We start from the raw sequence: 373,518 nt of genomic DNA on the forward strand, positions 1-373,518 counted from the left end.
TCGAGGTACAGACCGAGGTGGTCAGCGTCAGCATGATGAACTGGCTGGTGAGCGACGGATAGACCGCGCGCAGCGCCGGCTTCAGAATGATATGGCGGAATATCTGTGACCGGTGCAGGCCGAGCGCGAGGCCCGCTTCCACCTGGCCCTTGGGAATGGAATCCACACCGCCGCGAATGATTTCAATAGCATAGGCGCCGCCGTTCAGGGCGAGCGCAATGATGGCGGTGACGGTGGGGTTAAGCTTGATGCCGATCTGCGGCAGGGCGAAGAAGATGAAGAATATCTGCACCAGAAACGGCGTGTTGCGGATCGTCTCGACAAAGCCGATGACCAGGCCGCGCAGCAGCTTGAACCGCGAACGGCGGGCGACGACGCCGAGAACCCCAATGACGGTGGCGAGCGACATGCCGGCTATAGCAAGGCCGATCGTTGCCAGACAGGCCAAAAGCAGCTCGGGCAGGCGGTCTATGACCGCCGAAAAATCGAGACTGTAAGACATTCTTCCTCCCAACCCCATCGGGTCCGAACAGGCGTTTCGCCTTGCTCGCATCGCTCTGGAAACCTTGTGGCCCCAAAGCCCTCCATTTGTTTTGTCCCGCTGCGGAAGCTCTTTTTCCTCTTCCCCAGCAGGTCTTAACGTGAATGTTTGTACCAGTTAGTTCATTTTTGTGTCAAGCGCTTCACTCGGTTAAAAACAGCCTCAAAGCGGTTTTTTCTGTATTTTCTTCTTTTAAGAAAGTTGTTTTATATCAATAGCTAAAGCGAAAAATCGCAAGCGGTTTCGACGCGCGGAAGCGTTGCCTCGGTTCCACCATGAGCATGCCAGGGGGCTGTTCTTTTTTGAAAACCGTCCGGCCCTTCGGCTAGCTTTCGTCAGCCCCCAGCCTGTCTATCTGCGCTGCGAGCCTTTCGGCGACCAGCAGTGAAGTTCCGGTTGCGGTCACCATTTGCGGCAGCGTCAGCCATTCCAGCATCCAGCCCGCGCCGGATCGTTCCTGTTCGTGGACGAGGGACTGGTGAAGTGCTGAAATCTGCACGGCGTTGAAGCGGGCAAGCGTTACCAGCGTTTCCGCATTGACCGGGTTCTGCTTGTGCGGCATGGCCGATGAACCGCCGCCGCCGGAGAGGCGGATTTCGCTGCCGAGTTCGGCCATCAACGCAATATCCTGTCCGAACTTGCCAAGCGTTCCGGTGACGAGCGACAGCAGATTAGCAAATTCAGCGATACCGTCTCTCTGATTGTGCCATTGCGGCCTGTCGGCAAGGCCGAGCCGCTTTGCGAGATCGGCGCGGACCGCGCCCGCGTTGTCGCCGAGCTTTTCCAGCGTGCCGGCCGCGCCGCCAAATTGCAGGACAAAGCCATTCTGGGCGAAGGTCTCTAGCCGCAACAGATGGCGTTCCAGCGGCGCGATCCAGCCCGCCGCCCGGTCGGCAACGGTGATACCGATGGCGGCCTGCATGCGTGTATAACCTGTCAGCGGCTTGTGGCCGTCGCGCGAAGCGAGGTCACCCAGCGTATCGATGAGGTGACCGAGGCGGATGGCGATGATTTCTGCCGCCATCTTCAGCCGCAGCATCAGGCTGGTATCGATGACATCCTGGCTGGTCGCGCCGAAATGCACCTTGTCCGCCGCCCGACCGGCGACCGCCGCCCGCATCTGCCGGATGAGTTCCGGAACCACGACGCCATCCTTTGCGACGCCATGGCGAAGTGAGATCATATCGGCGGCAAATTCTGAAAGCCCCGAAACGATGGCTTCCGCCACATCATCCGCAAAGATACCGGCCTCCGCTTCCGCCCGCGCCAGTGCCGTCTCGAAACGGACCATGGCGTCGATATCCGCTCTCGCCGAAAACAGTTCGACGATCTCGCTGTCGCCGAAAAGGCCGGACAGAAACGGATGTTCGAAGGGAGAAAGGCTCATTTCAGGTTTCGCTTTCGCTCAGATATCGAAAAACACCGTCTCGCCTTCGCCCTGGAGGCGGATATCGAAACGATAGATGTTTCCCTCTTCCTTCGTGGCAACAAGCGTGGCGATGCGGCTTTTCTGTTCCACGCGGGCAAGAACCGGATCGGCCGCATTGGCAGCCTCTTCCTCCGGGAAATACATGCGGGTCTGCAGGCCGATATTGATGCCGCGCGCCACGATCCAGAAGGTGATGTGCGGCGCCATCGGTCGGCCATCCCGGAACGGCACCGTGCCCGGCTTGATGGTTTCGAAGATGAATTCACCGGTATCCATGTCACCCGGCGAGCGGCCCCAGCCGTTGAAATTCGGATCGGCCTTGCCGCGCGTTTCGCTCGGGCTGTTGTAATAACCGTCCGTATCCGCCTGCCAGATTTCGATCAGGGCGTCCTTCAGCGGCATGCCCGCGCCGTCGTACACCGTGCCGCGCACGCTGATACGCTCACCACGGGCCCTGTCGTTATAGAGCGCGCCGGAGCCGAGATCCTTTTCGAATACGCCTTCGATGCCGACGAAATTGGGCGTGCAGCCGATGTGGACATAGGGGCCTGCCGTCTGCGAGGCGGTCTCTTTGAAGTAGTTGAGCGGCTGAACCATGATCAGTTGCCCTCCATGCGGTTTTCGAACAGGGTCGAGCGGCGACCACGCAGAACGATGTCGAACTTATAGGCCAGCATGTCCATGGGCAGCGTCGCATTCATGTCCAGCGGCGCGATCAGTCTTCGGATCGCATCCTCATCCGGAATGGTTTTGACGATCGGACATTTCCAGATCAGCGGATCGCCCTCAAAATACATCTGGGTGATCAGCCGCTGGGCAAAACCATGGCCGAAGACTGAGAAATGGATATGGGCCGGGCGCCAGTCATTGACGCCGTTCGGCCAGGGGTAAGCGCCGGGCTGGATGGTCTTGAACCAGTAATAACCGTTCTCATCGGTGATCGTGCGGCCGACGCCGCCGAAATTCGGATCGATGGCGGCAAGATAGCTTTCTTTCTTGTGGCGGTAGCGCCCGCCGGCATTGGCCTGCCAGAATTCCACCAGTGCGCCATCCACACCGCGGCCGCGCTCATCCAGCACCCGGCCATGCACAAGAAGGCGCGGGCCGACGGGCATTTCGCCGGGGCGGGCATAGTTGAGGATGAGGTCGTTATCCAGCGGGTTCAGCATGCCGTGTCCGAAGACTGGGCCGGTGATCTCGCTTTTGGTGCCTTCGAGCGAAATCAGCGCGCGCTGGGGCGAGCGCAGGATCGAGGTCTTGTAACCGGGCGAATAGGGCAGCGGATGGATATTGCGGTCGCGTGCGAAGAACGGTCCTGTTTCGGGTGGCTGGTTGCTCATTTTGTCTCCTCCCCATCGCCAGAATTATCGGGGGAACTATCGGCTTTCATGCTGGCCAGGGCAAGCTTGGCGATCTTGAAAGCGTGGTTGGCGGCGGGCACGCCGGCATAGATCGCCACATGCAGCAGCGCCTCGCGAATATCCGCCTCTGTCGCGCCGGTATTGATGGTGGCACGCACATGCATGGCAAGTTCCTCATCCTGCCCGAGTGCGGCGAGCAGAGCGATGGTGACCATCGAACGCTCGCGCTTCGTCCAGTGGTTGCCGGACCAGACCGATCCCCACGCCGCTTCGGTGATGAGCTGCTGAAAAGGCTGGTCGAACCCGGTCGTCACCGTCTGCGCGCGGTCCACATGGGCATCGCCGAGCACAGCGCGGCGCGTTTTCATGCCCTGCTCGAATCTGTCGTTCTTGTCGATATTTTCCGCCATCTGTCAGTGCTCCGGCAAGGTCTTCAGAAAAATTGAGGCCGCCTGTGTGTAGGCGAGCGGCTGTTCAAGGCAGGGGATGTGGCCACAGCTGCCGATGGTGACGAAGCGGCTGGCGGGAATGAGACCCGCCAGCGACCGAACCAGCGCGGGCGGGGTCGAACCGTCCTGATCGCCCGCCACACACAATGTGGGAACCGCGATAAGGCCCGCCTCTTTCGTGAAATCCGCATCGCGAATGGCGGCGCAGGTGCCGCTGTAGCCGGCTTCCGGCTGTTGCGACAGCATGTTGCGCGCGCCCGCATAAGCCGCATTGTCCGGCTGACGGAAGGCGGGTGTGAACCAGCGCTCCATGACTGGATCGACCAGCGAGGCAAGGCCGTCAGCGGCGATCTTGTCGATGCGCGCATTCCACATCTCGGCGGTGCCGATTTTGTGGGCGGTGTTGCTGAGTATCAAGGCGCGGACGAGATCGGGGCGGCGGGCATAAAGCCCCTGGGCGATCAGGCCGCCGACCGACAATCCCCAGATGATCGCGCTTTTGACGCCGAGATGATCGAGAAGCGCGATCAGATCATCGGCATGATCCTCAACTGAATAGGGGGAGGTGCCGATGTCGGAAAGCCCGTGGCCGCGTTTGTCGTGCAGGACAAAAGCATAATCATCGCCGAGTGCTTCGATCACCGCATCCCAGATGCGGAAGTCGGTGCCCAGCGAATTGATGAAGGCGATGACCGGCTTGCCGCTTTCCAATCCGTGCGCACGGTAATGGATCGCGTTTTCGCCACAGCGCAGAAAATGCATGATGTGCTCCTCCCGCCGCGGATATTGCAAGCGCGTTCCGGTTAAGTAAAATGACATTATCGATGAAAATCATAACCCATGGATTATATGAGCGATGGTCGATCAACGCATCAAGTTCCGGCATCTTCAGACCTTCGTGGAGGTGGCGCGGCAGAAAAGTGTCATCCGCGCCGCCGAAATCCTGCATGTCAGCCAGCCAGCGGTGACGAAAACCATCCGCGAACTGGAGGAAATCCTCGGTGTCTCGCTGTTTGATCGCGAGGGACGCGGCATCCGCATCAGCCGTTATGGCGAGGTGTTCCTGCGCCATGCGGGAGCGACGATGACGGCGCTGCGGCAGGCGGTTGATTCGGTCTCGCAGGAGGCCGCGCGCGCTGGTCCTCCCGTCCGGGTTGGCGCATTGCCGACTGTTTCCGTCAGGATCATGCCGAAGGCGATGGCGGGGTTTCTCGCGGAAAAAACCGGCAGCCCCGTCAAGATCGTCACCGGTGAAAACGCGGTGCTGCTGGAACAGTTGCGGGTCGGCGATCTGGACCTCGTCGTCGGGCGTCTGGCCGCGCCGCAGAAAATGACGGGCTTCTCCTTCGAGCACCTCTATTCAGAAAAGGTACGGTTCGTGGTGCGTGCCGGCCATCCGCTGCTGTCTAACGGCGTTTCGGTTTTCGACCGGCTTCACGAGTTTCCCGTGCTGATGCCGACACGGCAATCGGTGATCGGCCCCATCGTCGAACAGTTCCTGATCGCCAATGGCGTGCCGGCGCTGCCGATCCGTATCGAGACCGTGTCGGATGCCTTCGGCCGGGCATATCTGCGCACCAGCGATGCTGTGTGGATCATTTCGGAAGGCGTGATCGCCGCTGACGTGGCAGACGGCATTCTGGCAATCCTGCCGGTTGATACCGGCGATACCAGCGGCCCGGTGGGGCTGACGGTCAGGGCCGATACCCAGCCGTCATTGCCCCTGTCGCTGTTGATGCAGGCCATTCGCGAAACCGCGAGTGAGTTGCTGGATGGGAGGGCTGAAGGCTGAATACACTCTCGACGTCATCCTCGGCCTTGTGCCGAGGATCTAATCACGTTGAGTAAAATCAAAACGTTGCAGATCCTCGGGTCAGGCTCGAGGATGACGTCGACGCAAATGGCGTGGCTCCTAATAAGGAAGCCCGACATAATTTTCCGCAAGAGCCGTGGAGGCGGCGCGGGAGTGGACGAGGTAATCGAGTTCCGCCTCTTGGATGCGCTGGCCAAAGTCGCCGGTATCGGGAAAACGATGCATCATCGTCGTCATCCACCAGGAAAAACGCACGGCCTTCCAGACGCGGGAGAGCGCCTTCTGAGAATAGAAATCGATGCCCGCCTCTGACCGGTCACGGTAGAACTCGATCAGCGCTTCGCTCAGATAATGCACATCGCTGGCGGCAAGGTTGAGACCCTTGGCGCCGGTCGGCGGCACGATATGGGCGGCATCGCCGGCCAGAAACAGCCGTCCGAACCGCATCGGTTCGCAGACGAAGGACCGGAGCGGGGCGATGGATTTTTCGAAGGATTGGCCCGTCACCATGGCATCGGCATGGTTTTCCGGCAGGCGGCGGCGGATTTCATCCCAGAAGCGCTCGTCGCTCCAGTCCTCCGGCCGGTCTTCCAGCGAACATTGAATGTAATAGCGGCTGCGGGTGTGCGAGCGCATGGAACAGAGTGCGAAACCACGCGGGTGGTTGGCATAGATGAGCTCGTGGTTGACGGGCGGCACATCGGCCAAAATGCCGAGCCAGCCGAAAGGGTAGACCTTCTCGAATTCCTTGATCGCGCCCTGAGGCACCGATTTGCGGCTGACGCCATGGAAGCCGTCGCAACCGGCGATAAAATCGCAATCGATCCGGTGGGTTACGCCGTTTTTTTCATAGGTGACATAGGGGCTCGCACCATCGAAATCATGCGGCTCGACATTCGATGCCTCATAGATCGTCGAAAGCCCCGCCTTTTCGCGCGCATCCATCAGGTCATGCGTTACCTCAGTCTGGCCATAAACCATCACCTGGCTGCCGCCGGTGAGGTCGAAGAGATCGATACGGTGGTCGCGCCCGTCGAAGGTCAGCGAAAAACCCTCATGCGGCAGGCCCTCTTTGCGCAGGCGTTTGTCAGCGCCAACCTTCTCCAGAAGGTTGACAGTGCCTTCTTCCAGCACGCCGGCGCGGACGCGGCCGAGGATATAGTCCTTGCCGGCGCGGTCGAGAATGACGGTGTCGATGCCTTCTTTGGCAAGCAGCTGGCCGAGAAGCAGGCCTGAGGGGCCGGAGCCGATGATGACGACTTTTGTGCGCATTGTTTCCTCCCGGAATTGTCTCCTGTCAGGAAATTGACCAAGGCGGCTCACAAGCTCAATGGACTTTCTGATCCGTAAATTGCACAATTCGACCACGATGCTGGGAGGCGGGTTCATATGCGGGTTGTGGCCAGTGAAGGGCTATATGGCGAAGAAACGTTACAAGGCACTGATTTTCGTTTTCATTGCGAGACGCTTTTTTCGCGAAGCAGCCTGCATCGCTTCGAAATCAGTCTTCATCGTCATTCGGCGTTTCTGCAAATCTTGTACATTTGGGGCGGCGAGGGCGATGCGCTGCTGGACGGCCGCATCGAGGCCATCCGTCCGCCGGTGGCGATTGTCGTGCCGCCGGGTTTCGAACACGGTTTTCGGTTTTCGCGTGATATTGGCGGGGTGATCGTCACGGTGCTGCCCGGTGCCCTTCCCGCATCCGTGCAGGCGCTGCTGCTCCGAAATTTCCAGCAGCCGGTCCTGTTGCCATTACAGGGCTTCACGGATGGCGATCGGCTGCGCAGCGGCTTCGAACATATTTCCGGGGAATATGAGGCTCGCGAAATCGGCCGCGACGCCATGATCGAGGGCCAACTGGCCTCCGTCGTCACGCTTCTGGCGCGGGCGATGCGGCCCCTGATGGAAAGCTCTGGTGAAGGGCTTGCGGAGCGGCGCTTCGAATTATTGCTGTCGCTGATCGCCAGGCATATTCGCGAGCCGCGCAAGGCGGAATTTTATGCGCAGAAGCTCGGCCTTTCCGAGACACATCTCAACCGCCTCGTCCGTTCCGTTTGCGGCCTCAGCCTGCAACGGCTTGTCGCCAGGCGCCAGATCGAGATCGCGCAGCAGGAGCTGATCTTCACGGTCTCCACCGTGCAGATGATCGCGGAAGGGCTCGGTTTCGCCGATCCCGCTTATTTCAATCGCTTTTTCAAGCGGGAGACCGGCATGACGCCACGCGCCTGGCGGCTTGCGGAACAGCGGAAAATGGGGGATTCCGGCATGCGGCAGATGCTGCCTCAGACGAGCATTCTTCCCAGCTCCCGCTGAACGGCGAGAAGTGCTGGCAGATAACGTTCCACCAGATCGTCCATCGAGGCGACGGAGGCGGCAAGCCCGACATTGAGTGCTGCGACCGTCTGCCCGCGCACGGTTTTTAGCGGCACGGCGATGGAACGGAGGCCAACCTCCACCTCCTGATCGATCAGGGCATAACCACGATTGCCGGTCGCCTCGATTTCGGCAAGCAGCGCATCCATGGCAATGATCGTCTTTTCCGTGCGCGCCACCCGCTTTGAGCTTTCAAGAATTTCCCGCTGCCGCTCCGGTGTTTGAACCGAGAGGAGAACGCGACCCATCGATGTGCAATAGGCGGGCAGGCGCGATCCCGGCATCAGGGCGATGGACATGACGCGCTGCTGGGCGGCGCGCGCCACATAGACGATTTCAGTCTCATCCAGAATGGAGACGGAGGTGCTTTGGCCGATCTCTTCCGACAGACGATCCAGAAGCGGTTGGACGATGCGCGGCAGCGGCATGGTGGCGAGGCAGCCGGTGCCGAGCCGCAGCACCTTTGGCGTGACGGTGAAGAACTTGCCGTCATAGGCGGCGTAACCCAGCTCTGAAAGCGTCAGCAGGCAACGCCGCGTGGTGGCGCGGTCAAGGCCTGCAATATCAGCCGCATCGGAAATGGAGAGGCGCGGACGCTCGGCGCTGAAGGCTTCGATAACCTTCAGTCCCTTGGCGAGACCGCCCATCATGTCTCTTTCATTGATGGCCATGTCGCGGCTCCATTTGTGCGATATAAGAACAAAAATCATATAACGCACAAAATCCTTGCCGTCGAGCCGGTTTCGGATTTACCTCTGGGGCCACGCAGCCTTGGCGGTTCCATCCGCTCGGCTGGATGGAGGTTTGACATGGACAAGACAATCAACAGTGCGGCCGAGGCCATTTCTGGTATCGGCGACGGCGCGACTGTCATGATCGGCGGTTTTGGCGGCTCCGGTGCGCCCATCGAGCTGATCCACGCGCTGATCGACAGGGGACCGAAGAACCTGACGGTCATCAACAACAATGCGGGTAACGGCCGCATCGGCATTGCCGCCATGATCGATGCCGGCATGGTCAGAAAGATGATCTGCTCCTTCCCACGCTCGTCAGACCCCCGCGCTTTTACCGACAGGTATCTGGCCGGTGAAATCGAGCTGGAACTGGTGCCGCAGGGCACGCTTGCCGAGCGCATCCGTGCCGGCGGCGCCGGCATTCCGGCGTTTTACACCCCGACCGCCTTCGGCACCGAGCTTGCCAATGGCAAGCCCATCGCCGAGTTCGACGGCCGCTCTTACGTGCAGGAACGCTGGCTGAAGGCGGATTTCGCCATCGTCAAGGCCGAGCTCGGCGATACCTATGGCAACCTCACCTACAACAAGGCGGGGCGCAATTTTAACCCGCTGATGTGCATGGCCGCGAAAACCACCATCGCCCAGGTCTCGAAGATCGTCGCCGCCGGCGAGATTGATCCGGAGCATGTCGTCACCCCCGGCATTTTTGTGAACGGCGTCGTGGAAATCCCCGATCCGCAACAGGAAGAAGTCCTCATTCGCGCGGGAGTAGCCTACGCATGACCCAGACAATCGACACACGCGACGATATCAAACTTTCCAACGCCCAGATCGCCTGGCGCGCGGCGCAGGACATCGAGGATGGCGCTTACGTCAATCTCGGCATTGGCTTTCCCGAAATGGTGGCGCGTTACCAGCCGCCCGGCCGTCAGGCCATCTTCCATACCGAAAACGGCATCCTGAATTTCGGTGAGGCTCCGCCCGAGGGCGAGGAGGACTGGAACCTCATCAATGCCGGCAAGAAGGCGGTGACGCTGAAGCCGGGCGCCTCCTTCTTCCACCATGCCGACAGCTTCGCCATGGTGCGCGGCGGGCATCTGGATGTGGCTATCCTCGGCGCCTATCAGGTGGCGCAGAACGGCGATCTCGCCAATTGGCGCGTCGGCTCCAAAGGCGTGCCGGCCGTCGGCGGCGCCATGGATCTGGTGCATGGCGCCAAGCAGGTCTTCGTCATCACCGAACATGTGACCAAGAATGGCGAACCGAAGCTGGTGGAGAAATGCGCCTTTCCGCTGACCGGCGTTGGCTGCATCACCCGCATCTATACCAGCCATGCGGTCATCGACGTGGTGGATGGTCGCTTTGTGCTGCGCGAAAAACTGGCTGACATGAGCTTCGATGAATTGCAGGCCATGACCGGAGCGCCTCTGGCGGTCGATGGCGCGGTCGCCGATCTCGTCGCCCCGGAACTGTAAGGAAAATACCGATGACCGACGCATTCATCTGCGATTATATCCGCACGCCCATCGGCCGCTTCGGCGGCGCGCTTTCCTCCGTGCGGGCCGATGACCTCGGCGCGGTGCCGCTGAAGGCGCTTGTCGAGCGCAACCCCTCCGTCGATTGGGAAGCCGTCGAGGACGTGATATTCGGCTGCGCCAATCAGGCGGGCGAGGATAACCGCAATGTGTCGCGCATGTCGCTGCTGCTGGCCGGCCTGCCGGTCTCGGTAACCGGAACCACCATCAACCGGCTGTGCGGCTCGGGTATGGATGCCGTCATTGCCGCTGCCCGCGCCATCAAATCGGGCGAAGCGGAACTGATGATCGCCGGTGGCGTCGAAAGCATGAGCCGTGCGCCCTTCGTCCTGCCGAAGGCGGAAAGCGCCTTTTCGCGCAATGCCGAAATCTACGACACCACCATCGGCTGGCGTTTCGTCAACCCGCTGATGAAGGCGCAATATGGCGTCGATTCCATGCCGGAGACCGGCGATAACGTCGCCGTTGACTATCAGGTCTCCCGCGATGATCAGGACGCCTTTGCCGTTCGCAGCCAGAATAAGGCCGCTGAAGCGCAGGCCAATGGTCGCCTCGATAAGGAAATCGTCCCGGTAACGATCCCGCAGCGCAAGGGCGATCCGCTGGTGGTATCGAAAGACGAACATCCGCGCGCCACCAGCCTTGAAGCCCTTGCCAAACTGAAGCCGGTGAACAAACGCGACGGCGCAACCGTGACGGCGGGCAATGCATCCGGCGTTAACGATGGTGCTGCCGCGCTGATCATCGCTTCGGCTGAGGCCGCGAAGAAATACGGCCTGACGCCGATTGCCCGTATTCTTGGCGGCGCAACTGCCGGCGTTCCGCCACGTGTCATGGGCATCGGGCCGGCGCCGGCTTCGGCGCGGCTGCTGGCACGGCTGGGGCTGAAGCAGGAACAGCTCGACGTGATCGAATTGAATGAGGCTTTCGCAAGCCAGGGCCTTGCAACGCTCCGCCAGCTTGGCATTGCCGATGACGATGCGCGGGTGAATGCGAACGGCGGCGCCATCGCGCTCGGCCATCCGCTTGGCATGTCCGGTGCTCGCATTGCCGGCACGGCAGCGCTCGAGCTTTCGCTGACCGGCAAGCGTTATGCGCTTTCGACCATGTGCATCGGCGTCGGGCAGGGCATTGCCGTGGCGCTGGAGCGGGTCTGACCGGGCGCGGCATTCGGCCATCGTGATGGTCCGGATGCCGGTGCCGCCATATGACAGGTGCACCCGCAGGTGCACAGGCACTCAACGCAGGATTTTCTCGCCTTGGGTCCATCCCACTCCCTCATTCCTGTGCTTGTCACAGGAATCCAGCCGACGCGCGTCTGCGCGGCGAAAAGACTCCTCTCAGCCCAAGGACTTGGGCTGGTTGGATCTCTGTGACAGGCACAGAGATGAGGGAGGTGAACGCGCTGAAAAAAGCAGGCCTTGCGCCTGATAGGTCGGCCCTGAGCGCTTATGTAGTGCGCCATGACATTCGCTGTCGAAATCCTCCGGCATGCGTTGGATTCCATCATCATCCGTGACATGTTTTGCGAGATATGACAGGAATCTTTCCGCCTACGGGGTGCCCGCATGAAACGTCCGACCATCACAGATGTCGCAAACGCCGCCGGTGTCAGCGTCGCAACCGTTGACCGGGTGCTGAACGGTCGCCTGCCGGTGCGGGAGGAAACCTCGCGGCGGGTGTTCGAGGCGGCGGAAAAGATCGGCTTTCATGCCACCAACATCATTCGCCAGCGTATGCTGGCCGATCTGCCGTCCTACAATCTCGGCATCATTCTGCGGAAAGAGCGGCACTCCTTTTACCAGACATTTGCCGATGAGCTTGAGCTTGCGGCACGCAACGTCAGGGATCGGCACCTCAACCTGCGCATCGAATTCGCGCAATCGGGTGAGCCGAGCGAGCTTGCGGCGCTTCTCACCGGCATGAAAGGCCGTGTCCATGCGGTTGCCGCCACCGGGCCTGATCATCATGATGTCACAGCCGCCGTCGAGGCTTTGAAGGCGAAGGGTATTCCCACATTCTCGCTGCTTTCCGATTTCGCGCAGGGCGTTCGGGAAGCCTATCTCGGTGCGAACAACATGAAAGTCGGGCGCACGGCAGCGTGGATGATCTCGCGGCTGGCGCGCAGCAAAGGCAAGGTGCTTCTGCTGCTTGGCGGCCACCGTTTTCACGGCCATTCGCTGCGGGAAACCGGCTTTCGCAGCTATATGCGGGAATATGCGCCGGAGTTCGAGGTGATGGACGCGCTGATCACGCTGGAAACACGGCGGCTTACCTATGAGCTTGTCATGGACACCATCGCCAAACACAGCGATCTCGTCGGCATCTATTGTGTCGGTGGCGGCATGGAAGGGGTGATCGAGGCCCTGCAGCAGGAAAACCGCCAGGAAACCATTGTCTGCCTCGTCAATGAATTGACGCCGGAATCCCGGCAGGCCTTGCTGGAACGGCGCATTACCGGCGTGTTCCAGACACCGCTTCGCGAATTATGTGCTGATCTCGTCGCCACCATGGTGCACACCATCGAGCACGGAATGGCGGAAACGCCGGGGCAAAGATTTGTACCCGCGCATCTGTGGGTTCCTGAAAGTCTTTGATGGCTTGATAGATTCCATCATAAATTCCGCGTCTCTTTCTATCAGCCATGATGTTTTAGACCGTGGAAGACGCGTTGACGCCAGCCACGGACTAGGACCATGTTGCCCCGTATGTGGAGCGGGCAGGAGGCTGATCCACGGCAATAACGATGTTTCAGGTTTGCTGCCCGCCGCAGATATCCATCTTCGGCGACGGGCATTCTTTTGCCGGCGATCGGCTGCGACGCGATGCGCGCTGACCGTGCGGCGGGTGTTTTCAAGTGTTTCGGAGGAGGACGATATGAAAAGACATTTTGCGATTGCGGCACTGGCTACCATGCTGGCAACCACGGCGTCGGCCCAGACCATCGGCGTTTCGATGGCCCTGTTCGACGACAATTTCCTGACCGTGCTGCGCAACGGCATGATCGACTATTCAAAGGGCATGAACGGCGTCTCGCTGCAGATCGAGGACGCGCAGAACGATGTCGGCAAGCAGTTGAGCCAGGTGCAGAACTTCGTCGCCGCCGGCGTTGACGCCATCATCGTCAATCCCGTCGATACGGATGCGACCGTGGCGCTTTCTCAGGCGGCGGCCAAGGCCGGCATTCCGCTGGTCTACGTCAATCGCCAGCCGGTCAATCTCGACAGTCTGCCGGACAAGCAGGCCTTTGTCGCATCCGATGAAAAACAGTCGGGAACATTGCAGACGCAGGAAGTCTGCCGGCTTTTGAAGGAAGCGGGCAAGACGGAAGCCAAGGCCGTGGTGATGATGGGCGAACTTTCCAACCAGGCGGCCCGCATGCGCACGCAGGATATCAAGGATGTTGTCGCCACGCCGGATTGCAGCTTCATCAAGCTTGTCGAGGAGCAATCCGCCAACTGGTCGCGCACGCAGGGCTCTGACCTGATGACCAACTGGCTTTCGGCCGGCGTCGAGTTCGATGCGGTTATTTCCAACAATGACGAAATGGCGATCGGCGCGATCCAGTCGCTGAAGGCGGCCGGCAGGCCGATGGATGGCGTCATCATTGCAGGTATCGACGCAACGCAGGATGCGCTTGCGGCCATGGCAGCGGGTGAACTGGATGTCAGCGTGTTCCAGAATGCCGCCGGGCAGGGCAAGGGCGCGGTGGATGCGGCCCTTAAACTCGCCAAAGGCGAGACGATCGACAAGAAGGTCTTCGTGCCCTTCGAGCTGGTCACGCCAGCCAACCTCAAAAACTACCAGGCGAAGAACTGAGCCCGACTTATGACCGGCATGCCTTCCGCATGCCGGGCTTGAATCAAGGCCGACCATGAAAAACCGGCCAAAGGCCGCGGTCTCTTCTCCCGGACCGCGGCCTTGCACGACCTGCCTGCAACGACATCCCAACAGACCGACGACAAGGAAGCGTATATGCGCATCGCCCTCGACCCTTTCATGCACCGCCATCTCAGCCTCGAAGCCCTTCCGGTCAAAGTGAAGGAACTCGGCTACGACTGGATCGAACTCAGCCCCCGCGCGGATTTCCTCGAATGGTTCAAGGCGCCGCGCGTCTTTCCCGAGCGGATCAGGTCTTTCAAGAAGGCGCTGAAAGATGCTGATGTCGGTATCGCCTCGCTGCTGCCGATGTATCGCTGGGCCTCCAATGACGAGACCGAGCGGCAGGCGGCGGTGAAACACTGGAAACGCGCCATCGAGATCGCCGTCGAACTGGAGGTCGATACGATGAACTCCGAATTCGGCCGTGGCCCGCATCCCGACAAGGGGTCATGTTATTGCTGCCACACCGGATCGATGATCGAGGCCTGCGAGGATGCCTGGTGGCGCTCGATGGAAGAGCTGGTGCCGATCTTCGAGCGCGAAAATATCAACCTGCATGTCGAGCCGCACCCGGAGGACTGGTGCGAGACGCTGCAGCCGGCACTGGATATCATCCGCACCGTCAATTCTAAGAACGTCAAATTCCTCTATTGCGCGCCGCATACCTTCTATTTCGGCGACGACACCAGGGCGATGCTGCGCGAAGCCAAGGATGTGTTGGCGCATGTGCATGTGGGCGATACCTTTAACCACAAGGCCAGTTCCGGGCTTCGCTACATTCTCAATCCACCCGGCACACAGGCACGGGTGCATCAGCATCTCAATATCGGTCAGGGGGAAGTGCCATGGGACGACTTCTTCGGCACGCTCGCCGAAATCGGTTTCGACGGCATCGTGACCTCCTGCGTTTTCGCCTGGGAGGACAGGGCTGATCAATCGGGCAGGTTCATGTGCGCTGAAATCAACAATTACATCGAAAAATACCGCAAGTGAGGTTTTGAAAATGACTGTGAGAATTGGGGTTATCGGCACCGGCGCCATCGGCCGCGGCCATGCCCGACGCATCAACAAAGTTCTGGGCGGCGCGAAGATCGTGGCGCTGAGCGACGTCAACCGCGCCTCGGCAGAAGCGGTGCGCAATGACATCGCACCGGATGCGGAAATCTTCGCCACCGGCGAGGAGCTGATCGCGTCACCCGATGTGGATGCGGTGCTCGTCACCTCCTGGGGTGCGACGCATGAGCAATATGTGCTGGCGGCAATCGCCGCCGGCAAACCGTGCTTTTGCGAAAAGCCGCTGGCAACAACGGCGGATGGGGCAAAACGCATTGTCGACGCGGAAGTGGCGCATGGCAGGCGGCTGGTTCAGGTGGGCTTCATGCGCCGCTACGATGCCGGTTACGTGGCGCTGAAACAGGCCGTCGATAGCAGGATCGGCGCGCCGATCATGGTGCACGCCGCTCACCGCAACCCGGCAGTTCCGGAGCAATATGTCACCCCGATGGCGATCCACGACACGATGATCCATGAGATCGACGTGCTGCGCTGGCTGCTCGACGACGACTATGTTTCGGCGCGCGTTCTCTTTCCCCGTTCGGCGGCCAGAAGCCATGCGCGGCTGAAGGACCCGCAGATCGTCATTCTGGAGACGGCGAAGGGCACGATCATCGATGTCGAAATCTTCGTCAATTGCCATTATGGCTATGATATCCAGTGCCAGGTGGTGGGCGAGGACGGCATTGCCAGCCTGCCGGAGCCGATGTCTGTGCAGACGCGCCTTGGCGCGAAGCTGCAGAACGACATCCTCACCGACTGGAAGGATCGTTTCATCGCCAGCTACGATGTAGAATTGCAGGACTTCATCCACGCGGCGGCGAAGGGCACGGCATCGGGACCCAATTCCTGGGACGGCTACGTCGCTGCCATCACCTCCGACGCCTGCGTGGCCGCGCAGGAAGCGGAGGGGGCAGCCGTCGCAATTGAGCTTCCCACCCGTCCCGCCCTTTATCAGTGAGGTCTTTCATGCGTTTTGCCATCAACCACATCACCGCGCCGAAGCTTTCCCTTGGGGCGTTCTTAGCGACAGCCCGCGAACTCGGCCTGACCGAAGTCGAAATCCGCAACGACCTGCCCGACATCGTCGGCACGGTTGAGCCGGCGGCCGTGAAGGCGGCGGCCGAAAAGGCCGGCGTTACGATCATCTCGATCAATGCGCTTTATCCCTTCAACGTCTGGTCGGGCGACCTGCCTGCGCGGGCCATCGCGATGGCCGATTATGCGGCGGCAAGCGGCGCGAAAGCGCTGGTCATGTGCCCGCTCAACGACGGTACGCCGGTGTCCTTTGACGATCTCGTCGCGGCGCTGAAGGCCATGACGCCGATCCTTAAGGAACGCGGCCTGATCGGTTTCGTCGAGCCGCTCGGTTTCCCGATCTCGTCGCTGCGCACGAAGGCCGAAGCGATCAGGGCCATCGATGCGGCCGGTGGCGGCGATGTCTACAGGCTGGTGCACGACACCTTCCACCATCACCTTGCAGGCGAGACGGAGTTCTTCCCGGAGCGGACGGGGCTGGTCCACATTTCCGGCGTGACCGATCCTGCCATCTCCGTAGCCGACATGCTCGACGCCCACCGCGTTCTGGTGGATGGCGACGACCGGCTGGAGAATATCGCCCAGATCAGAACGCTCGAGGCGGCCGGTTACAAGGGACCTTACAGCTTCGAACCCTTCGCGACGGAAGTGCACGAACTGAAAGACCCCGCCGCTGCCGTAAAGAGCAGCATCGACCATATCTCCCAGGCGCTCTGACCGCCTTGCCGCCCGTGGTTCGCCGCGGGCGGCGTTTCTTGCGGGGGATTAAAAACCCAGAGAAATCAATTCCGCATTTACGGATGATGCTGTAGTCTTCCGGCGACGAGAGAGCAGCAAACAGGCACGGGTATTCTTCAGATCGACTGCGTGGGGCAGGCTTTCTGCCCGCACCGTCCGAAGTAGAGTGGTTGAATTTCCCTTATATGAAAATAGACAGGAAAACGACGCTTAAGGACGTGGCGCGGGAGGCGAATGTTTCGTTGAGCACGGCTTCGCACGCCATCAACGGCACCGCACCCCTGACCACGCAGGTTCGCGAGCGGGTGCTGGAGGCGGCACGCGCACTTGGTTATCTCGAAAGCCGGCGACAGAAGGCGACGATCGCGACTTTGCGTGTCGTGCTTCTGGCCATGACCAATGACGCTGCTCCGCAGAGCGATCTCAACATGGTCAGCTGGACCATGCTGAACGGCTTCAGGCGCGAATGCGAGCGGCGCGGCATTCGCATTGTTCCCTATGTCAGCACAACGAGCCGGCTCGACCCGGTTGCGGTGGTGGCGGCGGCGGATGCTGACAATGTCGACGGTATTGTGATCCTGAACGATGACAGGCCGCAGCTGGTCGAGGCGCTGTCTGCGCTTGCGCGGCCGGTGGTGCTGATCAATGGCGAGGACCCGGCCATGATCGTCGATACGGTGACCGCCGAGAACCGTTTTGGCGCGCGGCTCGGTATCGAACATCTGCTGTCTCTCGGGCATCGCAATATTCTGCACATCACCTGGAAAGGGCGCACGACGATCCGCCGCCGTTACGATGGTTATAGCGACGCGTATCTCGCGGCAGGCCTCACTGTTCCCGCCGATATGGTCATCGAGGTGGAGAGCTATGAGCCGGAATGGGGCGAGGCCGCCATCCGCCGCCTGCTGGCCGAACAGCGGCCGCTCAGAAACGCCACCGCGATCTTCTGTGCTGCCGATAATCTGGCGCTTGGCTGTCTGAAGGCCCTGACGGAAGCCGGAATCCGGGTGCCGGACGATGTTTCGGTATTGGGGTTTGACGATATCATGCCGGCGGCCTTCAGTGCGCCGCCGCTCAGCACCATCCAGTTGCCCGCCGACAGGCTGGGCGGGGCGGCGCTTGCGCTGCTGGAGCAGCGGCTTGTGGCGGCCGATCCCACCCGCCCGGCGCACCGGCTGGAACTCGGTTGTCGGCTGGTGTTAAGGGGTAGCATCGCGCCACCGCCGAAGTAGGATTATAGGCCGTCTCTGCGGGCTGGTGGCAGAATGCCTGTTGGACGACTAATTTTCTCGCCGTCATGCCGGACTTGATCCGGCATCCAGCCGACGCGTCTCTCGCGCGGCGGAGAGACCCTTTCAGCCCAAGGACTTGGGCTGGCTGGATACCGGCTCAAGGCCGGTATGACGGGGTGGAGAGGTCTCGGTACCACATCATCCAATAGTCGATGCGGCTATGCTTCAAAGCGAGCATCCTCAAACCCCACGTCACTTCATCCCCGTGCCGGCAATGCCTGTCGTGATGTAGCGCTGCAGGAACAGGAACACGACGGTGACAGGTGCCAGGCTGAGGAAGGTCATGGCGAGGATATAGTGCCATTGCACCGAGAACTCGCCCTGGAAGGCGTTCAGCCCCACCTGCAGCGTGAAGTTTTCACGGCTGCTGAGAACGATCAGCGGCCAGAGGAAGTCGTTCCAGCGCCAGAGCACCGAGAAGATGGCGAGAACCGCGAGCGCCGGCGCCGTCAGCGGCAGGATGATGCGCCAGAAGATGCGGAATTCGCTTGCCGCATCGACGCGGGCCGCCTCGATCAGCTCGTCCGGGATGGTCAGCATATATTGCCGGAGCAGGAACACGCCGGTTGGTGTGGCGACCGTCGGGATAATGACGCCCCATAGATTGTCGACGAGGCCGACGCCGACGATGACGAGATAGGCCGGCACCATGACGACCGTGAGCGGGATCATCAGGGTGGAGATGATCAGCACGAAGATCGCCTTCTCGCCGCGGAAGCGGTATTTGGAGAGGGCAAAGGCGGCCATGGCGTTGACGATCAGCGTCAGGACGGTTGCGACGAAGGTGACGAAGACCGAGTTCTTGAGGAAGGTCAAAAAGCTGAAGCGGGTGAGCGGATCGGTGAAGTTTTCCGTCGCGATGGTCAGTTTCTGGACGGGCGTTATTTCCCGCGTATCGACGCTGACGGGTGGGCCGGGATTGGCGGGATCGACCATCTGGGCTTTCAGGCCGATGCGGCGGACCATGGCCATTTCCCGCTCCATGCCGTCGATGGGGGCTTTCCATAGGCTGAGCGGTTTGTCGTAACCCTGCACGTCCACCTGCACGGCGGCGCGCGGCAGAAGGCTCGGCGGAAACCGGGTGATTTCGGCTTCCGGTTTCAGCGATGACATGGCGGCCCAGACGACCGGGATGAGGACGGCGAGCGTGCCGCCGATGAGCCAGACCCACGACAGGATATCGGTGAGGCCGATCCGGCCGGGGCGGCGGGTGCGTGTGAGGAAGGAGACGGCGTTGGACATGGTCAGGACTCCATCTTTTTGCCGAGGCGCAGTTGCACGAGGGTCAGCGCGAGAAGTACGAGGCCCATGAGAACCGATGCGGCGGAGGCAAGGCCGAACAGCCTGAGATCGCTGCCGAAGGCCATCTGGTAGATATATTGCACAACGAATGTATTGGCCGTACCGGGTCCGCCACCATTAGTCAGAACCCATGCTTCATCAAAGATTTGCACTGATCTGATCATCAACAGGATGAGCACGACGAGCAGGTTTGGGCCGAGAAGCGGCAGGGTGATGCGGAAAAGCGTGCGCCGGGGTGACGCGGCGTCGATGGCGGCGGCTTCGTAGAGGTCTTTCGGGATGGCCTGAAGACCGGCGAGCAGGATCAGCGTATAAAAGCCCATATGGAACCAGACGGAGACCACCACGACGAAGAAACGCGACCAGCCGACATCCAGCAGGAAGATTTCCGGCGGTACGCCGAGCATCTGTAGGAAGGCGTTCAGCAGGCCGTTGCGGTCGAGGAACCATTTCCAGATGAGGCCGATGACGACGGGTGACAGCAGGACCGGGTAAAAGAACATGGCGCGGAAGAAACCGCGCGCGGCAATCGCCCGGTTGAGGATGAGGGCGGTGATGAGCGCGACCAGCAGCGTGGCGATGACGTTGAAGCCCACGAACCACAGCGTGTTCCAGATCGCTGTCCAGAACAGCGATTCCCGGCAGCTTCCGGGGTCCATGTAGCTCTGGCAATCCAGCAGCTTGCCGAAGTTTTCCAGCCCGACGAAGGGGCGGTCGGTAATGAGAAGTTCGGTGCCGCCGGTGAAGGCGTAACCGACGGCAATGGCAATCGGCAGGAAGGTGAAGATGCCGAAGAGAACGAGGTTCGGCATCAGGAAGATATAAGGCATGCGCCTTTTGCCGATCAGCCGCTCAATGAAGTTGAGCGGCACTTCGGCAATCGCCATCACGGCATCGAGCGCACGGTCGGACAGTCTCGCAAGCTTTGGATTGGCCATGCTAACCTCTCCCTTCGCTGTCGAGGCGCGGCAACGCCAGTTCGGTGGCGGGATCGAAGACGTGCACCTTTTCCCGCGCCGGCATGATCTTCAGCACCGAGCCGGAAGCGGGGGCGAAATGGCCCGCCTGATGCACGATGATCTGCTCCTTCTCGCCCTGGAGATTGCCGTAGAGATAGGTCTCGGTGCCGAGGCTTTCGTGATACTGCACCTCGAAGGGCAGGCCGGCATCCGCGATTGTGAAATGCGAGGGGCGAATGCCCGCGAGAACCGCCTGCCCGGAGCTGACGGCTGCCGGGTCGACGAGGCAGGGCAGGGACACACCGTAGCCGGCGTCGATGGCGATGCTGCCGTCGCTGCCCTTGGTGATGGTGCCCTTCAGCATGTTCATGCGCGGCGAGCCGAGGAAGCCGGCGACGAAGAGATTGCGCGGATTGTCGAAAAGCTCGAGCGGGCTGCCCACTTGCTCGATGCGCCCGGCGCGCAGCACCACGATCTTGTCGGCCATGGTCATGGCTTCCACCTGATCGTGGGTAACATAGATCATCGTCGTCTTGATATCGCGATGCAGGCGGGTGATTTCGGCGCGTGTCTGCACGCGCAGCGCCGCATCGAGGTTGGAAAGCGGCTCGTCGAACAGGAAGATGTCAGGTTCGCGCACGATGGCGCGGCCGATGGCGACGCGCTGGCGCTGGCCGCCGGAAAGCTGCTTCGGCTTGCGGTCGAGATAGGGCTCGATGGCCAGCATGCGCGCCGCCTCGTTGATGCGGCTTTCGATTTCCGCGCGCTTGAAACGCAGGTTTTCCAGGCCGAAGGCAAGGTTCTTGCGCACGCTCATATGCGGATAAAGTGCGTAGGACTGAAAGACCATGGCGATCTTGCGCTCGGCCGGCGACAGCGCGCTGACATCACGCCCGCCAATGCCAATGGTGCCTGACGTGACATCCTCAAGGCCGGCGATGATGCGCAGCAGTGTCGACTTTCCGCAGCCCGAGGGGCCGACGAAAACGACGAATTCGCCGTTCTCGATCTGAAGATCGATATCATGCAGCACATGAACGGCGCCGAATGCCTTGTTGAGGTTTTCCAGTTTCAGACTTCCCATCACCTGCTCCCTTCGGACAAGTTCGTCATCGCGACGATCTCTTGTTTATTCCAGCCCTCGGGCAAGGGCGTCGTTCTTTTAATGGCGACATCGCGTGCCGCAAATCCTTCCACGCCGGCAAGATAGACCGCCGGCATTCCGCCGGGATAATCCTCCATTCCGACGATCCTGCCTTCGGCATCCCGCGTCCAGGCATTGGCGCGGCCGGCGGCATCGGGGCTTGGGGCAATATCCGCATTGGTGGGGCGCAGATCATATTGCAGGCCGGTGCCGAGCTTGCCGGGCTGCTGCGACAGCGTGATGCGCTCCAGCCGGACATTGTGAATGCCGGCCTTCGATGTGGCGACGAGGTTGATCGCCCCTTCCATGGTGCCGCTCAGATCTTCCACGACCAGATTATCGACGCTGCCGGCCTGACGCTCTGGGCGGCGGTCGACGACCGTGACGGTGACCGCTTCACCCGAACCCCAGAAGCCGCCCGGCGTTTCGTGGCACTCGGCCTCGATCCGTGAAAAGCGGATATTGCGCATCGCGCCGCCATCGCGGGAAAACAGGCCGATGCCGCGATTGGACTCGACGATTTTGCAATCCTCGAACACCACATTGGTGAAATCGCCGAAGGATTCCGTGCCGAGCTTCAGCGCGCAGCTCATGCTGGAAACGGTGCAGCGGCGAACGGTGATATCGGCGCAGGCTCCCACCGCCTTGCCATTCGGCCCGGCACTGGTCTTCAGGCAGATGCCGTCATCGGCGGTGGAGATGAAGCAATCTTCGATCAGCGCGCGCCGGCAGGCATCCAGCACGATGCCATCCGTATTGGGCAGGCGGCGATCGTTTTCGATGCGGAGATTGCGGAAATGAAGGTCTTCGCAATCGACCATATGCAACGTCCACATCGGCGAGCGACTGACGGACAGGTTTTCGAGGCGAACGTTGCGGCAGGACTCCAGCACCATTACGCGCGGTCGCCTTGCGGCCGGGATATAGGTTCCCATGGCCTCGTCATCGCCTGTGATGAAGTTCTCGCCGCCGGCCTCGATGCGGCCAGGGCCGGTGACGGCGATATCACTCGCCCCCTTGGCGATGATCATGCCACGGTTGGACTCCTCGGCGATCACCGAAACCGTTGTATGAGCATAGGCCTCATAGTCGGAGGCAGGCGCAAGCACCGCGTCTTCCGCAAGATGCAGTTCCACGCCGCTCTTGAGCTTGATGCCGCCGCTGACATGGCGACCGGCCAGGAGCGACACGCGACCGCCGCCGGCTGCCGAGACCGTATCGATCGCCCGCTGGATGTCGGCCGTAGCATCCCGGCCATCGGCCGTGATGGTGATATCTGATTGCGCGCTCATGATACCTGCGGCCTTTTCAGGAACACGTCGATCAGCAGCAGCATCGTCAGCGCCTGCCCGTAGGGCGTCGGCAGATTGGGAATGCGGCGGTAGAAATCGAGATCATGGCCCATCGGCGTGCCGTCGGAGACACCGTGGACGACGCCTTCATCGTCGATATTGCCAAGCACCGCCTTCAGCGCGCGTTCCGCATGCGGGCGATTTTCTTCGCCGAGAATACCGGCCTCGATGCCGCGCAGAATGCCATAGGCGATACCGGCCGTGGCTGACGTTTCCACCGGTGAGGTCGGGTCATCAAGGAGTGTGTGGAACATGCCGTCCTCGCGCTGATATTGCCTGAGCGACCGCACCTGGCTTGCCAGCACATTGGCGAGGAAACGCCTGTCCTTTTCGCCAAGCGTCGGCACCAGTTCGAAGAGTTCGGGAATGGCGACGGTGATCCAGGAATTGCCGCGTGCCCAGAAGGCGTCAGCGAAATTATGGCGTCCGTTGAAGGTCCAGCCGTGATACCACAGCCCGGTGACGGGGTCCGACAGATAACGCGTGTGGATCATGAACTGGTAGACCGCCTCGTCGATCCAGTCCTGACGTTTGCAGACAACGCCGGCGCGGGCGAGGAACAGACATGCCATGAACAGCGTGTCGTCCCAGAGTTCGCCCTCATTCAGCCGCTCCTTGACGACATGCTGGAAGCCGCCATCTTCGGTTTTCGGCAATTGATGCACCAGCCAGTCGGCCCAGTCTTCCACCAGCGCCCGGAAATCCGGCCGGTCGACATGTTCGGTGAGGATGACAAGCGGCAGCATCGGAGCGGAGCTGTTGATCTGGCGCGGCGGCAGGCCACGTTCGATCTGCCAGCCATACCATGTCACGAGGTCGTCCAATGCCTTCCGGTCGTTGGCGGCGAGCGCCCGGCGAAGGAAACCGTAAAGGCCCACACCCACTTCCCAGTCCCATTCATCGAACTGGATCTTGCCATCGGAACTGCCGCTGACCAGACCTTCCTGAATGCCCTTGAGGCGGCTGAAGGCGGCGGCGACATTGTCGATCGTCGTCCTGAGAGTGTCTTTTTCCATGCTTGGCTGGTTCATCTGTCAATTCCGCTTAGGAGTAGAATGGTCGTGCCGCGCCGCCCGATGCGGGGTCGGCACTGTCGAAGGTGATTTCCGGCTGGGGCTGGTCGTGGTCGAAGGCCATGGCCTGCCCGCCAATGGTGAATGCGCCGTCCCAGGTGAGTGTAAGCTCAGCTCTGCCCGGCGGCGTGACCGAGAGCAGCCGGCTTTCGGCATCGAAGCTGATCTGCGTGGCGAGGATTTTCTCCCGAAAACGGGCAAACTCCGCGATATCCCCGCAGCTGATGATGCCGACCCAGCCGGCGCGGCGGCCGGGTGATCTGATCTCGCGATTGGCGGTGGCGCCTGTGCTGATGGGCTGAAGCCCATTCGTCGCATAAAGCGCGGCAAAGCCGCGGCCCGAGCGGGTGATGAGCCAGTTGCCCTCCACCAGCACCTCGTCCAGCCCGTCGCGGCCGAGATAGGCATGGGTCCAGTCGTTGCGGTGATCTTGCGTATCGAAGATCATCATCGCCAGATCGCGATGCTGCGCCACGCGGGGCAGGATGCCGCTTCCCGCCCAATAGGAGGGGCGTTGCGTGCCCCACGGATCGTCTTCGCCTGGGTGGTTGACCCACAGCCGCGCCATCGGGTGGCCGGCAAGCTTGATATCCATGACGTGCTGCTGGTGGCCTTTGCGGCCGGTCTTGTGGTCGACCACGGTGGAAAGCTGCGCGGCTTCGTTCTTGAACAGCACGAGCTTGCCGGGCTCCAGACCCTGCGCATAACGCGCCTCGACCATACGGCCGCTCGTAAGCTGCGAAAGGGCGGCAAGATGTGCCGGTGGCAGGTAATCGCCGCAGCAGAACATCGGCAGCGAGGCAACGCCGTTGTTCAGCCAGCCCTGACCGAAAGCGACCTGCGCAAAGGGCGCCAGTTCCGTCAGCGGCCCGGCGCGCAGCTCCTTGTCATAAGCCCGCCCTTGGGAACCGGAGGGAACGCCGCCGAGCGTGTGCAATGCGATCATTTCGAAGATGAGATCGATCTGATAGCGCGCGCGGGCGGCAAGCTCCGGTCCGGCCCAATGTTCGATGGCGAGAAGGCCGATGAAATCCACCGGGTAATAGGCGGCCGAATTCCATTCGGCAAGACCATGTGCCTCGACGCTGTCGAACCAGCGCTCCAGCCGCTCAGTGGCCAGCACCGCCTGTTCTCTGCCGGTGCGGCCGGAGGCGGAGAAGACGGCATCCGGCAGATATTCGCCGGCCAATAACTGGCTGGTGTGGAAGCAGAGAACATGGTTCTCGCTCCAGAACCACATGATGTCATTGCCGGGCTCGTCCACCCAGTAGCGATAGCCGAGGATCGAGGCATCGATCCGCGCCCGCATTTCGGCCGGCAGTCGGTCGCCATAGGCGCGCACCAGCCAGAGCAGAGGGATCATCACAAAGTCGGAGCAGTCCTCGCGCCGGTCGATGGAGCGCAGCGTTGCGTCAACGATGCCGCTGATCGTCTCGATGTCATCGCTGCCGGTGGCGACCATCGCCAGCGCGCGGCCGATGCGCCAGGCGCCGAAGCGGGCGCTGAAGGAGAGGGCGGCTTTTTTTCGCCCGTTGATATCGGCATTGGAGGCTTCCGGCGCGATGTCATGCATGAAAGCGGCGTCGATGACGCGGGTTACCGTTCCCGCTCCCGAACCCATGGTGATTTTGACGCCGTGATATCCGTCCGAAATGCCCGTCGTTCCGGGGATCGTCAGCGAGGATTGCCCGGCCTTCAGCACGGTGTGCACTTCCGCAAGCGCAGCGCGCTCATGTCCATGGCTTTTGACCGCGATGTGCACGGGCAGGTCGCTCGCAGGGGCTGCCCCGAACACCAGTTCGAGGGCGGTGCCGGAAAACACGTCCAGCGCCGGGCGAACATCGCGCACCAGCGCGGCGAGACGCTTCGTCTCCTCCCGGTCGAGCGGCACGGGCAGCACGACGGTCAGCGGCACGGCGTCGACGACCTCAAGTTCGAAGAACCAGATGATGTCGCGTTCCGCCAGATCCTCGCAGAGCAGCAGCACTTCGTTGTCGCCGGCCGTGAGATGGAGCGTGATGTCACGGCTGCTTTCGACATTGCGGATAAAGGGTTCGAAACGGACCTGTTCGACGCCGCCGACCCAGATGCGGACGCCGCCGCAGGTACGCAGCCGAAAATGCGCCTGTCTTGCCGCATCGCTGCGGAAGGTGCCCTTCAGCCAGCGCTGCACATGGGTGGGAACATGCCAGAAACCGGTGAACTCGACACGGCGGTTGGAGCCCGGCAGGTTGAGGTGTGACACCGCAAAGCCAGTCTCGGGTGCGATATCGCGGCCGATCATGGTCTGCTGGAAGGCCTTGCGGCAGGGCAAGTCGCCCACATCCACGAAACCGTTGATGAAGCGATAGTTCACGCGGTCTTCGGCGGGGGCTGCGCTGCCGGGAAACGACGTCTCCACCAGATCGGAGACGATCCAGGCGGTCACCGTTTCGCCGTTTGCGACGGTATATGTCGGCTGCGACGCGTTCGCCGCAAATGGTCTATCCGTCATAATGGATCGCCTCCCTTCGATCTTTATGAAATTATTTTCACAATTCGATTTTCGCTTTTTCGCGTCGATTTGTGCGAATTACCCAAAACAAACAGCTTGACGTTTATTCTGTCAAGCCGCAAAACAGGATAAATCGAATTAAGCAGAGGAGCTTTTGTTCGATTTGTGAAAATATTTTCATTGGGAGGATGAGCATGATGAAATTGTTTTCGGGCGTCAGCGCCCTTGTAATTGCCTCCGTCGCCGGTCTTGCGGCCGCGCAGGCCGAGACCCGCACGATCACTTTCCTTTTTACGGATGACGACCAGGGTTACGTGCAGCGCATGGCCGACCTCAGCAAGGAGTTCGAAGCGGCCAATCCGGGCGTGAAGATCAACTTCGTGTCTTCCGGTTATGATGCCGTTTCCAAGCAGCTGCCGGTGCAGCTGGCGGTGGGCGAAGGTCCTGACATCGCCAAGATCACCGACTGGCAGCTTGCGCCCTATTATCTCGACATGCGCCCCTACATGAAAGACGCGGAAGCATTCGCGAAGCTGCACGGTTCCAGCCTCAACCAGCTGCGCCTGCCGAATGTCAACGATCCGCAGTCGATCAACGGTTACATGGCGTCGCAGACGCTCAACCTGCCCTTCGTCAACAAGACGCTGTTCGAGCAGGCGGGTGAACCCTTGCCCGGCCCGACCGCGAAATTCAGCGAGATCGTCGAGGCTTCCGCCCGTGTCGCCAAGGCGACCGGCGTGCAGATTCCCTTCACCATGGACCGTTCCGGCCACCGCTTCTCCGGCGGCGCCTTTGCTTATGGCGCGACCTATGTGAAGGACGGCAAGTTCAGCTTCCCGGACGATGCGGCGAAGAAATACATCGCCGATATCTATTCATGGACGCAGAATGGCAGCTTCCCCAAGGAAATGTGGGGTGCCGCCGGCGGTTCGCAGTACAAGAACATGGGTGACGAGTTCGTCAACGGCAATGTCGTGACCTATCTGGCCGGCAACTGGATGGTCAATCCGTTCCAGAACAAGATCGGCGACGCCTTCGAATGGACCGCAATCAACGCACCTTGCGGCGATGCCGGATGCTACGCCATGCCCGGCGGCACCGCCATTGTCGGCTTCAAGCGCACCAAATACCCTGAAGATGTGGCTCACTTCGTCGAATTCCTCGGTTCCGAAAAGGTGCAGCGGGAGATCGCCGAGAACTATGTCGTCCTGACGGGTGCCGAGATCGTCGATCCGCAATACAAGCTGAAGAGCGAAGACGCCAAGGCGGCGATGAAGGTCTTCCTCGACAACAAGAAGAACGTGCCGCAGGCCGCCCGCGATTTCGAACGCGCCAAGGGCGGCAGCGCCATGTATCAGCAGATCGTGCAGCGCATGAGCCAGCTCATCGTCGGCGAGTTGACGCTCGACCAGACCTACAAGGTTCTGGAGGATGACGTCGCCAAGATCAACGAGGCTGTCGCGGTCAAGAAATAAGGGCCTGACCGTCCGCCTCCGGCGGAATGATGAAGCTCTCGAACGATATGCCCGGAGTGGTGCTCCGGGCATATCGCGCCGTTTCTTTCCGAAGGCGGCGCATCTTCGCTGGAGGAATTGCCGCAGGGAGCCATTCCCGGCGGTCCATCGAAAAAACTGAAATACGCTCTGTTTAAACCTGACGATGAGGCGCGCGGAACGCCGCGCCGCCTGTTTTCGTCACGCGTCACTCGCTGAAAATCATAGGATTCGTCATGGCCAGACTGAAGATGTCGTCTTTCTTTTCCGCACGCTCGAGCCTGCTCGCCTCCGTGGCATTGCTGGTTCTGGTTCCGGGCGCGCAGGCGTTCGATCGCACCGGGCCGGCAGGACAGGGTTATGCGATTACGGTGCCGGAGCCGGCGGCAACATATCCGCTGCCGCTTGCCGACAATTATCGCAACCAGACCGGCAAGAATGAGAAGGGCGAGGCGGTCCGCGCCTATGATGACCGGGACAACCCGATCATCGAAATCCTCTCCGGTTTTAACCGCATCTGGACGCTTGGCGATGAGAAATGGGCGGATGGCGGTGCCAATGGCGATGGTCCGGCGGATTTCAGCCATGTGAAGATCGTCGATCCCGCCGTCTGGCAGGAGAACATGCGCTACGTGCTGTCCGTCACCGGCGAGAACCGCACCCGCGCTGCTGCTTTCGAAGCCTATATGAATGATCGCCGTTCACAGGGTTACAGCGTCATCGACGGCATGGGCCCGCTCACCGACTGGTATCGCGAAGGGGCGGGCGCAACGACGACGATCAATCATACGCTCGCTGATTTCGACCCGAACGAGGTCATCGCCCGCAAGGAAGACGACAAGGGCACCGAGGCGGGTGCCGAGGATAGTGAGCTGAAGGATTTCGTCGCCTTCATGAAGGTGATCCGCGGCCCGGAGGGCACGACGTCGCCGGCGAAATATTTCTATTCCTCACCACGGCCCTGGCGCATGAACGACAAAGGCGAGGTGATCGAGACCGGCAAGGAAACGATTGGTGACCGCAGCTTCGAAAGCCATGACAGCGACCCGGGCGTCATCGTGCCGGCGCTGAAATATGCGCGGGAAAATCGCGGCCGCGCCAAGGATGGCGGTTTCCCGAGCGGGCACACCAATGCCGCCTATCTGGCCGCCATTGCCTATGCCTATGCCGTGCCGGAGCGCTTTTCCGAATTGCTGACGACTGCCTCCGAACTCGGTGAGAGCCGCATCGTCGCCGGCATGCATTCGCCGCTCGACGTGATCGGCGGCCGCATCACCGCAACCGCCATGGCCGCCGCCATGTTGCAGGACCCGAAAAATGCCGAGGTGAAGAAGGCCGCGTATGCGGCCTTGCAGGCCTATTTCGCCAGACGCCTGCCGCAGGGCCAGTCGCTCATCGATTTCGCCCATGGCGCAAAGCCGGATGTTGACCGGTTTGCCGATGCGGCGAAGAACGGCGCGGATTATCGCAGGCGCATGACCTTTTCCTTCAGTCGCGACAAAGCCGTGGGTGACGCGCCGATGATGGTGCCGAAGGGGGCCGAGGTTCTGCTGGAAACGCGCCTGCCTTATCTTGATGCCGCAGAGCGGCGCGCCGTTCTGTTTTCCACCGGCATCGAGGCGGGTTATCCGCTGCTTGATGACAGCAATGGCTGGGGGCGGATCAATCTGGTGGCCGCGGCCGGTGGTTACGGTGCGTTCGATGGCGATGTCGAAGTCACGATGGATGCCGCCGCCGGCGGCTTCAACGCGGCAGACCGCTGGACGAACGACATTGCCGGGGCAGGGCGTCTCGTCAAATCCGGTAGCGGAGCGCTGACGCTCAGCGGCCATAACAGCTATGGTGGCGGCACAATTTTAAAGGATGGTGCGCTGATAGTTTCGTCTGCCGATGCGCTTGGAACCGGCGGTGTGCTGGTCAGCGGCGGCACGCTTTCGCTCAAGGGAGGCAAGGATGTCGCCATCGGCGGTGATTATGCGCAGTCGGGCGGCATATTGGCGCTGGATCCGCAGAAGGCTGCTCTGCGCGTTAAAGGGAATGTGGTGCTGGACGGCGCGACGCTGAAGCTCGCTTTCGATGGTGGCGCACCGGCTGCCGGCACGCGCCTCGATGTGATCGCTGCCAATGGTCTGACCGGGACATTCGCCACGATCGATGCGGGCAATGTGAAAGTACGGCCGGTTTATACCGGCTCGGCACTGTCCGTGGTGGTCGAATAGGCCATGATGCAATGATAGAGGCTGCCGCAACCCTGCGGTTACGGCGGCCCCAAAAGGTTTGCGGGAACCGCAGGATAATGACCCTACAGGAAGTACCGGACCCTCAGTGGCAATAGCGCGGCGCCGATGGCGGACGGATCGCCGACGGTTTCGCTGAGAACCAGCTTCGCCTCCTTCGGGCCGACGCCGTAACGGTGTTCGCGCTGGGACGGCATATGCGTGCGTTCGATCATCATCTGGCCGAGTGCGCGTGGCAATTGCCCGCCAAAGACGATGGCCTGCGGATCAAGCACCGCGATCAGGCTTGCCACCAGCCTGTCCACCTGCGGCATGGTTTCGGTCAGCCATTCCTCGACGCCCGGCCATGCGGGGTCGAACTGTTGATAGAGCGGTTCGATCGAGTGGATGTCGACGCCATTTTTCTGCAACGTCGTGATCAGGTATTGCAGGGCGGGCCGTTTGGGCGATTCATCCGGGCTGTATATGCCGCTGAATTCGCCGGCATTGCCATGAAAGCCGTGAAACGGCTGGCCGCCAAGGATCAATCCGCCACCGAAACCATAGTTGAACGACAGATAGGCAAAGGTCTGGCACCACGAGCCGACACCACGGAGGCTTTCGCCAATCGCGCCCGTGGTGGCGTTGTTCTCCAGCCAGACCGGCAGGTGGAACCGTTTCTCAAGGATCGGCTTCAGGTCCATCAGCGACCAGTCGCGCAGGGGCTCCGGCGCATTGAAGGCGCGGTCCTCAGACACGAAGAAGCCGGACATGGAAAAACCGAGGCCAAGCAGGCGCTCGCGCGGGATGCCGTGCTCCGCCAGTAGCCGTTCGAGCGCCAGTGACAATGCAGCAAGCGTCATCTCCCGGTCTTCCGGAAGCATCTTCAGTTTTTCCTCAACAATCACGTCACAGCGAAAATCGGCGATGCAGATCACCACGGAGTCGGTGTTGATGGAAATGCCAAGCGAATAGGCTGCCTCCGGCACCAGCTCGATGGTGGGGCTCGGCTGGCCGCGCGTACCTTTTAGCGGTGCGCCGGTCTGCAGAAGCCCGCGCTCCAGCAGGCCTTCGATCAGCCGGTGCACGGATTGCTGTGTCAGGTTGGTGTGGCCAGTGATCGACGCCCGGGCGATGGGGCCATGGCGGCGCACGATATCCAGAATGAGACGCTCATTCTCGCTGGCGAGCGGCTGGCGGTCGAAGGTGTGCTGCGGCGTCTGATCTGTGGTCATGGCCTTGGATAACGGCTGTGCGGAGCGGCGGCAACATGGGGCATTGCTTTGCGACAGCATTTTTCACTGGACTGTCACAAATATTACACTTAGAGTGTATTAATAAGGGGCCGGTCAACAACGGGTCCTCAGGAGGAACCATTCAATGCGCATGAAATTTCTTGCGATCGCCGCGCTTGCGCTGGCGACGACGGCAGCGCCGTGCCTATCGGCAGACAGCACCATGAAAAACCTCGACTTCGATCTGTCGAAGGTCACGCGCGACAATTTTTACGAGATCGTCGTTCCCGCCGCCAAAGCCGAGGGCGCGGTGACGATGTATAATTTCGCCGGCAGTTTTGCCGATACGTGGAAGGAGCTGATCACCCGTTTCGAAGCCAAATACGGCATCAAGGTCGCCTATAGCGACGTGAAGGGCGATCAAGCGAACCAGCAGCTGATCGCGGTACAGGCGGCAGGGCAGGATTCGCCGGTTGATGCCTATTTCGCCGGCGGCGGCAGCTATCCGCTTCTCTCCTCCAAGGGCGTTGTCGGCAATATTGCGCTGACGAAAATCCTGCCGAACATGGCCAATTACAATCCGGAAATGGCCGAAACCGTCTTCGGCAAGCCGCATGGCGGCAGCTTCCCGCTGGTGCATCTCAACCAGACAGCGATCGGTTATGACTCTGCCTTCGTGAAGGCCGAGGATGTGCCGAAGAGCTTCGAGGACCTGCTGGTCTGGGCGGAAAAGAACCCCAAGCGGCTTGGCGTCACCTTGCCGGCCAAGGGCGGTTCGGGCGGCGGTTTCATCTATTCGGTGGCGCTCAATTATCTGACCGGCGACTGCCGCAAGCAGCTGACCGACTATAATCAGACGCTGCAGCAGGCCGAAGACTGGGCCATGGAGTCCGAGTGCCTTACGCCTGTCTGGGACTACTACCGCCGTCTTCTGGCAGTGGCAGAACTGACCAATGGCAATGCCGATACGCTCAACCTCATCAACAACCAGCAGCTTCACATGGGCACCGTCTGGGAAGATCAGGTCATGAGCTTCCTCGGCACCAAGCAATTGCCCGACAGCTTCCGCGTCACGCTTCTGGAAAAAGGGCAGGTTGGCTCGGGCGACGCCATGTTCGTGCCGGCCAATGCCAAGAATGTCGCCGCGGCGCTGCTGCTGATCGACATGGCGATGAGCAAGGAGTTCCAGCTCTGGAAGCTGGAAAACAAGGCTTCCCGCTCTCCGCGCGCCGATGTCACCAATGATCTGATGCCGACGGCCGTGCAGGTGCATGTCCTGCCGCAGAGCGTCTATCCGCGCCTGTCGCTGCCGGCTTTCTGGGACATGTCGACAGCGCTTGCCGAAGCGCTCGATGAAAAAGTCCTCAACCAGTAACGCCGTCGGGATTGCCGGATCGTGTGGCCGCAGGTGGCTGCGCGGTCCGGATAGCCTTGGTCAAAAAATATGAGGGAGGCTCGTCATGAGTGAACTCGAGATCAGCAATATCAGCAAGGATTACGGGGCGAGCCGGGCGCTTCATCCCGTATCGATCACCGTGGAACGGGGCGAATTCGTCACTATTCTTGGGCCCTCGGGTTGCGGCAAGTCCACGCTTTTGCGCATACTCACCGGCATCAGCCAGCCTTCGGGCGGCGAGATCCGGCTGGGTGGCAAGCGCATCGATCAGGCGCCGCCGGAAGCACGCGATATCGCCATGGTGTTCCAGTCCTATGCGCTTTTCCCGCATATGTCAGTCGCCAAAAATCTCGGCTTCGGGCTGAAGATGAAGAAGGTCGCGAAGGACGAGCGGGCGCGGCGCATCGCCCATGCGCTTGATATCTGCAATCTCACCGGTCTGGTGGATCGCATGCCCCGGCAATTGTCCGGCGGCCAGCAGCAGCGTGTGGCGCTGGCGCGGGCCATTGTCATGCAGCCAAGCCTGCTTCTGTTTGACGAGCCGCTTTCCAATCTCGATGCCAAACTTCGCGATACGCTGCGCCATGAGCTGACCGAGCTTCACCGCCGCATCGGCGCCACCAGCCTTTATGTGACACATGATCAGGCCGAAGCCATGGCGATGTCGGACCGGATCGTCGTCATGAATGCCGGCCGGGTGGTCGAGATCGGCACGCCGCTCGAGCTTTATCGTGCGCCGAAACACGCCTTTACCGCCGGCTTCCTCGGCCAGACCAATCTTTTGCCGGTCTCCGCTGAGGGCCAGCAGGCGCAATTGCCATGGGGTCAGCTGGTGACGCTGGACCGCGCAGCCACCGGCAATGTGCAGATTTCCGTTCGTCCGGAAAACATCCACATCCGCGCCGATCAGGCCGGTGAGGGCACGGTTTCCGCTGTCTCCTTCATGGGCGCCAATGCGCTCTATACGGTCGAGATTGGCGGCCGTCAGATAAGGATCAGCCAGTCCGGTGCGGAAACTCTGATTGATGCCGGGCAGAAGGTCGCCCTGCAGTTTCCCGGTTCGGTCCATCTTCTCGATGATAGAATGGTGGGGGAGGCGGCATGATGGCCGGGCTCCTTCGAAACAGGCGCGCCCAGCTTCTATTCCTGCTTTTGCCGGGTGTTGGGTATCTTCTGGTCTTCTTCGGCGGGCCGCTGCTGTCGGCGCTGATCGGCAGTTTCCGGCAGGAGGATGGCAGCTTCACGCTGATGTTCTACCAGCGGATTTTCACCCGCGCGTCGATGATCCGGGGGCTCACGACCTCCATCTATTACGGCGTCATGCCTGTCATCGTCTCGCTTGCGGCCTCGGTGCCGTTGGCGCTTCTGATCCGCAAGAGCTTTCTCGGGCGAAAACTGTTCAGCGGCCTTTACAAGCTGCCGATGGCGGTGCCGGGCATCATCGTCGGCCTGATGGTGATCGTCGTTTTTGAGAGGGGCGGTTTTCTCGACCGGCTGGTCGCGCCGCTCGGGCTGGAACTGCCCAAGCTCGTACGCGACGACTGGGGCGTCGGCGTCATTCTCGCCAGCGTCTGGAAACAGATACCCTTCATGACGCTGATCATCACCAGCGCTTTTGCGGCCATTCCCGAGGATATTCGCTACGCTTCGCGCACGCTTGGCGCTTCGCGGCTGAAGACCTTCTTCTTCGTGGAGGTGCCGCTCGCCATGCCGGGCATCACCGCCGCCATTCTTCTGACCTTCATCGGTTCCATGGGCTCTTACGCCATTCCCGACATCGTCGGTCCGCCGACGGCCCGGCCGCTTTCGGTGCTGATGGTCAAGGAATTCAACCAGGGACGTTTCAACCAGGTCTATGCCATGGGCATGGTGCTGAGCCTCTTCGCGGTCTCCGTGCTGCTGCTCTATTACTCCCTGACATCCCGCATCGGCCCCGGCCAAACCCGCGGAGACGCATGATGAGCGCTATAACTCTCGATCCCCCCAGCAGTGCCCGTCGCCGCGCCTTTACGCCGGAGGACCGGATTTTCGTTTCCATTGGGCTTTATGGCGCGCTGACACTCGCCATCGCCGTGCCGCTGGCGCTGATGTTCCTCTGGAGTATTGCCGACGGCTGGTCGCCGCCGCTCATCGTGCCAAAGGATTACACCACGGCGCGCTGGGCGAGCATCCTGAGCGATGGCAGCCTCATCCGCGCTGCGGTCAACAGCATCCTCATCGCCATCGTCGTCACCTTCCTGACGGCCGCCATAGCGCTACCCACCGCCTGGGCCATGGCGCGTTTTCCCTTCCGGCTGAAACGGCTGGTGGAAATCTTCATTCTGGCGCCGATCATCATTCCCGGGCTCGTCGTCGCCGTCGGCATCGGTCAGGTATTCCTGCTTTTCGGTCTCGCTTATTCGGTAACGGGGGTCATTCTCGTGCAGATCGTCGGCACCCTGCCGCTGATGATCCGGCTGATGACGGCCGCGCTGGAAACCATTCCCGATGATCTCATTCATGCCGCCCGGTCGCTCGGCGCGGGAACGGTCGGCATAGTGCTGCACATCATATTGCCGCTGGCCGTGCCCGGCCTTCTGGCCGGCGGGCTGATGTCCTTCATCGGCAGCTTCGAGGAATTCGACAAGTCCTTCATCGTCGGCGCGCCTGTCGTCGAGACCCTGCCGATCAAGCTCTACATGTATCTCGATCCCTATTCGATGCAGCTGCCGCTCGCCGCCATCGTCTCCTTCATCCTGCTTCTTCCCGCACTCATCGTCTTCATCATCGCTGGCCGCATCCTGCGCGACGATCTGATGGCGGCGGGCATGGGGAAAATCTGATCCGGGTGCTCAAACCCGGTAATTGCAACGTCCGAAAGTGAAAATCATGCACCAGACCCTTGCTGCCTCCCGCAATACCTCCAATCCCTGCAATGTGCTTGCACTCTGCTCGCGAGACAATCCGGCCATCCTGACCATCGCCCATCGCGGCTTCTGGACCGCCACTGCGGAAAACTCGCTCGCCTCCGTCCGCGCTGCGATCGCGGCCGGCGTCGAGATGATCGAGATCGACACGCAGGCGACGGCCGATGGCCGGCTCGTTGTCATTCATGACGAAACGCTCGACCGCACCACGACGGGCAATGGAATCGTGAGCGCGCTGCCTTTCGAGGTGGTCCGCGCAGCGAAGCTGAAGGCCGGCGCAGGCGGCGAGGCCGCTGAGTTGACCGATGAATGCGTGCCGACGCTGGAGGAGCTGCTGGAAGAGGCGCGCGGCAGGATCACCGTCAATATCGACACCAAATTCACCCGCGATCTGCCGCAGGTCATGGAGACCGTGCTGCGGCTCGGCGTCGAGGATCAGGTGCTGGTGAAGACCGATATCGATCCCGAATCGGGCCGTTTCGAGGTGGTGGATACCAACTGGTTCGGCAAGATCCCGCATATGCCGATGTTCCCGGTCCGGAAGGGCAAGTTCGCCGAGGATCTGCGCCGTATCGAGGCGTTGAAGGCGCCGATGATCGAGGTGAAATTCACCGACATTGCCGATCTCACCGAAGGCCGGGCCGAGATGGAGCGCCAGAATATCCGCCTGTGGATCAACACGCTTGATGTGTCCCATTGCGTTGATTTCGACGATACGCGGGCGCTTTCAAATCCCGAAACCGTGTGGGGCGCTCTTGCCGAGGCCGGCGTCGGCGCAATCCAGACGGATGAAGTTGAAGCCTTCACGGGCTGGCTGAAGGCGGGCGCCGGCGAGACGGGCAGGGCGTGGAGACGATGAGCGAGCGGCTCGAACGCGCCGTCGCCATCATCGAGGAAGCGATGGGCCTTGCCCTTCGCTTTTTCGAGGCGCGCGACGCCATCGCCGCCCGGACGAAGGGTTTTCAGGATTTCGTCTCGGAAGCCGACACCACGGTCGAAAAGCTCATCCGCGACCGTCTGGCGGCCGCCTTTCCCGGCGAAACCGTGCTGGGCGAAGAAATGGGCGGCGTTGCCGATGACGCCTACTGGATCATCGATCCCATCGATGGCACCGCCAATTTCCTGCGCGGTTCGCCGCTCTGGGGCATCTCGCTCGGTTTCGTGCGGAGCGGCCAACCGGAACTCGGAGTTGTGGCCATGCCGGTGTTTGCGGATATCTACGCGGCGGCTGATGGGACCGGGTTGATGCTGAACGGCAAGCCGCTTGCCCGTCAGGTGCCCTTCGAGGCTGTGCAGGTCATGTCGCTCGGCGACAGCGCCGCCGGCGATGCGGCGGAAGTGGCGGCTCTCAATGTCGGGCTTCGGCATGCGGGCTGGGTGGTGGAATCCATCCGCTCGACATCGATCGGCCTTGCCTTTGCCGCGCGCGGCATCTTCGACGGCCATCTGCAGAAGCTGACGACCATGTGGGACATCGCCGGCGGCGTCGTTCTCGCAAGGGAAGCGGGTCTCGATGTCCGCATCGGGACGCGCCCCGGCAGCGGCATCCCCTGGGTTGCCGCCGCCACGCCGGCGCTGATGACGGCGACGGAGGGGCTGTGGCCGGAGATTGCGGAGAAAGCATCGACGGAACCTGCGTGAGATGCCGCGAACATCGATGCCGGGTGTTGCTGAAGCACCCGGCATCTGCGGTTTATCCACGTTCGGTCAGTTTCCCCGAGCCAGCGCGACGGCATCCGGGCCTGCCGGAAAACGAAGCTGGCCGGATAGGTCATGGACGGCATTCCAGACCGTCTCGGCGACATCATCTTGCGTGGTCGTCATGGCTGGCGTGGCGAAACCTTCCAGGATTGGCGCGGCAAAGCCCATGTAGTCGTCCGGCAGCAATTGCTCCAGCGGCAGGATGGCGTTTGCGGTGAAACGGGTCGTCGGCGCATAGCCGGGTTCGACCAGCTTCACGCGGATGCCGAAATGACCCAGCTCATGCGCAAGTGAACCGGAAAAACCCTGTATTGCCTGCTTGCTGGCGGTGTAGGCGGCGGCGAGCGGGAAAGAGGCGAGCGTGGCGCTGGAGGTGACGTTGACGATCGTGCCGGACCGGCGTTTCCGCATCTGCGGGATGATCGCCTGCGTCATTGCCATCACACCGAAGCTGTTGGTGTCGAAGATCGTACGGATTGCCGACATGGGTGTCGCCTCGAAAGCCCCGACCATGCCGATGCCGGCATTGTTTACCAGCACGTCGACCGGGCCTGCCGCATCGATCAGGGCCGCGATGCTCTTTTCGTCCGTCACATCCAGAGGAAGGACGCGCAACCGTCCGGTATCGTCACCGAAGTGGCTCGCATCCGGATTTCGCATGGTCGCGATGACGTTCCAGCCGCGGGACAGAAAGAACGCGGCGGTCGCCTTGCCATAACCAGACGAGGTGCCGGTGATGAGGATGGTCTTGGTCATCATAAATCTCCATTGTTTGATGCCATTGGAGATAGACGACGTTATCTGGATGATATATGCTTAATAAGCCGAAATTTATTATTGATCGTCCAGAGAATGGATCCACTCAGCGATATTATCGATCTTCTGCGCCCGAGTGCCGCCGTGTCCAAGCCGATTTCCGGACGGGGCCGGTGGGGCGTGCGTTATCGCGCTTATGACGCTCCGGGTTTTGCAATCGTCCTTTCCGGCGCGGCCTGGGTTCTGCTCGAGGGCCGCGACCCCCTGCGGCTGGCGCGCGGTGATTTTCTGCTCCTGCCATCGACGCCGGCTTTCTCGCTCTGCAGCGATACCGATGTCGAATGTATTCCGGTGGAGCCGCAAGACCGGGCGGTCCGGCATGGTGAACAGGAGGGAGAGCCGGATTTCGTTGCGCTTGGGGGAAGCTTCATGTTCGAGCGGATCAATGCCGCGCTTTTGCTTTCGCTGATTCCCGGGCTGATCCATGTGCCGGCGGGCGAGGGCGGAGCATCCCGGCTGGCGCGCCTCATAGAATTGCTGTCAGAGGAATGCGCCAGCGAGGATGCGGGCAAGGAACTCATCATCCGGCGCATGCTGGAGGTTCTTTTGATCGAAGTGCTGCGTCGTCCCGGCGCCGGCAGCGAGGCTATTCCGGCGGGGCTGGTGAAGGGAATGCGCTTGCCCGGGCTTGCCCGCGCCTTGTCTGCCATGCATGCCAATGTCCGCGCGAACTGGACCGTGGCCGAACTGGCCGGGATCGCCGGCATGTCGCGCTCGGCCTTTGCCGCGCGGTTTAATGAAGTGCTCGGTTGCGCGCCGATCGAATATCTGGCGCGCTGGCGGATGGCGCTTGCCAGGGACGCGCTGATGCGCGGCGTAAAGTCGCTCGATCATATCGCCGAGGAGATCGGCTACGAATCCGCCAGCGCATTCAGTACCGCTTTCCGCAAAAGAAACGGTGTCGCTCCGGGAATCTTTGCCCGCGCAAATGGGGACAGAAGCTGGCAGCAGGTAGGTTTTCTCTAGCAGTTGCCTGTCATGACGATGAGGGCACCCGGATTATCTTAAGGGAGGGCGGAATAGGCGCATTCGCTTCACAGGTGCAGACAGCCGGCAACTTAATCCATTACTGGGTAAGAAGGCTGCCGAATAACAGCGGCTAAGCCCATCCCTTCAACGCCCTGCCTGAATAATAGCTGGGTGTCGTGGCACGGTAGATCGGTATGCTGGCGGCACCAAGATGCGGCAGGTCGCTCATCATCGATTTGCGTATTTCGGGGGGTTCGACGAAGAAATCCTCGCCGAGCATTTCCAGCGAGCCGATGCGCTGCACGATATGTTCGAGAATCCAGTCGGGTAGCGATCCGCCAAAAATGATGGCACCGGGATCGATCGTTCGGGCAACGGTCAGTGCGAGCAAGCGAAGCTGTTCTGTCGCTCTTTCAAGCCAGGCGACCACGGCAGGGTGATCCGAATAGCTTTCATCGATATCCTTCAGACGCCTGATATCCATGCCGTGAGCGGCCAGCGTGTCGCAAAGGTCCTGTCCCGAAGGACGCGGATGGGATTTTGGAAACAGGCCGCCAAACTCACCCGCATTGCCGTTCGTCCCGCGATAGAGATGGCGCTGCACCACCACCGCGCCGCCGATGCCGTAAGTCAGCCAGATCATCGCAAAATTGCGGATGCTTCGGCCTGCGCCGTAATATAGCTCAGAAAGAATAACGGTATTGCCGTCGTTTTCGTGAAAGACCGGAAAATCAAAATAGGGCTGGAAGTCTTTGTCGACATCGATGTCATGCCAGCTCTCGAATTGCCTGATGCGGAACACATGGCCACGGTCTCGTTTGAAGTGGCCCGGAAAGCTGATGCCGCAGCCAAGCACATCCATTTTTTTGACCTTTGCTTTTTCGAGCACCTGGCGTGCGGCGGCCTCCGCCGTTTCCATGATGTGCTCGAAGCTGTAGTCCTCCAGGTCAGATCTGACTTCGTGCCTTATCGTGCCATTGAGATCTGCGATGCAGACCCGCAGGTCATCTGGATTGAAGTAGACCCCGAGTGTGAAAAGCCCGTTCGGATTGATCTCGATCGCGGTAGACGGTTTCCCGCGCTTGCCGTCGTTGCGTGCTTCCTCAGCCTCGATGATGAGGCCGGATTCAAGAAGGCTGGATGTCAGACGCGTCAGCGTCGGTGCCGACACATCCATCTCGCGCGCCAGTTCTATACGGGACATGCCACCCTTGCCGCGCAAAATCTCGAGCAGACGCCGTTCATTGTAGCCGAGGTCGATCAAGCCATTCTCCCGCGAGACGTAACGTCGGATTGAATAGCGCAAACGACGCGATTGTACAGCGAATTTCCCGGTCCGGGTTTAGCGGCGATGCTGTAACTTTATTAGAATACCTTTTTTTATCAGTGCGATAGGGCGTTTTAATTTTTGTAACGAATTCGCGCTTGACTTATTAATTTACGTAAAGAAAATAAATATCAGACAACGAGCTGCGACGACAAAAACAAAAAAAATTTAGGTCGCGGGACATCGTGGTCAGGGAACAAAAAAACGGAGCACCCTTCATGCGTCAATCATGCACTATTTTCGCGCGCCTTGTTGCCGGCGCAACCTTCCTTGCCAGCGCGGCTTTCGCCCATGCCGAAGGTACCGTCGTGGTCTATTCGGCAGCGCCGCAGCAGCTTATGGATGAGTTGTTGCCGCTGTTTGAAAAGAAGACCGGCACCAAGGTCGAGCTTGTCAAAGCCGGTTCCGGCGAGTTGATGAACCGCATCAAGGCGGAAACCGGCAAGGCAGCGGGTGATGTGATCTGGAGCGTTGATGGCACTGTCATCGACTTTTCCGCCGACCTCTTCGAACCTTACAAGCCTGTCGAGGCAGCATCGATCAACCCTGCCTTTTCGCCGAGCACCAACTGGGTTCCCTTTACCGCAGTCGTTACGGCCTTCATCGTCAATAAGGAAGCGCTGAAAGGCGCACCGGTTCCGACTTCCTGGGCCGATCTTGCGAAGCCTGAATATAAGGGCCTGATTTCCTCGGCTCGCGCCGATCAGTCCGGTTCCGCCTATATCCAGATGGCAACGGTTTTGCAGGATTTCGACAGCGAGGAGAAGGGCTGGGAGGTCTATACCGGCATTCTCGGCAACTCCGTCCTGTCCACATCGTCAGGCGCGGTTCCGCGTTTCGTCAATGATGGCGAGCAGGCGGTTGGCATTACGCTCGAAGACGCCGCCTTGCGCTACAAGCTGGGCAGTGCCCCGGTAGAGATCGTTTATCCGAAAGAAGGCACGGCGATCGCACCTGACGGCATGGCGCTCGTCAAGGGCGGGCCCAATGCCGAAAACGGCAAGGCCTTCATCGATTTCATCGTCTCCAAGGAAGCGCAGGAAGTGGTGGTAAAGGCCGGTCGGCGTTCCGTCAGAACCGATGTCCCGGCCAATGCGGCGCTTGTCCCGCTGTCTGATGTTCCGGATGCGAAATATGACTTCAAGTGGGCTGCGGACAATCGCTCCCGCCTGATGGAAAAATGGAACGAGATCCTGCTCGACGTCCAATAAGACGTTAAGGCGGCGGCGAAGGCCGCCGTCCTCACGGTATCGCATTCATACTCGCATTTTTGTCTCGTCCACCGTGGTCGTGTACCGCGCAGGATATGTCATGGAGCAGCACATGGCCGCCGTAGAAATTACCAGCATCAAAAAAAGTTACCGGGATGTCGTTGCTCTCTCCGACATCAATATCTCCATTCCATCAGGATCGTTTTTTACGCTTCTCGGACCGAGCGGTTGTGGCAAGACCACGCTTCTGCGCACGATTGCCGGTTTTCATCAGCAGGATAGCGGCAGCATCAGCATCGAAAGACAGGCGATCGAACATGTTCCGGCCCATAAGCGTGATGTCGGCATGGTCTTTCAGGATTACGCGGTCTTTCCGCATATTTCGGTGTTCGACAACATCGCCTTCGGCCTGAAGCAGCGCAGGGCATCTTCAGCCGAGATCCGCGAGCGGGTAGGCAAGATTCTCGATGTCGTGCAGCTCGCCCCCTATGCCAAGCGTATGCCGCATGAATTGTCCGGCGGTCAGCAGCAGCGCGTCGGTCTGGCGCGTGCGCTCGTCATCAACCCGAAAGTGCTGTTGATGGACGAACCCCTATCCAACCTTGACGCCAAACTTCGCGTGGATTTGCGGCGAGAACTCCGCGAGATCCAGCAGGCGATGAACATTACCACCGTTTATGTCACGCATGATCAGGAAGAGGCGCTTGCCATGTCCGATCTGGTTTGCGTCATGTATGGCGGCGTCATTCAACAGGCCGCGGCGCCCTGGGAAGTCTATAACAATCCCGCCAACCGCTTTGTCGCGTCTTTCGTGGGAGCAAATAACTTTCTGACGCTTGACCGTTCTGGGGGGCAGACTTCCATTTCCGGCCATAAGGTCGCGTTGCCGCAGGCGGACGCAGTTTCGCCGGAACGGAAGATCGTCGCCGCCATCCGCCCGGAGGCGATTGCCGTCGGTCCTTGCGCGATTGATGGCGATGAACGCATCGAACTGCCCGTGACCATAAGGCAGGTCAGCTTTACCGGCCGCGAAATGAACGTTGCCGCCGTGCTTTCGTCGGGCGAGGAGATCGAGGCGATCACCAAGCCATCGCCGGAGATCATCGGGCTGCAGCCCAACCAGAAAACCACATTTTCCTGGCGCACGGCCGATGCGCAGCTGTTCGGCGAGGGCACAACCGGGGAGCGCCTGTCATGACGGATATCACCGCGACTGCGACCGCCGGCGGCTTCCGCCTGAGACTGCCGGGCTTCTGGACATGCGTGACGGTGTTTGCCGTCATCCTGCTGGCGATCTTTCTGATCCTGCCGATTTTCAGCGTGTTCTTTATCAGTTTCTTCGATGCCAAAACAGGCGCATTCGGTTTCAGCAACTACGCGGAAGTGTTCACACGGCGTTTTTATACGGTCGCACTCTGGAATACGCTTCTCATCGGGGTGCTGGGCATGCTGGGCGCCTGCCTTCTCGGTATTCCGCTTGCCTTTTGTACCTCCCGCTATCGCATCAAGGGGCGCACTTTCATCGCCACATTTGCGGTGCTGGTGCTCTGTGCGCCGCCATTCATCGGTGCCTATGCCTGGATCATGCTGTTCGGTGCCAATGGTGCTGTCACGAATCTCCTGTCCTTCGCCGGCATTTCCCTGCCGACGATCTACGGAATCCCGGGTATCGTGATGGTCTTCAGCCTGAAGTTCTTTCCCTACATCTTCCTGATGACGGAAAATGCGCTGAACACCATCAACAAGTCCTATGAGGACGCGGCGGAAAACCTCGGCTGCACGGCGTTCCAGCGGTTCCGCAAGATCACCCTGCCGCTGGTCTTTCCGGCAGTCAGCACGGGCGCGATCATCTGCTTCGTGCTGTCCATCGCCGACTTTGGAACGCCGGCAATCCTCGGCAAGGGCATCAGAACGCTTTCGACCATCGCCTATGCGCAATACACCTCCGAAATGGCCGGAACCCCGACCATGGCTGTGACGATTTCCATGGTGATGATTGCCATTTCCATGGCGGCACTTCTGTTGCAGCGGCATATTCTTGCCAAGCGCCGCTACGCCAGTTCGCTGACGAACCGGCCGGTCAAGCAGTCCATGCGACCGCTGAAATCGTTCATCGTGCACGGCTTCTGTTATTTTGTCGTGCTCATCGCCATGCTGCCGTCGCTCACGGTCATCTATACGTCGTTCCTTGCAACCAGCGGTCCCGTCTTTACCGGCGGTTTCGGATTGGACAGCTACGCCCGCATCCTTCGCGATTCACCGCAGGCGATTGCCAACAGTTTCACGTTTGCATTGGCCGCTGTCGTGCTTATCGCCATCGTTTCCGGCCTGCTGTCCTTCATCGTGGTTCGACGCGACAATGCGGTCTCCGGTTCGCTCGATCTTCTGCTGATGGTGCCTTACCTCATCCCCGGCGTCGTTATGGCGATCGGCTACGTGACGACGTTCCGTTATCCGCCCTTTGATATCACCGGGACGGCGCTGATCATCATCCTTCTGGTGTTTATCCGCCGGCTGCCCTATGGCGTCCGCTCGACGACATCAATCCTCAGGCAGATCAAGCCGTCCATCGAGGAAGCCGCGGTCAATCTTGGGGCTTCTCCGGCAAAGACCTTCGTATCGGTGACGGTGCCTCTGATGCTGCCTGGTCTCATCATCGGTTCGCTGATGAGCTTCATCACTGCCATCAATGAACTCTCCTCGACGTTGATCCTCTACACCGCCCGCACGATCACTATGCCGGTGCTGATCTATATCCAGGTGATCGACGGAGAATTTGGCACGGCGGCTGCGTTGTCCACCCTGCTTCTGGTCAGTACCGGGATTTGCGTCTTCGTCGTCTTCCGTTTGTCGGAAGACAGGGAAGCATCCTTCGTCTGACCGCTTGCAACCCTCATGAAAGGCTAAAGCAGCGGCGACCGGCGCGTCGCCGCCTGCTCCCCTCTGCAAGGAAACAATACGATGAATATCGCGAGCTTTTCGCAATCGAAATACAAGAATGCCGCAACGCCGGGGGACGATGTGGCCATTCTTCTTCCCGGACGGGTTCTGGCCGTTTTTGACGGTGCGACTGACCCGACCGGTGTGAATTATGGCGGGCTGAGTTCCGGCCGCATTGCCGCGCTTGCCGCCGCAAATGCGGTGGCGGAGATGAGCATCCAGGGTGCTTTGCAAAGTTGCGAGGCAGCCACGCTGTTCCAGACCATCAGCGATATCCTGAAAAAGGAAGCCGAGCGCATCAATGCCAGCCATCCACCATCCACCACGCTCGCTATCGTTGCCGATATGGGGGACAGTTTTCGGCTGCTTCTGGCTGGCGATTCCGGTGTGCGCATCAATGGGGACAGGCTGTTGCAGCATGCCAAGCTCATAGACCGGGTCAGCACCTCGGCGCGCATCCACGTCTTCAAACAGCTTTTCGCGTCAATTGGGGATGGTGATGCAGCGGAGGCCAAAACCCGTGCCACCATATTTTCCGGCCTTCGTGCTGCGGTCAAAGCCGGGATCATGAGCGCGACGGACGCGGAAACAGTGATCACAACAGCCGCTACCGCAAGCGGCCTTCAGGCCGAGATCGAAGCGGTGGAAGAGTTTCTGATGGGCGGTATTCGCGTTCAGCCACACTACGCAAACAGACAAGGCCATGTTTTGGGATACGCCTCGATCAATGGCGGGATGGTGATGGAGGAGGGGACGATCGACCTGTCGCTCGCAAAGGACACGATCAACAGCCTGGAAATCTTTACCGACGGTTATCTCTCACTGCCTGCCGGGGTCGACGTCGCTGACTGGGAAGCCGAATTCGCCCGCGTCGAAGCGGCAGATTTTCACAAGCTCAATGACTATCCATCGGTAAAGGGATCAACATCGAGTGAATTCAGCGACGACAGGACGGTGATATGCCTGAAGGCGCGGTGAGAGAGATCCGTGCCGACAGCTATTTTGTTACTTCCGCGCCTTTATAGTTGCGTTCACTCCAGAGCAAGGCTTTGCGCAACGGATCGAACCTCGCTTCGATGATCGCGCCGACGAAGAGGATGTGATCGGCGGCATCGGTGGAACCGACAAGGTTGCAATCCATTGAGAGAAGGGCCCCGGAAAGCCTTGGGCTTCCCGAAGGCCAGACATCCCAGTTGCCGACGGAAAACCGGTCCGGCTGGTTTCCCTTTCCGGCAAACACGTCGGCGATCTCCTCCTGTCCTCTGGATAGCGCTGCGACGGAAAAGCGTCGGCTCGCGGCGATGAGATCGACCATGCGGCTGCTGGCGTCGATGGAGATCATCAAAAGCGGCGGCTCGGCGCTGAGGGGCATGAAGGATGTGATCGTCCGCCCGGTCCGCTCCCCGGCGTGTGAGGCCGTGGCCACGGCAACCGTAAAGGCAAGCCCGGCCATTGAATCCTTGAATTCACGCGGTGAGATCGTCGGTGCCGAGCACGCCTTCAGCGGAATATGCGCGTGATTGACCACGCCGCCATCGATCAGCCTGAAATTATGAGACATGCAGTGCCGGGCTAACCGCCCGCTCCCGGATTTTTTGAGAAAATGGACATCTTGGCCGCAGCGCCGTTCATGATATCTGCATTATCAGGCGGGTTCCCTTTCTGGTACACCCTTGGCCAGATGCCGGAATAATGGCGGTTGAGGTCTAGCCAGACATGCAGCCCCGCTTCGGTATCCGGCCGGATGGCCGCGGCGGGACATTCGCCCTCGCAGATCCCGCAGTCGATACATTGATCGGGATGGATAACGAGCATGTTCTCGCCCTCGTAGAAACATTCCACCGGACAGACTTCCACGCAGTCCATATATTTGCAGGCGATGCAGTTTTCGGTGACGACATAGGGCATTGAGACGCTCGAATGGAGTTGCAGCCGGACGGCGGCTGTCCGGCTGCGCCTGACCCGGCCAACCGCCCAGGGCAGCGGCAGCGACCGGATCGGTGGGACCTAAATCAGAGGCGGGCGGCGACCGCCTGCCAGTTCACCAGATTGTCGAGGAAATTTTCGAGATAAGCCGGGCGCTTGTTGCGGAAATCGATGTAGTAGCTGTGTTCCCATACATCGCAGCCTAGAAGTGCCTTCTGCCCGAAGCACAGCGGATTGACCCCGTTTTCCGTGCGGGTGATCTTCAGCGTGCCATCGGTATCCACCACCAGCCACGCCCAGCCCGAACCGAATTGCGAGGCGCCAGCGAGGGCGAAATTCTGCTTGAACAGCGCGACCGAGCCGAAGGACTGCGTCAGCGCATCTTCCAGCGCCTTCGGGATCGCATGATTTTTCGGTCCCATTATTTCCCAGAAGAGATTGTGGTTCCAGTGCTGGGAGGCATTGTTGAAGATGCCGGATTGCGCCACCGCACCCTTCTCATAGGTGCCCCGGACGATCTCTTCGAGGCTCCTGTTTTCCCACTCGGTGCCTGAAATCGCCTTGTTGAGATTATCGACATAGGCCTTGTGGTGGAGATCGTGATGAAACTTCAGCGTCTCCTCGGACATGCCTGCAGGGGCGAGCGCATCATGGGCATAGGGGAGGTCGGGAAGCTGGAAAGCCATTGGGTATTCCTTTGTCAACTGTTCGCTCAAGAGCATGGAAAGAGCCTTGCAAAAACAAGGTGACAATAGTTCTAGGACCTCAATCACGGTTGAGGTCAAGCGGTTTTTCGAGGATAAATTCACCCGACTGCGGCTTATAAAATATGCGTCCGATGGCGCGGGTTACCGCTTGCTTGCGTTCACGGTGGCGACCCATTCTTCGAGCGCCCTGCGGATTGCCGTGCCCGCATCTTCCCCGCGGACAAATGCCCACCATGTATGTGCGCCTTGCCAAACGGCGGCCATCTGCCACCCCAGCCGCAATGCTCTTTCCTCGTCGCGGGCAAGGCGGCGGCCAAGCGCGTGGGCAAGGGTGTGTCCCCAGAGGGCACCTCTCGCCCGCAGCTTCGGATTGCGAATGTCTTCTCTGAGCAGCAGCAGTCCGTCACTGGCGTTTTGTTCTGCGGCTTCAGAGGTCATGAGGCGCATGAGAAGGGCTATGGCGCCCTGCGGCGTCAAGGGTTCCTGCTCATCGGCCGTTTCCGTTTCCGCCTGCAGCTTGTCCCAGGCGCGCAGAAGCACGGTTTCGACAAGGTTTTCGCGCTTGCCGTAACGCTGCACCAGGGTGGCCGCAGATAGGCCGCAGGCCTTTGCAGCTGCGGCAAAAGTCAGCCCGTCAGGGCCTATCTGCAACATGAGGGGCAGCAGTGCGTCCAGCACCTGATCATCTGAAATAGACTTGTGTCTTGGCATGGCTTATATATAAACGTATATTCATTTATAAATCAAGGAGGAAGATATGGCAGTCATTCGCGGGTATATCGCGGCGAGCCTGGACGGGCGCATCGTTTCTGGAGACGGCTCGCTCGACTGGCTCTACAAATATGATGATATGGACCTCGGCGAACACGATTACCGACATTTTATCAAGGGAATTCGAACCGTTGTCATGGGTCGTGCGACCTATGATTTCATTGCCAGCGAACAGTCACCCTGGGCTTATGGAGATCAACGCGTCATCGTCGTCACCTCGAGGCCGATCGAGGAGCCCAAGGGACCTCTGGAGGTGCGCAGCGATGTGGGCTCGTTGATGGAGGAACTGCGCGCTCTCGATGATGGCGATGTCTGGATCCTGGGCGGCGGAAAGCTGCAGATGGCCTTTTTGGAGCGCGGCGCACTGGATGAAATCGAGATTTACCTGATTCCGGAAATCATCGGCTCAGGCGAACCTCTTTTCCCGCTTACAGGTCACCGCGCAAGCCCCACTCTCGTCAGCGCAAAGGAAATCGAAAAGGGCTGCGTTCGATTGCACTATCGCTTCTCGTGACGCTCTTAGCTTCACTTACCCGATGGGCGGCAAGGAACGGCGGAAACGCCCCGCCTGTTACTCATCGCCCTGTTACGCGATTTGAGACCTAAAGCCCGAGAAACTTAAAAGGCTTGGTGTCCTTCAAGCTTTCGTTCGCCATGCCCGAATAGATGTGAATCTGATTGGGGCCGAGGTCGAGTTTCTTGACGGCACCGGTCTCTTTCGAAAGATCGAGTTTCGTCATGTCGATCCAGAAGATATTCGGTGTGAGCGCGGACTCGAAGAAATAGAGCTTGCGTTTGTGGTCTATCACCGTGCGCCAGCGGGTAGAGGAAATATTCGGCTGGTCCGGCGTGGTGATACCATAGGGAACTGAGACATTGCGGATGACGCTGAAGACGCTGGCTATGGCCTCGACCGGATTTTCGCTCTTGGGTATGGCATTTGCATAGAATGAGGCCCGGGCAAACCTGTCGGATGCGCGGTTGGTGCCTGGCAGCATGACGGTACCGCCAATCTGCTTCCAATATTCGTTGAGCGCCAGCTGGTGATCGAAGGTCGGCGAATTGGTCATGACCTGATATTGACGGCCGTGATGGATAACCTGTTTACCGTCGATATATTCGATGATCGCGCTGTCACCCGTCGCGTCCGAAAGGGAGAGGTGTAAGGTCGCCAGACGTTCTTCGCCGGGGACATTGTCGGTGACGATGGTGAAGGGGTTTTTCTCGAGTGCGCTGACGGCCTCGTCCACGGTTGCGAAATTGTCGAGCGCATATTGCGCCCAGGCGGCGATGGACAGGCCCGGCGATTTTCCGTCATAAGCGGGATAGCTCGACTCCACCAGCCAGAGAACGTTTGCGGCAAGGCCTGCCTCATTCATGCCGTCGGTCGTGGAAATATCATAACCCGACGCAATGACGCTGCCGTATTTCGAGGTCCATTTGATCGAATTCGGACCTGCCTCGCCGGAGCGCTCCATGCCGCGGGGGAAGACCCAGATATTGGTTCCCACATCCGTTTTCCAGTCCATCGACCGGGCCGTCATCACCTGATCATTTTCGCCCAGATAAACGAAGCGCGTGCAGGCTTCGGCAACCGATGTGGCAAGCGTGGTGAGAGACAATATCGCGGCAGTGCAGGCGGAAAAAAACGGAAGGGTCTTGGGGCGCATGGGAACGTCTCCGGTGCTCGCGGTGCCAATACAGCGTATGATAGAAAATCGGACTTGTTGGCGGGAGTCAAATAGGTTTAGCTACGGGCGATTAGTTGGGGAGAAGGCATTGCTAAAATTATCAGTTTTTGCAGCCGTTATGGCTTTTTCCGCAACCGCGGCCGCAGGTGCGGACGACGTTGTTGCCGCACCCGCGAAAGTTGATGGCGGGGCCGACTGGGCGTTCCAGGCCACGGGCTATCTCTGGGCGACTGGTTTGAATGGCAACATATCGCCGTTCCGACGGGCACCGACCCTGCATGTGGAGAAATCCTTTTCAGATGTCATGGATGATCTCAATTTCGGTGGGTTTCTCAACATCTGGGGGCGTTACGACCGTTTCGTCCTTTCCGGCGATTTGATGTATGTCGATACCACCGACAGCAAGGCAACCGGTCCGTTGCCGGCGCTGCAAATTCCGGGTTTGCCAACCTTGCCGGCCGGTGCCGCTGTCGGTGCGAATGTGGACACACAGGAATTCATGGCGACGCTGCAGGCGGGTTACCGTGTCATCGATGCGGATGGATTTTCTCTGGACGCGCTTGCCGGCGCGCGCTTCTGGCACATTTCCAATGACGTCGCGGTCACTGCCAGCCACCCCCTGATCGGCAGCGTTTCCGCCAGCCATAGGGAGAGTTTCGGCTGGGTGGACCCCGTCATCGGCGCGCGGGCCTTTTTCAGCCTGACGGACAAGCTGTCCGTTCAGGGACAAGTGGATATCGGCGGTTTCGGAGCAGGATCCGATCTCACCTGGTCAGCGCTCGCGACGGTCAACTATGTCTTTACCGACACATTGTCGGTCTCGGCGGGCTACAAGGTGCTTGACGTGGATTACTCCCACGATGGTTACGTTTTCGATTCCCGACTGAGTGGACCGGTCGTCGGGTTGACTTACCGGTTCTGACCCTTTGCCCCCGGAGTGACCTTGACACGACCCCCTTGGAGTCTAGACGGGGTCTCGTGTTCATTAGGGAGTAAAGATATGAAATCGCTGGCAAGCCTTTCGGCGTTCGTTGGCAAGACCTTTGCCATCTGGGTCATCCTGTTTGCCGTACTCGGCTTCTTTTTTCCGGATACGTTCAAGCAGATCGCACCGTGGATCGTGACGCTCTTGTCGATCATCATGTTCGGCATGGGGCTCACACTTTCGGTCGACGACTTCAGGGAAGTCGTAAAAAGGCCGTTCGATGTGACGATCGGCGTGCTCGGGCAGTTTCTCATCATGCCGCTTCTGGCGGTGCTGCTCACCCGCATCATTCCCATGCCTCCGGAAGTCGCGGCGGGCGTCATTCTGGTCGGTTGCTGCCCGGGCGGCACATCTTCCAATGTCATGACCTATCTCTCCAAGGGCGATGTCGCCTTGTCCGTTGCCTGCACCTCGGTCACCACGCTTGCCGCGCCGCTGGTGACGCCGTTCCTCGTCTGGCTGTTTGCGAGCCAGTTCCTGCCGGTTGACGGCTGGGCCATGTTCCTCAGCATCGTCAAGGTCGTTCTGGTTCCGCTCGCTCTCGGCGCCGCCCTGCAGAAGCTGCTGCCCGGTCTCGTCAAGGCCGCCGTTCCGGCGTTGCCGCTGGTGAGCGTCATCGGCATCGTCCTCATCGTTTCGGCGGTGGTGGGAGGATCCAAGGCGTCCATCGCCCAGTCCGGGCTGATGATTTTTGCCGTCGTTGTCCTGCATAACGGGCTTGGCTATCTCCTCGGTTATCTCGCCGCAAAGGCAACGGGCCTGTCGCTTGCCAAGCGCAAGGCCATCGCGATTGAGGTGGGCATGCAGAATTCGGGCCTTGGCGCGGCACTTGCCACGGCCTATTTCTCGCCTCTCGCCGCGGTTCCGAGCGCCATTTTCAGCGTCTGGCACAATATTTCCGGCGCAATCCTGGCAAACTGGTTTTCCGGCCGGGTGGACGCAGGCTCCGCCAACAAAGCCGCCTGAAGCTCCGCATCTGTCAGGCCGCCTGTGGTTCAGGCGGCCTGGCCCTGCCTTAGAACGGCATAGTCTGACGTGTCATGGCCAGTGGATTAAGCCGGGCAAAACCCGCTTGGCGCTGATACGGGAAATGCGGATAGGGCGCAGTCGTCTCGCTGGCCTCGTCCAGCTTCGCTACCTGTGCGGACGTCAGTTCCCATCCCACGGCATTGAGGTTCTGGCGCAGCTGTTCCTCATTGCGCGCGCCGATGATCACCGTGGAAACAGTGGGGCGTCTGAGCAGCCAGTTAAGGGCGACCTGGGGCACCGTCCTGCCGGTTTCTTCCGCGACAGCGTCGAGCGCATCGACTACGCGGTAGAGATGTTCATCATCCACCGGCGGTCCGAAGCTGGCGGTCTCATGCAGGCGGCTACCTTCGGGCAGAGGCGTGCCGCGGCGGATTTTTCCGGTCAACCGCCCCCAGCCAAGCGGGCTCCAGACCATTGCGCCAAGACCCTGATCGGCGCCGAGCGGCATCAGATCCCACTCGTAATCCCGGCCGATCAGGGAATAATAGACCTGATTGACCACATAACGCGGCCAGCCATATCGGTCCGCGACGGCAAGCGATTTCATGATCTGCCAGCCTGAGAAATTTGACACGCCGGTATATCGCACCTTGCCGGAGCGGACGAGCGTATCGAGCGTCGACAGCACTTCCTCAACCGGCGTGAAGGCATCGAAGGCATGAAGCTGAAGGATGTCGATATAGTCGGTCTTTAGGCGGCGCAGGGCGTCATCCACCGCGCGCAGCAGCCGGAAGCGCGACGAGCCCGCCTCGTTCGGCCCGTCGCCCATCGGCAGGCTGGTCTTGGTCGAGATTAGAATGCTGTCGCGCCTTCCTTTGACGGCTTCGCCGAGCACTTCCTCCGATGCGCCATTGGAATAGACATCGGCGGTATCGAACAGGTTGACGCCGGCTTCCAGACAAATATCGATCAGGCGCCGGGCTTCCGTCGCGTCTGAATTGCCCCAGTTGCTGAAGAGCGGGCCGGAGCCGCCAAAAGTTCCGGCGCCGAAACTCAAGACTGGCACTTTCAGGCCGGATTGGCCGAGATGGCGATATTCCATGGGGCGTTCCTTTGTTGCTTCGAAATAGTCGCGGGCGGGTCGCTTTAAAGCATCGCGCTCTGCCCATCCCGTGATCAGGCAGACGAGGATTGTGATGTGTCTCAATCGCCGTCTGAAGATAGACGCTCAATCTTCAATGAAATAGAATGCCGAAAATACTATCACTTGTGAGATGAAATCATCATGGCGCGACTGGATATCAACCGGGCAGGGGAGATGGAAATCTTCGTGCGGGTCGTCGAACTCGGCGGTTTTTCCCGCGCGGCTGCAGCGGCGAACATGACACCTTCGGCGGTGAGCAAGCTGATCGCACGGCTGGAAGGCCGCCTGAGCGTGCGCCTGCTCAACCGTTCCACCCGGCAGCTTCAGATCACGCCGGAGGGCTGCGCCTTCTATGAAAGGGCCACCCGCATCCTTGCCGATCTCGAAGAGGCCGAACGGGCTGCCGGTGAGGGCGAACAGCCCGTCGGCCGTGTGCGGATCAATACCAGCGCTTCTTATGCAACACATATTCTTGCGCCCATCCTGCCACGGTTTCTGGCGCTTCATCCGGGCGTCACGCTCGATATCGTCCAGACGGATATGGTGGTCGACCTCCTCGCGGAGCGCATGGATGTTGCGGTGCGCGCCGGACCCCTGAAGAGCTCAACTCTCGTTGCCCGGAAGCTCGGTGAGACAAGGATGATCATTGCCGCCGCCCCGGATTATCTCGAGCGCTGCGGCGTGCCGCAAACCATAACCGACCTGGAAAATCACAATCGGCTCGGGTTCGGTTATGCCCGGTCAATCGACGGGTGGCCGTTGCGGGATGCCGGAAAGACCGTCGTCATTCCCGCGACGGGACGCGTGCAGGCCAGCGATGGCGAGGGCCTTCGCCATCTCGCCCTTGCCGGTGTCGGGTTGGTTCGCGCTGCTGCCTTCACCGTGCGGGAGGATATCGCCGCTGGCCGGCTCATATCGGTCCTCGATCATCTTGATACGGGTGAAACGGAGATATTTCACGCCGTTTATGCCGGCCAGCGCGGGCTCCTCCCGTCCCGTATTCGGGCGTTGCTCGATTTTCTGGGTGAATACGGGCGGGTTAAGTGAAGTGACGCAAAAAGGTGCCGTTTTGCGTCTCATCATCGCTGATCGGGAGAACGTGATTGTTTATTCGTTGGGCTGCCGGCTTATTCCTTCGGACCCGACAGCGTGAAAGCGCCAACCGATTCCAGCATAATGCGGGTCTCGTCAGAGAGTGCGCCCGGCAGCGCACCGCAGAGGCTGCCCGTCGTCACCACCTGGCCTGCCCTCAGCATATGTCCCGTGTTGAGTGCGGCATTGGCAAAGGCAAGAAGTGGCGCCAGCGGATCAACATTCGGGTGTTTCACCTTGTCATGGAAGAGCTGCACTGATCCTTCGGTAACGATGAGCTGCGGCAGCTCATCGCCATTAGCGGCAAAAACGTCCACGACGCTCTTGTCCACCTCCGGACCGAGGGCGAAACCGTGGTTGGCGAGGCGGTCTGCCAGAAAAAGCGGAAACGGAACCTGATTTTTCTCTTCCAGTCTGTAACGGAGAAGCTCGACACCCAGATGCACCTTGTCGATGTACTGCATCAGATCCGCGCTGGTGAGCCGCCCTTCGGCCGTAGCGGGAATATCGGCAGAGAGTGTAAAGCATATCTCGACTTCAATCCCTTCCGTTCCATCCAACGGGAAGGAAGCGAGATTGGCATCGTTCACCCGGCAGCAATCGAACATGGGAGCCGCGACCGCCTCGCCATCCGGACGAATCGCCAGCTTCCAGCCGCCGATCGGTTTTCCCAAATATCCGGCAAAGTCTCGCTGAACCGCCATCGCCTCTGCAAGCGTGCCCGGAACGAGGCCCTCCGCCTCCAGCTCCGCTAAAGCAATTCTATCACCCTCCCGGCTTGCCTTTGCAAAACGCTTCGCCAGTTTTTCGATCGCCGCCATTCCGCTCATGTCTCCCGATGATCTCACGCGCCGAATGCTGTCACGATTTGGCGCTGTCTGCCAAGGCCATCAATGCCGAGTTCGACCACGTCGCCGGCTTTCAGGAAGACGGGCGGTTTCATTCCAAGGCCCACACCTGGCGGTGTCCCGGTGGTGATCACATCGCCCGGCATCAGACGCATGAAGCGGCTGATATAGGAAACCAGCGTTGCGATCGGGAAAATCATCTTGGACGTCGAGCCGGTCTGCATGCGTTGGCCGTTAACATCCAGCCACAGGCCGAGATTTTGCACGTCGCTGATTTCATCCGGTGTGACCAGCCATGGCCCGAGCGGACCGAATGTCGGTCCGCTTTTGCCTTTCGTCCATTGGCCACCGCGTTCGATCTGGAAGGCGCGTTCGGAGACATCATGGCAGACGCAGAAACCCGCAATGACCGAGAGTGCATCCTCTTCCCGCACATGATAGGCCGGCTCACCGATAACGAAGGCGATCTCGACTTCCCAATCGGTTTTTTCCGAATCCTTCAGAAGGCAAATCGGATCATTCGGGCCGGAAATGCAGGAGGTGTGTTTGTTGAAAAGCACCGGCTCTTCGGGAATGGGCGTATTCGTTTCCAGCGCATGGTCGATGTAATTGAGGCCAACCGCCACAAAATTGCCGACAGAACCGACGCAGGGGCCGATCCGCACATCAGATGGTACGACCGGGAGGGAAGAAAGATCGGTTTTTGTCAGTTTTTCAAGAAAACGGCGCGAAAGGGTCGCCCCGGCTATGTCGGTGACGATCGAAGAAAGATCGCGGATAATGCCCTCAGCGTCTAGCGCTGCCGGCTTTTCCTGGCCGATTGGACCATAACGGAGAAGTTTCATTCTGTTTTCCTATGCGGCTGATTGCTGAAGGGCATTTTCGCCGAGCGCAAATTCAAGGCGGTAAAGTCCAAATTCCACGGGTCCGACGAGGTCGTTTCCGGAGAGTTGTTGCGCCAGCCTGTCCGCGGCAGTGGCAACGGAAGAGGCCGAGCCGCCTTCGATCATGATGATCCAGTTCGGCACACCAACCTGACGGCCCTTGCGTTCGGCGGTTTCAAGGCTGCTTGCGCCACTGTCTGCAATGCAAAGATGGGTGCCGCTGATGCCGTTCAACTTACCGGTTTCGCAGAGAGCGTCAGTCAGCATGGATCGGATTGCCGCCCTATCTGTCTCCGCCGCATCAAAACGAAAGGTGGCGATGAAGCCACCGTCGCCGCAGCCATGGGAATAGTCGGTGTTGCAGACACCGCGTGTCGTGTTGCGAAAGTCTGCGGTGGAACGCTTTGTCCAGGGGGTGGGATTGTTCAGCCGGTCGAGATAGGGCTGGCCGACCAGCACCTTCGCATCCGCTGCCTCATAGAGCGTGAAATACTCGGGTACTCCCTGCTCGGCGATATAACGGCGTCCGCGTAGGAAGCCGGGGATCGCGACGCGTTCCGGGATATGCTCGCGATTGTGCCATTCGATGAAATTATCACGGCCTTCCGGCAAGATGTCGTTCCAGATGGCGACGACGGCCTTTCCCAAGAGAGACATTGGTTACCTCAATATGTTGCACGACCGCCGGACAGGTCGAAAACCGCGCCGGTCGAGAAGCTGCATTCGGAAGAAGAGAGCCAGGCCACCATATTGGCGACTTCGGCGGGATCGAGAAAACGTCGCATGGGAATGCGGGAGAGAATATCGTCCAGTCGTTCCCTCGGGGCATCGACACTCATTGCCGTCATGGAGGCCGCGGGCGTAATGGCGTTAACGAGAATATCCGCTGTTGCCAGTTCCTTGCCGAGGCTTTTGGTCATCGCCACCAGCCCCGCCTTGGCGGCGCTGTAGGCTGCTGCCTGATGCATGCCTTCCTTGGCCTGGATGGAGGCGACGTTGACGATGCGGCCGAAATGGCTTTCTTTCGCCGTTTCGATCATCAACGGCACCAACGCACGGCAGACAAGAAACGACCCGAACAGATTGACGTCGATGATCCTGCGAAATTCCTCGACCGGAATTTCCCACAAGGGCGCGACATTGCCGACAATGCCGGCATTGTTGACGAGGATGTCGAGCCTGCCGAACCGCTGTTGCAGATCATTGGTGGCGGTTTCGATGCTTTGTGCGTCTGTGATATCGACGCCGGCATGGGGCAGGTTGGCAACGTAACCGCTTTTCACAGCTGTCGGCAGATCCCAGTGAATCACCGTGGCGCCGCAGTCCTGTAACCTCCGGCTGATGGCGGCACCGAAGCCGCCGGCAGCACCCGTGACGACCGCCACCCGGCCTTCAAGATCATAGTGTGTGGACATGTTTGAAACCATTGTTCCGCATCGAGCCCGGCAGATCTGCCGGGCTCTCGGCGTCTGCAGTTATTTTGCGATGAGGCTGTTGGTGAAGAAGGCATCTGCCGACATATCGGTCTTGATGTCCTGATATTCCTTCATCAGATCAAGTGTCTGCTGCCAGTCTGCCGCAGCCATTTCGCCGAGCGGCGCAGATGGGGCGGATGGCGACGGCAGAAGTTTGAGCGAGACTTCCAGTTGCTCTTTCAGAAGCTTGGGATCGCCGGTCGGCTTTTCCTTCACGGCTGCAGCAACTGCCGCGTCAGGATCCGCCTTGGCTGCCTCTATGGATTTCAGCGACGCCGCCACGAAGCGCTTGACCAGGTCCTGATTGCCGTCGATCAACTTGGTGTTGGTAACGATCGTCAGGCCCTGCGTGTTCACGCCCAGCTCCGCAAAAGAAAATACCTTCTGCTCCAGACCCTTTGAATTGAGAACCACGACCTGGTTTTCAAGCCCACCGAGAATGCCCGCAGCGCGATCCTGCATGATGGCGATGATCTTGCCGGGTCCATCCACATTCAGAATATTCACCTTGGACGCATCGACGCCGTTCTTTTTCCAGATAGCGGGCAGGAGGACAAGCGATGCCTCGCCAGCGCTGGCCGCGACCGTCTTGCCCTCCACATCCTTGATGGATTTTACGCCGGAATCCGCGCGAAACGTCATAGCGTAGGGTGAGGTGTTAAGCAGACCGAGCACGGATTTGACCGGTGCGCCTTTCGAAGCGCCGGCAATGACGCTGCCGCCATCGGCAATGCCGAACATATCGCCACCAGTTGCGACCGACTGGACCGTGCGCGCCGAGCCCTGGCCTTCGCCGATCTGCAGATCGATGCCGGCCTCCTTGTAGAAACCCTTTTCTGCGCCGTAATAAAAGATGGTATGGACACCACTCAAAAGGAAATTGAGACGGAGTGTGACCTTGTCTTCAGCCGCAGCGGACTGAATTCCTGCCAGACCAACGGCGAGCGCGATCGCACCGCCCGCAAGCGTTTTTTTCATAATATTGAACATTTTATCCTCCCGTTTTTAATTGAAGTCCGAATTCAGGTCGCGCTTTTCCCGACAGTGAAATCGTCACGGCGCTGCGAAACGTGCCAGGGGATGGCGAAACGCTCGATAAGTTCCACGATGCCGTAGAGAAGCAAGCCAAGCAGGCTCAGCACGATGATGACGGCGAAGGTCATGCTGGTGTTCATGTTGCCGTTGTAATTTAAAAGCAGATATCCAAGGCCGTTATCCGAAGCGACGAACTCCGCCACGACGGCTGCCGTGGCCGAAAGCGCGGCTGCGACCTTGAAGCCTGCAAAAAGCGAGGGCAGGGCGCCCGGCAACTCCACTTTCCAGAAAATCTGCAGGCGTCCGGCGCGATAGCTTTTGGCAAGATCGTAGACATCCGGCTCAATGGATTTGAAGGCCACGATGGAATTGACGACGATCGGAAAAAAGGAGAGCAGAAAAACCAGGAGGATTTTCGACGGCAGACCGAAGCCGACCCAGATAATGAAGAGTGGTGCGATGGCGATCTTGGGGATGATCTGCAGGATCACCAGCAGCGGATAAAAGATCGCCTCGAATGCACGTGAATAGACGACCAGCAGGGCAAGCAACGTTCCCATGACGACGGCCACGAGGAAGCCGAGCACCATGGGCTGCAGCGTGTAGAGCGATGCGGTGAAGACAATAGGCACATTGTTATAAAGGTCCGCAAAGACCTTGCTCGGTGCCGGCAGGATATATTCCGGAACATTCAAGAGACGCACCGCGATTTCCCAGACAATGCCTGCGCCCACGAGGCTGCCTACGGTGTGGGCCTGTCCTTTGACGGCACCAATGACTTTCGAAAACATGCTTCCTCCCGAATTGCCCGCTCGTTGCCGGACAATTTTGTATTGTTGGAACAATGTTCCATATGGACTGATGTTTCGTCAAGTGCTATTTCGGAGGCAGCAGAAGAATGAAATGCAGCGGGAGGAACGCATGTTGCAGAAGAAAAACGACAGGACCGGTTATGAGCCCGGCGTCTTGCTAAAGGGCGTCAGCAAATATTTCGGGCATGCGGACGCGCCTGTCGTAGCATTGGAAAAACTTGACCTGACGATTGGTGACGGGGAGTTCGTCGCGATTGTCGGCCCGTCCGGCTGCGGCAAATCAACGATGATGCGGCTGATCTCCCGGCTTTCTCACGCCAGCACGGGGGAGATTTCCGTTTTCGGCGACGTTTCCAAGGAACCGCCGCCCGGCATGAGCATCGTTTTTCAGAATCACGTGCTTCTCGCCTGGCGGACGATCATCGACAATGTGCTGTTCCCTGCCGAAATGACCGGGCGGAACCGCGAGGAATTGCGGCCGCATGCGCTCGCGCTTCTCGAATCCGTCGGTTTGAAGGATTTCGCCGACAGGTATCCGCACGAACTTTCCGGCGGCATGAAGCAGCGCGCATCGATCGCCCGTGCTCTGCTTCTGCAACCGCGTCTGCTGTTGATGGATGAGCCCTTCGGGGCATTGGATGCGCTGACGCGCGAACAGATGCGTATCGATTTGGAAGCGCTCTGGCTGAAGAATCGAATGACCGTCGTCTTCATCACCCATTCCATCGATGAAGCGGTTCTTCTTGCGGATCGCGTCATCGTCATGACCCCAAGACCTGGGAGAATCGAGAGGATATTGGATATCGACATGCCTCGGCCGCGTGGGCTGGCGGCGCGGCGGGAGCCGGAATTCATCGAGAAATCCGAAGAGATTACCGAGATTTTCCTTTCGCGCGGCATTTTGCAACGCCATGCCTGAAACGAACGGACCTTTCACGTATCCGAAGAGGAAGACGCGAAAGGCCCTGCATCTTCCTGATGAGGCGTCGTCTTTTGATTGAAAATCGCGACGCATATGCGACCGGAGAATGAAATGGACAGGACGATCAATGTACCAAGCGGCGGCGTCGAGCGAACGATTGCCATGCTGGAGCTCCTCGCCTTGGCCGAGGAACCGCTCAAACTATCCGATGTCGCTCATCAACTCGATATTCCGAAAAGCGCATGTCATCGCATCCTCACGTCCCTGATCGAGAATGGCTGGGCTTGGCAGAGCCCCGAGAGCGATTGCTACGCGCTGACCATGCGCATGGCGCTGGTGGGCCAGAAACAACTGGCGCGGCTGCAGGTCTCGGATTTGCGTCAGCCGATCCTGAATGCGCTCGCCGAACGCACCCGCGAACTCGTTCGTTTGACGGCTGTGCAGAACAATACGCTTGTCTGGGTCGGCTCCGCCCGCGGTCGCCGCTCAGGCCTGGTGTTTGAACCCGATATGAGCGCCGGCATTGTGCCCTATGCGACGGCGAACGGTAAAATATGGCTGGCGAGCCTGGAGCGGGAGAGGGCGCTGAGGATCGCCCTTGAAGCCGGGCTCGGCCAACCCGGCCAGCAGGCTGCCAACGCCATCAATACCATCGAAGCGCTGAACCGGGAACTCGATGCCGTTGCAGGTCTCGGTTACGGCCGCGCAGTTGGCGAAGCCGAAGAGGGAGTGGGGGCAATTGCTGTCGCCATCCACCAGGGGAAAGATGTCGTGGGAACCATGAGCGTGGCGGCGCCGCTGACTCGTCTTACGGATGAGCGTGTGGCGGAGATATTGCCACTTCTGGCAAGGGCTGCGAGTGACATGGAAATCGCCTGGTAGCTAATCCGGCTCTTTTGGCCCAAGCTTAAGATAGCCGAAAAGCAAATTCGGGCGGCAGAGCCGCCCGATTTCATTTTGGTGTCAAGCGACGTCGGCGTCGAACTGGATGCTGTGAAGCCGCTTGTAAAGACCATCATTCGCCAACAATTCACGCCGGCTGCCCTGTTCGACCACTTCACCATTATCCATGACGACAATCTTGTCAGCGCGGTTGATGGTGGAAAGGCGGTGGGCGATGACGATGGATGTCTTGTTGAGCGTCAGACGCTCCAGCGCATCGCGCACGAGAGATTCGGATTCGGAATCCAGTGCACTCGTCGCTTCATCGAGGATCAGAATATCCGCGTCTCGAAGCATTGCGCGAGCAATGGCCACGCGCTGGCGCTGACCGCCCGACAGACCGGAGCCGTTCTCACCGAGCCTGGTGTCGTATCCGTCCTGCATCTTCATGATGAAATCATGCGCATTTGCGGCCTTGGCTGCGGCGATGATCTCTTCCTCCGTTGCATTGTCGCGACCGACGGAGATGTTGTGCTTGATCGTTCCGGAGAACAGGAAGGTCTCCTGGCCGACATACGAAACATGCTCGCGCAGGCTGGCAAAGGAAACATCGCGCAGATCCGTGCCGTTGATTTCAACGGAGCCGTTCTGCGGGTCGTAAAGACGCATCATGAGGTTGATGATAGTCGACTTGCCACTGCCCGAGGGGCCGACCAGCGCCGTCATCTTGCCGCCTTCGAAAAGGACGCTGACGTCCCTGAGAACCGGCTGACCGGACACGTACTCGAAGCTGACGTTCTTGAGTTCTACATCGCCGCTTGCCTTCGGGAGCGCTACTGCGTCTTTCTTTTCCATCAGTGTTAGCGGCGCATCCAGCACCTCGAACATCATACGCACGCCGATCATCCCGCCTTCGATCTGTACGCGCATTCTAGCAAGTCGCTTAGCCGGTTCGTAGGCTAGGAGAAGAGCGGTAATGAATGCCATCAGATCGCCGGGGGAGCCGCCTTTTTCGAGCACGGTGTATCCAGAGACAGCAATTACCACTGCGATGGCAAGGCCAGACAGGGTCTCCATGATCGGGCTCGTAGCTGCCTCGAGCTTGGCAATCCCATTGGCACGGTGCTCAACATCCGACACCGCCTTGTTCATGCGCTGGCGCATCAGTTTCTCGAGCGAAAATGCCTTGATGACGCGAACGCCAATACTCGTTTCCTGCACGACATTGACGATTTCACCCAGCGAAGCGAGTTCTGCTTCCATGATCTTGCGAACACGACGCAGGACGAGACGAACGCTGAAGATCGCCAACGGACCAATAATCATGGAAATCGCACTCAGAAGGAAATTCTGGGCGAACATCACGATGATCAGTCCCAGGAGCGAAAAAAGGTCCCGGACAAAAGAGGTGACGATCGTGTCTATGACGCTCCGGGCCGCCTGCGCATTATAGGTGACGCGCACAAGCAGTTCGGAGGACGGTAGGTTCTGAAAAAAGGATACTCCCTGTTTCAACAGCCGATCATAGATTTTGCGCTGCTGCTCGGCGACGATGCTGTTGCCAGCCTTGCTCAGATAATAGCTCTGCACAAAGGTCGCGAGACCCTTCACGATGAAAATGACCGCAACCGCAACAGCAATCTCAAGAACGACGTCAAAGCCTCTCTTCAGATAAACGCTGTTGACGATATCGCGCATGATCCAAGCGCTGAGAGACGTCGTGGCGGCAACGACAACCATCGCCGCAATTGCTGCAGAGTACCAACCGACATGTTTTTTGAAGTTTTCTTTGAAAAGTCGCGTCAGCAACTTCTTGTCGTTTGGCGACAAAAATGATCCGATCACAGTTTTGTTCCTGTTTGATGTAGGCCGTTTTTATCACGCGAGAAAGGAACTGCAAATCCGGCCTTCATTGCTTCAGGCTTGGTTCGCTTTTCGCTCGAAACGAACTTTTTAGGTCTCATGCATGTATGACAAAGAGCTTTACACCGCTTCCAAATGCCGAGGTACCTTCAATCTTTTCTTAGGTGAGAGTGCCAATAAATCGGCTCTCGCGATGTGTCAACCGCTGTCGAGGTAAGGTGGAGTAATGTTACCTCATTTATGTGGTCCCGCAAAAGCTGGCGTCAAGGCCAATATCCGAAGATGGAGGAGGTATCTCGTTCAGTTCATATCAAACGAGAAATAGCGCTTTTCGAAGGCTATGTGCCAATGTAAAAGATGAGCCGTTGATGGGGACGAGCCGAAAGCGGTGCGCCTTGTATCTTAAAATAAGCGTCCGATTCTTGTCGGTTCGTTGTAGCAGACAGGATAGTGAATGCCTGAAATATTTTTCGATTTGTCGGAGTTGTTTTTGAATTCCGGCGTGAAGTTCAAGTACTACGGAATCTCCAGAACCGTCATGGAGGTAGCGTATGAACTAACGTCACTGGATAAGTCGATCAGGTATGTCATTTACTCGCCGTTGCACGGCCGTTTCTTTGAAGTGTTTCCACGGGTAGGTGATGCATCTCCGACAGGAGTTCTCGATCCCAATATTCCATCTACCGCGACACCTTTGCGCCTTAGGCAGAATATTTATGATACAAATTTCATAAAGAAAATCTTCTACGACATAGCGCGTAAAATCGTTGTCCATCGAAACACGAAACGCTGGCAGACAGTCCCGGACGGTGCGACGAAAGAGGTGAACCTAGACGGGCAAATTTTGGTGTCGCTCGGCCGCCCCAAAATCATTTCTGACTACATTATGGCGTTGGAAAAACGCGGGGAAAGGCCCGTTTTTGTGCCTCTGCTTCACGATATGATTCCGTTGCATGACTTTACGCACCGCAATCAATTCGCCTTTCCTCGAAACTTCCTTTACGACAATCAGGTAACGATAAAAGCGGCCTCGCTGATTTTGACGAACTCGGAATTTACGGCAGGCGAAGTGCGCCATTTTTCCCAAGCTGGGACATTGCCGGCAATTCCTGAGGTGGTTGCGGTACCACTTTGCCACGAGCTTCGACCAACAAACGAGCAAGTGAATAAAAGAGGACCGGCAGAGCCGTATCTGCTTTGCGTTGGAATATACAACGGCCGGAAAAATCTGGAATGCGTTGTGGAGGCGATGCTCAATCTTAAAAATAATGGCGTCGATGTCCCGTTACTTGTTCTGGCTGGGGCACGGCGCAAGCGAGTAGAGAAGTTTCTGAAGAAAGATCGATATCGAGCGATCGCTGACAAGTTTCAGTTTGTTCTCAACCCTAACCAGGCCGAGCTTCGCTTGCTGTATGAGGGTGCCTTTGCGTTGCTCCTCCCCAGTCGAATGGAAGGTTGGGGCCTGCCGATAAGTGAAGCTTTGTGGTGCGGTACACCTGCGCTGGCGGCCGATGTCCCCGCTTTGCGTGAAGCAGGAGGCGATTTGGCGCTTTACTTCGACCCAGAGCAGCCTGAGCAATTGGCGAGTATTCTCGGAAAACTGTTATCCACACCGGAAGACTATGCTGCGCTTAAGACGAGAATAGCAGAAGCTCATCCCGATATGCGAACCTGGCGTGACGTCGCAGCCGATGTGATGAAGGCAGTTCATGATTTGCGCGGCTCAAATCAGGTCCACGCCGCCTCGACAGCTGATGTTTGAAGGTATCCGGCACGGGTAATCGCGGTGCAGCAGGTGATGGGTTGGAAAACGCAGACCTAGTTGTCGCCGCGGCGATTTGTGAGGAAGTTTTAGAATTTAATCCATAGCAAAAGACGTGTCGGCGTATTGTGCATTACGCCCCTCAAAGAAAGCCGCGGTTATAATGGTTGATCAGAGATTCTATTTTGAATTCGAGCAAAAATATCGGGGTACCCGCGCAGAGGTTGGTAAACGGCTGCTAGGATATTCTCCACTTCTGGACGCATTGGAGGCCTCGGGCCTTCCCAAGGTAAGCGTCGATTATGGTTGTGGTCGTGGCGAATGGTTGGAGATTCTCTCTCATAGAGGATGGAATGCCACGGGAGTGGATTCAAACGTTGAAATGCTTAGACCGGCCGAATTGGATGGCCTGAAAATAGTTGTCAGCGATGCTCTTGCTCATATTAAGTCGTTACCGGATGCATCCCTTTCTCTGGTTACCGGGTTTCATATCGTCGAACATCTTCCCGTCGATATTTTGCACGATCTTATCGCGGAGAGTTTCCGTGTGCTTGCACCAGGCGGGATGATAATATTCGAGACGCCCAATCCAGAGAATTTTCTCGTTGGATCCAACCGTTTTTATATGGATCCGACACATATACATCCGCTGCCGCCAAACTACCTGAAGTTCATTGCTGAGTTTTCTGGATTTGCGGATGTTTACGCAATAGGGATAAACCAGCCTTCGCTTCGTTTCACATCCGGGATTGCCGGCGCGCTACTGGAGTTGACCGAACTTTTCCCGGATTATTCGGTGATCGCGCAGAAGGCGCACGACGATCCGTCATTTCAAAAACTATCGGATGTGGTGGATAAGGATTTCAATCAAAATTCTCCTTATAGCTATCTTCCCCTCGACCGGCTTATCGACAGGATGCATGCCCTGGAGCATAATCTCGAAGAGACACGATCAGCATTATCTGCAGTGCAGGATGAGCTCGTGACCATTCGAAGAAACCTACCAAAAGAGATTCTCAAGCGAAGGGTGAGGAAAATTAGGACCTTCCTTCGATTTTAGGTGTCTGTCTAGGCTGGACGCAATTGAGCGGTTCTTAAAAGGAGAGTTGTCGCGATACCGCGACGACTTCTATGCTCCCTTTAGAGAAAGAAATCTGTTTCCGAAGGCTTCAGAATTGACAATATTTACATTGTGCTAAGTATTCATTGCCCGCGCTGCCGCATCTACAACGCGATCGACAGAGATGCCCCTCATACAGGCGTGGCCACCGATACATTCCTTCAGGGATGAAACGCCACAAGGTGAGCATGGGACAGCGTTGGTGACTGTGATTGTTTTTTCACCCTTAGCGGCAAATCTGCCGATCGAAGTCACCCCACCATAGATGCAGACAGTGGGGATGCCGAGACTCGCTGCCATATGGGTCGTTCCCGTATCGTTGCCGACATAAAGTGACAGCTTTATCAGAATGCTTGGCAGGTCCGCGAGATCGATTTTGGCAGTGAGGTTTAAAACGCGATTTTCAGGCAATGCGCGCTCAATTATCTCATGTTTCGCGATTTCGTCGGGGCCGCCAATCAGAAGAAAAAAAGCATCGCTTTCTACAATCAAACGATTGGCCAAGGCCAAGAACGACTCTTCGGGCCAGTCCCTCGTTTGCGCACCGCTGCCGCAATTTATGCCAACAAGGAATTTTTCGCTGTCGTGGTCAATCCCATTGATCAAGGTCTCTGTGTAAGCAGTTCTCTCTCTTGCCAGATTAATGAGTACAGACTTCGCAACAATATTATCCTGATAAAAACCCGATACCTCCCGCGCCAGTCTGTTCATCAACGTTGATGCATGAATATCGAGCATCTGCGTTGCCCAAGATTCTTTTCTCGGGAACGGCGGCTGAATGTCAAAGCGGGTAGGCCCTTTCTTTCCGGAGTACGCCGCTTTCGTATCGGCATCGATCGCTAGAATGTAGCCGCGCTGGTCGTCTTCAATCCGCAGATCAACTGCAAGGTCGAAATGAGGTAGTCGTGCCGCCGTCGATTCAAATTCGCCACGCCCGGGTTGGCTCGATCCATTGTTGGCGGTTGTAAGGTGAATCACGTCGAAGAGCTTCGATTGCTCGGCTAAGGTTCGATTCCACGGGCCGGCCAATAGATGAAGCTCTGCGTCGCGAAAAGTATCACGCAAATGGGCCATGGCCGACAGGGCCAGAACGAAATCCCCGATCTTGTCGGATTTAATAATGAGAATTTTTTGAGGCCACAGTGGGACAGAATGATTGACTCGGAGGGTGTCAGGTCCGAACAGGTTGCCTTTTCCGCGCAAAACAGCAGACATGTATCGGGATTTCGCCCGCAGCCATCGACGGGCGATTTTCCAGCTTCGCCGTAACGGGCCGCGTCGGAGCTTATTGTCGCGCATTATTTAGTCCAAGGTAGGAAAAGTAAACTTTGCCAATATCACGAAACGGGCTTATCCGTGAGGCAGGTTAAATTGGAAACGCTGGTAGACTGCGTTGTTCCTTGGACAGCAATTTACAATGCTGCCTCAGGTGAATTGGGTCAACAGGAAACGAGATTCCTCCAAAATCGCGTTCACACCGATCATTGAACGGCATTTCATTCCGTTGGGACAACGGGATTCATCGAAATCCAAACCGCATCCCGCACACTCCACATCGCCGGAAATCATGCTCACTTTGGGTCCCACAAAGCCCCAAATGTCCGGGAGGTGGGATGCCGTATAAATGCCGATAGTCGGTACACTCAATTGTGCCGCCACATGCCCTGCGCCTGAGTTATTGGATATGACGAGGTTAGCTGCGGCCAGTGCCGAATAAAATTCATCACGACTTAACGCATCCTTCAAAACGAACCGTTCGTTGGAGCTAAGGTCCTGCTGAAGACTGCTTACAGCCACGATCTCGTGCACCCGCAAATTTTTGCCATTACAGATTAAATGGATATCTGCTTTAGTCTTATCCAGAAGTGCCAATATCAATTCACGATAACGTTCGAACGGCCAGTCCCTTAGCGCCGAATTAGAGAAGGGAACGACAGCAACTACCGCTCTTCCATCCTTTTTTACGGAAAATATGTTCTCGGAGACGTCCTCAATTGAGGTCGTGTTCTTGCTGAACTCGGAATTTGCGTAGGCGTAATTTATTATGCGCGACGCATTAATCGCACAATGCTCCATTTTTTCAGCGAAATTCTCCCGAATCTTTCGCTCTTTCTTTTTAAATCCCAGTTTCGAGAATATCCGATATTTTCTTTTTATCCGAACGCTCAGGGGTGTTTGCGGAAGAGAATATCGGAATTCACCTTTTCTATCCCTATAAAAGGCAAACTTCTGTTTTGCCCTAAGCCCCTCAATTATAAAACGCGTATCGTCTGGCACTCGAATGTCGATCGCTAGATCGAACTCGCCCAGATTAATCGCTTCTTGAACCACGTTTTGTTGAAATATACGCGCAGCCGCGTCGGCTTTTGCCTGTTCGGGAAAGTAGTCCAGTGCAACTATCTCGTCAGCGACATTAACGGTCTTTGCTATAGAGAGATTCCAAGAACTGACTGCAAGGGTGATGTGTGCTGATCCGAACAACAACCGCGCTTGTCGAAGTGCTGGCAGCGACATCCAGAAATCGCCTATATGGCCAAGATTCATGATCAAGATCCGGGCCGTGGTTTGCTTCCGCAACGGTGTCCAGGTCCTATGATATTTCAGGCCGCCGATGGTCTCTTGAGAGTACATGCCTTGTATCCCCCCTCACGCTTTAGATGTCGAATTCACTGCCACAAAAGAACGAGCTGTTCCGCTTATAGTCGTAGTGATTTGACGAAATCCAAAAGATTGTCACCAGAGAAGAGATGGCCTTTCACGCCGGCTTTTTCCGCTGCCATAATATCAGTATCCTTGTCTCCGATTAGAATGCTGTCCCGTTGCAGGATGGGCCATTCGTCCATGATACTGAATAGCATACCCGCGGACGGCTTTCGCCACGCATGCTCACCCCTGAAAGCTTCGTGTTTTGCGTCGGGATGAAAAGGGCAGAATCGGACATCGTCGATTCTTGCTCCTTCTGCTTTCAGTAAATTCTCAATGTGGGCATGAACGAGGGTATAGTCGTCGACATCGTAAAAGCCGCGGCCGATACCCGATTGATTTGTAACAATGAACACAAGATATTGTTTTTCGTTTAGATATTTTATTGCTTCGGCAGCACCAGGAATGAGCTGTATCTCATCCGAGGACTTCACATAGCCCGTGTCATAGTTGACAACCCCATCACGGTCCAGGAAGACTGCAGGCTTTGCACCATTCGGTCGACTGAAATAGCGATGCATCTCCTCGATGCTGCAAACAATATGATATAGGCTGGAGGCCGGAGCGGCCTCGTCTATAAATGTTCCATCGTCTTTGATCCTGTCTTTCCAAAGCCCTTTAATGGGAACATCAAGGAAGCTTTTCAGGCCGATGGCTGCGTCTGCGACTTTCTGGAAAGCATGATCTCTGGTCTCAGGATCGGCCGCGATGTCAGTCATTGCCAGCCACGCCTTAATTCGCTCCGTCTGCTGCCAAAGTCTAGACCCTCGATCGTGAGGTGTTAAGTCGTCAAGTATAGAGTTGAACGGGAACCCATTTTCATTGATCCCGCGTGCTTCACCAATTTCCACCAGTCTTTTGGCGGCAGTGATCGCATCTTTTCTTCCCCTCAGGCGTGCCCATCTCATCAAAAGCCAAGCCCATTCAAACTGATGTCCGGGCTCAACAAGTCTTCCGTCCAATCCGGGCATCGGGTTCCATTCTGCGTCGAAGAACTCTCTTAACGCGCCATTCGGACCGATGAAGCGGCTTAGAGCCAGTTCGGCAATTTCGTCCGCAACTTGTCCCCACAATTCGCTGCCGCTCGACGGCATATAGTCGAGCCATGCCAGACAAGCCTCAAGGAGGTGCATATGTGGGTTTGAGCGTAATGGCAATTTGCGCGGTATGGCTTCTTCGAAGCCAGCGCGGGGATGTTTCCAGCCCGCAATCATGGCCTGAAGACAAGTCAGCGCCTGACGCTCGATAGTCGCGCGATTATCCGAATTCGTATCGCAGGCCGCCCAAAGCCCAAACAGCGCGAACGCGTGATCGTAAAGATCGAACGCGTCAATATTTTCCTGTCCCGTTAAATCTATGACGGACTTCATGCTTCCATCAAGTTTGAAGCATTTCTGCGTCATGAATGTCCAACCGTGATCGACGAACCATCGGCCGTCGCTCGGCCAACCCATTCGCACGGCCGCGGAAAAGCTGTAGATTTGCCGCCCGGTGACACGAGTGCGCCGGCCAGCGTCGATTGCCTTTCCGGTAAGATCAATCTTTTCGTGAAAACCGCCACCTTGACGATCGCAGCCTTCGCTTCCCCACAGAGGAAGGGCGTGTTCGAACAACCAAGTCTTTAGATCGTCATATTCTGTTTTTGCATTTGAAAAACCGGACATTTTATCTCCACATGACCTTCTAAAGGCGAAAAACTCGATCTGCGCCTGAGAACACACTCCAAGCCCGATCATCTAGGAACAATTTTGTTGGGCAAATCGTTCCTTGACTATAACGCTACCCGCAAGGTGATGGTTTGATCTGTAAAGATTGAATGCCAATCATGGTCTTGCGCGCGCGGTAACTTGCCTTCAGTCTCTCAAACCAAGGCATATCCGCTGCAGTCTGGCTGACCGTCATATACATCACGTTCCCTTGCCAATCGTCTTTGCCTATCCGAGCGATAAAGCTAGCGCTCGCCGTATTGCCCTCAATTGGCCATACAGTCTGCGTGGAGCCCACTTTAAGAAAGAGTTGCGTATTTCGGTTCGAGCGGTCTGTCCTGTTAATCAATTGCGCTTCCACGCTCAGGCAAATCTCGCTCTGACGCAAATCGAACAGTGGTAGTGCAATCTTGCCTTCGCTTGTTTTCAAATACCCACCCACTTCGTCCACATGCCAGACTCTGTCCTCGCCGTAAAGCATCATACGATCATCGGTTTTTCTGAAATCCAGTGCCAAAGTGTTTGCACAACCAGATGGACGCGACGTACTGGCGCGCTCCCAGAGTTGCCTCAGCGAATCTTCATGACGTAGCACCCAAAGAGATCCATCTGGTACTGGGAGTTGGTCATAGGCGCGCTTTTCGACAACGATGTCGGTGAAGCCCATGCATGCCGCATTCCGATCCCATCCTGCCTTCAGCGGCTCTCCGATATGTATATTCCCGAGCTTTGATGCCACTTGCGCAGTTACGGACCCATAACTCCAGCGCGGCATCTCGTTGGCATTGGTTGTCGGAAAGACAATTGGCAGCAGAAGATGCTGGTATGGAGCGAAGTTCTTGATATCAGGAACTTCGGGAAAGTTTGCATATGGCAACTGCAGAACAACGGTCTCCGGTGTGGCTTCCATCTTGCTTACGAGAGTTTGCGCCGATTGGAGGTTGAGTGCAGACTCAGTCCTTATGGATCGATAATATTGGGCCCAATAGTCGTATCTGCCAATCCCGTTGAAGCCGACGATCACGATCAATGCAACCACGACCGCAAATGTGCTCTTGAAAGCATATTTGATGAAGCCGTAAAGCAAAATGATCGCAAACAGGTTCATGAATGGACTGATCCTGTTCTGGGATCGAAGAGCTGGTGTAATGAATTCACTGAACAGGAACCCGTAACCAAACGGGACGGCGAACAATATAATGAAGAGTATGGCGACGGCGCTCAGATCCAAAACGGCCTTGGCTTTTCTGTCGTTTTCAAACCAGCGTTTTACGAATCCGCCAGACGAGAGCGGCACAAGAAAAGGCGCCGCAAGTGCGAATAGAGTGACGAACGGTCCTGAGAACGCGTCAAACCCTTCGATAACCTGCCTCCACTCGGCATAGGCGGAGATAGTACCCGATTGAAATGGCATTAATGGATTGTAGCGGTTGTTTGAATACTCCAGCGCGGCATCGGCGATGCGTAACGCCGCAGCTGGTTGATCGAAAGCCGATCGTGTTGGTGAAAAAACGGCCGGGTCCAGTAATATCTGAGGATAGACGATAAACATGCCGATGGAGAAAATTATAATAGAAACGATAATAACCGCCACCGCGCGATAGGGCAGTTCAATCGTTCCTGTGAGGATTTTATAGAAAAGTAAGAATGAAAATATCGCAAGAAAGAAAAACGTATAATATACGCCTGAAAACAATACGATAAAAAGACAGAGTGATGGCAATAAATAGAACTGGATGGCGTATATAAATTTATTTTTTGAACGTGTTATCGAGTCCTTGGCCAGCAGGGTGAATATAAGAAGAACGGCGAGAGCGACGGCGTAATCTGCATAAAGAAAATTATGTCCGGTCAAACGTTGTACGTAAGCGAAGAACGCGGTGCAGAAGGCCAATAGGGCCGATTGCATCGGGCTCCCCGTCAGGGAAAGAAAAAGCAAATAACTAGTGCAAAAACCTAGAGTTGCGGCGGCGATATGAAAGGCGGTCCAGATTTCGAAGGGCGAATGGTAAAATTGTGCAAGTGCCTTGATGAGGAACAATTGCGTGAAATCGAATGTTGGAAAATAAGAAAAATTCAGACCGTCTGGAAATGCCAGAAACGGTATATTGACAAATCCTTCGCCGAGAATCGCAGACTTCGAAAAAAGCAATAAAAACAAGGCGTCGCCCTGAACGTCAGGAGGGCTGCCAAAAGCTACTCTCCAAAAACCCGCCGCTGCCAGCGTTCCCCATATCCCAATTAGAGCCCAAGCAATGGCCCATGTTACGGGGCGCTCATGAGCAAAAAATTCAAGCCATCGGCAAAGTTTTTGAATGAACAGTCGCATCGTTTCCGCAAAGGCTTGATTTTATAGAACCTGACTTTCGTTATCGTAGCAGGTCATTCAAAGCAAGGTTGGCGGTGCCGATCATCTGCAATTACACCGGGTCTATCGCAAGTCGGTTCAGCGGTGCGTGCATCGCTCTAGTGTTCCATTATCAGGTGCCCGTGCCATGAGCCATTTTCCGTCGTCATATCTGAGGTCGAAGTAACATCCATCGGCCGATGGTTGATGTTGGCCCGGGAACCATTTCTCGGTGTCTATTCCTTTTTCATTTTTACGTAGACGCGTTTTCCAGTGATCCTGAATACGGTATTGCCGTCATCGCCGGGGTAGTCGCGTGAATGCCTGAGCTTCTTCAGTTTGCAAAAATGCTCTAGCCGTTCCCGAAAGTGACAGTTTCCTGATATTTCTAAGGCAAGGCAACGAGTATGGCTGAAACCAGGCGCAGAGCCCGCAAAGGGAGTTTTCCGAGCGCGTGTCGGTAAGGTGTCGAGGAACCAATCAGAGCTCCTTTCCCCTCCTGTCCACGCTGTTGGGGTTGTTGAGCCAGCACCTCGAACCGTGAGTTGATCATCAGAATCGAGCTTCGTGAAAGCTTGTGACGTTCTTTCTTGAAACTTCCATTGTTCCGCGATACACGCTCGGCCGTGAACGTTATTCGAGGCGAAGATTCGAGCGGAATAACAATGCACCAATCTCAAAGATCGTATCGGCGGTTGATAGGTGAAGGTTCGATGTCTGTAATAGAAAAGTTTGATTCCGCCAAGATTCTCTGCCTGGGAGACGTTATGCTGGACCGGTTCGTATCCGGTGTTGTCAAGCGTATATCTCCTGAAAGTCCGATCCCGATTTTATCCGAAGAGAAGATAGACGTTTTTGCGGGCGGAGCTGCCAATGTTGCTCGCAACATCTCTTCCTTGGGGGGGCGTTGTACCATCGTAGGAGTTGTCGGTAACGATAAGGCAGCCGACACTATTCGGGAATTGTTGGAAACTGACGATCGAATTTTGCCCAGGCTGGTGGTTGCTAAAGATAGGCCAACCAGTGAAAAGACTCGCTTTGTGACCAACGGTCAGCATTTGTTGCGTGTTGATAGCGAGGTCTCTGTCGACATAGATGAAGGCACGGAAAACGAGATTTTCAACGTCATTGATGGCTTCATGGGTAATCATGACGTGCTCATCCTCTCCGACTACGCGAAAGGTGTGCTGACCAAAGGCGTGCTCACGCGTATAATCTCTCTGGCGCGGGCCAGAAACGTACCCGTTATTGTCGATCCCAAGTCCAAGGATTTTTCTCGTTACAGTGGATCAACCCTTTTGACGCCGAACTCTACAGAGACGCGGGTCGCGACCGGTATTGATCCGCTCGATGATGAATCAGCGATTATTGCCGGCCAGGAGATATTGAAGTCGCTGGATCTTGAGCATGTCCTTATAACACGTGCGGAAAAGGGTATGACATTGGTGGGCCAAACGGACCCCGTCGTGCATATTTCTGCTGCTGCACGCGAAGTGTCTGATGTCGTTGGTGCAGGAGACACTGTTATCGCCACCCTGTCGCTGGTCATGGCCTGTGGAGGAAGCGTGGAGCTGGCAGCCCATGTCGCAAATACGGCTGCGGGAATTGTGGTTGGCAAGCGTGGAACTGCAACAACTACGCGATCGGAACTTATGGAGGAGTTGGCTAAGGAAAGCGATACAGGGCACACGCCTTCGTCTGTAAAAGTGCTCTCCTGGGAGGAAGCAAAAGTCGTATCGCGATCCTGGCAAAATGACGGGCTCAAGGTAGGCTTCACAAATGGGTGTTTTGATATTCTTCATGTGGGTCACACTTCAATCTTGGATTTCGCAAGATCCCACTGCGACCGGCTGATTGTTGGCGTAAATGCGGACGCGTCGATACGCAGATTGAAAGGGCCTGAGCGCCCTATAAACTCCCAAGATGACCGTGCGAACCTGTTGTCTGCCTTGGCCGTGGTTGATGCTGTTGTGATCTTTGATCACGATACGCCGAAAGAGCTTATCGACTTTCTCGAGCCGTCGTTGCTTGTCAAAGGCGCCGACTACAAAATTGATGAAATTGTCGGAGCGGAATCCGTGCTTGCAAGAGGGGGGGAAGTGTTGCGTTTTGAGCTTCTCCCTGGCAAGTCCACAACTGGAATAATCAAACGCGCGCGAACATTAAAGTGATGCGTGAATAGCCCAGAGGGTCATAAATACGCTCGGGTTAGATTTTCGGCTACTTCTCGAACTCGACGCGACACGGCTTCCCGTTCTCAATGTGTTTGCCTTTCGGATTGTAAAACATTTTGATTTTGTCATGCGTTATATCCAGCTCTGAGTTTGCTCCATCGTCGTTTTGACGTGCTCCCCGGATTTGACAGGGCGCGTCGTCTGCATGACTTGAATTAAATGGTCTTCGGTAAACCCAACGAGGGTCGGAGGCAATGGCACGCGAATTGGCAGCTGGTGCTTTCGCTGTTGATTTTCCACGGCAGTGTGGTTGTCAGACTATGCGGATGCGCATAGGTTAGACAAGGATGCAACGCGTGATATGTATTCTTCATTAGACAACTTTTACGCGAAATATAGCCTATAGTGCAGGTTGGCCATGATTGCGAGCCAAAACTATAGTGACTGCATAACGAATATAAGCGCTTGGTGGAATAAGAATGAAGTTTGTTTCGAATTGGTTGAAAAAGTTTTCCAATACCTCTCGCGATTCGGAGTTTGGCGATGCTTGGCCCCGCGATCTTCGTTCGGCTGTACCGCAGCGATACTCTATGAATTATAAAATGTATAAGAATAGGGGAAATGCGCTTCCTCTAAAAAATCTAGTGAGCGGTTTTATTCATAATGAACAAGTGAATAAAGGCGATATGAACCGATTTTTTACTTTTTGTCTTGTGCATGACCAAATAAGGAAAGAGGGTATTGCTGGCGATATTGCTGAACTCGGTGTTTATAAAGGGAATACATCTTACATATTGGCAAATTTTGCTAAGGATCTCGGGCGAACAGCTTATCTATTTGATACGTTCGAGGGATTTGATTCGAGAGATATCAAAGGTATTGACTCATCTATTCCGATGCAGTTTTCCGATACGAGTCTCGAAACGGTCCGTGACTTCGTTGGTGACAACAATACGGTTTATGTAAAAGGATATTTCCCGGAGTCGGCTGCGCAAATCCCGGACAATCTAAAATTTTGCCTAGTGCATCTTGATTGTGACCTTTACAGTCCAATAATGAGCGCGTTGAGCTATTTCTACCCAAGAATGGCGGAGGGCGGATTTATAGTTTTGCATGATTATTCGAGCTTGCATTGGGACGGAGCCGAGAATGCAGCCGACGAATTTTTTTCCGATAAACCAGAGTGCTTGATACCATTAGCGGATAGCTGCGGTAGCGTGATTGTTCGAAAGGCGCGGACATCCGATAAATTCGAAAATTGGCGAATTAAGAGGCTCCGGGACTCTTCAGTCGGCTCCTGGGTTCCTACGCAACTTTTAAAAACTTATTTGAGAGATGGCTGGGGTGATGTGGAAGACTGGGGGGTGTGGGGCGTTGGGGAGAGCCATACGATGTCCGTTATAATCCCCTTTCGGCCCCAAACGGATATCAGATTAATTTTTGATGTCGATGCTGTTTTGCTTGGCAAACAGGTGGAGCAGAAAGTCACGGTTTTGTTGGAAGGTGCCGAGATTGCCGAGTGGACTTTTACGTCTGAACATCAGCGCGGGAAACGGGAATTAATTATTCCTTTCCATATGCTTCAAGGACACCGAAATGCTGAGTCTCCACCAGCACTTTTTGTTGAATTCAGGCCTGAGTCATTTACACCTCCAAATGTTTTGGATGCATCGAACAGGGACACCCGGGCGCTTGGACTTGGGCTTCATAGTTTTAAGATAGAGACTGAATAGAAACTCGGTAGTTTATTCATACACAAGCATCCTGCCCTGCGACGCTCAGGCCCTAGCCTAGGGGCTCTGAGCCTGCGGAATTGGAATCCCCTGGGATTTTTGAGGCTAAACGTTCGAAAACCGGAAGCTGAAGTTCTCGGCCCGATCACGGCGAAGAACTGTTTTTCCCTCTGCCACGCTAACCGTATGCGTACCCGCTCAAAGATGAATGCGACTTGCGCTTCTGAAAATTTCGAGGCCCTTATTGAATTTTTTCTTCTTCCCATCAGGCACCACAAACCGAAAATCCCAGCTCCAAACGGCCCAATTTATCGTTGATATGACAGGTTCAGATCAATTATTTCTCAATCGCTCGTTCGAGTAGCGTCAAAATTTATGCGCTCCGCCTCAACCACAAGTGGTAGACTTCGCACCTGAGTCTGAATCGCGCCGATATATTCTCCGAGCATGCCGAGAAAAATCATCTGGACGGCACCAAAGAAAAATATACCGATCAAAATTGGCGCTAGGCCAATGTCAAATGAGTTCCACATAACCAGTTTCGCAACAAAGTAGCCGAATGCAACCAACAGGCTTAGGCACGCGAGAGCAAATCCGGAAAGCGTCATGAGACGCAAAGGAACCTTTGAGTGTTTCGTGATCCCGAGCATCGCCATGTCATATAGCGAATAAAAATTCTGACTGGTTACGCCGCGTGCTCGTCTCGGCTGCTTAAATGGAACAGTCGCAATCGGATAGCCAATTTCGCATACGAGCCCCCGGAAATACGGGTATGGGTCATTCATTTGTTTGAGGATATCGATGACTGCGCGGTCAAATAGTCCGGACCCCGTCGCGTTCTGGATAAGAGGCACCTCGGAGATTCTGCCTACGGCTGAATAATACAGCTTTCGAACGGCAAACATGACGGACGACTCGTCACTGACGGGTTTTACCGCCATAACGGTCTTGAAACCATCTTCCCACTTTTTCACGAACTCGGCGATCATTTCTGGTGGATCCTGAAGGTCGGAAGCTATCAAGACCGCCGCGTCTCCGGAAGCTTGCAGAAGAGCATGAAAAGAGGAGCGGATATAACCGAAATTTCTGCTGTTCACGATAACGCGTAAATTCTTGTCGTTCTTCGCTCTGGAACGAAGAATCGCCACGGTATTGTCTTTCGAACAATTGTCTATGCAAAGGTGTTCGTAGTCATATGGCAATTTCGCCATAGTGGCGGCTATGCGTTCGCACAGCTCAACGACATTTTCCTCTTCGTTAAAGAGAGGAGTTACTATGCTGATCTTTTTTCTCATGGGGAAAATACATAACGCCGATTTAGGAGGAAAGATAAAATTGCCAAGGGCAATAGAAGCAGCAAGCCAGCAAACCACGCAGGCACATCGAAATGAACGAGAAGACTTACCCCTGAGATATTCAGCAGATATAAGAACAAATACACGCCGACAAAGCGAAGCAACAACGCATTATTCCGGGATTCAAATACAAATGCACCTATGCTTTTGAAATTGAACAACGTTCCGAGAATTGTGGAGGCTGCGACTGCTGCCGTATAGTGTAATCCGATCCAGAGACTGGCGACGTATATCGTGTATCCAAAGATTGTATTGATGACGCCAACTATCAAGAATTTTACTATCCTGATATCGAATTGATACGGTTTGGCTGGCATGTCGTCGTTTCCTGATCTTACCAGCCGGTTTCTGTGATCGTTATACCCGCAACTTGCCGCAAATATTCCTGCGTACCGGATGTGCTGATGAAAGTATTGGGAACGGCAATTCGTTTCACGAGAGGGATTTGTGCCAGTTCGCCACATGCGCACAGATCGCTTAAAGCTTCGACAATCGAACTTCCAAAGCCACCATTGAGCTGATGCTCCTCGACGGTGACAATCCTTTGAAATCGCTGCGCCATATCAATGAGAACGTCTTTTTTGTAACCTCCTACAAAAGGCGCACTCCAAAATGCCCAATCACGACCGCTATCTTTCATCTCTTGAAGAATTGGAGCGCCAACAGCTCCCGTTGCCAAAACCAGAGTTTCAGACCCTTCTCTCACAGATATGAACTCACCCGGGACGAAGGACAGGGGAGTGTTGGGATCGTGCAGATGGATTTCTCCGGACTTATTTAATCTGATATAGCCCGGCCCCTTATGCTTCGTCATGAAAACGGCGGCCGCGCGCGCTTCCAATGCGTCAGCCGGCGCGCAGATTGTCATGCCCGGCAGAGCGCGCATCATTGCCAAATCTTCTGTCGTGTGGTGCGAGACGCCTTGTGATCCGTAAGCATAACCGGCGCCTACGGCCACAACTTTTACATTGGCTTCATGATAGCAGACATCGTAGCGGATCTGTTCCATACAGCGGAGCGTTGGGAAATTGCCGATGGAATAGGTGAAAACATTGTATCCTTCGCGGGCTAAGCCTACGGCAACCTGCGTCATATTCTGTTCGGCTATGCCGGCATTCAAAAAACGGTCGGGATAACGCTGCGCGAAAGGCTCAAGAACCGAGTAACCCAGATCACCGCACAAAAGGAATACGTCGTCGTTCTCTTCGGCAAGGTCACAAAGCGTGTTGATAAAACTGTTACGCATCAAACAGACTCCAACTCTTCACGCGCTTTCACGACGTCGGCAGCCGATGGAGAGCGATAGTGCCAAGCAAGATCGTTTTCCATGAAGCCTACACCTTTTCCTTTCACCGTATGCGCGATAACGCATTTTGGTTTGCCATCACGGCTTGCCTTGAAGCGACTTAAAAGCTCCAACAGGTCGGTGGTCGAATGTCCGTCCACTTCCTCTACCTCCCAGTTGAAAGCGCGGAATTTATCCGCCAGAGGTTCAAGATTCATCACGTCGCATACCCTGCCGAAGCTTTGTATCTTGTTGTAGTCAATGATTGCGACAAGATTGTCGAGGTGATTATGAGCGGCAAACATGATCGCCTCCCAATTCGAGCCTTCATCCAGCTCTCCGTCGCTCAATATGGCAAAAACGCTATTCGCGCGCTTCAAACGCTTTCCAGCAAGAGCACTACCGCAGGCCACACCGAGTGCATGACCGAGGCTACCTGTGGACAATTCAACCCCCGGCAGGTTGTGGTTGATATGTGATGTGAAATAGCTGCCGTTTTCCGTAAACTCACGCAGGAGGTCTTTACCCGCAAAGAAGCCCTTGAGTTCCAGCATGGCATAGAGCGCGGTGCATGCGTGACCTTTGCTATAGAACAAGCGGTCCCGGTTCGGGTTGTCCACGGCATCGGCCGACACGTTCAGAACGCGTCCATAAAGTACCGCGAGAATGTCGGCAACGGAGAAGGCGCCGCCAATATGAGACGTGCGCTTGAGGCTGCAGAGCTCCAGCACCCGCAACCGAACCTGTTTTGCATATGTCGAAAGGTCAGTCATGGCTGTTTCCTGCTCGCAATAATTGGCTTATACCATTCCATAGTGCGCGTTAAGGCGTCGTCCAACGATACTCGTATTGAAAGACCAAGCTCAGTGCGCGTGACATGGGTTTCGGGGACATAGAGATCCGGAGCGGCACCTTTTACGGTCTGACCGAGAATTTGAACTTTTGATTGGTTCAAGCCCGCTATTCGAGCAATCGCTTGCGCAAGCGCCGCAATTGAGACTGGATCGTCTGATCCGACATTGTACGCTTTGCCCGCCTGTCCTCGAACCAAAATTGCGATTAGCCACTCCACAAGATCGGTCGCATACATATATGAACGTATCGCTTTCCCGTCACCCTTTATCGTTATAGGGAGATCCAGCATGGCATCACGCATAAAATTCCCGGCAGCGAATTGGGCGTCCAGTTCGAGATAGGGACCAATCTGAGCGAAAATACGGGCGGATTTGCAGGCGAAACCGTATTGCTGCCCGTAGGTATTGCCTAACCATTCGGTATTGATCTTACCCAATCCATATGCCGAGCTGGTTGAGGACACATCGGCAGACACGGCTGATGTCTCCGAAAATCGATCCCTCTGGCCGGTGTCGCGGCCATAAACTGCGCCGGAAGATAGTAACAAAACTTTGGTGGCGCCACTGTCACGAGCAAGATCGAGAACGCGGCGTGTGCCTTGCACAGTGACGTCAAACACATCAAGCGGAGAGTTTACGGCGATTACGTCCGTGGCCGCGTGAATGATATGCGTAAAGCGAGGATTTTCGATATGAAATTCGCGCACATCACCTTGTATGAATGATAGCGCGGAATCATTGGCCAGATTAGGGTATAATTTCGCGAAACGGTCGGGATCGCGACTGAGTATTACCGCCTGCATGCCAAGATTCATATGTGTGTTCGCATAGCTAATAGCTTCGAGTAGCCAGCGACCTATATAACCGGTGCCTCCGGTGATAAACAGGCGTGCATCTTGCAGAGTCTCGAAGTCGCTCCTAGCGTCCACTATCAGCGTTTTAAGATCATGTCTTGTTGCGCCCTGCGACGCAATGCCATCAATTGTCGCAGTCAAGTTTTATCACTTCCGTTAAGCGTTGATCGAAACTGATTGCATTTGCTCTATAGCTACCATTCCGTACGGATAATATAGATTTTAACAGTATGACTGCGGTCATTATTGCGACTTCGTTTTTTTTCCCTAGACATGTATGCCCAAGTTGTTCCGGTAGCAGCCATTTTCTGTTTTCAAAAAACGTAAGCCAATAAAGATAATCGTATCCGGCAACTCCCCAGAATGCGTCCTCCCAGTCGACAACGACAGGTCCCATATCGTCAGATCGGATGTTTGCAGGGCTCAAATCGCCGTGGCAAATCTGACGTTCCCAAGCGGGAGCAGATGAAAGAAGCAAATCAAGACAATTTTGGACCTGCTCCGTTATTCTCCCCGAAATCAGCCGTTCCTGTGAAAGCGTCGCCAAGGCAGCGTTCGCTTCGGAAAGTAACAAATCGAAACTTTCCGACGAAGGTATCGCTATCTCGCTCTCTATTGGGGAAAGCGCCCTTTCGTAACAAGACACGATATCACGTACCGCCTCTGGATGAAGCGGATAGCCGGGCTGAAGAACCTTCATATTCAACCAGGTCCGGGTTTCTTGCCCCGATGTCACGGAATTCAAACCCGCGTCTACGCGTGCCCCTGCCGTTGCCACGAGAAAAGCAGCCTCGCGCTCAAGGGTAGAGCGTCCCGCAGGGGTGGCGTAAGTTTTAAAGAACCTTTTCTGTCCGAGTAATTCCCCTGTGAAGCAGAGCCCGAGCGTGCCACCGTCGACGACCTCAATTTTCACCAAGTGGGCCCCAAAAATTCTTTGGAGCCCGGACATCAAATCCTCTTTCAACGGATTGAAAGTATTTGCGGCACTAAGGTGCCGCAACTTGCTAAGCACCGTAATAGTCCTTGAGGTAGCTGATCTTGTCGAAACCGAAATGACGTGCAAGGGCCATAGAACCGTGGGCGATCTGTGCTTTTTCCGCGCCCGTCAGTTCGTTGATGATTGCCTCGTTATATTCCTCTGTGCTCTTAAGCACCGTGCCCCAGGGGGCAATATTGTCCTTGATCTCGACGCCGTTCCAGCTGGGGTAAAGCATCGTTTCGCTGAAGGGTACGTCTATGAATTCAGAGACTTGCTTCATGAATTCCACCTTATCGGCCACAAGATCTTCATAGCGGAATATACGTACGTTCCGAGGATGCATCTTGGCGTACATCTCGACGGTGGAGTGATAGATGTTCCAGGTGATCAGGTATTTGCTGAGCGGCTGAGGGAAGGGGCGGCGCTTGGTGTCGCGGTATGCTGAGAATGGGTTTCTAACGATGTGAATGATGCGGACATCCGGAAAATCGCGCACGATACGATCGGCGTCGATACCGATTGCTGGAGAATATCCAACATAAGTCATATCTTCGCGCTGCTTGGTGTAGTAGTTTTTCCAAGCTTTGAAGGTTGCCCTGAAAAATGCTTCGATAACCTTGGCCCGGGGATAGAACGGTGCATCGCCCAGGATTTCCTCAAAAATGGCCAGACGATCCGCCTCGACCATATCCAGGTCGGCATCCTTGAACTTTGAACCATTTCTTTTACGAAGGAAGGTCTTGGCCTCTTCGTCAATCATATGCTCATAAAGTTCATAGGGGCGTGCGCCTTCGGGGAATTCAGGGTAACGATACTGTACGCGCTCGACCGAAGCTAGAAAGTCGTTGAAGTTGCGGCTGCCCAGCTGAGATTCAAAGGGATAAACCAGCAGATCCGGGTGCCCGTCGAGGTGCCGGTGCGTAACATTGCCTCCGTGCTCGAAACCCGCAGAAATCATGACAAACTTGAAGTGGCTCATATAATATCGATCCTTTTTCGTCTTTGAGCGAGCAAAGACAGTTGATGAATGCCGTTGCCTTGCGGTCTGGCTTTAGCGCCATTTTCGCGAAAATGCACCGGGAATGTTTAAGTTTGCGCTGTGCAAGCTCAATTGCGCTTTTGGAGGACGCTTACGGTTCCTGTTGGCCTGTTAAACAGCAAGCATTCTGAACGGAAAATACGGCCTCTCATTTTTACCTTGCTATGGCTGCTTGATACTCTCTTATTTGTGCAATGGTAGCATTCCTTTCGGACTGCCCCTCGGCAACGGCCTTGCTCCAATCCACAATATATTGAAGTGCACGATCCAGACGAAGTTCAGGGTGCCAAGCAAGACGACTACGCGCTTTCGAAATATCGAGTTTCAAAAAATGAGCTTCGTGCGGATGATTTCCAACATCGCAGGACCAGCTTGCCTCGTTGCCCCACAACTCTGCCATGCGCTCTGTGATCCATGATACGGGTTTTGCATCATCGTCATTAGGTCCGAAATTCCAGGCTTCTGCGAATTCATCTCCATGTTCGAAGAGATTTTCCGCGAGGACGAGGTAACCACGAAGCGATTCAAGAACATGCTGCCAAGGGCGAATCGCTTGCGGATTCCGGATAGAAGCCGGTACTCCCTGCGAGAACGCATATACAATATCTGGGATGAGGCGGTCCTTTGCCCAGTCTCCGCCGCCGATAACGTTGCCGGCCCGTGCAGTCCCCACGGCGACACGATGACCATTTGACGGTGTTGTAAAGTACGATCTGCGATAGGCTGCAGTCACAAGCTCCGCGCATGCTTTGCTGCTGCTATAGGGATCGTACCCGCCCATGGGTTCGTTTTCTCGATACCCCCAAGGCCATTCTCGATTTTCGTAGCATTTGTCCGTTGTTACATTGACGACGGCCCTGATCTTCTGGCTCTCGCGAACCGCCTCAAGCAAATTCACAACGCCCATGACGTTCGTCGAAAATGTTTCCACGGGATTTACATAGGAATATCGCACCAAAGGCTGTGCGGCCATATGAATTACAATTTCAGGGTCTGCTGTTCGCATCGCATTTTTCAACGCCTCCAGATCCCGTATGTCCCCAATAAGTGAGGTCATTCCGTCAGCCGCGCCTGTCGCTTCAAACAGAGAGGGGTTGGTCGGCGGGGGCAGCGCAAACCCTGTAACATGTGCGCCCAAATTTTGTAGCCAAAGAGATAGCCAGCTTCCCTTGAAGCCCGTGTGCCCGGTGAGCAGGACGCGTTTACCGCGCCAGAACGAGATATTCACTCCCAGATCCTCCAAGGAGCTTTCCCACGGGCCCAAAGATCCTCAAGGAGATGTTTATCCCTGAGTGTATCCATCGGCTGCCAAAAGCCGGTGTGCTCATATGCGAACAATTTTCCCTGAGTGGCGAGACTTTCGAGCGGCGCGTGTTCCCAGGGTGTGTTATCGCCCTCAATGAAATCGACAACTTTTGGAGACAGAACAAAAAAGCCGCCATTTATCATTCCGCCATCCCCTTTGGGCTTTTCCTTAAAGGATGTAATGCGCTGATCCGACTGTATGTCCAGAGCGCCAAATCTTGCCGGCGGGTATGTTGCTGTAAGCGTTGCCAAACCACCATGGCGCTTATGAAAATCGACAAGCTCCCTGATATTTACATCGCTAACGCCGTCGCCATAAGTAAAACAGAAGGCTTCTTCGTCATTTAAATAGGGGGAAACGCGTTTAAGGCGGCCACCCGTCATAGTGGCTTCGCCGGTTTCAACAAGCGTGACGCGCCAAGGCTCGGCATGTTGCTGATGAACTTCCATGCTGTTAGTCTTCATGTCGAATGTCACATCGGACATGTGTAGGAAGTAATTGGCGAAGTACTCTTTAATCAAGTAGCCTTTATAACCCAGGCATATGATGAAGTCATTGATGCCGTGTGACGAATAGATTTTCATGATGTGCCATAGAATTGGCTTTCCACCAATTTCCACCATCGGCTTGGGCTTGAGGTGGGTTTCTTCAGATATTCTGGTGCCGAGGCCTCCAGCGAGAATAACAGCTTTCATTCTAAACGACCTCAGCCATGCAATATTTTGACAAACATTCAAGCGTGCTTAGTGTTCTTAACCCTATAGCTCGACTGCTGCGGAAGAGGCGTGCGTTAGATTGTTTGCCATCCAATCGCTCCCCGTTCAGCTCTGTCGACCACCTTGGGCGCCAAATACCTTCTTACGATTCGGGTATAAAGCCGGACTGAATGGGTTGCAAATTATTCAAATGAATAAGTTGAGAGTCTCAACAGCAAGAGCCGGCTTTTCGGAGGCTGTTATACCCGCTTATGCGGCCTGATAGATGTCCGCAACTCCACCAGCCGCTCCAGCGTCTCAAGGCTTCGCTCGGGGCAGGCGGCGGAGAGGGCCAGGGCCATGGTTTCCATGGCAACGAAGGTTGGGGCGTGGAGCGCGACCCCTTCCGTTTTGGCGCGGGGCAGGAACAGGCAGGCGTTGGCGTGCTTTTTGAGCACGCTGTCTTCCTGGCCAAGCAGCATAATGATCGGGATGTCGAGGCGGCCAGCCTCGGCTATGGCGGTCTGGGCTTCGCGGTGGGCGCGGCCGTGCAGGAGCATGATGAGGACGTGGCCATTTTCAAGCTCGAGCAGCTGTTCGGCAAGCGCGATGCCGGTGGCGTTGAGCGCATAGGAATGCACGCCGGAGCGTTGGAACAGTCTTGCCGCATAGGTGGCGATGATGCCGGAGGCGCCGATGCCGAGCACGCCGATGCCGCGCGCTTGCGACAGAAGTCGCACGGCCGCGGCCATGGCTTCGCGGTTTTCAGCGCTTGAAAGCATCTCCAGCGTGTTCTTTTGATTGTCGAGCACGAAATCTATCGCTGCATCGCAGTTGCCGGATATGGATTTTGTCGTCGCGGCCATTTTTTCGACGGGCGAATCCGTCACACCCAGATAGGCCTCCAGCGTTTCCTTGAGATCGACCAGCCCCTGGAAGCCCAGCGCCTGTATGGCGCGGATGACGGTCGCATCGGATGTATTGGTCTCGAAGCCGATTTCCAGCGCCGATTTGGCGAGAACGGCATGGCGGTGGCCGTCAATATATTCGGCAACCGCAAGCAGGCCCGGCGACAGGCGGTCGCGGCGCTTGCGCAGCTGCTCACCGAAACGGTCGGTGCGCCGAAGCCTTGATGTATGCGTTTCGCCAGCCGGCATGGATTCTTCCGTGAAGCTGAGTTTTCTACTCTTCTTCACGAATTAGCAGCGTGCCAAGCCGGGAGGCAAGCGCTTTTGTCCGCGATGGTCGGTGCCGTCACTTTTCGTGCGCTGGCCGCACCGTCAAATGTGACTGGACGGCGGAGACCATGAGGCTGAGCGCGGCATAGGAGTTGGAAATCGCTTCCTCGCGCGGCAGGAGAATGTAACGGCCGTTGCGGCAGGCCTGAAGAAAGCTGCAGAAACCCGGCATCACGGCTTCCATCATGTCGATTTCCGCCTGCGGCGAAGCGCCGGTATCGGAACGATAGGGATCGAAGATGACATCGGCATCGAGTTCCGGCAGGCGTTCGGCGCTGATCTCGATACGGTCGCCATCCGGAATGGCGTCGATGATGGTGGGGAAACGAAACCCTGCGTCCCGCAGCACACGCCCGAGCGCGCGATAGGTGTGGTAGACGCTGATCTTGCCGTTGAGCGGCTGGAACACAGAAACCGTGATGGCGCCGGTATCGACCGATGCCTTCAGCGCCTCGATCTGTGCGCGGTAACGCCTGTCCAGAACTGCCAGCCGCTCCTGCGTGCCGGTCAGCTCGGCCAGCACCTTGTAAATATGCGGCGCGCCGTCTTTGTTATTGTCGATGGCGACGGTGGGGGCGATCTGCGCCAGTTTTTCAACGGGGGTGGGGCGATCCGGTTCGGTCAGGATGAGATCGGGCTTGAGGGCGATAATCGCCTCCAGATCGGCATTGATGGAGCCGATATAGGCAATGTCGCTATTGTCGAAATCAACACCGGTCAGAATGGCGCTGGAGCGCAGATAGGGTTTGCCGTCCGCGCCCATGCGGCCATGGCTACCCACCGGCGTCACGCCCAGTTCGATCAGCGGAATGGTGAGGTCTATATCGTGCAGCGTCACGATGCGTTTTGGTTTTGCCGGAATGGAAACGCTGCGGCCGAGGTCGTCGGTAAAGCTTCGGCTGGTCTCTTCGGCTTGAGCCGTGGCTGTGCCGAGGAGAAAAGCGGCGGCCGGGAGAAGGGCGAGAAGTGTTTTGCGCATGGGGGACCTATAGGCGATGCCGGTGAAACCAGAGAAGAGCAAGCAGCGTGGGTGCGCCGACGGCGGAAAGAACGAGGCCGGTCGGCAGCTCCAGCGGTGAAAAGGCGGTTCGGGCGATGGTGTCGGAGGCTGCGACCAGAATTGCGCCTGTCAGGCCTGCGCTCATGACAAGCCCGGGATAGGAGCTACCGGGCAACAGAAGCCGGGCGATATGCGGACCGATCAGGCCGACAAAACCGATGCTGCCGGTGAAGGAAACGCAGGATGCGGTGAGGCTGACGGCAAGCGTGACATGAAGCACCGAAAGGAGGCGGCTATGGACGCCAAGTGCCGTCGCCGCATGATCGCCGAGCGCCTGCACGTCGGCAGCGCGCGCCGTCAGGAGCAGAAGGCCAAGGGCGATGACGAGGATGGCGGATAGGATGGAAACGGCGGTCCAGCTTGCGCCCTGCAAGTTGCCAGCCATCCAGATCATCGCTGTCTGCAAATTGCGAATATCGAGTGATGCCATGAGGATAAGCAGCAAAGCTGATAAAAGCCATGAAAAGCCGATGCCGGTCAGAACGAAGCGCAGGCGCGAGGTTGCGCCGGAGAGCATCAGAACGATTGCGGCACTTGCCATGCCGCCGGCAATACCCGCGACGGGGCGCAACATGACCGGCAGGGAAGGCAGCAGGAACAGGCAGCCCAGCACGGCAAGGGATGCGCCTTCGCGCACGCCGAGCAGGCCGGGATCGGCAAGGCCGTTGCGGGTCGTGGCCTGCATGATGGCGCCGGCAATGCCGAGCATGGCGCCGGCCACCATCGCAAGCGCCAGACGCGAGAGCCGGAAGTCGAGAACCACGACCGCGTCGGTCATGGCGGGATCGGTGTTGGTTGCGGTGATAAGCGACCACAGGGCGGAGGCGGGGATATGCTGGCTGCCGACGCTGAGCGACCACAGGGCGACAAGCATGAGGCAGAGGAAAAGCGCCAGCAGAATGGTGAGCCGCGACGGCATGAAACGGAGGGAAAAGCGTCCCAGTCGGAGAACCCGGTAGCGGTTCATTTCAGCACCCTGCGCACCAGCCAGAGAAACACCGGCGCGCCGACAAGGCCGGTCATCGCGCCGGTGGGCAGTTCTTTCGGCAGGAGAATGAGGCGGGCGGCAAGATCGGCGGCGATCAGGAGGACTGCGCCGCCGAGTGCTGCGATGGGTATGGCAAGCAGAAGCCGCCCCGTTTTCAGGCGCGCGACGAGCGGCGGCACCACCAGGCCGACGAAGCCGATGGGACCGACGACGGCGATGGCTGCGCCGCAGAACAGCGATATGGAGACAAGCGCCAGAAGCCGGGTCGAACGGACCGGTACGCCGAGCGCTGCGGCAGCGCTCTCGCCCAGCCCCAGAAGATCGAGCCGGGGAGCAACGGCGAAAGCGAGGATAAGCGCGATCATGGCCGCGGGCAGGGCGGCGGCGATGGTTGCCATGGAAACGCCGGCCGTATCGCCCACCAGCCAGAAACGCATCTGCTGCAATGTTTCCTCATTGAGAATGAGGATGGCGGAGGTGAGGGTTCCGGCAAGCGTGGAAAGCGCAATGCCGCAAAAGACGAGTTTTGCCGGCGTCAGCCCCTGCCGCCCGGCGGAGGCAAGGAGAAGCACGAGCGAGAAGCTGATGCCCGCGCCCGTCGCCGCCAGCAATGGGCGGAACAGCGGCGTTGCGATCAGCCCGAGCGGCATCACTGTCGCCAGAACGACGGCAAGGCTTGCCCCGGCATTCAAGCCCAGAATATGGGGTTCGCCAAGCGGATTTCGGAGCAGGGTTTGCAGCAGAAGCCCCGCTGTTCCAAGGCAGGCCCCGGCCTGCAGCCCAGCCAGCAAACGCGGCAGGCGCAGGCGCATCAGAACCTGCTGGTCGAAATTGCGGGCGTCATAAGCGAATATCAGGTCTTGCAGAACGTGCGGCGCAATGGGGCGCGGTCCGGTGGCCATATGCGCCAGCACCAGAAGCAGCAGGGCAAGCAGCAGGAGAAGTGCTGCCGCTAGTGTGCGGCCATAGGCTCGCTCTCTAAGGGCAAGAGTGTTTGCGCTGCTGGTACCCATAAGGTTCATGCCGCGCCGGCCCGTCCGGGCAGGGGAAGAAATACCGGTCGCGCCGTGACCGGATGCGTGAGCTGGGCAACTGCCATGTCGAAGACATCGGCAATGATGCCGGCATCGCACGCCGCTGCCGTTTCCAGCCGGTGCCGCAGCCGCCCGTCCTTCAGGAAAATGAGGTGATCGGCATATTGCAGGGCAAGATTGATGTCATGCAGCACCGCCACGATCGTGCGGTTGTGGCGGGTGACGAGGCCCGCCAGCATGTCCAGCACCTCTATCTGATGGTGCAGATCGAGGAAGGTCGTCGGCTCGTCGAGAAGAATTATATCCGTCTGCTGCGCCAGCGCCATGGCGATCCAGGCGCGCTGGCGCTGGCCGCCTGAAAGGCTGTCGACTGCTCTTCCCGCCAGTTCGGACATGCCGGTCACGGATAGCGCCTCTTCCACCGCGCGGGCGTCTTCCTCACTCCATTGCTTCAGAAATCCCTGATGCGGGTAGCGGCCGCGGGAGACGAGGTCGAAAACCGAAAGCCCCTCCGGCGTATGGTTCTGCTGCGCCAGCATGCCGAGCTTTTTCGCCACCTCCTTGGTCGGGTGGCGGAAGATATCGCTGCCGTCGAGAAGAATATGGCCCCGTGCGGGCCGGTGCAGGCGGGCAAGCGCGCTGAGAAGCGTGGATTTTCCGGAACCGTTCGGGCCAAGCAGAACGGTGAAGCGGTTCGGTGCGACATCGATGGACATGTCCGCAAGCACCGGCGTGTCGCCATAGGCAAGCTCGATTGCCTGCGCCGCAAGGCCTGTATCCGTGCTTATGGGTCTCATGCCGTCGTTCAAATTCGTCCCCGTCTGAATGCGTTGCCACCAGAATTATTGATGACTGTAGTAGTCAAGTATATAGCGTTCAAAAATGCGGTTTTTGCCGGTCGATTTGAACAAAAAGCGGCTGTCATGGGCTGAAATGACACGCCAGGAAGCGCGAATGCACCCTTCGGTGCCGACGTTTTGCCGCGCTGAAGCGGAAATAAAGTTGACTACTACATTCATCAATTGAAAGAGCGGTGCATCATCGTCGCGATGACGATTTGGGACAGCCGGGGACAAGACAGGATGCATGACGGTTCGATGATCATTGGGGTGCGCTCGCGGGCGCTGCTGGCGTTTCTTCTGGCCGGGGTCGCCCTGCCTGCTTATGCGCAGGAGAGTGCAGCACCGAAGAAAAATGTTGATGGAACGACGGTGCTCGAAACCATAACCGTCACTGGCGAGGTCAAAAAAGGCGCGCGCGGTTATCAGCCGGTGACGACGGGCACGGCGACACGCACCGAAACGCCGATCCTCGATATTCCGCAATCGGTCAATGTGGTGACGGCCGAGGTGCTACGCGACCAGCAGGCGCGCTCGCTGGACGAAGCGCTGGCCAATGTCAGCGGCGTCACCCAGGCAAATACGCTCGGCGGTACGCAGGATGCCGTCATCCGCCGTGGTTTCGGCGATAATCGCGACGGCTCCATCCTCGTCAACGGGCTGAAGACGGCACTTCCGCATTCCTTCAACGATACTGTCGAGCGGGTGGAAGTGCTGAAGGGACCTGCCTCCACGCTTTATGGTATCCTCGATCCGGGCGGCATGGTGAATGTCGTGACGAAGAAGCCCGAGGATACATTCACGGCGGAGGCCTATTCGCGCTTTTCCGCCTATGGGGCGGGCAAATACGGCACATCAGGTGGTTTCGATGTGACCGGCCCGATTGCGGGTACGGATTTTTCCTATCGCCTGATCGGCGAGGGGGAAAACAGCGATTACTGGCGTAATTTCGGTGAAAAGAAGAACTGGCTCATCGCACCGTCGCTGAAATGGAGCGGCGAGGACACCGATATTACGGTTTCCTATATGCATGAGGATTACAGCGTGCCGTTCGATCGCGGCACGATCTTCGATCCGGCGACCGGCAAAGCGATCAATGTCAGCCGCCGCCTGCGCCTCGATGAAGCCTATAACATCACTGACGGCAAATCCGATCTGGCGAGCATCGCCATAGACCGCCAACTCTCCGATGACTGGAAGCTGTCGCTGAACTACGCCTATAGCCGCAACGAATATTCGGATAATCAGGCGCGCGTGATGGGCTATAATTCCCGCACCGGGCAGGTAACGCGCCGGGCCGATGCGACGCAATATTCCACGATCTACAATCACGCGGTGCGGGCGGATCTGACGGGCGAGGCTGAAATCGGCGGACTGCGCAACGACCTTCTGTTCGGTGCGTCCTATGACTATAGCGATACCCTGCGCACCGACATGCTGCGATGCGCGAATTCCACGAATTTCAACGTCAACAATCCCGTCTATGGCCGCCTGCCGGTCTGCACCACGGTGAGGGCGGTCGACAGCGATCAGACGGAAGAGCTCTCCACCGCCTCGATCTATATGCAGGACGCCCTGCATCTTAACGATCAATGGATCGCGGTCGGCGGCTTGCGTTACCAGTATTACGACATCTATGCCGGCAAGGGGCGCCCCTTCGTCGTCAATACCGAGAAGGATGGCGGCGAACTTATCCCCAATGCCGGCCTCGTCTACAAGCTCACTCCGAATGCCTCGCTTTACGCCAATGTGGCCAAAACCTTCCGTCCGCAATCCTCGATCGGCGCCTATTATGGCGGGCTCGATCCGGAAGAGGGCATCTCCTACGAAGTGGGTGCGAAGTTCGATCTTTTCGCCGGCCTCAACGCCAATATCGCCCTGTTCAACGCCCGCAAGCGCAATGTCGCCTATTCGGAAGATGTCGGCGGCATCTCGACGGTGAAGGCCGCCGGCCTCGTCCGTTCGCGCGGTGTGGAGGTCGATATTGCCGGCAGCCTGACCAACGATCTCGATCTCATCGCGAGTTATGCCTATACGGATGCGCTGGTGCTTGAGGATCCCACCTATGCCGGCAAGCGCCTGCCGAATGTGGCGCGCCACACCGGCTCGCTCTTCCTTGCCTACGATGTCGGCGAGGTCGGTCCGAACGGCAATACGCTGCGCATCGGCGGCGGCGTACGGGCGGTGGGTGAGCGCGCCGGCATCAACGACAATTCCTATAATCTGCCGGGCTATGCGGTCTTCGACGCCTTCGCCACCTACACGCTTCAGTTCGAAAAGCCGGTGACGCTGCAGCTCAATCTGAAGAACATCTTCGACAAGACCTATTACACCTCGTCCATCGGCTCCACCAGCTATGCCAATGCCGTGGGCGAGCCCTTCAATGTCAGCCTGACGGCCAGCGTGAAATTCTGACGGAAATAGGCGGCGCATGCCATTTGCCTTGAAATATATCGCTCGTGCAAATCAGCCCCTGCGTTTCTTGCATGGCTGCGCTGCGATAAAGCCTATTTAATATGCGGCGAAATCAGGTATCTTGGTCTTCATCGAAGTGATGCACCTCCTCCCGCAGAGCTTCGAACTGAGGTGACCCTATCCTCCTCCCAAGGGTTATCTCGTGAACAATGGCACTCCTCCTCCCAGCCGTTGTTCGAGTTTTCGAAAAGCCTGCCGCACCTCCTCCCGCGGCGGGCTTTTTCGTTTTCAGGACAGGGGCATCAGAGGCCAAGGGCGAGCTGTGGTTCCTCATCGCTCTCTTCTCCACTCAGCGATGAAAGAGTAACACCCAGCAGCCGCACCGGACGTTTGAATGGAAAGACGGAGGCAAGCAGGGTCTCGGCCATCTCCTGGATCGTCGCAAGGTCAGGCACGGCTCCCGAGACGGTCCTGCTGCGTGTCGCCTGAGTGAAATCCGAATATTTGATTTTCACCGTCACTGTCTTTCCGGTGATGTCGTGGGCCTCGCAATACCGCCAGACTTTCTGAGCCAAAGGGCCGAGCTCAGCCTTGGCCAGATCGAGATCGTCGATGTCTTCGACGAATGTATCCTCGGCGCCGACGGACTTGCGGATGCGATCGGGTATTACCTGCCGTTCATCGATGCCGCGGGCGATGTTGTAGAAATAAGGGCCGGACTTTCCGAAATGCTGCTGCAGAAAACCGAGTGATTTCGATTTGAGATCGAGCCCGGTTTCGATGCCGTGCCGTCTCATCCGCTCGGCCGTGGCCGGTCCCACGCCGTGAAATTTCTTAACCGCCAGGGCCTCAACAAAGCCGGGGCCATTCTTCGGCGTGATGACGGCCTGGCCATTCGGCTTGTTCAGGTCGCTTGCCATCTTGGCGAGAAACTTGTTGTAGGAGATGCCGGCGGAGGCATTGAGGCCGGTGACCGCCTTGATCCTTGCGCGAATTTCCAGCGCGATTTCGGTGGCGATCTCCATGCCTTTCAGGTTTTCGGTCACGTCGAGATAGGCTTCGTCGAGCGATAGCGGCTCGATCAGCGGGGTATATTCGGCGAATATTTCCCGGATTTGTTGCGACACCTGCCGATATACGTCAAATCGCGGCGGCACGAAGATCAGATCCGGGCATTTCCGTCTGGCGGTGACCGATGGCATCGCGGAACGCACGCCGAAGGTTCTTGCCTCGTAACTCGCCGCAGCCACCACGCCCCGTGCCGCCGATCCGCCGACGGCGACCGGCAGGCCGCGAAGTGCGGGATTGTCGCGTTGCTCCACCGATGCATAAAAGGCATCCATGTCGATATGGATGATCTTTCGAACAGCCGTGCTATCCATCGTTCCAGCCCGTACGCTCGTCCTTATTTCCACATTGCTCGCATCCGCGCGCCGACATCGATGCGGATCTGCTGCGCGCTGCGCTCGGAGGCAGCGGCAGAAACCAGCGGCCAGGTGGCGGTTTCGAAGAATTGCAACAGAGTTGCCGGTATGAAGCGGGTTCTTGCCGCGTAAACATGCCGGTCTCCCTGCGCATTCTGGCCATGGGTGAAGAACCGTTGCGGCGTTATCAGCGACAGGCTGTCCTTGGCGCGTGTCATGGCGACATAAAGCAGACGGCGTTCTTCCTCGACTTCATGCGTGGAGCCGACGCCGAGATCGGAGGGGATGCAGCCATCGACCACATTCAGGATGAAGACGGAACGCCATTCCTGGCCTTTGGCCGAATGAATGGTTGAAAGGGTCAGGTAATCCTCATCGAGAAGCGGCACGCCCGCCTGGTCGCTGGTGGCATCCGGCGGATCGAGCGTCAGTTCGGTCAGGAAACGTTCACGTGAGGGGTAGCCGCCGGCGATCTGCTCGAGTTGCAGCAAATCGGCCTTGCGGGTCTCGGCATCCTCATGGATGCGCTCGAGATGAGGCTCGTACCAGAGCCGCGCGTGCTCGATATCCGATGGCCAGCCGTCGTGCGATTTTCGCAGGTTCGCCAGCAGCTGAACGAAGGATACCCAGTCATCGCCGGTTTTGGGTGGTGGCGGAATTTCGGCAAGGGCGAGCAATGGCTCGGGGTCTGCCGCGATCGTATCGAGAATATTGCCGGCTTTCTTCGGGCCGATACCCGGCAGCATCTGGAGAAGCCGGAAACCGGCAACCCGGTCTCGGGGGTTCTGCGCGAACCGCAATACCGCCAGCATGTCCTTCACATGGGCGCTATCGAGAAACTTCAGGCCGCCAAATTTGACGAAGGGAATGTTGCGGCGTGTCAGCTCGACCTCGAGCGGGCCGCTGTGACTGGAGGTGCGAAACAGCACCGCCTGCTGCTTCAGCGTCATGCCGGTCTCACGATTGGCCAGCACCTGGTCGATGATGAAGTTCGCCTGCTCCGTTTCGTCCTTTACCGTCACGAGCTTCGGTCGCTCGAGTGACTGTCTTTCGGTCCAGAGGTTTTTGGTGAACCGCTCACGGGCAAGGTCGATGACGCTGTTGGCCGCAGCCAGTATCGGCTGCGTTGAGCGATAGTTGCGATCAAGGGTGATAATGTCGGCGGCCGGGCTGAAGGATGTTGGAAAATCCAGTATGTTGCGCACCGTCGCTGCCCGGAATGAATAGATCGACTGGGCATCGTCACCCACCACCGTCAGCCCGCGACCGCCCGGTTTCAGCGCCATCAGCACCGAGGCCTGCAGCCGATTGGTATCCTGATATTCGTCGACCATCACATGGTCGAAACGATTGCCGATATCGCCGGCAAGGTCGGGATCGCTGACCATCTGGGCCCAGTAGAGCAGAAGATCGTCGTAATCGAGCACGTTCTGGGCCTGCTTGGCTTCAACGTAGGCGGCAAATAATTGCTTGAGCTCACCTTCCCAGCTGGACACCCACGGATAATGCTGGCGCAGGATTTCCTTCAACGGCGTCTGCGAGTTGACGGCGCGCGAATAGATCGCAAGGCACGTCCCCTTTGTCGGAAAACGGCTCTCGGTTTTGGAAAAACCCAGCTCGTGTCGTGCAAGGTTCATCAGATCGGCGCTGTCTTCGCGGTCGTGGATGGTGAAGTCCACGTCCAGTCCGACCTGTTCCGCATAAATCCGCAGGAGGCGTGCGCCGATCCCGTGAAACGTGCCGGACCAGGCCAGCGCATCCGTGAGGGTTCCGGCATTGGTGCCGATGACCTGTTTGCAGATCCGCTCGACACGACGCGACATTTCGGAAGCGGCGCGGCGTGAAAAGGTCATCAGCAGGATTCGGCGGGGATCGGCGCCATTGACGATCAGATGCGCCACCCGGTGCGCCAGTGTGTTGGTCTTGCCGGAACCGGCGCCGGCGATGATCAGCAATGGTCCGGCCGTGTGTCCGTCTGAAAGTCCAACGCCATGTTCCACGGCCTTGCGCTGCTGCTCGTTCAGTTTGTCCAGATAGGCAACCGCCATGCCTGCATCCTTGATATTTGCCTATCCGCACGACGACGGCCTTATTCAAAAATGCCAGCCGTCTGCTGACGGCCGGTCATTTTTGCACTCTTGTCGCAATGATTAGCAAAAACTCAAACAGCAAGCCAGAACAAATAATGAACGGGCGTTCCTGTCTTCGACATCATGTTGGATAACGTTGCTGGAGCGGTCTTCTTGGTCCAATCGCGCCGCTCCATCACCGTTTCAGAGGAAGCTGCTTTCGAAGAGCTCGCCAGAATAGGCTGCGTGTGTAATGCCGGCTCCAAGATCAGCCTTGGTCAACTCATCGACAAAAACGCCATTCTGCATGACCAGAACACGGTCGCACATATGGGCAATGACCGACAGGTCGTGGCTGACGAGAACGAAGGTGAGGTTCTGGTCTTCACGCTGATCGGCCAGCAGGTTCAGGATTTCCGCCTGAATGGAGACGTCGAGCGCGGATGTCGGCTCGTCGAGCAGCAGGATCGGCGGCTCGAGGATAAGCGCGCGGGCGATCGCCACACGCTGACGCTGGCCGCCGGACAGTTCATGCGGGAAGCGCTCGGCAAAATGCGCGGGCAGGCCGACCTGTTGCAGGGCGGCCGGCACTTTCGACCAGCCATCGCCAAGCCCCATCGAGCGGATCGGTTCGGCCAGAGCCCGGCCGATGCGGTGGCGTGGGTGCAGGGAACCGTAGGGATCCTGAAACACCATCTGCGCCAGCTTCAGCTCCTCGCGGCTGCGAACCTTGCCGACCGGCTTGCCGTCGAAGCTGATCGATCCGGTCCAGCCGGCTTCCAGCCCCGCCAGTGACCGCAGCAATGTCGACTTGCCGCAGCCGCTTTCGCCGACGATGCCGAGTGTCTCGCCTTTATTGACGCGAAAACTGACGTCGCGCACGACGTGGTTGCGGTTTTCTTTCGTGCCGTAGACGACATCGAGCTTGTCTACCGTGATCATCGCATCATCTCCGCATCGATTGCCTGGCGATCCAGCACCTTGAGGCGCCGGACCGGGTTGCGGGGATCGGGCATCGCCGCGATCAGGCCCCGCGTATAGGGATGTTGCGCATCTTCGAGCTTCGAAAGCGTCTCAACGACGCGTCCGCCATACATGACCAGCACGCGTTCGCAGAAGGCGGCGACCATGCGGATATCGTGGCTGATGAGGATGAGGCCGGAATTATTCTCGCGCACCATCTCGTCCAGAAGCAGAAGGACATCCTTGCGGACACTGACATCGAGGGCCGAGGTCGGTTCGTCGGCAATCACCAGCTTGGGTTTCGCAAGCAGCATCATGGCGATCATCACGCGCTGTCCCATGCCGCCCGAAATCTGGTGCGGATAAAGCCCCATCACGCGGTCAGGATCGTTGATGCGCACGCGCAAGAGCATGTCGCGCGCGGCATTTCTGGCGGCTTTGCCGGTCAGCGCCAGATGCAGCTCGGCCGCCTCCGCCACCTGCTTTCCAATCGGCAGGACCGGATTGAGCGAATAACGCGGGTCCTGCATGATGAGTGCCATCTCGCTGCCGCGGATCGCACCCATCTGGCGCTCGGATTTTTCAAGCAGGGGTTCGGCGAGGAAATCCATGCGCTCCGCCGTAACGGTGGCGCTTTTGGGCAGAAGCCGCATGGCGGCGCGCCCGGTCGTGGACTTTCCGGAGCCGGACTCGCCGACAATACCGACCCTCTCGCGGCCGACGTCGAAATTGACATTGGAGACGGCCGGAATGGTGTTGCGGCCGAAACGGACATTGAGGTCGCGGACCGAAAGAATGGGTGAGCTATCAGGAACGGGCATGACGCGGATCCAGCAGGTCGCGCAGCGTATCGCCGGCGATGTTGAAGGCAAGGCTCGTCAAAAGGATCGCGATGCCGGGCATGACGGCGACCCACCAGTAATCGAGCATGAATTTACGGCCGCTGGAGATCATCGCGCCCCATTCGGGAAGCGGCGGCTGCGCACCGAGACCGAGGAAGCCAAGCGAGGCGGCCGTCAGGATGATGCCGGCCATGTTCAGCGTCAGTCTGACGATGACCGAGGGAATGCACATTGGCGCGATATAAAGAAACAGGATGCGCAGCGGCGATGCCCCGTAAAGGCGTGCGGCAGCGACATAATCCGTGTTTCGCACCACCAGCGCTTCGGCACGCGCCAGACGCGCGATGGGCGGCCAGGCGGTCAGCGAGATTGCGATGATGGCCGTGCCAAGACCTGCCCCCATAGCGGCGGCAAAGGCCAGCGCCAGGACGAGCGAAGGGAAGGAAAGGACAATATCGGTCGCACGCATCAGAATGGCATCGGTGCGGCCGCCGAAGAAACCGGCCATGACACCGATTGCAAGCCCGATCGGGCCGACGATGACCGAGACCGACAAAACAGTCTGAACGGTGATGCGGGTGCCATAGACGAGGCGGCTGAAAATATCGCGGCCAAATTCGTCGGTTCCGGCCAGATGCGCCCAGCTAGGAGGCTGAAGCGCGTTGTCGAGCGCCTGACTTACCGGATCGTAGGGCGCAATGAGCGGCGCGAAAATGGCAACGATGACCAGAATGGCGAGAATGGCAAAGCCGAACATTCCAAGCGGCTCGTCACCAAGCTTTTGCAGTGTCCGCACCGTTGTGGCTGATAGGCGTGACAAGGCACTGCGGCTCTGCACGGGATTGTTCTGTGTGATATCGGTCATCGAGCGACCTCCCGTGTCCGCGGGTCGAGTGTGGTATAGGCCACGTCTGCAAGGAAGTTCAGCATCATGAAGATGAAGCCGATGACGATCGTGGCCGCGAGGATCGCATTCATGTCGCCGATAAGCAGGGCATTCGTCATATATTGTCCGATACCAGGCCAGGAAAAGACGATTTCGGTCACCACGGCGCCTTCCAGCAGGTTGCCATAGGAGATGGCGAGAACGGTGATCAGCTGCACCGCGATATTCGGCAGTACGTGGCGGGTTATGGTACGCGCCGGGCTGACTCCCTTGGCACGCGCGGCAATCACATAGTCCTGGCTGAGCTGCTCCAGGGTGAAGGCGCGTGTCATGCGGGTGATGTAGGCCATGGCCATATAGGCAAGGATGATCGCCGGCAGCATGATATGTGCGAGCGCGTTCCAGAAGATTTCCGTTTCACCCGCAAGGAGGCTGTCGACCAGCATCAGTCCTGTCTTCGGTTCGACGAGGCCTTCATAAAAGACGTCCACGCGACCGGGCCCGGCGACAAGGTTGAGGTTGGCATAAAAAATCACGAGCCCGACGATACCGAACCAGAAGACGGGTATCGAATGCCCCACCAGCGCAAAGACACGCGCGAACTTGTCGATGAACGTATCGCGAAACAGGGCGGCGGCGAGACCGAGCGGCACGCCGATCACCGTGGAGATGATGATTGCCAGCGTCGCCAGTTCCAGCGTGGCCGGAAAGGCCTGCGCCAGGTCCCGCGTTACCGGATTGCCGGTCAGGATGGCGATGCCGAAATCGCCGTGCAGCAGACCGCGCAGATAGATGAAAAACTGCTGGTAAAGCGGCAGATCAAGTCCAAGCCGGGTCCGCATGGCTTCGTAGGCCTTGGGATCTGCAAGCTCACCGACGATTGCTCCGACCGGGTCGGTCGGCATCACCCGGCCAATGATGAAGGTGATGCACAGCAGGATGAAGAGGCTAATGACAAGTTGCAGGAAGCGATGTCCGAGCCCGCGCAGTGAAATTTCAGTCATCGCAGGTCGCACTTCCACCGGAAGACGCTGTCAGCGATGCCACGTTTTGAACCGCTCGCCGCAGACGCGCAATTCTACCTTGCAAAAACTTTTGATGGTACTTCATCCCAACTCCTCCCTGAGCTAACATGAAAACATATGACGTAACGCCACGTCATCATATGAGTAGCGAAGGGATTCGTTTTCTGCAAGAGGGAAGAGTGGCATGATGGGCGACAGGGAAAAGCCGCGGGAGCGGCGGGCACAGCAGATCATCGATAATCTCAGTGCAGAAATTCGCAGTGGAAAACTCAAGAACGGCGATCAGCTTCCCACGGAACCGCAGCTTGAGCGCACCTATGGCGTAAGCCGCACGGTGGTTCGTGAGGCGATCGCGGACCTGCGTTCTTCCGGTTATGTCATTCCCATCCAGGGTAAAGGCGTTTTCGTCAGCAATGCCGGCGAGTGGGCGGGTGTGAAGTTGACGCAATCCGAAGTGGGTACGATCGCGGAAACTCTGGAAATGCTCGAGTTTCGGCTCGCAACCGAAGGGGAGGCGGCGGCAATCGCCGCTTATCGCCGCACAGCCCAGCAGGAGGCGGCAATTTCCGCAGCCCATCGGAAAATGGCCCGGGCCATCGATGCGGGCGAAACCACGGTTGAGGCCGATTACGAATTCCACACGGCGATTGCGGTAGCAACCAACAATCGTTTCTATCTGGAGGCCCTGCGCCAGTTCGGCTCACGGTCTATACCGCGCGGGCAGTTTCCGACGCTGCCGGAGACGGGCAATGCGGATTATCTTCGCAAGGTGCAGGCCGAGCATGAGGCAATCCTGCGCGCCATCGTCGAGCAGGACCCGGATGCCGCGCGTAAGGCCATGCGCGATCACATGCTTGCAAGCCAGCGTCGGTACAGGTTGCTTTCCGAGGCGCAATAGCATCTCGACACTCATCTTATTTCATGCGATGTCATATGATGACTAGCATGGAGAGGGAGAGAATCGATGTATGTCGGCACTCAGGTGGCAGCACGAGACGACGAGGATTACAGGGTTTGGGCGCAGCTTGGCGTCAGGAATATCAACGCCGATCCGCCTGGAGCGCCCGCGAGCTGGACCTTTGAGGATTTTGAACGTCATCGTGACAAGGTCGAAAGCTTTGGTCTTGTCCTAGACATGGTGCAGCTGCCGCTGCCGTCCCGGCCCATCGAACAGGCCTCGTTTCCCGATATCCTGCTTGCGGGGCCAGAGCGAGACCGGCAGATCGATGCCGTCTGCAGGATGATCGAGGATATTGCGAGGGCCGGCATTCCGGCGGCGAAATACAATCTCAACCTCATCGGCATTCCGCGCACGGAAATGGAGCGTGGCCGCGGCGGTTCGCTCAATGAAGCCTGGCGCTGGGACAGGGCCGACCATGATGCGGCTCCGGGCCTTGCCGGCGTTCTGTCCGAAGATGAGAACTGGGAGCGTATCGACTATTTCCTCGAGCGCGTGGTTCCTGTTGCCGAAAGTAACAAGGTCCGCCTGGCGTGCCATCCGCATGACCCCTATACGCCGCCGGGTTACAAGGGTGTCACCCGGGTGCTCGGCACCGTCGAGGGCCTGAAGAAATTCGTGCAGATGCGGGAAAGCCCCTATCACGGACTGAATTTCTGCCAGGGATCGATCGGCGAGATGCTCGACAATCCGCGTGAGGAGATCGACGAGATCATCCGCTGGTTCGGCAGCCGCGACAAGATTTTCAACGTCCACTTCCGCAACATCAGCGGCGGCAAGCTGTCGTTCATGGAGACATTTCCCGATGAGGGCGACATGGACATGGTGCGGTCGCTGAAGCTCTATCACGAACTTGGCTATCGCTACATGATCATGCCCGATCATGTGCCGACGATTGCGGGCCGCGATCCCGTCGGTGTCGCCTTCGGGTTCTGCTACGGCTATATCGCCGCGCTGATCGAGGCGCTCAATAACAATCATCTTTGACTGTTTCAGCCGGTTGGCGCCTCGTGACGCTGCCGGCTTCACCCATGCAATTACCGATCTGTAGGAGGAGCAGGTATGAAAAAATCAATGATCCGTCTCGCATTCACCACCGTTCTGGGCGCCATGCTGGTGCAGGCGTCCCCGATCGCGGCCAAGACACCCAATGACCAGCTCGTCGTCGGGACGTCGCTGGCCCAGGTGCTGTCGCTCGACCCGCATCAGGCGACCGAAGCCAAAGCCAATGAAATCATGGCCAATCTTTATGATCGGCTGATTTCGGTCGATGGTTCGGGAAAAGTTTCACCGCAGCTGGCGGAGCGCTGGGAGACGGATGACAAGGGCATCACCTTTCATCTTCGCGAGGCCAATTTCGCCTCGGGCAATCCCGTGACCTCGGCGGATGTCGTTTATTCGTTCAGCCGTCTTTTGAAGATGAACCAGGCGGCTGCCGCCAACCTCAAGCGTGTTGGTTACAGCGCTGAAAATGTCGACAAGCTGGTGAGCGCCCCGGACGAAAAGACGGTTCGCATCGAACTGTCAGGCGAAACGACCTCCGAATTGCTGCTCTATCGTCTGGCCATGGTCATTGCCAGTGTCGTCGACAGCAAGGAACTCAAGTCCCATGAAGTCGATGGTGATTGGGGAAATGCATGGCTGCGGACAAATTCCGCCGGCTCCGGCCCCTTCACGCTCAATCGCTGGTCGCCCAATGAAATCATCATCCTTGAAGCCAACAAGGATTATGTGGCCGGCGAACCGAAGATGCGTCGCGTCATCGTGCGGCATGTGCCGGAAAGCCAGGTGGAGCGCCTGATGCTGGAGCGAGGCGATATCGACATCGCCAGCGCGCTGACCGCCGCCGACCTTGCGACCTTCAGCAACAAGGAAGGTTTCCAGATCCAGCGCGTGCCGACGGGCGGTTTCTATGTCCTGTCGATGAATGCCGGCAAGGAGCCTTTGTCCAACCCCAAGGTCCGCGAAGCGATTGCTTATGGCATCGACTACAAGGGCATGGAAAAGACCATCATGGGTCCATATGGCCGGGCGCGCACCGTGCCGGTGCCGGAGAACTTCGAATATGCCATTCCGAGCCCGGACTGGAAGCTTGACGTTCCGAAGGCCAAGGCTCTTCTGAAGGAGGCTGGTTATGAGAATGGCTTCACGCTCAATCTGAAGACCATTGCCCAGACACCTCGCATCGATCTTGCGACTGCCATCCAGGCATCGCTCAGCCAGATCGGCATCAAGGTCAACATTCAGCAGGGCAACGGTGCGGATGTGATTGCGGCCCACCGCGCCCGTGACTTTGATCTGCTCATGCCACAGACCGGCGCCTATATGCCGAACGTCCTTGGCTCCATGGAGCAATTTTCCAGCAACCCGGACAACTCGCTTGCCGCCAACAATGCCGGCAACTTCGTCTGGCGTTCGGCCTGGGATATTCCCGAATTGACCGCTCTGACGGCAAAGGCTTCACTTGAACCCGATGCCAAGAAGCGTGGGGAAATCTACACCGAGATGCAGGAAAAGTTCGTCGCGCAGAATCCCGCAGTTCTGCCTCTCTTCGAGAGATACGAACCCATCGTCTTGACGTCGCGCGTCAAGGACTATGTCGGTCACCCCAGCCAGACGACCCGGCTGGAAAACGTGACGAAGCAGTGACAGCAGCCACATTCCTCAAAGATGCGACGGGCGGTTGATCTACCGCCCGTTTTTTATGGCTCTGTCTGGATGTGGGAATTGACTCCCGTGCGCGCATCTTTCGGTTGTGCCGGCGATGATTGCCGAAGCTGGAGACAGGAACTTTCCATCGCCAGCCCTTGGGCCAGTCGCAAAAGCTCTCCCGGCTGACGCGCCGTTTCCACCCGTTTCTGTGTCATTGTCGACAAAGACGCACTCTTATCAAGGGTTGCATTAGAGATTTATAAATAAACCAACTCCATAGTGCGGTCGTGAGCGGTTCTTCAGAGGCTGGGAGAGTGTGCCATGTTCACGGTTCTGGAATGCGTTGCCGTTCAGCACGATAGGGCGATCGTGCTTCTTGCAGCATCTATCTGCCTGCTCGGAATGCTTGCCTTTTTTCACCTTCTGTTGCGCGCGGAGGAAAGTCCGTCTGGCCGCAAGCCCTATTGGGTGCTGGTTGCCGCCTTTGCCGCAGGTCTCAGTGTCTGGGCCACCCATTTCGTCGCCATGCTTGCATATAAGGGCACGGTTCCAATCGGTTTTGATTTCCAGTTCACGGCTCTTTCTTCGGTTCTGGCCGTTCTGGGGTTCTGGCTGGCGCTGAACATCCGCTCGAAAGCAAGCTACAGTCCCGTCATCATCGGAACACTCGTAACCCTGTCTGTTGCCGTCATGCATTTCGTCGGCATGGCCGGAATGGATGTGGCCGCGACGATAAGCTACCGCTGGGCCCCAATCGTCGGCGGTTCTGCCGTTGCCTGGGCGTTTTTTCTTCTCGCCTTTTTCCTTTTCCGCCGTGCGGGCTCCTGGAAACAGCGCATCGTCGCTCCGGCGGCATGTTCCATTCTGGCCATCTGCGCGCTGCACTTTACCGCCATGTCGGCCACGATCCTGTCGCCGGATCCATCCGTTTCCGGTCCCGATCCCGACAACCTCGCCAGACTGGTCATGATCGGCGCCGTCTCCGGCGTGACCTTCCTTATCCTGTCCACAACGGCCACCGCCGCGCTGGTGGATCGCTATCTCGTCGACCTCAAGGGTCTTGTCGATGCCACGCTGGATGGCCTTGCCGTCGTGCGCGATGGCAGGATCGTCGAGTTGAATACCCGCTTTGCCGGACTCCTCGGCAGCGACGAGGCGTCGCTGATCGGTAAAAATCCTGATGATCTCTTCAAGGCCATCGATGGGCAGCCGGCCTATCTGCCGCGCCTTGCACCGGTCGAGGCGATCCGCGAGCGCGGGGAGCGGGCGCAGGTGTTCGAGCTTGCGGTGCGTACCATCGAATATCGCGGCCACCCCTGTGAGGTAATGGCTATTCGCGACCTGACGGAGAAGCGGGAAGCGCAACGGGAAATCGAATATCTTGCGCGCCACGATGTGCTGACCGGCCTTTCGAACCGCACCATGTTCCAGACGCGGCTTCGCCAGCAGATCGAACATTGCAGTGAAGAAGATGAATTTGCACTGCTGGCGCTCGATCTCGACCGGTTCAAGGCGGTCAACGACATATTCGGCCATGCCGAGGGCGACCGCGTGCTGAAAAGGGTCGCCGCCATTCTTGATGAGTGTGCAAGGGCAGGCGATGTCGTCGCGCGTCTCGGCGGCGACGAATTCGTTATTCTGACTGCCCGGCATACCAAGTCGGAGGAGGCGCGTCTGCTCGCCGAGACGATCCTTGCCATGTTCGGGTTGAAAATGAATGCGGCCAACGATCCGACTGCCGTGGGTGTCAGCATCGGCATCGCCGTCTTCCCGCGGGACGGCCAAAACGATGAAAGCATCATGCATGCCGCCGATCTGGCGCTTTATCGCGCCAAGATGGGCGGGCGTGGCATCCTGGCCTTTTATGATCCGCTGATGGATCAGGAGGCCCGCGAACGCCGTCAGCTCGAGACGGATTTGCGGCTTGCCATCAACCGCAACGAATTGCTTCTGAACTACCAGCCTGTCCTTTCCGTCGAATGCGGGCAGGTCGTCGGTTATGAGGCGCTGGTGCGCTGGCAGCACCCGACAAGGGGCGTGGTGCCGCCGGACGTCTTCATTCCGATTGCCGAGGAAAGCGGGATCATCATTTCGCTTGGTGAATGGGTGCTGCGTGAGGCCTGCCGTCAGGCGAGCACCTGGGCACCGCATCTGAAAATCGCCGTCAACGTCTCGCCATTGCAGTTTTCGCTGGCAAATCTCGGCCATGTCGTCTGCACCGTGCTGATGCAGACCGGACTGTCTCCGAACCGGCTTGAACTGGAAATTACCGAAGCGGCACTGCTGAAAGACCGCAAGGCGACGCTGATCATTCTCAACCAGTTGAAGGCGCTGGGCGTCGCCATCGTCATGGATGATTTCGGCACCGGTTACTCCTCGCTCAGCAACCTGCAGAGCTTCCCCTTCGACAAGATCAAGATCGACCGCAGCTTCATCGCCGCCATGAGCGACGACGACAATGCCCGCGCCATCGTGCGCGCGGTGATCGGCCTTGGCCGCAGCCTCGATCTGCCGGTGACGGCAGAGGGTATCGAAACGGATGCGCAATATCGCATGGTTGTCGATGAGGGGTGTGCACAGGCGCAGGGCTATCTCTTCGGCAAACCCGATGTTGCGCCCGCCGGCGCGGCAAGCACGCCCAGTAGAAAGAAATATTCCGTTTGAGGTAGGGCGAGGCGGCGGCTTGTGATGCCGCCAGCCCGCCGTCATCCCATACCAGCCCGAGGTCGGGCCGTCGCAGGACTTGCCCATCCGCATGTCCGATGGAACGAGGGGCAATCCGAATCGTTAGAGTCGCATATGGCGTCTCCCGCCAGATCGAGGCGGGGACTACCTGTCCTATCTTTTGAGGCGCCTCGGGGATTTGACATGAAACGGCAGGCAGAACGTTCAGACAGAAATGTTAAGCCCCTCGATATTCGCGATCGGCTGATACTGGCGCTTTATGCGCAGCTGAAGGCCGAACGGCAAACCCGCGAGGCAATGGAGTGGGTGATCCGCAATGGCGGCCTTTCGCCCGAGGTGCTGGAGGCGATGGCATCCGACCCCGTGCCGGTGCTGGAGGAGGTGGACGTGCCCGCCATCGAACGTATTCTTGCCGCGGACCGGGGTAGAGAGCGATCCTCCCACGATGATCATGGGCGGCGATCATGAACCGGAGAGCGAGCTGGAAGGGTCATTTGAAATTTGCCGATTTCAGCTGTGAAATCGGCCTTTATGCCGCGCTCACCGCATCGGAGAAAATTTCCTTCAACATCGTCAACCGTAAGACCGGCCATCGCGTCGAACGGCAATATGTCGACAGCGATACCGGCGATGCTGTCGAGCGTGAGGATCAGGTCAAGGGATATGAACTCGACAATGGCGATCACATCGTCATCGAGGGAGACGAGATTGCGAAGTTGATGCCGGAAAACGACAAGGTCATCCGCATCCGGCATTTCCTTGGGCGCAGCGAGATCGACAAGCTCTATTTCGACAAGTCCTATTATCTTGCACCCACGCAGGAGGACGGGGAGGAGGCCCTGACGCTGCTGGCGAAGGCCATGGACGACGAGAATGTCGTGGCACTCGGCGAGGCGGTGCTCTTCCGCCGCAACCGCATTGTGCTGATCCGGCCGAGCGGCAAGGCGCTCGTCGCGACGACGCTGAATTTCAGCTACGAGGTGCGCTCGCAAACCACCGTCTTCAAGTCCATCCCGGATATAGAGTTCGATGACGAGATGCTGGAGCTTGCGGGCCATATCATCAAGACGCGCGCAGGCACCTTCAATCCGGCTGATTATAGCGACCGCTACAATGACGCCTTGGCGGAACTGGTGAAAGCCAAGATCGAGGGCCGGGAAATCGCCAAACAGGCGCCGCGCGGGCAAGACAACATCATCGATCTCAAGGAAGCCCTGCGCCGCAGCGCCGGGGCAGCCGGCGACAAGAAGGCTGCGGGCGCGGCACGCAAATCCCCCCGGAAAGCGAGCTGATCCATGGGGTTGCAGACCTACAATGCCAAACGCAGTTTCGACAAGACACCGGAGCCGAAAGGCGCGAAGGCCGAGGCTCAAGGATCGAGTTTCGTCATACAGAAGCATGATGCCCGCCGCCTGCATTACGATTTCCGGCTGGAGATGGACGGCGTCCTTAAAAGCTGGGCGGTAACGCGGGGGCCGAGCCTCGACCCGGAAGACAAGCGCCTTGCCGTGCATGTCGAGGACCATCCCTTAAGTTATGGCGATTTCGAGGGTGTCATCCCGAAAGGACAATATGGCGGCGGCACCGTCATTGTCTGGGATCGTGGGATATGGCACCCGATCGGCGACGCGAAGAAGGGCTACCGCAAAGGCCATCTCGAATTCGAGCTGGAAGGCGAAAAGCTTAAAGGCCGCTGGCATCTGGTGCGCATGCATGGAAAGCCCGGCGAAAGCCGCGAGAACTGGCTGCTGATCAAGGGCGACGACGAGGAGGCGAGGCATGATGCCGGTGTGGATATGCTGGAGGAGCGGCCGGAATCGGTAAAGACCGGGCGCAGCGTCGAGGAAGTCGCTGCCAGACCGAAGGACACCTGGAATTCCAAACCCGTATCGAAAAAAGCCGTAAGCTCTTCCTCGGGGCAAAAGCAGGCTCACGCCCTGCCCAAAGGTGCGCGCAAACAGGCGTTGCCATCCTTCGTGCCGCCGGCGCTGGCGACGCTGAAACCCCGGCCACCCGAAGGTTCGCGCTGGCTGCATGAAATCAAGTTCGACGGCTATCGCCTGCAGGCCCGTATCGACCATGGCAAACTGCAGCTTTTGACCCGCACCGGATTGGACTGGACCGAGAAGTTCGGCGACACCGTGGCAGCCGCGCTCAAGGCGCTGCCGGCGGAAACGCTGCTGATCGACGGCGAAATCGTGGTTGAGCGGGAGAGCGGCGCTTCGGATTTTTCCGCTTTGCAGCAGGATTTGAGCGAAGGGCGCAGCGACCGCTTCGTTTTTTATGCCTTCGACCTGATCTATCTGGATGGCACGGATCTGCGTGGCGCGGCGCTGATGGATCGCAAGGCGCTGCTCGAAAAGCTGCTGCCCGCCGGCAACCGTCATCTTCGCTACAGCGAACATTTCGAGGAAAACGGTGGGCTTGTGCTCGACCATGCCTGCCGCCTCAGCCTTGAGGGTGTCATCTCCAAGGTCAGGGACAGCAAATATGTCTCGGGCCGCAAGGGCAGCTGGGTGAAATCCAAATGCGCGATGCGCCAGGAATTCGTGATTGGCGGCTATACCCTATCTTCCAGTTCGGACCATGCCATCGGCTCTCTGGCGCTCGGGGTCTATGAGGACGGCAAGCTGCGGCATGTCGGGCGCGTCGGCACCGGCTACACCGCTGAAGTCGCCGAAATGCTGCTTGGCCGCCTGACGCCGTTGGAGAGTAAGGAAAGCCCTTTTTCCGAAAAGCTGACGGCACTTGCCCGCCGCGACCTCCATTTCGTCCGGCCGGAACTGGTGGCCGAAGTGGAGTTTCGGGCATGGTCCGCGGATGGCAATCTGCGCCACGCATCTTTCCGGGGCCTGCGGGAGGATAAACCGGCGGGGGAAATAGAACGGGAGGAAAAAGCAGTGTCGGAACAAGGGACGCCGCAGTCAAAGATCAAGTTCACCCATCCGGACCGGCTTTATTGGCCGGATGACGGCGTGACCAAGGAGGGGCTTGCCGATTATTATACGCAGGTCTGGCGCTATATGGCTCCCTTCGTCGTCAACCGCCCTCTGGCATTGCTGCGTTGTCCCGAAGGGATCGACGGGCAGCGTTTCTTCCAGAAACATGCCTGGCGCGGTGTCAACAAGGCGATCGAACAGATCAGGGATCCGAAGGACAAGGCTGGTGAACCACTGATCCGGATTACCGATTTCGACGGCATGATGGCGCTGGTGCAATCCGCCGCGCTTGAAATTCACCCATGGGGCGCGACAACCGCGAACTGGGAAAAGCCCGACATGATCACCATGGATATCGACCCCGGCGAGGATGTGTCGTGGCAGGAGGTGATCGATTCCGCACTGGAACTGAAGCGGCGTTTCGAGGAGGCCGGCCTTGCCGCCTTCGTGAAAACCTCCGGCGGCAAGGGATTGCATGTCGTCGCGCCCTTGAAAACGGAAGCGGGATGGCCAGCCCTGAAGGCCTTTGCGAAGGCCATGGCGGATGACATGGCCATGGCAGAGCCCGAAAAATACCTCTCGGTGGCAACCAAGGCGAAACGCCAGGGCCGCATCTTCCTCGATTATCTGCGCAATGGCAGGGGCAATACGGCTGTCGCGCCCTATTCGACGCGTGCCCGGCCGGGGGCCGCCATTTCAGCGCCAATCGAATGGGCGGAACTCTCCGGCGAGATCGGTCCGGCTTACTTCACCGTCAAAAATATCGCGGCGAGACTCGCCGCGTTGAAGAAGGACCCATGGGACGGCTTTTTCGCCGCCGCCCGGCCGCTGCCGAAAAAGGCGCGGTGAAGGCTAGTTTCTTTTGTCTGCGGCGAGGCTTTTCTTCAACGCATCCATGATGTTGATGACATTGCCGCCTGCGCGCGCTTTCGCGCCGGTCTTCTTTTCCGGGGAGGGGGCAGCCTTGCTCTTGGTTTTCAGCAGGGCGCTGATCTTTTTCTGGATCGGATCCTGCACCAGTGTCGGCTTCCACCCGGTCATCTGCTTGTCGATGCGTTTTTCCATCGCGTCCAGCAGCGGCTTTTCGATCTTCATCTTCGGGTCCAGCGCGTCGATGCTTTCGCGCACTTCCTCGCCATAATGCAGCGTCCAGAGGATGATGCCCTTGCCCGAGGGCTCCAGCAGCACCGCCCTTTCATGGCGATAGAGAACGAGCCGGGCGACGCCGACAACACCATTCGCCGACATGGCTTCCCGGATCACGCTGAAGGCTTCCGCGCCGATCTTGTCCTCCGGGCGCAGGAAGTGGGGACGGTCGTACCAGATCCAGTCGATGGAACCCGTGGGAACGAAGGTCTTGATGTCGATGGTGCGGGTGCTTTCAAGTGCAACGGAATCGATCTCGTCATCCTCCAGCAGCACATAGTCATCCTCGGCGCGGGGGAAACCCTTCACCTGGTTTTTTGCAGTCACCGGCTTGTGGGTGACGCTGTCGACATAGCGGCTTTCGACGCGATTGCCGGTCTTGCGATTGAGAATATGGAAGCGGTATTTGTTGCTGTCGGTGGTGGCGGGCGTCAGCGAAACGGAGGCCGTCACCAGCGACAGCTTCAGATAACCCTTCCAGAAAACCTGCCGTGCCATGATCCGCGATCCGCTTCGTCGCCCTTGTCTCCCGGATCAAACAGCCACAGGGTGGCTTTTGTTCCGGGAGCCTTGGCAAATCGCAAGCGGCTCAGGTGTCAGCCGAACAGCGATGTCAGCCCATAGACGGCTGCGGATATGAGGGCGGCGGCCGGCATGGTCACGACCCAGGCAATGACGATGTTGCCGGCAAGGCCCCAACGCACCGCCGAAACGCGGCGGGCGGCGCCGACGCCGATAATGGCGCCCGTGATCGTATGGGTGGTCGACACCGGAATGCCGAGCCACGTCGCGCCGAACAGCGTCAGCGCACCACCGGTTTCGGCGCAGAATCCCTGCATCGGGTTCAGGCGGGTGATTTTCGAGCCCATGGTGTGCACGATGCGCCAGCCGCCGAACAGCGTGCCGAGCGCCATGGCCGACTGGCAGGAGATGACCACCCAGAACGGCACATAGAAGCTGTCGCCCAGATGCCCCTGGCTGAACAGCAGCACGGCGATGATGCCCATGGTCTTCTGCGCATCGTTGCCGCCATGGCCGAGCGAGTAGAGCGAGGCGGAGATGAACTGCATGACGCGGAACGTGCGATCCACCGCAAAGGGCGTCTGGCGTACGAACAGCCAGGACACGGCGAGAACCAGCAAAAGGGCCAGGAAAAAGCCGATGGCGGGCGACATGAAGATCGCACCCACGGTTTTCAGCAGACCCGACCAGACGATGGAATTGAAACCGACCTTGGCAAATCCCGCACCGACGAGACCACCGATCAGCGCGTGCGACGAGCTGGAGGGGATTCCGAAAATCCAGGTGACGATGTTCCAGACGATGGCGCCGATCAGCGCCGCGAAGATGACCTGCGGCGAAACGATGCCGGGATCGATGATGCCGGTGCCGAGCGTTTCGGCCACATGCAGGCCGAAGAACAGGAAGGCGATGAAATTGAAGAAGGCCGCCCATGCCACCGCATATTGCGGGCGCAGCACGCGGGTGGAAACAATGGTGGCGATGGAATTTGCGGCGTCGTGGAGACCGTTCAGAAAATCGAAGAACAGCGCGATGGCGATGAGGCCGACAAGCAGCGGCAGTGCAAGCGCGACTTCCATCAGACGTTCTCGATAACGATGCCGCTGATCTCGTTGGCCACATCCTCGAAGCGGTCGACGACCTTTTCGAGTTCGCCGTAGATCTCGCTGCCGATCATATAGGCCATGGCATCGCCCGCCGCGCCATGGCGCCGGAAGAGGTCCTTCAGACCCTGATCGTGAAGCTCGTCGGAGCGGCCTTCGACGCGGGTAACCTCTTCGGCAATCGCCGACAGGCGCTGCGCATTGGTGCCGACCTTGTTGAGAAGCGGGATGGCTTCGGCAATGAGGTTTGCCGCACGTACGATTTCATGGCCCATCTCCCGCATCAGCGGGTCGAATTCGGTTTGCTCGAACAGGCGAATGGTCTTGACCGTCTTGTGCATCATGTCGATGGCGTCATCCATGGACTGGATCAGATCCTTGATGTCGCCACGGTCGAAAGGTGTAATGAAGCTGCGGCGCACGGCAAGCAGAACGTCGCGGGTAATGTCGTCCGCCTGGTCTTCGAGGGCGACGATGAGGTCGCAGTTTTTCTCGACGTCGACGCCGCTCAAAAGGTGGTCCAGAGCCGCCGCCGCCTTGACGACCGTTTCCGAATGTTTGCTAAACATGTCGAAGAAACGGTCCTCGCGCGGCATCAGCTTGCGGAAAATGCTCATCATGCGAATTGGCCCTCAATGGCGCTATTTATGTTGTGGGGGGTAATTGTCATAAAACTGTCATAAATGCACGCGGGGCATTGATGCAACCCGGAAAATCAGCACTATCAACGGATATGAAATCCACGAAGAAAAGCCGGAAAGCCCGCCCGGCGCGTCCCCTGACATTACTTCAGCAACTCGCTGCTGTTCCCGAAAAGCTCTTCACCGGCGCTTTCCGGCAGCAATATGCCGCCCTGTGCTTCCGTTATGGCGGCAGCGGCGAAGAGATCGAAATCCTTGTCGTCACCTCCCGCGTCACGGCGCGCTGGATCATTCCGCGCGGCTGGCCGATGAAACGCAAGAAACCGCACGAGGCGGCCGCGATCGAGGCATGGGAAGAGGCGGGCGTGCGCGGCCGGGTCAAAAAAGATGCGGTCGGCCGCTACACCTATCTCAAGATGCTCGACAATGGCGATGTCGTTCCCTGTGTCGTGGATGTCTTCCAGATCGAGGTGACCGGGGAGGAAACGAGTTTCAAGGAGCGCGGCGAACGCCTCGTGGAATGGGTTCGCCCGGACGAGGCGGCAAGACGCGTCCGGGAAATCGAGCTGAAGTCGCTTCTGGTCGATTTTCGCCCGAAGGGCAAAAAGAAGCGCCAGGCGGAGGACAGGCCCTGACCGCAAATCCCGTGGTCAAGTCTGCGACGGTGATGCCGGATGGTCTGCCAATCCGGTTTCGCCCGTCTCATCCGGCGCTTTCGGCAGCAGGCGGGCGAAACGCCGGGTGATACTGTCAATATAGGACAGGATCACCGGCACGACGATCAGGGTGAGCAGGGTGGAGCTGATGAGGCCGCCGACCACCGCATGCGCCATCGGCGCGCGTTGTGCGCCGCCACCGCCAATGGCGAGACCAAGCGGGATCATGCCGGCGATCATTGCAAGCGTCGTCATGACGATCGGACGGAAGCGGATGACGCCGGCGCTTGCGAGCGCCTCGTTCAGCGACAGTCCCCGTTTTCTTTCGCGATTGGCGAAATCGACCAGCAATATGCCGTTCTTGGTAACGAGGCCCATCAGCATGATGAAACCGATCAGCGAGAACATGTTGATCGTGCTGCCGGCCACCATCAATCCGAGGATGACGCCGATGAGCGACAGCGGTAGCGACGCCATGATGGCGAGCGGTTGCAGGAAACTGCCGAATTGCGAGGCGAGCACGATGTAGATGAAGATGACCGCCATGACGAGCGCCTTGACCATGTGGCCGACCGTTTCCTGCATGGTTTCGGCTTCGCCGCCGAAGCGGATGCGGTAACCGTCAGGCAGATCGCGGGAGGCGGTCAGGCTCTGCAACGCATTTGTCACGTCCCCGAGCGTGCGGCCGCTGACATTGGCCGAAACCAGCACTTCGCGTCGGTTCTCGATGCGGCGGATTTCGGCGGGCGCCGGCACGGTGGCGATATCGGCGACCTGATCGAGACGCACCATCTGCGGTGCGCCGTTCGATGCGATGCGGCTGGTCGCAATCATCAATTCGCCGAGTGCCGTCATATCGGAACGCCGCTCACCGGGCAGGCGCACGACGATGTCATAGCTGTTGCCGTCCGCATCCGTCCATTTCGAGACGTCCTCGCCAGCGACGAGCGGAGAGAGTGCGGCGGCCAGATCGGATCTGGAAATGCCAAGATCGCTTGCCGCATCCCGTTTGAGACGAACGGAAAGGATCGAGGTCACGTCCCTGGCGCTGGAGGTCACATCAACGAGGCCGGGGATTTTTTTCATGTCTTCCATGAGACCGGTGGCGATTTTTTCAAGGATGGCCCGGTCGTCGCCGAGGATGCTGAGCTGCACCGGACTTTCGCCGCCGCCGAGGCCGTTCTGCAGGATCGTGACTTCAATGCCCGGTATGGCCGACAGGCGGTTGCGTATCGGCTCGGCCAGCGAGACCGGGGTTCGCGTGCGCGCTGAAAGCGGCACCAGCCCGACCTGGATGGCGGCGCGATGTTTGCCGGCGGCACCGCCGGTATTGACGGTGGAGTAAAGCGTCTCCACCTCCGGGAATTCCCTGAGCGCCTTCTCGACCTGTCGCACTTTCGCAGTCGTGTAATCCAGCGAGGAGCCGACCGGTGCGGTAATGTTGATCTGGAAGCGGCCCTCATCCGTATCCGGCACAAATTCCGTGCCGACCAGCGGCACCATGAACAGGCTGCCGACAAAGATGCCAACCGTCGAAAGCAGGGTGATGAGCCGGTGGCGCAATGTCCAGCCGATCGCAAGCCGGTAGCGTTCGGCCAGCCATTCGAAGCCGCGGTCGAAACGCGCGATCAGCCGGCCGATCAGGCCGCGCCGGGCGTCGGGTTGCGAATCCGGATCGTACCAGAGGCTCGACAGCATCGGATCGAGCGTGAAGGCGACGAAAAGCGAGATCAGCACGGCAGCCGACACGGTGACGCCGAACTGGTAGAAAAACCGGCCGATAATGCCATCCATGAAGGCGACCGGCAAAAAGACCGCCACGATGGTTGCCGTTGTCGCGATCACCGCAAGCCCGATTTCATTCGTGCCGTCGAGTGCCGCGCGGATATGGGATTTCCCCATATGCAGGTGGCGGGTGATGTTTTCGCGCACGACAATGGCGTCATCCACCAGAATGCCGATGGAAAGCGTCAATGCCAGGAGGCTCAGCGTGTTGAGCGTAAAGCCGAGCAGATCGATGACCGCGAGCGTGCCGATGATCGCAATCGGCAATGTCAATCCGGTGATCACCGTGCTGCGCCAGGAATTGAGAAACAGGAAGACGATGGCGACGGCAAGGGCGGCTCCCTCGATCAGGGTCATCTGCACCTGGGTGACGGATTCCCGGATGGGAACCGAAGAGTCGGTAACGATGCGCAATTGCACATTTTTCGGGGCGAGTTCGGCATTGAGCGCTTCGAGGCGCTGCCTCACATCGGTCACGACCTGAACCGTATTGGCGTCCTGAACCTTGACGATATCGATCGCCAGTGCCGTCTGACCATTATAGAAGGCGCGGTTTTCAGGATCGGCGGCGCCTTCGGAGATCGAGGCGACATTGCGCAGGTAGATGGCCGCGCCGCCACGCCTTGCGACCACCATGTCCAGCAGCGCCTGCGGGTCTTCGATGCGGCCCCGCACCTGCACCGTGCGTTCTGAAACAGTGTCGATGACGCTTCCGGCCGGGCTGTTGCCGTTACCGGTGCGCAGCGCGCTTACCACGTCATTGATGCCCACCTTGAGCGCGCGCATGCGCGTGTCGTCGATCGTGACATCGATCTGCCGCTTGCGGGCGCCGACCAGCGTTGCCTGCCCGACCCCGGCAACGGTCGTCAGTTGCCGCAATACCTTCTGGTCGGCAAGGGTGCTGAGCGCGGGTACGTCGAGCGATGTCGAACTGATCGCCAGAGACAGGATCGGCTCGGCGGCCGGGTCGAACCGCGAGATGACCGGTTTTTTGACATCCTCGGGGAAATTCGCCTCGATGGCGGCGACCTTGTCGCGCACATCCTGCGCGGCCGCGGCACTTTTAACCTCGAGCTTGAATTTCGCGACGACGACGGAGCGTCCTTCGTAAGAGGTCGAGTTGATCTCGTCGAGGCCGCCTATGGCATTCAGCGCATCCTCGACCGGTCGCGTCACTTCCGTCTCCACCGTTTCCGGCGTGGCACCCGGATAGGCGGTGACCACCACCACGACCGGAACGTCGACATTCGGATATTGATCGAGCCCCAGCCGCTGCAGCGAAAAGGCGCCGATGACCAGAAGTGCCACCATCATCATGGTGGCGAAAACGGGATGGGCGACGGATATGCGGGTCAAGAACATCTCAGCCTGCCTTCTCGATGGTGACGGCCATATCGGGCTGCAATTCGGGAAGCGGCGCGGTCAGGATCGTTTCACCGTCGGTAAGCCCTGCGCCGATCTCGATCAGGCTGCCGCCGTTCCAGCGCGGTCCCACCGCGACCGTCTGGCGACGAAGATGGCCGTTCAGGACCTTGAGGACGTGGTAACCGGCGTCGTCCTTGCGAAGCGCGATTGCGGGAACGACGAGCGCATCGTTTTTTTCGCGCACGAGGATCGAGCCGCTTGCGAACATTCCACCCCATAATTGCCCGTTGCGATTGGCAAGCCGCAGGTAGACGGTGACGAACCGAGTACCATCCTCGGCAACCGGGCTGATGCGCTCGACGGTGCTTCTGACGCTCTGGCCGCCGAGCCCGTCAATCTCCAGTTCTGCCGTCTGGCCAAGGGCGACACGTGGAATGTCGCGTGTGGCGACGAGAACCTTCGCCTCCAGCATGCTGGTATCGACCAATGTAAGAAGTTCGCCATCGCCTGTGACGCGAGACCCCGGTTCGGCCAGCCTGCGGGTGACGGTGCCATCGAAAGGCGCGCGGATTTCGGCATTGCGCAGGGCAAGGCGGGCGATATCCACCTGCGCCGAAAGGCTCTGGACCCTTGCCGTCTTCACCACGACATCGCTTTTCGCCTTGTCGAGCTGTTCCGCCGATGCGATGTTTTTCGAAGCAAGCTGTTCGGTTCGGGTCAAAGCCTGCATCGCCAGCGTCAACTCGGCCTCGGCCGCATCGCGATCGCTTTGGCGCAGCAATAGTGTCGATTGCAGCTCGTCGGTTTCGAAACGCACGAGCACGTCGCCGCCCCGCACCACCTGTCCTTCCCGGACGTTCACGTCGAGAATTTTTCCGGCCTCGCGGGCGCGGATCACGACGCGGCTGACAGGCTGAAGCTCGCCGCTGATGCTGAGCCGCTCCGCCATGGCGCGCGTGCCGATCTTCGCTATTTCCGCTGCCGTCAGCTCGAACGGGATGCCGGCCGGGCTCATCGAGGCGGCCGCGACGATGCCCTTGGCGCGCTCATTTGCATCGACGCTCCCGCGCGCCGGATCGAGCGCCGTGACTACGAGGGCGCAGCCTGCAAGCGCTATCCCCGCCTTGATCGTTCTTTTCATCCACATACCATAATCCTCCAGGCAAAATTCATCCTGAGATCGCTTGTCGCGATCATGTCGCCTGTCTTGCAGGCTGATGGCTTATGGATAGGCCCCCACAATTGCAGCAGCATTACCCTGCCGCGCGGTCCTTGCCGCAATACTGCCGCAACCTTTCTGGCAGACAAGGGATGGCGAAGGGACGGTGGTGAATGAGACTTCTATTGATTGAAGACGAACAGGAAATGGCGGATGCGCTGACGGCAACGCTCGGCAGGCAGGGCATCGTCATCGACCATACGGTGTGGCTCGGCGATGCGATGGAGCTGACGCGCCAGCATGTCTATGACGCCATCCTGCTCGACCGTCGCCTGCCCGACGGGGAGGGGCTCACCTTCATTCCGCAGCTGCGCCGGGCCGGCATCGACACGCCGATCATCCTGTTGACGGCGATGAACGAGCCGGAAGAGCGGATTGCCGGACTGGACGGCGGCGCCGACGACTATCTGGGCAAGCCGTTCCTCGTCGGTGAGCTTCTGGCGCGGGTGCGTGCGGTTCTGAGACGGCCGGCGAGTGTGGCCCCAACGCAGGTCGCGGCCGGCCGGATCGTGATCGATCCGCTTCACCTCAGCGTCACGATCAATTCGATGCCGTTTGACCTGCCAAGGCGCGAGCTCATGATACTGGTCGCGCTGGCAAAACGAAAAGGCAAATCCGTGCTGCGTTCGACGCTCGAGGCTGCGGTCTACAATTACGAGGAGGAAATCCAGTCCAATGCGCTCGACGCGCATATATCGCGGCTGCGAAAACGCCTGCTCGACGCTTCGGCAGGGGTTAGCGTCCACAATATTCGCGGCGTCGGTTATCTCCTGAAGGAAGAGCGATGAGCGCGCGAGGCAAATCCAACCCTTCGCTATGGTGGCAATTAAGCTGGCAGCTCAGCATCGTCGTCGCCGCCATGATCGCCGTGGTTATCGTCGGGCTCTGTGTTTACGGGTTAATGATCCTTTCTCCGAATATTGCGCTCTGGGACGACCTGTCGGCAACAATTGATGAGTCGCTTTCACTCGATCCGGAAAATGGACTGGTCGTTACCGATGGCCCGACGCTGCAGGCCTTGAAGGCGCAAAACACAACCCTCTGGTTCGTGGCGTCGACGCTGGATGGGCGGGTAGCGACCTATGGTGCCGTGCCAGCCGTTTATGCCGATTTGTCGCGATACCTTTATCTGATGACAGATGCTGATATTCGCGGCGGTAATGGTATTTCCGAGACCGCACTGGTTGAAAGCATGGAGACGAGGTGGGGTCCTGTCAGGGTCATGTTTGGTGGAACTACGCATGTCAGGGCGCAGTTTCTGACGCTTCTTACCGAAACCTACAAAATTTACGTTCCCTTGCTGGCCGTCATCCTGCCGGCCGTATTCTTTTCCGTTCCCCGTATCGTGCGTCGAGCGCTTGCCGGTCTTAGTTCCGTCGTCAAAAAAGCTCCAGAGATCGATCCCCGGCGTGGCGGTTCGAAGCTTCCCGTCGAAGATGTGCCGCGGGAAGTCGTGCCGCTCATCCTTTCCTTCAACAGCATTCTTGAGCGGCTGGAGGAGCAATTCCGGGCGCGGCAACGGTTCCTTATCGACGCGGCGCATGAGCTTAGAACACCGATTGCCATCATGCAGACCAGGATAGAGGGCTTACCCGGGCCGGAACGGCAGCGTTTGATGGCGGATGTCGCCCGGCTTGGCGAAACCGCCGAGCAGCTTCTTGCCTTCGAGCGAAACGATCAGGTGAACGACCGGCGGGAGACGGTGGACCTTGTCGAGATGGTGCGCACCGTCGTTGCCGATCTCGCGCCGCTCGCGCTCTCGGCGGGTTACGACATCTCCTTCGACACGCAGATCGCGCGATACGAGATGCAGGCCAACCCCTTCACCTTGCCGCGCGCGATCAGCAATATCGTCCGAAACGCCATTGATCATGGCGGAAACAGGGGAACGATCCATGTGTCGGTGCTTGCAAATGGCGAGATCGCCATTGCCGATGAAGGGCAGGGAATAGCCGAAGACCAGCAGGAACGGATATTCGAGCCATTCTATCGCGTTACGCCGCGCAGCACGGGAGCGGGGCTTGGCCTCAGCCTCGTCAAGCAGATCGTCACCAACCACAATGGCCAGATACTGCTGGAAAGCAGCGCCTTCGGAAGCACCTTTCGGCTTCGCTTCTGACCGCGCCTGCCTGCCGGTTTTCGCAAGGGGCGATTGTAATGTTGCCGCAATTTTTGCTGTCGTAACGTTTGGGCACAGGGGCAATCATGCCAACCGGAGTACATGCAGTGAAACACCAGCGAAATCTGTTTCCCCGGCCTTCAATCGACACGCCGCCGCGCCGCCGTGGCGTTGCCTTTGCCACCTTGCCCTTCGCCATCATCATGTCCGGCTGCGCCTCGGTGCCGCTTCAGGAAGGCGGTACATTGTCTTCCTATGCGCAGCTCAGCCCGGCCAAAGGCAAGTTCACCAAGTCGCGCACCTTCGTGGATGCCAATGGGCTGGCCGCAGTCAAAACCGTGGCCATCATGCCGACCACATTTTCCTTCGCCGCCTCGTCGAAAATTACGGCCGAGAAGGACCGCACCCTTGTGTCAAATGCGCTGGACCGCGCCATCTGCGTAGCCCTCAGCGATAAATACCGGATTGCCGCCGCCGGCCAGCCGGCGGACATGACCGTCCGGACGGTGATTACCGATCTGGTGCCGACCGACAAGACAATGGCCGGAGTGTCGACAGCCGTATCGCTCGGCAGCAATCTCGTCCTGCCGGTCGGCGTGCCGCGTCTGCCCGTCGGTCTCGGTGGCCTGGCCGTCGAGGCGGAAGCGGTGGACAATGGGGGCGTCCAGCGGGCGGCGGCTGTCTGGTCGAAGGGCGCAAATTCCTTTACCGACAGCGCCCGCGTCTCGGAAATCGGCGATGCCTATGGGCTTGCCTCGGATTTCGCCAATTATTTCTCGCGCATTCTCGTGACCGGCAAGGTATCCGATGGTCTCGACATTTCCATTCCTTCCGGCCACCGCATGAGGTCGGCATTGGGTGGGCAACCGAAATATGCCGAATGCGACGCCTATGGCCGCTCACGCGGTTTGCGGGGCATGGTGGCCGACCAGTTCGGTGCGCCGCCCGATTGGACGGACAGGCAGTCCAAAACGTCGTCGAGGTAGGATCGGCAATCTCCAAGGCTTGTGAAGGCGGTCGATTCGGCCGCCTTCACGGGGACAGCCCCAGTTTCTGCAGGCCGCATTCGCGCACGATCTCGGCAATGTGGGTAAACTGCGCCGAAAGCGGATTGCTCTTGCGCCACACCATGCCGATGGTTCGCGAGGGCCGCGGTTCCGCCAGCCGGAACACCGAGACGGTGGATTGCCGGGTTTCCATATCGACCGCCATCTGCGGAATGAGCGTGACGCCGATACCGGCGCCGACCATCTGCACCAGCGTCGAGAGCGAGCTGCCCTCCATCAGCACACGCGGCGGCGCATTGGTGGTGCTGCAGAAAGACAGCGCCTGATTGCGGAAACAATGGCCTTCCTCCAGCAGCAGCAGGCGCATTTCGCCAAGTTTGTCGGCGCTCGGCACCGGCATGCCCGCATCTTCCATCGGCCGCACGAGAATGAATTCCTCAGAAAACAGCGGAACCTCTTCGAGCGACGGTTCGGACACCGGAAGGGCGACGATCGCCATGTCCAGCCGTGCTTCCAGAAGGTCTTCGATGAGCTTCTGCGTCACCGCCTCGCGCGGGCGCGCCTCCAGCCCGGGATAATGCCGGGTGAGCGTCTTGATGACCTGTGGTAAAAGATAGGGTGCGACGGTTGGAATGACGCCGATGCGCAGGCGGCCGCTGAGAGGACCGTGCCGCGCCCGCGCCAGATCCTGCAACTCATCCACGGAGCGCAGGATTGAACGGGTACGCTCGGCAAATTCCTCGCCAAGAGCGGTGAGCCTGATCTGCCGGCTGCCCCGCTCAACCAGCGGCGCGCCGATCAATTCCTCGAGTTCCCGGATCTGCAAGGAAAGTGCCGGCTGGGAAATGGCGCAGGCTTCCGCCGCCCGACCGAAATGGCCGATCTTGGCCAGAGCGTCGAAATAACGGAGATGTTTCATGGAGAGCGCAATCATAAGCTCAGCATATCGCAGCCTTTAGAATATACAATTGGAAATTATGGAACCCGGCTGTTAGTCATCTTCATGACAGAAAGAGGATGTAGCTGTGAAAGATCACCAGTGTCGCTGCACGGTTTCCATCGCGATGACCTGCCTGGGCTCTGGCTCCCACATGCTGCACATGTCGCATTGATTATTTCGTTTAATTGCTAAACCCATCGGAGGGCGAAATGGACGCAACTTCAAAACCGGCTGGCAAGTGTCCTGTCATGCATGGAGGCAATACGGCCTCCGGTAAATCGGTGACCGAATGGTGGCCGAACGCGCTGAACCTCGACATCCTGCATCAGCACGACACCAAGACCAATCCGCTCGGCACCTCCTTCAACTACCGTGAAGCGCTGAAGACGCTCGACGTCGAGGCCCTGAAGGCCGATCTGCGCGCCCTGATGACCGACAGCCAGGAATGGTGGCCGGCCGACTGGGGCAGCTATGTGGGCATGATGGCCCGCGTTACCTGGCATGCGGCCGGCTCCTACCGCGTAACGGACGGTCGTGGCGGCGCCAACACCGGCAACCAGCGCTTTGCGCCGCTCAATTCCTGGCCTGACAATGTCAACACCGACAAGGGCCGCCGCCTGCTGTGGCCGATCAAGAAGAAATACGGCAACAAGATTTCCTGGGCAGACCTTATCGCGCTCGCCGGCACCATTGCCTATGACGTCGCCGGTCTGAAGACCTTCGGCTTCGCCTTTGGCCGCGAAGATATCTGGGCTCCGGAAAAGGACACCTATTGGGGTGACGAGAAGGAATGGCTGGCGCCGAGCGACGGCCGCTACGGCGACGTGACCAAGCCCGCGACGCTGGAAAACCCGCTTGCCGCCGTGCAGATGGGCCTCATCTACGTCAACCCGGAAGGCGTCAATGGCAAGTCCGATCCGCTGGCGACGGCGGCGCAGATGCGCGAGACCTTTGCCCGCATGGGCATGGACGACGAGGAAACCGTTGCCCTGACGGCCGGCGGCCACACCATCGGCAAGTCGCACGGCAATGGCAGCGCCGCCAATCTCAGCCCCGATCCGGAAGCCGCAGGCCCGGAATATCAGGGCCTCGGCTGGATCAACACCAAGGGCCGCGGCATTGGCCGTGACACCGTGGTGTCCGGCATCGAAGGTGCGTGGACGAGCGAACCGACCAAGTGGGACAATGGCTTCTTCGACATGCTGTTCAAGCATGAGTGGACTTTGACGCACAGCCCCGCCGGTGCATCGCAATGGGCGCCGATCACCATTGCCGAAGAGGATAAGCCTGTTGACGTTGAGGATCCCTCGATCCGCACCATCCCGATGATGACCGATGCCGACATGGCGCTGAAGGTCGATCCGATCTACCGCGAGATTTCGCTGAAGTTCAAGGACGACCAGGACCATTTCTCCGACGTCTTTGCCCGCGCCTGGTTCAAGCTGACCCACCGCGACATGGGCCCGAAGGCCCGTTACATCGGTCCCGACGTTCCGGCTGAGGACCTGATCTGGCAGGATCCCATTCCGGCGGGTTCCACGAGCTACGACGTTGCCGCCGTCAAGGCGAAGATCGCTGCTTCCGGTCTGCCCGTTGCCGATCTGGTCTCGACCGCATGGGACAGCGCCCGCACCTTCCGTGGCTCGGACAATCGCGGCGGCGCCAATGGTGCCCGTATCCGCCTCGCACCGCAGAAGGACTGGGAAGGCAATGAGCCCGCCCGTCTTTCCCGCGTGCTCTCGGTTCTGGAACCGATTGCCCGTGAAACCGGCGCGAGCATCGCAGATGTGATCGTTCTGGCCGGCAATTACGGCGTGGAACAGGCGGCGAAAGCGGCCGGCTTCGACATCGCCGTGCCTTTCGCGGCCGGCCGTGGCGATGCTTCCGCCGAGCAGACGGATGCCGACAGCTTTGCCCCGCTTGAGCCGCTGGCGGATGGTTTCCGCAACTGGGTCAAGAAGGATTACGTCGTCAGCCCGGAAGAGCTTCTGCTCGACAGGGCGCAGCTTCTCGGCCTCACCGCGCCGGAACTGACCGTCCTCATCGGCGGCCTGCGTGTCATCGGCGCCAATTACGGCGGCGCGGCACACGGCGTGTTCACGCAGAAGCCTGGTGCGCTCACCACCGACTTCTTCACGACATTGACGGACATGGCCTATTCCTGGGTTCCAACCGGTAACAATCTCTATGAGATTCGCGACCGCAAGACCGGCGCAGCCAGATACACGGCGACCCGCGTGGACCTCGTGATCGGCTCCAACTCCATCCTGCGCGCCTATGCGGAAGTTTATGCGCAGGACGACAGCAGGGAAAAGTTCGTGCGCGATTTTATCGCCGCCTGGACGAAGGTGATGAACGCCGACCGTTTCGACCTTCTCTGAGCGGAAGCGAAGCAACTGCAATAAAGAAAGTCCCTGAGCAATCAGGGACTTTTTACTTTGTGAACACGTTTCCCGCCGTTCTCGTCGTCATCCTCGGATCAAGCCCGAGGATGACAGCATAGAGCTTTGGGAAGAGGGACGGCTTTGGACTGAGGTTGGAGCGCATAGGGGCCATTCGGTTGCGGCCAAAAGGCCAGCCTCACAAACTCACCGGCGATCGGAGGAAGCAACCGGCTTGCCCGGTGAAGATTTTTCGGCTTTCCCCGATGGCGCCTTGCCGCCTTTTTCATTTTCATGCGCATCCGGCCCAGCGACGATGACGCCACGGCCTTGCTCTTCGCGCTTCTTGTCGGCGAAATCGCCCGGTTCCTTTTTGCCGTTCATAGTGATCTCCCTTTGAGGTGTCGTTCTTCCGAAGATCAACGGATGGCCGGCCTGGAGGTTCCAGGGTCCAGTTTGTTGCGGGATTGCGCCCCGCTGCAGCAATGTTTTGCATTACAACCATCTTTGCTATTAACATGAATTGATAAGTCATGTTATTGGGGCCTTACCGATGGAGCTTGCGGCGGCCGTTATCATGGCGCGCATGTCTCCCATATCCCCAACCTCGGCTCGACAACCGGACGGTACCCGCATTGAGTTTCTGGCATTCCATGACCTGGCACACGGAAGGGATCAGCGTCACTGCGCCGGTTAAATGGCGTCAGCTGGACGGGCTGGTCAGTGCGTTCTGGGAGGCCGAGAGTCAGATGGGGGCGAAGGGTTATTATCTGGCCGCCGATCCGCGTATCATGATATTTTTCAACGATGTCTCGTCGCGGATAAGGATTTCCAACCGGGACGGCGAGTTGGCGCAGCACTCTCGACCCATGACGCGTGCGGTCTATGTGCCTGCAGGTGTTCCCATGTGGACGGGCAGCAATGCCACACACCGGTTTTCGCATCTCAACCTGCACATTCATAAAGACCGCCTGCTGCGTTTCCTGTCGCCATCGGTCGGTAGCTCGGCGGCGATGACGGCGCTGCGTCGTCCGGTTGAGATACAGGATATCGGGTCGGTCGAAACGCTGGCGGGGCTGCTTGTCGATGAACTGGCCGAACCCTCGAAACATGCGGTCTATGCGGAAAGCCTTGTCGGCAGCATCGTTGCGGGACTGCTGGATATTCCCGGGCCATCGCCGGAGCAGGCAAATGGCAGGTTGACCCAGGCGCAAATGAACAGATTGCTCGCCCGTGTCGAAAGGCGCGGTGATGATCGCATGACGGTCGCGGAGATGGCTGACATTGTCGGGCTTTCGGAAAGCTGGTTTGCAACCGTGTTCCGCCAGACAACGGGCAAGACGCCGCTGCAATGGCAACTGGAACGGCGCATCGACCTTGCCCAGAAACTCTTGCTGGAGGGTGATCTTACCGTGGCCGATATAGCCGCCCAGCTCGGTTTTTCCGATCAGGCCCATTTGACCAAGGCCTTCCGCCAGTCCGTGGGCAATACACCCGCTGCATGGCGGCGCATGCACAGGCTGCTTTGATGGTTGGTGTTGTGCCGTCCATGTTCAGTGTTTCGGCGCAATTCCACAAGCACGCTCTACATCATCCTCGGGACGAGACCGAGGATGATGTTGTATATTAGAAAATACATGCAATATCTTGAAAAATATTGCTAATATCGATGGTCACCAGGTCTTTCGCAACGTCACGGAAAACGCCCGGCCGGGATTGTAGAAGTCAGCGCCGAACCCGCCATAAGAGACGTGTTTTTCGTTGAACAGGTTGGAAACATTCACATCCAGCGAGGCGGTTTCCTGAATCTTGTAGCTGAATGCCGCATCCACGGTCACGCTGCTGCCAGTCGATACCTTGTTGGCATTGTCGAAATAATAGGACCCGGTGAAGCGGCCACCCAGACCGAAGCTCATGTCGCCGAAATGGTCGTTACCGGCGAGCGTGTAATTGACCCACAGCGAAGCCTGATGTTCCGGAACGAATTGCGGGCGGTTGCCGACATTGCCGGCGGTGCCGTTCTCGGTGATTTCCGCATTGAGATAGGAATAGGCCGCCGTCAGGCTCACATTGTCGGTCACTTCCGCCTTGGCCTCCAGATCGAGGCCACGCACACGCACTTCGCCAATGGTTGTCGGCAGGCTGGTGATCGGGCTGGTGACGGTGATGTTGTTTTTCTTCAGGTCGTAGATTGATGCCGTGAACAAAGCGGGGAAGGCATCCGGCCGGTACTTCACGCCAAGCTCGATCTGTTCGCCACGCTCGGGCTCGACGGTCAGGCCCGAGGCCGGCACGACGGATTCGGCGTAGCTGATGTAGGGCGCGATTTCGCTGGTGATCTTGTAGGACACGCCGATACGCTTGGTCATCTCGCTGATGTCGCCGCTTGCCTTCGTGCCATTCAGCCTGTTGGTCTGATCGGTGTCTATCCAGTCATTGCGAAGGCCGGCGCTGACGATCAGCCTGTCGAAGAAGGTCAGGTCCTGTTGAAGATAGAGAGCCCTCGTCTTTTGATCGGTCAGCGAGCTGGCATAGAGCGGCACGGAGGCGGGCGCGCCGGTATAGACCGGGTTCATCCAGTTGATGCTCGGGGCCGAGCCGAAGTAGTTTTTGCTGCCGGATGAGTAGTCATTGTAAAAGACGCCGACGAGGCTGCGGCTCTCGACGCTTTCGAACGTCGTGTCATATTGCAGCCGCGTGTCGATCAGGAAATTCTCGGTTTCGGTGTCGTTGCCGAAAAAGGCGCGGTTGGCGATGGTCGAGCCGTTCGTCGGGGTGGACGAGATATAGGCATAACCGAAATCGGTATTGGTCTTGCTGTAGCGCGCGTTGGAACTCAGGGTCAGGCCTGAGCCGAAATCATGGTCGAACATCACGCTCAGTGAATTGCGGTTGGTGCCGCGATAATTGTAGTCCGGTTCGCCGAAGAAACGGCTCCGGTCGAAATGCGAACCGACCGGATGACCGCCGCCGCCTGGAACGCCGTCCTTGTTGAGATGATCGTAAACGACGGTAAGGCTGGTGGCGTCGCTCGGGCGCCATGTCAGGCCACCCATGAAGAATTTTTCGTCATCGCGGGAATAGTCATATTCCGCATCGGCATTTCTGAGCTTGCCGGTGAGACGGTAGGACAGCGTGTCGTCGCTGGTGATGTTGTCGCCGAAATCGAAGCCGGTTTCTGCCCGGCTATAGGAACCGCCGGTCACATAGGCCTCGCCGAAACGGGTGCGTTTCGGCACCTTGGTGGAGTAGTTTACCGAACCGCCGGGATCAGAGACACCAAAGGTGGTGGAATTGCCGCCCTTCAGCACTTCCACCCGCTCGTAGGCAAAGGTTTCTTCGCGCAGCGCGCCGAAGGGACGGCCGAGCGTCAGTCCGTCGCGATAGGTATAGGCGTCAAAACCGCGAATCTTGAAATAATCGAAGCGGTCGTCGGAACCGTAGAAATCCGTGGTCACACCGGCGGTATATTGCAGGGCTTCTTCCACTGTCTGCACGCCGCGCTGCTGCATCTCCTTGGCGGTGATGACGGAAACGGAGGCCGGCGTATCGAGAATATCGGTCGCCATCTTGCTGCCGCTCGTGGTGCGGGTGGCGACGATCGACTTCTGGTCGTTGTCGCCGCTTTCGACGGTGATTTTTTCCAGAACAGTGGTGCTGCCAGTATTCGCCGCTTGCTGCGCCAGCGACCGGCCGGGCACGATGGCCACAAGCGCCGTGCAGGCAAGAAGGGCCGCTTTCCCGTAGCGCAGTCGCGCGGTGCTGCGGTTTGCGCCGTTTGTTTCAATGCTCATTGCTAAAATCCAGACGTTGGTGCCCCGATCGCCGCTTCCACGGCCCACTCTTGAAGCGCCCAATAACTTGAGAAAGTTTGTCCGGTATTGTAACTTTTTGCGGTTTTGTACGAAACCCCGGAAATTTCACCGTTGCCGTGGCGGCTTTTCCTCCCCGGGCTTGACGCGAACATATGAAGCTGAGAGTTCAAGTCCACTTTTGAACCTTTGAAGGCTTCGCTCATGCTTTTCCTGTTTCGCGGTCTTGTGCCGGCATTTGTGTTTTTCCTGTCGATGGTTGCGCCGAATCTCCTGGCGGCAGGCGAGACGACGGCCTATCCCATCGTCATCAAACACGCCTTCGGCACGACCACGATTGCCAGCAAACCGGAGCGCGTGGCGACGGTCGCCTGGGCGAACCACGAGGTTCCGCTGGCGCTCGGCATCGTGCCCGTCGGTTTTGCCGCAGCCAATTTCGGAGATGACGATGGCGACGGCCTGCTGCCATGGGTGGCGAAGCGGCTTGCCGAACTCAAAGCGGCAAAGCCCGTGCTGTTTGACGAAGGTGACGGCATTGATTTCGAGGCCGTGGCGGCAACGCAGCCGGATGTCATCCTCGCCGCCTATTCCGGCCTCAGCCAGTCCGACTACGACACGCTGAGCCAGATCGCCCCGGTGGTTGCCTATCCCGTCTCCCCCTGGGCGACGGACTGGCGCGAGATGATCCGGCTGAACAGCGCCGGGCTTGGCATGGTTTCCGAAGGCGAGGCGCTCATCACGCGCATCGAAGGGGAGATCGCTCAGGTGGTCGCGGGGCATCCGCAGCTGAAAGGCAAGTCGGCAATGTTCGTTACTCATCTTGACGCCACCAATCTCAGCGTCGTCAATTTTTACACCGCCAATGACAGCCGCGTGAAGTTTTTCGCTGATCTGGGGCTAACCTCGCCGAAGAGCGTGGCGGAAGCGACGAAACCGGGACAATTTGCAGCCGGCGTCAGTGCCGAGCGTGTCGATGCCTTCGACGATGTCGATATTGTCGTCACATATGGCAGCCAGCCCTTGCTCACGGCGATGCGGGCCGATCCGCTTCTCGCCCGCATGCCAGCCGTTGCCAATGACGCCATCGTCATGCTGGGGCGTGATCCGCTCGGGACCGCATCCAACCCCACGCCGCTGTCGATTTCCTGGGTCTTGAAGGACTATGCCGACCTTCTGGCGGCAGCAGCGGACAAATCATCCGGAAAGGCGCAATGACAATGCTGGCGCCTGCTCAAACGCCGGTCCCGCCACCCGGCGGCCGTTCCAACCGGATGCGCAGCATATGGCTCAGCACCGTGCTGGCGCTTCTGGCCCTGCTATGTGCGCTTTCGGTTGCGATCGGCACGCGTGACGTATCCTTTGCCGATATCACGGCGGCGCTCGCCGGTCGCGTCGAGACGGTGGCGGAAGCCGCCGTTGCGGTTCGTCTGCCACGCACGCTGCTTGCCGTGCTGGCCGGGGCCGCACTTGGGCTAGCTGGCGCCATCATGCAGGGCGTCACGCGCAATCCGCTTGCCGATCCAGGCATTCTCGGCGTCAATATGGGCGCGTCGCTTGCTGTCGTCATCGGCATCGTCTGGTTCGGCATTGCCTCGGCGCAGTCCTTTATCGTCGTTGCAATTGTCGGGGCGGGGGCGTCCGCCGTTTTCGTTTATGTCGTCGGCTCACTCGGGCGGGGAGGGGCCACGCCTCTGAAACTCGCTTTGGCCGGTGCCGCCACCTCGGTCGCCTTTTCGTCGCTTGTCATCGCCGTCGTGCTGCCGCGCAGCGATATTGCCGGTGGCATCCGGTCCTGGCAGATCGGCGGTGTCGGCGGTGCGACCTTTGAACGGATCGAGACTGTGCTGCCGTTTCTCGCCGCCGGTTTCGCCATCAGCCTTCTTTCTGCACGCAAGTTGAATTCTCTGGCGCTTGGAGATGAACTGGCCGCCGGGCTTGGTGAAAATGTCGCGGTTGCAAGGGCCGTGGCATCCTTTGGGGCGATTCTTCTCTGCGGTTCGGCGACCGCCATTTGCGGGCCGATCGGTTTTGTCGGGCTTGTCGTCCCGCATCTCTGCCGCCTGCTTGTCGGCGTGGATAATCGCTGGCTTTTACCCTTTTCCGCGCTTGGCGGTGCCTGCCTGCTGCTTGCGGCCGATATTGTCGGGCGCATCGTGGCGCGGCCGTCCGAGCTTGATGTCGGCATCGTCACCGCCCTTGTCGGCGGGCCGTTCTTCATCTGGATCGTCAGACGCCAGCGGGTGCGCGAATTATGACCATGCACGCTCTTGTCTTGGAAACACTGGTTTTCGACCGTCAAGCGCGTCAGCGCCGTCGTCGCCTCGTCATCACGGCTCTCTCGGCCCTGTTGATTGCCGCTTTTGCATTGACGCTGATGCTGGGGCAATCCTTCACACCGCCCGGCGATGTCCTGCGCGTGCTCATTGGCGAAGATATTGCCGGCGTCACCTTCACAGTCGGCCAATTGCGCCTGCCGCGGGCGCTGCTCTCGGTTCTGGCGGGACTGAGCTTTGGCCTTGGCGGCGTTGCCTTCCAGATCATGCTGCGCAACCCGCTCGCCAGCCCGGATATTATCGGCATTAGCTCCGGGGCAAGTGTGGCCGCCGTCTTCGCCATCGTCGTCCTGCATCTGAGCGGACCGCTCGTCTCGGTTTTTGCCGTTGTCGCCGGGCTTGGGGTTGCACTGCTGGTCTATCTTCTGTCTTTCCGCAACGGGGTGGCGGGCACGCGGCTGGTCCTTGTCGGCATCGGCGTTTCCGCGATGCTTGAAAGTTTCATCGCCTATATCCTGTCCGTCGCACCGGCATGGACGTTGCAGGAAGTGATGCGCTGGCTGACGGGCAGCGTCAACGGCGCGAAACTTGCCCAGACGCTGCCGCTCTTCATCGCGCTCGTCCTCTTTGGCGGCCTGCTCATCAGCCGCGCGCGCGATCTAGAGGCACTGAGACTGGGTGACGATGCCGCAGCAGCTCTCGGTGTGCGGGTGGGGCGAACGCGCATCATCGTCATCATCGCCGCCGTGGGCATGATCGCCTTTGCCACAGCGGTATCGGGTCCCATCGCTTTCGTCGCATTTCTGTCGGGGCCGATTGCCGCGCGTATCGTCGGCAACAACGGGTCCCTGCTCATTCCGGCAGCGCTGGTTGGCGCGGCGCTGGTGCTGGTGGGAGATTATTGCGGCCAATTCCTGTTGCCCGGCCGTTACCCGGTCGGGGTCGTGACCGGTGCTCTCGGCGCGCCCTATCTGATTTACCTTATCGTGCGGGTCAACCGCAGCGGAGGCTCGTTATGACCAGCCATTCTCTTTCCGTGAACGATCTTTCAGCGGGATACGGCGAAAACCTCATCATCGAAGGGCTGGATCTGGTCGTCCCGCGTGGAAAACTCACCGTCATCGTCGGTGCCAATGCCTGCGGCAAGTCCACACTTCTTCGCAGCATGTCGCGGCTTATCTCTCCCCGTGCCGGTCAGGTCCTGCTCGATGGAAAGTCTATTCATCGTCTTCCCTCCCGTGAACTTGCAAGGCGCATGGGTCTTTTGCCGCAGTCGCCGATTGCGCCGGAAGGCATCGTTGTCGCCGATCTCGTCAGCCGTGGACGGCATCCGCATCACGGCCTGTTCGCCCGCTGGTCGCGCCAGGACGATGAGGCCGTGGCCGCAGCACTCGTCGCCACCGATACGGTGGAACTTGCCGAGCAACCGGTGGACGAGCTTTCCGGCGGACAGCGGCAACGCGTCTGGATCGCCATGGCGCTCGCCCAGGAGACCGATATATTGCTGCTGGACGAACCCACGACCTTCCTCGATATCAGCCATCAGGTCGAGGTGCTCGATCTCCTGACCGATCTTAACAACGCCCGCCAGACCACCATCGTCATGGTCCTGCACGATCTCAATCTCGCAGCGCGTTACGCGGATCATCTGGTTGCGATGACGGGCGGAAAGCTGCATGTCTGCGGCACGCCTGAGGACGTGCTGACGGAGGAAAATGTGCGCCAGGTTTTCGGCATCGAAAGCCGGGTCATCGAAGACCCGACCTCGGGCAAGCCGATGATGCTGCCGATCGGGCGGCACCGGATTGGCGTGAAGCGGCCGCAAGATAGCAATGCCTAGCTGAACGCGACTTATCCTGGGGTAGGCGTCTGTTAAGCCTTCACGGCTTGAAGAGATTAGCCGCCATATAGTCTACGAACACCCGCACCTTGGGTGATAGATACCGGCTTGTTGGCCATAGTACCCTGAAGGTGCCGGTCGCCGCCAGATAGTCGTCAAGCACGGATACCAGCTTTCCCTCCGCGATTTCAGATGCGGCCGCGAAGAGTGGAAGACATGTGATGCCAAAGGCGTGCTGAGCGAGGTGGATCAACGGCTCGAGCGTGCTTGCTACGGTGGTTGCCGGAAGGTTCAGCTTGATTTCCTGCCCATCGCGAACGAGTGGCCAGGGTTCCAGCTTGCCGGAATTGGCAAAGCGGTGGTGCAGGCAGCGATGCAGGAGCAGATCTTCCGGCGCTTTGGGGTAACCGTGTGCGGAAAGATATTCGGGCGACGCGACGATGACATGCCGGAATGTTCCGAGCTTTCGGCTCATCAGGCGTGTATCTTTCAAATCGCCGGTGCGGATCACGGCGTCGAAACCCTCCTCGATGACATCGACGATGCGATCGGTGAAATCGAGATCGAGATTAATCTCCGGATAGGTGCTCATGAAGGCGGATATTGTCGGCATCAGCAGCATGCCGGCAAGCGGCAGGCTGACACGCAGCTGCCCGCGCGGGACGGCTTGTGATCGCGACAGTTTCGCCTGCGCTTCCTCATATTCCGACTGGATGCGCCGGCAGGTGTCCAGAAAATAGCTTCCCTCCTCCGTGAGAGCGATGCTGCGCGTCGAGCGATTGAAGAGACGAACACCCAGTTCGTCTTCCAGCCGGGCGACGGCTTTTCCAACCGCGGAACCGGATATTCCCAGACGGTGTCCCGCCGCGACGAAACTACCGGCTTCCGCCACCTGAACGAAGATGCCGAGCGTACCAAGCTTATCCAAGATTGCTCCATTGCGGAAATTTTTTCCGATATGTTGAGAGTTGCGGCCCGTTTATCCGCTATTTCCGAGGAGATATCCAGACCATGCCACGCCGATAAGGGCTGTGCGTATCAAACGGAGATATCAATGGAAACGACACCGATTGCCTGCTTTTCAGGCGCGCCTGCTGCCACAACCTTCATCGTCAACGTCATCCACGTTCACCCGGGCAAGCAGGAAGAAGCCTTTGCCATCATCCAGGACGTCGTCCACTACGTTGCGGAACGCAAGGAAGGATTTCTCTGGAGCAACCTTGCGAAAAGCAAGGACGGTCTGACCGTCGTCAATATTGAGGCGATCCAGGATGCCGGCAATGTCGACGAGTTCTTTACCGATCCGGTTTTCGTCGAGAAATTCAGGCGGCTGGATACGGTTTCGAAGAGCGAGTTCCACGCCTATTCCGTCGATGATCTCGTCCTTCCAAAACGGATCGCGGCCGAGTGAAGGTCTGGGGCGGTATGTTTTTCTGACTGAAATGAAGCGGACCGGCAGGGACTGACCCTGCCGGTGCGGGCGTGGCGCTCTCACACCAGAACGGTCACGGCCATGCCGCATAGGAAGGCGGCGGAACATTCTGCACGCGCATCCCCGTTCGCCGGAAACGGCCGGGAGAGGTGCCTTCATTGCGGGTGAAGAAGCGATTGAAATAGCCGGGGTCCTGAAATCCCAATCGGAATGCGATTTCAGCGACTTGCAGTGAAGAGTTGAGAAGAAGATCGCGCGCTTCGGACAGCAGTTCGCGGTGAATATAGGCCTGTGGCGAAAGCCCTGTCGCCTTGCGCACCGCAAATCCAAGACGCTCGCGGTTGACGCCGAGTTGCCTCGCATAGTCTTCCACGCCCCATTGATCGCGCTTGTGCTGGCTGACCAGCAGCACGAAACGCTCGGTGAGGCTGCCGGGGGTCGAGAGGGCTGCGGCAATATCGGCGATGGCGTGCTGGCAGATGCGGATGAGGGTGACGGAGAGCAGGCTGGCGATGATCGTGTCCGAACCGGTTGTCGCGCGGACATTTTCGCTGGCGATGGTCTCGAGATAACCCGCCAGCTCCTGCCGGTCCTTTTCCGCTGGCGCCTGCGTCAGAACACGCTGCAATATATTGCGCACGGCGCTCGCGCTCGTGCCGGTGGGCATCGCCTGGGCAAGCCCGATTTCCGTCGTCCTCAGCAGCGATCCACGGCTTCCGGCCGTCAGCCGCAGGCGGCCGGCAGGGCCGATGGGCAGCCAGACGAGCCCCGGTGCCGGGACAGGCAGCGTCTTTTCACCCAGTATGATCTCCGCTTCCCCGGCGGACAGGAGAAGCAGATGCGCACTATCCGATTCCAGCCGGAATTCGGATATGCGCAGCGTCGAGGCGAGGGTGCGCGCCGTGATCTCCACGCGATTGCCGGCAATCTGGCTATGCAGCGGCATTCAGCCTCCAAAAGTACAATAATGCGCTACATTAGTGCATTTTATATGCGGCTGTCATTGCTAAACTTTGATCAGCGCAGGGGAACGCCTTGAGGAGAACGGCAACCCCGATAAGGCGCTTTGGGAGGAACATCATGAATAATCTGAAGCGCAGAACGCTGTTCTGCCTGCTCTCCGGTGCTGCCCTGTCGGCGGTATCTTTCGGTCACGCCAATGCGCAGGACCGCACCTCGGTGAAGATCGGTTATGCCGTTTCCAAAAGCGGCGCCAATGCCACGGGTGCTGGCATCACCACCATTCCGAACTACAAATTATGGGTGAAGGAGGTCAACGATGCCGGCGGCCTCACTTTGCCGGATGGCAAGCGCCTGCCGGTGGAAGTGGTGGAATATGACGACCGGTCCTCGGCCGAGGATGCGGTACGGTTCACCGAGCGTCTGGCCAGCCAGGACAAGGTCGATTTCATTCTGCCGCCCTGGGGCACTGGCTTCAATCTGGCCGTTGCGCCGCTTTACGACCGTTTCGGTTATCCGCAGCTGGCTGTGACCGGCGTGACCGACAAGGCGCCGGATTTCGCGGCGCGCTGGAAGAAGAGCTTCTGGATGCTGGGCGGCGGTCATGACTATGCCAATGCGCTTGCCGATGTTTTGAAAGCCGCGCGCGATGCCGGCCAGATCAACGACAAGGTCGCGGTGATTTCCGTGGCTGACGGTTTCGGCATTGATCTCATCAAGGCTGCGCGGCCGGCGCTGAAGGAAGCGGGTTTCACACTCGCCTATGACAAGACCTATCCGGTCGGCACTTCGGATTTCGCCGCGCTGGTCAACGAGGCGTCGGCGAGCGGCGCGGACAGCTTCATTGCCTTTTCCTATCCGCCTGACAGCTTCGCGGTGACGAAACAGGCGCAGACGGCGAAGTTCAACCCGAAGGTTCTTTATGTCGGCGTCGGCGGTGCTTTCCCGATCTTCCCCAAGGTCTCCGATGGCAAGCAGGAAGGCGTGATCAGCATCGGCGGCGTCGATGGCAGCAGCGACAGGATCGAGGATTATTTCAAACGCCACGAAGCCTTCATCGGCACCAAGCCGGACAGCTGGGCAAGCGCCATCACCTATGCGAGCCTCGAGATGCTGGCCCAGTCCGTCCAGCGCGTCGGCCTCGACAAGGCGGCGGTGGCAAGTGAACTTTCGACGGGAAGCTTCGACACCGTCATCGGCCCGGTCAAGCTTGAGGACAACCAGCTTCGCCAGCTCTGGTGGGCGGGGCAATGGCAGGGCGACCGTTTTGTGGCGATTGCGCCGGCAGAGCGTTCAGGCGCGGCAAAGCCGGTCGTTCCGAAGCCGCAATGGTGAGCCTTTGCCGGCCGGGGCCATGAACCCCGGCCGGAAGGCTTCGGCCATCTTCCAGACTGGAGACATTCCCTTGTTTTTATCCACCCTCATCTTCGGCTTGATGCTGGGAGGGACCTATGCGCTGATCGCGCTTGGACTTTCGCTGCAATATGGCATCGCCCGCATCATGAACCTTGCTTATGGCGAAGTGCTGATTGCGGCTGCCTTCATCACCTTCGTGCTGTTTTCCGCCTATGGCCTGTCGCCGCTCTGGTCGCTTTTCATCATCGCGCCGCTCGGTTACGCCCTGTCCTTCGTCATCTACCGGGTCATGATGCGGCCGCTGGTGCGCCGTTCGGGCGGCTCCGGCCGTCTGGAGGTCGATTCCATTCTGGCGACCTTCGGGCTGCTCTTCGTTATCCAGGGCATCATGCTCGTAGTGTTCGGCGGCAACTACCATTCCTATTCCTATCTCTCCGATGGTGTCGACATCTTCGGCACGACGGTAGCGCTGAACCGGCTCCTGTCGTTCATCCTGTCGGTCGCGATTGGCGGTGGGCTTTATCTGGCGCTCACCCACAGCCGCTGGGGTCTCAACCTGCGGGCGGTGGCGCTCGCGCCCAAATCCGCGCCGCTGGTCGGCATTGATGTGAACCGCGTGGCCTCAATCGGTTTTGCCCTTGGCGGTGCACTCGCCGTGGCAGGTGGGGTGATGATCTCGATGTACCAGACCTTTTCCGCCTCCTATGGCGTGGTCTTCACCATGAAGGCGCTTGTCGTTGTCATCATGGGCGGTGTCGGCAATCTGCTCGGCGCGCTGGTGGCCGGCCTGCTGCTCGGCCTCGTGGAAACCTTCGTGCTCGTTTATGTCGATCCCGGCCTCACGCTTGCCGCCACCTATCTGCTTTTCCTCGTGGTGCTGCTCTGGCGTCCGGAAGGCATCTTCGCAAGGAGGGGCAAATGATCCCGCTTCTCATCGGCCTTGCCGCAGCCGCGCTGCTGGCGCTTTCCCCCTTCTTTTTCGATGCCTATGGCGTCGGCGTCATCATCGGCCTTCTCGGCTATGCGACGCTCGCCTCTGCCTGGGCGATGTTCTCCGGCCCGACGCGTTACATTTCGCTCGCCACCGTCGCCTTCTTCGGTGTCGGGGCCTATACGGTTGCGGTGCTGAGCGAGGTTTTGCCATGGCCGCTGGTGCTCCTGTGCGCGGCCCTTGTCGGCGCGGCGCTGGCGCTGGTCGTCGGGCTTTCCACGCTGCGCGTCGCCGGCATTTATTTCGTGATCTTTTCCTTTGGCCTTGCCGAACTCATCCGCCAGCTCATCACCTGGTATGAGGTGAATGTGACCGGCACGCTCGGGCGCTACATCTTCCTGCCGCTGGAGCCGCAGCATGTGCTTTGGCAATTGCTGGCGCTGGCTGTCATCACCCTTCTGCTGGTGATCCTTATCGACCGCAGCAAGCTCGGGCTGGCGCTGAAGGCAATCGGCGACGACGAGGTCGTGGCCGCCCATGCGGGCATTGATCTCGCCCGCACCAAGCTGACGCTCTTCGTGCTTTCCGCCACGATCATCACGCTTGTCGGTGCCATTCAAGCCCCGCGCTGGGTCTACATCGAGCCGGCCATCGTCTTTAATCCGCAGGTATCGTTCCTCACCGTCATCATGGCCCTGCTTGGCGGAGCCACACGCCGCTGGGGACCCATTCTCGGTGCGGTGCCGCTGTTCCTGCTGTTCGAGTGGCTGGGCGCCAACTTCCCCAATCATTTTTCCATCATTCTCGGTGCTCTCTTCATTCTCATCGTCTTTGTTCTGCCGGATGGCGTGCTGGCGGCGCTGGAGAAATTGCGCAAAAAGGAGAAAGCCGCATGAGCGCCGTTCTCGAAATCACCGATATCCGCAAGACCTTCGGCGGACTGAAGGCGGTGGATGGCCTTGGTCTCACCATCGAGGCCGGCGAGGTCGTCGGGCTGCTCGGGCCGAACGGTTCCGGCAAGACGACACTGATGAACCTGATCTCCGGGGCGCTGAAGCCGACCGAAGGGTCGATCCGGCTCAAAGGGCAGGAGATTGCCGGCCGGCGGCCGGATATGATTGCGCGCGCCGGCGTGGCGCGCACCTTCCAACTCGTGCGGCTTTTGCCGTCGCTTTCCCTGCTCGAAAACGTTGCCGTATCGGCCATGTTCGGGCCGCAACGGCTTTCACGCCCCGAGGCGGAGAAGGTTGCGCGCGCCTGCCTGGAACGGATAGGTCTTGCCGGGCGGGAGACCCTGCCTGCCGGCGATCTCACCTATATCGACCAGAAACGCCTTGAACTGGCGCGTGCGCTGGCTGGCGAGCCGAAGCTTCTGTTGCTGGATGAATGGCTCGCCGGCCTCAACCCCACAGAACTGCAGGAAGGAATAGCGCTGATCCGGCGGCTGGCATCGGAGGGTACGACGATCCTGCTGGTGGAACATATCATGGCCGCCGTGCGGGCGCTCTGCCCGCGCTCCGTTGTCATGGCGGCCGGCCGCAAGATCGCCGACGGGCCGACGGCAACGGTGCTTGATGATCCGCAGGTCATTTCCGCCTATCTGGGAGCGGCACATGCTTGAAATAGACGCACTGACAATCCGTTACGGCAAACATCTCGCGGTTGACGGCATATCGCTCAATGTCGCCAAGGGCGAAACGGTGGTGCTGCTTGGCGCCAATGGCGCTGGCAAGTCGTCGCTGCTGAAAGCGATCGGCGGCATGGTTGCGCCGGCCTCCGGCGACGTGCGCGTCAACGGTTCGTCGCTTGCCGTCGTCCCTGCCCATCAGATCGTGGAGCGGGGCGTGGCGCTGGTGCCGGAGGGGCGCGGAATTTTCGCGGCGCTGACGGTGGAGGACAATCTCCGTCTCGGGGCCAATCCCCGCCATGCCCGTTCAGCGGAAAAGGCGACAAGAGAGCATATTTTCTCGCTGTTTCCCCGCCTTGCGGAGCGGCGGCAGCAGCTTGCAGGCACCATGTCCGGCGGCGAACAGCAGATGGTCGCCATTGGGCGGGCGCTGATGTCGGCGCCGGATTATCTGCTGCTGGACGAGCCGAGCCTTGGCCTTGCGCCCATCGTTACGCAGGAACTTTTTGCCGCCCTGGCGGAGATCAAGAAGAGCGGCCTTTCCATTCTGCTTGTGGAGCAGAATGTGCGCGAAAGCCTTGCGCTTGCCGATCGCGGTTATTTGCTGGAAGCAGGACGGATTGTCGGGGCAGGCACGGCTGAGGCCCTGTCCGCTGATCCCGCCGTGCAACGGGCGTTTCTCGGCGGCACCACCGCCGCCATTGTCTGAACTCAGGAGAAAGACCATGCAGACTGTCAATCTTTTCATCGGCGGCGATCATTGCCCGGCCGCGAGCGGCAAGCGTTTCGAACGCAGCAACCCCATTACCGGCGACGTGGCGACGAGTGCTGCGGCGGCAACGGTGGAGGACGCCACGCGTGCGGCCGATGCCGCGGCGGCCGCTTTTCCCGTCTGGTCGGCAACGCCGCCCGGTGAACGCCGCCGCCTGCTTCTGGCTGCCGCGCAGGCGCTTCTCGCCGCCGGGCCTGATATTACCCAGGCGATGAAGGACGAAATTGGCGCGACCGATGCCTGGGCCGGGTTCAACGTCAAACTGGCGAGCGACATGCTGGTGGAGGCGGCAAGCCTGACCACCCAGATCAAGGGCGAGATCATCCCTTCCAACCGTCCGGGAACCATGGCGATGGCGCTGCGCCAGCCGGCGGGCGTCGTCCTGTCCATCGCACCGTGGAATGCGCCGGTCATTCTCGGCGTGCGCTCCATCGCCACGCCGCTCGCCTGCGGCAATACGGTCGTGATGAAGACCTCGGAACTTTGCCCGCGCACCCATGCGCTGATCATCGAAGCAGTCGCTTCGGCCGGTCTGCCCAAGGGCGTGCTCAACGCCGTCTCCAATGCACCGGAAGATGCTGCAAAGATCGTCGATACGCTGATCGCGCATCCCGCCGTCAGACGCGTGAATTTCACCGGCTCGACCCGCGTCGGCCGGGTGATTGCCGAAACGGCCGGCCGTTATCTGAAACCCGCTTTGCTGGAGCTTGGCGGCAAGGCGCCGTTCATCGTGCTTGATGACGCCGATATCGATGCGGCGGTCGCGGCCGCCGCTTTCGGCGCATACATGAACCAGGGTCAGATCTGCATGTCGACGGAACGCATCATCGTGCTCGACAGCGTTGCCGATACATTTGTCGAGGCCTTCGCCAAAAAAGCGTCGAGCCTCACGGCCGGCGATCCGCGTGAGGGCAAAACACCGCTCGGCTCGCTGGTCAGCGCCGAAGCGACATCGCGCATCCGGGCGCTGGTGGATGACGCCGTCTCCAAGGGCGCGCGACTGGTTGCGGGCGGCGGCGGCAACGGCACGATGCTCGATGCGATTGCCGTCGATGGCGTCACCCCCGCCATGCGGCTTTATGCGGAGGAAAGTTTCGGTCCCGTTGTCTCCATCATCAGGGCTGGCAGCATCGATGAGGCGGTGAGCATCGCCAACGAAACCGAGTTCGGCCTCTCCGCCGCGATTTTCGGCAGGGATCAGGCGAGGGCGCTTTCGATTGCCGCCCGCATTGAAAGCGGCATATGCCACATCAACGGCCCGACCGTTCACGATGAAGCGCAGATGCCCTTCGGCGGGGTCAAGGCCTCCGGTTACGGCCGCTTCGGCGGCACGGCGGGCATTGCGGAATTCACCGAACTGCGCTGGGTCACGCTGCAGGATGGGCCGCTGCATTATCCCATCTGAACCGCAAACGGTACAGGCTGGCGGGCGGCGTCACCGCCGCTCGTCGATCAGCCAGCCAGTGAGTTTTCTCACCGCGCTATCGCTGCTTTTCGGCCGCATCAGCCAGTAGCCGCGTCCCGGCGCATCGAGGCTCGGGCCTGCCGTCACCAGCACGCCGGCCTCGAGCAACGGATCGACCAGCCCGGCCCAGCCGAGCGCGAAACCCTGTTCGCCAATGGTTGCCTGCACCACCATGGTGTAGTTGTTGAAGCTGATATCGCCGCCATCATGGTCGGCCATTCTCTGCACGCCGAAATGCTTGAAATAGGCAGCCCAGTCGAACCAGTGCGCCTGCGAGGTGTTTTCGAGGTGGATGAGCTTCCGCCGCGAAAAATCCGCAACGGTTGCGGGCGCCGGTGTCCCGGCCAGCAGGGCGGGCGAGCAGACTGGTGTGACCTTTTCCGAAAGCAGCAATACCGCCCCGTCGCCCGCTTCCTGCCGCGTGCCGAAAATGATCATCACGTCGCTATCGTGTTTGCCCTGGCCGAGCGGGTCCTGCGTGGCGACGATCTGGATATTGATATCCGGATTGAGCGCGCGAAAACCATGCATGCGCGGGATGAGCCATAAGGACGAGAAGGCATAGTCCGTGTGCAGACGGATGGTCTGGCGTTCCTCCGTCCGGCGAAGCTGCTGCGCCAGAAGATCGATGGCGTCGACATTGCGAGAGACGATCTCGAACAGCCTCTGACCCTCCGTCGTCAGTTCGATGCCGCGATGTCTGCGCTGCACGAGCGCCACACCCAGTTCCTCCTCCAGCCGGCGAATCTGATAGCTTACGGCCGGCTGCGTCAGCCGCAGGGATGCCGCCGCCGCCGTCAGGCTGCCGCGGCGGGCAACCTCGGTGAAAATGCGCATCCATCCCAGATCAAGCGGCCGGTCTGACATTAAAATTCCTTATATCAACTATCGAAAAATACCTGCTTCACAGGCAAAAGCAACGTGGTGTTCAATAAACTGGATTGATAAAAGGGGAGCCGCAATGAAAACCATTTCTCATCTGCATCGCATCGCCGCCGGTCTTTTTCTGTCCGTGGCGGCCTTCTCCACCCCGCTTCAGGCGGCCGATGACGCGGCCTGCAAGACGATCCGTCTCAGCGATCCCGGCTGGACCGACATCACCGCTACCAATGGCGTCGCCTCCGTGCTGCTGGATGCCTTGGGTTATGAGGCTGACGTCAAGACGCTGTCGGTGCCGATCGGTTATCAGGCGATGAAAAACGGCGAGATCGACGTTTTCCTTGGCAACTGGATGCCGGCGCAGAAATCCTTCGTGGACGATCTGAATGCCGCCAAGGCGGCCGAGGTGATGACGAAGAACCTCGAAGGCGCAAAGTTCACATTGGCAGTACCGGCCTATATGGCGGAAAAGGGCATCAAGGATTTCGCCGATCTCGCCAAACATGCCGACGAATTCGAAAGCAAGATTTACGGCATCGAGCCGGGTGCACCGGCCAACCAGAATATCCAGAAGATCATCGACGCCGATGATTTCGGCCTGAAGAGCTGGCAGCTCGTCGAATCCGGCGAGCAGGCCATGCTGGCGCAGGTGGAACGGGCGGGCAGGGACAAGAAGGCGGTGGTCTTCCTCGCCTGGGCGCCGCATCCGATGAACGAAAAGATCGATATCGCCTATCTCTCCGGCGGTGATGCCTATTTCGGTCCGAATTTCGGCGGCGCGGAAGTTTATACGCTCGCCCGTACCAGCTGGCCGCAGCAATGCCCGAATGCGGCGACGCTGTTCAAGAACCTGAAATTCGATATCGGCATGGAAAATACCCTGATGGGCTCCATTCTGGATGGCGAGGATTCGAAGGTGGCGGCAGCGGCCTGGCTGAAGACCAATCCGCAGGCGCTGGATGGCTGGCTGCAGGGCGTTACCACGCTGGATGGCAAGCCGGGTGCGGACGCCGTCAAAGGCAAGCTTGGTCTCTAAGCCGGAAAGTCGAAATGTCGCGTCCCAATATCCTGATCCTGATGGCCGACCAGTTCAACGGGACGTTTTTTCCCGATGGCCCGGCCGATTTCCTCCACGCACCCCATCTCAAAACACTGGCGAAGCGGTCCGTCCGCTTCGCCAACACCTATACGGCAAGTCCGCTCTGCGCGCCGGCCCGCGCCTCCTTCATGTCCGGGCAATTGCCGAGCCGCACGCGGGTTTACGACAATGCCGCCGAATTTGCTTCCGATATCCCCACCTATGCGCACCACCTGCGGGCCGCGGGTTATTACACCGGCCTCTCGGGAAAGATGCATTTCGTCGGCCCGGACCAGCTGCATGGCTTCGAGGAGCGCCTGACGACGGATATCTATCCAGCGGATTTCGGCTGGACACCCGATTATACCAAGCCGGGTGAGCGGATCGACTGGTGGTATCACAATCTCGGCTCGGTTACCGGCGCAGGCGTCGCCGAAATCACCAACCAGATGGAGTATGACGACGAGGTGGCCTATAACGCCACCCGCAAGCTTTACGACCTGTCGCGCCGCCTTGACGACCGGCCGTGGTGCCTGACGGTCAGCTTCACCCACCCGCACGACCCCTATGTGGCGCGGCGGAAATTCTGGGATCTTTACGAGGACTGCCCGGCGCTTGATCCGCAGACACCGGCGATTGCCTTCGATGAACAGGACCCGCATTCGAAACGGTTGCTGGAAGCCTGCGATCACGAAGCTTTTGATATTTCGCCGGAGCAGATACGCCGCGCACGGCGCGGATATTTCGCCAATATCTCCTATATCGACGAAAAGGTCGGCGAAATCCTCGACGTCTTGAAGGCGACGCGGATGGAGGAGGATACGATCATTCTCTTCCTGTCCGACCATGGCGACATGCTGGGCGAGCGCGGGCTGTGGTTCAAGATGTGTTTCTTCGAGGGTTCCGCCCGCGTGCCCTTGATGATCGCCGCGCCCGGCTGGCAGCCGGCCTTGATCGACACGCCGGTTTCGACGCTGGATGTCACACCGACGCTGTGCGGATTAGCAGGGCTCGATATCACTTCGCTCAAACGCTGGACGGATGGCGAGGATCTGGCGGCGCTGGCCAAGGGAACCGGTGAGCGCGGCCCGGTGCCGATGGAATATGCCGCCGAAGGCTCCATCGCACCGCTCGTTGCCCTCCGCGACGGCCGCTATAAGCTGTCGGTTTGCGAGGCCGATCCACCGCTGCTCTATGATCTCGAGGCCGACCCTGAGGAGCGGATGAACCTTGCCGACGACCCTGCTTTCAGCGCCGTTCTTTCATCGCTTTCCGCTGAAATCGGCCGGCGCTGGCAGCTCCCGGCTTTCGACGCGGCGGTGCGGGAAAGCCAGGCGCGTCGCTGGGTGGTCTACAAGGCGCTGCGTAACGGCGCTTATTACCCGTGGGACTACCAGCCTCTGCAGAAAGCCTCCGAACGCTACATGCGCAACCACATGGACCTTAACGTGCTGGAGGAAAACCAGCGCTTTCCGCGCGGGGAATGACGCGGGCAGGGCGCGTCACGCGGCGGTTGCCCTTGGCGCGCCGCCCGCCGCCTGCACCGCAAGGCTGCCCGCCGCAACACCCGCCTTGAGGCATTGTTCGTCGCCCTGCCGCTGAAGCCATGCGTCAAGAAAGCCGGCATTAAAGGCGTCGCCCGCGCCCGTCGTGTCGATGACCGGGACCTTTTGAGCCGCCGCGTGCCGAAGCCCGGCTGAAGAGGATACCCATGCGCCCTGCGCGCCGCCTTTGAGGGCGACGAGGGGAAAAGCCTCCGCCAGCGCCCCGATGGCCGCTTCCGGTTCTGCATGACCCGTAATCGCTTCGGCTTCCTCGAGATTGGGTAAAAAGACGTCGACGCCCGCACAGGCGTTGAGCAGCCCCTTGTCATATATCAGTGCCGCGTCCCAGCTCGGATCAAGCGAGACGGACAGGCCGTTTGCCTTCGCGCGGGAGACGAGATCGGGGATTTCGTGCAACGTGGCGAATTCGGCGATATGCAGATGGCATGCCCCGTTCCAGGCAAAGGCGGCATCAAGGGTTGAAGGGCGAACGGCGCCGGCGCGGCGCGTCAGAAACGCCCGGTCCTGCCCGACGACGCTTGCCACCGTGACCTGCGGCCCCGCATCCGCCGAATGCTCCAGAAATTGCAGGTCGACGCCGCTTTGCTGCATCTTCTCGCCGATCGCGCGCGAGAGCGTGTCGGTGCCGAGCCTTGCCAGCAGCGCCGCCGGACGGCCGATATGGGCGAAATGCGCGGCGGCGATGAAGGCCCCGCCGCCGGCGGCAATTTCCATGTCGCTGGCAAAGAGTTCCCGGCCGAGCACCGGCAATTCATCGAGCCCGGTGAAAATAAGGTCGCAATAGATCCGCCCGATGCTGATGACGGCTGTTTTTTCTGTTGTCATCATGCACGGCCCAGAAGCTTTTCCGTTTTCGCATCAAAAAGGTAGAGCGCCCCCGCCTCGGCGCGGCATCGCAGCCGGCTGCCGACGGCCGGAATGGATTTGCCTCTGGCTGTTGCTATCACGGAGGTCGTGTCCGTATCCAGATGAACGAGCGTTTCCGGACCGAGCGGCTCGACGGCTGTGACCGTTCCCTCGAGAGAAAAGGCGTCCTGGGCCGCCTCGCTCTCCCCAACGAGCAGATCGTGCGGTCGGACGCCGATCAAAAGATCACCCGTTGCCGAAGGCACGATGCGGTTCGTCGCTCTGGCGCCGCGCAACAGGTTCATGGAGGGACTGCCGATGAAGCGCGCGGTGAAAATATCCACCGGCGTCTCGTAAAGTTCCGTCGGCGTGCCGACCTGCAGGATATGGCCGTCCTTCATCACGACGATCCGGTCCGCCATGGTCATGGCTTCGACCTGATCGTGGGTCACGTATACGGTAGTTGTCTTAAGACGCTGGTGCAAGCGCTTGATTTCAATGCGCATCTGCGATCTCAACTGCGCGTCGAGATTGGAGAGCGGCTCATCGAAAAGGAAGGCGGCGGGATCGCGCACCATGGCGCGTCCGATGGCGACGCGCTGCCGCTGGCCGCCCGACAGGGCCGCGGGACGGCGGTCGAGCAGGGCTTCAAGCCCCAGCACCCGGCCGGCCTCTTCGATGCGCCGGTTCTTTTCCGTCTTGTCGAGCTTTGATGTATAAAGCCCGAAACCGATATTCTGGCGAACCGTCATATGCGGGTAGATCGCATAGTTCTGGAAGACCATGGCGATGTTGCGCTGTTTCGGTTCTTTCTCATTGACGACATTTCCGGCGATTTTCAGTGTGCCGTCGGAAATCTCCTCCAGCCCGGCGATCATGCGCAGCGTGGTGGATTTGCCGCAACCGGAAGGGCCGACGAAAACGACGAACTCGCCGTCTTTAATGGCAAGATCTATGCCTTTGACCGCCTCGACCTTGCCGTAGCGCTTCACGAGTTGATTGAGTTCGATTGTCGCCATTATCGCGCTCCCGTCAGGGCGGTAAATTTCTCTGTCAGTTCTGTGGCTTTCGCCGCTTCGTGCTCGGCGGATCGCTGCGCTTCCGCTGCCAACTCACCCAGCCTGTCTCGATAGGCCGCAATGGCCTCCCGCATCGGCTCGGGGGCAGGGCCGCCAAAGCGGCTGCGAACCGCGACGAAATGTTCCGGCGAGACGATCTGCCTGAATTTTTCCTCGTCAATGCCGGTGTCGCGCCCTGTCAGCTCATGGAAGGCTTTTAGGAACGGCTGGTAACCGTCATTCGGCAGATCGCCCTTCAGTGCGACGACGCTTCTGGCGACGGTTGCGGCAATTTCATGGGCCTGGCGGAAAGACAGGTCCTCGATGCGGACAAGCGAATCCGCCAGTTCGGTGATGGTGATGCAGGAGCGGCGAATATTCTGGTCAACCCGCTCAGGATCGATGCTGATCTGGCCAACGAGGCTGGCGAGGAGATCGAGAACGCGGCCAGCGGATGTGAAAGCCTCGTAACCCATGCCCTGGGTTTCACCCTCGCTGTCATTCATGTCGGTGAAGGGCGTGTTGTGCATCACGTCAAGTACGGTCCGCGCCCGGCCGAATGTCTGGCTGGCGAGGTGGCGCAGATGTTCGATCGGCACCGGGTTGCGCTTCTGCGGCATGATGGAGGAAATCTGCACCAGCGAATTCGGCACGTAGATCTGCCCGACTTCGAAGCTTGTCCAGAACTGGAAGTCCTGAATGAGCCGGCCGAGATGCAGGAACATCAGCTCGATCGCGCCATAGGTTGCCGTCGTGTAGTCGACGGCGGCGATGCAGGAATAGGAATTGCGCAAGGGTGCGGCAAAACCCAGCAATTCGGCAACGCGCGCACGGTCGATGGGAAAACCCGAGGTGGTGATGGCGGCAGCGCCCATCGGAGAAAGATCGACGATGCGGCGGGCCTCCGCGAAGCGGTCAATATCCCGGATCAACACCTCGATGGCGGCAGAGAGGTAATGGCCGAAGGTGGTGGGCTGGGCTGGCTGCCCATGCGTGTAGGCTACGATCAGCGTGGATTGATTACGCTCGGCGGCGTCGATCAGGGCTTTCAGCAAAACCCGCGCCTTGGCGGTGAGGGTGTCGATCTTGTCCTTGAGGCCGATCTTGAACAGCGTGTGGTCGATATCGTTTCGCGAACGGGCCGTGTGCAGGCGGCCGGCGACATCGACGCCGATACGGGCTTTCAGTTCCTTTTCGATCAGGAAGAAAAAATCCTCGACCTCGCCGGTATAGACCAGCTCCGATGGTTCGATGGTTCTGTCGATGTCTTCGAGCGCGCCGGCGATCTTCGCCGCGGTATCCGCATCGAGAATGCCGGTTTCCCGAAGCATGACGAGGTGTGCGCGGTCGATGCGGCGGAAACCGTCCACGTGGTGGTTCTTGGCGCCGTCGAAAAGCGGGCGCAGCACGGTTTCCTTGTAGACGGGATCGGGGAACTTGCTGGTATCCGACTGGCGCGGGTTCATATCGGCCATGGTATTATCCTTTCAGACCCGCCAGCATCACACCGCGAACGATGTAGCGTTGCAGGACGATGAAGACGATGAGGGTGGGGATGGTCGCAATGGCTGCGCCCGTCATGATCATTTCCCATTGGATCTGCTGTTCCACGGCAAAGCTCGAGAGGCCGACCGGCAGCGTATAAAGTTCCTTGCTTGTCGTGACGATCAGAGGCCAGAAAAATGCCGTCCAGTTGCCGAGGAAGGTGAATATCGCGAGTGCGGAGAGCGCCGGCGTCACCAGTGGCAGGGCGACTTTCCACCAGATCTGGAACTCGTTGAGCCCGTCGACGCGCGCGGCCTCGATGAAGTCGTTCGGAACCGTTTCGAAGAACTGCTTCATCAGGAAGGTGCCGAAAGCCGTCATCATGCCCGGAAACATGATGCCCCAGTAGCTGTCGAGCCAGCCCAGCTGGCTGGACATCAGATACCAGGGAATGACGAGCATTTCTGTCGGTATCATCAGCGTGGACAGGATCGCGAGGAAGATGAAGTATCGGCCACGAAACTCGAATTTCGCCAGCGTATAACCGACCAGACTGTCGAAGAAGCAGTTGGACACGGTGACGATGACCGCAACCAGCATCGAGTTGAAGAACCAGCGCAGGAAACGGCCGTCGGCCATGACGGTGATGTAATTCGCGATCGTCGGGGCAGCCGGAATGAGCCTGAGGTCATAGACCTGGTCCGCCGTCTTGAACGATGTCGAGAACATGAAGAGCAGCGGCGAGACCATGATGAGGCCGCCGATAAACAATATGGTCCAGGCGATGATGCGGCCGGGGCGGATGCGGGCGTGGGAGAGTGGCGGCGCTTCGCTCATTTCTTTTCCCTCAGGACCCAGAGCTGGATCAGCGATACGACGAGAAGAATGGTGAAAAGGACAACCGTCTGCGCTGCCGCATAACCCATGGCATAGGAGTTGAACGCGGTCTGGTAGATCATCAGCACCAGTGGTTTCGTTGAGCCGAGCGGTCCGCCCGGATCATTGGTGGTCATGTTGTAGACCTGGTCGAAAATGCGCAGGAAGCCGATCGAGGAAAACACGACGAGGAAAACGGTGGTGGGTTTCAGAAGCGGAAGTGTGATCTTTCTGAGGATTGCCCATTCACCGAGCCCGTCGATGCGGGCAGCTTCGTAGAAGGTCGTCGGAATGGCGCGCAGGCCGGCCATGAAAATGATGATCTGGAAACCGAGACCTGCCCAGATGGCCGTCACCATGATCGAATAGAGCGCCTGATCGGTGGAGCGTATGAAAGGCTGCTGCGGAATACCGAGAAGGCCGAAGACATCGTTGATGATGCCGATCGGCGGCGGTTGGTAAAACCAGCGCCAGACCCAGGCCATGGCCGCTGCGGTGGTCAGATAGGGCAGGAAATAGAGCGCGCGGATGAAGCCGTGCAGGATGCGCACCCGGTCAAGATAAAAGGCGATGACGAAAGCCAGAACGAGGCTGATCGGCGTTCCGATGATCAGATAGGTGAAGGTGTTCCTGAAGACCTTCCAGAACTGCGGGTCCTTGAACAGCTTGGCGTAGTTGGCGATGCCGATGAATTTTGCCGGCCGCAGCAGGTCCCAGTTGGTGAAGGACAGCCAGAAGGCCTGCAGCGTCGGGTAAAAGCGGATGACGCTGTAAAACAGGATCGGGATCGCCAGAAAGCTCCAGATCCACAAAAGCCGTTTTGTGCGCATGGAAAGGCGATCTCCAATGGAGCCGCCGGGGCGGCCGGATGCCGCCCCCTGTTGATCGATCGCTGTCATGTCTGGACCTGCGGTTTTAAGGTTTCGCCGCGTCGATGATTTCCTGCTCGGCGCCGGCAGCCTGCTTGACGGAATCCTCGACGGACTGGCCTTCGAGCAGGATCCGGTTCGTCATGTCGATGGCATTCTGCCGCTGGGCGGCTTCGTCCTTGAACAGGGTCGTATGGGCGTATTCGAGGCCCTTCAGGAACGGCGCATAGACCGGGTCCTTCAGGTTCTCTTCGGTCAGTGCCGCCGCCCGCCGCGCCGGCAGCTCGCCGACGGTCTTCAGCCAGATCGCCATGGCTTCCGGTGACGAGATGTAAGCCAGGAACTTCTTGGAGGCTTCCAGTTCTTCGCCGCTCGTCTTGGCGCTGATGCCGTTTGCGAAATAGCTGGCATAGTTGGAGCGGATATTCTTGTCATTGGTGGGAAGCTCGGTCACGCCCCACTCGAAATCCTTGATGGTTCTGAAGGATCCCAGACGGAACGTGCCGTCGATGGTCATGCCCGCCTTGCCGGCGCGGAAGGCGGCCTGGCCTTCATCCATGAAGCCCACCTGGCCGATCTTCTTTTCAAGCTGCAGGCTCGTATAGAATTTCAGGGCCTGAACGCCCGCTTCGCTGTCATAGGTGACTTTCTGGTCATTGTCGGTATAGGGCTCGCCGCCATACTGGCGGATGAGAACCTCGCGCCACCATTGGTGGTCCTGGCCGCCCATATCAAGGGTGGAGCCGGCAACGGTGAGGTTTCCGGCAGCATCGTGCTTGGCGATCTTTTCGGCCGCGGCAACAAATTCGTCCAGCGTCTTCGGCGGATTGGCGGCGTCAAGGCCGGCCTCCGTGAAGAGCTTCTTGTTGTAGAAAAGGGCGAGCGAACGCACCGCCGTCGGCAGGCCGTAATAATCGTCGCCACGTTTCATGGCGCTGACGATCGGGAAGAAATCGCTCTCGATCTTGTCATGCGGGAAAGCATCGGTCGGCAGGGGCTGCAGGATGCCGCCGGCTGCAAATTTGTCCAGCCAGCCGTAAAACAGCTGCATGACATCAGGGCCCTTGCCGGACATGTTGGCGGCAATGACGCGCGTCTGATAGTCGGCGTAAGGGAAGGTCACCTGCTTGACGGTGATGTCGGGATTGGCCTTCTGAAACTCCGCGATCAGCTCATCCATGGCCTTGACGCGTGTGTCGAAGACATATTGCCAATATTCGATTTCAACCGCCTGCGCGGCGTTGAATGCAAATGTACTGAAACCGGCAACCAAGCCGGCGAACAAAGTTGCCCTGCGCATGTAAGCCTCCATTTCCTCCGTCCGGTCTTCCGGATGCGGAGCGATCGTTCCCTTTATCCGCGCTTTCGCGCGTGCTCATCGATTTGCCGGAAGCGGGATTTCATCAATTCCGCCCCATGCAAACCTGACCCCCGGTCGCTCTCTACGGTTCTCTGAAGGCGGGCATTTGTCAATAAGATAATTTACTTGAATTATTATATTGCGCTTATTGTCATTTCGACGCTATGAATTTTCTAACGGACGGGAAGTTGAAGAGATGACGGTGCACACGGTGGACGATTATCCCGTAGCAATCGGAAAAAATCCTGAGCGGAGCCGCGAGCATAATCGGCGAGTCGTCCTCGACATCGTCCGGCGGCACGGGTCGCTGGGCCGTGCCCAGATTGCCAAGATAACGCATCTGACGCCACAGGCGGTGGCCAATATTGTCGATGAGCTTGTGGGCGAGGCGTTGCTGAAGGAGCTTGGCCGCCGCCGCAGCGGCAGGGGGCAACCGCCAATCCAGTTCGCCGTCAATCCGGACGGCGGTGCAACGATTGGCGTGGAAATCGCCGCCGACCATATGGTCACCGTCGGCCTCGACCTTGCCGGCATGTTGCGCACCCAGCGTATCACGCCCCTCAGGGACACCACGCCGGAAGCCATATTCAAGACCTTCGCGGCCGAGCATGCCGCGGTTGCGAAAAATCTCGGTTGCAGGCTGCTCGGCACCGGCGTCGTCATGCCCGGCCCGTTCGAGATCGATGGCATGACGTCCGTTGGCCCGACAACCCTTTCAGGCTGGGGCGGCATTGATGCCCGGCAGATGCTGAGCGATGCCTGCGGCCAGCCGGTGGTGGTGGAAAACGACGCGACGGCCGCTGCTGTCGGCGAACGGCTGTTCGGCGCGGGGCTGGCGATCCCGAATTTCTGCATGATCTATTTCGGCGTCGGTATCGGCCTCGGCATCATGCAGGAGGGCTCGCCCTATCGCGGCGCATTCGGCAATGCCGGTGAAATCGGTCACGTCACCGTCTCGCCGAAGGGAAGGCCTTGTCCCTCCTGCGGGCAAAGAGGTTGCCTGGAGGCCTATGCTTCCGTTTACGTGCTCAAGGAAAAACTCGTCTGCGACGGTGTCGCGGATACGGAGCTCGACGATCTCGAAGCCCTGTTCAAGGCGGGTAATCCCGTGGTGCTGGAGTGGATCGACGAGGCTGCCATCCATCTGGCGCCAATGGTTGCGATGCTCGAGAATATTCTCGATCCGCAGACGGTTATTCTCGGCGGTGCACTGCCCGAGGTCATCATCAGCGAGATCATTGCGCGGATGGGGCATCTGCCCACCTCGGTCGCAAGCCGGCGGCAAAGGGAGTTGCCGCGCGTCATGCACGGCAAGTCCGGACAATTGACGGCGGCGCTCGGTGCTGCCGCCTTGCCGCTGTTCGACATCGTTACACCGAAACTGGAGACGTCCCCGGGTGCCGCAGCGCAGGCGCCGGGCTGAATATTGGAGGAGACCGCGCATGCTTAACCCCCGGGAACGTATCGAACGGCAGATGGCCGACCCATGGCTCGTTCGCCTGCACCGCAAGCTGAGCGCGCTGAAATCCACGGTCACCCTCATGCATACCGGTGCGCATCCGGACGACGAGCAGAACGGACTTCTTGCCTATTTCCGCATGGAACTGGGCATGCGGATCATCATCGCCTGCTCGACGCGCGGAGAAGGCGGGCAGAACGCATTGGGGCCGGAACGGCTGGGCGCCCTCGGTGTCATCCGTTCGCGCGAGCTGGAGGAGGCCGCCCGAGTCATCGATGCGGATGTAAGCTGGCTCGGCCATGGCCCGGCGGATATCATCCACGACTTCGGTTTTTCCAAGGATGGCGACCAGACTTTCGGCCGATGGGGGCAGCAGCGCATTGTGGAGCGGCTGGTGCGCGCCTATCGCAAGGAGCGGCCGGATATCGTCATCCCGACATTTCTCGATGTGCCGGGACAGCACGGGCATCACCGTGCCATGACGCGCGCGGCAAGAAGCGCAATCGCGATGGCTGCCGATCCAGCCGCCTATCCCGAACATTTCTCCGAGGGGCTGAAACCGTGGAAGGTGGCCAAATTCTACCTTCCCGCATGGTCCGGCGGCGGCGACACCTATGATGACGAGGTGCCTCCACCCGAGACGACGCTGACGATCAATGCGGCGGGCAACGAAGCGGCCACCGGTGCGCAATATGACCGTATCGGTGAATGGTCGCGTTATTATCACGCGTCACAGGGAATGGGGCACTGGCCGAAGCGGGCGCAGGAAGTCTGGCCGCTGCATCTCGAACTGTCCGGCTTTGCGGGTGGCGCTGAAAGCTCAATCCTCGACAGGCTGCCGTCTTCGCTTACCGATCTTGCGGCTTTTCCGGGTCTCGAGGACGAACTGGCAAAGGCGCTGATCGAGGCCGAACAGGCGATCACTGACGCAATCGCAGCCTTTCCCGAAACGCAACGGATCACGGCGTCCCTTCTGAGGGCGGCTACCCTTTTGCAAAAGGTAGACGAGGCCGCAGCCCGGGAGTTTCAGGAATTGCATGGCCACCGGATCGCGCGCAAACGTGCGCAGGTCGATGCTGCCATCCTGACGACGCTCGATCTTTTCGAGCGCGCCTATGCGGAACCCGCCGAAATCGTGGCGGGCGGCGCATCGTCGCTTCATGTGGAGCTGACAGACCGGGCGGCCAAATTCGGCGTCGAGGTCAAGCCCATTCTTCCCGCAGGCGTTTCCTCATCGGTTCAATCGCTTGGCCAGACGACGGTGCTATCGCTCACTGCCGCTCCCGATGCGGCTGTTTCCGGCCTTTATCAGCCAGACTGGAAGGCGGCCGGCGGCAATGGCCATGCTTATGTGCGCGTGACGGCGAAGGTGGACGGCAGAGAGGTTTCGGCGCCCTTCGATCTCGAGGAGCCGTTTTTCGTCACTCCCGCCCAGTCTCTCACGCTTTCGCAGGATGCATTTCTCGTTCCGCTTGGACAGGACCAAAATAGCCTGATGTTGCAGGCCCATGTGAAAGGTGCAGATAGCCCGATCACTTTCCAGGACGCTGGCGGCTGGAGCGTGCGCAGGTCTGAAAGCGGCTGGCTTGCGGAACGCACGGGCGCGGGCGCGGCGGGACTTGCACAGATCGAACCATTTTCCGGTTCGCAACCGGCTTTCCAGATCACGCCCATCGCCTATCCGCATATTGGCCGGGCACGGTTTCTGGCGCCTTCCGCCCTGAAGATCCTGTCGCTGGACCTCAAGCTGCCGCAAAATGCGCGCGTCGGTTATGTCGGCGGCGGTGCCGACCGGGTCGGCTCATGGCTTTCACGCATGGGTCTCGATGTCACCGAACTGGATGCCGAGGCGCTTGGCCGCGACCTGTCATCCTTCACGACGATCGTTGTCGGCATCTTCGCCTTCGGCATCCGCAGGGATCTGGCCGCGGCAACGGAGAAACTTCACCGTTTCGTCGAAGAGGGCGGTCATCTTGTGACGCTTTACCACCGACCGACCGACGGGTGGAACCCGGAAACGACACCGGTCAGGCGGCTTGAAATCGGCAAACCGTCCCTGCGCTGGCGGGTAACCGACCCGAGGGCGGAGGTGACGGTTCTGGCGCCCGATCATCCACTGCTTGTCGGCCCCAATGTGATCGATGCCGCCGACTGGGCCGGTTGGGACAAGGAACGCGGGCTTTATTTCGCATCGCGCTGGGACGATATCTACGAGCCATTGCTTGCCATGCATGACGTCGATGAACAGCCGCTCAAGGGCGCTCTCGTCTCGGGCGTCATCGGCAAGGGCCGGCACACCCATATCAGCCTCGTCCTTCACCATCAGATGGACAAGCTGGTGCCGGGGGCGTTCCGCCTCATGGCGAACCTCGTGCAACCCGCGTGAATGGCAACGACCAGAGTGAAAAACAGGAGAACCCGCGCGAGAACGATCCCCGCGCGGGCATAGGCTGGCTGCTTATGGATATGGCCCTCGTGTCAGGGGGGATGACCGCACTCGTCAAGGCGCAGGGCGTTACCTATCCGGCCTTCCAGCTTGTCTTCATCCGGGCGATGATCGGCCTGATTTTCATCCTGCCGCTTATCTGGCGGCACAGGATGGAAATGGTGCGCGTCAAATATCCCTGGCGCAACCTTTTCCGCATCTGCTGCAACGCCATTGCGCTCACCAGCAACTTCATCGCCATCACCCTGCTGCCGCTTGCAACCGTCAATGCCATCGGTTTTTCGCGCCCCCTGGTGACGATGGCCATGGCCGTCGCCTTTCTTGGTGAGCGGGTGAGCCGATATCGCTGGGCCGGGGCCTGCCTTGCATTTGTCGGCGTTCTGGTCGTTATCGGACCGGGCGGCGCGGCTTTCAATGCGGGCGTGCTTGTCGTCCTCGTCTCGGTGGTGTTCGGGGCGCTGGCGGTGATCCAGACACGGGCGCTGCGGCAGGAGAATACCACTGTCATGATGGTGTTCTATACCGTGGGACTGGCCGTCATCACTGCCTTTCCCGCAATCTGGACCTGGACGCCGGTTGCGCCGTTCGACTGGGCTCCGCTGCTGGCCATCGGGTTGCTGGCGCAGCTCGGTCAATATTGCTTCCTGCGGGCCTATCGCATTGCCGATGCCAGTGTCCTGGCGCCGGTCGGCTACCTGTCGATCCTGTTCGTGACGGCTGTCGGATATTTCCTGTTCGACGAGGTGCCCGAAGTCCGTGTGGTGCTGGGTATCGCCATCATTCTCGTGTCGCTGCAGTCAACCGTCCTTGCGGAGTTTCTCCTGAAGAGGTTGCGTCGCAAATCGTGACGGATGCCTCTTCACCTTTGCTGCGCGAGCACCCGCAGCCTGACCCAGTTCAATGCCGCAAGCTTAAGGCGATCGTAAATTGAACGTGCGAAACGCACATACCGCATGATCCAGGCGAGCCAGACATAGGTGAGAAGCTTCTCCCGACCGGCGTGATAAATCCGTTCAACGATCAGGAAGGTGGCTAGATGGGCGAAGATCGTCAGAACCACCCCCGTTTTGACGGTGCCATGGGCAATAAGGATTAGTCCGATGACCTTCATGGGTTCGGCAATGGTGAAGGGCACCGCAAGGGTGAGAAGAATGGCCAGACGCGGCAACTGCCCGATCCTGTTTTCCAGCCGTTTGATGACTGTCAGGCCGGAGATGGCCCTGATGACAGGCCGGTAGAGCGGGCGGAAAATGCCATCCAGAATCAGGGCGAAAATGATGAGTGCCCGAATCGGAAAGATAAGCATCATCCGGATTCTGTCTTTCACCTCGGTCGATCTCCCAAAAGCGCGTAGTGTCTTCCATCCTAATCTCCAGAAACGTGGCAAAACCAAGTTGTTTCTCAGGATCCGTCCTGCCGAACGCTCGCATACATGCCGGTGGTGCGGAATTCGCTCGGATTGGTGCCATAAAGCCTGCGGAAGACCTTTGAGAAATAGTTCGGGTCCTCGAAACCGCACAGCACCGACACTTCCTTGATGGGAATATTGGCTGCGGTGGTCAGCAGCTTGGCTGCACGCCGCAATCGCCGCTGCAGCACGAATTCCGCCGGCGGCAGGCCTTCGCTTGCCGTGAAGATGCGGGAAAAATGCGCGCGGCTGAGGCCGGCCACGGCCGCAAGGTCGCTGACGGAAAGCCGCTCGCCGAGATGGCTGTCGATGTAGCTCAGCACCTGCTGCAGTGTGCGATATTCGCCGCCGAAGGAGGGATGCGAGCCGAAGACATCGTCATAAAGCGTCATCGCCGCCTCATAGGCGACGGCCGAGGCCGCGCCCGGGGTTTCCGCGCCGTTGACGAGGCGCGAGCAGCAATAAGCGAGATGATCGACGGTCTCCGGCTGAAGCTTCAGGATCGGGCCGGTAACGGAGAGGATGTTGCGGTGGATGCGCAGGGCCTCCTCGCCATTCATGGAAATCCAGAAGAACTCCCATTCCTTGCCGTCTTCGAGCCAATAGCGATGATTGTGGGGGATGAGCAGCAGCAGGGTTTCACCCGGCTTCACCACATAATGCCGGTTTTCGTAGCGCAGATTGCCTTGTCCGCCGATGCAATATTGTAGCACGGTGAACGGCGTCTGGCCGCGCCTTCGCCCGTCCCAATCATAGTTGCCGCCGCGGCGGATTTCATAGCCGCTGCTGGTGGGCATGGTGTGCAGGGTCTGGCGTCCGCGCGGCAGCGAGACGGTCCGCATGCCGGGTCCCTGATCGATCAAATCACGCAGCACAAAATTACCCATGAAAGCATAATCCTTCTCTGGTCCTGTCTCTTATTATACGCATAATCCCGATCCGAGGAGACAGCCAGCGGGATATTGCTGCTGAAAAATTGGGAGTAAGGCCGGTTTTCCGGGATTCTTACGGGTATTTTTCTGTGGTGCCATATTTACGATCCTTCGGCCCGTTTCACCCGTTCGATTTGCAACAGAGGTGGCGTTATGAGTTTCAAAATCGCTATTATTGGCGCAGGCAGCGTCGGTTTCACGAAAAAACTGTTCACCGATCTCCTGTGCGTTCCGGAGTTTCGCGATATTGAAGTCGCGCTGACGGATATCAGCCAGCACAATCTCGATATGATCAAGGCGATCCTCGAAAAGATCGTCGAGGCCAATGGTTTCCCGGTGAAGGTGACAGCCGATACCAATCGCCGCAGGGCGCTTGAGGGTGCGAAATATATCATCAGCTGCGTGCGGGTCGGCGGTCTCGAAGCCTATGCCGATGATATCCGTATTCCGCTGAAATACGGCATCGACCAATGCGTGGGCGATACGATCTGCGCCGGCGGCATCCTCTATGGCCAGCGCAACATTCCCGTCATTCTGGATTTCTGCAAGGATATCCGCGAAGTCGCCGCACCGGGTGCGAAATTCCTCAACTATGCCAACCCCATGGCCATGAACACCTGGGCGGCCATCGAATATGGCAAGGTGGATACGGTCGGTCTTTGCCACGGCGTGCAGCATGGCGCGGAACAGATCGCCGAAATTCTCGGCGCGAAAAGCGTGTCCGAGCTGGATTACATCTGCTCGGGCATCAACCACCAGACATGGTTCATCGATCTGAGACTCAACGGCCGCAAGATCGGCAAGGAAGAGCTGGTCGCGGCCTTCGAGGCGCATCCGGTTTTCTCGCAGCAGGAGAAGCTGCGCATCGACGTGCTGAAGCGCTTCGGTGTCTATTCGACCGAAAGCAACGGCCATCTTTCCGAATATCTGCCGTGGTATCGCAAGCGGCCGGAAGAAATCGCCCGCTGGATCGACATGTCCGACTGGATTCACGGCGAAACCGGCGGTTATCTCCGCCACTCCACCGAAACGCGCAACTGGTTCGAAACCGAGTTTCCACAGTTTCTTGCCTCGGCGGCAAAGCCCATCGACCCGGCGAAGCGCTCCAATGAACATGCGAGCCACATTCTGGAAGCGCTGGAGACAGGGCGTGTCTATCGCGGCCATTTCAACGTCAAGAACAACGGCGTCATCAGCAATCTGCCAGCGGACGCCATTATCGAATCCCCCGGTTTTGTCGACCGTTTCGGCATCAACATGGTCTCGGGCATAACGCTGCCGGAAGCCTGCGCAGCCACCTGCATGGCGTCCATCAATGTGCAGCGCATGTCTGTCCATGCGGCGGTCAGCGGCGATATCGATCTTCTGAAGCTAGCCGTGCTGCACGATCCGCTGGTCGGCGCCGTCGCCACGCCGGAGGAGGTCTGGCAGATGGTGGATGAGATGGTCGTCGCGCAGGCGCGCTGGCTGCCGCAATATGCGGATGCCGTACCGGCGGCGAAGGAGCGGCTTGCGAAATCGAGCGTCAAGACCCGCGACTGGGCCGGTGCCGCCCGCCGCAATGTGCGTTCCATCGAAGAACTGCGGGCCGAAAAATCGGCGCTGAAAAAGGCTGTTTGAAGGAAAAGGCATGGGAACAGGCCGGGCGGCGGAAGGGAGTTCGTCGCCACGGCCAGAACGATCACAGAGGGTGGGCGGTCAAAGAGCTGCCATTTGGGAGGAATGACGATGTTACTTCAACGCAGGATCGGTATCATCTCGGCACTGGGTCTCGGTGTTTCGATGATCGCACTCAGTGCGAATGCCTTCGAGACCACCACGCCGCCGGAGCCGCCGCAATTTCCGGCCGAAGGCAAGATCAATTACGTGGCGCGCGACTCGATCCTCGAATTCAAGGCGCTGCCAAACTACAGCGAGCCTGACTGGGTCAGCGAGAAATTCGAAAAGACCGGCAAGCTGCCGCCCTTGAAAGAGCGCCTGCCGGAAGAACCGCTGGTCTACAAGACCGGCAATATGCCCGATGGTATGGGCGTTTACGGCGATACGATGCGCCATGTGGTGGGCGGCAGGCCCGAGGGCTGGAACTATATTGCCGGCCAGAGCCAGGGCTGGGGCGGCATCGATATCGCCCTTTCCGAATGCCTGACGCGCACCGCACCGCTCTTCCAGGTGGATGCCAAGGATACCGAACCGCTACCCAATCTGGCCAAAAGCTGGGAATGGTCCGAGGATGGCCACAAGCTGACGATGCATCTCGTCAAGGGCGCCAAATGGTCGGATGGCGAGCCCTTCAACGCCGATGACGTGATGTTCTACTGGGAAGATGCGGTCGTCGATCCCAATGTTTCACCGCTTGGCGGCGGCGCATCGCCCGAGGCTTTCGGTGAGGGAACGACGCTCACGAAGGTTGATGATTATACGGTGGAGTGGACCTTCAAGGCGGCTTTTCCCAAGCAATATCTCTATACCATGGCCTATCCGAGCTTCTGCCCCGGACCGTCGCATATTCTGAAACCGCAGCATCCGAAATATTCCAAGAACACCTACAATCAGTTCAAGAACGCTTTCCCGCCGGAATATATGAACATGCCGGTCATGGGGGCATGGGTGCCGGTCGCTTATCGTCCAGATGACATCATCGTGCTACGGCGCAATCCCTATTACTGGAAGGTCGATGAGAAGGGCCAGCAGCTGCCTTATCTCAACGAGGTCCATTACAAGCTTTCCACCTGGGCCGACCGTGATGTGCAGGCCGTGGCTGGGTCGGGCGATTTTTCCAACCTCGAACAGCCGGAAAATTTCGTCGCCTCGCTCAAACGTGCCGCCGATCCCAATGCGCCGGCGCGCCTTGCCTTCGGGCCGCGCCTCATCGGCTATAATCTGCAGATGAATTTTTCCGCCAATGGCTGGGGCAATCCGGATGAGCGCGGGCAGGCCATTCGCGAGCTGAACCGAAACGAGGTGTTCCGCCAGGCTGTCACATCGGCCATCGACCGCAAGGCCGTCGGCGACTCGCTGGTGAAGGGGCCTTTCACGGCGATCTACCCGGGCGGCATTTCGTCCGGCACCAGCTTTTATGACCGCGCCTCCACGGTTTATTACCCCTTCAACCTCGAGGCCGCCAAGGCAGTACTTGCCTCGATTGGCCTGAAGGACACGGATGGCGATGGTTTCCTGAATTTCCCGAAGGAAACACTGGGCGGTCGCAATGTCGAAATTACCCTTCTCGTCAATAATGGCTATGCGACGGACAAGAGCCTCGCGGAAGGTCTGGTTGGCCAGATGGCGAAACTCGGCCTGCGCGTCGTCATCAACAGCCTCGATTCCAACCAGCGTGATGCCGCCCATTATGGCGGGCAGTTCGACTGGCTGGTGCGGCGCAATTCCACCGAGCTTTCGTCCGTGGTGCAGAATACCGAGCAGCTTGCCCCTGTCGGCCCGCGCACCAGCTGGAACCATCGCTCGCCCGAAGGCAAGGAACTCGATCTGATGCCGTTCGAGAAGGAGATGGCCGACATCGTTCGCAAGTTCATCTCCTCGCAGGACAATGCCGAGCGGGCGGAACTGATGAAGCAATATCAGAAGGTCTACACGCAGAACCTCTATACGATTGGTCTCACCGAATATCCCGGCGCGCTCATCGTCAACAAGCGGTTCTCGAATGTGCCGCAGGGCACGCCGATCTTCATGTTCAACTGGGCCGAAGATTCCATCATTCGCGAACGCCTTTGGGTCGCAGCGGATAAGCAGGGCAAATACGAACTCTTCCCGCAGCAGCTTCCCGGCAAGCCGGGTGAGGGCGGGCCGATCAACTAAAGCATTTCCGGTAAAACTGGACCCCGGTTTCCCGTCCGGAAATGCGAATATCTTGAAGTACTCCTCCCGGAGAACACCCGGTACCGGTCGCGCGTGAAGCGCGGCCGGAGACACACGGCCAATCCAAACCGAGGAAGACCGTTCGATGCTGAGATTTCTGACGATACGTGTAGCATCCGCCATTCCGGTGCTGTTGATCCTGAGCGTGGTAACCTTCGCCATCATTCAGGCACCGCCCGGCGATTATGCCGATTACATCCGCTCGCAGCTGATGAACCAGGGCGGCGCGTCTTTCGAACAGGCGGAAGCGCAGGCGCAGGCCTATCGTGTCGAACACGGCCTCGATAAGCCGCTCGTCATTCAATATTTCAACTGGATCGGCGGCATCGTCACCCGTGGCGATTTCGGTTACAGCTTCTATTACAACAAGCCGGTCGCCGATGTGGTTGGCGAACGCCTGCCGCGCACCATTGCGCTGGCGCTGGTCTGCCACATCTTTGCATCCGTTCTCGGCATCGCCTTCGGCATTTGGGCGGCTACACGGCAATATTCCTGGGTCGACAATCTTCTGTCGACCATCGCCTTCCTCGGCATGACGATCCCGCGTTTCCTGATGGCGCTGATCCTCGTCTATCTCATGGTGTTTCATTTCGACGTGTCTGAGATCGGCAGTTTCTTCTCGCCGCAATATGGCGGCGCGCCGTGGTCGTGGGGCAAATTCGTCGATCTTGTCAGCCACGTCTGGCCGGTGGTCGCCATCGCCGTCTTCGGTGGGCTGGCCTATAATATGCGGGTGATGCGCGGCAATCTGCTCGATACGCTGAATGCGCAATATGTCGAGACGGCCCGCGCCAAGGGGCTTTCGGAGGGCGCGGTCATCATGCGCCATGCCGTTCCGAACGCCGTGCACCCGCTCGTCATGTATCAGGGCGTCGTGTTGCCCTACATGCTGAGCGGCGAGATCGAAACCGCGATCATCTTCGCGCTGCCGACCGTCGGCCCGGCCATTGTCGGCTCCATGGCGGTGGGCGATGTCTATGTCACCGCAACCTTCATGATGGTGCTGGCTGCGACCCTGGTCGTCGGCAACATCATCGCCGACATGCTGCTTGCCATGCTCGACCCGCGCGTCCGCGAATTCGGGAGGGCCTGAGATGATGGCGTTTGACGAGATGAAGACCGAAACCGCCGCCCCCGCAAAACCCGACCGCTCCGCCCATGGCAATGAGAGCTATCTCGCACTTGTCTGGCGTCGTCTGAGGCGCTCATTCACCGGCATGATCGGACTGGTGCTGGTGGTCGTGCTGATCCTCATTGCCATCTTCGCGGATTTCTTCGCGCCGATGAATCCGCTCGAAACCCATGGCAGCTTCTCGCCGCCGCAGGTGGTTCGTTTCACCGACAAGGATGGAAATATCAGTCTCGCGCCTCGGGTCTACGCCATCGCCGAGACCGAAGAACTCGATCCGATCACCTTCCAGCCCATCGTCGGGCCCGACTATGACAATCCCGTCTATCTCGGCTTTTTCGTCAAAGGTGCGGAATACAGGCTTTTGGGTCTCATCCCGATGAGCCGGCATTTCTTCGGCTCGACGGACGGCCAGCCGGTGCATTTTCTCGGCACTGACAAGTTCGGACGCGACGTGCTGTCGCGCGCCATCTATGGCTCGCGCATCTCGCTTGCCATTGCCTTGAGCGTCGTCGCCATCGTCACCGTCATCGGCACCAGCGTCGGGTTGATATCAGGATATTTCGGCGGGCCGCTGGATGCCTGGGTGCAGCGTTTCGTGGAGGTAGTACTGGCCTTCCCGCAATTGCCGCTCTATCTCGCGCTGACCTCGCTCATTCCCGTCACCGCACCGACCACCGTTTTCCTTGTCTTCGTGGTCGGCGTCATGTCGGCGCTCGGCTGGGCGCAGATGTCGCGGGAGGTGCGGGGCAAGACGCTGGCGCTGGCGCGTATCGATTATGTGCGGGCGGCGATTGCCGTCGGGGCGACCGACCGGCGCATCATCTTCCAGCACATTTTGCCGAATGTGATGAGCCACGTGATCGTCGCCGTGACGCTGCATATTCCGAGCGTCGTGCTGCTCGAATCCTTCCTCGGTTTCCTCGGCTTTGCGGTCAAGCCGCCGCTCATCTCCTGGGGGCTGATGCTGCAGGATACCGCGACCTATTCCGTCATCGGTTCCTATCCCTGGATTCTCGCACCGGTCGGTTTCGTGCTGGTCACAGTCTTCGCCTTCAACGCGCTGGGCGATGGCCTGCGCGATGCCGTCGATCCCTATTGAGAGGAGCGTAATATGGTTGCTGCTGCACAAAATAACACTTACGCGCCCGCCATCCGCTTCGATGCCGATGACCGAAACGACGACGCCATCATCGATGCGCGCAACATTGCCGTGACCTTCAAGGTGGAGCACGGCACGGTGGAAGCGGTGAAGGACATCTCCTTCCAGCTTTACCGGGGCGAGACGATTGCCATCGTTGGCGAATCCGGTTCGGGAAAATCCGTCACGGCCCGCACCATCATGGGGCTTTTGACGAAGCGGGCGTCCGTTTCGAAATCTGCGACCGTGCGTTTCAACGGCGACGACATTCTGAAGTTTTCCAGCCGCCAGCGGCGGGCGCTGCGCGGCAACCGCATCTCGATGATCTTTCAGGAACCGATGAGTTCGCTGAACCCGATCTATACGATCGGCAGCCAGATCGTCGAGGCGATCCGCGTTCATTCGAAACTGAGCCGGAAAGAGGCCGAGGCGAGGGCGCTTGATCTTCTGCGGCAGGTGCAGATACCGGAGCCGGAAGCGCGGCTGAAGCAATATCCGCATCAGCTGTCCGGCGGCCAGCGGCAGCGTGTGATGATCGCCATGGCGCTTTCCAACGATCCGGATGTGCTGATTGCCGATGAGCCAACCACCGCGCTCGATGTGACGGTACAGGCGCAGATCCTCAACCTCATCCGCGACCTTCAGAAGAAGCGCGGCATGGCCGTGGTTCTCATCACCCATGACCTGACGATCGTGAAGCAGTTTTCCGATTACGTCTATGTCATGCAGCATGGCGAGATGCGCGAGCACAACACCACGGAAAAGCTGTTTGCAGCGCCGCAGCACCCCTATACGAAAAAGCTGCTTGCTTCCGAACCACATGGCACGGCGAAACCGCTGCCGGAAAATTCCGGCGTGCTGCTGACGGCGAATGGCGTGCGGGTCTCTTTCATGATGCGTTACGGCGGCCTGTTCAAACCGGAGCTGAAGGAGCTGATCGCCGTCGACAGTCTGGGCCTCACCCTCAATCGTCACGAGACGCTTGGGCTCGTTGGTGAATCCGGTTCCGGCAAGACGACATTCGGCCAATCTCTGCTGCGGCTGAACGAGCCGGTGGCCGGGGAGGTGATCTTTGACGGGGAGAGGGTCGATGGCCGCTCCCGCGCGCAAATGCGGCCTTTGCGTTCGCGCATGCAGATCGTCTTTCAGGATCCCTTCGCCTCGCTCAATCCACGCATGACCATCGGCCAGATCATCGAGGAAGGGCTTGTCATCAACGGCCTTGGCCGGACCAGGGCCGAAAGGCTGGACCGGGTGCGCGACGCGCTGGAGGCGGCGGGCATGCCCGGCAATATCCTCTCGCGTTTCCCGCATGAATTTTCCGGCGGCCAGCGCCAGCGCATCGCCATTGCCCGCGCCGTGGCGCTGGAGCCGGAATTCATCCTGCTCGATGAGCCGACCTCGGCGCTCGATCTTTCCGTGCAGGCGCAGATCATCGACCTGCTCCGCAAGCTGCAGGATGAGCGGGGCCTGAGCTACCTGTTCATCTCGCACGACCTGAAAGTGGTCCGCGCGCTCTGCCACCGCGTCATCGTCATGCAGCGCGGCAGGATCGTCGAGCAGGGGCCCGTCGAGGACGTGCTGACCAATCCGAAAACCGAATATACCCAGCGGCTCGTCCGGGCCGCCTTCGAAATCGCTTGAATGCCAAATGCCGGAGGTAGAAATGGCAAGAGATCCCAAGATCACATTTATCGGCGCAGGTTCCACCGTGTTCATGAAGAACATCATCGGCGACGTGCTGCAGCGTCCGGCCCTTTCGGGCGCCACCATTGCGCTGATGGACATCAACCGTGAAAGGCTGGAAGAAAGCGCCATCGTCGTCAACAAGCTGATTTCGACGCTTGGCGCAAAGGCGAAGGCAGAGACCTATACGGACCAGAAGAAGGCACTTGCCGGTGCCGATTTCGTTGTCGTCGCCTTCCAGATCGGCGGTTATGAGCCCTGCACGGTCACCGATTTCGAGGTGCCGCGCAAATATGGCCTGCGCCAGACCATCGCCGATACGCTCGGCGTCGGCGGCATCATGCGCGGCCTGCGCACCGTGCCGCATCTGTGGAAGATCTGCGAGGACATGCTGGCCGTCTGCCCCAACGCCATCATGCTCCAATATGTGAACCCCATGGCAATCAACACCTGGGCGATTGCGGAGAAATATCCGACGATCCGGCAGGTTGGCCTTTGCCATTCCGTGCAGGGCACGGCCATGGAACTCGCCCACGATCTCGATATTCCCTATGAGGAAATCCGCTACCGTTCTGCGGGCATCAACCACATGGCGTTTTTCCTCGAATTCGAGCACCGTCAGGCCGATGGCAGCTACAAGAACCTTTATCCCGACCTCGTGCGCGCCTACCGTGAAGGCCGGGCACCGAAGCCCGGCTGGAACCCGCGTTGCCCCAACAAGGTGCGTTACGAGATGCTGACGCGGCTCGGTTATTTCGTCACCGAAAGTTCCGAGCATTTCGCCGAATATACGCCCTATTTCATCAAGGAAGGGCGCGAGGATTTGATTGAGAAGTTTGGCATCCCGCTCGATGAATATCCCAAGCGCTGCATCGAGCAGATCGAGCGCTGGAAGGGGCAGGCCGCAGCCTATCGTTCGGCCGAGAAGATCGAGGTCAAGCAATCAAAGGAATATGCCTCTTCAATCATCAACTCGGTCTGGACCGGCGAATCTTCGGTGATTTACGGCAACCAGCGCAACAATGGCTGCATCACCTCGCTGCCGGCCAATTGTGCGGCGGAAGTGCCGTGCCTTGTCGATCATAACGGCGTGCAGCCTACCTATATCGGCGAGTTGCCGCCGCAGCTCACCGCCCTGATGCGCACCAACATCAATGTGCAGGAACTGACGGTGCGGGCGCTGATGACCGAAAACCGCGAGCATATCTTCCACGCGGCGATGATGGACCCGCATACGGCGGCGGAACTCGACCTCGACCAGATCTGGTCGCTGGTGGACGATCTCCTCGTCGCGCACCGCGACTGGTTGCCGGAGTGGACGCAGGTGGAGGTGAAGCGGGCGCGGGCGGTGTAACGCGCGGTCGCTACAGCAAATACGAGGCTGCAGGTTTCAACCTGCGGCCTTTGACTATTAAAGGTGCAGGCCCTCTCCTCCGTCATGCCGGACTTGATCCGGCATCCAGCCACGGCGTCTGCGCCGTGAGTAGAGAGTCTCGTGCGATCAAGGACTTGATCGCCTGGACCCCGGATCAAGTCCGGGGTGACGAGTGCGGATGATGCGGCCTTGCCAAACGAGGCAGCTTCATATGGCTTTGCAGTCGCTGCTGCCTGCCATCGTCAACCGGTTTAGGCCCTTGCTCGAAACCTCTCATGCACTTGACTTGTGTCAAAGCCACGAAGCGCACCCTCACTTAAACAGCCGCATGACCCGGCCCATTTCCTCAAACAGAAGAAATGCCGGGTGCGAATTCTGAACGCGATGGTGGCTGGCTTCTTCGGTTTTTACGTATTACGGTTGAAACCTGAAGGGTTCATGGGGAAGACGGATGTCTAAAAAAGGCTTGCTCATTGGTCTGGTGGTTCTGGCTGTTGCCGTTGCCGCCTATTTCTTCTGGTCGAAGCTGACGGGGGAGGGGCTTCCCGCCGGGTTCGTGGCCAGTAACGGCCGGATCGAGGCGGTGGAGATCGATATTTCCACGAAAACAGCGGGCCGTCTTCAGGATATCATGGTGCGCGAAGGCGACTTCGTGAAGGCCGGGCAGGTGCTGGCGCAGATGGACACGGCCCAGCTGGAAGCCAAGAAGCGCCAGGCGGAAGCACAGCTTCGCCGCGCTAAAATAGCGATCGATACCGCAAACAGCCTCGTTGCCCAGCGGGAGGCGGAGAAAACATCGGCTCTGGCCGTGGTGGAACAGCGCAAGGCGCAGCTCGATTCCGCCTCCAAGACCAATGCACGTTCGAAACAGCTGCTGACCGGCAACGCGGTGTCGCAGCAGATTGTCGACGACAGCGAAGCGGCCGAGCTATCCGCCCGCGCCACGCTTGCCTCGGCTGAGGCCTCGCTTGCCGCCTCGGATGCCGCCATCAACGCCGCCAGGGCGCAGATCGTCGACGCGGAAGCGGCGGTTGATGCCGCACAGGCGGATATTGAGAGCATCGAGACTGACATCACCGATGCGACGCTGAAATCGCCGCGCGACGGCCGCGTGCAATATCGCATCGCCCAGCCCGGAGAGGTGCTTTCCGCCGGTGGCCGCGTTCTCAATCTCGTCGATCTCGGCGACGTCTACATGACGTTCTTCCTGCCGACGGCCGAGGCCGGCCGCACATCGATGGGGTCCGACGTGCGCCTCATCCTCGATGCCGCGCCGCAATACACCATTCCGGCCAAGGTTTCCTTCGTGGCCGATGTCGCGCAGTTCACCCCGAAAACGGTCGAGACCGAGGAAGAGCGCCAGAAGCTGACCTTCCGGGTGCGGGCGCAGATCCCGCAGGAACTGCTGCAGAAATACATTCAATATGTCAAAACCGGCCTGCCCGGCATGGCCTATGTCCGGCTTGATCCGAAGGCGGCCTGGCCGGAAAATCTCGAACGTAACCTCGTCAAGTGAGGGTGGCCGCCATGGGCACACCCGCCGCGATGAGCAGTGAAAACGACAGGAATGCGCCGGTTGCACGGCTGGCGGATGTGCGGCTGGCCTTCGGCAGCACGGTCGCTCTGGCCGACATATCGGTTGAAATTCCGTCCGGGCGGATGATCGGGCTTATCGGGCCGGACGGTGTCGGCAAATCCAGCCTCCTCTCGCTCGTCTCAGGTGCGCGGGCCATACAGAAGGGAAAGGTGGAGGTTCTGGGCGGCGATATGTCCGATCCGCGCCACCGCGAGGATACCTGCCCGCGCATTGCCTATATGCCGCAGGGGCTGGGCAAGAACCTTTATCCCACCCTGTCCGTGTTCGAGAATATCGACTTTTTCGGGCGGCTGTTCGGGCAGGGCGGCAGGGAGCGGCAGGCGCGCATTGCCGAACTGCTGAAAAGTACCGGCCTCGAGCCCTTTGCCGACCGTCCGGCAATGAAGCTTTCGGGCGGCATGAAGCAGAAGCTCGGGCTCTGCTGCGCGCTGATCCACGACCCGGACCTGCTCATTCTCGATGAGCCGACCACGGGTGTCGATCCACTGTCGCGCCGGCAGTTCTGGGAACTGATCGATTCGATCCGGGCCGGGCGTCCAGGCATGAGCGTCATCGTCGCCACGGCCTATATGGAGGAAGCCGCCGGTTTCGATTGGCTGGTTGCCATGGATGGCGGAAAAATTCTGGCAACGGGATCGCCTGCCGAACTTCTGGAGCGCACCTCGGCTGCCAATCTCGATGCGGCCTTCATCGCGCTTCTTCCGGAAGAAAAGCGCAAGGGTTACCACGAGGTGCATATCGCGCCGCGCAAGGCGAGCGATGATGGTGACTATGCCATCGAGGCCTCGCATCTGAGCATGCGCTTCGGTGACTTTACCGCTGTCGACAATGTCAGCTTCAAGATTCCGCGTGGCGAGATTTTCGGATTTCTTGGTTCGAACGGCTGCGGAAAATCCACCACCATGAAGATGCTGACCGGGCTTCTGGCCGCGAGCGAAGGCGAGGCGAAGCTCTTCGGGCACAAGGTGGATGCCAGCGACATGGCCATCCGCCACCGCGTCGGTTACATGAGCCAGGCCTTTTCGCTGTATTCCGAACTGACGGTGCGCCAGAACCTCGATCTGCACGCGCGGCTGTTCAAGCTGCCCGAAGAGAAAATTCAGCCGCGCATCGCCGAGATGGCGGAGCGCTTCGATCTCGGCGCGGTCATGGAGACTCTGCCGGACGACCTGCCTCTTGGCATCCGGCAAAGACTGTCGCTGGCGGTGGCGATGATCCATTCGCCTGACATTCTCATCCTCGACGAGCCGACCTCCGGTGTCGACCCGGTGGCCCGCGACGGCTTCTGGCAAATCCTTGCCGATCTCTCACGCAACGATAATGTCACGATTTTCATCTCCACCCATTTCATGAACGAGGCGGAGCGCTGTGACCGGATTTCGCTGATGCATGCCGGCAAGGTGCTGATCAGCGATACACCGGACGCGATTACCAAGAGCCGGAATGCGGCAACGCTGGAAGAGGCTTTCGTCGCCTATCTCGAAGATGCGTCCGGCGTGAAAAAGGCGGAACCGGCGGCGGTGCCGGTCGCTAAAGCGGATGTGCCTGTGACGCCACATGCAGCGCCCACCCGCAAACGGTTTTTCGATGTCAGGCGCATGTTCAGCTATACGCGCCGCGAGGCGCTGGAACTGCAGCGAGACCCCATTCGCGGCACGCTGGCGGTGCTTGGCAGCGTCATCCTGATGTTCGTGATCGGATACGGCATCAACCTCGATGTCGAGGATCTAACCTTTGCGGTGCTGGATCGTGACGATTCCACCATCAGCCGTGACTATGTGCTCGATATTGCCGGCTCCCGCTACTTCATCGAGAAGGAACCGATCCGCGACTATGCCGATATGGACCGGCGCATGCGCGATGGCGAACTGAGCCTCGCCATTGAAATTCCCCCCGGTTTCGGCCGGGATGTGCTGCGCGGCAAGACGGTGGAGGTGGGCGCCTGGATCGATGGCGCCATGCCGCAGCGGGCCGAGACGGTGCGCGGTTACGTGCAGGGCATGCACCAGACATGGCTGGCGAGGAAGGCGGCCGAGATTTACGGCAGCGCGGCGACGCAGAACAGCTTCAGCATCGAAACGCGCTATCGATACAACCCTGATGTCAAAAGCCTTGTCGCCATGGTGCCGGCGGTCATTCCGCTGCTGCTCATGCTCATTCCGGCCATGCTGGCGGCGCTCAGTGTTGTCCGGGAAAAGGAGCTCGGCTCCATTGTCAATCTTTACGTAACGCCAACCACCCGGCTGGAATTCCTGATCGGCAAGCAGCTGCCTTATGTCGCCCTCGGCATGCTCAATTTCCTGCTTCTGACGGCATTCGCCATCTTCATCTTCCGGGTGCCGTTTACGGGAAGTTATCTTGCTTACGCAACGGGAGCCTTGCTCTTCGTCATCATCGCCACCTCGATCGGCCTCGTCATGTCGTCCTTCATGAAGAGCCAGATCGCCGCGATCTTCGGCACGGCCCTGCTGACGCTCATTCCGGCGACGCAATATTCGGGCATGATCGATCCCGTCTCGTCACTGCAGGGCGCAGGCGCCTTCATCGGCAACATTTATCCCGCCACCTATTTCATGACGATTTCGCGCGGGACCTTTTCGAAGGGGCTGGATTTCGCCGGCCTTTCCGGCTCTTTCCTGCCGCTCATCATCGCCATTCCGCTGTTGCTCATCGCCGGCGCCGCTCTCTTGAGGAAACAGGCGTCATGAGGTTGTTTTCATCAAACATCTTCCAGCTCGGCATCAAGGAACTGCGCGGCCTTGCGCGTGACGGCATGTTGCTGCTGCTGATCGTCTACGCCTTCACGCTGCAGATCTATACCGGCTCCAGCGCGCTGCCGGAGACGCTGAACAATGCCGCCATCGCGATCGTCGATGAGGATCAGTCACCGCTTTCGGGCCGCATCAGCACGGCGTTTTATCCGCCCTATTTTGCGCCGCCAAAGCAGATTTCGATCACTGAAATGGACAAGCGCATGGATGCGGGGCTCGATACTTTCGCGCTCAACATTCCGCCGGATTTCCAGCGCCGCCTGATGGCGGGGCAGCAGCCGGCCATTCAGCTCAACATCGACGCCACCCGCATGAGCCAGGCTTTCAGCGGCGGCGGATATGTCCAGACCATCGTGACCAGCGAAATCCAGGAATATATGAACCGCTATCGTGGCGCGACCTCGGTGCCGGTGGATCTGACGCTGCGCTCCCGTTTCAACCCGGAACTGGACAAGTCGTGGTTCGGATCGATCAACAACATCATCACCGCCATCACGATGCTCTCCATCGTGCTGACGGGGGCGGCGCTCATTCGCGAGCGTGAGCATGGCACGGTCGAGCATCTGCTGGTGATGCCGGTGACGCCGCTGGAGATAATGCTGAGCAAGGTCTGGTCCATGGGCCTCGTGGTGCTGGTGGCCTCGGCATTTTCCCTGTTCGTCGTCGTCAGGGGGCTGCTCGCCATTCCGATCGAAGGTTCGCTCTCGCTTTTCCTGCTCGGAACCGCATTGCAACTTTTCGCCATGACCTCGATGGGCATATTTCTGGCGACGGTCGCCGGTTCCATGCCGCAGTTCGGCATGCTGTTGATCCTGTTTCTCCTGCCGTTGCAGGTGCTCTCCGGCGCCATGACGCCGCGCGAAAGCATGCCTGATATCATCCAGTACATCATGCTTCTGGCACCCAACACCCATTTCGTCATTCTGGCGCAATCGGTGCTTTTCCGCGGGGCCGGGCTGGATGTCGTCTGGCCGCAATTGCTAGCCCTTTTGGCCATCGGCAGCGCGCTTTTCGTTTTTGCGCTTCGCCGTTTCAGGCGATTCCTGCGCTGAACCCGGGAAAAATGCCTGTTTTCCGGCCAATTCGCCCGTGTTGAATTTATTGTGTTCGGTAACGGTATGTTCGCCTTCGGGGAATATGCCTATGAGGACGGCTGGGTAAAGCGGGCTTTGTTCAGGAGTAGCAGAATGAATATTGCAGCACGTCTGTCGCTGGCGGCCATGATAGCACTGGCCGCGACATCATCTTTCGCGTCGGAGGATATGACTTCGGAGACGAGCGAAGCGATATTCGGCTTTGCCGGCGCCATGACGAAGGAGGACATGCTGAAAAGCGCGGCTCTCATTCCGGTGGAATATGAGAGGAACGCCATTATTGGTGGCGGTTACCAGTTTTATCCCTACAGCATCGGCAATGTGAAGCTGGGTGGCGAAATCGGCATTGCCGCCAGATTTGGCAAGGGTTTCACCGGTGAGGTCTGGGCGGGGCCGGTTGCGCGTTACGAGCAGATCAAGCTCGGAGAACGGCTGTTCGTCACGCCAAGCTTCACGGCGGGCCTGAGCCTCGTGAACGATGCGCAGCGAGGCCGTGAGCGCGAACAGGAAATCAAGGATGATGGCAACGCCAATGTCCTGTTTTATCTGGGGCCTGAGATCAACGTTTCCTTCAGCGAGGATTCCTCGACGGAATTCTTCTGGCGTCTTCACCACCGTTCCGGCGGCGGCAAGACGCTGGGTAATATGAAGGGCGCAACAAACGCCAACGTCTTTGGCGTCCGCTACAAGTTCTGAAACCTTCCAGTAACGCCGTGCCCCTTTTGGAACCCTTGCATGCAGCGCATGGGTGGCCTGCCTTATTCTGCCTGTTCATTGGGCGAGAGAAAGCGCATATAGGGGGCATCAAAGGACGCCGGAACGAAAACGTTACTGACGTCACCTAAACCTCAGAAAGGGTAATGTCATGAACGTAGCACGCAGCTTCAACAATTGGCGCAAATATCGTCAGACCATCAACGAACTGGGCCGCATGAGCACCCGTGAACTGCACGATCTCGGTATTGATCGCAGCCAGATCACCAGCGTCGCCCGCGCCGCAGTCGGCAAGTAATCAAGGCGAAAATGCCGCTTTTGAATGCCCAAACGCCCGCTTAGCGGGCGTTTTTGTTTTTTGGACTCTGCTGCTGCGATATCACCGTGCTTGATCCTTGGATCGTTGCCTGCAACGGGCGGCGATGTATTCAGGAACGGTGACTGGTGCCATTGCAGCGATATCGCGACGGTCTTGGCGCAATAGTCGCCGGTAATTCTGTCGCCAATATTGGTTATGCGCTAAACGCATATCTGTGCTGCAACCTTGTGCCTGCAAAACGCGCAGGAAAATGTTATCTTCCAACCATCGAAACGGATGTACCTCCTCCCACATCCTTTCGGTATTGCGGGTAATCCACTCCTCCTCCCAAGGATTGCCCCGGGGACAGCGGTTTTCCTCCTCCCATATCGCTGTTCATTTTTTCAAAAAGCCTGCCGCACCTCCTCCCGCGGCAGGCTTTTTTGTTTCTGGCGTTTCACTTCATTGTCAGGGAATAGCTTAGTCGAAGGCCATCATGCCGATGGGCGTGACGGCGCGGGTGCCTGCCAGCTTGGCAAGCGCATAGGCAAGGCATTGTTCAACGGCATCCTGCGGCACGGGCTTTGCGATCACGCCGGCACCGATGCCGAGATTGATCACCACTTCCGGGTTCGCCGTCATGAAAATCACCACGACGCCGTGATCCTGCGAAAGCCGCCTTCCGATTTCGGGGCCGGTCTGGCCATCGGCAAGGTTGACGTCGACAAAGGCGATATCGGCCCGGCTGCCGAGCATAACCGCGTCCTCCAGCCGGTTGGCAATGCCGATGACATTTGCTTCTTCCTGGGCCTGGAGTATGGAATCTTCGATATCCATGGCGATGAGAAACTCGTCTTCCACGATCAGCACGCGTGGCTGTTCCGTGCGAAAACCCGGTTCGCTCTGCAAGACGTCTGCCAACATATGCCTGCCTCCATTCTGTGCGCTTTGGCGCTGCTGGCAAGCAAACACCTGTCAGGGCAACTCGTTCCAAAGTGAGATAAACATGGTGAATGGAGTGTAAACGGCATGGCTTTTCAGCTATCACCTCTGAATAGCGAAGCAGTTGATTCGGTTTGGTTTTCATCCGGGGAAAGGGTGGGGGAACGGCGCCGTAGCGTATTTTTCGCCCCTGGAGTACAGGCCTTTTTGCCGCATATGGCCAAGAGGCTTATTGCAAATTCAAGGCGTTACAGCCTCCTTCCCGCGTGAGGAAGGACGTGCTGGAGCCTAGCCGATCATTCGCGTGCCGCGCTTAAAAACGGCGCGGGACCCTATGAGTTCAGAAAGAGAATAAGACGATGACCCAGTCTCCGCGCGCCACCATTGCCCGCAACACGCCCAATATTGCCGTTATCGGCGTTGGCGGCGGTGGCGGAAACGCGATCAACAACATGATTGCCGAGGGCATCGGCGGCGTCGATTTCATCGCGGCCAATACGGACGCGCAGGCGCTGAAGAAAACCAACGCGCCGAGGCTTGTGCAGCTGAGCTCCGAGCTGACGGGCGGGCTGGGCGCGGGTGCCGATCCTGAAGTCGGCCGGCAGGCGGCGATCGATTCGCTCGACGAGATCATGGATCACCTGAGCGGTTACGACATGTGCTTCATCACCGCCGGCATGGGCGGCGGCACCGGTACGGGGGCGGCTCCCGTCATCGCCGAAGCCTGCCGTGCGAAAAATATCCTGACCGTCGGCGTCGTCACCCTGCCGTTCAGCTTCGAAGGCGCGCGCCGCATGCGGGCCGCCGAATATGGTTTCGCCAATCTGCTGAACACGGCCGATACCGTCATCGTCATTCCCAACCAGAACCTTCTGCGTATTGCGGATGCCGGCACCACTTTCGAAAATGCGCTGAAGACGGCGGACAAGGTTTTGTCGCTCGGTGTGCGTTGCGTCACCGATCTCATCCTGCGCGAAGGTCTGGTCAATCTCGATTTCGCCGATGTGCGTTATGTCATGAAGAATGGCGGGCGTGCGCTGATGGGCACCGCCCAGGCCAAGGGCGAGAAGCGCGCCTCGGAAGCCGCCGCCGCTGCCATTGCCAATCCGCTGCTCGGGGAGCCTTCGCTCAAGGAAGCGCGCGGTGCGCTTGTCTCCATCTCCGGCGGCAACGATCTGACGCTTTACGAGATCGACGAGGCGATGACGCTGGTGCGCGAGGCGGTGAGCGAGGAGACCGATGTGGTGATGGGTGCTTCCTTCGATCCGACGCTGGACGGCGCCTTCAAGATTTCCGTCGTGGCCACCGGCCTGCGCAACTGAGGGCGCACTACCGCGAGGCCGGGCTATTGGGTCAGCACAACGGTGCAGCTCGTTTCTTCTCCCCGCCGGGGAGAAGGTGGCCCGAAAGGTCGGATGAGGGGGCTAGCTCTCCGCATATCTCGACCCTTGCCCCCTCATCCCGCTGCCGCGACCTTCTCCCCGGCGGGGAGAAGAGACAAGCGGCATGCTCTTCGCTTCTAAGGGAAATCATCCACTCTTAAGCGGCGACGCTGTATAAATAGCATCAACGCCACAAATCGCATGTTTGAAGCTGTCGCGGGTAATTTTCGCGACGGCTTTTTGTTGTTTTTGAACAATTATTCCGCCATTCGAAGCGCAGGCGCTGCAACGCGGCGTTGATCGGGAAAAAATATAATAGTACTCTTTATGTCGACAAGAGGGATTTGATGATGACGGATATAATTGCTTCTGCCGAGCGCAAGCGCGGCTCCGGCGTGAAGATGGTCTACGATCTGCTGCGCGACGAAATTCTCGATCTGGTCCTGCCGCCGGGTAGCCCCATTGACGAGGTGCAGCTTGCCGAACGGTTCAAGATGTCACGCACGCCGATCCGCGAGGCGCTGGTGCGGCTGTCGGGCGAGGGGCTGATCGATACGCTGCCGAACCGCTCTACCATGGTGTCGAACATCGATTTCCTCAACATGCATACTTATTTCGATGCGCTGGTGCTGATGTACCGGGTCACGACCCAGCTCGCCGCGCAATATCACCGCCCGGAAGATCTGGCGGAAATCCGCGCGCATCAGGCCGAATTTGCGGCTGCGGTGGAAGCGCAGGATGCGCTGGCAATGATTTCCACCAATGCCGCCCTGCATCTTTCGATCGCCGAAGCCGGACGCAACCCTTATTTCACCAGCCTGTTCAAGCGCCTGCTGGATGAGGGACGGCGCATCCTCAGGCTTTATTACCAGTCCTATGACGATCGCCTGCCGAAGCGTTTCGTCGACGATCATGATGAGATGATCGCGGCGATTGCCGCACGCGATACTGTTCTTTCCGAGAAACTGGCCCGCGAGCACGCCGAGCAGATCGTGCGGCAGGTGCAGAAACTGCTGGTGCGTAACGAGCGTCTGGAAATAAATCTGTAGCTTGTCGATTTCTTGTCGACAAATAAAATACAAGATTGTAATGTCCTTGTCGAAAGGATGGCGCGGAGGTGCGTCCATTCCCGAAAAACTGTCCCTTAGGAGCTAGTAATGACGGCCAGCATTTTTTCCGGCGTGATTCCCGCCTTGATGACCCCCTGTAAGGATGATCGCACCCCTGATTTCGATGCGCTTGTCCGCAAGGGCAAGGAACTGATCGCCGATGGCATGTCCGCCGTCGTTTATTGCGGTTCCATGGGCGACTGGCCGCTCCTGACGGATGAGCAGCGTATGGAAGGCGTGGAGCGCCTGGTGAAGGCCGGCATTCCGGTCATCGTCGGCACCGGCGCAGTCAACACGGCATCCGCCGTGGCGCACGCCGCCCATGCCCAGAAGGTTGGCGCAAAGGGCCTGATGGTCATTCCGCGCGTCCTGTCGCGCGGTTCGGTCATCTCTGCCCAGAAAGCGCATTTCAAGGCCATCCTCGCAGCCGCGCCTGAAACGCCTGCTGTCATCTACAATAGCCCCTATTACGGTTTCGCCACCCGCGCCGATCTCTTCTTCGCGCTGCGCGCCGAGCACAAGAACCTCGTTGGCTTCAAGGAATTCGGCGGCCCGGCCGATATGCGTTACGCCGCTGAAAACATCACCAGCCGTGACGATGAGGTTACCCTGATGATCGGCGTCGATACCGCTGTCGTCCACGGCTTCGTCAATTGCGGCGCGACCGGCGCCATCACCGGCATCGGCAATGTTCTGCCGAAGGAAGTCATTCACCTTTGCAAGCTGTCGCAGGCCGCCGCCAAGGGCGATGCCGATGCCCGTGCCCGCGCGCTGGAACTGGAACAGGCACTCGCCGTCCTCTCCTCCTTCGATGAAGGCCCGGATCTGGTTCTTTATTTCAAGCACATGATGGTGCTGAAGGGCGACAAGGAATACACGCTGCACTTCAACGAAACCGACGCCCTGACGGACAGCCAGCGCGGTTATGTCGAGGCGCAGTTCAAGCTATTCAACAGCTGGTACGCCGACTGGAGCAAGCTTCCGGGCGCTGTGCAGGCCTGCAAGGCTGCCTGAGATATTGCTGCTGTAAAAAAGGCCCGCAACTGCGGGCCTTTTTTGCATGTGATGAGGTTTGATATCTCTCCTCCGTCATGCCGGACTTGATCCGGCATCCAGCCACGGCGCGTCTGCGCTGTGAAAGGACTCTTCCGCGATCAAGGACTTGATCGCGCTGGACCCCGGATCTAGTCCGGGGTGACGGAGCAGGGATGCTATGTCACCCATGAAAAAAGGCCCGCAATCGCGGGCCTTTTTCATTTCCACATCCAGACGCGGTCAGGAAACCGCATCCAGCCCCTTTTCCAGCAGCCGGTCGAGCCCGGCCATTTCGGCGGCGGTAAGTGTGATGCCTTCGCGTTCGGATTTGGCGCGGGCGGTGAAGCGGCGTCCCGAGGGCAGGCGGGCGCCCTGGCCGATGATGGCGTCGAACAGGATTTCGGCGCGCTGGAACGGATCGCCGGGGCGGCCCTTGGCAAAGGCTTCCGGAGAAAAGGCGACGATCAGCTCGCCATGGGTCGGGGCAAGCGTGGTGGTGCCGAGAAATTCGAGCGCTTCAGGGCTGGTCAGGTCACCGATCATGATGCCGGCGAGAAGCTCGATCATGGTGCCGATGGCTGATCCCTTGTGGCCGCCAAAGGGCAGCATGGAGCCGGCAAGAGCGGCTTCCGGATCGGTCGTCGGCTTGCCGTCTGCATCCAGAGCCCAGCCTTCCGGCAGTTTTTTTCCCGCCCGTCGGTGCAGTTCTATTTCACCGCGTGCCGCCACGGATGTGGCGAAATCAAAGACGTAAGGGGAGGTGTCCTTGCGCGGCCAGCCGAAGGCGAAGGGGTTGGTGCCGAGCAGCGGCTTGCTGCCGCCGGTGGGCGCGACTGTGGAATAGCTCGGGCACATGACGAGCCCTGCAAGACCATTCGAGGTAAGGCCCTCGACTTCCGGCCAGAGCGCCGAGAAATGCGTGCAGTCATTGATGACGAGCGCCGCGATACCGGAGCGTTTTGCCCGCTCCACCAGAACCGGCAGGCCAAGCTCAAAAGCGGGATTGGCAAATCCGCCATTGGCGTTGACCTTCACTATGGCGGTGCCGTCGTCCTCTGCGACTTCCGGTATCGCATCGGGCTTCACCTTGCCGGCCTTGACGGTGCGCAGGGCGCCTTCAATACGGTAGATACCGTGCGACTTGCAGGCGTCCCGCTCACCCGCCGTGATGACGCGTGCGAGTGCCCCGGACTGGACGTCGTTGAGGCCGGCCTTGCGGAATATCGCCTCGACCCTCTCGGAAAGCCCGTCAATGGTCAGGGTGGTGGTGTCGCTCATCATAATTCTCCGATAGTGGTCCGCACATTTTGAATACATAAAGTATACAAAGGTAGGTCTATTGCAACTCGTCTTTTTGGTGAGGTGCTGGAAATCAGGTGTTTCCGATAGAGAATTTTCGTCATCCGTGACGATTTCCCCGGCCTTGCTCCTGTGATTTTCTCCGACATCCAGCCGGCCTGTTTCCATGGATTCCTATTTTCACGAACCTCCCCGCACACTCGACGTCATCCTCGGGCTTGACCCGAGGATCCATCGATTTCAACGGGTTATGGATCCTCGGGTCAAGCCCGAGGATGACGGCGGAGAGGTTTTGTCTCCTTCCTGACCAGCACTTGGTCGAAACCTTCGCGAAAACGCGCTTCGACATCCCGCCATTTCCTCGTGCGCTATTTATCCCCGATGCTCGCTCTTATTGTTCGCAGGTGCAAAAATTCTTTTTGTATACTCCTTGTATTTTTATGTTGATTTATCGCCGCCATAGGGAAATAGTGACCGCGCCTTCAAAGGCAGACCAATTGTGGGAGCAAATAAAGAATGAAAAAATCGGTCATCGTCGCCGGCCTGCTGGCCGCCACTTTCGCTATTACGCCGGCCAAGGCCGACAAACTTGACGACATCATTTCGTCCGGCACGCTGCGTTGCGCTGTCGTGCTCGATTTCCCGCCCATGGGCGCGCGTGATGACGCCAACAATCCGATCGGCTTCGATGTCGATTATTGCAACGACCTCGCCAAGGCGCTCGGCGTTACCGCTGAAATCGTCGAAACGCCTTTCCCTGAGCGTATTCCCGCGCTGATGTCGGGCCGCGTCGATGTCGGCGTTGCTTCGACCTCCGATACGCTGGAACGCGCCAAGACGGTCGGCATGACGGTGCCTTACTTCGCCTTCGAAATGGCCGTTACCGCCAACGACAAGTCCGGCATCAAGTCCTTCGAAGACATGAAGGGTAAGACTGTCGGCGCAACGGCCGGTACATTCGAAGCCATCGCGCTCGAAAAGACGGTCAAGGAATGGGGCGTCGGTGAATTCCGTCCGTACCAGACACAGGCCGATGTGTTCCTCGCGCTCAGCCAGGGCCAGATCGACGCCACCGTTTCCACCTCGACGGTTGCGCAGTCCAACGTCAAGGGCGGCAAGTTCGCCGGCATCTCCGTGGTCGGCAAGGCGCCCTATGACATTGACTATGTCGCGCTCTTCACCAACCGTGACGAATACGGCTTCATCAACTACCTGAACCTCTTCATCAACCAGCAGGTTCGCACCGGCCGTTACGCCGAACTCTATGAAAAATGGGTTGGCGGTGAAGTTCCCTCGCTCACCGTCAACGGCGTTTATCGCTGATCAGGACTTTTCGTAAACGGCGCGGTCAAGATGATCGCGCCGTTGATCGTTTCTGAAGAGGCGGGACGCCCATGTTCAACTATACATTTCACTGGAATCAGGCGCTGAAGGCTTTGCCGCAGCTTCTGGACGGTGCGGTGGTGACGCTGCAGATTGCCATCCTGTCGATGGTGATCGGCCTTTCCTTCGCCATCCTGCTGACGCTGTTCCGGCTCTCCGGCAACCGCATTCTCGGCGCTTTCGCCTCCGTCTGGGTGGAAATCGCCCGCAACACGCCGGCACTGTTCCAGATCTACATGGCCCATTTCGGCCTTGGCAATTTCGGCATTCACCTCAGCCCCTATACCGCGCTTCTGGTCGGTATCGCCTTCAACAATGCCGGTTATCTCGCGGAAAATTTCCGCGGCGCGCTAAAGGCCATTCCCGATACGCAGACGCGCTCCGGCCGCTCGCTCGGCATGACCTCGATGCAGACCTTCCGGCTGATCATCCTGCCACAGATGTTGCGTGTCGCCTTTCTGCCGGCCACCAACCAGATGGTCTGGGCGATCCTCATGACGTCGCTCGGTGTCACGGTCGGCATGAATACGGATCTTGCCGGCGTCACGCAGGCGCTTAATGCGCGCTCGTTCCGCACCTTCGAATTCTTCGCGCTCGCCGCGGTCATCTATTATGTGATCGCCAAGATCGTCACGCTCGCCGCCAGATTGCTGGCCTGGCGTCTGTTCCGTTACTGAGAGAGGTGAGCCATGTTTGAAACCGCTCTCACCTGGAGTGATCTCGCCTTCCTGGCCAAGGGTGCCGGCATGACGCTCGCCGTCACCGCCGTCGCCGTCACGGCAGGCACCATCATGGGGATCATCTTCGGTATCATCCGCTTCCAGCTCGGGGCCTACTGGTCGCTGCCGCTGACCTTCGTGCTGGATATTTTCCGCTCCGTGCCGCTGCTCATCCAGCTCGTCCTCGGCAACGCCTTCCAGTCGATCGCCAAGCTCGGCTGGCCGCCCTTCACCACTTCTTGCGTGGTGCTGTCGCTCTATACGGCGGCCTATTGCACGGAAATCGTGCGTGGCGGCATCGGCGCCGTGCCGTCCAACACGCGCCGCGCCTGCCGGTCGCTGGGCATGACCTGGTCGCAGGACATGCGATACATCGTGCTGCCACTTGCCACCCGCGTGTCGCTGCCCTCCTGGATCGGGCTGACGCTCGGTGTCATGAAGGATTCGGCGCTGGTGCTGTGGCTTGGCCTCATCGAGCTTCTGCGCGCCTCGCAGATCCTCGTCACTCGCCTGCAGGAACCGCTGACGATCCTGATGATCTGCGGCGCCATCTACTTCCTTATCAGCTTCCCCATCGCCCGTTTTGGCGGGTATCTCGAAAGACGGTGGTCCCCCAATGATTGAGATCGAAAACGTCCGCAAATCCTTCGGCCCGCTGGAGGTTCTGAAAGGGATCAACCTCACCGTCAACAAGGGCGAGGTCGTCACCATCATCGGCGGCTCCGGTTCCGGCAAGTCGACGCTGCTGACCTGCATCAACGGCCTCGAGCCGATCGACAGCGGCAAGATCGTCATCGACGGCACCGAGGTGCATGCGAAGTCCACGGACCTCAACAAGCTGCGCCGCAAGGTCGGCATCGTCTTCCAGCAATGGAACGCTTTCCCGCATCTGACGGTGCTCGAAAACGTCATGCTGGCGCCCCGCAAGGTGCTCGGCATCTCGAAGGAGCAGGCCGAAGAGATTGCGGTCAAGCAGCTGACCCATGTGGGTCTTGCCGAAAAGCTGAAGGTCTATCCAAACCGCATGTCGGGCGGTCAGCAGCAGCGTATGGCGATTGCCCGCGCGCTTGCCATGTCGCCGGAATATATGTTGTTCGACGAAGTCACCTCCGCGCTCGACCCGATGCTGGTCGGCGAAGTGCTCGATACGCTGAAGATGCTGGCGGATGAAGGCATGACGATGATCTGCGTCACCCATGAAATGGCCTTTGCGCGTGATGTCTCGAACCGCGTCGCCTTCTTCCATCAGGGCGTGATGGCGGAAATCGGCACGCCGGACCAGCTGTTCGGCGCGCCGCAGCATGCCGAGACGCAGAAATTCCTGGCGAGCGTGCGGTAATGCCAGCCAATGATGTCATCGTCATCGGGGCCGGCGTCGTTGGCCTCTCGGCGGCAATCGCGGCGCAGGGCCGTGGCCTCTCGGTCACGGTCATAGACCGCGAGGGTCCGGCGGCGGGTGCTTCGGCTGGCAATGCCGGCGCCTTTGCCTTCACCGATATTCTGCCGCTCGCATCGCCCGGCATTCTCTGGAAGGCGCCGAAATGGCTGCTCGATCCGCTCGGTCCGCTCAGCGTGCCACCGGCCTATGCGCTGAAGATCGCGCCGTGGATGTTCCGCTTCTGGCGGGCCTGTGCCGCCTCGAAGGTGGAACATTCCACCGCCGCCCAGACGGCGCTGATGGATCTGTCGAAGGCCAGGCTCGAGCCGTTCCTTAAAAAGACCGACACGATCGCCATGCTGCGCAAGGAGGGCAACCTCCAGGTCTATGAAAGCGAATCCGAATTCGAAAGCTCGCTTCCCGGCTGGAAGGCGCGCGAGCGGCACGGCATCGAGTTCCGCCACCTCAATGCCGAGCAGATGGCCGAAATCCAGCCTGGCATCGCGCCGCGTTTCACCTGCGGCACGTTTACGCCCGGCTGGTATTCCATCGCCGATCCCAAGCTTTATACGCTCGCACTGGCCGAGCATTTCCGCGCCATTGGCGGACGTCTCGAACGCCTCGATATTGCGGCGCTGAGGCCGCTTGAATACGGGATCGAGGTGGTGAGCCATGACGGGCGCAGCCGTAAGGCCGGCAAGGTCGTGCTGGCGGCAGGCGCTTTTTCACATCGCATTGCCCGCTCGCTCGGGGAAAAAATTCCGCTGGAAACGGAACGGGGGTATAATACCACCCTGCCGGCCGGTGCTTTCGATCTGCGCACGCAGATCACCTTCGGCGGCCATGGTTTTGTCGTCACGCGGCTTTCTTCCGGCATCCGCGTCGGCGGCGCGGTGGAACTGGGTGGGCTTGAGCTTGCCGCCAATTTCGCCCGCTCCGAAGCGCTTTTGAAAAAGGCGGCGAGCTTCCTGCCGGGTCTCAAAACCGAAGGCGGCAAACAATGGATGGGCTTTCGCCCTTCGCTGCCGGACAGCCTGCCGGCCATCGGCCAGGCACGGCACACCGCACGGGTGGTCTACGCTTTCGGCCACGGCCATCTGGGACTGACACAATCGGCGGGCACGGCCTGCATCGTCGCCGATCTTCTGACGGGACAAAAGCCCGCCATCGATACAAGGGCATTTTCGCCACAACGTTTCTGACGGGGATTTCCGATGTCTTCTTCCCTTTCGACAACAGCCGTTCCTGAAGCCCGCAGCATTTTGGTCGGTGCGGCTGAAGGTCCCGTGATCGCCACGACGGAAGCGTTGAGTTTCTGGGGCGGGGTCGATCCCGCCACCGGCCGGGTCATCGACGTGCACCACCCGCTGCACGGCATCTGTCTCACCGGCGGCGTGCTGTTCATGCCCACCAGCCGTGGGTCCTGCACCGGTTCGGGCGTCCTGCTCGATCTTATCCTCACGGGCCGTGCGCCCTCGGCGCTGGTCTTCTGCGAGGCCGAGGATGTGTTGACGCTGGGCGCGCTCGTCGCGGCGGCAATGTTCGGCAAGCCTCTGCCGGTGCTGCGTCTTGACGCGGAGAATTTTGCCCGGTTCTCAAAGGCTGCTCGTGTCCGTATCGATGAGAAGACCATCGAGGCCGATGGCGTTTCCCTTGCCGTCACACCACCGGCGACGGCGCATCTTGATCTTAAGGGTGACGACAGGGCAATGCTCGACGGCCGCGACGGCATTGCCGCGCAGCAGGCGATGCGCATCATCATCGCCATGGCCGCCCAGCAGGGGGCGTCAGCGCTTGTCGATGTCACGCAGGGCCATATTGACGGCTGCATCTATGCGAGCCCCGCCAATCTCACCTTCGCGGAGAAAATGGCCGACATGGGCGGCAGGGTGCGCGTGCCGACGACGATGAACGCCATTTCGGTGGACAAGGCGCATTGGCGCGCGCAGGGCGTGCCGGAGGATTTCGGCGATCCGGCCGCAAGGCTGGCGGATGCCTATGTACGCATGGGCTGTCGCCCGACCTTCACCTGTTCGCCTTACCTGCTCGACAGCGCTCCGAATGCCGGCGAATCCATCGCCTGGGCCGAATCGAATGCCGTGATTTTCGCCAATACGGTTCTTGGCGCTCGCACGGCCAAACATCCGGACTTTCTCGATCTCTGCATCGCGATGACGGGCAGGGCGCCGCTTTCCGGCGTTTATCTGGAGGAAAACCGCCGGCCGCAGCGCATTGTCGATGTGGCTTTGCCGCAGGGCGTGGACGATGCGTTCTGGCCGCTCATCGGTTATCTTGCCGGCAAGGCCGCGCCGGATTGCATTCCGCTGCTGCGTGGCCTTGGCCCTGCAAAGCCGTCGCGGGATGATCTCAAGGCGCTCTGCGCCGCCTTCGGCACCACCTCCGCCGCGCCCATGCTGCATATCGAGGGTGTGACCCCGGAAGCCGGGCTTACGCCTTTGGAAACAGCCGAGACCGTCACCATTTCGCTTGCCGATATGGCCGCTGGCTGGTCGCTGCTGAATGAGGGGCCGGAGGACGTGCAGCTTGTCGCCATCGGCAGCCCGCATGCCTCGCTGGAGGAGTGCCGCGCGCTCGCCGCTGTGCTCGCCGGCCGCAAGCGGCATGCGGATGTCGCCGTCATCGTGACAGCCGGGCAGCAGGTCATCAATGCGGCCGGCCAGGACGGCACCTTGAAAAGCCTGCATGACAGCGGGGTGCAGGTGCTGCCTGATCTTTGCTGGTGCTCCATTTCCGAGCCGGTTTTCCCGACGAAAACCCGCGCCTTGATGACCAATTCCGGCAAATACGCCCATTACGGACCCGGCCTCAGCGGCCGTGCAGTGCGCTTCGGCAGCCTTGCCGATTGCGTTGAAAGCGCGCTGACCGGCCGTGCCCCATCCCTTCTTCCTTCATGGCTTTCCTAAGGAGTTTTGAATGCGCAGTATCAAGACCGTTCATGTCATTTCCGCCCATGCGGAAGGCGAAGTGGGGGATGTGATTGTCGGCGGTGTCAGGCCGCCGCCGGGCGAGACGATCTGGGAACAGAGCCGTTTCATCGCCCGCGATGAGACGCTGCGCAATTTCGTGCTCAACGAGCCGCGCGGCGGCGTGTTCCGCCATGTCAATCTTCTGGTGCCGCCGAAACATCCCGACGCGGATGCCGCCTTCATCATCATGGAGCCGGAAGATACGCCGCCCATGTCCGGTTCCAATTCCATCTGCGTTTCCACCGTTCTTCTGGATGGCGGTATCGTGCCGATGCAGGAGCCGGAAACGCATATGCTGTTGGAAGCGCCGGGCGGGCTGGTGAAGGTGCGTGCCGAATGCCGCAACGGCAAGGCCGAGCGCATTTTCGTGCAGAACCTGCCGAGCTTTGCCGCAAAGCTCGATGTCGAACTCGAGGTTGAAGGCGTCGGCACGCTGAAGGTGGACACGGCCTATGGCGGCGACAGCTTCGTCATCGTCGACGCCGAAGCGATGGGCTTCAGCCTGAAGCCGGAAGAGGCGCATGAGATCGCCCGCCTCGGCGTGCGCATCACCAATGCCGCCAACAAGGCTTTGAGCTTCGAGCATCCCGACAACCCGGACTGGCGGCATTTTTCCTTCTGCCTGTTTGCCGGCAAGGTGGAGCGCACGGCCGAAGGCCTGCGGGCAGGGGCGGCCGTCGCCATCCAGCCGGGCAAGGTGGACCGTTCGCCAACAGGCACGGCACTTTCAGCCCGCATGGCGGTACTGCATGCACGCGGCGAGATGAAGGAGGGGGAGACGCTGACGGCAGTGTCGCTGATCGGCTCTACCTTCACCGGACGTATTCTTGGAACCACCAAGGTCGGTGATCGTCCGGCCATCCTGCCGGAAATCTCCGGTCGCGGCTGGATCACCGGTATCCACCAGCACATGCTCGATCCGTCCGATCCGTGGCCGGAAGGGTATCGTCTGACGGATACGTGGGGCGCGCGGTAAGACCCTCGCCTGTCATCCTCGCCCTTGAGGCGAGGATCTATGGGTTGCCGAATCTGTGGATCCTCGGGTCAAGCCCAAGGATGACGTCGAGATGGGGGAGCGATGATATTTCTTCTCCCCGCCGGGGAGAAGGTGGCCCGAAGAGTCGGATGAGGGGGGCAACGCTAACGATATGCGGGGAGCTAGCCCCCTCATCCCGCTGCCGCGGACTTCTCCCCCTTGGGGAGAAGAAGCAAGCAGCACCCGCTCGTTCCCCCTGGCTAGAGTCTCACCCACCCAGCCGCTTCGTTGTCTCCCGCACGATCAGCTCGAAGCCGACATCCACCCTCGCACCCTCGGGAACAATGGCATCCTTTTCCGCCTCCAGTATCGAAAGCAGCAATTCGCCCGCCCTGCGGCCGATCATCTGGGCATCGACGCGGATCGTTGAAATCGCCGGGTAACATTGGCGGCCGATATCGAAATCGCCGAAACCGAGAATCGAGACCTGATCGGGCACATGAATGCCACGGCGATGACATTCCATCAGCGCGCCGACGGCGGAAATATCCGATACGGCGAAGATGGCCTCGACATCTGGCGCCTTGGCCAGCAGCGAGCCGAGGGTCTTTGCCCCGTGGTCATAGGAGACCGGGGCGCTGCCTTCGCGGATGATGAGATCGTCGGCAATGCCGGCTTCACGCAGGGCCGCGCCGAAACCGAGCAGGCGGCTTTCGCCGCGCCAGTCCTTCACATCGCCATCGGCCCTTGAGCCAAGCGCGCCGATTCGCCTGAAGCCGAGCGATATCAGATGTTTGGCGGCAGTTCTTCCCACTTCGTAATTGGAAAAACCGACCGCGTGATCGATCGGGTGTTCCGGCACATCCCAGATTTCCACGATCGGGATCCCGGCGCGCATCAAAACTTCGCTCGCCATCTTGGTATGCACCGTGCCGGCGACGACGATGGCATCGGGGCGGCGCTCCATCATGGTGCGGATGACGCGTTCTTCTTCCTGCAGATCGTACATGGTGTAGCCGATCAGCAATTGGTAATCGGCTGCGCGCAGCGCATTGGCAAGCCCCTGTGCGCTATCGGCGAAGTTCGAGTTGGTGAGTGTCGGCAGGATGGCAGTGATGAAATTGGTGCGGCGGGAGGAAAGCGAACCGGCGATCCGGTCTGGCACATAACCCAGCTTCTCGATGGCTTTCATCACCTTCTGGCGTGTCTCTTCCGACACCAGCGCGGGATCGGCCAGCACCCGCGAGACCGTCATCTTGGAGACGCCCGCGAGTTTCGAGACATCGCTCATGGTAGCTTTTTTTGACGTGACTAACGCTGCGGCCAAGGGCGTGCGCTCCACCAAAGCATGTCTCCCTAAATTCGAACCGGTTCAGGACAAGACATACACGAAGATATCAAGGGAAAGCACGCCGTATGATTGCAGATCGATGCGGCGTGCACCGGATTTATGCGACGCGGCTATAGACCAGATGGTAAAAACGCCCGTCGCACATGCTCATCATCTCATCCGTCAGCACCCGGCCTTCCAGCCGGACGGGGGAAACCAGCGCTTCCTCCACTGCTTCCATCGACGGATAGTCGATTTCCTGCACCATGATGATCGAGGCGGCGTCCGGGTCCGTGCGCTCGGTGCGCATCACCCGCACCGCCTGTGCATTCGGCATGCGTTTCCAGACCGGCAGCAATTTCTCCTCGACGATGCGGAAAAATTCCTCCTCCCGGCCGGGGTGAATCCTGCCTTCGAAAATTGCCGAGCGTGTGTACATGTTTCCTCCCGAATGATTGCCGACCGAAACAGTTCTGTAGATCGGACTTGCAATGATACCGATAACATGCATTATTGATCCTGCCAAGAACGTGAAACGGTGTCGAACAGAGGAAAATCGATAACCAGCCAAAAACATTGAATTTAATGGGAAATTCATCTGGTTTTGTGCTTTCGCGGTTTCTTGGGAGGAGTTTTTAGTCAATCGCGTTAAAATGTTATCGAGAACATTTTTCGGTTTGCGCAAGGCCGCTGTTCCATTTGGGCAGCCACTATAAGGTTGGAGGAGAAACCATGAGAATTTCAAGATTTCTGAAGAACATGACCGTTGCCGTCGGTGTTGCAGCAGCAACGCTTGCTGCCAGCACATCCGCCCATGCCGTCTCGCTCAGCGAGATTACGGCGCGCGGCAAGGTCAAGATCGGTGTTCTGACCGGTGCGCCGCCGATGGGCATGGTGGATGAGAAGGGCAATCCTTCCGGTTACGACGTTGATGTCGCCAATCTCATCGGCTCTTACCTGTCGCTGCCGGTGGAGCTGGTGCCGCTGACACCGCCCGCCCGCATCCCCGCACTTCAGACCGGCAAGGTCGATTTCCTTGTTGCCACACTTGCGCCGACCGGTGAACGCGCCAAGACCGTGATGTTCACGCAGCCCTACAGCGCCTTCAACATGGACATCATCTCCGGCAAGGACCAGAAGTTCGAGAATCTCGACAGCCTCAAGGGCAAGCGCGTTTCGGTCAATCGCGGTTCCTCGCAGGAAACCGCGCTGCGCAAGGCCAATGTCGAAGGTCTCGAAATCGTCGTTTACGAAGACGATTCCACCAGCGCCCAGGCTTTGCTCGCCGGTCAAGTTGATGCTGTCGCCCTGCCGTCCACGGTTGGCGAAGCGATCATCAAGCAGCGTCCGGAAGCCGGTCTGCAGGTTGGTTTCACCTTCTTCCAGCAGGGCAATTCCATGGCGACCAAGCTTGAGGACTTCGAGCTGCGCCAGTGGCTGAACACCTCCATCTACCTCATGAAGATGTCCGGCGATCTCGACCGCATCTCGGTCAAGTGGACCGGCCGTCCGCTGCCGCAATTGCCAAGCTTCTGATTGAGCCTTTCAACGCGCCCGCCGGGAAGACTTCCGGCGGGCCCGGGAAATGTCAACGGAGTGACGCATGTCCTATACATTCCAATTCGGCGCACTCGCCCAGTATCAGAACGAGATTCTGAACGGCATATGGCTGACGATCAAGCTGTCTGTCCTGTCCATCGTGCTCGGCTGCGCTTTCGGCATTCTTTTGGCCTCGCTGCGGTCCATCAATGGCGGCATCGTCCGCATCATCGTGGACGGTTATGTGGAAGTCATCCGCAATACGCCGTTTCTCGTACAGCTCTTCATTGTCTATTTCGGCCTGCCGGGCCTCGGCTTCAGGGTAGGGGCGGACACGGCGGCGCTGATCGGCATGACGATCAACCTCGCCGCCTATTCGACGGAGATCATCCGCGCCGGCATCGAGGCGGTGCACAAGTCGCAGATCGAGGCGGGCGAGGCGCTCGGCTTTACCAAGTACCAGATTTATCGCCACGTCATTATCGTGCCTGCCATCGCCAAGGTCTATCCCTCGCTGTGCAGCCAGTTCGTGCTGATGATGCTGGCATCGAGCATATGTTCGGCCATTTCCACCCATGAGCTTGCGGCCGCCGCTGCCTTCGTGGAATCGCAGACCTATCGCTCCTTCGAGGTCTATATCGTCGTCACGCTCATCTATCTTGCGCTGGCGCTCAGCCTGCGGCTCATCCTTGCCCTTGTTGGCATGTGGCTGTTCGGCCGCCGCGTTGCCCGCAAGACGATGACCGCCATGCCGGAGGTGCAGTCATGACTCTTCGAACTTTCGGCTGGAACGAATTCGGCTTCCTGCTGACCGCCCTGCAATGGACCGTGCTTCTGACGATCATTGCGCTTATCGGCGGCGGCATCGTCGGCTTCTTCGTGGCGCTCGCCCGCACCTCGAATTTCAAGGCGCTACGCATTGCCGCCGGCACCTATATCCAGGTGATCCAGGGCATTCCGGTGCTGATGATCCTGTTCCTGTCCTATTACGGCCTCAGCCTTGCCGGGCTGGAACTGCCACCGCTCTTTGCCGCCGGCGCCTCGATGACGATCTATACATCGGGTTACCTCGCGGAAATCTGGCGCGGCTGCATCCAGGCGGTGCCGAAGCAGCAATGGGAAGCGTCGGAATCGCTGGCGCTGACCCGCGCCCAGCAATATCGCTACGTCATTCTGCCGCAGGCGATCCGCATTTCGCTACCGCCGACCGTCGGTTTCGCCGTTCAGGTCGTCAAGAATACGTCCATCGCATCAATCATCGGTTTCGTCGAACTGGCGAGAGCGGGGCAGCTCATCAACAATGCCACGTTCCAGCCGTTCCGCGTCTTCGTCGCCGTGGCCGTGCTTTATTTCATCGTCTGCTACCCGTTGTCCCAGCTGTCGCGTTGGCTGGAAAGGAGGCTTCATGCCGGAAGTAATCGTTGAAAACGTTCACAAGAGCTTTGGCGCTCTGGAAGTCCTCAAAGGCGTGTCGCTGACGGTCGGCCGCGGTGAAGTCTTCGCCCTCATCGGCCGGTCGGGTTCGGGCAAAAGCACGCTGCTGCGCTGCATGAACGGGCTGGAGAAGATCAATTCCGGCCGTATCGAAATCGCCGGTCATGCGATTGGCGAAGATGCCAAGGCGTTGCGCAAGCTGCGTACCGATGTCGGCATCGTGTTCCAGAGCTACAATCTCTTTCCGCATCTGACGGTCGGCGAAAACATCATGCTCGCGCCGCGCATCGTCAAGGACGTGGCGAAATCGGAAACCAAGGATATTGCCCGCGAAGTTCTGCAACTCGTCGGCCTTTCGGAGAAATTCGATTCCTATCCGGACCAGCTTTCCGGCGGACAGCAGCAGCGCGTGGCGATTGCCCGCTCGCTCGCCATGCGGCCGAAGGTGATGCTGTTCGACGAAGTGACCTCGGCGCTCGACCCTGAATTGACCGAGGAAGTGCTGACCGTGATGGAAAACCTCGCCAAAGACGGCATGACCATGATCCTTGTCACCCATGAAATGGCCTTCGCGCGCCGCGTGGCGACCGAAACCATCTTCATGCACAAGGGCAAGATCTGGGAGCAGGGCCGTTCTTCCGAACTCTTCGCCAACCCGCAAACGCCGGAACTCCGGCAATTCGTCAAGGCCGATGTGAAGTAGTTCACCGGCGCAAAGGAAACTTCATGACCACTGAAATCGTGCAATTGTGCCCGCTCATCCCGGCACTGGAAGAAGAACTCGCGCAGCGCTTCACCGTGCATCGCCTGTTCGAGGCTGCTGACAAGGCGGCGTTCCTTGCTGACAAGGGTGCTTCAATCCGCGGCGTCGTCACCGGCGGCCATATCGGCCTGCCGGCGGATATTGGTGCCGCACTTCCCAATCTTGAAATTGTCGCCATCAACGGCGTCGGTTTCGACAAGGTGGATCTGACTGACGCCAAGCGACGCGGTTTCCGCGTCTCCAATACGCCTGACGTGCTGACAGCCGATGTCGCCGACCTCGCGCTCGGCCTCGTTCTGGCACAGGCGCGCAAGCTGCCGCAGGCCGACCAGCATGTGCGCACCGGCCAATGGCTGAAGGGTGATATGGGGCTTTCCACCCGCGTCGCCGGCCGCCGTTACGGCATATTCGGCCTCGGCCGCATCGGCCAGGCAATCGCAAAGCGGCTTGAAGGTTTCGATGCGCGTATTTCCTACACCGCCAGAAACCGCCGCGATGTTGCCTATGATTATTACGACAGCATCGAGGCGCTGGCCGCCAATTGCGATGTGCTGATCATCGCCGCCGCCGCCACCGCCGAAACACGCCATATCGTCAATGCGGATGTGTTGAAGGCACTCGGTCCCCAGGGTGTGCTCGTCAACGTGGCGCGTGGTTCGCTGGTGGATGAGAAGGCGCTGGTCGAAGCTCTTTCGAACGGCACGATCGGCGGCGCGGCGCTCGATGTCTTCGAAGACGAGCCGCGTGTGCCGGAAGCACTTTTCGCCTTCGACAACGTCACGCTCGCCCCGCATGTCGGCAGCGGCACACACCAGACGCGGCGCGCCATGGCTGATCTCGTTCTTGCCAATCTTGACGCGCATTTCGCCGGCAAGGACCTGCCGACGCCGGTGGTGTGACGGCAAGAAATTCATGCCTCTGGTCTGACGGCGCGGCTCATGTCGCGCCGTTTTTCTTCCGGCGGTCGTCGGCTTGCGAGCGGGGCCGCAAAAGGCCAGACGTATTCCTCGTAATCTCCTCCCACCGTTCATATTTATATAATATGTATAATCCTACTATTCTGCTTCCTTATAAAGCGATGAGGCGGAGAGGTGCGTTCCAAAGGCCCGAAGACACCCGTGCAGAACCGGATGTCGCGAAAGAAGCGCGACGCGAGCCCTTCCGCTCCTCCTGAAACCGCCAGAACCGCCAACCCCTCCGACCGGCACACGCTCTTGGAAGCGATGATCGATCATGTGCCGGATTTCATCTATGCCAAGGATCTGGAGGGGCGTTTCCTTTTTGCCAACCGTGCGATCGTTACCGAGAATGGTTTCGAGACGGTCGAAGAGCTGATCGGGTTGACCGATTCCGATATTCATGGCGATGCGGCGCGGCTTGCCGGCATTCCCGATACCGAGGCGCGGGTGATGCGCACTGGAGAGCCCGATCTCGGTTATGAGGAACGCGCCATGCGCGGTGATATCGACCGCTGGCTGATGATGTCGCGCGTGCCCCTAAAGGACAAGGCTGGCAAGATCATCGGCGTGGTTGGCGCTTCCCGCGATATAACCCAGAAAAAAGCCTCGGAAAGACTGCTTCAGGCGCAGGCGCGCATTCTCGAAATGATCGTCGCTGCGGCGCGTATCGAGGATTTTCTCGAGGAATTCGTCAAGGCGATCGAAAATCTCGCCACCGGGCTGGCCTGCGCGGTGCGGGTATTCGATGCGGCGGCGGGTGAGCCCTCCGTCTATGCCTCGCCGGCGCTCGCGCCTCATCAAGACCTGACGGCACATATTTCCACCGTCGACGATCCCGGTGATCTCGACTGTCCGGCGGATCATATTGCTTTCAGTTTCGATATTCCCGCCAGCGAAGGCATGGCCCACGGTTTTGTGTGGTGCATGCTGGCCGCCCGCAAGCCGGATGCGGCCCTCGTGGAATTTATCGGTGCCGCTGCGCGCATGGCGGGCCTGGCAATCGACCGCAAGCGGGCGGCGGAGCATATCGCCTTTCTGGCCGATCACGACATGCTGACCCGGCTGCCCAACCGGCGCTTTCTGGATACGAGACTGCCGGAAATATTGGCCGCGGCCGCAAAGGCAAACCGAAGGGTTGGCATCGGCTTTCTCGATCTCGATAATTTCAAGCAGATCAACGACACGCTGGGCCACAGCATTGGCGATGCTCTCTTGTCCAGAACCGCCGAGCGTATCGCGCGCAGCCTCAAGCGTAACGATCTTGTGCTGCGGGTGGGCGGCGATGAATTCGTCATCATTCTGGAAAAGCAGAAGGACGATTTCGAAAGCCGGCTACAGCGCATCCGGGCGACGGTCTCGCAGCCGCTGCGCATCGGCAATTACGATATCAAGGTCACATGCAGCATCGGCATGGCGTTCTTCCCGGAGCATGGGGAAACCACGGCGGAAATCGTCGCGGCAGCCGATCTTGCCATGTATGAGGCCAAACATAATGGTCGCGATGGCATCGCCACCTTCACGCCGCGCATGGCGGATGATCTGCGCAAGAAATTCACCCGCATAGAGGAATTGCGCAAGGCGGTGGAGAGGGATGAGTTCGTCTTGCATTTCCAGCCGCAGGTCCATCTTCAGACCGGTTGCATCAGCGGTGTGGAGGCGCTGGTGCGCTGGCAGCATCCCTCAGAAGGTCTGCTGGGACCTGCGGAATTCATCGGTCTTGCGGAAGAAACCGGCCTCATCGTGGAGCTGGGGGAAACCATTCTGAGAAAAGCCTGCCGGCAGGCGCAGGCCTGGGCGGCTGTGGGCCTCTCACCCGTGAAGATGGCAGTCAATATTTCGCCGAGGCAGTTCCAGAGCGGGCTTGTCGAGCAGATCAGATCGGCGCTGACGGAAACCGGCCTTGCACCATCCCTCCTGGAAATCGAAATCACCGAGACGCTCATCATTCAGGATGTGGAAACATCTGTCAGGATCATGCGCGCCATCAAGCAGATGGGTGTCAGCCTCGCGCTGGATGATTTTGGCATTGGCTATTCCTGCCTCGGCATGCTCAAGACCTTCCCCTTGTCCTGCATGAAGATTGACCGCTCGTTCCTCACCCATCTGCCGGAAAAAACCAAGGACAGCGCCATCGTCTCCATCATGATCCAGCTTGCCGGGTCTCTCGATATCGATGTCATTGCCGAGGGTGTGGAAACGGCTGAACAGGCGGCATTTCTGCGCACCGCCGGCTGTCCCTATGGGCAGGGTTATTATTTCAGCCGGCCGGTGCAGGCGGACGTGATCGGTGACATGCTGGGAAACATGACGAGGTTTCTCACGGGATTGTCCAGCGACTCGATATAGGCTCTGCGCGGCGATCTTTGTCCTGACAGTGTTGAACTGATCCGGCGATGCCCATGCTGGTATCTGCCGCCTTGCGCCGTCTCCATTACGGCAAACTCCAATCGTCTGTGCACGGATCCCTGCGAAGGCCATGTCTTTTGTTCTTCCGTTTTGTATTGCAATATTGTCATAAATTTTTCATATAAGCCCACATTATATAAGTAATAAATAATGTTATTTAGAATTAAATCATAAAACTATTATAGTTTAAAATACTTATTTGTTGTAATTTTACTACGTAATTGGATTGCTTGCTTTTATTGTATTTTGATTTTGCCGATTTGAATTGCGAGTCTCCGGTTGTTTCTGTCATTTGCTGAATCAGCGCAGGGAAGCGGGCGGCAGGGAAAGACCAGCCCTCAAATTTGCGCATTCGTTGAAAAATTTTTGACTGGAGATTAAAAATGAACATCAAGAGCCTTCTTATCGGCTCCGCTGCCGCTCTCGCAGCAGTATCCGGCGCACAGGCCGCTGACGCTATCGTCGCTGCCGAGCCCGAGCCCATGGAATATGTTCGCGTTTGCGACGCTTTCGGCACCGGCTTCTTCTACATCCCCGGCACCGAAACCTGCCTGAAGTTTCAGGGTTATGTCCGTTTCCAGACCGACTTCGGTCGTGACAAGACCGGCACCTCTGACTGGGATTCGTTCACACGCGCCCAGTTTGAAATTGACACCCGCACCGATACCGACCTCGGTGCCCTGCGTGGCTTCATTGGCCTCCGTGGCAATGCTGACACGGGTTCTGCCGCTGCGTCCACCACGTCTGGCTCGGGCGACAAGGGTTCTGCAGTTTTCGTTGACCAGGCTTTCATCGAACTCGGCGGCCTGAAGGTTGGTAAGTTCTACAGCTGGTGGGACGATAGCCTCTCTGGCGAAACGGACGAACTGGCTTCCAACGCTCTGTTCAACTCCATTCGTTACACCTACGACGCCGGTTCCTTCTGGGCAGGCGCTTCGGTTGACGAACTCGAAGGCATCTCCGTTGGCTCTTACAACGAGCGCGACAACAATATCGGTGTTGCTCTCGGCGCTGGTGCAAAGTTCGACAGCGTAACCCTGCAGCTCATCGGCGGCTACGACACCGATCGCGAAAACGGCTCCGTCCGCCTGATCGCAACGGCTGGCGTTGGTCCGGGCACGCTTGGACTGTCCGGTGTTTGGGCCTCCGGCGCAAACGCTTATTACAATGTCTCCGAGTGGGCAGTTGCTGCGGAATACGCCATCAAGGCTACCGACAAGCTTAAGATCACCCCCGGTTTCCAGTACTACGGCAGCTACGGCCTCGTTTCCTGGGATGAGTTCTCCAATAACGACGCCTGGAAGGCTGGTCTGACTGTTGATTACAAGATCACGGACGGCCTCACCACGAAGCTCACCGCCAACTACCTCGACGTCGACAACAAGCCTGAGGCTTGGACCGGCTTCGTTCGCCTGCAGCGTTCGTTCTAATACTGCACATAAGAAAAAAGCATAAACCTGGTTAGATGACTCAGATCCACCCCGTTTTCGAACGGGTGAGTGCTAGCTCCAGTCAAAGTTCCTGACATGAAGTCAGGTTTGCTCCCCGGACCCCTCCAGGCCGGGGAGTTTTTATTGTCGTGAGGGATTGCGCGCGGTTTTGTCGACAATGTCATTGCGGCCATCTGCAAGCGTGGATGCATTGCAGCGCTTGATGGTCCTGTTTGGCCAGATTACCGACCGAACGCCGGATCGGGCGGCAGGGGCGGGTGGACCGGTTCTTCGAAGGTCCGCAACAGGCGTCCCCAACCCGGATCGTGCATATGCGCTTCAAGACCGGCGCGGGCGGCGAGGGCCAGTGCTTCTTCCTGCCCGAAGGAGATGGCCGCATCGACATCCGTTGTCAGAACGCGGCCGTTTTCCATCAGCATTTTGCCATCGACGAAAACGGTATCGACATCGCTCCCCAACACCTGATGCACCAGACGGTGCACAGGCATCCACATCGGCATCAGATGCGGTCTACGCATGTCGATGATGGCGATATCGGCCTTTTTGCCGATTTCCAGCGAACCGATTTCATCCTCCATGCCGATGGCGTGGGCGGCGTCGATGGTGATCATTTCGAATATCTTGCCGGGTGGCAGCAGGTAACGATCGTGATTGTGCAGCAGGTGCTGCGTGAATTGCGCCATGCGGGCGGTCTGCAGCATGTCGAAGTGGCGGCTGGGTGCGGCGCCGTCGGTGGTGATGGCGACGCGGATGCCCTTGGACATCATTTCCATGATCGGCGTCGCGCGGCCCGGCGGTGCATGGGTTACGCGCGTGCCGGTTTCGGCCAGAATGTCGATCTCGTCATGCGAGATGCCCCAGCAATGCTGAAGGTGGATATCGGGGCCAAGCAGCGCATTTTCCTTGTCCTGAAACGCCATGCGGATCTGTCCCGCAAATGCGTCCGAATGCAGCCGGACGCCCATTTTGCGGGCGGTCTCACGTATCCGGCGCGCCTGCATGCGGTCATTATCCGTCAGTTTCACCGCCTGATCGGGGCTTGAAGCGTTGGAGGGCTCGACAGAAGGAACGATGGTGAAGGGTGTCAGGAAGACGCTGATGCGTCCATCAGCCGTTCCGTTGAGGGCCTCGATCGTGGCTTCGCTGCCTTCGATCATCTCCTCGAAGCTGATGTTGCGGCGCTCCGGAGAGCCGCTTTCCCATCGGGTTACCGGGTGCGGCCAGGGCAGGCCGGAAGGTCCCACACAGATGATTTCGCGAATCCCGATCTCGTCATAGGCGCGGGCGTGGTTGATGGCAAAGACGGGGTCGTCGGCGCGTGGCATGGAGGTGATGATGCTGGCGCCGGTGGTGACACCGGCGCGCAGCCGCTCGATACCGGAGACAAGGCCGTCCGCATACCAATAGTCGCGCGTGACATAATGGTAATAGGTCGGCGTCACCACCTTCATCCACATCGCATTGGTGTCGGCGGCAATGCTGCGGATCAAGGCGTGCCCGGCATGGCCATGGGCATCGATGAGGCCGGGAATGATCAGTTTTCCCCGACAATCTATCACCTGCTTGTCGGTATGGCGTGGCGCCAGTTCCTCCGCCGTGCCGATGTCGACGATCCGGTCGTCCTTTATGGCAAGGCCGCAATCCTCGATGATGCGTCGCTCACGGTCCACGGTCACCATCGTGCCGTGCAACAGCAGAAAATTCCCCATTTAGCCTTCCTCCCTTGTATTAGCAGCTGGTATTCAGGATGCGTCGATTTTGGATACGATAATTGTCAACAATATTATTGACAATAAGGCGGAGCGAAACAATACTCCGCCTTGTCCGGCCGGTAGGTCAGCCGGCACTTCAACGATTTATAAAAAGGGGGGATCAAATGTCCCGAATGAGAAGTTTTGTCCTGGCCGCTCTGGCGGCGGCCGCCATTGCCGTTCCCGCAAGCGCGGAAACCCTGCGTTGGGCCGGCCGCGCCGACCTTTATTCGCTCGATCCATATTCGGTGCCGTCCACCTCCAACCTCGCCTTTCTCAATCATATCTATGAGGGGCTTGTCCGTTACGGACCCGACTTCAAGATCGAGCCGGCTCTTGCGACGGAATGGAAGCTTGTTGATGGAAAGACATGGCGTTTCACCCTGCGCAAGGGTGTGAAATTCCATGATGGCGCTGATTTCACCGCTGACGATGTCGTCGCGTCCTTCACGCGCGCCTCGGATGCCACTTCGCCGCTGCGCGGCAATATTCCGGTTTTTGCGGGCGTGAAGAAGGTCGATGATTATACCGTCGATCTCGACGTCACCGCACCCACCTCGCTCTTCCTCAACGACATCACCAATATCTTCATCTTCAACGCCAAGTGGCTGAAGGATAACAATAGCGAGAAGCCGACCGATTTCGCCTCCAAGGTCGATGGCTATACGACGATGCACACCAACGGCACCGGACCCTTCAAGCTTGAAAGTCGCGTGCCCGATAGCAAGACGGTTCTTGTCGCCAATGAGGCCTGGTGGGATCAGAAAAAACACAATCTCGACCGCATCGAATTCGTGCCGATCGCCTCTGCGGCCACCCGTGTCGCGGCTTTGCTCTCCGGTGAAATCGACCTGATCGATTCCGCACCGATCCAGGATTTGCCGCGGCTTGAATCCTCGCCCAATATCACGGTGAAGAAGCGCACCGAACTGCGCACGCTGTTCATCGGCTTCAACCGCCGCGAAAAGCTCGAGGACGGCAAGCCGAACCCCTTTAACGATCTTCGTGTTCGCCAGGCATTCGAACTGTCGATCGATCGCGATCTCATCAACAAGAAGGTCATGCGTGGCCTTGCAAGGCCGTCCGGCTCGCTCATCGCGCCTGAAATTTCGGGTTATGCCAAGTCGCTCGATACATTCCAGCCCGCCGATCCGGCGCAGTCGCAGAAGCTTCTTGCCGATGCCGGCATGAAGAACCTCGCTTTCACCTATACCTGCATGAATGACGAGAGCATCAACGAGGAAGATATCTGCTCCGGCGTCGCCAACATGCTGAAGCGTGGCGGTTTCCAGCCGACGATCGACATCGCTCCCCGCTCCGTGCAGTCTCCGAAGCGTAATGGCGGCAAGGCGGATGTCTTCAACCTCAGCTGGGCGAACGAACCGACGCTCGATGCCTTCTCCTTCCTGTCGCAGATCCTCTCCACCCGAAAGGGCGCAATGGGTGTCTCCAACTATGGCAGCTGGTCGAACCCTGAGATCGACAAGCTGGTGGACCAGGCAGCGCAGGAGCAGGACAATACCAAACGTCTTGCCCTTGAAGAGGCGGCCTTGAAAATCGCCAAGGACGAGGCGATGCTTGTGCCGCTGCACCAGCAGCCGATTGCATGGGCGATGCTTGGCAAGGTGAAGAGCGTCGATTTCCGCGCCGACAACAAGCCGCGCCACTGGCTGACGCAACTCGACAAATAATCCGGAACTCTGAAAGGCGTTCGGCATCGCGCCGAACGCCTTTTGGGCCATCCGGGGCAGCCTTCGTCACTTGCGGGCATATTGGGCAAAGAGCGATGCGGCTCGTCGCCGCTGGAGATTTGCCAGCCTGATCGGCGATCAGCTGCCGATATTATTGTCGACAATGCGGCAGGCGTAAACGACCTGTGCCCCGTCTCTGGAAAAGAATGGTCGAACCTGGCTGGCATCATGTCCATGGGTTCGCATCCGAGAGGTAACAATGCTGGTTTTCATCATCAAGCGTATGGGAAATGCCATTCTGGTCATGCTTTCCGTCGCGCTTATTGCATTTCTCATTTTCAGGCTGGCGGGAGATCCTGTCGAGCTGATGGTGGGGGAGCAGACCTCGCAGGAAGATCGCGCTGCTTTGCGTGAGCGGCTCGGCCTCAACGACAGTCTGCCCACGCAATATCTGCGGTTTGTCAAAGACGCTGCCCAGGGCAATTTCGGCGTTTCCTATCGCAACGGCCAGCAGGTGCTGCCGCTGATAGCGGAAAGGTTTCCGGCAACGCTGGAGCTTGTTCTGGTGGCCACCGTCCTTTCGCTCGTCGTTGGCCTGCCGCTTGGGGTGCTGACGGCGATCCGGCGTGGAAAGTGGTATACGGAGGGCCTGCAATTCCTGTCGATTGTCGGCGTCTCACTGCCGAGCTTCGTTGTCGGCATTCTGCTTATCCTCGTCTTTTCGGTGTCGCTTGGCTGGGCGCCGGCCTTCGGCCGAGGGGATGTCGTGCAGCTCGGCTGGTGGTCCACGGGCCTGCTTACCTCGTCGGGGCGTGCGGCGCTCATTCTGCCTGCCATTGCGCTCTCGCTTTACCAGATCACGCTGGTCATGCGTCTGGTGCGCGCCGAAATGCTGGAGGTGCTGCGGTCCGATTTCGTCAAGTTCGCCCGTGCCCGCGGCATTCCCCGCTGGCGCATCTATTTCCGCCACGCGCTGCGCAACTGTCTGATGCCTGTCGTGACGCTGACGACGATGAATGTCGGTTCGCTCATCGCCTTTGCGCTCATCACCGAGACGGTGTTTCAGTGGCCGGGCATGGGCATGCTGTTCATACAGGCGGTGACATTTCTCGATATCCCCGTCATGGCGGCCTATCTCTGCATCATTTCCTTCATCTTCGTTGTCCTCAACACGTTCGTCGACATTGCCTATGCGGTGATCGATCCGCGTCTGCGCACCGCGCGCTAACCGAAGGGAGCCGGTTTCATGGCCACAGACCTTCCGCAAACGGCAAAACCTGCCCGCCCGTCGCTTATCAAGCGCATACGCAACAGCGATCTCTACTGGTCGTTCAGCCACAGCAGATCGGCGAAGATCAGCGCGCTGATCCTGGCTATCCTCATCCTTGCCGCCATTTTCGCGCCGCTGATCGCACCGCAGAACCCCTATGACGGCGCTTCGCTCGACATGTGGAAGGCCGAACTGCCGCCGGTGTGGCAGGAGGGTGGGGAATGGCCCTATCTGCTCGGCACGGATACGCAGGGGCGCGACATGCTATCCGCCATCCTTTACGGCACGCGCATATCCATCGTCATCGGTGTCGCCTCCGTGGCGCTGTCTCTGGTCATCGGCATGACAGCCGGTCTGGTTGCCGGATATTTCGGCGGTTTTTCCGATAATCTCCTGATGCGCATCGGCGATATCACGCTTTCCATCCCGACAATTCTGGTGGCCATCCTCGTCTCCACGGTCGTCAGGCAGATGCTGCCGGACAGTCTTCGAGAGGTGGGCGCATCCGCCGTGCTCATTCTCGCCATCGCGCTTTCCGCCTGGGTGCAATATGCGCGCACCGTGCGTGCCCAGGCGATTGTGGAGACCGGCAAGGATTATGTGCAGGCGGCCAAGCTCATCGGCGTTCCCGCGCGCCGCATCATGGCCAACCATATTCTGCCCAATACGCTGACGCCGATCATGGTTGCCGCCACGCTGAATTTCGGCATGGCGATCCTGACTGAGGCGACCCTGTCGTTCCTCGGCATCGGCATGCCGCCCAGCCAGCCGTCGCTTGGAACACTGATCCGCATCGGTAACCAGTTCCTGTTTTCCGGCTCCTGGTGGATCGTGTTGTTTCCCGTTTTCCAGCTCTGCCTGCTCGTCGTCACCGTCAACCTTCTGGGTGACTGGCTGCGCGATGCGCTCAATCCGAAACTGAGGTGAGTTCCATGCACGATCTTCTGCTCCGCAACATCAGGCCCATGGCGGGCGACACCTGCGACATCATGATAAGGCAGGGAAAGATTGCCGGTTTCGGAAAATTCGAGGCCGAACCCGGCATGCCGGTCGAGGATGGCAACGGCGCAATCCTCGCGCCCGGCCTCATCGATGCCCACACCCATCTCGACAAGACGACCTGGGGCATGCCCTGGCATGAGAATAACCGTGCCGCAATCCTGCGCGGGCGGATCGATTTCGAGCGCGAAAACCGCAGCCAGATCGGCATCGATCCGCACCGCCAGTCCATGCGCCACGCCATCGGTCTTGCCGCAAACGGCGGCACGCATATTCGCAGCCACGTGGATATCGATCCGACCCATGGCCTGAAGCTTGTCGAAGGCATATGGGAAACGCGCGAGAAGCTGAAAGGCATCATCGACATCGAGGTCGTTGCCTTCCCGCAGTCCGGCGTCATGGTCATGCCCGGCACGGTGGAACTGCTGGATGAGGCGCTGAAACAGGGCTGTGAAGTCCTCGGCGGCATCGATCCCTGCGGCATCGATCGCGATCCGAAAGGCCAGCTCGATATCCTCTTTGAACTCGCGGTCAGGCACGGCGTGCCGATCGACATTCATCTGCATGAGGCTGCCGATCTCGGCGCCTTCACGATGGAGCTGATTTTCGAGCGCATCCGCGCCAACGGCATGGAAGGCAAGGTCGCCATCAGCCACGCCTTTGCGCTCGGCATGAATGACTATCTCCGGGTCGGCAAGCTGATCGATGAGATCGCCCGGCTCGATGTGGCGATCCTGACGACCGGCGCGCCCTCGGCAAATGTACCGTCTATCATGCGCCTGAAGGAAGCCGGTGTGCGTGTCGGCGGCGGTTGTGACGGCATTCGCGATACCTGGGGTCCCTGGGGTCAGCCGGATATGCTCGACCGTGCCAAGATCATCGGCATGAAGAACGGCTTGCGCTCGGATATCGAGCTTGCCCATGTCCTGCATGTCGTCTCGCAGGGCGGTGCCGATGTCATGGGCCTCAAGGATTACGGCCTTGACGTTGGCTGCGCCGCCGATTTCACGCTGCTGACCGGCGAGACATTGGCCCATGCCGTTGTCGATATTGCCCCAAGACCGCTGGTCGTAAAGGGCGGACGAGTAACCGCCAGAGGCGGCAAGGCCGTGGTGGAGGCACCATGATGAGCGAACCGCTTCAGTCCCTTTCGCTCGGTGAACGTCCCTCCGGTCGCACGCTGCTCACCGCCAGTTGGGTGGTCGGCCACAAGGACGGGTCTCACCGGCTGCTGAAAAACGGCGAGGTCGTGTTCGAGAACGGCGAAATCCTTTTCGTCGGGCATGGCTTTCCCGGCGAGGTTGCTCGCCGCGTCGATTTCGGCAATGCCCTGATCAGCCCCGGCCTGATCGACCTCGATGCCCTTTCCGATCTCGACACGACCATTTTGGGCATCGACAATCACCCCGGCTGGGCGAAGGGCCGTGTCTGGCCGCGCTCCTATGTCGAGGCCGGTCCCTACGAGATGTATTCCGGGGAGGAGCTTGCCTTCCAGAAGCGTTTCGCCTTCGGCCAGCTTCTCCTCAACGGCATCACCACGGCGGCACCTATTGCCTCGCTGTTTTATCGTGAATGGGGAGAAACAGTCGCCGAATTGGAAGCCGCAGCCGATGCCGCCGGCGAACTTGGCCTGCGGGTCTATCTCAGCCCCGCCTTCCGCTCCGGCGGCATGGTGCTGGAAGAGCCGGGACGCATGGTGCCGGTCTTCGATGAGGAGCGCGGCCTTCAGGGGCTGAAGGAGGCGGTGTCGTTCATCGAGAGGCAGGCCGGAAGGCACGGCGACCTCGTGCGCGGTATGCTGGCACCTGATCGTGTCGAAACATCCACGCTCGCGCTGATGCAGAGAACCGATGCCGCCGCCCGTGATCTTGGCTGCAAGTTCCGCCTGCACATGGCGCAGGGCACCATGGAAGTGGACACGGTCCGCAAGCTGCATGGCTCGACCGCGCCGGTGTGGCTCGCCAGGGCCGGCCTCTTGAGCGACCGCCTTATCGCGCCGCACGCCACCAATGTGACGCAGGAAGATCTGGCGCTCTACGCGGAAAACGGCGTGTCGATTGTTCACTGTCCGCTGGTGTCGGCTAGAAGCGGCAGCACGTTGTCGTCCTTCTCCGCCTGCCGGCAGCTTGGAATAAACATTGCGATGGGCACCGATACGGCGCCCGCCGACATGCTGATGAACCTGCTGGTCGGTCTCATCACCTGCCGTATCAATGATGGCGCGCCCGACAGGGTCCGCTCAGCCGATCTGTTCGACGCCGCCACACTCGGCGGCGCGCGGGCACTGGGTCGCTCCGATCTCGGGCATCTTTCCAAGGGTGCCCGCGCCGATATCGCCGTCTTCGATCTCGATGACACGGTCATGGCGCCGAGCGTCGATCCGATCACGACTGTTGTCACCGGCGGTTCGGGCAAGATCACGCGTGCGGTCTTCGTCGATGGCCGTCTCTCCATGCGGGAGAGAGAGGTCGCGAATATCGATATGGCGCGCGCCCGCATTCAGGCGCAGGCGCAGTTCGATGGGCTGATTGCAAAATATCCCGAGCGAAGCTGGGCCAATCCGCCCGTTTCGGAAATCTTCCCCCCGAGCTACCCGGTGGAGGTGAACGCCAATGGATGACATGAACCAGTCGGTTATCGATGTCCGCAATCTGAAAGTCGAGTTTCCCGGCCGCCGGGGAACGGTGACGGCACTTTCGGACATCAGCCTTTCCATCCGCCCCGGTGAAATCCTGGGTGTGGTGGGGGAATCCGGTGCCGGAAAATCCATGACCGGCCTTGCGATACAGGGCCTGCTCGAAAAACCGGGCCGTATTGCCGATGGCGAAATCTGGCTCGGCTCGCGCCGCATCGACAAACTCGACGACAGGGCGATGGAAAGCATCCGCGGCCGGGAAATCGGCGCGATCTTTCAGGATCCGCTGACCTCGCTCAATCCGCTGTTCACGGTTGGTGCGCAGCTGGTGGAGACGATCCGGCAGCATCTGCCGCTCTCGAAAAAAGATGCGCAGGCGCGTGCGGTCCAGCTTTTGCGGGATGTCGGCATTCCGTCTCCGGCAGACCGCATCGATCATTATCCGCATCAATTCTCCGGCGGCATGCGCCAACGCGTCGTCATCGCACTCGCACTTGCGGCGTCGCCGAAACTGATCATCGCCGACGAACCGACGACGGCGCTTGACGTGTCGATCCAGGCGCAGATCATTTCGCTGCTGCGCAAGCTCTGCAAGGAAAAGCAGACGGCTGTGATGCTGGTCACGCATGATATGGGCGTCATCGCCGAGGCGGCTGACCGCGTTGCCGTGCTTTATGCCGGCAGGTTGATCGAGGTTGGTCCGGTCGAACAGGTTCTGCATGCGCCGAAGCACCCCTATACGCAGGGCCTGATGGCCTCCATTCCCTCGCTTGGCGCGCGGGTGGAACGGCTCAACCAGATCGACGGCGCCATGCCGCGTCTCGACGCCATCCCGCCCGGCTGCGCCTTCAATCCGCGCTGCGGATTTTCAGGGCCGCGCTGTCTTCGCGAGCGGCCGGAACTGGAAGCGGCGGGCGATGGCGCCAGCGCCTGCTGGATGAATGCAGGAGGTACAGCATGAAAACGTCCGTGGTTAAAACGCCCGCACAAAAAACGCCGGCATTGACGGTCAAGGGTCTCACCAAGACCTTCGATGTCTCTGCGCCGTGGCTCAACCGGGTCATCGAACGGAAGCCCCGGCAATTCGTGCAGGCGGTGAACGACATCGATTTTACGGTGCCGGCTGGCGGCTGTCTCAGCATCGTCGGGGAAAGCGGCTGCGGCAAATCGACGGTTGCCCGGCTGGTGACCGGGTTGTTCCGCCCAAGCGCCGGTGATTTCCGCTTCGCCAGGGGCCGCAAGGATACGCCGCTTTCGGCGCAGATGATCTTTCAGGATCCCTATGCCTCGCTTAATCCGCGCTGGCGGGTGAAGAACATCATCGCCGAGCCTATCCGTGAACTGAAACTGCGCGCGACCCGTGCAGAGACCATGGAACGTGTGGAAGAGCTGCTGCGCACCGTCGGCCTTTCGGCTTCGGACGGCGAAAAGTTTCCGCATGAATTTTCAGGCGGCCAGCGCCAGCGCATCTCGATTGCCCGCGCTCTGGCGAGCGAGCCGGAGTTTCTGGTCTGCGACGAGCCGACATCCGCGCTCGACGTTTCGGTGCAGGCGCAGGTGCTGAACCTGATGCGTCGCCTTCAGGACGAGCTGGGGCTGACCTATCTGTTCATCAGCCATGATATGAGCGTCGTTCGCCACATGTCGGATCGTATTGCGGTCATGTATCTCGGCCGCATCGTGGAGGAGGGCGATACGGAAGAGCTGTTCGCCCGCCCGCGCCACCCCTATACCCAGCTTCTGCTGCAGACCATTCCCAATATCGACGCGCCGCGCCGCGACCGGGAACTGGTTGCCGGTGAAGTCCCAAGCCCGCTCAAGCCGCCATCCGGCTGCACGTTTCATCCGCGTTGTCCGCTTGCGACGGCGCGCTGTTCGGCGGAGGTGCCGCAGGTGCGCACGCTTGCCGGCGGCACACGCGTCGCATGCCATCTGGTGGAAGAGCAGGAAGAACGGGTGGTAGCGGCACGGGAACTCGTCTGACCGGAGGGTCAGGCGAGTGCGGCGCGCAGATCGTGGGAAAGGTCGCGGATTTCGCTAAGATCGAGCTCCGCTTCGACATGTTCCAGGTGATGGGTCATCAGATGTATGGCTTTTGCCGGATCGTTGTTGGCAATCGCGTCGACGATTTCCGCATGCTCGTCCGGTCCACAATTGAAGCGGTCGGTATTGCGGTAAACGGCGGTGATGAGGGAGGAACGCGAAATGAGGTCGCGCATGGTGGTGAACAGGAAATCGGAACCCAGCGTTTCCGCAAGCAGCAGGTGGAAGCCGCCGGAAAGCTTGATGATATCCGTGGTGATGTTGTGAGCATTGGCGACGCGCTCCTTGGCCACATGGTCGCGAAGCCGCTTCAGATCGGCCTTGGTGGCGGATCTGCACAGGCGTTCGACGACACATTGCTCCACGGTGCGGCGCACGAAGAACACGTCTCGCGCCTCTTCGACCGATGGTTTCGAAACGAAGGCGCCGCGATTGGGGACGATGGTGACGAGACCGTCGCGCTCCAGCACCGAGAGCGCCTGACGGATACGCGCGCGGCTGACGTTGAAAATCGTCGCCAGCTGCTCCTCTTTGAGCTGCACGCCCGGGCGCAGCCGTCGCTCAGCGATCGACAGCCAGACTTTCTCGACAATTTGCTGCGTGGACTGGCCGTTCTGCTCGGTCATTTGTTTCGCTCTCCATTAGGGTTAGAGAAGCGTGATGCCGCCGAAAAAGTCAACTGTTTCAACAGGGTTTTGGTTGCATAATTGTCAACAATATGAAACAATATTGTATACTATAAATAGGGCGACTGTCATGGAATTCGACTTCACCACGCTTGAGCCGCAGAGCCGTTATCGGCTGCTGACGAATTTTATCGGTCCCCGGCCGATAGCGCTTGTCACGACGCGCTCGGCAGCGGGCCACAACAACGCGGCACCGATGAGCTTTTTCAATGTTTTCTCCCATGATCCGCCCATCGTCGTTCTGGGTATCCAGCCGCGTCTGAATGGCGAGGAGAAGGATACGATGGCCAATATTCGCCGCACCGGCGAGTTTGTCGTCAACATGGTCGATATGACCATCTCCGAACATATGCTCGTCTGCGGTCTCGGTTTTGACAGCGAGGTCGACGAGCTTTCCATGGCGAAGCTGACGCCTGCGCCCTGCAGCAAGATCGATGCGAGCTTTGCGGCGGAATCGCCCTGCGCCTTCGAATGCCGCGTCGAGCGTGTGATCGATTACCCGCGCCGCGCGCTGGTTCTGGGGGAGGTCGTGCATATGCATGTCCACAGGGACTGCCTCGACAGGGAGGGGCATTATGTCGATCCGGACCGATACCAGCCGATTGCGCGCCTCCATGCCGACAATTACATCACCTCGGATCGCCAGTTTGTCCTGAAGGCGCCACCGATGACCGACTTCATCAAGCCAGATGGCAAATGAGCGTCCTGAAAGGCGAGCCCGAATGCATATTCGTCTGATCAACCCGAACTCAACCGCCTCCATGACGGCGCAGGCGCTGGACAGCGCCATGCGTGTCAAACAGGCGCACACGACGATCTCAGCGACAAATCCCCTCGATACGCCCGTCAGCATTGAAGGCGGGGCCGATGAGGCGCTGGCCGTTCCCGGCATGCTGGAGGAAATCCGCAAGGGCGAGCGTCTGGGCGTAGATGCCTATGTCATTGCCTGCTTTGACGATCCCGGCCTGCATGCTGCCCGCGAAGTGGCGCGCGGACCCGTCATCGGCATCTGCCAGGCAGCCATTCAGGTGGCCATGACCATCAGCCGCCGTTTTTCCATCATCACGACGCTGCCGCGTTCCATTCCGATTATCGAAGACCTCGTCGACAATTATGGCGCTCAGCGTCACTGCCGCCGGGTCCGGGCCATCAATCTGCCGGTGCTCGGTCTCGAGGAGGATCCGCATGCCGCAGAGGCGATGCTGATCCGCGAAATCGAAGCGGCCAAAAAAGAGGATGCGGCCGAGGCCATCATCCTTGGATGCGCCGGCATGTCGGCGCTGTGCGACAGGCTGCGCGAGGCAACGGGCGTTCCGGTGATCGATGGTGTCGCGGCCGCCGTCAAGCTCGCGGAGGCATTGGTGGGCGCTGGTTACAGCACCTCAAAGGTCAATGCCTATGATTATCCGCGCATCAAGGAAACCAAACTTGTGGCCTGACTGAGTCGCGGTTTCGGGAAGACCCGAAACCGCGCATCGGGGAGAGAGTTTAGCGAACGTGCTTCAGTTGCAGGCGTGAGACGCCGGCTGCAACGTTCACGCCCGTACCGACTTCGGCGCTGATGGGCTGAAGTGCGAAGTTCTTGGCGTTACCGCCGATGAGCGCGTTGGCGCCGACACCCACGCCAACGGAAGCTCCGGCGGAAGCGCCGACATAGTCACCGCTCAGCGAACCGTCACCTATACGGCTGGCGGCGGTGTTGAGCACGATCCAGCTCATGTAGGTCTTACCCGTCACGCCGATATCGAGGCCGAGCTTGCCGATATTGCCGGTATAGCGCTCGGTCTTGCCGGAGCGCTGACGGAACTGGCAGTCCACGCTCTTGCTGGAGCCGACAACAAGGCCAACGCCGCCGGCGATTTCGCAGGACAGGGTGCCCACGCGTTCCTTCTGTGCGGTCTCTGTCGCGCGTTTGGAGTTATGTTTTGTTTCGGCGGAAGCGATTGGCGCGAGCGCAAGCGTTGCAATCGCGGTTGCAAGAACGAATTTCTTCATGGTGTATCACTCCTGTTGTTGGTCACGAGATGAATGCGTGGGGAAGACGCATTCAGGTAAGTTCGCGTTTGCTGACGGATCGCCAGATCGGCGATGATCGGCCGCGACGCGAAACATTCTGCGATGATGACCGCTCGTTCGAAGGCGGAAAGAGTTTCAACCTCACCGGTAAGGATGATGCGCCCATCCGAAGATGTGACGGATATGCAGCTGTTTTCCTGCCCATCTGCATAAGTAATCAGAGCCTGCAGCGCGGCGCACAGGCTGACTTCCTGCGGATTGAAACCCGTCGCCGTGTATGCGTCGCCTGAGAGCATCATCGTGAAACCTCCTGCCTTGAACATTTGGGATCACTTGAATGTTTTGGTGACGGCGTCTTTTGCCTTGCCAAGTTTCTCCTGTGCCTGGCCGGCAATCTTTTCAGCCTTTCCTTCCGCCTGAAGTTTCTCGTTGCCGGTTATCTTGCCGGTGGCTTCCTTGATGGTGCCCTTTGCCTGGCGGGCAATTCCGTCGATCCGGTTCTTATCCATAACGAACTCCTTCCATCGTTAGATGCTGCCGCTGTTGATAACGGCATGATGGAAAGGTAGTCCGGCGCAGGCGCCTTTAGCAGGGCATTAGCTACTAGTTGAACTGGTACAAAATGACCTATTTTCACTCGATCAGGCTTATTTTCCCTTGCGCCCGGCAAAGCCGCGCTCACGCGCCCAGATGACGGCGGCGGTGCGGCGGTTCACGCCGATCTTGCCGTAAAGCGATGCAATATGGTTTCGGATCGTGTGTTTGGAAAGGTGAAGCCTTTCGCTCATCTCCTTGTCGCTGCAACCGTCACAGATCAGCGACAGGATTTCTTCCTCGCGATCCGTCAGGTCCTTCAGCGAGGCGGACGGCGTTGCCCTGCTTGCGTTCTGCCGCAGTCCCGCCAGCCTCTCGACAACAGTGCGGCTGAACCAGGAGGTATCGGTCATCACGCTTTCGATCGCTTCGATGAGTTCGTTCTCCGACCGTCTCCTTTCGGTCACATCCTGTATCGCCCAGATGACGCATTGCTGGTCGTTGATTTCGGCGCGCTCGGCGGAAACGACGCATTCGGCGGCATCACCATCGCTCAGCTTCATGCGCATGTTTTCGTTGCGAATCGGGATATTGTCCCGCAGCCGCTTTTCCAGATCCCGGCGGGCCGAAACGTCCTCCCAGAGCCGCAATTCGCTTGCCGTCTTGCCCACCACCTCTGCTTCCGTGCGCCCGCATAATTGCAGGAAGGCGTCATTGACTTCGGTCAGCACGAAATCCTCCAGCCTCGAGACGGCGGCCGGTGCCGGTGACAGGCGAAATGACTTGAAGAACCGCTCCTCGCTCTGGCGCAGCGCATTCTGGGCTTTGCGGCGTCCATCAAGATCGGCGAAAGTGAAGAGCATGCAGGGCTCTTCGGCAACTGCGATCGTCTCGCCCGCAACGATGACCAGCCGGTCGCCGCCCTGTATCGGAATGAGCGCTTCCCGCTGGCGGATGACCCTGCCTTCATGCAGCCTCTTCAGTGCGTCTTCACCGGTATCGCAAGCGGAAAACAGTCCAAGTTCCTCGACACTGATGCCGATGATTTCCTCGCGGGTAAAGCCCGTCATTTCAAGGAATCCCTGATTGACGCGGATGAATCGCTCATCCTCCAGACGGCAGATCAGGCCGGGGGCGGGATTGGCATTAAAGGCGCTCTCAAATCGTGCCTCCGCTTCGAAGCGCGGCGTCTCGTCGCGAATGATCAGAACCAGAACATCCGGCTTGGCGCCGGCATCTTCCAGAATAAGTCCGCGAACCGTGTGCACCCAGCTTTCCGCCTCATCACCGCTTGGCAATACTTCCACCGTCACCTCGTCGAAAGTCTCGCCGGCCAAGAGCCGCTCCAGCGGATATTGTCCTTCACCGAGCAGATGATTGTTGCGATAGCGGAGCGTGAATCTGCGCCTGTAATCGACAGCGTTCTCGCCCAGGTCCGACAGGGCCTCAATGCGATGCATTTCAAGCGCCGCCCTGTTCGCCCAGGCGATCGTCCCGTCATTCTCGAGCAGGATAAGCCCGTCGCTCAGCCCGGCTATGAGGTTTTGGAGCACCAGCCTGTTGATCTTGGGAATGTTTACGCTGTCGTCCATGTCGCCCCCGGCATTCTGTTGGTTTGCGCACGTTATAACGCGCGGTTTCGGCAAGTGTTGCGTTGGGCGGTAGTGGAAGGGAAATGTGTTCGGGTCAGCAATGCGGCAGAGCCATGCTTTTCCTGCCCTCAAAAAACGCTGCGTGCCCATATTTTGAGCGGCCATTTTTACCGCTCAAAAATGCGCTTGACGTCTGCGAAAATTTCTCACCAAATGAACCAATGTAAGATTGGTTCAACAAATGGTGCGACGTGGCGGCAGGCCCTAACGACAATTCCAACTACGCTCTTGCGAAGCTGCGGTCGTATATTCAGACGCAGGATCTTGCAAAAGACGGGCGTTTGCCGACGGAACGGGCCTTTGCGGAGACTTTTAATGTCGGGCGACGGGCTGTTCGCCGTGCTCTTGAGGTTCTTGAGGCCGAAGGCCTGATCTGGCGGCGGCAGGGGGCTGGAACCTTTGTGGGTGAAAAGCCGGATGATTGGTCCGCTCAGGTCACCGAATTGGTCGCCGGCACGGATATCATGGAAATCATGGAGGTGCGTCTGCGCATCGAGCCGCAGCTGGCGCAGCTTGCGGCCATGCGGGCCAAGCCTGCCGAGGTGGAACGCATGCGCGCCCTTGTCCAGAAGACCGGCCAGAGCACGGATGCCGACGCCAAGGAATTATGGGACGGCTCGCTCCACCGGCAAATTGCCCAGAGCGCCGGCAACAAGCTCTTCCTGTCGATTTTTGACGTCGTCAACCGCATTCGCCAGGACGATGCCTGGCAGTCGATACGTGAGCTTGCCCGCCGCACCGGCACGAATGGCAGGGCCTCTTTCGAACAGCACATGGCTATCGTGGATGCCATAGCCGACCGTGATCCGGCCAGAGCCGGAGAAGCGATGCGCCAGCACCTTCTCATGCATCAGGAAAGACTGATCCGCGCCACGTCGCTCGGATTTCAGGAGGACAAGGCTGAAGAAGACAGGGCGGCCCACAGCCACGACGAAGCCGGCAACCCGCTTGCCCCGGCCTCATAGGCCGTGGGTCAGGAGCCTTCGGCCTCTTGGGGCCGGCCAATAACAAGACAAAGACAAAAACAAAGAAAACCAGACCAGAGGATGGAAAATGAAGAAAACATATATTTTGACCGCGGCCCTGATGGCCAGCGCGTTCCTGACCGCGCCCGTCATGGCCTCCGAATTGCGCATCGGTCTCAACGATGACGCGGATGTGCTTGATCCCGCGCAATCGCGCACCTTCGTCGGCCGCATCGTTTATACCGCCATGTGCGACAAGCTGGTCGACATCTCCCAGGACATGAAGATCGTTCCCCAGCTCGCCACCGAATGGGCCTGGTCCGAAGGCGGCAAGGTGCTGACGATGAAAATCCGTGACGGCGTCAAGTTCCACGACGGCGAGACGCTGGATGCGGCCGCCGTCGTCGCCACCATCGAGCGGAACATGACACTGCCGGAATCCCGCCGCAAGAGCGAGCTTTCCTCGGTCGAGAAGGTGGAGGCGACCGGCCCGCTGGAAGTCAAGTTCACGCTGAAGACGCCTGACGTTACGCTGCTAGCCCAGCTTTCCGACCGCGCCGGCATGATTGTTGCGCCGAAGGCAGCCAAGGAACTGGGTGCGAATTTCGGCTCGAAACCGGTCTGCGCCGGTCCATTCAAATTCGTCGAGCGCATTCAGCAGGATCGTATCGTGCTGGAAAAATTCGCCGACTATTGGGACAAGGACAAGATCCTTGTCGACAAGATCGTCTATCTGCCGATTCCCGATACGACAGTTAAGCTTGCTAACCTTCGCGCAGGCGACCTTGACATAGCCGAGCGCATATCGGCTTCCGATGCGGAATCCGTCAGGAACGACGCCAATCTGACCTATGCGGACGTGATCGGGCCGGGCTATATGGCCATGTATGTCAACGTCAACAATGGTGCGCGGGCGGACAACCCGCTCGGCAAGGACAAGCGCCTGCGTCAGGCATTCTCCTATGCGATCGACCGCGAGGCGATCGGCCAGATCGTTTTCGAGGGCACCTCAAAGGCCGGTAATCAGGCCTATCCCCCGACAAGCCCCTGGTTCAACCAGAACTTGGCCGTGCCGCCCCGCGATATCGACAAGGCCAGGCAGCTGATGAAGGAGGCGGGTTACGAGAAGCTGGATGTCGAGCTTCAGCACGCCAACAACACCACGCAAATACAGATGATGCAGGTGATCCAGTCCATGGTCGCGGAAGCCGGCTTCAACGTGACGCTGAAGGCGACCGAATTTGCGACGCTTCTGTCCGAACAGACGGCCGGCAATTACCAGCTCAGCCGTTCCGACTGGTCGGGACGTATCGATCCCGATGGCAACCTGCACCAGTTCGTCACCTGCAAGGGCGGCATCAATGATGTGAAATATTGCAATCCCGAGGTCGACAAGCTGTTGAACGAGGCCCGCGCCTCGACCGAAGACGCCGTCCGCAAGGAAAAATACGATGCCGCTGGCGTCATCCTGAATGACGACATGCCGATCATCTATCTCGGCCATCAGCCCTATGCCTATGCCATCTCCAAGAAGGTGAAAGGCTGGGCGCCATCGCCGGATGGCATGATCCGCCTTCTCGGCGTCAGCAAGGACTGACAGCTTCGAACAGGTCGCACGGCTTGCCGTGCGGCCCCCATGACCGGACCCAAACGGGGGCAATGCCATGCCTGTTTATATCGGCAAGCGACTGCTGGTCGCGATCCCGACACTTCTGATCATCTCCATCTTCGTTTTCTCGCTACAGAAACTCCTGCCGGGCGATCCGGTCCTTGCCATGGCGGGTGAGGAACGCGATCCCGCGACAATCGAATTCCTGCGCGAGAAATATCGCCTGAACGATCCGGTTCCGCTGCAATATCTCAACTGGCTGGGCGGCGTGGTGACCGGCGATTTCGGCATTTCCCTGCGCACCAACCAGCCGGTGCTGGAACTGATCGGCCAGAAGCTGCCGGTCACCATTCAGCTGGCTGTCATGGCGATGTTTTTTGCCATGGTCATCGGCATTCCCATTGGCATTCTGGCCGCCGTCAAGAAGAACACGTGGATCGATTATACGGCCAATATCGTGGCGCTTTCTGGCCTGTCGATCCCGAATTTCTGGCTCGGCATCATGCTGATCCTGCTGGTGTCAGTCAAACTCGGCTGGCTGCCGGCATCCGGTTATGAATCGATCTTCGTCGATCCCGTCCGCTCCATCGAAACCATGATCATGCCCGCCTTCGTGCTGGGCAATGCGCTTGCGGCGACGCTGATGCGGCATACGCGCTCGGCTATGGTGGCGGTCTTGAGTTCCGATTATATCCGCACCGCCCGCGCCAAGGGGCTCTCGCCGCGCGAGATCATCCTGTCGCACAGTTTCCGCAATGCGCTTCTGCCCGTCATCACGCTGCTGGCGCTGCTCTTCGGCGAATTGCTGGCCGGGGCGGTTCTGACCGAGCAGATATTCACCATTCCCGGCTTCGGCAAGATGACCGTCGATGCCGTGTTCACCCGCGACTATGCCGTCGTGCAGGGCATCGTGCTCTGCACCGCCGTCGGCTTCATTCTCATGAACCTTCTGGCCGACATCGCCTATGTCCTGCTCAACCCCCGCCTCAGGGCGACGATCTGAGGCTGATATCATGACCGTTCTCGATCAAAACCTCTCCGTACCGGTAACGCGGCAGGAGAGCCGCGCCTGGAAGAAGATGAAGCGCAACAAATCCGCGCTTGTCGGCATGGTTATCGTGCTGTTTTTCGCCGTCCTTGCCATAGCCGCACCGATCCTGCCGATTGCCGATCCGGTTGCGACCAGCTGGTCGGCCATCCGTAAGGCGCCTTCGGCGGCCCACTGGCTCGGCACCGACGATCTCGGTCGCGATATTCTTTCGCGCATGATCTATGGTGCACGCGCTTCGCTGATGGCCGGCGTCGTCTCGGTGATGATCGCCGTCGTCATCGGCGTGCCCTTCGGCCTCATATCAGGTTATTTCGGCGGCTGGGTGGATATGGTCATATCCCGTATCACCGAAGCGCTGCTGGCCATGCCCTTCCTCATCATGGCGATTGCGCTCGCAGCCTTCCTCGGGCCGAGCCTCACCAATGCCATGATCGCGATTGGCCTTTCCGCCATGCCGATTTTCGTGCGATTGACCCGTGGGCAGGTGCTGGCGGTCAAGATGGAGGATTATGTCGAGGGTGCAAGGTCGATCGGCCTCAACCACGTCGACATCATGACGCGTTACATCCTGCCGAATGTCTTTGCCCCCATCATCGTCCAGGCGACGCTGACGGTCGCCACCGCCATCATTGCGGAGGCGAGCCTTTCCTTCCTCGGCCTTGGCCAGCAGGCGCCCGCACCCTCGTGGGGTTCGATGCTGAACACGGCAAAGAATTTCCTGAGCCAGGCGCCATGGATGACGATGTGGCCCGGCATCGCCATCTTCCTCGTCGTCATCGGTTTCAATCTTCTGGGCGATGGCCTGCGTGATGCGCTCGATCCGCGCGAAGCATGATTTTTATAAGGAATTGACTGAATGACCGAATTCACCACACGCCCCGAGATCCTCGGCACATTCGGCGTCGTTACCTCGACGCACTGGATCGCATCGGCCGTGGGCATGGCGATCCTCGAAAAGGGAGGGAACGCCTTCGACGCCGCCGTCGCCACCGGTTTCGTTCTGCAGATCGTGGAACCGCATCTCTGCGGCCCGGGCGGCGACATGCCCGCCGTGTTCTATTCGAAGAAGACGGACAAGGTCGAGGTCATCTGTGCACAGGGCCCGGCCCCGAGCGGGGCGACGATTGACCATTATACCTCGGAAGGGCTGAAGCTGATCCCCGGTGACGGGCTGCTCGCCACCGTCATTCCCGGCGCCTTCGACGGCTGGATGCTGATGCTGCGCGACTATGGCACGATGAGCGTGCGCGAGGTGCTGGAACCCGCCATCTATTATGCCGAACATGGGCACCCGACGCTGCCGCGCGTCTCCGCCACCATCAACGGACTGGCGGAATTTTTCGAGAAGGAATGGCCGACATCCCATGAGACCTGGCTGCCGGGTGGTGCCGCACCCGAGCCGCACGCGAATTTCAGGAACCCGGTTCTCGCCGCAACCTATCAGCGGATCGTCTCCGAGGCGGAAGCGCGCTCCGGCCGCGAAAACCAGATCGAGGCGGCACGTGATGCCTTTTACCGGGGTTTCGTTGCGGAAGCCATCGACAGTTACGTCAGGACCGCGGAGGTGATGGATGCCAGCGGCGCGAAACACAAGGGCGTGCTGACGGCGCAGGACATGGCGGAATGGCGCGCGACCGTGGAAGCGCCGCAGACGTTCGACTATCACGACTGGACGATTGCCAAGACGCCCGCTTGGGGGCAGGGGCCGGTTCTGCTGCAATCGCTCGCCCTGCTGAAGGGTTTCGACATTGCGGCGATGGACCCGTCCGGTCCCGATTTCATCCACACCGTCGTCGAAGCCATGAAGCTCGCCTTCGCCGACCGGGAGGTCTATTACGGCGATCCGGAATTCGGCCAGATTCCGACGGAATATCTTCTTTCCGAGGGCTATAATGCCGGGCGTCGCAAATTGATCGGCAGCGAGGCATCGCTCGAGCTGCACCCCGGCACGGTGCCGGGCTATGAAAAACAGGTGGATGCCACCATGGCGATGCTGGCCGAGATGAGCGGCACCGGGGCCGTCTACGAGCCGACCATGTCGCATCTGACGGAAAAGCGCGGTGATACGGTGCATATCGATGTCATCGACCGCTGGGGCAACATGGTTTCCACCACACCGTCGGGCGGCTGGCTGCAATCCTCGCCCATCGTTCCGGGCCTCGGCTTCGCGCTCAATTCCCGCGCCCAGATGTTCTGGCTGAAGGAGGGCCTGCCGACCTCGCTCGCGCCGGGCAAACGCCCGCGCACCACGCTGACGCCATCGCTTGCGCTGCATCAGGGGCGTCCATCCATGGTCTTCGGCACGCCGGGCGGCGACCAGCAGGACCAATGGCAGCTGCCTTTCTTCCTGCGTTATGCCCATCACGGCAAGAACCTGCAGGCGGCCATCGACATGCCTTTGTTCCACACCTCGCATTTTCCCGGTTCGTTTTATCCGCGTACCAGCTCGCCGGGCGAGATCATGGTGGAAGCTACGGTGGGGGATGCAACGCTTGAGGCGCTTCGCCGCCGTGGCCACCGCGTCACGGTTGCCGATGCCTGGTCGGTCGGGCGGCTTACCGCTGCGCGCCGCGATGCCGACGGTCTGCTGCGCGCCGCCGCGACACCGCGATTGATGCAGGCCTATGCCGTGGGGAGATGACATCATGACACCAGCACCTGTCCTGTCCGTTCGCAACCTGACCACGTCCTTTCTTGTCGATGGCGCGTGGAAAAGCGTTGTGCGCAATGTCTCCTTCGATGTCGCGCCGGGTGAAACCGTCGCCATTGTCGGTGAGTCCGGTTCCGGTAAATCCGTCACGTCCCTGTCGCTGATGCGCCTCCTTGCCCCGGCTTCCAGCCGTATCGAAGGTGAGGTTCTGCTGAACGGGCGCAATCTTCTTGCACTCTCCGAAAGGGAGATGCGCGGCGTGCGCGGCAATGACGTTTCGATGATCTTTCAGGAGCCGATGACGTCGCTCAATCCGATTTTCACAATCGGTCGCCAGATCTCCGAAGTGCTTATCAGGCACAAGGGGCTTTCGAAGCAGCAGGCAAGGGCGGAGACAATCCGACTGCTGGAAAAGGTCCGTATTCCCAATGCCGGCAGTCGTTTCGGCGAATATCCGCACCAGTTTTCCGGCGGCATGCGCCAGCGTGTGATGATCGCCATGGCGCTCGCCTCCCGGCCGAAACTGCTGATTGCCGACGAACCGACGACGGCGCTCGACGTCACCATTCAGGGCCAGATCCTCGACCTGATCAAGCTGCTACAGGAAGAGGAGGGCATGTCGGTCCTGTTCATCACCCATGATATGGGCGTGGTGGCCGAGATCGCCGACCGCACCATCGTCATGTACCGGGGCGACGAGGTCGAGACGGGGCCGACGGAGGATATATTCGAGCGCGGCAAGCACCCCTATACGCGTGCGTTGCTTTCGGCGGTGCCGAGGCTCGGCTCGATGAAGGATCGGCAATGGCCGACGCGTTTTCCGGTTCTCGACATCAGGACCGGCCTGTCGACAGAACCGGTGCAGGTGGCTGAAACGGTGGCGAGCGGACAGACGCCGGTTCTGGCGGTCAAGAACCTCGTGACGCGTTTTCCCATCCGTTCCGGGCTGCTGGCGCGCCAGACGGGCGCGGTTCATGCGGTCGAAAACGTTTCTTTCGATCTCTTTCAGGGCGAGACTTTGTCGCTCGTCGGTGAATCGGGCTGCGGGAAATCCACCACCGGGCGCTCTATCATGCGTCTTGTGGAACCGTCGTCCGGCGACGTGTCGCTCGACGGTTATGATGTGATGCGGCTCGATACGGTGGGGCTGCGCAATATGCGCAAGTCCGTGCAGATGATCTTTCAGGACCCGTTCTCGTCGCTTAATCCGCGCATGACGGTGGGGACCGCGATTTCCGAACCCTTCATCAAGCACAAATTGGGCACCACGAAACAGGCAAAGGAAAAGACGGCCGATCTCCTCCAAAAGGTTGGTCTCACTGCCGATATGGCCAGCCGTTATCCGCATGAATTCTCAGGCGGTCAGCGCCAGCGCATCGCCATTGCCCGTGCGCTCGCGCTTGATCCGAAGGTCATCGTCGCCGATGAAAGCGTCTCGGCGCTCGATGTCTCGATCAAGGCGCAGGTCTGCAACCTGCTACTCGACCTGCAACAGAGCCTCAACCTTGCCTTCCTGTTCATCTCCCACGATATGGCGGTCGTTGAACGTGTCAGCCACCGCATCGCGGTGATGTATCTCGGCGAGATCGTCGAAATCGGCCCGCGCGCGGCCGTCTTCGACAATCCCCAACATGCCTATACGAAGAAACTCATGGCGGCGGTGCCGGTGCCCGATCCGGCGCGGCGCGGGATAAGGCGCGGCATATCGAATGACGAATTGAAAAGCCCGATCCGGCCAATGGGTTATGAGGTACCGCAGCGCAGCTACAGGACGGTTTCCCCGGGCCATTTTGTTCAGGTGGCGTGAGGCGACCCTTCTACTTCTGAACCGTGCTTAACGCCCGTTGTGAAAAGTGGTTCCGGCGCCGGCGGGAAATAAAATGTTCGCTTCCGCGTCTGTCATATTCTAATTTGCCCGACAAATAAGCTGCCTACCGGGAATATTATTACTGTGACCAATTTTTCGCCGTTCGCTCAGCGAAGCCTTCTCATGCTCGCTGTTGGTGTCGCAATCCTGACCGGAATGGTCGCCATGTCGTTATGGCTGGTGCAGGTGAACAACCGGTACTCCCAGGAAACAGCCGAACTGCGCCGCGTGCGCGCGGCCATCCTCGATGTGCTGACCTCGATGCAGGACATCGAGACCGGTCAGAGAGGTTATCTGCTCACCAACAATGTCGAGTATCTGGGGCCATATGAGGAGGCTTTGGGCCGCCTGCCGGAACGGCGCTCCAGGCTTCTCGATCTGCTGAAGGATCGCGATCAGTACCGGCAGCCTCTGTCAGATATGGCAGGCGCAATCGACAACAAGCTGGCCGAAACCCGCGAAACCATCGATTTGCAAAAGGCAGGGCGCATCACCGAGGCGGTCGAAATCGTCCGTGAGAATGACGGCAAGCGTTTCATGAATGAAATCAGAACGGTGCTGTCGAAGCTGCAATCGGACACGGACGATCGGTTGCGCGTCATCGTCGGCGATCAACTCGAGGCCGCCAACAGGCTGCAATTGGTGACGATCGGCGGCGCCTTTGCCATCATGATCGTCGTCGGCGGTTCGATCCTGCTGGTCTTTACCTATATCCGTGCCCTGAACCGCTCCCGGGAAGATGTGGACGAGCTCAATCGCCATCTTGAGGAACGTGTGGAAGAAAGAACGCGCGACCTTCGCCGCGCCAATCAGGAAATCCAGCGCTTCGCCTATATCGTCACACATGATCTGCGGGCGCCGCTCGTTAATATCATGGGGTTTCTCGCCGAATTCGATACGTCGCTGAAGCCGGTCTCGGCCTATGTTCTCGCCGATGGCAAGACGCCGCCGGAAGACGTCATCCGCGAAGCGCGGCTGGCTGTCGAGGAGGATATTCCCGAGGCAATCGGCTTTATCCGCTCCTCGACCCGTAAAATGGACCAGCTGATCAATGCGATCCTGAAAATCTCGCGTGATGGCCAGCGAAAGCTGCAACCGGAAAAGGTCGATATAGAAACATTGCTGTCGTCGCTTTCCGAGACGGTTCGTCACCAGGTCACTGCCAATGGCGGCGAGATCAATGTCGATAGCTCAAAATTGACTGTCTATACGGATCGTATCTCCCTCGACCAGATCCTTGGCAATCTCTTCGACAATGCGGTGAAATACCAGATGCCGGGACGCCCGCTCAAATTGACCGCACGCGCCTATCCGGCCGGCCGCGGCGCCATTTCCATCGCGGTCAGCGACAATGGCCGCGGCATTGGCGAGCAGGATCTGGAGCGCATATTCGAGCTCTTCCGCCGCGCCGGCAATCAGGATCAGCCCGGGGAAGGAATTGGCCTTGCTCATGTTCGTTCGCTAATCAGAAATTTAGGAGGTGACATTAGGGTGGAGTCCGAGCTTGGAAAGGGAAGCACATTCACGCTGCTCCTGCCGAGCGACCTCAGAAAAGTGACGAAAGAAGGCGAACAATGAAGGCAACCGGTCAAGAGGTAACGATCGTGATGATCGAGGATGACGAGGGTCATGCTCGTCTGATCGAAAAAAACGTGCGTCGTGCGGGTGTGAACAACGAGATCGTGCCCTTTACGCTGGGTGCGAAGGCGCTTGATTTCATCCTTGGCGAAAGCCGGGATGGCCTTGTCAGCAAGGATCGTTATCTTCTCGTCCTGCTCGATCTCAATCTTCCCGATATGTCGGGTATCCGCATTCTCGAGCAGATCAAAAGCAACGAACATACACGCCGTTTGCCGGTCGTCGTGCTGACGACGACGGATGACGAAACCGAAATCCAGAAATGTTATGACCTTGGCGCAAATGTCTATATAACGAAGCCGGTCGACTACGAAGGTTTCGCCAACGCGATCAAGAACCTCGGCCTGTTTTTCTCTGTGATTCAGATACCTTGAAGGCATGATGGATTTGCGCGTTTTGTATGTTGATGATGATCCAGCGCTGGCGCGGCTTTCCAGCCGTGTCCTTGGTCGTCATGGAATGGAGGTGGTGCATGCCGCCTCCGTCGCCTCGGGGCTCGAGCTATTTCAAAACGAGCAATTCGATGTGGTCGTCCTCGATCACTATTTTCAGATGTCGACGGGAATGGAGTTTCTGGCGGCGATCCAGTCGTTACCGGGGCGCATTCCCGTGCTTTACGTTACGGGATCGAACGAAGCCCAGATTGCGATCGATGCCCTCAAGGCGGGGGCTGCCGACTTCGTCATAAAGAATGTCGGTGACGACTTTTTCCCGCTATTGCGCACCGCCATCAATCAGGCCCTGGAAAACCATCGCCTGCGCCAGACCAAGGAGGAATCCGACCGGTTGCTGGTAAAGGCGAAGGAACACGCGGAAATGATGGTCAAGGAGATGAACCATCGGGTCGCCAACAGCCTTTCGCTGGTCTCTGCGATGATCAGGCTGCAGATCAACACCGTGAAATCGCCGGAAGCCGAGGTCGCCCTGCTGGAAACCCAAAGCAGGATTTCCGCGATCGCCGGCGTGCATCGCAGCCTCTACAATACCGATAATGTCGGCCTGGTGTCGCTCAATTCCTACCTGACGTCGATCATCAGCGACCTGTTTCAGGCCGTTCCCGGTTCGTCCTCCGTCACGGTGGAAACATCGCTTTGCGACGTCAGTCTGAAAGCGGATCACGCGGTGGCACTCGGCGTCATCATCACCGAGCTTCTGACCAATGCGCTGAAATATGCCTATCCCGATCAGTCCGGCACGGTTCGCGTCCGGCTTTCGGAAGAGGACCAGCAATTTGCTCTCGTTGTTGAAGACGACGGTATCGGCTCGAAGCCCGAGGCAACACCCCGCGGAACGGGCCTCGGTACAAAGCTGATCATGGCGATGGCCCAGAATATTGGCGCGCGTGTCGAACAGACGCATACGCACCCGGAGCTGGGCAAGGGCACGCGTTACGTGATGACGTGGAATGAAAAGCAGTAAGCAGGGCGTGCATGTCTGCTCCTGAATGATCTGGCCTGCTCAGGGCCGTTCCACACCTTCAGCCATAATCGTTGCCACAGCGGATTTCTCTGTTTTCGTGTTCAGGGCTTTCAGCTATTCGCTGCGAAAACTCGCCCAAAATGGCCATAATTGCGGCTCCACTGCCACGAAAACACCTCGTTTCATTCACCTGCAGTTCACGGGCAATGGCGCTAAATCACCCCATCCCACAAGGAGGGAAATGAGATGCGCAAGATGATTTTAAGCGCTGGAATAATTCTTAGCGCTTTGTTCGGCAGCGGCGCGAACGCCATGCCCATCGGTCAACCGTCCGCACCCGCGACATCGAATGTTCAAACCGTCGACTATGCCTGTGGACGCGGTTTTCATCTGTCGCCGCGTGGATATTGCCGGCCAAACGGACCGCCACGCTATGAACGCGGCTGGGACCGGCGTGATCGCTGGGAGGGCCGCCGCGAGTGGCGCGAGCGTCAGGCACGCAGAGAATGGCGTGAGCGGCGAGACTGGCGGGAACACCGCGAATGGCGAGACCGCCGCGACTATTATCGCTGGTAATCATATCAGGCCCTCTCTTAACCGGGAGGGCCTTTCTTTTATGTCCCCTCTCGCAGCGGACTGACCCAATCCCCGTCTTTGCATGATGACCCTTTGTCCGAGGTCGAATTGATTCGGCCTGAGGAAACCTGCGCCGCAGTTGCGGGTTAACCCATGTGGCTGTCATTCAAAGGAGGAAAACATGAACATCACCAGACGCACAATTCTCGCAGGCGGCGCTGTGGCCGCTGCCGCAACGATTTTTCCCAGGCCGCATGTCGCGCGTGCCGCCCTGCCATTGAAACAGCCGCCCCTTCCGTTTGCGGAGGGAGATCTGGCGCCCGTTATTTCGGCAAAAACGGTCGGCCTCCATTACGGAAAACATCACAAGGGCTATTACGACAAGCTGAATACGCTGGCAGCCAATACCCGCTATGCCGACATGGAGCTTGTCGATATCGTCAAGGAGGCGGCCAGGTCCAAAGAGGCGGCGGATGTCAAGATTTTCAACAATGCCGCGCAGGCCTGGAACCACGTCGCCTATTGGGATCAGTTCGTTCCGGGTGGGACGAACCGACCCACGGGCGATCTCGCTACCCGTGTGAACGAGAGCTTTGGCGATTATGAAGGGTTTATCAAACGCGCAGTCGATGTTTCCGACACCGTGTTCGGGACAGGCTGGGTCTGGTTGACGCGCGACGACGCCGATAAACTCGCACTCATTGGTTACGAGGACGGCAATAACCCGGTCGCGGTCGGTCGACCGGCTTATCTCGGCATCGATATATGGGAGCATGCCTATTACCTCGATTATGAGAACCGCAAGCCCGAGCATATCCGCGCCGTGCTCGACAGGCTGGTCAACTGGCGGGTCGTCGAAGAACGCATGAGCGCTTAAGACGTCACGTCCTCTTGTTTCCCGCAGCAAGGCCAACGGGTTGCCCTCAGGTTCATTTGAGCTACTATGCCCGGCATGGCGGGGAGGCCATGTTTACAGGAGGGTTCATGAATTACCGGTCTTCGAAACGGCGCATGCTGTTGAAACTTGCCGCCACGGCGGTTTCTTTTGGCATGCTGGGAATGACGGCAAGCGCACAGGGCTTTCCCGATCGAACCATTACGCTGGTCGTTCCTTTCGCGGCAGGCGGCTCCACCGATGTGGTGGCGCGGGTCATCGCGCAGAAGATGGGCGATGAGCTCGGCCATCAGATCGTTGTTGAAAATGTCGCCGGCGCGGGCGGCAATCTCGGTGCAGACCGGGTCGCCCGGGCCGAGCCCGATGGTTATACCATCCTGATGGGCACGGTTGCCACCCATGCGCTCAACCCGCTCATTCTCAAGACGAAACCTTACGATCCGCAAAAGGATTTCGCGCCGGTCTCGCTGCTGGTGGTGGTGCCGAATGTGCTGGTGGTCAATCCGAAGCTGAACGTCAACAGCGTCGCGGAACTGATCGCGCTTCTGAAGGCTGAACCGGATAAATATGCCTATGCCTCTTCCGGCAACGGCACGCCGCTGCATCTTTCCGGCGAATTGTTCAAGAGCATGGCTGGTGTCAGCATGCAGCATGTTCCCTATAAGGGAGCAGGCCCGGCGCTCAACGATCTGCTCGGCAACCAGATTTCGATCATGTTCGACAATCTGCCGTCGTCATCCGGCCACATCAAGTCCGGCACATTGAAGGCGCTTGGTGTCACCACCGCCGAGCGGGCTTCATCCTTCCCGGATCTACCGACCATTGCCGAGACCGTGCCGGGTTATGAAACCTACACATGGAACGCACTCTTTGCGCCTGCCGGCACGCCGGCCGAGGTGGTCGACACGCTGAATGCCGCCGCCAAAAAGGCGCTTGCCGATCCGGCTGTCGCCGCACGCATGGCGGAGTTCAGCGCCAGGATCGTCGCTTCGTCGCCCGAGGAGCTGAAAAACCACGTCGCGGCCGAAATCGCCAAGTGGGAACCCGTCGTCAAGAATGCCAATGTGCAGATGGACTGATCGGGAGCGATCGGCAGGGTCCTGTTCTCTTGTCGCGTAGCCCACCCGGGATGCGCGACATAAGCTATTGATTGCAGAAAACCGTGGCCGACGCCATCACTGGCATCGGCCACGGTTGTATTTAGCCCTGGCCGATGTGTCGTTTCCGCATCACTTGCCATAAGGTTGCAAAATCCTGCTTGGCAAAAACGAGCGGCTCCGCTACAAAAAACATCACCGCGTCAGATCGAACAAAGGGAGGCGTTGCATGACACCAGCATTCACCGAAATCCTCCCGCAGGGAATGACCCGACACTAGGTCATATCCATTCGCGGCCCGCCCCGCGCAAGCGCCATGCGGTTCTGTTTCCCTTCATAGCCCGATTGATCTGACGGGATCATATCGTTTCCCGCCCGGGCTGTGCCATCCAACTTCCGTTTTTGAGGACCGGTTGCCGACCCTTTGGCGCCGTGCTGGTTAAAATGTCTCGCAAGAAGCTCGATTTCCGCGCCGATGCCTATCGCCATGTGCTCGGCTTTGTTTTTCATCATTGGAGCCACCGAAAGGCGCTGGTGGGTTTCATCATCGTGCTGGTCGTCGCCAGCACATTGGCCGAAGTCATGGTGCCGGTTTTCTCCGGCCAGATCGTTGATGCCATTGCCGGCGGCAACGGGGCTGACAAGGCTTTGCGCGCCTTCGTCATCGTGGTGGCGCTGGGCCTCACCAGCGTGGCGCTGCGCTGGTTCATCTTCAACGGCATCATCAGGCTCACCCTGAAAATCATGGCTGATGTCACCAATAATGGCTTCCACAGGGTGCAGCGTTTCTCCACGGACTGGCATGCCAACAGCTTTGCCGGTTCCACGGTCCGCAAGATCACACGCGGCATGTGGGCGCTGGATTCCCTCAATGACCTGCTGCTCATCGCGCTGCTGCCGTCCATCACCATGCTGCTGGGCGCCACCATCGTGCTGGGCAGCTACTGGCCGGTCATGGGCCTCATCGTCGGTGCCGGTTCGCTGATCTATATCGGCGTCACCGTGTTGCTTTCCATGGGCTTCGTCTCTCCGGCGGCAAGGCTTGCCAATGCCTGGGACACCAAGCTCGGCGGCGCGCTGGCGGATGCCGTCAGCTGCAATTCGGTGGTCAAAGCCTTCGGTGCCGAAAACCGTGAGGAAACCCGGCTGGGCCATGTACTGGCCAAATGGGATAGCCGCACGCGCCGGACATGGCGTCGCGGCACGCTGAGCGGCACCATTCAGGGCTTCATGATGGTCTCCATGCAGGCCGGCATTCTGGGCACGGGCCTTGTCATGTGGCAAAAGGGGCTGGCCACGCCGGGCGATATCACCTTCGTGCTGGCCATGTTCTTCGTGTTGCAGGGATATCTGCGCAATGTCGGTCAGGATATCCGCAACCTGCAACGCGCCGTCAACGACATGGAAGAGCTGGTGCTGCTCGACAAGATGGCGCTTGGCGTCGAAGACAGGCCGGAGGCCAGGCGCATCAATATTGGCAAGGGCGAGATCGTCTTCGATAACGTCACTTTTCAATATGGTGCGCATCCCACCCCGCTTTATGAGGACTTCTCGGTCACCATCAAGCCGGGTGAGCGTGTGGGGCTGGTCGGCCATTCCGGCTCGGGCAAGACAACCTTCGTCAAGCTCATCCAGCGGCTTTACGACATCAAGTCGGGCGCGATCCGCATCGACGGCCAGAATATCGCCGGCGTCACGCAATCGAGCCTGCGTGGCCAGATCGCCATCGTGCAGCAGGAGCCCATCCTGTTCCACCGCACGCTGGCGGAAAACATCGCCTATGGCCGGCCAAACGCCTCGCGACGCGAAATCGAGCAGGCGGCGAAACAGGCGAGCGCCCATGATTTCATCATGTCCCTGCCCAAGGGTTATGAGACCATGGTGGGCGAACGCGGCGTCAAGCTCTCGGGCGGGGAACGCCAGCGCGTCGCCATCGCCCGCGCATTCCTTGCGGATGCGCCGGTGCTGATCCTTGACGAGGCAACCTCAAGCCTCGACAGCGAAAGCGAAGTGCAGATCCAGCAGGCCATGGAACGCCTGATGGAAGGCCGCACCACGCTCGTCATCGCCCACCGCCTCTCCACGGTCAGGGCGCTGGACCGGCTGCTGGTCTTCGACAAGGGCAATATCGTCGAAGAGGGCGACCACCAGGCGCTGATCCGGCTGAATGACGGCATCTATCGCCGGCTGTTCGAGCGGCAGGCGCTGGAGCTGACGAAGGGGCTGGTGGCTTGAGAAACGCTATGCCGGAAGGGTTGAGGATCGCTTGCCTGTGGTATCGATCTTGCCGGCATTGGGCTGCTCTTCTCGGCGGTGACATCGTGTTGGCTCGTCTGTGCATCAGATCAGCCAGCCTGTGTCTCGCGACGCGTCCCAGGGATGGGGAAGGTCAAACGATGAGGTGGATCGCCGCCTATTCGTCGATCGGACCTCGCAACGGCTTGGCCTTCCTCGCTTTTTGCGGTAACCAAACTGAATGATAAAAGCATCGAGTATCACCTGCATCTAGCTCCCGCCGCAGCGCGAGGAGCATCGGACGAGAAGCCGGTCGGCTTCGCGTTCGGCGGCTGCTTGCCTGAAGGCAAGCGAAAGCGAACACATGCAGTGAGATTACCTCAATGGAAAATTATTTCGAAAGCCCGTTCCGGGGCATCACGCTTGATAAGCAGGTAAAGAACCCGAACCTCGTGGTCGGGAAATACAGCTATTATTCAGGCTATTATCATGGCCACAGCTTCGAGGATTGCGCCCGTTATCTGCTACCTGATGACGGTGCGGATAAGCTGATAATCGGCAGCTTCTGCTCGATTGGTTCGGGTGCCGCCTTCATCATGGCGGGCAATCAGGGTCATCGCAACGAGTGGATCAGCACCTTCCCGTTCTTCTTCATGCCCGAAGTGCCGGAATTTGAGAATGCTGAGAACGGCTATCTGCCAGCCGGCGATACCGTCATCGGCAATGATGTCTGGATAGGTTCGGAAGCGATCATCATGCCCGGCATCAAGATCGGTGATGGCGCTGTCATCGGAACACGAGCGCTGGTGACGAAGGATGTCGAACCTTACGCCATCGTCGGCGGCAACCCCGCCAGAACCATCCGCAAGCGGTTTGATGACGATAGTGTCGGTCTTCTGTTGGAGATGAAATGGTGGGAGTGGCCGGCAGAAAAGCTCAAAGCCGCAATGCCGCTAATGACCAGTAGCAATGTCGCAGAGCTTCATCGCTTCTGGCAATCGGACATTCTGTAAAGCTGAAGCTGCTGGCCCGTCTGATCAGGGCGGGCCAGCATCCCGTGCCCGTGGATTTTAATTATCCACCCCCCAAAGTTCCGGGTTCCGTTTGAAGTATTCCGCCAGCATTTCGGTAAGCACCCGCACTTTGCGGGTGGGATGTTGGCTCGGCGGGCGCACGACATAGGTCGCCCCCGGAGGGACCGGATAACGTGTCATGATCGGAACCAGTTCGCCGGAGGACACATAGGCATGCGTGATGCAATCGGGCAGCCAGGCTATGCCGAGACCTGCTGCCGCCGCCGCGGCAAGCGCCGTGGCGCTGTCGGCCTTGAACCTGCCCTGTGGCTGCACCGTGACGATCCTGTCGCCATCCATGAACTGCCAGGGTTCCGTTCCCTGCATGAGGGCCTGATGGTTAGCGATTTGCTCTACCGTCTCAGGGGAACCATGGGCTTCGATATAAGCCGGGCTGGCGACAAGCTTTCCGTTGATCGGCCCGACGCGCTTCGCGATCAGATTTGAATCCTGGAGGTAGGCGCTCCTAATCGCGCAATCAAAACCTTCTGCGATGAGATCGACGAAACGATCGCTGTAAGAGGTATGGATGTGAAGCTGCGGGTGCTGGCGCGCCATTTCTGCAAGCACGGGGGCGAAATGGCTCGGGCCGAAAGTCAGCGGCATTGAAACCCTCAAACGGCCGCGCAATTCACCAGTGGGGAGGATCGTTTCCCTGGCCGTATCTATCTCGGCGCTTGCCCGGGCCGCGTGTTCCCTGAAGGTGATACCCGCCTCCGTAAGTGCGGCGCCACGGGTCGTTCGCGCAAGCAGCTGAACGCCAAGGTCCGCTTCAACCCGCAGCAACCGCCGACTGACGATTGATTTGGAGACGCCGAGCCGGCGCGCAGCGGCCGAGACGCCCCCGGCATCGGCCACGGCGACGAATGTCCGGAGATCTTCGATGTCCATTCTGGCGTTCCTCATTTCGCGACGCAGCTCGCCAGATTATGGCACTATCGCACCATTAAAAGGAACAGCAAATTGCTTCCAGGCAACGTCGCCCGCTGACGCATGTCTCTCTTGAACCCATCGCCGCGCATGGCGGCAGAGAAAGGAAGTCTTGATGACCCTTCGTAACGGCCTCGATTCTCTTCTTCGTCCCGAAGATTCGGTCCTCGTTCTGATCGACCATCAGCCCTACCAACTAGCAAATCTCAACAGCCACGATCCGCAAGCTGTGGTCAACAACACGACCGCGCTGGCGAAGCTGGCCAAAGCTTTCAATGTTCCGACCATTCTCACCAGCGTGATCGCGGCACGCGGTGGACTTCTATTCAAGCAGATCACCGACGTATTTCCGGGCCAGGAAGTTATCGATCGCACCTGGGTGAACACCTGGCAGGACGAGAATGTGGTGAATATCGTCAAGGCTACCGGCCGCAAGCAACTGATCATCGCCGGCCTTTGGACCGAAGTTTGCGTCGCAATGCCCGTGATCCAGGCCGCAGGCGAGGGCTGGGACGTAACGGTCATCACCGACGCGTCGGGCGGGATTTCGAAGGAGTCTCACGAAGTTGCCGTCCAGCGGATGATCTCTGCCGGCGCGAACGTCATGACCGTTATGGCGCTGGCTGGCGAATGGCAACGCGATTGGGCGCGCACCGAGCATGTCGAAGAGCTGACCGAGATTCTCATCCAGCACTTCGCCGGCAGCGGCATCGCCTATCTTTGGGAACAGCAGCTTCTCAACACGCCGGTCGCTGGTTGATCCCAGCTGGCATTGTGAAATTTCGGTGAGGGGCGGAACGATCGTTTGCCGGCCTTCACCACATGGCCGTCGGCTCCATCTGCACAGGTCTTGATGCTAGCTCCTGTCCAGACCGGCAATTACTCTTCAAAGCCGCTCTGCGCTTCCGAGATCGTCTTGCAGGTCCCGCCATCCTTCTCGCCAACCATGCGCTTATCACGAATGACTGAACGTTTGGCGATGTCGATCTCCCACGCCACCGAGCCTTCATTCAGGCTCGCTTTACCACCGGCAAAGGTGCCTTTCTCCATTCTCTGGCTTCCAGAAGCCGGGACATAAACTCCAAATGTCCCGGCGGCTTCGTCGAGAACGAAATTGAACACCTGTGGTGTTCCCTTTGAACTTGCGAACTCGCAGCTAAGGTATGTTGGCGCGGCAAGGGCGCCTGAAACCGAAAAAAGCAGGGCCGCAACGGTAAATCCGGTTCCTGTGATGACTTTCAATTCCTGATCCTCATTCGTGTTTTCTCGCTAGACTAGAAATCGCGCCCTTCCGGCCACCGATCTTTAATGTTGCCTCACCACGCCCCACACCCAGAACCTCATGCGCGCCGCTGTGGCAATGATGGTAGTCAAACACACCATTGCGCCAGGCGCCGCTCCAACCGTTTCGGGAAAACATTACTTCGAATGAGGTGGAGTCGAGCCGCGAGTTCGTTTGCCAATAGATGATAACAGGGAAGGTCTGGTTGTTGGGAATCTGATCGCTTGGATTGAAGATGATTTTTTCGACGTTCATATTACTGCCCCTCGCGCATCTGGCCGTTGTAGCTGTAGTTTCAGACCCGCGTGACGAGTCTAGCCAACTATTTTCGCCGCATCACGGGCGCTGACTTCGCGAAAACTGTCCTTCTTAGTTTTGTGCGGCTATAGCGCGATGACCATCAACGCAGAAAGCTGTAGAAGTTTAGTTCTCGTAGTCAATAAGGTGAGAAACAAAAGCGATGGTTGCTAGACTTCTAGATGAGATCGCCACTAATCCCCCAAAGGAAATCATAGCTCTGATAAAGCTTATCGGGTTAGCCGCACAGGACGCTCCTTATCGCGAATTTCTTAATAGTAACTCGACCACTTTGGCAGACTTCGATACACGTAAATCACTGCTTGAGATGGGATATTTCGACACGCAAGACTTCCTCCATTTTGTGCATGCTTGTGGGGACGGCGAGGGAACAAGCACTTCAGCCTTGATGCCTTTATTTCGGCGTCTGATTGAGTGGGGACTTGTCGTAGATCAGTCCATGTTCGGCGGCCGTGCTTTGATAAGTCACACTTGGAACAAGGCTAGAATCGCGTTGTTCGTGACACTGCGAATTGTCGACAATATTCTCCTCGGACCCAGCTATGTCGCGCGTAAGTATCGTGGAAGTGTCCCAGCTTTATACGTTCGTCGAGGGGGCGATGAATTTACAGGCACCGGATTTATTGCAACCAATAGGGGCGATGGTGGAAAATGCGTTATCGTTACTGCAAAACATAACGTCGATCCCAATGATAACATCATATTCGTTGGGCTGAATCAGCCTGATGGAAGCATTTTAAAACCGATCAATGGGGAATGGATTTTGCATCCGAAACTTGATTTGGCACTTCTGGAGGTTGAATGCGATGACACTGTTGCACCAATTTTCCCAATAGGCAGTCCATCGGTACTCACGCGAACCATTACTCTCGGCTATCCGGGTATAGCTACAACGGACTCGTCTTACCTTTTGGCCCATGGCGGCGAATTAAACGCCGTCGTCAATACTTACCACGGCGAGGATCGGTTAATCATTTCAAACTTGGTCGCACCAGGAAACAGCGGTGGACCTGTCTTGGACGAAGCGGGGCTGTGTTTGGGAGTTGTAGTCAATTCATTTGAGACCCAACACGAAGGTGGAACAGAAAAGGCGAGCTCTGCCATACCAGCCAGACACGTTTTGGATTTTATCGGTCCCTATTGCCATTGAGTAGCCTTACCGTAACCTTTTGAGGCCGAAAGCGGCCTGATCAGCGCATCAGGCGGCGTCTGCGCTGTCTCTCTTCGGGCCGCCGGCGATTCCTACGGTCTATCTCGAGATGATGCGTGTGCATTTCTTCGTTTTCTTCGGTAGTAGGAGGACGATCGGAGCTGTAGAAGTCGTAGGAAATGCCACGGTAGCGGCGGCCCATCATCGACGCCCACTCGGCCTGGAACCTGTCGAGGGCAGCGCCGTCCCTGCGATCCCGCTTCTCGTTCTTGTAATCTCGGTCCCAAGGCTTGTGCCCATACTCGCTGAACGCGTCGGACCTGCCACCCTCATAGCCAATCATAATCTCCCCACCCATGTGGATATGCCGTGGGTCAGGCATGAACAGATAGCCGTCGCCAAGTTTCCGCCAGTGCGGGTTCTTTAGTTGCCTTTCGGGATACAGCCACTCCTTCTCTGCTGCGGCCACGTATCGGTATGCGCGCTGCTTGGTGACCCAGTTGATCTCGAGAACTTCCTGCTCGGAAAGCATTCGATCCGTCTGGATGGCAAGGAAGTTGAAGATGGTGTGCCGAAAGAACTCTGGATTCGGTCGGAACGCTAAAGCATTTTGGTACGGATTTCTCACCCATGATAGGTTGGTCAGGATGAGAACCCGATCCAGGGAGAGCGGGAAGTAGGTATGCGTCGCGTGGCACCGGATGTCGGGATCGTTGTGGTTCTGGCACCATTGCGACATGGGAAAGCACTCGCGGTTATACACCGTAACCGGGTGGTCGGATATGATGAACTTCGTGGGCGAGTCGGTCGCGTCCGCGATCTGCCATACGGATTCTGTCCATATCGCGCAGTATATGTTCTGCATGCGTTGGAGCTGCATCAACATAAGGTTTCGGTTCCCGGGCTGGGCCATGGCCTGCAGCGTGGCCATCCCCTTAGGTGTCCGAAGTTTCTGGACGCTCATGTAGGGGATAAACGTCTCCAGCATGCCGCCGTTGACGGACGGGTGTTTGAAGCCGCCGAAGTACTCAGTCGCCTTCTTGCCTTCGGAGTCCACGTTGCCGAAGAAGAACTGCTCGATCTCGGTGTTTACGATGCCGCCCCACTCGGTCGTATAGAGATCGTCTTGCGCGAAGCAGCGTTCAGGGCCCCAATGAAGAAGGCCACGGCGAGTGTACGTCACCCCGCCGCTGGTCCGTTTTTCCGGTTTTAGGTCAAGGTACCAGTATTTGTGCTGTCCCGGGAGCATGAATCGACGCTGATACCACTCGGGAACATAGTGGTTGTGGCGATATTGCTGATTCGGTTTGCCGTTCGACATGTGCGAATTATAACTGGGCGGGTGCTCTCGATCACCTATCAGTGATATTTTTCCCCAACAAGTAAAGCCCTAGCAGATATCAGGCGGATTCGTGGACTAAACGAATCCACCATTTAATATCCCAGATCCTAGCGGGGCGATGATGCCGAACTCAAAAGTTGTTTTGATTGTGCTGTCGTGGTTATGGCCTGTATATTTCGAGGTTAGTAATGTATTTTTTTAATGCTTTAACGACTTTTCTCCCTACCCCTGTTTTTTTGTTTTATGGGAAGGACTTTTTTGTGTCCCCGTTCATCCCCACTCTTTTTGCCTGACCTATAATGCCCCTGTTCCGCGATGAACCGGGAAATGTTCCTGTTTTGATGCGGAGCCGGCGCCGATTGTGAGAGAAGGCGTCGCTCTCATATTTCGGGGCCTGAAAGGGAAAGCCCTCTGGCAATGACCGGAGGTGAGATGGAATCTGGTTGGTGGTGAACCTTTCTATTTCTCCGAAATCCATTGGCTGAAGGGCAGTCTCTCTAACAGGCATAAACCGCTGAAGCGGGGCACTGATAAGTGTCATTCATTCCCATAGGCGGCAATTTTCAGTGCCCCGTTGAAATGCCCATCGAGCTGAAAGGCTGATGGAAAGAAGAGATGAAGTTCATAACACGGTCGCAAACGCGTCGCGTGATAGGAAAGGTGTGTTTGATGGGTCTTTACGAGATATACGTTCTTGCCGCTCGGGCGGATACTGCCTTGATGAGGAGAAAGCTGGCGCGATCTCTTTATGCCAGGACAAAGCTTCGAAATCGGCAGCTTAAGAAGCAATATTTACACAACCAAAAGGAGAATATGGATTCGTTGACGGATATGAGTAGGGTAGGCCAGATGCGATATGGGCGGCTTCCGTAAATATATATTTATATAATAATCAGCGCGCAAACATATAAAATATATACCGTGGTGAATTATATACGCACACCTGAAGGTGAGTGAGAATCCGCTGATAAAATCGACTTTTACGGTCTGCAATTTGCGGATTGCGGAACGATTGCGCGTAAATATATGAATTTTATGTTGAATTTGCTGTTTTGACTGGAGGATTGTTATGCGCAGAAACTATATAGCCGGGATGGATTTGATTGGAGTTGATTTCAGATTTGAGTGGCGATCGATCATAATAACAATATCATGATATTGTTATTATGATCGATCGCCGCTCAAATCTGAATTCCATTCCAATCAAAATCCATCTCACTCATATAGTTTCCGCGCATAACAATCCCCATTCAAACCAGCAAATTCAACATAAAATTCATATATTTAAACGTAGTCGGCCCGCAGTCCGCAAATTGCAGGCCCGTAAAAGAGTCAATTCTGCTCCTAAACTTCCGTCCGCTTTAAGTTATGCATATACAATTCATTACAACATATATTTTATATGTTTTGCGTTGGCTATTGTATAAATATATGTTTATGGGAGCCGTCCAGGCCGCATCTGGCCTGCCCTGTTCATATCGGCCGATAAATCCGAACTCTCCTTATGGTTGCATAAATATTGCTTCTTGAGCTGCCGATTTCGAAGCTTTACCCTCGCATAAAGAGATCGTGCCCACCTCCTCCTCCCCAGGGCGGTATCTGCACGAGCAGCAAGGACGTACATCTCATAGAGACCCATTGAACATACCTTTCCTATCACGCGACGCAGTTGCGACCGTGTTGTGAACTTCACCTATTTTTTCCATCAGCCTTTAAGCTCGATGGGTATTGCAACGGGGCACTGAAAATTGCCGCCTGTGGAAAATAAAGACACTTGTCAGTGCCCCGCATCAGCGGTTTGTGCCTGTCAGGTTACGTCCTTCAGCCAATGCGTTTCGGAGAAATAGAAAGGCCCACCACAAACCAGATTCTATCTCTCTTCCGGTCACGGCGAGAGGACTTCGCCTGTCAGAACCGAAATATGAGAGTGACGTCTTTCTCTCACAACCGGCGCTGGCTCCGTATCAAAACCGGAATGTTGCCGGTTCATCGCAGAACAGGGTCAGTATATTTCAGACAAACAGGGTGGGGATGAACGGGGAAATAAAAGTCCTTGTCGCAAGCCCAAACAACAAGCGAGACAAAAAATATACCCCGGCTGGACAAATAGGGAATTTCAGGCCGCAAGATGCAGGTCGAAACCACCACAGCAAGCAAAAATGTTTCTACTTCGGCATCATTATGCCCGCTGAGGAAGTGGCTTGATGCCCGGTTCAAGCAAGGTTTACTTTGCGCAACAAACAGACATTAAACACTTCGTCATCTCTATCACCTCTTCAGCACAGAGGTTTCGACCCACACATTGAATGGCTTCTGCGGTCCCATGGTGGTAGCAAGTATCACGGTCATCCACATATTTGGCCGTTTATTAGAAGACTGTATAACTACCACTTTGTCATCGCCTTTTGAGATTTACTCGTATCTCATCACCTAGGAACCAACCACCTCCCTCGCTCCACGAAGAGATGATGCCGCGAGTCTCAAGCCATTGGACCAATGCACGGTTTTCATCTGATCTTGGCAATCTTGGAGTGTGATATCCTGTCGTGATCTCAGAAAACGGATCTGGAAGCTCCGCAAGCACTTCGCGCGCTTCGTCTACCGTCATAATCGAGTGAAACTTGTTGAACAGGCAAATCTGCGTCCCAACGGGCCTTGAATTCAGGACCAGTGACCGCACTTTAGCCGCATCAAGGCCGGATATGCGAACGTTGGTGCGGTCAAGAATCGGGCCTATGAGTGCCGCTCGTTTGGGTAGTTCCGTCAGCGTATTCAAATCGATTAGGTCGATTATCGCGCGCTTATCGTCATCTGTTATGTCGGCTTGAAGGAGCCTTTCTCGGAAGATGTCGTCGAGACCGAACATGTCGGGATCGGTGAGATAAGCTTCGATGTTTTCTGCCACGAAAAGGACCGGCAAGTCTGTATTGACGTCTAGGCTTTCAAGGGTCTCCTTTGAAAAGGTGATCTTGCGCTCCTCTATAAGAGCAGTGAGCTTCGAAGAATCGAGGCTTTTGGGAAAATTATTGAAAGTATCGGGCAACGCTCGGACATATTCCCGGTAGCCGTCATCGCTCAGTGCATTCGCGTTAACAAGAAATTGGCGTAGCAGCAGCGTCTCCGGATCGTTAGGCAGACGGTGGTTCAGAATTGCCGCGCGCACATCTTTCAGATCAAGATAGGCCACCAGGATTTCCGCCACGAAGCCACTGCCTGCCATGAACGAGATACAATTCTCCCATGTCGGCACGATACGTCGCAGCTCAAATATCATGGCGTGGAATTTCTCCGGAACACTCTCCAGCGTTGGCAGGAGAGCCGTCTGTCGACCGAGAAACTCACGAAGGTTGTCTTCGTCAAGTTCCTCCCGGCCTAGGAGATCGGTTATGGCTGCAACATCTTCCTCGGCATTGTCATGAAGCTCGAGGAGCACGTCGCTAAGATAGACATCAAGGTCGCGTTCAACCCTAGTAATCAAGGCAGGATCTGTGAGCGAACGCAGCGTAGTGTAATTACGCTCGCGAAACGCTACGAGATTGCTCTCCCCCAGAACTTGGGAAAAGACATGTTCCAGATTGGCAATCGAGAGTTCGAAAAGGCCTCGCTTTACCATGAAGCGCACGATACCAGTAGCCCCCCCGATTGCCGGGAGGTCTCGAACCTCGAAGCCAATGCGCTCGAGGCGTTCGGGTACCACGTCAGGTGCAAGTGCCAGAACTTCAGGGAGTTTCGCCGCAACGAAATCAGCAAACTCGTCGCCATCGCGTGCTAGTGTTTCTAGCGCCCTTGGCGGCAGTTTGGTTACCAACTGCGTGATATGGGAAAGGTTGCGCTTGCTGGCGATTGCCGTCGGAACGAACTGCTTCCATCCGTCAGCGAGGCGCGAAAGCAATTCGGGAACAGCGCTCCCCGTTGCGTAATAGGCCTCGAAGAAATCTTCGCAGCCTTCAAAATGGGATTCGATGAACTCTAAGAGCTTATGAGTCTGCTCGCTGTACCGGGTCGCATCGCTCAGAAGGCAGTCAACCAATTTGACGTTAAGGACATAGCTTTGCCCAAAGTCCGCTTCGCGCATCGCTGCGATGACCTCATTCGGGTTGTCAATCTGAAAGCCGGGGTCGGGAGTATAGAACGCCCGCACCTGTCTCAGAAATTTGTTGTCATTGGGTGAGAGCCGACCAGAATGAAACAGCGATGTATATTGATAATACGTATCGTCAAGATGACCTTCTAGAATCAGGAAGCGAGCCAGCTCCCCCTTCTCGCCGAAGCCGTCGAAAAGACCGGTTACACGCTCGGCGGCTGAACGCACAAGTTCATTGAATTTGATTGTTCGAAGAGTCGCAATTTTCGCTCTAAGCTCACGAATTCGTTGCAAGCTTTCGCTCTTGTTGGCTTCAGTTTTGTTTTCTATCTCTACCTTGCGCTGCAAGTAGGTCTTTTGGCTATCCACTTCGTGCTGCAACATAGATATATCGGTCCGCTGCCCCTGATTGTAGACATTACGGTAGATAATATGCTTTGCGGCGATTATCTGTTCAAGCGCGTCGTGTTCAACAAGCTCGGGAAGTGTGATCCGAGCTTGCCCTTCAAGACTGACGCTAATTGACTCCCCAGGAAGCTTCTCGATGAGCGCCATTGCGTAGATTCGGCGCAACTCCTTAAGGTCAGAAGGCGTCTGCCGTTCGGCGACATCAATCTTTTGTTCTAGTTCCGCTATCTCCGCCTTACAGGTGGCCTCTACGTGACCAACAAATTCATCGTGACGACCCAGAATGTCAGCGAAATTGCCTTCGCCCCGGTGCAATTGTTCGAAATCCCTAGGGTAGACGTTCTTATATATCAGGATCGCAAGAAGTTTGTTGGCGTTGAGAGTATTTTCGTCGTCGGTCTCCAGATTGGCGACGTAGATGGCGTACTCATTGAAGATATTCTGAATAAGTCTTAAGTCGTTTAGATATCGCGAGACCTCTCGAAGAAACTGTCGATCAAGACGACCGTCGAGTTCAAGCCTCTTTCCCTGCTCCAACACCATATCAATCGAGTTCGAAGCGTTTATGATCGGAATAACAGGAATAATGAATTCGAAGAACTTAGTCCGGTCTGTATTAACAAATACGTCGTCGCGCAGAGAGTAAAGAAATCTAATAGTTCGTCCGATTCCCGCGTTCGCATTCACCAAACTGTTGATTTCACGCAATATAACGAATATTTCAGCATCTTCGAATCGGTCCAAATCCTCAATGATTACGAGATCATAATCTGTTGACTGGAAGAAGTAGATAATTTCATCCAAATGACGGTTAAGTATTGAATCTAAATTGTCTGATGCGGGCCTTATTTCTATGTCTTTTAGAGAGATGCTTTTGAGCGACAGCCCAAAGCTGGCGACATAAAAGTTGTGCAGCGCAACCCACAAAAAAAGCAATGAAAACCCGAAGACTCCGAAATTAGGCCAATTACTGAATGCAAGTGGATCGAAAAAGGTGCCGCTGATTATCGGTTCCCGCTTTGTGAATACGTACCAGAGCGAAAGTAAGCCGAACATGATGTACAGCGATTTGAAGACCGACAAGACGCCAGGGGACTGAATTCGCTTAAATCGCGACAGTGGAAGTTTGTTGGCATCTGCACCGTACAGCATTTGCTGCAGTATGCTTCTTTCAATTTCCTGCCGGCTCACTTTGAAAATTGGGGTACTAGCTTCTTTGTCGCTTGCCGGGTTGGCTTCTTTCACGAACGCCGCAAGAGATATGTGAAGTGGAGGTGTTCGGTATCGTTTCAGGAACGATTGGATTATGCTGCTTTTTCCTGAACCATAAGGCCCCGTCAACGCTATATTGTTCACTTTCGGGTCTGTCGTGGCGAACAGCAAAGCTTCGGAATATACACCGTCCTTGTCAGCTTGGTCGGTCGGTGCAAGATTTACAAATTTTGCTTTTGTAACGGCGGGTCGACCAATACCTTCCAAGAAGGCGCCGAAAATAGCGAACCAGCCACCCAGCCAATTTATTAATGTTGTAATGCGTTGGCCCATAAGTAACCTAACTATCACCGATCCAAGCGACAAATATCGCTGAGGAGTCGGAAAAAACCTACTTTTCATCTCCAAGAACTCCGTATTTGGGAATCGATCACTAGAGTCCTGTAGTCCGCAATCATAGCGGGAAGTAGCCATAGGTAATAGTCTCGGTAATTGGCGGCTTTCGGTCGCTTAGGGTATCAGCCGCAACGACCCAGATGAAGGCGCAACCCGGCCAAGACAACCATCGACCCAAGCCGCCGAGCAGCAAAGAAAGAGTTCCCTCTCGGGCATGGCTCAATGTCATGCTCAAGGCGCGGTCGCATATTGTGCAGCGCACAAAATTCGGAGGAATAGGCATGAAATTTGGATTTTTAGATACAGATCATCCGAAAAAATTCGTCTAAAACTCTCCCAACTCAAGGAGAGAGACCATGACGGACACGACATCAGAATTTGATGGGTCAACAATTGCCCTGGAGGCCGCCGAGGAACCCGCGTGGACAGCTGCGACCTGGTTTGCAGTTCTTTCGATGGCGGCCACCAGTTTTGCGCTGGTATCGGCCGAGTTTTTGCCAGCGGGATTGTTGACGCCCATGGCGCGCGATCTTGGCATTACCGAGGGTACGGCCGGGCAGGTTGTTACGGCGACCGCTTCCGTGGGCGCCGTAACGGCTTTGCTGAGCAATGTTCTCATCGGCAAACTGAACCGCAAGACCGTGCTTGTCGGTCTTAGCGCGCTGGCGATAGGCTCCAACATTCTCGCATCGGTTGCTGCCGATTTCTGGCTATTGCTGGTGGGCCGGGCCGGACTGGGGATTGCGCTCAGCGGTTTCTGGGCTCTTTCGGTTGCGGTTGTGGCGCGGCTCGTCGGCGCGAATTCGACCGGGCGCGGTATGGCTATCGTCACCCTCGGCGTTTCGCTTGCCACCATCGCCGCCCCTTCAATGGGCGCCCTGATCAGCGACTGGCTGGGATGGCGCATCGCCATGTCAATGACGGCGGGACTGGCCATAATTGCCATGCTGCTGCAGATACTCAGCCTGCCATCGCTGCCGGCAAGTACGAGCAACAGTCTTTCCGACGTTTTCCGGCTGACGCGGCGGCGCAGCGTTCAACTGGGGATGCTGGCAATCCTGTTGCTGATGACGGGGCATTTTGCCGGTTCGGTCTATGTGCGTCCCTTCCTCGAACAGGTGACGCTGCTTGACACCACGCCGATTGCTCTTGCCCTGCTCGGCTTTGGCGTTGCTTCCGTGATCGGCAATGTGCTGGGGGGCCGGATGGCTGACACCAGTATCCGCCTCGCACTCATCGTTACCGCCGCCCTGATGGCATTTGCGACGATCGCCCTCGTTGTCTGGGGTGTTCATACCGGTGCCGCATTTGCTCTCGTCGCCCTTTGGGGCCTTGCCTTTGGCATGGCGCCTGTGGTGCTGCCGACCAACCTTTCCCGCGGCGCACCCGATGCGCTGGAGGCAGCAGGCAGCCTGATGGTCGTTTCCTTTCAGGTGGCCATCAGTATCGGTGCGGTTTTTGGCGGCTATATCGTTGATTCCTACGGTGCTACCGCTCCGCTGGCGCTGACCGCGATACTGGCTGCATCCACGGTTGCTCTGGCCCTGCTGCAGCGCCCCGAGTGATCACGGCCTTGCCGCCTGCCATCATCTGGAGGCAAGGCGTCTGATCAAGCGCAATTGTGCTGGCGTTGCCTGCGCCAGCACACAGGTTTTAACGCTTGCCGTTACCGGCAGGCGGTTTCGTCGTGATCGCATGTGGTGCGAGCACCCATTATTAGTGCAGCCACTCGCAACGATAGGCGAGGACCGGCTCGGCAAAGCCTTTCAGCCTGTAACGATCCCCATGCACGAGGACATCGGCGCTGCCATATTCCTGCAGGGTCTTGTCCGATATCAGGATCTGATCGCTCTCGGCGGCGGCGCATAGCCTTGCGGCCAGTTGCACGGTCGTGCCGAAGAAATCATTGCTGTCTTCGATTGGCTCACCGCAATCCAGTCCGATGCGGATGTGGATGGGTTCGCCGCTATCGATGTTGTAGCGATGGAACTCGCGTTGGATATCAATGGCGCAATCCACCGCAAATGGGATGGAGGCGAACACGGCCATGATGCCATCACCGGTGTGCTTGACCTCCCGTCCCGAGCGTCGACCCAGACAGCCACGCACGAGGGCATCGTGCGCCCTGATGAGTTCCGCCGCCATACGATCGCCGAGGCGGGCCGTCATTTCGGTTGAACCGACAATATCCGTGAACAGGATCGCACGGTGGCCGGCATCCATTTTTTTCGTGGCGGCCACGACCGCCACGGGATCCTGTATGCGCCCGAGAAATGCTTCTACGGCCGACAGGGCGACTTCCACCACTTCGCTGGCGATAAAGCCGTGCGCTTCCCGATGCACGCATTGCGCGGTTTCAGCATCCGGGGCGTCGATGAGGCAAAAGGCCGTGCCGCGCCTTTCATCAAACCAGTAGGTTAAAAACCTGACGCCGTACTGATCCTGGATGTTGAGATCTTTAAGGTGTGCCGCGGCGATATCCGCCGCTGAAACTCCGGCAAGCTCGTGCCGGTCCATGAAGATAGGCATTGGTTTCCTCCCAAGAGTATATCGTTGCCTGCTCTTCCAGCCAGTTTACGACTTCCCCCAACCATCGTCTATCGCCCGCGTGGGTGACCCTGACAGGGGCGCCTCACCGGAAAGGGCGATGGTCGTTCGCGTGACAATTTCGGGGCATTCGGCTATGTTACGTGGTCTACGAGCATTCACTGACGCAAGCAATTTGCGGTCAGCCTTTGCCCGCCAACGAAGCGAATTGGGGGGAATGCGATGACACAGCTCGACGAAACAAAACTACATTCTTTCATTGGCAAAATGCTGGGTGACCTCGGAGGCGCCTTCAGCGTTCCAACCGTCAGGATCGGCTTGAGACTGGGTCTGTTCGATGCGCTGCATCGGGTGGGGCCGGTGACCTCCGCAGGACTGGCGGCGGCTTCTGGCGGTCTTTCCGAGCGATATGTGAGGGAGTGGGCGCTGGCACAGGCGGCGAACGGCTACATCGACTATGACAGCGGTTCCGAGATGTTCAGCCTCTCACCCGAGCAGGCGATGGTGTTCGTCAACAGGGACAGCCCCGTCTATCTGGAAGGCGCATTCGATCTGGTGGCGGCGATGATCGAGGGAGAGCCGAAGGTTGAGCGCAGCTTCCGCACCGGCGGCGGGGTGCGGTGGGGAGATACGGCAGGTTGCCTGTTCTGCGCAACGGGCGCGTTCTTCCGGCCGGGATATGTGAACAATATCGTGCAATCGTGGCTGCCTGCCCTTCAGGGCGTGGAGGAGAAGCTGGTGAAAGGCGCCAAGGTGGCGGATGTCGGCTGTGGCGTTGGCTTCTCGACTATTCTCATGGCCGAGGCCTATGGCAATGCCAGCTTCATCGGTTACGACTTCCATGAGCCATCCATAGAGGAGGCGAACAGGCATGCCCGAAGCCATGGGGTGAGCGACCGGGTGACGTTCGTGGCGGCGACGGCCAAGGACATCAGGGATACGGATTTCGATCTCATCACCAGTTACGACTGTCTGCACGACATGGGTGATCCGCGTGGCTGTGCGGGGCACATGTCGCGCATTCTCAAAAAGGACGGCACCTGGATGATCGTCGAGCCCATTGCGGGCGACCGCCCGGCGGACAATATGAACCCCGTCGGCCGCCTCTATTACAATGCATCCACCATGATCTGCGTGCCGACATCGCTTGACCAGGAAGTGGGTGAAGGATTGGGGGCGCAGGCCGGGGAAGCGAAGCTTTCCGAGGTCATCCGCTCGGGTGGCTTTACCCATGTCAGGCGGGCCTTTACCGGGCCTTTCAACATGGTGCTGGAGGCGCGGGCCTAGGAGGTTCTGCAGGGTCTAGCCCGGTGAAAATGGTCCCCGCTGGTGGTGGCGGGGCTCAGATGCGCCGGGCCTTGATCGTGTTCATGACGAAGCTGGTCTCGATGGTGTCGACGCATTTCAGCTTGGCGATCTTCTCCTTGATGAAGCGCTCATAATCCTCCAGCCCGCCGCACATGACCTTCAGCATGTAATCCTTCGAACCGGTGACGAGGTGACATTCGAGAACCTCGTCCCAGTCCAGAACGGCGGCCTCGAACATCCGGATTTCGTCATCGTGCTGGCGGCTGAGGCGGATGGAGGCAAGGGCGGTCATGGTCCATCCCTCGATGGCCGGATCGACGACCGCGGAATAACCCTTGATCACCCCGATCTCTTCCAGCCGTCGCAGCCGGCGCAGGCAGGCGGATGCCGACAGGCCGACCCGCTCGGCCAGTTCATTGTTGGTGATCCTCGCATCGGCGGATAATTCTTTCAGAATCCGTCTATCGACCGCATCTGCAATTTTCTGCGACATAAATGGGAATTCTCCGCAATATATTGCTTTATCAGACATGGATGCGCTTCAGAATGCAAGGTATTTCGGCGGGATTGCATGTAAGCTGCGGAGAATTCAAAGCCTGTCGAGGAGGATCTACCGGACATGACCGCACCACATCCGTCGAAAACCCATATCGGCAACCACGCCCTGCATCCCGAAACCCAGATGCTCAATTACGGCTATGATCCGGAATTGTCTGAAGGCGCCGTGAAGCCGCCGGTGTTCCTGACATCGACCTTCGTCTTCAAGTCGGCGGAGGACGGGCGCGACTTCTTCGATTATGTCTCCGGGCGCAAGGAGCCGCCGGCAGGCCGGGGCGCCGGCCTCGTTTATTCCCGTTTCAACCACCCCAATAGCGAGATCGTCGAGGATCGTCTCGCCGTCTACGAGCGTACGGAGAGCTGTGCGCTGTTCTCATCCGGCATGTCCGCCATTTCGACGACGCTTTTCGCTTTCGTGCGGCCCGGCGATACCGTGCTCCATTCCCAGCCTTTGTATGGTGGCACGGAGACGCTGCTCGCAAAGACCTTCCATAATTTCGGCGTTTCGGCGGTGGGTTTCGCCGACGGTGTCAGCGAGGCCTCGGTAGTGGCCGCCGCGGAAGAGGCGATGGCGAAAGGCAGGGTGTCCGTCATCCTCATCGAGACCCCCGCCAACCCGACGAACAGCATCGTCGACATCCCGATGATCAGCCGTGTCGCCGAGATGATCGGCCAGAAGCAGGGGCACAGGCCGATCATCGCCTGCGACAACACGCTTCTCGGCCCGGTCTTCCAGCGGCCGATCGAGCACGGCGCCGACATCTCACTCTATTCACTGACAAAATATGTTGGCGGCCACTCCGACCTCATCGCCGGGGCAGCGCTTGGCCGCAAGGATGTGATGAAGCAGGTGAAAGCGTTGCGCGGGGCAATCGGCACGCAGCTTGATCCGCATTCCTGCTGGATGCTGGGGCGCTCGCTTGAGACGCTACAGATCCGGATGGAGCGGGCAAACAGCAATGCGGAGCTGGTGGCCGAATTCCTGAAGGCGCATCCCAAGGTGGAGAAAATCCATTACCTGCCGTTCAACGATCCGGCATCCCCGGTTGGCAAGGTCTTTGCAGATCAATGCACCGGCGCGGGATCGACCTTCTCCTTCGACATAACGGGCGGGCAGGCAGCGTCTTTCAAATTCCTCAATGCCCTCACCATATTCAAACTCGCTGTCAGCCTCGGCGGCACGGAATCCCTCGCCTCCCACCCGGCAACCATGACACATTCGGGTGTCCCGGCGGATGTGCGCCAGCGCATCGGCGTGCTCGATTCCACCATCCGGCTGTCCATCGGCATCGAACATCCCGACGATCTGATCGCCGACCTCGCCCTCTCCCTGGATGCGGCCTGAGGAAGAGGCAAAACCCATGGTCAGCAAGCAGAAGGAAGTCGGCACATGGATGAAGCCGACGACATGCTGCTGACCGCGGCGCCTGCTACTGGCGAGATGATTGATTGGCCCTCACCTGTCCTGCGCCGGCCTTGCGAGACCCAGAAGATGGTAAAAGGCGATTGCGCCGATCGTTGCCGTGCCGATGCCATCCAGCGTGAAACCGGCGACATTGAGCTTGAAGTTTCCAGCACCCAGTACCAGCGCTATACCCACGGTAATGAGGTTGCGGGGCTCGGAAAAATCGACCTTGTTTTCAACCCATATACGCCCGGCGGTCGCCGCTATCAGGCCGAAGACGACGACCGACAGGCCACCAATGACGGGTCCGGGTATCGTCTGGATGAGCGCGCCGAATTTCGGCGAGAAGCCGAGAATGATGGCGACGAGTGCGGCGACGATGAACACAAGCGTCGAAAAAATGCGCGTGATCGCCATGACACCCATGTTTTCCGCGTAGGTCGTCATTCCCGTTCCGCCGAAGGCGCCGGAAAAGATGGTTGCGATGCCGTCACCGATGAAGGCGCGGCCGAGATAGGGGTCGAGATTGCGGCCGGTCATCGCCCCTATCGCCTTGATATGCCCAAGATTTTCCGCCACCAGAATGACAACGACCGGCGCGATCAGGGCAATGGCCGGCGCGGAGAATTCCGGCGTGGTGAATGTCGGCAGTCCGAACCAGGATGCCGCCGCAACGCCCGCAAAATCGACGGGTTTGCCGAGGTCGAAGCCATTGGCCAGAACCAGATAGGCAATATAGGCAATCGCGCCGCCGATGAGAATGGGCAACCGGCGCACCATACCCGGCGCATAAACCGCAATTGCACCGACGGATGCGACCGTCAAAATCGCAATCCAGCGGGATAGCTGGTCGCCATCGGGATTGCCCGGACCCGTGCCGGAGGCGCTGGCTATGGCGATGGGCGCAAGTACGAGACCGATCGCGGCAACGATCGCGCCGGTCAGAACGGGCGGCATCAGCCGCTCGATCCAGTTATGGCCGACGATCATGACGATGACGCCTATCAGCGCATAAAGCACGCCGGCAGCAATGATGCCGCCCAGTGCAAGCGCGATGTTCGGGCTGGCGGCACCCGCGGCCGCGCCGGTCGCCACCAGCACGGGGCCGATAAATGCGAAAGATGAGCCGAGATAGCTCGGCACCCGGCCGCCCACGGCGATGAAGAAGATCAGCGTCGAGATGCCTGAAAATAGGATGGAAACATTCGGATCGAAGCCCATGATCAGTGGCGCAAGAACCGTGGAGCCGAACATCGCGACGACGTGCTGCAACCCGAGCACCGCGGTCTGCCCGGCCGGCAGCCGCTCATCCGGCATGATGCGCCCCTCGGTTTTCAATCGCCAACGCGGAAAATAGCCACCCGTATCGCTCATCATCGTCCCCCACGAACCGGCCGGCGCGTGCTGGACGGGCTTTTCCGTTTCAGTCCACAGCCGGGCAAAAAAGATTTGTCTTTGCATGATATGCGCCCGTCGACCGAGATCGAATCGGTGGCCGGCACATCTTTTCTCCGGTAGCGCGATTGCCTGCCGCTGTCATCGGGTCGAATACGGCCGAAAGGCGCTTTGACGCGGGAGAGATCAACTCCCGCGCCGAAGACATGGAGCCCGGAATGCTGTCCCGATGCTTATTCTGCCTTGTCGAGCGCCGTCAAAATCTCATAGGCCGCAGAAACCCGCTCCTCATTGGGATAGTTTTTATTGGCCAGAATGACGATGCCCCGTTTCTGTTCCGGTATGAACGCGACATAAGCGCCAAAACCATTGGTGGAGCCGGTCTTGTTGATGAAGACATCCTGCCGCGGTTTCATCGGCGGCGAGATTTCGGAGACAGGCACTGTCTTGAGCAGGGCGCCGGAGTTCGCATCGGTGAGCGTCTTCAAGGCGGCCGGGTACGCATATTGCTCCCAGATCATATCCTGCGTCATGGCGCCGACGCTGAAATATCCCGTGTGGGTGTTGAGGATCGCCCGCTGGATTTTTCCGTCCAGCTTTTCCAGACCCATATTCGCGTTGACGAAACGGATCATGTCGTCGGCTGTCGATCTGACGCCATAAGCCTCTGAAGAAAGAATGGCGGGTGTCATGCGGGCCGGCTCGCCGGTTCTCTTATAGCCCTGCGCATAATTGGCCATCTTCGCCTTGGGCACGGTCGTGAAGGTGTTCTTCAATCCCAGCGCGGGAAACAGCGTGTCCTGCATGGCGCTGTCAAAACCTTTGCCCATGGCCTTTGCAGTGACATATCCGAGCATTCCGATGCTGGGATTGGCATAACTTCTATGGGTTCCGGCCTTGTATGAGGGCTTCCAGGCCTTGAGATAGGCCAGCAACTGCTGCTCCGTCTTGATATTCTCGGGCACCTGAATGGGGAAGCCGCCGGCCGTGTGGGTGCCAAGATGCATCAAGGCGACATCGCCGAAGGGCTTGCCCTTCAGGGACGGCAGATAGTCACCCACCTTGCCGGAGAGCGACAGCTGGCCATTCAACTCCGCATAGGTGCTGAGTGCTACCGTGAATGTCTTGCTGATGGAGCCGAGTTCGAAAAGCGTTTGCGGGGTCACCGGCTGGCCCGTGCTTTTTGACATGACGCCATAGGTGAAGATGTGGTTTTCGCCACCGACACTGATGGCGACGGCCAGACCCGGAATGTCGTTTTTCTCCATGACCGGCTTGATCGCGGCATCCGCAATCGCCTTCAGCCTGGCATCATCAGCAGCGAGTGCCTGCGTAAACAGGCCAGCCGAGAGCAAGGCGGTCAGTGCGACATGTCTGCGATTAAGTTTCATCTTTCGCTTTCTCCAAAACCTAAGGTGGATTTTCGGCGCGTGCGCCGCCCCAGCGAAAGACGTTTAACCGCCCTACATTGCACGAACAAATCATGATATCTCGCAGCAGGCATAATAAAATCTAGGTCTCGAATGGTTCGGCAATTTCTTCCCCTGAATGGCTTGAGGGCGTTTGAGGCCTCAGCCCGGCACCTCAGCTTCACCCGTGCGGCCATCGAACTGTGTGTGACGCAGGCGGCGGTGAGCCAGCAGGTGAAAGGGCTGGAAAAGCGGCTCGGGGTTTCGCTTTTCCAGCGGCTTCCAAGAGGTTTGAAAATCACCGCCGAAGGCGAGGCCCTGCTGCCGACGGTCACCAGTTCCTTCGACCAGATGGCGACCACGCTTGACAGGATAGAGGCAGGACAGGTGCGCGAGCTGCTGTTTCTGGGAGTTGTGGGAACCTTTGCCGTCGGCTGGCTGCTGCCCCGCCTGAAGGCGTTTCAAAAGCAGCATCCGTTCATCGATGTGCGGGTTTCCACCAACAACAACCGGGTGGACATGGCCGCTGAAGGGCTGGATTTTGCCATTCGCTTCGGTCAGGGCTCCTGGCATGGCACGGATGCGTTCCGGCTTTTCGAAGCGCCCCTGTCACCTCTGTGTACGCCGAAACTGGCGGAAACGCTGAAGTCTCCCACCGATCTCGTCGAGGCAACATTGCTGCGCAGCTACAGGTCTGACGAATGGGCGACGTGGTTTGCGACAGCTGGCGTGGTGCCGGTGACACAGGTGAACGCCGGGATCGTTTTCGACACCTCGCTCGGCATGATGGAGGCCGCCTTGCAGGGGCTGGGGGTGGCGCTGGCTCCGCCCTCGATGTTTTCGCGGCACCTGGCATCCGGGGCGATCGTGCAGCCCTTTCCCATCACCATATCACTCGGCAGTTACTGGCTGACGCGGCTGCAATCAAAACCGCAGACGGCGGCCATGCAGGCCTTTTCCGACTGGATCTTCGCCAATATTGACCCAACGCAGGACGGCTTATGAAAAAGCGAGCAGAACGCCGCCGATTGCGCAGATGACAACCACGATCCATGGCGGCGTTTTCCACACCGTCAACAGAATGAAACCGATGAGCGCAAGCGCGAAATCCTTCTGGGTGAAGATGGCGCTTGTCCATACCGGATCATAAAGCGCTGCGCCGAGAATGCCGACGACGGCGGCATTGGCGCCACGCATGGCGGCCTGCGCCAGAAGGTGCCTGCGAAAATCTTCCCAGAATGGCAGTGCGCCGACGAGCAGCAGCATGCCCGGCAGGAAAATCGCGATGAGGGCAATGGCTGCCCCCGCAATGCCGTTCGGCTGCGGCCCCACCACCGCGCCAAGATAGGCCGCAAAAGTGAAGAGCGGGCCGGGAACGGCCTGGGTCGCGCCATAACCCGCGATAAATGCATCTTTCGTGACCCAGCCAGTTGCGACGACTTCCGATTGCAGCAAGGGCAACACCACATGGCCACCGCCGAAGACGAGCGCGCCGGCACGATAAAACGCATCGAACAGGGAGAGGCCCTGCGATCCGGCCATTGCCGCGATAACCGGCAGGAAAGCCAGCAGAAGCGCGAAAATGGCGAGCGCGATGTATCCAATGCTTTTCGGCACCCGGAATGCGAGATGGGCGGCCTGACGTGTGGCATCCGTGCGGCAGAAGGCAAGGCCCGCCATGGCGCCGACGGCAAGCGCCAGTATCTGGCCGAAGGCGCCGGCGAGAAACACGACGCAGATGACGCCGGCCAGCGCAATGCTGGCGCGCTCACGATCCGGCGCAAGGCTTTTTGCCATGCCCCAGACCGCCTGTGCTACCACGGCAACGGCAACGATCTTCAGGCCATGCAACAGGCCGGTGCCGACCGGTCCTTCAATGGAGGCGGCGACCATGGCGAAGAGAAGCAGGAGAATGGCGGATGGCAGGGTGAACGCGGTCCAGGCGGCCAGCGCGCCGAGCGGCCCTGCCCGCAGCAGCCCAAGGGCAAACCCCACCTGGCTGGAGGCAGGGCCTGGCAGAAACTGACAGAGCGCCACAAGATCGGCGTAACCCGCCTCATCGATCCATTTGCGCCTGACGACCAACTCGTCGCGGAAATAACCGAGATGGGCGATGGGACCGCCGAAGGAAGTGACCCCGAGCTTCAGGAAGGTCGCGAAAACCTCGCCAGGTGTGCCCGTCGGCGCGGTGTGGGCTTCACCTTGAATTGCATCCGTTGACGACTTCATGAAGGGGCTCCCTGAGCGTGCAACGGCTGTTCGTCAACACATATCGACCTCTAAAACGATATCGATATCAGACACTATTACGACAGGGATATGAAGGGGTGCCCCGCGTCAACGCCGGAAAGTTGCGATAACTTCCCGGCGCGCTGTAGTGCTTGTCAGGTCGAAGAACGGTTATTTCGGAGGCAGCAATCCGGAGAAATGCGATATCCAGCCCTGATCGTCGGTGCCGCCCGAGAAGCCGGTCGCACCGAGAGTGATGTCGTGCCGGGTGCTCTTCTTATAAATGGTGACGGCGATCGCAATCGGCGTCGGAGCTGTCCAGGAAAAGCTGCGGTTCTTGCCGGGTGTCAGATGGCTGAGGGATTCAAGCTGAACATCGTCGAGAAACATGACGGTGCTCTTGCTGGTCTCGTAAAGATGTTCCCACCGTGCCTGGGCAACGGCATTCGCCGCTTCGGCGAAAAGATTGCCCTCGGTCTTCGGGTCAGCCAGGGCCGCCTTGCGCCATGCGGTGAAGATGGAGGTGATCTCATCCATATCGAGGCTCAGACTTGAGAGAAACTCGATGGTCTGCTTGTTGCCGAACGTGTTGTAACCGTCTTCGCTGAAGGGGCGGAGATGCTTGACCACGAAATCGCTGAGAATTGGCATTTGTGCCTCCTGCTGGGCAATGACCAGCCTGCTCCCGGACTTGCAAGCGCGGGATCGGTTGGCCTGATTGGATTGAATGAATGGGTGTGCGTGCCGGAAGCTGCCCGGCAGCGCCGCTATACGGCGTGATCGAAGATGATGGCGGTATGGGCAGGCGTTCTCAGGAATTCCTGCAAACCGATCCGGGTTTTCGTGCCGCCCCGCCCGGCTGGCCATGGATCGTGAATGTGAAGCTCCAGATCCTTGCCATTATCCGTATATCCATAGACGAGGTAATAATGGATATTCGTTCCGATCACGAAGACGCGGTTGTTGTCGATCTCTCGCCTGACGATTTCGGCCGTCAGGTCGGCGACGAACTGGCCGCCGGTCGTCTCATGATCGAAAGAGTTCCACTGGCTGGAAACGAGCTTGACGACATCGCTGTTCTGATTGGCGCCACCCATTTCATCGACGCCGGTGGACTGGTCCAGAACCTGTGCCAGCTCCCAGCGCTCCTGGACCTGTGGATCGGCGTTTGCGAGTGCGGCGGTATTGCGCCGCGCAATCGCATATTGCGTGGCTGCGGGAAGCCCGTAATAGGCTCGCACCATTTCCTCGACGGCGGCAAAGCACCAGGAGGGGGTGCCTTGAGCGATCAGGGCGGGAAGATTGGTTACAGTCGGCACGTGATTTCTCCTTCCTAGAATGACGGTGCAGGCGTTGCCTTTGATGGCAATCCGAATGTCCGTCTGCGGGGTTGCATCGGGTGTTCAGGCTGTCGGTGGAGGTGGCCGTCCTGCCGGCACTTGCGCCGGCAGGACGCTGCCCATGATCGTGAGGCCAACGGGGACGACCTGCAGCCGCGATCATGGCGATGCTCTCCGTCTGGCCGGGACGGGAGCAGCAGTTCAATGAACATCAGGCCGTTTTGCTCAGATCCTGACGATAGGCTTGCAACGACGCGATTTTTGCTTCCGCCGCGGCCTCGCGTTCGGCGACAATGACCGAGACCTTTTCCGAAGCTTCCGCCAGATAGTTCGTCAGTTCAGTGCCGGTGAGATATTTCCCCTGCAGCTTGTTGAGCTTCGACCATCCATCCGCAAAGCTGCGGTTGAACCTTTCGCTGACGCTCGCGACCGCATACCATTGGCCGGTCTGCCTGACGAAGAACTCGTTGACGGAGCGGACGAGCTGGGCGAGGCGGTTCTTGCGAATGACCTCCAGCTCGGCCACATTGTCGATCGCCTTGATCTGATGCGCGGCATCGTCGGCCACGGCCTGCATGAAGTCGGCGAAGCTTTTGAAGAAGAAGGCGATTTCCTCAATGATTTCCTTCATGCGTTTCAGCGCCGTAATGCTGACATTGAGGGATTGGACCGCAAGCTTGATCTTGTCGTCCTCGGCCTGCTTTCCCTTGAGCAGCGCATTGATCTTGATGAGCTCGGCGGCCTGGGTGCGGCGTTCGTTCTCATAGGCTTCCGCCTTGTCGATCATCTTCATCTGCATGTCACGCAGGCTTGCCGCCTGTTGCTGCTGCTCGTCGGTGAGCTTGCCTAGCCCCTTGTCGAGCGCGTCGAGCGAAGCCTGGAGGCTGGAAATCAGGGTCTGCTGACTTGCGATCTTTTCCTCCTGCGCCTTCAGTTCCGCGGCACGGGCGGTGAGACGTTTGTCGAGTTCGGCAAGCTCCACGGCCTTGCTCGATTTCGGGTCACTGCCCTCGGCATCCTTCGCCAGCACCGACCTGCTGTCTTCCAGCGATTTGATATCCGTTTTCAAGCTATCGCGTTTTTCCTCGCTCTTGCGCAGTTCGGCCTTCTGCTCGGAAAGCTTGCTTTGCGTGGCAGCCGCATCCGTCTTGTCTCCGCCGGTTGTGGGTGTGCGGGAACCGCCGCCCTGCCCCTGCCCGTCAGCATCCTGGCCACCCCTGGACTGTCCCGAAAGCGCGCCGCCGACCGACGAGGCCAGCATGGAGGCCGGGCCGCCCGCCGCCATGGCGATTGCGGGAATGGCGCTTGAAATCATCTGTGCGCCAACCCGGACGATCGACATGATGAAAGCACGCTGCTCGGCGGTATTGGCCCGCTTTTCATATTCACGGGCCTTCTTTTCGAACTCCGCAACCTGCACCTTCAGATCGTTCACAAGCGATTCCAGCTGTTGGCGCCGCGCGTCAGCCTCGCGGATTTCCCGCTCCATCGTCGCCTTGTCTTCGAGACGCTTGCTCAAGACCATTTCGCTCGCATCGGTGATCTGTGCCGTCGCCTTGATGATGCCATCATAGGTGGCGGCGACCTCAAGCAGGTCGTCCCGCACTTCCAGCGCCCTGTCGCGGATATCTTTCGCAAGCTTGATCAAGTCGTTGGAGACGAAAGCCTTGATCTCGCTCTGGTCATTTCCCTCGCGGACGTCCAGCCAGTCCGGGAAGAGATCGTCGACTGAAATACGGACGCGATTGGCAATATCCATCGCATGTCTCATGGTGATTTCACTGTTCTGCTGCGCCGTTATCAAGCTGTCCATGATGGCGCTGATGCGGCCGCGAATTTTGCCTTCCTCCTGCGGCGTGGTGTTATAGGCGATGTAGAGCAGGTCGATCGCATTGTCGGTGTCGCGCTTGGCGCGCTCGACATCGTAGGTTCCCTGGATCTTGTCGACATAATAGCGGACGAGCGCCGTATCCGCCTTGGGAAGGGTGAATTCCGGCTTCGACACGATCGCCTCGACGTCGGCGTCGATCGCGCTGTTCAATTTGGTTACCCGGCTTTCAAGATTGACGACATTGTTCATTTTCATGCTCCTGTTGATGGGTGGTTATGGAAAGTCATTGGGGTTGATCGTTCACGAACCGCACTGTTTCTTCGCGTCGTCAGGCAGACCGGCCTCGGTGGAAGAAATGAACTGCGGCACGTCGCTGGTGAGGCCGTCTATCTCGGCGGACAGCCGGTTGACCTGACGTATTTTCGCGTCGTCAGGATTGACCTCGCTCGCTTCCTTGAGAGCGTTGGTGAAGTTGCCGACCTGAATGTTGAAGTCCTGAACCTTGACGTTGATGGTGGAAATCGCCGCCTTCAGCCTGGTGATCTGCTCTTCAAGCGTTTTCACCGCATTCTCGTTTTCCGCGTGGCCCTGCTTTGCCGCCTCAAGCTGGCGGCGATTGTTTTCGAGCTGGTTGCGCACGCCGTCGAGAGCCGACCGGGCATTATCCAGCCGCGGCAGCGCGGTGCGGTATTCCCTTTCCGCGTCGTTCATCCAGCCAAACGCCTTCACCGCGGCGTCACCGGCCTGGCAAATGCCCGGCAGGAAGAAGAGGACCCCGCTGCATATTCTTACTCTCTTGGCCTGCTCGTCCCTTTCCCTGCGGGCTTTTTCGAAGGTGGCCTGACGCGCCCTGACATTCTCGCTCTCGGACCGCACGAGATCCTCGTAGCCCTTCACGCTGGTTTCGGACTGCACCACCTGCCGTTCCAGCTCGATCTGCAGGTATTTGGCCTGCCCCAGCGCTTTTTCGCGGTCGGCGCTGAGCTGCTGCTGCGCCGTCAGATGCTCCATCAGGCACACGGATCGGCGGCCGAGCAGTTCGCGGCCTGCTTCCGCCTGCTCGAGTTTCGACTGAAAGGCGGCCACCTGCTCGGCAGACAGGGTGGCCGCATCGGCGGGCGCCGTATAGCGCAGTGCCGGCAGATCGAACTGCGTCGCAATCGCGGCGAGGCTGGCAAAAATAACATGTCGAAGTTGCATTGTTTCATCCTCCTTTGGAGAATTGGGGGTGGATAAAAAGGCATTGCAAAGCCGGCGGCCGCCCGGCATCGCTGCCGACCGCGCCATAGGCAGGGTAGAAACATTTGGAAGTCGGCGACCTTCGGGTGCATCCCTTGCAACGTCGTCAAGCCCCAAAAAACAACCATCAAAGATTGTATTTCAGAATATCCGGCGATAGGGAGAGCGTTCGAAGCCGTATAAAATTATGCAATAAAAACAGGTATTAACGTTGTCGTTCGTGTCACAGTCATAAACCGTCTCAAAAGAGCACATATTTTAACGCGCCCCTTAACATTCAATTTATGAGAGTATTTTTTAATAACCCCCAATGGGACGGCGGGGGAGTGCAACAAATTGCACCTATCTCCACGTCCGCGAATTTTCGGCTGTCTTGCACTTAGCGAAAGGGCGCAGCCGGCTCATGAAACCCACGCCTTGAATTTCGCCAAAAAGTAGTGACGACCTAGAAGCCCAAGGGGGAAAGGCATCTCGAAGAGAGATTTCGCACGTTTCGAAACCGCTCCCGGCGGGGAATTCCGTTCGGCCGCCGCCGGACATGCTTCTCGAGAGGCTGACCCCACTTGCGAACCGGATTTTGAACGATGAGGCTTTCGATGAAGCGGTAACCTGCCTCTGTGCGCAGATATCGATCGTGTTTAAACGGGAACGACGCCTCGTCCGCGCCATCGGCGATTTCGGCGCATTCGCGACCGTCATCTGCGCTTTCGGTCCGGGTTCGGTCCATCAAGGGCAGTTCACACTGGCCGCGGTTCAGGCGGCCGTCGTTCCGAGGGGCTGGGCATCCAGCCGCAGGACACGCGCGCTGATAGACTGGCTGGAACTGGAGGGCACCGCACAGCGCCTTCCGCCATGTGGCGACAGGCGTGAACGCCCATGGTCATTGAATGGCTGGCTGGTTGACGCGGTGCAGACGCTGGCAGCGGCCTATCTGGCTGCGGCCTCGCCATGGCACGAACATCCGGCGGTGGTCACGTCCGAGAAAACGACGGATGGCGTAAACGCCCTTCTCGATGGCGTGAACTGGCTTTTGAGACACCCCCCGGAATTGCATCCGCTGTCGGAGGAAATGCGGATATTCCTGGGGCATGCGCCGGGATTTCCGTTGCTGCTGGATTTGCTGTCGGCGGCGACAGCAACCGGATCTGATGACACGGGATGCGAATTTTCCCGCAAGGCGGCCGCTCGCGCCTACGGGATCAGCCGCGCCCATGTCACGGCGCTGCTGGCCAAGGCGGAGCGACTGAATTTCCTGCAGAGAAACGGCTCCAGAATAATCCTGAGCGATCCGACGCTGCAAAATGTGCGACGCGATCTCGCCTATCAGCTCGCCTTCGTTGTTTTATGGTCGGAGAGTTCCAAACCGTGACGGTCTCCATGGCCGCCTGAGGAAGCCGCTATGCGGTCCGGCTGGAATGTTTCCAGCAATCCGCGATAGGGCTTGACGACCGGCGTGGCATAAGCGCCGCGTTTGGCCGTCGAAAGCCCCATGGCCACCAGCGCTTCGGCCTGCTTGACGGCAGCGGCGACGCCATCGATGACGGGCACGCCGAATTCGCTGCGCAGTTCGGCGGTAAGGTCCGCCATGCCGGCACAGCCGAGCACGATAGCCTCCGCCCCGTCATTCTTCAGCGCCAGCGAAATCTCTTCGCGCAACCTCTCGCGGGCATTTGAACCGGGCTCTTCCAGCGACAGGACAGGAATATCCGCGGCACGCACATTGCAACGGGAAGACATGCCGTAGCGATGGACGAGATGTTCGAGCGGCAGCCGTGACCGCTCCATCGTCGTGACGATGGTAAACTTCTGCGCGATGAAGGCGGTGGCGGAAACCGCGGCCTCGCAGATACCGATAACCGGTATATCGGCAAGCGCCCGCGCCGCATCGAGCCCGGTATCATCGAAACAGGCGATGATAGCAGCATCCGCACCCAGCGCCGGTGCCCTGGCAAGTTCCAGCAGCAGGCCGGGCACGGCGAAAACCTCGTCGTAATATCCTTCTATGGAGACAGGCCCCATGGATGAGGTGACGGCCAGAATTTCCGTTTCGGGGTTGGATACACGGATCGCCGCATCGGCGATCGTCTCAGTCATGGAATGCGTCGTATTCGGATTGATGATGAGGATGCGCATGGTACGTTTCTTTATCCGCGCGAATGGCGGCGGTTCAAGGTAACGATCAGGCCGAGCGTGCCTGCGATCACCAGGAAGGAGAACAGGGTCGTTACGGCTCCGAGCGCATAAAGCACCGGCGTCGTGACATTGGTGGTCATGCCGTATATTTCCAGCGGCAGGGTGTTGTAGGTCCCCGCCGTCATCAGCGTGCGGGCGAATTCGTCATAGGAAAGCGTGAAGCCGAACAGGCCGACGCCGATCAGGCTCGGCGCGATCATCGGCAGCACCACATGTGCAAATGTTTGCCAGGAGGACGCGCCAAGGTCACGGGCTGCCTCCTCATAGGATGGCGAGAAGCGGTTGAACACGGCCAGCATGATGAGCACCCCAAACGGAAGCGTCCAGGTGAGATGCGCTCCGAAAGCTGATGTATACCATGAGGGTTCCAGCCCAAGCTGTTGGAAAAGAACACCAATGCCAAGCGAGATGATGATTGACGGAACCACCAGGCTGGCAACAGAGAGATAAAAAAGCGGCGTCGCGCCGATGAATTTTCGCCGGAAGGCAAGGCCCGCCAGAAGCGATACGAAGACGGTAACGATCATGACCATCAGGCCAAGTCCGAAGGAGCGGCGGAACGAGCCGCCGAAATCCCCCACCGCCTGCTGTTCGAAAAGATTACCGAACCAGTGCAGCGAAACGCCATTCAGCGGAAAAGTCAGGCCGCCATTCGGTCCCTGAAAAGCGAGGATGAGGATGGCCGACAGCGGGCCGTAAAGGAACAGCACGAAGAGGGCGAAAAAGAAGGCGAGGATGTAGAATTCGCGGCCGCGTTTTTCCTGATGCATGGGATTAGAGCTCCTTGCGGATATCAACGATGCGCAGGATGCCCGCGACCATCAGCAGAACGAGAATGAGCAGAATGACGGCGTTTGCGGCGGCCGCCGGATATTGCAGCAGCGACATCTGGTTCTTCATCATCAACGCCACGGAAGCGCTTTGCCCGCCGGACATGACCTGAACCGTCGAAAAATCCGCCATCACCAGCGTCACGACAAAGATGCTGCCGATGGCCATGCCGGGTTTTGCAAGGGGAATGATGACGTTCCAGAGTGTCTGCCAGCCCGTTGCACCGGCGTCACGCGCCGCCTCGATCAGCGATTTGTCGATGCGCATCAGCGTATTGAAGATCGGCGTGACCATGAACAGCGTATAAAGATGCACCATGGCCAGCACCACGGCGAAATCCGAATAAAGCAGCCACTCAATCGGCGCGGGCACGATGCCGGCGCTGACCAGCGTGCTGTTGACCAGCCCGTTGCGCCCGAGAACGGGTATCCAGGAGATCATGCGGATGATGTTCGATGTCAGGAACGGCACGGTGCAGATCAGGAAGAGCACCATCTGCATGGTGGTTGTGCGGATGTGAAAAGCTAGGAAATAGGCGACCCAGAAACCACAGAACAGCGTGATGGCCCAGACGATGGCGGCATATTTCAGCGTGTTGAGATAGGTCTGCCAGGTGACCCACGAGCCCAGCGTTTCCAGATAGTTGAAGGTCACGAAATCGGGATACATCTGGGCGAAGTCATAGTCCCAGAAGCTGACGACGGCGATCATGAGGATCGGCAGAGCCAGGAAAAAGCCGAGGATCAGCAAAAGCGGTGCGGCCTGCACATAGGATACGAGCTTCTGCGGCAGCGCGAAGCTGCGGGGCGGCCTGTCCTTTTTTTCGCTGACGCCGATAAGTCTGACCGTCACCATGGTGGAGCCTTTCGCTGGATTTAGAGATGCATCGGCATTGGTCGCCGATAAGACTATTTACGAGGCTCCCTCCACCCTCCCGTCATCCTCGGGCTTGACCCGAGGATCCACAACCCGGCGTGACCATGGATCCTCGGGTCAAGCCCGAGGATGACGGCGGGGAGGTTTGAACGCTCTGTCGTTCTCAAAACCGGCGGCCTTCACCGCCGGCTTCGTCCTTCCAAAACATCAGGCCGCAATGAATTCGTTCCAGCGGCGGACCATGTAACGGTCCTCGTCCATGACGGAGTTCCAGCATGCGACCTTGCCCATGCGCTCCTCGAAGGAGCCGCCATCGCGCACGGCGCCGGCCTTTTCCATGACCTTGCCGTCAGGCGCGATGATATCGCCCTGCGCCGGTTTGCCTTCGACCCAGTAACCCCATTCGTCGGCGGACATATGCTCTTTCGCCGTTTCCATGGCGGCGGAATAATAACCCTGACGGTTGAGGTAAGCGCCGACCCAGCCGGAGGTGTACCAGTTGATATATTCGTAAGCCGCATCGAGCTTGGCGCCGGAGAGGTGCTTGGCAAGGCCAAGACCGCCGCCCCAGGAGCGATAGCCTTCCTTCAGCGGCTGATATTTGCAGGCGATGCCCTTGGAGCGAACGGCGGCGACGGCCGGCGACCACATGGACTGGATGATGACCTCACCCGAGGCCATGAGGTTGACACTCTCATCGAAGCTCTTCCAGAAGGCGCGGAACTGGCCGTCTTTTTTCGCCTTGATGAGGAAGTCGATCGTCTTGTCGATCTCCTCCTTGGTCATGTTGCCCTTGTCGGCATATTTGATGTTGCCCAGGGCTTCCATGATCATCGCCGCATCCATGATGCCGATGGAGGGAATGTTGAGGATCGAGGTCTTGCCCTTGAACTTCGGGTCCATGATATCGGCCCAGCTGGAGATATCGCGGCCGACGAGATCGGGGCGGATGCCAAGCGTATCGGCATTGTAGATGGTCGGGACCATGGTGAAATAATCGGTCTCGCCCTTCGCAAATGTCTTGTCGCCGGGCTTTTCAACGAAACCGACGGTGTGCGGGGCCGTGCCCTGCGCCACGACGCTATCCGGTTTCAGCTTGCCGTTTTTGAACAGCGGCACGATCTTGTCGTAATATTTCAGCTTCTTGATTTCCATCGGCTGGATGACGCCCGCCGGATAGACCTTCTTCAGGATCCAGTATTCGATGTCGGCGATGTCATAGGAATTCGGCTGGGTCACCGCACGCTGGGCGGCGGCATCGGAATCCGTCGCCGTCATTTCGAGCGTGATGCCGAGATCGGCCTTGCACTTTTCGGCAATGGCATTGAGGTTCGACACGCCGGTGCCGAACTGGCGGATGGTGATCGGGTTCTGCGCCCAGATGGTCGGGAAGCCGGTGATGAGGCCGGAGCCGATCGCCGCACCCGTCGCCGCCGCACCGGCCTTGAGAAGGCCTCGGCGGGAAAGGCCTGTTTTGATCTTGGAGGTATCGGTCATTTCAAAGTTCTCCTCTGGTTATTTTTGGGGTCACTTCTCTACCCGGCCGAGCACGATGGCATCGGCCGCATTCCATGAAAGCGGTATGGCGTCGCCCGTCCTGACCGGCTTTTCAAAAAAGGCGGCATCGCTGAGGATGACGTTGAAATCCTCGATACCCGCGCCGCTGACGGCGATCTTCACGCTCGCGCCGCGATATTCGACATTCGAGACAATGCCGGTAAAACCGAAGCCCGGCTGATCCGCCTCCCCCACGCGCACGCGGTCGGTACGGATGGCGATATCCACCGCGCCGTCATCAGGGGCGGTGCCGCTGGCCGTGAAGGTGCCTCCACCCGCCACTTCCAGCACGACGAGATCGCCGGTCTTTTGTTTGAAACGCCCGGAAATGACATTGTGGTCGCCCATGAAACGGGCGACGAAAGCGGTGGCCGGGCGCTCGAACACTTCGCGTGGTGTCGCCGCCTGCTCGATACGGCCATCATTCATGACGACGATGACATCGGCCAGAGCCATGGCCTCTTCCTGGCTGTGCGTGACGTGGACGAAGGTGATGCCAAGCGAGGTCTGCAGTTTCTTCAACTCGGCACGCATGCGGATTTTGAGGAATGGATCGAGCGCCGACAGCGGCTCATCCAGCAGCAGCGCCTCGGGATCGGTGATGAGCGCGCGCGCCAGCGCCACGCGCTGCTGCTGCCCGCCGGAAAGCTGGGCCGGCCGTCGGCTGGCATAGGGTTCAAGCTGCATCAGCCGCAGCATATCGAGCGCCTTGGCGCGGCGCGTCTCCCTGTCCACACCCTTCATCTTGAGGCTGAAGGCGACATTGTCGACGAGATCGAGATGCGGAAACAGCGCATAGGACTGGAACATCATCGCCGTGCCGCGCCGGGCGGGCGGCAGATCGGTGACCACCACATTGCCCAATCTGACATCGCCGCTGGAAATGCTTTCATGGCCGGCAATCATTCGCAGCGTCGAGGTTTTTCCGCAGCCCGACGGACCAAGGAGGCAGCAATAGCTTCCCGCCGGAATCTTGAGGCTTATCGCATGCACGGCGGTGGTGTTGCCGTAAATCTTGGATACGGAAGCGATGTCGATTGCTGCGGCTTTGCTCATGAACACTCTCCTGCGACAACCTTGTCATGCAGGAGACGTGCCAATCCGCTTTGCCATTGATCTAAAAGGAAATTTCAGGGCAACCTATGAACCCGGTCGGCCGCCTGCCCAAATTTGCAGCGATTGTTTTCGATTGACTGTCGAAATTGTATGCGATCTTGGCGGGCGGGTTTGCCATGCCAAAGGCGCAAACTTCGCCTACTCGTCTCCGGGCACACCATAGGACGGGGCGTCCGCTGGGTTGAGTGCCCGCGTCACATAGGCATCTGCCTGCGGCTTGTATATTTCCCAGGCATGGGCGACCGCCTCGACCGGGCATGCATCGTCAAGCCAGTCGATGCGCAGCTCCGCATAGGGCCAGCTCTCGCGGTCGACGATCAGCAATCCGGCTGAATGAACCGGACCTGCTTCGCCGCCATTTTCGACGGCGGCTTTCAGAGCGGCTACCAGCCTGTCGCCGAGGGACCCTTCGGAAACTTCAAATGCCCGGACCATCGCCGCCGGAACTCCATCATTTGCGAGCAGATTTCCGCCGGCCGCGCAATCCTTGCCTGAGGCGGATGTCCATATTCCCAGGGCCTTCGTACCGGAATGAATTGCTGCATTTCCACTCGCGTCTATCGCGAGAAGCTGGCGGTAGTCCGGAAACGCGTCATGATCGCGCGCGCCGGAGACCGCCTCGGCGGCATCCGCCCCTTGCGCCAGCCGTCGCAGCATCAGGTTTCCAAGCGCGGGATTGGTGACGTTCTGTGTCGCAACCGCGCCGACCCCGGCTTCGGCCCAGGCGCACCGCGCAGCGACGGCAGGAGACGACGAGGAGATGGCAACCCCGAACTGGCCGGTATCGGCGCAACGCGCAACGATGGAAAAAGTCATGTCGAACTCCTGTTTCTGAGAATAGTCGCCGCGCTTCCAGAACCGCCGACCTGACTTTTTGGGCCGATCAGCGGTTTGAACGGCTGGCCTTGCCGGATCAATCGGGAATGACGGCGGTGGCGTCGATCTCGACAAGCCATTCGGGTCGCGCAAGCGCCACGACGACGAGGCCCGTGCAGACCGGGTAGACGCCCTTTATATATTCGCCCATGGTCCGGTAGACCGCCTCGCGGTGGCGCACGTCGGTCAGATAGACGACGAGCTTGGTCACATGCTCCATCTTTCCACCGGACTCTTCGACCAGCTGGCGAATATTCTGCATGACCTTGTGGGTCTGTGTTACCGGATCGTGGCTATCGATATTCTTTGCCGTATCGAGATCCTGCGGGCACTGGCCGCGCAGGAAAATCACCGTACCGCGTGCGACCACCGCCTGGCAGAGATCGTTGTCGAGCCGTTGCTCGGGGTAGGTTTCCTTCGTATTGAACTTGCGAATACGGGTATGTGCCATTCTATTCTCCATCGGAACAGGCAAATGAAATTGTGACGCCGTGCTTTTTGAGGTGGGACAATCAGCCTTGCGGCGAATACGCCATGTAGGTGTCCTGAATGGCGATATGATCGGCGACATGCTTGGCGTCGTGCCAGACACCCCAGATAAAGCTGGAGCCTCGCCCCGAAAGCCATGGCAGGCCGAGAAAATAGATGCCCTTTTCGGCCGAAACGCCGCGCTGATGCTTTGGTCGGCCCGCCTCGTCGAAAGCGCCCACCTTCAGCCAGCTGTAGTCGGAGCTGAAGCCGGTGGCCCAGACGATTGTCGTCACCCCGGCCTCCACGAGATCGAGCTCCCGCAACGGGCGGGTGACACAGTCGACGACGGGACCAGGAATGCGCGCCTCCGGCTCCTGCGGCAGATTGAGACCGTTGCGTGTGACAAAGGCGTCCGCTTCATCCAGCAGCGAGAGGTAGTTCCGGTCACCCCGGTCGAGATTGCGGGCAAGATCGTCGCTGAAGGTCAGCTTGCCCTGTACATAGGTGCCGGTCATGCCGACCAACACCATGCCCTGTGCGGCAAGACGGCGAAAATCGATGGTTTCGCCGCCGCGTGCGCCGCTCACTGCAATGGTGACGTGTTCGGCACCGGGCGCCTGCGCCTGCGCATCCCATTTGCCGAGAACGCCGAGCCACCAGACGAAATCGCGGCCGCGATAGGCGCGCGGCGGGCGATCATGGGGACCGACGGACAAATAGACCTTGCGCCCGGCCCGCATCAGCTCTTCGGCAATCTGCACGCCGGAAGAACCGGCACCGACCACCAGCACCGCTCCATCAGGGAGCTGGGCGGGATTGCGGTATTCGCTGGAATGTATCTGGTTGAAACCGCTTTCGCGCGGAACCAGCGGCGGAATATTCGGCTTCTGGAACGGCCCGGTCGCCGCCACGACATTCCCTGCCTCGATCACGCCGCCCGATGTCTCGACGCGAAAACCCGGACGGCCTTCAAGGCGCTCGACACGGGTGACCTCGACGCCGCAACGCACCGGCGCATCGTTCATCCGGGCATAGGCAGCGAAATAATCGGCCACTTCATCTTTGGGTATGAAAGCATCGGGATTTCCGGAAAAGTCCATATTCGGAAAACGGTCGTGCCAGGCCGGACCGTTGGCAACGAGCGAATCCCAGCGCATCGAACGCCAGCGCTCGGCAATGCGTCCCTTTTCAAGCACGACATGATCTATGCCGTTCCTGCCAAGGTGTTCGCTCATCGCGACGCCGGCCTGCCCTGCCCCAACGACGAGCGTGTGGATTTTTTCGACTGACATTATTGCCCTTCCTTCTCCTGGCCGTGATCTGCTGACCGCAACGGCTGCTTGCTATCGATCTAGCGAAGGGCGGAGGTTCAGAAAATTATCATTTCCTGCAGCACTGGTTAGGATCACCAAAAGCAAAGGCTTTTCTTCCTGCAGGCGCCGCAGCCTATTGCCGGAAGCGTGGTTTACACTTTAGGAACTGATAATTGTAAGAAGGGCGACTTGACCGCGCCCGATTGGCAAAGGGCTTTCGCATTCACCGCCGGCCCCCGCGCACATGCTACGTAAGGGCTGCACATGCGTTTTACGCTTCGCCAACTCGAATATTTCATCGCCACCGCCGAGGCTGGCTCCATCACGCTTGCTTCGGAGCGAATCCGTGTTTCGCAGCCATCGATTTCAACGGCGATCTCGCAGCTGGAAATCGAGCTGAACACCCAGCTCTTCCTGCGGCGGCACGCCCAGGGCCTTTCTCTCACTCCGGCGGGGCAGAAGATACTGGCGCAAGCAAAGGCGGTCATCGAGCAGGGACAGAACCTCTATATCGCGGCCTCCGAAGCCTCCGATCAGGTGCGTGGAACGCTTTCGCTGGGCTGTCTGCTCACATTCGCACCGATGCTTCTGCCGGAAGTCAGCCATAGTTTCAGGGCCGCCTTTCCCGGCGCGCAGGTGAGACCCACGGTCGCCGACCACAGCGTCCTTCTCTCAAAGCTCGAGCGGGCCGAAATCGACGTCGCCCTTTCCTATGACCTGTCTATCCCTGAGGGTTTCGAGTTCACCGTGCTGGCGGAATTGCCGCCCTATGTGCAGGTGGCGGAAACGGATCCTCTCGCTGCACTGTCCGCCATTACCCTCAAGGAGCTTGAAGAGCGGGAATTCATTCTGCTCGACCTGCCCCTGTCGCGGGATTATTTCCTCGGCCTCTTCGCCGCCGCCGGCGTATCGCCCAACATCGTGGCGCAGATCCAGCATCAGGAAGTCATCCGCACGATGGTCGGCAACCAGTATGGTTACACGCTGGCCAATGTCCGCCCCAAGAACAAAGCGGCGCTAGATGGCCGTCGGCTTGTCGGCCTTCGTCTGGCGGGCGAACACAAGCCCATGCGCATCGGCCTCATCCGCATCGGCCAGCAGGTGGCCACACGCATGGTCCGCAGTTTCGAGGACCATTGCAAGGGTCTGATATCGAACAGCTATGTGCCGGGCATGGAAGCGCCCAATCTGAACATGCGCCGCAGTGTTTCCGACTAGGATGTTTCCGTGCGCATTGTCCGGACATAAAAGCGATTCCGCTTTTACTGGAAATGCTTCGCCGCCATGCTCGCTTTTTTCTAAGCACCAGTTCCGAATATCTTATTTTTCTTTTTGGTCGCGCAATGAGACTGTGCGCGCCAATTGCCGACCGCGCCCTGCTGCCGGCCCCAGTTTTCACGGAGGCTCCCTTGTCCGATACGACCATGTTCGCCGATCAACCTGCAGACGCGAATGTCAGGATCATCGACGCGATGACCAATCAGGAAAAGGTCGATCTGCTGTCGGGCTTCGGCATGTGGAAGACAGCAGGCATTGCCGCGCATGGCATCAAGCCCATCATCATGACGGACGGCACCTATGGCGTGCGTTACTCCATTCCCCAGATCGACAGTGACGAGCGTGGCGGCATGGACCTCGACGCGTTCCTGTCCGTGGTCAACCAGCGGGCCAGCGACGTTTCCATCGCCTGGGGCGAAATGAAGCCCGCCACCTGCTTTCCAAACGGTTCGGCCATGGGCAACAGCTGGGACGAAGCGCTGATGCAGCGCCTCGGCACCTTACTCGGCAAGGAATGCCGGGCGATGGGCGTGCACCTCTTGCTGGGCCCCGGCATCAACATACGCCGCACGCCGCTCGCCGGCCGTTCCTATGAATATTATTCGGAAGACCCGCTCGTGACCGGCAGGCTCTCAGCGGCGGTGATCGAAGGTATCCAGTCGCAGGGCGTCGGCACGTCGCTCAAGCATTTCGCCTGCAACAATTCCGAGGTGGAACGCACGACGATGGACAGTATCGTTGATGAGCGCGCCCTGCGTGAAATCTATCTCAAGGGCTTCGAAATCGCGATCAGGCAGTCCAACCCCTGGACGATCATGTCCTCCTATAACCGCCTCAACGGCGTTCAGGCCTCGCAGGACCCATGGCTCCTCGATGAGGTTCTTCGCAAGGAGTGGGGTTTTAAAGGCGTCGTCGTTTCAGACTGGCACGGCATCAAGGACCGCCCCGCCTCGCTGATTGCGGGCGGCGATCTGGACATGCCTGAAAGCCCGCGCCGAAAGGCCGACCTTCTCGCAGCACTCAATTCCGGTTCGGTCCCTGCCGCAACAGTGGACCTCTCCTGCAAACGAATGCTGGATCTGATCGAACTTTGCCACAAGGGCGCGGAAGGTGCGGTTCCCGCCTATACGGCGGACGAACATCACGCCGAAGCACGCGCGATGGCGGCCGCCTCCATGGTGCTGGTACGTAATGAGGGCCTGTTGCCGATCCGGCTCGAGATGCGGCGGATCATCGTCGTCGGCCGTGATGCCGGCACGCCGGTCATCCAGGGGTCGGGTTGCGCCACCACCATTCCGACCATGGTGGATCAGCCGCTGGAGCAATTGCAGACTGCGCTCGGCGCCGACCAGACGTTGACCTTCCGCACGGAAGCGGATGCCGATACCCTCGAACTGGCCGCCAGTGCGGACCTCGTGCTGGTCTATACCTCGACCGAGGGCGCCTATGACGGCGAAGGCTCCGACCGCACCACTCTGACGCTGGGTCCCGGACAGGACGAGATGATCGCGGCGCTTGCCGCAGTCTCCGACAGGGTTGCGGTCGTCATCGCCTGCCCCGACGCGGTTGAAATGCCGTGGATTGACAAGGTGGGCGCGGTACTCGTCACCTTCTATTCCGGACAGGCGATGGGCGGCGCCGTTGCCGACGTGCTGACCGGTGCCGTCAATCCCTCAGGCAAACTTTCCGTCACCTTCCCGAAGCGCCTGACCGATGTTCCCGGCTTTCTCCACTATCCCGGCGAAAACGGCCAGCATGTCTATGGAGAAGGCATCCATGTAGGCTACAGATCCTATGACATGCGCGAGATCGAGCCGCTGTTCCCGTTTGGCCATGGTCTCAGCTACACCACATTCGCTTACGCCGACCTCTCCCTTTCCGCCGCTGAGATCGGCCTCAATGACGAGATCACGGTTGCATTCACGGTCACCAACACAGGCGATCGTGCCGGTGCAGAAGTCGCGCAGCTCTATCTTCAGGCACCGGGCAAGAGGCTTAAGCGCTCGCCGCAGGAGCTGAAGGGCTTCGCAAAGCCCGTGCTGCAACCGGGCGAAAGCAGGAAAATCCAGCTCACGCTGAAAGGCTCCGATCTGGCGATCTGGGATCCCGCCCTCAAGCGCTGGGTGCTGGAAGGCGTCGAGGCGCGCCTCGTCGTCGGGGCCTCCTCACGTTCGCCGCAACTCACCGCCGATCTCAAGCTGAAACCTTCGGTCCTGCCGTTCCGCCGCCTGGCCTATGACACGCAGCCGGCCTATGTGCTTCCGAATGCAATCGCTTGCGACGGCATCTGCGCCTATCTCACCGCCCGCTGTAATATTTCGCCGGAAGATGCGATGCGGATGCTTCAGCATTGCGCAAATTCCTTCTTCGGCATTTTCACCTCGCTGGAGCGGCGTCTGCGCCTTTCCATCCCCGAGGCCGAGGTCGCTCATCTCATCGAGGAGATCAATGCGGCGATGGATGCGGCGGAGGCGAGATTGTGACACCGACGGAAGTCTGGCTGGCGCGTCTCATCGCCCATCCCACCGTCAGCGCGGAAACGAACCTGCCGCTGATTGCCGAAATTGAAACCGCGTTGCGGAAGGCCGGCGCGACCTGCGAGCGATTTCCAGATGCGACGGGGAAGAAGGCGTCCCTTCTTGCCCGCTTCGGGCCCGATGTCGCCGGCGGCCTGATGGTGTCAGGTCACGTCGATGTGGTTCCAGCCGCGGGGCAGGACTGGACCGTTCCGCCCTTCGAAATGACGCGCAGCAACGGACGTCTCTATGGTCGCGGCTCAGCAGACATGAAGGGCTTCGTCGCCTGCGTCATGGCATTGACCGAGAGAATGGAGACGACAAACCTGACCGCCCCGCTATGGATCGCCATTTCCTATGACGAGGAAATCGGCTGCGTCGGTGTGCGGCCGATGATCGATGATATTTCGGCACGCGGTATTTTTCCCGACCTGATTGTGGTTGGCGAACCCACATCCATGCGGCTGGGGCTCGGGCACAAGGGTAAAATGGCTTTCCACGTCGCGTTTACGGGCTCGCCGCGTCATTCCGCAGAAGCGCCGCTGGCTCTCAACGCCCTGCACATCGCGACCGATTTCATCTCCGGCCTGCGTCGATTGCAGGATGAAATCGAGGCCAAAGGCCCATATGAAACGGGTTATTCAGTTCCCTACGCCACCGTGCATGTTGGCAAGCTCACCGGCGGCACGGTCGTCAATCTGGTGCCGGATCGCGCAGAACTGTTTATGGAATGCCGCATGCTCGCGGCGGACGATCCTCTGGCGCTTGCAGACAGCATCCGCAAGACCGGCCAGATGGCGTTGAAGCCCCATCAGGCCCGTTTTGCCGAAGCCGCACTCGACATAGAAAATACCGGCAGCTACCCCGGATTGTCGACCGAGCTGGACGATCCAGCAGTCGCAGCCTTTTCAGAATGCTTGCCCGTGGACACGGCGCAATGCCGCCTGAGCTTCGGCACGGAGGGCGGGCTTTTCGCCCAGGCGCTTGATGTTCCGGTGGTGATATGCGGTCCCGGCAGCATGGATCAGGGGCATCGGCCCGATGAATTCATCGACGAAACCCAACTTGCCGCCTGCGACGAGGCGCTTGCCAGGGCAGTGGAAAGGTTTTGCCGCAGCCATGGCCAACTTGCTTCGCATGTCCCAAAGCAGATGAACGGAAAATTGTAATTTACCGAAGCCGCGCGGTTGGCAAATGTAGGCTGATAAAGATCAAAACCAATAACGGAGGGTACAATGAATAACAGTTTCTCGCGCCGCACATTCATGAAGGCAACCACGGGACTTGCAGCCGTTGCTCTGGCGGCGCCGACAGTTCTGAAAGGCACGCGTGCATTCGCCGGTGAAACGCTGGTGGTGCGCGACATGGGCGGCGCATTCTACGAGGGCTTTAAGGTCGCATTCTACGACACATTTGCCGCTGAAACCGGCGTCGTGATCCAGACCAACACCAATGAGCCGGACCCCATCCCGCAATACAAGATGGCCGTCGATACCGACACCAAGCTGTTTGACGTCGCGCTGATGACGCCGGAACATGTGCTGCGCATCCGCCAGCTCGGCGACAAGTACATGTTGCCGCTCAACATCGAGGTTTCGAACAAGGAAGACTTCACGCCAAATACGTTTGAGCCGGATTTCGCGGGCGTGGCAATCTTTGCGCTTGCCATGGGCTATCGCAAGGACACCATGAAGAAGGTGCCGACGAGCTGGGCCGATTTCTGGAATGTCGAGGCCTTCGAAGGCCGTCGTGGCCTGTGGCGCAGCCCTGTCACCACGCTTGAAATGGCGCTGCTGGCCGACGGCGTTCCGCTCGACAAGCTTTACCCGCTCGACGTCGATCGCGCCTTCAAGAGCCTCGACAAGATCAAGTCGAAGATCAACATCTGGTGGACCTCGGGCGCCCATGCCACGCAGCTGCTCAAGGATGGCGAGCTGGACATGATGTCCACCTGGTCGACCCGCGCGCAGGCGGCAATCAATGCCGGCGCACCGGCAGGCATCGTCTGGAACGGCGGCCTGTTCAACATCGATGGCTGGACCATCGCCGGCAATACCGAAAAAGCCGATCTCGCCCGCAAGTTCATCGAATGGTGCCTCGATGCCAAACGTCAGGCCGCCTATACCGATCTTCTTGCCTGCGGCCCCACCAACATGAAGGCTTATGATCACCTGAGCGGGGAAAAGGCCGTTCTCCTGCCGACGGCTCCGGACAACATCAAAGGCCTGACCATCCTCAATGCCGCCTATTGGGCGGAGCATCAGGATGATCTTACCCAGCGCTTCGAACAGTGGATTCTCAGCTGATTTTTGGCCAGACCACCTGAATTCCCGGCTCCGCCTTTGGGCGGGGCTGCATTTCTGACAGAGGGTGGCCCGGTTCCGCTGGCGCATCGGACAGAAAATCCTATTCGATTTGTCCGTAACGATGCGCAGATCAAAAGTGTTAGATCGTCTTTTGTGCGCCCGAAAGGGCGCATGGCGCTCCAAGCTGGAACGGGCCATTTCAACAAACGAGAACTCCATGGCTGAACTTTCCGCCGCACAAACGCCTGCCAGCCGACGCCCGACGCTCGACAGCCTTTGGCTTTCCACGCCGGGTCTCGCCTATATGGCGCTGTTGCTGATCCTTCCGGCTGGCGCGCTGATCTGGCAATCCTTCGTCGATCCGAAAACGGGCGCCTTCGACCTCTCCGTCTACCGCCAGATGTTTTCGGCGGGCGTCTATGTCAAAGTCCTTGCCAACACCTTCGCCATCGCCGCGCAGGTCACCATCGTCTGCCTGCTTGTCGCCTACCCGATTGCGGTCTGGCTGGCCGGCATGGAGGAACGCCGGCGGCGCATGGCGATGTGGCTTGTGCTCCTGCCCTTCTGGGTAAGCCCGCTCTTGAAGAATTTCGCGTGGATCGTGCTTCTTGCACGCAAGGGCATCGTCGCACAATTGCTCGTCGGCATGGGTTTCGATACCGAACTCAACCTGCTTTACGGGCGGGGCGCCGTTGTCTTCGGCATGGCCCACGCCATGCTGCCGATCGCCATCCTGACCATGCTTCCGACGATGCTTGCGATCGACAGCCGCCTCGTTCCGGCCGCCATGACCATGGGTGCCGGCCGCAGCCAGTCCTTCTGGCGGATTTTCGTACCGCTCTCCATGCCGGGCGTCGCTGCCGCAGGCCTGTTGATCTTCGTCATGGGGCTTGGCTTTTTCATCACGCCGGCGCTCCTTGGCTCGCCCAATGAAACCGTCATCGGCCAGATGATGATCACCCAGGTGCAGAAGCTCTTCAACCTGCGGCTCGCCGGCGCTCTCGCCGCGCTGCTGCTCGCGGTCACGCTGATCACCATCGCCGTTTACGATCGCTTCTTCGGCATGTCCTCCGTGTCCGGCCACGGTGCGGTGGCAAAGCGCGGCGGCGTCATCGGAGCCATCGGCGGCATCGTCATCGAGTGCGGTGCGGCGATCAGCGAATTTATCGCCCGCCTGCTGCCGGCACCTCTGGGACGCGGTGCGTTTACCGTTTTCGTCTGGCTGGTGATTGCGATATTGATCGTACCCGTTCTCGCCTTTCCGCCGATGGCCTTTTCCGGATCGACATTTCTCGAATTTCCGCCGAAGAGCTTCTCGCTGCGCTGGTTCCAGGCCTATATGGGATCGGACCAGTGGATGGGCGCAACCACCCGTTCCGCCATCATCGCCATCGTTACCGGCGTCATCGCCACCATCATTTCCGGCCTTGCCGCCTATGGTCTGGCGCGCTCGCACCGGAAAGCCGGCGGGCTGATCTTTCTCTCCTTCATGCTGCCCATGGTGGTTCCGAACATCGTCATCGGCGTTTCCCTGTTCTACGTTCTCGCCAAGGTCGGCCTGATCGCGACAAATACCGGTATCGTGCTTGGGCATACGCTTTCAGCCATGCCGATCGTCTTCGTCATTCTGCTCACGACCTTCCGCAGCGTCGACTGGCGTCTGCTGCAGGCCGCGGCAACGCTGGGCGCCAACCGCTGGCAGCAGGTCCGGCTAATTCTCCTGCCGCTCGTCAAGGGTGGCGCGGTTGCCGCATTCCTGTTCGGCCTGCTTCACTCATTCGAGGAACTGACGATTGCGCTGTTCGTCGGTGCCGGTGTCAAGCAGACGCTGCCGAAACAGATGTGGGACGATATCATCCTCAGCATTTCCCCGACCCTGGCCGCGGCCTCGGTCTTCATCGTGGTGGTGGTGACGGTCCTCTTCGTCATCGCCGAAAAGGCAAGGCCTCGCTGACATGCGCGCGCCAGCCTCTCCCCTCACGACCAAAGGAATTTCTCCAGACATGTCAGCTACCTCTGCCGCCACGCCCGAACACAAGCTCAGGGTAAAGGGTCTCGCCAAGATTTATGGCGCGACCATCGCCCTCGATCACGTCGATCTCGAAGTTCGCAAAGGCGAACTGCTGACATTGCTCGGACCGTCCGGTTCAGGCAAGACCACCCTTTTGCAACTGATCTGCGGCCTGCAGGAGCCGAGCGCCGGCACGGTCGTCATCGACGGCAAGGACCAGACCTACGCGCCGGTCAACAAGCGTGACATCGGCGTCGTCTTCCAGAATTACGCGTTGTTTCCGCATATGACCGTGGCCGAGAATGTCGGTTTTGCACTAAAGATGCGCAGCCTTCCGAAGTCCGAAATCGACCTCAAGGTAACGAAGGCGCTGGAGACCGTTGGTCTCGCCCATGCCGCCGGCCGCTCGCCCTCGCAGCTCTCGGGCGGCCAGCAGCAGCGCGTGGCGCTCGCGCGCTGCCTCGTCTACGATCCGGCCATCATCCTGATGGACGAACCGCTCGGCGCCCTCGACGCCAAGCTGCGCGAGGTGATGCAGATCGAAATCAAGCGCATCCATCGCGAGACGGGTGCGACGATCATCTTCGTCACCCACGACCAGCAGGAAGCGCTCGCCCTTTCCGACCGCATTTGCCTGATGAATGACGGCAAGATCGCTCAGCTCGGTACACCGCGCCAGATGTATGAAGAGCCGCAGAACCTGTTCGTCGCGGATTTTATCGGCACCTCGTCCATCATTCGTGGCACGGTGAAGGATGGCGCGCTGCAAACCGCGATCGGGATGTTGCCCATTCCCGGCAACACGCCTCCCGAGGGTACGAAGGGCGCGATTGTCGTGCGACCCGAAGCCATCACGCTCGGCGAAGGATTTTGTGAAGGACGCGTCCGCGAAACCGTTTATGGCGGCTCCGAACTGCGTGTCATCATCGATGCAGGTGAACAGGAGATCATCGCAAGGGCACCTGCCCAGAAGGGCGACGTCGAGGTGGGAACGACCATCCGCTTCGGCTGGTCGCCTGAATCCGCACGTTTCCTCAGCGATAAGGATTGATACCCATGGCTCCTCTGCGTTTTCTCTACGATTGCGATCCGGGTGCCGATGATGCGCTGGCGATGCTTTTCGCGCTCGGCCGACGCGATGCGCTGGAGATGATCGGCGTCACCTGCGTTGCCGGCAATGTCGGCCTCGAGCCCGTGCTGAACAATGCCCGGCGCATTCTGGAACTTGCCGGGCGGCAGGACATTCCGGTCCATGCCGGCGCGGCACGCCCCATCATGGCTTCCAGAGGCAGGGTTTCGATCATGCATGGTCAGGATGGGCTTGCCGGCAGCACGCTGCCCGCACCGACCATGCCCTTGAGCGACGGCCATGCGGCGACAGAGATCTCGAGGATTGCGTGCGCGGAAGGCAAGCTGCATATCTGCGCCACCGGCCCGCTGACCAATATTGCCCTGGCACTTCTCCTCGATCCGCAATTGCCGGAATTCGTCAGCGCGATCACCATCATGGGCGGCGCGGCTTTCTGCCCGGGCAATACAACGCCGCTTGCGGAATTCAATTTTGCAGTCGACCCCCATGCCGCTTCCATCGTCTTCGACAGCGGCATTCCGATCACCATGCTCGGCCTCGACGTTACCCGCCAGGCCGTCGTTTCCGAGAGTATGATCGCCAAAGCCATAGCCATTGGAACACCGGCGGCGAAAGAAGCCGCCCATCTCCTGATCAATTACGGCGCCAAGGATCCATGCCTGCACGATCCGAGCGCCATCGCATGGATGCTGGCGCCCGAGATTTTCGAAACCGTTTCCGGCCATGTCTCCATCTACACCGACAGCGGCCCGGCAGCGGGACAGGTGATCGCCGCCATAAACGAGCGGCATCTCGCCGGACGTGCAACCAACGCCACAATCGTCACCGGGGTGGATGCGCAGGCGTTCGAGCGTCTGTTCCTCGACGCACTGAAAAAAGCCTAACCGGCCTTGAACCGGTCGAACGCCGTGAGGCGCTTCACCATGGGATCGGCGTCCCAGCGGTAGATTTCGGTCCGGAGGAAATGCAGCTCTTCCTCGAGCTTTTCCTCCGGCAGCTCCACCCACCAGGATTTCGGCCGGCCATCCGACCCGTCCGACCAGCGGTAGCCGCGTTTTTTCAGATGATCCTTCATCTCGAACGGGCTGTTTTCCGCGTAGATGCGGACCCTTGACAGCCGGCTTGCCTCGTGGAGTTCGGCAAAGGGCGTTCCTGTCTGGCCGGGACGCTCCTGTTCCAGCACCTCCAGCAGCGCGAAACAATCATCGACAGCGCGGTGGCCATCGTGGAAATAGCCGGATTGGCCGATCAGATAACCAAGCTTGTTGCCTTCAAAGCCCCGTGCCCGCCAGTCTATCTCCTTTACGGAACAGGCCCAGGCCTTGTCCCGGAAGATCGGCGAGAAGCTCTCGCAAAAGGGACGGTCGAAGCCGGCATTGTGGGCAATGATGAGATCGGCATCGGCGACAAGGGACGTCAACCGTTCGATGTCTATCGCCTGTCCCGCGACCATTTCATCGGTAATACCCGTCAGGCGCGTGATCTCTTCGGGAATGGCAATGCCGGGCTGGCGCAGGCCGCCATAGATACCGGTGACATCGCCAATCATACCCTGATCGTCGAATGTGAAAGCGATGACACCTATTTCTATGATCTCGTCGGCTCGATGGTCGAGGCCCGTTGTTTCCGTATCGAGGATAATTCCCCGACGGGGGAATCCGGGTTTCGGTCGCTCGACGACGGCACGAGGCTGAAGCCTGCGCAGGATGCGGTAATTGCCGGTGGATTCGAGATGAGCGGCAAGCGCCTCGTCGTCAGCAACCGCCTTCTGCGTTGTTTCGCCACCACCCGCTTTTTTTCGCCCACGTTCGGCCTGGGCAAGCCGCGCCGCCGCGGGGGCAAAAAAATCCAACTGGGAGGTCATCGTGCTCCTGTCCGTCTTGGCCGGAAATCGAGATTGAGTAGTCCAGCATATGCGCAGAGGCTTAACGTCACAACAGCGGTTACCGTCATCCACAGAAACCGGGTGGCATCCGCCAGAGGACCATTGCGAGGGGGCTGTCGCGAAGAGAACCATTTTAACATGATTATTTCAGTTAAGTATTGAAATAAGTCGCTGCGCGGGGTATCGCCTCAAACGCAATCCCCAGGTCGGTCATGACGCAACGCGACGACAAATTCCTCTCGGCATTCCTGAAAACGCAGTCGGACATCAAGCGATATCTGACGCGGATGACGGGTTCCCGGGAAGATGCCGAGGATCTTGCCCATGAAGCCTGGATCAAGCTGGCGAGGAACAGTTCCAATGCCTCCGAGGCCCCCGTTCCCTATCTCAAGCGGATTGCAAGGTCACTTGCCATCGATCATGGGCGCGGTCGCAAGCACCGCGCGACGACCGAACAGATCGAGGATGCGCTTTCAATTCGCGATGAACGTCCAGGACCGGACCAACAGGTGATAGATCGCGACCAGATCCGGGAACTCATGCGGGTCATCGGCGAATTGCCGGATCGGCAGCGAAAAATGCTCGTCGCGGCGCGGCTGGAGTTTCGCCCCTATGCCGAGATCGCGGAGGAATTTCATGTCTCGACCCGCACGGTGGAAATGGAAATCAACCGGGCGATCAATTACTGCATGGAGAAAATGGGCCATGAGCGGCGTAGATAATTTTCGGATTTCCGGTTTTCAATCGTTAGAGCTAGTGAGGTTCATGTGAAATTCCCGTGCCCGGATGGACTTTTTGATAGGGGTTGAGTGTTGAACGACGGATCCGATGCGCTCAGAAAAAAGGCCACGTCCTTTATCGTCAGGCTGCACTCCGGCGCGGCTACGGTCGAGGATACGGAAGCGCTCAGCCATTGGCGCAATCTCAGCGCCGAGCACGAACGCGCCTTCATCGAGGCATCGGCGCTCTGGCGCAATCTCGGCCCGGCCTTGCAGGCCGACACGCGAACACGTGCAAACCTCGTCTCCAGACGGTCTTTCATGATTGGCGGCAGCCTTGCAGCCGGTTTTGCCGGCGTCGCCGTGGCGCTGCCGCAACTCGGTTACATGCCCTCCATAGGTTCAATGCTTGCGGATTTTTCAACGGGGGTCGGCGAGCTGCGAAATGTGAACCTGCCGGACGGATCGACCGCCTTTCTGGATGGCGGCACGGCGCTGTCTCTCGACGGTGAACGGCGGTTCGATCTGACGGCGGGTGCTGCGGTCTTCACGGTCAAGCAGGCATCCGACATGCCATTTGTCGTGAATGCCGGCGCCGGTTATGTCGAAGCCTCCGGCGGCTCGTTCAGCGTGACACACAACGCCAGCGGCGTGACGGTGGAATGCCTGTCCGGCCCGCTTGCCGTGCACTGTCTCGGCAATGTCCAGCTCCTTCCCGGCGAGGCCATCACTTACGGACGTTCCGGCCTCAAGGAAAAATCCGCAATCGACCTTGAAACCGCCTCCGCCTGGCGCGAAGGCCTGCTGGTTTTCAACAACCGCCCCCTTGAAGACATTGTCGCAAGTCTGAACCGGCACCGGCGTGGCAGGATCATCATCACGCGCGAAAGCCTGCGGTCCCTGCACGTCTCGGGCGTTTTCCAGCTCAACCGGCCACAGGATATTATCGCCCATCTTGAGGAAACGTTGCATCTGCGGGCAATCGGTGCCGGCGGAATACTGCTCCTCGTCTGACCCCTGTCCACACCCTTACCCCGCCACGATATTGTTCGACCCAAAAAATATTACCAAAAAACTCCAGAAATCTTTTCGGGTTTCTGCGTCTCGGTCGTCCTTCCTATCAGAGGCCGCAGTGATGCGGCGAAACTGAAGGGGTTACGGGGATGAATTTATTGGCGACGGGACAAAAATCCGGTAGTCGCGCAGGGCGTTTGAGGCTGGCGGCATTCTGCGCATCGCTGGCGTGCTCCGTCTCGTTTTACGCTCACACCCAGGTTCACGCGCAGGAGCTGCGCCAGTTCTCCATTCCCGCGGGATCGCTTGACGTGGCGCTGACGCGATTTGGTGCGGCAAGCGGCATACAGATTTTCTACGATGCGTCTTTGACAAAGGGGCTGAAAACTTCCGGCGCGGCGGGCGCCCTTCAACCGCGCGAGGCGCTCGGCAAGCTTCTGGACGGCACCGGCCTGAATTTTCGCTTCACTGCGCCCGATCGCGTGACGGTCTCCAACGCCTCACAGGCGCCGCAAGCGACCGCAGCGGATGGTACAGTCGCGCTGGAGACAATCACCGTCACCGGCAAAAGCGGGCGATACGGCAGTCCCGACGCGCCCTACGGAACCGACGCCCCCACGGCCTACATTTCGGGCGAGGACATCGACCGCCTTCGCGGTTCCAGCCCGGCCGACATGTTCCGAGGCACGGCGGGCGTCATGTCCGGCGAGGCGCGCAACGGCGCGGGCGCCATCGATGTCAATATTCGCGGCATGCAGGGAATGGGCCGCGTCGCCACGACGATAGACGGCGCCGAGAATTCCGTGACGGTCTATCAGGGCTATCAGGGCGTCTCGAACCGCACCTATGTCGATCCGGATTTCATCGCCGGCGTCGACATTACCAAGGGGGCAGACGCCGCTTCCTTCGGCAATGCCGGCTCGGTCGCGATGAGGACGGTCAGTGCCGATGACATCGTCAAGGACGGCGAGAAATGGGGCCTCAAGGTCAAAGGCGGTTTTGGCACCAATTCTTCAAGCCCGAAGGATGGCGCGCTGGGCGGCTACAGCTATCAGTCCGGCGTGGGCACCGCGACACCATCTGCCGACGGCATGGATCGCCCCGCCTTCCTCAAGCCAACGACCGGCTCGGGCAGTGTGATCGGCGCCTATAAGGGCGAGGACATCGATGTCGTTGCGGGTTACGCGCATCGTCGCCAGGGCAATTATCACGCCGGCAGCCACGGCCCCGTCGCCTCTCCGAAAAACATTGGCAACACCAAATATTGGGGCGGCATTCTTCCCAACACGATGATCAATGAAGGCCTGGTCAACTATCGCGGGGGTGAGGAAGTCCTCAACACCGAGCTGGAAACGCAGTCTCTTCTGGCAAAAGCGACCGCGCGCCTTTCGGACGACCAGACATTCCAGATCGGTTATATGGGATATAGAAGCGAGGCCGGGGACCGGCTTGCCTCGCGGCTGACCTCGAATACCGGACAGGCGCAGCAACAGGAGCAGACGGTCAGCACCAGCCTCGACACGTTCACGGCGAGATACAACTGGAACCCCGAGGATAATGATCTCATCGACGTCAAGTCGAATTTCTACTTCAACCATCTCGAAGTCCGAAATCCCGTGCGCGGAGGGCGAGGACTGACGCCCGAAAAAATCGGCCTGCCATCCGGTTTCCGGGTCGGCACGGACACCAATATGTGGGGCGCGGAAATTACCAACCGCTCGCAATTCAGCTCGGATTACGGTGACCTCGATCTGAACTACGGCATTTCCTACCGGGCCGAGGACACCAATGGCAGCGAGCACGCCGCTGTTCTCGAGGGTTGGCTAACGCCGCGCGATGCCATTCGTCATGAAGGTGCCGCTTTCGCCAAGGCGGCCTATAAGCCCGTTGACTGGCTGACCCTCAATGGCGGCCTGCGATACTCGCATTATTGGCTAAAGGATCGATTTGACCCCTACGAAAAATATCAGGCCCAGGGCAAACCCATCGGCCTGACGGTGGATGACGGGGGTTTCAGCCCGTCTGCCGGCGTGACGGTGGAACCGTTCGACAATACGCAGTTCTACGCCAACTATTCGAATACGCTCAGATCGCCATCCATCATCGAATCCGTCTCCGCCTTCAACAGCGTGATCGCCAATGCCGGCGTCCAGCCGGAGCGATCCAGCAACTGGGAAATCGGCACCAACATCATTCGCGACGGCATTCTGTCTGACGACGACACCGCCATGATCAAGTTCGGTTATTTCAATTGGGACGTGAAGAATTACATCTCGCGCACCGTGGTGACCGAACCGGTGCTGACCCTCAATATCGGCAACATTCCCCGGGCGAAATTTTCAGGTCTCGAACTCTCCGGCCGTTATACCAATGGCGGCTTTTCGGCGGACCTTTCGGCCAATTATTTCCTGAATGTCGAATATTGCCGCACGACACAGACCTGCGACAGCAAGTCCCTCTACGGCGACTATGCGACCAACCATGTTCAACCGGAATATACCGTGGACCTGACGCTCTCGCAGAAATTCCTCGAGGACCGGCTGACGGTCGGCGGCCGCATCTCCTATGTCGGGCCGCGCGCCATCGGTCACGGCGATGTCACGGCGCAGGGCGCCTCCGAATTCATCGCTCTCGTGGACTGGGAACCCTATACGCTGGTCGACCTGTTTACCGAATACAAGATCAACGACAACATGACCGCGAGCCTGCGCGTGGAAAACCTGTTCGATCGTTTCTATGTCGATCCTCTCGGCCTTGTCACGCAGCCGGGCCCGGGCCGGACGATCTATGCCAGCCTCACGGCAACCATTGGCGGTGGTGAAGCCCTGCCGGGCCTCTCCCCCTTCAGCAGCCCGACGGACAGCGCCTTCGTTCGCGACTGGACCGGCTTTAATGTGGGTGCTCATGCGGGCGGCGATTTCCTGAATATTGCAGGAAATACGACCTCGCTGGATGGAACGTTCAGCGATGCAGCCGCGCGGGAATCTGCCGATTTCAACATGCGCGGCGGTGCATTCGGGCTGCATGCGGGTTATGACCGGCAGCTCGAAAACGGCTTCGTCGTCGGCGTCGAGGCCGATTACACCAAAACCTATCTTCGCGGCATCGAGAAGTTCGCCTCCACGGATGCCACACTGGCGAAAAACGGGCATGTGGACGCAACCACCAGCTACGACATCGACTGGACTGCCGGGTTGCGGGCAAAACTCGGATATGCCGTCAATGACAGGCTGCTGGTTTATTCGACCGCCGGTCTGGCGCTTGCCCGGGAAACCCAATGGCGCGACCAGTATGTCTCAGACAGCGCGAGCGCTACCAACCCCATGGGTTCGGAAACAACGGCATTCTTCGTCGAGAAGGCTTCGGGCACGCGAACCGGCTTCACCATCGGGCTTGGCGCGGAATATGCCCTGAATGAAAACTGGTCGATCAGGGCGGATTACAGCTACAGCCATTTCCGCGCCAAATCGTTCAAGTTCAAGAATGCCCGCGCCGGCACCGGCAAGGACTACCAGACCAGCGAGCAGACCGGCACCGAGATGATCGACCCCGGTTTGGCCAATGATCCCAATATGGCCTGGCTTTGCGCCATCTATCCGGAAGTTTGCGCTCCCTATGAATCGCCGGTTTACGAATATGTCGACCACGCCGGCACTTCGGGAATAACAAACGGCCGCAACGCCTCGAATTCGCTGAACATGCATGCCATCAAGGTCGGGCTGAACTATCGCTTCTGAGCCCCCTTGCAACCTCCTGAGCCGCGTTCCGCCCCCGGAGCGCGGTTCAGGAGGCCGGGCGATTTAAAATATTTTCGCAACTGGCCGGATTACCGATGATCTCGCTCGTCCTGATGGTGGAGGCGGCGTCCGCAGTGATCTTGATGATACAGTCACGGCGGTGCTCCTTGATCTTCATGCCCTCGGTTTCCGATATCTGCGCCTGGCCATTGACGGTTTTATATTCGCGCCTGTTGCTGAGGCCGGCATAGGTCTCGACGTCGACCTTCAGCCAATAGGATTCGGTTGCGCCATTTTCGATGATGACCTTGTTCGGACGGCCAAGTCTGGCGATGGCGGCGTCGCGCGGCTGTCCCACAAAGCCTGCGACGGTGCGGGAAATCTCCGTCTGCCCGGTGGTGGAGCAGGCGCTGACGATTGCCAGCGCAGCCGTAAGGCATCCGGTTTCAAGCCATCTCATTTTTAATGCTTCCCCTCGTAAAATGCCTGTGGTCGCACAAGACGCGACTATGGCCCGGGCGCGAATCTAGGGTCGATGGTTTGCCGCTGGAAGGAGGCGCAAACGAAATGCCGATCAACTTGTTATGATCGGCTTAAAATGACAGTCGCCTACCTGTTGCGAAACACGGTGCAGGGAACGCCGGCCTGCCGGATTGCACCGCAAAGCTGATTGGCTTCGCCACGTGTTTCGCGGCCGATGCGGGCGGCATAACGCGGGCGCGAACCGAAATTCCCGCCGCGTTGGCGCACGATCAAGGCTCGTTCAGCGTTAAGCGGCTCTGCCAGCTGGCCTATCGCGCGGGTGAAAAGCCGGTTTGCCACCGCCGGGTTATAATGCGCGGCAAGCTGCACGCCCCAGGGCGCCCAGTCCGCCGAGGAGATCAGGACGGGATCGTTCATGGTGCGGGTATCGGCCAGCTTCAGGCAGGCATCGATGAAGGACCTGTTGTCATCCAGCACCGGGGCCGCCTTTTCCGGCGGATTGTCCTTCCAGCTTTCCACGGGGTATCCGGTAATCGCAAACACATAATCCCGGGTTTCCACCGGCAGGCGGCCGGTGGCGATGAATGTCCGCAATCCCGCCTCGCCCGCATTATAGGCCGCCGCCGCGAGACCAAAATTGCCGAATTGCGTGTTCAGCTCCGACAGATAACGCGAGGATGCCTCAAGCGCGGCGATGATGTTGAAACTGTCCTGAAGGCCGCGCAGCCTTGCCGTTCCCGGCATGAATTGCGCGATGCCCTCGGCGCCCTTAGGGCTTACCGCATCGGCCCGGAACAGGCTTTCCCGCCAGATCAGCCGCGCGAAATAATCCGGCGGAACGGCATGACGCCCGGCCAGTACCTCAATGGCATGGCACAGATCATTATTGTAGCTGCCGACGCGGATGCACAGTTCCGGCGCGACATCATGGCTGTAGGCGCAGGTTGTTTTTTCCTTTGCCGGCTCCACGGCACCAGTCGGGCCGGAGGTGACGGCCAGCATACAGAAGGCAAGAGCCAGGCGGCTTGTCGATATCCCTGCCAAGCGAAGGTCCCCGAAAATTCCGAACGCGATGTAGCGATTATCAGCCAATCGCAACGATATGCCCAGACCTTTGGCTGTTCTTCAATGGAAGTTTCGGTCGGGCCTCATTCCCGTGCCTGTCACGGGAATGAGGAAGCCTGGACCGGAAAGCGCACGCACGCGAAGTGCTCTAGAAGTCCTGCCACTCTTCACGATCGACAGCGACGGCGGCGGAACCGCGTGACGCAAGCGGGCGGGATGCGGGACGGCGGGCACTGGCCGGCGCGGTTTCCTGCGGGCTTCGCCGTAAAGACGATGTCGATCGCGGCGCGTCATCGAAGCGGAACTGCCCGAGAAGTTCGAACAGGGCCGCCGCTTCCCGCGCGAGGCTGTGGCTCGCCGCGGTCTGCTCCTCCACCATCGCGGCATTCTGCTGCGTTCCCTGATCGACGGTGTTGACCGCCTGGTTGATTTCGGCAAGTGCGGTGGACTGTTCGCGTGCGGCATCGACAATCGCCACGACATTGGTGTTGATATCGCGCACCTGCGCCGCGATTTCCTGCAGGGCGGACCCCGCTCTGGTGACGAGGCCGACGCCGTTTTCCACCTGCGCGCCGGATGCATTGATGAGGCTCTTGATTTCCTTGGCAGCTGTCGCCGAGCGTTGCGCGAGCTCACGGACCTCCTGCGCCACCACCGCAAACCCCTTGCCCGCCTCACCGGCGCGTGCGGCTTCCACACCCGCATTCAGCGCCAGAAGATTGGTCTGGAAGGCAATTTCATCGATCACGCCGATGATATTGGATATTTCCCGTGATGATTTCTCGATCTGGTCCATCGCGCCGATCGCATCGCGCACCACCTGACCCGAATGCTCGGCATGGTCGCGGGCGCGGGCGACAATCTTTCCGGCCTCTTCCGCCCGCCGGCTGGAATCGTTGACGGCAGTGGTGATCTCTTCAAGGGCGGCGGCCGTTTCCTCGATCGAGGCTGCCTGCTGTTCCGTGCGTCTGGCAAGATCATCGGCCGCCGAGCGTATTTCATTCGAGCCGGAAGAAATGGCGCCGGCATTCTCCGACACCAGCGTCATGGCCTTTTTCAGCTTTTCCGAGGCGGCGTTGAAATCCGTCCGCAATCGTTCGAGCGAAGGGATGAAAGGTTTGTCGATGCTTTGTGAAAGATCGCCCTCGGCCAGTTCTGTCAGGGACTGCGCGAGCTTTTCGACATTTTCCACCCGGCCGGTCACGTCGGTCGCGAATTTGACGACCTTGAACACCCTGCCGTTCAAATCGAAGATCGGATTATAGGAGGCCTGAATGAAAACCCTGCGGCCACCCTTGCCAAGCCGCATGAATTCATCCGCCACGAGATCGCCGCCGGCAAGCCTTTTCCAGAATTGCGCATAGTCGGCGGATTTCGTGTAGGCCAGCTCGCAGAACATTGAATGATGCCTGCCCTGGACTTCGGCCAGCGAATAGCCGAGCGCTGCCAGAAAATTCTCATTGGCCGTCAGCACCTCGCCATCCGGCGAGAATTCGATGATGGCCTGCGCCCGCGACAGGGCGTCGATCTTGCCGGCATCTTCCGCCGCCATCAGCTCGCGCGCGGTAATATCGGTGGCGATCTTGACCACTTTCACCGGCTTGCCGCGACGAAACACCGGATTATAGGAGGCCTCGATCCAGATTTCCCTGCCTCCCTTGCCGATGCGCTTATATTGCCGCTGGTCGAACTCGCCCGCCGCAAGCTTTGCCCAGAAGGCCTTGTAGTCCTGCGAAGATACGACGGCGGGCTCGACAAACATGCTGTGATGCCTGCCGACGATTTCCGCGAGATCATAACCGAGCGCACGGCAGAAATTCTCGTTGGCAGTGAGAATCTTTCCCGACAGGTCGAACTCTATAATAGCTTGAGATTTGGAAAGTGCGGCCAGAACCGCAAAAGCATTTGCACCACGATCAAGAAAACTCACGTGCGATCCTCCGATGGCATCTAAATGGTTTCCACTGGAAATTATCTACCAATAATGTTGTTTCATAATTAAATAATACTTAATAATAATTTGGTGCTCGCCAAGCAAACCTGCCACCTCATCGAAAGAGGCCCGACGAAAAACTTCACGGCCCGCGGATGAAGTCAAATTGATACATATTTGCATTTATATTCCCGGCCCTGAGCGAGTCGAAAAACGCTGCCCCTGACATCGGGACGGCGAGGCTCGCCATCGTCTTTGGGGGAAATATGATCGATATTATTGCGACGCTCGCCGTCTGGGCATATGTGGCCGGATTTCTGTTTCTGACAGCGCGGCTGGCGAAACAAACAGGGGAACCGGTCTGGCTTTTTGCAAAGGGCCGCGAGCGCCAGACCCTTCCCGCCATGCTTTTCCGTCTCGCTTTTCTTCTCGGTGCCATTCTGCCGCTTGTCAGCCTGTGGCTGGGGCCGCAGCAATCCGGCTTTCTTCTGAACCGTTGCGAGCCTGGCCTTGCAATCCGTATCGCCGGCGTGGTGATGGTGCTGGCGGGCGGCGTGATCGCACTTTACGCGCAGCACTACATGGGCAGGTCATGGCGCATCGGCGCGGCCGAAGGCCACCTCGGCGCCATCGTGGATACCGGCCCGTTCGGCCTTTCCAGAAACCCGGTCTTCGTCGGGCAGATCGTGCTGTTTGCAGGGCTGGTGCTGGTTTTCACGACGGTTCTGCAATTTGCAGTCGCCATTGCTCTCATCATCGCCGTGATGCTGCAGGTGAGGATCGAGGAACGGGTGCTGAGCAAGGAACTCGGCCCCGCCTATGATGCCTATCGGCGCAGGGTCCGGCGCTGGCTGTGACGAGGACTGCGGGCCAGCGTCGCCGTCATGACCCAGCCTGCATCCCCGAAAAATTGCGCGGTTGGCCGACCTTTCCGGAACGTTCGCCCGGCAGCTGCATTCTATGCCCGATGGGGAGCCGGCAAGGTCCGGCCGATTTTCCTGCCGCTCTGCGGCAGGGCGAAAATCCGATTCCAATCTGGGAGGAACATGCAATGAAGAAGAACATGATCTGTATCTGGTACGACAGGGATGCCGAGGCCGCCGCCAGATTTTACGCCAGCACATTCCCTGACAGCGTTGTCAGCAACGTCTACCGGGCACCGAGCGACTATCCCTCCGGCAAGGAAGGTGATGTGTTAATGGTGCAGTTCACCGTTGCCGGCGTCGCCTGCATTGGGCTCAACGGCGGACCGGCCTTCAAACAGAGCGAGGCCTTCTCGTTTCAGATATCGACTGAAGATCAGGAAGAAACCGACCGCTACTGGAACGCCATCGTCGGCAATGGCGGCGAGGAAAGCGCCTGTGGCTGGTGCAAGGACAAATGGGGCATCTCCTGGCAGATCACCCCGCGCGTACTGATGGAGGCCATGGCCGCCGGCGGCGCAGAGGCCAAACGCGCCTTTGCGGCCATGATGGACATGAAGAAAATCGATGTCGCCGCCATCGAGGCCGCACGCCGCGGTTGACACAACAACCCTACTCAGCATCAGGTAGAAAAATAATATAAAAACCGTAACGACATGAAAAATAAAAATAAAAACACAAACACGGCTTTTATTGCAGCTGTTTTACCGCGCAGGTTCCCCTGCGCGGCCAGTCATCACAAAACGTTCAACAAAGTGTAAGCCATCCGTCAAAGACGGCTGCTAGCAGAGCCCGTGGCTTCGTGCTGTGGACATGATGTCCTTGCCGATCATGCCATCAAATCCATCAACGGGGCTCAACACATGAAATCTTCCGCTCTGACTTCTTTCGTGGCCGGCGTCGCCATAGCGGCCGCCTTCGGCGCCACCGCCGCTCACGCAGAAAAGACCAAGTTCGAATTCTGGTACGGCCTCTCCGGCGATCTCGGCGACCGCGTTCAGGACACCTGCAAGAAGTTCAACGATTCGCAGGCTGAATTCGAAATCGTCTGCACCTCGCAGAATGATTACGACGCCACGCTGCAGAACACCATTGCCGCCTACCGCGCCAAGAAGCAGCCCGCGATCACCCAGATCTACGATGCCGGCACCCTCGATCTGATGCTCTCCGGCGCTTTTGTTCCGGCCAAGAAGCTGATGGCCGACAATGGTTACAAGATTGACTGGAACAATTATTTTCCCGGCATCGCCAATTATTACGCGACGGCTTCGGGCGAGCTGAACTCCTTCCCGTATAATTCTTCCACGGCGATGTTCTATTACAATATCGACGCCTTCGAAAAAGCCGGCATCACCTTCAAGCCCGACACGTGGGAAGAGGTTGAAGAGGCCGCCAAGAAGCTGAAGACTGCCGGTTTCGAATGCCCGCTGGCCTTCAACTTCGACACCTGGATGCTGATGGAGCAGTTCTCCGCCATTCACAACCAGCCGATCGCCACCAAGGGCAACGGCTATCAGGGCCTTGACGCCGAACTGACGATCAACAAGACGAAGTTCGTCGATCACGTCAAGTTCTTCAAGAAGATGCAGGACGAGAAGCTCTTTGTCGTCAAGACGAAGCAGCTCGGCATGGACATCCTGCCCGCTTTCACCTCGCAGACCTGCCAGATGTTCATGACCTCCATCGCCAATCACGGCACCGTCGGCAAGACCATGCCGGAAGGCGTGAAATGGGACGTCGCCATGCTGCCGGTCTGGAAAGGCACCGAGCGCCACAACTCGCTCGTCGGCGGCGCTTCGCTCTGGGTCATGGCCGGTCGCCCCGACGCAGAATATAAGGGCGCTGCCGCATTCCTGAACTTCATCGCCCAACCGGAGATGGTTCAGTGGTGGTCCACGGTCACCGGCTACATCCCGGTCACCAAGACCGGTTTCGACGCCATGAAGGCCAACGGCTTCTACGACAAGGCACCTTACAAGGGCCGTGAAAAGGCAATCGAAAGCCTGACGTTTACGCCGCCTTCCGACTATACCCGCGGCATCCGCCTTGGCGGTTTCACGCAGATCCGCAAGGAAGTCGCCACCTCGCTCGAAGCCATCTTCATGCAAAACGCCGACGTCCAGGCTGAACTGGACAAGGCCGTCGAGCGCTCCAATGCCGCTCTGCGCCGCTTCGAAAAGACCTATGCCGGCGCCAAGCTGAACTAAGTTTCCCGCCCGACTTCGAAGGGCTTGCCCGTGACGCCTCGCTTCACGGGCAAGTCCGCCCATTTCTCCAGTAATGCCGGTTTTTTCATGGAAAAGCGCGCCGTCTTCAAAAGCACGTGGTTGCCCGTGCTGTTCGCCCTGCCGCAACTTCTGCTGATCTTTCTGTTCTTCTATTGGCCAGTGGCAGCGGTCATCAACTGGGCGTTCACGCTCGAACCGCCTTTCGGCGGCGCTGCGGAGTTCGTCGGTCTCGCCAATTTCGAGGAAACCTTTCTCGATCCGCTCTACTGGCATTCGGTGCTCGTCAGCATGGTCTTTGCCATTGCCGGGCCTGTCTTCACCATCCTGATCGGCCTCGTCCTGGCGCTGTGTGTCGATCGCGCGCTGCCCGGATCCGGCTTTTTCAGGGTGCTGTACATCCTCCCCTACGCCATCGCCGGCCCCGCCGCGGGCATGGCCTTCCGCTTCATCCTGTCGCCGGAACGTGGTCTTGCCGCCTCCCTCAACGCCTGGTGGCCGGACATCTGGAACCCGGCCAAATACGGTGAACATGCGCTGATCCTCGTCATCGTCATCTTCATCTGGAAATGGGCGGGTTACACCTTCATCTTCGTGCTCGCCGGCCTGCAATCGGTGCCGCGCTCGCTGACGGAAGCGGCCGCCATGGACGGCTCCGGCCCCATTCGCCGCGCCATCGACATTCAGGTGCCACTGCTTGCCCCCACTTTGTTCTTCCTCACCGTGATCATGATGACCGAGGGCTTCGTCGGAGCCGATACGTTCGGCATCGTCGCCACCACCACCGAGGGCGGCCCCAACCGCGCCACCGAGGTAATGGTCTACCGCATCGTCAGCGAAGCCTTCGAGGGTCTGAACTATTCCGGCGCTTCGGCGCAGAGCATCGTCCTCATCGGCCTCATCATGGTTTTCACCTTCATCCAGTTCCGCTTTGTCGAGCGGCAGGTCCATTACAAGTGAGGCGGCCATGATACAGCGCACCCCCTTTGCCGACGCCCTGACCTATATACTGATGGTCGCCGGCTTCTTTTTGCTCATCGGCCCCTTCATCGTCGTGATTTCCGGCGCCAGCCAGTCGGTGCAGCAGGTCAACAGCGTACCGTTCAACTTCATGCCCCAGGGCGAGTTTTTCACCAACGCCACAACGGCATGGGAACGCGCCAATCTCGGCAATGCCCTGTTGAACAGCATCATCATGGCCACGCTGGTCACGATCGGCAAGGTGGCCCTCTCGGCCTGCACCGCCTTTGCCATCGTGTTTTTCCGTTCGCCGCTCAAACACCTGTTTTTCTGGACGGTCTTTATCACTTTGATGCTGCCGCTCGAAGTGCGCGTGGTGCCGACCTATTCCGTGGCCGCCGATCTTTTCCAGCCGTTCCGCTCCATTCTTGGACTTTTCGGCATCGAAGTGACGGTCGAGTGGAACCTTCTGAACTCCTATTCCGGCCTCACCTTGCCGCTGGTCGCCACGGCCACCGGCACCTTCCTGTACCGGCAGTTCTTCATGACGATCCCCGACGAGCTGGCGGAAGCCGCCCGCATGGACGGCTCGGGCCCGGTGCGCTTCTTCGTGGAAATGCTGCTGCCGCTTTCGCGCACCAATATGGCGGCGCTCACCACCATCATGTTCGTTTATGCCTGGAACCAGTATCTGTGGCCGCTGCTTATGGTCACCGACCCCTCCTACAAAACGGTGATGATGTCGCTGCGCGCACTTCTGCCCGCCGAAGACGGCATACCGGACTGGAACGTCACCCTGGCCGGCTCCCTCATCATCATCATGCCGCCGCTTCTCGTCGTGGCCTTCCTGCAACGCTGGTTCGTCCGCGGCCTCGTATCGTCCGACAAGTGACGTCGTCGCGTGGCTTTCAACAACAAGGTTCTCCTATCATGGCTCAGATCGATATTCGCCAGGTCCGCAAATCCTACGGCAAGACCCCGACCCTGCACGGCGTGGATCTCTCTTTCCAATCCGGCGAATTCGTCGTCATCCTCGGCCCCTCGGGCTGCGGCAAATCCACGCTGCTACGTATGATCGCCGGGCTGGAGGAAATCACGTCGGGCGAGATCGCCATTGGCGGGCGCGTCGTCAACACGCTGGAGCCGCGCGAGCGCGGCTGCGCCATGGTGTTCCAGAATTATGCGCTTTATCCGCACATGACGGTGGCGGGCAATATCGGCTATGCGCTGAAGGTCGCGGGCGTGCCCAAGGCCGAACGCCTGCGCCGCATCGAGGAAACAGCAAAGATCGTCGGCCTTTCCGACTATCTGGAGCGCAAGCCCGCCGCCCTTTCCGGCGGCCAGCGCCAGCGTGTGGCCATGGCCCGCGCCATCATCCGCGAACCGCAGGTGTTCCTGTTCGACGAGCCGCTGTCCAACCTCGACGCCAAGCTGCGCGTGACCATGCGTGCGGAAATCCGCAAATTGCACCAGCGTCTGTCCGCGACCTCCGTCTTCGTCACCCATGACCAGGTGGAAGCCATGACGCTGGCCGACCGGCTGGTGGTGATGAACAGGGGCAATGTCGAGCAGGTCGGCCATCCGCTCGATATCTACCATCGCCCGGCCAGCACCTTCGTGGCCTCTTTCATCGGCTCGCCCGCCATGAACCTGTTCAGCACGAGAGTAGAGGTGGAATCCCCTGCCGTGATGCTGGCAGGCACGCCGGTGAAACTCTTCCCCGAAACCGCGCTGGAACTGCGCGGCCGTGATGTGACGGTCGGCATCCGCCCGGAACAATGCGTGGTCAGCACGGATGGCGCCGGCGTGCCGGCAGTGGTGGATTTCGTCGAAGAACTGGGCTCGGGCCGCATCGTGCATGCCGATATCGCCGGCGAGACCTTCTCCGCCGCCATTGGTGAGGACCTTTCGGTAAAACCCGGCCAGCGCATTTACCTGGACCTGCCCGCCGCCCACCTTCATTTCTTCGATCCGGCCACCGGCAAGCGGATCGAAACCGAGGGCGCCGTCGAAACCACCCGCATCGGCAACGAAAAACTGCTGGCGGTCTAGAACATTTCCCGTGAACGAGGGTTCGCGGGGGATGCCCTTTGTCTTAGCGCGTTCTCCAGACGTGAAAGCGATTGGCTTTTACTCAAAAAGGCTCCAGCGGCCGCGAAGGCGCGTCCGCTGCGGGCTTGACTGGCCGGCCGCTGTCACGGAACCACATCAAAACGGGATGTGGAAAGAGAGCGGATGACGTGCGCGCCCTTCCCCGGCAGGCCGAGGAAGGTGATCGATTCGACGATTGCGACACCGAGACCCATGCGCGCCCGCGCAAGCGAAACATAGGTCACATTGCTGTCGATCACGGAAAGCTCGACGCCGAGGCTGGAAAGCACATCGTTGATACCCCTGCGCAGGCGGAAGGAGTTTGCGAAAGCGATAAGCCGGTTTCCGGCAAGGTCTTCGGCGGAGATGATCGCCTTCCCGGCGAGCGGATGATTTTCCGCCACCACGGCCACGCACGGCGCTTCCCAACGGGATGGGAACAGGGCCGGCGCAGGTGACGGGATCATCGCCAAATGCAGAATTTCAGCAAAAATCTTTCGGTTCTGAAATCATAATCGGAATAGTCTTTGCCGCGCCAATCCCCCGGCGGGGATATCGTCGCGACGAACAAGGGCTGCCTGCGGCTGAAGCCTCCCGCAACGCGCCGCGCAAGCCAGAACATCGACGAAAGTGAAGCCCAATGGCAAATGATCGCAAACTGCATCTCGGCGCCTTCATGCGGCCCGTCAGTCTCCACACGGGTGCATGGCGTTATCCGGGCGCCTTCCCGGATGCGAATTTCAATTTCGCCCATCTGGCGCGCTTCGCGCAACAGCTCGAGGCAGCGAAGTTCGATGCATTCTTCATGGCCGATCATCTGGCGGTGCTGAACATGCCCACCGAGGCGCTGCGCCGCAGCCACACCGTCACCTCCTTCGAGCCCTTCACGCTGCTTTCGGCGCTCGCCGCCGTCACCTCCCGCATCGGGCTGGTCGCCACCGCCTCCACCACATTCGATGAGCCCTATCATGTCGCCCGGCGTTTCGCCTCGCTCGATCACCTCAGCAATGGCCGCGCCGGCTGGAACATCGTCACCACGTCAAATCCAGACGCCGCCCGGAATTTCGGCCGCGAGGAGCAGCCGGATCATGCCGAGCGCTATGGCCGCGCGCGGGAATTTTACGATGTCGTCACCGGTCTCTGGGACTCTTTTTCGGATGAAGCCTTTATCCGGGATGTCGATAGCGGGCTGTTCTTCGATCCCGAAAAGATGCATGTGCTGGACCACAAGGGACCGGAATTTTCCGTGCGCGGACCGCTCAACATCGCGCGCCCGGTGCAGGGTTGGCCCGTCATCGTGCAGGCCGGAGCTTCCGAGCCGGGCCGCCAGCTTGCCGCCGAGACGGCAGAGGTGGTTTTTGCCGCAACCCCCACGCTTGCGGCAGGAAAAGCATTCTACAAGGATGTCAAAGACAGGACCGTTGCGGCAGGCCGCTCCCGCGACAGCATTGTCATCCTGCCGGGCGCTTTCGTTCTCGTCGGCGACAGCGTGGAGGAGGCGAAGGCCAAACGCGCCAGGCTTGACAGTCTCGTCCATTATGACAGCGCAATCGCCTCGCTTTCCATTGCGCTCGGCCACGATGTTTCCGGCTTCGATCCCGATGGCCCCCTGCCTGATATTCCGGAAACGAACGCCAGCAAATCCAGCCGTGAAAGGGTGATCGAGCTTGCCCGCAGCGAAGGCCTGACGGTGCGCCAGCTTGCCCAGCGGTTGGGCGGTTATGCGGGTCTTGCCTTCGTGGGCACGCCACAGACCATCGCCGACGAGATGGAGCAATGGCTTCATGAGGAGGGTTCGGATGGTTTCAACGTCACCTTCCCTTTCCTGCCGGCCGGCCTAAACGACTTCACGACGCAGGTGGTGCCGGAACTGCAAAGGCGCGGGCTGTTTCGCAAGGACTATGAGGGGCCGACATTACGCGACCATCTTGGCCTGCAACGACCAGCCAATCGTTTTTTCAGCTGAATAAAGCGCCGTTGGCCTCGGCGATGCCCAGGTGACCACACGGAAATGGCAGGACAGGATCGTGTAAGCCGGGTTCAGTTCAGCGGCGGCTCGTGCAGCAGAACCTGCGCAAGCGGCCTGCGGCGCGAAACGGGAACGGAAAAGCTTTCGACCATATGGCCGAAACCAATCAGCGTGATGATGACATGCGAATCGTCCAGTCCCAGAAGCCCGCGAATGGCGCGATCCTCCTCCATGGTCGCACTCCAGTTCAGCATGCAGGCGCCGAGACCTTCCGCATGCAGCCCGAGCGCCAGCGTCATGGCAAACATTCCGCCATCCACCCAGCCCTGATTTCGCTCCCCTATCGTGTTCCAGTTTCTAAGATCGACCGTCACGACAAAGACTCCGCCAAGCTGGTCTCCGAAACCGCGGTTGCCCTGATGGTGCGAGAGGACGCGCCGGATAGAATCTCTGTCCGTAAACGCAAGAACTTTCGTGGTCTGGCGATTGCAGCTCGAAGGCGATTGCATGGCGGCCGTGACAGCCCGCTCGATCCGCTCCACTTCAACCGGCCTGGCACGGTCATACTGACGAACACTGTGACGGGCAGCCATGAAGCCGATGAAATCGCATGAGGCCGCGGCACGGATGGCCCTTGCCGAAACCGCCTCGCTTCCGGCGACACAGGAAGAGGATGCGGCATCGGATGCAAGCAGGTCATCCAGAAGTTTTTGCGCCTCCCGGACATCCGCCCCATTGGCCGCATTATAGGCCACATAAGCGGCAAGCACGCCAAGCCCGTTATCGGTCGCCGCGTCAGGACCATAGCTTTCGATATAGTGGGAGACTTCCGCCGCCAGCAAACGCACCTTGTCGATCCCGAAACCTGCACGAGGATCGCTGAGCGACAGGCCATATTCCAGCATATGGGACAACAGCCTGATATGCGCCTCCAGATTTTGACGCTCGCGCGGACCGTCAATGAAACTGGAGGCCCGGTATCGACGAAAATCATAGGCGAAATTCCGCACAAGCGTGACGAAGCTTTGCAAACGCGACAAAGCTCCGCCGCTGCCCGGCGCGCTTCTGGCGACTGGCATTGCGACCTCCGTGAAGTAGTCTCTCTTTGATGGAAACACCATCGCCATGGCCGGCCCCGCTGTCAAACCAGCCACGAAGCGCCAAAATCGCCTTATTTTGCGACCTTACTCGTCCAATATTTAATCAAATATCGGAAATGCATCCGTTTTATGCATCAACCCCTATCCGAAAGGATAGGAAATTTGCTTCAAAGCCAGCCATACTACCCACCCGAAAGAGCGAAGACCCTATTCGCCAAAGCTCTTTCGTCAGACGGCAAGCCGATGCACCGTAAGGTATCGGAACAAGCGGCGCAGGAAGCCGGCGCCCAGAAGTGCCGGATGCGCAACGTTCAAGGCTTGGATTTGTCCCGCATACGCCTGTTGTAGCGGTGCTTGAAGGAGGTATCGAGAATGCGTAACGTCAATGTTCGTGTCGTGTCCCCCATCGTAACGCGCGGCTTTCGCAAGCTGGCGGATCTCAAGGCGCTGGAATATCCCGGTGTCAGCCTTTCCCATGCCGAGATAGCCACGGGGCCGGGCTCGATCGAAAGTGAGTTCGAGGCGGCGATGTCCGTTCCCGGCACCCTGCTTGAGGTCGCGCGCGCCGAACGCGAAGGCATCGACGCCGTCATCATCGACTGCATGGGCGATCCGGGCCTGCGGCCGGCCCGGGAAATTTCCGGCATGCTTGTTGTCGGACCATGCCAAACCGGCATGCATGTTGCATCCATGCTGGGACATAAATTCTCGGTCATTACCGTCATGCGTCGCCTGATCCCATCTTTTGAAAATACCGCCGCTCTATGCGGCCTTTCCAGCAAGCTGGCCTCGGTGCGCAGCGTCGACATTCCCGTCCTCGATCTCGAGGCGGATCTTGTCGCCACCGCCCGGCGGCTGGTGGAAGAAGGCAGGAAGGCTGTCGAGGAGGACGGCGCGGAAGCGCTGATCTTCGGCTGCACCGGCCTGATGGGATGCGCCGCCGGTCTGCGCGACGGGCTGCTTGCCGGAGGCATCGACGTTCCGGTCATCGATCCCATTCCGACAGCGGTGTCGATTGCCGCCGGTCTCGTGCGCGCCGGTCTTTCGCAAAGCAAGACGACCTATCCGGCCCCGCCGGAAAAGGAACTGATCGGTTACGACGCCTTGCACAGGGCCATGCTGCCGCAAGCGGCAGAATGAGGAGATCGGGCAACATGGCGGTATCCGCAATGACGACATCGGACAAACAGGTGAACGGCCTGCCTCTCTCTCAGGCTTCGTCGCTGCGAAGACGCTTCGGCGAGGGGCTCGGCTTCTGGCTGCTTCTGCTGCCGGCCCTGATTTTCTTCATCGCCTTTTTCGTCGTGCCCACCGCTTCGCTTTTTGCCCTTGCCTTCAACAAATCGGTGGCAGGCGTCATAACCCTCTCAAGCGCGATCACCTTCGACAATTTCGTGCGCATCTTCACCCGCGCCATTTATTACGAGGCCATTTTGCGTTCCGTGGGCATTGCCGCCATGGTGGCGCTGGTCTGTCTGGTGCTTGGATATCCGCTTGCCTATGTCATCGCCAAGACGGTCAGTCCCGGCCGCAACACCCTGCTGATGATCCTGGTGCTGTCATCGATGCAGCTCGACATGGTCATCCGGCTTTATGGGCTGATGGTGCTTCTGGGCGATAACGGCCTCATCAACAGCACACTCATCCGCATCGGCATCATTTCAGAGCCGTTGCCGCTGATGTATAACACCTTCGGTGTCGTGGTCGGGCTGGTGCAGATCACGCTGCCTTTCATGATCCTGTCATTGATCGGCATCATCAAATCCATCCATCCTGCGCTGGAAGAAGCGGCCAGATCGCTTGGCGCTTCCCGTGCGAAGGCCTTCTTCTCCATCGTGCTGCCGCTTTCCATGCCGGGAATTCTGGCGGGTACGCTGCTGGTCTTCGCACTTGCCATTTCATCCTATGTCGTGCCGGCGCTGATGGGCGGCTGGAAGGTCATGGTCATGCCGATCCACATCTACCAGCAGGTGGCGGAAACCGGGCGCTGGCAGTTCGGTGCGGCCATCGCCATCGTCCTCTTCGTCACCAGCCTGATGGCGATCGCCGTCTATCACCGCGCTGCCATGCGCACCACGGGAGGGCGCAGCTGATGCGTGAGGAATCATCCATTCCGCTTGTTTTCAGACTTCTGTCAGTGCTGACGCTGACGGTTTTGCTGGTCCCCGTCATCATCGTCATCCTGTCCGGCCTGAATGCCGGCGACTACCTGACCTTTCCGCCACAGGGTTTTTCCCTGCGCTGGGTCTATGCCTTCCTGACCTCGCCGACCTTTCTCTCGGCCTATGGCGTTTCCTTCCTCGTCGCCGGCATCTCGACAGCGATTGCGACGGTGCTCGGCACCATGGCGGCACTTTTCCTGACACGGTCGTCGAGCCGTCTTGTCGCACCGCTGCGCGCCTTCTTCATGATGCCCATCGTCCTGCCGGGGGTGGTGCTAGGCCTTGCGCTCTACGTGTTCTACGTCACCACCGGCATCGGGCTCGCGCGGAGCATGACCGGGCTTATCATCGGCCACGTCATCGTCACCTGCCCCTTCGTCATCGCCACGGTCACCGCCGCCCTCGTCGGCTTCGACCGCAGCCTGGAAGAGGCAGCGCGGTCGCTCGGGGCCTCTCCCTTCACCGCCTTTCGGCTCGTGACGCTGAAGATTATTTCACCGGCCATTTCGGCAGGCACCATCTTCGCTTTCATCATTTCTTTTGGCCAGTTCGAGGTGACGCTCTTCCTCTCGACGCCAAACCTGCAAACCTTGCCGATGGCCATGTATGTGGCGCTGCGTTACGCCTTCGAACCCACCGCGGCGGCGGCAGGCATATTCGCCATCCTCCTCGTCGTCGTGTCGATGGTGGCAACGTCCAGGCTCATCAATCTGAAGCGCGTTTTCGGCGGCTAGAGCACCGCCGGACATTTAATGAATGCCCGCATCCATAGGTTCAAAAAACAAGGGGAACATGGACATGACTGGAATGACATTCGATCCCAACCGCCGCAAGCTTCTCAAGATCGGCGCCGCAGCAGCAACCCTGCCGCTCTTCAACATCAACCACGCCTTCTCGCAGGACGTGACCTATGACGGCTCCGTCTTCGATGCCGGCGGGGCGGTGTTGCGGATAGGCGAATGGGGCGGCCCGTGGGGCGAGCTGGTCAATAAATATCTGCTGACCGACTTCGCGAAAGATTTCAACTGCAAGATAGAATATGATTCCACCTGGCCGTGGTTTCCCAAATTCGTCGCCAACGGGCCGAAGAAACCGCCGCTCGACATTACCAACTGGAACCTGCCGGAAATGTTCAAGACGGCGGCGGCGGGCGATTTCTTCCACACGATCGACGAAATCCTTCCCAATGTGCCGAACGGCAAAAATCTCTGGCCCTTCGCCACCTCGAACGGCGTCGGCGTCACCTGGGCCTTCAACCAGTATGTGCATGCCTATCGCACCGACCTCGTCACGCCGCCGCCGACCAGCTTCAAGGACATGTGGAAGCCGGAATTCGCCGGCAAGCGCGGCACCTACATCACCTCCAACACCCTGCAGATGGACTTCTTCCTCGTCGCGTGCTCGCTGTTCGGCAAGGATCAGTACGATCTCGATGCCGGTTACAAGGCGATGAAGGAATTGATGCCCGCCAAGATTTCGGATTTCACCGGCAACATGCAGACGCTGATGGATCGCGGTGAAGTGGTCATGGCGGTGCAGAGCGACGCCGAACCCATGCAGGCCCGCGACAAGGGCGCTCCCTTTGCCGTCATGTACTGGAAGGAACTGCAACCGATCCTGACCCAGACCTACACGGTCAGCCGCTATTCCGAGCCAACCCAGAAGAAGCTTGCCTATGCGCTTCTCAACCGGGCGCTGGAGCCCTCCTTCATGACCAATATGGGCAAGGAATTCTACCTGCGCCCCACCGTCTCCAATGCCGTCCTGCCGGATAATCTCGTCAAGGCCGGCATCGTCAACAGCGCCGACGCCACCAAGGATTTCTGGCTGCCGGACTGGAAAGCCTATCTCGAAAACGAAGACGAGATCGTCGAGACCGTGAACGAAATCTTCGCGGGCTGACCCTCGCACCCGCAGAACGTCGTGGCCGGTTCCGCCGGCCACGCCCCAGAGGGAAAGGACAACGGAAGCCGATGTCGGATATTCAACTGAAAAGCCTCGTCAAATCCTATGGCGACAATGTCGCGGTCGCGGGCATTGATCTGCATATAGAACAGGGCGAATTCTTCTCGCTGCTGGGACCTTCCGGCTGCGGCAAGTCCACGACATTGCGCATGATCGCCGGCTTCATCCGCCCATCATCGGGGCAGATCCTGATCGGATCGGATGACGTCACCTATCTGCCGCCCGAAAAGCGCGACATCGGCATCGTCTTCCAGAATTATGCGATTTTTCCGCATATGAACGTGGCCGAAAACATCGCCTTCGGTCTGAAGCTGCGAAAGAAATCGAGGGAAGAAATCGACCGCTCCGTCGCCTTCGCATTACGCCAGGTCGGCCTTGCGGGATATGAAAACCGCTATCAGCGCCAGCTTTCCGGTGGCGAACAGCAGCGTGTTGCCCTTGCCCGCGTGCTGGTTACCGAACCGCGCATCCTGCTTCTCGACGAACCGCTTTCGGCACTCGACAAATCGCTGCGGGAAGAAATGAAATACTGGATCAAGGATTTGCAAAAGAAGCTCGGCATCACCACCGTTTACGTGACCCACGATCAGGATGAGGCGCTCACCATGTCCGACCGCATCGGCGTGATGCAGAAAGCCAGAGTCGAGCAGGTGGGCACGCCGCAGGAAATTTACGAAAGGCCGAAGACGCTTTTCGTCACCACCTTCATCGGCCAGTCGAATGTCATCGACGCCACAGTGAGGGGCCGCCAAGGTGAAAGTCTGGTGGTCAGCTTCGGCGACACCGTGGCTCTGACACGTGTTCCCGCCGAAGACTTTGCCGATGGCAAAGCCGTCAAGCTCGTCGTCAGGCCGGAAAACATCATCATCGGCGAGGCCGGCACCGGCGTTCCGGCAACCGTCGTCTCTGAAACCTATCAGGGCGCCCTTGTCCGCTACCATCTTTCGGTCGGCGGGCAGGATATCGTCGCCGAACGGCAGAACCAGTCCCATCTCGCCAGGCTGTCGCCCGGACAGGCGATCGGCGTGACATGGGACCCGGAACGATCCGAAGTCTTGGTGGCCTGAGACCCGGCCACCGGAACCAGAAAATCGGGAAAGGATGCAATGTGCGGTGACCAACCGCGCAGGCGCCCTTCCCTTTTCAATCGACAGGAGAAAGACATGCGTATTGGCATTGATGTGGGTGGCACGAATACCGACGCCGCCCTTATGGATGGGGCAGCGGTCATTGGCGCCTGCAAAAGCCCGACAACGGCCGATGTCGGCTCGGGCATCGTGGCGGTGCTGAACAAGCTTCTGGGCATGACGGGCGTATCCGTCTCGCAAATTCAGGCGGTGATGATCGGCACGACCCATTTCACCAATGCCGTGGTCGAGCGCAAGCGCCTGCTGGAAGTCGCCGCCATCCGCCTCGGCCTGCCGGCCACCAAGGGCCTGCCGCCGCTGACCGACTGGCCGAAGGACCTTGCCGACACGCTTGGCCGCCACACCTTCATGCTGCGCGGCGGACATGAATTCGACGGGCGCACCATCGCGCCTCTCGACGAAAAGGGATTGATGGAGGTTGCCGCCACCGTGCGCGAACGCGGCCTGAAGACGGCGGCCATCACCTCGGTTTTTTCGCCGGTCACGCCGGAAATGGAGCTTCGCGCCGCCGAAATCCTGCGCGATGCGGTTCCCGACATCGCCATCTCGCTCAGCCACGAAATCGGCAGGGTGGGTTTCCTCGAGCGTGAAAACGCCTCGATCATGAATGCCTCGCTGGCCGAACTTTCCCGCAAGGTCGTCTCCTCCTTCCGCAGCGCGCTGAAGGAGCTCGACATCAAGGCGCCCTTTTTCATCAGCCAGAACGACGGAACATTGATGTCTCCCGACTATGTGGAGCGTTATCCCGTCCTTACCTTCGCCTCCGGTCCCACCAATTCCATGCGCGGCGCTGCGATGCTGGCCGGTGTCAAGGAAGCCATGGTGGTGGATATTGGCGGCACGACATCGGATGTCGGCATGCTCGTGCATGGTTTTCCGCGAGAATCGGCGGTTGCCGTCGATATTGGCGGTGTGCGCACCAATTTCCGCATGCCGGACGTGCTCGCCATCGGGCTTGGCGGCGGCTCGCTGGTGCGTGACGAGGGTAAGCGCATCGGTCCCGATTCCGTCGGTTACGAGATCACCAGCAAGGCGCTGGTTTTCGGCGGCGATACGCTGACAACCACGGATATCGTGGTGGCGGCAGGGCTGGAGGATATTGGCGACCGCTCCCGCGTTGCGCATATTCCTGCACAAACCATCGAAAACGCGCTCGACACCATGCATCGCATGGTCGATGAGGCCGTGGACCGCATGAAGACCAGCGCCGATCCGCTTCCCGTCATTCTGGTGGGCGGCGGCTCCATTCTGGTCTCGCGCGATCTGCCTTCGGCATCGAAGGTTTTGAGGCCACAAAACGCCTCCGTCGCCAATGCCATCGGCGCGGCGATCGCGCAGGTGGGTGGCGAGGTTGACCGCATCTTCTCGCTGGAAGGCACCTCGCGTGACGCCGTTCTGGCAAGCGCAAAGGCCGAGGCTTCGGAACGCGCGGTGAAGGCAGGCGCGGCAGCAGCCTCCGTCAAGATCATGGATATCGAGGAAGTGCCGCTTGCCTATCTGCCCGGCAGCGCCACCCGCATCCGCGTCAAGGCGGTCGGCGACCTGGTGATCGGTTGAGGACATGGCGATGAAACTCACACGCGAACATCTTGCCGATCTTGCCGTCGGCGCGGCTTTTCTCGGAACCGGCGGCGGCGGCGATCCCTATGTCGGACGCATGATGGTACAGCAATGCCTGGACGAAGGCTGCGAGGTCGAGCTGATCGACCCCAGCGAGTTGCCGGACGACAGCCTGGTCATCCCGACAGCCATGATGGGTGCGCCGACCGTGCTGGTGGAGAAAATCCCGTCTGGCGAAGAGGCCATCTTCTCGCTCCGTCGCCTTGAGAAACGGCTCGGCAAAAAAGCCGGCTACACCATGCCGATTGAGATAGGCGGCATCAATTCCACCATTCCGCTGGTTGTCGGCGCCCGGCTCGGTCTGCCCATCGTCGATGCCGATGGTATGGGGCGCGCCTTTCCGTTTCTGGAAATGGAGACATTCGGCGTTTACGGCATATCCGGCTCCCCCATGGCGGTGAGCAACGAGTGGGGCGATTGCGCGCTGATCGAAGCCGTCGATAACCGGCAGATGGAATGGCTCTCCCGTGCCGTCGCCATTCGCATGGGCGGCTGCGCCTATATTGCGGAATATGCCATGAGCGGCGCGGAGGTGAAGCGCACCGCCATTCCCAATACGCTGACACTGGCGATCCACATCGGCAAGGTGTTGCGCAAGGCGCAGGAGGACCACATCAATCCCATCGAGGCGCTTCTCGGTTTCCTGCCATCCACGCTTTACCGTTACGGCCGCGTCATCTTCAAGGGAAAGATCGTCGATGTGATGCGCGAAACCAAAGCCGGTTTCACCATCGGCCGCGCCCGCATCGAAGCCGTCGCGCCATTCACCTCGCAGATGGAAATCGAAATCCAGAACGAGAACCTGATCGCCAGGCAGGATGGCAGGGTAAGAGCCATCGTGCCGGACCTGATCTCGATCATGAACACGGAAACAGCCGAGCCAATCACCAGCGAAAACCTGCGTTACGGCCAGCGCGTCACCGTGGTCGCCGTCTCCGTGCCCGAGATCATGCGCACCCCGGAAGCCCTGAACGTCTTCGGCCCGGCCTGCTTCGGCCTGAAGGAACCCTTTACCTCCATCGAGGAGATCGACTGACATGGCAATCATCACGGAGCAGGACATAGACGATCTGGCCGTCGGCGCGGCCGTTCTCGGCACCGGCGGCGGCGGCGATCCCTATATCGGCAAACTTCTGGCCAAAGCTGCCATCGAAAAATACGGGCCGGTCGATCTGATCGCACTCGACGCGGTGCCCGATGGCGCAGCCGTCGTCGCCTGCGGCGCGATGGGAGCGCCCACCATCCTCATCGAAAAAATCCCCTCCGGCGAAGAGGGCGATCTTGCGCTTGAAACCTACGAGGACCACACCGGCATCGATGTCGGCGCCATCATTCCCTTCGAGGCGGGTGGCATCAATTCCATGATACCCATCGTGCTGGCGGCCAAAAAGCGCGTGCCCGTCATTGATGCGGACGGCATGGGTCGCGCCTTCCCGCAGCTTGAAATGGAAACCTTCAACGTCTACGGCGTGCCGGCAAGCCCGGTGGCGGTGGCCGACGAACGCGGCAACCGCGTGCTGATCGAGACCGAAGACGCCGCCAAGGCCGAGTGGCTCGCCCGTGGCGTGACCATCCGCATGGGCGGGCAGGCTTATATCGTCAATTACGGCATGGATGGCGAAACGGCAAAACGTGTTTCGGTGCCCGCCACCATGTCGCTCGCCATCGGCATTGGCCGGACCCTGCGCGAGGCGGCCGCAGGGCATCTCGATCCGGTCAGGGCGCTTGTCGATTTTTTTGCGGGCACGCATTACGGCCATGCCGAAATCATCACCTCCGGCAAGGTTTGTGATGTCGCCCGCAAGGAGGAAAACGGCTGGTCGGTGGGGATCGCCACCATCGAACCCTTTGATGCCTCGAAACCGAAAGTCAAAATCCGCATCCAGAACGAAAACCTCGTGGCGGAGGAAGAAGGCGGACGCGTACTGGCGATCGTCCCCGATCTCATCACCGTGCTCGACATCGATACGGCCGAAGCCATCACCACAGAAAGGCTGCGTTATGGTCAGCGTGTGAACGTGCTTGCCGTTCGTGTGCCGCCCATCATGCGCACGCCGGAAGCGCTGGCTGTCTTCGGTCCCGGCGCCTTCGGCCTCACGCAGGCCTACCGTCCACTCGGCTCTTGACGAATGCCCGGCATCGGGCACTGATAATATCCCGCCCTTCCCGGACGCCACTCCGGCAGGGGCCGGTCGTTGAGTGACGAAAGAGGACCGATGCCGAGCCGTGTCTTGCGTGAAAAGCCGTCGCATGCCGTCAGAACCTTTACCGGTGCCGGGCTGCGCTTCAGCCCGCCCCGCATGCTTTTTTCAGGCATCGAGCGGCCCTACCTGCTTTCGAAGCTGGCAGCGGGGCTTTCAAGGCAGATCGTCGTGCTGCGCGCGCCGCCCGGTTTCGGCAAGACCGCCCTGATGAAAGCGGCCTATGAGCGGCTGGTGGACGGCACGCTTACCCTGCCGGGCCTGCGCGAAACGGCGGTTTCCCATTGCTCCTGGCTCAACGCTTCGGGCATCGCATCCCCTGAACGGTTCGTCGGCGAATTGCGTCAGTCGCTCGGCCTTGCCGTGATGGCGGACATGCAGGACGGGCTGATGGACGCCATGGAAGCCGTGGCGCGGCGTGATGGCCTCACCATTCTCTTCATCGATAATATCGACGAAATCGACACGGGCGGCCAGCACCGGCTGCTGGAGCGGCTCATCCTTGCCGCGCCGGATACGCTACGCATCGCCTGCTCTTCCTGCTCTCCCGCGCAATTGCCGCTTGCCCGGCTGAAGGCGCGCGGCGTGCTGGCGGAAGTGACCGCCCGGGAACTCGAATTCGGACGATCCGAACTGCGGCGGCTTCTGTCACGCGGCGCAATGTCGGCGCTTGTCGATCCTTTGATGGAGATCACCCGCGGCTGGCCGGCGCTGGCACAGCTCGCCGCCGGCATCGTCACCGGCAACCCGACGGAAGAGGAGCGCCGTGTGCTCCTTGCCGGCACCCACCACGACCTGACCGATTACGTCCGTGAAACCGTCATCAACCGGCTTTCTCCGGCACTTTTGTCCACCCTGCGCCGTTTGTCGCCCTTCTCGGAATTTCGCCTCGATCTTGCATCCGATCTCGGTCTCCCCAGCCTGCCCGAAGAGGATCTGGCAATGCTGGAAGCCATGCATCCCATCATAGAAAACGGGGCGAACGGCTGGCTTTCGCTGCACCCCGTGCTGCGCACCTGCCTGGAACGGGACACCGCATTCGTTTCGGACGCGGAGAAAAAGGCGCTGCATCGACAGGCCGCCGTCTGGTTCGCAACGCGCGCCCATCTGGAACGAGCGGTTTCCCACGCGGCCCAGAGCGGCGATTTCCACATGGCGGAAGAAATTATCGGCAAGGCGGGCGGCGTCGATATTTTCCTCAGGGCGGGACATCAGGTGCTCGAGCATCTGATCGATAATTTTCCACCGGAAATCCTGCATGCCTCGCCGGGCCTGATGGTCTGTTATGCCGTGGTGCTCTCCAAGCGCGGCAATGCGGCGGCCGGGCGCGAGCGGCTCGACATTCTGAAAGAAAACGGCGAATGGTCCGCTGCCGCACTTGCCGTCGTCGACCGCAGCGTGCTCGACCATATCGACAGCCTGATCGATGTTTACGAAGATCGCCGCATGAGCGTGGCCGAGGCGCAAAGGCTGGAACGGGCGGCCGCTGCCCTGCCGCCACATGCCACATGGGAGCTGGCCTGGCTCTTCAACCATCTCTGCATCATTTACACCCGCACGGGCGACCTCGAAGAGGCACGCCGGGCGGCGCTCAAGGCTCTCGGCTATTACCGCGAGGAAAAAACGCCCTATGCCCAGGTCTTCATGCTCATCCACCTTGGCCTCGTCAGCACGCTGACCGGTGAGTTTTCCGCCGCCCTGCAATTTTGCCGGGAAGCCGAGGAACTGGTGGAACGGGTGCACTGGACGGATCGAAACCTGCTCGCCATCGTGCGCCTTGCAACAGCCGATGTGCTGTATCAGCAGGGCGAGGTGCTTCATGTCGAGCAGACGCTGACGGAATGCGTGGAGCCGCTGATCCGCGGCGAAAGCTGGGTCGATCTCTTCATGCGGCTGTTCTGGCTGCTGGCCCGCAGCCGCCTTCAGGTCAGCGGCTTCGACGCCGCCGCCGCGGCAATCGACAAGGCCGAGGAGGTGGCTGTGGAGCGTGACCTGCCCCGGTTGAAGACCGCCGCCGGCATCATGCGTGTCGACCTGCTCGTCAGGGCCGGCATGATCGAATCGGCAACACAGGCGATGGAGCGTGTGGAAACACTCAAAGAGGCAGGCGGCCCCGACAACTGGACGTGGCGGGAGGCTTATGACTTTGACATCGCAGCCGCCCGGCTGGCGCTTGCACAGGGACTGGCGCCACAGGCACTGCAAACGCTTGAAGCCCTGATCCTTTCCGCCAAGGCGTCCGGCCGCGCCTATCATCGCATGCTGGCCGAGATCATGGCGGTGCAGGCGTCATGGAAAACCGGCCGCCAGCAACAGGCCTTCGCCTATCTGCAATCGGCCATCGCCCTTGCCCGCGCTCACGAAGCGACGCAGCTCTTTACCGATGAGGGCCACGAACTGGCCACCACGTTGCGCGCCATCGTGCGCCGCTTCGGGCTGAAGGTGTTCAGCCCGAATGCCGTGGAATTCATGAGCCGCATTGTCGGACACGGTCTTGGCCGCCAGCCACGCACCATCGTGCCGCTGGGCGGCAACGAAGATGGCGCAGCACACGCCGCAGGCCTTCTGAGCGGCCGGGAAACCACCGTTTTGAAACTTCTCTCCGAAGGCCGCAGCAACAAGGAAATGGCCCGCGATCTCGGACTTTCCGAAGCGACCGTAAAATTCCATCTGAAGAACATCTATGCCAAGCTCGGCGTCAGCCGGCGCGGCATGGCCGTTTCCGTCAGCAAACATCTCAAGCTGACCGAACGCGAATAGGACCTGGACTTAAAAGGCAGGATCGGGGCACCGCCCCGCGGTTTCGACGCCGCGTGCGGTGCCCCCCTCGTCGTCATCCGCGCTTGCGCAGGGTCCGCGTGCCGGTGTCGACAAGGTTTTGCGCCGCCTCGTCCACGCTGGCGCGGCCGAAAGCGAGCGAGTCGGCGATGGGGCGCATCACCCCACGGTCGAACTCATTGGCGCCAATCGGGGCAGGCTCCGGATAGGGATCGAGCTTGCCAGACAGGCTTTCGATGTAATCCACCGTTTTGCGTTCGGTCTCGTTGAGGCTCGGCAACACCGCTTCACGCACTTTCTTCGCTGGCGGTACGCCACGCTCGACACCGAGAACCTTGCCGGCATCCAGATCGTTGACGAAGAAGTTGATGAACTTCGCCGCCGCTTCCGGATTGGTAGAGGTGGACGAAATGCACCAGATGAGGCCCGGCCGGTAATAATGCCCGGTCGGCTTGCCCGCCCCCTCGCCCGGCAGCATGCCGATCGACAGCGTCTTCTTGTTGAGCGCCTGGTAACCCACGAGCTGGTTGGAATAGGCAAAACCGATTGCCGAATTGCCAAGGGTCAGCGCGTTGGATTCGATGGTATTATCGTCACGCGTCTGGATATCGGCGGAGACGCAGAGCTTGTTTTCGCGCAGGTCCTCCCAATAGGCGAACCATTCCTTGGCGTCTTCCTTGTTGAAGCCGATGGTGCCGTCCTGGAACAGGAGCTTGCCGCGCTGGCGCAGCCAGACATCAAAGACATAGTGATAACGCCCGCCATAGGGCACAGCCCAGTAGTTTCGTTTTGCCGGAGCGTTCTTCTTGAAGTCACGCGCCAGTTCCGCCAGCGCCTTCCAGGTGATCTGCTCCTTCGGCACGGAGACGCCCGCTTCCTTCAGCGTCTCGGCATCGTACATCATGCAGAAGGAATTCAGCCCGAGACCGACGCCGTAAAGCTTGCCGTCGATGCGGCAAAGATCGATCTCGCTTTTGCCGAAGCTGGAAAGATCGAGCGCCGAGCCGACGAACTGATCTAGCTCCATGCAGGCGCCACGGCCGGAATAATCGGCAATGGTGGAAGGCTCGAGCTGGAAGATATCGGCGACGTTGCGTCCCGCCATGGATGTCGCAAGTTTGGTCCAGTAATCGGAACCGGCGATCATCTCTCCACTGACCACCGTTTGCGGATCAGCCTTCTGATAAAGGGAGATCACCTCATTGGTACGTTTGTTGCGGTCAGCCGACCCCCACCATACGCAACGAAGCCGGGTTTCGGCCGCCATTGCGCGGAAACCGCCCGCCGCCGCGCCAAGACCGGCCAGTGCCGCCGTCACCAAAAATCCACGTCTATCGATAGTTTGCATCTGCTCCTCCCGCGTTTTGCAAATTTCTCACTTATCACTTAAATTCTTGCAAATTTTCCTTATTTGCAATATTTGCATCATAATAGAATTTTTTGCAAGCGCAGGAGACGACATGAACGATACGCCCGACATCAGCCGCCCGCGCCAGTCGGATATCGCCCAGCGCGCAGGGGTTTCCATCAGCACCGTGTCGCGCGTCCTCGCCGGGGAAAAAGGCATCAGCGCATCGATACAGACCAAGGTTCTGGGTGTGGCGGCGGAACTCGGTTATCCGCTGCGGCCCGTTACGAGCCAGGCGGGCGGCGTGTCGCTGGAGGGCAAGAAAATTCTCGCCCTCATGTCCGCCGAGAGGGCGACCGGCGATATCGGCGCTTTTTATCACGATATTTTCGACATGCTGCGCAGCCTTTCCCAGACGGATGGTTTCGAGCTCGATATCCGGCTGCTGCACCAGAAGCAGATCGACGAGGCGCTCACGCAGCGGGTCTGCGAGGTTGATGGCCTTCTCGCCATTGGCCTTGATCCGGAAGAGGAAATCATTCACCGCATCACGCAGGGCGTGCTGCAACCGGTTCTGGTCAATAGCGCCGATCCCTCGATGATGCTGGATTGCGTCTCGCCTTCCAATTTTTACGGCGGCGCGATGGCGGCACGGCGGCTGCTGGAACTGGGCCACCGCAAGGTTGCCTATATCGGCCCGGAGCACCGCCACACCATCAGAGAACGCATGCGCGGCTTCCGGCATACGATCCTGGAGGACAAGGGAACCACCTATGAGGAATTTCTGCTTTCGACGGCGGATAGCGGCTTTGGGCAGGCCGGCGATGCGGTTCGTCAGCTTTTGGCCAAAAACCCCGATCTGACCGGTATTTTCTGCATGAATGACGCCATTGCGCTTGGCGCGCTTGGCGCGGCGCAGGAGCTTGGCCTTGCCGTACCGGACGACCTTTCGATTATCGGTTTCGACGACCTTCCCTTTGCCGAACTCTCCACACCGCGGCTCAGCACCATCCGGGTCGACCGCCGCGAGATTGCCCGCGAGGCGGTGGAGCTGATGCGCCGCCGGCTGACGGAACCTTCGGCCAATGCCCGGCAGGTTCAGCTGGGTGTGCAGCTGGTGGAAGGACAGACGGCCGGTCAGGCGAAGAAGATGGAAAAGGCGATACGCAATGCATGATGCGGCAAATAATGATCCAATGACCCGTTTCAATCCGCTAAACGGCAATCCGCTCAAGACCCGCGCCGACGTGCGGCGGGCGCTGGACGACAGTTTCGCACCTCTGCTTCCCTATTTTTCCGAAAGCGGCGCAAGGGTGACGCTGAGCGGCGCCGCCGCGCATTTCGACCGGGCGGCGGCCGATCTGGAAGGATTTGCACGGCCGCTTTGGGGCATCGCGCCGCTGGCGCTTAGCGGCGATACGTTTGCTCATTGGCCGCTTCTGGCCAAGGGCATCGCCAACGGCACAGACCCCGCCCATCCCGATTACTGGGGCGACGTGCGCCAGAAGGACCAGCGTCTGGTGGAGCTCGCCGCCCTCGGCTTTGCACTTCGGCTTGCCCCGCAACATTTGTGGGAACCACTGTCCGACGGACAGAAAGGCAATGTGCGCCGCTATCTGCTGACGGCGCGCGAGCGTATCTATGCCGACAATAACTGGAAATTTTTCCGGATAATGGTCGACATGGCGCTCGATCATCTCGGCATCGAATTTGACCGTAGCCTGACGGAGACATTCCAGACGGAGCTGGACGGGTTTTACATTGCCGACGGCTGGTATCGCGATGGCAACTACCGCCGCATCGACCATTACATCGCCTTCGCCATGCATTTTTACGGCCTGATCTATGCGAAGCTCAGCAAGCCGGGCGATGCCTTCGCCGAGCGCTACCGCGAACGCGCCCGGCTCTTCGCAAAGGATTTCGCCAGCTGGTTCGACGAGGATGGCGGCACGCTGGCCTTCGGCCGCTCCATGACCTACCGTTTCGCCTGCGGCGGCTTCTGGGCCGGCCTTGCCTTTGCCGATGAGGAAGCGCTGCCCTGGGGCGAGATCAAGGGGCTGTATCTGCAGCATCTGCGCTGGTGGGCGAACAAGCCGATCGCCGACCGCGATGGTGTGCTTTCCATCGGTTATGCCTATCCGCAGCTCACCATGTCGGAAAGTTATAATTCGGCGGGCTCACCCTATTGGGCCTTCAAGGCCTTCCTGCCGCTCGCTTTGCCTGAAAGCCATCCCTTCTGGCAGGCGGAAGAAAAGCTGCCCGAAACATCGCAAAAACCACGGCCGCTCGTTCATCCCGGCATGGTGATGATGCGCAGCAAAGGCAACGTCACCGCGCTTTCCAGCGGGCAGGAAAACCTGTCGATGCGCGGCGGGCCGGAGAAATATGCCAAATTCGCCTATTCCTCCCGCTACGGTTTCGGCGTGGAAGTGGACGAGCGGGGCTTCAAGACCAATGGTTTCGACAATATGCTGGCCTTCTCTGAAGACGGCCTGCATTACCGCGTGCGCGAAACCAATGAAAAGGTTCTGCTGGCCGGGGAAAGCCTGCGGGCGACATGGAAACCATTCCCGGATGTGACGGTCGAAACGACGCTGGTTGCGGCTGGTGACTGGCATGTCAGGCTTCACCGCATCACCTCCGCGCGGCCCCTATCGGTCACCGAGGGCGGTTTTGCGATCAACCGCAATGATGGCGACCGCGATGCCGTGAGCGAAGCGCCCGGCCGGGCGACGGCCGATTGCGGCACCGACATATCCGCCATCGTCGATCTCGGTTCCGGCATAACCCGCCAGGGCGTGGCGCTGAAGGCGCTGCCCAATACCAGCCTTGTTTATGCCAAGACCACGGTGCCGCAATTGCGGGGCGACATTCCGGCGGGCGAAACCCTGCTCGCCTGCGCCGTCTTTGTGGGTTTGAGCGGGACCGAAAGCAAAAACGCTCTGGCCGCCGTTCCAGCACATCCCGATATCGAGGCGCTCGACCGGCTGTTTGCGGAACAAGGCACCCCGGTCAGCAGCATGGCGGCGGCGGGAGAACCGCAATGACAGGCCCGCTTGCGCGTCTCAGTCTCGCCATGGACCCGGAGCGGACGCAACATGTGCTGACGCCACAGGCGCTCGAAAGGCTGTCGCAGAGCGTCGAAATTCTCGATACCCGCTGCATCCGCGACTTTCACGATCCATCCGTGAAAGAACAGCTGGCGCGCACGGATATTCTCCTGACCGGCTGGGGTTGTCCCGATATCGGCGTTCGCGAACTGGCGCTAATGCCGGAGCTGCGGCTGATTTCGCATGCTGCCGGCACGGTGAAATATTTCCTGTCGCAGGCGGTTTTCGAACGTGGCGTCACGGTGTGCAGCGCAGCCGAGGCGAATGCGCAGCCGGTCGCAGAATTTACGCTGGCGATGATCCTGCTTTCCGGCAAGCGCACCTTCGGTTTCCGTCGCCTCTATGTGGAGGATCGCGGGCGGGACAATGTCGACCGCCTGCAATCGCAGGCCATCGGCAATCTCGGCCTGACGGTCGGCATTGTCGGGGCGTCGCGTATCGGGCGTCGGGTGATCAATCTGCTGAAGCCCTTCGATCTCGATCTCGTCCTTTTCGACCCTTTTTTAAACGTGACCGAAGCGCAGAAGCTCGGCGTGCACCTTGTATCGCTCGATGAGCTGATGTTGGTGAGCGACGTGATTTCCCTGCATGCGCCATCCCTGCCGCAGACCCGGCATATGATCGGCGCAGATGCGCTTGCCCGGATGAAGGACGGCGCAACCCTGATCAACACGGCGCGCGGCGCGCTGGTGGATGAAGATGCGCTTCTGGCGGAACTGAAAACCGGACGCATCGAAGCCGTCATCGACGTGACCGATCCGGAAGTGCCGCCGCAGAATTCACCCTTCTACAGCCTGCCGAATGTGTTTCTGACACCGCATATCGCCGGCGCCGTCGGCCTTGAGCGCGCACGGCTCGGCGACATGGCGATTGCCGAGATCGAGCGTTTCTGCCGGGCGGAACCATTGCAACAGCAGATACGGCCGGAACATCTGGAACTGATCGCATGAGAATTTTCGAGCCGGGCCTCTGCTCCGTCACCTTCCGCTCTATGCCGACGCAGGTGGTTATCGAGCTTGCCGCCGCAAATGGCATCAAGGCAATCGAATGGGGTGGCGACATCCATGTTCCACCCGGCGACCTCGACAATGCGAGGGATGTGGCGGCGCGAACGGCGAAAGCCGGCCTCACCGTTTCCTCCTATGGTTCCTACATCTTCGCGCCGGATTTCGCACCGGATGATGTGACCGCCACTCTGGATACCGCAAAGGCGCTGGGCACCAGCCATATCCGCATCTGGCCCGGCAGCCGCAAACGCCCATCTGCCGATTATTCCCCAGCAGAACGCCTCGTAGCAACACAAGCGCTGGCGACACTAGCCCGCCGGGCGAACGACCACGGCATGACAATCGGGCTGGAATATCACCCCAATTCCCTGACGGACACGCTGCCTTCGTCCCTGCAACTTCTGCAGGACCTGCCGATACCAAACCTCTTTTTCTACTGGCAACCCGCCCCCGGCCTGCCGCTGGAGGACGCACTTGCGGAAATATCGGCGCTCGGCTCACGCATCGGCCACCTGCATGTCTTCGCCTGGCTCAAAGACGCCAGCCGCCTGCCCCTTCGCGAGCGTGCGGATTATTGGCGGGCCTGCATCGATGCCCTGCCGGAGAGTGGGACGAAGGCGCGCTATGCGATGCTGGAATTCGTTAGGGGTGACGATGTCAGCCAGTTCTTGGAAGATGCGGCGGCGCTGCGCGAGATTCTTGCCGGTTCGTAGAACCGCTTTTCCCTTATCTAAAACGGACCCGGCGGACTAAAATTCGCTATTGTTACAACGCGTTCTGCTGCCCTCATCCCTGTGCTTGTCACAGGGATCCAGCCAGCCCAAGTCCTTGGGCTGAAAAGACTCTTCTCGCCGCGCAGACACGCGTCAGCTGGATTCCTGTGACAAGCACAGGAATGAGGGAGGGTTTGTTCCTCCCGCACCCGTTTCTGTAAGCTATATCCGCCGCCCATCCGCCCCGAACAGATGCGTCTTCGCCAGATCGAACGCAAACGGAATGGTCTCGCCGATGCGGATCTGGCGCTGGCCGTCGAGAAGCACGGTGGCGGCTTGGCCGTCGGGTGTGCTGGTATAAACCACGGTCGAACCGCCGAGATGTTCGACGAGCTGAATCGAAGCTTCCCCAAGCGAGGATTGCGCCTGTGGGTTCACGTGTTCGGGGCGCACGCCGAAGGTGAGCGGTTCGCCCTGTTGGGCCGCCACCGGTTTTTCCAGAACGATGCGCTGGCCGGCCACCTCGATGGTGCGGTTGGAGCTGTCGCCTGACGCCACCTTGGCGGAGAGGAAATTCATCTTCGGCGAGCCGATGAAACCGGCGACGAACTGGTTGGCCGGGTTGTTGTAGAGATCGAGCGGCCGGCCGACCTGCATGATGCGGCCATCGCGCAACACCACGATCTTGTCGGCCATGGTCATGGCCTCCACCTGGTCATGCGTCACATAGATCATGGTGCTGCCGAGCGTCTGGTGCAGCTTGGCGATTTCGACACGCATCTGCACGCGCAGTTCCGCATCGAGGTTGGAAAGCGGCTCATCGAACAGGAAGATTTTCGGCTCGCGTACGATGGCGCGTCCAATGGCGACGCGCTGGCGCTGGCCGCCTGAAAGCGCCTTCGGCTTGCGCTGCAACAGCGGGCCGATCTGCAGGATATCGGCGGCCTTCTGCACCCGCGCCTCGACTTCCGGCTTCTTGTAACCCGCCGTTTCCAGCCCGAAGGCAAGGTTCTTGTAAACACTCATATGCGGATAGAGCGCATAGGACTGGAAGACCATGGCGATGCCGCGCTTGGAAGCGGCGGTTTCGTTGACCCTTTCGCCATCGATGCGAAGATCGCCCTCGGAGATTTCCTCCAGGCCCGCAATCATGCGCAGAAGCGTGGATTTTCCGCAGCCCGAGGGGCCGACGAAAACGGTGAACTCGCCCGGTTCGATCTTGAGATCGATACCGTGAACGACCGGAAAAGCGCCGAACCGCTTGACGATTTTTTCGAGCGTAATACTGCTTGCCATGCTGTTTCTCCCGACTGTCGCGCCGCGCAGGGGGCGGCCGCGACAGTGTTGATAGTCTGATATAATTCGTTCTCGATCCGGGTCCCGTTCAGCGTTTCATTCCGGTGGTGGCGATGCCTTCGATGAGCAGCCGCTGGAAGAACAGGAAGAACAGGAAGACCGGCACCAGCGACAGGTTGGACATGGCGAAAAGCGAGGTCCAGTCCGAGCTGCCGGTGGAATCCACGAAGGATCTGAGGCCGAGCTGCACGGTGTAGGTGTTGATGTCGTTCAGATAGATAAGCGGACCGAAGAAGTCGTCCCAGGTCCAGATGAAGGAAAAGATGGCGGCCGTCGCCAGCACCGGCAGCGACAAAGGCAGCATGATCTTCCAGTAGATGCGGAAGGGCGAGCAGCCATCCATGACAGCCGCCTCGTCCAGCTCGCGCGGAATGCCGCGGAAGAACTGCACCATCAGGAAGATGAAGAAGGCATCCGTCGCCAGATATTTCGGCACGATCAGCGGCAGCGACGTGTTCACCCAGCCCATTTCCAGAAACAGGATATATTGCGGGATCAGCACGACATGATAGGGCAGCATCAAGGTGCCGAGCATCAGCGCAAACCAGAAATTGCGCCCGCCGAAACGCAGCCGGGCAAAAGCGAAGGCGGCGAGCGAGCAGCCGACCACGTTTCCTATGGTAGCGAGCACCGAGATGAAGAACGAGTTCCAGAAGAACTGCCCGAAACTCACCTGAAGCCCGGACCAGCCACGGATATAGCCGCCGAAATCGACCGACGAAGGAATGAGCGAGGAGGAGCCGAACAGCTCGTCCTGCGGGCGGAACGAACCCGAGATCATCCACAGGATCGGATAGAGCATCGCAAAGGAAGCGATGATCAGGGCCGTGTGCAGCAAAACCGATTTCAGCGGCGTGCGTTGCGGGCCTTGTCCCGGCCGGGGAGCGGTAACAGCGTCAGTCATCGTAATGCACCCAGTATTTCGCGCTGAGGAATGAGAAGGCCGTAAACAGCGAGATGATGATCACCAATATCCAGGCAAGCGCCGAGGCATATCCCATGCGGAAGAAACCGAAGGCTTCCTGATAGAGGTAGAGCGTATAGAACAGCGTCGAGTTGATCGGACCGCCGGTGCCTTCGGAGATGATGAAGGCGGGCGTGAAGGCCTTGAAGGCGTCGATCGTCTGGATCACCGCATTGAAGAAGATCACCGGCGTCAACAGCGGCAGGGTAATGCGGAAGAACTGCCGCACCTTGCTCGCACCGTCGATTTCGGCCGCCTCATACATGTCCTGCGGGATTTGCCTCAACCCTGCGAGGAAGATGATCATCGGCGAGCCGAACTGCCAGACGGACAGGATGACCAGCGTGTAGATCGAATAATCCGGATTGGAAATCCAGCTCGGTCCTTCATAACCGAAAGCCTGCCACAGGATCATGTTGACGAGACCGTCCGAGGCGAAAAGCTGGCGCCAGAGAACGGCGATCGCCACGCTGGAGCCGAGCAGCGACGGCAGATAGAAGATCGCCCGGTAAAGCGTCAGGGCCTTTATGCCGCGATTGAAGGCGAGTGCGACGAGAAGCGCGAAGATGAGCTTCAACGGCACCGACAGCAGCACATAGGTGAAGGTCACCTGCATGGCGGCGGCAAATTTGGGGTCATCGGTGGCGATGCGCACATAGTTCGCCGCCCCCACCCAGTCAGGAGATTGCAACAGGTCGTAATTGGTGAACGACAGATAAAGCGACGCCAGCGCCGGGCCGAGGGTAAGGCCAAAAAAGCCAATCAGCCAGGGCAGGAGAAACAGGTAGGCGTGAATGTTGCGGTCGAAAATCCGCTTCACGCCGCCCCGCTTCGGGAGAGCCGCGCCACGGCTCTCCTCAACGAGTGTTTCAGATCGAAAGGCCATACGCCATCACTTCCGTTTAATAACGGTTTCAGATTCCTTGACGAGCCGATCACCACCGGCATCCGGAGTGATCTTCCCGAAGCCGACTTCTTCCGCCGTGCGCTTGAGGACGAAGGCGAATTCGCCCGCGCCCGGAGGTGGTGCCGGCGGCAGATCGCCGACGCCTGGGGTGATTTCGGCAATGTATTCCACCATCACCTTGCTGACCGCATCGAGCTTGTTGCTCAGCTGGTTACGCATGGCTTCCGATGCCGGAACGCCGCGTTCCACACCGAGAATATCGACACCCTGCGGTTCGGCGACGAGGAAGTTGATGAAGCCCACCGCCTGCTCGATGCCAGCGCTGCCATTGGCGACGCTGATCAGCATCGAAGGTTTCAGGTAATGGCCGGAAGGACCATCCTTCTTGCTCTTCGGATAGGAGCTGATCGCCAGCTTTGACTTGTTGAGCGCCTGGTAACCCACGAACTGGTTGGAATGGGCAAAGGCGGTCGCCGCCTTGCCTGTCGTCAGCGGGTTCGTCTCGATATTGAGCTGGTCCAGAGCCTGCACATCGGCCGGCACACAGGCGCCGCTCTTGCGCAGATCCGCCCACATGGTGAACCATTTGGTCGCGTCAGTCGGATCGAAGCCAATGCCGCCATCCTGCGTGTAAAGCGATTTGCCGTTCTGGCGCAGCCAGTTTTCGAAACTCGGTTCCACACCGCTGGCATCGGCCGTCGCGTAATAACCGGGCTTCGGCTTGTTCTTGCTGAGCTTGGCGGCGTTTTCGGCAAACTCCTCCCAGGTCTGGCCGATCGACGGCGGCGTCGCACCGGATTTTTCCCAGGCGGCCCTGTCGAAGAAGACAGCGCTGGAATTGACACCCAGATTGATGCCGTAAAGCTTGCCGTCGACCCGGCCGGAATCGATGTTCATCTTGCCGAAATCTTCGATCTTCAGGCCCTTGCCGATATAATCGTCCAGCGGCGCCAGCGCACCGCGGCGGCCATATTCGAAGATATAACGATAATCCATCTGGATCAGGTCAGGCGCATTGCGGCCCGCCACCTGCGTGGCAAGGCGCGGCCAATAATCGCTCCAGCCGGCGAATTCACCGGCGATATCGAGATCGGGCTTGACCTGCTTATAGGCCGATATGGCCTTGTTGGTACGATCCGCGCGCTCCTGCGACCCCCACCACAACATACGCAGCCGCGCAGCCTGAGCCTGCGCTGAACCGCCCCCCAATGTTGCAAGTGAAAGGGCCGCAAGGCCCGCAGAAAGCACAGTTCTCCTCTGAAGCATCACGGACATTGGCAACTCCTCCCTATTGACTGCCAAATTGATGATGAGCGTAAACGACTATTGCCGTTTTATAACTAATTGGTTACATGGGAACACTGATCGCCAACATTGTCAAGCGGGTGATGAAATGGAAGAAACGACGAAAAACCATCAGCCTGATCCGGCTCCGGAAAAAGCGCCTGCGCCCAAGCGCAAGCGTGCCACCACACAGGTGCGAAACCCGGAAAGAACGCGCGCCGCCATCCTTGAAGCTGCCCGCCGCGAAGTAGCCGCCAAGGGGCTGGCAGGGGCGCGAATCGATGTCGTCGCCCGGCGCGCCGGCACCAACAAGCGGATGATCTATCATTATTTCGGCGACAAGGATGCGCTTTATCTCGCCGTTCTGGAAGATGCCTACCGCCATATCCGCCACACCGAAAGACGGCTTGACCTGGCCCGCAAGGCCCCCTCGGAGGGCTTGCGGGAACTTGCGCTTTTCACCTGGCACTACTTCCTCGACCATCCGGAATTCCTCAGCATTCTGGCCACGGAAAACCTCAATAAAGCCCGCTATCTTAGGCAATCCCCGACGATTACGGCGATGCATTCGAACTTCATTTCGGAGCTTGAGGACGTGCTGCGGCGCGGTAGCGACGCAGGTGAATTCCGCGACGGTCTCGATCCGATCGACGTCTATCTGACCATCGCTTCGCTCGGTGCCTTCTACCTGTCGAACCGGTTCACGCTGTCGACGATCTTTCAGCGCGACCTGACCGACCCCGCCGAGCTGGAGCGCTGGGGGCAGCATATCGTCGATACCCTGCTTGCTGCAGTGCGGCTGGTCTGAGCCGGCCAAACCGAATTCCTCTTTAACAACAGCGACGACGCGCCATTCGCATCCGCGAAGCGCGTCGTTTTCTTTTGCGGCGCGGTGGAAACACGAAAACCCAACCGTCGTCACGACGTGAATTTTTCCTGTCAAAAACACCTTGACAGATCGCATCCTTCACGACCACAAATAACCAAATGGTTACAAATTGCCATGTTTGACGGAAGCGGCTTTCGGGAAGAGGCCGCCTTGGGAGGAAATTCATGAAACGTATCGGCGTCATCATGCACGGCATCACCGGCCGCATGGGTTACAACCAGCATCTCGTACGCTCCGTTCTCGCCATTCGCGATCAGGGCGGCGTGCTGTTGAAGAACGGCGAAAGGGTCATGCTCGACCCCATTCTGGTCGGCCGCAACGGCGCAAAGATCGAGGAAATCGCCAGAAAGCACAATGTAGCGCGCTGGACGACCGACATCGACGCCGCACTGGCAAACCCTGATGATACGCTGTTCTTCGATGCCGGCACGACGCAGATGCGCGGCAGCCTGCTGGAGAAAGCCATCAAGGCCGGCAAGAACGTTTATTGCGAAAAGCCGATTTCCGACACGATGGAAGAGGCGCTGGCGATTGCGCGGCTGGCCGAAAGCGCCGGCATCAAACACGGCGTTGTGCAGGACAAGCTCTTCCTTCCCGGCCTTCGCAAGCTGGCGATGCTACGCGACAGCGGCTTCTTCGGCAAAATCCTCTCGGTGCGTGGCGAATTCGGTTACTGGGTTTTCGAGGGCGACTGGCAGCCGGCGCAGCGCCCCTCATGGAACTACCGTCTGAAAGATGGCGGCGGCATCATTCTCGATATGCTGTGCCACTGGCGTTATGTGCTCGACAATCTGTTCGGGCCGGTGAAATCGGTGAGCTGCCTCGGTGCAACCCATATTCCGGAACGTTTCGATGAGCAGGGCAAAGCCTATAAGGCGGATGCGGACGACGCGGCCTATGCCACCTTCGAGCTGGAAGGCGGCGTGATCGCCCACATCAACTCCTCATGGGCGGTGCGTGTGCGCCGCGACGACCTCGTGACCTTCCAGGTGGACGGCACGCATGGTTCGGCGGTGGCGGGCCTGACAAAATGCTTTACCCAGCACCGCACCAACACACCGAAGCCGGTATGGAACCCCGACCAGCCGCAGACCATCGATTTCTACAAGACTTGGCAAGAGGTGCCGGACAATGTCGTCTATGACAATGGCTTCAAAGCGCAGTGGGAAATGTTCGTCCGCCATCTGGTGGACAATGACCCGTGGCCCTACGGGCTGATCGAAGGCGTAAAGGGCGTGCAGCTGGCCGAGCTGGGGCTGAGATCGTGGAAGGAACGCCGCTGGCTCGACGTTCCCGCTATTTCGTAAGGAGGCTGACGTGAGCGAACTCAAGCTTCCGAAGGACGACCGCAGCATTGAAGTCTACAGACTATCAGGCACGCCGGTCGCGGTTGAAAAACGCAGTGCGGCGGATTTCAACCGCGTTGCCTTCGCCGCCGCCCATGTGGTGGCCGATCCCCTTGCCGATAACGACCCCTGGCTGACGCCCGCCATCGACTGGGACGCCACCCTGCGTTTCCGTCACCGCCTGTGGGATCTCGGCCTCGGTGTCGCCGAGGCCATGGATACGGCCCAGCGCGGCATGGGGCTGGCATGGCCGCAGGCGCAGGAACTCATTTCCCGCTCGCTGAAGGAAGCGGCCAGCCGCAAGGATGCGCTGATCGCCTGCGGCGTCGGCACCGACCATCTGAATGGCGGCGGTTACGACCTGAACCAGATTGTCGACTCCTATCTCGAACAGCTTGATTTTGTTCAGGGAGAAGGCGGACGCGTGATCCTGATGGCGAGCCGTGCACTGGCTGCGGCGGCGCGTTCCCCGGATGATTATCTCAAGGCCTATGCGCGGGTTCTCTCCCATGCCGACCAGAAAGTGGTGATCCACTGGCTGGGTGAGATGTTCGATCCCGCGCTTGAGGGCTACTGGGGTTCCGGTGACCACATGCAGGCCATGGAAACCTGCCTTGCCATGATCGAGGAGAATGCAGACAAGATCGACGGCATCAAGATTTCGCTTCTCTCCAAGGAAAAGGAAATCGTCATGCGCCGTCGCCTTCCCGCTGGCGTGCGCATGTATACCGGCGACGATTTCAACTATGCCGAATTGATCGCCGGTGACGAAAAGGGCCATTCGGACGCGCTGCTCGGCATTTTCGACGCCATCGCACCGGCGGCATCCAAGGCGCTCGCCAGCCTGAAGCGCGGTGCGGACAATGAGTTTTTCGACATTCTCGAGCCGACGGTCGCGCTCTCGCGCCATATCTTCAAGGCGCCGACCCGCTTCTACAAGACCGGCGTGGTGTTCCTCGCCTATCTCAACGGGTTGCAGGACCATTTCACCATGGTCGGCGGGCAGGAAAGTACCCGCTCCACACAGCATTTCGCCGAGCTTTTCCGGCTGGCGGACAAGGCCAATGTGCTCGCCGAACCGGATCTCGCAACGCATCGCATGAAGGCGTTTCTGGCCGTCCGTGGCATCGGGTGAAGTAAAACAAGGGGAGATACCGAGATGAGCCTTGAAGGCCTTTCCATCAATTTCGCCACCGTGCGGCAGGGCGGCGATTTCGGCGCCATCGTCGATGCCTGCCTTGCCCACGGCATCACCGCCATCTCGCCCTGGCGCGAGCAGGTGCATGGCGTTGGTCTTACGGAAGCCGCCCGCATCGTCGAGCAGAACGGCCTGCGCCTCAGCGGCCATTGCCGTGGCGGCTTTTTCCCCGCACCCGATGCGGAGGGCCGTCGCCGCGCCATCGAGGATAATAAACGTGCCGTCGATGAAGCCGCCGCCATGAAGGCCGATTGCCTTGTGCTTGTTGTCGGTGGCCTGCCCGCCGGTTCCCGCGATCTGAAAGGCGCGCGGCAGATGGTGGAAGACGGCATGGCCGAACTTCTGCCCTATGCGCGCAACGCTGGCGTGCCGCTGGCCATCGAACCGCTTCACCCCTTTTACGCCGCCGACCGCGCCTGCTTCAACACGCTGAAACAGTCGCTCGATCTCTGCGACAGGCTGGGGTCTGGCACCGGCGTCGCCATCGATGTCTACCACGTCTGGTGGGATCCGGAGCTGGAGGAACAGGTGGGGCGCGCCGGCAGGAACGGGCAGATTCTCGCCCACCACATCTGCGACTGGCTGGTGCCGACCACCGATCCGCTCAATGATCGCGGCATGATGGGCGACGGCGTGATTGACCTGAAGGCATTTCGCGCCATGATCGAAGCCGCCGGCTTCCACGGTCCGCAGGAAGTGGAAATCTTTTCGCATCGCTGGCAGGCGCGGCCAATGGATGAGGTTCTCGCCACCGTGGTCGAACGTTTCAAGACTGTTTGTTGAGCTATCCGGGAGAGAGACAATGCCTGAAAGGGTGAAACGCAAACGCTATGCGCTGGTCGGCACCGGCAATCGCGGCACCACCATGTGGGGCCGCGAACTGCTGGCCGGCTGGAGCGATTATGTCGAGCTGGTCGGCATTTGCGACCTGAACCTGATGCGCGCCGAACGCGCCCGCGCCATGATGGGATCGAGCGCACCGCTTTACGATGATTTCGACCGGATGATGGTGGAGCAACGCCCGGAACTGGTAATCGTCTGCACACCTGATGACACCCATGACGACATCATCATCCGGGCGCTCGAAGGCGGCGCCGATGTCATCAGCGAAAAGCCAATGACCACCACCCCGGAAAAGATCGACCGCATCCGCGCGGCGGAAGCCAAAAGCGGCCGCCGCGTCGATGTTTCCTTCAACTACCGTTTTTCGCCGACGGCGGCACGCATCAAGGAGCTGATCGACGACGGCGCGATCGGCACCGTTACCTCCGTCGACTTCCACTGGTATCTGGATAATCACCACGGCGCAGATTATTTCCGCCGCTGGCACGCCTTCACCGAACATTCCGGCAGCCTCTTCGTGCACAAGGCCACCCACCATTTCGACCTTCTGAACTGGTATCTGGATTCCGACCCCGTCGAGGTCAAAGGGTTCGGACAATTGCTGCATTATGGCAAGAACGGTCCGTTCCGTGGAACGCGCTGTCGCACCTGTCCGCACAAGGATGAGTGCGATTATTTCATGGATCTCGGCGCAGATCCTTTCCTCGATGCGCTTTACGAGGATCCTTCGAGCATTGACGGGTATATGCGCGATGCCTGCGTCTTCCGCGAGGAGATCGACATCCCCGACACGATGAGCGCCTCGATCCGTTATGCGAGCGGCGTGCAGGTTTCCTATTCTCTCAACACCTATATGCCGATAGAGGGGCACCACATCGCCTTTAACGGCCACAAGGGCCGCATCGAGATGCGCCAATATGAAAAGCAACCATGGACGGAACCGCCGGCAGACGAAATCCTGCTGGTCAAAAGCTTCGGCGGCGGCGTCGAGCATATCTGGGTGCCGCATGAGCCGGGCGGCCATTATGGCGGCGATAACCGCATGCGCGACATGATCTTCAAACCCGGCTCAAATGACCGCCTGCGGCAGAGGGCCGGTTCACGCGCCGGCGCCATGTCGGTCCTGACGGGTGTCGCCGCGCTGAAAAGCGCCCGCGAAGGCGGCGCGGCGGCGGTGAAATCCCTGCCCCTCTAGAGATTTGCGGCGTGCGGCCCATCCGATTCTGGCCCGCGCGCCGCAACTGCCAAAAAGAACGGACGACATTCCACAGATTACGCGCTTCTTCCCTCCCGCTAAGGTGACGGCCGGGGGAAGAAAGAGTTAACCATGTCCAGTCTTCAATCACTCGTTCCGCTCATCATCATCGGCGCCAGCCTTATCCTTTTCTTCAAATGGGTAGGCCGCGACATGAACAGGCAGGAGAAAAAACCGCGTTCCCGCCGCTGACGGCGAGAACCGGGCCGCACCCGGCGCGACCATGGAACCTCGTCCTCTTTTCGCGCGTTTTCTCGGCTGAAGGAGAACGCTCCATGACGAAGCAGAAAAAGCTGACAACCAAGGACAAGGGACCGTCGAAAGCAAGCGATATTCCGCCAGCCGGCCCGCATGCCAACCCGTCCCTGACTGATTATGACAAAACGCCGGGAGCGGGCAGCCTGCCGGAGGACAACGCCAAGGACATTTCTCCCGGCGCAGGCTGACGGAAGGCAGAGACGGCGAGAACGCGGAGAACCGTGAAAAATACCGCTGGAACAATGGTTTATGTGGAGGATCGTCGTGGGCTGGGGCATTTCCTGCACCGGGCCCATTGCAAAATCAAAAATTGAGCCTATATTCACCAGATCGACCATTGCTTGTGACGTCGCTCCTGGGACACTTATGTTCCCGTCGGATTTCCTCTCAAATAATCGATCTAATCCCGCAAGGTATCGCGGGAACCACAACGATTGCTACGAAAGGAAATCGTTATGAACACTGGTACTGTAAAGTGGTTCAACGCCACCAAGGGCTTCGGCTTCATTCAGCCTGACAACGGCGGCACGGACGTTTTCGTTCACATCTCTGCTGTTGAGCGCGCAGGCATGCGTTCGCTGAACGACGGCCAGAAGATCACCTACGATATCGTCCAGGACCGCAAGTCCGGCAAGAGCTCCGCCGATAACCTTCAGGCAGCTTGATATTTGTCATTTGACCCCGCAGACCACGGATGTACTGGCTGCAGGTTCGAGTGATTGTGAGAGGTCGGGTTAAGCCCGGCCTTTTGTTTTTTGGCCATGGGAGGCCCTCATGCGCAAAAATCTATACCGCTCTGGCGATGCGATCGTTTTGAAGGCAGGCGTCCTTGGCGCCAGCCAGCCAAGCGGCACCGGCCGGATCATAGCGGTTCTGCCGGAAACACAGGGCCTGGTTCGGTTCAGGGTGCGTTTCCAGCACGAGAATTTCGAACGGAATATAGCGCTCGACGAAATTGATGCGGCTTCCTCGTCATCGCGGGCCCGAGATGTGGAGAATTCAGCACCCCGTGCGCCGGGATCGAGCTGGATCAACACCAATACGATCAAGATCAGAAAATAGCAGCGGTGGCTGCGTTAAGGAGATATTTTGCAGGTACTCGTCCGAGATAACAATGTTGAACAGGCCCTTCGCGTCCTGAAGAAGAGAATGCAGCGCGAAGGTATCTTCCGCGAAATGCGCGCGCGTGAATCCTACGAAAAGCCTTCGGAAAAGCGCATCCGTGAGGAAGCTGAAGCCGTGCGCCGCCACCGCAAGATGGCGAAGAAGAAATTGCAGCGCGAGGGACTGCTTCCCTCCCCCAAGAAGGTTGCCCGCGCCCGCTAACCGTCAAAACAGCGCTTGCGCAAAGGAGAATGCCAATGGCTGCGACAAAAGAAGCCTTTTTCAAACCCGGCAAATTATCCGCGCAGGACAAGGCATCGCTGACGGACAGCGCGGCAAAGCAGATTATCAATGCTGAGTCCGCCCAGCGCGCCCGCAAGACGGAACGCCTTCGCCAGCTTCGCGAAGCACAGGAAGCGACCATCGTCGCCCCTGTGCCCGCACGCCCGAAAAAGCCCTCCGCGAAAAAATGATCCGGCTGCGTTTTTTGACGTGGCCGACCGCAGAAACTTCTTGAACCTGATACATAACAGGCGCAGGCTTCGCGTGGTCAGCAATCCGCTGAACGACGCTGATGATTGAGGGCTGAGTGTCCTCGCCCCGAACGAGAGAAGGATGAGATGTCTTCCGAGTTTTATTCATCAAGCCTCTCACGCAACCTCGTCCGCACCGGTGGCGCGGGCTACCGGGAAAACGCCTCGTTGCCTCTTGTCCTGGGCAAGGCCGAAGAAACAGCTGAGCGCGTGGACTACTATCACGGAGAATCTACAGGCTTTTCGGCCTTTCCAGATTTCAGCCGTCAGACCCGCATGGCGCGAAGCCTCCTCTCTGCAGGGCGTATCCGCCTGACCAACCCGGCCGTGGAGAAGAATCCACTGTCTGGACCACCTTCCCCGTGACGATAAAGCCGCTTGCCGCAATCGGTCTGCGGCGAGCGATCAATGCACGGACCGCATCCAATAACAGTTCAATATGAGGAGGACACCATGGCCAAGGGTCAAGTACGCAGCAACAAGGAAATCCGCAAGCCGAAGAAGGACAAGACCAAGGCCGCAGCAGCAGCGCCAGCCGGCTCGCAGGTCAAGTTCGCAAACGCCACGACAGCGGATGGCAAAAAGAAATAGGGCAAGGTCGAAGCCGGTCGCTGACAGGTGCCGGCGACGAAACATCTCCTGGTATACGGACTTGTTTTGGCCACATTGCCCTTCTATATAAAGAATGTAGCAGCTGCTGGTGAGCGCAAATGAAATTGTCGTTCGCAGCTGTTTTAGTCGCTCTGGACTTTTGACCACGGATGTACTGGCACTGGTGTTAAGAGCGATATGAGGAAGGTCGGTGCAATATTGCCCCGGCCTTTTTTGTTGTCTTTAAAGGCCGTACCGAAAACTGCTCAATACAGCCGCTGGCGACGGAATTAACTTGCGTATTCCGTGCAAAGAGCGCACCTTTTATTGGCGGCAATTTTAAAGGGCGTTGCCGTCTTGAGGCTGATTGCCGCTTCCAGGCCCGTTTTACACATGCTTTCGATGGACCGACCGCCCTTGCAATTTATCAGGGCATGCCGAAGGCATCGGCCCGAAAACCGGCTTCGGTCACGAACCGTGCCGGCATCGTTTCAAAATGTTGGAGCGTCCCCGTGCAGCCTTTTAAAGGAACGCGCGACGCTCCGGCTTTTCTGATCTCACAAGAAAGGAGGATTCAATGTCTTCCGCATCCCATAGCTGCCTGATCTCTTCTCAGGATCTCAAAATGCTTCAATCGGTCCTTGAAAATGTCGGCTTTAATTGCCGTGACGAGGATAATGACGAGAAACTTCACAACAGGGCAGCCCGCAAGATAATCGAATTGTATCAGGACGGCCTGACCGATCCTGTGGAACTGACGAAAGAAATGCGTTTCCTGTTCGGCGTCCAGAAGCACGACCGGATCAAACCATGGAAACCGCTCCCCCGTTATGCAATCCAGGGCCTCCCACTGCTTTACCGGCATTAAGGGAGACCACAGATGCGTGAATACATCATGGTCAGCACCGGCCTTTGGCTTGGGCTGTTCCTGACATGGTATCTAGTCACCCTGTACGATACCGATAAAATTGTTGCGCCGAACGTTGTTTCGGCGCTGCCGCAGCTGATGACGTCATCAGAATGCGAAGCCCAGTTCGGCATTCTCTTTTCGATGGGCGATAAGCTGTTGAAGGCCGGAGGCCCTGTTGTTCCCGAAGATTTGCGCCGAAACATTGAAAGCTGCATCTCCTCTGACGAGGGCAGCCGACTGAAACTGAAAGATAATCAACTCATTCGGCTTTTCCCCTGAGGCTCCGCCGACAATTAGCCCAGTCCACCAGATTTAATAACCATCAAAATCACCGATGAAAATAACGGCTTGGCAAATTGGATATATCAGGAGACACTAAATCGACAGGACATCATGTCCGGGGGTTTGCGTCTGCGTGGAGGGTGAGTATGACGTATGACTGGAGCGGCCGCAGAATGCGCCGCATGCGCGCCGCAAAACTGACGATCATCAGCCTCGTCGCGGCCTTTGTCCTGACGGCTCCGATCTTCGCCCATTATTGAGGTTCGCCACTTACCGCTACACCGGCTGCCTGATCTTGGCGCGCTTTTTCAGGCGTGTCTTCAACCATTTCTGGAGCGGCTGATCGTAGTGGACCGTCAGGGACCATGAGAGAAATGTGGTTGCGATCAGGAAAATGATACCGGCTGGCAAGGCGATATTGTCGCCGTGGACCCCCGGGACCAGAAATTCCGTCCAGGCCAGCAGCGGAATATGCAGCACATAGACCGCATAGGACGCCGTTCCGAGAAATCCTGACAGCACGCCGGTCCAACGGCCCGGAACCGTCTTGCTGGCCACGAACAACAGTAGCGGCCAGACGAACAGAACGATCGTGAGATCGAAAAACGGCCGCAGCTCACGCGAGACCGGGACGGCGAGGACGACGCAGACCAGCAGGAGGCAAAGCACGGCCCGGATGGGTTTCAATTCCGGCAAACGATTGCGGAACCGGTAAATCAATACACCTGCAAAAAAAGAAAAGAACACCCGTCCCATGCCGGCATACATTTCGTTCCAGCGAAAACCCGCATGCAGCCGGCCGAATTCGGCCGCCGCGACCATAAGCACAATGGCGCTCAAGCCCAGTATCATGATCGTCTGTCTTGTCGTCGCCCTGATACCCCAGCGGGCATAAACCGCATTCACCACGAGCTCGTTGAATAGCGACCATGCCGGGCTGACGAGAAACAATGCCCCGTTCAGTGTCAGCGTGAAGGGTGCGGGAAGAAACAGCAGCCCCGTCACCAGAGCGAAGGCTAATTCGCCGGGATCGATAAGGCGATGAAGATCGTCGATCGGCGTCGGCAGGCCCAGAACATAAAGACAGATGAAATAGGCCGCCATCAGGGCCAGGGCCAGCCCATAGAGCGGGTAGAGCCGGGCAAGGCGCGCCTTCATAAAAAAGCCGGGCGTTATCGTCCCCTCGCGCAGTTTCATGCTATAGGCATGCGCCAGCACGAAACCGCTGAGTGCGAAGAACAGGTCCACCGCAAGATAGCTCGACGCCGTGCTTTTTCCGAACAATGCCTCGGCATGGCGATGCACGATGAAAAGTGCAGCCACACCCCTGATGCCATCCAGCAATATGAAGCGTTCCGGGGATGAGTGGGCCATTGGCGTTGATGCTCGACGGGACTGAACAATATTCTTCCACGAAAACGAGCTTTAACCCGCAGCGGTTGATCGCTTCCAGTCACAAACTGGTCAACGCGCCAAACGCCCCATATTTAGACAGGGCATTTACCGATATCCGACGCTCTTTCGCCGCTGCCAAAGGCGTGCTACGTCCGGATGTCATCGATGTTTTGACCTTATGACTCTATGCACCACGCCCATTGGAAAACCGGCTTCGGTTTTTGCGGGAAACTTCGGCGCAAATAGGAATCGGGTAGTTCGGCGGCAAGCAACTTTCGCGGAGTCCCACCATGTCCACCATCGCAGACCGTATCAAAAAAATCATCGTCGACCAGCTGGGTGCAGATCCCGCCACGGTTGTCGAAGAGGCCAATTTTGCTGACGATCTCGGTGCCGATTCCCTCGAAGTCGTTCAGGTCGTGATGGAAATTGAGGAAGAATTCGGCGTGGAAATTCCCGATTCCGCCGCCAATACGATCCTGACGGTCGGCGACGCCATCCGCTTCATCGAAAAAAACAAGGCGTGAAGGAAAGCGGCGGGCATTACCCCGCCGACAATGCCGCAACGGGATCGAGTTTAGAGGCGTTGCGCGCCGGCAGGTAGCCGAAAACAACGCCGATCAACGTCGAACAGACGAAGGCGGCAACAATGGGCGTCGTGGAATAGACCATTGCGAAATTGCCGCTGAAGGCGGAAAAGAGCAGGCCGAAACCGAGACTGCTCAGCACTCCGAGAGTGCCGCCGATGATGCAGACCAGCACCGCCTCGATCAGGAACTGCCGCAGAATATCGGCGCGGCGCGCGCCCACCGCCATGCGCACGCCGATTTCCGACACGCGCTCGGAGACGGAAACGAGCATGATGTTCATCACCCCGATGCCGCCCACCAGAAGCGAAATCACCGCAATCGCCGCGATCAGGAGTGTCAGGGTCTGCGTGGTGCTGGTAATTGTCTGGCGAATATCATCGGTATTAAGAATGTAGAAATCCCGCGTGCCGTGCCGCTGGGTCAGGAGCGCGGTCACCGCCTGTTCGGCAATGGCGGCGTCGGTATCGTCGCTTACCTGCACGGTGATGCTGCGCAGCGACAGGCTGCCGAGGAAACGCGACTGGACGGCGGTATAGGGCAGATAGAGCGACAGGTTCTGGCTTGAACCGAAACCGCCCTGCTGCGCCTGTGTAACGCCCACGATGCGGGCCGGCACCTTGCCGATGAGGATGACCTGGCCAACGGGACTGCCGCTGAAATCCGCAAACAGCGATTTGCGGGTATTTTCGTCGATCACCACCTCCTGCGCCTTCTGCGCGACGCTTGCCGCGTCGAAGAAGCGGCCCTGCGACAGCTTGGTGCCCTTGGCGACGAAATAACGCTCGCTGACGCCGTTGACGAGCGCATTCGCTTCCTTCGCACCGAAACGCACCGTGCTGGAGGTCGACACCGTCGGCGTAACCGCCGCGACATAGGATTGCTTGGCGAGCGCATCGGCATCGGAGACGACCAGCGTGGTGATCTTGCCCGACCTGATGTCGCCGAAATCCTTGCCCGCGAAGATTTCGAGCGTGTTGGTGCCGAGGCTTGAAATATTCTGCAGCACGCGCTGCTGCGACCCCTGCCCCAGCGCCACGACGCTGATGACCGAGGCGATGCCGATGATGATGCCGAGCATGGTCAGGAAAGTGCGCAGCTTGTGCGCCCGCATCGACAGAAGCGCCATGAGCAAGGCTTCCCGCAGCGAGGAAGCGACGCCAGAGAGAGTTGAAGCCCGGCCGGAAACCGCGGCGGGTCGGGTCTCCTCCGGCAATATCGCCAATGCATCCGCCTTCCGGTCCGAGACGATGGCGCCGTCGCTTATTTCGATGATCCGCCCCGCGCGTCTGGCAATCGACATGTCATGGGTGACGATGATGACGGTGCGGCCCTCGGCATGCAGCTCGTCGAGAATGCGCAGCACCTCGTCGCCGCTCGCACTGTCGAGCGCGCCGGTCGGCTCATCGGCAAGGATGACCTCGGCATCGTTCATGAGGGCGCGGGCGATGGAGACACGCTGCTGCTGCCCACCGGAAAGCTGGCCGGGACGGTGATCGAGGCGCTCTGCCATGCCAAGGCGGCCGAGCAGCCTTGCGGCATTGCTCCTGCGCTCACCCTGTGACTTGCCGGCATAGATCGCCGGTATTTCGACATTGCCGAGCGCCGTCAGCTCCGCAAGCAGATGGTAACGCTGGAAGATGAAGCCGAGATTTTCGCGTCGGAGCGCCGACAATTCATCGGCATCGAGATGCGCCGTTTCCCGGCCCCTGATGCTGTAACTTCCCGAGGTCGGCCGGTCGAGGCAGCCGAGAATATTCATCAGTGTCGACTTGCCGGAACCGGACGCGCCGACGATCGCCACCATCTCGCCGGCCTCGATGGTGAGGTCGATGTTCTTCAGAACGCTGATCGTGCCTTCGCCGGAGGGATAGTCCCGCCGCACGGATTTGAGAGTGATCAAGGGATCAGCCATGGTTCAAAGCCCCATCGGTGGCCCGCCGGGCCCCGGCATGGCGTTCGTGGCGATGTCGGCGGAAAGCTCGCCGGTCACAACGCGCTCGTTCTCGGCAAGACCGGAGCGAATTTCCGCCGTAACCTTGTTGTTCAGTCCGACCTTGACCTTGCGCTCGGAAATCCTGCTGTCCGCAGCCACCACGCGCACCGAATAATCGCCGTTTGCGTCCACGTTACCGAGGGCTGCGGCGGGAACCGTCAGAACGTCCTTCGCTTCACCGAGAAGGATATGAACCTCCGCCGTCATGTAGGTGCGCAGCTTGCCTTCCGGATTGGGCACCTCGAACACGCCATTATAATAGATCGCCTCCGACGATGAGGTGCTGGAAGACGATGTGGTCGATGTGGACGAGGTTGAGGAACTGAAGCTGGAATCGCTGCGCACCGATTCAGGCGCCGGCTCTATCGAGGAAAGCGTCGCATCGTAACGCTGCTGCGGCTCGCCGAGCACCGTGAAATAGACCGGAAGATCCGGCTTCACCCGCGTCACATCCGCTTCGGAAATCTCCGTGCGCACCGTCATCCGGTCCAGCTGGCCAAGGATCACGATGGTCGGTGCGGATTGGGTGGCGTTGACGGTCTGCCCCTCCTGGCTGACGATCGACAGAACCGTGCCTTCGATGGGCGCGGTGATCCTTGTATAGCCAAGATTGGCCTCTGCGGTTTCAACCGCGACCTGCGCCTCCTCGATCTGGGCGTCGATGGATTGTATCTGCGCCTCGGTGACGGCGAGCGCTGCGGTGGCGCTTTCGAAATCGGCGCGGGAGGCGGCATTCTTGGAAACCATTTCCTGCTGGCGGGCAAGGCTCTGGCGGTTGAGAACAAGGGTTGCCTGTTTCTCCACCCGCTGCGCCTTCACATTGGCAAGCGCCGCCTGCGCGGTCCGCAGGCTGTTCGTCTGGGTGACGGAATCGATCTCGGCGACGAGATCGCCCGCCTTGACCGTGTCTCCCAGCGCAACCCTGACCGCGGTGATGCGGCCGGAAGCCTGCGCGCCGACGGCGACGAGCCGAACGGGTTTCAGCGTTCCGGTGGCCAGAACCGTCTGCTCTATATCCCCGCGTGTCACCGGAGCGGTGATATAGCCGGGCGTGGCCGCACGCGTATATTGCGAGGACAGCCAGAACCCGCCTGCAGCCAGGGCCGTAATCGCCAGCAAAACGCCTGCCTTCCGTGCCGTTTTCATTTTAACGTCCTGTCCGTCCGGTTATGGGCGCCAGCGGTTTTTCCGCGGCGTCCTTGCGGCAGGTGTTACGAAGACGCCTGGAGCCCGCCTTCTCGCGCTGTTCCATCCTGCAGACGGAATGCTGCCGCTTTTCCTCCTGCCGCGATTTCACTGTCGGCGTTTCCACCGCCCGGTCTTTGGCCAGAGCGACCGACCAGACGAAGCTCAGGCCGAAGACCGTTGCCAGCACCACATAGAAATATCTCATCATCGTCTTCCCGCTTGAAAATCACGCGGGGGATCGCAGGCGTGCGATCCCCCGGCTACAGCCGTTGCCGGCTGATTTCCTCCTCTACTGGGGGGCAGATTAAAGGAGGAAACTACGAATGGTGGCGTCAGCCCCGCTCTGCCTGCGGGACCGGCGGCATTCTGCCGCCTTGCGGCGGTCCGAAACGACCGTCCTGCCCGGGCCCATGGTGCGGAGGCGGAGATGGTGGCATCAAGGCGCGCTCGAGTTCGGCCAGCTTCAGCACCTGCTGCGGTGAAAGTTTCGGCTTCAGCGCAGCCACCGCATCCTGCAATACCTTCGCCTGCTCGGCCTTCTTCACCATGATGCCGGCCAGTTCCTCGCCGGCAAGACGCGGTTCCGCACCCTGCGGCGGTGGCGGATTGCGATCCGCACCGGGCGAAACGAGATCGATCAGCGCCGTGGCATAGGCCCGCCACGGGCCGAGCTGTTCCGGCGTGACCCCGAGATAGATTTCGGCTGCCGAGAGTTTCGTTGCCAGCCCCAGAACATCAGGGCGCGGCATTCTGCCGATATGGGGCGGCGGCGCGCGATCGGGGCCGAGATCAGCACCGGCGGGCGGCGTGGCCTGCCCGGCTGCCTGTGGTGCCGGCGCATTCTGCTCCTCGGCCTGCGAGGCAGCGGAACCACCCAGAATTGCTGTCGCGATGACGGCGGTGGCCAGTAGCGAGTTTCTCATCTTACCTTCCTTCCGTTTTCCAACATGAAAGGACGATAGGAGCGCCGGGTTTCCGGCTTTGGTCCGAATGTTTCTGATCGTCTTCCGCAGCGGGCCTATTTGTAACCGAATGTTGCCAGACCGGCCCCAGAAAGCTTTCGTTGCAAAAATCCGCCGCGTCCCTGCGCCGCTTATGTATAGTGGCATCAAAAGGTTGGACGATATGACGACGGTTTCGGTTACACATGTATTGATCGTTGATGACGATCCGGAAATACGCACATTGCTGGCGAAATATCTCGGCTCGCAGGGATTTCGCGTTTCTATGGCCGCCGACAGGCGCGAATTCGAGGAAAAGATCGCAAGCTCCGATCCCGATCTCATCGTGCTCGACGTGATGTTGCCGGATGGCTCGGGCCTCGATATCTGCCGCGACCTGCAGGGACGCCGACCGCGCACGCCGGTCATTCTTTTGACCGCGCTCAAGGAAGATGTGGACCGGATCGTCGGGCTGGAAATCGGCGCCGACGACTATCTCGGCAAACCCTTCAACCCACGCGAACTGACAGCGCGCATCAAGGCCGTGCTGCGCCGTGCGACACCGCAGGAGGCTCCACGCACCGCATCTCCCGCCTATGGTTTTGCGCAGTTTACAGCAGATCCGGAGCAGCGCTCCGTCATCCGTGCCGGCGGCGGGAAGATCGAGCTGACCGGGGCGGAATTCGATCTGCTGAAAGTCTTTCTGGACAGGCCCGGCCGGCTTCTCTCCCGCGACCAGCTTCTGGACCTGACGCAGGGCAAGGACCGGGGACCTTTCGACCGCTCCATCGACGTGCTGATGAGCCGGTTGCGCAAAAAGCTGGACGCCGACACTGACACCCCGATCTTCAAGACGGTGCGCAATGGCGGTTACCAGATGACGGTGCAGGTCAAAACCCTGCCGGTGCAGCGATGAACTCGCTCCGCAACCGCATCGCGGCCCTCTTGATTGCCTCAATCATCGCGGTCATCGCACTTGCGACCGTGGTGGCCGACCGGACATTGCAACCGCCGCCGCCCGACACCACCATCGAACCCCTGGCGCGCAGCCTCGCCTTTGCCGTGACCATGGCCGAGCGGGATTCCTCCCTGCAGCAGCCGGGCTATTTTCGCATCGAACAGAAACCGCCTGAAGGCGATCCCGATGGCAGGCTTTCGGAATTCCTGGAGAAGGCGATGGCCCGGATTGGAGAGCCGCGCACCCTGATGGTTATCCGCACGCCCGGCAATCCCGCCCCCTTGGCTGTCATCGCGCTTGAAAAGGGCGGATGGCTGGTCGCGGAAATTCCACATATTGGTCCGCCACCCGGCGGCTGGAAGGTCTTCGGTATGTGGATTGGCCTCATCATTCTCGGCAGTGCTGCGGTTTCGATCTTTGCCGCCAGCAAGATTACCCGCCCGCTCGACATGCTGGAAAATGCGGCGGCCAGCATCGGGCCGGATGGTTCGTTGCCACGCCTGCCGGAAACAGGCCCGGGCGAAATCCGCGCCACGGCACGGGCGCTGAACGAACTCGCCACGCGCCTGAAGGCGGCGATGGAAAGCCGGATGCGCCTTGTCGCCGCCGCCGGCCATGATCTCAGAACGCCGATGACCCGCATGCGGCTGAGGGCAGAATTCATCGAAAGCGACGAGGAGCGAGCCAAATGGCTGGCGGACCTGGAAGAACTGGACGCTATCGCCGACAGCGCCATCATGCTGGTGCGCGAAGAGGTGAACCAGGATACCGTCCAGACAATCGATATCGGCACGCTGCTTGGCGAAATCGTCAGGGACCTTTCCGATCTCGGCCATGACGGTGCGCTTGACTTTACGGCGCCGGAGACGGCCATGACGATCAAGGCTGCGCCGCTCGCGCTCAAAAGGGCCTTGCGCAACCTTGTGCTCAACGCCGTCACCCATGGAAAAAAGGCGCATATCGACCTGACCGAAGATGAAAACGAGATCGTCGTGACGATCCGTGATGAAGGCCCCGGCATTCCGCAGGAGCTGATTGGCCGGGTTTTCGAACCCTTCTTCCGGGTGGACCTCGCGCGGCGCAAATCGATCCCCGGCGTCGGGCTTGGCCTGGCCATTGCCAAGGAAATCATAGAGCGTTTCGGCGGCACGATCACCATCGCAAACCACAAAAAACAGGGCCTGATCCAGACGGTGATCTTCGCCAGAGCGGCCACCTGACAAAGGCCGGCACTATGCGCCGGCCATAGCGCTTTTATCGACGGAAAAATACATGATAAAATTAGTCATGTTTCTTGCCTTCGGGTGATTTTTCACCTATTGAGCCCGGGATCGCTCAATCCTTCCGACCGGGAACCCGCCGCATGTGGAGCAAGCCCACGTCACGCGCACTCATCGATGATGCCGTACAGCTCTATTATGAGGAACTGTGCAAGGCCATGAACCGGCGTGGGCACACCACCGCCATCTCGCAGGAGATCGTCCACGATCTTTACCTGCGCTTGACCGGTAAACCCCGGCTTCCCGAAAATACCTCGCTCATCCGTGCCTTCCTGATCCGCGCCTGCGCCAATCTCGGCATTGATCGCCTTCGTCGCGAACAATTCGAGCGCAGGCTGTTTTCCGGAAGCATGGAGGAAGCGCTTGCCGCTCCGCAACCCGTCAGCGATGCGGACAGCCTCGCCGACAGGGAGCATCGGCTGAAGGTATTGCGACGCGCCGTGATGGGCATGTCGTTGCAGCGCCGGCAGGTCTTTCTTGCCAGCAGCATCGGAAATCTGAATTCGCTTGAGATCGCCGAGAGAAGCGGCATCAGCAAGAACATGGTCGACCGCCATCTTCGCAAAGCCTATCTCCATTGCCTGGAATGCCTGGAGGAAACGCTGTGACCGGGCTTGCAAAAAACGCCTCCATGCTGCGCGAGGAAGCTGTCGACTGGTTTCTGCACAAGCGCGAAAGACCGGACGACGCGGCACTTGCGGCGGATTTCGACGCCTGGCTGGCTGCGGATGAGAAGCATGCAAAGGCCTATGAGCGTGTCCGATGTCTCATGGGCGACGCCGGTGCTCTCCTCGCGGGCGACCGGGCGTTTCTGATGAAGGCGACACGCAAGCGCGGCGGCGGCAAAGGCAAGGCGGCAGCGGCGGCGATTGCCGGCGTCTCGCTGCTTGCCGGCTTTTATCTGGCCGATATGCCCATGCGTCTGCGTGCCGACCATATGTCCGGCACGGCGGAACGGCAAATCGTCACCACGCCGGACGGTTCGACCATTACCCTGAACGCACATTCCGCCATCGCGCTGCGTTTCTCCGCAGAGGAGCGGCGCGTCTTGCTGCTGCGCGGGGAAATTTTCGTTGAAGTCGCGCCCGATGCGGCGAGGCCGTTTTCGGTCGAGGCGGCGGGCGGCACGACCACTGCGCTCGGCACCGCCTTCGACGTGGATATGCGCAGCGAGGCAACGAGCGTGACGGTGCTGGAACACAGCGTCTCCGTGGAGATGGGCAAGCGAGGCCAGAGCGGCCGGCTGAATGAAAACCAGCGTGTGGATTATGCCTCCGATGGCAAGATGGGCAGCATCGAGACCGTCGATCCCGCCTCCATCGCCGCCTGGCGCAACGGCCGCTTCATCTTCGAGGACAAGCCGCTTGCCGAGGTGGTGGAAACCTTTGAGCGTTACCTCCCCGGCCGCATTGTCGTGACCCGGGAGAGCCTTCGGAAAAAACGGCTGTCGGGCAATTTCGATCTTTCCAATCCGAGCGCCGCTCTCGCCGATCTGGCTGCCGCCCTTGAAATCGGCGCCGTCAGGGCCGGTCCCTATCTGACGGTTCTTTATTGAATGAAATTTTTTTGGTGAGGGTGTCCCTGAAACGAAGGGCCGTTCGTTCGTGGAGCAGAACACTATTTGCTGCCCCGGAGAGGTGCCCGCCATGACAAGACCAGAACCGACTTTCCGCCACATGACCCGCATTTCGCTATTGTCCGTTTTGCTTGCGAGTGCTGCGGTGGCAACCATTCCCGCATCGGCTCTGGCACAGCAAACGCAGAGGATCGCGATCAATCTGCCCGCCGGCAATATGGCGACCGCGCTCAATCGTCTCGCCAGCCAGTCCGGCCTGCAGATGGTCTATGACGCTTCCGTTGCAAGGGGCCTCAAAAGCGCCTCTGTTTCGGGCACCATGACCCCGGCTGAGGCGCTGGAGCGTCTGCTTTCCGGAACCGGCATCCGTTATCAGTTCATCGGTGAAAAAACTGTCCGGATGGAAATGGCGAGCCGGGCGGCCACAACGGCCGGAAACGGCGACGGGACACTTCTCGAGCCGATCACGCTCAAGGGTGGACGTGTGTTCAACGGCGATGCGCCTAGCGTTGTCGAGATCGATCAGGCTACCATCGAGGCGGCGCAAGCCACCTCCCTGCCGCAACTTCTCCAGAAGACACCCGGCGTCAGTTCCAGCGGCGGCGTGCGATTACAGGGCCAATCCACCGCCATTCGCGGCTTCGCCCGCCAATCCGACGTGCGGCTTCTGCTCGACGGCGCCCCGAAGAACTTCGAGCGCTACGATCAGGGCACGGTCTTCATCGATCCGGAACTGCTCAAACGCGTGGAAATCCAGAAAGGCGCGACGTCCGTTCGTTATGGCAATGGTGGTTTCGGCGGCACCGTCATCATGGAAAGCAAGACAGCAACCGACATGCTGAAACCGGGACAGACCTTCGGCGCCTGGGGCAAGACGAGCTATCAGTCGGCCAACAGGCAGCAGCTCGGATCAGCGGCCATTTACGGCAAATCGGATTTCGGCGGCCCCGTGACCTATGACGGGCTTGCCTCGGTGATCTGGCGCAAGAGCGACAATGTGCGCGTCGGCGGCGGGCAGGTCTATGACGCCTCCAACGACAAGATCACCTCCTTTTCCGCCAATGCCGGCGCTGCCTATGACGGCCACGAGCTGCGCGCCTCGGTCATCTACGGCAAATCGGCCGATTACGGCCCGCTTGCCGCCAATCGCGGCGATCTGGGTCTCACCGCCTACACCATCAAGACCTATGGTTACGATCTGGCGCGGCTCAGGGCGCTTGCCTGGCGTGACATGGAGGACTTCTCCTCGACGCTGAAATATTCCTATGATGGCGACAGCGATCTCGTGAATTTCAAGGCGATGGCGAGCTTCTCCGCCACCAGCCTCGACATGACACGCCCGACCATTCCGGGTTTCGTGCCCAGCGGATCGCTGGGCGGCATGCAGGACGATACGAAATATACCGACTTCAAGCTGGAAGCGGAGAACACCTCCAATTTCGAACTGGGCGGATTGTCCCACGTCGCCAATTATGGCGTGCAATATATGCGCCACGACCGGGACTCGTGGATGTACGACATCGCCAACCGCACCAGTGCGCAATATAATTATGGCTACTATGCATCGTGGATCAAACCGGAAGGCACGCAGGAAACCATATCCGCCTTTTTCCGGGACGAAATCAGCCTGACGGACACCTTCAAGGTGACACCCGGCATCAGGTTCGACCATGTCCGCTCCGAGGGCGTTCCGAATGCGGCGCCGCGCTTTAACACTCCGGCGGCCGGGCACGATTATTCCGCCGTCTCCCATAGCGGCGCGACGCCGGCGCTCAGCATGCGCTGGGAAGCGGTTCCGGGCACCACCTTTTTCGCCGATTGGGCTTATGCCATGCGCGCGCCCGTCATTGACGAGCTTTATTCAAGCCAAAGCCTGGCAACCACGGCATCGGGAACGTCGCGCAACCTGAAAGTGGAGCGCAACAACAATTTCAACATCGGCGTCTCGCAGCAATTCGACGAGGTGTTCCTGAAAGGCGACAGCCTGACGGCCTCGATCGGCGGCTTTTATAACAATGTTACCAATCCCATCACGCGCCGCTTCGGCACCGCCAACCTTGCCGGTGTCAAGAACGTGCCGTTTTACTGGAATACCCCTTCCTACAAGATTTACGGCCTCGACGTTTCGGCAAGCTACGATTCCGACCACATCTTCGGAAATCTCGGCCTTTCCTGGATGAACGGCTCGCGTAACGGCGCCATCAACAATGTGTATGGTCCAGATACTTATGCGAACGATCTTTCCCCGTTCACCGCCAATCTCCAGCTGGGTTACAAGCTGCCTGACTGGGATCTGGCGTTGAGCTGGAACGGACAATTTGTCGCCGCGCAGGAAAATACGCCCGCCAACCAGGGCGGCGCCACCTATGCCCGACCCGAAAGCCCCGGCTACGCCGTCCACGGCATTGCCGTCGACTGGACGCCGAAGGAAGGCTTGATGGCCGGGCTGGAAGTGCACGCCTCGGTCGACAACCTGTTCGACAAATATTACTTCCCCTATCTCAGCGACCGCATTGCCGCCATGCCGGGGCGCAATTTCAAGCTGTCGATCAGCCGCAAGTTCTGAGCGGAAGATGACTGAGCCAGCGGGGCGGAGCTTTCTGCCCCGAACATCGATAAAGGGCATCCAAACCTGCCCTCATCCTCGGGCTTGACCCGAGGACCCATTGATCCGGCGACAGTAGATCCTCGGGTCAAGCCCGAGGATAACGTCGAGAGTGACGGCGGCCTGCACTACTCCCGTCAGTGGAGACCGCTTAGGCCGCTCACCCCACTGTCATCTCAGAAGAAGCCCCTCGGCATAGGCCATCATCAGCGGCCCCACCCCCTTGGCATCATCTGATACGACCGGCTCGGTGAGATAATATCCCGGCGAGCCGTCGCGATAATTGCCCTCGAAGCCGCCGAGCCCCGCGACGTGGACGATGCCGGTAAGGCGGGTGATGCCCTCTTCGTCCACCTTGAGCCGCGTCTCCAGCAGCGCCTTAAGCGCGCGGCGGCCCGCCGAAACGGCAGCGTCTGCCTCCTCGCCCTGCAAAAGTCCCAGCCGGGCAGCACGCAGCAGAGCGTAGGCGAACATGGCCGACGCGGAGGTTTCCTCGTAATTTCCGGCAAGGGTTGAATTGTCGAGCACCTGCATCCAGAGACCGGCTTCCGTCTGCCGCGCAACAATGCCGGCCAGAAGCAGACGTGCACGCTCGCGAAGCGGTGCTGTCACGCCGTCATCCGGCAAAATCACCAAGGTATCGACCAGTGCCATGGCAAGCCAGCCGACGGCACGCGCCCAGATGGCGGGCGACTGGCCGGTCGAGGGGTCGGCCCAGCGCTGGCTGCGGCTCTCGTCATAACCATGGACGTAAAGCCCGCCGGCATCTGCGGTGAGCGAAAGTGCGGACGAAAACTGCCGCAGGGCATCGTTGATCAGCTCGGTGCGACCCGTCGCCTGCGCATATTCGATCTGGAAGGGCAGCCCCATATAAAGCCCGTCCAGCCAGACCTGATGCGGATAACGCTGTTTGTGCCAATAATTGCCGGCAGCAATGCGCGGATGGGTGCGGAGCTGGCCGGCCAGATGGTCCGCCGCGGCAAGGTAACGCGCCTCACCCGTTTCCACGGCAAGGGGAAAGAGAATGCGGCCGGCCAGAATATGATCGATATTATATTCTGCCGGTTTGTAGCCGGCGAGCGTTCCATCCGCCGATATCTGGGCATCGGCCAACCGATGGAGGTGGCGACGCCAGCGCTCATCGCCACTGGCCTCGAATAAGAGCTGTAGCCCCCGATAGACACATCCATCCTCATAACACCAGCTACCGCCCTTGTAATGCCTGTATCGAATGGAGAATTGTTCAAAATAATCAGTGGCTTTCATGGATTTTCTCAATAAATTTCTGACAGATGAAATGGGTCTGCCTGCGCCGGGGCCCATGCATCATGGCCCCGCCGGAATGGCGAGGCCCGTTTTTGAATATCCCGTTGCACTCACCGGAAGAGCGACGGCAACCAAAGCGAAAGTGACGGGATATAGGTCACGGCGAGCAGCACCGCGATGCTTGCTCCAAAGAACGGCCAGATCGTCCGCATCGCCTCCCTGATCGATATGCCGCCGACCGCGCAGCCGACGAAAAGCACCGTTCCGACGGGTGGCGTATTGAGGCCGATACCGGCATTGAGGATCATCACCACGCCGAAATGCACCGGGTCGATACCAAAGGCCTTCACCACAGGCAGCAGCACCGGCGTGGAAATGATGACCATGGGCGCCATGTCCATGAAGGTGCCGAGCAGCAGCAGAATGACGTTGATGACCAGCAGCACGATGATCGGATTGTCCGAAATCGCGCTGATGGCCGCAATCATCAGGGTCTGCACCTGCAGGAAAGCCATCAGCCAGCCGAAGGACGCCGCCGTGCCGATGACCAGGAGAACCATGGCCGTCGTCCGAACCGCGCCCATCACCGCTTCCACGAAACCGCTCCAGTCAAGCTCGCGATAGACCAGCATGGCGACGAGGAAGGCATAGAGAACGGCGATGCAGGAGCTTTCCGTTGCGGTGAAGATGCCCGAACGCACGCCGCCGAAGATGATGCCGATCAGCAGGATGCCGGGGAACGACGCCAGAAGATAATACATCAGCTTGGAAAAGCCGGGGAATGGCTCGGAGGGATAACCCTTGCGCCGCGCAACGATGTAGGCGGTGACCATCAGGGCCGCGGCAAGCAGGAGGCCCGGAATGATGCCGGCGGTGAAGAGATCGGCCACCGAGACATTGCCGCCCGCCGCGATCGAATAAAGGATCATGTTATGCGATGGCGGGATCATCAGCGCGATGATGGCGGCATTGACGGTGACATTGACGGCATAGTCCCTGTCATAACCGCGCTTGGCCATTTGCGGGATCATCAGGCCGCCCACGGCCGATGCATCCGCCACAGCCGAGCCGGAAATACCGCCAAACAGCGTCGAGGCGACGATATTGACCTGCCCCAGACCGCCGCGCAGATGGCCGACCAGCCCTGCCGCAAAACGGATGAGGCGATGGGCGATACCGCCGCGCACCATCAGGTCGCCGGCGAAGATGAAAAACGGAATCGCCATCATCGCAAACACGTTCATGCCGGAATTCATCTGCTGGAACACCACGATGGGCGGCAGGCCGAGATAAAGCACGGTCGCGAAGGAGGCGATGCCGAGGCAAAACGCGATGGGCGTGCCGATCAGCATCAGAAGGGTGAAGACACCGAAGAGGATGGTGTAAGCCATTTACGCGGCCTCCTGCACGAGAATATCCGCCGCGATCTCCTCGCCGATGGCGAGATCGATGAAACGTTCGGCCGCAAACAGCGCAATGAGAAAACCGCCGCCCACGAGCGGGAAGAAATCCGTGCCGCCCGGCCAGCCGAGAACCGGAACCGTCGCCGTCCATGTCCCGATGGAAAGCGCGGTGCCATACCAGGCCATGCCGACACCGAAGAAAAAGATCAGGGCAAGGCTGGTCAGGTCCATTCCCTTCTGTATGCGCGGCGGCATCATGTAACGCAGAATATCCAGCCCCAGATGCACGCTCTCCCGCACACCGACCGCAGCCCCCAGCATGATGAACCATGACATGAGGTGAAGCGACAGCGGTTCCGACCAGCTGGGTGAATCATTCAGGATATAACGGGCAAAGACCTGCCAGCCGACGATAAGCGTCATGGCGACCATGCCGATACCGGCAATATAGAGCGACGCATGGCTGAGTGCGCCGAGAAATGGGCGAACCGCCCGCATGAAGTTTCGCATTTGCCTTCCTCCTCCTCCTTCAAACAAGACGGCTGCAAAAGAAAACCGGCCCTGTCGCCAGAGCCGGTTTTCCCCATGTCACTTGACCGCTTTGACCCGTTCCAGAAGGTCCTTCATCTTCGGATCGGTCACGAACTTGTCGTAGACCGGCCCCATCGCTGCAGCGAACTCCTCCTTGTTGACCTTGATGACGTTGACGCCACCGGCACGCACCTTTTCTTCCGAGGCCTTTTCGCGGGCGCTCCACAGTTCGCGCATCTTGCCGACGGAATCCTTCGCCGCCTGGCGCACGAGCTTCTGGTCTTCCGGAGAGAGTTTGTCCCAGGAGACCTTGGACATCACGAGGATTTCCGGATTGAGGGAATGTTCCGTCAGCGAATAGTTCTTCGCGACCTCATAGTGGCGGGCGGATTCGTAGGACGGCCAGTTATTTTCCGCACCGTCGACGACACCGGTTTCAAGCGAGGAATAGACCTCACCCATCGGCATCGGCGTCGGGTTGGCGCCAAACGCCTGCATCATCGAAATCCACAGATCCGATTGCTGCACGCGGATTTTCAGGCCCTTGAGGTCCGCCAGTTTTTCGATGGGCTTTTTGGTGGTGTAGAAAGAGCGCGCACCGGAATCATAAAAGGCAAGACCGACAAGGCCGTGCGGTTCGAAGGCCGCGAGAACCTCGTCGCCGATCGGCCCGTCAACGGTATTGTGCATGTGCTCCGTCGAACGGAACAGGAAAGGCAGGCCGAGGACGGTGGTTTCCTTCACCAGATTGTTGAAGGGCGCGGCATTGACGCGGTTCAGGTCGATGACGCCGAAGCGGGTCTGCTCGATGGTGTCTTTCTCACCGCCGAGAACCGAATTGTTCATGACCTGTACCTTGATGCGGCCCTTGGACCGCTCAGACAGAAGCTCGCCCATATATTTCACGGCTTCGACCGTCGGATAACCGTCGGGATGGATGTCTGCCGAACGCAGGGTGATTTCCTGCGCCTTGGCGGAAACGCCTGCGAGCGCGATCCCCATCGCGATGCACATCATGCTTGCAATCTTTTTCATGTCTTCCTCCTCCGTTGTAACAACGGTCCAGCCCCTCCAGGCTATAGGACCGAATTTTCACGCCCATCCGGGCCGGCATGCAAAGACCTTTCAGTTGACAAGGACGATGGGACCTCCCTTTCCCAACCATCCCGGATTGACACTATGCCGCCACGAATGGCGGCAGCTTGAACAGGACCTCGGGGTTGTCCACCAGCGCACGCTGGCGCGCCGCCTCATCCGGAAGCCAGCCAAGAACCAGCTCCGCAAGGCGGGCATCGTCCGGATAGGCCGCCGTCTCGCGGATGGAATTATGCGGCCAGTTGGTGCCCCAGATGATGCGCTCCGGCGCATGGGCCGCGATTACGCGCGAAAAGGCGGCAACATCCTCATAGGGCCAGCTCTCACGCGAACTTTCATACACCCCGGCGAATTTGAACCAGAGATTGCCGCGGTCGATGAGTTTCAGAAGCGCGGCCATTTCCGGGCCATCGGTTTTACTGCCCCTGAAGAACTTGCCATGGTGGTCGAACACCCAGCGTGAGCGGATTGTCTCAAGACGCGGCAGATGATCGAGCAGCGTATTGCCGTCGAACTGCACCGCCACCATCCAGTCGGCCGCATGAGCACGCTCGTCCACGGCTTCGAGTTCGGAAAGGTTCACGGCACCGCCCGGCAGATCCATGATGCGCGCGCCGACAGCGCCAGCGGCCGCCAGTTGCTCCATGTCCTTTTCCGTCGTGCCGGCATCGATGATCACCACCGCACGCGCCGCCTCGCCCATCTCGGCAACGCAGGCAAGCGTATTGGCATTGTCACGCTGATGGGCATTGCCCTGGGTGATGATGACGCGGTCTATGCCAAGCCATTGCATCAGCTGTCGGTACTCGGCAGGCCCCGGAAGCGGGCCCGGCGGCAGGCCCGGCCCGCCCGGCAAGGCCGGATATCCCGGCAGATAGAGATGCATCTGCGTGTCCACGGCACCCTTCGGAAAGGATGGCTTCGGCGGGGTACCGGTCAGCTGGCGTTCAAGGTCGCTCATGCGTCGGGCATCCTGAATTCGGTGAGCGCATCGCGATTGATCTCAATGCCGAGGCCTGGGCCATTGGGAATGGCGACAACGCCGTTCACCGCCTCGATCGGCTGCTTCAGCACGGCCTGGCGGAAGGGATTGGGCGTGCGGTCGAATTCCATGATCGGCTCGATGGGGTTGACCCGCACCGGGTCAGGCGTCATCGCCGCCATGAATTGCAGGGCGGCGGCAATCTGCACACCGGTGCCCCAGACATGCGGCACAATGCGCACGCCGTGGAGTGTTGCGAGCGTGGCGATCTTCTGCGTTTCGGAAAAACCGCCGCAGCCGCAGAGATCGGGCTGGAGAATACCCACCGCACCGGCGGAAAGCGCCTGCCACATGCCATAACGCCCATGCCAGGTCTCGCCACCCGCAACCGGAATAGGCTGTCCTGCCCGAACGCGGGCATAGGCATCGAGCTGTTCGGGAACCACCGGCTCCTCGAACCAGTCGATGCCATAGTCAGCCGCACGGTTGCCGAGCGTTATGGCTTCCGTGACGGTATAACCATGATTGGCATCGATCATCAGCCGCATATCCGGCCCGATCGCTTCACGCACGGCGGCGATGACGCGAAGATCTTCCTCGATGCCGAAACCGATCTTGATCTTGCAGGCGTGGAAACCGTCTGCCCGACGTTCCGCCATCTCAGCGGCATTGTCGGAGACGCGGTCTACCCCGTCGCGCTTGAAGCTGCCTGTGGCATAGGCGCGGACGCTTTCGCGCCAGCGCCCGCCCAGCAACATCGAGACGGAAGCGCCGTAATGCTTGCCCTTGATATCCCAGAGCGCGATATCGATGCCGGACAAAGCGGTGAGGCTGAGGCCGCGCTGACCCTGGTCGCGCAGGGCATTATAAAGCACGGCCCAGATCTTTTCAGTCTGGCGCGGGTCCTGGCCGATGAGCCAGCCGGAATAGGCCTGAACCACGGCGGCGTTCGGTCGCGCCGGACCGAGGCATTCGCCCCAGCCGACGGTTCCATCATCGCATTCGATCTCCACCAGAATATGGGCACGCCGGTCGAAGCGCATGGAGGCGCTTTCAAACGGCGTGTCCAGCCGATGTTCGAGCAGATGCGTGCGCACCGCCGTTATCTTCATCGCTCCCCTCCCGTTTTGCCCGGATCAGACATTGATCAGACCTTGATCAGGCTTTGCGCTTGTGCGTGCCGATCAGGGCATCGAGCATGCCAATTTCCTCGTTCGTCAGGTCCTTCAGCGGCGCACGCACCGGGCCGGCATCAAAGCCCTGCAGGCGAACGCCGGCCTTGATGGCGGAGACGGCGTAACCCTTGGCGCGGTTGCGGATCGCCATGAACGGATAGAAGAACTCCGTCAGGATGCGTTCGCAGGTGGCGCGCTCGCCGGCACGCAGCGCCGCGTAGAACTCGTTGGCAAGGCCCGGCACGAAGTTGAAGACGGCCGAGGAATAGGTGGTGAAGCCGGCGCCGAGATAGGCCTCGGCAAACAGTTCAGCCGTCGGCATGCCGCCGAGATACATCAGGCGGTCACCCATTTTGGCGGTGATCTGGCGAACGAGACCGATATCGCCGGTGCCATCCTTGAAGCCGACAAGGTTCGGGCATTCATCGCAAAGACGCGCCAGCGTATCCGCCTGGAGCACCGAATTGTCGCGGTTATAAACCATGACACCGATGCCGACCGACTGGCAGACCTTTTTGATATGCGCGTAGAGGCCTTCCTGCGGCGCATCGATGAGGTAATGCGGCAGAAGCAGGATGCCGTCAGCACCGACCTTTTCGACGGAACGGGCGATATCGACCGCAACCTCGGTGCCGTAGCCGCAGCCGGAAACGATTGCCGTTTCACCGGCCACTTCCTTGGCAGCCGAAACGATGGTGGGAATTTCATCCGGCTTCAGCGAGAAGAACTCGCCCGTGCCGCCGGCTGCAAACAGCACCGGCGCCTTGTAACCGGCGAGCCATTCGACATGCGCCCTGTAGCTATCGGCCGCAAAACGGCCCTCGGAATCGAAATGGGTAACCGGGAAGGAGAGCAGGCCGGAGCCGAGCGCCGCCTTGATTTGTTCAGGGTTCATGGACGAGATTCCTCTGCAAGTTCACTGACTGAAAGCCACCTAAACCGCTTGCCGTATATTTGTCAATAAGTCATCATACAAGTTATATGATGAATTTTCGAAGCTGGCGCGGATCAGCGCGCCAGCCAGCCGCCATCCACATTCAAAATGGCGCCATGCACATAATCCGCCGCCGGCGATGCGAGGAAAACCGCCGCCCCGGCAATGTCCTCGGAATGACCCCAGCGGCCAGCGGGGATACGCTCGAGAATGGCCTTGTTGCGGGCCACATCCGCCCGCAACGCCTCGGTATTGTTGGTTTCGATGTAACCAGGTGCGATGGCATTCACGTTGATGCCCTTTGCGGCCCACTCATTCGCCAGAAGCTTGGTGAGACCGGCCACGCCATGTTTCGCCGCCGTGTAGGAGGGCACGCGGATGCCACCCTGAAACGACAGGAGCGAGGCGATATTGACCACCTTGCCGGAGCGGCCTTTCGCCAGCAGCTCTTTCGCGAAAGCCTGCGTGGTGAAAAACAGCGCCTTGAGATTGACGTCCATCACCTCGTCCCAGTCGAGTTCGGAAAACTCGACGGAATCGGCACGGCGGATAATGCCGGCATTGTTGACGAGAATATCCAGACCGGCATCGGCAAAGCTGTCCTTCGCCGCCAAGGGATCGGCAAAGTCGATCGTGAGCGCGCTGGCATTGCCGCCATTCTTCGCAATCAATTCCAGCGTTTCGTCGGGCGCACGGCGCGCAGCGCAGACCACTTCCGCACCGGCGGCGGCAAGGCCGATGGCGATTGCCTGGCCGAGCCCCGTATTGGCACCCGTCACCAATGCCTTACGCCCTTGAAGCGAAAAGGGATTTTTCATTTCAGATCCCCCGGCTGGATGAAGTCCATGTCGGTATAGTCGACATTGTCTCCCGCCATCGCCCAGATGAAGGTGTAGGAGCCGATGCCGGCGCCGGAATGGATCGACCAGGGCGGCGAAACCGCACCCTCTTCATTCGAGATGAACAGATGCCGGGTTTCCTGCGGCTCACCCATCAGGTGCAGAACACGGGATTTCTCATCCATGCCGAAATAGAGATAGGCCTCCATGCGGCGATCATGAATGTGGGAAGGAATGGTGTTCCAGACAGAGCCGTCCTCCAGCGTCGTATAACCCAGCACCAGCTGGCAGCTTTCCATGACAAGCGGATGGATGAACTGATTGATGGTGCGCTTGTTGGAAGTCTCCGTCGCGCCGAGCTTGACCTCCTTGCTGTCGGCAAGGCTGACGAGCTTTGCCGGCAGGCTGCGATGGGCCGGGCACGACGTGATGTAGAATCGCCCTGCCCCGTCGAAAGTAACGGCACCGCTGCCCGCGCCGAGATAAAGCACGTCGCCACGATTGAGCGTGTAGCTTTGCCCGCCGGCGCTGACGGTGCCGGTCTCGCCGATATTGACGATGCCCATCTCGCGCCGGTCAAGGAAAGACGGCGTCTTCGTTTCTTCTACCCTGTCCAGCGTCAGCGGTGCACCGTTCGGCACCGCGCCGCCCATGACGAAACGGTCGTAATGGGTGTAGATCAGTCTGATTTCACCGGAACGGAACATGTCGCTGGCGAGGAAATGCTTGCGAAGCCCTTCGGTATCGAGCGTTTTAGCAAATTCCGGGTTGACGGCCTGCCTTGTTTCGACGGTCAGCATCAAACTCATCCTTCATGATTGTTGCGCATAGGACATAATATATGTTATCCGCTTTTTGTACGATCTGTATGATAAGGTCAAGAGGCGCTGAGATATCTCGACCACGCCGGAGAGGCTGGATGCGGGTTTTCCGCAGCTTCGTTGATCCGCAGCCCATTCGTTTAGGAGAATTGCAATGAAACGGCTTCTTGTTACCGGTGCGGCAGGCCAGCTCGGCCGCGTCATGCGCAAGCGCCTCGCACCGATGGCCGAGATATTGCGCCTTGCCGATCTTGCGCCGCTCGATCCGGCCGGACCGAACGAAGAATGCCTGCAATGCGATCTGGCCGACGCCGGGGCCGTCGATGCGATGGTGGCCGATTGTGACGGCATCGTCCATCTCGGCGGCATTTCGGTGGAGCGGCCTTTCGAGCAGATCCTTCAGGGCAATATCATCGGGCTTTATAATCTTTATGAAGCCGCCCGCGCCCACGGCCAGCCGCGCATCGTCTTCGCAAGTTCCAACCACACGATCGGTTATTATTCCCAGACCGAGCGGCTCGGACCGGACGTCCCCTTCCGGCCGGACGGTCTTTACGGCGTTTCCAAATGTTTCGGCGAAAGCCTCGCCCGCATGTATTTCGAAAAATTCGGTCAGGAGACGGCGCTGGTTCGTATCGGCTCCTGCACGGCGGAACCGCAAAACCACCGCATGTTGTCGACCTGGTTTTCGCAGGATGATTTCGTATCGCTGATCGAGGCGGTTTTCCGCGCGCCGGTGCTTGGTTGCCCGGTTGTCTGGGGCGCGTCAGCGAATGATGCGGGCTGGTGGGACAATTCGCATCTCGGCTGGCTTGGCTGGAAACCGAAGGACAATGCCGAGACGTTCCGGCAGCACATTGCCGAGACAATGCCGCAACCGGACCCGAACGATGCGGTGGCACGGTTTCAGGGCGGCGTTTTCATCGACAACCCGATCTTCAAGGCGAACTGAAATGCCATGTGAGGCCAACAAGCGCGACAACCGGCCTTTCCTGCGCGTTCAGCGGGATTGCAAGCCGGGCCGCGAATAACGTATCGAGGAATACCGGGAGCAAACCTGCACCCTTTTTTAGAACGGCGATGAAAATGATAAAAGCAACGACCTCCGAACCGGCAGCTCCGCAAGCAAGGACGCTTGTGGTCAAGGTTTCGGAGGAACTGCGCGGCCAGATCGCCAAGGGCCGTTACAAGACGGGCGAGCGCCTGCCTTCCGAAGCGCAGCTGACCCAGGAATTCGGCGTCAGCCGCACCGTGGTGCGTGAGGCGATCGCCTCGCTGCGCTCCGACGGTCTGGTCGAGCCGCGCCAGGGCGCCGGTGTCTTCGTGCTGGAGCCAGCACCTGTCGAGCGGCGGCCCTTCCATAATGTCGATCTTGCCCGGGTCTCGTCACTGATCGAAATGCTGGAATTGCGCACCGCCGTCGAGGGGGATGCTGCCGGTCTTGCAGCCGTTCGCCGCTCTCCGGCACAGGAGGAAAAGATCATCGAAGCTTTCGATGCCTTCCGCGCCAGTGCCGCCAGGGGTGTGCCGACGGCAGAGGCCGATTTCGCCTTCCACCTCGCTGTGGCCGAGGCGACCAACAATCCGCGCTTCAGCGAGTTTCTGCAGGTGCTTGGCCCCACCCTCATTCCGCGCCGCGCCGTTGCTGAGAACGGCACGGAAACCGTGCTTTCGCCCGCCGATCTCAACCGGCTTGTCGGCGAGCATGAAGCAATCCTGATTGCGATACAGGATGGTGACGAAGAGGCGGCCAGAAACGCCATGCGCCATCACCTGAAAAGCAGCCAGACGCGGTATCGCGCCATGCTGCGCGCACCACGCTGAAATTTCCCGCATATCCATATTGCAAGACCGAGGAGAACGACATGCAGCAGCTTCCGACATTCCCGACCGTTTCACCCGACGATGGCGTTGAACGCACCGTGCTGTCAGAAGCGCCCGAACTGATGGTTGTTTCGTTCCGCTTCAAGACCGGTGCGGAAGGCAAGCTGCACAGCCACCCGCATGTGCAATCCACCTATGTCGCCAGCGGCAGCTTCCGCTTTTACCGCGACGGAGAGGCCTACGACCTGCAGAAAGGCGACAGTCTCGTCGTTCCCGGCCATATCGAGCACGGCTGCCTGTGTCTGGACGAAGGGGAGCTGATCGACTGCTTCACCCCGCGCCGCGACGATTTCCTCTGAGGGACGGCAATCAGTCTAGAGACAAATCCCGCAGGGTGCGTGGCAAGCTGTTCATGCACTCTGTCCCTGCCGAGGTGACGAGGAACTGGTCCTCGATCATCAGCGCCCCCAGCCCTTCGCCATAGAAAGGCGCTTCGAGCGCCACGACCATGCCGGGAAGAATGATTTCCGGATTGTCATGGGAAAAGAACGGCCATTCCTCGATACCCACGCCACCGCCGACGGAATGGCCGAAATGGCCGCGATAATATTCGCTGAAACCTTGCCTGCGCATCGAGGCCAGCATGGCGGCGTGCACAGCACCGAATGTATTGCCGGGACGAATCTCTTCGAGCCCGCTGGCAAAGGCTGCCTCCAGCGCGCTGAAAACATCGGCGGCCAGTGTCGAGAGCGGCCCCCACGAAAAACTCCGCGCGCCATCCGACGAATAACCGTCGACCAGCGTGCCAACATCGGCCTTGATGAGCGCACCCGGCGTAACAACCGCCGCCATATCCGACAAAGCGGGTCCGACGGATATGTAGTCCCAATGGCCGCTCAGCGAAAATCCGGATTTCATGGCATGGGCCTGCGCGCCGGCCTTCCAGGCAGTGGAAAGCCCGCCGAGCGGCGCGCCGGGCCTGACGGCAGCGGCCATCGCGACCAGCCCAGCCTCAGCCGCCGCTGCCGCGCTTCGTAGAAGCTCGATCTCACGCTCAGATTTCACGGCGCGCAGACGGCGTAGCACGGCCGATCCGTCAACCCAGTCGACATCGGGCAGCGCCTGACGCAGCGCCAAGAAATCAGCGGCGGGCATGAATTCGAGGTCTGCGCCAATGCGTGCCGCCGACAGCCCACGCTCCCGCAGCAGGTCAGCCAGCAGGCCAAAACAGGCGGCGCGATCGAATGTCTCCGGCCTCGGGCCACCGGCATTGTTGCGGCGATAGGCATCGTTCACCTGCGCGATGGTTTCGGCGCCCGACAGATCGACCATATCGATCCAGATGCGATGGCAGCGCAGATCGACATCAAGCGCGGCCTTCCTGACAAGCGGGGCGGCATGATCGCTGACGACAGCGGCAAGCCGCGCCCCGGCATCGGCCGGCACCAGCGCAATTGCCGAACCAGCCCTGCCCCACATGGTCGCGACACCGGCATGGGCGCCGACCGCATAACGGAAGGCTTCGGGCTGGAAAAGCACCAGCGCATCAATCTCCGCCTCCCGCATCTGCTGCTGGGCGCGGCTTCGGTCGATATCGCTCATGGGAACCCCGGTGATTGTTTGGCTGCAGGTTTATGAACCTACGCTTTAGCAGTCACCGGGAGAGGAAAGAAGGTGGAAGATGATGTCTCCATCCTGAGATTCGTCAGTTGGAGCGAGCGGATACCCCTTGTTTCTTCTCCCCGCCGGGGAGAAGTCCGCGGCAGCGGGATGAGGGGGCAAGGGTAGAGATATATGGAGAGCTAGCCCCCTCATCTACCCCTTCGGGGCATCTTCTCCCCGGCGGGGAGAAGAAACAAGCCGCAACCTCTTGCCCAATATCAATGGGACGGCGGATAAATCCGCCGCCTCATTGCCTTTCACGCCTCCAGCCACTTTACCTGCTCATCCGTCAGCGCAATATCCAGCGCCGAAAGACTATCCTCCAGCTCCGCAATCGTGCGCGGCCCGATCAGCGGAATGACCGGGAAAGGCTGGGCGATGACATAGGCGAGCGCAATGTGGATCGGGTGGCGGCCGAGTTTCTGCGCAAGCTCGATTGCCCGGTCGCGGCGGACGAAGTTGCGGTCGGAATACCAGACACGGACGATTTCTTCATCGTCATGCTTGTCGCGTCCTGCCCGGTCGGTGAAAAATCCGCGCCCCTGGCTGGACCAGGCGAAATTGGGAATCTGGCGGGATTTCAGCCATTGCTTCCACTCGTCATCCGATGCCGCGACGCAGCCCGCCCAGATGGGATCGAGCATTTCCGCCAGCGAGAAATTGTTGGAAAGCGCGGCCGGAGCCTGCTTGCCGTTCTTCGCAGCATAGGCGGCCGCCTCATCCATGCGCTCGCGTGTCCAGTTGGAACCGCCGAAAATGCCGCGAATGCGCCCGCGCCGGACTTCGGCATCCATGGCATCGACGAACTCGCCGACCGGCACGTCGGAATTATCGCGATGCATGAAATAGGCATCGACATAATCCGTCTTCAGCCGCTCAAGCGACTGATCGAGCTGCTTTGCGATCATATCAGGATAGCAGAGCGGCGAATGTGCGCCCTTGCCGATCAGCACGATCTCTTCGCGCGGTACGGTGCGGCTGGTGTGCCAGTCGCCGAAGATCGCCTCGGTCCTGCCTGCGCCGTAGACATAGGCCGTATCGAAGAGATTGCCGCCGGCCTCGTAAAAGGCATCAAGCGTCAGGGATGCGGAGGCGAAATTGGGGAAGAATTCGAAACCGAGCGCGACCACGGACGCGGGCTTGGCAAGGCCCGGTATCTGGCGCTTGGGAACCGAACTTCCGGCAACGACCTTGCCACCGGCGATATTTCCGATGCGCGATGTCGCCTTTTCGACGCTGTATTCCAGTCCGACGGAAGCCCGCCACTGGTCCATGACACGCAGATTGCCGAGACTATCGGCCCAGGCCATGCCGGGTGCATCAAATTCGTGTCTGCCCTGGCGAATTGCCTCACCCGCCGCATCCACCTCGAAGGAATAAAGCCACCGATCCTCCGGCAGCTCGATGGTTTCCACCTTGTCGCCCCTGATGATATCGATCCGCCCGGTGCCGCCCTTGTGGCCGGCGGCAAACCAGAAATCCTTGACTTCGATACGGCCTTCCGAGCCGATGATGCGCAGCACATTGTCCTGCGCCGCCATGATCGAGCACGAGACTTCGGCGACGATGCCGTTTGCGAATTTCAGTACGGCCGAAGCCCATTCATCGACGCCCGACTGGCCGAGATGCGCCGCACCCGCCACCTTTTCCGGCTCGGCAAAGGGTTTTCCATCCACGGCACCGGCAATCATCCGCACCATGGAAACCGGATAACCGCCGACATCAAGAATGCCGCCGCCCGCCGTTTCATTGGCAAACAGCCGGTGATCGGCCCGGAACGAACCCATGTTGAAACCGAAGCTGGAGCGGATGATGCGGATATCGCCCACCGCCCGGGCCTTCACCAGTTCCAGCAATTTCGCCGTCTGCGGATGCAGGCGGTACATATAGGCCTCGCCGGCGAAGACGCCTGCCTTTTTCGCCTCGTGGAAAATGGCGTCGGCATCATAGGCGGAAAGCGCGATGGGCTTTTCCACCAGCACGTTTTTACCCGCCCGGATTGCCTTGATCGCCCATTCGGCATGGCCGGTATGGGGTGTGGCGATATAGACGGCGTCGATATCGGGATCGGCAAGCAGCGCATCGTACCCATGGATGATGCGCGCACCGGCGAAGGCCTCGGCAAGGACGGGCTTGTCCGGATTGCGGGTGGCGATGGCCTGTAACCTGCCGGTGCGGGAATGCGCGATACCATCGGCAAAGGTTCTCGCGATGGTGCCCGGGCCGATGATGCCCCAGCGGATCGGTTGTTCGGTCGTCATGAAATCCTCGTCCTTCATATCAGTCTTGGGTGCTTGGGAAAGGGTTCAGCGCAGGCGTTCGCCCCTGCTGTCGAAAAGGAAAGCGCGGCGGGCGGAAAGGCCGACCGTCAGCCGGTCGCGATTGCCGACATCGCGCGATTCCGGCCGTTCGATGATCAGCTGCTCGCCGCCTTCGGTTTGGGCATAGACATAGCTGGTATTGCCGAGATGTTCGGCGACATCGACATGCACCGTGAGATCGGCATCGCCCGCGCCCGCATCGGCGAAATGTTCGGGCCGGATGCCGAGCGACACCCTGGCTCCCTCGTTCAAACCGGCCGTGACCGGCAGGTTCAGCCGCACCGCAGGGTCGCTGTCGAGCGAAAGCGTAACGCCCTCCGCGCTGCTGCCGACGATGGTGGCTTCCAGAAAATTCATCTTCGGCGACCCGACGAAACCGGCAACGAAGCGGTTGGCGGGGTCGTCGTAAAGATCGAGCGGCGCGCCGACCTGTTCGATATTGCCGGCCCGCAGCACCACGATCTTGTCGGCGAGCGTCATCGCCTCCGTCTGGTCGTGGGTGACATAGATCATCGTGGTGCCGAGCTGCTTGTGCAGGCGGGAGATTTCCACGCGCATCTGCACCCGCAATTCGGCATCGAGGTTGGATAGCGGCTCGTCGAACAGGAAGACCTGCGGTTCGCGCACGATGGCGCGACCGATGGCAACGCGCTGGCGCTGGCCGCCGGAAAGCTGTTTCGGTCGGCGCTGCATCAGCTCGTTGATCTGCAGGATTTCGGCGGCGCGGTTGACCCGCTTTTGCGTATCGGCCTTGGGGTTACCGTTCATTCTTAGACCGAAGGAGAGGTTTTCCGCCACCGTCATATGCGGATAAAGCGCATAGGACTGGAACACCATGGCAATGCCGCGATCGGCCGGATCGGCATCGCTGACCGTCTTGCCGCCAATCACGATATCGCCGCCGGAAATATCCTCCAGCCCGGCGATCATTCTGAGAAGCGTGGATTTGCCACAGCCGGACGGGCCGACGAAAACGACGAATTCCCCGTCTTTCACCTCGAGATTTGCGCCATGGATCACTTCCAGCGCGCCGTAACGCTTGACCACGTTGTTGAGCGAAAGTTCCGCCATGCGGCCTCCCCTTACTTGACTGCCCCGGCGGAAATGCCGGCGATGAAGTGGCGCTGCAAAGCCACGAAAACCACGAGAATGGGTGCGGTGAGCAGCACCGCGCCGGCCATGATGCCGCCCCATGACACTTTGGTGAGCCCGATGAGGGTGCCAAGCGCCACGGGTGCGGTCATCATTCCTGGGCGGGAATTGATGAGAAGCGGCCAGAGATAATTGTTCCACGAGGCCAGGAAGAGGATGATCGACAGCGCCGCCATGGTGGGCCGCGCAAGCGGCAAAGCGATGCGCAGGAAGATCTGCCATTCCTTTACGCCTTCCACCCGCGCCGCATCGAAAAGCTCCGTCGGCATCATCGAGAAGGATTGCCGCATGAACAGCACGCCGAGCGAGTTGAAGAGCGGCGGCACGATCAGCGCCACCCATGTGTTGGCGAGCTTGAACTCCCGCGCCACCATGATGAATTGCGGAATGACGACAACGGCAAAAGGCAAAGTGATGGTGCCGAGAATGATGGCGATCACCACCCCGCGTCCGGCAAAGCGGTAACGCGCCAGCGCCCAGCCGGCCATCGACGTCAGGAACACCGAAAGCACGGTGTAGATGACGGCGACGGTGATCGAGATGAACATGGCCCGCAGGAAATTGGTATCCGCCTGCAGGTTATTGAAATTCTCGATGAAGTTGGTGGAGGGCACCAGCACGATATCCGGGCTGAAAATGCCGTAATCCGGCATGGTCGAGAACACGAACATCATCCACAGCGGAAACAGCCAGATGATGGCAAGCGGCGTCAGCGCCGCATGCAGGGCGATCTTCTGCCAGAAAAGCGATCTCGATTTCGATCTCATTTCGGCTCCCTTCCGACCCAGAGGTTAAGCAGCGAAATGGCGATGGCGAGCGCCGCCATGGTGTAGGCAATGGCCGAGGCATAACCGAAATTGAGTGAGGTGAAGCCCTGCCGGTAAAGGAACAGCCCCAGCGTCTCCGTGCCGCCGCCCGGCCCGCCCCTGTTGGTGATGAGGAAGGGTTCGGCAAAGAGCTGCATGGTGCCGATGACCGAGAGCACGACGCAGAAGAGGATGATGGGTTTGAGGAGCGGCAGGGTGATGTGGAAGAACTGCTGCCGCTTGCTCACCTTGTCCAGCGTCGCCGCTTCATAGACATCGCCGGGGATCGATTGCAGCCCGGCCAGAATGATGATGGCGTTATACCCCGCCCAGCGCCATGTCACCGCAATGATGACCAGCGCCATGGCCGCATTGGCATTGTCGAACCACGAGATAGGCGAAAGGCCGACGGAGGTGATGAGCTTGTTGATGATGCCGAAATCGGCGCTGAACATCAGCCGGAAGACAGCCGCATAGGCCACCTCGCCAACGACGACAGGCGCAAAAAAGGCAAAACGATAAAGCGGCCGCGCCTTCAGGAGCGGCGAATTCAACAGCACCGCCATGACGGTGGCAAGCGCGATCATCACGGGCACCTGAATGACCAGAATGATCAGCGTATTATAAAGCGCATTATAAAAGGCCGGATCGGAAACCAGCCGCCCCCAGTTCATGGAAGGTGCAAACCGCCACGGATTGATCCGCGTGTTCTGGAACGACAGCATGAACGAGCTGATGATCGGCCAGACCCAGAAGGTGGCGAAAATCAGGAGATAGGGCGCAAGGAACGCATAAGCGATCCTGTTCCTGGACGGCATGACGACCTCCATATGCCGGACGACGAGCCGGATAAATGGAAAAGCTTGGAGGCCTGCCCCCGTTTGAGGGCGAGACCATTGCAAGGCGGTGCGGCCTATTTCTTCTCCCAAGGGGGAGAAGGCGGCCCGAAGGGTCGGATGAGGGGGCTGGCTCTCCGGATATCTCTACCCTCGCCCCCTCATCCCGCTGCCGCGGACTTCTCCCCCTCGGGGAGAAGAAACTTGTGGCACCCGCCCGGTCCTGGCCGCCGGCTTACTGCGCGACGGGCAGCCCCGTCGCCGTTTCGATCTGCTTGGCCGCATCATCAAGCGCTGCTTTCGCATCGGGATAACCGCCGGCGAAATATTTCGTCTGCGTCGCCTTGTAGATCGCATCCGCATCCGACTGGAACGCCGTGCCACGGCTCGGCACGATCTTCGGCAAGGTGGCGAGAATATCGGTCCACACCGCCTGCCCGCCCCAATAGGCCTGCTTTTCCTTGACGAAAGGATCGTCGATGGCGGACAGCAGCGAGGGAACGAGGCCGAAGGATTTCAGCATCGTCACCTGACCTTCATTGGTAGTCAGCGCGTAATCGATATATTTCCACGCCGCTTTCTTGTGCTGAGACGTCGAGCTGATCGCCAGCGACGAACCGCCGAGGTTGGCCGCATGCGGACCATCCGCCGTCAGGCTCGGCATCAGATAGACGCCCCATTTGCCGGAAAGATCAGGAGAGCCGGAACGAACCGTGCCTTCATACCAGGCGCCATACATCTGGCTGGCGGCCTTGCCGGCCGTATTGGCCTGGATTTTCTCATCCCAGATCGCCGCCGTGATGATGCCGGCGTCCTTCATTTCCTTGACCTTTTCAAGGGTCGCGACACAGGCGGGCTGGTTGATGGTGATGTTCTGGCCATCGGTCGAAAAGTAACCGCATCCCTGCTCATTGGCGATCATGCGAAACCATTCGCTATCGCCGTTGAAATCGGCCTGCGCCATGACGGTGCCGGGATTGGCGGCCATAACCTTCTTGCCGGCGGCGATGAAATCATCCCAGCTTTTGATGGTGGCCGGATCGACGCCTGCCTTCTCATAGAAGTCGCGGCGATAAAATACCGCCACCGGACCGGAATCCCACGGAACCGCATAGGCGACGCCGTCAACCTCCAGTTCCGTGCGCTTGAAATCAGGGAAAAGCGCCTGTTTCTCAGGCGTATAGCCAAGCTCGGTCAGATTGGCGAAACAATCGGGAAAACGGCTCCAGAACAGTTCCGCTTCGAAATTTTCAACGGTGACGATATCAGGAAGACCATCGCCCCCGGCTGCGCAGGCAGCCAGCGTCTTGTCAAAAACCTGATTGTTTCCAAGGTCTTCAACGACGATCTTGATATCCGGATTCTGCTTGTTGAAGCCCTCTACCGTGGATTTCAGCGCGGAAGCCGCGACGTTCCAGCTCCAGATGGTGACGGTTTCTGTTTGCGCGAAAGCCGGGGCTGCGAGAAGCAGCATGGCCGTAGACGCGCCAAGAAATTTCAAGCACATTGAAAACCTCCCTTTTTCAATTGCCGTTCTTCAGCGAACATGGGCACATTACCGGCGACAGGAAATCTGTCTCGTAAAAAGGGAACATCGATTTGGCGGAAAGTAAGATTGCTGAAAGAGCCTTCTACCAGCCGGGTGCAAGCAGCATCGAAGGCATGCCGACGACGCTTCAGCTTTTTCACAATCATCCGCCCATCATGCTCAGGCCCCACTGGCACGCGCAGGTGGAAGTGAATTACGTCATGTCGGGATCGGTGCATTATCGCATGGGCGATCACGACCTGACGCTCGATGCCGGCCAGATGTGCATCTTCTGGGGCGGCCAGCCGCACCAGATGGACCACTCCTCCGATGATTCCTTTTACGCCGGCGCGCACCTGCCGCTCGTGCATTTCTTCCGCATGCGCCTGCCGGCCACCGTCTCCAGCCAGTTGATGGGTGGTGCTACGATGGTGAGCGCTGAGACCGACCGGGCAGATGCGGAGAATTTCGGCCGCTGGTTCCGTTACGTCACCTCGGGCGAACAGGCGAAAGCCCAGCACGCGGTGGAGGAACTGCTGCTCAGAGTCGAGCGAATGTTCCTTGAACCCTACTCCGTCATATCATCCGCCGCCAATGGCAAACGCAGGGAGGATGACGAGGGCATGGCGCCCTCCATCGGCGTGGTGCGCATGTGCGACTTCATCGCCGCCAATTTTCTCGACGATATCGACGCGACGGAAATCGCCCGTGCCGCCTCGCTGCATCCGAAATATGCGATGAACCTGTTCCGCAAATCCACCGGCATGACGCTGATCAAATATCTGACCCTGCTGCGGCTTTCCCGCGCGCAGGCGATGCTGATGACCGGCAAGGACAATATCCTGCAGATCGCCATGGAAAGCGGCTTCGGCTCCGTCAGCGCCTTCAACAAGGCGTTCCGCCAGATATCAGGCATGTCGCCTTCCGATTTCCGCCGCGACATGCGGGCGACGGCGGCTTAGGGTATTTCCAATGGAGCCGTACCGTAAGCAACCTACATGGTGCCGACGCGTCCCATCTCCACCCCTCATTCCTGTGCTTGTCACAGAAATCCAGCCGACGCGCGTCTGCGCGGCGGGAAGAGTCCTTTCAGCCCAAAGACTTGGGCTGGCTGGATCCCTGTGACAAGCACAGGGATGAGGAGCGTTAAGCCTAGTCTCCTATATCTTCCAAGTCGGAAAAAGCTCCCCCGCGCTGCCGCGCCGCCTGCCTATAGGCCCTTGGTGAACTGCCCAGCATTCGCCGGAACATGGTGGTGAAAGCCGGTATGTTTTCATAACCGGCATCCAGCGCCACATTCGTCACGGCTTCGCCGGCGGCCAGTCTCGGCAGGGAGGCGAAGATACAGGCCTGCTGGCGCCACGTGACGAAACTCAACCCCAGTTCTTTGCGGAACAGCCGCGTAAAAGAACGCCGGCTGATGCCCATTGCCGCCGCCCAGTCATCGATCTCCACCCGCGCCACCGGCTTTTTCAGGAAATCGCGGCACAGCGCCGCCAGACGCTGATTATCTGGAAAGGGCAATCCCAGCGGCCGTTCCGGCAGGCGGTTGACCTCATCCAGCAGCAGCGCCCGCACAAGGCCCTGCCGGTGGAATGCCGAGGGCTGGTGTTCCTCCGCCAGCAATTCCGCAATCAGGCTGGAGGCAAGATCGGTTATTTCCACCACCCTTGGCGCACCGGCATGGAAAAGCTCCGGGTGAACATAGATCGAGTGCATCTCCACCGTGGAAATGGTCTCGGCCTCATGTTGCAGCCCGGCGGGGATGAGCAGCCCGTGACCGGGCGGTATCATCCAGCGCCCGTCCGCGGTGCTGACCAGCACGACGCCCTGACGGGCGCACCAGATCTGCACCCGGCTATGGCTATGGGGCGGCGTGCGGTGCCCGGTGGGGTAAACGCGGCAAAGCGCCAGCACCGGCTCATTGGTGCCGTCGATCAATTTCAGGCTGCGTTCATGCTCGTCCTGCGTCACACTCCAGGGCTGCCGCGATTTGATTTTTGCCATTTGGCCCACTCACAAAGAAAATCGTCCAGAACACAAATGCAGGCCAGAAACAATATGAATAAAAGCGGGAAGAAATAAAGACATGTTTCCCGCCTTCCGCCGGGAACCCGAGAGGACTTCATCATGGCCACTGTTACCAGCGCCGGCAACAGCTTCAATCCGCAACGCACGGCGTTTTCGATCATCGCAGCCGCCAGCTTCTGCCACATGCTGAACGACATCATGCAATCGCTGCTGACGTCACTTTATCCGCTGCTGAAGGCGAATTACGCGCTCGATTTCATGCAGATCGGCCTGCTTACCTTCGCTTTTCAGGTCACCGCCTCGCTGCTGCAGCCGGTTGTCGGCATGGTGACGGACCGCTGGCCCATGCCGTTCTCCCTGCCCGTCGCCATGCTGTCCACCTGCGCCGGCCTCATCACGCTTGCTTTTGCCCATAGTTTCGAGGTTCTGGTGATCGGCGCCTGCCTCATCGGCATGGGTTCGGCGATCTTCCATCCGGAAGCCTCGCGCGTGGCGCGTCTCGCATCCGGCGGCCGTCATGGTCTGGCGCAATCCTTCTTCCAGGTGGGTGGCAATACCGGCACGGCCATCGGCCCGCTGCTCGCCGCCTTCATCGTCATCCCGCTCGGCCAGACGAGCCTCAGCTGGTTCTCGCTGATCGCGCTCGTCGGTTTTGGCGTGCTTTCCTGGGTTGGCGTCTGGTACACCCGCCACCGCCGCGCAACGGTCGGCAAGGCGCCGGCCAGCCGCACGCTTCCCCTTGCGCGTGGCACTGTCATGATGACGCTTCTGGTGCTGGTGGTTCTGACCGCCACCAAGAATGCCTATCTCGCCAGCCTGTCCAGCTACTTCACATTCTACACCATCGACAAGTTCGGTCTTGGTGTTCAGGACGCGCAGGTTCTGCTGTTCCTCTTCCTCGGCGCTTCGGCACTGGGCGTGTTCTTCGGCGGCCCGATCGGCGACCGTTTCGGCTCGCGCGTCGTCATCTGGTTCTCGATCCTCGGCGTCATTCCCTTCGCGCTGCTGCTGCCCTATGCGAACCTGTTCTGGACGGCCATTCTCGTCGTCGTCATCGGATTCGTGTTCTCCTCCGCCTTCTCGGCAATCGTCGTGTTCGCGCAGGAACTGGTGCCTGGCCGCGTCGGCCTCATAGCCGGCATGTTCTTCGGTTTCGCCTTCGGTTTCGGCGGCATCGGCGCTGCGGTTCTGGGTGTTTATGCGGATAAGGAAGGCATCGAATTCGTCTACCGCATCTGCTCCTACATGCCGCTGCTCGGCCTGCTCACGGTGTTCCTGCCGAAACTGCCGAGCCACCGCTAAAAGCCTCGCGTTCAACGCTTTTCAACACGGCGGTCACCTGTGATACTCAGGTGACCGCCGTATTCCGTTGAGCAAAGCCCTACCCATGCAGATCCCGATAAAATCGATCCTCGTTTTCCACGCCGCGGCAAGGGCGGGCAGCATTTCCCGGGCGGCGGAGGAACTGAGCGTCACACCATCGGCCGTTTCCCAGCAGATCCAGCTGCTGGAAGGCCAGCTCGGCACGACCCTGATGGCGCGAACCGGCCGCAAGGTGACATTAACGGAAGCGGGCGAGCGCTATTTCTCGATGATCACCGCCCAGATCGAGCAGATAGCAGACGCCACCGACAGTATTCGCGGCTTCCGCTCGGTCACCACGCTGACAATCCGGGCGACGCCGACCATCTCCAACAAATGGCTGCTGCCGCGTCTCGGCTCCTTTCTGGAGGAACACCCGGAACTGGAAGTGCGCCTGGATGGCACAAACGAGCCGACCGATTTTTCGCAGGAACTTGTCGATATAGAGCTGCGCCATGGCGATGGCCGCTGGCCGGGCCTCTTCGTGGAAGGGCTGGTGGAGGAGGAATTCCTGCCGGTGTCATCCCCGGCTTACGCCGCCGCCGGGAGCCTTCAGGCCGCCGATCTGCTGGAATTGCGGCTCATTCATTCGGTGAAGGCGCAGGCGCAGTGGACGCACTGGTTTCCGATGGCCGGCGTGCATTCAGACAAAAGATGGCGGCGTGTGCTGTTCGACCGCAGCCATATGGCCATCGATGCCGCAGCCGGCGGTCTGGGCGTCGCGCTGGAAAGCACGCTGATGATGGAACGGGAACTGGTGACCGGCGCGCTTATCTGCCCGGTCATCGATGCGCCGCGTATCAAGCTCGTTACCCAATGGATCGTTTGCCCGCATTCCCATCTGCGGCAGAGAAAGGTGACGCTGTTTCTGGAGTGGATGCGAAAACAACGCGACGAGTGGCGTGCCCGTCGCGTTGTCTGATGTTTCAGGCAATCCGTTTTCGCGTCAATAAAGCCCCATCAGCCTGATTGGCCCGAGCGTCAGCACCGGGAAAAGCACCAGCGCGAAGATGGCGAGTGTCAGCACCGTCATCGGCGCCAGCGAACCGCGAATGACATCCTCGATCTTCATATTCGCCACCTGTGCTGCGGCAAACAGGCAGACCCCCACCGGCGGCGTCACCAGCCCGAGTGTCAGCGTCATGACAGTCACGATCAGGAAATGGATCGGATCGATGCCCAGCGCCTCCACCGGCGGCATCAGCACCGGAATGAGGATGAACATCGCCGGGATCGCTTCCATGAAGATGCCGATGATGAGCAGGAACACGAAGATGACGAGCATGCCGGTCATCGGGCCGAGGTTCATGGCCTTCAAAAGCTCGGCCACCTGTTCGGGCAGACCATCGAAGGTGAAGACCCAGGCGGCGAGCTGCGAGGTGGCGGCGATGAACAGGATGGTGCCGGAAATACGCGCGGTCGAGATCAATATTTCCGGCAGTTCGCGTACCGGCAGCGTGCGGTAAACGATGACGCCGAGCACCGCTACGTAAACCACCGCGATGGCTGCGGCTTCCGTTGGCGTGAACAGGCCGCTGGCAATGCCGATGATGAGGATCAGCGGCGTCAGCATCGGCAGGATGGCGCGCAGACCCGTGACGACCACCAGGCGGAAATTGAACGGTGTCGGCGGATTGTAACCGTAATGCACCGAATAGAAGTGATTGAAGACGAGGAAGGCGAAGGCGATGAAGAGGCCGGGCACCAGACCCGCGATCAGCAGCGTGCCGATCGACACGTTGGCGATGGAACCGGCAATCACGATCAGGATCGACGGCGGAATGATCGAGGAGAGCGTGGAGGTGCAGAGCGTCATGCCGACGGCATAACCCTTTGGAAATCCATGCCGCTCCATGGCCTTGATCTCGATGGCGCCGACCGAGGCGATATCGGCGACGGAGGAGCCGGAGACACCGGAAAAGATCACCGACGAGATGACATTGACGTGGCCAAGCCCGCCGGGAAGCCAGCCGACCATGGCCTCGGCGAAATCAAAGATGCGCTCAGCCACCCGCCCCCGCTCCATGACCGTGCCGACGAGAATGAACAGCGGTACGGCGACAAGAAGGAAGGAATTCATCGACGAGAACATCGTCTGCGACAGCAGGTCCATGGGCATGGAGGTGAAGAGCCACAGCGTGCCGACGCTGGCGAGCGCCAGAGCGATGGCAAGCGGCACGCCAAGCATGCTGAGACCGAAAAAGGCGATGAGAAGAAAGACCGACATGGCTCAATGTCCTGCTGAAATGGAGATATCGGCATGGGCGATCTCGTCCGCCGGCAGGCCAAGCTCGGGAAGCGCGATGAGCTCCCGGCGGCTGCGCAGCGATTCGATGATGGCCAGCACGGCGATGATGGCGGAAACCGGCAACACAATGCCGATGGTCCACATGGGGATCGGCAGCGTGGCGGCGGTCTCGTTCATCATGATCTGCTGGCGCACCAGGGTCAGACCCGTCCAGCCCATCATGCCGAAAAAGAACACCGAGGAACCGACATAGATCGGCACCGCCAGCCGCCGGAAGAAGCGGTGAAACAGCACCAGAAACACCACGACACGGGCGCTTTCAACGGTGCGGAAGCCCGCGGCGAGGCCGAGAAACACCATCCAGATGAAGAGGAAACGCGTCGCCTCCTCGGTCCAGGGAAGCGGACTGCCGATGAGGCGGCCGATGACCTGAAGAAGCACGACGATGAGAATGCCGGCACAGGCCGCCCCTGCGGCCACATCGGCGATGAGTTTAACGATGGTGCCGAGCACCGAAGGTTTCGTATCGTTCATGACAATACCCTTCCACTGCTGAAACCGGATATCCGGTAAAACGAATGCCGCACTGCCTCTGCGGCAAAGCAACCCTTGCTGACGTTGGGGAAGGCCGGACCGAGATCCGGCCTTCCATGCCCGAAAACGTCAGTTCGTCTTGAGGAAAGCCTGCGTCTTGTCGAAGAACGCCTGATCTTTCACCAGCGCGGAGAACTTTGCCGAAAGACCGGCCGCCACCGCCACGAAAGCCTTGCGTTCGTCGTCGGTCAGCGTGTTCACCTCCATGCCGTTCTTCTTCAGCGTTTCGAGCGACTTGTCGATATCGGCAGCGTCGTTCTGCGCCTTCCAGGCTTCGGTTTCCACGGCGGCCTCCTTCAGCGCGGTCTTGAAGTTCTCATCGAGACCTTCGAAGCGGGCCGGGTTCATTCCCAGCACCCAGGCGTCAGCAATATGGTTGCTGATCGTCAGATACTTCTGCACTTCGTAAAGCTTGGCGCTGACAGGCACGTTGACCGGATTTTCCTGCCCGTCAACGACTTTCAGCTGGAGAGCATTATAGACCTCGGCAAAGGCCATCGGCGTCGGAGCCGCTCCCATGGCGCCGAAGAATTCGACCCAGAGCGGATTGTTTGGCACGCGCAGCTTCATGCCCTTGAGATCGGCTGGCGACTTGATCGGCGCCTTGGAATTGGTGATCTGGCGCAGCGGCCGCGACCAGAGATCGAGCCCGAGAATGCCGATCTTGCTCAGATCGGTGGAAAGCTCCTTGCCGAGATCGCTGTCGAGATAGACCCTGAGCTGGTCGATATCGCGGAACTGGTAGGGAATGGCGATGGCGGTGAACTTCGGATTGAAGGTCGCGTAAAGCGAGGTCGAGTTCAACAGCATGTCCAGCGAACCGCCGGCCAGCTGCTTGACGCCTGCCGAAGGATCGCCGCCATAAAGCGTGCCGTTCGGAAACACCTTGATCTTGAGCTTGCCGTCGGTCTTTTTCGAAACGATCTCGGCAAATTTGTTGGCGGCGAGCGTGATTTCGGAATTGTCGGCATCCGGCGTCGAAAGTGTCAGCGTTTCGGCCTGCGCGATGGATGCGACCAGCATGGCGGCGGCGAGAGCCAGCCCGTAAAGTTTCGAAATTTTCATGTGTTCCTCCCTTGTTATCTCTAGACAGTTTCGAGCGTTCCTCCGAACGCATTCATGCGCTTAATCTCAAGGATCACACCGCTGTGATCAAGCTCGCCCGCGCCATGCTCGACCATGGAGCGGAACAGCCGGTCAACCTCCTCGCCGACCGGTAATTTCAGGCCACGGCTTTCGGCGAAAGCCAGTGCCGTGGACGTATCCTTCACCTGGTATTTCGCAGGGCCGCCGGGGCGGAAATCGCCCTCCACCATGCGTTTGCCGTGCTGGCGGAAGACGGTGGACTCGGCAAAACCGCCCAGCAAAGCCTGGCGCACCTGCGCCGGGTCGGCTCCCCCCGCTTCAACCAGCGTCAAAGCCTCGGCAACGGCGCAGATTGTCGAAGCGACGATCAGCTGGTTGGCAAGCTTGGCCAGTGAGCCGCAACCCACCGGCCCGACATGGGTGACGCGGCCAAGGCAATTGAGGACTGGCCGCAATGCATCCACATCCCGCTGTTCACCGCCGGCCATGATGGCGAGCGTTCCCTCTATCGCCCCCTTTTCACCGCCGGAAACCGGTGCGTCGACATAAGCGACGCCATAAGTCTTTGCCGCCTCCGCCTGTTCCCGTGCGCTGTCGACCGGGATGGAACTCATCACCAGCAGAATAGCACCGGGCTTCATGGTGGAAACGACACCCGAGGCACCGAGCAGAACCTCGTCGCAGACCGGCCCGGAACTCAGCATGCAGATGACGACATCGGCTTCGGCCGCAGCTTCGGCAGCCGTTGCCGCGGCCAGCACGCCCTTGTCCGCCAGAACCGCAGCTTTTTCAGCGCTGCGGTTCCAGGCCTTGACGGAAAACCCGGCCTCCGCCAGACGCGCCGCCATGGGGGCACCCATGATACCCGTTCCGATAACGGCGATCTGGCGAATGTCAGCCATTGTTTCCATCCTTCAAAGCCATTGCCGGTTCAGGAAACGCACCGGCAGTTCTTCTTCGATAAGGGCGGGAAACGCCTCGCGAAACCGGTCGAGATGCGGTGTTTTCAGATGGTCGTCGAAAGCCTGACGGCTGTCATAGACCTCGTAAAACACCACGTTGTTTCCGATTTCCGGCCGCACCACGTCGAATTGCCGGCAACCCGGTTCATCCTGAACCGAATGGGTGGCGTCATCGCGCGCAGCATCGAGAAAGGCGTCCATCGCGTCGGGCTTTACCCGAAATTCCGCGATCACAACGAAAGCTCCCTTCGACATGTCCTCTCTCCCGTCCATTACGCCGCGGCGTCTTTTTGCGGACGGAACTGGTTTTCCATGTCCTGGCGCAGCTTCACCACATCGAGGTCGTTCACCAGTTCCACATCGTCGAAGCTGACGATCTGGTCTTTTTTGATGGCGCGCTTTAGCTTGACATTATGGGCAAGGCCGATCGGCAGCGCCTTGATGTCAAGGCTGCGGGTGGCGGGAATGGCGTTTGCCCAGACCGCGTAACCGCCCTCGCCGTCCAGCATCTCGCCCGGCTGCATATCCTTCTTCGCCGTGGCGACGGCATCGCCGCGGAACTCCTTGGAGCAACCGGTCGCTTCGTTGCGCAGGACGGCGGACAGCACGCTGATCGATGTTTCAAGGCCGATGATGTGGAACGGACGCCACATGGAGGCGTACCAGCCGGAGGGATCGGTCAGCAGGCCATATTGCTTGAAGCAGGCGCGGGCATATTCATTATGCGCCTTGAAGGTGACGAAAACACCGTAACGAATGTTGTTGAACACCTCGCGTCCGTCCGGCTCCTGGCTCGCGGCAATATCGACCAGACCGGAGCGCGACATACGGCCGCCATCGACAGCGGGGCGGAAGACGCGAGCGAGATCGTGCAGGCCGGCGGGCGGGAAGGCCAGACCGTCATCCGGGCAATCCAGCCCCGTGCCGTTGGCGACGGCCGCCATTTCGATGGCCGCCTTGGTGCCGTCGGTGAAGGAATTGTACATTTTCGGATTGAAGTCGCCCTTGGCCACTTCCTCGTCGGTCCAGCCGAAATAACCCCAGACCGTGTCCGGCGTCGAATAACGGTAACGCGGCTCGAAATTCATGCCTTTGCCGGCGGAGACGACCTCGAAACCGGTGGCGCGCGCCCAATCGACCAGCTCGCAGATCAGCGCCGGCTGGTCGCCGTAAGCCATGGAATATATCAGGCCCTTGGCCCGCGCCTTTTCAGCAAGGATCGGCCCGACCATCACGTCGGCTTCGACATTGACCATGACGACATGCTTGTTGTGCTCGATGGCGCCCAATGCATGGCGCGCGCCGGCCAGCGGATGGCCGGTGGCCTCGATCACGCATTCGATCTCGCCGCAGGCGAAAAGCTCGTTCACATCGTCGGTCACATAGGTCTTGCCGCTCTTCAGCGCCTCGGCGCAGCTCTTCGCATCGTAACGCTCCTTCGGCCAGCCGACGCGGTCAAACGATTCCCTTGCCTTGCCGACATTGAGGTCTGCCACGGCGACCATGTGGAAACCGGCAATGCGCTGCGCCTGCGCCAGCACCATGGAACCGAACTTGCCCGCGCCGATGAGACCGACCCGCACGGGTTTGCCGCCGGCTGCACGCTCTGACAGAAGAGAATAGAGATTCATGTTTTGACATCCTTCGCTGGGGAAATTGCTGGCGAGAATGTCCAGTCAGCCCGGCGAAGGCCATGTAACACCGAGGCTGCGAAGGCTTATCCCTCGCGGCACCGATAACATGACGATCTGACGTTCCTCCCGGATACCGGCACGCCTTTGCGCCGGCTCTCGCGGTCGCCTCCCAAAGCAACCTTGAGAACAGAGTAGGAGCGTTCAAATATTAGTTCTATTTAGAAAATCAGATTTTTTGTTTAGCTTATCTAACAAATCATCAGGCCGATTTGCGCAACATCAGATCGGCGCTGAGAAGAATGCGCTCGCGCATCCGCGTCGTGTCATCCGCCTCCTCGTCCAGCTTCTGCAACAGAAGCTCGATCGACAGCCTGCCGATCTCGTTATAGTTCTGCGCCACCGTGGTAATCGGCGGGCAGGCATAACGCGACAGCGGATGATCGTCATGGCCGGCGACCCTGAGGTCATAATCCGCACCATGGCCGACCCTGATGCCCTTCTGGAAGGCGGCGGCGATGACGCCGAAGGCGATACGGTCGTTGGCGCACAAAATAGTGCGCGAGGGCAGAGCCCCCGCCCCTTCCAGCAGTCGGCCCGCTTCATCGAAAGCGAAACGCTCGAAATCCCAGGTGACGATGTCCGGAACGTTGATCACCTGCGGCTCGAAACCAAGGCGCCGCATGGCCTCCTCATAGGCGGTGCGGCGCGTGGCGGCATTGGTATTGACCTGCGGCATGTCGAAGAAACAGGGCGGCTCGCCCGAGCGGCAGAGATAATCCACCATCAGCCCGACACTCTGCCGGTTGTCGGTGCCGACAAAGGCCGAGGTCTCGTCGAGCGGCGAATCGACATAAACGATGGGAATGCTGGCGGCGAGCTGCTCCAGCGTGGCGCGGTGGGATTTGACGCCGAGAGGCGCGATGATCGCGCCGGCCACATTCATCGACTTGAAGGTGCGGATGGCGCGGTCTTCGATTTCCGCCTTGCCATCCGATGACAGCACGAAGGCAAGGAAGCCCGCCTCGTTGGCGATGAGCTCGATGCGGCTCGTCAGCGCCATATAGAAGGGATCGGTGGAATTCGGGATGATGATGCCGATGATATTGGAACGGCGGCGGTTGAGATTGACGGCGAAAATATTGGGCCTGAAGCCCGATTTCTTCAGCGCATCCTCGATGGCGTCCCGGGTCTTCTTGCGGACCGAGGCCGGATCATTGAAGTATTTCGAAACAGTCGGGCGCGAAAGGCCGACGAATTCCGAAAACTCTTCCATCGTCCTGATAGATTTGGCCAAAGTGCTTGCCCCCATGAACTATTACATGTGGTACTTTATATCGACCGGCCTTCGCACGAAAAGCCGGTCGACTGCGGTTATCAACCACCAAACGATCATTCGGCTGCAAATTGCACTTTCATGGTGGCCGGATCGGATGGTTTTTTCGTAAAGAACGGCAGCATTTCCGAAAGCGGCAGCCGGTGCGACACCAACCGCGCCATGACATCGCCATCCGTTTCCAGAATGGCAAGCGCCTGCGGTATGTTGCGGTTCAGCGAATGCGAACCGACAAGCTTCAGCTGACGCCTGAAGATTTCGAAGGGCGCAACCGAAATGCGGGCATCCGGCGCGCAGACGCCGAAGAACAGCGCGGTGCCGCCATCCGCAACCAGCGGGATCATCGCTTCCGCAACGGGTGCGATACCGGTCGCATCGGCGACGACATCGAAAGACTTCTGTTGCCGCAGCAGCGCGTCCGAGCCGGAAACCGCCACCTGGAGCCCGAGACCTTCGGCAAAAGCCAGCCTGCTTTCGTTGATATCGGCAATCGTCACCGTCTCGATGCCGCGCGCTTTCAGCGACAGGGCAAGCAGCAGGCCGATGGGACCGGCGCCAAAAACGAGGGCGTTTTCAGCCACCGTTCCGTTCTCGCCAATGCCCGCGCTCTGCATGCCGTTGACGACGCAGGCGAGCGGCTCGGCCAGCGCCGCGACATGATAGGGCATGGCACCGATGCCATGCAGGTGATCGGCGTGTACGACGCTGAATTCCGCGAAACCGCCATTATGGGAAACGCCATAGGCCTTCAGCGTGCTGCAAAGATTGGTCAGCCCCTTACGGCAGCTCGGGCAGGTGCCGCAAGGCAGATTGGGATCGACCACCACCCGGTCGCCGGTCTTTATGCCCGTCACATCGGCGGCCACGGCTGCGACTTCACCGGCATATTCATGGCCCGGAATGACCGGAAAGGCACCGTCGCCGTAACGCGCGTGGAGAACGTCGATATCGGTGTGGCAGAGGCCGGAAGCCTTGACCCGCACGAGCGCGTGGCCCGGCGGCAGATCGGCAACGGGAACTTCCGCCAGAACGGCCTGTCCCTTCTCGACGAATTGAATGGCATGCATGGTCATCTCCGGCTTTTCAGCTCATCCAGTTGCCGCCGTCGACATTATATGTCTGGGCGAGAATATAATCGCTGTCGGAAGAGGCGAGGAAAACCGCAAGCCCCTTGATGTCATCGGGCGTCGCAAAACGGCCGATCGGCACGGATTTCGCCACCGCCGCCTTCTTCTCACCCGGCTTCAGGCCTTCCCATTTGGCAAATTCCGCATCGACCACTTCCCAATGCTCACCATCCACCACACCGGGTGCAATGGCGTTGACATTGATGCCGTGCTTGACGAGCGCCAGCGCCGCCGACTGCGTGGCGGAAATGATCGCCGCCTTGGAAGCGCAATAAAGCGTGACGAGCGCCTCGCCGCGACGGCCGGCCTGGCTCGCCATATTGATGATCTTGCCGCCGCGCGCCCGCTCGATCATCACATTGGAAACCGCCTTCATTATGAAAAGCGGTCCCTTGAGATTGATGTCGAAGACCCGCTCATAACTCTGTTCGGTAATGCCGTTGATCGGCGCCATGTCGAAGATCGCGGCATTGTTGACGAGAATGTCGATGCCGCCGAATTCCTCATCCACCGCCTTCACCACGGCGTCGATCTCGGAAAGATCGGTCACATCCAGCTTCACGGCCTTGGCTGCAGGGCCGATGGCGGCAGCAGAGGCTGTCGCGCGGGCAATATCGATATCGGCGATAATCACCTTCGCACCTTCATCGGCAAAAGCCTGCGCGAAACCAAGGCCGATGCCGCGGGCGGCGCCGGTGATCAGCGCGACCTTGTTCTTCAATCTCATGTCGATCTCCGTGATGCATGGTGGGGAATCTGGCCATGCTCGCTTGTTGTTAGATATTGTTCTCACCGGCTCATTCCTGTGCTTGTCACAGGAAACCAGCAGACGCGGCTCCCACGCGGCGAGAGAGTCCTTCCAGCCCAAAGACTTGGGCTGACTGGATTCCTGTGACAAGCACAGGAATGAGGGTCGCGGGTGTGTGAAACCACCCATGCCGCCCGCCCCCGAAAGGCGAACGGGCGGCACGCCGGGAGGACGCGGCTACTTGATGTAGCCCGCGCGGGTCATGTCACGTTCGACCTGTTTCTGTGCGCCTTCGAGTGCCGCATCGACGGTCTGCTGGCCGGAAAGGGCGGCCGCAATCTGCTGGCCGACAACCGTACCGATCGACTGGAATTCCGGTATGGCGACGAACTGCACACCGGTATAGGGCACCGGATCCTTGGTCGGCTTGGACGGATCGGCAGACATGATCGCCTTCAGCACGGTATCCGCGAAAGGCGCAGCCTTCTTGTATTCCGGCAGCTCATAGGTGGATTTGCGCGTGCCCGGCGGCACGGCCACCCAGCCTTCGCTTTCACCGACCGTCTTCACATAGGACTTCGACGTCGCCCATTTGACGAAGGACTTGGCGGTTTCAAGCTTCTTCGTGCTATTTGGAATGGCGAGGTTCCACGACCACGACCAGCTCGAACCGTTTGGCGTTACCTCCACCGGAGCACGCGTAAACGCGGTCTTGTCGGCAACCTGGCTCTGCTTGGGGTCATAAACGCGGCCCGCCGCCGAGGTGGCGTCGATCCACATGGCGCAACGGCCGGATGAAAACAGCGTCTGGTTTTCGTTGAAGCCGTTGGCGGCCGCACCGGGCGGGCCGTAGGAGGTCATCAGCGCCACATAATCCGCAATCGCCTTTTTCCACGGCTCGCTCGTCAGCTGCGGTTTCCAGTCCATGTCGAACCAGCGACCGCCATAGGTGTTGATCATGGTGCCGAGGAAGGCCATGTTTTCGCCCCAGCCCGGCTTGCCGCGCAGGCATATGCCATATTGCTGTTTCGACTTGTCGGTCAGCTTGGCGGCGAAATCCTTGATCTGGTCGTAGGTCGGATTGTCAGGCATCTTCAGGCCGGCGGCGTCGAACAGATCCTTGCGGTAAAGCGTGAACGAGCTTTCGGTGTAGAACGGCACGGCGTAAAGCTTGCCGTCCACCGTCAGGCCCTTTTTGATCGGGTCGAGCAGATCGGCATAGTCATAATCGTCGCCGAGATCATCGACGGGCGCCAGCCAGCCCTGCTTGCCCCAGATCGGCGCTTCGTAACCGCCAATGGTCATGATGTCGAACTGGCCGCCATTGGTGGCGATATCGGTGGTGACGCGTTCGCGCAGAACATTCTCTTCCAGCACGATCCAGTTGATCTTGTTGCCTGTTTCCTTCTCCCAGGCGCTGGAAAGCTTCTGCATGATGATCATGTCGCCATTGTTGACGGTGGCGATGTTGATCTCTTCCGCCTGCGCCAGCCCGGCCAGAAGCCCGGCTCCAACCACAGACGACGACAGAATTCCAATGAATTTGCTCATGATACCCGCTCCTCCTTTACGGATGTCCACGCATAACAATACATGCGTAAATTTTTTATCTCGCAAAATCGCACCAATTGTCAACATCCAAAAATAAATCATCGCGCAGCCAAACCGCCCGAAAACTGTATAAATCCTTGTTTACACCAATATATTCGCTTCATAATTTATTATTTCGCGCATTTCTCTTGCTGCATCGCAGCAGAAATTCCATCCATTAATATATTGACGCGCGTAAACTTTAACTGATATCCAGAAAAGCAGCAGACCAAAAATGCACCTGCCCGGCAGGACGGCACATGCTTATGGAGGAGACGATGAGGCAGGCATCTACACTGGCGCCGCAGACCCAGGGCCCGACCATCACGGCCGGAGAAATCCTCGTGGAGATCATGGCGACGACGGTGGGAAACGGCTTTCTCGAGCCGCAAACGCTGATCGGCCCTTTCCCGAGCGGCGCACCGGCCATCTTCATCGATCAGGTGGCGCGGTGCGGCGGAACTGCCGGCATCATCGCGGCAGTCGGTGACGACGATTTCGGCCGCCTCAATGTCGAAAGGCTGCGCCGCGACGGCGTCGATGTCTCGGCCATCGCCACTATTCCAGATCGCCCGACCGGCAGCGCCTTCGTGCGCTACCGTGAGAACGGCGCGCGCGACTTCGTTTTCAACATCGCCCATTCGGCGGCCAGCGAAACCCAGATGACTGATGAAGCGCAGGCGCTCATCGAAAAAGCCGGCCATGTGCACGTCATGGGATCGGCCTTCGCGATTGCCGGCATTGGCGACATCATTCTGGAGGCGATCGGACATGTCAGGGCACGTGGCGGTTCGGTGTCTTTCGATCCGAACATCCGCAAGGAACTGGCGCAGGGTGACGAAGGCCGCAGGCTGATCGACGATCTGCTTGCCGTCACCGATCTCCTGCTGCCGTCAGGCGAAGAACTTCAGGCCGCTACCGGTCTGGATGACGAGGATGCGGCGATAGAAAAGCTGCTCGCCTCCGGTGTCGGCGAAATCGTGCTGAAACGCGGCGCGAAGGGCGCAAGCCATTTCAGCCGCGCCCATGGGCGCATCGACGCCCCCGGCCTGAAGGTGGCGGAAATCGACCCGACCGGTGCCGGCGACTGTTTCGGCGCAACCTACCTCACCTGCCGCCGCCTCGGCATGCACCCGGCAAAAGCGCTCGCTTACGCCAATGCATCGGGTGCCCACAACGTCATAAAGCGCGGCCCGATGGAGGGCGCTGCCAGCCTTGCCGCACTCGATGCCTTCATGGCCGCGCAATTGTCGGAGGAAGTCCTATGACCGCCATTCTGGAAAATCTCGCCGCCGCCCGCCGCGCCGGCAAACCCGCGGGCATCACGTCCGTCTGTTCGGCCCACCCCGTCGTCCTGCGCGCCGCGATCCGCCGCGCCGCCGCCAGCAAGACAGCCGTGCTGATCGAGGCGACCTGCAATCAGGTCAATCATCTCGGCGGTTATACCGGCATGACACCCCGTGATTTTGTTGCCTTCGTCAACAGCATCGCTGCGGAAGAAGGACTGCCCGGCGAGCTCCTGATTTTCGGCGGCGATCATCTCGGCCCCAACCCCTGGCGCAGGGAGAAGGCCGGAGAGGCGCTGACAAAAGCCGCCGCCATGGTCGAAGCCTATGTGGCATCAGGTTTTCGCAAGATTCACCTCGATGCATCGATGGGCTGTGCCGGTGAGCCGGCGGCGCTGGATGACGTCACCATCGCCAACCGCGCCGCCAAACTTGCGGCGGTTGCCGAAAAAGCCGCCACCGATGCCGGCCTGCCCAAACCGCTTTATATTCTTGGCACCGAAGTGCCGGTGCCTGGCGGTGCCGACCATGTGCTCGACACGGTTGCGCCGACGCAGCCGCAGGCGGCGCGCAACACCATCGATCTTCACCGCGAGATATTCGCGCAGCACGGTCTTTCGCAAGCCTTCGAACGGGTCATCGCTTTCGTCGTGCAGCCGGGCGTGGAATTCGGCAGCGACAATGTCGTCGCTTATGATCCGCAGGCCGCGGAAGCGCTGAGCGCCGTTCTGGACGGCGAACCGCAGCTGGTGTTCGAGGCCCATTCCACCGATTACCAGACCGAGCCTGCCCTTGCCGCACTGGTGCGTGACGGATATCCGATCCTCAAAGTCGGTCCGGGCCTCACCTTCGCTTACCGGGAAGCGCTTTATGCGCTTGATATGATCGCATCCGAAATGGTCGGCACCTATGGCGACCGTCCGCTGGCGCAGACCATGGAAAAACTGATGTTGAGCGCGCCGGGCGACTGGCAGGGCCATTACCATGGCGACGACATCACGCTACGATTGCAGCGCCACTATAGTTACAGCGACCGCATCCGCTATTACTGGACGCGGCCGGAAGCGTTGCAGGCCGTTTCCGCCTTGCATAAGGCGCTGGATGGGAAGACAATTCCCGAAACCCTGCTGCGCCAGTATCTCGGCGAATTACCGCTCGCCACAGTTGCGGGCGAGGACGCGGAAGAGATTTTGATCGCGGCTGTGGATCAGGTTCTGGCGACCTATCACGCGGCGACGGGCGAAGGCCGCCACTGACGGCAATCATAAATCCGGATGCCCCTGCGGCAGAGGCCGCCGGAGCGAAATGGGGGAAGTGCGAGCGGCTTTTCATCTGAAGTCCCGCTCAAACTTATAACTGTATCCGTGAGGGAGGACGACTAATGGCAACCCGAAACACGAGCGGTCTTGCGCGGGTGATGCTTGCGCCATCGGTGCTGTTATTGCTGGTGTGGATGATCGTGCCTCTGGCGATGACGCTCTGGTTCTCGTTCCAGAACTACAATCTCCTCAACCCGGCCAATGTCAGCTTTGCGGGCCTGTTCAATTACCAGTATTTCTACACCGACCCGGCCTTCTTCCAGTCGATCTGGAACACGTTGCTGATCGTCGGCGGCGTGCTTGCGATCACCGTCATTGGCGGCATCGCCATTGCGCTTCTGCTCGACAATGACATTTTC

At 59.2% G+C, this 373,518-nt stretch carries 329 protein-coding genes (1 of these 329 cut by a window edge); 181 read left to right on the plus strand and 148 right to left on the minus strand.

All coding sequences use genetic code 11. The annotated features are described in order from the left end of the window. The 6 genes from AC1ROR_RS16525 to pcaD form a co-directional block, all read right to left on the minus strand. On the minus strand, window positions 1–502 hold the 5' portion of the coding sequence (locus AC1ROR_RS16525) for an amino acid ABC transporter permease (protein ID WP_003499222.1). Its footprint begins 167 nt before the window's first position; the window shows 502 of its 669 coding nt (coding positions 1–502); it begins with the start codon at window positions 500–502; the stop codon falls past the left edge of the window. A 364-nt stretch (window positions 503–866) separates the two neighbouring features. Continuing rightward, window positions 867–1,928 carry a 3-carboxy-cis,cis-muconate cycloisomerase gene (locus AC1ROR_RS16530; RefSeq protein WP_498590074.1) on the minus strand — a complete coding sequence of 354 codons (1,062 nt, stop codon included), beginning with the start codon at window positions 1,926–1,928 and terminating at the stop codon, window positions 867–869. An 18-nt stretch (window positions 1,929–1,946) separates the two neighbouring features. After that, complete coding sequence (pcaG, locus tag AC1ROR_RS16535; protein ID WP_498590075.1) at window positions 1,947–2,567, minus strand: protocatechuate 3,4-dioxygenase subunit alpha; 621 nt, start codon at window positions 2,565–2,567, stop codon at window positions 1,947–1,949. A 2-nt stretch (window positions 2,568–2,569) separates the two neighbouring features. After that, on the minus strand, window positions 2,570–3,310 hold the full coding sequence (pcaH, locus tag AC1ROR_RS16540; protein ID WP_003499229.1) for a protocatechuate 3,4-dioxygenase subunit beta: 741 nt from the start codon (window positions 3,308–3,310) through the stop codon (window positions 2,570–2,572). Further along, on the minus strand, window positions 3,307–3,741 hold the full coding sequence (gene pcaC, locus AC1ROR_RS16545; protein WP_498590076.1) for a 4-carboxymuconolactone decarboxylase: 435 nt from the start codon (window positions 3,739–3,741) through the stop codon (window positions 3,307–3,309). Before pcaC ends, pcaH begins: the two co-directional genes overlap by 4 nt. Window positions 3,742–3,744: 3 nt before the next feature. Continuing rightward, on the minus strand, window positions 3,745–4,542 hold the full coding sequence (gene pcaD, locus AC1ROR_RS16550) for a 3-oxoadipate enol-lactonase (RefSeq protein WP_498590077.1): 798 nt from the start codon (window positions 4,540–4,542) through the stop codon (window positions 3,745–3,747). A gap of 94 nt (window positions 4,543–4,636) precedes the next feature. Here pcaD and pcaQ point away from each other — a divergent pair, with 94 nt between their 5' ends. Continuing rightward, a complete protein-coding gene (gene pcaQ / locus AC1ROR_RS16555) occupies window positions 4,637–5,572 on the plus strand; it encodes a pca operon transcription factor PcaQ (protein WP_498590078.1) in 936 nt (311 codons plus the stop codon). A gap of 120 nt (window positions 5,573–5,692) precedes the next feature. Here pcaQ and pobA read toward each other — a convergent pair whose 3' ends face one another. Continuing rightward, complete coding sequence (gene pobA, locus AC1ROR_RS16560; RefSeq protein WP_498590079.1) at window positions 5,693–6,865, minus strand: 4-hydroxybenzoate 3-monooxygenase; 1,173 nt, start codon at window positions 6,863–6,865, stop codon at window positions 5,693–5,695. 117 nt (window positions 6,866–6,982) lie between these two features. On the opposite strand from pobA, the gene AC1ROR_RS16565 reads away from it, so the two are divergent. Then, the gene (locus tag AC1ROR_RS16565; protein ID WP_498590080.1) at window positions 6,983–7,906 is read left to right on the plus strand and encodes a helix-turn-helix domain-containing protein; all 924 of its coding nucleotides are present in this window, start codon (window positions 6,983–6,985) and stop codon (window positions 7,904–7,906) included. Here the strand turns inward: AC1ROR_RS16565 and AC1ROR_RS16570 are convergent. After that, a complete protein-coding gene (locus tag AC1ROR_RS16570) occupies window positions 7,876–8,637 on the minus strand; it encodes an IclR family transcriptional regulator (protein WP_498590081.1) in 762 nt (253 codons plus the stop codon). The two genes, AC1ROR_RS16565 and AC1ROR_RS16570, sit on opposite strands and share 31 nt — an antisense overlap. 138 nt (window positions 8,638–8,775) lie before the next feature. Here AC1ROR_RS16570 and AC1ROR_RS16575 point away from each other — a divergent pair, with 138 nt between their 5' ends. The 9 genes from AC1ROR_RS16575 to AC1ROR_RS16615 all read left to right on the plus strand — a co-directional run bounded on the left by AC1ROR_RS16575 (window position 8,776) and on the right by AC1ROR_RS16615 (window position 18,178). After that, on the plus strand, window positions 8,776–9,483 hold the full coding sequence (locus AC1ROR_RS16575; protein ID WP_498590082.1) for a 3-oxoacid CoA-transferase subunit A: 708 nt from the start codon (window positions 8,776–8,778) through the stop codon (window positions 9,481–9,483). Then, window positions 9,480–10,175 carry a CoA transferase subunit B gene (locus AC1ROR_RS16580; RefSeq protein ID WP_142170263.1) on the plus strand — a complete coding sequence of 232 codons (696 nt, stop codon included), beginning with the start codon at window positions 9,480–9,482 and terminating at the stop codon, window positions 10,173–10,175. The genes AC1ROR_RS16575 and AC1ROR_RS16580 overlap by 4 nt, the downstream gene beginning before the upstream one ends. A gap of 11 nt (window positions 10,176–10,186) precedes the next feature. Then, complete coding sequence (gene pcaF / locus AC1ROR_RS16585) at window positions 10,187–11,392, plus strand: 3-oxoadipyl-CoA thiolase (protein ID WP_498590083.1); 1,206 nt, start codon at window positions 10,187–10,189, stop codon at window positions 11,390–11,392. Window positions 11,393–11,803: 411 nt separating this feature from the next. Then, window positions 11,804–12,832 (plus strand): LacI family DNA-binding transcriptional regulator, encoded by a 1,029-nt coding sequence (locus tag AC1ROR_RS16590; protein ID WP_035226185.1) that lies wholly within the window; start codon window positions 11,804–11,806, stop codon window positions 12,830–12,832. 280 nt (window positions 12,833–13,112) lie between these two features. Then, window positions 13,113–14,054 (plus strand): sugar ABC transporter substrate-binding protein, encoded by a 942-nt coding sequence (locus AC1ROR_RS16595; RefSeq protein ID WP_035226187.1) that lies wholly within the window; start codon window positions 13,113–13,115, stop codon window positions 14,052–14,054. A 156-nt stretch (window positions 14,055–14,210) separates the two neighbouring features. Continuing rightward, window positions 14,211–15,110 carry a sugar phosphate isomerase/epimerase family protein gene (locus tag AC1ROR_RS16600; RefSeq protein WP_498590084.1) on the plus strand — a complete coding sequence of 300 codons (900 nt, stop codon included), beginning with the start codon at window positions 14,211–14,213 and terminating at the stop codon, window positions 15,108–15,110. Between the two features lie 10 nt (window positions 15,111–15,120). Then, a complete protein-coding gene (locus AC1ROR_RS16605; RefSeq protein ID WP_498590085.1) occupies window positions 15,121–16,131 on the plus strand; it encodes a Gfo/Idh/MocA family protein in 1,011 nt (336 codons plus the stop codon). Between the two features lie 8 nt (window positions 16,132–16,139). Next, window positions 16,140–16,925 (plus strand): TIM barrel protein, encoded by a 786-nt coding sequence (locus AC1ROR_RS16610; RefSeq protein ID WP_498590086.1) that lies wholly within the window; start codon window positions 16,140–16,142, stop codon window positions 16,923–16,925. 206 nt (window positions 16,926–17,131) lie between these two features. Then, complete coding sequence (locus tag AC1ROR_RS16615; protein ID WP_498590087.1) at window positions 17,132–18,178, plus strand: LacI family DNA-binding transcriptional regulator; 1,047 nt, start codon at window positions 17,132–17,134, stop codon at window positions 18,176–18,178. Between the two features lie 252 nt (window positions 18,179–18,430). Here the strand turns inward: AC1ROR_RS16615 and AC1ROR_RS16620 are convergent, their stop codons facing one another. Genes AC1ROR_RS16620 through AC1ROR_RS16645 form a run of 6 tightly spaced genes read right to left on the minus strand, consistent with a single transcriptional unit; the run spans window position 18,431 to window position 26,562 of the window. Then, the gene (locus AC1ROR_RS16620) at window positions 18,431–19,480 is read right to left on the minus strand and encodes a carbohydrate ABC transporter permease (RefSeq protein WP_020808844.1); all 1,050 of its coding nucleotides are present in this window, start codon (window positions 19,478–19,480) and stop codon (window positions 18,431–18,433) included. Window positions 19,481–19,482: 2 nt separating this feature from the next. Next, window positions 19,483–20,478, minus strand: a complete 996-nt coding sequence (locus AC1ROR_RS16625; RefSeq protein WP_498590088.1) for a carbohydrate ABC transporter permease — start codon at window positions 20,476–20,478, stop codon at window positions 19,483–19,485. 1 nt (window position 20,479) lies between these two features. Next, window positions 20,480–21,583 carry an ABC transporter ATP-binding protein gene (locus tag AC1ROR_RS16630; RefSeq protein ID WP_498590089.1) on the minus strand — a complete coding sequence of 368 codons (1,104 nt, stop codon included), beginning with the start codon at window positions 21,581–21,583 and terminating at the stop codon, window positions 20,480–20,482. Further along, the gene (gene pglB, locus AC1ROR_RS16635) at window positions 21,583–22,935 is read right to left on the minus strand and encodes a polygalacturonase PglB (RefSeq protein ID WP_498590090.1); all 1,353 of its coding nucleotides are present in this window, start codon (window positions 22,933–22,935) and stop codon (window positions 21,583–21,585) included. Before pglB ends, AC1ROR_RS16630 begins: the two co-directional genes overlap by 1 nt. Then, on the minus strand, window positions 22,932–24,026 hold the full coding sequence (gene bglB / locus AC1ROR_RS16640) for a beta-galactosidase BglB (protein ID WP_080839899.1): 1,095 nt from the start codon (window positions 24,024–24,026) through the stop codon (window positions 22,932–22,934). Before bglB ends, pglB begins: the two co-directional genes overlap by 4 nt. Window positions 24,027–24,039: 13 nt before the next feature. Then, the gene (locus tag AC1ROR_RS16645) at window positions 24,040–26,562 is read right to left on the minus strand and encodes a hypothetical protein (protein ID WP_498590091.1); all 2,523 of its coding nucleotides are present in this window, start codon (window positions 26,560–26,562) and stop codon (window positions 24,040–24,042) included. A 194-nt stretch (window positions 26,563–26,756) separates the two neighbouring features. On the opposite strand from AC1ROR_RS16645, the gene AC1ROR_RS16650 reads away from it, so the two are divergent. Both AC1ROR_RS16650 and AC1ROR_RS16655 read left to right on the plus strand, forming a co-directional pair. After that, a complete protein-coding gene (locus AC1ROR_RS16650) occupies window positions 26,757–28,037 on the plus strand; it encodes an ABC transporter substrate-binding protein (RefSeq protein ID WP_035226223.1) in 1,281 nt (426 codons plus the stop codon). Between the two features lie 254 nt (window positions 28,038–28,291). Next, window positions 28,292–30,274 carry a phosphatase PAP2 family protein gene (locus AC1ROR_RS16655; RefSeq protein ID WP_498590092.1) on the plus strand — a complete coding sequence of 661 codons (1,983 nt, stop codon included), beginning with the start codon at window positions 28,292–28,294 and terminating at the stop codon, window positions 30,272–30,274. 83 nt (window positions 30,275–30,357) lie between these two features. Here AC1ROR_RS16655 and AC1ROR_RS16660 read toward each other — a convergent pair whose 3' ends face one another. Then, window positions 30,358–31,506, minus strand: a complete 1,149-nt coding sequence (locus AC1ROR_RS16660; protein WP_035226327.1) for an ROK family transcriptional regulator — start codon at window positions 31,504–31,506, stop codon at window positions 30,358–30,360. A 145-nt stretch (window positions 31,507–31,651) separates the two neighbouring features. Here AC1ROR_RS16660 and AC1ROR_RS16665 point away from each other — a divergent pair, with 145 nt between their 5' ends. From AC1ROR_RS16665 to AC1ROR_RS16690, 6 genes are all read left to right on the plus strand, one after another. Beyond that, window positions 31,652–32,881 (plus strand): extracellular solute-binding protein, encoded by a 1,230-nt coding sequence (locus AC1ROR_RS16665; RefSeq protein ID WP_498590093.1) that lies wholly within the window; start codon window positions 31,652–31,654, stop codon window positions 32,879–32,881. Window positions 32,882–32,966: 85 nt separating this feature from the next. Beyond that, on the plus strand, window positions 32,967–34,007 hold the full coding sequence (locus tag AC1ROR_RS16670) for an ABC transporter ATP-binding protein (protein ID WP_498590094.1): 1,041 nt from the start codon (window positions 32,967–32,969) through the stop codon (window positions 34,005–34,007). After that, a complete protein-coding gene (locus AC1ROR_RS16675) occupies window positions 34,007–34,861 on the plus strand; it encodes an ABC transporter permease (RefSeq protein WP_080723259.1) in 855 nt (284 codons plus the stop codon). The genes AC1ROR_RS16670 and AC1ROR_RS16675 overlap by 1 nt, the downstream gene beginning before the upstream one ends. Beyond that, entirely contained in the window at window positions 34,861–35,724 is an 864-nt protein-coding gene (locus AC1ROR_RS16680; protein WP_080723260.1) for an ABC transporter permease, read from the plus strand. The genes AC1ROR_RS16675 and AC1ROR_RS16680 overlap by 1 nt, the downstream gene beginning before the upstream one ends. A gap of 46 nt (window positions 35,725–35,770) precedes the next feature. Further along, window positions 35,771–36,667 (plus strand): glycerophosphodiester phosphodiesterase family protein, encoded by an 897-nt coding sequence (locus AC1ROR_RS16685; RefSeq protein WP_142170293.1) that lies wholly within the window; start codon window positions 35,771–35,773, stop codon window positions 36,665–36,667. After that, on the plus strand, window positions 36,664–37,449 hold the full coding sequence (locus AC1ROR_RS16690) for an inositol monophosphatase family protein (protein ID WP_498590095.1): 786 nt from the start codon (window positions 36,664–36,666) through the stop codon (window positions 37,447–37,449). The genes AC1ROR_RS16685 and AC1ROR_RS16690 overlap by 4 nt, the downstream gene beginning before the upstream one ends. A 66-nt stretch (window positions 37,450–37,515) precedes the next feature. On the opposite strand, the gene AC1ROR_RS16695 is transcribed toward AC1ROR_RS16690, so the two are convergent. Then, window positions 37,516–38,265 carry an SDR family oxidoreductase gene (locus AC1ROR_RS16695; RefSeq protein ID WP_498590096.1) on the minus strand — a complete coding sequence of 250 codons (750 nt, stop codon included), beginning with the start codon at window positions 38,263–38,265 and terminating at the stop codon, window positions 37,516–37,518. A 96-nt stretch (window positions 38,266–38,361) separates the two neighbouring features. Here AC1ROR_RS16695 and AC1ROR_RS16700 point away from each other — a divergent pair, with 96 nt between their 5' ends. Then, window positions 38,362–39,291, plus strand: coding sequence for an AraC family transcriptional regulator (locus AC1ROR_RS16700; RefSeq protein WP_498590097.1), 930 nt, complete (start codon window positions 38,362–38,364; stop codon window positions 39,289–39,291). Window positions 39,292–39,424: 133 nt separating this feature from the next. On the opposite strand, the gene AC1ROR_RS16705 is transcribed toward AC1ROR_RS16700, so the two are convergent. Continuing rightward, window positions 39,425–40,558, minus strand: a complete 1,134-nt coding sequence (locus tag AC1ROR_RS16705) for an ROK family transcriptional regulator (RefSeq protein WP_035243181.1) — start codon at window positions 40,556–40,558, stop codon at window positions 39,425–39,427. A gap of 281 nt (window positions 40,559–40,839) precedes the next feature. On the opposite strand from AC1ROR_RS16705, the gene AC1ROR_RS16710 reads away from it, so the two are divergent. The 4 genes from AC1ROR_RS16710 to AC1ROR_RS16725 all read left to right on the plus strand — a co-directional run bounded on the left by AC1ROR_RS16710 (window position 40,840) and on the right by AC1ROR_RS16725 (window position 45,750). Then, window positions 40,840–41,832 carry an ABC transporter substrate-binding protein gene (locus AC1ROR_RS16710; protein ID WP_035226248.1) on the plus strand — a complete coding sequence of 331 codons (993 nt, stop codon included), beginning with the start codon at window positions 40,840–40,842 and terminating at the stop codon, window positions 41,830–41,832. A gap of 112 nt (window positions 41,833–41,944) precedes the next feature. Continuing rightward, window positions 41,945–43,030: an ABC transporter ATP-binding protein gene (locus AC1ROR_RS16715; RefSeq protein ID WP_035243182.1), complete on the plus strand. Its 1,086-nt coding sequence runs from the start codon at window positions 41,945–41,947 to the stop codon at window positions 43,028–43,030. After that, entirely contained in the window at window positions 43,027–44,712 is a 1,686-nt protein-coding gene (locus AC1ROR_RS16720) for an ABC transporter permease (protein WP_498590098.1), read from the plus strand. The genes AC1ROR_RS16715 and AC1ROR_RS16720 overlap by 4 nt, the downstream gene beginning before the upstream one ends. 81 nt (window positions 44,713–44,793) lie before the next feature. Continuing rightward, the gene (locus AC1ROR_RS16725) at window positions 44,794–45,750 is read left to right on the plus strand and encodes a hypothetical protein (protein WP_498590099.1); all 957 of its coding nucleotides are present in this window, start codon (window positions 44,794–44,796) and stop codon (window positions 45,748–45,750) included. Window positions 45,751–45,769: 19 nt separating this feature from the next. Here AC1ROR_RS16725 and AC1ROR_RS16730 read toward each other — a convergent pair whose 3' ends face one another. The 4 genes from AC1ROR_RS16730 to AC1ROR_RS16745 all read right to left on the minus strand — a co-directional run bounded on the left by AC1ROR_RS16730 (window position 45,770) and on the right by AC1ROR_RS16745 (window position 48,116). After that, the gene (locus AC1ROR_RS16730; RefSeq protein ID WP_167377625.1) at window positions 45,770–46,333 is read right to left on the minus strand and encodes a flavin reductase family protein; all 564 of its coding nucleotides are present in this window, start codon (window positions 46,331–46,333) and stop codon (window positions 45,770–45,772) included. A gap of 11 nt (window positions 46,334–46,344) precedes the next feature. Beyond that, the gene (fdxA, locus tag AC1ROR_RS16735; RefSeq protein WP_003499322.1) at window positions 46,345–46,680 is read right to left on the minus strand and encodes a ferredoxin FdxA; all 336 of its coding nucleotides are present in this window, start codon (window positions 46,678–46,680) and stop codon (window positions 46,345–46,347) included. A gap of 104 nt (window positions 46,681–46,784) precedes the next feature. After that, the gene (locus AC1ROR_RS16740) at window positions 46,785–47,384 is read right to left on the minus strand and encodes a superoxide dismutase (protein ID WP_035226261.1); all 600 of its coding nucleotides are present in this window, start codon (window positions 47,382–47,384) and stop codon (window positions 46,785–46,787) included. A gap of 162 nt (window positions 47,385–47,546) precedes the next feature. After that, window positions 47,547–48,116 carry a TetR/AcrR family transcriptional regulator gene (locus AC1ROR_RS16745; RefSeq protein ID WP_498590101.1) on the minus strand — a complete coding sequence of 190 codons (570 nt, stop codon included), beginning with the start codon at window positions 48,114–48,116 and terminating at the stop codon, window positions 47,547–47,549. Window positions 48,117–48,162: 46 nt separating this feature from the next. Here AC1ROR_RS16745 and AC1ROR_RS16750 point away from each other — a divergent pair, with 46 nt between their 5' ends. Beyond that, complete coding sequence (locus AC1ROR_RS16750; RefSeq protein ID WP_498590102.1) at window positions 48,163–48,690, plus strand: dihydrofolate reductase family protein; 528 nt, start codon at window positions 48,163–48,165, stop codon at window positions 48,688–48,690. A gap of 88 nt (window positions 48,691–48,778) precedes the next feature. Here the strand turns inward: AC1ROR_RS16750 and AC1ROR_RS16755 are convergent, their stop codons facing one another. Then, a complete protein-coding gene (locus AC1ROR_RS16755) occupies window positions 48,779–49,846 on the minus strand; it encodes a linear amide C-N hydrolase (protein WP_498590103.1) in 1,068 nt (355 codons plus the stop codon). Window positions 49,847–49,985: 139 nt separating this feature from the next. On the opposite strand from AC1ROR_RS16755, the gene AC1ROR_RS16760 reads away from it, so the two are divergent. Both AC1ROR_RS16760 and AC1ROR_RS16765 read left to right on the plus strand, forming a co-directional pair. Beyond that, on the plus strand, window positions 49,986–50,789 hold the full coding sequence (locus AC1ROR_RS16760) for a hypothetical protein (RefSeq protein WP_498590104.1): 804 nt from the start codon (window positions 49,986–49,988) through the stop codon (window positions 50,787–50,789). Window positions 50,790–50,867: 78 nt separating this feature from the next. Then, window positions 50,868–51,818: a bile acid:sodium symporter family protein gene (locus AC1ROR_RS16765; protein ID WP_035226274.1), complete on the plus strand. Its 951-nt coding sequence runs from the start codon at window positions 50,868–50,870 to the stop codon at window positions 51,816–51,818. Window positions 51,819–51,867: 49 nt separating this feature from the next. Here AC1ROR_RS16765 and AC1ROR_RS16770 read toward each other — a convergent pair whose 3' ends face one another. Continuing rightward, on the minus strand, window positions 51,868–52,923 hold the full coding sequence (locus tag AC1ROR_RS16770; RefSeq protein WP_498590105.1) for an aldo/keto reductase: 1,056 nt from the start codon (window positions 52,921–52,923) through the stop codon (window positions 51,868–51,870). 183 nt (window positions 52,924–53,106) lie between these two features. On the opposite strand from AC1ROR_RS16770, the gene AC1ROR_RS16775 reads away from it, so the two are divergent. Further along, a complete protein-coding gene (locus tag AC1ROR_RS16775; protein ID WP_498590106.1) occupies window positions 53,107–54,012 on the plus strand; it encodes a LysR family transcriptional regulator in 906 nt (301 codons plus the stop codon). An 80-nt stretch (window positions 54,013–54,092) separates the two neighbouring features. Here the strand turns inward: AC1ROR_RS16775 and AC1ROR_RS16780 are convergent, their stop codons facing one another. From AC1ROR_RS16780 to AC1ROR_RS16805, 6 genes are read right to left on the minus strand one after another with little or no spacing between them, the layout of a single operon-like run. Further along, window positions 54,093–54,878: a 2-keto-4-pentenoate hydratase gene (locus AC1ROR_RS16780; RefSeq protein WP_498590107.1), complete on the minus strand. Its 786-nt coding sequence runs from the start codon at window positions 54,876–54,878 to the stop codon at window positions 54,093–54,095. A gap of 23 nt (window positions 54,879–54,901) precedes the next feature. Further along, complete coding sequence (locus AC1ROR_RS16785) at window positions 54,902–55,750, minus strand: fumarylacetoacetate hydrolase family protein (RefSeq protein ID WP_080839943.1); 849 nt, start codon at window positions 55,748–55,750, stop codon at window positions 54,902–54,904. Window positions 55,751–55,759: 9 nt separating this feature from the next. Next, the gene (locus AC1ROR_RS16790) at window positions 55,760–56,446 is read right to left on the minus strand and encodes a DUF4286 family protein (protein WP_080839946.1); all 687 of its coding nucleotides are present in this window, start codon (window positions 56,444–56,446) and stop codon (window positions 55,760–55,762) included. An 8-nt stretch (window positions 56,447–56,454) separates the two neighbouring features. Further along, complete coding sequence (locus AC1ROR_RS16795; RefSeq protein ID WP_080840457.1) at window positions 56,455–57,204, minus strand: SDR family NAD(P)-dependent oxidoreductase; 750 nt, start codon at window positions 57,202–57,204, stop codon at window positions 56,455–56,457. 60 nt (window positions 57,205–57,264) lie between these two features. Next, on the minus strand, window positions 57,265–58,254 hold the full coding sequence (locus AC1ROR_RS16800; protein ID WP_080839949.1) for an ABC transporter substrate-binding protein: 990 nt from the start codon (window positions 58,252–58,254) through the stop codon (window positions 57,265–57,267). Between the two features lie 32 nt (window positions 58,255–58,286). Further along, window positions 58,287–59,090: an ABC transporter permease gene (locus AC1ROR_RS16805; RefSeq protein ID WP_498590108.1), complete on the minus strand. Its 804-nt coding sequence runs from the start codon at window positions 59,088–59,090 to the stop codon at window positions 58,287–58,289. 130 nt (window positions 59,091–59,220) lie between these two features. Here AC1ROR_RS16805 and AC1ROR_RS16810 point away from each other — a divergent pair, with 130 nt between their 5' ends. Next, window positions 59,221–60,030 (plus strand): ABC transporter ATP-binding protein, encoded by an 810-nt coding sequence (locus tag AC1ROR_RS16810; protein ID WP_035226337.1) that lies wholly within the window; start codon window positions 59,221–59,223, stop codon window positions 60,028–60,030. Window positions 60,031–60,144: 114 nt separating this feature from the next. Beyond that, the gene (locus AC1ROR_RS16815; RefSeq protein WP_080839951.1) at window positions 60,145–60,915 is read left to right on the plus strand and encodes an IclR family transcriptional regulator; all 771 of its coding nucleotides are present in this window, start codon (window positions 60,145–60,147) and stop codon (window positions 60,913–60,915) included. A gap of 81 nt (window positions 60,916–60,996) precedes the next feature. Here the strand turns inward: AC1ROR_RS16815 and AC1ROR_RS16820 are convergent, their stop codons facing one another. Continuing rightward, window positions 60,997–62,760 carry an ABC transporter ATP-binding protein gene (locus AC1ROR_RS16820; RefSeq protein WP_080839955.1) on the minus strand — a complete coding sequence of 588 codons (1,764 nt, stop codon included), beginning with the start codon at window positions 62,758–62,760 and terminating at the stop codon, window positions 60,997–60,999. Window positions 62,761–63,232: 472 nt separating this feature from the next. Between AC1ROR_RS16820 and AC1ROR_RS16825 the strand changes: the two genes are divergently transcribed. Beyond that, window positions 63,233–64,540: a glycosyltransferase family 4 protein gene (locus AC1ROR_RS16825; protein ID WP_498590109.1), complete on the plus strand. Its 1,308-nt coding sequence runs from the start codon at window positions 63,233–63,235 to the stop codon at window positions 64,538–64,540. Window positions 64,541–64,703: 163 nt separating this feature from the next. Continuing rightward, complete coding sequence (locus tag AC1ROR_RS16830) at window positions 64,704–65,600, plus strand: class I SAM-dependent methyltransferase (RefSeq protein WP_051796437.1); 897 nt, start codon at window positions 64,704–64,706, stop codon at window positions 65,598–65,600. Window positions 65,601–65,735: 135 nt separating this feature from the next. Here AC1ROR_RS16830 and AC1ROR_RS16835 read toward each other — a convergent pair whose 3' ends face one another. The 4 genes from AC1ROR_RS16835 to AC1ROR_RS16850 form a co-directional block, all read right to left on the minus strand. Then, window positions 65,736–66,959 (minus strand): glycosyltransferase family 9 protein, encoded by a 1,224-nt coding sequence (locus tag AC1ROR_RS16835; protein WP_080723262.1) that lies wholly within the window; start codon window positions 66,957–66,959, stop codon window positions 65,736–65,738. 126 nt (window positions 66,960–67,085) lie between these two features. Further along, entirely contained in the window at window positions 67,086–68,291 is a 1,206-nt protein-coding gene (locus tag AC1ROR_RS16840; RefSeq protein WP_498590110.1) for a glycosyltransferase family 9 protein, read from the minus strand. Window positions 68,292–68,356: 65 nt separating this feature from the next. Beyond that, complete coding sequence (locus AC1ROR_RS16845; protein WP_498590111.1) at window positions 68,357–70,027, minus strand: HAD-IIIA family hydrolase; 1,671 nt, start codon at window positions 70,025–70,027, stop codon at window positions 68,357–68,359. A 115-nt stretch (window positions 70,028–70,142) separates the two neighbouring features. Beyond that, a complete protein-coding gene (locus tag AC1ROR_RS16850) occupies window positions 70,143–72,398 on the minus strand; it encodes a hypothetical protein (protein ID WP_498590112.1) in 2,256 nt (751 codons plus the stop codon). Between the two features lie 731 nt (window positions 72,399–73,129). Between AC1ROR_RS16850 and rfaE1 the strand changes: the two genes are divergently transcribed. Beyond that, the gene (rfaE1, locus tag AC1ROR_RS16855; RefSeq protein WP_498590113.1) at window positions 73,130–74,587 is read left to right on the plus strand and encodes a D-glycero-beta-D-manno-heptose-7-phosphate kinase; all 1,458 of its coding nucleotides are present in this window, start codon (window positions 73,130–73,132) and stop codon (window positions 74,585–74,587) included. Window positions 74,588–75,069: 482 nt separating this feature from the next. Next, on the plus strand, window positions 75,070–76,323 hold the full coding sequence (locus AC1ROR_RS16860) for a TylF/MycF/NovP-related O-methyltransferase (RefSeq protein ID WP_498590114.1): 1,254 nt from the start codon (window positions 75,070–75,072) through the stop codon (window positions 76,321–76,323). A gap of 344 nt (window positions 76,324–76,667) precedes the next feature. On the opposite strand, the gene AC1ROR_RS16865 is transcribed toward AC1ROR_RS16860, so the two are convergent. The 14 genes from AC1ROR_RS16865 to AC1ROR_RS16930 form a co-directional block, all read right to left on the minus strand. Then, window positions 76,668–77,618, minus strand: coding sequence for a glycosyltransferase family 2 protein (locus tag AC1ROR_RS16865; RefSeq protein ID WP_035224748.1), 951 nt, complete (start codon window positions 77,616–77,618; stop codon window positions 76,668–76,670). After that, complete coding sequence (locus tag AC1ROR_RS16870; RefSeq protein WP_498590115.1) at window positions 77,615–77,995, minus strand: GtrA family protein; 381 nt, start codon at window positions 77,993–77,995, stop codon at window positions 77,615–77,617. Before AC1ROR_RS16870 ends, AC1ROR_RS16865 begins: the two co-directional genes overlap by 4 nt. 17 nt (window positions 77,996–78,012) lie before the next feature. After that, window positions 78,013–78,924 (minus strand): transketolase family protein, encoded by a 912-nt coding sequence (locus AC1ROR_RS16875; protein ID WP_498590116.1) that lies wholly within the window; start codon window positions 78,922–78,924, stop codon window positions 78,013–78,015. Beyond that, a complete protein-coding gene (locus AC1ROR_RS16880) occupies window positions 78,924–79,736 on the minus strand; it encodes a transketolase (RefSeq protein ID WP_498590117.1) in 813 nt (270 codons plus the stop codon). Before AC1ROR_RS16880 ends, AC1ROR_RS16875 begins: the two co-directional genes overlap by 1 nt. After that, the gene (locus tag AC1ROR_RS16885) at window positions 79,733–80,812 is read right to left on the minus strand and encodes an NAD-dependent epimerase/dehydratase family protein (protein ID WP_498590118.1); all 1,080 of its coding nucleotides are present in this window, start codon (window positions 80,810–80,812) and stop codon (window positions 79,733–79,735) included. The genes AC1ROR_RS16880 and AC1ROR_RS16885 overlap by 4 nt, the downstream gene beginning before the upstream one ends. Then, window positions 80,796–81,683: a phosphotransferase gene (locus AC1ROR_RS16890; RefSeq protein WP_498590119.1), complete on the minus strand. Its 888-nt coding sequence runs from the start codon at window positions 81,681–81,683 to the stop codon at window positions 80,796–80,798. The genes AC1ROR_RS16885 and AC1ROR_RS16890 overlap by 17 nt, the downstream gene beginning before the upstream one ends. Beyond that, a complete protein-coding gene (locus AC1ROR_RS16895; RefSeq protein WP_498590120.1) occupies window positions 81,676–82,629 on the minus strand; it encodes a sulfotransferase family protein in 954 nt (317 codons plus the stop codon). Before AC1ROR_RS16895 ends, AC1ROR_RS16890 begins: the two co-directional genes overlap by 8 nt. A gap of 214 nt (window positions 82,630–82,843) precedes the next feature. Then, on the minus strand, window positions 82,844–83,932 hold the full coding sequence (gene rfbG, locus AC1ROR_RS16900) for a CDP-glucose 4,6-dehydratase (RefSeq protein ID WP_308400463.1): 1,089 nt from the start codon (window positions 83,930–83,932) through the stop codon (window positions 82,844–82,846). Beyond that, window positions 83,914–84,690: a glucose-1-phosphate cytidylyltransferase gene (gene rfbF / locus AC1ROR_RS16905; protein WP_035224761.1), complete on the minus strand. Its 777-nt coding sequence runs from the start codon at window positions 84,688–84,690 to the stop codon at window positions 83,914–83,916. Before rfbF ends, rfbG begins: the two co-directional genes overlap by 19 nt. Before the next feature lie 260 nt (window positions 84,691–84,950). Beyond that, on the minus strand, window positions 84,951–85,847 hold the full coding sequence (locus AC1ROR_RS16910; protein ID WP_137039717.1) for a MurR/RpiR family transcriptional regulator: 897 nt from the start codon (window positions 85,845–85,847) through the stop codon (window positions 84,951–84,953). 97 nt (window positions 85,848–85,944) lie between these two features. Next, window positions 85,945–86,907 (minus strand): ABC transporter substrate-binding protein, encoded by a 963-nt coding sequence (locus AC1ROR_RS16915; protein ID WP_498590121.1) that lies wholly within the window; start codon window positions 86,905–86,907, stop codon window positions 85,945–85,947. Window positions 86,908–86,914: 7 nt separating this feature from the next. Further along, window positions 86,915–87,955 (minus strand): FecCD family ABC transporter permease, encoded by a 1,041-nt coding sequence (locus AC1ROR_RS16920; RefSeq protein ID WP_498590123.1) that lies wholly within the window; start codon window positions 87,953–87,955, stop codon window positions 86,915–86,917. Next, window positions 87,952–88,989: a FecCD family ABC transporter permease gene (locus AC1ROR_RS16925; RefSeq protein ID WP_498590124.1), complete on the minus strand. Its 1,038-nt coding sequence runs from the start codon at window positions 88,987–88,989 to the stop codon at window positions 87,952–87,954. The genes AC1ROR_RS16920 and AC1ROR_RS16925 overlap by 4 nt, the downstream gene beginning before the upstream one ends. Window positions 88,990–88,994: 5 nt before the next feature. Then, on the minus strand, window positions 88,995–89,807 hold the full coding sequence (locus AC1ROR_RS16930; protein WP_498590125.1) for an ABC transporter ATP-binding protein: 813 nt from the start codon (window positions 89,805–89,807) through the stop codon (window positions 88,995–88,997). A 285-nt stretch (window positions 89,808–90,092) separates the two neighbouring features. Here AC1ROR_RS16930 and AC1ROR_RS16935 point away from each other — a divergent pair, with 285 nt between their 5' ends. Further along, window positions 90,093–92,264: a TonB-dependent siderophore receptor gene (locus tag AC1ROR_RS16935; RefSeq protein ID WP_498590126.1), complete on the plus strand. Its 2,172-nt coding sequence runs from the start codon at window positions 90,093–90,095 to the stop codon at window positions 92,262–92,264. 302 nt (window positions 92,265–92,566) lie between these two features. Here the strand turns inward: AC1ROR_RS16935 and dinB are convergent, their stop codons facing one another. The 6 genes from dinB to AC1ROR_RS16965 all read right to left on the minus strand — a co-directional run bounded on the left by dinB (window position 92,567) and on the right by AC1ROR_RS16965 (window position 99,452). Further along, on the minus strand, window positions 92,567–93,646 hold the full coding sequence (gene dinB, locus AC1ROR_RS16940; protein WP_498590127.1) for a DNA polymerase IV: 1,080 nt from the start codon (window positions 93,644–93,646) through the stop codon (window positions 92,567–92,569). 23 nt (window positions 93,647–93,669) lie between these two features. After that, window positions 93,670–95,736 (minus strand): ATP-dependent helicase, encoded by a 2,067-nt coding sequence (locus AC1ROR_RS16945; RefSeq protein WP_498590128.1) that lies wholly within the window; start codon window positions 95,734–95,736, stop codon window positions 93,670–93,672. 225 nt (window positions 95,737–95,961) lie between these two features. Continuing rightward, a complete protein-coding gene (locus tag AC1ROR_RS16950; protein ID WP_498590129.1) occupies window positions 95,962–96,699 on the minus strand; it encodes an ABC transporter ATP-binding protein in 738 nt (245 codons plus the stop codon). Beyond that, the gene (locus AC1ROR_RS16955) at window positions 96,696–97,541 is read right to left on the minus strand and encodes an ABC transporter ATP-binding protein (protein WP_498590130.1); all 846 of its coding nucleotides are present in this window, start codon (window positions 97,539–97,541) and stop codon (window positions 96,696–96,698) included. Before AC1ROR_RS16955 ends, AC1ROR_RS16950 begins: the two co-directional genes overlap by 4 nt. Next, window positions 97,528–98,319: an ABC transporter permease gene (locus tag AC1ROR_RS16960; RefSeq protein ID WP_498590271.1), complete on the minus strand. Its 792-nt coding sequence runs from the start codon at window positions 98,317–98,319 to the stop codon at window positions 97,528–97,530. The genes AC1ROR_RS16955 and AC1ROR_RS16960 overlap by 14 nt, the downstream gene beginning before the upstream one ends. A 104-nt stretch (window positions 98,320–98,423) precedes the next feature. After that, a complete protein-coding gene (locus tag AC1ROR_RS16965; protein ID WP_498590131.1) occupies window positions 98,424–99,452 on the minus strand; it encodes an ABC transporter permease in 1,029 nt (342 codons plus the stop codon). A 205-nt stretch (window positions 99,453–99,657) separates the two neighbouring features. Between AC1ROR_RS16965 and AC1ROR_RS16970 the strand changes: the two genes are divergently transcribed. The 7 genes from AC1ROR_RS16970 (at window position 99,658) to ligD (ending at window position 109,556) form a co-directional block, all read left to right on the plus strand. Next, window positions 99,658–100,371 carry a FadR/GntR family transcriptional regulator gene (locus AC1ROR_RS16970; RefSeq protein WP_498590132.1) on the plus strand — a complete coding sequence of 238 codons (714 nt, stop codon included), beginning with the start codon at window positions 99,658–99,660 and terminating at the stop codon, window positions 100,369–100,371. A gap of 66 nt (window positions 100,372–100,437) precedes the next feature. Beyond that, complete coding sequence (locus tag AC1ROR_RS16975) at window positions 100,438–101,418, plus strand: mannonate dehydratase (RefSeq protein ID WP_082184788.1); 981 nt, start codon at window positions 100,438–100,440, stop codon at window positions 101,416–101,418. 123 nt (window positions 101,419–101,541) lie between these two features. After that, window positions 101,542–103,080, plus strand: a complete 1,539-nt coding sequence (locus AC1ROR_RS16980; protein ID WP_498590272.1) for an ABC transporter substrate-binding protein — start codon at window positions 101,542–101,544, stop codon at window positions 103,078–103,080. Between the two features lie 324 nt (window positions 103,081–103,404). Next, window positions 103,405–105,747: a bifunctional diguanylate cyclase/phosphodiesterase gene (locus tag AC1ROR_RS16985; protein ID WP_498590133.1), complete on the plus strand. Its 2,343-nt coding sequence runs from the start codon at window positions 103,405–103,407 to the stop codon at window positions 105,745–105,747. 204 nt (window positions 105,748–105,951) lie between these two features. Further along, entirely contained in the window at window positions 105,952–106,236 is a 285-nt protein-coding gene (locus AC1ROR_RS16990) for a hypothetical protein (protein WP_498590134.1), read from the plus strand. Continuing rightward, window positions 106,233–107,060 (plus strand): non-homologous end joining protein Ku, encoded by an 828-nt coding sequence (gene ku / locus AC1ROR_RS16995; protein WP_498590135.1) that lies wholly within the window; start codon window positions 106,233–106,235, stop codon window positions 107,058–107,060. Before AC1ROR_RS16990 ends, ku (AC1ROR_RS16995) begins: the two co-directional genes overlap by 4 nt. A 3-nt stretch (window positions 107,061–107,063) precedes the next feature. Continuing rightward, window positions 107,064–109,556, plus strand: coding sequence for a DNA ligase D (gene ligD, locus AC1ROR_RS17000; RefSeq protein WP_498590136.1), 2,493 nt, complete (start codon window positions 107,064–107,066; stop codon window positions 109,554–109,556). A 3-nt stretch (window positions 109,557–109,559) separates the two neighbouring features. Here ligD and ku (AC1ROR_RS17005) read toward each other — a convergent pair whose 3' ends face one another. The 3 genes from ku (AC1ROR_RS17005) to AC1ROR_RS17015 all read right to left on the minus strand — a co-directional run bounded on the left by ku (AC1ROR_RS17005) (window position 109,560) and on the right by AC1ROR_RS17015 (window position 112,098). After that, window positions 109,560–110,351, minus strand: a complete 792-nt coding sequence (gene ku, locus AC1ROR_RS17005; protein WP_498590137.1) for a non-homologous end joining protein Ku — start codon at window positions 110,349–110,351, stop codon at window positions 109,560–109,562. Between the two features lie 98 nt (window positions 110,352–110,449). After that, window positions 110,450–111,454, minus strand: a complete 1,005-nt coding sequence (locus AC1ROR_RS17010) for an inorganic phosphate transporter (RefSeq protein WP_498590138.1) — start codon at window positions 111,452–111,454, stop codon at window positions 110,450–110,452. Then, window positions 111,454–112,098, minus strand: a complete 645-nt coding sequence (locus tag AC1ROR_RS17015) for a DUF47 domain-containing protein (protein WP_035224821.1) — start codon at window positions 112,096–112,098, stop codon at window positions 111,454–111,456. Before AC1ROR_RS17015 ends, AC1ROR_RS17010 begins: the two co-directional genes overlap by 1 nt. Before the next feature lie 113 nt (window positions 112,099–112,211). Between AC1ROR_RS17015 and AC1ROR_RS17020 the strand changes: the two genes are divergently transcribed. Then, window positions 112,212–112,754: an NUDIX hydrolase gene (locus tag AC1ROR_RS17020; protein WP_035224824.1), complete on the plus strand. Its 543-nt coding sequence runs from the start codon at window positions 112,212–112,214 to the stop codon at window positions 112,752–112,754. A 15-nt stretch (window positions 112,755–112,769) separates the two neighbouring features. Here AC1ROR_RS17020 and AC1ROR_RS17025 read toward each other — a convergent pair whose 3' ends face one another. Together AC1ROR_RS17025 and AC1ROR_RS17030 are read right to left on the minus strand one after the other, a co-directional pair. Continuing rightward, the gene (locus AC1ROR_RS17025) at window positions 112,770–115,922 is read right to left on the minus strand and encodes an efflux RND transporter permease subunit (protein WP_498590139.1); all 3,153 of its coding nucleotides are present in this window, start codon (window positions 115,920–115,922) and stop codon (window positions 112,770–112,772) included. Window position 115,923: 1 nt separating this feature from the next. Further along, a complete protein-coding gene (locus tag AC1ROR_RS17030; RefSeq protein ID WP_498590140.1) occupies window positions 115,924–117,072 on the minus strand; it encodes an efflux RND transporter periplasmic adaptor subunit in 1,149 nt (382 codons plus the stop codon). A 185-nt stretch (window positions 117,073–117,257) separates the two neighbouring features. Between AC1ROR_RS17030 and AC1ROR_RS17035 the strand changes: the two genes are divergently transcribed. From AC1ROR_RS17035 to AC1ROR_RS17045, 3 genes are all read left to right on the plus strand, one after another. Next, a complete protein-coding gene (locus AC1ROR_RS17035; RefSeq protein WP_035224831.1) occupies window positions 117,258–117,932 on the plus strand; it encodes a response regulator transcription factor in 675 nt (224 codons plus the stop codon). After that, entirely contained in the window at window positions 117,929–119,263 is a 1,335-nt protein-coding gene (locus AC1ROR_RS17040; RefSeq protein ID WP_080840024.1) for a sensor histidine kinase, read from the plus strand. Before AC1ROR_RS17035 ends, AC1ROR_RS17040 begins: the two co-directional genes overlap by 4 nt. A 107-nt stretch (window positions 119,264–119,370) precedes the next feature. Then, the gene (locus AC1ROR_RS17045) at window positions 119,371–120,249 is read left to right on the plus strand and encodes a DUF3313 domain-containing protein (protein WP_139786123.1); all 879 of its coding nucleotides are present in this window, start codon (window positions 119,371–119,373) and stop codon (window positions 120,247–120,249) included. A 46-nt stretch (window positions 120,250–120,295) separates the two neighbouring features. Here AC1ROR_RS17045 and AC1ROR_RS17050 read toward each other — a convergent pair whose 3' ends face one another. After that, entirely contained in the window at window positions 120,296–121,204 is a 909-nt protein-coding gene (locus AC1ROR_RS17050; RefSeq protein ID WP_035224835.1) for a hydrogen peroxide-inducible genes activator, read from the minus strand. A 215-nt stretch (window positions 121,205–121,419) separates the two neighbouring features. Here AC1ROR_RS17050 and katG point away from each other — a divergent pair, with 215 nt between their 5' ends. Beyond that, window positions 121,420–123,591 (plus strand): catalase/peroxidase HPI, encoded by a 2,172-nt coding sequence (gene katG / locus AC1ROR_RS17055; protein WP_142174520.1) that lies wholly within the window; start codon window positions 121,420–121,422, stop codon window positions 123,589–123,591. Window positions 123,592–123,798: 207 nt separating this feature from the next. On the opposite strand, the gene AC1ROR_RS17060 is transcribed toward katG, so the two are convergent. Continuing rightward, the gene (locus AC1ROR_RS17060; protein ID WP_498590141.1) at window positions 123,799–123,975 is read right to left on the minus strand and encodes a hypothetical protein; all 177 of its coding nucleotides are present in this window, start codon (window positions 123,973–123,975) and stop codon (window positions 123,799–123,801) included. Between the two features lie 251 nt (window positions 123,976–124,226). Between AC1ROR_RS17060 and AC1ROR_RS17065 the strand changes: the two genes are divergently transcribed. Then, on the plus strand, window positions 124,227–125,120 hold the full coding sequence (locus tag AC1ROR_RS17065) for a helix-turn-helix domain-containing protein (RefSeq protein WP_498590142.1): 894 nt from the start codon (window positions 124,227–124,229) through the stop codon (window positions 125,118–125,120). A gap of 144 nt (window positions 125,121–125,264) precedes the next feature. Here AC1ROR_RS17065 and AC1ROR_RS17070 read toward each other — a convergent pair whose 3' ends face one another. Together AC1ROR_RS17070 and AC1ROR_RS17075 are read right to left on the minus strand one after the other, a co-directional pair. Continuing rightward, on the minus strand, window positions 125,265–127,385 hold the full coding sequence (locus AC1ROR_RS17070; RefSeq protein WP_498590143.1) for a TonB-dependent siderophore receptor: 2,121 nt from the start codon (window positions 127,383–127,385) through the stop codon (window positions 125,265–125,267). Between the two features lie 2 nt (window positions 127,386–127,387). Next, window positions 127,388–127,609 (minus strand): hypothetical protein, encoded by a 222-nt coding sequence (locus tag AC1ROR_RS17075; protein WP_080840039.1) that lies wholly within the window; start codon window positions 127,607–127,609, stop codon window positions 127,388–127,390. Between AC1ROR_RS17075 and AC1ROR_RS17080 the strand changes: the two genes are divergently transcribed. Genes AC1ROR_RS17080 through AC1ROR_RS17095 form a run of 4 tightly spaced genes read left to right on the plus strand, consistent with a single transcriptional unit; the run spans window position 127,608 to window position 131,516 of the window. Next, entirely contained in the window at window positions 127,608–128,618 is a 1,011-nt protein-coding gene (locus tag AC1ROR_RS17080; protein ID WP_498590144.1) for an iron-siderophore ABC transporter substrate-binding protein, read from the plus strand. The two genes, AC1ROR_RS17075 and AC1ROR_RS17080, sit on opposite strands and share 2 nt — an antisense overlap. Next, window positions 128,615–129,658, plus strand: coding sequence for a FecCD family ABC transporter permease (locus tag AC1ROR_RS17085; protein ID WP_498590145.1), 1,044 nt, complete (start codon window positions 128,615–128,617; stop codon window positions 129,656–129,658). The genes AC1ROR_RS17080 and AC1ROR_RS17085 overlap by 4 nt, the downstream gene beginning before the upstream one ends. Further along, window positions 129,655–130,695: a FecCD family ABC transporter permease gene (locus AC1ROR_RS17090; RefSeq protein ID WP_498590146.1), complete on the plus strand. Its 1,041-nt coding sequence runs from the start codon at window positions 129,655–129,657 to the stop codon at window positions 130,693–130,695. Before AC1ROR_RS17085 ends, AC1ROR_RS17090 begins: the two co-directional genes overlap by 4 nt. Continuing rightward, window positions 130,692–131,516 (plus strand): ABC transporter ATP-binding protein, encoded by an 825-nt coding sequence (locus tag AC1ROR_RS17095; protein WP_498590147.1) that lies wholly within the window; start codon window positions 130,692–130,694, stop codon window positions 131,514–131,516. The genes AC1ROR_RS17090 and AC1ROR_RS17095 overlap by 4 nt, the downstream gene beginning before the upstream one ends. Before the next feature lie 40 nt (window positions 131,517–131,556). Here the strand turns inward: AC1ROR_RS17095 and AC1ROR_RS17100 are convergent, their stop codons facing one another. After that, window positions 131,557–132,444 (minus strand): LysR family transcriptional regulator, encoded by an 888-nt coding sequence (locus tag AC1ROR_RS17100; RefSeq protein ID WP_498590148.1) that lies wholly within the window; start codon window positions 132,442–132,444, stop codon window positions 131,557–131,559. A 126-nt stretch (window positions 132,445–132,570) separates the two neighbouring features. Between AC1ROR_RS17100 and AC1ROR_RS17105 the strand changes: the two genes are divergently transcribed. Beyond that, complete coding sequence (locus tag AC1ROR_RS17105; RefSeq protein ID WP_312359313.1) at window positions 132,571–132,927, plus strand: antibiotic biosynthesis monooxygenase; 357 nt, start codon at window positions 132,571–132,573, stop codon at window positions 132,925–132,927. Between the two features lie 94 nt (window positions 132,928–133,021). Here the strand turns inward: AC1ROR_RS17105 and AC1ROR_RS17110 are convergent, their stop codons facing one another. Next, window positions 133,022–133,894 carry a helix-turn-helix transcriptional regulator gene (locus AC1ROR_RS17110; protein WP_498590149.1) on the minus strand — a complete coding sequence of 291 codons (873 nt, stop codon included), beginning with the start codon at window positions 133,892–133,894 and terminating at the stop codon, window positions 133,022–133,024. 134 nt (window positions 133,895–134,028) lie between these two features. Here AC1ROR_RS17110 and AC1ROR_RS17115 point away from each other — a divergent pair, with 134 nt between their 5' ends. The 6 genes from AC1ROR_RS17115 to AC1ROR_RS17140 all read left to right on the plus strand — a co-directional run bounded on the left by AC1ROR_RS17115 (window position 134,029) and on the right by AC1ROR_RS17140 (window position 139,999). Beyond that, on the plus strand, window positions 134,029–135,243 hold the full coding sequence (locus tag AC1ROR_RS17115) for an amino acid ABC transporter substrate-binding protein (protein ID WP_498590150.1): 1,215 nt from the start codon (window positions 134,029–134,031) through the stop codon (window positions 135,241–135,243). Window positions 135,244–135,313: 70 nt separating this feature from the next. After that, window positions 135,314–136,186: a branched-chain amino acid ABC transporter permease gene (locus AC1ROR_RS17120; protein WP_498590151.1), complete on the plus strand. Its 873-nt coding sequence runs from the start codon at window positions 135,314–135,316 to the stop codon at window positions 136,184–136,186. Then, the gene (locus AC1ROR_RS17125; protein WP_498590152.1) at window positions 136,183–137,091 is read left to right on the plus strand and encodes a branched-chain amino acid ABC transporter permease; all 909 of its coding nucleotides are present in this window, start codon (window positions 136,183–136,185) and stop codon (window positions 137,089–137,091) included. Before AC1ROR_RS17120 ends, AC1ROR_RS17125 begins: the two co-directional genes overlap by 4 nt. Next, window positions 137,088–137,816 (plus strand): ABC transporter ATP-binding protein, encoded by a 729-nt coding sequence (locus AC1ROR_RS17130; RefSeq protein ID WP_035224858.1) that lies wholly within the window; start codon window positions 137,088–137,090, stop codon window positions 137,814–137,816. Before AC1ROR_RS17125 ends, AC1ROR_RS17130 begins: the two co-directional genes overlap by 4 nt. Further along, on the plus strand, window positions 137,809–138,531 hold the full coding sequence (locus AC1ROR_RS17135) for an ABC transporter ATP-binding protein (protein ID WP_498590153.1): 723 nt from the start codon (window positions 137,809–137,811) through the stop codon (window positions 138,529–138,531). The genes AC1ROR_RS17130 and AC1ROR_RS17135 overlap by 8 nt, the downstream gene beginning before the upstream one ends. Before the next feature lie 16 nt (window positions 138,532–138,547). Then, a complete protein-coding gene (locus tag AC1ROR_RS17140; protein WP_498590154.1) occupies window positions 138,548–139,999 on the plus strand; it encodes an aldehyde dehydrogenase in 1,452 nt (483 codons plus the stop codon). Between the two features lie 30 nt (window positions 140,000–140,029). On the opposite strand, the gene AC1ROR_RS17145 is transcribed toward AC1ROR_RS17140, so the two are convergent. Beyond that, window positions 140,030–140,926: a choline sulfate utilization transcriptional regulator gene (locus AC1ROR_RS17145; RefSeq protein ID WP_498590155.1), complete on the minus strand. Its 897-nt coding sequence runs from the start codon at window positions 140,924–140,926 to the stop codon at window positions 140,030–140,032. Between the two features lie 94 nt (window positions 140,927–141,020). Here AC1ROR_RS17145 and choX point away from each other — a divergent pair, with 94 nt between their 5' ends. Further along, on the plus strand, window positions 141,021–141,974 hold the full coding sequence (gene choX, locus AC1ROR_RS17150; RefSeq protein WP_498590156.1) for a choline ABC transporter substrate-binding protein: 954 nt from the start codon (window positions 141,021–141,023) through the stop codon (window positions 141,972–141,974). Between the two features lie 14 nt (window positions 141,975–141,988). Then, window positions 141,989–143,503, plus strand: a complete 1,515-nt coding sequence (betC, locus tag AC1ROR_RS17155; RefSeq protein ID WP_498590157.1) for a choline-sulfatase — start codon at window positions 141,989–141,991, stop codon at window positions 143,501–143,503. A gap of 15 nt (window positions 143,504–143,518) precedes the next feature. Here betC and AC1ROR_RS17160 read toward each other — a convergent pair whose 3' ends face one another. From AC1ROR_RS17160 to AC1ROR_RS17185, 6 genes are read right to left on the minus strand one after another with little or no spacing between them, the layout of a single operon-like run. Next, window positions 143,519–144,409, minus strand: a complete 891-nt coding sequence (locus AC1ROR_RS17160) for a carbohydrate kinase family protein (protein ID WP_498590158.1) — start codon at window positions 144,407–144,409, stop codon at window positions 143,519–143,521. Next, window positions 144,406–145,446: an ABC transporter ATP-binding protein gene (locus tag AC1ROR_RS17165; RefSeq protein WP_498590159.1), complete on the minus strand. Its 1,041-nt coding sequence runs from the start codon at window positions 145,444–145,446 to the stop codon at window positions 144,406–144,408. The genes AC1ROR_RS17160 and AC1ROR_RS17165 overlap by 4 nt, the downstream gene beginning before the upstream one ends. Next, window positions 145,446–146,960 carry an argininosuccinate lyase gene (gene argH / locus AC1ROR_RS17170; RefSeq protein ID WP_498590160.1) on the minus strand — a complete coding sequence of 505 codons (1,515 nt, stop codon included), beginning with the start codon at window positions 146,958–146,960 and terminating at the stop codon, window positions 145,446–145,448. Before argH ends, AC1ROR_RS17165 begins: the two co-directional genes overlap by 1 nt. Before the next feature lie 4 nt (window positions 146,961–146,964). Then, window positions 146,965–147,807, minus strand: a complete 843-nt coding sequence (locus AC1ROR_RS17175) for a carbohydrate ABC transporter permease (protein WP_035224874.1) — start codon at window positions 147,805–147,807, stop codon at window positions 146,965–146,967. Beyond that, window positions 147,804–148,745, minus strand: a complete 942-nt coding sequence (locus tag AC1ROR_RS17180; RefSeq protein WP_035224876.1) for a carbohydrate ABC transporter permease — start codon at window positions 148,743–148,745, stop codon at window positions 147,804–147,806. The genes AC1ROR_RS17175 and AC1ROR_RS17180 overlap by 4 nt, the downstream gene beginning before the upstream one ends. Before the next feature lie 16 nt (window positions 148,746–148,761). Beyond that, on the minus strand, window positions 148,762–150,027 hold the full coding sequence (locus tag AC1ROR_RS17185) for a sugar ABC transporter substrate-binding protein (RefSeq protein ID WP_498590161.1): 1,266 nt from the start codon (window positions 150,025–150,027) through the stop codon (window positions 148,762–148,764). A 244-nt stretch (window positions 150,028–150,271) separates the two neighbouring features. On the opposite strand from AC1ROR_RS17185, the gene AC1ROR_RS17190 reads away from it, so the two are divergent. From AC1ROR_RS17190 to AC1ROR_RS17200, 3 genes are read left to right on the plus strand one after another with little or no spacing between them, the layout of a single operon-like run. After that, complete coding sequence (locus tag AC1ROR_RS17190) at window positions 150,272–151,498, plus strand: ROK family transcriptional regulator (RefSeq protein WP_498590162.1); 1,227 nt, start codon at window positions 150,272–150,274, stop codon at window positions 151,496–151,498. Between the two features lie 19 nt (window positions 151,499–151,517). Beyond that, the gene (locus tag AC1ROR_RS17195; protein WP_498590163.1) at window positions 151,518–153,920 is read left to right on the plus strand and encodes a PIG-L family deacetylase; all 2,403 of its coding nucleotides are present in this window, start codon (window positions 151,518–151,520) and stop codon (window positions 153,918–153,920) included. After that, the gene (locus AC1ROR_RS17200) at window positions 153,917–154,828 is read left to right on the plus strand and encodes a DMT family transporter (protein WP_498590164.1); all 912 of its coding nucleotides are present in this window, start codon (window positions 153,917–153,919) and stop codon (window positions 154,826–154,828) included. Before AC1ROR_RS17195 ends, AC1ROR_RS17200 begins: the two co-directional genes overlap by 4 nt. A gap of 11 nt (window positions 154,829–154,839) precedes the next feature. Here the strand turns inward: AC1ROR_RS17200 and AC1ROR_RS17205 are convergent, their stop codons facing one another. Beyond that, window positions 154,840–155,289: a hypothetical protein gene (locus tag AC1ROR_RS17205; protein ID WP_498590273.1), complete on the minus strand. Its 450-nt coding sequence runs from the start codon at window positions 155,287–155,289 to the stop codon at window positions 154,840–154,842. 92 nt (window positions 155,290–155,381) lie between these two features. Continuing rightward, a complete protein-coding gene (locus AC1ROR_RS17210) occupies window positions 155,382–156,275 on the minus strand; it encodes an AraC family transcriptional regulator (protein WP_142174541.1) in 894 nt (297 codons plus the stop codon). 198 nt (window positions 156,276–156,473) lie between these two features. Between AC1ROR_RS17210 and AC1ROR_RS17215 the strand changes: the two genes are divergently transcribed. The 11 genes from AC1ROR_RS17215 to AC1ROR_RS17265 all read left to right on the plus strand — a co-directional run bounded on the left by AC1ROR_RS17215 (window position 156,474) and on the right by AC1ROR_RS17265 (window position 172,001). Further along, the gene (locus AC1ROR_RS17215; RefSeq protein ID WP_142841946.1) at window positions 156,474–157,940 is read left to right on the plus strand and encodes an alpha-glucosidase/alpha-galactosidase; all 1,467 of its coding nucleotides are present in this window, start codon (window positions 156,474–156,476) and stop codon (window positions 157,938–157,940) included. 108 nt (window positions 157,941–158,048) lie between these two features. Beyond that, window positions 158,049–160,136: an ABC transporter substrate-binding protein gene (locus AC1ROR_RS17220; protein WP_498590165.1), complete on the plus strand. Its 2,088-nt coding sequence runs from the start codon at window positions 158,049–158,051 to the stop codon at window positions 160,134–160,136. Between the two features lie 145 nt (window positions 160,137–160,281). Next, window positions 160,282–161,289, plus strand: a complete 1,008-nt coding sequence (locus tag AC1ROR_RS17225) for an ABC transporter permease (protein ID WP_080840091.1) — start codon at window positions 160,282–160,284, stop codon at window positions 161,287–161,289. Window position 161,290: 1 nt separating this feature from the next. Next, window positions 161,291–162,427, plus strand: coding sequence for an ABC transporter permease (locus tag AC1ROR_RS17230; protein ID WP_080840093.1), 1,137 nt, complete (start codon window positions 161,291–161,293; stop codon window positions 162,425–162,427). 12 nt (window positions 162,428–162,439) lie between these two features. Beyond that, window positions 162,440–164,110 carry an ABC transporter ATP-binding protein gene (locus AC1ROR_RS17235; RefSeq protein ID WP_080840095.1) on the plus strand — a complete coding sequence of 557 codons (1,671 nt, stop codon included), beginning with the start codon at window positions 162,440–162,442 and terminating at the stop codon, window positions 164,108–164,110. Window positions 164,111–164,132: 22 nt separating this feature from the next. Further along, a complete protein-coding gene (locus tag AC1ROR_RS17240) occupies window positions 164,133–165,506 on the plus strand; it encodes an alpha-glucosidase/alpha-galactosidase (RefSeq protein ID WP_080840097.1) in 1,374 nt (457 codons plus the stop codon). A gap of 472 nt (window positions 165,507–165,978) precedes the next feature. Then, complete coding sequence (locus tag AC1ROR_RS17245; RefSeq protein WP_498590166.1) at window positions 165,979–167,043, plus strand: HlyD family secretion protein; 1,065 nt, start codon at window positions 165,979–165,981, stop codon at window positions 167,041–167,043. Window positions 167,044–167,054: 11 nt separating this feature from the next. Next, window positions 167,055–169,832, plus strand: a complete 2,778-nt coding sequence (gene rbbA / locus AC1ROR_RS17250; protein ID WP_498590167.1) for a ribosome-associated ATPase/putative transporter RbbA — start codon at window positions 167,055–167,057, stop codon at window positions 169,830–169,832. Beyond that, window positions 169,829–170,947 (plus strand): ABC transporter permease, encoded by a 1,119-nt coding sequence (locus AC1ROR_RS17255; protein WP_498590168.1) that lies wholly within the window; start codon window positions 169,829–169,831, stop codon window positions 170,945–170,947. The genes rbbA and AC1ROR_RS17255 overlap by 4 nt, the downstream gene beginning before the upstream one ends. A 135-nt stretch (window positions 170,948–171,082) precedes the next feature. Further along, window positions 171,083–171,685: a hypothetical protein gene (locus tag AC1ROR_RS17260; RefSeq protein ID WP_035224908.1), complete on the plus strand. Its 603-nt coding sequence runs from the start codon at window positions 171,083–171,085 to the stop codon at window positions 171,683–171,685. A 169-nt stretch (window positions 171,686–171,854) separates the two neighbouring features. Further along, window positions 171,855–172,001: a DUF1127 domain-containing protein gene (locus AC1ROR_RS17265; protein WP_077983920.1), complete on the plus strand. Its 147-nt coding sequence runs from the start codon at window positions 171,855–171,857 to the stop codon at window positions 171,999–172,001. A gap of 480 nt (window positions 172,002–172,481) precedes the next feature. Here the strand turns inward: AC1ROR_RS17265 and AC1ROR_RS17270 are convergent, their stop codons facing one another. After that, window positions 172,482–172,925 carry a response regulator gene (locus tag AC1ROR_RS17270; protein ID WP_142174550.1) on the minus strand — a complete coding sequence of 148 codons (444 nt, stop codon included), beginning with the start codon at window positions 172,923–172,925 and terminating at the stop codon, window positions 172,482–172,484. A gap of 377 nt (window positions 172,926–173,302) precedes the next feature. Here AC1ROR_RS17270 and ftsZ point away from each other — a divergent pair, with 377 nt between their 5' ends. The 3 genes from ftsZ (at window position 173,303) to AC1ROR_RS17285 (ending at window position 176,448) form a co-directional block, all read left to right on the plus strand. After that, on the plus strand, window positions 173,303–174,265 hold the full coding sequence (gene ftsZ, locus AC1ROR_RS17275; protein WP_003499495.1) for a cell division protein FtsZ: 963 nt from the start codon (window positions 173,303–173,305) through the stop codon (window positions 174,263–174,265). A 410-nt stretch (window positions 174,266–174,675) separates the two neighbouring features. Continuing rightward, window positions 174,676–175,374 carry a GntR family transcriptional regulator gene (locus AC1ROR_RS17280; RefSeq protein ID WP_035224984.1) on the plus strand — a complete coding sequence of 233 codons (699 nt, stop codon included), beginning with the start codon at window positions 174,676–174,678 and terminating at the stop codon, window positions 175,372–175,374. 108 nt (window positions 175,375–175,482) lie between these two features. Continuing rightward, a complete protein-coding gene (locus AC1ROR_RS17285; RefSeq protein ID WP_498590169.1) occupies window positions 175,483–176,448 on the plus strand; it encodes a dihydrodipicolinate synthase family protein in 966 nt (321 codons plus the stop codon). Window positions 176,449–176,709: 261 nt separating this feature from the next. Here the strand turns inward: AC1ROR_RS17285 and AC1ROR_RS17290 are convergent, their stop codons facing one another. Beyond that, on the minus strand, window positions 176,710–177,747 hold the full coding sequence (locus tag AC1ROR_RS17290) for an Ldh family oxidoreductase (protein WP_498590170.1): 1,038 nt from the start codon (window positions 177,745–177,747) through the stop codon (window positions 176,710–176,712). Between the two features lie 537 nt (window positions 177,748–178,284). On the opposite strand from AC1ROR_RS17290, the gene AC1ROR_RS17295 reads away from it, so the two are divergent. From AC1ROR_RS17295 to AC1ROR_RS17325, 7 genes are all read left to right on the plus strand, one after another. Continuing rightward, window positions 178,285–179,091 carry an ABC transporter substrate-binding protein gene (locus tag AC1ROR_RS17295; RefSeq protein WP_080840107.1) on the plus strand — a complete coding sequence of 269 codons (807 nt, stop codon included), beginning with the start codon at window positions 178,285–178,287 and terminating at the stop codon, window positions 179,089–179,091. A gap of 71 nt (window positions 179,092–179,162) precedes the next feature. Beyond that, complete coding sequence (locus AC1ROR_RS17300; protein ID WP_080840109.1) at window positions 179,163–179,828, plus strand: amino acid ABC transporter permease; 666 nt, start codon at window positions 179,163–179,165, stop codon at window positions 179,826–179,828. 12 nt (window positions 179,829–179,840) lie between these two features. Next, window positions 179,841–180,494 carry an amino acid ABC transporter permease gene (locus AC1ROR_RS17305; protein WP_035224918.1) on the plus strand — a complete coding sequence of 218 codons (654 nt, stop codon included), beginning with the start codon at window positions 179,841–179,843 and terminating at the stop codon, window positions 180,492–180,494. After that, complete coding sequence (locus AC1ROR_RS17310; protein ID WP_020811659.1) at window positions 180,487–181,209, plus strand: amino acid ABC transporter ATP-binding protein; 723 nt, start codon at window positions 180,487–180,489, stop codon at window positions 181,207–181,209. The genes AC1ROR_RS17305 and AC1ROR_RS17310 overlap by 8 nt, the downstream gene beginning before the upstream one ends. Then, window positions 181,209–182,450 carry an NAD(P)/FAD-dependent oxidoreductase gene (locus AC1ROR_RS17315; protein WP_498590171.1) on the plus strand — a complete coding sequence of 414 codons (1,242 nt, stop codon included), beginning with the start codon at window positions 181,209–181,211 and terminating at the stop codon, window positions 182,448–182,450. Before AC1ROR_RS17310 ends, AC1ROR_RS17315 begins: the two co-directional genes overlap by 1 nt. Window positions 182,451–182,462: 12 nt before the next feature. Next, the gene (lhpI, locus tag AC1ROR_RS17320) at window positions 182,463–184,172 is read left to right on the plus strand and encodes a cis-3-hydroxy-L-proline dehydratase (RefSeq protein WP_498590172.1); all 1,710 of its coding nucleotides are present in this window, start codon (window positions 182,463–182,465) and stop codon (window positions 184,170–184,172) included. A gap of 10 nt (window positions 184,173–184,182) precedes the next feature. After that, window positions 184,183–185,211, plus strand: coding sequence for a trans-3-hydroxy-L-proline dehydratase (locus tag AC1ROR_RS17325; protein WP_498590173.1), 1,029 nt, complete (start codon window positions 184,183–184,185; stop codon window positions 185,209–185,211). 268 nt (window positions 185,212–185,479) lie between these two features. Here the strand turns inward: AC1ROR_RS17325 and AC1ROR_RS17330 are convergent, their stop codons facing one another. Further along, window positions 185,480–186,502: a LacI family DNA-binding transcriptional regulator gene (locus AC1ROR_RS17330; protein ID WP_035224924.1), complete on the minus strand. Its 1,023-nt coding sequence runs from the start codon at window positions 186,500–186,502 to the stop codon at window positions 185,480–185,482. Between the two features lie 157 nt (window positions 186,503–186,659). Further along, window positions 186,660–186,980, minus strand: a complete 321-nt coding sequence (locus AC1ROR_RS17335) for a hypothetical protein (RefSeq protein ID WP_003505663.1) — start codon at window positions 186,978–186,980, stop codon at window positions 186,660–186,662. Between the two features lie 293 nt (window positions 186,981–187,273). Here AC1ROR_RS17335 and AC1ROR_RS17340 point away from each other — a divergent pair, with 293 nt between their 5' ends. The 7 genes from AC1ROR_RS17340 (at window position 187,274) to AC1ROR_RS17370 (ending at window position 195,072) form a co-directional block, all read left to right on the plus strand. Further along, window positions 187,274–188,077 carry a transporter substrate-binding domain-containing protein gene (locus tag AC1ROR_RS17340; protein ID WP_498590174.1) on the plus strand — a complete coding sequence of 268 codons (804 nt, stop codon included), beginning with the start codon at window positions 187,274–187,276 and terminating at the stop codon, window positions 188,075–188,077. 67 nt (window positions 188,078–188,144) lie between these two features. After that, window positions 188,145–188,849 carry an amino acid ABC transporter permease gene (locus AC1ROR_RS17345; protein WP_003505665.1) on the plus strand — a complete coding sequence of 235 codons (705 nt, stop codon included), beginning with the start codon at window positions 188,145–188,147 and terminating at the stop codon, window positions 188,847–188,849. Next, a complete protein-coding gene (locus tag AC1ROR_RS17350; protein WP_003521700.1) occupies window positions 188,846–189,505 on the plus strand; it encodes an amino acid ABC transporter permease in 660 nt (219 codons plus the stop codon). Before AC1ROR_RS17345 ends, AC1ROR_RS17350 begins: the two co-directional genes overlap by 4 nt. Then, complete coding sequence (locus tag AC1ROR_RS17355; protein WP_003521699.1) at window positions 189,486–190,217, plus strand: amino acid ABC transporter ATP-binding protein; 732 nt, start codon at window positions 189,486–189,488, stop codon at window positions 190,215–190,217. Before AC1ROR_RS17350 ends, AC1ROR_RS17355 begins: the two co-directional genes overlap by 20 nt. A 23-nt stretch (window positions 190,218–190,240) precedes the next feature. After that, window positions 190,241–191,176, plus strand: a complete 936-nt coding sequence (locus AC1ROR_RS17360) for a 2-hydroxyacid dehydrogenase (protein ID WP_498590175.1) — start codon at window positions 190,241–190,243, stop codon at window positions 191,174–191,176. Between the two features lie 231 nt (window positions 191,177–191,407). Continuing rightward, window positions 191,408–193,582 (plus strand): putative bifunctional diguanylate cyclase/phosphodiesterase, encoded by a 2,175-nt coding sequence (locus AC1ROR_RS17365; protein WP_498590176.1) that lies wholly within the window; start codon window positions 191,408–191,410, stop codon window positions 193,580–193,582. A 443-nt stretch (window positions 193,583–194,025) separates the two neighbouring features. Further along, the gene (locus tag AC1ROR_RS17370) at window positions 194,026–195,072 is read left to right on the plus strand and encodes a porin (RefSeq protein ID WP_035224934.1); all 1,047 of its coding nucleotides are present in this window, start codon (window positions 194,026–194,028) and stop codon (window positions 195,070–195,072) included. Window positions 195,073–195,314: 242 nt separating this feature from the next. Here AC1ROR_RS17370 and AC1ROR_RS17375 read toward each other — a convergent pair whose 3' ends face one another. Beyond that, window positions 195,315–196,802 carry an amidohydrolase family protein gene (locus AC1ROR_RS17375; protein ID WP_498590177.1) on the minus strand — a complete coding sequence of 496 codons (1,488 nt, stop codon included), beginning with the start codon at window positions 196,800–196,802 and terminating at the stop codon, window positions 195,315–195,317. Between the two features lie 167 nt (window positions 196,803–196,969). Between AC1ROR_RS17375 and AC1ROR_RS17380 the strand changes: the two genes are divergently transcribed. From AC1ROR_RS17380 to AC1ROR_RS17410, 7 genes are all read left to right on the plus strand, one after another. Beyond that, window positions 196,970–198,535, plus strand: a complete 1,566-nt coding sequence (locus AC1ROR_RS17380; protein ID WP_142174560.1) for an ABC transporter substrate-binding protein — start codon at window positions 196,970–196,972, stop codon at window positions 198,533–198,535. A 259-nt stretch (window positions 198,536–198,794) separates the two neighbouring features. After that, window positions 198,795–199,763, plus strand: a complete 969-nt coding sequence (locus AC1ROR_RS17385; protein WP_003499543.1) for an ABC transporter permease — start codon at window positions 198,795–198,797, stop codon at window positions 199,761–199,763. An 18-nt stretch (window positions 199,764–199,781) separates the two neighbouring features. Continuing rightward, entirely contained in the window at window positions 199,782–200,732 is a 951-nt protein-coding gene (locus tag AC1ROR_RS17390) for an ABC transporter permease (RefSeq protein WP_035224938.1), read from the plus strand. Window positions 200,733–200,737: 5 nt separating this feature from the next. After that, entirely contained in the window at window positions 200,738–201,931 is a 1,194-nt protein-coding gene (locus tag AC1ROR_RS17395) for an amidohydrolase family protein (protein WP_080840133.1), read from the plus strand. After that, a complete protein-coding gene (locus AC1ROR_RS17400) occupies window positions 201,931–203,424 on the plus strand; it encodes an amidohydrolase family protein (RefSeq protein ID WP_498590178.1) in 1,494 nt (497 codons plus the stop codon). Before AC1ROR_RS17395 ends, AC1ROR_RS17400 begins: the two co-directional genes overlap by 1 nt. Then, window positions 203,417–204,400, plus strand: a complete 984-nt coding sequence (locus AC1ROR_RS17405) for an ABC transporter ATP-binding protein (RefSeq protein ID WP_035224943.1) — start codon at window positions 203,417–203,419, stop codon at window positions 204,398–204,400. The genes AC1ROR_RS17400 and AC1ROR_RS17405 overlap by 8 nt, the downstream gene beginning before the upstream one ends. Then, the gene (locus AC1ROR_RS17410) at window positions 204,397–205,422 is read left to right on the plus strand and encodes an ABC transporter ATP-binding protein (RefSeq protein ID WP_080840135.1); all 1,026 of its coding nucleotides are present in this window, start codon (window positions 204,397–204,399) and stop codon (window positions 205,420–205,422) included. The genes AC1ROR_RS17405 and AC1ROR_RS17410 overlap by 4 nt, the downstream gene beginning before the upstream one ends. An 8-nt stretch (window positions 205,423–205,430) precedes the next feature. Here AC1ROR_RS17410 and AC1ROR_RS17415 read toward each other — a convergent pair whose 3' ends face one another. Continuing rightward, window positions 205,431–206,108 carry a GntR family transcriptional regulator gene (locus AC1ROR_RS17415; protein WP_003499554.1) on the minus strand — a complete coding sequence of 226 codons (678 nt, stop codon included), beginning with the start codon at window positions 206,106–206,108 and terminating at the stop codon, window positions 205,431–205,433. Window positions 206,109–206,238: 130 nt separating this feature from the next. Between AC1ROR_RS17415 and AC1ROR_RS17420 the strand changes: the two genes are divergently transcribed. Together AC1ROR_RS17420 and AC1ROR_RS17425 are read left to right on the plus strand one after the other, a co-directional pair. Beyond that, entirely contained in the window at window positions 206,239–206,868 is a 630-nt protein-coding gene (locus AC1ROR_RS17420) for a flavin reductase family protein (protein WP_035224946.1), read from the plus strand. Window positions 206,869–206,890: 22 nt separating this feature from the next. Then, entirely contained in the window at window positions 206,891–207,607 is a 717-nt protein-coding gene (locus AC1ROR_RS17425) for an aspartate/glutamate racemase family protein (RefSeq protein WP_498590179.1), read from the plus strand. A gap of 49 nt (window positions 207,608–207,656) precedes the next feature. Here AC1ROR_RS17425 and AC1ROR_RS17430 read toward each other — a convergent pair whose 3' ends face one another. The 4 genes from AC1ROR_RS17430 to AC1ROR_RS17445 form a co-directional block, all read right to left on the minus strand. Further along, on the minus strand, window positions 207,657–208,163 hold the full coding sequence (locus AC1ROR_RS17430; RefSeq protein ID WP_498590180.1) for a DUF992 domain-containing protein: 507 nt from the start codon (window positions 208,161–208,163) through the stop codon (window positions 207,657–207,659). After that, the gene (locus AC1ROR_RS17435) at window positions 208,160–208,507 is read right to left on the minus strand and encodes a BON domain-containing protein (RefSeq protein WP_498590181.1); all 348 of its coding nucleotides are present in this window, start codon (window positions 208,505–208,507) and stop codon (window positions 208,160–208,162) included. Before AC1ROR_RS17435 ends, AC1ROR_RS17430 begins: the two co-directional genes overlap by 4 nt. Before the next feature lie 6 nt (window positions 208,508–208,513). After that, window positions 208,514–208,693 carry a CsbD family protein gene (locus AC1ROR_RS17440; protein WP_080840145.1) on the minus strand — a complete coding sequence of 60 codons (180 nt, stop codon included), beginning with the start codon at window positions 208,691–208,693 and terminating at the stop codon, window positions 208,514–208,516. A 138-nt stretch (window positions 208,694–208,831) separates the two neighbouring features. Further along, window positions 208,832–210,310, minus strand: a complete 1,479-nt coding sequence (locus tag AC1ROR_RS17445; RefSeq protein ID WP_498590182.1) for a PAS domain S-box protein — start codon at window positions 210,308–210,310, stop codon at window positions 208,832–208,834. Window positions 210,311–210,561: 251 nt separating this feature from the next. On the opposite strand from AC1ROR_RS17445, the gene AC1ROR_RS17450 reads away from it, so the two are divergent. From AC1ROR_RS17450 to catB, 14 genes are all read left to right on the plus strand, one after another. Next, entirely contained in the window at window positions 210,562–211,335 is a 774-nt protein-coding gene (locus AC1ROR_RS17450; protein ID WP_035224955.1) for a FadR/GntR family transcriptional regulator, read from the plus strand. 88 nt (window positions 211,336–211,423) lie between these two features. Beyond that, complete coding sequence (locus AC1ROR_RS17455; RefSeq protein ID WP_498590183.1) at window positions 211,424–212,932, plus strand: ABC transporter substrate-binding protein; 1,509 nt, start codon at window positions 211,424–211,426, stop codon at window positions 212,930–212,932. 67 nt (window positions 212,933–212,999) lie between these two features. Next, a complete protein-coding gene (locus tag AC1ROR_RS17460) occupies window positions 213,000–213,947 on the plus strand; it encodes an ABC transporter permease (protein ID WP_006311351.1) in 948 nt (315 codons plus the stop codon). Between the two features lie 10 nt (window positions 213,948–213,957). Then, on the plus strand, window positions 213,958–214,830 hold the full coding sequence (locus tag AC1ROR_RS17465) for an ABC transporter permease (RefSeq protein ID WP_498590184.1): 873 nt from the start codon (window positions 213,958–213,960) through the stop codon (window positions 214,828–214,830). Window positions 214,831–214,851: 21 nt separating this feature from the next. Continuing rightward, window positions 214,852–216,636 (plus strand): gamma-glutamyltransferase family protein, encoded by a 1,785-nt coding sequence (locus AC1ROR_RS17470; protein ID WP_498590185.1) that lies wholly within the window; start codon window positions 214,852–214,854, stop codon window positions 216,634–216,636. Between the two features lie 4 nt (window positions 216,637–216,640). Then, window positions 216,641–218,452, plus strand: a complete 1,812-nt coding sequence (locus AC1ROR_RS17475) for an ABC transporter ATP-binding protein (RefSeq protein ID WP_498590186.1) — start codon at window positions 216,641–216,643, stop codon at window positions 218,450–218,452. A 183-nt stretch (window positions 218,453–218,635) separates the two neighbouring features. Beyond that, a complete protein-coding gene (locus AC1ROR_RS17480; protein ID WP_498590187.1) occupies window positions 218,636–220,090 on the plus strand; it encodes a sensor histidine kinase in 1,455 nt (484 codons plus the stop codon). Continuing rightward, window positions 220,087–220,524, plus strand: a complete 438-nt coding sequence (locus AC1ROR_RS17485; RefSeq protein ID WP_035224965.1) for a response regulator — start codon at window positions 220,087–220,089, stop codon at window positions 220,522–220,524. Before AC1ROR_RS17480 ends, AC1ROR_RS17485 begins: the two co-directional genes overlap by 4 nt. A gap of 4 nt (window positions 220,525–220,528) precedes the next feature. After that, window positions 220,529–221,569: a sensor histidine kinase gene (locus AC1ROR_RS17490; RefSeq protein ID WP_498590188.1), complete on the plus strand. Its 1,041-nt coding sequence runs from the start codon at window positions 220,529–220,531 to the stop codon at window positions 221,567–221,569. Window positions 221,570–221,815: 246 nt separating this feature from the next. Further along, a complete protein-coding gene (locus AC1ROR_RS17495) occupies window positions 221,816–222,145 on the plus strand; it encodes a GCG_CRPN prefix-to-repeats domain-containing protein (RefSeq protein WP_142174570.1) in 330 nt (109 codons plus the stop codon). Between the two features lie 181 nt (window positions 222,146–222,326). Further along, complete coding sequence (locus tag AC1ROR_RS17500; RefSeq protein WP_498590189.1) at window positions 222,327–223,022, plus strand: superoxide dismutase; 696 nt, start codon at window positions 222,327–222,329, stop codon at window positions 223,020–223,022. Between the two features lie 107 nt (window positions 223,023–223,129). Next, window positions 223,130–224,119 carry a Bug family tripartite tricarboxylate transporter substrate binding protein gene (locus AC1ROR_RS17505; protein ID WP_142174572.1) on the plus strand — a complete coding sequence of 330 codons (990 nt, stop codon included), beginning with the start codon at window positions 223,130–223,132 and terminating at the stop codon, window positions 224,117–224,119. Window positions 224,120–224,581: 462 nt separating this feature from the next. Then, window positions 224,582–226,372 carry an ABC transporter ATP-binding protein gene (locus tag AC1ROR_RS17510; RefSeq protein ID WP_498590190.1) on the plus strand — a complete coding sequence of 597 codons (1,791 nt, stop codon included), beginning with the start codon at window positions 224,582–224,584 and terminating at the stop codon, window positions 226,370–226,372. Window positions 226,373–226,755: 383 nt separating this feature from the next. Continuing rightward, window positions 226,756–227,385 carry a type B chloramphenicol O-acetyltransferase gene (gene catB / locus AC1ROR_RS17515; protein WP_498590191.1) on the plus strand — a complete coding sequence of 210 codons (630 nt, stop codon included), beginning with the start codon at window positions 226,756–226,758 and terminating at the stop codon, window positions 227,383–227,385. A gap of 57 nt (window positions 227,386–227,442) precedes the next feature. On the opposite strand, the gene AC1ROR_RS17520 is transcribed toward catB, so the two are convergent. Continuing rightward, complete coding sequence (locus AC1ROR_RS17520) at window positions 227,443–228,336, minus strand: LysR family transcriptional regulator (protein ID WP_498590192.1); 894 nt, start codon at window positions 228,334–228,336, stop codon at window positions 227,443–227,445. Window positions 228,337–228,490: 154 nt separating this feature from the next. Between AC1ROR_RS17520 and AC1ROR_RS17525 the strand changes: the two genes are divergently transcribed. Further along, window positions 228,491–229,135, plus strand: coding sequence for a hydrolase (locus AC1ROR_RS17525; protein ID WP_498590193.1), 645 nt, complete (start codon window positions 228,491–228,493; stop codon window positions 229,133–229,135). Between the two features lie 119 nt (window positions 229,136–229,254). Here AC1ROR_RS17525 and AC1ROR_RS17530 read toward each other — a convergent pair whose 3' ends face one another. Continuing rightward, window positions 229,255–229,617 carry a hypothetical protein gene (locus AC1ROR_RS17530; protein WP_139786127.1) on the minus strand — a complete coding sequence of 121 codons (363 nt, stop codon included), beginning with the start codon at window positions 229,615–229,617 and terminating at the stop codon, window positions 229,255–229,257. A gap of 10 nt (window positions 229,618–229,627) precedes the next feature. Next, a complete protein-coding gene (locus tag AC1ROR_RS17535) occupies window positions 229,628–229,912 on the minus strand; it encodes a hypothetical protein (RefSeq protein WP_308400346.1) in 285 nt (94 codons plus the stop codon). A gap of 205 nt (window positions 229,913–230,117) precedes the next feature. On the opposite strand from AC1ROR_RS17535, the gene AC1ROR_RS17540 reads away from it, so the two are divergent. Next, window positions 230,118–231,125 (plus strand): S1 family peptidase, encoded by a 1,008-nt coding sequence (locus AC1ROR_RS17540; RefSeq protein WP_080840176.1) that lies wholly within the window; start codon window positions 230,118–230,120, stop codon window positions 231,123–231,125. 40 nt (window positions 231,126–231,165) lie between these two features. On the opposite strand, the gene AC1ROR_RS17545 is transcribed toward AC1ROR_RS17540, so the two are convergent. Together AC1ROR_RS17545 and AC1ROR_RS17550 are read right to left on the minus strand one after the other, a co-directional pair. Beyond that, window positions 231,166–232,446, minus strand: a complete 1,281-nt coding sequence (locus tag AC1ROR_RS17545) for a DUF4238 domain-containing protein (RefSeq protein ID WP_498590194.1) — start codon at window positions 232,444–232,446, stop codon at window positions 231,166–231,168. A gap of 2,416 nt (window positions 232,447–234,862) precedes the next feature. Beyond that, entirely contained in the window at window positions 234,863–238,504 is a 3,642-nt protein-coding gene (locus AC1ROR_RS17550; protein WP_498590274.1) for a YobI family P-loop NTPase, read from the minus strand. Between the two features lie 419 nt (window positions 238,505–238,923). Here AC1ROR_RS17550 and AC1ROR_RS17555 point away from each other — a divergent pair, with 419 nt between their 5' ends. Beyond that, the gene (locus tag AC1ROR_RS17555) at window positions 238,924–240,132 is read left to right on the plus strand and encodes an MFS transporter (RefSeq protein ID WP_080836920.1); all 1,209 of its coding nucleotides are present in this window, start codon (window positions 238,924–238,926) and stop codon (window positions 240,130–240,132) included. A gap of 151 nt (window positions 240,133–240,283) precedes the next feature. Here the strand turns inward: AC1ROR_RS17555 and AC1ROR_RS17560 are convergent, their stop codons facing one another. After that, window positions 240,284–241,096, minus strand: a complete 813-nt coding sequence (locus tag AC1ROR_RS17560) for a nickel-binding protein (protein WP_003499655.1) — start codon at window positions 241,094–241,096, stop codon at window positions 240,284–240,286. Window positions 241,097–241,336: 240 nt separating this feature from the next. Between AC1ROR_RS17560 and AC1ROR_RS17565 the strand changes: the two genes are divergently transcribed. Continuing rightward, window positions 241,337–242,401 (plus strand): class I SAM-dependent methyltransferase, encoded by a 1,065-nt coding sequence (locus AC1ROR_RS17565; RefSeq protein WP_498590195.1) that lies wholly within the window; start codon window positions 241,337–241,339, stop codon window positions 242,399–242,401. 55 nt (window positions 242,402–242,456) lie between these two features. Here the strand turns inward: AC1ROR_RS17565 and AC1ROR_RS17570 are convergent, their stop codons facing one another. Beyond that, window positions 242,457–242,915: an Lrp/AsnC family transcriptional regulator gene (locus tag AC1ROR_RS17570; RefSeq protein WP_137038745.1), complete on the minus strand. Its 459-nt coding sequence runs from the start codon at window positions 242,913–242,915 to the stop codon at window positions 242,457–242,459. 126 nt (window positions 242,916–243,041) lie between these two features. Here AC1ROR_RS17570 and AC1ROR_RS17575 point away from each other — a divergent pair, with 126 nt between their 5' ends. Next, window positions 243,042–244,325, plus strand: coding sequence for a cystathionine gamma-synthase family protein (locus AC1ROR_RS17575; protein ID WP_498590196.1), 1,284 nt, complete (start codon window positions 243,042–243,044; stop codon window positions 244,323–244,325). A gap of 111 nt (window positions 244,326–244,436) precedes the next feature. Here the strand turns inward: AC1ROR_RS17575 and AC1ROR_RS17580 are convergent, their stop codons facing one another. Further along, complete coding sequence (locus AC1ROR_RS17580) at window positions 244,437–245,759, minus strand: solute carrier family 23 protein (protein ID WP_142173977.1); 1,323 nt, start codon at window positions 245,757–245,759, stop codon at window positions 244,437–244,439. Between the two features lie 254 nt (window positions 245,760–246,013). Continuing rightward, on the minus strand, window positions 246,014–247,171 hold the full coding sequence (gene ampC, locus AC1ROR_RS17585) for a class C beta-lactamase (RefSeq protein WP_498590197.1): 1,158 nt from the start codon (window positions 247,169–247,171) through the stop codon (window positions 246,014–246,016). Between the two features lie 132 nt (window positions 247,172–247,303). Here ampC and AC1ROR_RS17590 point away from each other — a divergent pair, with 132 nt between their 5' ends. Then, the gene (locus AC1ROR_RS17590; RefSeq protein ID WP_498590198.1) at window positions 247,304–248,194 is read left to right on the plus strand and encodes a LysR family transcriptional regulator; all 891 of its coding nucleotides are present in this window, start codon (window positions 247,304–247,306) and stop codon (window positions 248,192–248,194) included. Here the strand turns inward: AC1ROR_RS17590 and chrA are convergent. The 5 genes from chrA to AC1ROR_RS17615 form a co-directional block, all read right to left on the minus strand. Next, entirely contained in the window at window positions 248,189–249,418 is a 1,230-nt protein-coding gene (chrA, locus tag AC1ROR_RS17595) for a chromate efflux transporter (protein WP_498590199.1), read from the minus strand. The genes AC1ROR_RS17590 and chrA overlap by 6 nt on opposite strands. Before the next feature lie 171 nt (window positions 249,419–249,589). After that, window positions 249,590–250,069, minus strand: coding sequence for a hypothetical protein (locus AC1ROR_RS17600; RefSeq protein WP_080836945.1), 480 nt, complete (start codon window positions 250,067–250,069; stop codon window positions 249,590–249,592). A 116-nt stretch (window positions 250,070–250,185) separates the two neighbouring features. Next, a complete protein-coding gene (locus tag AC1ROR_RS17605) occupies window positions 250,186–250,737 on the minus strand; it encodes a C39 family peptidase (RefSeq protein WP_035225485.1) in 552 nt (183 codons plus the stop codon). A gap of 232 nt (window positions 250,738–250,969) precedes the next feature. After that, window positions 250,970–252,838, minus strand: coding sequence for a tyrosyl-tRNA deacylase (locus AC1ROR_RS17610; RefSeq protein WP_498590200.1), 1,869 nt, complete (start codon window positions 252,836–252,838; stop codon window positions 250,970–250,972). Between the two features lie 51 nt (window positions 252,839–252,889). Continuing rightward, window positions 252,890–253,789: a hypothetical protein gene (locus tag AC1ROR_RS17615; RefSeq protein ID WP_498590201.1), complete on the minus strand. Its 900-nt coding sequence runs from the start codon at window positions 253,787–253,789 to the stop codon at window positions 252,890–252,892. 673 nt (window positions 253,790–254,462) lie between these two features. Between AC1ROR_RS17615 and AC1ROR_RS17620 the strand changes: the two genes are divergently transcribed. Further along, window positions 254,463–255,197, plus strand: a complete 735-nt coding sequence (locus AC1ROR_RS17620; protein ID WP_498590202.1) for a hypothetical protein — start codon at window positions 254,463–254,465, stop codon at window positions 255,195–255,197. On the opposite strand, the gene AC1ROR_RS17625 is transcribed toward AC1ROR_RS17620, so the two are convergent. From AC1ROR_RS17625 to AC1ROR_RS17660, 8 genes are all read right to left on the minus strand, one after another. Next, window positions 255,152–255,961 (minus strand): aspartate/glutamate racemase family protein, encoded by an 810-nt coding sequence (locus AC1ROR_RS17625; RefSeq protein ID WP_498590203.1) that lies wholly within the window; start codon window positions 255,959–255,961, stop codon window positions 255,152–255,154. The genes AC1ROR_RS17620 and AC1ROR_RS17625 overlap by 46 nt on opposite strands. Window positions 255,962–255,972: 11 nt before the next feature. After that, window positions 255,973–256,791, minus strand: a complete 819-nt coding sequence (locus tag AC1ROR_RS17630) for an ABC transporter permease (RefSeq protein ID WP_035225491.1) — start codon at window positions 256,789–256,791, stop codon at window positions 255,973–255,975. 4 nt (window positions 256,792–256,795) lie between these two features. Continuing rightward, window positions 256,796–257,707 (minus strand): ABC transporter permease, encoded by a 912-nt coding sequence (locus tag AC1ROR_RS17635; RefSeq protein ID WP_498590204.1) that lies wholly within the window; start codon window positions 257,705–257,707, stop codon window positions 256,796–256,798. Between the two features lie 228 nt (window positions 257,708–257,935). Further along, window positions 257,936–259,225, minus strand: a complete 1,290-nt coding sequence (locus tag AC1ROR_RS17640; RefSeq protein ID WP_498590205.1) for an ABC transporter substrate-binding protein — start codon at window positions 259,223–259,225, stop codon at window positions 257,936–257,938. A 30-nt stretch (window positions 259,226–259,255) separates the two neighbouring features. Further along, window positions 259,256–260,341 carry an ABC transporter ATP-binding protein gene (locus tag AC1ROR_RS17645; protein ID WP_498590206.1) on the minus strand — a complete coding sequence of 362 codons (1,086 nt, stop codon included), beginning with the start codon at window positions 260,339–260,341 and terminating at the stop codon, window positions 259,256–259,258. A 198-nt stretch (window positions 260,342–260,539) separates the two neighbouring features. After that, window positions 260,540–261,217: a DUF1028 domain-containing protein gene (locus AC1ROR_RS17650; protein ID WP_498590207.1), complete on the minus strand. Its 678-nt coding sequence runs from the start codon at window positions 261,215–261,217 to the stop codon at window positions 260,540–260,542. Between the two features lie 97 nt (window positions 261,218–261,314). Continuing rightward, window positions 261,315–261,728, minus strand: coding sequence for a RidA family protein (locus AC1ROR_RS17655; protein WP_045023016.1), 414 nt, complete (start codon window positions 261,726–261,728; stop codon window positions 261,315–261,317). A 61-nt stretch (window positions 261,729–261,789) separates the two neighbouring features. Next, entirely contained in the window at window positions 261,790–263,040 is a 1,251-nt protein-coding gene (locus AC1ROR_RS17660) for a flavin-containing monooxygenase (RefSeq protein ID WP_498590208.1), read from the minus strand. Window positions 263,041–263,325: 285 nt separating this feature from the next. On the opposite strand from AC1ROR_RS17660, the gene AC1ROR_RS17665 reads away from it, so the two are divergent. The 7 genes from AC1ROR_RS17665 to AC1ROR_RS17695 all read left to right on the plus strand — a co-directional run bounded on the left by AC1ROR_RS17665 (window position 263,326) and on the right by AC1ROR_RS17695 (window position 273,146). Beyond that, a complete protein-coding gene (locus tag AC1ROR_RS17665) occupies window positions 263,326–264,279 on the plus strand; it encodes a LysR family transcriptional regulator (RefSeq protein ID WP_035225508.1) in 954 nt (317 codons plus the stop codon). 191 nt (window positions 264,280–264,470) lie between these two features. Next, window positions 264,471–266,822, plus strand: a complete 2,352-nt coding sequence (locus AC1ROR_RS17670; protein ID WP_498590209.1) for a glycoside hydrolase family 3 C-terminal domain-containing protein — start codon at window positions 264,471–264,473, stop codon at window positions 266,820–266,822. Beyond that, on the plus strand, window positions 266,819–268,024 hold the full coding sequence (gene argE, locus AC1ROR_RS17675; protein WP_498590210.1) for an acetylornithine deacetylase: 1,206 nt from the start codon (window positions 266,819–266,821) through the stop codon (window positions 268,022–268,024). The genes AC1ROR_RS17670 and argE overlap by 4 nt, the downstream gene beginning before the upstream one ends. A gap of 66 nt (window positions 268,025–268,090) precedes the next feature. Then, a complete protein-coding gene (locus tag AC1ROR_RS17680) occupies window positions 268,091–269,161 on the plus strand; it encodes an ABC transporter substrate-binding protein (protein WP_498590211.1) in 1,071 nt (356 codons plus the stop codon). 217 nt (window positions 269,162–269,378) lie between these two features. After that, window positions 269,379–271,115 (plus strand): ABC transporter permease subunit, encoded by a 1,737-nt coding sequence (locus tag AC1ROR_RS17685; protein WP_498590212.1) that lies wholly within the window; start codon window positions 269,379–269,381, stop codon window positions 271,113–271,115. 49 nt (window positions 271,116–271,164) lie between these two features. Further along, on the plus strand, window positions 271,165–272,223 hold the full coding sequence (locus AC1ROR_RS17690) for an ABC transporter ATP-binding protein (protein WP_498590213.1): 1,059 nt from the start codon (window positions 271,165–271,167) through the stop codon (window positions 272,221–272,223). Window positions 272,224–272,228: 5 nt separating this feature from the next. Next, the gene (locus tag AC1ROR_RS17695) at window positions 272,229–273,146 is read left to right on the plus strand and encodes a nucleoside hydrolase (RefSeq protein WP_498590214.1); all 918 of its coding nucleotides are present in this window, start codon (window positions 272,229–272,231) and stop codon (window positions 273,144–273,146) included. On the opposite strand, the gene AC1ROR_RS17700 is transcribed toward AC1ROR_RS17695, so the two are convergent. Next, window positions 273,143–274,126 carry a 3'-5' exonuclease gene (locus AC1ROR_RS17700; protein WP_498590215.1) on the minus strand — a complete coding sequence of 328 codons (984 nt, stop codon included), beginning with the start codon at window positions 274,124–274,126 and terminating at the stop codon, window positions 273,143–273,145. The genes AC1ROR_RS17695 and AC1ROR_RS17700 overlap by 4 nt on opposite strands. A 233-nt stretch (window positions 274,127–274,359) precedes the next feature. Between AC1ROR_RS17700 and AC1ROR_RS17705 the strand changes: the two genes are divergently transcribed. From AC1ROR_RS17705 to AC1ROR_RS17715, 3 genes are all read left to right on the plus strand, one after another. Further along, window positions 274,360–274,869, plus strand: coding sequence for an RNA polymerase sigma factor (locus tag AC1ROR_RS17705; RefSeq protein ID WP_035225527.1), 510 nt, complete (start codon window positions 274,360–274,362; stop codon window positions 274,867–274,869). A gap of 87 nt (window positions 274,870–274,956) precedes the next feature. Continuing rightward, window positions 274,957–275,880 (plus strand): FecR family protein, encoded by a 924-nt coding sequence (locus AC1ROR_RS17710; RefSeq protein WP_498590216.1) that lies wholly within the window; start codon window positions 274,957–274,959, stop codon window positions 275,878–275,880. A 149-nt stretch (window positions 275,881–276,029) separates the two neighbouring features. Further along, the gene (locus AC1ROR_RS17715; protein ID WP_498590217.1) at window positions 276,030–279,617 is read left to right on the plus strand and encodes a TonB-dependent receptor domain-containing protein; all 3,588 of its coding nucleotides are present in this window, start codon (window positions 276,030–276,032) and stop codon (window positions 279,615–279,617) included. Window positions 279,618–279,663: 46 nt separating this feature from the next. Here the strand turns inward: AC1ROR_RS17715 and AC1ROR_RS17720 are convergent, their stop codons facing one another. The 3 genes from AC1ROR_RS17720 to AC1ROR_RS17730 all read right to left on the minus strand — a co-directional run bounded on the left by AC1ROR_RS17720 (window position 279,664) and on the right by AC1ROR_RS17730 (window position 283,095). Next, window positions 279,664–280,077, minus strand: a complete 414-nt coding sequence (locus tag AC1ROR_RS17720) for a hypothetical protein (protein ID WP_035225533.1) — start codon at window positions 280,075–280,077, stop codon at window positions 279,664–279,666. Between the two features lie 149 nt (window positions 280,078–280,226). After that, window positions 280,227–281,120: a transglycosylase SLT domain-containing protein gene (locus tag AC1ROR_RS17725; protein ID WP_498590275.1), complete on the minus strand. Its 894-nt coding sequence runs from the start codon at window positions 281,118–281,120 to the stop codon at window positions 280,227–280,229. 193 nt (window positions 281,121–281,313) lie between these two features. Further along, a complete protein-coding gene (locus AC1ROR_RS17730) occupies window positions 281,314–283,095 on the minus strand; it encodes a methyl-accepting chemotaxis protein (RefSeq protein WP_498590218.1) in 1,782 nt (593 codons plus the stop codon). A 269-nt stretch (window positions 283,096–283,364) separates the two neighbouring features. Here AC1ROR_RS17730 and AC1ROR_RS17735 point away from each other — a divergent pair, with 269 nt between their 5' ends. The 6 genes from AC1ROR_RS17735 to AC1ROR_RS17760 all read left to right on the plus strand — a co-directional run bounded on the left by AC1ROR_RS17735 (window position 283,365) and on the right by AC1ROR_RS17760 (window position 289,258). Next, entirely contained in the window at window positions 283,365–283,955 is a 591-nt protein-coding gene (locus AC1ROR_RS17735) for a methyltransferase family protein (protein WP_498590219.1), read from the plus strand. A 194-nt stretch (window positions 283,956–284,149) separates the two neighbouring features. Then, window positions 284,150–284,623, plus strand: coding sequence for a VOC family protein (locus AC1ROR_RS17740; RefSeq protein WP_142173936.1), 474 nt, complete (start codon window positions 284,150–284,152; stop codon window positions 284,621–284,623). A 261-nt stretch (window positions 284,624–284,884) separates the two neighbouring features. After that, entirely contained in the window at window positions 284,885–286,228 is a 1,344-nt protein-coding gene (locus tag AC1ROR_RS17745) for an extracellular solute-binding protein (RefSeq protein ID WP_080836971.1), read from the plus strand. 87 nt (window positions 286,229–286,315) lie between these two features. Beyond that, window positions 286,316–287,206, plus strand: a complete 891-nt coding sequence (locus tag AC1ROR_RS17750; RefSeq protein WP_035243448.1) for a carbohydrate ABC transporter permease — start codon at window positions 286,316–286,318, stop codon at window positions 287,204–287,206. Window positions 287,207–287,213: 7 nt separating this feature from the next. Next, complete coding sequence (locus AC1ROR_RS17755; RefSeq protein ID WP_080836974.1) at window positions 287,214–288,098, plus strand: ABC transporter permease subunit; 885 nt, start codon at window positions 287,214–287,216, stop codon at window positions 288,096–288,098. Between the two features lie 38 nt (window positions 288,099–288,136). Beyond that, on the plus strand, window positions 288,137–289,258 hold the full coding sequence (locus tag AC1ROR_RS17760) for a sn-glycerol-3-phosphate import ATP-binding protein UgpC (protein WP_142173932.1): 1,122 nt from the start codon (window positions 288,137–288,139) through the stop codon (window positions 289,256–289,258). 143 nt (window positions 289,259–289,401) lie between these two features. On the opposite strand, the gene AC1ROR_RS17765 is transcribed toward AC1ROR_RS17760, so the two are convergent. Continuing rightward, entirely contained in the window at window positions 289,402–289,710 is a 309-nt protein-coding gene (locus tag AC1ROR_RS17765; RefSeq protein ID WP_498590220.1) for a LysR substrate-binding domain-containing protein, read from the minus strand. Between the two features lie 227 nt (window positions 289,711–289,937). Between AC1ROR_RS17765 and AC1ROR_RS17770 the strand changes: the two genes are divergently transcribed. After that, a complete protein-coding gene (locus AC1ROR_RS17770; RefSeq protein ID WP_498590221.1) occupies window positions 289,938–291,263 on the plus strand; it encodes an LLM class flavin-dependent oxidoreductase in 1,326 nt (441 codons plus the stop codon). A gap of 74 nt (window positions 291,264–291,337) precedes the next feature. On the opposite strand, the gene AC1ROR_RS17775 is transcribed toward AC1ROR_RS17770, so the two are convergent. Beyond that, window positions 291,338–292,345 carry a nitroreductase family protein gene (locus AC1ROR_RS17775; protein ID WP_498590222.1) on the minus strand — a complete coding sequence of 336 codons (1,008 nt, stop codon included), beginning with the start codon at window positions 292,343–292,345 and terminating at the stop codon, window positions 291,338–291,340. Window positions 292,346–292,738: 393 nt separating this feature from the next. Here AC1ROR_RS17775 and AC1ROR_RS17780 point away from each other — a divergent pair, with 393 nt between their 5' ends. The 9 genes from AC1ROR_RS17780 to AC1ROR_RS17820 all read left to right on the plus strand — a co-directional run bounded on the left by AC1ROR_RS17780 (window position 292,739) and on the right by AC1ROR_RS17820 (window position 304,222). Further along, window positions 292,739–293,506 carry an aspartate/glutamate racemase family protein gene (locus AC1ROR_RS17780; RefSeq protein WP_498590223.1) on the plus strand — a complete coding sequence of 256 codons (768 nt, stop codon included), beginning with the start codon at window positions 292,739–292,741 and terminating at the stop codon, window positions 293,504–293,506. 14 nt (window positions 293,507–293,520) lie between these two features. Further along, a complete protein-coding gene (locus tag AC1ROR_RS17785) occupies window positions 293,521–294,459 on the plus strand; it encodes an ABC transporter permease (protein ID WP_142173927.1) in 939 nt (312 codons plus the stop codon). Beyond that, window positions 294,459–295,262: an ABC transporter permease gene (locus tag AC1ROR_RS17790; protein WP_035225554.1), complete on the plus strand. Its 804-nt coding sequence runs from the start codon at window positions 294,459–294,461 to the stop codon at window positions 295,260–295,262. Before AC1ROR_RS17785 ends, AC1ROR_RS17790 begins: the two co-directional genes overlap by 1 nt. Before the next feature lie 64 nt (window positions 295,263–295,326). Further along, the gene (locus AC1ROR_RS17795) at window positions 295,327–296,430 is read left to right on the plus strand and encodes a type 2 periplasmic-binding domain-containing protein (protein ID WP_498590224.1); all 1,104 of its coding nucleotides are present in this window, start codon (window positions 295,327–295,329) and stop codon (window positions 296,428–296,430) included. A 71-nt stretch (window positions 296,431–296,501) separates the two neighbouring features. Then, complete coding sequence (locus AC1ROR_RS17800) at window positions 296,502–297,560, plus strand: ABC transporter ATP-binding protein (protein WP_035225560.1); 1,059 nt, start codon at window positions 296,502–296,504, stop codon at window positions 297,558–297,560. A gap of 96 nt (window positions 297,561–297,656) precedes the next feature. Next, window positions 297,657–299,198: a hydantoinase/oxoprolinase family protein gene (locus AC1ROR_RS17805; protein WP_035225562.1), complete on the plus strand. Its 1,542-nt coding sequence runs from the start codon at window positions 297,657–297,659 to the stop codon at window positions 299,196–299,198. 4 nt (window positions 299,199–299,202) lie between these two features. After that, window positions 299,203–300,297: an S-methyl thiohydantoin desulfurase family protein gene (locus tag AC1ROR_RS17810; protein ID WP_162936036.1), complete on the plus strand. Its 1,095-nt coding sequence runs from the start codon at window positions 299,203–299,205 to the stop codon at window positions 300,295–300,297. Between the two features lies 1 nt (window position 300,298). After that, entirely contained in the window at window positions 300,299–301,387 is a 1,089-nt protein-coding gene (locus AC1ROR_RS17815; protein ID WP_142173919.1) for an S-methyl thiohydantoin desulfurase family protein, read from the plus strand. Between the two features lie 69 nt (window positions 301,388–301,456). Continuing rightward, a complete protein-coding gene (locus AC1ROR_RS17820; protein WP_498590225.1) occupies window positions 301,457–304,222 on the plus strand; it encodes a LuxR C-terminal-related transcriptional regulator in 2,766 nt (921 codons plus the stop codon). 73 nt (window positions 304,223–304,295) lie between these two features. On the opposite strand, the gene AC1ROR_RS17825 is transcribed toward AC1ROR_RS17820, so the two are convergent. Then, window positions 304,296–305,588 (minus strand): ABC transporter substrate-binding protein, encoded by a 1,293-nt coding sequence (locus tag AC1ROR_RS17825; protein ID WP_035225569.1) that lies wholly within the window; start codon window positions 305,586–305,588, stop codon window positions 304,296–304,298. A 112-nt stretch (window positions 305,589–305,700) separates the two neighbouring features. On the opposite strand from AC1ROR_RS17825, the gene AC1ROR_RS17830 reads away from it, so the two are divergent. Genes AC1ROR_RS17830 through AC1ROR_RS17845 form a run of 4 tightly spaced genes read left to right on the plus strand, consistent with a single transcriptional unit; the run spans window position 305,701 to window position 310,418 of the window. Continuing rightward, window positions 305,701–306,765 (plus strand): LacI family DNA-binding transcriptional regulator, encoded by a 1,065-nt coding sequence (locus AC1ROR_RS17830; protein ID WP_498590226.1) that lies wholly within the window; start codon window positions 305,701–305,703, stop codon window positions 306,763–306,765. Then, the gene (locus tag AC1ROR_RS17835) at window positions 306,758–308,635 is read left to right on the plus strand and encodes a DUF2264 domain-containing protein (RefSeq protein WP_498590227.1); all 1,878 of its coding nucleotides are present in this window, start codon (window positions 306,758–306,760) and stop codon (window positions 308,633–308,635) included. Before AC1ROR_RS17830 ends, AC1ROR_RS17835 begins: the two co-directional genes overlap by 8 nt. Further along, window positions 308,632–309,648: a hydroxyacid dehydrogenase gene (locus AC1ROR_RS17840; RefSeq protein WP_498590228.1), complete on the plus strand. Its 1,017-nt coding sequence runs from the start codon at window positions 308,632–308,634 to the stop codon at window positions 309,646–309,648. Before AC1ROR_RS17835 ends, AC1ROR_RS17840 begins: the two co-directional genes overlap by 4 nt. After that, entirely contained in the window at window positions 309,645–310,418 is a 774-nt protein-coding gene (locus AC1ROR_RS17845) for a sugar phosphate isomerase/epimerase family protein (protein WP_498590229.1), read from the plus strand. The genes AC1ROR_RS17840 and AC1ROR_RS17845 overlap by 4 nt, the downstream gene beginning before the upstream one ends. A gap of 222 nt (window positions 310,419–310,640) precedes the next feature. On the opposite strand, the gene AC1ROR_RS17850 is transcribed toward AC1ROR_RS17845, so the two are convergent. From AC1ROR_RS17850 to AC1ROR_RS17865, 4 genes are all read right to left on the minus strand, one after another. Continuing rightward, the gene (locus AC1ROR_RS17850) at window positions 310,641–311,714 is read right to left on the minus strand and encodes an ABC transporter ATP-binding protein (RefSeq protein WP_080836999.1); all 1,074 of its coding nucleotides are present in this window, start codon (window positions 311,712–311,714) and stop codon (window positions 310,641–310,643) included. An 88-nt stretch (window positions 311,715–311,802) separates the two neighbouring features. Then, window positions 311,803–312,678: a carbohydrate ABC transporter permease gene (locus tag AC1ROR_RS17855; RefSeq protein ID WP_035225589.1), complete on the minus strand. Its 876-nt coding sequence runs from the start codon at window positions 312,676–312,678 to the stop codon at window positions 311,803–311,805. Further along, on the minus strand, window positions 312,671–313,624 hold the full coding sequence (locus AC1ROR_RS17860; protein ID WP_035225591.1) for a carbohydrate ABC transporter permease: 954 nt from the start codon (window positions 313,622–313,624) through the stop codon (window positions 312,671–312,673). Before AC1ROR_RS17860 ends, AC1ROR_RS17855 begins: the two co-directional genes overlap by 8 nt. A 6-nt stretch (window positions 313,625–313,630) precedes the next feature. Further along, entirely contained in the window at window positions 313,631–314,920 is a 1,290-nt protein-coding gene (locus AC1ROR_RS17865) for an ABC transporter substrate-binding protein (protein ID WP_035225596.1), read from the minus strand. Window positions 314,921–315,038: 118 nt separating this feature from the next. On the opposite strand from AC1ROR_RS17865, the gene AC1ROR_RS17870 reads away from it, so the two are divergent. The 14 genes from AC1ROR_RS17870 (at window position 315,039) to AC1ROR_RS17935 (ending at window position 324,135) form a co-directional block, all read left to right on the plus strand. Continuing rightward, window positions 315,039–315,737: a TetR/AcrR family transcriptional regulator gene (locus AC1ROR_RS17870; protein ID WP_498590230.1), complete on the plus strand. Its 699-nt coding sequence runs from the start codon at window positions 315,039–315,041 to the stop codon at window positions 315,735–315,737. Window positions 315,738–315,982: 245 nt separating this feature from the next. Further along, window positions 315,983–317,125, plus strand: coding sequence for a Gfo/Idh/MocA family protein (locus AC1ROR_RS17875; RefSeq protein WP_498590231.1), 1,143 nt, complete (start codon window positions 315,983–315,985; stop codon window positions 317,123–317,125). 10 nt (window positions 317,126–317,135) lie between these two features. Continuing rightward, window positions 317,136–318,299, plus strand: a complete 1,164-nt coding sequence (locus AC1ROR_RS17880) for a dihydrodipicolinate synthase family protein (protein WP_498590232.1) — start codon at window positions 317,136–317,138, stop codon at window positions 318,297–318,299. A 24-nt stretch (window positions 318,300–318,323) separates the two neighbouring features. Further along, complete coding sequence (locus AC1ROR_RS17885; RefSeq protein WP_498590233.1) at window positions 318,324–319,145, plus strand: sugar phosphate isomerase/epimerase family protein; 822 nt, start codon at window positions 318,324–318,326, stop codon at window positions 319,143–319,145. Window positions 319,146–319,164: 19 nt separating this feature from the next. Beyond that, complete coding sequence (locus tag AC1ROR_RS17890) at window positions 319,165–320,400, plus strand: Gfo/Idh/MocA family protein (RefSeq protein ID WP_498590234.1); 1,236 nt, start codon at window positions 319,165–319,167, stop codon at window positions 320,398–320,400. Between the two features lie 335 nt (window positions 320,401–320,735). After that, the gene (locus AC1ROR_RS17895; RefSeq protein ID WP_498590235.1) at window positions 320,736–320,906 is read left to right on the plus strand and encodes a hypothetical protein; all 171 of its coding nucleotides are present in this window, start codon (window positions 320,736–320,738) and stop codon (window positions 320,904–320,906) included. 267 nt (window positions 320,907–321,173) lie between these two features. Then, window positions 321,174–321,383, plus strand: coding sequence for a cold-shock protein (locus AC1ROR_RS17900; RefSeq protein WP_003499811.1), 210 nt, complete (start codon window positions 321,174–321,176; stop codon window positions 321,381–321,383). Between the two features lie 109 nt (window positions 321,384–321,492). After that, the gene (locus tag AC1ROR_RS17905; protein WP_035225613.1) at window positions 321,493–321,780 is read left to right on the plus strand and encodes a hypothetical protein; all 288 of its coding nucleotides are present in this window, start codon (window positions 321,493–321,495) and stop codon (window positions 321,778–321,780) included. Between the two features lie 27 nt (window positions 321,781–321,807). Next, on the plus strand, window positions 321,808–322,044 hold the full coding sequence (rpsU, locus tag AC1ROR_RS17910) for a 30S ribosomal protein S21 (RefSeq protein WP_035225615.1): 237 nt from the start codon (window positions 321,808–321,810) through the stop codon (window positions 322,042–322,044). Window positions 322,045–322,079: 35 nt separating this feature from the next. After that, window positions 322,080–322,295, plus strand: coding sequence for a hypothetical protein (locus AC1ROR_RS17915; RefSeq protein ID WP_003499818.1), 216 nt, complete (start codon window positions 322,080–322,082; stop codon window positions 322,293–322,295). Window positions 322,296–322,442: 147 nt separating this feature from the next. Next, a complete protein-coding gene (locus AC1ROR_RS17920; protein WP_498590236.1) occupies window positions 322,443–322,721 on the plus strand; it encodes a hypothetical protein in 279 nt (92 codons plus the stop codon). An 87-nt stretch (window positions 322,722–322,808) separates the two neighbouring features. Then, complete coding sequence (locus tag AC1ROR_RS17925; protein WP_003499822.1) at window positions 322,809–322,946, plus strand: hypothetical protein; 138 nt, start codon at window positions 322,809–322,811, stop codon at window positions 322,944–322,946. Window positions 322,947–323,571: 625 nt separating this feature from the next. Beyond that, complete coding sequence (locus tag AC1ROR_RS17930; RefSeq protein WP_080723249.1) at window positions 323,572–323,814, plus strand: hypothetical protein; 243 nt, start codon at window positions 323,572–323,574, stop codon at window positions 323,812–323,814. Between the two features lie 12 nt (window positions 323,815–323,826). Continuing rightward, complete coding sequence (locus tag AC1ROR_RS17935) at window positions 323,827–324,135, plus strand: hypothetical protein (RefSeq protein WP_003499825.1); 309 nt, start codon at window positions 323,827–323,829, stop codon at window positions 324,133–324,135. A gap of 279 nt (window positions 324,136–324,414) precedes the next feature. On the opposite strand, the gene AC1ROR_RS17940 is transcribed toward AC1ROR_RS17935, so the two are convergent. Further along, window positions 324,415–325,512, minus strand: coding sequence for an acyltransferase family protein (locus AC1ROR_RS17940; RefSeq protein ID WP_498590237.1), 1,098 nt, complete (start codon window positions 325,510–325,512; stop codon window positions 324,415–324,417). A gap of 311 nt (window positions 325,513–325,823) precedes the next feature. On the opposite strand from AC1ROR_RS17940, the gene AC1ROR_RS17945 reads away from it, so the two are divergent. Next, the gene (locus AC1ROR_RS17945; protein ID WP_035225621.1) at window positions 325,824–326,060 is read left to right on the plus strand and encodes an acyl carrier protein; all 237 of its coding nucleotides are present in this window, start codon (window positions 325,824–325,826) and stop codon (window positions 326,058–326,060) included. A 16-nt stretch (window positions 326,061–326,076) separates the two neighbouring features. On the opposite strand, the gene AC1ROR_RS17950 is transcribed toward AC1ROR_RS17945, so the two are convergent. The 4 genes from AC1ROR_RS17950 to AC1ROR_RS17965 form a co-directional block, all read right to left on the minus strand. Then, the gene (locus tag AC1ROR_RS17950) at window positions 326,077–328,035 is read right to left on the minus strand and encodes a MacB family efflux pump subunit (RefSeq protein WP_035225623.1); all 1,959 of its coding nucleotides are present in this window, start codon (window positions 328,033–328,035) and stop codon (window positions 326,077–326,079) included. A 3-nt stretch (window positions 328,036–328,038) separates the two neighbouring features. Then, on the minus strand, window positions 328,039–329,262 hold the full coding sequence (locus AC1ROR_RS17955; protein WP_498590238.1) for an efflux RND transporter periplasmic adaptor subunit: 1,224 nt from the start codon (window positions 329,260–329,262) through the stop codon (window positions 328,039–328,041). A gap of 1 nt (window position 329,263) precedes the next feature. Further along, window positions 329,264–329,509 (minus strand): hypothetical protein, encoded by a 246-nt coding sequence (locus AC1ROR_RS17960; protein ID WP_498590239.1) that lies wholly within the window; start codon window positions 329,507–329,509, stop codon window positions 329,264–329,266. A gap of 127 nt (window positions 329,510–329,636) precedes the next feature. Further along, window positions 329,637–330,227: a hypothetical protein gene (locus tag AC1ROR_RS17965; RefSeq protein ID WP_498590240.1), complete on the minus strand. Its 591-nt coding sequence runs from the start codon at window positions 330,225–330,227 to the stop codon at window positions 329,637–329,639. A 202-nt stretch (window positions 330,228–330,429) separates the two neighbouring features. Between AC1ROR_RS17965 and AC1ROR_RS17970 the strand changes: the two genes are divergently transcribed. The 5 genes from AC1ROR_RS17970 to AC1ROR_RS17990 all read left to right on the plus strand — a co-directional run bounded on the left by AC1ROR_RS17970 (window position 330,430) and on the right by AC1ROR_RS17990 (window position 336,625). Continuing rightward, window positions 330,430–331,161: a response regulator gene (locus AC1ROR_RS17970; RefSeq protein WP_498590241.1), complete on the plus strand. Its 732-nt coding sequence runs from the start codon at window positions 330,430–330,432 to the stop codon at window positions 331,159–331,161. After that, a complete protein-coding gene (locus tag AC1ROR_RS17975; RefSeq protein WP_498590242.1) occupies window positions 331,158–332,423 on the plus strand; it encodes an ATP-binding protein in 1,266 nt (421 codons plus the stop codon). Before AC1ROR_RS17970 ends, AC1ROR_RS17975 begins: the two co-directional genes overlap by 4 nt. 143 nt (window positions 332,424–332,566) lie before the next feature. Next, on the plus strand, window positions 332,567–333,091 hold the full coding sequence (locus AC1ROR_RS17980; protein WP_498590243.1) for an RNA polymerase sigma factor: 525 nt from the start codon (window positions 332,567–332,569) through the stop codon (window positions 333,089–333,091). After that, the gene (locus AC1ROR_RS17985) at window positions 333,088–334,038 is read left to right on the plus strand and encodes a FecR family protein (protein WP_498590244.1); all 951 of its coding nucleotides are present in this window, start codon (window positions 333,088–333,090) and stop codon (window positions 334,036–334,038) included. The genes AC1ROR_RS17980 and AC1ROR_RS17985 overlap by 4 nt, the downstream gene beginning before the upstream one ends. Window positions 334,039–334,129: 91 nt before the next feature. Then, window positions 334,130–336,625 carry a TonB-dependent receptor gene (locus AC1ROR_RS17990; protein WP_498590245.1) on the plus strand — a complete coding sequence of 832 codons (2,496 nt, stop codon included), beginning with the start codon at window positions 334,130–334,132 and terminating at the stop codon, window positions 336,623–336,625. 210 nt (window positions 336,626–336,835) lie between these two features. Here AC1ROR_RS17990 and AC1ROR_RS17995 read toward each other — a convergent pair whose 3' ends face one another. The 9 genes from AC1ROR_RS17995 to kduI all read right to left on the minus strand — a co-directional run bounded on the left by AC1ROR_RS17995 (window position 336,836) and on the right by kduI (window position 345,689). Next, window positions 336,836–337,930: a glycoside hydrolase family 88/105 protein gene (locus tag AC1ROR_RS17995; protein WP_498590246.1), complete on the minus strand. Its 1,095-nt coding sequence runs from the start codon at window positions 337,928–337,930 to the stop codon at window positions 336,836–336,838. A 110-nt stretch (window positions 337,931–338,040) separates the two neighbouring features. Continuing rightward, the gene (locus tag AC1ROR_RS18000) at window positions 338,041–339,321 is read right to left on the minus strand and encodes a TRAP transporter large permease (protein WP_498590247.1); all 1,281 of its coding nucleotides are present in this window, start codon (window positions 339,319–339,321) and stop codon (window positions 338,041–338,043) included. Next, window positions 339,322–339,843 carry a TRAP transporter small permease gene (locus AC1ROR_RS18005; protein WP_498590248.1) on the minus strand — a complete coding sequence of 174 codons (522 nt, stop codon included), beginning with the start codon at window positions 339,841–339,843 and terminating at the stop codon, window positions 339,322–339,324. Between the two features lie 78 nt (window positions 339,844–339,921). Beyond that, a complete protein-coding gene (locus AC1ROR_RS18010) occupies window positions 339,922–340,899 on the minus strand; it encodes a TRAP transporter substrate-binding protein (RefSeq protein ID WP_035225639.1) in 978 nt (325 codons plus the stop codon). A gap of 142 nt (window positions 340,900–341,041) precedes the next feature. Further along, window positions 341,042–341,920 carry an amidohydrolase family protein gene (locus AC1ROR_RS18015; protein ID WP_498590249.1) on the minus strand — a complete coding sequence of 293 codons (879 nt, stop codon included), beginning with the start codon at window positions 341,918–341,920 and terminating at the stop codon, window positions 341,042–341,044. After that, window positions 341,917–343,053: a D-galactarolactone cycloisomerase gene (locus AC1ROR_RS18020; protein ID WP_498590250.1), complete on the minus strand. Its 1,137-nt coding sequence runs from the start codon at window positions 343,051–343,053 to the stop codon at window positions 341,917–341,919. Before AC1ROR_RS18020 ends, AC1ROR_RS18015 begins: the two co-directional genes overlap by 4 nt. A gap of 46 nt (window positions 343,054–343,099) precedes the next feature. Next, complete coding sequence (gene kdgD, locus AC1ROR_RS18025; RefSeq protein ID WP_003499897.1) at window positions 343,100–344,011, minus strand: 5-dehydro-4-deoxyglucarate dehydratase; 912 nt, start codon at window positions 344,009–344,011, stop codon at window positions 343,100–343,102. 113 nt (window positions 344,012–344,124) lie between these two features. Further along, complete coding sequence (gene kduD / locus AC1ROR_RS18030) at window positions 344,125–344,868, minus strand: 2-dehydro-3-deoxy-D-gluconate 5-dehydrogenase KduD (protein WP_498590251.1); 744 nt, start codon at window positions 344,866–344,868, stop codon at window positions 344,125–344,127. Continuing rightward, on the minus strand, window positions 344,865–345,689 hold the full coding sequence (gene kduI / locus AC1ROR_RS18035; protein WP_035225650.1) for a 5-dehydro-4-deoxy-D-glucuronate isomerase: 825 nt from the start codon (window positions 345,687–345,689) through the stop codon (window positions 344,865–344,867). Before kduI ends, kduD begins: the two co-directional genes overlap by 4 nt. 175 nt (window positions 345,690–345,864) lie before the next feature. Here kduI and AC1ROR_RS18040 point away from each other — a divergent pair, with 175 nt between their 5' ends. From AC1ROR_RS18040 to AC1ROR_RS18050, 3 genes are all read left to right on the plus strand, one after another. Further along, window positions 345,865–346,662 (plus strand): NAD-dependent epimerase/dehydratase family protein, encoded by a 798-nt coding sequence (locus AC1ROR_RS18040; RefSeq protein WP_498590252.1) that lies wholly within the window; start codon window positions 345,865–345,867, stop codon window positions 346,660–346,662. 134 nt (window positions 346,663–346,796) lie between these two features. Beyond that, window positions 346,797–347,534 (plus strand): FadR/GntR family transcriptional regulator, encoded by a 738-nt coding sequence (locus AC1ROR_RS18045; RefSeq protein ID WP_035225735.1) that lies wholly within the window; start codon window positions 346,797–346,799, stop codon window positions 347,532–347,534. 41 nt (window positions 347,535–347,575) lie between these two features. Continuing rightward, window positions 347,576–347,893, plus strand: a complete 318-nt coding sequence (locus tag AC1ROR_RS18050; RefSeq protein ID WP_498590253.1) for a cupin domain-containing protein — start codon at window positions 347,576–347,578, stop codon at window positions 347,891–347,893. 10 nt (window positions 347,894–347,903) lie between these two features. Here AC1ROR_RS18050 and AC1ROR_RS18055 read toward each other — a convergent pair whose 3' ends face one another. The 6 genes from AC1ROR_RS18055 to AC1ROR_RS18080 all read right to left on the minus strand — a co-directional run bounded on the left by AC1ROR_RS18055 (window position 347,904) and on the right by AC1ROR_RS18080 (window position 355,818). After that, window positions 347,904–349,136 carry a M24 family metallopeptidase gene (locus AC1ROR_RS18055; protein WP_498590254.1) on the minus strand — a complete coding sequence of 411 codons (1,233 nt, stop codon included), beginning with the start codon at window positions 349,134–349,136 and terminating at the stop codon, window positions 347,904–347,906. 317 nt (window positions 349,137–349,453) lie between these two features. After that, window positions 349,454–351,457, minus strand: a complete 2,004-nt coding sequence (locus tag AC1ROR_RS18060) for an aldo/keto reductase (RefSeq protein WP_498590255.1) — start codon at window positions 351,455–351,457, stop codon at window positions 349,454–349,456. 45 nt (window positions 351,458–351,502) lie between these two features. Then, complete coding sequence (locus AC1ROR_RS18065; protein ID WP_498590256.1) at window positions 351,503–352,588, minus strand: ABC transporter ATP-binding protein; 1,086 nt, start codon at window positions 352,586–352,588, stop codon at window positions 351,503–351,505. 11 nt (window positions 352,589–352,599) lie between these two features. After that, the gene (locus tag AC1ROR_RS18070) at window positions 352,600–353,436 is read right to left on the minus strand and encodes a carbohydrate ABC transporter permease (RefSeq protein WP_137086249.1); all 837 of its coding nucleotides are present in this window, start codon (window positions 353,434–353,436) and stop codon (window positions 352,600–352,602) included. Continuing rightward, complete coding sequence (locus tag AC1ROR_RS18075) at window positions 353,433–354,293, minus strand: carbohydrate ABC transporter permease (protein WP_080840201.1); 861 nt, start codon at window positions 354,291–354,293, stop codon at window positions 353,433–353,435. Before AC1ROR_RS18075 ends, AC1ROR_RS18070 begins: the two co-directional genes overlap by 4 nt. Before the next feature lie 253 nt (window positions 354,294–354,546). Further along, window positions 354,547–355,818 carry an ABC transporter substrate-binding protein gene (locus tag AC1ROR_RS18080; protein ID WP_498590257.1) on the minus strand — a complete coding sequence of 424 codons (1,272 nt, stop codon included), beginning with the start codon at window positions 355,816–355,818 and terminating at the stop codon, window positions 354,547–354,549. A gap of 86 nt (window positions 355,819–355,904) precedes the next feature. On the opposite strand from AC1ROR_RS18080, the gene AC1ROR_RS18085 reads away from it, so the two are divergent. Further along, the gene (locus tag AC1ROR_RS18085; protein WP_498590276.1) at window positions 355,905–356,801 is read left to right on the plus strand and encodes a helix-turn-helix domain-containing protein; all 897 of its coding nucleotides are present in this window, start codon (window positions 355,905–355,907) and stop codon (window positions 356,799–356,801) included. A 190-nt stretch (window positions 356,802–356,991) separates the two neighbouring features. Here AC1ROR_RS18085 and AC1ROR_RS18090 read toward each other — a convergent pair whose 3' ends face one another. Further along, window positions 356,992–357,846, minus strand: coding sequence for an AraC family transcriptional regulator (locus AC1ROR_RS18090; protein ID WP_498590259.1), 855 nt, complete (start codon window positions 357,844–357,846; stop codon window positions 356,992–356,994). 123 nt (window positions 357,847–357,969) lie between these two features. Here AC1ROR_RS18090 and AC1ROR_RS18095 point away from each other — a divergent pair, with 123 nt between their 5' ends. Together AC1ROR_RS18095 and AC1ROR_RS18100 are read left to right on the plus strand one after the other, a co-directional pair. Further along, window positions 357,970–359,172 (plus strand): MFS transporter, encoded by a 1,203-nt coding sequence (locus tag AC1ROR_RS18095; protein ID WP_498590260.1) that lies wholly within the window; start codon window positions 357,970–357,972, stop codon window positions 359,170–359,172. An 85-nt stretch (window positions 359,173–359,257) separates the two neighbouring features. Then, window positions 359,258–360,154, plus strand: a complete 897-nt coding sequence (locus tag AC1ROR_RS18100) for a LysR substrate-binding domain-containing protein (protein WP_498590261.1) — start codon at window positions 359,258–359,260, stop codon at window positions 360,152–360,154. Between the two features lie 24 nt (window positions 360,155–360,178). On the opposite strand, the gene AC1ROR_RS18105 is transcribed toward AC1ROR_RS18100, so the two are convergent. From AC1ROR_RS18105 to AC1ROR_RS18150, 10 genes are all read right to left on the minus strand, one after another. Further along, a complete protein-coding gene (locus tag AC1ROR_RS18105; RefSeq protein ID WP_173990185.1) occupies window positions 360,179–361,459 on the minus strand; it encodes a TRAP transporter large permease in 1,281 nt (426 codons plus the stop codon). Between the two features lie 3 nt (window positions 361,460–361,462). Further along, window positions 361,463–362,014, minus strand: a complete 552-nt coding sequence (locus tag AC1ROR_RS18110) for a TRAP transporter small permease (protein ID WP_498590262.1) — start codon at window positions 362,012–362,014, stop codon at window positions 361,463–361,465. A 129-nt stretch (window positions 362,015–362,143) separates the two neighbouring features. Next, entirely contained in the window at window positions 362,144–363,139 is a 996-nt protein-coding gene (locus tag AC1ROR_RS18115) for a DctP family TRAP transporter solute-binding subunit (protein ID WP_498590263.1), read from the minus strand. A 20-nt stretch (window positions 363,140–363,159) separates the two neighbouring features. Further along, window positions 363,160–364,062: an NAD(P)-dependent oxidoreductase gene (locus AC1ROR_RS18120; protein ID WP_498590264.1), complete on the minus strand. Its 903-nt coding sequence runs from the start codon at window positions 364,060–364,062 to the stop codon at window positions 363,160–363,162. A gap of 12 nt (window positions 364,063–364,074) precedes the next feature. Next, window positions 364,075–364,377 (minus strand): putative quinol monooxygenase, encoded by a 303-nt coding sequence (locus AC1ROR_RS18125; protein WP_498590266.1) that lies wholly within the window; start codon window positions 364,375–364,377, stop codon window positions 364,075–364,077. Between the two features lie 17 nt (window positions 364,378–364,394). After that, a complete protein-coding gene (locus AC1ROR_RS18130; RefSeq protein WP_498590267.1) occupies window positions 364,395–365,753 on the minus strand; it encodes an NAD(P)H-dependent oxidoreductase in 1,359 nt (452 codons plus the stop codon). Window positions 365,754–366,015: 262 nt separating this feature from the next. Further along, window positions 366,016–367,029 carry a LacI family DNA-binding transcriptional regulator gene (locus AC1ROR_RS18135; RefSeq protein WP_196379898.1) on the minus strand — a complete coding sequence of 338 codons (1,014 nt, stop codon included), beginning with the start codon at window positions 367,027–367,029 and terminating at the stop codon, window positions 366,016–366,018. A gap of 116 nt (window positions 367,030–367,145) precedes the next feature. Then, complete coding sequence (locus AC1ROR_RS18140) at window positions 367,146–368,156, minus strand: D-altritol 5-dehydrogenase (RefSeq protein WP_498590268.1); 1,011 nt, start codon at window positions 368,154–368,156, stop codon at window positions 367,146–367,148. A 16-nt stretch (window positions 368,157–368,172) separates the two neighbouring features. Next, complete coding sequence (locus tag AC1ROR_RS18145) at window positions 368,173–368,943, minus strand: galactitol 2-dehydrogenase (RefSeq protein WP_080837068.1); 771 nt, start codon at window positions 368,941–368,943, stop codon at window positions 368,173–368,175. 258 nt (window positions 368,944–369,201) lie between these two features. After that, window positions 369,202–370,515 carry an ABC transporter substrate-binding protein gene (locus AC1ROR_RS18150; protein WP_046800382.1) on the minus strand — a complete coding sequence of 438 codons (1,314 nt, stop codon included), beginning with the start codon at window positions 370,513–370,515 and terminating at the stop codon, window positions 369,202–369,204. Between the two features lie 299 nt (window positions 370,516–370,814). Here AC1ROR_RS18150 and AC1ROR_RS18155 point away from each other — a divergent pair, with 299 nt between their 5' ends. The 3 genes from AC1ROR_RS18155 to AC1ROR_RS18165 all read left to right on the plus strand — a co-directional run. Beyond that, entirely contained in the window at window positions 370,815–371,822 is a 1,008-nt protein-coding gene (locus AC1ROR_RS18155; RefSeq protein WP_498590269.1) for a tagatose kinase, read from the plus strand. After that, a complete protein-coding gene (locus tag AC1ROR_RS18160) occupies window positions 371,819–373,096 on the plus strand; it encodes a D-tagatose-bisphosphate aldolase, class II, non-catalytic subunit (protein ID WP_498590270.1) in 1,278 nt (425 codons plus the stop codon). Before AC1ROR_RS18155 ends, AC1ROR_RS18160 begins: the two co-directional genes overlap by 4 nt. Window positions 373,097–373,221: 125 nt before the next feature. Then, window positions 373,222–373,518, plus strand: a 297-nt coding sequence (locus tag AC1ROR_RS18165; RefSeq protein ID WP_161490912.1) for an ABC transporter permease, incomplete at its 3' end; no start/stop codon positions are given.

Source organism: Agrobacterium sp. GW821-FHT14E08 (assembly GCF_058803865.1).

Coding starts and splice junctions, on each gene's coding strand:
- AC1ROR_RS16530 (WP_498590074.1), bottom strand. CDS start 1,928: ATGAGCCTTTCTCCCTTCGAACATCCGTTTCTGTCCGGCCTTTTCGGC.
- pcaG (WP_498590075.1), bottom strand. CDS start 2,567: ATGGTTCAGCCGCTCAACTACTTCAAAGAGACCGCCTCGCAGACGGCA.
- pcaH (WP_003499229.1), bottom strand. CDS start 3,310: ATGAGCAACCAGCCACCCGAAACAGGACCGTTCTTCGCACGCGACCGC.
- pcaC (WP_498590076.1), bottom strand. CDS start 3,741: ATGGCGGAAAATATCGACAAGAACGACAGATTCGAGCAGGGCATGAAA.
- pcaD (WP_498590077.1), bottom strand. CDS start 4,542: ATGCATTTTCTGCGCTGTGGCGAAAACGCGATCCATTACCGTGCGCAC.
- pcaQ (WP_498590078.1), top strand. CDS start 4,637: ATGGTCGATCAACGCATCAAGTTCCGGCATCTTCAGACCTTCGTGGAG.
- pobA (WP_498590079.1), bottom strand. CDS start 6,865: ATGCGCACAAAAGTCGTCATCATCGGCTCCGGCCCCTCAGGCCTGCTT.
- AC1ROR_RS16565 (WP_498590080.1), top strand. CDS start 6,983: ATGCGGGTTGTGGCCAGTGAAGGGCTATATGGCGAAGAAACGTTACAA.
- AC1ROR_RS16570 (WP_498590081.1), bottom strand. CDS start 8,637: ATGGCCATCAATGAAAGAGACATGATGGGCGGTCTCGCCAAGGGACTG.
- AC1ROR_RS16575 (WP_498590082.1), top strand. CDS start 8,776: ATGGACAAGACAATCAACAGTGCGGCCGAGGCCATTTCTGGTATCGGC.
- AC1ROR_RS16580 (WP_142170263.1), top strand. CDS start 9,480: ATGACCCAGACAATCGACACACGCGACGATATCAAACTTTCCAACGCC.
- pcaF (WP_498590083.1), top strand. CDS start 10,187: ATGACCGACGCATTCATCTGCGATTATATCCGCACGCCCATCGGCCGC.
- AC1ROR_RS16590 (WP_035226185.1), top strand. CDS start 11,804: ATGAAACGTCCGACCATCACAGATGTCGCAAACGCCGCCGGTGTCAGC.
- AC1ROR_RS16595 (WP_035226187.1), top strand. CDS start 13,113: ATGAAAAGACATTTTGCGATTGCGGCACTGGCTACCATGCTGGCAACC.
- AC1ROR_RS16600 (WP_498590084.1), top strand. CDS start 14,211: ATGCGCATCGCCCTCGACCCTTTCATGCACCGCCATCTCAGCCTCGAA.
- AC1ROR_RS16605 (WP_498590085.1), top strand. CDS start 15,121: ATGACTGTGAGAATTGGGGTTATCGGCACCGGCGCCATCGGCCGCGGC.
- AC1ROR_RS16610 (WP_498590086.1), top strand. CDS start 16,140: ATGCGTTTTGCCATCAACCACATCACCGCGCCGAAGCTTTCCCTTGGG.
- AC1ROR_RS16615 (WP_498590087.1), top strand. CDS start 17,132: ATGAAAATAGACAGGAAAACGACGCTTAAGGACGTGGCGCGGGAGGCG.
- AC1ROR_RS16620 (WP_020808844.1), bottom strand. CDS start 19,480: ATGTCCAACGCCGTCTCCTTCCTCACACGCACCCGCCGCCCCGGCCGG.
- AC1ROR_RS16625 (WP_498590088.1), bottom strand. CDS start 20,478: ATGGCCAATCCAAAGCTTGCGAGACTGTCCGACCGTGCGCTCGATGCC.
- AC1ROR_RS16630 (WP_498590089.1), bottom strand. CDS start 21,583: ATGGGAAGTCTGAAACTGGAAAACCTCAACAAGGCATTCGGCGCCGTT.
- pglB (WP_498590090.1), bottom strand. CDS start 22,935: ATGAGCGCGCAATCAGATATCACCATCACGGCCGATGGCCGGGATGCT.
- bglB (WP_080839899.1), bottom strand. CDS start 24,026: ATGAACCAGCCAAGCATGGAAAAAGACACTCTCAGGACGACGATCGAC.
- AC1ROR_RS16645 (WP_498590091.1), bottom strand. CDS start 26,562: ATGACGGATAGACCATTTGCGGCGAACGCGTCGCAGCCGACATATACC.
- AC1ROR_RS16650 (WP_035226223.1), top strand. CDS start 26,757: ATGATGAAATTGTTTTCGGGCGTCAGCGCCCTTGTAATTGCCTCCGTC.
- AC1ROR_RS16655 (WP_498590092.1), top strand. CDS start 28,292: ATGGCCAGACTGAAGATGTCGTCTTTCTTTTCCGCACGCTCGAGCCTG.
- AC1ROR_RS16660 (WP_035226327.1), bottom strand. CDS start 31,506: ATGACCACAGATCAGACGCCGCAGCACACCTTCGACCGCCAGCCGCTC.
- AC1ROR_RS16665 (WP_498590093.1), top strand. CDS start 31,652: ATGCGCATGAAATTTCTTGCGATCGCCGCGCTTGCGCTGGCGACGACG.
- AC1ROR_RS16670 (WP_498590094.1), top strand. CDS start 32,967: ATGAGTGAACTCGAGATCAGCAATATCAGCAAGGATTACGGGGCGAGC.
- AC1ROR_RS16675 (WP_080723259.1), top strand. CDS start 34,007: ATGGCCGGGCTCCTTCGAAACAGGCGCGCCCAGCTTCTATTCCTGCTT.
- AC1ROR_RS16680 (WP_080723260.1), top strand. CDS start 34,861: ATGAGCGCTATAACTCTCGATCCCCCCAGCAGTGCCCGTCGCCGCGCC.
- AC1ROR_RS16685 (WP_142170293.1), top strand. CDS start 35,771: ATGCACCAGACCCTTGCTGCCTCCCGCAATACCTCCAATCCCTGCAAT.
- AC1ROR_RS16690 (WP_498590095.1), top strand. CDS start 36,664: ATGAGCGAGCGGCTCGAACGCGCCGTCGCCATCATCGAGGAAGCGATG.
- AC1ROR_RS16695 (WP_498590096.1), bottom strand. CDS start 38,265: ATGACCAAGACCATCCTCATCACCGGCACCTCGTCTGGTTATGGCAAG.
- AC1ROR_RS16700 (WP_498590097.1), top strand. CDS start 38,362: ATGGATCCACTCAGCGATATTATCGATCTTCTGCGCCCGAGTGCCGCC.
- AC1ROR_RS16710 (WP_035226248.1), top strand. CDS start 40,840: ATGCGTCAATCATGCACTATTTTCGCGCGCCTTGTTGCCGGCGCAACC.
- AC1ROR_RS16715 (WP_035243182.1), top strand. CDS start 41,945: ATGGCCGCCGTAGAAATTACCAGCATCAAAAAAAGTTACCGGGATGTC.
- AC1ROR_RS16720 (WP_498590098.1), top strand. CDS start 43,027: ATGACGGATATCACCGCGACTGCGACCGCCGGCGGCTTCCGCCTGAGA.
- AC1ROR_RS16725 (WP_498590099.1), top strand. CDS start 44,794: ATGAATATCGCGAGCTTTTCGCAATCGAAATACAAGAATGCCGCAACG.
- AC1ROR_RS16730 (WP_167377625.1), bottom strand. CDS start 46,333: ATGTCTCATAATTTCAGGCTGATCGATGGCGGCGTGGTCAATCACGCG.
- fdxA (WP_003499322.1), bottom strand. CDS start 46,680: ATGCCCTATGTCGTCACCGAAAACTGCATCGCCTGCAAATATATGGAC.
- AC1ROR_RS16740 (WP_035226261.1), bottom strand. CDS start 47,384: ATGGCTTTCCAGCTTCCCGACCTCCCCTATGCCCATGATGCGCTCGCC.
- AC1ROR_RS16745 (WP_498590101.1), bottom strand. CDS start 48,116: ATGCCAAGACACAAGTCTATTTCAGATGATCAGGTGCTGGACGCACTG.
- AC1ROR_RS16750 (WP_498590102.1), top strand. CDS start 48,163: ATGGCAGTCATTCGCGGGTATATCGCGGCGAGCCTGGACGGGCGCATC.
- AC1ROR_RS16755 (WP_498590103.1), bottom strand. CDS start 49,846: ATGCGCCCCAAGACCCTTCCGTTTTTTTCCGCCTGCACTGCCGCGATA.
- AC1ROR_RS16760 (WP_498590104.1), top strand. CDS start 49,986: ATGGCTTTTTCCGCAACCGCGGCCGCAGGTGCGGACGACGTTGTTGCC.
- AC1ROR_RS16765 (WP_035226274.1), top strand. CDS start 50,868: ATGAAATCGCTGGCAAGCCTTTCGGCGTTCGTTGGCAAGACCTTTGCC.
- AC1ROR_RS16770 (WP_498590105.1), bottom strand. CDS start 52,923: ATGGAATATCGCCATCTCGGCCAATCCGGCCTGAAAGTGCCAGTCTTG.
- AC1ROR_RS16775 (WP_498590106.1), top strand. CDS start 53,107: ATGGCGCGACTGGATATCAACCGGGCAGGGGAGATGGAAATCTTCGTG.
- AC1ROR_RS16780 (WP_498590107.1), bottom strand. CDS start 54,878: ATGGCGGCGATCGAAAAACTGGCGAAGCGTTTTGCAAAGGCAAGCCGG.
- AC1ROR_RS16785 (WP_080839943.1), bottom strand. CDS start 55,750: ATGAAACTTCTCCGTTATGGTCCAATCGGCCAGGAAAAGCCGGCAGCG.
- AC1ROR_RS16790 (WP_080839946.1), bottom strand. CDS start 56,446: ATGTCTCTCTTGGGAAAGGCCGTCGTCGCCATCTGGAACGACATCTTG.
- AC1ROR_RS16795 (WP_080840457.1), bottom strand. CDS start 57,204: ATGTCCACACACTATGATCTTGAAGGCCGGGTGGCGGTCGTCACGGGT.
- AC1ROR_RS16800 (WP_080839949.1), bottom strand. CDS start 58,254: ATGTTCAATATTATGAAAAAAACGCTTGCGGGCGGTGCGATCGCGCTC.
- AC1ROR_RS16805 (WP_498590108.1), bottom strand. CDS start 59,090: ATGTTTTCGAAAGTCATTGGTGCCGTCAAAGGACAGGCCCACACCGTA.
- AC1ROR_RS16810 (WP_035226337.1), top strand. CDS start 59,221: ATGTTGCAGAAGAAAAACGACAGGACCGGTTATGAGCCCGGCGTCTTG.
- AC1ROR_RS16815 (WP_080839951.1), top strand. CDS start 60,145: ATGGACAGGACGATCAATGTACCAAGCGGCGGCGTCGAGCGAACGATT.
- AC1ROR_RS16825 (WP_498590109.1), top strand. CDS start 63,233: ATGCCTGAAATATTTTTCGATTTGTCGGAGTTGTTTTTGAATTCCGGC.
- AC1ROR_RS16830 (WP_051796437.1), top strand. CDS start 64,704: ATGGTTGATCAGAGATTCTATTTTGAATTCGAGCAAAAATATCGGGGT.
- AC1ROR_RS16835 (WP_080723262.1), bottom strand. CDS start 66,959: ATGCGCGACAATAAGCTCCGACGCGGCCCGTTACGGCGAAGCTGGAAA.
- AC1ROR_RS16840 (WP_498590110.1), bottom strand. CDS start 68,291: ATGTACTCTCAAGAGACCATCGGCGGCCTGAAATATCATAGGACCTGG.
- AC1ROR_RS16845 (WP_498590111.1), bottom strand. CDS start 70,027: ATGTCCGGTTTTTCAAATGCAAAAACAGAATATGACGATCTAAAGACT.
- AC1ROR_RS16850 (WP_498590112.1), bottom strand. CDS start 72,398: ATGCGACTGTTCATTCAAAAACTTTGCCGATGGCTTGAATTTTTTGCT.
- rfaE1 (WP_498590113.1), top strand. CDS start 73,130: ATGTCTGTAATAGAAAAGTTTGATTCCGCCAAGATTCTCTGCCTGGGA.
- AC1ROR_RS16860 (WP_498590114.1), top strand. CDS start 75,070: ATGAAGTTTGTTTCGAATTGGTTGAAAAAGTTTTCCAATACCTCTCGC.
- AC1ROR_RS16865 (WP_035224748.1), bottom strand. CDS start 77,618: ATGAGAAAAAAGATCAGCATAGTAACTCCTCTCTTTAACGAAGAGGAA.
- AC1ROR_RS16870 (WP_498590115.1), bottom strand. CDS start 77,995: ATGCCAGCCAAACCGTATCAATTCGATATCAGGATAGTAAAATTCTTG.
- AC1ROR_RS16875 (WP_498590116.1), bottom strand. CDS start 78,924: ATGCGTAACAGTTTTATCAACACGCTTTGTGACCTTGCCGAAGAGAAC.
- AC1ROR_RS16880 (WP_498590117.1), bottom strand. CDS start 79,736: ATGACTGACCTTTCGACATATGCAAAACAGGTTCGGTTGCGGGTGCTG.
- AC1ROR_RS16895 (WP_498590120.1), bottom strand. CDS start 82,629: ATGAGCCACTTCAAGTTTGTCATGATTTCTGCGGGTTTCGAGCACGGA.
- rfbF (WP_035224761.1), bottom strand. CDS start 84,690: ATGAAAGCTGTTATTCTCGCTGGAGGCCTCGGCACCAGAATATCTGAA.
- AC1ROR_RS16910 (WP_137039717.1), bottom strand. CDS start 85,847: ATGCCGGCTGGCGAAACGCATACATCAAGGCTTCGGCGCACCGACCGT.
- AC1ROR_RS16915 (WP_498590121.1), bottom strand. CDS start 86,907: ATGCGCAAAACACTTCTCGCCCTTCTCCCGGCCGCCGCTTTTCTCCTC.
- AC1ROR_RS16920 (WP_498590123.1), bottom strand. CDS start 87,955: ATGAACCGCTACCGGGTTCTCCGACTGGGACGCTTTTCCCTCCGTTTC.
- AC1ROR_RS16925 (WP_498590124.1), bottom strand. CDS start 88,989: ATGGGTACCAGCAGCGCAAACACTCTTGCCCTTAGAGAGCGAGCCTAT.
- AC1ROR_RS16930 (WP_498590125.1), bottom strand. CDS start 89,807: ATGAGACCCATAAGCACGGATACAGGCCTTGCGGCGCAGGCAATCGAG.
- AC1ROR_RS16935 (WP_498590126.1), top strand. CDS start 90,093: ATGCATGACGGTTCGATGATCATTGGGGTGCGCTCGCGGGCGCTGCTG.
- dinB (WP_498590127.1), bottom strand. CDS start 93,646: ATGGATAGCACGGCTGTTCGAAAGATCATCCATATCGACATGGATGCC.
- AC1ROR_RS16945 (WP_498590128.1), bottom strand. CDS start 95,736: ATGGCGGTTGCCTATCTGGACAAACTGAACGAGCAGCAGCGCAAGGCC.
- AC1ROR_RS16950 (WP_498590129.1), bottom strand. CDS start 96,699: ATGATCACGGTAGACAAGCTCGATGTCGTCTACGGCACGAAAGAAAAC.
- AC1ROR_RS16955 (WP_498590130.1), bottom strand. CDS start 97,541: ATGCCCGTTCCTGATAGCTCACCCATTCTTTCGGTCCGCGACCTCAAT.
- AC1ROR_RS16960 (WP_498590271.1), bottom strand. CDS start 98,319: ATGTTCGGCTTTGCCATTCTCGCCATTCTGGTCATCGTTGCCATTTTC.
- AC1ROR_RS16965 (WP_498590131.1), bottom strand. CDS start 99,452: ATGACTGAAATTTCACTGCGCGGGCTCGGACATCGCTTCCTGCAACTT.
- AC1ROR_RS16970 (WP_498590132.1), top strand. CDS start 99,658: ATGATGGGCGACAGGGAAAAGCCGCGGGAGCGGCGGGCACAGCAGATC.
- AC1ROR_RS16975 (WP_082184788.1), top strand. CDS start 100,438: ATGTATGTCGGCACTCAGGTGGCAGCACGAGACGACGAGGATTACAGG.
- AC1ROR_RS16980 (WP_498590272.1), top strand. CDS start 101,542: ATGCTGGTGCAGGCGTCCCCGATCGCGGCCAAGACACCCAATGACCAG.
- AC1ROR_RS16985 (WP_498590133.1), top strand. CDS start 103,405: ATGTTCACGGTTCTGGAATGCGTTGCCGTTCAGCACGATAGGGCGATC.
- AC1ROR_RS16990 (WP_498590134.1), top strand. CDS start 105,952: ATGAAACGGCAGGCAGAACGTTCAGACAGAAATGTTAAGCCCCTCGAT.
- ku (WP_498590135.1), top strand. CDS start 106,233: ATGAACCGGAGAGCGAGCTGGAAGGGTCATTTGAAATTTGCCGATTTC.
- ligD (WP_498590136.1), top strand. CDS start 107,064: ATGGGGTTGCAGACCTACAATGCCAAACGCAGTTTCGACAAGACACCG.
- ku (WP_498590137.1), bottom strand. CDS start 110,351: ATGGCACGGCAGGTTTTCTGGAAGGGTTATCTGAAGCTGTCGCTGGTG.
- AC1ROR_RS17010 (WP_498590138.1), bottom strand. CDS start 111,454: ATGGAAGTCGCGCTTGCACTGCCGCTGCTTGTCGGCCTCATCGCCATC.
- AC1ROR_RS17015 (WP_035224821.1), bottom strand. CDS start 112,098: ATGATGAGCATTTTCCGCAAGCTGATGCCGCGCGAGGACCGTTTCTTC.
- AC1ROR_RS17020 (WP_035224824.1), top strand. CDS start 112,212: ATGAAATCCACGAAGAAAAGCCGGAAAGCCCGCCCGGCGCGTCCCCTG.
- AC1ROR_RS17025 (WP_498590139.1), bottom strand. CDS start 115,922: ATGTTCTTGACCCGCATATCCGTCGCCCATCCCGTTTTCGCCACCATG.
- AC1ROR_RS17030 (WP_498590140.1), bottom strand. CDS start 117,072: ATGTGGATGAAAAGAACGATCAAGGCGGGGATAGCGCTTGCAGGCTGC.
- AC1ROR_RS17035 (WP_035224831.1), top strand. CDS start 117,258: ATGAGACTTCTATTGATTGAAGACGAACAGGAAATGGCGGATGCGCTG.
- AC1ROR_RS17040 (WP_080840024.1), top strand. CDS start 117,929: ATGAGCGCGCGAGGCAAATCCAACCCTTCGCTATGGTGGCAATTAAGC.
- AC1ROR_RS17050 (WP_035224835.1), bottom strand. CDS start 121,204: ATGATTGCGCTCTCCATGAAACATCTCCGTTATTTCGACGCTCTGGCC.
- katG (WP_142174520.1), top strand. CDS start 121,420: ATGGACGCAACTTCAAAACCGGCTGGCAAGTGTCCTGTCATGCATGGA.
- AC1ROR_RS17060 (WP_498590141.1), bottom strand. CDS start 123,975: ATGAACGGCAAAAAGGAACCGGGCGATTTCGCCGACAAGAAGCGCGAA.
- AC1ROR_RS17070 (WP_498590143.1), bottom strand. CDS start 127,385: ATGAGCATTGAAACAAACGGCGCAAACCGCAGCACCGCGCGACTGCGC.
- AC1ROR_RS17080 (WP_498590144.1), top strand. CDS start 127,608: ATGCTTTTCCTGTTTCGCGGTCTTGTGCCGGCATTTGTGTTTTTCCTG.
- AC1ROR_RS17075 (WP_080840039.1), bottom strand. CDS start 127,609: ATGAGCGAAGCCTTCAAAGGTTCAAAAGTGGACTTGAACTCTCAGCTT.
- AC1ROR_RS17085 (WP_498590145.1), top strand. CDS start 128,615: ATGACAATGCTGGCGCCTGCTCAAACGCCGGTCCCGCCACCCGGCGGC.
- AC1ROR_RS17090 (WP_498590146.1), top strand. CDS start 129,655: ATGACCATGCACGCTCTTGTCTTGGAAACACTGGTTTTCGACCGTCAA.
- AC1ROR_RS17095 (WP_498590147.1), top strand. CDS start 130,692: ATGACCAGCCATTCTCTTTCCGTGAACGATCTTTCAGCGGGATACGGC.
- AC1ROR_RS17105 (WP_312359313.1), top strand. CDS start 132,571: ATGGAAACGACACCGATTGCCTGCTTTTCAGGCGCGCCTGCTGCCACA.
- AC1ROR_RS17110 (WP_498590149.1), bottom strand. CDS start 133,894: ATGCCGCTGCATAGCCAGATTGCCGGCAATCGCGTGGAGATCACGGCG.
- AC1ROR_RS17115 (WP_498590150.1), top strand. CDS start 134,029: ATGAATAATCTGAAGCGCAGAACGCTGTTCTGCCTGCTCTCCGGTGCT.
- AC1ROR_RS17125 (WP_498590152.1), top strand. CDS start 136,183: ATGATCCCGCTTCTCATCGGCCTTGCCGCAGCCGCGCTGCTGGCGCTT.
- AC1ROR_RS17130 (WP_035224858.1), top strand. CDS start 137,088: ATGAGCGCCGTTCTCGAAATCACCGATATCCGCAAGACCTTCGGCGGA.
- AC1ROR_RS17135 (WP_498590153.1), top strand. CDS start 137,809: ATGCTTGAAATAGACGCACTGACAATCCGTTACGGCAAACATCTCGCG.
- AC1ROR_RS17140 (WP_498590154.1), top strand. CDS start 138,548: ATGCAGACTGTCAATCTTTTCATCGGCGGCGATCATTGCCCGGCCGCG.
- AC1ROR_RS17145 (WP_498590155.1), bottom strand. CDS start 140,926: ATGTCAGACCGGCCGCTTGATCTGGGATGGATGCGCATTTTCACCGAG.
- choX (WP_498590156.1), top strand. CDS start 141,021: ATGAAAACCATTTCTCATCTGCATCGCATCGCCGCCGGTCTTTTTCTG.
- betC (WP_498590157.1), top strand. CDS start 141,989: ATGTCGCGTCCCAATATCCTGATCCTGATGGCCGACCAGTTCAACGGG.
- AC1ROR_RS17160 (WP_498590158.1), bottom strand. CDS start 144,409: ATGATGACAACAGAAAAAACAGCCGTCATCAGCATCGGGCGGATCTAT.
- AC1ROR_RS17165 (WP_498590159.1), bottom strand. CDS start 145,446: ATGGCGACAATCGAACTCAATCAACTCGTGAAGCGCTACGGCAAGGTC.
- argH (WP_498590160.1), bottom strand. CDS start 146,960: ATGGCCGATATGAACCCGCGCCAGTCGGATACCAGCAAGTTCCCCGAT.
- AC1ROR_RS17175 (WP_035224874.1), bottom strand. CDS start 147,807: ATGAGCGAAGCGCCGCCACTCTCCCACGCCCGCATCCGCCCCGGCCGC.
- AC1ROR_RS17180 (WP_035224876.1), bottom strand. CDS start 148,745: ATGACAGCGATCGATCAACAGGGGGCGGCATCCGGCCGCCCCGGCGGC.
- AC1ROR_RS17185 (WP_498590161.1), bottom strand. CDS start 150,027: ATGGAGGCTTACATGCGCAGGGCAACTTTGTTCGCCGGCTTGGTTGCC.
- AC1ROR_RS17190 (WP_498590162.1), top strand. CDS start 150,272: ATGACGGTGCACACGGTGGACGATTATCCCGTAGCAATCGGAAAAAAT.
- AC1ROR_RS17195 (WP_498590163.1), top strand. CDS start 151,518: ATGCTTAACCCCCGGGAACGTATCGAACGGCAGATGGCCGACCCATGG.
- AC1ROR_RS17205 (WP_498590273.1), bottom strand. CDS start 155,289: ATGATGCTTATCTTTCCGATTCGGGCACTCATCATTTTCGCCCTGATT.
- AC1ROR_RS17210 (WP_142174541.1), bottom strand. CDS start 156,275: ATGGGTAATTTTGTGCTGCGTGATTTGATCGATCAGGGACCCGGCATG.
- AC1ROR_RS17215 (WP_142841946.1), top strand. CDS start 156,474: ATGAGTTTCAAAATCGCTATTATTGGCGCAGGCAGCGTCGGTTTCACG.
- AC1ROR_RS17220 (WP_498590165.1), top strand. CDS start 158,049: ATGTTACTTCAACGCAGGATCGGTATCATCTCGGCACTGGGTCTCGGT.
- AC1ROR_RS17225 (WP_080840091.1), top strand. CDS start 160,282: ATGCTGAGATTTCTGACGATACGTGTAGCATCCGCCATTCCGGTGCTG.
- AC1ROR_RS17230 (WP_080840093.1), top strand. CDS start 161,291: ATGATGGCGTTTGACGAGATGAAGACCGAAACCGCCGCCCCCGCAAAA.
- AC1ROR_RS17235 (WP_080840095.1), top strand. CDS start 162,440: ATGGTTGCTGCTGCACAAAATAACACTTACGCGCCCGCCATCCGCTTC.
- AC1ROR_RS17240 (WP_080840097.1), top strand. CDS start 164,133: ATGGCAAGAGATCCCAAGATCACATTTATCGGCGCAGGTTCCACCGTG.
- AC1ROR_RS17245 (WP_498590166.1), top strand. CDS start 165,979: ATGTCTAAAAAAGGCTTGCTCATTGGTCTGGTGGTTCTGGCTGTTGCC.
- rbbA (WP_498590167.1), top strand. CDS start 167,055: ATGGGCACACCCGCCGCGATGAGCAGTGAAAACGACAGGAATGCGCCG.
- AC1ROR_RS17255 (WP_498590168.1), top strand. CDS start 169,829: ATGAGGTTGTTTTCATCAAACATCTTCCAGCTCGGCATCAAGGAACTG.
- AC1ROR_RS17260 (WP_035224908.1), top strand. CDS start 171,083: ATGAATATTGCAGCACGTCTGTCGCTGGCGGCCATGATAGCACTGGCC.
- AC1ROR_RS17265 (WP_077983920.1), top strand. CDS start 171,855: ATGAACGTAGCACGCAGCTTCAACAATTGGCGCAAATATCGTCAGACC.
- AC1ROR_RS17270 (WP_142174550.1), bottom strand. CDS start 172,925: ATGTTGGCAGACGTCTTGCAGAGCGAACCGGGTTTTCGCACGGAACAG.
- ftsZ (WP_003499495.1), top strand. CDS start 173,303: ATGACCCAGTCTCCGCGCGCCACCATTGCCCGCAACACGCCCAATATT.
- AC1ROR_RS17280 (WP_035224984.1), top strand. CDS start 174,676: ATGACGGATATAATTGCTTCTGCCGAGCGCAAGCGCGGCTCCGGCGTG.
- AC1ROR_RS17285 (WP_498590169.1), top strand. CDS start 175,483: ATGACGGCCAGCATTTTTTCCGGCGTGATTCCCGCCTTGATGACCCCC.
- AC1ROR_RS17290 (WP_498590170.1), bottom strand. CDS start 177,747: ATGAGCGACACCACCACCCTGACCATTGACGGGCTTTCCGAGAGGGTC.
- AC1ROR_RS17295 (WP_080840107.1), top strand. CDS start 178,285: ATGAAAAAATCGGTCATCGTCGCCGGCCTGCTGGCCGCCACTTTCGCT.
- AC1ROR_RS17300 (WP_080840109.1), top strand. CDS start 179,163: ATGTTCAACTATACATTTCACTGGAATCAGGCGCTGAAGGCTTTGCCG.
- AC1ROR_RS17305 (WP_035224918.1), top strand. CDS start 179,841: ATGTTTGAAACCGCTCTCACCTGGAGTGATCTCGCCTTCCTGGCCAAG.
- AC1ROR_RS17310 (WP_020811659.1), top strand. CDS start 180,487: ATGATTGAGATCGAAAACGTCCGCAAATCCTTCGGCCCGCTGGAGGTT.
- AC1ROR_RS17315 (WP_498590171.1), top strand. CDS start 181,209: ATGCCAGCCAATGATGTCATCGTCATCGGGGCCGGCGTCGTTGGCCTC.
- lhpI (WP_498590172.1), top strand. CDS start 182,463: ATGTCTTCTTCCCTTTCGACAACAGCCGTTCCTGAAGCCCGCAGCATT.
- AC1ROR_RS17325 (WP_498590173.1), top strand. CDS start 184,183: ATGCGCAGTATCAAGACCGTTCATGTCATTTCCGCCCATGCGGAAGGC.
- AC1ROR_RS17330 (WP_035224924.1), bottom strand. CDS start 186,502: ATGAGCGATGTCTCGAAACTCGCGGGCGTCTCCAAGATGACGGTCTCG.
- AC1ROR_RS17335 (WP_003505663.1), bottom strand. CDS start 186,980: ATGTACACACGCTCGGCAATTTTCGAAGGCAGGATTCACCCCGGCCGG.
- AC1ROR_RS17340 (WP_498590174.1), top strand. CDS start 187,274: ATGAGAATTTCAAGATTTCTGAAGAACATGACCGTTGCCGTCGGTGTT.
- AC1ROR_RS17345 (WP_003505665.1), top strand. CDS start 188,145: ATGTCCTATACATTCCAATTCGGCGCACTCGCCCAGTATCAGAACGAG.
- AC1ROR_RS17350 (WP_003521700.1), top strand. CDS start 188,846: ATGACTCTTCGAACTTTCGGCTGGAACGAATTCGGCTTCCTGCTGACC.
- AC1ROR_RS17355 (WP_003521699.1), top strand. CDS start 189,486: ATGCCGGAAGTAATCGTTGAAAACGTTCACAAGAGCTTTGGCGCTCTG.
- AC1ROR_RS17360 (WP_498590175.1), top strand. CDS start 190,241: ATGACCACTGAAATCGTGCAATTGTGCCCGCTCATCCCGGCACTGGAA.
- AC1ROR_RS17365 (WP_498590176.1), top strand. CDS start 191,408: ATGTCGCGAAAGAAGCGCGACGCGAGCCCTTCCGCTCCTCCTGAAACC.
- AC1ROR_RS17370 (WP_035224934.1), top strand. CDS start 194,026: ATGAACATCAAGAGCCTTCTTATCGGCTCCGCTGCCGCTCTCGCAGCA.
- AC1ROR_RS17375 (WP_498590177.1), bottom strand. CDS start 196,802: ATGGGGAATTTTCTGCTGTTGCACGGCACGATGGTGACCGTGGACCGT.
- AC1ROR_RS17380 (WP_142174560.1), top strand. CDS start 196,970: ATGTCCCGAATGAGAAGTTTTGTCCTGGCCGCTCTGGCGGCGGCCGCC.
- AC1ROR_RS17385 (WP_003499543.1), top strand. CDS start 198,795: ATGCTGGTTTTCATCATCAAGCGTATGGGAAATGCCATTCTGGTCATG.
- AC1ROR_RS17390 (WP_035224938.1), top strand. CDS start 199,782: ATGGCCACAGACCTTCCGCAAACGGCAAAACCTGCCCGCCCGTCGCTT.
- AC1ROR_RS17395 (WP_080840133.1), top strand. CDS start 200,738: ATGCACGATCTTCTGCTCCGCAACATCAGGCCCATGGCGGGCGACACC.
- AC1ROR_RS17400 (WP_498590178.1), top strand. CDS start 201,931: ATGAGCGAACCGCTTCAGTCCCTTTCGCTCGGTGAACGTCCCTCCGGT.
- AC1ROR_RS17405 (WP_035224943.1), top strand. CDS start 203,417: ATGGATGACATGAACCAGTCGGTTATCGATGTCCGCAATCTGAAAGTC.
- AC1ROR_RS17410 (WP_080840135.1), top strand. CDS start 204,397: ATGAAAACGTCCGTGGTTAAAACGCCCGCACAAAAAACGCCGGCATTG.
- AC1ROR_RS17415 (WP_003499554.1), bottom strand. CDS start 206,108: ATGACCGAGCAGAACGGCCAGTCCACGCAGCAAATTGTCGAGAAAGTC.
- AC1ROR_RS17420 (WP_035224946.1), top strand. CDS start 206,239: ATGGAATTCGACTTCACCACGCTTGAGCCGCAGAGCCGTTATCGGCTG.
- AC1ROR_RS17425 (WP_498590179.1), top strand. CDS start 206,891: ATGCATATTCGTCTGATCAACCCGAACTCAACCGCCTCCATGACGGCG.
- AC1ROR_RS17430 (WP_498590180.1), bottom strand. CDS start 208,163: ATGAAGAAATTCGTTCTTGCAACCGCGATTGCAACGCTTGCGCTCGCG.
- AC1ROR_RS17435 (WP_498590181.1), bottom strand. CDS start 208,507: ATGTTCAAGGCAGGAGGTTTCACGATGATGCTCTCAGGCGACGCATAC.
- AC1ROR_RS17440 (WP_080840145.1), bottom strand. CDS start 208,693: ATGGATAAGAACCGGATCGACGGAATTGCCCGCCAGGCAAAGGGCACC.
- AC1ROR_RS17445 (WP_498590182.1), bottom strand. CDS start 210,310: ATGGACGACAGCGTAAACATTCCCAAGATCAACAGGCTGGTGCTCCAA.
- AC1ROR_RS17455 (WP_498590183.1), top strand. CDS start 211,424: ATGAAGAAAACATATATTTTGACCGCGGCCCTGATGGCCAGCGCGTTC.
- AC1ROR_RS17460 (WP_006311351.1), top strand. CDS start 213,000: ATGCCTGTTTATATCGGCAAGCGACTGCTGGTCGCGATCCCGACACTT.
- AC1ROR_RS17465 (WP_498590184.1), top strand. CDS start 213,958: ATGACCGTTCTCGATCAAAACCTCTCCGTACCGGTAACGCGGCAGGAG.
- AC1ROR_RS17470 (WP_498590185.1), top strand. CDS start 214,852: ATGACCGAATTCACCACACGCCCCGAGATCCTCGGCACATTCGGCGTC.
- AC1ROR_RS17475 (WP_498590186.1), top strand. CDS start 216,641: ATGACACCAGCACCTGTCCTGTCCGTTCGCAACCTGACCACGTCCTTT.
- AC1ROR_RS17480 (WP_498590187.1), top strand. CDS start 218,636: ATGCTCGCTGTTGGTGTCGCAATCCTGACCGGAATGGTCGCCATGTCG.
- AC1ROR_RS17485 (WP_035224965.1), top strand. CDS start 220,087: ATGAAGGCAACCGGTCAAGAGGTAACGATCGTGATGATCGAGGATGAC.
- AC1ROR_RS17490 (WP_498590188.1), top strand. CDS start 220,529: ATGATGGATTTGCGCGTTTTGTATGTTGATGATGATCCAGCGCTGGCG.
- AC1ROR_RS17495 (WP_142174570.1), top strand. CDS start 221,816: ATGCGCAAGATGATTTTAAGCGCTGGAATAATTCTTAGCGCTTTGTTC.
- AC1ROR_RS17500 (WP_498590189.1), top strand. CDS start 222,327: ATGAACATCACCAGACGCACAATTCTCGCAGGCGGCGCTGTGGCCGCT.
- AC1ROR_RS17505 (WP_142174572.1), top strand. CDS start 223,130: ATGAATTACCGGTCTTCGAAACGGCGCATGCTGTTGAAACTTGCCGCC.
- AC1ROR_RS17510 (WP_498590190.1), top strand. CDS start 224,582: ATGTCTCGCAAGAAGCTCGATTTCCGCGCCGATGCCTATCGCCATGTG.
- catB (WP_498590191.1), top strand. CDS start 226,756: ATGGAAAATTATTTCGAAAGCCCGTTCCGGGGCATCACGCTTGATAAG.
- AC1ROR_RS17520 (WP_498590192.1), bottom strand. CDS start 228,336: ATGGACATCGAAGATCTCCGGACATTCGTCGCCGTGGCCGATGCCGGG.
- AC1ROR_RS17525 (WP_498590193.1), top strand. CDS start 228,491: ATGACCCTTCGTAACGGCCTCGATTCTCTTCTTCGTCCCGAAGATTCG.
- AC1ROR_RS17535 (WP_308400346.1), bottom strand. CDS start 229,912: ATGAACGTCGAAAAAATCATCTTCAATCCAAGCGATCAGATTCCCAAC.
- AC1ROR_RS17540 (WP_080840176.1), top strand. CDS start 230,118: ATGGTTGCTAGACTTCTAGATGAGATCGCCACTAATCCCCCAAAGGAA.
- AC1ROR_RS17545 (WP_498590194.1), bottom strand. CDS start 232,446: ATGTCGAACGGCAAACCGAATCAGCAATATCGCCACAACCACTATGTT.
- AC1ROR_RS17550 (WP_498590274.1), bottom strand. CDS start 238,504: ATGGGCCAACGCATTACAACATTAATAAATTGGCTGGGTGGCTGGTTC.
- AC1ROR_RS17555 (WP_080836920.1), top strand. CDS start 238,924: ATGACGGACACGACATCAGAATTTGATGGGTCAACAATTGCCCTGGAG.
- AC1ROR_RS17560 (WP_003499655.1), bottom strand. CDS start 241,096: ATGCCTATCTTCATGGACCGGCACGAGCTTGCCGGAGTTTCAGCGGCG.
- AC1ROR_RS17565 (WP_498590195.1), top strand. CDS start 241,337: ATGACACAGCTCGACGAAACAAAACTACATTCTTTCATTGGCAAAATG.
- AC1ROR_RS17570 (WP_137038745.1), bottom strand. CDS start 242,915: ATGTCGCAGAAAATTGCAGATGCGGTCGATAGACGGATTCTGAAAGAA.
- AC1ROR_RS17575 (WP_498590196.1), top strand. CDS start 243,042: ATGACCGCACCACATCCGTCGAAAACCCATATCGGCAACCACGCCCTG.
- AC1ROR_RS17580 (WP_142173977.1), bottom strand. CDS start 245,759: ATGAGCGATACGGGTGGCTATTTTCCGCGTTGGCGATTGAAAACCGAG.
- ampC (WP_498590197.1), bottom strand. CDS start 247,171: ATGAAACTTAATCGCAGACATGTCGCACTGACCGCCTTGCTCTCGGCT.
- AC1ROR_RS17590 (WP_498590198.1), top strand. CDS start 247,304: ATGGTTCGGCAATTTCTTCCCCTGAATGGCTTGAGGGCGTTTGAGGCC.
- chrA (WP_498590199.1), bottom strand. CDS start 249,418: ATGAAGTCGTCAACGGATGCAATTCAAGGTGAAGCCCACACCGCGCCG.
- AC1ROR_RS17600 (WP_080836945.1), bottom strand. CDS start 250,069: ATGCCAATTCTCAGCGATTTCGTGGTCAAGCATCTCCGCCCCTTCAGC.
- AC1ROR_RS17610 (WP_498590200.1), bottom strand. CDS start 252,838: ATGAACAATGTCGTCAATCTTGAAAGCCGGGTAACCAAATTGAACAGC.
- AC1ROR_RS17615 (WP_498590201.1), bottom strand. CDS start 253,789: ATGCAACTTCGACATGTTATTTTTGCCAGCCTCGCCGCGATTGCGACG.
- AC1ROR_RS17625 (WP_498590203.1), bottom strand. CDS start 255,961: ATGCGCATCCTCATCATCAATCCGAATACGACGCATTCCATGACTGAG.
- AC1ROR_RS17630 (WP_035225491.1), bottom strand. CDS start 256,791: ATGCATCAGGAAAAACGCGGCCGCGAATTCTACATCCTCGCCTTCTTT.
- AC1ROR_RS17635 (WP_498590204.1), bottom strand. CDS start 257,707: ATGGTGACGGTCAGACTTATCGGCGTCAGCGAAAAAAAGGACAGGCCG.
- AC1ROR_RS17640 (WP_498590205.1), bottom strand. CDS start 259,225: ATGACCGATACCTCCAAGATCAAAACAGGCCTTTCCCGCCGAGGCCTT.
- AC1ROR_RS17645 (WP_498590206.1), bottom strand. CDS start 260,341: ATGAGCAAAGCCGCAGCAATCGACATCGCTTCCGTATCCAAGATTTAC.
- AC1ROR_RS17650 (WP_498590207.1), bottom strand. CDS start 261,217: ATGACTTTTTCCATCGTTGCGCGTTGCGCCGATACCGGCCAGTTCGGG.
- AC1ROR_RS17655 (WP_045023016.1), bottom strand. CDS start 261,728: ATGGCACATACCCGTATTCGCAAGTTCAATACGAAGGAAACCTACCCC.
- AC1ROR_RS17660 (WP_498590208.1), bottom strand. CDS start 263,040: ATGTCAGTCGAAAAAATCCACACGCTCGTCGTTGGGGCAGGGCAGGCC.
- AC1ROR_RS17665 (WP_035225508.1), top strand. CDS start 263,326: ATGCGTTTTACGCTTCGCCAACTCGAATATTTCATCGCCACCGCCGAG.
- AC1ROR_RS17680 (WP_498590211.1), top strand. CDS start 268,091: ATGAATAACAGTTTCTCGCGCCGCACATTCATGAAGGCAACCACGGGA.
- AC1ROR_RS17685 (WP_498590212.1), top strand. CDS start 269,379: ATGGCTGAACTTTCCGCCGCACAAACGCCTGCCAGCCGACGCCCGACG.
- AC1ROR_RS17690 (WP_498590213.1), top strand. CDS start 271,165: ATGTCAGCTACCTCTGCCGCCACGCCCGAACACAAGCTCAGGGTAAAG.
- AC1ROR_RS17695 (WP_498590214.1), top strand. CDS start 272,229: ATGGCTCCTCTGCGTTTTCTCTACGATTGCGATCCGGGTGCCGATGAT.
- AC1ROR_RS17700 (WP_498590215.1), bottom strand. CDS start 274,126: ATGACCTCCCAGTTGGATTTTTTTGCCCCCGCGGCGGCGCGGCTTGCC.
- AC1ROR_RS17705 (WP_035225527.1), top strand. CDS start 274,360: ATGACGCAACGCGACGACAAATTCCTCTCGGCATTCCTGAAAACGCAG.
- AC1ROR_RS17715 (WP_498590217.1), top strand. CDS start 276,030: ATGAATTTATTGGCGACGGGACAAAAATCCGGTAGTCGCGCAGGGCGT.
- AC1ROR_RS17720 (WP_035225533.1), bottom strand. CDS start 280,077: ATGAGATGGCTTGAAACCGGATGCCTTACGGCTGCGCTGGCAATCGTC.
- AC1ROR_RS17735 (WP_498590219.1), top strand. CDS start 283,365: ATGATCGATATTATTGCGACGCTCGCCGTCTGGGCATATGTGGCCGGA.
- AC1ROR_RS17740 (WP_142173936.1), top strand. CDS start 284,150: ATGAAGAAGAACATGATCTGTATCTGGTACGACAGGGATGCCGAGGCC.
- AC1ROR_RS17745 (WP_080836971.1), top strand. CDS start 284,885: ATGAAATCTTCCGCTCTGACTTCTTTCGTGGCCGGCGTCGCCATAGCG.
- AC1ROR_RS17750 (WP_035243448.1), top strand. CDS start 286,316: ATGGAAAAGCGCGCCGTCTTCAAAAGCACGTGGTTGCCCGTGCTGTTC.
- AC1ROR_RS17755 (WP_080836974.1), top strand. CDS start 287,214: ATGATACAGCGCACCCCCTTTGCCGACGCCCTGACCTATATACTGATG.
- AC1ROR_RS17760 (WP_142173932.1), top strand. CDS start 288,137: ATGGCTCAGATCGATATTCGCCAGGTCCGCAAATCCTACGGCAAGACC.
- AC1ROR_RS17770 (WP_498590221.1), top strand. CDS start 289,938: ATGGCAAATGATCGCAAACTGCATCTCGGCGCCTTCATGCGGCCCGTC.
- AC1ROR_RS17775 (WP_498590222.1), bottom strand. CDS start 292,345: ATGCCAGTCGCCAGAAGCGCGCCGGGCAGCGGCGGAGCTTTGTCGCGT.
- AC1ROR_RS17780 (WP_498590223.1), top strand. CDS start 292,739: ATGCGTAACGTCAATGTTCGTGTCGTGTCCCCCATCGTAACGCGCGGC.
- AC1ROR_RS17785 (WP_142173927.1), top strand. CDS start 293,521: ATGGCGGTATCCGCAATGACGACATCGGACAAACAGGTGAACGGCCTG.
- AC1ROR_RS17790 (WP_035225554.1), top strand. CDS start 294,459: ATGCGTGAGGAATCATCCATTCCGCTTGTTTTCAGACTTCTGTCAGTG.
- AC1ROR_RS17795 (WP_498590224.1), top strand. CDS start 295,327: ATGACTGGAATGACATTCGATCCCAACCGCCGCAAGCTTCTCAAGATC.
- AC1ROR_RS17800 (WP_035225560.1), top strand. CDS start 296,502: ATGTCGGATATTCAACTGAAAAGCCTCGTCAAATCCTATGGCGACAAT.
- AC1ROR_RS17805 (WP_035225562.1), top strand. CDS start 297,657: ATGCGTATTGGCATTGATGTGGGTGGCACGAATACCGACGCCGCCCTT.
- AC1ROR_RS17810 (WP_162936036.1), top strand. CDS start 299,203: ATGGCGATGAAACTCACACGCGAACATCTTGCCGATCTTGCCGTCGGC.
- AC1ROR_RS17815 (WP_142173919.1), top strand. CDS start 300,299: ATGGCAATCATCACGGAGCAGGACATAGACGATCTGGCCGTCGGCGCG.
- AC1ROR_RS17825 (WP_035225569.1), bottom strand. CDS start 305,588: ATGCAAACTATCGATAGACGTGGATTTTTGGTGACGGCGGCACTGGCC.
- AC1ROR_RS17830 (WP_498590226.1), top strand. CDS start 305,701: ATGAACGATACGCCCGACATCAGCCGCCCGCGCCAGTCGGATATCGCC.
- AC1ROR_RS17835 (WP_498590227.1), top strand. CDS start 306,758: ATGCATGATGCGGCAAATAATGATCCAATGACCCGTTTCAATCCGCTA.
- AC1ROR_RS17840 (WP_498590228.1), top strand. CDS start 308,632: ATGACAGGCCCGCTTGCGCGTCTCAGTCTCGCCATGGACCCGGAGCGG.
- AC1ROR_RS17845 (WP_498590229.1), top strand. CDS start 309,645: ATGAGAATTTTCGAGCCGGGCCTCTGCTCCGTCACCTTCCGCTCTATG.
- AC1ROR_RS17850 (WP_080836999.1), bottom strand. CDS start 311,714: ATGGCAAGCAGTATTACGCTCGAAAAAATCGTCAAGCGGTTCGGCGCT.
- AC1ROR_RS17855 (WP_035225589.1), bottom strand. CDS start 312,678: ATGACTGACGCTGTTACCGCTCCCCGGCCGGGACAAGGCCCGCAACGC.
- AC1ROR_RS17860 (WP_035225591.1), bottom strand. CDS start 313,624: ATGGCCTTTCGATCTGAAACACTCGTTGAGGAGAGCCGTGGCGCGGCT.
- AC1ROR_RS17865 (WP_035225596.1), bottom strand. CDS start 314,920: ATGTCCGTGATGCTTCAGAGGAGAACTGTGCTTTCTGCGGGCCTTGCG.
- AC1ROR_RS17870 (WP_498590230.1), top strand. CDS start 315,039: ATGGAAGAAACGACGAAAAACCATCAGCCTGATCCGGCTCCGGAAAAA.
- AC1ROR_RS17875 (WP_498590231.1), top strand. CDS start 315,983: ATGAAACGTATCGGCGTCATCATGCACGGCATCACCGGCCGCATGGGT.
- AC1ROR_RS17885 (WP_498590233.1), top strand. CDS start 318,324: ATGAGCCTTGAAGGCCTTTCCATCAATTTCGCCACCGTGCGGCAGGGC.
- AC1ROR_RS17890 (WP_498590234.1), top strand. CDS start 319,165: ATGCCTGAAAGGGTGAAACGCAAACGCTATGCGCTGGTCGGCACCGGC.
- AC1ROR_RS17895 (WP_498590235.1), top strand. CDS start 320,736: ATGACGAAGCAGAAAAAGCTGACAACCAAGGACAAGGGACCGTCGAAA.
- AC1ROR_RS17900 (WP_003499811.1), top strand. CDS start 321,174: ATGAACACTGGTACTGTAAAGTGGTTCAACGCCACCAAGGGCTTCGGC.
- AC1ROR_RS17905 (WP_035225613.1), top strand. CDS start 321,493: ATGCGCAAAAATCTATACCGCTCTGGCGATGCGATCGTTTTGAAGGCA.
- AC1ROR_RS17915 (WP_003499818.1), top strand. CDS start 322,080: ATGGCTGCGACAAAAGAAGCCTTTTTCAAACCCGGCAAATTATCCGCG.
- AC1ROR_RS17920 (WP_498590236.1), top strand. CDS start 322,443: ATGTCTTCCGAGTTTTATTCATCAAGCCTCTCACGCAACCTCGTCCGC.
- AC1ROR_RS17925 (WP_003499822.1), top strand. CDS start 322,809: ATGGCCAAGGGTCAAGTACGCAGCAACAAGGAAATCCGCAAGCCGAAG.
- AC1ROR_RS17930 (WP_080723249.1), top strand. CDS start 323,572: ATGCTTCAATCGGTCCTTGAAAATGTCGGCTTTAATTGCCGTGACGAG.
- AC1ROR_RS17935 (WP_003499825.1), top strand. CDS start 323,827: ATGCGTGAATACATCATGGTCAGCACCGGCCTTTGGCTTGGGCTGTTC.
- AC1ROR_RS17940 (WP_498590237.1), bottom strand. CDS start 325,512: ATGGCCCACTCATCCCCGGAACGCTTCATATTGCTGGATGGCATCAGG.
- AC1ROR_RS17945 (WP_035225621.1), top strand. CDS start 325,824: ATGTCCACCATCGCAGACCGTATCAAAAAAATCATCGTCGACCAGCTG.
- AC1ROR_RS17950 (WP_035225623.1), bottom strand. CDS start 328,035: ATGGCTGATCCCTTGATCACTCTCAAATCCGTGCGGCGGGACTATCCC.
- AC1ROR_RS17955 (WP_498590238.1), bottom strand. CDS start 329,262: ATGAAAACGGCACGGAAGGCAGGCGTTTTGCTGGCGATTACGGCCCTG.
- AC1ROR_RS17960 (WP_498590239.1), bottom strand. CDS start 329,509: ATGAGATATTTCTATGTGGTGCTGGCAACGGTCTTCGGCCTGAGCTTC.
- AC1ROR_RS17965 (WP_498590240.1), bottom strand. CDS start 330,227: ATGAGAAACTCGCTACTGGCCACCGCCGTCATCGCGACAGCAATTCTG.
- AC1ROR_RS17970 (WP_498590241.1), top strand. CDS start 330,430: ATGACGACGGTTTCGGTTACACATGTATTGATCGTTGATGACGATCCG.
- AC1ROR_RS17975 (WP_498590242.1), top strand. CDS start 331,158: ATGAACTCGCTCCGCAACCGCATCGCGGCCCTCTTGATTGCCTCAATC.
- AC1ROR_RS17980 (WP_498590243.1), top strand. CDS start 332,567: ATGTGGAGCAAGCCCACGTCACGCGCACTCATCGATGATGCCGTACAG.
- AC1ROR_RS17990 (WP_498590245.1), top strand. CDS start 334,130: ATGACAAGACCAGAACCGACTTTCCGCCACATGACCCGCATTTCGCTA.
- AC1ROR_RS17995 (WP_498590246.1), bottom strand. CDS start 337,930: ATGAAAGCCACTGATTATTTTGAACAATTCTCCATTCGATACAGGCAT.
- AC1ROR_RS18000 (WP_498590247.1), bottom strand. CDS start 339,321: ATGGCTTACACCATCCTCTTCGGTGTCTTCACCCTTCTGATGCTGATC.
- AC1ROR_RS18005 (WP_498590248.1), bottom strand. CDS start 339,843: ATGCGAAACTTCATGCGGGCGGTTCGCCCATTTCTCGGCGCACTCAGC.
- AC1ROR_RS18010 (WP_035225639.1), bottom strand. CDS start 340,899: ATGAAAAAGATTGCAAGCATGATGTGCATCGCGATGGGGATCGCGCTC.
- AC1ROR_RS18015 (WP_498590249.1), bottom strand. CDS start 341,920: ATGAGCGACCTTGAACGCCAGCTGACCGGTACCCCGCCGAAGCCATCC.
- AC1ROR_RS18020 (WP_498590250.1), bottom strand. CDS start 343,053: ATGAAGATAACGGCGGTGCGCACGCATCTGCTCGAACATCGGCTGGAC.
- kdgD (WP_003499897.1), bottom strand. CDS start 344,011: ATGAACCCTGAACAAATCAAGGCGGCGCTCGGCTCCGGCCTGCTCTCC.
- kduD (WP_498590251.1), bottom strand. CDS start 344,868: ATGAAAAATCCCTTTTCGCTTCAAGGGCGTAAGGCATTGGTGACGGGT.
- kduI (WP_035225650.1), bottom strand. CDS start 345,689: ATGCTGACCGTCGAAACAAGGCAGGCCGTCAACCCGGAATTTGCTAAA.
- AC1ROR_RS18040 (WP_498590252.1), top strand. CDS start 345,865: ATGAAACGGCTTCTTGTTACCGGTGCGGCAGGCCAGCTCGGCCGCGTC.
- AC1ROR_RS18045 (WP_035225735.1), top strand. CDS start 346,797: ATGATAAAAGCAACGACCTCCGAACCGGCAGCTCCGCAAGCAAGGACG.
- AC1ROR_RS18050 (WP_498590253.1), top strand. CDS start 347,576: ATGCAGCAGCTTCCGACATTCCCGACCGTTTCACCCGACGATGGCGTT.
- AC1ROR_RS18055 (WP_498590254.1), bottom strand. CDS start 349,136: ATGAGCGATATCGACCGAAGCCGCGCCCAGCAGCAGATGCGGGAGGCG.
- AC1ROR_RS18060 (WP_498590255.1), bottom strand. CDS start 351,457: ATGACGACCGAACAACCGATCCGCTGGGGCATCATCGGCCCGGGCACC.
- AC1ROR_RS18065 (WP_498590256.1), bottom strand. CDS start 352,588: ATGGCGGAACTTTCGCTCAACAACGTGGTCAAGCGTTACGGCGCGCTG.
- AC1ROR_RS18070 (WP_137086249.1), bottom strand. CDS start 353,436: ATGAGATCGAAATCGAGATCGCTTTTCTGGCAGAAGATCGCCCTGCAT.
- AC1ROR_RS18075 (WP_080840201.1), bottom strand. CDS start 354,293: ATGCCGTCCAGGAACAGGATCGCTTATGCGTTCCTTGCGCCCTATCTC.
- AC1ROR_RS18080 (WP_498590257.1), bottom strand. CDS start 355,818: ATGTGCTTGAAATTTCTTGGCGCGTCTACGGCCATGCTGCTTCTCGCA.
- AC1ROR_RS18090 (WP_498590259.1), bottom strand. CDS start 357,846: ATGGCAAAAATCAAATCGCGGCAGCCCTGGAGTGTGACGCAGGACGAG.
- AC1ROR_RS18095 (WP_498590260.1), top strand. CDS start 357,970: ATGGCCACTGTTACCAGCGCCGGCAACAGCTTCAATCCGCAACGCACG.
- AC1ROR_RS18100 (WP_498590261.1), top strand. CDS start 359,258: ATGCAGATCCCGATAAAATCGATCCTCGTTTTCCACGCCGCGGCAAGG.
- AC1ROR_RS18105 (WP_173990185.1), bottom strand. CDS start 361,459: ATGTCGGTCTTTCTTCTCATCGCCTTTTTCGGTCTCAGCATGCTTGGC.
- AC1ROR_RS18110 (WP_498590262.1), bottom strand. CDS start 362,014: ATGAACGATACGAAACCTTCGGTGCTCGGCACCATCGTTAAACTCATC.
- AC1ROR_RS18115 (WP_498590263.1), bottom strand. CDS start 363,139: ATGAAAATTTCGAAACTTTACGGGCTGGCTCTCGCCGCCGCCATGCTG.
- AC1ROR_RS18120 (WP_498590264.1), bottom strand. CDS start 364,062: ATGGCTGACATTCGCCAGATCGCCGTTATCGGAACGGGTATCATGGGT.
- AC1ROR_RS18125 (WP_498590266.1), bottom strand. CDS start 364,377: ATGTCGAAGGGAGCTTTCGTTGTGATCGCGGAATTTCGGGTAAAGCCC.
- AC1ROR_RS18130 (WP_498590267.1), bottom strand. CDS start 365,753: ATGAATCTCTATTCTCTTCTGTCAGAGCGTGCAGCCGGCGGCAAACCC.
- AC1ROR_RS18135 (WP_196379898.1), bottom strand. CDS start 367,029: ATGGAAGAGTTTTCGGAATTCGTCGGCCTTTCGCGCCCGACTGTTTCG.
- AC1ROR_RS18140 (WP_498590268.1), bottom strand. CDS start 368,156: ATGCATGCCATTCAATTCGTCGAGAAGGGACAGGCCGTTCTGGCGGAA.
- AC1ROR_RS18145 (WP_080837068.1), bottom strand. CDS start 368,943: ATGAGATTGAAGAACAAGGTCGCGCTGATCACCGGCGCCGCCCGCGGC.
- AC1ROR_RS18150 (WP_046800382.1), bottom strand. CDS start 370,515: ATGAGCAAATTCATTGGAATTCTGTCGTCGTCTGTGGTTGGAGCCGGG.
- AC1ROR_RS18155 (WP_498590269.1), top strand. CDS start 370,815: ATGCTTATGGAGGAGACGATGAGGCAGGCATCTACACTGGCGCCGCAG.
- AC1ROR_RS18160 (WP_498590270.1), top strand. CDS start 371,819: ATGACCGCCATTCTGGAAAATCTCGCCGCCGCCCGCCGCGCCGGCAAA.